The organism is Spirosoma fluviale (assembly GCF_900230225.1).
GTDB classification, from domain to species: Bacteria; Bacteroidota; Bacteroidia; order Cytophagales; family Spirosomataceae; genus Spirosoma; species Spirosoma fluviale.
This window is the reverse complement of the sequence record NZ_OCNH01000001.1, coordinates 1,786,842-2,248,214: the sequence shown is the minus strand read 5'-3', so window position 1 is coordinate 2,248,214 and position 461,373 is coordinate 1,786,842. Positions and strand designations below refer to the sequence as shown.

The 461,373-nt window shown below is 50.2% G+C and carries 350 protein-coding genes, 6 tRNA genes, 1 other RNA gene and 4 pseudogenes (1 of these 361 cut by a window edge); 199 read left to right on the top strand and 162 right to left on the bottom strand.

The window, feature by feature from the left end; translation table 11 throughout:
• From CRO74_RS09370 to CRO74_RS09330, 9 genes are all read left to right on the top strand, one after another.
• On the top strand, nucleotides 1–776 hold the 3' portion of the coding sequence (locus CRO74_RS09370; protein ID WP_097125686.1) for a multidrug effflux MFS transporter. 454 nt of this gene lie to the left of the window's left edge; the window shows 776 of its 1,230 coding nt (coding positions 455–1,230); the start codon falls outside the window, past its left edge; its stop codon occupies nucleotides 774–776.
• Nucleotides 777–2,056: 1,280 nt separating this feature from the next.
• A complete protein-coding gene (locus tag CRO74_RS09365; protein WP_245877790.1) occupies nucleotides 2,057–5,083 on the top strand; it encodes a SusC/RagA family TonB-linked outer membrane protein in 3,027 nt (1,008 codons plus the stop codon).
• 14 nt (nucleotides 5,084–5,097) lie between these two features.
• Nucleotides 5,098–6,951: a RagB/SusD family nutrient uptake outer membrane protein gene (locus CRO74_RS09360; RefSeq protein WP_097125685.1), complete on the top strand. Its 1,854-nt coding sequence runs from the start codon at nucleotides 5,098–5,100 to the stop codon at nucleotides 6,949–6,951.
• A gap of 169 nt (nucleotides 6,952–7,120) precedes the next feature.
• A complete protein-coding gene (locus tag CRO74_RS09355) occupies nucleotides 7,121–10,021 on the top strand; it encodes a SusC/RagA family TonB-linked outer membrane protein (protein WP_097125684.1) in 2,901 nt (966 codons plus the stop codon).
• A 26-nt stretch (nucleotides 10,022–10,047) separates the two neighbouring features.
• Nucleotides 10,048–11,793, top strand: a complete 1,746-nt coding sequence (locus tag CRO74_RS09350) for a RagB/SusD family nutrient uptake outer membrane protein (RefSeq protein ID WP_097125683.1) — start codon at nucleotides 10,048–10,050, stop codon at nucleotides 11,791–11,793.
• Between the two features lie 28 nt (nucleotides 11,794–11,821).
• Complete coding sequence (locus tag CRO74_RS09345; RefSeq protein ID WP_245877789.1) at nucleotides 11,822–12,853, top strand: DUF5627 domain-containing protein; 1,032 nt, start codon at nucleotides 11,822–11,824, stop codon at nucleotides 12,851–12,853.
• A 23-nt stretch (nucleotides 12,854–12,876) separates the two neighbouring features.
• Entirely contained in the window at nucleotides 12,877–14,553 is a 1,677-nt protein-coding gene (locus CRO74_RS09340; protein WP_097125681.1) for an endo-1,4-beta-xylanase, read from the top strand.
• Nucleotides 14,554–14,787: 234 nt separating this feature from the next.
• Entirely contained in the window at nucleotides 14,788–18,837 is a 4,050-nt protein-coding gene (locus CRO74_RS09335; protein WP_097125680.1) for a hybrid sensor histidine kinase/response regulator transcription factor, read from the top strand.
• A gap of 183 nt (nucleotides 18,838–19,020) precedes the next feature.
• The gene (locus tag CRO74_RS09330) at nucleotides 19,021–20,979 is read left to right on the top strand and encodes a family 43 glycosylhydrolase (RefSeq protein WP_097125679.1); all 1,959 of its coding nucleotides are present in this window, start codon (nucleotides 19,021–19,023) and stop codon (nucleotides 20,977–20,979) included.
• Between the two features lie 50 nt (nucleotides 20,980–21,029).
• Here the strand turns inward: CRO74_RS09330 and CRO74_RS09325 are convergent, their stop codons facing one another.
• From CRO74_RS09325 to CRO74_RS09315, 3 genes are all read right to left on the bottom strand, one after another.
• Nucleotides 21,030–22,475 carry a family 43 glycosylhydrolase gene (locus CRO74_RS09325; RefSeq protein ID WP_097125678.1) on the bottom strand — a complete coding sequence of 482 codons (1,446 nt, stop codon included), beginning with the start codon at nucleotides 22,473–22,475 and terminating at the stop codon, nucleotides 21,030–21,032.
• Nucleotides 22,476–22,516: 41 nt separating this feature from the next.
• Entirely contained in the window at nucleotides 22,517–23,275 is a 759-nt protein-coding gene (locus CRO74_RS09320) for an acetylxylan esterase (RefSeq protein ID WP_097125677.1), read from the bottom strand.
• A gap of 128 nt (nucleotides 23,276–23,403) precedes the next feature.
• Nucleotides 23,404–25,242: a glycoside hydrolase family 97 protein gene (locus CRO74_RS09315; RefSeq protein ID WP_245877788.1), complete on the bottom strand. Its 1,839-nt coding sequence runs from the start codon at nucleotides 25,240–25,242 to the stop codon at nucleotides 23,404–23,406.
• Nucleotides 25,243–26,395: 1,153 nt separating this feature from the next.
• On the opposite strand from CRO74_RS09315, the gene CRO74_RS09310 reads away from it, so the two are divergent.
• The 3 genes from CRO74_RS09310 (at nucleotide 26,396) to CRO74_RS09295 (ending at nucleotide 30,477) form a co-directional block, all read left to right on the top strand.
• Nucleotides 26,396–27,361, top strand: a complete 966-nt coding sequence (locus tag CRO74_RS09310) for a glycosyltransferase (protein ID WP_097125675.1) — start codon at nucleotides 26,396–26,398, stop codon at nucleotides 27,359–27,361.
• A gap of 202 nt (nucleotides 27,362–27,563) precedes the next feature.
• Entirely contained in the window at nucleotides 27,564–28,157 is a 594-nt protein-coding gene (tpx, locus tag CRO74_RS09305) for a thiol peroxidase (RefSeq protein WP_097125674.1), read from the top strand.
• A gap of 214 nt (nucleotides 28,158–28,371) precedes the next feature.
• Complete coding sequence (locus CRO74_RS09295; protein WP_097125672.1) at nucleotides 28,372–30,477, top strand: BamB-related PQQ repeat family beta-propellar protein; 2,106 nt, start codon at nucleotides 28,372–28,374, stop codon at nucleotides 30,475–30,477.
• 16 nt (nucleotides 30,478–30,493) lie between these two features.
• On the opposite strand, the gene CRO74_RS09290 is transcribed toward CRO74_RS09295, so the two are convergent.
• A complete protein-coding gene (locus CRO74_RS09290; protein ID WP_097125671.1) occupies nucleotides 30,494–31,258 on the bottom strand; it encodes a TIGR04283 family arsenosugar biosynthesis glycosyltransferase in 765 nt (254 codons plus the stop codon).
• Between the two features lie 67 nt (nucleotides 31,259–31,325).
• Here CRO74_RS09290 and CRO74_RS09285 point away from each other — a divergent pair, with 67 nt between their 5' ends.
• From CRO74_RS09285 to CRO74_RS32375, 4 genes and pseudogenes are all read left to right on the top strand, one after another.
• A complete protein-coding gene (locus CRO74_RS09285; protein WP_097125670.1) occupies nucleotides 31,326–32,906 on the top strand; it encodes a hydroxymethylglutaryl-CoA reductase in 1,581 nt (526 codons plus the stop codon).
• An 85-nt stretch (nucleotides 32,907–32,991) separates the two neighbouring features.
• Nucleotides 32,992–33,576 (top strand): TIGR04282 family arsenosugar biosynthesis glycosyltransferase, encoded by a 585-nt coding sequence (locus CRO74_RS09280; RefSeq protein WP_097125669.1) that lies wholly within the window; start codon nucleotides 32,992–32,994, stop codon nucleotides 33,574–33,576.
• 315 nt (nucleotides 33,577–33,891) lie between these two features.
• Entirely contained in the window at nucleotides 33,892–34,023 is a 132-nt protein-coding gene (locus CRO74_RS32210; RefSeq protein ID WP_262508210.1) for a hypothetical protein, read from the top strand.
• Nucleotides 34,024–34,038: 15 nt separating this feature from the next.
• Nucleotides 34,039–34,131, top strand: a pseudogene (locus tag CRO74_RS32375) (xanthine dehydrogenase family protein molybdopterin-binding subunit); the annotation flags it as partial.
• A 58-nt stretch (nucleotides 34,132–34,189) separates the two neighbouring features.
• On the opposite strand, the gene CRO74_RS31265 reads toward CRO74_RS32375, so the two are convergent.
• On the bottom strand, nucleotides 34,190–34,561 hold the full coding sequence (locus tag CRO74_RS31265) for a two-component regulator propeller domain-containing protein (RefSeq protein WP_262508214.1): 372 nt from the start codon (nucleotides 34,559–34,561) through the stop codon (nucleotides 34,190–34,192).
• Nucleotides 34,562–35,080: 519 nt separating this feature from the next.
• Here CRO74_RS31265 and CRO74_RS09270 point away from each other — a divergent pair.
• The gene (locus tag CRO74_RS09270; protein ID WP_097125668.1) at nucleotides 35,081–35,881 is read left to right on the top strand and encodes an LOG family protein; all 801 of its coding nucleotides are present in this window, start codon (nucleotides 35,081–35,083) and stop codon (nucleotides 35,879–35,881) included.
• Between the two features lie 71 nt (nucleotides 35,882–35,952).
• On the opposite strand, the pseudogene CRO74_RS09265 reads toward CRO74_RS09270, so the two are convergent.
• Nucleotides 35,953–36,936, bottom strand: a pseudogene (locus CRO74_RS09265) (replicative DNA helicase); the annotation flags it as partial.
• 126 nt (nucleotides 36,937–37,062) lie between these two features.
• Nucleotides 37,063–38,679, bottom strand: a complete 1,617-nt coding sequence (gene dnaB / locus CRO74_RS09260) for a replicative DNA helicase (protein WP_097125666.1) — start codon at nucleotides 38,677–38,679, stop codon at nucleotides 37,063–37,065.
• 359 nt (nucleotides 38,680–39,038) lie between these two features.
• On the opposite strand from dnaB, the gene CRO74_RS09250 reads away from it, so the two are divergent.
• From CRO74_RS09250 to CRO74_RS09235, 4 genes are read left to right on the top strand one after another with little or no spacing between them, the layout of a single operon-like run.
• Nucleotides 39,039–40,004 carry a PhoH family protein gene (locus CRO74_RS09250; protein WP_097125664.1) on the top strand — a complete coding sequence of 322 codons (966 nt, stop codon included), beginning with the start codon at nucleotides 39,039–39,041 and terminating at the stop codon, nucleotides 40,002–40,004.
• Nucleotides 39,985–41,349 (top strand): M43 family zinc metalloprotease, encoded by a 1,365-nt coding sequence (locus CRO74_RS09245; protein WP_097126073.1) that lies wholly within the window; start codon nucleotides 39,985–39,987, stop codon nucleotides 41,347–41,349. The genes CRO74_RS09250 and CRO74_RS09245 overlap by 20 nt, the downstream gene beginning before the upstream one ends.
• A gap of 17 nt (nucleotides 41,350–41,366) precedes the next feature.
• Nucleotides 41,367–41,819 (top strand): GNAT family N-acetyltransferase, encoded by a 453-nt coding sequence (locus CRO74_RS09240; RefSeq protein ID WP_097125663.1) that lies wholly within the window; start codon nucleotides 41,367–41,369, stop codon nucleotides 41,817–41,819.
• A complete protein-coding gene (locus CRO74_RS09235) occupies nucleotides 41,816–43,945 on the top strand; it encodes a ComEC/Rec2 family competence protein (RefSeq protein ID WP_097125662.1) in 2,130 nt (709 codons plus the stop codon). The genes CRO74_RS09240 and CRO74_RS09235 overlap by 4 nt, the downstream gene beginning before the upstream one ends.
• A gap of 107 nt (nucleotides 43,946–44,052) precedes the next feature.
• Here the strand turns inward: CRO74_RS09235 and CRO74_RS09230 are convergent, their stop codons facing one another.
• Together CRO74_RS09230 and CRO74_RS09225 are read right to left on the bottom strand one after the other, a co-directional pair.
• On the bottom strand, nucleotides 44,053–45,498 hold the full coding sequence (locus CRO74_RS09230) for a tetratricopeptide repeat protein (RefSeq protein ID WP_097125661.1): 1,446 nt from the start codon (nucleotides 45,496–45,498) through the stop codon (nucleotides 44,053–44,055).
• Nucleotides 45,499–45,631: 133 nt separating this feature from the next.
• Nucleotides 45,632–46,156: a DUF4890 domain-containing protein gene (locus CRO74_RS09225; RefSeq protein WP_097126072.1), complete on the bottom strand. Its 525-nt coding sequence runs from the start codon at nucleotides 46,154–46,156 to the stop codon at nucleotides 45,632–45,634.
• Nucleotides 46,157–46,301: 145 nt separating this feature from the next.
• Here CRO74_RS09225 and CRO74_RS09220 point away from each other — a divergent pair, with 145 nt between their 5' ends.
• Nucleotides 46,302–46,958 carry a TetR/AcrR family transcriptional regulator gene (locus CRO74_RS09220; protein ID WP_097125660.1) on the top strand — a complete coding sequence of 219 codons (657 nt, stop codon included), beginning with the start codon at nucleotides 46,302–46,304 and terminating at the stop codon, nucleotides 46,956–46,958.
• Nucleotides 46,959–47,021: 63 nt separating this feature from the next.
• The gene (locus tag CRO74_RS09215; RefSeq protein WP_097125659.1) at nucleotides 47,022–48,347 is read left to right on the top strand and encodes an ABC1 kinase family protein; all 1,326 of its coding nucleotides are present in this window, start codon (nucleotides 47,022–47,024) and stop codon (nucleotides 48,345–48,347) included.
• Nucleotides 48,348–48,419: 72 nt separating this feature from the next.
• Here CRO74_RS09215 and CRO74_RS09210 read toward each other — a convergent pair whose 3' ends face one another.
• Entirely contained in the window at nucleotides 48,420–49,442 is a 1,023-nt protein-coding gene (locus CRO74_RS09210; protein ID WP_097125658.1) for a Gfo/Idh/MocA family protein, read from the bottom strand.
• Nucleotides 49,443–49,514: 72 nt separating this feature from the next.
• Here CRO74_RS09210 and CRO74_RS09205 point away from each other — a divergent pair, with 72 nt between their 5' ends.
• The 5 genes from CRO74_RS09205 to CRO74_RS09185 all read left to right on the top strand — a co-directional run bounded on the left by CRO74_RS09205 (nucleotide 49,515) and on the right by CRO74_RS09185 (nucleotide 53,312).
• On the top strand, nucleotides 49,515–50,630 hold the full coding sequence (locus CRO74_RS09205; RefSeq protein ID WP_097125657.1) for a glycerate kinase: 1,116 nt from the start codon (nucleotides 49,515–49,517) through the stop codon (nucleotides 50,628–50,630).
• 151 nt (nucleotides 50,631–50,781) lie between these two features.
• A complete protein-coding gene (locus CRO74_RS09200) occupies nucleotides 50,782–51,258 on the top strand; it encodes a deoxycytidylate deaminase (RefSeq protein WP_394341889.1) in 477 nt (158 codons plus the stop codon).
• Entirely contained in the window at nucleotides 51,255–51,875 is a 621-nt protein-coding gene (locus CRO74_RS09195; protein WP_097125655.1) for an acyl carrier protein phosphodiesterase, read from the top strand. Before CRO74_RS09200 ends, CRO74_RS09195 begins: the two co-directional genes overlap by 4 nt.
• Nucleotides 51,872–52,321: a rhodanese-like domain-containing protein gene (locus CRO74_RS09190; protein WP_097125654.1), complete on the top strand. Its 450-nt coding sequence runs from the start codon at nucleotides 51,872–51,874 to the stop codon at nucleotides 52,319–52,321. Before CRO74_RS09195 ends, CRO74_RS09190 begins: the two co-directional genes overlap by 4 nt.
• Nucleotides 52,322–52,628: 307 nt before the next feature.
• Complete coding sequence (locus tag CRO74_RS09185; RefSeq protein WP_097125653.1) at nucleotides 52,629–53,312, top strand: hypothetical protein; 684 nt, start codon at nucleotides 52,629–52,631, stop codon at nucleotides 53,310–53,312.
• A 66-nt stretch (nucleotides 53,313–53,378) separates the two neighbouring features.
• Here CRO74_RS09185 and CRO74_RS09180 read toward each other — a convergent pair whose 3' ends face one another.
• The 3 genes from CRO74_RS09180 to CRO74_RS09170 all read right to left on the bottom strand — a co-directional run bounded on the left by CRO74_RS09180 (nucleotide 53,379) and on the right by CRO74_RS09170 (nucleotide 56,942).
• Entirely contained in the window at nucleotides 53,379–54,764 is a 1,386-nt protein-coding gene (locus CRO74_RS09180; protein WP_097125652.1) for an APC family permease, read from the bottom strand.
• Between the two features lie 39 nt (nucleotides 54,765–54,803).
• On the bottom strand, nucleotides 54,804–55,730 hold the full coding sequence (locus CRO74_RS09175) for a heme-dependent oxidative N-demethylase family protein (protein ID WP_097125651.1): 927 nt from the start codon (nucleotides 55,728–55,730) through the stop codon (nucleotides 54,804–54,806).
• Nucleotides 55,731–55,793: 63 nt separating this feature from the next.
• Nucleotides 55,794–56,942 (bottom strand): glycoside hydrolase family 18 protein, encoded by a 1,149-nt coding sequence (locus CRO74_RS09170; RefSeq protein ID WP_097125650.1) that lies wholly within the window; start codon nucleotides 56,940–56,942, stop codon nucleotides 55,794–55,796.
• Between the two features lie 227 nt (nucleotides 56,943–57,169).
• On the opposite strand from CRO74_RS09170, the gene corA reads away from it, so the two are divergent.
• Together corA and CRO74_RS09160 are read left to right on the top strand one after the other, a co-directional pair.
• Nucleotides 57,170–58,252, top strand: coding sequence for a magnesium/cobalt transporter CorA (corA, locus tag CRO74_RS09165; protein ID WP_097125649.1), 1,083 nt, complete (start codon nucleotides 57,170–57,172; stop codon nucleotides 58,250–58,252).
• A gap of 57 nt (nucleotides 58,253–58,309) precedes the next feature.
• A complete protein-coding gene (locus CRO74_RS09160) occupies nucleotides 58,310–60,817 on the top strand; it encodes a bifunctional UDP-N-acetylmuramoyl-tripeptide:D-alanyl-D-alanine ligase/alanine racemase (RefSeq protein ID WP_097125648.1) in 2,508 nt (835 codons plus the stop codon).
• 157 nt (nucleotides 60,818–60,974) lie between these two features.
• On the opposite strand, the gene CRO74_RS09155 is transcribed toward CRO74_RS09160, so the two are convergent.
• Nucleotides 60,975–61,544: a DJ-1/PfpI family protein gene (locus tag CRO74_RS09155; RefSeq protein ID WP_097125647.1), complete on the bottom strand. Its 570-nt coding sequence runs from the start codon at nucleotides 61,542–61,544 to the stop codon at nucleotides 60,975–60,977.
• Nucleotides 61,545–62,144: 600 nt separating this feature from the next.
• On the opposite strand from CRO74_RS09155, the gene CRO74_RS09150 reads away from it, so the two are divergent.
• From CRO74_RS09150 to CRO74_RS32205, 5 genes are all read left to right on the top strand, one after another.
• Nucleotides 62,145–63,542, top strand: a complete 1,398-nt coding sequence (locus CRO74_RS09150; protein WP_097125646.1) for a hypothetical protein — start codon at nucleotides 62,145–62,147, stop codon at nucleotides 63,540–63,542.
• Nucleotides 63,543–63,674: 132 nt separating this feature from the next.
• Complete coding sequence (locus CRO74_RS09145; protein ID WP_097125645.1) at nucleotides 63,675–64,268, top strand: hypothetical protein; 594 nt, start codon at nucleotides 63,675–63,677, stop codon at nucleotides 64,266–64,268.
• Nucleotides 64,269–64,351: 83 nt separating this feature from the next.
• The gene (locus tag CRO74_RS09140) at nucleotides 64,352–65,434 is read left to right on the top strand and encodes a GMC oxidoreductase (protein WP_262508209.1); all 1,083 of its coding nucleotides are present in this window, start codon (nucleotides 64,352–64,354) and stop codon (nucleotides 65,432–65,434) included.
• Nucleotides 65,394–66,530 carry a ferritin-like domain-containing protein gene (locus tag CRO74_RS09135; RefSeq protein ID WP_097125643.1) on the top strand — a complete coding sequence of 379 codons (1,137 nt, stop codon included), beginning with the start codon at nucleotides 65,394–65,396 and terminating at the stop codon, nucleotides 66,528–66,530. Before CRO74_RS09140 ends, CRO74_RS09135 begins: the two co-directional genes overlap by 41 nt.
• An 11-nt stretch (nucleotides 66,531–66,541) precedes the next feature.
• The gene (locus CRO74_RS32205; protein ID WP_262508208.1) at nucleotides 66,542–66,664 is read left to right on the top strand and encodes a hypothetical protein; all 123 of its coding nucleotides are present in this window, start codon (nucleotides 66,542–66,544) and stop codon (nucleotides 66,662–66,664) included.
• 123 nt (nucleotides 66,665–66,787) lie between these two features.
• On the opposite strand, the gene CRO74_RS09130 is transcribed toward CRO74_RS32205, so the two are convergent.
• The 4 genes from CRO74_RS09130 to CRO74_RS09115 form a co-directional block, all read right to left on the bottom strand.
• Nucleotides 66,788–67,075, bottom strand: coding sequence for a hypothetical protein (locus tag CRO74_RS09130; protein ID WP_097125642.1), 288 nt, complete (start codon nucleotides 67,073–67,075; stop codon nucleotides 66,788–66,790).
• A gap of 41 nt (nucleotides 67,076–67,116) precedes the next feature.
• The gene (locus CRO74_RS09125; protein ID WP_097125641.1) at nucleotides 67,117–67,515 is read right to left on the bottom strand and encodes a hypothetical protein; all 399 of its coding nucleotides are present in this window, start codon (nucleotides 67,513–67,515) and stop codon (nucleotides 67,117–67,119) included.
• Between the two features lie 545 nt (nucleotides 67,516–68,060).
• Nucleotides 68,061–68,744, bottom strand: coding sequence for a hypothetical protein (locus CRO74_RS09120; protein ID WP_097125640.1), 684 nt, complete (start codon nucleotides 68,742–68,744; stop codon nucleotides 68,061–68,063).
• A 59-nt stretch (nucleotides 68,745–68,803) separates the two neighbouring features.
• Entirely contained in the window at nucleotides 68,804–70,000 is a 1,197-nt protein-coding gene (locus CRO74_RS09115) for a THUMP-like domain-containing protein (protein ID WP_097125639.1), read from the bottom strand.
• 100 nt (nucleotides 70,001–70,100) lie between these two features.
• Here CRO74_RS09115 and CRO74_RS09110 point away from each other — a divergent pair, with 100 nt between their 5' ends.
• The 3 genes from CRO74_RS09110 (at nucleotide 70,101) to CRO74_RS09100 (ending at nucleotide 74,248) form a co-directional block, all read left to right on the top strand.
• Nucleotides 70,101–71,738 (top strand): SulP family inorganic anion transporter, encoded by a 1,638-nt coding sequence (locus CRO74_RS09110; protein WP_097125638.1) that lies wholly within the window; start codon nucleotides 70,101–70,103, stop codon nucleotides 71,736–71,738.
• A gap of 66 nt (nucleotides 71,739–71,804) precedes the next feature.
• Entirely contained in the window at nucleotides 71,805–73,235 is a 1,431-nt protein-coding gene (locus tag CRO74_RS09105) for a glycoside hydrolase family 30 protein (RefSeq protein ID WP_097125637.1), read from the top strand.
• Nucleotides 73,236–73,288: 53 nt separating this feature from the next.
• Nucleotides 73,289–74,248 (top strand): glycoside hydrolase family protein, encoded by a 960-nt coding sequence (locus CRO74_RS09100; protein WP_097125636.1) that lies wholly within the window; start codon nucleotides 73,289–73,291, stop codon nucleotides 74,246–74,248.
• A 6-nt stretch (nucleotides 74,249–74,254) separates the two neighbouring features.
• On the opposite strand, the gene CRO74_RS09095 is transcribed toward CRO74_RS09100, so the two are convergent.
• Together CRO74_RS09095 and CRO74_RS09090 are read right to left on the bottom strand one after the other, a co-directional pair.
• Complete coding sequence (locus tag CRO74_RS09095; protein WP_097126071.1) at nucleotides 74,255–75,154, bottom strand: oxygenase MpaB family protein; 900 nt, start codon at nucleotides 75,152–75,154, stop codon at nucleotides 74,255–74,257.
• Between the two features lie 496 nt (nucleotides 75,155–75,650).
• Complete coding sequence (locus CRO74_RS09090) at nucleotides 75,651–75,914, bottom strand: hypothetical protein (protein ID WP_097125635.1); 264 nt, start codon at nucleotides 75,912–75,914, stop codon at nucleotides 75,651–75,653.
• Nucleotides 75,915–76,657: 743 nt separating this feature from the next.
• Here CRO74_RS09090 and CRO74_RS09085 point away from each other — a divergent pair.
• On the top strand, nucleotides 76,658–79,039 hold the full coding sequence (locus CRO74_RS09085) for a sialate O-acetylesterase (protein WP_097125634.1): 2,382 nt from the start codon (nucleotides 76,658–76,660) through the stop codon (nucleotides 79,037–79,039).
• A gap of 47 nt (nucleotides 79,040–79,086) precedes the next feature.
• On the opposite strand, the gene CRO74_RS09080 is transcribed toward CRO74_RS09085, so the two are convergent.
• The 3 genes from CRO74_RS09080 to CRO74_RS31260 form a co-directional block, all read right to left on the bottom strand.
• Nucleotides 79,087–82,422, bottom strand: a complete 3,336-nt coding sequence (locus CRO74_RS09080; protein ID WP_097125633.1) for a methylmalonyl-CoA mutase family protein — start codon at nucleotides 82,420–82,422, stop codon at nucleotides 79,087–79,089.
• A 72-nt stretch (nucleotides 82,423–82,494) separates the two neighbouring features.
• The gene (locus CRO74_RS09075; RefSeq protein WP_097125632.1) at nucleotides 82,495–84,297 is read right to left on the bottom strand and encodes a histidine kinase dimerization/phosphoacceptor domain -containing protein; all 1,803 of its coding nucleotides are present in this window, start codon (nucleotides 84,295–84,297) and stop codon (nucleotides 82,495–82,497) included.
• A 143-nt stretch (nucleotides 84,298–84,440) separates the two neighbouring features.
• Entirely contained in the window at nucleotides 84,441–86,900 is a 2,460-nt protein-coding gene (locus CRO74_RS31260) for an ATP-binding protein (RefSeq protein ID WP_144035889.1), read from the bottom strand.
• A gap of 127 nt (nucleotides 86,901–87,027) precedes the next feature.
• Here CRO74_RS31260 and CRO74_RS09065 point away from each other — a divergent pair, with 127 nt between their 5' ends.
• Entirely contained in the window at nucleotides 87,028–87,285 is a 258-nt protein-coding gene (locus CRO74_RS09065; protein ID WP_097125631.1) for a hypothetical protein, read from the top strand.
• 21 nt (nucleotides 87,286–87,306) lie between these two features.
• On the opposite strand, the gene CRO74_RS09060 is transcribed toward CRO74_RS09065, so the two are convergent.
• The 5 genes from CRO74_RS09060 to CRO74_RS09040 form a co-directional block, all read right to left on the bottom strand.
• Nucleotides 87,307–89,391 (bottom strand): hypothetical protein, encoded by a 2,085-nt coding sequence (locus CRO74_RS09060; protein WP_144035888.1) that lies wholly within the window; start codon nucleotides 89,389–89,391, stop codon nucleotides 87,307–87,309.
• A 347-nt stretch (nucleotides 89,392–89,738) separates the two neighbouring features.
• A tRNA-Val gene (locus CRO74_RS09055) sits at nucleotides 89,739–89,813 on the bottom strand.
• Between the two features lie 93 nt (nucleotides 89,814–89,906).
• Nucleotides 89,907–91,226: an MFS transporter gene (locus tag CRO74_RS09050; protein WP_097125629.1), complete on the bottom strand. Its 1,320-nt coding sequence runs from the start codon at nucleotides 91,224–91,226 to the stop codon at nucleotides 89,907–89,909.
• A 102-nt stretch (nucleotides 91,227–91,328) separates the two neighbouring features.
• A complete protein-coding gene (locus tag CRO74_RS09045; RefSeq protein ID WP_097125628.1) occupies nucleotides 91,329–92,207 on the bottom strand; it encodes an alpha/beta fold hydrolase in 879 nt (292 codons plus the stop codon).
• Nucleotides 92,208–92,336: 129 nt separating this feature from the next.
• On the bottom strand, nucleotides 92,337–92,795 hold the full coding sequence (locus CRO74_RS09040) for a hypothetical protein (protein WP_179830153.1): 459 nt from the start codon (nucleotides 92,793–92,795) through the stop codon (nucleotides 92,337–92,339).
• Between the two features lie 125 nt (nucleotides 92,796–92,920).
• Here CRO74_RS09040 and CRO74_RS09035 point away from each other — a divergent pair, with 125 nt between their 5' ends.
• Both CRO74_RS09035 and CRO74_RS09030 read left to right on the top strand, forming a co-directional pair.
• Nucleotides 92,921–94,570, top strand: coding sequence for a T9SS type A sorting domain-containing protein (locus CRO74_RS09035; RefSeq protein ID WP_097125626.1), 1,650 nt, complete (start codon nucleotides 92,921–92,923; stop codon nucleotides 94,568–94,570).
• Nucleotides 94,571–94,614: 44 nt separating this feature from the next.
• Nucleotides 94,615–96,723, top strand: coding sequence for a thioredoxin domain-containing protein (locus tag CRO74_RS09030; RefSeq protein WP_097125625.1), 2,109 nt, complete (start codon nucleotides 94,615–94,617; stop codon nucleotides 96,721–96,723).
• Between the two features lie 18 nt (nucleotides 96,724–96,741).
• Here CRO74_RS09030 and CRO74_RS09025 read toward each other — a convergent pair whose 3' ends face one another.
• The gene (locus CRO74_RS09025) at nucleotides 96,742–97,164 is read right to left on the bottom strand and encodes a secondary thiamine-phosphate synthase enzyme YjbQ (protein WP_097125624.1); all 423 of its coding nucleotides are present in this window, start codon (nucleotides 97,162–97,164) and stop codon (nucleotides 96,742–96,744) included.
• Nucleotides 97,165–97,292: 128 nt separating this feature from the next.
• Between CRO74_RS09025 and CRO74_RS09020 the strand changes: the two genes are divergently transcribed.
• Nucleotides 97,293–98,117 carry a toxin-antitoxin system YwqK family antitoxin gene (locus tag CRO74_RS09020; RefSeq protein WP_097126069.1) on the top strand — a complete coding sequence of 275 codons (825 nt, stop codon included), beginning with the start codon at nucleotides 97,293–97,295 and terminating at the stop codon, nucleotides 98,115–98,117.
• Between the two features lie 13 nt (nucleotides 98,118–98,130).
• Here CRO74_RS09020 and CRO74_RS09015 read toward each other — a convergent pair whose 3' ends face one another.
• From CRO74_RS09015 to ruvC, 3 genes are all read right to left on the bottom strand, one after another.
• Nucleotides 98,131–98,844: a pirin family protein gene (locus tag CRO74_RS09015; RefSeq protein WP_097125623.1), complete on the bottom strand. Its 714-nt coding sequence runs from the start codon at nucleotides 98,842–98,844 to the stop codon at nucleotides 98,131–98,133.
• A gap of 85 nt (nucleotides 98,845–98,929) precedes the next feature.
• A complete protein-coding gene (locus CRO74_RS09010; protein ID WP_097125622.1) occupies nucleotides 98,930–99,682 on the bottom strand; it encodes a dioxygenase family protein in 753 nt (250 codons plus the stop codon).
• A 246-nt stretch (nucleotides 99,683–99,928) separates the two neighbouring features.
• Entirely contained in the window at nucleotides 99,929–100,531 is a 603-nt protein-coding gene (gene ruvC, locus CRO74_RS09005; RefSeq protein ID WP_097125621.1) for a crossover junction endodeoxyribonuclease RuvC, read from the bottom strand.
• 45 nt (nucleotides 100,532–100,576) lie between these two features.
• Between ruvC and CRO74_RS09000 the strand changes: the two genes are divergently transcribed.
• The 15 genes from CRO74_RS09000 (at nucleotide 100,577) to CRO74_RS08930 (ending at nucleotide 115,788) form a co-directional block, all read left to right on the top strand.
• Nucleotides 100,577–101,539, top strand: a complete 963-nt coding sequence (locus CRO74_RS09000; protein ID WP_179830172.1) for a lysylphosphatidylglycerol synthase domain-containing protein — start codon at nucleotides 100,577–100,579, stop codon at nucleotides 101,537–101,539.
• Entirely contained in the window at nucleotides 101,536–102,657 is a 1,122-nt protein-coding gene (locus CRO74_RS08995) for a glycosyltransferase family 2 protein (protein WP_097125619.1), read from the top strand. Before CRO74_RS09000 ends, CRO74_RS08995 begins: the two co-directional genes overlap by 4 nt.
• Before the next feature lie 90 nt (nucleotides 102,658–102,747).
• Nucleotides 102,748–103,395, top strand: a complete 648-nt coding sequence (locus CRO74_RS08990; RefSeq protein ID WP_097125618.1) for a polysaccharide deacetylase family protein — start codon at nucleotides 102,748–102,750, stop codon at nucleotides 103,393–103,395.
• Nucleotides 103,382–104,407 (top strand): glycosyltransferase, encoded by a 1,026-nt coding sequence (locus CRO74_RS08985; protein ID WP_097125617.1) that lies wholly within the window; start codon nucleotides 103,382–103,384, stop codon nucleotides 104,405–104,407. Before CRO74_RS08990 ends, CRO74_RS08985 begins: the two co-directional genes overlap by 14 nt.
• A gap of 10 nt (nucleotides 104,408–104,417) precedes the next feature.
• Complete coding sequence (locus tag CRO74_RS08980) at nucleotides 104,418–105,224, top strand: TatD family hydrolase (RefSeq protein WP_097125616.1); 807 nt, start codon at nucleotides 104,418–104,420, stop codon at nucleotides 105,222–105,224.
• A gap of 67 nt (nucleotides 105,225–105,291) precedes the next feature.
• Nucleotides 105,292–106,431, top strand: coding sequence for an asparaginase (locus tag CRO74_RS08975; protein WP_097125615.1), 1,140 nt, complete (start codon nucleotides 105,292–105,294; stop codon nucleotides 106,429–106,431).
• Nucleotides 106,432–106,502: 71 nt separating this feature from the next.
• Nucleotides 106,503–106,589, top strand: a tRNA-Ser gene (locus tag CRO74_RS08970).
• Between the two features lie 37 nt (nucleotides 106,590–106,626).
• Nucleotides 106,627–106,713: transfer RNA gene (locus tag CRO74_RS08965), tRNA-Ser, on the top strand.
• A 722-nt stretch (nucleotides 106,714–107,435) separates the two neighbouring features.
• Nucleotides 107,436–107,681: a 4a-hydroxytetrahydrobiopterin dehydratase gene (locus tag CRO74_RS08960; RefSeq protein ID WP_262508213.1), complete on the top strand. Its 246-nt coding sequence runs from the start codon at nucleotides 107,436–107,438 to the stop codon at nucleotides 107,679–107,681.
• An 83-nt stretch (nucleotides 107,682–107,764) separates the two neighbouring features.
• Nucleotides 107,765–108,505: a 16S rRNA (cytidine(1402)-2'-O)-methyltransferase gene (gene rsmI, locus CRO74_RS08955; RefSeq protein WP_097125613.1), complete on the top strand. Its 741-nt coding sequence runs from the start codon at nucleotides 107,765–107,767 to the stop codon at nucleotides 108,503–108,505.
• Nucleotides 108,498–109,712, top strand: coding sequence for a lipoprotein N-acyltransferase Lnb domain-containing protein (locus CRO74_RS08950; protein WP_097126068.1), 1,215 nt, complete (start codon nucleotides 108,498–108,500; stop codon nucleotides 109,710–109,712). Before rsmI ends, CRO74_RS08950 begins: the two co-directional genes overlap by 8 nt.
• 72 nt (nucleotides 109,713–109,784) lie before the next feature.
• Nucleotides 109,785–111,083, top strand: coding sequence for an acetylxylan esterase (locus CRO74_RS08945; protein ID WP_097125612.1), 1,299 nt, complete (start codon nucleotides 109,785–109,787; stop codon nucleotides 111,081–111,083).
• Between the two features lie 117 nt (nucleotides 111,084–111,200).
• The gene (locus CRO74_RS08940; protein WP_097125611.1) at nucleotides 111,201–112,133 is read left to right on the top strand and encodes a D-2-hydroxyacid dehydrogenase; all 933 of its coding nucleotides are present in this window, start codon (nucleotides 111,201–111,203) and stop codon (nucleotides 112,131–112,133) included.
• Nucleotides 112,134–112,277: 144 nt separating this feature from the next.
• Complete coding sequence (locus CRO74_RS08935; RefSeq protein ID WP_097125610.1) at nucleotides 112,278–114,992, top strand: DNA gyrase/topoisomerase IV subunit A; 2,715 nt, start codon at nucleotides 112,278–112,280, stop codon at nucleotides 114,990–114,992.
• A 91-nt stretch (nucleotides 114,993–115,083) separates the two neighbouring features.
• Nucleotides 115,084–115,788, top strand: a complete 705-nt coding sequence (locus CRO74_RS08930; protein ID WP_179830152.1) for a SanA/YdcF family protein — start codon at nucleotides 115,084–115,086, stop codon at nucleotides 115,786–115,788.
• Between the two features lie 17 nt (nucleotides 115,789–115,805).
• On the opposite strand, the gene CRO74_RS08925 is transcribed toward CRO74_RS08930, so the two are convergent.
• Nucleotides 115,806–117,224, bottom strand: a complete 1,419-nt coding sequence (locus tag CRO74_RS08925) for a capsule assembly Wzi family protein (RefSeq protein WP_245877786.1) — start codon at nucleotides 117,222–117,224, stop codon at nucleotides 115,806–115,808.
• A 447-nt stretch (nucleotides 117,225–117,671) separates the two neighbouring features.
• Between CRO74_RS08925 and CRO74_RS08920 the strand changes: the two genes are divergently transcribed.
• The 10 genes and pseudogenes from CRO74_RS08920 to rplT all read left to right on the top strand — a co-directional run bounded on the left by CRO74_RS08920 (nucleotide 117,672) and on the right by rplT (nucleotide 128,385).
• Nucleotides 117,672–118,247 carry a DinB family protein gene (locus CRO74_RS08920; RefSeq protein WP_097125608.1) on the top strand — a complete coding sequence of 192 codons (576 nt, stop codon included), beginning with the start codon at nucleotides 117,672–117,674 and terminating at the stop codon, nucleotides 118,245–118,247.
• Between the two features lie 91 nt (nucleotides 118,248–118,338).
• Nucleotides 118,339–118,782 carry an EVE domain-containing protein gene (locus CRO74_RS08915; RefSeq protein WP_097125607.1) on the top strand — a complete coding sequence of 148 codons (444 nt, stop codon included), beginning with the start codon at nucleotides 118,339–118,341 and terminating at the stop codon, nucleotides 118,780–118,782.
• A 38-nt stretch (nucleotides 118,783–118,820) separates the two neighbouring features.
• A complete protein-coding gene (locus tag CRO74_RS08910) occupies nucleotides 118,821–119,714 on the top strand; it encodes an RsmD family RNA methyltransferase (protein ID WP_097125606.1) in 894 nt (297 codons plus the stop codon).
• The gene (locus tag CRO74_RS08905) at nucleotides 119,711–121,000 is read left to right on the top strand and encodes a tetratricopeptide repeat protein (RefSeq protein ID WP_097125605.1); all 1,290 of its coding nucleotides are present in this window, start codon (nucleotides 119,711–119,713) and stop codon (nucleotides 120,998–121,000) included. Before CRO74_RS08910 ends, CRO74_RS08905 begins: the two co-directional genes overlap by 4 nt.
• A 127-nt stretch (nucleotides 121,001–121,127) precedes the next feature.
• On the top strand, nucleotides 121,128–123,071 hold the full coding sequence (gene thrS / locus CRO74_RS08900) for a threonine--tRNA ligase (protein ID WP_097125604.1): 1,944 nt from the start codon (nucleotides 121,128–121,130) through the stop codon (nucleotides 123,069–123,071).
• A gap of 233 nt (nucleotides 123,072–123,304) precedes the next feature.
• Entirely contained in the window at nucleotides 123,305–123,862 is a 558-nt protein-coding gene (gene infC / locus CRO74_RS08895; RefSeq protein WP_097125603.1) for a translation initiation factor IF-3, read from the top strand.
• A 179-nt stretch (nucleotides 123,863–124,041) separates the two neighbouring features.
• Nucleotides 124,042–126,000: pseudogene (locus CRO74_RS32370) on the top strand (M36 family metallopeptidase); the annotation flags it as partial.
• A gap of 42 nt (nucleotides 126,001–126,042) precedes the next feature.
• Nucleotides 126,043–127,473 carry a PKD-like domain-containing protein gene (locus tag CRO74_RS32365; RefSeq protein WP_394341888.1) on the top strand — a complete coding sequence of 477 codons (1,431 nt, stop codon included), beginning with the start codon at nucleotides 126,043–126,045 and terminating at the stop codon, nucleotides 127,471–127,473.
• Between the two features lie 203 nt (nucleotides 127,474–127,676).
• Nucleotides 127,677–127,871: a 50S ribosomal protein L35 gene (gene rpmI / locus CRO74_RS08885; RefSeq protein ID WP_097125602.1), complete on the top strand. Its 195-nt coding sequence runs from the start codon at nucleotides 127,677–127,679 to the stop codon at nucleotides 127,869–127,871.
• A 169-nt stretch (nucleotides 127,872–128,040) separates the two neighbouring features.
• On the top strand, nucleotides 128,041–128,385 hold the full coding sequence (gene rplT, locus CRO74_RS08880) for a 50S ribosomal protein L20 (protein ID WP_097125601.1): 345 nt from the start codon (nucleotides 128,041–128,043) through the stop codon (nucleotides 128,383–128,385).
• 86 nt (nucleotides 128,386–128,471) lie between these two features.
• On the opposite strand, the gene CRO74_RS08875 is transcribed toward rplT, so the two are convergent.
• Complete coding sequence (locus tag CRO74_RS08875; RefSeq protein ID WP_097125600.1) at nucleotides 128,472–128,912, bottom strand: nuclease A inhibitor family protein; 441 nt, start codon at nucleotides 128,910–128,912, stop codon at nucleotides 128,472–128,474.
• Between the two features lie 128 nt (nucleotides 128,913–129,040).
• On the opposite strand from CRO74_RS08875, the gene CRO74_RS08870 reads away from it, so the two are divergent.
• The 3 genes from CRO74_RS08870 (at nucleotide 129,041) to CRO74_RS08860 (ending at nucleotide 133,188) form a co-directional block, all read left to right on the top strand.
• Nucleotides 129,041–129,586 (top strand): DUF937 domain-containing protein, encoded by a 546-nt coding sequence (locus CRO74_RS08870; protein WP_097125599.1) that lies wholly within the window; start codon nucleotides 129,041–129,043, stop codon nucleotides 129,584–129,586.
• 348 nt (nucleotides 129,587–129,934) lie between these two features.
• The gene (dnaK, locus tag CRO74_RS08865; protein WP_097125598.1) at nucleotides 129,935–131,869 is read left to right on the top strand and encodes a molecular chaperone DnaK; all 1,935 of its coding nucleotides are present in this window, start codon (nucleotides 129,935–129,937) and stop codon (nucleotides 131,867–131,869) included.
• A 353-nt stretch (nucleotides 131,870–132,222) separates the two neighbouring features.
• Nucleotides 132,223–133,188, top strand: a complete 966-nt coding sequence (locus CRO74_RS08860) for a methylenetetrahydrofolate reductase (RefSeq protein ID WP_097125597.1) — start codon at nucleotides 132,223–132,225, stop codon at nucleotides 133,186–133,188.
• Between the two features lie 90 nt (nucleotides 133,189–133,278).
• On the opposite strand, the gene cobA is transcribed toward CRO74_RS08860, so the two are convergent.
• Together cobA and CRO74_RS08850 are read right to left on the bottom strand one after the other, a co-directional pair.
• Nucleotides 133,279–134,025: a uroporphyrinogen-III C-methyltransferase gene (gene cobA / locus CRO74_RS08855; protein WP_097125596.1), complete on the bottom strand. Its 747-nt coding sequence runs from the start codon at nucleotides 134,023–134,025 to the stop codon at nucleotides 133,279–133,281.
• 87 nt (nucleotides 134,026–134,112) lie between these two features.
• Complete coding sequence (locus tag CRO74_RS08850; RefSeq protein ID WP_097125595.1) at nucleotides 134,113–136,275, bottom strand: nitrite/sulfite reductase; 2,163 nt, start codon at nucleotides 136,273–136,275, stop codon at nucleotides 134,113–134,115.
• A gap of 400 nt (nucleotides 136,276–136,675) precedes the next feature.
• Between CRO74_RS08850 and CRO74_RS08845 the strand changes: the two genes are divergently transcribed.
• The 10 genes from CRO74_RS08845 (at nucleotide 136,676) to CRO74_RS08800 (ending at nucleotide 148,616) form a co-directional block, all read left to right on the top strand.
• The gene (locus tag CRO74_RS08845) at nucleotides 136,676–137,095 is read left to right on the top strand and encodes an IS1/IS1595 family N-terminal zinc-binding domain-containing protein (RefSeq protein WP_097125594.1); all 420 of its coding nucleotides are present in this window, start codon (nucleotides 136,676–136,678) and stop codon (nucleotides 137,093–137,095) included.
• Between the two features lie 197 nt (nucleotides 137,096–137,292).
• Nucleotides 137,293–138,660 carry a DcaP family trimeric outer membrane transporter gene (locus tag CRO74_RS08840; RefSeq protein WP_097125593.1) on the top strand — a complete coding sequence of 456 codons (1,368 nt, stop codon included), beginning with the start codon at nucleotides 137,293–137,295 and terminating at the stop codon, nucleotides 138,658–138,660.
• A 48-nt stretch (nucleotides 138,661–138,708) separates the two neighbouring features.
• Complete coding sequence (locus tag CRO74_RS08835) at nucleotides 138,709–140,295, top strand: MFS transporter (protein ID WP_097125592.1); 1,587 nt, start codon at nucleotides 138,709–138,711, stop codon at nucleotides 140,293–140,295.
• Nucleotides 140,296–140,418: 123 nt separating this feature from the next.
• Nucleotides 140,419–140,637 (top strand): DUF6814 family protein, encoded by a 219-nt coding sequence (locus CRO74_RS08830; protein ID WP_097125591.1) that lies wholly within the window; start codon nucleotides 140,419–140,421, stop codon nucleotides 140,635–140,637.
• Nucleotides 140,638–140,773: 136 nt separating this feature from the next.
• Nucleotides 140,774–140,983, top strand: coding sequence for a hypothetical protein (locus CRO74_RS08825; RefSeq protein WP_012926639.1), 210 nt, complete (start codon nucleotides 140,774–140,776; stop codon nucleotides 140,981–140,983).
• Complete coding sequence (locus CRO74_RS08820) at nucleotides 140,976–143,696, top strand: sensor histidine kinase (RefSeq protein WP_097125590.1); 2,721 nt, start codon at nucleotides 140,976–140,978, stop codon at nucleotides 143,694–143,696. The genes CRO74_RS08825 and CRO74_RS08820 overlap by 8 nt, the downstream gene beginning before the upstream one ends.
• 84 nt (nucleotides 143,697–143,780) lie before the next feature.
• Nucleotides 143,781–144,152, top strand: a complete 372-nt coding sequence (locus CRO74_RS08815) for a response regulator transcription factor (RefSeq protein ID WP_097125589.1) — start codon at nucleotides 143,781–143,783, stop codon at nucleotides 144,150–144,152.
• Between the two features lie 63 nt (nucleotides 144,153–144,215).
• A complete protein-coding gene (locus tag CRO74_RS08810; protein ID WP_097126066.1) occupies nucleotides 144,216–146,132 on the top strand; it encodes a propionyl-CoA synthetase in 1,917 nt (638 codons plus the stop codon).
• 52 nt (nucleotides 146,133–146,184) lie between these two features.
• Complete coding sequence (gene acs / locus CRO74_RS08805; protein WP_097125588.1) at nucleotides 146,185–148,095, top strand: acetate--CoA ligase; 1,911 nt, start codon at nucleotides 146,185–146,187, stop codon at nucleotides 148,093–148,095.
• Between the two features lie 185 nt (nucleotides 148,096–148,280).
• Nucleotides 148,281–148,616, top strand: coding sequence for a hypothetical protein (locus CRO74_RS08800; RefSeq protein ID WP_179830151.1), 336 nt, complete (start codon nucleotides 148,281–148,283; stop codon nucleotides 148,614–148,616).
• A 117-nt stretch (nucleotides 148,617–148,733) separates the two neighbouring features.
• Here the strand turns inward: CRO74_RS08800 and CRO74_RS08795 are convergent, their stop codons facing one another.
• From CRO74_RS08795 to CRO74_RS08785, 3 genes are all read right to left on the bottom strand, one after another.
• Nucleotides 148,734–149,894 carry an HU domain-containing protein gene (locus CRO74_RS08795; protein ID WP_097125586.1) on the bottom strand — a complete coding sequence of 387 codons (1,161 nt, stop codon included), beginning with the start codon at nucleotides 149,892–149,894 and terminating at the stop codon, nucleotides 148,734–148,736.
• A gap of 17 nt (nucleotides 149,895–149,911) precedes the next feature.
• Nucleotides 149,912–151,597, bottom strand: coding sequence for a TonB-dependent receptor (locus CRO74_RS08790; RefSeq protein ID WP_097125585.1), 1,686 nt, complete (start codon nucleotides 151,595–151,597; stop codon nucleotides 149,912–149,914).
• A gap of 98 nt (nucleotides 151,598–151,695) precedes the next feature.
• Entirely contained in the window at nucleotides 151,696–154,770 is a 3,075-nt protein-coding gene (locus tag CRO74_RS08785) for a tetratricopeptide repeat protein (protein WP_097125584.1), read from the bottom strand.
• Between the two features lie 206 nt (nucleotides 154,771–154,976).
• Between CRO74_RS08785 and CRO74_RS08780 the strand changes: the two genes are divergently transcribed.
• From CRO74_RS08780 to CRO74_RS31255, 4 genes are all read left to right on the top strand, one after another.
• The gene (locus tag CRO74_RS08780) at nucleotides 154,977–156,833 is read left to right on the top strand and encodes a M61 family metallopeptidase (RefSeq protein ID WP_097125583.1); all 1,857 of its coding nucleotides are present in this window, start codon (nucleotides 154,977–154,979) and stop codon (nucleotides 156,831–156,833) included.
• 97 nt (nucleotides 156,834–156,930) lie between these two features.
• Nucleotides 156,931–158,145 (top strand): DUF5009 domain-containing protein, encoded by a 1,215-nt coding sequence (locus CRO74_RS08775; RefSeq protein ID WP_097125582.1) that lies wholly within the window; start codon nucleotides 156,931–156,933, stop codon nucleotides 158,143–158,145.
• A 66-nt stretch (nucleotides 158,146–158,211) separates the two neighbouring features.
• The gene (locus CRO74_RS08770) at nucleotides 158,212–160,245 is read left to right on the top strand and encodes a beta-L-arabinofuranosidase domain-containing protein (protein WP_097125581.1); all 2,034 of its coding nucleotides are present in this window, start codon (nucleotides 158,212–158,214) and stop codon (nucleotides 160,243–160,245) included.
• Nucleotides 160,246–160,435: 190 nt separating this feature from the next.
• Entirely contained in the window at nucleotides 160,436–160,816 is a 381-nt protein-coding gene (locus tag CRO74_RS31255; RefSeq protein WP_144035887.1) for a hypothetical protein, read from the top strand.
• Between the two features lie 167 nt (nucleotides 160,817–160,983).
• On the opposite strand, the gene CRO74_RS08765 is transcribed toward CRO74_RS31255, so the two are convergent.
• The 3 genes from CRO74_RS08765 to topA all read right to left on the bottom strand — a co-directional run bounded on the left by CRO74_RS08765 (nucleotide 160,984) and on the right by topA (nucleotide 166,850).
• On the bottom strand, nucleotides 160,984–161,691 hold the full coding sequence (locus tag CRO74_RS08765) for an SIR2 family NAD-dependent protein deacylase (RefSeq protein ID WP_097125580.1): 708 nt from the start codon (nucleotides 161,689–161,691) through the stop codon (nucleotides 160,984–160,986).
• Nucleotides 161,692–161,736: 45 nt separating this feature from the next.
• Complete coding sequence (locus tag CRO74_RS08760; RefSeq protein WP_097126065.1) at nucleotides 161,737–164,043, bottom strand: glycoside hydrolase family 20 protein; 2,307 nt, start codon at nucleotides 164,041–164,043, stop codon at nucleotides 161,737–161,739.
• Nucleotides 164,044–164,171: 128 nt separating this feature from the next.
• Complete coding sequence (gene topA, locus CRO74_RS08755) at nucleotides 164,172–166,850, bottom strand: type I DNA topoisomerase (RefSeq protein WP_097125579.1); 2,679 nt, start codon at nucleotides 166,848–166,850, stop codon at nucleotides 164,172–164,174.
• Nucleotides 166,851–167,423: 573 nt separating this feature from the next.
• Between topA and CRO74_RS08745 the strand changes: the two genes are divergently transcribed.
• From CRO74_RS08745 to CRO74_RS08730, 4 genes are all read left to right on the top strand, one after another.
• On the top strand, nucleotides 167,424–167,900 hold the full coding sequence (locus CRO74_RS08745) for a hypothetical protein (protein ID WP_097125577.1): 477 nt from the start codon (nucleotides 167,424–167,426) through the stop codon (nucleotides 167,898–167,900).
• A 376-nt stretch (nucleotides 167,901–168,276) separates the two neighbouring features.
• Nucleotides 168,277–168,741 (top strand): GNAT family N-acetyltransferase, encoded by a 465-nt coding sequence (locus tag CRO74_RS08740; protein ID WP_097125576.1) that lies wholly within the window; start codon nucleotides 168,277–168,279, stop codon nucleotides 168,739–168,741.
• A gap of 375 nt (nucleotides 168,742–169,116) precedes the next feature.
• On the top strand, nucleotides 169,117–169,383 hold the full coding sequence (locus CRO74_RS08735; RefSeq protein ID WP_097125575.1) for a hypothetical protein: 267 nt from the start codon (nucleotides 169,117–169,119) through the stop codon (nucleotides 169,381–169,383).
• Nucleotides 169,384–169,445: 62 nt separating this feature from the next.
• Nucleotides 169,446–169,913, top strand: coding sequence for an Hsp20/alpha crystallin family protein (locus CRO74_RS08730; protein WP_097125574.1), 468 nt, complete (start codon nucleotides 169,446–169,448; stop codon nucleotides 169,911–169,913).
• An 84-nt stretch (nucleotides 169,914–169,997) separates the two neighbouring features.
• Here the strand turns inward: CRO74_RS08730 and CRO74_RS08725 are convergent, their stop codons facing one another.
• Nucleotides 169,998–170,453, bottom strand: a complete 456-nt coding sequence (locus CRO74_RS08725; protein WP_097125573.1) for a CHRD domain-containing protein — start codon at nucleotides 170,451–170,453, stop codon at nucleotides 169,998–170,000.
• Between the two features lie 310 nt (nucleotides 170,454–170,763).
• Between CRO74_RS08725 and CRO74_RS08720 the strand changes: the two genes are divergently transcribed.
• On the top strand, nucleotides 170,764–173,031 hold the full coding sequence (locus CRO74_RS08720) for an aconitate hydratase (RefSeq protein WP_097125572.1): 2,268 nt from the start codon (nucleotides 170,764–170,766) through the stop codon (nucleotides 173,029–173,031).
• Nucleotides 173,032–173,111: 80 nt separating this feature from the next.
• Here CRO74_RS08720 and CRO74_RS08715 read toward each other — a convergent pair whose 3' ends face one another.
• The 4 genes from CRO74_RS08715 to CRO74_RS08700 all read right to left on the bottom strand — a co-directional run bounded on the left by CRO74_RS08715 (nucleotide 173,112) and on the right by CRO74_RS08700 (nucleotide 177,282).
• A complete protein-coding gene (locus CRO74_RS08715; protein ID WP_097125571.1) occupies nucleotides 173,112–173,894 on the bottom strand; it encodes a hypothetical protein in 783 nt (260 codons plus the stop codon).
• Between the two features lie 213 nt (nucleotides 173,895–174,107).
• Nucleotides 174,108–174,644 carry a GNAT family N-acetyltransferase gene (locus CRO74_RS08710; protein ID WP_097125570.1) on the bottom strand — a complete coding sequence of 179 codons (537 nt, stop codon included), beginning with the start codon at nucleotides 174,642–174,644 and terminating at the stop codon, nucleotides 174,108–174,110.
• Nucleotides 174,645–174,663: 19 nt separating this feature from the next.
• Nucleotides 174,664–176,166, bottom strand: a complete 1,503-nt coding sequence (locus CRO74_RS08705) for a helix-turn-helix domain-containing protein (protein WP_097125569.1) — start codon at nucleotides 176,164–176,166, stop codon at nucleotides 174,664–174,666.
• A 15-nt stretch (nucleotides 176,167–176,181) separates the two neighbouring features.
• Nucleotides 176,182–177,282, bottom strand: coding sequence for an o-succinylbenzoate synthase (locus CRO74_RS08700; RefSeq protein WP_097125568.1), 1,101 nt, complete (start codon nucleotides 177,280–177,282; stop codon nucleotides 176,182–176,184).
• An 84-nt stretch (nucleotides 177,283–177,366) separates the two neighbouring features.
• Between CRO74_RS08700 and lpxK the strand changes: the two genes are divergently transcribed.
• From lpxK to CRO74_RS08680, 4 genes are all read left to right on the top strand, one after another.
• Nucleotides 177,367–178,431: a tetraacyldisaccharide 4'-kinase gene (gene lpxK / locus CRO74_RS08695; RefSeq protein ID WP_097125567.1), complete on the top strand. Its 1,065-nt coding sequence runs from the start codon at nucleotides 177,367–177,369 to the stop codon at nucleotides 178,429–178,431.
• Nucleotides 178,432–178,483: 52 nt separating this feature from the next.
• On the top strand, nucleotides 178,484–180,496 hold the full coding sequence (locus tag CRO74_RS08690) for a putative porin (RefSeq protein WP_097125566.1): 2,013 nt from the start codon (nucleotides 178,484–178,486) through the stop codon (nucleotides 180,494–180,496).
• A gap of 237 nt (nucleotides 180,497–180,733) precedes the next feature.
• Nucleotides 180,734–182,479, top strand: a complete 1,746-nt coding sequence (locus CRO74_RS08685; protein ID WP_097125565.1) for a GMC family oxidoreductase — start codon at nucleotides 180,734–180,736, stop codon at nucleotides 182,477–182,479.
• A gap of 18 nt (nucleotides 182,480–182,497) precedes the next feature.
• The gene (locus CRO74_RS08680; protein ID WP_097125564.1) at nucleotides 182,498–183,136 is read left to right on the top strand and encodes a gluconate 2-dehydrogenase subunit 3 family protein; all 639 of its coding nucleotides are present in this window, start codon (nucleotides 182,498–182,500) and stop codon (nucleotides 183,134–183,136) included.
• A 58-nt stretch (nucleotides 183,137–183,194) separates the two neighbouring features.
• On the opposite strand, the gene CRO74_RS08675 is transcribed toward CRO74_RS08680, so the two are convergent.
• A complete protein-coding gene (locus CRO74_RS08675) occupies nucleotides 183,195–183,644 on the bottom strand; it encodes a hypothetical protein (RefSeq protein WP_097125563.1) in 450 nt (149 codons plus the stop codon).
• Nucleotides 183,645–183,933: 289 nt separating this feature from the next.
• Between CRO74_RS08675 and CRO74_RS08670 the strand changes: the two genes are divergently transcribed.
• The 6 genes from CRO74_RS08670 (at nucleotide 183,934) to CRO74_RS08645 (ending at nucleotide 192,379) form a co-directional block, all read left to right on the top strand.
• Nucleotides 183,934–185,631 carry a CTP synthase gene (locus CRO74_RS08670; RefSeq protein WP_097125562.1) on the top strand — a complete coding sequence of 566 codons (1,698 nt, stop codon included), beginning with the start codon at nucleotides 183,934–183,936 and terminating at the stop codon, nucleotides 185,629–185,631.
• Nucleotides 185,632–185,794: 163 nt separating this feature from the next.
• Complete coding sequence (gene yidC, locus CRO74_RS08665; protein WP_097125561.1) at nucleotides 185,795–187,660, top strand: membrane protein insertase YidC; 1,866 nt, start codon at nucleotides 185,795–185,797, stop codon at nucleotides 187,658–187,660.
• A gap of 95 nt (nucleotides 187,661–187,755) precedes the next feature.
• A complete protein-coding gene (locus CRO74_RS08660) occupies nucleotides 187,756–189,549 on the top strand; it encodes an ABC transporter substrate-binding protein (RefSeq protein WP_097125560.1) in 1,794 nt (597 codons plus the stop codon).
• Nucleotides 189,550–189,624: 75 nt separating this feature from the next.
• Nucleotides 189,625–190,914 (top strand): glutamate-1-semialdehyde 2,1-aminomutase, encoded by a 1,290-nt coding sequence (gene hemL, locus CRO74_RS08655; RefSeq protein WP_097125559.1) that lies wholly within the window; start codon nucleotides 189,625–189,627, stop codon nucleotides 190,912–190,914.
• A 5-nt stretch (nucleotides 190,915–190,919) separates the two neighbouring features.
• Nucleotides 190,920–191,927 (top strand): glycosyltransferase family 2 protein, encoded by a 1,008-nt coding sequence (locus CRO74_RS08650; protein WP_097125558.1) that lies wholly within the window; start codon nucleotides 190,920–190,922, stop codon nucleotides 191,925–191,927.
• A gap of 92 nt (nucleotides 191,928–192,019) precedes the next feature.
• Nucleotides 192,020–192,379: a hypothetical protein gene (locus CRO74_RS08645; RefSeq protein ID WP_097125557.1), complete on the top strand. Its 360-nt coding sequence runs from the start codon at nucleotides 192,020–192,022 to the stop codon at nucleotides 192,377–192,379.
• Between the two features lie 32 nt (nucleotides 192,380–192,411).
• On the opposite strand, the gene CRO74_RS31525 is transcribed toward CRO74_RS08645, so the two are convergent.
• Nucleotides 192,412–192,567, bottom strand: coding sequence for a hypothetical protein (locus CRO74_RS31525; protein ID WP_179830150.1), 156 nt, complete (start codon nucleotides 192,565–192,567; stop codon nucleotides 192,412–192,414).
• Nucleotides 192,568–192,728: 161 nt separating this feature from the next.
• On the opposite strand from CRO74_RS31525, the gene hisS reads away from it, so the two are divergent.
• Entirely contained in the window at nucleotides 192,729–194,093 is a 1,365-nt protein-coding gene (hisS, locus tag CRO74_RS08640) for a histidine--tRNA ligase (protein ID WP_097125556.1), read from the top strand.
• 3 nt (nucleotides 194,094–194,096) lie between these two features.
• Here hisS and CRO74_RS08635 read toward each other — a convergent pair whose 3' ends face one another.
• From CRO74_RS08635 to CRO74_RS08630, 3 genes are all read right to left on the bottom strand, one after another.
• A complete protein-coding gene (locus CRO74_RS08635; RefSeq protein WP_097125555.1) occupies nucleotides 194,097–194,990 on the bottom strand; it encodes a phosphoenolpyruvate carboxykinase (ATP) in 894 nt (297 codons plus the stop codon).
• A 106-nt stretch (nucleotides 194,991–195,096) separates the two neighbouring features.
• Nucleotides 195,097–195,267: a hypothetical protein gene (locus tag CRO74_RS31520; protein ID WP_179830149.1), complete on the bottom strand. Its 171-nt coding sequence runs from the start codon at nucleotides 195,265–195,267 to the stop codon at nucleotides 195,097–195,099.
• 69 nt (nucleotides 195,268–195,336) lie between these two features.
• On the bottom strand, nucleotides 195,337–195,915 hold the full coding sequence (locus tag CRO74_RS08630) for a DUF4142 domain-containing protein (RefSeq protein ID WP_097125554.1): 579 nt from the start codon (nucleotides 195,913–195,915) through the stop codon (nucleotides 195,337–195,339).
• Nucleotides 195,916–196,045: 130 nt separating this feature from the next.
• On the opposite strand from CRO74_RS08630, the gene parS reads away from it, so the two are divergent.
• The 4 genes from parS (at nucleotide 196,046) to CRO74_RS08610 (ending at nucleotide 201,279) form a co-directional block, all read left to right on the top strand.
• Nucleotides 196,046–196,429 (top strand): Xre family toxin-antitoxin system antitoxin, encoded by a 384-nt coding sequence (parS, locus tag CRO74_RS08625; protein ID WP_097125553.1) that lies wholly within the window; start codon nucleotides 196,046–196,048, stop codon nucleotides 196,427–196,429.
• Between the two features lie 24 nt (nucleotides 196,430–196,453).
• Nucleotides 196,454–196,903 (top strand): RES family NAD+ phosphorylase, encoded by a 450-nt coding sequence (locus tag CRO74_RS08620; protein WP_097125552.1) that lies wholly within the window; start codon nucleotides 196,454–196,456, stop codon nucleotides 196,901–196,903.
• A gap of 277 nt (nucleotides 196,904–197,180) precedes the next feature.
• A complete protein-coding gene (gene gyrA / locus CRO74_RS08615; protein WP_097125551.1) occupies nucleotides 197,181–199,697 on the top strand; it encodes a DNA gyrase subunit A in 2,517 nt (838 codons plus the stop codon).
• Between the two features lie 142 nt (nucleotides 199,698–199,839).
• Nucleotides 199,840–201,279 (top strand): tetratricopeptide repeat protein, encoded by a 1,440-nt coding sequence (locus CRO74_RS08610; protein WP_097125550.1) that lies wholly within the window; start codon nucleotides 199,840–199,842, stop codon nucleotides 201,277–201,279.
• Between the two features lie 532 nt (nucleotides 201,280–201,811).
• Here CRO74_RS08610 and CRO74_RS08605 read toward each other — a convergent pair.
• On the bottom strand, nucleotides 201,812–202,330 hold the full coding sequence (locus tag CRO74_RS08605; protein ID WP_097125549.1) for a helix-turn-helix transcriptional regulator: 519 nt from the start codon (nucleotides 202,328–202,330) through the stop codon (nucleotides 201,812–201,814).
• Nucleotides 202,331–202,527: 197 nt separating this feature from the next.
• Nucleotides 202,528–203,343 carry a 2,3,4,5-tetrahydropyridine-2,6-dicarboxylate N-succinyltransferase gene (locus CRO74_RS08600; RefSeq protein WP_097125548.1) on the bottom strand — a complete coding sequence of 272 codons (816 nt, stop codon included), beginning with the start codon at nucleotides 203,341–203,343 and terminating at the stop codon, nucleotides 202,528–202,530.
• Nucleotides 203,344–204,609: 1,266 nt separating this feature from the next.
• Here CRO74_RS08600 and gap point away from each other — a divergent pair.
• Nucleotides 204,610–205,602, top strand: a complete 993-nt coding sequence (gene gap, locus CRO74_RS08595; protein ID WP_097125547.1) for a type I glyceraldehyde-3-phosphate dehydrogenase — start codon at nucleotides 204,610–204,612, stop codon at nucleotides 205,600–205,602.
• A 111-nt stretch (nucleotides 205,603–205,713) separates the two neighbouring features.
• Here gap and trmB read toward each other — a convergent pair whose 3' ends face one another.
• From trmB to CRO74_RS08580, 3 genes are read right to left on the bottom strand one after another with little or no spacing between them, the layout of a single operon-like run.
• Nucleotides 205,714–206,376: a tRNA (guanosine(46)-N7)-methyltransferase TrmB gene (gene trmB / locus CRO74_RS08590; RefSeq protein ID WP_097125546.1), complete on the bottom strand. Its 663-nt coding sequence runs from the start codon at nucleotides 206,374–206,376 to the stop codon at nucleotides 205,714–205,716.
• Nucleotides 206,377–206,378: 2 nt separating this feature from the next.
• Nucleotides 206,379–207,665: a bifunctional folylpolyglutamate synthase/dihydrofolate synthase gene (locus tag CRO74_RS08585; protein ID WP_097125545.1), complete on the bottom strand. Its 1,287-nt coding sequence runs from the start codon at nucleotides 207,663–207,665 to the stop codon at nucleotides 206,379–206,381.
• Nucleotides 207,665–208,609 carry a hypothetical protein gene (locus CRO74_RS08580; RefSeq protein WP_097125544.1) on the bottom strand — a complete coding sequence of 315 codons (945 nt, stop codon included), beginning with the start codon at nucleotides 208,607–208,609 and terminating at the stop codon, nucleotides 207,665–207,667. The genes CRO74_RS08585 and CRO74_RS08580 overlap by 1 nt, the downstream gene beginning before the upstream one ends.
• Nucleotides 208,610–208,925: 316 nt before the next feature.
• On the opposite strand from CRO74_RS08580, the gene CRO74_RS08575 reads away from it, so the two are divergent.
• From CRO74_RS08575 to CRO74_RS08545, 6 genes are all read left to right on the top strand, one after another.
• Nucleotides 208,926–210,089, top strand: coding sequence for a sensor histidine kinase (locus CRO74_RS08575; protein ID WP_097125543.1), 1,164 nt, complete (start codon nucleotides 208,926–208,928; stop codon nucleotides 210,087–210,089).
• Complete coding sequence (locus CRO74_RS08570) at nucleotides 210,055–210,462, top strand: response regulator (RefSeq protein WP_097125542.1); 408 nt, start codon at nucleotides 210,055–210,057, stop codon at nucleotides 210,460–210,462. Before CRO74_RS08575 ends, CRO74_RS08570 begins: the two co-directional genes overlap by 35 nt.
• A 17-nt stretch (nucleotides 210,463–210,479) precedes the next feature.
• A complete protein-coding gene (gene menD / locus CRO74_RS08565) occupies nucleotides 210,480–212,231 on the top strand; it encodes a 2-succinyl-5-enolpyruvyl-6-hydroxy-3-cyclohexene-1-carboxylic-acid synthase (RefSeq protein WP_097125541.1) in 1,752 nt (583 codons plus the stop codon).
• Nucleotides 212,232–212,880: 649 nt separating this feature from the next.
• Nucleotides 212,881–213,699 (top strand): hypothetical protein, encoded by an 819-nt coding sequence (locus CRO74_RS08555; protein ID WP_097125540.1) that lies wholly within the window; start codon nucleotides 212,881–212,883, stop codon nucleotides 213,697–213,699.
• A gap of 28 nt (nucleotides 213,700–213,727) precedes the next feature.
• Nucleotides 213,728–214,369: a hypothetical protein gene (locus tag CRO74_RS08550; protein WP_097125539.1), complete on the top strand. Its 642-nt coding sequence runs from the start codon at nucleotides 213,728–213,730 to the stop codon at nucleotides 214,367–214,369.
• A 12-nt stretch (nucleotides 214,370–214,381) separates the two neighbouring features.
• On the top strand, nucleotides 214,382–215,647 hold the full coding sequence (locus tag CRO74_RS08545) for an ATP-binding protein (RefSeq protein ID WP_097125538.1): 1,266 nt from the start codon (nucleotides 214,382–214,384) through the stop codon (nucleotides 215,645–215,647).
• 22 nt (nucleotides 215,648–215,669) lie between these two features.
• Here CRO74_RS08545 and CRO74_RS08540 read toward each other — a convergent pair whose 3' ends face one another.
• Nucleotides 215,670–216,668 carry a tetratricopeptide repeat protein gene (locus CRO74_RS08540; RefSeq protein WP_317042385.1) on the bottom strand — a complete coding sequence of 333 codons (999 nt, stop codon included), beginning with the start codon at nucleotides 216,666–216,668 and terminating at the stop codon, nucleotides 215,670–215,672.
• A gap of 115 nt (nucleotides 216,669–216,783) precedes the next feature.
• Here CRO74_RS08540 and CRO74_RS08535 point away from each other — a divergent pair, with 115 nt between their 5' ends.
• Together CRO74_RS08535 and CRO74_RS08530 are read left to right on the top strand one after the other, a co-directional pair.
• The gene (locus CRO74_RS08535; RefSeq protein ID WP_097125537.1) at nucleotides 216,784–217,032 is read left to right on the top strand and encodes a hypothetical protein; all 249 of its coding nucleotides are present in this window, start codon (nucleotides 216,784–216,786) and stop codon (nucleotides 217,030–217,032) included.
• A gap of 91 nt (nucleotides 217,033–217,123) precedes the next feature.
• A complete protein-coding gene (locus tag CRO74_RS08530; protein ID WP_179830148.1) occupies nucleotides 217,124–220,171 on the top strand; it encodes a CheR family methyltransferase in 3,048 nt (1,015 codons plus the stop codon).
• A 14-nt stretch (nucleotides 220,172–220,185) separates the two neighbouring features.
• On the opposite strand, the gene CRO74_RS08525 is transcribed toward CRO74_RS08530, so the two are convergent.
• From CRO74_RS08525 to CRO74_RS08500, 6 genes are all read right to left on the bottom strand, one after another.
• Nucleotides 220,186–221,127 carry a hypothetical protein gene (locus tag CRO74_RS08525; RefSeq protein WP_097125535.1) on the bottom strand — a complete coding sequence of 314 codons (942 nt, stop codon included), beginning with the start codon at nucleotides 221,125–221,127 and terminating at the stop codon, nucleotides 220,186–220,188.
• Nucleotides 221,128–221,283: 156 nt separating this feature from the next.
• Nucleotides 221,284–222,147 (bottom strand): sigma-70 family RNA polymerase sigma factor, encoded by an 864-nt coding sequence (locus tag CRO74_RS08520; protein ID WP_009282104.1) that lies wholly within the window; start codon nucleotides 222,145–222,147, stop codon nucleotides 221,284–221,286.
• Between the two features lie 75 nt (nucleotides 222,148–222,222).
• The gene (locus CRO74_RS08515; protein ID WP_097125534.1) at nucleotides 222,223–224,349 is read right to left on the bottom strand and encodes a polyribonucleotide nucleotidyltransferase; all 2,127 of its coding nucleotides are present in this window, start codon (nucleotides 224,347–224,349) and stop codon (nucleotides 222,223–222,225) included.
• Between the two features lie 166 nt (nucleotides 224,350–224,515).
• On the bottom strand, nucleotides 224,516–224,791 hold the full coding sequence (rpsO, locus tag CRO74_RS08510; protein WP_012926579.1) for a 30S ribosomal protein S15: 276 nt from the start codon (nucleotides 224,789–224,791) through the stop codon (nucleotides 224,516–224,518).
• A gap of 113 nt (nucleotides 224,792–224,904) precedes the next feature.
• The gene (locus CRO74_RS08505; RefSeq protein ID WP_097125533.1) at nucleotides 224,905–226,404 is read right to left on the bottom strand and encodes an LptF/LptG family permease; all 1,500 of its coding nucleotides are present in this window, start codon (nucleotides 226,402–226,404) and stop codon (nucleotides 224,905–224,907) included.
• Between the two features lie 105 nt (nucleotides 226,405–226,509).
• Nucleotides 226,510–226,902 carry an START-like domain-containing protein gene (locus CRO74_RS08500; RefSeq protein WP_097125532.1) on the bottom strand — a complete coding sequence of 131 codons (393 nt, stop codon included), beginning with the start codon at nucleotides 226,900–226,902 and terminating at the stop codon, nucleotides 226,510–226,512.
• A gap of 114 nt (nucleotides 226,903–227,016) precedes the next feature.
• Here CRO74_RS08500 and CRO74_RS08495 point away from each other — a divergent pair.
• Nucleotides 227,017–227,093, top strand: a tRNA-Met gene (locus CRO74_RS08495).
• 56 nt (nucleotides 227,094–227,149) lie between these two features.
• On the opposite strand, the gene CRO74_RS08490 is transcribed toward CRO74_RS08495, so the two are convergent.
• The 4 genes from CRO74_RS08490 to CRO74_RS08475 all read right to left on the bottom strand — a co-directional run bounded on the left by CRO74_RS08490 (nucleotide 227,150) and on the right by CRO74_RS08475 (nucleotide 233,974).
• A complete protein-coding gene (locus CRO74_RS08490; RefSeq protein ID WP_097125531.1) occupies nucleotides 227,150–227,707 on the bottom strand; it encodes a hypothetical protein in 558 nt (185 codons plus the stop codon).
• Nucleotides 227,708–227,758: 51 nt separating this feature from the next.
• Entirely contained in the window at nucleotides 227,759–230,185 is a 2,427-nt protein-coding gene (locus CRO74_RS08485; RefSeq protein ID WP_245877785.1) for a TonB-dependent receptor, read from the bottom strand.
• A 145-nt stretch (nucleotides 230,186–230,330) separates the two neighbouring features.
• Nucleotides 230,331–231,365 carry a DNA polymerase III subunit delta gene (gene holA, locus CRO74_RS08480; RefSeq protein ID WP_097125529.1) on the bottom strand — a complete coding sequence of 345 codons (1,035 nt, stop codon included), beginning with the start codon at nucleotides 231,363–231,365 and terminating at the stop codon, nucleotides 230,331–230,333.
• Between the two features lie 62 nt (nucleotides 231,366–231,427).
• Entirely contained in the window at nucleotides 231,428–233,974 is a 2,547-nt protein-coding gene (locus CRO74_RS08475) for a serine hydrolase (RefSeq protein WP_097125528.1), read from the bottom strand.
• A gap of 142 nt (nucleotides 233,975–234,116) precedes the next feature.
• On the opposite strand from CRO74_RS08475, the gene CRO74_RS08470 reads away from it, so the two are divergent.
• From CRO74_RS08470 to CRO74_RS08460, 3 genes are all read left to right on the top strand, one after another.
• Nucleotides 234,117–235,181, top strand: coding sequence for an N-acetyltransferase DgcN family protein (locus tag CRO74_RS08470; protein WP_097125527.1), 1,065 nt, complete (start codon nucleotides 234,117–234,119; stop codon nucleotides 235,179–235,181).
• Nucleotides 235,171–236,238, top strand: a complete 1,068-nt coding sequence (locus CRO74_RS08465) for a mandelate racemase/muconate lactonizing enzyme family protein (RefSeq protein ID WP_097125526.1) — start codon at nucleotides 235,171–235,173, stop codon at nucleotides 236,236–236,238. The genes CRO74_RS08470 and CRO74_RS08465 overlap by 11 nt, the downstream gene beginning before the upstream one ends.
• Nucleotides 236,239–236,357: 119 nt before the next feature.
• Nucleotides 236,358–236,981, top strand: a complete 624-nt coding sequence (locus CRO74_RS08460; RefSeq protein ID WP_097125525.1) for a DNA-3-methyladenine glycosylase family protein — start codon at nucleotides 236,358–236,360, stop codon at nucleotides 236,979–236,981.
• A gap of 19 nt (nucleotides 236,982–237,000) precedes the next feature.
• Here the strand turns inward: CRO74_RS08460 and CRO74_RS08455 are convergent, their stop codons facing one another.
• The 5 genes from CRO74_RS08455 to purL form a co-directional block, all read right to left on the bottom strand.
• Entirely contained in the window at nucleotides 237,001–238,395 is a 1,395-nt protein-coding gene (locus CRO74_RS08455; RefSeq protein ID WP_097126063.1) for a DUF4403 family protein, read from the bottom strand.
• Between the two features lie 51 nt (nucleotides 238,396–238,446).
• Entirely contained in the window at nucleotides 238,447–238,602 is a 156-nt protein-coding gene (locus CRO74_RS08450; protein ID WP_097125524.1) for a FeoB-associated Cys-rich membrane protein, read from the bottom strand.
• 80 nt (nucleotides 238,603–238,682) lie between these two features.
• Nucleotides 238,683–239,219 (bottom strand): YfiT family bacillithiol transferase, encoded by a 537-nt coding sequence (locus tag CRO74_RS08445; RefSeq protein ID WP_097126062.1) that lies wholly within the window; start codon nucleotides 239,217–239,219, stop codon nucleotides 238,683–238,685.
• 82 nt (nucleotides 239,220–239,301) lie between these two features.
• Nucleotides 239,302–240,102: an inositol monophosphatase family protein gene (locus CRO74_RS08440; RefSeq protein ID WP_179830147.1), complete on the bottom strand. Its 801-nt coding sequence runs from the start codon at nucleotides 240,100–240,102 to the stop codon at nucleotides 239,302–239,304.
• 93 nt (nucleotides 240,103–240,195) lie between these two features.
• Entirely contained in the window at nucleotides 240,196–242,460 is a 2,265-nt protein-coding gene (gene purL, locus CRO74_RS08435) for a phosphoribosylformylglycinamidine synthase subunit PurL (protein WP_097125523.1), read from the bottom strand.
• 177 nt (nucleotides 242,461–242,637) lie between these two features.
• On the opposite strand from purL, the gene CRO74_RS08430 reads away from it, so the two are divergent.
• The 3 genes from CRO74_RS08430 (at nucleotide 242,638) to CRO74_RS08420 (ending at nucleotide 248,236) form a co-directional block, all read left to right on the top strand.
• A tRNA-Ser gene (locus CRO74_RS08430) sits at nucleotides 242,638–242,722 on the top strand.
• Between the two features lie 548 nt (nucleotides 242,723–243,270).
• Entirely contained in the window at nucleotides 243,271–245,895 is a 2,625-nt protein-coding gene (locus CRO74_RS08425) for a DUF7133 domain-containing protein (RefSeq protein WP_097125522.1), read from the top strand.
• Between the two features lie 1,063 nt (nucleotides 245,896–246,958).
• Nucleotides 246,959–248,236 (top strand): MFS transporter, encoded by a 1,278-nt coding sequence (locus tag CRO74_RS08420; protein WP_097125521.1) that lies wholly within the window; start codon nucleotides 246,959–246,961, stop codon nucleotides 248,234–248,236.
• A gap of 57 nt (nucleotides 248,237–248,293) precedes the next feature.
• On the opposite strand, the gene CRO74_RS08415 is transcribed toward CRO74_RS08420, so the two are convergent.
• The 5 genes from CRO74_RS08415 to ssrA form a co-directional block, all read right to left on the bottom strand.
• Nucleotides 248,294–248,680 carry an FKBP-type peptidyl-prolyl cis-trans isomerase gene (locus CRO74_RS08415; protein ID WP_245877784.1) on the bottom strand — a complete coding sequence of 129 codons (387 nt, stop codon included), beginning with the start codon at nucleotides 248,678–248,680 and terminating at the stop codon, nucleotides 248,294–248,296.
• A gap of 1,521 nt (nucleotides 248,681–250,201) precedes the next feature.
• Nucleotides 250,202–251,116 (bottom strand): oxygen-dependent coproporphyrinogen oxidase, encoded by a 915-nt coding sequence (gene hemF, locus CRO74_RS08405; protein ID WP_097125519.1) that lies wholly within the window; start codon nucleotides 251,114–251,116, stop codon nucleotides 250,202–250,204.
• 22 nt (nucleotides 251,117–251,138) lie between these two features.
• Nucleotides 251,139–251,765: an AlbA family DNA-binding domain-containing protein gene (locus tag CRO74_RS08400; RefSeq protein WP_097125518.1), complete on the bottom strand. Its 627-nt coding sequence runs from the start codon at nucleotides 251,763–251,765 to the stop codon at nucleotides 251,139–251,141.
• A 703-nt stretch (nucleotides 251,766–252,468) separates the two neighbouring features.
• A complete protein-coding gene (locus tag CRO74_RS08395) occupies nucleotides 252,469–252,951 on the bottom strand; it encodes a hypothetical protein (RefSeq protein WP_097125517.1) in 483 nt (160 codons plus the stop codon).
• Between the two features lie 302 nt (nucleotides 252,952–253,253).
• Nucleotides 253,254–253,627, bottom strand: a transfer-messenger RNA (tmRNA) gene (gene ssrA, locus CRO74_RS08390).
• 163 nt (nucleotides 253,628–253,790) lie between these two features.
• Here ssrA and CRO74_RS08385 point away from each other — a divergent pair.
• The gene (locus tag CRO74_RS08385) at nucleotides 253,791–254,432 is read left to right on the top strand and encodes a hypothetical protein (protein WP_097125516.1); all 642 of its coding nucleotides are present in this window, start codon (nucleotides 253,791–253,793) and stop codon (nucleotides 254,430–254,432) included.
• A gap of 67 nt (nucleotides 254,433–254,499) precedes the next feature.
• Here CRO74_RS08385 and CRO74_RS08380 read toward each other — a convergent pair whose 3' ends face one another.
• From CRO74_RS08380 to CRO74_RS08370, 3 genes are read right to left on the bottom strand one after another with little or no spacing between them, the layout of a single operon-like run.
• Complete coding sequence (locus CRO74_RS08380; protein WP_097125515.1) at nucleotides 254,500–255,471, bottom strand: alpha/beta hydrolase; 972 nt, start codon at nucleotides 255,469–255,471, stop codon at nucleotides 254,500–254,502.
• A gap of 32 nt (nucleotides 255,472–255,503) precedes the next feature.
• Nucleotides 255,504–256,166 (bottom strand): SdpI family protein, encoded by a 663-nt coding sequence (locus CRO74_RS08375; protein ID WP_097125514.1) that lies wholly within the window; start codon nucleotides 256,164–256,166, stop codon nucleotides 255,504–255,506.
• Nucleotides 256,167–256,188: 22 nt separating this feature from the next.
• Complete coding sequence (locus tag CRO74_RS08370) at nucleotides 256,189–256,488, bottom strand: autorepressor SdpR family transcription factor (protein ID WP_097126059.1); 300 nt, start codon at nucleotides 256,486–256,488, stop codon at nucleotides 256,189–256,191.
• Between the two features lie 303 nt (nucleotides 256,489–256,791).
• Here CRO74_RS08370 and CRO74_RS08365 point away from each other — a divergent pair, with 303 nt between their 5' ends.
• Nucleotides 256,792–257,334 carry a DUF6580 family putative transport protein gene (locus tag CRO74_RS08365; RefSeq protein WP_097125513.1) on the top strand — a complete coding sequence of 181 codons (543 nt, stop codon included), beginning with the start codon at nucleotides 256,792–256,794 and terminating at the stop codon, nucleotides 257,332–257,334.
• Nucleotides 257,335–257,465: 131 nt separating this feature from the next.
• Here the strand turns inward: CRO74_RS08365 and CRO74_RS08360 are convergent, their stop codons facing one another.
• Both CRO74_RS08360 and CRO74_RS08355 read right to left on the bottom strand, forming a co-directional pair.
• Nucleotides 257,466–260,114, bottom strand: a complete 2,649-nt coding sequence (locus tag CRO74_RS08360) for an MGH1-like glycoside hydrolase domain-containing protein (protein WP_097125512.1) — start codon at nucleotides 260,112–260,114, stop codon at nucleotides 257,466–257,468.
• Between the two features lie 90 nt (nucleotides 260,115–260,204).
• Nucleotides 260,205–261,014, bottom strand: coding sequence for an SDR family oxidoreductase (locus tag CRO74_RS08355; protein ID WP_097125511.1), 810 nt, complete (start codon nucleotides 261,012–261,014; stop codon nucleotides 260,205–260,207).
• A gap of 541 nt (nucleotides 261,015–261,555) precedes the next feature.
• Between CRO74_RS08355 and CRO74_RS08350 the strand changes: the two genes are divergently transcribed.
• Entirely contained in the window at nucleotides 261,556–262,161 is a 606-nt protein-coding gene (locus tag CRO74_RS08350; RefSeq protein WP_097125510.1) for a T9SS type A sorting domain-containing protein, read from the top strand.
• 135 nt (nucleotides 262,162–262,296) lie between these two features.
• Here the strand turns inward: CRO74_RS08350 and uvsE are convergent, their stop codons facing one another.
• Nucleotides 262,297–263,190 (bottom strand): UV DNA damage repair endonuclease UvsE, encoded by an 894-nt coding sequence (gene uvsE / locus CRO74_RS08345; RefSeq protein WP_097126058.1) that lies wholly within the window; start codon nucleotides 263,188–263,190, stop codon nucleotides 262,297–262,299.
• A 156-nt stretch (nucleotides 263,191–263,346) separates the two neighbouring features.
• Here uvsE and CRO74_RS08340 point away from each other — a divergent pair, with 156 nt between their 5' ends.
• Entirely contained in the window at nucleotides 263,347–263,751 is a 405-nt protein-coding gene (locus CRO74_RS08340) for a hypothetical protein (RefSeq protein ID WP_097125509.1), read from the top strand.
• 114 nt (nucleotides 263,752–263,865) lie between these two features.
• On the opposite strand, the gene CRO74_RS08335 is transcribed toward CRO74_RS08340, so the two are convergent.
• The gene (locus CRO74_RS08335; protein WP_012926864.1) at nucleotides 263,866–264,318 is read right to left on the bottom strand and encodes an FKBP-type peptidyl-prolyl cis-trans isomerase; all 453 of its coding nucleotides are present in this window, start codon (nucleotides 264,316–264,318) and stop codon (nucleotides 263,866–263,868) included.
• A gap of 278 nt (nucleotides 264,319–264,596) precedes the next feature.
• Between CRO74_RS08335 and CRO74_RS08330 the strand changes: the two genes are divergently transcribed.
• Together CRO74_RS08330 and CRO74_RS08325 are read left to right on the top strand one after the other, a co-directional pair.
• Nucleotides 264,597–264,956, top strand: a complete 360-nt coding sequence (locus tag CRO74_RS08330) for a PadR family transcriptional regulator (protein ID WP_097125508.1) — start codon at nucleotides 264,597–264,599, stop codon at nucleotides 264,954–264,956.
• Nucleotides 264,957–264,994: 38 nt separating this feature from the next.
• Entirely contained in the window at nucleotides 264,995–265,519 is a 525-nt protein-coding gene (locus CRO74_RS08325) for a hypothetical protein (protein ID WP_097125507.1), read from the top strand.
• 90 nt (nucleotides 265,520–265,609) lie between these two features.
• Here the strand turns inward: CRO74_RS08325 and proS are convergent, their stop codons facing one another.
• On the bottom strand, nucleotides 265,610–267,082 hold the full coding sequence (proS, locus tag CRO74_RS08320) for a proline--tRNA ligase (RefSeq protein WP_097125506.1): 1,473 nt from the start codon (nucleotides 267,080–267,082) through the stop codon (nucleotides 265,610–265,612).
• 292 nt (nucleotides 267,083–267,374) lie between these two features.
• Between proS and CRO74_RS08315 the strand changes: the two genes are divergently transcribed.
• A complete protein-coding gene (locus CRO74_RS08315) occupies nucleotides 267,375–268,673 on the top strand; it encodes a hypothetical protein (protein WP_097125505.1) in 1,299 nt (432 codons plus the stop codon).
• A gap of 169 nt (nucleotides 268,674–268,842) precedes the next feature.
• A complete protein-coding gene (locus tag CRO74_RS08310; protein ID WP_097125504.1) occupies nucleotides 268,843–270,423 on the top strand; it encodes a hypothetical protein in 1,581 nt (526 codons plus the stop codon).
• A gap of 50 nt (nucleotides 270,424–270,473) precedes the next feature.
• On the opposite strand, the gene CRO74_RS08305 is transcribed toward CRO74_RS08310, so the two are convergent.
• The 3 genes from CRO74_RS08305 to CRO74_RS08295 form a co-directional block, all read right to left on the bottom strand.
• Entirely contained in the window at nucleotides 270,474–270,980 is a 507-nt protein-coding gene (locus CRO74_RS08305; protein ID WP_097125503.1) for a shikimate kinase, read from the bottom strand.
• Nucleotides 270,981–271,077: 97 nt separating this feature from the next.
• Nucleotides 271,078–272,211 carry a BT_3928 family protein gene (locus CRO74_RS08300; protein ID WP_097125502.1) on the bottom strand — a complete coding sequence of 378 codons (1,134 nt, stop codon included), beginning with the start codon at nucleotides 272,209–272,211 and terminating at the stop codon, nucleotides 271,078–271,080.
• 69 nt (nucleotides 272,212–272,280) lie between these two features.
• A complete protein-coding gene (locus tag CRO74_RS08295) occupies nucleotides 272,281–272,820 on the bottom strand; it encodes a DUF1599 domain-containing protein (protein WP_097125501.1) in 540 nt (179 codons plus the stop codon).
• An 85-nt stretch (nucleotides 272,821–272,905) separates the two neighbouring features.
• On the opposite strand from CRO74_RS08295, the gene folP reads away from it, so the two are divergent.
• From folP to CRO74_RS08275, 4 genes are all read left to right on the top strand, one after another.
• Nucleotides 272,906–273,766: a dihydropteroate synthase gene (folP, locus tag CRO74_RS08290; RefSeq protein ID WP_097125500.1), complete on the top strand. Its 861-nt coding sequence runs from the start codon at nucleotides 272,906–272,908 to the stop codon at nucleotides 273,764–273,766.
• Nucleotides 273,767–273,843: 77 nt separating this feature from the next.
• Nucleotides 273,844–273,916 (top strand) — tRNA-Lys (locus CRO74_RS08285).
• Between the two features lie 572 nt (nucleotides 273,917–274,488).
• Nucleotides 274,489–279,063 (top strand): glutamate synthase large subunit, encoded by a 4,575-nt coding sequence (gene gltB, locus CRO74_RS08280; protein WP_097125499.1) that lies wholly within the window; start codon nucleotides 274,489–274,491, stop codon nucleotides 279,061–279,063.
• A 15-nt stretch (nucleotides 279,064–279,078) separates the two neighbouring features.
• On the top strand, nucleotides 279,079–280,569 hold the full coding sequence (locus tag CRO74_RS08275) for a glutamate synthase subunit beta (RefSeq protein ID WP_097126057.1): 1,491 nt from the start codon (nucleotides 279,079–279,081) through the stop codon (nucleotides 280,567–280,569).
• Between the two features lie 181 nt (nucleotides 280,570–280,750).
• On the opposite strand, the gene CRO74_RS08270 is transcribed toward CRO74_RS08275, so the two are convergent.
• Nucleotides 280,751–281,269 carry a hypothetical protein gene (locus CRO74_RS08270; RefSeq protein ID WP_097125498.1) on the bottom strand — a complete coding sequence of 173 codons (519 nt, stop codon included), beginning with the start codon at nucleotides 281,267–281,269 and terminating at the stop codon, nucleotides 280,751–280,753.
• 196 nt (nucleotides 281,270–281,465) lie between these two features.
• Here CRO74_RS08270 and CRO74_RS08265 point away from each other — a divergent pair, with 196 nt between their 5' ends.
• A complete protein-coding gene (locus CRO74_RS08265) occupies nucleotides 281,466–282,392 on the top strand; it encodes a bestrophin family protein (RefSeq protein WP_097125497.1) in 927 nt (308 codons plus the stop codon).
• A gap of 76 nt (nucleotides 282,393–282,468) precedes the next feature.
• On the opposite strand, the gene CRO74_RS08260 is transcribed toward CRO74_RS08265, so the two are convergent.
• Both CRO74_RS08260 and CRO74_RS08255 read right to left on the bottom strand, forming a co-directional pair.
• Nucleotides 282,469–283,713: a dicarboxylate/amino acid:cation symporter gene (locus tag CRO74_RS08260; RefSeq protein WP_097125496.1), complete on the bottom strand. Its 1,245-nt coding sequence runs from the start codon at nucleotides 283,711–283,713 to the stop codon at nucleotides 282,469–282,471.
• 97 nt (nucleotides 283,714–283,810) lie between these two features.
• Nucleotides 283,811–284,338, bottom strand: coding sequence for an acyl-CoA thioesterase (locus tag CRO74_RS08255; RefSeq protein WP_097125495.1), 528 nt, complete (start codon nucleotides 284,336–284,338; stop codon nucleotides 283,811–283,813).
• A 294-nt stretch (nucleotides 284,339–284,632) separates the two neighbouring features.
• On the opposite strand from CRO74_RS08255, the gene CRO74_RS08250 reads away from it, so the two are divergent.
• From CRO74_RS08250 to CRO74_RS08240, 3 genes are read left to right on the top strand one after another with little or no spacing between them, the layout of a single operon-like run.
• Nucleotides 284,633–285,085, top strand: coding sequence for a DUF2147 domain-containing protein (locus tag CRO74_RS08250; protein ID WP_097125494.1), 453 nt, complete (start codon nucleotides 284,633–284,635; stop codon nucleotides 285,083–285,085).
• A gap of 27 nt (nucleotides 285,086–285,112) precedes the next feature.
• A complete protein-coding gene (locus CRO74_RS08245; RefSeq protein WP_097125493.1) occupies nucleotides 285,113–286,249 on the top strand; it encodes a flavin-containing monooxygenase in 1,137 nt (378 codons plus the stop codon).
• A 60-nt stretch (nucleotides 286,250–286,309) separates the two neighbouring features.
• A complete protein-coding gene (locus CRO74_RS08240) occupies nucleotides 286,310–286,495 on the top strand; it encodes a CsbD family protein (RefSeq protein WP_012926446.1) in 186 nt (61 codons plus the stop codon).
• A gap of 291 nt (nucleotides 286,496–286,786) precedes the next feature.
• Here the strand turns inward: CRO74_RS08240 and CRO74_RS08235 are convergent, their stop codons facing one another.
• From CRO74_RS08235 to CRO74_RS08225, 3 genes are read right to left on the bottom strand one after another with little or no spacing between them, the layout of a single operon-like run.
• The gene (locus tag CRO74_RS08235) at nucleotides 286,787–287,029 is read right to left on the bottom strand and encodes a hypothetical protein (protein WP_097125492.1); all 243 of its coding nucleotides are present in this window, start codon (nucleotides 287,027–287,029) and stop codon (nucleotides 286,787–286,789) included.
• Nucleotides 287,030–287,070: 41 nt separating this feature from the next.
• A complete protein-coding gene (locus CRO74_RS08230; protein ID WP_097125491.1) occupies nucleotides 287,071–288,447 on the bottom strand; it encodes a sensor histidine kinase in 1,377 nt (458 codons plus the stop codon).
• Nucleotides 288,448–288,453: 6 nt separating this feature from the next.
• Complete coding sequence (locus CRO74_RS08225; RefSeq protein ID WP_097125490.1) at nucleotides 288,454–289,140, bottom strand: response regulator transcription factor; 687 nt, start codon at nucleotides 289,138–289,140, stop codon at nucleotides 288,454–288,456.
• Between the two features lie 272 nt (nucleotides 289,141–289,412).
• Here CRO74_RS08225 and nhaD point away from each other — a divergent pair, with 272 nt between their 5' ends.
• The 4 genes from nhaD to CRO74_RS08205 all read left to right on the top strand — a co-directional run bounded on the left by nhaD (nucleotide 289,413) and on the right by CRO74_RS08205 (nucleotide 293,706).
• Nucleotides 289,413–290,702, top strand: a complete 1,290-nt coding sequence (gene nhaD, locus CRO74_RS08220; RefSeq protein ID WP_097125489.1) for a sodium:proton antiporter NhaD — start codon at nucleotides 289,413–289,415, stop codon at nucleotides 290,700–290,702.
• 147 nt (nucleotides 290,703–290,849) lie between these two features.
• Nucleotides 290,850–292,022 carry a baeRF7 domain-containing protein gene (locus CRO74_RS08215; RefSeq protein ID WP_097125488.1) on the top strand — a complete coding sequence of 391 codons (1,173 nt, stop codon included), beginning with the start codon at nucleotides 290,850–290,852 and terminating at the stop codon, nucleotides 292,020–292,022.
• A 19-nt stretch (nucleotides 292,023–292,041) separates the two neighbouring features.
• A complete protein-coding gene (locus CRO74_RS08210; RefSeq protein ID WP_097125487.1) occupies nucleotides 292,042–292,338 on the top strand; it encodes an HPF/RaiA family ribosome-associated protein in 297 nt (98 codons plus the stop codon).
• 132 nt (nucleotides 292,339–292,470) lie between these two features.
• Complete coding sequence (locus tag CRO74_RS08205) at nucleotides 292,471–293,706, top strand: cation:proton antiporter (RefSeq protein WP_097125486.1); 1,236 nt, start codon at nucleotides 292,471–292,473, stop codon at nucleotides 293,704–293,706.
• A gap of 60 nt (nucleotides 293,707–293,766) precedes the next feature.
• Here the strand turns inward: CRO74_RS08205 and CRO74_RS08200 are convergent, their stop codons facing one another.
• Both CRO74_RS08200 and CRO74_RS08195 read right to left on the bottom strand, forming a co-directional pair.
• Nucleotides 293,767–295,110 (bottom strand): Gfo/Idh/MocA family protein, encoded by a 1,344-nt coding sequence (locus tag CRO74_RS08200; RefSeq protein ID WP_097125485.1) that lies wholly within the window; start codon nucleotides 295,108–295,110, stop codon nucleotides 293,767–293,769.
• An 84-nt stretch (nucleotides 295,111–295,194) separates the two neighbouring features.
• Nucleotides 295,195–296,058: a sugar phosphate isomerase/epimerase family protein gene (locus CRO74_RS08195; RefSeq protein WP_097125484.1), complete on the bottom strand. Its 864-nt coding sequence runs from the start codon at nucleotides 296,056–296,058 to the stop codon at nucleotides 295,195–295,197.
• 15 nt (nucleotides 296,059–296,073) lie between these two features.
• Here CRO74_RS08195 and CRO74_RS08190 point away from each other — a divergent pair, with 15 nt between their 5' ends.
• The 11 genes from CRO74_RS08190 to CRO74_RS08140 all read left to right on the top strand — a co-directional run bounded on the left by CRO74_RS08190 (nucleotide 296,074) and on the right by CRO74_RS08140 (nucleotide 311,338).
• On the top strand, nucleotides 296,074–296,292 hold the full coding sequence (locus CRO74_RS08190) for a hypothetical protein (protein ID WP_097125483.1): 219 nt from the start codon (nucleotides 296,074–296,076) through the stop codon (nucleotides 296,290–296,292).
• 35 nt (nucleotides 296,293–296,327) lie between these two features.
• Nucleotides 296,328–297,644 (top strand): TolC family protein, encoded by a 1,317-nt coding sequence (locus CRO74_RS08185; RefSeq protein ID WP_097126056.1) that lies wholly within the window; start codon nucleotides 296,328–296,330, stop codon nucleotides 297,642–297,644.
• 65 nt (nucleotides 297,645–297,709) lie between these two features.
• Nucleotides 297,710–298,807, top strand: coding sequence for an efflux RND transporter periplasmic adaptor subunit (locus tag CRO74_RS08180; protein ID WP_097125482.1), 1,098 nt, complete (start codon nucleotides 297,710–297,712; stop codon nucleotides 298,805–298,807).
• 72 nt (nucleotides 298,808–298,879) lie between these two features.
• Nucleotides 298,880–300,130, top strand: a complete 1,251-nt coding sequence (locus CRO74_RS08175; protein WP_097125481.1) for an ABC transporter permease — start codon at nucleotides 298,880–298,882, stop codon at nucleotides 300,128–300,130.
• Nucleotides 300,131–300,226: 96 nt separating this feature from the next.
• Complete coding sequence (locus tag CRO74_RS08170) at nucleotides 300,227–300,919, top strand: ABC transporter ATP-binding protein (RefSeq protein WP_097125480.1); 693 nt, start codon at nucleotides 300,227–300,229, stop codon at nucleotides 300,917–300,919.
• Nucleotides 300,900–301,928: a sensor histidine kinase gene (locus tag CRO74_RS08165; protein ID WP_097125479.1), complete on the top strand. Its 1,029-nt coding sequence runs from the start codon at nucleotides 300,900–300,902 to the stop codon at nucleotides 301,926–301,928. Before CRO74_RS08170 ends, CRO74_RS08165 begins: the two co-directional genes overlap by 20 nt.
• Nucleotides 301,929–302,001: 73 nt before the next feature.
• Nucleotides 302,002–302,775, top strand: a complete 774-nt coding sequence (locus CRO74_RS08160) for a LytR/AlgR family response regulator transcription factor (RefSeq protein ID WP_097125478.1) — start codon at nucleotides 302,002–302,004, stop codon at nucleotides 302,773–302,775.
• Between the two features lie 121 nt (nucleotides 302,776–302,896).
• Nucleotides 302,897–305,746 carry a M16 family metallopeptidase gene (locus CRO74_RS08155; RefSeq protein ID WP_097126055.1) on the top strand — a complete coding sequence of 950 codons (2,850 nt, stop codon included), beginning with the start codon at nucleotides 302,897–302,899 and terminating at the stop codon, nucleotides 305,744–305,746.
• Between the two features lie 151 nt (nucleotides 305,747–305,897).
• Nucleotides 305,898–308,702, top strand: coding sequence for a M16 family metallopeptidase (locus CRO74_RS08150; protein ID WP_097125477.1), 2,805 nt, complete (start codon nucleotides 305,898–305,900; stop codon nucleotides 308,700–308,702).
• 163 nt (nucleotides 308,703–308,865) lie between these two features.
• Nucleotides 308,866–310,296 carry a leucine-rich repeat domain-containing protein gene (locus CRO74_RS08145; protein WP_097126054.1) on the top strand — a complete coding sequence of 477 codons (1,431 nt, stop codon included), beginning with the start codon at nucleotides 308,866–308,868 and terminating at the stop codon, nucleotides 310,294–310,296.
• 121 nt (nucleotides 310,297–310,417) lie between these two features.
• Nucleotides 310,418–311,338 (top strand): EamA family transporter, encoded by a 921-nt coding sequence (locus CRO74_RS08140; RefSeq protein WP_097125476.1) that lies wholly within the window; start codon nucleotides 310,418–310,420, stop codon nucleotides 311,336–311,338.
• A gap of 84 nt (nucleotides 311,339–311,422) precedes the next feature.
• Here the strand turns inward: CRO74_RS08140 and CRO74_RS08135 are convergent, their stop codons facing one another.
• From CRO74_RS08135 to CRO74_RS08125, 3 genes are all read right to left on the bottom strand, one after another.
• Entirely contained in the window at nucleotides 311,423–312,199 is a 777-nt protein-coding gene (locus tag CRO74_RS08135; protein ID WP_097125475.1) for an SDR family NAD(P)-dependent oxidoreductase, read from the bottom strand.
• A 115-nt stretch (nucleotides 312,200–312,314) separates the two neighbouring features.
• Nucleotides 312,315–313,643, bottom strand: coding sequence for a PQQ-dependent sugar dehydrogenase (locus CRO74_RS08130; protein WP_097126053.1), 1,329 nt, complete (start codon nucleotides 313,641–313,643; stop codon nucleotides 312,315–312,317).
• Nucleotides 313,644–313,850: 207 nt separating this feature from the next.
• Nucleotides 313,851–315,557: an IlvD/Edd family dehydratase gene (locus CRO74_RS08125; protein WP_097125474.1), complete on the bottom strand. Its 1,707-nt coding sequence runs from the start codon at nucleotides 315,555–315,557 to the stop codon at nucleotides 313,851–313,853.
• A 127-nt stretch (nucleotides 315,558–315,684) separates the two neighbouring features.
• On the opposite strand from CRO74_RS08125, the pseudogene CRO74_RS32360 reads away from it, so the two are divergent.
• Nucleotides 315,685–315,756 (top strand): annotated as a pseudogene (locus CRO74_RS32360) (two-component regulator propeller domain-containing protein); the annotation flags it as partial.
• A gap of 211 nt (nucleotides 315,757–315,967) precedes the next feature.
• Here the strand turns inward: CRO74_RS32360 and CRO74_RS08120 are convergent.
• From CRO74_RS08120 to CRO74_RS08110, 3 genes are all read right to left on the bottom strand, one after another.
• A complete protein-coding gene (locus tag CRO74_RS08120) occupies nucleotides 315,968–316,159 on the bottom strand; it encodes a hypothetical protein (protein ID WP_097125473.1) in 192 nt (63 codons plus the stop codon).
• A 204-nt stretch (nucleotides 316,160–316,363) separates the two neighbouring features.
• The gene (locus CRO74_RS08115) at nucleotides 316,364–316,651 is read right to left on the bottom strand and encodes a DUF2695 domain-containing protein (RefSeq protein ID WP_097125472.1); all 288 of its coding nucleotides are present in this window, start codon (nucleotides 316,649–316,651) and stop codon (nucleotides 316,364–316,366) included.
• Between the two features lie 266 nt (nucleotides 316,652–316,917).
• On the bottom strand, nucleotides 316,918–317,370 hold the full coding sequence (locus tag CRO74_RS08110; protein WP_097125471.1) for a hypothetical protein: 453 nt from the start codon (nucleotides 317,368–317,370) through the stop codon (nucleotides 316,918–316,920).
• A 390-nt stretch (nucleotides 317,371–317,760) separates the two neighbouring features.
• Between CRO74_RS08110 and CRO74_RS31515 the strand changes: the two genes are divergently transcribed.
• Nucleotides 317,761–317,910: a hypothetical protein gene (locus CRO74_RS31515; protein ID WP_179830146.1), complete on the top strand. Its 150-nt coding sequence runs from the start codon at nucleotides 317,761–317,763 to the stop codon at nucleotides 317,908–317,910.
• Nucleotides 317,911–317,948: 38 nt separating this feature from the next.
• Here CRO74_RS31515 and CRO74_RS08100 read toward each other — a convergent pair whose 3' ends face one another.
• The 4 genes from CRO74_RS08100 to CRO74_RS08085 all read right to left on the bottom strand — a co-directional run bounded on the left by CRO74_RS08100 (nucleotide 317,949) and on the right by CRO74_RS08085 (nucleotide 325,333).
• Nucleotides 317,949–320,480, bottom strand: coding sequence for an AAA family ATPase (locus tag CRO74_RS08100; RefSeq protein WP_097125469.1), 2,532 nt, complete (start codon nucleotides 320,478–320,480; stop codon nucleotides 317,949–317,951).
• A gap of 463 nt (nucleotides 320,481–320,943) precedes the next feature.
• Nucleotides 320,944–322,455, bottom strand: a complete 1,512-nt coding sequence (locus CRO74_RS08095; protein WP_097125468.1) for an FRG domain-containing protein — start codon at nucleotides 322,453–322,455, stop codon at nucleotides 320,944–320,946.
• 481 nt (nucleotides 322,456–322,936) lie between these two features.
• On the bottom strand, nucleotides 322,937–323,986 hold the full coding sequence (locus CRO74_RS08090; protein WP_097125467.1) for an alpha-hydroxy acid oxidase: 1,050 nt from the start codon (nucleotides 323,984–323,986) through the stop codon (nucleotides 322,937–322,939).
• A 120-nt stretch (nucleotides 323,987–324,106) separates the two neighbouring features.
• Nucleotides 324,107–325,333, bottom strand: coding sequence for a serine hydrolase domain-containing protein (locus CRO74_RS08085; RefSeq protein WP_097125466.1), 1,227 nt, complete (start codon nucleotides 325,331–325,333; stop codon nucleotides 324,107–324,109).
• Between the two features lie 481 nt (nucleotides 325,334–325,814).
• On the opposite strand from CRO74_RS08085, the gene CRO74_RS08080 reads away from it, so the two are divergent.
• On the top strand, nucleotides 325,815–327,395 hold the full coding sequence (locus CRO74_RS08080) for a hypothetical protein (RefSeq protein ID WP_097125465.1): 1,581 nt from the start codon (nucleotides 325,815–325,817) through the stop codon (nucleotides 327,393–327,395).
• 285 nt (nucleotides 327,396–327,680) lie between these two features.
• Nucleotides 327,681–328,511 (top strand): lytic transglycosylase domain-containing protein, encoded by an 831-nt coding sequence (locus tag CRO74_RS08075; RefSeq protein WP_097125464.1) that lies wholly within the window; start codon nucleotides 327,681–327,683, stop codon nucleotides 328,509–328,511.
• 156 nt (nucleotides 328,512–328,667) lie between these two features.
• Here the strand turns inward: CRO74_RS08075 and CRO74_RS08070 are convergent, their stop codons facing one another.
• Nucleotides 328,668–329,519, bottom strand: a complete 852-nt coding sequence (locus tag CRO74_RS08070) for a CvfB family protein (RefSeq protein ID WP_097125463.1) — start codon at nucleotides 329,517–329,519, stop codon at nucleotides 328,668–328,670.
• Nucleotides 329,520–329,800: 281 nt separating this feature from the next.
• On the opposite strand from CRO74_RS08070, the gene CRO74_RS08065 reads away from it, so the two are divergent.
• From CRO74_RS08065 to CRO74_RS08055, 3 genes are all read left to right on the top strand, one after another.
• Complete coding sequence (locus CRO74_RS08065; protein ID WP_097125462.1) at nucleotides 329,801–330,616, top strand: MlaE family ABC transporter permease; 816 nt, start codon at nucleotides 329,801–329,803, stop codon at nucleotides 330,614–330,616.
• A gap of 40 nt (nucleotides 330,617–330,656) precedes the next feature.
• On the top strand, nucleotides 330,657–331,412 hold the full coding sequence (locus CRO74_RS08060) for an ABC transporter ATP-binding protein (protein WP_097125461.1): 756 nt from the start codon (nucleotides 330,657–330,659) through the stop codon (nucleotides 331,410–331,412).
• Nucleotides 331,413–331,502: 90 nt separating this feature from the next.
• On the top strand, nucleotides 331,503–332,528 hold the full coding sequence (locus CRO74_RS08055; protein WP_097125460.1) for an MlaD family protein: 1,026 nt from the start codon (nucleotides 331,503–331,505) through the stop codon (nucleotides 332,526–332,528).
• A 123-nt stretch (nucleotides 332,529–332,651) separates the two neighbouring features.
• On the opposite strand, the gene CRO74_RS08050 is transcribed toward CRO74_RS08055, so the two are convergent.
• The 6 genes from CRO74_RS08050 to CRO74_RS08025 form a co-directional block, all read right to left on the bottom strand.
• Nucleotides 332,652–333,374, bottom strand: coding sequence for a head GIN domain-containing protein (locus CRO74_RS08050; protein ID WP_097125459.1), 723 nt, complete (start codon nucleotides 333,372–333,374; stop codon nucleotides 332,652–332,654).
• A 220-nt stretch (nucleotides 333,375–333,594) separates the two neighbouring features.
• Complete coding sequence (locus CRO74_RS08045; protein WP_097125458.1) at nucleotides 333,595–334,641, bottom strand: sialidase family protein; 1,047 nt, start codon at nucleotides 334,639–334,641, stop codon at nucleotides 333,595–333,597.
• Between the two features lie 81 nt (nucleotides 334,642–334,722).
• Nucleotides 334,723–335,037, bottom strand: coding sequence for an L-rhamnose mutarotase (gene rhaM, locus CRO74_RS08040; RefSeq protein WP_097126052.1), 315 nt, complete (start codon nucleotides 335,035–335,037; stop codon nucleotides 334,723–334,725).
• Nucleotides 335,038–335,366: 329 nt separating this feature from the next.
• The gene (locus CRO74_RS08035) at nucleotides 335,367–336,503 is read right to left on the bottom strand and encodes a glycoside hydrolase family 88/105 protein (RefSeq protein ID WP_097126051.1); all 1,137 of its coding nucleotides are present in this window, start codon (nucleotides 336,501–336,503) and stop codon (nucleotides 335,367–335,369) included.
• A 28-nt stretch (nucleotides 336,504–336,531) separates the two neighbouring features.
• Nucleotides 336,532–337,962 (bottom strand): FGGY-family carbohydrate kinase, encoded by a 1,431-nt coding sequence (locus CRO74_RS08030; RefSeq protein ID WP_097125457.1) that lies wholly within the window; start codon nucleotides 337,960–337,962, stop codon nucleotides 336,532–336,534.
• Nucleotides 337,963–338,048: 86 nt separating this feature from the next.
• Nucleotides 338,049–339,323, bottom strand: coding sequence for a sugar isomerase (locus CRO74_RS08025; protein WP_097125456.1), 1,275 nt, complete (start codon nucleotides 339,321–339,323; stop codon nucleotides 338,049–338,051).
• 169 nt (nucleotides 339,324–339,492) lie between these two features.
• On the opposite strand from CRO74_RS08025, the gene tnpA reads away from it, so the two are divergent.
• Complete coding sequence (tnpA, locus tag CRO74_RS08020; RefSeq protein WP_097126050.1) at nucleotides 339,493–339,936, top strand: IS200/IS605 family transposase; 444 nt, start codon at nucleotides 339,493–339,495, stop codon at nucleotides 339,934–339,936.
• Between the two features lie 142 nt (nucleotides 339,937–340,078).
• Here tnpA and CRO74_RS08015 read toward each other — a convergent pair whose 3' ends face one another.
• Nucleotides 340,079–342,184 carry a bifunctional aldolase/short-chain dehydrogenase gene (locus CRO74_RS08015; protein WP_097125455.1) on the bottom strand — a complete coding sequence of 702 codons (2,106 nt, stop codon included), beginning with the start codon at nucleotides 342,182–342,184 and terminating at the stop codon, nucleotides 340,079–340,081.
• A 194-nt stretch (nucleotides 342,185–342,378) separates the two neighbouring features.
• On the opposite strand from CRO74_RS08015, the gene rhaT reads away from it, so the two are divergent.
• The gene (gene rhaT / locus CRO74_RS08010) at nucleotides 342,379–343,416 is read left to right on the top strand and encodes an L-rhamnose/proton symporter RhaT (protein WP_097125454.1); all 1,038 of its coding nucleotides are present in this window, start codon (nucleotides 342,379–342,381) and stop codon (nucleotides 343,414–343,416) included.
• Between the two features lie 90 nt (nucleotides 343,417–343,506).
• Here rhaT and metF read toward each other — a convergent pair whose 3' ends face one another.
• From metF to CRO74_RS07965, 9 genes are all read right to left on the bottom strand, one after another.
• Nucleotides 343,507–344,466 (bottom strand): methylenetetrahydrofolate reductase [NAD(P)H], encoded by a 960-nt coding sequence (gene metF / locus CRO74_RS08005; RefSeq protein ID WP_097125453.1) that lies wholly within the window; start codon nucleotides 344,464–344,466, stop codon nucleotides 343,507–343,509.
• 34 nt (nucleotides 344,467–344,500) lie between these two features.
• The gene (locus tag CRO74_RS08000; RefSeq protein WP_144035886.1) at nucleotides 344,501–344,812 is read right to left on the bottom strand and encodes a hypothetical protein; all 312 of its coding nucleotides are present in this window, start codon (nucleotides 344,810–344,812) and stop codon (nucleotides 344,501–344,503) included.
• Between the two features lie 15 nt (nucleotides 344,813–344,827).
• Nucleotides 344,828–345,679: a phosphatase PAP2 family protein gene (locus CRO74_RS07995; protein WP_097125451.1), complete on the bottom strand. Its 852-nt coding sequence runs from the start codon at nucleotides 345,677–345,679 to the stop codon at nucleotides 344,828–344,830.
• 24 nt (nucleotides 345,680–345,703) lie between these two features.
• Nucleotides 345,704–349,066 carry a UvrD-helicase domain-containing protein gene (locus CRO74_RS07990; protein ID WP_097125450.1) on the bottom strand — a complete coding sequence of 1,121 codons (3,363 nt, stop codon included), beginning with the start codon at nucleotides 349,064–349,066 and terminating at the stop codon, nucleotides 345,704–345,706.
• Between the two features lie 127 nt (nucleotides 349,067–349,193).
• Nucleotides 349,194–349,724: a hypothetical protein gene (locus CRO74_RS07985; RefSeq protein ID WP_097125449.1), complete on the bottom strand. Its 531-nt coding sequence runs from the start codon at nucleotides 349,722–349,724 to the stop codon at nucleotides 349,194–349,196.
• A gap of 78 nt (nucleotides 349,725–349,802) precedes the next feature.
• Nucleotides 349,803–350,927 (bottom strand): histidinol-phosphate transaminase, encoded by a 1,125-nt coding sequence (gene hisC / locus CRO74_RS07980; RefSeq protein WP_097125448.1) that lies wholly within the window; start codon nucleotides 350,925–350,927, stop codon nucleotides 349,803–349,805.
• A 104-nt stretch (nucleotides 350,928–351,031) separates the two neighbouring features.
• Entirely contained in the window at nucleotides 351,032–351,814 is a 783-nt protein-coding gene (locus CRO74_RS07975) for a LytR/AlgR family response regulator transcription factor (RefSeq protein WP_097125447.1), read from the bottom strand.
• Nucleotides 351,811–352,986 (bottom strand): sensor histidine kinase, encoded by a 1,176-nt coding sequence (locus CRO74_RS07970; RefSeq protein ID WP_097125446.1) that lies wholly within the window; start codon nucleotides 352,984–352,986, stop codon nucleotides 351,811–351,813. Before CRO74_RS07970 ends, CRO74_RS07975 begins: the two co-directional genes overlap by 4 nt.
• A 150-nt stretch (nucleotides 352,987–353,136) precedes the next feature.
• Nucleotides 353,137–354,264, bottom strand: a complete 1,128-nt coding sequence (locus CRO74_RS07965; protein WP_245877783.1) for a sensor histidine kinase — start codon at nucleotides 354,262–354,264, stop codon at nucleotides 353,137–353,139.
• Nucleotides 354,265–354,456: 192 nt separating this feature from the next.
• Here CRO74_RS07965 and CRO74_RS07960 point away from each other — a divergent pair, with 192 nt between their 5' ends.
• Entirely contained in the window at nucleotides 354,457–355,032 is a 576-nt protein-coding gene (locus tag CRO74_RS07960) for a methyltransferase family protein (protein WP_097125445.1), read from the top strand.
• Between the two features lie 26 nt (nucleotides 355,033–355,058).
• Here the strand turns inward: CRO74_RS07960 and CRO74_RS07955 are convergent, their stop codons facing one another.
• The 3 genes from CRO74_RS07955 to CRO74_RS07945 form a co-directional block, all read right to left on the bottom strand.
• A complete protein-coding gene (locus tag CRO74_RS07955; RefSeq protein ID WP_245877782.1) occupies nucleotides 355,059–357,683 on the bottom strand; it encodes a glycosyl hydrolase-related protein in 2,625 nt (874 codons plus the stop codon).
• A gap of 178 nt (nucleotides 357,684–357,861) precedes the next feature.
• Nucleotides 357,862–358,299 (bottom strand): hypothetical protein, encoded by a 438-nt coding sequence (locus tag CRO74_RS07950; RefSeq protein WP_097125444.1) that lies wholly within the window; start codon nucleotides 358,297–358,299, stop codon nucleotides 357,862–357,864.
• A 116-nt stretch (nucleotides 358,300–358,415) separates the two neighbouring features.
• Nucleotides 358,416–359,192 carry a putative outer membrane beta-barrel protein gene (locus tag CRO74_RS07945; RefSeq protein WP_245877781.1) on the bottom strand — a complete coding sequence of 259 codons (777 nt, stop codon included), beginning with the start codon at nucleotides 359,190–359,192 and terminating at the stop codon, nucleotides 358,416–358,418.
• Nucleotides 359,193–359,461: 269 nt separating this feature from the next.
• On the opposite strand from CRO74_RS07945, the gene CRO74_RS07940 reads away from it, so the two are divergent.
• Nucleotides 359,462–360,808, top strand: coding sequence for a sensor histidine kinase (locus tag CRO74_RS07940; protein ID WP_097125442.1), 1,347 nt, complete (start codon nucleotides 359,462–359,464; stop codon nucleotides 360,806–360,808).
• A 30-nt stretch (nucleotides 360,809–360,838) separates the two neighbouring features.
• On the opposite strand, the gene CRO74_RS07935 is transcribed toward CRO74_RS07940, so the two are convergent.
• From CRO74_RS07935 to hisG, 7 genes are all read right to left on the bottom strand, one after another.
• Nucleotides 360,839–361,372, bottom strand: a complete 534-nt coding sequence (locus CRO74_RS07935; protein WP_097125441.1) for a GNAT family N-acetyltransferase — start codon at nucleotides 361,370–361,372, stop codon at nucleotides 360,839–360,841.
• A complete protein-coding gene (locus CRO74_RS07930) occupies nucleotides 361,369–361,884 on the bottom strand; it encodes a peptide deformylase (protein ID WP_097125440.1) in 516 nt (171 codons plus the stop codon). The genes CRO74_RS07935 and CRO74_RS07930 overlap by 4 nt, the downstream gene beginning before the upstream one ends.
• On the bottom strand, nucleotides 361,881–363,065 hold the full coding sequence (locus CRO74_RS07925; protein ID WP_097125439.1) for an aminotransferase class V-fold PLP-dependent enzyme: 1,185 nt from the start codon (nucleotides 363,063–363,065) through the stop codon (nucleotides 361,881–361,883). The genes CRO74_RS07930 and CRO74_RS07925 overlap by 4 nt, the downstream gene beginning before the upstream one ends.
• Nucleotides 363,066–363,084: 19 nt before the next feature.
• Nucleotides 363,085–363,459 (bottom strand): type II toxin-antitoxin system VapC family toxin, encoded by a 375-nt coding sequence (locus CRO74_RS07920; RefSeq protein ID WP_097125438.1) that lies wholly within the window; start codon nucleotides 363,457–363,459, stop codon nucleotides 363,085–363,087.
• Nucleotides 363,456–363,695: a hypothetical protein gene (locus CRO74_RS07915; protein WP_097125437.1), complete on the bottom strand. Its 240-nt coding sequence runs from the start codon at nucleotides 363,693–363,695 to the stop codon at nucleotides 363,456–363,458. Before CRO74_RS07915 ends, CRO74_RS07920 begins: the two co-directional genes overlap by 4 nt.
• 35 nt (nucleotides 363,696–363,730) lie before the next feature.
• On the bottom strand, nucleotides 363,731–365,020 hold the full coding sequence (hisD, locus tag CRO74_RS07910) for a histidinol dehydrogenase (protein WP_097125436.1): 1,290 nt from the start codon (nucleotides 365,018–365,020) through the stop codon (nucleotides 363,731–363,733).
• Between the two features lie 145 nt (nucleotides 365,021–365,165).
• Nucleotides 365,166–366,026, bottom strand: a complete 861-nt coding sequence (gene hisG, locus CRO74_RS07905; RefSeq protein WP_097125435.1) for an ATP phosphoribosyltransferase — start codon at nucleotides 366,024–366,026, stop codon at nucleotides 365,166–365,168.
• A gap of 291 nt (nucleotides 366,027–366,317) precedes the next feature.
• Between hisG and CRO74_RS07900 the strand changes: the two genes are divergently transcribed.
• The 6 genes from CRO74_RS07900 (at nucleotide 366,318) to CRO74_RS07875 (ending at nucleotide 374,243) form a co-directional block, all read left to right on the top strand.
• Nucleotides 366,318–366,968 (top strand): 7-carboxy-7-deazaguanine synthase QueE, encoded by a 651-nt coding sequence (locus CRO74_RS07900; protein WP_097125434.1) that lies wholly within the window; start codon nucleotides 366,318–366,320, stop codon nucleotides 366,966–366,968.
• Nucleotides 366,923–368,899, top strand: a complete 1,977-nt coding sequence (locus CRO74_RS07895; RefSeq protein WP_097125433.1) for an OmpA family protein — start codon at nucleotides 366,923–366,925, stop codon at nucleotides 368,897–368,899. The genes CRO74_RS07900 and CRO74_RS07895 overlap by 46 nt, the downstream gene beginning before the upstream one ends.
• A gap of 200 nt (nucleotides 368,900–369,099) precedes the next feature.
• On the top strand, nucleotides 369,100–370,071 hold the full coding sequence (gene trxB, locus CRO74_RS07890; protein ID WP_097125432.1) for a thioredoxin-disulfide reductase: 972 nt from the start codon (nucleotides 369,100–369,102) through the stop codon (nucleotides 370,069–370,071).
• A gap of 112 nt (nucleotides 370,072–370,183) precedes the next feature.
• Nucleotides 370,184–371,248, top strand: coding sequence for a LysM peptidoglycan-binding domain-containing M23 family metallopeptidase (locus tag CRO74_RS07885; protein ID WP_097125431.1), 1,065 nt, complete (start codon nucleotides 370,184–370,186; stop codon nucleotides 371,246–371,248).
• A 181-nt stretch (nucleotides 371,249–371,429) separates the two neighbouring features.
• Nucleotides 371,430–371,939 (top strand): hypothetical protein, encoded by a 510-nt coding sequence (locus CRO74_RS07880; protein ID WP_097125430.1) that lies wholly within the window; start codon nucleotides 371,430–371,432, stop codon nucleotides 371,937–371,939.
• Between the two features lie 90 nt (nucleotides 371,940–372,029).
• Nucleotides 372,030–374,243: a B12-binding domain-containing radical SAM protein gene (locus CRO74_RS07875; protein ID WP_097125429.1), complete on the top strand. Its 2,214-nt coding sequence runs from the start codon at nucleotides 372,030–372,032 to the stop codon at nucleotides 374,241–374,243.
• 5 nt (nucleotides 374,244–374,248) lie between these two features.
• On the opposite strand, the gene CRO74_RS07870 is transcribed toward CRO74_RS07875, so the two are convergent.
• Nucleotides 374,249–374,986, bottom strand: a complete 738-nt coding sequence (locus CRO74_RS07870; RefSeq protein ID WP_097125428.1) for a YqjF family protein — start codon at nucleotides 374,984–374,986, stop codon at nucleotides 374,249–374,251.
• 220 nt (nucleotides 374,987–375,206) lie between these two features.
• Between CRO74_RS07870 and CRO74_RS07865 the strand changes: the two genes are divergently transcribed.
• From CRO74_RS07865 to CRO74_RS07855, 3 genes are all read left to right on the top strand, one after another.
• On the top strand, nucleotides 375,207–375,953 hold the full coding sequence (locus CRO74_RS07865; RefSeq protein WP_097125427.1) for a DUF5958 family protein: 747 nt from the start codon (nucleotides 375,207–375,209) through the stop codon (nucleotides 375,951–375,953).
• 82 nt (nucleotides 375,954–376,035) lie between these two features.
• A complete protein-coding gene (locus tag CRO74_RS07860) occupies nucleotides 376,036–377,427 on the top strand; it encodes an OmpA family protein (protein WP_097125426.1) in 1,392 nt (463 codons plus the stop codon).
• A gap of 100 nt (nucleotides 377,428–377,527) precedes the next feature.
• Nucleotides 377,528–378,526 carry a vWA domain-containing protein gene (locus CRO74_RS07855; RefSeq protein ID WP_245877780.1) on the top strand — a complete coding sequence of 333 codons (999 nt, stop codon included), beginning with the start codon at nucleotides 377,528–377,530 and terminating at the stop codon, nucleotides 378,524–378,526.
• A 71-nt stretch (nucleotides 378,527–378,597) separates the two neighbouring features.
• Here CRO74_RS07855 and CRO74_RS07850 read toward each other — a convergent pair whose 3' ends face one another.
• Entirely contained in the window at nucleotides 378,598–379,899 is a 1,302-nt protein-coding gene (locus CRO74_RS07850; RefSeq protein ID WP_097125424.1) for an amidohydrolase family protein, read from the bottom strand.
• A 23-nt stretch (nucleotides 379,900–379,922) separates the two neighbouring features.
• Nucleotides 379,923–382,985: an amidohydrolase family protein gene (locus tag CRO74_RS07845; protein ID WP_097125423.1), complete on the bottom strand. Its 3,063-nt coding sequence runs from the start codon at nucleotides 382,983–382,985 to the stop codon at nucleotides 379,923–379,925.
• A gap of 163 nt (nucleotides 382,986–383,148) precedes the next feature.
• Here CRO74_RS07845 and CRO74_RS07840 point away from each other — a divergent pair, with 163 nt between their 5' ends.
• The 3 genes from CRO74_RS07840 (at nucleotide 383,149) to CRO74_RS07830 (ending at nucleotide 389,367) form a co-directional block, all read left to right on the top strand.
• Nucleotides 383,149–383,895 carry a hypothetical protein gene (locus tag CRO74_RS07840; RefSeq protein ID WP_097125422.1) on the top strand — a complete coding sequence of 249 codons (747 nt, stop codon included), beginning with the start codon at nucleotides 383,149–383,151 and terminating at the stop codon, nucleotides 383,893–383,895.
• Between the two features lie 440 nt (nucleotides 383,896–384,335).
• A complete protein-coding gene (locus CRO74_RS07835; RefSeq protein WP_097125421.1) occupies nucleotides 384,336–387,593 on the top strand; it encodes a SusC/RagA family TonB-linked outer membrane protein in 3,258 nt (1,085 codons plus the stop codon).
• 91 nt (nucleotides 387,594–387,684) lie between these two features.
• Complete coding sequence (locus tag CRO74_RS07830; protein ID WP_097125420.1) at nucleotides 387,685–389,367, top strand: RagB/SusD family nutrient uptake outer membrane protein; 1,683 nt, start codon at nucleotides 387,685–387,687, stop codon at nucleotides 389,365–389,367.
• A gap of 125 nt (nucleotides 389,368–389,492) precedes the next feature.
• Here CRO74_RS07830 and CRO74_RS07825 read toward each other — a convergent pair whose 3' ends face one another.
• A complete protein-coding gene (locus tag CRO74_RS07825; RefSeq protein ID WP_245877816.1) occupies nucleotides 389,493–391,037 on the bottom strand; it encodes a DEAD/DEAH box helicase in 1,545 nt (514 codons plus the stop codon).
• Between the two features lie 34 nt (nucleotides 391,038–391,071).
• A complete protein-coding gene (locus CRO74_RS07820; RefSeq protein WP_097125418.1) occupies nucleotides 391,072–391,329 on the bottom strand; it encodes a hypothetical protein in 258 nt (85 codons plus the stop codon).
• 108 nt (nucleotides 391,330–391,437) lie between these two features.
• On the opposite strand from CRO74_RS07820, the gene CRO74_RS07815 reads away from it, so the two are divergent.
• The 6 genes from CRO74_RS07815 to CRO74_RS07790 all read left to right on the top strand — a co-directional run bounded on the left by CRO74_RS07815 (nucleotide 391,438) and on the right by CRO74_RS07790 (nucleotide 401,635).
• Nucleotides 391,438–392,034, top strand: a complete 597-nt coding sequence (locus tag CRO74_RS07815; RefSeq protein WP_097125417.1) for a PepSY domain-containing protein — start codon at nucleotides 391,438–391,440, stop codon at nucleotides 392,032–392,034.
• 96 nt (nucleotides 392,035–392,130) lie between these two features.
• The gene (locus CRO74_RS07810) at nucleotides 392,131–396,432 is read left to right on the top strand and encodes a T9SS type A sorting domain-containing protein (RefSeq protein WP_097125416.1); all 4,302 of its coding nucleotides are present in this window, start codon (nucleotides 392,131–392,133) and stop codon (nucleotides 396,430–396,432) included.
• 66 nt (nucleotides 396,433–396,498) lie between these two features.
• A complete protein-coding gene (locus CRO74_RS07805; RefSeq protein WP_097125415.1) occupies nucleotides 396,499–398,610 on the top strand; it encodes a TonB-dependent receptor in 2,112 nt (703 codons plus the stop codon).
• A 15-nt stretch (nucleotides 398,611–398,625) separates the two neighbouring features.
• Nucleotides 398,626–399,261 carry an ABC transporter ATP-binding protein gene (locus CRO74_RS07800; protein ID WP_097125414.1) on the top strand — a complete coding sequence of 212 codons (636 nt, stop codon included), beginning with the start codon at nucleotides 398,626–398,628 and terminating at the stop codon, nucleotides 399,259–399,261.
• 8 nt (nucleotides 399,262–399,269) lie between these two features.
• On the top strand, nucleotides 399,270–400,340 hold the full coding sequence (locus tag CRO74_RS07795) for a hypothetical protein (protein WP_097125413.1): 1,071 nt from the start codon (nucleotides 399,270–399,272) through the stop codon (nucleotides 400,338–400,340).
• A 71-nt stretch (nucleotides 400,341–400,411) separates the two neighbouring features.
• Complete coding sequence (locus tag CRO74_RS07790; protein ID WP_097125412.1) at nucleotides 400,412–401,635, top strand: saccharopine dehydrogenase family protein; 1,224 nt, start codon at nucleotides 400,412–400,414, stop codon at nucleotides 401,633–401,635.
• On the opposite strand, the gene CRO74_RS07785 is transcribed toward CRO74_RS07790, so the two are convergent.
• From CRO74_RS07785 to CRO74_RS07775, 3 genes are all read right to left on the bottom strand, one after another.
• Nucleotides 401,632–402,606: a Gfo/Idh/MocA family protein gene (locus tag CRO74_RS07785; protein ID WP_097125411.1), complete on the bottom strand. Its 975-nt coding sequence runs from the start codon at nucleotides 402,604–402,606 to the stop codon at nucleotides 401,632–401,634. The genes CRO74_RS07790 and CRO74_RS07785 overlap by 4 nt on opposite strands.
• A gap of 266 nt (nucleotides 402,607–402,872) precedes the next feature.
• A complete protein-coding gene (locus CRO74_RS07780) occupies nucleotides 402,873–404,189 on the bottom strand; it encodes an aminotransferase class V-fold PLP-dependent enzyme (protein ID WP_097125410.1) in 1,317 nt (438 codons plus the stop codon).
• Nucleotides 404,190–404,364: 175 nt separating this feature from the next.
• The gene (locus tag CRO74_RS07775) at nucleotides 404,365–408,084 is read right to left on the bottom strand and encodes a two-component regulator propeller domain-containing protein (protein WP_097125409.1); all 3,720 of its coding nucleotides are present in this window, start codon (nucleotides 408,082–408,084) and stop codon (nucleotides 404,365–404,367) included.
• Nucleotides 408,085–408,344: 260 nt separating this feature from the next.
• On the opposite strand from CRO74_RS07775, the gene CRO74_RS07770 reads away from it, so the two are divergent.
• Entirely contained in the window at nucleotides 408,345–408,989 is a 645-nt protein-coding gene (locus CRO74_RS07770; RefSeq protein WP_097125408.1) for a hypothetical protein, read from the top strand.
• An 84-nt stretch (nucleotides 408,990–409,073) separates the two neighbouring features.
• Nucleotides 409,074–409,442 carry a DUF6970 domain-containing protein gene (locus CRO74_RS07765; protein ID WP_245877779.1) on the top strand — a complete coding sequence of 123 codons (369 nt, stop codon included), beginning with the start codon at nucleotides 409,074–409,076 and terminating at the stop codon, nucleotides 409,440–409,442.
• A gap of 65 nt (nucleotides 409,443–409,507) precedes the next feature.
• On the opposite strand, the gene CRO74_RS07760 is transcribed toward CRO74_RS07765, so the two are convergent.
• From CRO74_RS07760 to CRO74_RS07750, 3 genes are all read right to left on the bottom strand, one after another.
• Nucleotides 409,508–413,731, bottom strand: coding sequence for a hybrid sensor histidine kinase/response regulator (locus tag CRO74_RS07760; protein ID WP_097125407.1), 4,224 nt, complete (start codon nucleotides 413,729–413,731; stop codon nucleotides 409,508–409,510).
• Nucleotides 413,732–413,960: 229 nt separating this feature from the next.
• The gene (menB, locus tag CRO74_RS07755) at nucleotides 413,961–414,785 is read right to left on the bottom strand and encodes a 1,4-dihydroxy-2-naphthoyl-CoA synthase (protein ID WP_097125406.1); all 825 of its coding nucleotides are present in this window, start codon (nucleotides 414,783–414,785) and stop codon (nucleotides 413,961–413,963) included.
• Between the two features lie 88 nt (nucleotides 414,786–414,873).
• Nucleotides 414,874–415,338 carry a DUF2452 domain-containing protein gene (locus CRO74_RS07750; RefSeq protein ID WP_097125405.1) on the bottom strand — a complete coding sequence of 155 codons (465 nt, stop codon included), beginning with the start codon at nucleotides 415,336–415,338 and terminating at the stop codon, nucleotides 414,874–414,876.
• Nucleotides 415,339–415,457: 119 nt separating this feature from the next.
• On the opposite strand from CRO74_RS07750, the gene CRO74_RS07745 reads away from it, so the two are divergent.
• Genes CRO74_RS07745 through CRO74_RS07735 form a run of 3 tightly spaced genes read left to right on the top strand, consistent with a single transcriptional unit; the run spans nucleotide 415,458 to nucleotide 417,789 of the window.
• Nucleotides 415,458–415,925 (top strand): QcrA and Rieske domain-containing protein, encoded by a 468-nt coding sequence (locus tag CRO74_RS07745; RefSeq protein ID WP_097125404.1) that lies wholly within the window; start codon nucleotides 415,458–415,460, stop codon nucleotides 415,923–415,925.
• Nucleotides 415,925–417,019: an AMP-binding protein gene (locus CRO74_RS07740; protein WP_097125403.1), complete on the top strand. Its 1,095-nt coding sequence runs from the start codon at nucleotides 415,925–415,927 to the stop codon at nucleotides 417,017–417,019. Before CRO74_RS07745 ends, CRO74_RS07740 begins: the two co-directional genes overlap by 1 nt.
• A gap of 29 nt (nucleotides 417,020–417,048) precedes the next feature.
• Entirely contained in the window at nucleotides 417,049–417,789 is a 741-nt protein-coding gene (locus tag CRO74_RS07735) for a hypothetical protein (RefSeq protein WP_097125402.1), read from the top strand.
• Nucleotides 417,790–418,064: 275 nt separating this feature from the next.
• Here the strand turns inward: CRO74_RS07735 and CRO74_RS07730 are convergent, their stop codons facing one another.
• The 6 genes from CRO74_RS07730 to CRO74_RS07705 form a co-directional block, all read right to left on the bottom strand.
• Nucleotides 418,065–418,709, bottom strand: a complete 645-nt coding sequence (locus CRO74_RS07730; RefSeq protein ID WP_097125401.1) for a class I SAM-dependent methyltransferase — start codon at nucleotides 418,707–418,709, stop codon at nucleotides 418,065–418,067.
• Between the two features lie 79 nt (nucleotides 418,710–418,788).
• Nucleotides 418,789–421,125 (bottom strand): glycoside hydrolase family 65 protein, encoded by a 2,337-nt coding sequence (locus CRO74_RS07725; protein ID WP_097125400.1) that lies wholly within the window; start codon nucleotides 421,123–421,125, stop codon nucleotides 418,789–418,791.
• A gap of 24 nt (nucleotides 421,126–421,149) precedes the next feature.
• Nucleotides 421,150–421,725, bottom strand: a complete 576-nt coding sequence (locus CRO74_RS07720; RefSeq protein WP_097125399.1) for a DinB family protein — start codon at nucleotides 421,723–421,725, stop codon at nucleotides 421,150–421,152.
• Between the two features lie 5 nt (nucleotides 421,726–421,730).
• Nucleotides 421,731–422,333 carry a nucleotidyltransferase family protein gene (locus CRO74_RS07715; RefSeq protein WP_097125398.1) on the bottom strand — a complete coding sequence of 201 codons (603 nt, stop codon included), beginning with the start codon at nucleotides 422,331–422,333 and terminating at the stop codon, nucleotides 421,731–421,733.
• A 97-nt stretch (nucleotides 422,334–422,430) separates the two neighbouring features.
• Nucleotides 422,431–423,183: a tRNA pseudouridine(38-40) synthase TruA gene (gene truA / locus CRO74_RS07710; RefSeq protein WP_097125397.1), complete on the bottom strand. Its 753-nt coding sequence runs from the start codon at nucleotides 423,181–423,183 to the stop codon at nucleotides 422,431–422,433.
• A gap of 272 nt (nucleotides 423,184–423,455) precedes the next feature.
• Nucleotides 423,456–424,655 (bottom strand): helix-turn-helix domain-containing protein, encoded by a 1,200-nt coding sequence (locus CRO74_RS07705; protein WP_097125396.1) that lies wholly within the window; start codon nucleotides 424,653–424,655, stop codon nucleotides 423,456–423,458.
• A gap of 138 nt (nucleotides 424,656–424,793) precedes the next feature.
• Here CRO74_RS07705 and CRO74_RS07700 point away from each other — a divergent pair, with 138 nt between their 5' ends.
• Both CRO74_RS07700 and CRO74_RS07695 read left to right on the top strand, forming a co-directional pair.
• Complete coding sequence (locus CRO74_RS07700) at nucleotides 424,794–426,224, top strand: aldehyde dehydrogenase family protein (protein ID WP_097125395.1); 1,431 nt, start codon at nucleotides 424,794–424,796, stop codon at nucleotides 426,222–426,224.
• A gap of 135 nt (nucleotides 426,225–426,359) precedes the next feature.
• Nucleotides 426,360–429,293: a TolB-like translocation protein gene (locus CRO74_RS07695; protein WP_097125394.1), complete on the top strand. Its 2,934-nt coding sequence runs from the start codon at nucleotides 426,360–426,362 to the stop codon at nucleotides 429,291–429,293.
• Between the two features lie 82 nt (nucleotides 429,294–429,375).
• Here CRO74_RS07695 and CRO74_RS07690 read toward each other — a convergent pair whose 3' ends face one another.
• The 5 genes from CRO74_RS07690 to CRO74_RS07670 form a co-directional block, all read right to left on the bottom strand.
• Nucleotides 429,376–430,701 (bottom strand): ABC transporter permease, encoded by a 1,326-nt coding sequence (locus CRO74_RS07690; RefSeq protein ID WP_097125393.1) that lies wholly within the window; start codon nucleotides 430,699–430,701, stop codon nucleotides 429,376–429,378.
• Between the two features lie 81 nt (nucleotides 430,702–430,782).
• Nucleotides 430,783–431,700, bottom strand: coding sequence for an ABC transporter ATP-binding protein (locus CRO74_RS07685; RefSeq protein ID WP_097125392.1), 918 nt, complete (start codon nucleotides 431,698–431,700; stop codon nucleotides 430,783–430,785).
• A 176-nt stretch (nucleotides 431,701–431,876) separates the two neighbouring features.
• Nucleotides 431,877–432,314 carry a chromate transporter gene (locus tag CRO74_RS07680; protein ID WP_097125391.1) on the bottom strand — a complete coding sequence of 146 codons (438 nt, stop codon included), beginning with the start codon at nucleotides 432,312–432,314 and terminating at the stop codon, nucleotides 431,877–431,879.
• Nucleotides 432,315–432,406: 92 nt separating this feature from the next.
• Nucleotides 432,407–433,654, bottom strand: coding sequence for a dicarboxylate/amino acid:cation symporter (locus CRO74_RS07675; protein ID WP_097125390.1), 1,248 nt, complete (start codon nucleotides 433,652–433,654; stop codon nucleotides 432,407–432,409).
• A gap of 185 nt (nucleotides 433,655–433,839) precedes the next feature.
• A complete protein-coding gene (locus CRO74_RS07670) occupies nucleotides 433,840–434,304 on the bottom strand; it encodes an SRPBCC family protein (RefSeq protein WP_097125389.1) in 465 nt (154 codons plus the stop codon).
• A gap of 159 nt (nucleotides 434,305–434,463) precedes the next feature.
• Between CRO74_RS07670 and CRO74_RS07665 the strand changes: the two genes are divergently transcribed.
• From CRO74_RS07665 to CRO74_RS07655, 3 genes are all read left to right on the top strand, one after another.
• Complete coding sequence (locus tag CRO74_RS07665) at nucleotides 434,464–438,489, top strand: ATP-binding protein (RefSeq protein ID WP_097125388.1); 4,026 nt, start codon at nucleotides 434,464–434,466, stop codon at nucleotides 438,487–438,489.
• Nucleotides 438,490–438,728: 239 nt separating this feature from the next.
• Nucleotides 438,729–439,121, top strand: coding sequence for a LytR/AlgR family response regulator transcription factor (locus tag CRO74_RS07660; protein ID WP_097125387.1), 393 nt, complete (start codon nucleotides 438,729–438,731; stop codon nucleotides 439,119–439,121).
• Nucleotides 439,122–439,345: 224 nt separating this feature from the next.
• Nucleotides 439,346–440,074 carry an endonuclease III domain-containing protein gene (locus tag CRO74_RS07655; protein ID WP_097125386.1) on the top strand — a complete coding sequence of 243 codons (729 nt, stop codon included), beginning with the start codon at nucleotides 439,346–439,348 and terminating at the stop codon, nucleotides 440,072–440,074.
• A 69-nt stretch (nucleotides 440,075–440,143) separates the two neighbouring features.
• Here CRO74_RS07655 and CRO74_RS07650 read toward each other — a convergent pair whose 3' ends face one another.
• The 3 genes from CRO74_RS07650 to CRO74_RS07640 all read right to left on the bottom strand — a co-directional run bounded on the left by CRO74_RS07650 (nucleotide 440,144) and on the right by CRO74_RS07640 (nucleotide 442,472).
• Nucleotides 440,144–440,845, bottom strand: a complete 702-nt coding sequence (locus CRO74_RS07650) for a helix-hairpin-helix domain-containing protein (RefSeq protein WP_097125385.1) — start codon at nucleotides 440,843–440,845, stop codon at nucleotides 440,144–440,146.
• An 84-nt stretch (nucleotides 440,846–440,929) separates the two neighbouring features.
• Nucleotides 440,930–441,421 (bottom strand): helix-hairpin-helix domain-containing protein, encoded by a 492-nt coding sequence (locus tag CRO74_RS07645; protein ID WP_097126046.1) that lies wholly within the window; start codon nucleotides 441,419–441,421, stop codon nucleotides 440,930–440,932.
• An 82-nt stretch (nucleotides 441,422–441,503) separates the two neighbouring features.
• Nucleotides 441,504–442,472 (bottom strand): OmpA family protein, encoded by a 969-nt coding sequence (locus tag CRO74_RS07640; RefSeq protein WP_097125384.1) that lies wholly within the window; start codon nucleotides 442,470–442,472, stop codon nucleotides 441,504–441,506.
• A 405-nt stretch (nucleotides 442,473–442,877) separates the two neighbouring features.
• Between CRO74_RS07640 and CRO74_RS07635 the strand changes: the two genes are divergently transcribed.
• Together CRO74_RS07635 and CRO74_RS07630 are read left to right on the top strand one after the other, a co-directional pair.
• A complete protein-coding gene (locus tag CRO74_RS07635) occupies nucleotides 442,878–443,897 on the top strand; it encodes a threonine aldolase family protein (RefSeq protein WP_097125383.1) in 1,020 nt (339 codons plus the stop codon).
• Between the two features lie 103 nt (nucleotides 443,898–444,000).
• Entirely contained in the window at nucleotides 444,001–445,599 is a 1,599-nt protein-coding gene (locus CRO74_RS07630) for a carbon-nitrogen hydrolase family protein (RefSeq protein ID WP_097125382.1), read from the top strand.
• A 77-nt stretch (nucleotides 445,600–445,676) separates the two neighbouring features.
• Here CRO74_RS07630 and CRO74_RS07625 read toward each other — a convergent pair whose 3' ends face one another.
• Entirely contained in the window at nucleotides 445,677–446,102 is a 426-nt protein-coding gene (locus CRO74_RS07625; protein WP_245877778.1) for a ribosomal maturation YjgA family protein, read from the bottom strand.
• 493 nt (nucleotides 446,103–446,595) lie between these two features.
• Here CRO74_RS07625 and CRO74_RS07620 point away from each other — a divergent pair, with 493 nt between their 5' ends.
• From CRO74_RS07620 to CRO74_RS07610, 3 genes are all read left to right on the top strand, one after another.
• Nucleotides 446,596–449,148: a glycosyl hydrolase 115 family protein gene (locus tag CRO74_RS07620; RefSeq protein ID WP_097125380.1), complete on the top strand. Its 2,553-nt coding sequence runs from the start codon at nucleotides 446,596–446,598 to the stop codon at nucleotides 449,146–449,148.
• A 255-nt stretch (nucleotides 449,149–449,403) separates the two neighbouring features.
• Nucleotides 449,404–451,335 carry a sialate O-acetylesterase gene (locus tag CRO74_RS07615; RefSeq protein ID WP_097125379.1) on the top strand — a complete coding sequence of 644 codons (1,932 nt, stop codon included), beginning with the start codon at nucleotides 449,404–449,406 and terminating at the stop codon, nucleotides 451,333–451,335.
• Nucleotides 451,336–451,395: 60 nt separating this feature from the next.
• Complete coding sequence (locus CRO74_RS07610) at nucleotides 451,396–452,940, top strand: glucuronyl esterase domain-containing protein (RefSeq protein WP_097125378.1); 1,545 nt, start codon at nucleotides 451,396–451,398, stop codon at nucleotides 452,938–452,940.
• Nucleotides 452,941–453,058: 118 nt separating this feature from the next.
• Here the strand turns inward: CRO74_RS07610 and CRO74_RS07605 are convergent, their stop codons facing one another.
• A complete protein-coding gene (locus CRO74_RS07605; protein ID WP_097125377.1) occupies nucleotides 453,059–453,919 on the bottom strand; it encodes a glycerophosphodiester phosphodiesterase family protein in 861 nt (286 codons plus the stop codon).
• Between the two features lie 163 nt (nucleotides 453,920–454,082).
• On the opposite strand from CRO74_RS07605, the gene CRO74_RS07600 reads away from it, so the two are divergent.
• Complete coding sequence (locus tag CRO74_RS07600) at nucleotides 454,083–455,099, top strand: LLM class flavin-dependent oxidoreductase (RefSeq protein WP_097125376.1); 1,017 nt, start codon at nucleotides 454,083–454,085, stop codon at nucleotides 455,097–455,099.
• Between the two features lie 90 nt (nucleotides 455,100–455,189).
• Here the strand turns inward: CRO74_RS07600 and leuS are convergent, their stop codons facing one another.
• The gene (leuS, locus tag CRO74_RS07595) at nucleotides 455,190–458,069 is read right to left on the bottom strand and encodes a leucine--tRNA ligase (RefSeq protein ID WP_097125375.1); all 2,880 of its coding nucleotides are present in this window, start codon (nucleotides 458,067–458,069) and stop codon (nucleotides 455,190–455,192) included.
• 140 nt (nucleotides 458,070–458,209) lie between these two features.
• Here leuS and CRO74_RS07590 point away from each other — a divergent pair, with 140 nt between their 5' ends.
• A complete protein-coding gene (locus CRO74_RS07590; protein ID WP_097125374.1) occupies nucleotides 458,210–460,048 on the top strand; it encodes a hypothetical protein in 1,839 nt (612 codons plus the stop codon).
• Between the two features lie 123 nt (nucleotides 460,049–460,171).
• Nucleotides 460,172–461,362, top strand: a complete 1,191-nt coding sequence (locus CRO74_RS07585) for a S8 family serine peptidase (protein ID WP_097125373.1) — start codon at nucleotides 460,172–460,174, stop codon at nucleotides 461,360–461,362.
• The last annotated feature ends 11 nt before the right edge of the window (nucleotides 461,363–461,373 follow it).

Here is a 461,373-nt window from a genome sequence, read left to right as displayed (position 1 = left end):
GTGGGTATGTGACCACTGCCTGGGGATGGCAAGCCGTATTTATCATCCTGATGGGAATGGGGGTGGCTATTTTACTAGCTGTTTTCTTCTGGCTACCGGCCAGTTATGTGCCCGATAGGTCGATCTCGCTGAAGCCCCGTCCCATTTTGCGCAACTTCTGGCAGGTGTTGAGGGAACCCCAATTCTACACATATACCTTCACGGGGGCGATCGCTTTTTCGGGACTCTTTGCCTATGTTTCGGGCTCACCGATTCTGTTTATGGAGGTCTTTCATACCACCGGAAAAGAATACGGCTGGATCTTCGCCTTTCTTTCCGTTGGCTTCATTGGCTCCAGTCAGATTAACACCCTGCTGTTGCGTAACTACAAGAGTGAGCAAATTGTCTTCGCAGCCTTGATTGGTCAGGTGCTGATTGCTTTGCTATTTCTCGCAGTGGCGCTAAGTGGTTGGCTCACGCTCCTTCTCACGCTTGTCTTCCTATTCCTCTTCTTGTGTTGCATTGGTTTTACTAACCCCAATGCGGCCGCTCTATCGCTGGCTCCCTTTACCAGAAATGGCGGCAGTGCTTCTGCGTTGATGGGTGCCGTGCAAATGGGCATGGGTACGTTGATCTCGGTGATCATGAGTCTGTTCGAAGTACCTTCAGCCCTACCCATGGTGATTGCGATGGCGTGCTCTTCCAGCCTTGCCCTGCTGGTATTAGTAACTGGAAGAAAGCAGATAATTGCTCCGGTTGATGTTCGTGCAGAATCGGAGGGAGCACTCCTGCATTAGGTAGTTTTTATAAAAATAGTTAGTACCTGGCGTAAAATATTTCACAAAAAATCCGGTTACAATAAGGCCTTTGGGTTGAAATTTATTAATCCTCAAATAGGGTTAACTGTATACATTTCATAATAATATAGCTTATTTTTTCTCAGCGAATAGTTTACTAATCTCTTTAAAAATAGAGGTAAATAGCGTAGCGAGCGTACCTGAATTAGCTGCTTTTTATCAAAATTTAGAGCGAGTATAATTTGCGCTACCTGTTTAATTGCAAATTTTCTTATTCACTCTTTGATAAGAGTAATCGGGTCGTCAACCGGTACAATGCCGATTTTGAGACACAAAAAATCAATGCCGGAGCAGCCCGATTGGGCGACGTAGCGAACCCGACCAGGTGCATTAAGACAGTAAATTTGGCTATGTATAATAAATTATAGCCTGTCCCTCCGGCAGCATCTCCAATCAATTCATCTCAGACACGTATTATTTCAACAGATTGGAGCATCTTAATGGAAGATACGCTTCAATACATTCTGGTTTAAGGAATGGAAAAATAGCTTTACGGGAGCCAACCGTAGGCGGAATGTTAACGATCACAAAGACGTGATCGATTGTTACACGCAACATATAATCTGTCAAAAACCCCTTATTTGGCTTAGAATGACACTTTATGTGATTCATTTTACAACTATGTAACATAGCCAATTGAATCTGTAACACGACTTTAGCACTTATTGCACTATGCTAATATATTTTTGACCTCGGTTAGCGAATGAAACAAACGACCGACAGAATTAAATAAGCTAATAAGAAGATATTATTAAATAATACCACTTCAGTCTGGCTTGAAAATCCTAATTTCCAATAGCCTGTTTAGTCAATTTCAGCTGAAAATAGACTGTCAAATGCGGCTGGTTAAAATGAAACAAAACAAAGGAAAATTAGAATCTACAAAAACGATTAACTGCACATAAAAAAAAGACCTGATTCCCCAAGATTTTAAATTTACTAACCTCCTAAACCCCTAACTACTTCATGAGAATTTCCACTGATCAGAATGCATTCATCGGAAAGGTGAAGTGCAAAAAAAGAAAAACGAATACAACTGTCCAGTTGAGGTGTTTTTGTCAATAATGTGAATCAACGAAAGCGAAATGGTTAAATCTATACCTGGCTCAGGCCGATTTACAAAAAGCGGAATGAACGTTAACCGATTTATCGGATTTTGGATTGTGTGGACATGCTTATTATTAAGCAGTCAGTCAGTTTTAGCACAGGAAAGCCACACTGTGAAAGGGTTAGTGCTCGACGAAAACCAAAAGCCGTTATTTGGTGCCTATGTGATCCTGAAGAATACCACAACCGGCACGACAACGGATGTCAATGGCGAATTTACGCTGAAAGTACCCGCAGGGAAGCAAACGCTGGCTGTCTCTTATCTTGGATCGAAGCCACAGGACATAACGGTGGAAAAGGGAGGCAACGTTAAGGTTGTACTCTCGGGAGGTGACATCACCCTGGGCGAGACCGTCGTGGTGGGCTATGCGCAGCAAAAAAAGCAAAGTGTTGTTGGCGCCATCTCGCAAACCACCGGCAAAGTGCTCGAACGGGCGGGTGGCGTATATAGCGTAGGGTCTGCCCTGACCGGTAACGTGCCGGGAGTTATTACCACCTCCAGCACCGGTATGCCCGGCGAAGAAGATCCCCGCATCCTGATTCGGGGACTGAGTTCCTGGAATAACAGCTCTCCGCTCATTCTGGTCGACGGGATTGAGCGCCCCATGAACAGCGTGGACATTTCCTCGATCGAAACGATTTCTGTGTTGAAAGATGCGTCGGCAACGGCCGTTTTCGGGGTGAAGGGTGCCAACGGCGTTATTCTGATCACCACCAAACGGGGGAAGGAAGGCAAAGCGAATATCAACATACGGGCCGATTATACCCTGAAGGCTCCGTCGACCCTACCCAACAAGTACGATTCCTACGACGCCCGACGCATCCGTAACCAGGTCATCGAGAACGAATTAGGGCTGGAGTCAGCGGGCTGGGGAACCTACACGCCCTACGATATTCTGATGAAATACCGGAACCCGGCCAACCTGGCCGAAGCAGAACGCTACCCTAATGTAAACTGGGCCAGAGAGATGTTCAAGCCGGTTACCCAAACCTACAGCGCTAACCTCAACGTGTCGGGGGGTACGTCGTTTGTGAAGTATTTCGCATCGGCCGACTTCCTGATGGATGGCGATATTTTCAAGGAGTGGGACAACAACCGGGGGTATCAGGCGGGCTACGGATTCAACCGGATCAACGTCCGGACAAACCTCGATTTTCAGCTGACGCCCACGACCTTGCTGGTCACGAACCTGTCCAGCTCAAACGGCGTCAAAAAGAGTCCCTGGGGGGCTACCGGTGGCGAATACGACATGTGGCAGGGTGCCTATGGCGTAGCACCCGATGCCATGCTGCCCCGCTATTCAGACGGTACCTGGGGCTATTATGCGCAGGACCCCGTGGCGGCTACCAACTCCATTCTGAACCTGGCCCGCAGTGGTATCATGAAGCGAACCACCAGCCGGATCACCACGGATTTTACGCTGAATCAGGATTTGAAGTCGATTGCCAAAGGCCTGAGTACGTCGGGCACCATCTCTTGGGATAATAGCTTTGTGGAGAGCCAGCGGGGTATCAACGACCTGTACAACGATCCACAGACGAAATGGATCGACCCCGCCACGGGGGAGTCGCGCTACCGCTTCACGTACGATGCCGCCAACATGTTCGACTTCCAGGAGGCTATCCGGTGGGCACCACAGGCGGGCACGATGGACAACGGGGCTACTTACCGGCGGTTATTTTACCAGCTAAAACTGAATTACAACAGAACCTGGAACAAGCATACGGGATCGGCCATGGGCCTGTTCAGCCGCGAAGACCGGGCGTCGGGCAGCGAGATTCCCAATTATCGGGAAGACTGGGTATTCCGTACCACCTACGACTATGCCGGGAAGTACTTCGCCGAAGTCAACGGGGCGTATAACGGTTCCGAAAAGTTTGGTAAAGACAACCGTTTTCACTTTTTCTCGTCGGGTGCGGTGGGCTGGTTGCTGTCGGAAGAGACATTCTTCAAGCAGGCCAAGTTTCTGGATCTGCTGAAACTGCGGGTATCCTACGGAAAGATCGGGGATGACAACATCAACCAGCGATGGCTTTATATGACCCAGTGGGGCTACGACGGCCAGGCAAAAATTGGTGAGAACAACTCGGATGTCAGCCCCTACGTCTGGTATCGGGAATCATCGGTGGGTAATCCGTCGGTACACTGGGAAACGGTAACGAAAACGAACCTGGGAGCCGATTTCTCCCTGTTCAACGGGACGGTTTCGGGTAGTGCGGATTACTTCAACGACTACCGCACGGATATTCTTATTGCCGGTGGGTCACGGGCCATTCCGTCGTACTACGGCACCAATGCCCCCGTTGCCAACCTGGGTAAAGTGCGCGTGAAAGGCTATGAACTGGAACTGAAGGTGAACCACCAGCTGACCAACGGCATCCGGCTCTGGGCCAACGCAAACATGACCCATGCCAAAGACCGGATCATCGAAGCGGACAACCCGAGCCTGCTGCCTGACTACCGCAAGAGCGAGGGCAAACAGATCGGACAGACCTATTCGTACGTTAGCCACGGCTACTACAACAACTGGGATGAGCTGTATGGCAGCACCGAGCAGAACACCAACGACCGGCAAAAGCTGCCGGGCAATTTCCAGATCGTCGACTACAACGGCGATGGCAAGATCGACACCTACGACAACATCCCGTACGGCTTTCCCGAGCGGCCGCAGAATACCTACAACGCAACGCTTGGTTTTGAGTGGAAAGGATTCAGCGCCTTCGCGCAGTTCTACGGCGTTAACAACGTAACCCGTCAGGTCGTGTTCACCAGCTTTGGCTCCCGGATGAATACTGTTTATAATCAGGGCGAGTACTGGACGAAAGACAACCCAACGGCGAATTCACCACTGCCCCGCTTGATGACGGCCACCGACCCATCGACCTACGGCAACTTCTACATGTACGATGGCTCTTACGTGCGCCTGAAAAACGCCGAGGTCGCCTACACCTTCAACCGGGGCTGGATCGAACGGTTCGGGCTGCGCACGCTGCGGATCTACGCCAACGGGAACAACCTCTGGCTCTGGACCAAGATGCCCGACGACCGCGAATCGAACTTCGCGGGTACGGGCTGGGCCTCTCAGGGCGCTTACCCGACAGTGAAGCGGTACAATTTCGGCATTAACATTACTCTGTAACACACAGCTGACAAATGAAACTATTTAGAAAAACGATTAGCTGGTTCGGATTGGCAGCAATGCTCTTTATGTTGCCTTCGTGCAGCGAATATCTGGACAGACAGAATCAGTCAACGGTTTCACCAACCGATGCCTTCAAAAACTTTGTCAATTTTCAGGGCTTCGTGGAGGAGCTATACTACTGCATTCCGGAAACGTCGAAGTTCTACTGGCAAAGCTCGTTCAACTGGGGCGAAGACGAGATCATTGTGGCGGGTGCTACCTGGTTTTACGGCTACAAGATCGACAACGGCGATTTCTGGGGCTGGCAGCGTGAAAACGACGGCTGGGGCTCGGGCTGGATGGACGGCCCCGGCAATACCCTCGACCGCGGCAACCGCTTCAACAAACGGTTCTGGCCGCTGGCCTGGTACGGAATCCGGAAAGCCAACATGGGTCTTGAAAACATAGACCGGCTCACGGATGCAACGCAGGAAGAGAAGAATTTAATCAAAGGGCAGATGCTCTTTTTTCGGGGTTGGTTTCACTTCCAGCTGATGACCTACTTCGGTGGGCTGCCTTATATCGACAAGGTACTGCCAGCCGATCAAAAGCTCGACCTGCCCCGCCTGACGTATCAGGAAACGGCGCTTCGGGCGGCCGAAGATTTCAAGGCGGCTGCTGAACTGCTGCCCATTAACTGGGACGAAACCGACGCGGGCAAACGGACATTGGGCAAAAACCAACTGCGCATCAACAAGATCATGGCGTTGGGGTATCTCGGCAAAAACTACCTCTATGCCGCCAGTCCACTAATGAACTGGTCTTCGACCGGCAGCAAAACGTATGATGCGGAGCTGAGCAAAAAGTCGGCGGAGGCTTTTGCTACGCTGCTCCAGTTGAGCGAGACGGGCAAGACGGCCCATAAACTGGCGAATTTCTCGGAGATGTCGAGCGTTTACTACACCCTGAACCAGGGCATGCGCATTCCCGGATTCCCGGAAGCCATTATGCAGTCGCCTGCTTACGATGGCGGTGCTACCCGCTGGGGCCTCAACGAACAGTATGTTGCCGGAGTGCTGTTCAACGGCGGGAGCACCTGCTTTTCGCCAACGGCCAACTACGTAAACCATTACGGCATGGCTAACGGACTCCCCATCAAGAATGCCGAGCAGGCTGATTCGGAGTCGGGCTATGATCCTACCGATCCGTGGAAAGGCCGCGATCCCCGTTTTTACAAAGACATTATCTACGATGGCGTAAAAATGATTCAGGGTATTTCGGCCACCCGCGAAGCACACCGCTATGCCAACCTGTACACAAAAGGCAGCTATCGCGACGAGAACAACGGCAGCCGCACGGGTTACCTGAACGGCAAGTTCATTCCCCGGACTACGAACTACGACGACAACGGCCACAACCAGTCGCACTTTATCCACTTGAGCTATATGCGTCTGGCCGATGTGTACCTGATGTATGCCGAGGCCGCTCTGCACGGGTACGGGTCGCCAGCGGGTGGCTTCCCCGGCTACATTTCGGCTCAGGAGGCCGTCAATAAAATCCGTCGCCGGGCGGGTGTGGCCGATGTGAACGCCAAGTTCCTGGGCTCGAAGGACGCTTTCATGGGCGAACTGATTCGGGAACGCGCCGTAGAGCTGGCTTTCGAAGGGCACCGCTTCAACGACCTGCGTCGCTGGTTGTTGCTGACCGAGCGGCCGTATACGCTGAAAACCGCCCACGATTTTGATCGGGCACCCGGCGGGAAGGTCGCCAACCTGAAAGAGCGCGTCATTCTGGAGCGTCGTTTCAACAGCAAGCACTACTGGCTACCTCTCAAGGTTGTCGACGTGAGCATGTATCTGGCTTTTCCACAAAATCCAGGCTGGTAAACCGAGGGCTTGACCGCCTGATTGTCGAAAACTTTTCTAAGCCGAGCCTAACCGCCAAATGTCTTCTGCGTGCTCCCCAAACGGTAGCACCCCGGGCCCTGCCATGTCTGCAAGCACGCATGGCGGCCCCAACAGCAGGTGATTTCGGTCTGGTTATCAAATCAGAATCATGAAACATATAGTTTTTACTACTAAAATATGTGCCCTTCTGACCCTGTCCACGCTGGGGGCAATGGCACAGACCAACCCGAATGTCGAAGCCAGGTCATCGGCCGAGAGCAATCAGCCCTCCGTAGCCGCAGCCGATACGAACAGGCAGGAGATCGTTCCGGCCGGGATCGAGGATAGGGCCAGCCTGGTCAATGTGGCCTTTCGAACGGTGTCCAGAAAAGACCTACCGGGTGGGGTGTCGGCGATCAATCTGCCCGCCCTGTTGCAAAAGAACTACACCACCGGCGCACTGGACAACCTGAGTGCGTTTGTTGGCGGATTCAACGGCAACAACATCTGGGGCATGGGTGAGTACCTGGTCCTGATCGACGGGGTACCCCGCAGCGCCACTACGGATATTCACCCGACAGAAATTGAGCAGATCACCGTATTGAAAGGGGTGGCAGCGCTGGCACTTTACGGCAGCCGGGCAGCCAAGGGGGTTATCCAGATTACCACCAAACGGGGCGTCGCCAATGAAAAACGGATCAACGTCCGGGTCAATACGGGCTTGCACGTACCCAAAGGCTACCCAAATTATCTGGGCTCTGCCGAGTACATGACGCTGTACAACGAAGCCCGACAGAACGACGGTCTGACTCCTCTGTATAACCAGGAAACCATCTGGAACCACTATGCCGGTACTAATCCATATCGGTACCCGGACGTTAATTATTACTCGCCCGAGTACCTCCGGAAAGCCTACAACCGGACGGATGCCATCACCGAAATATCCGGCGGCAACTCCCGGGCCCGGTTTTACACCAACATCGGGTTTACTCATTCAAACTCGTTGCTCAAAATTGGCGAAGCGCAAAACGATAACAACACCCGCCTGAACGTTCGCGGAAACATCGACGTACGGCTCAACGATAACATCACGACCTCGATTGATGCATCGGCTATTTTCGGCAACAACCGCTTTGCGCACGGCAACTACTGGACCAATGCCGCTACGTTACGGCCCTACCGCTTCTCACCCCTGATTCCGGTCAGCATGATCGAGGAAAGCGACCAGCCATCGCAGTTGCAGATTCAGAACAGTAACTACCTCATCGACGGTAAATACCTGCTGGGTGGTACGCAGCAGCACCTGACGAACCCCTTTGCCGACATGTATGCGGCCGGGTATAACAAGGGTACCACGCGGCAGTTTCAGTTCACCAACGTGATCAACGTAGACCTGCGCAAGGCGCTGCCCGGTTTGTCATTTGCCAGCCGCATTGGTGTCGATTATTCCACATCTTATAATCTGGCGTTCAATAACCAGTACGCGATCTATGCCCCGACCTGGAACAACTACGCGGGCGATGACCTGATCAGCAGCATGCAGAAGTTTGGCGAAGACCGGAAAAACGGGGCGCAGAATGTGAGCAATAGCTGGCGGCAGCAGACGCTCTTCTTCTCGGGTCAGTTCAATTACCTGACCAAAATCAACGATGTGCACAACATCAGCGCCATACTGGTGGGCACCGGTCACCAGCGTTCCGAAACCAGCGCCTACCACGCCACCCAAAGTCATGTGAACCTTGGGCTGCAACTGGGCTACAATTACCGGCAGAAATATTACCTGGATTTTAGCGGGGCGGTTCTACATTCGGCCAAACTCGCTCCGGGCAACCGGCAGGCATTCTCGCCCACGCTGTCGGCAGGCTGGCGCATCAGCGAAGAGCCCTTTCTGGCAGGTTCGTCCATTGTCAGCAACCTGAAACTAACGGCATCAGCCGGTATTCTGCATACCGATCTCGACATTCCGGGCTACTATCTCTACAAAGGCATCTTTACGCACGCCGACGGAACCTGGTACAGTTGGCGCGATGGCACCCTGACACGGACGACCGATTCGCGCCGTGGTGAGAACAACGATCTTTTCTTCGCCCAGCGTAAAGAGATCAGCGTCGGGGTCGACGGGTCGTTCTTTCAGCAGCTTATTTCGCTGAATGCCAATTTCTTCATCAGCCGGATGAACGGGATCGTAACGCAGGCCGCTACCATCTACCCCAACTACTTCGTGACGGGCTTTCCGCAGAGTTCGTTTATCCCCTACGTGAACTACAACAACGACCAACGCACCGGTCTCGACTTCAACCTAAGCCTGAACAAGCAGCTCGGACAGGTTGCCTGGACGGTCGGGATGGCAGGAACTGTCTACAGTTCGAAAGCCACCAAACGTGCGGAGAATTATGAAAATGCCTACCAGAACCGCGTGGGTAAGCCACTGGATGCCATTTTCGGCCTGCAAAGCAACGGTCTCTTTGTCGACCAGAATGACATTGCCGCTAATGCAACGCAATCGTTTGGTCAGGTCAAACCCGGCGATATCAAGTACATAGATCAGAACGGCGATAACCTAATCGACAGCCGCGATGAGGTGTATCTGGGCCGGGCTGGCTGGAATGGGTCGCCGTTTTCGTTTGGGGTGCATGCAACGGCCCGATGGAAAAACCTGACCGTCTTTGCCATTGCCACCGGCAACCAGGGCGCCTATTCGCAGAAGAACAGTTCGTATTTCTGGATTCGGGGGGATGATAAGTATTCAGCGGCCGTTCGGGATCGCTGGACGCCCGAAACGGCGGCCACGGCAACCTACCCACGGCTCACCAGCCTGAACAACGACAACAACATTCGCACGTCTGACTTCTGGCTCTACCGCAACAACCGGATCAACCTGGCCAAAGTACAGGTGACCTACACGCTTCCGGGCCGGTTGCTACCGGCCAAGTTCATTCGGGATCTGAACCTCTACGCCAGCGGCTCCGACCTGCTGACCATCGCCAAAGAACGGCAGATCATGGAAATGAACATTGGCGGGGCACCCCAGACCCGATTTTTCAACCTGGGCTTAAACGCAGCATTCTAACCAGCTCAACTGGCTAGCCAACACTTATGAAAAAATTCCTACCTGTCCTGATCGCCACGAGCCTGTCGCTGACGGGCTGCGCTGATCTGCTGAAACCTGAGGTTGAAAACCTTCCGGGCAAGGAGGCCATGTATAAAGAGGTGACCTTTGCCCAGGGGTTCCTGCTCAATGGGTACACCCGCCTGCCTGGCCTGTCGTTCAACGATGTGGCGACCGACGATGCCGTCAGCAATGACAAGAACAACGCCTTCCAGAAAGTCGCCACTGGTCAGTGGACGGCCAACTTCAACCCCGCCGACCAGTGGGTCAACAGCATGGCGGCCATTCAGTACCTGAACACCATGCTGGCGGAGGTCGATAAAGTAACCTGGGCCATTGACCCAAAAGCCGCCCAGATGTTCAGAGATCGCATCAAGGGTGAAGCCTACGGCCTGCGCGCGTTCTACATGTTTCAACTGCTTCGTGCCCACGGTGGCTGGTCGGCAGGGGGTGAGTTGCTGGGTGTTCCGATCCTGACCAAACCGCAGGATACCAACTCCGACTTCAACCAGCCCCGGGCCACTTTCGAAGCCTGTATGCAGCAGTTTTACAGCGACATAAAGCAAGCCGAAACCCTGCTGCCACTCGATTACGAAGACGTGTCGACCGCTGGTCAGGTGCCATCTCAATATGCGGGTATTAGCCCGGAAGAATACACCCGTGTGTTCGGGCAGTATTCCCGGCTTCGGCTGACGGCCCGCATTGCGAAAGCCATCCGGGCGCAGGCAGCCCTGCTGGCGGCAAGCCCGGCTTACAAAACCGGCACTACCACCACCTGGACCGATGCCGCCAACTATGCCGGTGACGTGCTGAAACTCGTTGGCGGGCCTGACCGGCTGGCGGCCAATGGCGGAACCTGGTACGACAACCGCACCGAAATCAATAGTCTTGGCGCGGGTATCAATCCGCCGGAGATTCTCTGGCGGGGCGACGCGTCGAACAGCCGGAACCTGGAAGAAGACAATTACCCGCCTTCGCTCTTCGGCCGGGGGCGCGTAAACCCCACGCAGAACCTGGTCGATGCATTTCCAATGGCCAACGGATACCCCATTTCGGCCTCGGCGAGTGAGTATCGAGCCCAGGCACCCTATACCAACCGCGACCCCCGGCTGCAACGCTATGTGGTGACCAACGGCAGCACCATGGGGCCGTCGAACACCGTTATCCGAACCGAAACCGGCGCTGGTAACGATGCCGTCAATCAGATCGAAACATCGACGCGGACGGGCTATTACCTGCGAAAACTGCTTCGGGCTGACGTGAACCTGAACCCCATTGGGGCCAATGAGCAGCGGCATTACACGGCCCGTATTCGGTACACGGAAATCTTCCTGATCTACGCCGAAGCGGCCAACGAAGCCTGGGGCCCCGACGGACAGGGGACGTTTGGTTTCTCGGCGCGCGACATAATCCGGGCGATTCGCAAACGGGCGGGCATCGGTACAACCAACAACGATGCCTACCTGACCTCGGTGCAGAGCCAGGCCGAGATGCGCCAGCTGATCCGGAATGAACGTCGGCTGGAGCTTTGCTTCGAAGGGTTCCGGTTCTGGGATTTGCGTCGCTGGAGTGAAAAACTAACCGAAACGGCCAACGGCATCCAGATCACGAACGGAAACTATGCCGTTATCCCGGTCGAAAACAGAGCGTTTGCGGCTCACATGAACCACGGCCCGATTCCCTACGGCGAAATGCTCAAATGGAAGGCACTCGTTCAAAACAAAGGCTGGTAACGTATCCCACAACTAATCAATCAAGAAGGTGAAGAAGCTACATACGCTCTTATTACTGGCAGGAATGACGGTGTTTAGTTCCTGTAAGAACGAGGAATGGATTTTCCCGGACTTCGAATATACCACGGTCTATTTTGCCTATCAGTCTCCGGTACGTACGATCACGCTCGGCGAAGACCTCTACGATACCTCGCTCGACAATGCGCGCAAGTGCAAGATCATGGCAACCAAAGGCGGGGCCTACACCAACAGTACAGACATTACCGTCGATATCGCTGTCGACAATTCGCTGTGCGACAGACTACTATTCGGCAATAACGGCCAGAAAGTACTGCCCATGCCGACCAGCTACTACAGTCTGGCAGCCAACCAGATCGTCATCCCCAAAGGCAGTATTTCGGGTGGGGTAGAGGTCCAGCTGACCGACGCGTTCTTCGCCGATCCAGCCGCCATCAGAAACACCTACGTGATACCGGTGGTCATGAATAAAGTTCAGAATGCCGATTCACTGCTTCGGGGTAAAACCACCCTGGCGGCCCCCCGCCGAACAGTAGGCAGCGACTGGGATATTACCCCAAAAGATTATATCCTCTACGCGGTAAAATACGTAAACCCCTGGCACGCAACGTATCTGCGTCGCGGAAAGGATATTATTACGGGAAAAGACGGCAATGCGGCCATCAACAAGACGCAGGTGCGCCGGGGTGCGTACATCGAGAACAGCGAAGTCTGTAACCTGACAACCCGCTCGCTCCAGCAGGTCGTGTTTACCAACGCCATCAAAGCCACCGATGGCCGCGATATGCCTTTCCGGCTCATCCTGAGTTTCGATGAGGTCAACAACTGCACCATCACCACCGATGCCACGGACTACACCGTGAAAGGAACCGGGAAGTTTGTGAAGAAAGGCGACCTCAAGAGCTGGGGTAATCAGGATCGTGATGTCCTTCACCTCAATTACGAGGTTGATTTTAAGGACGCGCACCTGACCACCACCGATACCCTGGTTGTCCGCAACCGGGGCGTCGTGGCCGAAACGTTTATTCCGGTCTATCAGTAAGCCACCTTCAACCACTTAGAACGATGACATCTTTCAAAACGATAACCCTGCTGACGCTCCTCACGGCGCTGTCGGCAGCCTGTCGGACCGATAAAAGCGAGTTTGTTCTGGCCAAGCCCGAAAGCGTGGCCACGCTGGAGCCGATCAATAAGTATGACGCCCTGAAGACCTACCTCAACACGGGCGACAATCCCAATTTTAAGCTGGGGGCTGGCGTCGGATTATCCGACTACCTGGCGAAGGGTGTGGTATACCGGATGATCAACAGCAATTTCAACGACATCACCCTGGGCTACGAAATGAAGCACGGGGCCGTTGTCAAAGCCGACGGCAAGCTGGATCTGACCAACGTGACCAACCTGCTCAAGGCCGCTCAGGCGGCTGGCATTAGCGTGTATGGGCATACGCTCGCCTGGCACGCCAACCAGAACGCGTCCTACCTCAACAGCCTGCTGCTGACCGGGGTCGACTTCGACCCGGCAGACAAGCGTGTGAATTATGTGAATGGCTCCTTCGAACAGAACCAGACCGGCTGGAACTCCTGGGGCGGCTCAAGCACCCGCGACATTATCAACACGGGGCTGGTCGGCACCAAAAGCCTTCGCTATACGCATACGTCCAAAGCCAACCCCTGGGATGCCCAGATTGCCCTCGACTTCAGCCCGTCGCCAATACCAGTGGGCGAGTATACCCTGTCGTTCTTTGTCCGGTCCGATGCGCCCGGCAAATTCCGCTGCTCAACGGTGGGTAGCGGTGCCGATGTGCAGTACCAGCCCGACGTAATTACGACCACGACCTGGCAGTATGTGGAGTGGGACATTAAATCGGCGGGTACCCTTTCGGCGTTGCGCTACGACATGGGAACCACCCCCGGTACGTATTACCTCGACGAGGTTCGGCTGAATCCCAAGTCAACCCTTTACAAAAAACCCGTTATCCTCCAACTGAGCGCGGCCGAAAAAACGCGGATCATCGGGGGCGCGATGGACAAATGGATTTCGGAGATGGTGACCCAAACCAAGCCGTATGTAAAGGCGTGGGACGTGGTCAACGAGCCTATGGACGATGCCAAACCCAGTATGCTGAAAACCGCAGCGGGCCGGGCTTCCCTGGCCACGGACGAATTTTTCTGGCAGGATTACCTGGGTAAAGATTACGGCGTTCGAGCCTTCAAACTGGCCCGGCAATCCGGCAATGCAGACGATGTACTGTTTATCAATGACTATAACCTGGAATACGATCTGAACAAGTGTCAGGGACTGATCGACTATGTTAGGTACATCGAAGCCAACGGAGCCAAAGTAGACGGCATCGGCACGCAGATGCACATGAGTCTGGATACCAAACGGGAAAATATCGAGCAGATGTTTCGGCTGCTGGCGGCCACGGGCAAGATGATCAAGATATCGGAAATGGACATAGGCATTGGTACGGGAATCAAGACAGCCGCAGCTACGCCAGCCCAGTACAAAGCCCAGGCCGAGTTGTACGAGTACACGATCAAAAAATACATGGAGCTTGTACCGGCCAAACAACGCTATGGCATCACGATGTGGAGCCCGATGGACAGCCCCGATGGGTCCTCGTGGCGGGCCGGTGAGCCAATCGGTCTTTGGAAACGCGATTATACCCGAAAACAGGCTTACGGTGGTTTTGCCAACGGGCTGGCAGGTCGGGATGTAAGCGCTGATTTTAAATAAGAGCAGCGGCCCACAACATAATGGGTCATCAACGGCTTTTCGTCATTCTGCCGGTAGGGTGGAATGACGAAAACGCTGCATTTTAGATAGTCAAAATTTACTTGTACGATTTATAGAAAGAGTATGAATCCCCCTAAATAGCATATGATCAGTGTGGCTGTAATCAGCGTCGTCCTTTCGGGGCGGCAGACGCCGATGCAAGCCACTCCCGTGTAAAAACTCAACGTATCATACATGCTCTTTAAACGTTTACTAGTTCTCCTTTGGTGGTGCTGGCCGTGTGTCGTTTTAGGCCAGTCGGGCAAGCTGTTCACGGTCGAGACAGGCCTGTCGGGCAGTCTGGTCACGGACATCCACCAGGACCAGAGTGGCTTCATCTGGATAGCCACTGAAGACGGACTGAACCGATTCGACGGGATAAAATTCACCGTTTACCGGCATAACAAAAAAGACACGACCAGCCTGTTGAACAACCAGATCCATGTGCTCTTTGCCGACAAAGGCGGACGCATGTATGTCGGCTCTACGACAGGACTCCAGTATTACGACCCGGCCACCGATGCCTTTCTTACCGTACCGCTCAAACTGCCCAACGGTCAGCTGATAAACGCCAGTGTGTCGACAATATGCCAGCGAAAAAATGGCGATATACTGGTCGGCACGTCGGGCCACGGCACCTTCAAGCTGACCCGAAAAGGAACCCGGCTGCTGGGCCGCAAGGTACTGGCCAATGCACCCAGCGAATTAATTATCAGGATTCTGGAGGATAACGAGCAAAACCTTTGGGTATCGACGGAAGATAAGGGCCTCTATCGATTCAGCGGCCAGTCGGTGAACGCGTATTTCGTATCCAAAAAATCGCAGAACAACATCATCAGCAGCATCTGTCAGGATCGGTATGGACGGCTTTTTGTGGGCAACATGAGCAGTGGTCTGTACCGGTTCGACCCGGCGGGGAATACCTTCTTGTCGATTCCGTACAACGGGCGCACCGACCTGCCGGTGGCCGATCTGCTCGTCAACCGAAACAATCAGATCGTTGTTGCCACCAGCGGGAAAGGCTTGAAGTATTTCGATCCGGTGTCCAACAAAATTCTGGAACTGGAATCCAGCGTCACCAGCTTTGATTTCTCGCGAACCAAGGTAAATACCATGCTGGAAGATCAGGCCGGTAATATCTGGATCGGTATTTACCAGAAAGGCCTTTTGCTCCTGGCGGGCAACACCAATCGGTTCGGGTACATCGGCTACAAATCGGTGAGTCGTAAGTCGATTGGGGCGAGTGCCGTTATGGCCCTGGCGCAGGATGCTCAGGGAACCGTTTGGGTAGGCACCGACAGCGATGGGCTGTTTGCCTTACCGGCCACGGGCAACGCCAGTGTTCATTACCCAACGGATAAGGAAGGCGGTACGACCCCGTCGAACATTCTGACGATTCACGAGGACTCCCAACAAAATCTCTGGCTCGGCTCTTACCTGACGGGCTTGTCCCGCTTTGATCGTAGCACCGGAAAGAGTACCTACATCAACAAGCTGGTCGACAAAAGGGGTGACAACGTACAGCGTGTGTTCAGTATCAAGGAAGATGCCCGCCAGCGGCTTTGGATCGGCACGATGGGCTCCGGTATTTTCCGGCTGGACCTCCGGTTGGGGGCGGTCAAAAACTTTGAAGCCTTGCCCGGCAAGCTCTACCGGCCCGAACTCAACTACATTCCGAACAGCTGGATTAACTGCCTGCTGGTTACGAAAGACAACAAACTGTTCATCGGCACCTTCGACGGGCTGGGCTGTCTGGACCTCGACACCGAAAATTTTGTGTCTACGCTGGGTACGAATCGGCTGATGGCCGGTACTGTCGTGTACTCCCTATACGAAGACAATAAGGGTAATTTGTGGATAGGTACGTCGCAGGGCCTGAAAAAAATGAACCGCTCGACAAAGGAAATCACCTCGTTCGACGCGGACCAAGGCTTACCGGGCAACTTCATCTGGGCCATACAAGGCGATAAGATGGGCGATCTCTGGCTAAGCACCAACCGGGGACTTTCGAAGATGGATGTCGACTCCAGCACGTTCACTAATTTCTATTCCTCGGATGGGCTGCAGGGGAATGAATTCAGCCGGGGAGCCTCGCTCAACAGTAGCAGCGGGGAGTTGTATTTCGGTGGCGTGAACGGCATTTCGTTTTTCAAACCCGACGAAATTCGCGTTGCCAACAAGCGGCTGACGGTGCGGATCGTCGATCTGTTTATCCGCGATAAACCGGTTAAGAAAGGAACGCTGTCGGGCAGTTTCCAGGTCGTCGATACCACCGTTACGAATGCCACCGAATTTAACCTGGCTCACCACGACAACTCGTTTACGCTCGAATTCTCGACCATGGATTTCATCGATGCCGAGCGGGTAGCCTACCAATATTCCATCAATGATAACGGTTGGGAAGAATTACGGCCCGGTTCCAACCGGCTCACATTCGACAATCTGTCGCCGGGCAGGTACGAATTTCGGTTACGGGCCAAATTCAACAGCGCCGTTTCAGAGATTCGGCAGGTAACGGTAATCGTCCATCCGGTCTGGTATTTATCGACCTGGGCCAAACTCGTCTACGCGTTATTACTCCTGTTGCTGGGTATACTGATTGCCCGAATTATCAAAAACCGGCGACAGGCAAAAGCGGAATTTCTGGCGCACCAGCGTCAGGAAGAAATCAACGAAGCCAAGCTTCAGTTCTTCATTAACATCGCCCACGAGATACGCACCCCCCTGACGCTGGTGGTCAGCCCGTTACAAAAACTCATTACCACCGATCAGAACGAGGAACGCGGCCACCTGTATGACATTATGGGGCGCAACACAAAACGGATACTGGATCTGGTGAACCAGCTAATGGACATCCGAAAAATTGAAAAAGGACAGATGACCCTGCAACTCGCCCAGATTGAGATGGCTCAGTTCACGAAAGACGTTTGCCAGTTTTTTGAAGAACAGATTCATTCGAAGCAAATTCAGTTTATCCTAGACGTTCCGCCGGAGCGGATTTTCGCCCGTATCGACCCCCACAATTTCGACAAAGTGCTGATCAATGTCTTGTCCAATGCGTTCAAATTCACCCCGGCGGGCGGCACGATTCGGGTGGCGCTGACCGTCAGTGAGTCAGAAACGGCGGATGGGCAACCCGATTTGGTAATTGCCATCGAAGATTCGGGGCATTGCATCAGTGAGCTGGAGACCGAACGGATATTCGAATGTTTTTATCAATCCGAAGAACACCGGGGCTATAATCAGCAGGGTACGGGTATTGGTCTCCATCTGGTAAAGCAACTGGTTGAGTTGCATGGGGGCGGCATCAGAGCAGAAAACATGGACCCGGTCGGTTGTCGTTTCCTGATCACCTTACCGCTTGAACTGGCTGTTGAAGAGAGCGTTACGCCCTTAGCAGGATTGCCTGTCGGTCAGCACCAATTGCCGGAGTTAGCGGAGAACGGACAGATCGAAGTAAGATCCCGGAAGAAAGCCCGGCGTATCGTTATTGCCGACGACGATACGGAAATCTGCAATTACCTTACGGATGAATTATCGGGCGAGTACACGGTTTTTGCCTATGCCAATGGGGAGGATGCGTATAAAGGAATCATGAAAGAAAAACCCGATCTGGTGGTCAGTGACGTCATGATGCCGGTAATGGACGGGATGGCCCTCTGCCGGAAGTTGCGGGCAAATCCGCTGGTCAACCATATACCGGTTATTCTGCTGACGGCAAAAACGGAGGAGTCGAGTAATGCGCTGGGGTTCGAATTGGGGGCAGACGCCTACATCACAAAACCGTTCAACATCGACATACTGTTGAAAACGATCAAAAGTCTGATCCGGAATCGGCAGATCATCCTCAACAACGAAAGCGAGCAGCAGTATCAGGAGGAATTTATTTCGAAAGTCAGTATCAAATCCGCCGATACAAAGCTCCTGGAAAAAGTACACGCCCTGATCAATAAAAACATGTCGAACCCGGACTTAAGTGTCGAAATGATTGCCAGTGAAATTGGCATAAGCCGGGTACACCTTCATCGAAAATTAAAAGAATTGACAAACTCGACAACGCGGGATTTAATCAGGCATATACGACTAAAACAGGCGGCTGACCTGCTGACAACGAAAGGATTGACGGTTTCGGAAGTGGCCTTTGCTACGGGCTTTGCCAATGCCAATAATTTCTCGGTGTCGTTTAAAGAATTGTATGGTGTGTCACCCGCCCACTATGCCGAACAACAACTGAAAGCTGTTTAACCTTTTTATCAAAATGTAGTACCGACCGCCGACACGTCGTACCGCCCGGTCGGGTGAGAAGCGATTAGATACACGCCCGACCGGGCGGTACGACGTGTCGGCGGTCGGTACTACAGCCAGGAAACCAACATTCATTCAACATATTTTTGAAAAGTTTTAACAGGTTCTTCCTGTACGTAAAATATGAACCATTACGCTAGCTTGCCTTTTATCCTGAGCACATTGCTCCTGGGCTCCCCGGCTGTCCAGGCACAGCAGACGTCCAACTACTCCCAGGTCAACACCTACGTAAACCCGGTTCTCCCCGGCGACCACCCGGACCCAACCATGCTACGCGTGGGGGATGACTTTTACCATTGTGGGTCGAGTTTTCATTTCACCCCCTATCTGCCTATCTATCACTCCAAAGACATGGTGCATTGGGAGGTCATCAGCCGGGTGGTGCCACCCATCGCCGGTTTTGTGACCGACCGGCCCTCGGCGGGCATCTGGCAGGGTGCCATTACCTACTTCTACGGGTCGTACTGGATCTACTTCTCGGCTAACGGCCAATGGTTTTCCAAAGCCAGCAACCCCAAAGGTCCGTGGTCGGAGCCGGTGCGGGTGAAAGGTGACCCTAAAACGGGGCCGCTGGGCTACGACAATTCGATCTTTGTCGACGACGATGGCAAGCCGTACATGGTGATCAAGAACGGCCAGAAAACCAACCGGTTGCAGGAGCTGGGACGGGATGGCCAGCTAACGGCATCGGTCATTGATCTCGACTGGGTCAACGCCAAATTACAATACAGCTGGGCGGAGGGGCCGGTGATGTGCAAGCGGAATGGCTACTACTACTATTTCCCGGCGGGCGACGTGTCGGGCGGGCAATATGCCATGCGGGGTAAAGCCCTCACCGCCGATTCGACCCAGTGGGAACGGCTCGGCGACTTCTTTAAACCCATCACCGACCCCAAAACCGGATTCCGTCGCCCTAACCACATTTCGGCACCGATTCAGCTGGCCGATGGCACCTGGTGGACCATTGGGCAAAGCTACGAAAAGCCGCTGGAGGGAGCCGATTGGTCGGGTATGGGGCGGCAAACGGGTCTGTATCAGGTTATCTGGGAAGGTGACCGGCCCTGGGGAGTAGCGCCCACCACCAAACCCGTGGTCCGGCCCAACCTGCCCCAATCGGGTATTTTATGGCGAAGCGCACAGTCTGACCGGTTCGACAGCGACGCGCTTTCACCAAACTGGCATTTCCTGAGCAAACGGGCAGCGGCAGCGAACCGGTATTCGCTGTCGGCGCGGAAAGGCTGGGTACGTCTCTCGCCCGACACCGCCCGTGTGCACCTGATGCAAAAAGAAACGGACCATTATTATTCTGCCGTCACCCGTGTCGACCTCAACGCCGACGATGCCGCTGCGAAAGCCGGTATTTACCTGACCAATGGGAATCAGAAAGTGTTTGCGCAGCTCTACAGCGGGTTCGATGCGGGCAAAAAGATCGTCTTCAAACTCGATACTGCCATTCGCACGGTGCCAAATTCAGCTGGCAGCGTCGTCTGGCTGAAAGTGGAGCGGAACGAGCACCAGTTGACCGGCTACTACAGCGGTGACGGAACGAAATGGACCGCCGTTGGGCCTCCCATCAGCGCGGTGAGTCTGGACAAGGCCCAACCCAATTTCAATTCGTGGGTGGGCACCAGTGTGGGTTTATTTGCCGAAGGTAAACCCGCCGACTTTGATTTCTTTGTCTGTAAAGACGGCTTTTCCAGCCTCCCGGCCGTGGGTTACAGTAATTATTATGGCGTTGAAAAAACGGGAGCCGGAGTCGAATCTGGGGTCACTACGGATTCCGATCAGGGTGGTTGGTTTATGCTGTCGGGCGTTGATTTAGGCGCGGGTAAAGACGCGGCCAAACAGGTTCAGGTTCAAGTATCGACGGGAATGTCGGGTACGCTTGAGCTATGGCTCGACGATTTAACTACTGGAAAAAAGATCGCCACTATCCCGTTTAAATCAACCGGCGGCAGGGCGACCTGGAAAACGGTAAGCCAATCTGTCAACGGTGTCTCGGGGCATCATGACGTCTTTGTGAAATTTCCAGCGGGAAAAGCCACTGCCGTAACGGTAAAAGCGCTTCAGTTTCGAAAATAGGAACTTTATGGTTTCTGTCGTTCTAACGGTTGGCGGAATCGTAAACTATTCTAATGAGCAGCTCTAAAATTCCATTTAGAATTATCGCTGTTAAAATCAAATTCTGCCAGAGTTGGTGTGCTGTCTCCGGACGATACCAGCGCTAATTTCTTTCCTGAGTTCGGTACGATCTTGGGCATTATCCGGTAGGTACCATCCGTCAATTGGTCGATTCGCCATAACTGTTCGGGTGCGCCGGTAAATGCAGGTACCGTTAGTACTTCTGCGTCGGTAGTTGCCGCTAATGCCCGATCGGTTCCGGCCAGTACAATTTTGTAATAGGGACCACCTAAGTAGCCGGTCGTATCAGGCGCATCGGTGATCGTCCATTTTTGATGGGGACGGGACATGTAATCGCCTATTCTCAAGGTAATGGGACCGGTTGGCCAGTTTTTCTGTACATCGGCTAGTTGCTGTGCCTGAACGGGTTTTATGGGGTCATTGTTGGGTTGGCCAAATCCCCGTGGTCCAACGGCCATTCGTGTGAAATCAACGGCCAGCTCTAAGCCGTAGCCTCTTCGTACGGATTCAATTTCATACGTATCTTCTTTAAACTTTTCGCCGGCAACAGGCCAGCCATCTTTCCAAATGACCGGAAGTATGCCTAATACACTTCGACCACCCTGCTCTAAATCGGCTTCGTAATGGAGGGACATTTTTTCAACGCCTTTCTCCAGAATGATGTGACCAAAATGCCCGGGGCCTATTAAGCTTCCTCGGGTAGCCACCACCAGCTTACCGCCCCCTTCCAACATGCTTCTGCCTACATTATCGACGTAAGGGCCGGTTATTTTCTTGGATCGACCCACCACCACATTGTAGGTAGAGTTGGCACCATCGCAACAACTGCCATGCGTGGCCAGCAGGTAGTACCAACCGTCGCGATAGACTAACGTGCTGGCTTCGCATACGATGGCAACATCGACGGGTTTATTACCTGCCTTAAGTTTTCCTGTTTTGGGGTCTAATTCAATAAGGCGAGTGTAGCCAAAATAGGTGCCGTAGGTTAGCCAAAGGCGTCCGGTTGTAGGGTCTAACAGAACACCGGGGTCAATGGCGTCGTTCTCTTCATAGCCGTCTGAGGTAGCCACGACAACTGGTTCAGAATACTTAAAATCAGGAGATTTTGGGTCTAATGTCTTGTTCCACATGGTCAGAATAGCGCCTTTGTGGTTGCCTGCCCCACCGGTTGCTCCATAGATGACCAGGTAACGATCCCCGATTTTGATGACATCAGGAGCCGCTCCGCCACCCGGTCGTACCCCGCCACCATGCCACGTCCAGCCATCATTGGAAATCAATCCGCCACCACCTGTGCCGAATGTGTAATATTTGCCGTCACATTCAGCGACGGTCGAGGGGTCATGGATGAAGGGTCTTCCGATCTGGGCTGTTAGGGTCTGTGTTATCAATAAAACCAGTAAAGTTGTCAGGCCGGTTATGTTCATTCGTTTCATGTACTGATTTGTGTTAATTAGCTTAAGCAGACTACTACCTGTTATTGATAACGAATACTGATATTTTTTACGGGCGATCCATTTTCATCTAAAAAACGAACGCAGAAATTAGCCATGCCCGGCCCGTTTATGACAGCCCCCCGAATGATGTTTCTTCCCTTTTTAAGCGTTAACCGTGCCGATGTACCATTATCGGCAATCATATCCCTGTCGCCGGAAAGCATCAATGCTTCCTGGCCATTCAACCACCACATGCTGCCGGAATTACACCCGGCAGCCATCCTGACGTTCTGAATTTCTTCAGGGCAATCGATGACCGTGACCAGCCAGACCAGTATGCCGTATTTTGGCTTATTAATGGCGTAGGTAAAATGGTATAAATTAACGTTGAACGCCTTACTGTCCAACGCATACCACTTCAGTTCCTGGTTTCCCACTTTCACCGTTTCACCATCTTTGGGAACGGTGGTGTAATCGCTGGAAAAATTATCGGCTAAAAACGTTGTTCTGAGGTAGTTGTCCGTGAATATGTTATTTCTGACAATGTCTTTCTTTACGGGTTCCAGCACAAGCCAGCGTTGAATAAAGCCCTTGTCATCCGGTGCTTTTTTTGCGGTAGCCGCCGTTGTGAAGTGTTTGGATAGCGTATGGGTTGTATCGCCTTTTACAGGTATGGGAGGGAGGGGGATTCTTTGTCCCGGACCCGGTCCCTGGGCAAAGGCAGTAAGGCCACCTGGTTGTAAGGCTGATAAAACGACAAAAGCTATAATCGGCAACAGGGGTTTACATTTTCTGTACATAGCAGATTTCCTGAGGAAGAATCAGTGTTTCTACAGTAAGCATAGTTTGGATAAACCTACTCAACAAAGCGGTGGCGGCTTAACTCGGTTGAAGCATGGAAAACTGGATAGGAATGCCTCAACCCGTCTTACTCATTAATGAACTGGATAATAAAGCCGCCTTTGGGAGCAAATGCGTGTTGCCAGGTAGACGTGATTGGATAGGTTTCCGTTTTAAACGTCATCATTGGATTGCCGCCTTCGGTAATGACTCTAAATTTAGAAAAGCCCTTTGCGTACCTGGCCAGGTTGAGGTTGACAGGTACTACTTTATTCGTACCATTGATGCCCACAATGTAAGAAAGGCGGTCTTTCTGACGAGAGAGAATGATCTGTTCCCCCGGTTCAGCCACGATACTTTCCGTTTTATCCCAGGTGGCAGGCATGTCTTTTAACAAATTTCGAACCGGCACAGGCAGTGAATCAAACACCTCTTTTGAATCGGCAAAATGAATAATGCCGGACGTATAGATCATAGCCGTAGCCAGTTCATGAACTGCCGTGTTCAGCCGGGGATATTTTCGTATCGTTAGGGCAAACGGAGTGTAGTCAGTAGGACCGGCTACATTTCTGGTGAAGGGCAATACCGTATTCTGCTCAGCGGCTTTGTCCGGATATCTGGCTTCATAAAAATAACTTTCCGTCCCTAAAACGGCTTCGGCTGTCATGAAATTGGGCCAGGTTCGATGCCAGCCCCTTGGAACGGTCGTGCCGTGGAGGTTTATCAGTAAATGTTCGTTGGCGGCATCCTCAAAAAGTGAGTGAAAGGCGGCCATCACGTCCTGCCGGTCTGAACACCAAAAGTCGATTTTAACCCCTTTAACGCCCATAGCCGCCAATTCTTTAAATCGCTTTTTTCTCTTTTCTGCATCAAAATACGCTGCCGAATAGCCCCACACCATTGGTTTGATCCCCCTGGCAGTAGCCTTCGCAATTATACCTCCTTCGGCGTTGGCTTTCTCCCAGCCAGCATCGAACAGGGTATAGCCGAAACCGAAAGAAGCAGCAAGATCAGTGAATGCGTTATACATGTCAGGAGAATGATCATCGGGATGTGACCACCATGACCAGGTAGCTTTGCCCGGTTCGATCCAGGACGTATCGTCGAGTTTTGAGGCAGGTGCCAAATCCGTAATCAAGCTCGATAGCAGAATGTCCCCGGCCTGTTCACCCATGATGATCACCCGCCAGGGCATCGTCCAGGGAAGATTGGAGGTTGGATGATTATTGTCGCTCAGCGGAAGGGTATATTTTTCGTCTTTTTCGGCAAAGGCAATTGTATATAGTCCGCCCGGCGAATTGGGTTGCAAATGGCAACCCGGAAATGAACCGTCCGTTGCGGACTCGGCCAGTAACACCCAGTTTTTACCATCATTTACCTGAAAAAGGGCAGGCATACACCACCCCACAGATGGGTTACGGGGATGGCTGATTGAGTCGCCGGGATTGACTTTGACGTAAAAATCTTCATAGCCCGGAGTGTACTTTCCCGCTTTATTATACGGCTGTAACCAACCCTTCGCCTGTCTCTCAATTTGAAACCCCGTAATCTCCCTATTGATCGCTCGTATTTTTTTAGGCTGATCCGGAAGCCGGTAGCGGAAAGCAACGCCCTCCTTTCCGGCCACTAAATCAATGATCATTAGTGCGCCCGACTTATTTTTAAACGTTATACTCTTCGTTTGAAGGACATGATCTATCGTTTTGACGTTACCCACCTTCAAGTCGTAGTTCTCCCTTCTGACGCCAATGGGTGAAACGTTAACGACTGAGAGTCCAGTCGTAAAGTCCTGGTCATCACCGTTGAGGCCAAGCGGAGAATTGGCAATGATGATTTTATTCCGGCGTGTTACGCTGTACTGCAATGCTCCTTTTTTGGTCAAGAGCAAGGTGATTTTGGTCGAACCTGGTTTCGAACTGAGATCCATCGACTGGCTTGCAGCGCTAAAGCCACTGAAGAGAAAAATTACGCCGATTAAAATGGTAAGACCTCTGTAAATCAATATATTTCTCATCCTGTTGCTTCGGTTTCTTATTGCCAAGGCGGGGCGGTTTGTAACTATAGGCACTTATTCTCAATAAAGAAAGTAAGCTGTGGGTTTAGTGCATTTAGTAAAGACATTGGAATGGTTTATTTCTACCCGGCAATCCCTTCTCCATAGTAGCAATTGAGGTCACTTATACAAAAGATTTGCATTATTCATGTATTGAATAGTATATGTCTAATTATTCATTCAAAAAATAACTTAGTTCAACAAGCTGGTCTTTTTGCTCATTTTCGGTTACTACCTGGTGAATAAAGTTGTCCGCAGCCTGATAAATGTCCCGAGGTTTCCTGGGTAGGTTGGTAGTTATGACTACCGGGTTTGTCGCTTGCCTCTGGTAAGGGGAATTGCCGACAAGCCATGTGAGGTCTGAGGTAATCGGTAAAGTGGTTCTTTTGATGGTTCAGGGAATCATTCCTGGTAAAATCTGGGTGGTCATGGCAGGGATCTGGCACTTAGGATAGGACTTTAATCTGTCTACGGCAAGTAGTTGCTTCTGCCATCACCTTTCAATCGCGTATATTACCCATTGCAAACTTTATGTAATAATTAAGTGGAATAATAGAATAATAATAAACATTTAGGACCACACCCTCATTTTCTCGTTTATTTGACTTCATTGGCGCTAAATCTAGCGGTATACACCCTTTCTTTGTCGGGTAGTAGGTCTGCTCTGATCCACACTACAGAGCCCGTTAGCCGGTGATCTGCCTTATTCAACCCTTAGTAGGCTCTGCCTGCAGGGAAGGCTAACTAATGTTGCCTCGCTCAGCCAACACCATATCTGGCCGCGTAGAGACAAACCGCACCACCCTAGATACGGAAACTACCCGACCCGTCGACGTAGTACATACACCTTACTATCCACAAATGCCAGCATCTTATGTCTGGCAACTCTTCGCAGGCAGTTCTTTACGGAAAGCCCCGAAAGACGCTTAACTAGCTGACGGATTTAAGTACCTGTTAACGGCCTGCCAAGGGGCATTATTTAACCTTTTTGTACAGCTGCAAACAACCTCTAAAAACTTTATCCTCTATGAATGGCATTAGTGTTATTATCTGTTGTTATAACTCTTCGTCCCAATTACCGCAAACAATTCGGCATTTAGCTACTCAGACAATTCCCGATTCGCTTCATTGTGAGATCATTCTGGTCAATAATGTCTCCACGGATAATACCGTAGAGGTGGCTCAGACTGAGTGGGCAAAGTATAGTTCGTCGCCCTTAACGTTTAAAGTAGTCCACGAAAGTCAACCCGGATTGAGCTATGCCCGCCAGAAGGGAATAAATGAAGCCAAGTATGATTATCTTCTCTTTTGTGATGATGATAACTGGCTTCTCCCTGACTATTTAAGGACCGGCTTTTCTATTCTTGAAAATGACAAATCAATCGGTGGATTAGGGGGGTTGGGAGTTGCTGAATTCGGAGGCCCTAAACCAGACTGGTTTGATCAGTATGCCATGTATTATGCGGTAGGCAAGCAGGCTCCAACATCCGGCGATCTGTCCAGGTGTCGGGGCTGGGTGTACGGAGCTGGCTGCTTTATCAGAAGGGAGGCATTAAACAGCCTGAGCGATTATGCTTTTATCAGTTCTGACCGGAAAGGAGCCAGCTTATCCTCCGGTGGCGATATTGAATTGTGCTATTTTATTCTCCTGAATGGGTATAAGATATGGTATGATGAACGCCTGGTTTTTGTCCACTACATCGATGGCAGGCGGTTATCAATTGACTATATCAAACGTATGTTACTGGCTCATGCGAAAGAAGCTTATCAGTTGGATGGGTTAGAGTATAAGAGTAAGGCGAAGCAGGACTTTAATTTATACAGTAAAAAGATTCAGCGGATGTGGATCTTTCGGTTTGTGCTCGATAGTATCAAGCTTAAAAAAGCCTATTCGTACGAAGGCCTTTCGCTGGGCTTTCTTTCCAAACTGTACATAACCCGATTAGCATCGCTCTTGAAGCTAAACAACCGATTTGATCAATCGTTTGAGTAGATTATTGATGGGCAGCCGTCGAGTGTGTCGGGTAAACGGTACTTAGTCATCAAACGCCTTACGATCCAGCCTACGTACAAAGTACGGGTTACGAGGTATTACGATCCAATCGGTCGTTTAGGACGTTTATCGATTGGCATCATTGACGTTCATTACTGTTTTCTTTGCACATTTGTGGAATCACCATTAATGTAATACAGCAATGACCAGTATCAAAAAATCTATAAATGCCTATAAAATCTTTTTTCTGGGCCTTGCCGGACTATTCATCACAGGTATTTCGCTAGGACAAACGACAGGTACGGCCGTTACGCTGGGCGGTAAAACAATACATACCGTGGGTACACTACCAGCAGTGGGAACACCAGTTAAAAATTTCACATTGACCGGTGTTGATCTTACCGACAAGACGTTAGCCGATTACAAGGGCAAATATGTGATCATGAATATTTTTCCGAGCGTGAACACAGGTGTTTGTTCTAAATCGGTACGGAAGTTTAATGAGGATGCGGCTGGACTGAAAAACACAACCGTGCTCTGCATTTCCAAAGACCTGCCTTTTGCACAAAAAGCTTTTTGTGGTGCAGAAGGAATTAAAAACGTAGTGATGCTTTCTGATTTCAGAACTGATTTCGGCAATTCTTACGGCGTGCAAATTGCCGACGGACCCATGAAAGGTCTGTTAAGTCGTGCAGTAATCGTCGTGAATCCCGAAGGGAAAATCGTCTATGAACAGCAAGTGCCGGAAATAGGCCAAGAGCCTGATTATGCGGCTGCTATAGCTGCCATCAAATAGGGGTCCGTGAGTAACTGACCAGTAAAAAAGGGCGTATTCGACGGATTGCAGCTGCGGTTTTTGTACGTCAATCCGGCGGATACCACCCCTTTCTGACTACCATCAATGAGAACTTTTTCGGTCTTAATCAGGCCTTTGATTACGTTGTCATTGGGAGTGGGGCACATGATTATCTTAGCGCTATATTTACCGGCCCTTGCCGCCAAGCCACCTCATGAAACGTCTTACTTACCCCGCCATCCTGCTGACCCTGGGCCTGCTCAGCCTGACCGAAAAACCCACCACTACCGACTGGCCAGAATACAATGGCGGGCCGGATCGCAACCATTTTTCTCCGCTCACGCAGCTAAATCCCGGTAACGTAGCCCGCTTACAGGTCGCCTGGCAATATGCTTCGGGCGGGGTCGACACGGTTAAAAATAACACCCAGATCCAATGCAATCCGCTTATCATCGATGGTGTGCTGTACGGTGTTTCGGCGGGCTCTCAAGCCTTTGCTCTCGACGCCACCACGGGTAAGGAGCTTTGGAAAACGGCCTTCACCGACGATACCTTCGCCATGAATAGCCGGGGTGTTACCTACTGGACCGATGGGCGACAGCCCAGGATTTTCTTCGCCTACGGCTCGCTGCTCTACGCTCTCGATGCCCGAACGGGAAAGCCGGTGACCAGCTTTGGGAAAGGAGGAAAAATTAATTTAAAAGAAGGCCTCGCCCGTCCCGGAGCCGACGAATACGTGGTGAGCAATACGCCGGGGGTAGTGTATAAAAATCTGCTCATCATGGGCCACCGGGTGTCGGAGATCGCACCGGCTCTGCCCGGCGACGTACGCGCCTACGACCTTCGCACGGGGCGGATTGTCTGGACGTTCCACACCATTCCTCACCCCGGCGAGTACGGAGCCGACACCTGGCCCAAAGACGGCTATCGTAACTTCGGCGGAGCCAACAACTGGATGGGGATGGCCATCGACCGGCAGCGCGGCATCGTGTATGTACCCACCGGAACGGCAGCCTTCGATTTATACGGCAGTTCCCGACCCGGCAAGAACCTGTTCGGCAATAGCCTGATAGCCCTCGACGCGGCCACCGGAAAACGACGCTGGCACTTTCAGACGATCCATCATGACATCTGGGACCGCGATATTCCGGCTCCCCCCAATTTATTCACCGTCGTGCATGACGGCAAAAAGGTGGATGCCGTTTCGGTGTTATCCAAACAAGGCTTCCTGTTTGTCTTTGACCGGGTGACGGGGAAGCCGCTGTTTCCGATTGAGGAACGACCCATGCCCGCTTCCACGGTTCCGGGCGAAAAAGCCTGGCCCACCCAGCCAATTCCCCTCAAACCCGCACCGTTTACGAGGCAATCGTTTTCGGAAAGCGATATTAACGACTTTGTCACCGACCGCGACACGGTGCTGGCCCAACTCCGGCGCTGGCAATCGGGGAAGGAGTTCATTCCCCTTCCGCTGAGCCCCAACCGTACCGTGTTTTTCCCCGGCACCGATGGCGGGGCGCAGTGGGGCGGGGCCGCGGTGGACGAAGAGGGTATCATGTACGTTCCCGCCAAGCAAATTCCGGTCACGATGGGGTTGGTTCCGACCCCCGATGGGTCATTGTCAGCCAAGACCGTTGACCGCACGGGTAGCCAACTTTACCAAACCCACTGTGCCTCCTGCCACGGCCAAAACCGCGAAGGCAGTCACGACGGTACCTATCCAGCTCTGAGCAGCATTTCACAAAAACGCAACCCGACATCCGTGGCTCAGGTGCTGGCCAAAGGCCAGGGCATGATGCCTGCCTTCACGAACCTGAAGGAATCTGAGCGGAAGGCCATCGTGGATTTTCTGTTCGGTAAAACAACGTCCGTCGCCAGCAACGCGGGCCTGAACACGGCACCCTATCACCACACTGGATTTGCCCGCTGGTACGACCGGGCGGGGTATCCCGTAAGCCGTCCACCCTGGGGCACCCTGACGGCGATCGATCTGAATACGGGCGAGCACCGTTGGCAAGTCCCGCTGGGCGAGTACCCCGAACTGGTGGCGAAGGGTCTGCCTCCAACGGGCACAGACAATTATGGCGCACCGGCCGTTACGGCGGGTGGGTTGTTGTTCATTGCCTCTTCCCGCGATGAGCTGATTCGGGCTTTTGACCGAAAAACGGGCCGTGAACTCTGGCGCGCCAAACTGCCCGCTGCCGGTTATGCTTCGCCGAGTACCTACGCCGTCAATGGCAAGCAGTATGTGGTGATTGCCTGCGGAGGTGGCAAACTCAAAACCAAGTCGGGAGATCGGTACGTGGCGTTTGCGTTGCCGTAATTTGACAGCAGCGACCCTATCGAATGTCTTCATACAACTGCTTCAGCTTCTCGGCAGAATAGCCCACGCCCCACAAAATGCCCACATACAGAAATAAGGCATTAGCGCGCCAGAATCCCCATTTGGCCACCCGCCGGTCGGACGATTCCACCACGCGGTTCACCTGCCGGATGCGCCCGTACTGCACAAGTCGCAACAGCATATCGGCCTCTTCCATAATCGGCAGTTCATTGGCATAACCACCGCAGGCCAAAAACTGCTCGCGTCGGCAAAAGATCGCCTGATCGCCAAAGAGAAGTCGCGCTCCCCTGGCGAAAAACAGGTAAGGACGGAAAAACAGAGGGGCGTAATACGTTTTTATGAAATTATGAAATGAGGTAAACCAGCAGGTTCGTAAGGGGCCGCGCATGAGCGAAATGAAGCCCCCGGCCGCTAGTTTGGGGTTTGCCAGCGTCTGCTCAATCACCATCAGGGCATCGTCGGGCAGGGCGGTATCGGCGTGTAAAAAGCACAAATAGTCGCCCGTTGCGGCTGCTACGCCCGCATTCATCTGATATGACCGACGGGCGATTGGACTCCGGATCAGTCGAAATACGGGCAGGCCATTCCGCGTAGCCGTAGCCATTTCGTTTTCAATGAGTGAAACCGTCAGGTCATTGCTACCTCCGTCCACCACGATGATTTCGTCGGGGGCTGGGTAAAGTTGACGAAGTTGCCGGAAGAAGCGGGGGAGGGCTCGCTCTTCGTTGACGGTCGGGATAATGATGGAAATACGGGCCACGGTTGTTTATCGGATAACTGTTTTGGGACGCTGACGGTTTACCAGGCAGATAACGTTACTTGTTCATATGTTTCGACTCATTCCTCAGGTACTGCTCAAACAACTCTACACCCGCAACAGTCTGCATAATACAGCCAGTGGGTTTGCGTTCTCGCTTAAAAACCGACTGGCCGATGCGACCTTCACCGGACTATCGCTTATCCGGATCGACGGTCAGGCCTACCCGGCCGAAGCTTTTCAACTGGAGTTGGACGGTCAGGCCGCACTACCCGTCGACGGTATTTCGGTCTCTCATCCACTCGCATTTCCACTGCGACGAAGCGTAACCGTTTATGCTTCGGCCGAGCCATTATCGGCCGGGAAGCATTTGATCGAGCTAACGCTTCAGACCCAGCCGTTCGGCAAAATTACGCTGACAGTTGAGGATGAATTACAGCATGAACGCGCAGACGAGCCGTCTATCAATGCCCAGCGCGTTGTCATTCCCCGAAGTACAAGCGACGATACATCGCCCGATGCGGTTCGTCAGCGTCAGGAATTTCTTGGGCAATATACCCAAACTCGTCCGCAACATCTGACGAATTACTCGTTTGATCCGGCGGTGATCCGGGGAAACTGCGAACAATTTGTTGGCGTAGCGCAGGTACCGATTGGCCTGGCCGGACCGTTACGGATCAATGGCGAACATGCCAGCGGTGATTTTCTGATTCCGCTGGCTACCACCGAAGGAACGCTGGTGGCTTCCTACAATCGGGGAATGAAACTGCTGAATCAGTGCGGGGGCGTTACCTGTACGGTCATTGACGAAGGTATGCAGCGAGCACCCGTTTTCGTGATGCATGATGCGCGTGCGGCCCGCGATCTGGCCCGCTGGGTGGCTGCTCATGAACCCCACCTACGGGCCGAAGCCGAGGCCACTTCCCGGTTCGCCAGGTTACAGTATATTACCCCTTACCAGACCGGACGCACGCTGTTTCTTCGATTTGGCTTTACAACCGGCGACGCTGCGGGTCAGAACATGGTTACCAAGGCGACCCTGGCCGCCTGTACCTATCTATTACAGGAGGTAAAAGACGTGGCGCATTTTTACCTCGAAGCTAATCTGGCAACCGACAAAAAACCGTCGTTCATCAACACGCTTCAGACGCGGGGTAAACGGGTGACGGCCGAAGTGACCATCCCCAAAGACCTCCTGGTGCGCGAACTTCAGGTCGAACCCGAACAACTTGACCGCCATGCCCGTTTGGGTACGCTTGGCGCATTTATGTCCGGTACCAACAACAACGGACTACACTCCGTCAATGGTCTGGCGGCTTTATTTATCGCTACGGGTCAGGACGTTGCCTGTCTGGCCGAATCTTCGGCCGCTATCGCGACGTCCGAAATTCTGCCGAACGGCGATTTTTACGGGTCTATAACATTGCCCTCACTCATAGTGGGTACGGTGGGTGGTGGCACGAGTTTGCCGACACAGCAGGAATGCCTGAGTATACTGGGCTGTTCGGGTTCGGGCAAGGTCTATAAGTTTGCAGAGATTGTGGCCGGTGTGGTGGCCGCTGGTGAACTTTCCCTGGCCGCAGCCATTTCATCCCTCGACTGGGTATCCAGCCATGAATCAGCCCGGCAGTCGACTCCATCAAGTCAGTAACCGGGGTCATTAGACTTGGCGGAGTCGATTGTCTGGTCAATAAAATCTTTGCTGTACGTACTATTCTTTAGGCTATTCTTGCTTTATGGCTGGTGATCATCTCATCGTTTTTGTTAAAAACCCTGTTCCGGGACAGGTCAAAACCCGAATCGCCCGCACGGTCGGGAATGATAAAGCAGTTGCCGTTTATCGGCATCTGTTACGCTACACCCAGGATGTAGTGCGCTCATTTGAAGTTCGGTGCGGGGTCTATTACGGCGACTTTATTAATCCGGATGATGGCTGGACGGGTTACCAGAAATACCAGCAAACCGGTGAGGATCTGGGCGAACGGATGAGCCATGCTTTTCGGGAGCAATTCAGTGCCGGGGCTGAAAAAGTGGTTATTATTGGCAGTGACTGCCTCGACATCACGCCTGTGCATTTGAAACAGGCATTTGATCGGCTGAATACGACCGACGTTGTTATTGGGCCTGCAACCGATGGCGGGTATTATTTATTGGGTATGACTCAATACCACCCATTTCTTTTTCAGGATATGCCCTGGAGCCAGCCCGAACTTTGTCAACGTACCGAAGCTGCAATTCGTCAAAACGGATTGACGTTTAAACGACTTGAGCAGCTAACGGATATTGATGAATGGGCCGATTATGCACCTTATTCAGGTTAGACCGACCCCTCTCGCAATTTCCATTAGTTCTTACGATAAGGGTAGCACCCCGGAGCCTTCCCGAACTCACCCGCCGATCAATCAGGAAAAGGCGGTTGAGAAGTTGGACAGTCCGGTAAGGCCACGACTTATCCGGCCGAAACGTTACAAAAACGAACGGATTTAAAACCCGGCACAAAATTCATAGTTAACGATAGACCTAATAAGGGGTAAGTGTGCGCTCGATCAAAACGGCCGCTGGCCTGGTGTAAGTGATGGATACAAACGAATTCGCTCCTGGCAAGGTACAAATTGGCGATCCGCTAAGTCGGGTCGATGGTCGGCAAAAAGCTGGCCGAACTGGCGATCAACAAAGAAGGATCGGCTTTGTACCGCGCCCGGTTAGACGATCTAACGTTCGGGAATGGGTCAATTATCCGAAAAGGCCAGTCAACTCGTATTACCTAGGGCGAAATTAACATGGTCGATTTTGCCGCAGCGGTGGCCAATGCGGTTTATCACGCCACGGGCAAGCGCATCCGCGAACTGCCGATTACGCCCGACAAGCTGATCTGAGAAATCGGCTATCGTCACTTAAATCGAGCGGTTTTTGAAGTGGCTATACACACGTTTTTTACTTCTTAAAGTCAGTAATACGACTCCCATCATACCGATATACCCCATCAGCCCCGAACCAGATACTACCATCATTAGCTTCTAAAATCCCCAAAAGCATCCTGCCTTCTTTGGGATTTAGCTCGGTTACCGTTGGTGTTTTATTGGACAAGGTGTTGGCCTCATAGCGAGAAAGTACCCAACCCCGTGCAGTTTCTGAACTAGTCCAGATATTGCCTTTTTTATCTTCGTAGATATACCCAACAAAATTCCGGGTGACGTTGGTGAAGGTGATTCCGTCATAGCGCCAAAGGCCATTCGTGCCACCCAGCCAGATAGTACCCGTTTTATCTTCGATTATCGCACGAACATCTGTAAAAGGTTGGCCGATATACGTTGTATTGGTGAACGTTTTGCCGTCATAAACAAAGATAACATAGGTGGTTCAGAAACGCTGGGTGGCGGGTTTACCGCGCTGTCTGATGAGGATTGGAAGTCATCTTTTCAAACGAATCTGCTGGCTCCCGTGCGACTAAACCGCGGGTTATTGCCGGGTTCAAATAGGCACTAACATCGAACTGGTTTTAGTTAACCAACCCATGTCGAAAAAAATAGTTAGGTGTTCGAAAGCAGTTATTCGATAACAGCTCTGGTTGGCATTAGGTCATGGCAAGACGATAGTAAGCACTGTACCAGAGGCTCTGTTAGAGACGGATTCGCTCCGGAAAGGCGTAGAATAGATTAAATAACCTGATGAAACGTTTTTGCTTACTCCGTAGTTAATAAAAACCTTCTCCGATCTTGACTTTTGTTGACTGGCTGATAACTTAGTTTTTGCACCTGTTGGAGAAGGATTTCGTTACATCATAAGTGAGTACGTTTCGCGCCCACTGCTTTTATTCGATTATACATGGAAGAAACTAAAGAAAATGTTCATCGCTCTGAAACGCAGAGTACCGAACGCATTGCCAATGATTTACCCAAGCGCGACGAGTTACTCCTGACCCCCGACGAACAGCGCATCAAAGATGCGTTTCAGGACCACGACTGGAATGAAATTAAAACCGCCGATTCATGGGTCATTTTTAAAGTGATGGCCGAATTTGTTGAGGGGTTTGATAAGCTCGCCAAGATTGGCCCCTGCGTGTCTATTTTCGGCTCTGCCCGGACTAAACCTGATAGTCCGTATTACACAATGACCGAAGAAATTGCCGCCAAGCTGGTACGGCATGGCTACGGTGTCATTACGGGTGGTGGACCCGGTATTATGGAGGCTGGTAATAAAGGAGCCTTCGAACAGGGAGGAAAATCAGTTGGTCTGAATATCAAACTGCCGTTTGAACAGCATAGCAATATTTACATCGACCCCGATAAGAGCATTAACTTCGATTTCTTCTTTGTCCGAAAAGTGATGTTCGTCAAATACGCGCAGGGATTCGTTGTAATGCCCGGCGGACTCGGTACGCTTGACGAATTGTTTGAAGCGTTGACGCTTATCCAGACCCGCAAGATTGCCCGTTTCCCGATAGTACTGGTTGGTAAAACCTATTGGCAGGGACTAATTGACTGGATTACGGATGTGATGCTGGGCGAGCAGCATAACATCAATCCGGAAGATATGAAACTCATCAGTATAGTTGACACACCAACCGAAGCCGTCAAAGTGATTGATGAGTTCTACAACAAATATTTGCTGAAGCCTAACTTCTGAGTAGTACCAGGCCTCCGGCCGGGAAGTGAATAATTTGAACTTCCACTCCCCGGCCAGAGGCCCGGCGTTACTTAAAATGGGGTTTCCTGGCTGGGATCAGCGTTGCCGAAGTTCGATATTATTTTGGCCTTGCTTTTAAAGACGCTACCCGCTGATGGTTGTGGGCTGTCGAAGCTGCTCAAACCGTTAACTTCGGGTGTGAAATACGAATCGAGATCGCAGAATTTCGTGAACTTGTTGATGAACCGGAGTTGGATAGTGTCAAGAGTACCGTAACGGTTTTTAGCAATTATCACTTCGCCAAGCCCCGCTGTTGAATTGCCGTTTTCGTCGGCTGTAATATTATAATATTCAGGTCTATAAAGGAACATAACCATATCTGAATCGTCCTCAATAGTACCTGAGCCTCGTAAATCTGATAGGGATGGTTTTTTATCACCTATTCGTGTCTCGACAGAACGACTCAGTTGAGAAAGTGCGATTATAGATATGTTAAGTTCTTTAGAGAGCTTTTTCAAACCTCTAGTAAGTTTTGATAACTCTTCATATTCACTATATGATCCTTTTATATTAATGGGCAGCATAAGCTGTAGATAATCTATAGCAATCAGTTTCACACCATGCTCCTCAATTAATCGTAGGCACTTTTCTCTTAATTGTTCAATATTTAAATCAGTAGTATCGTCAATAAAAATGGGAGCATCGGTAAGTCGCTGAACTTTGTGGCTTAATTGCGTCCATTCATGCGGGGCCAGCGCTCCTTTCTTGATTTTTTCTGCATCAATCTCCGCTTCAGCTGAGATAAGTCGGTTTACTAACTGCACTGAAGTCATTTCCAATGAGAAAATCGCTACTGGCTCCCCGTGATCAACAGCCGCATTACGCAGGGCTGATAAAATAAAAGAGGTTTTACCCATAGCTGGTCGAGAAGCTAGTATGATTAACTGCGGTCTTTGCCACCCAGCAGTAATCCTGTCTAACGCAATAAATCCTGAGGGTATACCAGTTAAACCACCCATATCTTTTTTAATCTGCAACTCTGTCAACGCATAATTTAAAATAATTTCTAAGCTTGGAATAGCAGAGTCAATTTGTGACGAATCGGAATTGTAAGACACACTATTCATTGCTATGAAAATAAATTAAGTAGATATAAGACTTACTAAGAGAAGAAAGCTACTTTAAAATGGCGTTTCTTGGCTTGGGTCGGTATGACCAAAATTAGTCATATTGTTGGCTTTACTCTTGAAGACGCTGCCAGGGGCAGGTTGTGGAATATCAAAACTACTCAGACCATTTATATTATTATCAAAATTCCCCGGTCCAAGCTCTCCACCTGATTGCCCACCGGGAAGCGGTGTGAAGTACGAATCGAGATCGCAGAATTTCGTGAACTTATTGATAAACCGAAGTTGGATCGTGTCGAGCGAGCCGCTTCGGTTTTTGGCTATAATCACCTCGCCAATACCCGCCGTTGAGTTACCGTTTTCATCGGCCGTGATGTTATAATATTCCGGGCGGTAGAGGAAGCAAACCATGTCTGCATCCTGCTCAATAGATCCTGATTCACGAAGGTCGGACAGCTGTGGCTTTTTGTCGCCACCGCGTGTTTCCACGGCCCGGCTCAACTGCGAAAGCGCGATGACCGGTACGTTCAACTCCTTGGCTAAGTTCTTAAGGGCACGTGAGATCGACGCAATTTCCTGTTCACGGTTACCACCCCGTCCGGCGGAGGTATCACCGGACATCAGCTGCAGGTAGTCAATCACGACCATCTGAATATCGTGCTGAGCTTTTAATCGTCGGCATTTGGCCCGCAATTCCAGGATGGATAGGGCAGGGGTATCGTCAATAAAAATGGGCGCTTCGGTGAGCCGCTGGATTTTGTGGTGTAACTGTGTCCATTCGTGCGGGGCCAGCGTACCTTTCCTGATTTTCTCCGCGTCAATTTCCGCTTCGGCCGAGATCAGACGATTGACCAGCTGAACGGCCGACATCTCCAGCGAGAAAATGGCGACGGGTTTTCCGTGGTCGACGGCGGCATTCCGGAGGGCACTCACCACAAATGCAGTTTTTCCCATGGCTGGCCTGGCGGCCAGAATGATCAATTCGGTTGGTTGCCAGCCCGACGTAACGCGGTCCAGATTCGTAAATCCGGAGGGGACACCCGTTAAGCCTTCCTGATTTTTCTTGGTTTCAAGTTCGTTAAGCGCCATCCGAACGATGGTGCTCATATCTGCATAGTTCTTCTTGATGTTCGATTCCGAAATCTTGAAGAGCGACTGTTCCGTACGGTCGAGGAGTTCAAATACGTCGGTCGTATCCTCGTAGGCATCGCGCAGAATCGTTGACGACATGGCAATCAGTGCCCGTTTCAGGGCCTGCTCCGACACAATCCGTGCGTGGTATTCGATGTTAGCCGCCGAGTTGACCCGGAATGTCAGTTCGGATACAAAACCGCCCCCACCTACCAGTTCAATCTCTCCCGTTTTGCGTAGTTGCTGCGTAACGGTCAGAAGGTCAATGGGATCGGAGTTGCCGAACAGGGTCAGGATCGCCTGATAAATCCGTTGGTGAGCTTCTTTATAAAACGTTTCGGGTTTAAGGATATCGACAACAGACGAAAGAGCGTCTTTTTCGATCATGAGCGCACCCAGTACGGCTTCTTCCAGGTCCAGCGCCTGGGGAGGCAGCTTTCCAAGGCCTGTATCGAGCCAATGATTTCCGGCTTGCTGACGACCTCCGGCGAAAGCCGAGGGTTTACGAAGGTGTTGATTGGGGCGGGCGTTATTCTCCATCTGTTAATGCAAGTTTACGCAATCTTCTCCCCATAAGGCAAGCCCAGCATGAACAACGTATAGGCTAACCAGATACCAAAATGTTCGTAACATTCTGGTAATGTTGATGCTACCGGCTGAAAAAAAAACCGAAGAATTTAAGCAACGAATGTGGGGCTGGCTTACGTACATGATACTGATAACGGGCAGAGGTCTGTACATCAGCAAGATAACTATTGTTTCACATAAAATGCCCGATTTATTCAAAAAATTGCCAGCGAATAAGAAACAGGCTCAGGTGAATAAATTTTCGATGAAACGTGTTGTAGACGAAAAGAAAACGCTTACTTTCGAAATCACACTTTAACGTTATTCATCGTTTGGTCGAAAAAGTCATCACCCTCGACAATGTATCGCTCATCGACTTTCTGGGCGTAGAGAACCACAATATCAAAGAAGTGGCGGCTGCGTTTCCCATGAGCAAAATTATCTCGCGTGGCAACGAGATCCGGATTAAAGGTACAACTCCGGAAATAAGCCGCATCAGCGATATTCTGGACTCGCTGATGGAACACTACCAGAAGTACGGTAAAATCACGCACGAAAATATACAGAACTACATCAGCCACAGTGGTCAGCCCACAAATGGCTCGGGGATCGTTCCCCCCGTTCCGCCCGATGATGATGAAGTGCTGGTGTATGGAACGCGGGGTGTTGTGGTACGGGCAAAAACGGATAACCAGAAACGCCTGGTCGAAGCCGCCGAAAAACACGATCTGGTGTTTGCCGTAGGTCCGGCCGGTACCGGAAAAACCTACACAGCCGTGGCTATTGCCGTGCGGGCATTGAAAAATAAGGAGGTTAAGAAGATCATTATCACGCGTCCGGCCGTTGAAGCCGGAGAGAACCTTGGGTTTCTGCCGGGCGATCTGAAAGAAAAGATCGACCCGTACCTGCGCCCAATCTACGATGCACTCGATGACATGATTCCGGCCGAAAAACTGAAATTCTATACCGAGAACCGAATCATTGAAATTGCACCGTTGGCCTATATGCGTGGACGTACGTTGAATAATGCCTTTATCCTACTCGATGAAGCGCAGAATACGACGTCTATGCAGATGAAAATGTTTTTAACACGGATGGGGCCAACCTCAAAAGCAATCATTACCGGCGACCGGTCGCAGATCGACTTACCGAACAAGCAAAAATCGGGTTTGGTCGAATCTGTCGAGATTTTAAAAAACATCAAAGGCATTGCCTTTGTTGAGCTTGATGGGCGGGATGTCGTTCGCCATCGGCTCGTTCGTGAAATTATTACGGCGTATGATAAAGCAGGTCAATAACAACCTGATTAAGCGTGAACGAACCGGCTGGCATTGGCTGGCCGGTTCGTTTTTGTGTTTGCTAACCTCTTTTGCCTGGTCGCAGACCACCAATGAAACACTACTCAACCGGTGCGGAGTCGTTGAACACGAACGGATTCTGCAACAGCGAAATCCCAATCGACTACGGCAAATTAATGAGTTGAATCAACTGGTTCAGAAAGCGCAAATTGGTGGCAAGTCGCTTCGGCAAGCTGTTGATGAAACGGTGTATCGAATTCCGGTGGTTGTTCACGTGGTTCATAACAATGCGGCTCAAACTATTGGCGGAGCCAATAATGGTAATATTTCGGACGAGCAGATACGATCTCAAATTCAGGTACTCAACGAAGACTATCGACGTAAGGAGGGGACTAATGGGTTCAATACCAGTGCTATTGGGGCCGATGCGCGTATTGAGTTCTACCTCGCTACGGCCGACCCCAGTGGTAATCCGTCCAGCGGTATTACCCGACATTATTATCCACAGAAGTCATCATTTGACGCATTTAATGACGATCTCTTGCTTTCTCAGATTGCTTACTGGCCCAGTAACCGGTATCTAAATATCTGGGTAACTACCGTAGATACTTATATTGGCTATACCCAATTCCCTTCTGCAGCTGACACGCTCAAAGGACTACCTGCCAGTTCCAATGAATTGACGGATGGTACAATTATTGACTATCGGTATTTTGGGAAGCGGATTGGAACGGTAAATAGCGCTTCCCTGTATGCATTGGGACGTACGGCAACGCACGAAATAGGACATTGGCTAGGACTGATCCACACCTGGGGAGATACCGACTGTGGGGATGATTATGTGGCCGATACCCCACCCACTGAAGATCGATCCAATCCTTTTGTTTTGTTAGATTGCCAGCAAACCTACTCCAATTGCGTTAATGGCGTACAAACGCGTGACCTGATCGAAAACTACATGAACTACTGGCCCGATGCCTGTATGAATATGTTTACAGAAGGTCAGGTAGCCCGAATGCGGCTGGTCATGACGCTCAGTCCACGCAGGGCACAGCTTCTTAAGTCGGTTCTTTCGCCACTCACCGAAACCGATGCGCTTACAATAAGTGTTTGGCCAAACCCAATTACCACGACAGAGTCTTCCATTGATGTGCAGCTAAAAGGATCTCAAACCTTTACCGTCGATTTGTTCGATGCTGCCGGTCGACAGTTGAGAAGCTATACCTATACCAATTCGCCCAGCACGCGGGTTAGTGTGCCCGTAGCTGGATTGGCAACCGGTGTGTATATTGTGCGGGTGAAAACTGGCAGTGAGATGGTTAGTAAGCGCCTGCTGGTTCAGTAACCATAAAAATCCACCTTATGATTCGTGTTTTACCTATTTCAAACCCGTCGGACCTGGAATCGGCTTTTGCCATTCGCCGACAGGTTTTTGTTGACGAACAGCATGTTTCGGCTCGTGAAGAATACGATGAGTTCGAAGACACAAGTACCCATTTTCTGGCCCGATTCGATGATACTCCCTGCGGTACCGCCCGCTGGCGACGGACATCTAACGGTGTTAAGTTGGAACGATTCGCTGTTTTAGCCGCTTTTCGCGGGAAGGGCGTTGGTAAAGCATTGGTTAAAACGGTTCTGGAAGATGTGTTTAATCAACAACCCGAACCCATTGAACGGATTTACCTACATGCGCAGGTAACTGCTATGCCGCTGTATGCAGGTTTTGGCTTTGTTGCCGTGGGGCCGATGTTTGAGGAAGCGGGCATCCAGCACTATAAAATGGTACTGCCCGGCTCTGCGTTCAACAGAGAATGAAAGGGAACCCGTTTGTTCGTTACGCGGCCGCGCTGATCGGTGGGATTGTCCTGTACGTATACCATCCCGACTGGATCCTTGTTCCGCAGGTGGCGCTGCTGCTGGGACTTGGGATGCTTCTTTGGGGCGTTCGTCAAACGAGGGGCAAACTCGTCAAGCCGATTCAGATAGCATCCGGCCTTGGCGGTTTGTTGCTTTTGATGGCGTTGGGCTGGGGCATTTCTTATCAGCATACGGCCAGAAATCAATCCGATAACCTGGTCCACCTCACCGATACGCTTCGTGCCTACGAAGGGGTGATAGCGGCTCAGCCAGAAGAACGGGCCAAAACATTTCGGGTGGAGCTGGCCGTTCGTCGGGGAAAATGGACGAGCCAGGCAGGGGAGAAGTGGCAACCGCTTAGTGGTCGGGTTATCGTGTATCTGGATAAGGCAGGCCAGTCGATGCCGCATTACGGGGAGGTCTGGCTGGTGACGGGGTCGCCCCGGCCAATTGATCCGCCCCTGAATCCCGGTGAGTTCGACTATAAGCAATACCTCAGCTACCGGAACATTTACCATCAGCAGTACCTGAGGCCTTACGAGCGAACGGTACTCTCGGTTGATCCCCCCAGCCGAATTACAGGCATCGCCACCCGCGTGAACCGCTGGGCCGATCGTGTTTTCACCCATCAGGTTAGTAATCGGGCTGAATACGGGATTGTCAACGCCATGATTTTAGGCGTAAGAGATGATCTGGATACGGAGTTGTACCGGGCTTATGCCGCAGCAGGGGCCGTACATGTGCTGTCGGTATCAGGGCTTCATGTGGGCATTCTGTTCCTTGTGTTAACGTTTCTGCTCAGTTTTTTGATTAAACGTCCTCGGGGTAAACTCCTGATGGCTTTTTTGCAATTACTCATTTTATGGTTCTACGCCTTAGTCACAGGGTTTTCGCCCCCGGTGTTGCGCTCGGCGGCTATGTTTACGTTGCTTATTGTGGCGAATGCATCCGGTCGTCAGCAACAGTTTATTAACTCATTGGCAGCTTCGGCCTTTTTTATCCTGTGTTTCGATCCGTACGCCTTGTTTTCAGCGGGGTTTCAGTTGTCGTATCTGGCCGTCGGGGGTATCGGCGCATGGCAGTCTCCGCTTTATCAGTCGATCACGTTTCGGTATAAACTGGCAGATAAAATTTGGGAGTTGACGGCTGTTGCGCTGGTTGCGCAGTTGATTACCTTTCCGCTGGGCGTTTTCTATTTTCATCAGTTTCCCACGTATTTCCTGCTGGCCAACCCGATTGTGATTGTCATGTCGAACATTCTGTTGCCGCTGGCCATGACAACATTAGCCTTTAGCTGGGTGCCTTACCTAAATGACCTGTTGGGCTGGTTGTTGGAGAAAACAGCCTGGTTGCTCAATTACGCCGTTATGCAAACGGGTGCGCTGCCCGGTGCCGCCTGGGATGGACTCTGGATCAGCCAACTGGCTATGGTGTTGATCTATGTCGTGATCTTCTGTGGCGCAGCGTTATTGATCACGCGAAACAGAGCCTATTTGTGGGCAACCAGCCTGGCGGCCCTATTCGTTGCTGGTCTAACCATATGGGACGATTTCGAGCAGGCCAATCAGCAACGGCTGGCGGTGCATTTTCTGCCGCATCGTACGGCGGTCAGTCTCACTCACGGACATCAGAGCACGATACTAACCGATTTGGAAGCGACCGATACCCGTTCCTTCGACTTTTACCTGAAAAATACCTTTGGGCAATGGGGCGTATCGGAGTTAACGACCATTCGGGCCAGTCAAACCAAGAGCGTAGCCGACACGATACCGAACCATCTTGCCTGTTATCAGACAAGGGCGTATACGTTGTGGGTCTGGCGCGGTAAAACCGTTCTGTTGGTCAATCAGTTAGGTGGGGCGAGTCACTGGAAATTACCGGCTGTCGTTGATTACCTTATTATCCGCCGGAACGCCCTGCGTACATGGAATCAGCTTGATGGGCGGGTAGTGGCCCGGCACATTATCTTCGATGATTCGAACAAAACGCCCCTTACGGATAAGTTGCTGGCCGACGCCAACGAGCTGGGCATCGCCTGTTATTCGGTGCGGCAGATGGGGGCTTATGTCGCTGATATGGAGTAAACCCGTTTTCTGAACTACAATAAACTCTCGTCTTACAAATATAGGTGGGTAACTGAAAATAGCTAAATTTCAGTTACCCACCTATATTTTAGTCAACAAATAACTAATTACCGTGTGTACAGCGACCCTTTGGCAATGGTTGATTCGTACTCGTAATTGATGGTTTCCAGAAACTTACCCGTTACCCAGCCAACATCTGCATTGCGGACAAATACGAAACGTCGGGGCGTTGATGCTGTCGAATAAGCCTTCATGATAGACTCAAGCCACAGTGCACCCACCACAATTTGTTTTTCGTTGAGCAAGTTCTGAACAGTTGAAATATCCTGTTCGGCCTGTGCCCGGATGGTGGGGTTAGCAATGTTGCTCAAATCGGGTTTGGTTAGTTCGCGATAGTCAGACAACGCCAGTTTTTTGAATCGTTCCATGTCATCCATTGTGATGGCAACGGCGGTAACCCCCGCTTTTTCGGGGTGCAGATAACTAACAAGCGCCCACACCAAATCGCCACCAATGCCAACGGTTCTCCGTTGCTGTAATCCCTTGCTTTCCGAATTTACCCGCTTTAAGAGTTCAGCATCGGCAACGGATTTAACCACCCGCTGGGCTTCACGTTTGAACGCATCCAGGTTGAGCGCGCGCTTGCTGTCGATCTGTTCGACCAGTGAGTTAATCCCCACGGGCACGTTGATGCCATGAAAGGTTTTGGCACCCATCGGCGTAGCCTGATCAAAGTAGCCGCCCAGGGTACTATTGCTGCCAATGTCCAATGCCGAGGTCGTTGGCCACACTTTACGGGGAATGGCCCCGATGGTGAATAGCTCGGCTTCCCGGCTGGCTGTCAGGGATGTATCGATTTTTAGATTGCTGTTCGGCAACACACGCGACAACTGATCGTACAGTTTCTTTCGGTTCGATGGATTTTTGGCGAGTTCTTCCCGAACGTCGTTGCTTAGAACGATAAATACCCGCTCGTTGGGAATGTTGTACCGCTGAACCGAATCCAGACATACTTTTAGCGCATCCTGTTCCGGTTTGTACGAGGCCGATGCATCGGCAAAGAGGGTAACGGCCGGACTGGCAATATCGACCGTTGTTTTAATGTCCTTCTCGTAGAAGTCCGTTTCGTACCTCGTTTTGAGAATAGCCAGTTTAATCGTAGACGTACCAATCTGAATCCCCGCGTAAAGATTCTTGTTCGACAGATTACGAACAATTTCATTGACGCCCCACGCACTGGCTACGTATTTTAGTTTCAGGTACTGTGTGCGCGCCCGTTCCAGGTACTGCAAGGCCGTCGTTGTATCGCGCAGATCGCTGTAAGAAAGGCCGAGGGATTCATTGGTAACCGCTTCCCAGTAAAAATTAGTGGTGCGTACCGCCGGAAGTGCGCGTTTCAATAAACTGATCGACTCGTCGGATTTGTCGACTGCCCGGAGCGTACTGGCTAGTTTAATGTAGCGGATTGCCTGGGTTAAATTTTGAGCGGGCTGAGCAAGGCCGACCGTTGACACAAAGCCAACGAATGCGACGAAAGAAATAAAGCGTTTCATAAGCAGGGCGAATAAAAAGGATTGTCGCCACACTTACGTAATAAGTCAGGAATTAGACTTATGGGCTAAGTGGAAAATGAGTTTATGGCCTGTAAGACTTTAAATAGGCCGTTTTTTTAAACAAAAAAAGACTCTAGGGTTGGTTGGGTGCTTTGCTCAACGAGTCTTTTTTGGGCGCTGCTGGCCGCCAGCCGCCAATCTCCTTTTGCATGGCTTCCTTCTTGGACTGATACAGCGTCCATTGATCGGGGGTAAGAATTGGCTTGAGTTTCTCTTCTTTTTCTTCGTTAAACATCATCATCACATCCCTTACCTGATTAATGGCTTCGGGCGATGGTCGGCCACCACCCGTGCCAATGATGTCCTTGATTGCGTCCTGTTGCTGGCTGGCGTACTCATTATTTAATTGTTTGACCGCCTTTGCCTGGTCTTTGTTCAGGTCCAGGTTCTCTTTCAGCCATTTCGTTTCTTTCATGGCCATATCACCGGCGATATTGGGTACCGATGCCCGTGGTGGGCTGCTGGGCATGTTTTGGCTCATGCCGCCCATTCGACCACCATAACCGCCATATCCACCACCGTAGCCCCCATATTGGCTAAATGCGTGGAGACTGATGAATAGGAAAAGGCTACAAAAAAGCGATGTTAGTTTAATCATGACAGATACAGTAAATAAATTAGATGCCGTCTGGTTTTCGTTTCGGGGATTCAGCGTTTTGACCACAAAAATACAGGAAGTTATTGGGCTTTCAGATGCAGTAAATCACTAAACTTTTTTACTGAACCTGCCGTTGTCTGAGTGTATGGAAATGCTCGAAAAAATCCGCAAAGCGTACACCGAGTACGTATTGGAAAACGGTAAACAACCCACCTCAGTCTTTCAGTTTGCCAAAAAATTAAAACTTACTGAAACTGACTTCTACACGCACTACACGTCTTTCGACGCCATCGAAGCAGATGTCTGGCTCGCTTTCTTCACCGACGCCAAAGCAACTGTCGACGCCGATGAAACGTATCAGAGCTATTCTGTTCGGGAGAAACTCCTGGCGTTTTATTACACCTGGATTGAGTTGCTCAAAGCCCAGCGTAGTTTCGTTGTCTACAGCTACGGCCGTCTGCGAGCTGAAAGCAAAGGACAGGGCCTCCGAAGTATGACGCCTAAGGCACCGGTGCTGAATGCATTCAAAGACGAGTTCTTCGATTTTGCCCGCGATCTGCTGGCCGAAGGCCGGGAAAGTAAAGAGGTGGAACCACGCCCGTTCATTACGGACCGTTACCCGAATGCTCTCTGGGGACAAACTCTTTATCTGCTTGATTTCTGGGTGCGGGACGTGAGTAAGAACTTTGAGAAAACGGACTCTGCCATAGAGAAATCCGTCAACACCACCTTCGATCTGATCGGCCGGTCGCCGTTGGATACCCTATTCGACTTCGCCAAGTTCATGTACCAAAATAAATAGCAAAGAGCATAGGGTACGGGCCAAAACCCTTTGCCCTTACCCCTATGCCCTATGCCCAACCCTATGAAAATCCAGACATCTGTTCCAACAGGAAAAGTTGCGCGTGCCAGTCAATTTATGAAGGCTGGGGTAAAAGTTGGCGGTAACTATATCAAGCATTATAGTAAAAAGCTGATGGACCCCAGTTTGTCGAAAGATGAACTACACCAGGATAACGCGGCCGATATTTACGACGCCCTCAGCGAACTGAAAGGGTCGGCCCTTAAAATGGCGCAGATGCTGAGTATGGACCGGGGACTGCTGCCGGTAGCGTATTCCGATAAGTTTACGATGGCTCAATACTCGGCCCCGCCCTTATCCGGCCCGCTGGTGGTGAAGACGTTTAAAACGTATTTCGGCAAGACACCCGCTCAACTGTTCGATACCTTTAGTGTCGAAGCTGTGAATGCCGCCAGCATTGGGCAGGTGCATCAGGCCTGGAAAGATGGGAAGAAACTGGCCGTAAAAGTGCAGTATCCCGGCGTTGCCGATGCCGTTAGCTCCGATCTGAAAATCGCTAAACCGCTGGCCGTTCGGTTGTTGAAACTGAACGAACGGGATATCGACCGATACATGGGCGAGGTGGAGTCGAAACTGCTGGAAGAAACCGATTACGAACTTGAACTGAAGCGGTCAATTGAGATTTCGGAAGCTTGTGCGCATATTCCGGGTCTGATTTTCCCAAAATATTACCCGGAATTATCGTCGAAGCGGATTTTGACGATGGACTGGCTCGATGGTCTCCACCTGAAGGAGTTCATGAAAACGAACCCATCTCAGGATGTTCGCGACCAGATTGGGCAGGCGTTGTGGGATTTCTATGATTATCAGATACACACGCTGCGGCAGGTTCATGCCGACCCGCACCCCGGAAACTTCCTCATGCGCGCCAACGGCACCATGGGCGTTATCGACTTCGGTTGTGTGAAAGTCATCCCCGATTTTTACTACGATAACTATTTCCGGCTCGTGAACCCCGATACTCTGGACGACGCGACCCTGACCGAAGAAATTTTCGAGAATCTGGAGTTTATCACCGATGCCGATTCGCCGAAAGAGCGTCAGTTCTTCTCCGACCTGTTTAAAGACATGACCCGAATGCTGGCAGAGCCGTTCGCCGTCGATACGTTCGATTTTGGGGACGATGCCTACTTTACCAAAGTGTACGCCTTTGCCGAAGGGCTGGCAAATGTGCAGGAATTAAAAAACTCAAAAGTAGCCCGTGGATCGCAGGACGGCCTGTACGTGAACCGTACCTATTACGGACTCTACGCCATGCTGAACGAACTAAAAGCCCGGATCGTAACGACCAAACCCGAGTGGTTGCGGTCGGCAAAAGAAGTCGCCTGATCAGTTTATAAAAATGGCATGACCATTTATAGCCCACGGTTTAAATCGTGGGCTATTGCATTTTATATAAGGCTAGCTCGCGGCCGACTGGTAAATACGCTCGACGATTTCCTGCAAAATAGCGCCTTGCTCGGCTGTACATATATTCGACGGTTTACCCTGGCAGGCATCCAGAAAAGCGGCCGTATTTTTTAGCTGTATATCAACTTCTTCCAGATAGGGAAACTGAATATCCGCCAACTCACCTGCTACTTCGGTATGCAACGCGAACGGGAAAAGCTTCACCCCGCCTTTGCTGCCAAAGATTTCCAGATTCCGGTCTTTATCCGTTTGTGTATTCAGCGCAAACGACGCCGAGAGCATGATCGACGCTTTGTTCGGGAAAGTTAGATAAGCCGTAGCGGCATCTTCTACCTCGAACGTTTGCGGGTCCCAACTGCCCATCAATCCTTTGCCACCCGATTTTCCAATAAAATCATACGTATTCCCCAGCACCTGATCGGGGGTGGGGTAGCCGAGGGCGCAAAGGGCCAGATCGAGCACGTGGACGCCTAAGTCCATCAACGCACCACCGCCCTGCATGGCCTTGTTGGTGAAATAGCCCCAGCCCGGAATCCCCCGCCGACGCAGAAAGTGGGCTTTTATGTGATAAATGTCGCCCAAAAGGCCATCGGTTTGACAACGCGTCAGTAGCGACCATTCGCTTGTTTGCCGCAACTGGAAGTTGTACGCCAGTGTCAATCCTTTTTGAGCGGCAAGACTGGCCATGTCGCGGGCATTCTGGCCCGAAATGGCGGGTGGTTTCTCGCAGAAAACGTGGCAATTATGTTCCAGCGCTTCCATCGTTTGCGGATAATGCAGGTTGTTGGGCGTACAGATCACCACCACATCCGGTGCGCATTGGCGGTATAGCTCATCCGTGTTGTCGAACGCCTGCTCAACCCCATGTTTATCGGCAAGGGCGCGGGCTTTGGTGAGGTCGCGGCTGCAAACAGCCACCAGCTCGACCTGTTCGGGTAGTTGTTTAAGCGCCGGAATGTGGTTTTTATCGGCAATATTGCCCCCGCCAATAATGGCTGCTCGTAATCGGGTCATTGGAAATGGGTAAGGAGTAAATCAATTCGACAGCCAACTTACTCACTTAGCGAGGATACACAATAACGCCACATGAAGATTTTACTGGCTCCCGATAAATTCAAAGGTTCCTTAACGGCGTCGGCCGTTTGTGCCGCCATGGCCGACGGTATTTGGCTGGTACTGCCCACCGCCGAACTAATTTCTGTGCCCATGGCCGACGGGGGAGAGGGCACTGCCGAGGTGCTGACCGAGGGCACCGCCGGAAGCTGGCACACGTTGACCGTTCAGGACCCCCTCGGGCGGCCGGTCGAAGCGGGGTATGGCATCTCGGGCGATGGCACAACGGCGTTTATCGAAATGGCACAGGCTTCGGGCCTTCGGTTGTTGACAATGGCGGAATACGATCCGTTTCAGACCAACACCTTCGGGACGGGCGAGTTACTAAGGGAGGCTATGAAGCAGGGTGTTCAGCATATCGTGTTGGGTATTGGTGGGAGCGCCACGAACGATGCCGGTACGGGTATGGCCGCTGCTCTGGGCTGGCGTTTTCTGGATGAAAATGGGCATGAACTCCGGCCATGTGGCGGTAATTTGAGCCAGATTGCCAAAATTATCCCGCCGGAATCAGCCTGGACCGGGTCTGTTGAGGTGGCCTGCGACGTGACCAACCCACTCGTCGGGCCGCAGGGAGCCACGTACATCTATGGCCCGCAAAAAGGGGCTAAACCGGACGATCTGTCGGTTCTGGATGCAGGTATGAAACACCTGGCCGACTTAATTCAGCAGCAGTTCGGGGTGGATTTGTCCGCGATGCCGGGAGCCGGTGCCGCTGGCGGACTGGGTGCCGGAGCTGTTTTGTTCCTGAAAGGGCAATTGATTGAAGGGGTTAACTTGTTGATGCAACAGACAAAATTGGCCGAAAAAATGGCCGGTGCCGACCTTATACTTACCGGCGAAGGACGAATCGATCACCAGACCCTGCAAGGCAAATTAATTGCGGGCATCACCCGGCTGGCCAGCGAACAGCACATTCCGGTCATTGCCTTGTGTGGTTCGCTGCAACTCGACCCGGAGGAATTAACTCAGTTGGGACTGACCAGCGCCTTTTCCATCGTACCCGGTCCGGTTGGGTTAGACGATGCCTTGGCTAATGCGGCTGCCTATCTGAAACGAACTACGGCTCAGGTAATGCGGTTGATGGTATAGGATCGGCCTCGTATACGTTCCAATAAGCCGGTCTGCTCCGTATCTTTACTGAATGTTACCAACCACCGATACCCCCGTTTTGACCACCGAGGTCAGAGCGAATCTGCCTGCCAGCGGTCTGTCTGCCAAACCGCGCTTCGATGATATTTTCATGGATCTGGCCGTTAACCTTGCCAAACGGTCGCATTGCATCAAGGCGCAGGTAGGAGCAGTGCTCACCCGCGACACCCGTATCATTTCGATTGGCTACAATGGCCCTCCGGCGGGAACGCACAACTGCGACGAGGAATTTCCCGGTGTTGGTTGTCCGCGCGATTCGAAAGGGTCTTGTTCACTGGCGCTTCATGCCGAGCAGAATGCCATTTTGTATGCCGCCAAAAACGGTTCTGAAATTGAAGGATCCACAATTTACGTGACCTTATCGCCCTGCATTGCCTGCGCCCGGATTATCTACAGCATGAAGATCGCCCGCGTCGTTTTCCTGAACTCGTATGCCGAATACAAGGGAATCCCTTCCGACGAGGGCGTCGATTTCCTGCGCCGGTTTGGGGTAACGGTCGAGCGGTACGTGACTAGTTCAGGGGCCAGCATCGGGGCTGATTTACCCATTACCGAACCAATGCCATGAATATTCTGGCGCATGGGTATCTATCCGGCCCTCGCTCCTCGGATCAGTACACGGGTTTACTCGTCGGTAACTTCATCGGGGATTTTATCAAAGGTGACCCCGCCAGTCCACGGCATAGCCTGCTGGCCGACGAGATCATGGGTGTTCGGGTTCACCGTGCTATAGACTCCTTTACCGACGCCCATCCTGAGGTAGCAGCTGTCCGCGATTTGCTCCATCCTCGCTGCCATAAGTATGCTGGAGCGGCTGTCGACATCTTTTTCGACCATTTTCTGGCCATTAATTTTACGCAGCTCACCAGCGAATCACTACCTGAGTTTGTCGGCAGTTTTTATCAGACCCTACAGGAAAATACGGCTCGCCTGCCAACGGGTGCTGCCCGAATGGCCGATTACATGATCCGGCAGGATTGGCTGACCAATTATCAATACTTAGACGGGGTAGACCGCTCCCTGAAAGGTGTCTCCCGCCGAACAGCTTTTCCATCGGGCCTGGATACGGCCATTGAGGATTTAGAGCGCTATTACGAACGGATTGCCCGGCATTTCAGTTATTTTTGGCCCACCTTAGTCAGTCATATTCACCAAGTACGTACTACATTGACCCTATTCTCATGACTCAGAAACGTATTATTTCATCACTGCTCGGCATTGTTATTATCCTTGGCCTCGTAATGGCCCAAACAGCCTGGAACAAGGCCGAACCCTGGCGTCCCGACCAGTTACTCGAACCGGCTGACCTGGCCGAAACGATCAACACGCCCGGTGCTGCCAAGCCGCTCATTATCAGCATTGGACCGGCTGCTACGATCAAGTCATCCATTGGCGTTGGCCCCGGCAGTGAAGCCGATAACCTGGCGAAACTGGAAAAATTGCTCAGCAAAGAGCCAAAAAATCGGGAAATCGTGATTTACTGCGGGTGCTGCCCGTTTAAGAACTGTCCCAACGTGCGCCCGGCGTTTACCAAACTCAACGAACTGGGTTTCAAAAACCACAAACTTCTTAATCTGGCTAAAAATCTCAAAACCGACTGGCTGGATAAAGGGTATCCGGCGGTAGAATAGGTCATTAAACGACCGCTATTGAGTGTCAGGAAAGAGCCTGTGGGATGTCAGCGTTTATTCGTAGGCATCCCACAGGCTTTTTCCTGACACTTGTTCTGGCCGGGTTATAGTATTTAACTTGAATAATGGATTGTTGGTGTTGACTACCTTCGCTACGCGGCCATTATTCACGTTAGTTAGGGTAAAGGAATTTTTAGGAGAAGGACGTTTAAGGAGGCCTTTGCAATCCGTTAAAGATTGTTAATCCTGATAGATAGAGTAAGTTTAGTAATACCTTGCTGACTCCTGAATCTAATCAACGAAAGCAATGAAAAACTTTCTCCTACTGCTAATTTTTATCGGAGTTGTCGGTTCGGTCCATGCGCAGCAATCGGTTAATGAGGGTGCTGCAAAAACGTCAGTTAGGCATTGGACCTTAGCCATTGAAACGGATAATCTATCGCTTCTGAAAAAAGTGGCCGGTCCGGGAGATGACGACTATTTACGAAAAATAGTGCCCAGTGTTGGCTATTTTGCTACCAACACGCTTCTGCTTGGCATTGGAGTACCAGTTGGCTTAGCTCCCCGAAATGGGACCTACTACAGCAGTGGAACAATTAGCCAGGCAGGGGTCTATTCATCCATGATATCGCCTAAACAGATTGGAGTAGCCCCGTTTGTGCAACTGTTTCTGGGAAAAGGGAAAGTCAAACCCTATGTAGGGGCTTCTTACCGATACACCTATCAGCAACTTGACTTTAGTATTCGTGAACTGTCGGTTTATCTAAAGCAAACCGGAAACGAATCTGAACTAGCTGTTTTTACTGGCGTTACCTACTTTATTACGCCCAGGTTCGGTATCGACGCCAAACTTCGCTACGGTTGGCAGCGTGGAAATCATCCGTACATGACTTTCCCGAACCGACTGGAGTCGAGCTATTCCTCGACCTACTCCTATACGGGTCAACTCGCATCGGCTAATGTGGGCTTACGTTTAATGATCGGTAAATAAGACTGGCTTAGTAAGTCAATGAGGACTGTATATAATGCCTGCTGGTGGAGTGAGTTATTGACGTGCTCAATAAACATCGGCTGCATCAACCGGGTCCGACTCGGCAATGGGTGGTTTCGACTGCCAGTACCAATAGAACGGTAACCCGGTGGCGATCAGGCCAAGGCCGGTCAGGGCTTCGCGGGGTTGATTTAGGAGGGTCATGAAGACCAGCAGCGTACAGCAGGCTAGAAAAAGCAACGGTACGACAGGGTACCCAATAACCCGATAGGGCCTTTCCAACTGCGGTTGTTTGAGCCGGAGCAGGACAACTCCCAGCGCCGTGGCACCATAGAAAATAAACGAGGAGAAAACCAGCGTATCAGTCAACTGATCGAAACTCCCCGACCAGACCAGCACAATGGACCACGCCCCCTGTAGCAGGATGGCGATGGATGGCGTTTTAAATTGGGGGTGAATAACCGCGACGGATTTGAAAAACAACCCATCCCGTGCCATCGCATAAAAAAGGCGGGCGGGCATTAAAATAGACGCGTTGGTGGCATTAGTGGTTGTCACCAGAATCAGGACCGAAATAAACAGGGCACCGGCCCCACCAGCCGCCTGTCGAACGACTTCAACGGCCGCAATTTTATCGGGTGTATCGGCAAACTTTGCCAGGGCATCAATGGGCAAAACGTACAGATAGATCACATTGAGCAACACATAAATACTGACAACGATGCTGGTGCCTATACCCAGGGAGATGGGTAAGTTTCGCTGCGGATCTTTTATCTCCTCGCCAATATACCCAATCTGATTCCAGCCTTCGTACCCCCAAAAGGCCCCCAGCGAAGCAATCACCAGTGAGCCAAGCAGGGAATGCTGCTCATTGGGTACAAAATCCGGTATGGCCTGGGTGATGTGGTCAATCCGGCCGGTTGTGGCCTGAAAGCCCAGTACTGCAATAACGAGCACAGCCAGGAAAGTAAGGTAGATAAGTCCCCGGCTAAGGCCCTCGGCAAAGGATACGCCCCGGTAATTTACAAAGCTCAAAAAGACGATCAGTGCGCTGGCAATGCACTTGACCAGTCCTTCGGCAGAATGTCCGTCTGCCCCCGTAAACGTAATCAGGGACTGCCCAAAAACGTGCGCCAGAGCGGCTATGGTTGCTGTTCGCATAACGGTAAAAGCACCCCAGCCGTACAGAAAGGCAAATAAACGACCGTACACCTTTTTAAAATAAACGTACTCGCCCCCCGATTGTGGAAACATGCCCGCCATTTCAGCATAGGTCAGCGCTCCGGCCAGGCTAATTAGCCCGGCTATAATCCAGCAACCAATTACCAGCAGGGGAGAGCCCAGTTCGGCAGCCATCGGCGCTACTTTCTTGAACACACCGGACCCAATAATGCTGCTCACGACCAATAAGATAGCAGAGCGGAGACCAAGAGAACGGGCGAGTTTTATCATGTGCGTTTTGGTGGTTGGTTCGGGCCGGTTAGCAGACGTTCAGGACTTGTAGCGAGCTAAATAGGTAAGTAAAGCGGGCATGAAGGGAGTCAGTCCTTTGTAGTCGAGCATAGCCTGGGGTGTCGTCTTGAAGACGTTTGCCAGCCGTTCGGCAGCATCCGGTCGTTCGCTGATTTCATCCGAAAGCCGGTTCTGGTAGGTATGAATGCCGAAAAGTATAGCCCCCGAACGTGGCAACCGGGTGAGGGTCTGCCGTTCAATACGAACATACAGGTTTTCGCCAATGGTGTCGCGGGTTAAGCCGGGAGCTAGTTCGGTCAGAAGTTTTTCTAAAGCGGGCGTGTGGCGGCTCGTCATGTCCAATTGGTCGGTAACCTTTACGCTCCAGTTCAATCGCCAGACCGGACGGCCAGCGGGTAGGCGCTCCATCAGTTTCTGTGCTGCCCGGATCATCGGCTCAACGATGGGCGTTATGGGTGCGTGAATTTGCCAGAACGGCAACCCAATCTTTTCGTCCAGACACCAGCCATTGCCAAAACAAAGCTGCCCGGCTACCAGTGAAGCCTCCGGCCCCGCCAGAAGAAGCAGGTCTTCCTGGACCTGACGCCCCATCCAATTGAGCGGCTCCATGGCCAGCGAACCGGCGTCACCAAAGGTGAAGGACGTTTGTTCATGCAGCCGATTGTTCGCCCAATGCCAGCGGCTACCTTCTTTCCGAAGGGAAAACCGGCTGGGATCGGACTGACTGAGATTCGTTAAAATAGCCTCCAGTACCTCCCATTGCGCCAATTCAAATCCCGGCAGCGATTGATAGTAGTACGCAGGTAGTACGGCGAGTAGTTGTTTTTTTAGGGTTGTCTCCGTTATGTAATGCTCGTCCAGCTCCACCAGAGGCTCGTTTTCAGACAAAGAGAGCGTACCCATCTTATCGTTAAACTGTTGTCCAAATGGAAAGTAGGGGAGCATTGGTGCTGCGTTAAAGGCTGGTTAGCAGGTGGTTTATTTATAAAAGTCAAAGGATAACCTATTCTATTTCGGTTTGCTTAATTCCTTCACCAGTGTATTTAGCAGGATGCTTTTTTGTTGAAGGTCGTAAATGTATTCCCAGAACATGACCCCGGCCAGCTTCTTCGACTTTACGTACTCGACTTTATAGATGAACGATTCCGGGTCAGCATAGGAGATAAACGTCCGTGAGGTTGGATTCCACAGATAGGGAGCTTTGGCGTCCTCATCCCAGTAGCGCGTATACCCCTCTTTATTGATGTATTTAGCCATCAACTCATCGTAACTGATAAAATAATGTTTGCCTGTTGCCGGTTGAAAGAGCCCCTTGTCCTGGTCGAGCGTTTCGGACCAGCCCCGTCCGTAGAAGGGCAGTCCCAACACGATTTTGCTGGCCGGTACGCCCGCCCGAATATGTCCATCAACGGCATCGGCGCTGCTGTTTCGGGCGTGGTCGCCTTTGGCCGATTGAAACAGCGGGCTATGGTGTCCCGTCACTTTGTCGTTGCCGTGATACAGGTCGTACGTCATGATGTTGACATAGTCGAGGTATTTCTGGGCTTCACCTAATTCAGTATGGTTCACAAAGGCCGTGTCGCCCCCAGTGGCGGCTGTGAGCAGGTAATGATTCGAGCCGGTGCGTTTATCCAGATTTCCCTGTTTATCGAGGCCATCCCGTAGGGATTTCAGGAAAAGGGTAAAGTTTTTCTTGTCGGCGGGGCGGTAAATATTGCCCGCGCCAATCTGGTCGGGGTATTCCCAGTCGATATCGATCCCATCGAGCCCGTGTTTTTTCAGGACAGCCACTGCGCTGTTCGTGAATTTCTGGCGGGAGGTCTCCGTCAAAGCCGCATCGGAGAAGTATTTGCAGCCACCCCAGCCACCAATGGAAAGCAAGATTTTAAGGTCTTTGTTGCTGGCTCGCAGCGAGGTGAGTTTCGCCAGATTCTCACCATCTTTGGCCGTGAGGGGCGCTATCACGCCCTTTTCATCGGGTACACCAAAGGCATAGTTGATGTGGGTCAGTTTCTGCGCTTCGATCTGGTCTTTGCTCCAGCCGTTACCGGTTACGTAACCGATTACGACATACGAATGCGGTTTCGAGGACTGGGCCAGCAGATTTTGCCCGAGCAGCGCCATTAAAATGACAGAAATAAAAAGAGATTTCTTCATAGCAAGTATAGTATAGCGTCGTGAATCAGCCCAAAAGCTGATGGGCAAAGGTAAGGAGGACAGGCTGTTTGAAAAGGGGGTGAGTCGGCTAAAACATCATTTTCTGAACATTCTCCAACGGGCCGTGTAGTTGGTTTATCTTTGCAGGACTTTAAAAGTTGTTGGCGTTAGCGATTAACTCCAGCAACTGCTTACACCCGTCTGGTAGACGGACTATCTGGTATTTTATGTCGAGACACCGACACAATCGCTCAGCCGAAAAATTGCTTGGTACATCGCCTGGTACACTCACCTACGTAGGTCAGGAGATCGAACACGCCACAAAAATTAAACGGATTGATTACAACGCCACGGACTATTCCATTGACGATAGTAGTAAACTAAGCGTCTGTAAAATACCGGCTCCCGAAGCCCCCTTTGTGAGTTGGGTTGATGTCGATGGCATTCACGAACCCAACGTAATATCGGCTATCGGGCAGCAGTATCGTCTGCACCCGCTGCTGCTCGAAGATGTGGTCAACACCGAACAGAAACCAAAGCTCGATTTGTACGATGACACAGTTGTATTCATAACGCTCAAATACCTGCATCATAGCCGCAAACGACAGGAGCTCGATGTAGAACACGTGAGTCTGGTGCTGGGTAAGAACTACCTCATATCGTTTCAGGAAGAACGGTCCCGCGATATTTTCGAACCCGTGATCGACCGGATCAAAGCCTCGTCGGGAAAAACCCGTCGCAATGGGGCCGACTATCTGCTGTATGCGCTGATGGATGTGATGGTTGACCATTATTTACTGATTACTGAGCGAATCGGTGAAAAAATGGACGAACTGGAAGAGGAGATCGTCGAAGAACGGGCCAGCCAGCAGACGCTGTCGAATCTGTACAAGCTTAAACGGGAACTTGCATTTATCCGTCGGACAATCAACCCGCTCCGGGATATTGTGGGTACGTTGCTCCGGGGCGAATCAGACATGATCCAGCATGGGACAATTCCCTATTTGCGGGACTTATCCGATCATGTCAATCAGGTCATTGAAACATTGGACTCCTACCGGGAACTAATTGCCGGTTTGATGGATGTGTATTATTCCATCGTAAATAACCGGATGAACTCAGTCATGAAAACGCTGACGATTGTGTCGGCCATTTTTATTCCCCTAACCTTCATTGCGGGTATTTACGGCATGAATTTCGATAATATGCCTGAATTACGGTCGCCTACCGGCTATTTTTGGACTTTATTGGTCATGGGTTGTATTGCCCTTGGCGAAATCATTTATTTCAAACGACGCGGATGGATGTGATTACCGTAACCATCCGGCACTAGAATTACGTCAATGCCGGAAGGCTGACAGCTGTTTATGTTAACAAAAGAATTTCAATTGACGAACCGTCACTGGTTTACCGATTCGAGGCAGGTGACCAGCCATGCATCGGATACCCTGGCTACCGATGCGGTTTTCTTCGCGATTCAGGGTGAACACCACGACGGCCACGCGTTCATTGGCGATCTGTACCAAAAGGGCATTCGGCAGTTTGTCGTGGAGCGGTTGGCGTTAACCCCGGAACGACGGGAGGAACTACTCGCTTATGCCGATGCTCAGTTTATGGAGGTCGACAGCAGCCTGCAAACGCTGCAAGCACTGGCCGCCGACCATCGTCGGCAGTTTCGCATCCCGGTCATTGGCATTACGGGTAGTAATGGAAAGACGATTGTCAAGGAATGGCTGGCGCAGCTGCTGGCCGATGACTATGTCATTGCCCGGAGTCCCAAGAGTTATAATTCGCAGTTGGGCGTACCCCTGTCCGTGCACCAGTTGACCGAAAGCCATACGATGGGGATCTTTGAGGCCGGGATTTCCAAAGCTCAGGAAATGCAGGCGCTGGAAGCCATCATACGACCCACTATCGGCATTTTTACAAACATCGGCACCGCCCACGATGAGGGCTTCCGAACCCGAAAACAAAAAGTTGCCGAGAAATTAAGGCTCTTTATCCACGCCAGTGCGCTCATTTACTGCACCGATTACGCGGACATCGACGAAGAGGTAAACATGCTGCTGAAGGCGGTAAATCCGGATATGCGGTTCATTACATGGTCGCTTACCGGACGAAATGCGCTGTATCAAGGCCATATGCAGGGTGATCAGTTAAGCCTGACCGGCCGAAACGTCGCTTTCGAGCAGCCCCTGATCCTGCCGTTTACAGACCCGGCTTCGGTCGAAAACCTCATGCATTGCCTGGTAACAATGCTGTCGCTGCGAACCTGGACGGCTGCGGAGCTGCAAAGTCGATTAAATCGGTTACGACCCGTTTCTATGCGGCTGGAGCAGAAAGAGGGCATCAATAACTGCGAGTTGATCGACGATTCCTACAACAACGATATGGTGGGTCTGCAACTCGCGCTCCGGTTTCTGAACCAACAGGGCACCCGCAGTCGACGGGTGGTGATCCTGTCCGATGTGTTGCAGACGGGTCAGCCCGAAGCCGAGTTATACGAGCAGGTGGGTACGCTGATGCGGGCCAACGAAGTGGGGCAGTTTATTGGTATTGGTCCGGTTGTGAGTCGGAATAAGTCATTTTTTAGAGATAACAGTCAGTTCTTTACCACGACCGAAGCGTTTCTGGCTCAGTTTTCCTTTAGCGAGCTTCGGGATAGTTCGGTTCTGGTAAAAGGCGCAAGGCCTTTCTCGTTCGAACGAATTGTGCATCGGCTGGAGCGTAAAGTACACGGCACCGTTCTGGAGATTAACCTCGATGCGCTGACTCACAACCTGAATTATTACCGCGAGCGGATCAGCCGGAACGATGGGCCATCTGAAACGAAGATCATGGTGATGGTCAAGGCTTTTGCCTACGGCAGCGGCAGTGCCGAAGTGGCGCAGCTCCTTCAGTTTCATCGCGTCGACTACCTGGCTGTGGCCTATGCCGACGAGGGCGTTTCGCTCCGGCAGAACGGCGTCGATTTGCCCATTATGGTTATGAATCCGGCCCCGGAAACGTTTACTACGTTGCTGGAGTACAAACTGGAACCTGAGATCTACAGCCTGCGAATGCTGCGGGAATGGGGTGACTTTTTGGCGGATGAAGCACAGCGAACAGCAGGCAACGAGTCAGATCCGTATCTGATTCACTTGAAAATAGATACCGGGATGCACCGGCTGGGGTTTCTGGAGCGTGAACTGACGATCGTAACCGACTTTCTTAAGCGTCATCCTGATCTGCACGTAGCCACGGTGTTCAGCCATCTCGTGGGAGCGGACGATGCGCAGTTCAATCCGTTCTCCCGGCAGCAGTATGAAACCTTTTTGCGGTGTACCACCTTTCTGGAAACGGAACTGGGTTATCTGCCCACGCGTCATCTGCTCAACTCAGCCGGTATTGTGCGCTTTCCTGATTACAAACTGGACATGGTTCGGCTGGGTATTGGTTTGTATGGCGTCGAAGCTACCGGTACCGAGCAGTCGGCCCTGCAAACCGTCGGTACATTGCGGACGGTTTGCAGCCAGATCAAAACGGTGGAGGCCGGGGAGTCGGTTGGGTACAGCCGCCGGGGAGTACTTGACCACGAAGCCCGGATTGCTACCCTGGCGATTGGCTATGCCGATGGCTACGACCGCCGACTGGGTAATGGCGTTGGCGAGGTTTGGGTGAATGGAACCTGTTGCCCAACCGTTGGAAACATTTGTATGGACATGACCATGATCGACGTGACGGCCGCGTCGGTCAGTGAGGGTGACGAGGTGATCGTTTTTGGCCCTGAACTGCCCATTACAGACCTTGCCCGTCGCATTGGCACCATCCCCTACGAAATCCTGACCGGCGTTAGTGAGCGGGTCAAACGGGTATTTTTTAAGGAAGGAAACTAACAGGAATCATCCCGAATTTTAGCCTGGGCTGCCAAATATACCTTGCGTTAGGCTTTTGGCTAGTGGCTCGGCATAGTCAACGACTAAAATTCGGGATGACTCATGTTAGTCGTTGACAGATAGTAAACAATCGTCCAGTAAAATCCTCAACTCTTCTTTACTTTTCCACCGGTTGCGCTTCGTTGAGGCAGGCAAATACCTCCCGATAAAATTCGGGGTGCGATTGCCAGGTCTGGCCCGTGACTATGTTTCTGTCGCGTACCGCTTGTTGGGTAGAATACGTGCCACCGCCCATTTCAATTTCAGTGCGTACATGCTCATAAGCCGTCAGCGTTCGATTGGTAGCCAGACCAGCCGTGACCAAAATCTGGATACCGTGGCAGATGGCAAAGACCCATTTACCCTGTCGGTCAAATTCACGGACGATCTCCAGTAGAGCGGCATGGTTACGCAGGTATTCGGGCGCGCGGCCACCCAGCAACAAAATCGCATCGTACTCCTCAACGACTACCTCCTGTATGGTCAGGTCTGAGGCCAGACAATAACCAGGCCGCTCAATGTAGGTATCCCAGCCCGGTTCGAAATCATGCATAACCAGATTGAGTCGCCGTTTGGTGGGAGCGGCAATGAGTGTTAAGTCGCCCTCTTCCTGAAAGCGGTGAACGGCGTAGAGGGTTTCGTAACTTTCGCCACCATCGCCGGTAACGATCAATATTTTGCGATTCATAGAAAACAGACTTTAGAACAAGGTCTGGAAATATAGGCATTATCCCGAACAACTTTCAACTGTTTATCACTCAGCTACCGTTATCGATGAGCTACGGGGGAGCGACTGGCGGGATTACTATACTATCCATGCAACCCCTTAAGTCGGAGTGATACTGAAAAGTGTATCAAAAAGAAGGGGATAGTCTCTTCAGTCGAAAACCCACGAAGCCATCGAGATTACAGTTTACTGGTTAAACCGGCTAATGTCTCAAATACGAAAGAATATGTCCCAAATTTAAACGTGCGCTCAAGGCTAACAGCCGACATTTGACTCAATAAACAGCTATTAATGGTTGTCGATGAACTACTTCTTTTTTGTTCTTCACTAAGCAACCCTAGTACTGCTTGTTTGCCGATTAACTCATTGAAACGCTGATGCACAGGTAAGCGGTCATGAGCCCGGCCAGAAATGCTACCGGATCATACTCTGAATAATGGACCTGCGTCCTGAACGTATATGGCCATCGTTATCGAATGGCAACGTGTCAAAGCAACCCAATACCTACCAGTAAGTATTCCGAATTTTTCCCAGCCAATCACACCAAACGTCTATTTTACCATGAAGAATATTGCCCTCCTGATTATTCTATCCGTCCTTTGCCTGTTGTCGGTTCAATTTTATTCGTTTACGAGTTCAACAGATACCAAAGCTGTTGATCCTCAAGAGCGCTTTCCCGACTATGGATTCTTACCTAACGACTATTCAGGTACCCTCTTCAAGCTCAGCCAGGACTATCCAACAACACTGCCAGCGGGCCCGCTACCCGCCTTTTTTAAAACTGATTTCAAGAAGGACTGGAGAACATACATGCTTCAGGTTCGGGATTATTGTTTTGAAGGTAATACCGGTATCGACTTTCGGGTAGAGAACAACGTCGTCAGAAAATGGTACCATATGCCCTGGCAGCATTGGGACTTTGATGGTCATGGCCGGGAAGGGATCCATGGATTAACGAAAGAAGCCCCTATTCAGCCACTCCAGTTAGCACCTACGCAAACAACCGATTCGGCAGGTGCCTGGGCAGTTGGATTCTATAATGAAATAGGCGGCTACACCATTGGTAAGGTCTGGAAAGATCATGATAACCCAGACGCTTCGGTTACGACGGGCCCCAAGGGTGGATTTAAAGAGGGCGCTGTATTATTTAAGCTCCTATTCGCTTCTATTCCAAAGGAAAAGGCCGCTGCTGAGGTGCCTTCTTTGGCTAATGGACTTTGGTGGAAAGCGTTTGTGTCGCCAGTTTACAAATCACCAGTACGGGCTGTAACGGAAGTTGCTCTTATTCAGATGGATATTCTGGTACGTGATAGTAAGGCGCCTACAGGATGGATTGCTGGTACATTTCAATATAATGGGAAGCTGAATAAAGCCAACAAATGGGAAAATCTAGTTCCTGTTGGCCTCATGTGGGGTAATGACCCAGACATTACCGATAATAAGTTTACCAACGCAAAGCCGAAGGTAACACGAATCAACCCAGAACTAAAGGAGACCGTTATTAATCCGGATACGGCAGAACTGCCAGCTACTCACTTAGGCTGGAATGGCCGACTGAATGGCCCGGTCGATAACCCCAAAAGTTCGTGCTTAAGTTGCCACGCAACGGCTCAGTACCCGGCCAAGTCTCCTCTCAATCCACTCTTTTTTCCGAAGGATACTATAATTGTTGAGTCGTCTAAGAGATGGATGCTTTGGTTTCAAAATACTAAATGTGCCACCGTTTTTTCGGGCTTGAATTCCCCTGATACAATGGTTGGGGTTAAATCAACGGATTTTAGCCTCCAGCTGGCCGATGCGCTGCAAAATTTCGACACCTGGAAAATGAAACAGAACGGTCTGTTTGCCAGTCAGCATACAGATTCTCTTAAGAACCAGCGTCCTTCTGCGCTTATGTTGAGGTCAGGTAAGCCCGGCTTTAAAGGCAAGGCTGTGTATACTATTCGCAGAAACCAATAAGTCAGAGAGGAATTTAGCGTATCCAAATGAGTCAGCATGAGGCAACCCACGGTGCCTGAAAGGCAACATCGTTGGCATAAAGTACCATTTAACTGAAATTTTCGAACACGAACCACATCAATAAGTCAGGTAATGAAAACATCGAATAAACATAGTTTGCCACCAATACCGACCGGCTTTGGCCTGCCGTTTTACTACGCCACCTTGTTCAATATTGAGGTTGCTTTCCTGGTAGAACAGGCCAGTGTCATTAAGTATCTTTCCGGCACTGGTTTACGGGCAGCGGACTTCGACGGAAAAGCCATGGTAAGCTTTAACTATCAGCAGTATACTGGCCAGTTTCCGAATGGGTCAAGTAATACGCAGGAAATAGAGCTGAACATTGTCTGCTACCCTAAATCGCAGGCAAAGAACGTTGCCTTCGTTACAGCTGAACAGTATCTGCGGGGGGAGGAACAAACCAAATTAATGGGCCACCATCGGGTATGGGTACCCTGCGACAGTGATACCGCCATACAAGCGGGTATTCAACTGTTTGGCGAACCAAAATTCAAAACCACCTTTGCCACCAGTATTCCCTCGCTGAATGTACCCGATGCAACAACGTGGACCGTTACCTGTAACGACCCTGTTGATCCGGCCAAAGCGATATTTACTTGTGTGGCCGATGTTCGTCAGTTACAGCCGCAGCTGGCGGACGGCTTGTCCAAGCTAAAGCTGGAATAAACTATAGACCCACTGGCTCGTTATGGGACCCCACAACCGGTGAACGCTGCGAAGGCAACGCGAGTTGTGTCCCGATCTGCCCTGTGCAGGCTAAATATAATGCGCTCAAAACACTTAAAAGAGCCCTTGATAAGGATTCCCCTAAAGAGCATTTAAAGAAATTAACGATAGTTAATCAGGCTGTTGCATACAGAGTGTTGGCCGATAAAAGCAATGGTGAGATAACAGGCATTGAATACAAACAATACCAGTATAAAGACTCCCCCAACTACACCACTAAAGTGGCTAAGGGTCGGTATTATGTGCTGGCTGCCAGTGCTATAGAGAATGCTAAGCTTTTACTGGCATCTGACATAGCCAACTCCAGCGATCAGGTTGGCCGTAACCTGATGGACCACCTGGTTATGCTGACCTGGGGATTGACCAAGGAAAAGGTTTATCCTTATCGGGGTCCCGGATCAACGTCCAATATTCCAACGTTCCGAAACGGTGAATTCCGGAAAGAACATGCCGCCTGGATTTCCCCTTTTGACAATTGGGGCTGGAGCTGGCCTGTGTTTTCACCAGGTGCCGATTTGAACAACGCCCTCGGTGAGGGCCTGTTTGGCAAAGCATTACGACAACGCTTGAATAATACGGTAACACGCCAATTTTTACTTCATTTTGAAGTAGAACAAACGCCGGATCCAGACAACCGGGTCACGATTGACCCTGCCTATCTCGACGCCATTGGCAATTACAGGCCCGTTGTTCATTATAATGTGGGTGAGTATATGCTCAAAGCTTTTGAAGCAGCCAAGATAGTGTCCGACCAGATCTTCGACGCCAACGAAATTGAAGACCATACGGTATATGACCCGGTCAAAGATCCAGGCTATACCGTCTACAAAGGCAAAGGCTACACGTACAGAGGGGCGGGTCATATTGTTGGAACACACCGAATGGGGGCAACAAAAGAAGACTCCGTTGTCGATAAAGAGCAACGCAGTTGGGATCACCCTAATTTATTTTTAGTGGGGTGTGGAAACATGCCCACACTAGGCACATCAAACCCGACTCTAACGATGGCCGCTCTTACCTTTCGTGCCGCAGAATCGCTCCTTACTCTACTTCAAACTTCACATCATGAAACCGAAAATCGCACAAATATTCGCACAAACAAATAATGCAAAGCGTCATAAACTAATTAAAAGGGCAACCCATAACGCTAATCCGGATCATTCTATTAAAAAGGGCCAAACCGCTGGCCCAATTAAAACACTGGATGAGCTGAAAAGCGCGCTTCAAACGGCTATAGAACTCGAACACTCCACTATTCCACCCTATCTCTGTGCGCTATACTCCATCAAGGAAAATTCAAACCGAGTAGCAACGGCCATCATCCGGAGTGTGGTGGTGGAGGAAATGTTGCATATGATTCTGGCGGCTAATCTGTTAAACGCCATTGGCGGAGAGCCTAAAATCAATGCGAAGTGTTTGATTCCGACGTACCCGGCATACTTACCAAATAGTGATAAGTCTTTTAAAATAGATCTTGCCCCCTTCTCTAAACCGACAATTAAAGTCTTTTTGCAGATTGAAAAACCGGCACCGTCGCCAGTCAAGCCCAAAGTGAAAGGGTATAGTACAATCGGGCAGTTTTATTCGGCACTGATGCTGGGAATAGAATACGTAAATGAGCATACACCAGGCGGAATTTTTAGTCAGGATGCAAGCCAGAAAAAGAGGCAAATTACCACCGAACATTATTATGGCGGTGGTGGTCAGATTGTTCCCATTTATTGTATCGAGGACGCACGACTGGCCATTGAAGAGATTGTTGGGCAGGGAGAGGGCATTGACGGTACGATCGACGATAGTGACGAAAAACTGTTTGGCGAAGACTTTGAATACGCCCACTATTTTAGATTTAATGAACTACTATGCGAACAGTATTATAATATAGAGGATACACCAAAGGAAGGCCCCACAGGCGACAAGCTGCCTGTTGACTGGGAGGCTGTTCATAACATGAAGCTAAATCCAACCATGCGAGACTTTGAAGATCGGCCTGAGCTCATGGCATTGGCCCAGTCCTTCAACGAAACCTACTCCACATTGCTGGATAATATTCATGATGCCTGCAACGGTCAGCCGGATCAGTTAATGAAAGGTATTGGTTTAATGTACCAACTTAAATATAAGGCGATACAGCTCATGAATATTCCCTATAAAGATGGCCTTATGGCGGGTCCTACATTTGAGTTTTACAAAAATGTTTGACCCTAAAAATCATGTACCCCATCCTTTCAAAATGGTATATTGCACCGGGCAATGAAATAGAAGCAATCGCTGTTTTGAAAGAGTTACCCGCTAAAGTACGCGCCAGTGAGCCTGAATCTTTAAAAGTAGTCTAACAGGATCGATAACTTGGTTACCACCATCATTCACGTTAATGTGTATTAATTTCAGGTCATTGAAGATGCCTTACGGATATTGACGACACCCCTGCTTGCTCTAATGAACGCGTTGGAAAGCGTTCATTTTCTGCCGGTGATGATGCGGCCATTCCAGATATAGCCTTTGAAACTCCGACCCGGAATTCCGTAATACAACCGGCCTGGCAAGTTCTCCTTTGTTGGGTTGGCAGTCAGTTGAACGTTGTCATTGATTAACTGCTCGTCCTGGAGCTCACAGGTTGGTCGTTTCAGGACAACCCCCCAATAGTCGCCCGGTGCGGGCGATTTACTCTTTCTCTCAAGAACTCTGTCCCGTATGTACCAGGCGAAAAGCAGCAATAGGCCAATGAGTAGGAGTATGGTGTTCATAGCTCAGCATCGTTTGCGTGGAGGATTGGGTCAGGTTGTCGTTAAACCTTACTTTCCGGATAGATCTTTTTATGTCCGGCGGCCAGAATAGCGTATTGGGCTGGCGTTAGTATCGCTTTGTAAGCAAGTACTTTATTCGTTTCGACAACAACGGCCAGCGCCCGTAGTTTTTTATTCGTCAGTCCGGAGGCCTTCAGCTTTTTCACGCCGTCATTAAAGTTGACAACGGCGTTCGTAATAATTTCTTTGGCTTTAGGCTCTTGTTGATCGGTTAGTTTGAGTCGTTGCTTGTCGGCCTTAATGACCGACTTGATGATCATGCCGATGGTGGCTCCATTGTTCAGGAGCACAAACTTTTCATTTTCGACCGGCTTTGTCTGTGCGGGTGCCGGGCTGGAAAAGGTTACGAGCACAGCAAACGCAATGCAGAAAATTTTCATACTGATCCGTTCAATTGACGATTAACTGAAAGTTGCTTACGAAGCGAATATACGGCTATTTGCCGATAGGCTGGACTGACCGAGCAACTGGTTTGCAAAAAAGGAATGTTTAGCTGAGTATGTGGTCGCACAACTAGTTGACTAGTAACAAGACCGCCCAGCCACATTGCAGCTGGGCGGTTGATTCCCTATACCATTTATAATAATAGGACAAGAAGGCTATTAAAGTTTAAAACTACTTGCATAGTCAGCCAATGCGTGTAAAGCCTTTGGCTGATATGTATAAAAAAAGCCCGGCCACAAGGTAACCGGGCTTTCCGCTATCTATCCACACCTAGGAATCACTCAAATTAGATACTTAAGCGACCCCTAAGAAGACAGTCTCCTGCCTTCTAATGTACTCCAACGTCTTGCGTAGGCAGATTGTTGGCAAAAAGGGGCTAAATTTGGTGTTAAATTTAAAATATTTTATAAACTACCCACTTTGTAGCTGTCTGCCTTACAAACAAGGCTATAGAACGGGAGGTGTAGACATAGTGTTTACCTTAATTGATCTTCTTGGACTTAACTGCTTCAACGTTCTTTTTGCGGTTTTCCAACTCCACAAGAGCCGTTTCCTGCTCAGTTTTGTTTGTTACCATGTCTTTGTTCAACTGTTCGAGTTGTTTGGCATTATCGTCAATACGTTTCAACAGCCGTTCCTTTTCTTTCTCGTTCTGTTCGACTTCACGCACAAGACGCTCCCCGTTTCGAACCAGCTTCTGGTGATTCTTCTGGGCTTCATCGAAGCTACTTTCTGCCAGTCGAACCTCTTGTCCATATAGGGAGTTATTCGAAAACTCTTTTAAGAGTGCTTCCGCAGCCGTGTACCCTGTACCGCCAGTCGTTACAAAATTGCCGTTGCCAAGATCGAAGGAAGCAAAAATAGTGGCCGCGGTACGTGTTGTTTTAACCGTACTGACCAGATTAATTGGCTCAGATGAGATCGAGGGGATGCTGGCATTGGTTACCCGGTACGTACCTCTGGACGACGTAGTGCGACCAAATGTTTGAAGTTTGGTTTCCCAGTCTTTTTCAATCTGTTTGCCATCGCCCTGAAGGGTTAAATACAGGCCGGGTAGTTTTGCCTTATCGACCGTGGTTTCGCCCGCATAAACAGTTTGAGCAACGGTTGAATAAGAGTAAGCTAAAAGCCAATAGATCAGGCAGTAACGTAAAATAGTTTTCATGGTATAGTGGGTAAGTCCGGTAATTAACCGGGATTGATGAACTAATAGTGAACAATTCGTCAGGCAACTTTTTTGGTTATCAATAAACGTTTATTGCCGTTGAGGAGGGTAGTCGCAAAAATGTAGGTATCCCCGCCTTCGCGTAAAGATAATTTTTTCCTCAATTCGGCTACAGATTGCGGGAAGTTTCGAACGGTTAGATTAGCCTTCAAGTCAGGAATGGCCACTTTAAGCGTTTTTGTATCGGGCCTAATCAACTGGTTGAACTTGAAAATACGCCCTGGAAAATCCTTCCGGAGTTCAGTGCTGGTATAGATATGGCTATTGGGCGCAAGCTTCGTCAACCCAAACCGAGCCCCAACCAGCCGAAAAGCACCGGCTTTCATAACAGCTGCATTCGGCTCGTACAGATAGGTCTGCGGGTCTCCAAAGGGGACCTCTGCCGAACGTTCGTCCTCCCAATTGAAGCTAAATGTCACGGACTGTTCGGCAAGTAGGTTAACAGCGTTAACCTTAATTCTGTCCGCTTCAATTGCCTGATTACCAAGTACGAATAAGGTTTCCTTCACTTCGCCCTGTACGGCAATAATATGGACGGATTCGACGGTTTTTGCCAGTTGGCGAATTGCTAAATCAATGTCGAGCAGGGGGGAGGCTTTCAGTAGAATTCGATTCGCACCTGCCTGTAAAACCCCAAGCGTTTCGGGCTGGGTAATATCCGGTTCACAATCCTGAAGCTGAACAACTTTCCCCCCTGTTTCATCCCGCCGGTGAGGGTCCAGATAAAGCCAGTCGGCGGGAACATCGACTGTTGTTCTCACGACGGACAGGCCGTCGCCCGTATGGACAGTTACGTTAGTCGCTCCAAGGAGTGGCAGGTTGTGGGCGGCCAGACCGGCTAGTTCCGGGTTGCGCTCCACGTATAGAACCCGTTCCACCCGTTGAGAAAAAGCCCAGGTATCAACCCCCATGCCGCCGGTAAGGTCCAGCAGCCGATGTCCGCTCACGAGCGAAGCTTTGTAAAGGGCAGTCTCCTCCGATGATGCCTGTTCAACCGAAAGTCCCGGTGGGAATACCAGAGCGTTATTGGTGTACCAGGTGGGCAGTTTTTCTTTTGCTTTCTGCCGGGCGGCTATCTGAGCGGCCAGTTTTCTGATGTCCAAACCATCTGGTGCTCCCTTCAGTAGTAAAGTACTAACGTTGTCGGTCAGGTGAGTTTGTATGTATGCCTGTTCTGGCAAAGAAAGCTTAGTCACAAGCAGTATTAATTTAATTTTAATTACTTTTTAATTTGCTGCAACCTGTATCGACAAGTCAACGTTACAGATAAACATAGTTAACTGCCAGCTTTTCTGTATGAAACGTGTTAATCCGATCCACACGCTTACACATTACCAATCGAGTTATTTGCGCCATGATTTTCCCGCCGGGTTATCCGTTTTTTTAGTTGCTCTGCCGCTCTGTCTGGGTATAGCCCTTGCCTCCGGTGCTCCTTTGTTTTCGGGGCTCGTGGCTGGTGTGATTGGTGGTATCGTGGTAGGACTGCTGTCAGGTTCCGAAATCAGTGTAAGCGGTCCGGCTGCCGGTCTGGCTGTTATCGTTGCCGATGCCATTGCAAAAATAGGCTCTTATGAGGCATTTCTGGTGGCTGTGGTCCTGGCGGGCTTAATTCAGTTAGTGCTTGGGTTGATTAAGGCGGGTCGCTTTAGTAGTTTTTTCCCCGACAGCGTTATCAAAGGCATGCTGGTAGCCATCGGAATTGTCATTATCCTGAAACAGATTCCCCATGCTCTCGGGCGCGATAACGACTACGAAGGAGAGTTTGAGTTTCAGCAGCTGGCCGATGGTGAGAATACGCTTTCGGAGATTTACCGGGCCATTGAAACGGCCAGTACAGGGGCCGTAATTATCAGCGTCGCGTCGTTGGCTTTCCTGATCACATGGGAACGCACAGCCGGGCGAAGCACGCGGGCCTTCTTTAAAAATTTCCCGGCCGCTTTGGTTGTCGTTATTCTGGGCGTTGCCCTTAATGAGTATTTTAGGGTAGCTATTCCGGACTGGTATCTTGGCAATACGGCCCATCAGCACATGGTGCAAATACCAACAATCGCACCTGGTGTGAGTGTACTGTCCATTTTTGATTTTCCGGATTTCAGCGTCCTGACGAACCCTAAAATTTATGGTATTGCCGTCACCATTGCCCTGGTCGCCAGTCTTGAAACGCTGTTGAACCTGGAAGCCTCCGATCGGCTGGACTCCGCCAAGCGGGTATCCTCAACGAGTCAGGAACTGATAGCGCAGGGGGTAGGCAATATGTTATCGGGCCTGATTGGCGGGTTGCCCGTTACGTCGGTTGTGGTCCGAACGTCGGCCAATGTATATGGCGGAGGGCGTACCCGTATGTCGGCTATTTTGCATGGCGTATTTTTGGTGGTGGCCGTTTTTCTGGGTGGGCCGCTCTTAAACTACATCCCATTATCCTGTTTAGCCGCTGTATTGATCATGGTAGGGTATAAACTCGCTAAGCCCGCCATCTTCAAAAAGACCTATCAGGACGGATGGAGCCAGTTCGTTCCGTTCATTGTGACCGTAGCAGGTATTGTCTTCACCGATTTGCTGATTGGCATTGCACTGGGGTCGGTTGTGGGAATTGGCTATGTGCTGTACACAAATTTTCAATCAACGTTCAGCTTCATCCGCGATGGTCGGAAAGTAACAATTGATTTTCAAAAGGACCTCTATTTTCTAAGTAAGCCACAACTCAAGGAAGCCCTTACTTCACTACAGCCGGGCGATGATGTGCTGATCGATGGGACCAAAGCCCCGTTTATCGACCACGACATTTATAATATGCTACTTGATTACCGCGAAATTGCAGCTATCCAGGGAATTCGGTACGAGTTAAAAAATGTGGTGTTAAACCAGCGCAAACGGAAACGCAGGGATACGGAAACACAGGTGAACAAGTTGCCGGTTTCAGGTTCCATTCAGTAGAGACGCCGGAGTCGTTGTCTTTTCAATTGGACTACATCCGGAATGTAGCTCGATGTCAACTCGCTCATGCGCCAATTAATACAACGTTGCTGGCTTTCTCTTAGCCTGATTTTATTTGTTTTGAACCTTGCGTTTGCTCAGTCACCGTCAAAATCGGGCACCTCTGGGCTGGTCGACTTCTGGCTGACGGACCCTGTTCATGCGGTTTTGTTTAGAAAACAGGCTCCTCTGGTGTTTCGTGAAGGGAAAAACGGGGCAGATTCTCAGACCACGATCCGGGTAGATCCGACCAAAACATACCAAACTATTGATGGGTTCGGGTATACCTTAACGGGTGGCAGCGCCATGCTCATAAACCAAATGGAGGCTACCGCCCGGATGGCCCTGCTCACCGAACTCTTTACGGCTTCAGGTAAAGGAATAGGCGTTAGTTATCTGCGGATAAGCATTGGCGCATCGGATCTCGATGAACGCGTGTTTTCGTACGATGACCTGCCAGCGGGGGAAACGGACCCAACGCTTGCCAAATTCAGTCTGGCCCCGGATGAACAGCATCTGATTCCAGTTCTGAAACAGATTCTATCCATCAATCCCACTCTTAAAATCCTGGGGTCGCCCTGGTCGCCACCGGTGTGGATGAAATCCAACGGAAGTTCAAAGGGCGGAAGTCTGAAACTGGAATACTACGATGTGTATGCCCGGTATTTTGTCCGGTACATTCAGGGCATGAAGAAGGCGGGTATTCCGATCGATGCGATCACCATCCAGAATGAACCATTGCATCCGGGCAATAACCCCAGTATGTTGATGCTGCCCGCCGAACAGGCACTTTTTATCCGGAAAAGCCTGGGACCGGCCTTCAAAAAAGCTGGTATCAAAACCAAAATCATTCTGTACGATCATAATGCCGACCGGCCGGACTATCCACTGTCGGTATTGGCCGATCCGGAGGTTCGCAAATACGTTGATGGATCGGCGTTCCATCTGTACGCTGGCCCGATCAGCGCGCTTTCGGAGGTTCACCAGGCATATCCTGACAAGCATATCTATTTTACCGAACAGTGGATTGGGGCACCCGGAAACTTGAAAGGAGACCTAAACTGGCATGTTCGTGAGTTAATTATCGGGGCTACCCGCAATTGGAGCCGCACGGTGCTGGAGTGGAATCTGGCCGCTGATCCCGACCAAAAGCCGCACACACCCGGCGGATGTGATCAATGCCTGGGGGCATTAACGATCAAGGGGAGTACCGTTAAGCGCAACCCCGCCTATTACATTGTAGCGCTGGCGGCAAAATTTGTCCGGCCGGGTTCGGTCCGTATTGATTCTGATCTGCCTAAGTCTTTGCCCAATGTTGCGTTTAAGACGCCGGATGGAAAAACGGTTATGATTGTTCTGAACGATAGTCCGTCCGCACAGCGCCTGCGTATTATCACTCAGAACAGACAAACCCAGGCTACACTGGCCGGTGGTGCTGTAGCAACCCTGGTCTGGTAACAGGAATAAATCGTTTTCACACTGTCGACGGCTCCAACCGTCTGAAAAAACACATGCGAACCCCAGGCCGAATCACCATTCCGTTACTCCTTTCAGCGCTGATTCTTATGGTGGCTGGCTTGTCGTTTGTATCAGTTGACCCGTTGGCAGACCTGGTAGCCCCCACTTTCCCCGCCGAACTGACTACGTTCTCCGCGAGCCCGGCCAACCCGGTTTTCACGGGTACCGGTGCTGATACCTGGGATCAGAAAATACGGGAGCGCGGGTACATTCTTCATGAAAAGGGGGTCTATCATCTGTGGTATACGGGATACCGCGAAGGGGCTGGACAAACCCGATCCCTGGGGTATGCCACCTCGCCGGATGGACTCACCTGGACTCGCTATAAAGGAAATCCAATCCATACTTCCTCCTGGGTAGAAGATATGTCGGTGGTTAAATCCGGGAACACCTATTACATGTTTGCCGAAGGGCAAAACGATGTGGCTCACCTGCTTACGTCTACCGACCGAATCCACTGGGAAGAACGGGGGCCACTCGACATCCGGTACACAAATAACCAGCCGCTGCGTGCAGGGCCATACGGTACGCCCGCCGTATGGCAGGAAAAAGGAATCTGGTACCTGTTCTACGAGCGAAAGGATGCGGCCGTTTGGCTGGCAACATCCAAAGACCTAACCGTCTGGAAAAATGTGCAGGATGAGCCGGTACTCACGAAAGGTCCCGATGAATACGACCGCTACGCAATAGCCATAAATCAGATAATTCGCTATAAAGGAGCGTATTACGCCTACTACCACGCGTCGGCGTTTGCCGATTGGCGCGAGTGGTCCACGAACGTAGCGGTATCAAAAGACCTGATTCACTGGACTAAATACGGCGGTAACCCGATTGTGAGCGGGAATCGGTCGAGTGGGATTCTGGTCAATAACGGTTCTGGATTTCGACTCTATACCATGCACCCGGCCGTTAACGTCTTTCTGCCGGTACCAACTGGCAGAAAGCCTGAGTGATGCCCATCAGTTTTTCGGGTGCTCCTTTATGAGATTTTTCGGACCAACGGCCTCAATCGCGGGTGGCCCATCGGGATAATAGCGAAAGCTGGTATTTTCGATCAGGACAGGGTAGGGTTTGAACGTAATCCACCGCAGGGGCCATTTACGAAGCCATAAAGCGGCCGACGTCAACCCCAAAAACCAGCCCGCCGGTTTCTGATATCCGAAAGCTACCCGTAGTTTGTCGCTGATAAGCGCCGAAAAAGCGGGCTGTACAACCGGATGTAAAAACTGGGGAAACCAACCCTGAACAATACGAACAGTGGCATCCGCTATTTTTCGATTACTCTCCGTAAATCGGAAATACCGGTTCTCGTAGGCTTCGGTAGTCGACCGAAAATCAGCCATAGTATCCGGTAGGTCGCGCAGGTTCATGCGCTGGCCCACCTCGCGGAAGAAATAAAAAAATGCCTGTTCTTCAGCCGTCGTAAGTTGCCGCCACCCGTACTGCCGTATCCAGTCAATGGGGTAAAAGACAAACGTAGCCAGCACAAACAGAAAATCGGCATTGTCAATTTTGTAGTGATTATGGATATGATTCATGTGGGTAATGGCCCGCATGCCCTTTTCGCTATCGTAGCCTGATTCCATGAATTCGGATATCAGGCGGCTGGTGTCGTCGTACCGTTTTTGGCCGTGCCGTTCAAATTCGCCGGTTCGGGCCAGTAAACCCGAAATACGCGGGCTGGCGTAGGTGTGAAACAGGGCCAGTTCCAATGCTCGGGTAATGTCGAAAGGGAATTCATAGGCCGTTAGTAAATGCACCATGCGCTGATTGTCGCGAACAGGATCAAGACGCGCTAACTCATACTGTACGGCCGGATTGCGCAACAGGCCGAGTCGTTTGGCATAGGTAGTATTCATGAGGAAGGATATGAATTTCTGGATGCAACCATATAACAAAGTACGCATAGAAATGAACAGCAAAACAGACACAGATGGCTGTTTCTATCCGGTGGCTAGGGCTGGTTGAAACAGGATGCCTGTAAACGAACTCTCCCGGATGGCTAACGTGCTATCCGGGAGAGGCTTTACCACCTGTCTGCTTACTTCAATAGATGCTCAAACAGGTATAAAGCGTATTATCTGATAAATACTATGAATAACTACTATGAGTAATTAGTAACGGTATGGTACGGTAATCGGAATCAATTAACAGGATTAGGCTTTTAATAACCCAATCCCGGACTTTTCAGCCTTTCATGGTTTCTTTTGTTACGGTGATATTTACAAGTTACGGTAGGTACTTACAAGTTACGGTAGTATAAAAATCAGTTTTGTTACGGGACATGAAGCAAAGTAAACGGTGGGTATCACTTCATGGTATCATGCTTACTATTAATCACATGCTGGCCAGGTGCTACTGTCGTCTAACCGGCTCACTCAAGAGAAACTGCCACTCCGATTCAAGTTCATTAATCACCGGGGAAAAGAAGCTGCCATCGAAGGCATCAACAGGTAGGGAAATTCGGTGATCTTCGTCAATGATCTCCGCTTTGATAAGCTGATTTCCTCTCGATGCGACACTGCTAAGTGCATCCAAAGCCGTTTCGATGGTAGCGAACCACCATGAAAAATTGCGCTGGCTGGCGTTTTGGTCCTGGGTTGTGAATAATAATAGCATGAAGGTTAATTGTTACGTTCATTCAAAAGTATAGTGGTTTATCAGCTTAGCCACTGATGAATGTCAGCGTATTGGGTGAGGTAAATCATCTAACCCGCTCAGAGGCCGTTTTTTTGGTAAAAAGCGTGATTTAGCCAGTTAAAACGATAGTCTTAAGTGACTTATATGGTAAAATACTAAAAACTTAAATGGAATTTTAATCAAGTTTCATAATTGGCTATGTAACCGAACAGGATGTATTGGCCTGAAATAATCTGTGAATAAGGATTTTAGCTTATTTAAAATATGTGAAAATAGTTCTTAGTTACTTTTTATGTTATTTAAATTAATAAATAATTATAAAGTTATACATATATATCCTAATATTGTTTATTAATTAACAAGATACATTTTGTAAAACGCGTGTGAACGTAATCTGGCAAGGCCTTTTGTAAGCTATAAAAGACATATTGTTTCATGTTAAATCTTTCATGAAAAGTAGTCTTTGTAACAACCACTCAAATGTCTCTTCCTAGACACGAATACACAATGAGAAGCTGAATTGATATGATAATCAGCTTCTTAGTTAATTGAAAAATGCTTACCCACACCAGATCCAGAGATTAATTCTAACAAAAAACAATCTGACTGAAGTGGGAAAACGCAGCCACAAAGATTATGTTACCTTATTAGTGTGTTTAAGTTTTTTTGTACACCCTTTAAAGTTAATTGCTCAATTAACTATTACTCACCCTGTATCCCGAATGATTGTTCAGCGGGATGACGCCAATCAGGCCACCGTTCAAATAGCGGGTAGTTACAGTCAGCCAATGGATCTTATAGAGGCCCGCGTAATTGCGCGGAATGTTGGGCAGGGCACTACTACCGCCTGGTTAACACTAGACGCTAATCCAATGAACGGTCAATTTAACGGCCTTATACGCATTACTGGAGGCTGGTATAAAATTCTTGTACGAGGGTCAAGAAATGGTAGCCTTTTGGCCGTCGACTCAGTCGATCGATTTGGGGTGGGGGAAGTATTTTTAATTACTGGTCACTCAAATGCGCAGGGAACAAGTTGCTCCTCCGATGGTGTGGATAGATGTCTGACGTTAGACGGAGCATCTGATGAACGAGTGAATGTGATTGGCGTTGACCAACATAGTGTTGCAATGGAGCAGTACCGAAATACGGCCGCTACTTCCTGCTTGCCAGGCTTGGCGTTTAGTCAGTTTCTTCGGTACAGTGGTAGTTCTCCATTTGGCGAAATCCCCTGGTTCTGGGGACATATGGGGGATGAATTAGTACGCCGAATTAATGTACCTGTGCTGTTTTATAATGCAGGATTTGGAGGTACAACCATGAAAGATAACTATAACTCCGCGTATGATATTCCTTTTCAACATTCGTTTGTGCGGTATGACCTGCGTATGCCGTATGTTAACATACGTAACGTCATGAACCTATACGTTCCCACTACGGGTATTCGGGCAATATTAGTACAACATGGTGAGAACGATCGTGAAAGTCCGGCAGACTCTATCTATAAGTATTACCACAAGGTTATTGAGAAGGTACGAATTGAGTTCGGTATGCCCAAACTAGGTTTTATAGTGGCTTTATCTTCGTTTGTAGGTGCTCGTTTTGATAATGTAAGGTCAGCCCAATTCAGGATCATTGGCGAACCAAATTTTGATGCTTATATGGGTCCTGATCTGGATAATATAAACTCGCAGGACGATCGTCCGGATGGGATTCACTTTTCCACAGCTGGTCAGGTTAAGGTGGGTGATTTATGGGCTAATTCCATAAACAATGTGTTGTTCTCGATAACTCCTTATACATCGCAAATACAACCCACTGGTCGTGTAAGTTGTGGTGACTCCAGTCAGGTAACGCTTAGCCAGCCGCCGGGGTATTCCTACCAATGGGCAAATGGTGACACCCTTCAAAATATAACTGCTGGGCCCGGAATCTATTCCGCACGCATTAAAAATGCACAATCGACAATATTCTTTCCACCCGCAATCGTCGTGCCCGCAACGATTCAACCCACCCCACCCAGGGTAACGTCTGAAAACGGAGCTTGGACTATCTGCCGTTCCACTGGTTTGTTGTTAACGTCATCCGCTGGTGAGTGGACAGAATGGAGTACTGGGTCAACGTCGTCATCCATTCGGGTTACACAACCGGGTATATATACTTTAAGAGCTAAAAATCCAGTGTATGGCTGCCTTTCGAGTAAGGTAGCGCAGGCTGTTGGTTTGGCTAGCGTTGATCTGGACTTGCAAATGCAGACCTCCCGTCGCGTTGTGGCGGTGAACGATAGTGTTCAGTTAAGCCTAGTTGTACGTAATACGGGTGAGTGCGATGCCGGACCCGTTACCATAACGAATCGTCTGCCGTCGACTGTTGCCGTTGTTTCGTTGGATTCGGCTGTGACTTTCGATAATAATGAAGTGAGTTCAACCATAACGGCTATTCTATCAGGAGAAACAATAATACGGCAGTACATGGCTCGTATAACAGCTCCCGGCAACTACCAGATTTCGTCCGAAATAACATCCATGGCCAATGCAAATGTCAAGGCAACGCCTAACAATGGCTCTGCGAATGGCGAACTGGACGAAGCAACTGTCGATCTAAGGACGGTAACAAATTCATCAACTGTGTATAAGTCCCCAAATCCAAGCCGGAGCCTCTTACCATCGGTGGTAAAAAATCAATTAATGCTCGACTCCACTAAGGTGGATTTGAGCCTACAGATTGAGTTGAGTCGGATGCTCGTGGCAGTTGATCAAACGGTTGAGGTCAGCTTGTTGGTTCAGAATCAAGGGGGACTGGAGGCAACAAATGTGGTCGTAAGCAATCCGTTACCCTCCGGCTTTCAGTTTGTCTCCTCGGCCTCGGGGATGAGTGTATCGAGTGGGGTCGTTACTGGGAAAATTCAAAAAATTACAGCAGGAGGATTGTCTACGCTGAAATTTGTGGTCAAAGTGCTAAAATCCGGCACTTTCACAAACCAGGCACAGATTACCAGTGCGGATCAGCCCGATTCAGATTCAATCCCTGGTAATGGGTATACCAATGGTGAGGACGATCAAGCCAGCCAGATGTTGCGGACGGCCACCCCAACCAGTCCTTAGTGATTTTATCAGGACTGGTTGGGAGAGGGGTACCGGAAATAGATCGCTTACATGTTTCGACGGTATTTTCCGCCAACGGCATAGAGTGCATTGGTTAACTGCCCCAGCGAACACACTTTTGTGGCTTCCATCAGGCTGTCAAAAATATTCCCGTTGGTCAGGGCCGCCGTTTGAAGGTTGCGCAGTGCCTGCTCTGCACTGGCCCGATGGGTTTCCTGAAAAGTCCGGCAGGAGTCGACGGCATACCGTTTCTCTTCATCTGTAGACCGAATCACTTCAGCCGGTACGACGGTGGGAGAGCCCGCCGGGTCGAGGAAGGTATTGACGCCCACAATTGGCAGGTCGCCATTGTGTTTCAGGGTTTCGTAATACATGGACTCTTCCTGAATTTTACTGCGCTGGTACATCCGCTCCATGGCGCCCAATACGCCACCCCGTTCGTTAATGGCTAAAAATTCCTGATAAACGGCTTCTTCCACCAGTTCTGTCAACTCGTCGATCACAAACGCGCCCTGTAAGGGGTTTTCGTTCGTGGTCAGACCAAATTCCCGGTTTATGATCAGCTGAATCGCCATCGCCCGCCGAACCGACTCTTCGGTAGGGGTGGTGATGGCTTCATCATAGGCGTTGGTATGCAGTGAGTTACAGTTGTCGTAAATGGCCAGTAACGCCTGTAAAGTGGTGCGGATGTCGTTGAAGGCTATTTCCTGCGCGTGTAAACTCCGCCCCGACGTCTGGATGTGGTATTTAAGCTTCTGGGAACGGTCGTTGCCCTTGTACTTGTGTCGCATGGCTTTGGCCCAGATTCGGCGGGCTACGCGGCCAAGTACGGTGTATTCCGGGTCCATGCCATTCGAGAAAAAGAACGACAGGTTAGGCGCAAACGCATCGATGTGCATACCCCGGCTTAAGTAGTACTCAACAAACGTGAACCCATTGGACAGCGTGAAGGCCAGCTGCGAAATAGGATTGGCCCCGGCTTCGGCAATGTGGTAGCCCGAAATAGAAACGGAATAAAAATTCTGTACCCGGTTGTCCGTAAAATACTGCTGAATATCGCCCATCATCTTCAGCGCGAATTCGGTTGAGAAAATACAGGTATTTTGGGCCTGATCTTCCTTCAGAATGTCGGCCTGTACCGTCCCGCGTACCTTTCGGAGCGTGTCGGCTTTGAGTTGTTCGTACACCTCACGGGGCAATACCTGATCGCCGGTGGTACCGAGCAGCATCAGTCCCAGCCCGTCGTTCCCTTCCGGGAGTTCTCCCTGATAGACCGGGTCCGTAGCCTTGCGCGTGTAGGAGTTGCCCTCGGCCCGTAGCCATTTCTCACATTGCTGGTCGATGGCCGCGTTCAGGAAAAAGCCCAGCAATATGGGGGCCGGTCCATTGATGGTCATCGAAACCGACGTGGATGGGTTACAAAGGTCGAAGCCCGAATAAAGCTTCTTGGCATCGTCCAGCGTACAGATGCTGACACCGGAGTTGCCGATTTTGCCGAAAATATCGGGACGCATGGCCGGATCTTCGCCGTACAGCGTTACGGAATCGAAGGCGGTGGAGAGCCGTTTGGCCGGTAAACCTTTCGATACGTAATGAAACCGGCGGTTGGTGCGCTCGGGGCCGCCCTCCCCGGCAAACATCCGGGTGGGGTCTTCGCCTTCCCGCTTCAGGGGAAACACGCCTGCTGTGAATGGAAATTCGCCCGGTACATTTTCGGTCAGCAGCCAGTGCAGCACATCACCCGAATCACTGTATTTAGGCAGACTGACTTTAGGTATTTTCAGGTGCGAAAGCGTCTCGGTGTAAAGTGGCTGTCGGATTACTTTATCCCGCACGGTAAATTCGTAGAACTCGGCCGTGTACCGCTGTTGCATGGCTGGCCATTGTTGCAACAACTGGCGGCAGTCGGGAGCGAGACGGCCCTCCCGGTCGGCGTGCAAACGTTGAAGCTCTTCTTTTCCGGCCCCGTCGGCTAGTAGCCGGATAGCTCCCTCCAGTTGATAAAGTTGCCGGGCCAGGGTCGTTTGTTCGTTCACGTAATCGGCGTACCGTCGGCTTTCTTCCACAATTTCGGCCAGGTAACGCACCCGGTCGGTGGGGATAATGGCGTTGGGCGTGGGTTGCAGGGCATTGTGCATGGTTGACGTCCCGTCAACCGTTTGCTCCATACCCAGCACCCGCATCAGCCGGTCGAAAAGCCGGTTCATGCCCGCATCGTTGAACTGCGAAGCAATGGTGCCCAGAATCGGAAGGTCATCATCCGGAAGGTCCCAGTTGTTGTGATTGCGCCGGTACTGTTTCCGGACATCGCGCAGGGCGTCGAGTGAGCCACGCTTGTCGAATTTGTTAATGGCAATGACATCGGCGAAGTCGAGCATGTCGATTTTTTCCAACTGCGTTGCCGCGCCGTATTCGGCCGTCATCACGTACAGTGTTTTGTCGGCATGTTCCGTGATTTCCGTGTCGGACTGCCCGATCCCCGACGTTTCCACGATGATCAAGTCGAACTGAGCCGCTTTACACACATCGATGGCATCCTGCACATGTCGGCTCAGCGCCAGATTGGACTGACGGGTGGCCAGCGAGCGCATGTACACCCGTGGGGAGTGGATAGCGTTCATCCGGATTCGGTCGCCGAGCAACGCCCCCCCCGATTTGCGTTTGGACGGGTCAACAGATATGATGGCTATCGTCTGGTCGGGAAAGGTGCGTAAAAAACGAAGCACCAGTTCATCGACCAGGGAGGATTTCCCCGCACCTCCCGTACCGGTGATGCCCAATACGGGGGCCGGTTGGGTAGAGTCGGGCAGGAGCCGCTGTTTGGAGAACCGGTCCGGGTGATTTTCTGCCTGACTAATGAGCCGGGCAATTAACTGGGCATCTGTTTGGGTGGGCGCATCGACTTGTGAAGGGGCGGGGGTGTCGAAGTCGCATTGCGTCAACAGATCATCGATCATCCCCTGCAAGCCCATCGCCCGGCCATCGTCCGGCGAGTAGATACGGGCGATGCCATAGGCATGAAGCTCGTCAATTTCGGAAGGGAGAATGGTACCGCCCCCACCGCCAAAGAGTTTGATATGCCCGGCCCCGCGTTCATTGAGCAGGTCGTACATGTATTTGAAAAATTCCAGGTGGCCGCCCTGGTAACTGGTCACGGCAATGCCCTGAACATCTTCCTGAATGGCGCAATCCACAATCTCGGCCACGGAACGGTTGTGGCCCAGGTGAATAACCTCGGCTCCGGACGCCTGCATGAGCCGACGCATCAGGTTAATAGCTGCGTCGTGGCCGTCGAAAAGGGAGGCCGAGGTGACAATGCGGATTTTATGGGTAAAAGCGCGGGGCTTTGCTTGAGCGGATTCTGGTTTTTGAGCAGTGATCATGGACAAAGGAATACAAAAAGGTCAACGAAAAAGTGGGAGAGTCGCATCTTTTACTCCGGAGAAAATAGGCGGTCAAGCCTGAAGGCGAACTTCGGGCACAAATAGGCGAAACAGCGTGCCATTTTGGCGGTGAAATTTAAATTCGCCTTCCAGTTGTTCGCTGAGGGAAGCAATCAGCCGCTTACCGAACGAGGATTGAGACGACGTCAGTTGCCAGGCTGCTACATCGATGCCCGGTCCATTGTCCTGCACCTCAAGCGTGATGCCCGGCTCCGTTCCCTGATTCAGCAACGCAATGCGAAGGAAAGGCCGGTGCTGACTCTGATAGGCATACTTGAAGGCATTCGTAGCTAACTCATTAACGATCAGGCCCAGGGGCATGGCAACGTCTACGTCGAGTTTGGGTTGTTCGACCGTCAGTTGTAAATCGAATTCGTCGGCCTGGTGCCCATACGCCCGCATCAGACTTGCCGAGAGGTCGGTCAGGTATTCCCGCATGTCAACCGTCGTTACCTGATCGGTCTGGTATAATCGCTGGTGAATCATGGCCATGGCTTCTACCCGCTGCTGCCCTTCCCGAACGGCCTGCACCGCCTTTTCGTCGCTAAGTCGATTCGACTGGAGTTTGAGCAGGCTGGATACAATGGCCAGGTTATTTTTCACGCGATGGTGTAACTCTTTCATCAACAACGCCATCTGATCGGATTGCTGCTGAATTTTCAAGCGGCTGTGCTGAACCCGCCTGTAAAGCCAAAAGAGGGTGCCGAGTAAGAGCGTGAGCATAACAAGCCCGGCAATACCCGCCCAGATCTGGCGTTCCTGCAAGGCATTGGTCTTCAGAAGCTGATTGATCTCGACCTCTTTCTGCTGCGTTTGGTACCGGGTTTCCAGTTCGGCCAACTGGCGGTTTTTTGTTTCATTGACGATGCTATCCCGGTTAATTACCTGTTGCTTATAGTAGAACAACGCCTGCCGGTAGTCGCCCCGTCTTTCGGCAATTTGACTCAGGTGGTCGTTAATGTCGGCGAGCATACTGTACTTATTCGTACCCGTCTGCTGAACCCATGTCAGGGCTTGCTGACAGTATTTCTCTGCTTCATCGAGTTTATTCCGGGGAATGAGGGCATAGGGCATACTGGCCCATATGAAACCAAGGAAATAGCTATCGTTCTGCCTGGTAGCAAACCGTTCGGCCAGGCGGAACTTGTCTTCGGCGCGGGTGTACTGTTGCCAGTTTTTGTCCATCAGTGCCGAATTGAACAAGGCCGTGTAATAGGTTAACGAATCGCCCTTTTGTTGGTAATAGGCCAGTGCTTTCTGCATGTAGGCATCCGCCTGCTTTTCGTCTTTGCGGTGACTCAGGAGATGAGCCATTTGTTCGTAAAACTGAACCAGCACCTCGTTGATCCCGGCCTGTCGGGCCAGTTTCATACCCAGTTCTGCATAGTGAAAGGCCTGTTTATCATCATGAAGCCGATCATAACTAAAGCTGATGAAGTACAGAGTGCTGGCAATGTTGCGTGAATCACTTGTTTTTTTGAACTCACTCAATGCCCGCTGGTAGTAAGCTATGGCCTGGGTGTAATCGCTCACGTGTTCGTACCAGTACCCCATTCCCCGATAGGCCAGGCCAATCGACCCTGGGTTGCCCAGCCGCTGGGCTAGCTGCAGCGCCTGCTGATACGCCTGCCGGGCATTGCTTAGCTGCCCCCCGCTAACCAGCGAATCGCCAACCTGTCCAAGTGCCCACACCCTGGCGGAGTCGGGGGCCTTTTCCAAAGATGGAGGAAGCCAGGTAGACTGAGCGATGGATTCGCCTGCCTGTGCCAACGTGTATACGATCAGCAGGAGCGTGTAGGTAGATCGCACAGTCATAGGGCGGTGTATTTACAAAGGGTATCGATTAGAATTACCCAAGGTACACGATTTTCGTCTGCACGCAAAGTGCGGCTTTTAACGGTAGACGATGCGATCGGGCTGAATGGTCTACCCCATGTTTGACCTACCGTCGGCGTCTGTTAGCTCTGCACCGGGAAATAAATACTGAATGTGGCTCCCTGCCCCGGCTGGCTGTTGGCAATAATTGCTCCGCCGTGGTTGGTAACCACTTTTTCGCAGATGGCCAGCCCGATACCCGTTCCGGCAAACTCACTTTTGCCGTGCAGCCGCTGAAAAATCTGAAATATCCGGTCTGCATATTGTTCGTCGAAGCCGATTCCATTGTCCGAGACCTGTATCTGGTAGTACGCTCGGGTTTGTCGGGCCGGTTTGACCGTTGCGGGTAAGTTTCCGGCGGTGAGGGTGTCGTAGTGGATATGAATGTGAGGAGCCTGGTTCGGTCTGCTGAATTTCAGGGCATTGCTGAGTAAATTCTGAAATAGCTGCTCCAGCTGCGAACGATCACCCTGAATGTTGGGCAGGAGCGCCACTTCTACAACGGCCCCTGTTTCCTGAATACGCAGTTCCAGATCACTCAGCACGGTTTCTATAACGCTGTTCAGCGAGACCAGCGCCGTAATGTTCTGCCAGGTGGAGATGCGGGAGAAGCTGAGCAAGTCCCGAATCAGGGTCGACATGCGCGAAGCGGCTGCCTGCATGCGTTCGAGGTAGGTGAGGCCTTCGCCTAGCTGGGAGCTGTACTGAGCACTCAGCAAATCGCCAAATTGCTGGACTTTGCGGAGGGGTTCCTGCAAATCGTGACTGGCTATATACGCAAATCGTTCGAGGTTTTGATTGGAGAGGCTAAATAGCTGGTTCGCTTCTTCCAGTTCTTCATTTGTAGCGGCAAATTCTTCGTTGGCCGATGCCAGCTCTTCGTTGGTAATGGCCAGCTGTTCATTTGTAGCAGCCAGTTCGGCGGTGCGTAGGTTTACCTGCTCTTCCAGCTCCGTGGATAAGTGCCGATAGCGTTCTTCGCTGGCCCGCAGCTCCTGCATAATCTGTTCCTGCTGCTCCAGGGCCAGAATTTCGGGCCGTAAGTCGCGATTTACGGCAACCAACGCATCCAGATGCCCGGTAGCCGGATCGGTCAGAGCGAGGGAGGTAGTATCGACCGGTATTAATTCTCCGGTTTGCAAATGGCGCATGAGAAGTCTACCTTCCCAGTGATGACTGGTCAATAAAGCGGGTATGGCTTCGTTGAGCAGCATATTCATATCTTCTTCGACAATAAAGTCGTTGAGGTGCTTCGTATGTACTTCGTCCGGGGGTAGGCCAAGTAACTGCTTACCAAAGGGGTTTACGTACCTAAAACTGCCATCCAGGTCGGTAATTGTCACGCAAATGGGTACTTTCTCTACAATAGCCGCTAACTGTAATTGTTGTTGCTGTGCCAGTACCTGATTGGTCACGTCGACGGCAGTGTCGATAATAGCGTACACATGCCCCTGTTTATCAAACAGAGGCTTATAGGTAAAGTCAAAATAGTAGGTGCCTAAAACACCATCCAGTTTAAGTTCAGCAGGGGCGGCCTTGGCCTGGTAGGTTTCCCCCGTTTTGAATACGGTGTCGAGAATATCCAGAAAGGGCTGACCTACTATTTCGGGCACACCTTCGGCAAGTGGTTTACCCAGTATAGACCGGCCTTTGCCCCAGTACTGAAGCATTAAATCGTTGGCAACATCAACCCGCATAGCAGGTCCGACAAAAAGACAGGTGGCAACCGGAGCTTCTTCAATAATGGCGCGGAAACGGGTCTCACTCTCTTCCACTTTTTTGCGAGCCACCACTTGCTCCGTAACCTCATAGGCAGAAACCAGTATGCCTTCCGATTGCCCGAGAGCATTTTTTATGGGCTGATAAATAAAGTCAAGGTATGCCTGCCTGGTCGATCCCCTACCATTATCCAGCAAAATCGACATCTCCTTCCCCACAAAGGGTTTCGAGTGTGTATAAACGTTATCCAGCAGATCGAAAAATTTCTGATCAGCCAGTTCCGGCAGGGCTTCCCGAACGGGTACTCCCAGCACGTTGCGTCCGCCAATTAACTCGGCATAGGCTGAGTTGACAAATGTGTAAATATGAGTGGGGCCAGTCAGGATGCAGTGAATTGCCGGAGCCTGCATAAAAAGATCATGCAGTAGCTCCTGTGCCGGTAGCACTACACTCTTTTGCTTTTTAGGAAGTAGTTTAGGCTCAAGAATATGTAGTAATTCAACGAGCCGATCCGTTGCTTTTTCCAATCCTGAAAGTCCCTGGCGAACGTCTTCGATCTGTCCGGCTTTGTACGTCCTGGTCAACTCCCGGCTATGGGTATGCAGGAAGGCGTGAACCTGCTCCAGTTCGTGAACTTCGTCAATTTCCTCGTGCTCAATTAATGCGTGGCTGTAGAGCCATCGACCAAGTGGACAGGCGTATTGAGACAGGATATGAATGTTCTGATCAGCTCCTTCGTTAGACAAGCTAACCGTTAGCTGATTTTTTAACAGTAGATGATCCGCTTTCGCCTGTTGAAAATCGTGTGCTGTAATGGGTTTCAAATGAACTTCTGGTAACAGGATAACCGTAAAAACTACGTGCTTAAGTTAACTCGGAGTCGACTAAGGAAGTTTTAACTAATAAATTTAACGGTAGACGGGCTACCCTATAATATCTCAAGAGAAAAAAATGAAACTCTCCTGGACTTTTTACCCGAAAGGCGAAGCCGCGATTACGCTCACCGTCGTTTACGTACCGGAACTGGACGGGAAGGCCGTTGGCGGAGGTGGTATTCTCGACGTGGGTCAAAACACCGCCTATGTCGACTGGGCAACCTACAAACGCTTCGACGATTCGTCCGTCGAGAATCGGAAGGACGCCTACAACCGCTTAACCAGACTTGATGGGGTTAGTGAGGCCGCCAACCTGGTCCGATTCCTGATGTGAACGTTACTGGCCGCAGAGCACTCAATAAATGCCAATACCCCGATCTTTATAGAAACTGAGCAGTTTTGTATTATCCGGTGGTGTTGTGGACAGGTTAGTCAGGTTGGTTGGGTTGCGAATCAATTCGCCGGTCTGTCGATTCCAGTAGAGGACATTCCAGTAGTTTTGCCAGTTAGAGGCTACAGTTGGCTCAATATTGGTGTTATTGGCGGCCTTGGATTCATAGCCAATGCCATTCCGAAAGCGGATATCTCCAATGGGTACGGTGATGAGGGTGCCTTTCAATGTACCCGAAGCTGAAAACCCGCTTTCACTGCCCACTACCCCAGCCCATTTCTCAACCCGTGAATAGTGATAGTCGGGGGGGAGCCCCATGTAATTCTCGAAAGCAGGATGGGGGACAAATCCGTTCAGGCTATTGCCAGATTCAAGAATGGCGATTGGGCCTGCGTTTAGAACCCACCTTGTTCGGGCGTTGCTACTGCCATCATACACGTTGTTGGTGACTTGCACATCCGTTCCGGTACCCAGTAGATCGAAGAGGAGCAGGTAGTTCTGTTCCGGTACGTTGGTGTATACCTGATTGTAGGCGTATGTATTTTTCCCGAACAGATTGCGATCAATGGCCAGCGTCAGGTTGTTGATTGGGTTTCGAACACCGGCTACCCCCAGTGTACTCACAAACCCTTCGTACCATCCCCGGTTGTAGAGGAAGGCGTTGTTGCGAATGAGCATCGTATCGATACGGCTGGCTACATTGCCAATAGCCGTATCGCCCCGGGCAAGAACCGTAAACTGCTTTTCTCCCCCGCTCAAAAAGAGGTTGTTATACACCCGTACACCCTCAAACAAAGCAAGCTGAAGCGAATTGTCCTGAAATTTCTGAAAAGGGTCACGCCAGTTAAAGTTGCTGTGTACCACGTTGTTGAAAACGCGCATGCCTGAATTCAGCTGCCCGAACTGAAGGCCTTCGTTGCCAACGCGTAAAATCCGTGAATTGTAGAAGCTGCCGCCCTTGAAGTGGGCTTTCAGATTTAATTCGGTCGACCCCAGGTAGATGCCTTCACCATCCAGGTCGTGAATGTAAAAATCGTGGATGTTGATATTTTCAAAAGGAAGGTAGGTTGTTGAGGTGGGGATGTTCATGTCGTAATTCCGGGCGTTGAACAGCATGGCCGTAAAATAACCCGCCTTGACTTCCATATACTCCCATTCAATATCGCGCACGCCCCCATCCATTGTCAGGGCCGGTCTTGTCTTGTCGAGAAACTTGTTGTTGAGCAGCCAGCCATAACGACCGGTAGTGAAGGCATAATTGCCGGTACCATGTCCCTGGTAATCGGCATCACCTGCGCCGGTGGCAGCTTCATACTTCCCCGAAATTCTGGCCCCCTGCGCACCGAGCAGCGTAAACGTGTTTTGTATTTCTACCTGCCCGTCGTAGTTCCTCACCTGAATGGGGGGCTGGCCTACCGGTACTCTCGACTGGTTGAGCTGTAGGGTGAAATTGATGTATCGAGCTCCCTTAACCCAGACCGTTGCGCCCGGCACTAAAGTGGGTACGTTGTTCTGACTCGATCGTATCTGGATCGAGTAATCGCCCTGATTGGGAACAACAAAAGTCGCACCCTCTACAATCAGGTCGCCCGTTTTCATTTGCGGCCACCTGGCCACATCAGCCGCCCTTACCAGGCGCGGAGCCACCGCCACAAAGCCGGTAGTTGCATCGCTGAGCAGGATTTCCCGGCTGGTACTGAGGCCTTCGTAAGTTGCCCGGAGTGTAGTGATGCGGTCGTCTCCCCGAACGGAATTAGTCGCATTAGTCAGGTTTATGGGATTGCCCGGCGAAATTGTCAACCCGGATGCACTACCCCGACTGGCCGAGAAACTGGCCGTTTGGGAAACATCAAGGGTGGTACCAGTTGGGGTGGTTAGAATGATCTGATAGGCCTTAGTCGTTCCTTCTAAGATTGAATCAGCCCCCACAACACTCAATGACCCCGGTTTTGGGGCGACCCCGGAACTAATCCGAAGTAAGCCTCTTACTTGCTGCGCCTGACAAAATGGAGAGAATAGGAGGAAAAGGATAAGTGAAATTTTTTTCATGTGTATGCTGCGGAGAGAAAGGGTAAAAGGTTACTCGATTAAAAAATAGTTGACAGCAATAGCTGGTGGTGAACACCTCGATATAAGCTGCTGACTACAGTGCTACCTGTGCGTGACAGGTTCAAATTCCGGAAAGAGGATAAAGCAGGTCGTGGGCTTAAAGCAGCCAAACGGACAAGAAATGACCAAATGATGAATTTTGGAGCGGTAATTTTTTTTACGGCAGTCAATTTTTTCAGCCGTTCCCGCCAATTAGAGCGCATGTAGGCTACTTAATCGGCGAACGGTATAGATTGGCATAAAAAAACCTCGAAAACGGCTAGTTTTCGAGGTTTGGTATTCGTTTGTAGGAAGTAGCGGGCTCGAACCGCTGACCTCTGCTCTGTCAAAGCAGCGCTCTGAACCAACTGAGCTAACCTCCTTTTTAGAGGTATGATGTATGATATAGCATATAGTTAAAAGACGATGCTGTTGACATATATTCTACATCATATATCACATATATGATTGCAAACTTACAAAACTTCTGCGTTCTGTAAATGGGTATGGTAAACTTTTTGTGAAGGAATTCGCCACAAAAGCACAAATCCAATCACAAACAGCAGTAACAGAGCGAGTACCGAATTGCGCATACTTCCGGTAATTTGTTCGATTAACCCATAAACGAGCGTTCCCAACACGATAGACAGCTTTTCGGTGACGTCATAAAAGCTAAAAAAGGACGCGGTGTCGGTCGTGGCCGGAATGAGTTTAGAGTAGGTTGACCGGGAGAGCGACTGAATACCGCCCATCACCAGTCCTACGATGGCCGCCAGCACAAAAAACTGCGATTGTGTTTGTACGTAATACGCGCCAGCGCAGATACCGATCCAGACAATTACCGCTACCATTAGCGCATGGGTATTGCCAAGCCATTCGGAAAGCCGTGAGAAACCATACGCCCCCGGTATAGCTACGAGTTGAATCAGCAAGACGGTAATGATCAGGCTTTGTCCCGGAAGTTTCAACTCATCACTCCCGAAAATGGTGGCCACGTACATGACCGTTTGTACCGCCATGTTATAGACAAAAAAGGAGACCAGAAATCGCTTGGCCAGTGGTTGTTGCTGCAAATCGGCCCACACTTGGCGCAACTCCCTGAAGCCATTCAGCAGGTAATTGACTTTCTGCCCTTCAGCCCTGTCCTTTTTAACGCCATCCGGTAGTCGGCTAAAGGGGATCTGGGCGAACCCGATCCACCAGAGGCCCACGGTCAGGAAGGCGATTCGGGAAGCTAAACCTTCGGATATGTTGCCGAACCACTCCCGCTTCAGAATCACGACCAGGTTTATGATCATGAGCAGCACACTACCAATGTACCCCATCGAAAAGCCGCGGGCGCTCACCCGGTCGTACTGGTCTTCGGTAGCAATGTCGGGCAGGTAAGAATTGTAAAAGACAATGCTGCCGCTCCAGCCAATAAGACTCAGCCAGAAGCAGAAAACCGAAAAAGTGGTGGTCTCCTTCGTAAAGAAATAAAGCAGACTGCAGCTGATGGCTCCCGTATAACAGAAGGCTTTCATGAACGCTTTTTTGTGGCCGCTATAATCGGCGATGGCCGAACAGATGGGGGAGAGCAGGGCGGTAAATAAAAAAGCCGCCGAGATGGTGTACGAAAAAAGGACCGAGTTCTTAACGGAGAAACCCAAAAAGTTGATGATCGGACCACCGGCCTCGTTGAGGGCTGTCGCGGAAAAATAAACCGGGAAGATACTCGATACAATCACCAGAGAGTGAACCGAGTTGGCCCAGTCATAATACGTCCAGGCGGTTAGTGTACGGGGGGAATTTTTCATTAAAAAGGTAAAGTAAGTGGAGCAGGTAAAGTAAGTTAATTAAGTAAAGTGGGTGAAGTAAGTTACTCGCTAGGGTCCAGCAAACTTACATCACTTACTACACTATTTACTTACCTCACTAACTCCACTTAAAAAATCAATAACTGCATTGGTAAAGGCGTGATTTGAGTCGCCCGCAACCATATGTCCGGCGTCGGCCACGCTAATGCTCTTCACATGGGGTACCGCATCTAAAAACTCGGCCATGACTTTTTCGCTCACAACGTCGCTGATGCCACCGCGAACAATAAGCGTTGGGACGGTGAGTGAATGAGCCGCCTGATACAATCTGTTTTCGTTGCTCGTCTGTTTGTCCGGGCCGGTGCTGTGCCGCCAGATGTTCAGCATGTTGGGGTCCCAGTGCCAAAAGTAGCGCATGTCGCCATGAGGTCCCCGCCGAAGACGCAGATTCTTTTCCAGACGGCTGTTATCCGACGGGCGCGGCCGATTGGGCAGGTAAGCCGCCACGGCTTCGGCGGCTTCGCCGAGGGTGGCAAAGCCGTCCAGATTCTGACTCATAAAGGCAAAAATGCGTTCTATGCCTTTATGTTCGCTACGCGGGGCAATGTCGACCAGCACAATGGCCGAGCAAATTGAGTTCGGGTAGTCCGTTCCCCGTTCGCCTTCTGCAACGAGGGCCGTCATACCGCCCATGGATGCCCCAACGAGTGCGGGTTTCTGGTCGAAGGTGGCGCAGATTTTCCGGAGGTCATTTGCCAGGTAGTCGATGCTGTAGTGGGCCTTGTCCGACCAGTCGCTGTCTCCGTGGCCACGGGCATCGAGGGCTATGGCATACCAGCCTGCGTTGGCCAGTACGTTCGCGGTATCGCCCCACGAATGCCGCGTTTGCCCGCCCCCGTGCAAGAGCAAAACGGGTGGATTCGCTGGCTCACCCCAGGCGTCGGCATGGACAAAAAAGCCCGGCTCAGTTTCGAATTTCATGGTAGGGTGGAGAGTAGGTGGAGTAGTGGAGTGAGTGGATGTGGTGTCGGGTCTGAGGACCCGACACGCTCGCGTCAGCAATTTGTGTCGGGTCCTCAGACCCGACACCACATCCACCCACTTCACCAATTACAAACTTGGTACAAATTCCAGATTGATATCCGCATCTTTCCCATCGACCGGGGCGCGTTGGCGGAGGATGAGTTTGTTCTTTGTGAGTTGCACAATTGGAAAATTACCTTTGAATCCCTGCACATCGACATCGATGGACTTGCTGTCGGCAGCCAGCACCCAGGTGCCCTGGTTGATAACCGAGTTGGACTGTTGGGGGTCGAGTGCCCGAACCGTTCCGTTGTTACGGAACTGCATATTCAGGTCGTACAGCACCTGGGTTGCTATATTCAGGCGGTTTCTGTTGATTTCCTGACCGTCGGGCGTGGATACGCGATTGGTTATCCAGTTATTGGCAACGAGCAATTCTGACTGAGATGCTGGAGTTGGGTTCGGGTCGGTACCGTTATCATTCGAGCAACCGGTGAGAACGCTGAACAGAACTGTACAGAAGAACAGAATTCGAAGTGGAGACATAACGGAATGGAGTTGTTGGTTTCGTTTCATACGTAAAAGACTAACGAGCGGTGTTGACCAATTCGTTTACCGAGTGGACTGCTTTACGCTCCTAAAATTCCGTAGTTTTGGCGAAACTTCAAGCAATGCGCGCTTCATTTGGCTTTTTCTTTATCTGTTTGATGGGCCTTTTGCCGGGGCTATCTCCCGTAGCAACGGCTCAGCTGCAATGTGCCGAGCGGCTTAGCTTTACCCCGGTTACGCAGCCGAACCTGATTGAGTGGAGTAAATTCCCTGATTTTTCGCTGCCTTTCCCGATCATTTACGGTGGCCCCCGGTTTTCGGATACGCAGGCCAGCCCGCTCCGGCATGGATTCAGCCAGCTGGTTGATGTCAGAGATAATGAGTTTGGTTCTTTGGTAAAACCTGCCCAACGGGCGGTAGTTTACTATGGCGTGGCTACCGGTCTGGGCCAGCCCTGGGAAACCATCGAAAGCCCGTGGGCCAACGACCTGAACGCTTACCGCGCCAATTGGGATAGTTTCCTGTCGGGTCTGGCGGGTGGGCAGAAAAATTCAGCCGGTTTGTACATACTGCCGATTAGTCGGCTGGCGCTCGATATTGAGCGGATTCTGGAAACCGACACCCGAATCCTGAGAATCAAAACCGATACGCGTGTCCCCGCCCAATACCGCAACCTGTCCGACGCTAACTTTATTGCAGCCTACAAACGGGACATGCGGAATCTGTACGCCGAAGCCGCCCGGTACATACGTCAACATGCCGATCTGACCAACATCAGCCTGACCAGTTATGCCGATTCGCCCGTTCTGAATACGTACATGAACGTATCGACTTTCTCCTGGGCCGACTGGTCAACCAACCTCGCCCGGACAAATTACCTGGTTCAGGATTCGACAGGTCGTAGCATTGGCGGACCGTATTACGAACAGCTCAATTCGCTGTCGCCATCGGCTTATTATTTCTACGATTACCCGAATCCGTTTGCCAGGCAGTATCTGGCCTATTTACTCTTTCAGGTTGAAGTCAATCGGGCCTGGAGTCCCAAACCCGTAGTGCCCTGGGTCTGGCTGCGTTACCACGATAGTTCGACCAGCTACCCGAATTTCATTCAGCGGTTTATGGCCGAAGCCACCGCTATTTTCCCGTTCTTTTCGGGAGCGGCCGGTTTATGGCTGTGGGAAAACCCAACGCTGACCCCAACCCGGACGGATACCTACGCGGCTTACGAGCATTTCACGCACGGACTGTACCGGCTGTCGCGCTTTGCCGATATGTTTCAGGGCACCTACGAACTGGTCATTGAAACCCCCGCCCGCGATCTGCTGGATAAAGAACTTCCCGTTTGGCGGGGGGTAGCCAAAGGCAACAAAATTCTGGTTGCCGCCCAGAATCCCTATGCCGAAGAAGGAGCCAAAACGAATCTGACGGTCCGGTACAAAACCTGGCAGCAGACCATCGAACTCACCGGCCGTGAGGTGTATCTGTGCCAGTTCGATATGGGCGTCGTGACGGCAAACGAGCCTGTTCTGGCTAATATGACGGTGTTTCCGAATCCGGCGCAGACAACGCTTACCGTAACCTTTGGACGCTTACCCGCTACGCCCACCAGCCTCACATTGTTGAACACAAGCGGTCAGCCGGTGGTTAAACGGGAGGTCAACACCCTCAAAGAGAGTGTAAACATAGCCAATTTGCCAGCGGGGATTTATTTTCTCCGGGTACAAAGTGGCGACCAGATCCAGTCAAAAAAAATAGTTATTCAGGGGTTGTAAACAGCGGGTAACCAACCCCCGTGCCGTCATTCCCATTCCAGCTTATGCCTAACCAACTCCAGTACGAGACCAGCCCATACCTCCTTCAACACGCAGAAAACCCCGTGAACTGGTACCCGTGGGGCGACGAAGCCCTGACCAGAGCCATTGAGGAAGACAAACCCATTATTGTCAGTATCGGGTACTCGGCCTGTCACTGGTGCCACGTTATGGAGCGGGAGTCGTTCGAAAAGGAAGCCGTAGCGCAGGTGATGAACGAGCATTTTGTGTGCATTAAAGTTGACCGGGAGGAGCGCCCCGATGTCGATGCTATTTACATGGATGCCGTGCAGGCAATGGGCGTACAGGGCGGCTGGCCTCTTAATGTGTTCCTCATGCCCGACGCCAAACCGTTCTATGGCGTTACCTATCTGCCTCCCAAAAACTGGGTGAATCTGCTGGAAAGTATCGACAATGCATTTGCTGAACACCGCGCCGATCTGGCCCAGTCGGCGGAGGGATTTGCCCGTGAACTGAACCTTTCGGATGCCGAGCGTTACGGCCTGACGCAGAATGACCCCCTGTTTGCCCCCGAAACGCTGGATGTGCTTTTCCGGAAAGTAGCCGTAAAAGCGGATGATGAAAAGGGAGGTATGCGCCGGGCACCTAAGTTCCCAATGCCCAGCGTATGGCGATTCCTGCTCCGATACCAGGCCGTGGCCTCGTCGGCATCATCCCGGCAAACAACCGAAAGCCTGGAAACGTCAGCTCAGGCACTGCATCTGGTCCGGACTACACTCGATCGTATGGCGCTTGGCGGTATCTACGACCAGTTGGGGGGCGGGTTTGCCCGCTATTCGACCGATGCCGACTGGTTTGCGCCCCACTTCGAGAAAATGCTGTATGATAACGCCCAACTGCTTACCCTGTATTCGGAAGCCTACAGCCAAACGAAAAGCAAACTGTACAAACACATTGTCTACCAGACGATTGCCTTTGCCCAACGTGAGCTGCTGAGTCCGGAGGGCGGCTTTTATTCGGCCCTCGATGCCGACAGCGAAGGGGTAGAAGGGAAATTCTATACGTTTACCACCCCCGAACTAAGGGAAATTCTGGGGGCTGAGTTCGACTGGTTCGCGGATTTGTACTCCATAAGCGAAGCCGGTAACTGGGAACACGGTCGAAACATTCTTCACCGGATAGAATCCGATGAGGAGTTTATGGCTCGAATGGGCTGGTCGGCTGCCGATCTGAATGTGCGTCTGGATGCTACCCATACGCGGTTGCTGCGGGTGCGTAACGAACGCATCCGGCCCGGCCTCGACGATAAGATTCTCTGTTCCTGGAATGGACTCATGCTGAAGGGACTCGTTACAGCTTACCGCGTTTTTGGCGAACCGGAGTTTCTGACGCTGGCGCTTCGTCTGGCGTATTTTCTGCTCAAAAAAATGCGCGACAGCCGAAATGGTCGGCTCTGGCATACCTACAAAGTGAGCGAAGGTGGAACAGGACGGGCGCGACAGGCGGGTTTCCTTGACGATTATGCCGCCGTGATCGATGGCCTTCTGGCCTTGTATCAGGCAACCTTCACCCGAAGCTGGCTGGCCGAAGCAGATCAACTCATGCAGTATGTACTGACCAATTTTGCGGATTCGTCCGTCGATGAACTAACGGGTCCGGAGCCGCTGCTGTTCTTCACCGACAAAAACAGTGAAGAGTTGATTGCCCGCCGGAAAGAACTGTTCGATAACGTTATTCCATCGTCTAATTCGATGATGGCCGAAAACCTGTACGTCCTGAGTTTACTACTCGACCGACCGGCCTACGCCGAACGCGCCGACCAGATGCTGGGGCGAGTACAGCCATTGGTGCAGCAAAACGCCGATTACCTGACCAACTGGGCCGCCCAATTTGCCCTGCGAGCCCGACCCACGGCCGAGATTGCCATTGTTGGTCCGGAAGCTGAGCAGTTTCGGGCAGAGATGGACGCCGATTTTTACCCGAACAGGGTTTTCTGCGGTACCAGCGATTTACAGGAAACGGGACCGGACGGACTGCCCCTGTTGCAGCACCGGGGCCTGGTCGATGGACAGACGGCGATTTACGTTTGCTACAACCGAGCCTGCCAGTTGCCGGTAACGAGCGTAAGCGAGGTGAGAGAGCTGGTGCATTGAGACCGAGTCGACTGCCGGTTACTCGCCCCAGGCGGTCAACACGAGGGTTCGACGACCGCCGTTGTTGCGGTGTTCGCCCAGATAGATGCCCTGCCAGATGCCGAGGTTCAGCCGTCCGTTAGTGATCGGGATCGTGACGGAGTGGCCAAGCAGGGCTGCTTTCAGGTGGGCGGGCATATCGTCGGAGCCTTCATAATCGTGCTCGTAATAGGGTTCATTTTCGCGAACGGTCCGGTTAAAGAATCGCTCGAAGTCGCCCCGGACGGTTGGGTCGGCGTTTTCATTGATGGTCAGGCTGGCTGATGTATGCTGAATAAATACCTGTAGTATGCCAATCTTGATGCGCCGAAGATCGGCAAACTCCCGTTCAATGGTATTGGTGATCAGGTGAAAACCGCGTGGATAAGCAGGAAGCTGAAACGTGTGCTGGAAAATGGCCATAGCCGAAAAATCAGGAGAGGATTAAAACATAAACTGATAATAACTATATTGGTAGTACGTCTGTTATGCCAGTTATTGGGCAATTGCTTACCGGGTATTGCGCGAAAAATAGACAGATCGATTTGTTTATGAATGCTGTTTACAAACTGTTACTTGGCCTGTTGTTCTGCCTGCCCGTTCAGGCGCAACCCGATCTGGCTAAAAACAGCCAGACTGTGCGTCGTACATTTGCTGAGTACGACGAAGAAATTCTCTATTTCGGTAAACGCAACCAGTACTTTACAGTTCGGACGTTGCTGAAAAACGGTTCTTTATTTCGGCAGGATTCCTACCAGCTTCTGCCCCAAACGCTGCCAAACGGCTTTCGGCTGGATAGTCTTAGCCGCATATTCCGGTATGGACCTACGAAAATCATGTACCTCACCGGGAAGCCTTATATTACCTGCGAATATAAAGATGATATACTCCACGGCCCGTTCATGGTCTTTTATGAAGACGGGTCTATCAAGCGAAAAGAGTACTACCGTAATGGGCGTATAACACAGAGTAGTTGCTTCACAGTAGATGGAGTCAAAGAAGCGTGCACGCCCTTCTACCAGTCGGCCCAGTTTCTGGGGAAACCCAATGATCTTTCGGCTTACATGAAGCAAAAACTTGGGCCGCTGGTTGATGGCGAACGCATCCGGCGGGTTACCGCTACCCTTGCCATCAATGAAATCGGGCAGGTGACGGGCATTGGCGTATTATTGAATACGAACGTGTCGGAAAATACGAAAATGCCCGAAGCCGTCTCCTACGTGCAGCAGGTGATTCGGAACATGCCCGAGTGGACACCCGAAAAGCTCAACTGGAAACCTGCCTTTAACGATGGCAAGGCCACCGCGTCGACCTGCGTGCTAACCGTTTTTCGCGTTTACGGAAGCCTCCAGTACAGCATGTTCTATCGCTTGTGATAGCCGATGGACGCTAGCTGTGCAGCGGAACCTCCAGCAGTAGAAGCAGGGCATCGTTGGATAGGGCTTCAAAATCAACCTCGGCACCCTGGATGTTCATCAGGGATAAGCCATCGCGTTCGTGGAGCAATCGGTTCTGAACCTCAAAAACGCCACTCAGAACAAAGACAAAAACGCCGTTTTTCGGGTTTTTGAGGGCGTAAATTCCCTCTGCCCGTCCGTCAAATCTGCCGATAAAGCCTAAACCGGCTGTTGGTGTGCCGTCCTTGAGCGGATTGAATGCGAAGGCGGGGAGAAGTTGATTCGTGTTTGTCAGGTCAATGACTGATAGCCCGGAGTTGGTCGAACGGCTGGCGATCCAGAGTTGGACGAAATTGATCAGTTCCGTTTCGTACGGATTAATGACTTCGTACCTCATCCCTTTCGCCAGCCAAAGCGTCTGAACCTGGCCAGCTTCTAAAAAACCACTGGCAACCGGGCTGTTGAACTCAAGTCCGCCCACCAGTGGAATCAGCACAACGGCTGTATCGTTATCGACCGTTACCGACAACCGATTTCCCGGACCAAGTGTATCGTCGTTTAAAACCTGTAACCCGCCAAAAGGAGCCCGGTGTTCATTCGCGTATTGCCCGAAGTTGAACGTATGGTAACTTCGAAAAAAACTGCTCTGCGAGCAGCCCCGTTGGTCGGCTATATACAATTGAGCCTGTGTTGTGCTGTCGATCATTGCTAACTAGCGGGTGTGCGTTGGGCATAGTCTATGACTATGTCCGGGTGTTATCCGGTCTCTGACCGGCCTGACGAAACTTGCGTCAGGCGTTCACCACAATGGAGTGCGTGAGCGTATACCCACTGGCTATACTTCCCGAAACAGTCGCCAGCTCATTGGTAAATCCATCCGAGAAAACATTATCCCGTTCGTTGAGCGTATCCTGCTTTCCTTTCGTGTAACCGTACGACTGGGCCGTTGTGTAGACCGTGTTGCTGATATCGTACGGGAAGGCGATTTGCGTAACCAGCAGCGACTTCCCCGCCGAATTATAGATGTGGACGTGAATGTGCGGTGCCCGTCCCGAGTACCAGCCCGGAAAGATCGATGTAAACGAAACCAGCCCGTTGGTATCGGTCACCTGTCGGCCTCTCAGGAAATCCACTTTCGTGAAATCGACACTTTGCATACCCGTGCCGCCATATTCTGAGTAATAGCCGTCTTTGTCGCAATGCCACACATCGACGAGCGCCCCGGCCAGTGCCGCACAACTGGCATTGGCATTTTTAATGCTGATATTCATGGTAAAGGCAACCCCGGTTCGGTCGGAGCGAATATCCTTTGTCACGAGGCTGGACGGTACTTTGGTAGGGAAAGGCCCTTCCGTTTCCGAGGGGGTAACGGTGCAGTTACTGGACGAACTCCCGTTCGTAGAACCCGTTGACGTTGTACTGCCTGTGGTGGAGGTGCTGACCGGGTCAACCGTTGAAGAAGAACACGCCCCGATCAGCGGGGCCACTGCCGTGATGCCCAGCAAGCTAACAAAACCACGTTTTAAAAATTCTTTACGTTCCATAAAGTTGCAGAAGGCGTCAATGCGTCCGGATAAGTTGAGAAACAGCGCCGATTTCCCGATGGCAGGGAAACAGGATTCGCTTTCTCTCCGTATCGCAGGAAAGGGTGCTTTCGTTGCATGGTGAGGTCAACAATCGCTTAATTTTCCTGGTATTGAGGCTAACGCCGAAACGACAATGCAGGGGCTAAGTAGGGATTTGGAGAGCCGGGGAGGAGCAGATACACGTATAGAATTAAGCCTGAAGGCTTACAGAATTCGGTTGGAGTTCTCGCTGACGAATGCACCCCAGGCTCCTTTTTTATTCTTTTTGCCGGGGGCTACGGGCAGCGCATTTTCGTGAAAATGATGACAAACGGCAATGGCCAGCGCATCGGTAGCGTCGAAGAATTTAGGGTCGAGGTCTTCCTTCAGCAAATGCCCGACCATTTGGGATACCTGATCTTTGGAGGCATTCCCATTGCCGGTAACCGACTGTTTAATCCGGCGGGGTGCGTACTCAACGATGGGGATATTGCGCGACAGGGCAGCCGCCATCACTACTCCCTGTGCCCGGCCCAGCTTCAGCATTGCCTGCACATTTTTGCCGAAGAACGGGTCTTCAATCGCCATTTCGTCGGGGTGGTACTCGTCGATTAACCGGAGGATGGTTTCGTAGAGTTTCTGGAGCTTCAGTTGGTAGGTCGTATATTTGCTTAACTGAACCACGCCGTACTGAATCATGCTCATCGTACCTCCCTTCACCGAAATGATGCCATAACCGGCAATCATGGTGCCCGGGTCGACCCCCAAAATCACTTTCTCGGGTGTAACGACTGGCTGAATGGTAGACGAAGTAGGATTAATGATCATGGTTGGGTGTTGGCTCTTGTACAAAGTAACGTGTTCTCCTCTATTTTGTCGCTGAAACCGGGTAAAAAAATCATCTTTTGGGCCAAAATAGCCGTGTTTTTAACCCTCATCGGTTACATCGCCCATATTTTGAGGCAGCAGCCGTTCGATTGGGCGGTTGTTAAGGCACAACTTCGGGCTGTTCAGCACCCGGAACGCTGGGCGGCTGGTCTGCTAGTGCTCACGCCGGTCAACTGGGGACTCGAAGCCCTGAAATGGCAGATTCTGCTCCGGCGGGTTGTGCCTACCGGATTCTGGCAGGCGTATCAGGGGGTGTTGGCCGGCGTTTCTTTAGGCTTCGCTTTGCCCGCCCAACTGGGCGATACGGCTGGTCGGGTGCTGTCGCTGCGCACGAATCGGGCCGGAGCGATCGGGGCATCGCTGGTGTCGGGCGGTATGCAATTCTACGTCGCCATTGTGTTTGGAACGGTAGCCTGGGCGCAGCACCTGAGCCTCGCCCCTGAGCGCAATAACCAAACGGGCCAATGGTTACTGGCGTTACTCACGGTATTGTCGCTGGGTGGCGTGGTGTTCGGGATCTTTCGTCGGCCACTGGTTTCGTTACTGGCAGGTCGGTCGGGGTTGAACCGCTTTGCTGATTACTGGCAGGTGGCGGTTCAGTATTCGGACCGCGAGATTGCTCTTGCTCTCGCGGTAGCTGGATTACGGTATCTCGTTTTCTCCGCACAGTTTTACCTCGCCATGCGGCTGGTTGGTCTGGCATTGCCCCCGGCAGTGGCCGCATCGGGTATTGGGCTGGTCTTTCTGGCCAAAACAATCACCCCCGCCTTTAATTTGTTGAGCGATCTGGGCGTACGGGAGGCCGCTTCCTTATGGGTATTTGCCCCTTTTGGTCTTTCGGCATCGGTACTGATAACGGTCACCCTGACGCTTTGGGTAGCCAATGTACTAACGCCCGTACTGGCAGGCCTGATCTGGGTCTGGAAACTCAAACTAACCGCTGAATGACGATCTTTCTTCTGGTAATCAGTGGCCTCTATGCGCTGTTTACGTTCGTGCTCTGGATTACCTGGCTACGCATCCCATCAGTTTATCCACCGGCCCAGGCAACGGATGGACCGCTAATTACCGTCGTGATTCCCGTTCGTAACGAGGCCGGTAACATACGAAACTTACTGCATGACCTGAGTCGCCAGACCTACACCCGTTTTGAGGTCATTGTCGCCGACGATTCGTCGACCGACGCCACCCTGGCCATCGTTCGGGAGTATGCTCAGTCGGCCTCGTTCGCGCTCCGCCCGTTGCCGTTGACCAACGAACGAACCGCATCGCCCAAAAAACGGGCCATCACCCAAAGCATCGCCATCGCCACCGGCGATCTGATCCTGACAACCGATGGTGACTGTCGGGTTGGTCCCGACTGGCTTGCATCCTTTGCCGCCTTTCAGGTCCAAACGGGTGCCCGACTGGTATCGGGACCGGTCACGTTTACCGATGAGCGAACAGTGTTTGACGCCCTTCAAACCGTAGAATTTTCGAGTCTCATTGGTTCCGGGGCCTGCACGATGCAGCTTGGTGTACCGACCATGTGCAACGGAGCCAACCTGTGTTACGTAAAAGAGGTATTTGCGGAAGTAGGTGGCTTTGCTGGTTTTGACCATCTGGCCTCGGGCGATGATGAGTTTTTGATGCACAAGATTTCGGCGCGGTACTCGAATGGCGTTCGGTTTTTGAAAAGTCCGGAGGCAATCGTTCGGACGGGAGCCCACCAAACGTGGCGGGGGTTTTACAACCAGCGGAAGCGATGGGCCAGTAAATGGCGGGCCTATGAGAGCTATCTGCCATCGTTGCTGGCGGTGTTTATTTTTCTTTGCAATGTTGTCCCTGTTGTCGCTGTTTTGGGCTGGTGGCTCAATTATTTAAACGGAAACGTAACACTACTCGTTATTGGGTTGAAGCTGATCCCTGAATTTTTGTTTTTACGTCAGATTCTTGTTTTTTTACAAAAAAAATCGTCAGTGAACGTCATTCCAATGACGCAGTTAGTGTACCCATTTTATGTGCTTTTCTTCGGGTTGGCCGCTCAGGGAAAGGGATACCATTGGAAAGGAAGAAACCTTACCTGATGTGTGACGAATGGTTGAAGTTATATGATGTGTACGTGAACGCATTATGTGCCCTAAATCAGTTGTCATATATCCTAAATCAACATCAACTTGTCATTCTTTCTGCACAAATCTAATTTTTTGCTTCGGACGGTATACCCTGAGTTCTGGTGGAGGATCGATCAGGAGGCTGAACCAACCATTTACCTGACCTTCGACGATGGGCCAATCCCTGATGTGACGGAATTTGTGCTGGAACAACTGGACCGGTTTGCGGCTCAGGCCACCTTTTTCTGCATTGGCGACAATGTTCGTAAGCACCGCGATATTCTGTATAAGGTGCTGGAAGCCGGGCATATGGTCGGTAATCATACGTTCAATCACCTGAATGGCTGGAAAACGGAGGACGCCGTCTATCTGGAAAATATCCAAAAATGCCAGTCGCTGCTGAATGTTGAAACCTCCCTTTTTCGACCCCCTTACGGACGCATCAAAAAAACGCAGGTGGCCGAAGTGCTGGAAAATTATTCCATTGTCATGTGGGATGTACTCACCGGCGATTTTGACCGTAGTCTGCCCGCCGATGTTTGCCTGCGAAAGACCATTAAATACACACGGCCGGGCTCTATCGTGGTGTTTCACGACAGTGTAAAGGCCTGGCCAACGATGCGCTACGTTCTGCCCCGAATGCTGGCTTATTTTGCCGCTCGCGGGTACTCGTTCCGCTCCGTGCCACAACCCGTTTATGCCGGTTATTAATACGCCAGATTGGCCGCAGTCCCATCAGGATACTATCAGTATTTTGATTGCAGCCCGTAATGAAGAAAAGACCATTCTTGCCTGTCTCGACGCCATCCGCCACCTGAACTACCCAATTGATCGGCTGGAGGTGCTCATCGGAAATGACCAGTCTACCGATCAGACTGCATCGGTCATAACCGGATTCATTCAGGATAAACCAGCCTACAAACTGATTCACATCGGTGAGTCAACTGCAGGTTTGCGCGGCAAGGCCAATGTGCTGGCCCAACTGGCTGGTCAGGCTCGTGGTCAACTACTTTTTTTTACCGACGCCGATACGCAGGTTCCTCCCGACTGGCTTATGCACATGAGTCACTCGTTTCGCAAGCAGACAGGTATCGTTACAGGAGTTACCCTTCCCGAAGGCCCCAAAATTTTCCATAAACTTCAAACCATCGACTGGCTTTATAACCTGACACTTACGCATCTGGTCAGTAGTATGGGGTTGCCGGTTACCGCCATGGGAAACAACATGGCCGTAAGCCGGGAAGGGTATAGGGCCGCTGGCGGATACGAATCGCTACCCTTCTCGGTCGTTGAGGATTATGCACTTTTTAAGGCTATCACAGCCAAAGGATATGGCTTTGCCAATTTGCTGAACGAGGACGTTTTAGCCCGAACAAAAGCGGTCGATACCTTACATGGCTTTCTGCATCAACGCAAGCGCTGGATGCGCGGAGCCAGTCAATTACCGGTCTGGATGGTTGGCTCGCTCTACCTCCAGTATCTGGCGGCACCGCTGTTCCTGCTGCTGACCTGGGTTTCGCCGGTATTGGCCGTGGGTCTGTATGTCGCGAGGTTATTCGTGCAAACAATGATCATTTCGTTTGGTCTGAGCCGATTGCGACAAACCAACTTATGGCCTTACGCGTTGCTATTTGAAATTTACCAACTCATCATTGGTCCTCTGGCAGTAGTTTTCTACCTGATGCCAACGAAAATTGAGTGGAAAGGAAGACACTATACTTGAGTAAGTACGAATGATTTTAATTGACACCCACGCCCACATATACGACTCCCAGTTCGATGAAGACCGGGAATCTATGCTTCACCAGGCCGAAAAAGAACAAATCAGCCAGATCTGGATGCCGAACTGTGCCCGCGAAACCATACCCGGCATGATGGCGCTGGCGGAGCAATACCCCGACCGTTGTCTGCCCATGATGGGATTGCATCCGGCCTATGTCAACGAGACGGTTGACGAAGAGCTGGCGGCTGTTGAGGATGCCCTCAACCGGAATGCCTTCATGGCCGTGGGCGAGATCGGTCTGGATTTTTATTGGGACATGACCTACGTAGAGCAACAGTTTGCCGCCTTCGAAACCCAGCTTCGCTGGGCCGCAGAACAGCAATTGCCGGTATCCATGCACACACGTTCGGGTCATGACCGAAATGCATTTGCCGAAGCGGCCGATCTGATCGAGAAACTGGCCCTTCCGGGATTGACCGGTATCTTTCATTGCTTTGTCGGAACGCTTGACGAAGCCAACAGGGCCGTCGACCTTGGCTTCAAACTGGGCATTGGCGGGGTGGCTACCTTTAAAAATGGCGGACTGGACAAAGTGCTCCCGCACATCGGTCTGGAGCACCTTGTCCTGGAAACCGATGCGCCTTATCTGGCACCGGTGCCTCACCGTGGTAAGCGCAATGAACCGGCTTATATCCGGTTAGTGGCCCAGCGCGTGGCCGATCTCAAGCAGATCAGTATCGACGACGTAGCGCGGCATACAACAGCCAACGCCCTTTCGTTACTCCCGGCCTTGTATGCCAATCTGCTGCCGGGTTAGAGCCTGATTATATACAGAAACCGACCGATGGACTGTCGGCTTCTGCACTTAACATAGTACCGTAGTAATGCCTTACAAAAAAGTTCATATAAGTCCCGTTTCTCCCCGGCAACCGAGGGCGTCGGTGCTGGTTATTTATACCGGTGGCACATTTGGGATGGTCTACGACCCCAAAGCCAGCGGGCTGATTCCCTTTGATTTTGATCGTGTTCTGGATCGGGTACCGGAGTTGAATCGGCTCGACTTCGAGATTACCATTCTCACCCTGCACGAAGTCATCGACTCGTCGAATATGAAGCCCGCTATCTGGGTCGAACTGGCGCAGATCATTCAGGATTCATACGATAAATACGACAGTTTTGTCATTCTTCATGGCACAGACACCATGTCGTATACGGCATCGGCATTAAGTTTTATGCTGGTTGGCCTGAGCAAGCCGGTTATTCTTACCGGGGCTCAACTGCCCATCGGTGTAGCCCGCAGCGATGCCCGCGAGAATTTCATCACCGCCCTCGAAATTGCTGCCGCCGTGGATTCGGCCGCAGTGGACGCTGCCGCCGTGGATTCGGCCATTGTTAACAAGGTTGGGGGATCAGTACCTGCCAAAGGTGTGCCTACTGTTCCGGAAGTGTGTGTGTACTTCAATTCGCTGTTGTTGCGGGGCAACCGGTCTACCAAGCGGGAAAGCGTCCAGTTTAATGCATTTGCCTCCGAAAATTACCCGCATCTGGCCACGGCGGGGGTGAGTATCGACTACAATCGTATGTTTATTCGACCCTACCAGTCGGGTCAGAAACTAAGCCTTCGCACCACGCTCGACCCTAATATAACCATTCTGAAGCTCTTTCCGGGGATAACACAACCGGTTGTCGAATCGATCGTGAACATCCCAAATCTGCGGGCCGTCATTCTGGAAACGTTTGGCGCGGGTAATGCACCTACCGATGGCTGGTTTCTGGATACCATCAAACGTGCCATTGACCGGGGCGTGGTCTTCTTCAATGTGTCGCAGTGTGAAGGCGGGCGCGTAACCCAGGGGCAATATCAGACCAGTAAGCAACTGCTGCAAATTGGAGTAGTTAGTGGGGCCGATATAACAACCGAAGCCGCTATTACAAAGCTGATGGTTTTGCTTGGTCAGGAACATGACTCAGACAGACTGCGCCTACTTCTGGCTCAGTCGATTAGTGGCGAAATGAGTGAATAATCACTTTTTTTGTAAAGAAGGTATTGCGTTTTTACCGTCAAACATGCATCTTTGCACTCCCAAAAGGACAAAGAGAGCTGCCAGAGTGGTCGAATGGGTCTGATTCGAAATCAGAAGTACTCGCAAGGGTACCGGGGGTTCGAATCCCTCGCTCTCTGCCGGAAGTCAGCAAGTTGGTTTGCTGACTTCGTTTTTAGAGAGGTGTCCGAGTGGTTGAAGGAGCACGCCTGGAAAGTGTGTATGCGGGTAACCGTATCGAGAGTTCGAATCTCTTCCTCTCTGCATTGAAGTCTGCAAGTCCTCTTGCAGACTTTTTTTTATATCTGAAAAGCACGCCTGGAAAGTGTGTATACGGGTAACCGTATCGAGCCGGGGTCGCGCCCGACTTCGAATCTCTTCCTCTCAGCATTGAATCCCATAGTTAGCTGTTTCTCGGCTGGTTATGGGATTCTTTCGTTTTTAAGAGTTTTTGACGTCCAACCAGCCACGCGCCAGATCGTTTACATTTCTGATTTGGACCAAAGCTCCAAAAAATAGGCAGGGCCAGCGTATAACACTGGCCCTGATACCTTTCTCACATCTACCACATTCTCCCACTAGCACCTCTTTTAAAAAGTTGTGTAGCTTACTATCCTCTGGCTAGTAAGAATTAGCCAGAAACCTGAACAAAATAGTTAAAATAGCGTTAGAAAGTTAACCATAAATAAATTCATAATAACTATAAATTTATTAAAAATAATATTAATTAACTAAGGTAAAGCATTGGATTAACTATAAGTATGAAATATGATTCCTATTTTATACTAAAGCCTGGCTATGGGCTACGGTGTTGGCTCAATAACACCGTAACAGTTGTTTATTCGTCAAATCGCTGGCTACTAAACTTAACGGGAAGTCAGCCGTATTCTATACCGGAATTTGATTGACAGACGAAAAAGGACTTTACGCGATATAGTTCATGAACGTACTCGCTCAGTAAACCGTTTGAGCAGCACAACCTTAAAATACAAACCCCTATGTGGCAGGAACAGGATAATCAACTTACCCGCAATTTTCAATTTGCTGATTTTAGTGAAGCATTCGCCTTTATGACTCGTGTGGCACTCATTGCCGAGAAAATGGATCATCATCCCTGGTGGTCAAATGTATATAATCAGGTCACGATTAAACTGTCGACCCATGATGCCGGGAATACAATTACTGAAAAAGATCGTACGCTGGCGGGCGCGATTGATGCCTTGGTGGATTAGACAACAGTCGATAGTTAACAAGTGATAGACGCGAATACGACTGCAAACGGCTGTTGACTGACCTCTATCAACTATCTTGCAGCATGAAATTGTACCTCGTACCGACGCCCATCGGTAACCTTGATGATATCACGCTTCGGGCTATTAAAGTCCTGCAAAGTGTCGACTCCATTCTGGCCGAAGATACCCGCACGTCGGGTGTGTTGCTCCGCCATCTGAATATTAGTAAACCGCTGCACAGCTATCATATTTTTAATGAGCATCAAACGGTGCAGCGGTTAATTAATCAGTTAAAAGAAGGCAAAACGCTGGCGTTGATTTCTGATGCGGGTACGCCCGGCATTTCGGACCCTGGGTTCCTGCTCGTTCGGGAGTGCATTAAAAATGATATAACGGTCGAGTGCCTGCCCGGGCCTACCGCCTTTGTTCCTGCCCTTGTCAACTCCGGCCTGCCCAACGACCGGTTCACCTTCGAGGGCTTTTTGCCGCACAAGAAAGGACGACAAACCCGACTGGCCGAACTGGCAGGGGAGGAGCGGACAATGGTCTTTTATGAATCGCCCCACCGCCTGCTGAAAACCCTCCAACAGTTTGCCGATGTTTTCGGCCCCGACCGACCAGCCAGTGTTTCTCGGGAACTCACCAAGCTATTTGAAGAAAATCAGCGTGGGCCTTTGTCCGAACTAATTACTTATTTTGCCCAAAAAACCATTAAAGGCGAATTGGTCGTTTGTGTACAGGGTAAAGAACCAAGCCGGGGCAAGGCTAAACGAGTGTATGATACTGAACTTGAGGATACTGAAAATGACGGGGAAGATGAATAAGCTGATGTATAAGCTGTTGATGGTGCTGATAGTCGTAGTTAGCACTCATCAGGCATCATTCGGCCAGACGCTGTCCCCTTCGGCGCGGGTCAGCCTGATTACGTACGGACCGGGTGACGATGACATTTCGTCGGCATTCGGGCATACTGAAATACGATTTGTCGATCCTGCGTTGGGCATGGATCAGGATTATAGTTACGGGGGGTTTGACTACCGCGCTGATTATTTCATTCTCAAATTCCTGCGGGGTACGCTCCCTTATTTTGTGGATGTTCACAATTTAAACCAGGTTGCTTACTACTACCAGCAAACTAACCGGAGCATTCGGGAACAGCAGCTAAACCTGTCGCCTACCCAGCGGCAAAGGCTCTTCGACGCCCTGCAAAAGAACTATCGGCCCGAAAACCGGGAGTATCGCTACAAGTTCTACTACGATAACTGCGCCAGCCGCCCCCGCGACATGATCGTTGAAGCCTGTGGCGATAGTCTGCTCATTCCATCCCGCGACCGGATGACGGGCAAGTCGTACCGCGATTGGATGAACGACTACCTCAACGAACGGCCCTGGTACCAATTGGGCATGAATCTGGCCATTGGCTGGCCCGCTAACGAACAGACCGACGGCTGGCGGGCCATGTACCTTCCCGATCAGGTACATGACCAGTTTAACAAAGCGACGGTGCGTCAGTCGAATGGGCAACTAATTCCATTGGTGCAAAGCGACCAGACGTTGTTTGCCGCGCAAAAAACCTTTCGCCAGCAAGTGCCCATCTTTTTCGACCCCGACGTTGTGTTTACCATACTAGGTATCATCATCGCCGTATTTACGATCCGGCGGTACGTGACCTACGGAAAGGTTGATCGCTGGTTCGACCGGTTTCTGTTTGGCATTTGTGGCTTTATGGGTTGGTTCCTGGTGCTGTTGTGGGCAATTAGAGATGATGGCGTTACCGGCTGGAATCCCACCCTGTTGTTTCTAATGCCGCTGCACCTGCCACTAATTTACTGGGCAACCGGTCCGACCGCTACCGCCCGACGCCGGACGATGTACTTCGGAATTACCGCGTTACTGCTTGTGATCAGCATGTTTCTGTCGAAAATTCCGGGCGGTGTCGATATCGTTTTCCCGCTAACCCTGCTGGTCCGGTGCATCGTGAACATGCAGCCTGTGCGCCAGGGGCGGCAAACACCCATGCGGGTTGCCTGAGGATCGTCTGGTTATAAATAAGGAGGCAGGTGCTTTGTCTGGATGGAAGAACAAACCTTCGATCGATCATCCATGAAAAAACTATTACTGCCCGGTCTGCTCCTGATTTGTGTTCAGATTGGCCTTGCCCAGCCTGTTGAACGGCTCGTTAAGGTAATCGTTACGCCCGACCATGCCGACTGGCTCTACAAAACCGGCGAACCGGTCAAATTCAACATTACGGTTTACCGGAGCAACGTACTGCTTCGTGGTGCTAAACTCCGGTACGAAATCGGGCCGGAAAAAATGGAGCCGACCAAAAAAGAAACCGTCACGTTGAAAGAGGGGACCCTCGCGCTGGATGGCGGCACGATGAAAACTGCCGGTTTTCTGCGCTGTATCGCCACCGTTGAACTCGACGGGAAAGAATACCGGGGGCTCAACACGGCGGGCTTCGAGCCGTTGACCATTAAACCAACCGTAGCCAATCCGGCCGATTTTAAGGATTTCTGGGATAAAGCCAAGGCCGATCTGGCCAAAGTGCCCATGGATGCCCGCATGACATTGTTGCCGGAACGGTGTACCGAACTGATCAATGTTTATCAGCTCAATTTGCAAAACATTAATAATTCACGCTTCTACGGAATCCTATGCGTTCCGAAAAAAGAAGGTAAATATCCGGCCATACTGCGTGTTCCGGGTGCTGGCGTTCGGCCCTATGGGGGCATGATCGCCGAAGCTGAAAAAGGATTTATTACGCTCGAAGTGGGGATTCATGGCGTTCCCGTAACGATGGACCCCGCTGTGTATGACAACCTGAGTCGTGGCCCATTGAATGGCTATCAGGCCGCCAATCTGGACGATAAGGATCGGTATTATTACAAACGCGTTTATCTGGGTTGTGTACGGGCAGTGGATTTTCTGGCAAGTATGCCGCAGTATGATGGGCAGAATCTGGCCGTTACAGGTGGTAGCCAGGGCGGGGCGCTCAGTATCGTTACGGCTGGTCTGGATTCCAGAATCAAGTGGCTGGGGGCCTATTACCCGGCCTTGAGTGATATGACCGGTTACCTCAACGGACGCGCCGGTGGCTGGCCGCATTTGTTCGCTGGCGACAACCTGGCCTACAACAACAAGCCCGACCGGATCAAAACAGTTGGCTATTACGATGTGGTCAACTTCGCTCGGCAGGTTAATGTGCCTGGATATTATTCGTGGGGGTTCAATGATGAAACCTGTCCGCCTACATCCATGTACGCGGCCTACAACGTAATACCCGGCCCCAAAATGCTGGATACCGCATCATCGTTGGATACGGGCCACTGGACCTATCCCGAGCAGACCGAAAAAATGACCAATTGGCTGCTTGCTCAGTTAAAAGGCCTGAAGTAAGAGCGTCGACGGGCTGAAAAGATACGTAATTGAGGACTTTCGGGTTTTCGTTCTGTGACTTTTCAGCCATGCCCTTAACGAACGCAACCAAAATACCCGATTTTCTGTACATATAGTATGCAACTCTTCGTCAACCCCGCTCTCAACGATACCCTTAAAGCCAGCCTTCTGCAACAACTCCCGGTTGGTATAACCGCTGTTTTTAAGCAGGACTTGCCTGATGAAGATCAGCAGGCAGCTTTCCAGTCAGCCGATTTAATTCTGGGCAATCCCCCAGCCGCCTGGTTTACTGAGTCTTTACCCGCCTTAAAATTCTGGCAGCTGGACTCCGCCGGATTCGATGGGTATAAACATGTTCAGGTACAGGCCGCTATTGCGAACATGGGCGACTACTTCGCCCGTCCCTGTGCGGAAACCATGCTGGCCGGTATTCTGGCCTTTTATCGCTGCATTCCGGAGTTGACATTGCTTCAACACCGGTCGGAGTGGGTTGGGGCTCCCATTCGATCCCACACGAACCTGTTATCACACAAGCGGGTCATTATTCTGGGAACGGGGACAATCGGGCAGGCGGTTCGGCAAATGCTTACCGGATTTTCGTGTACTACCAAAATGCTGGCCCGCACCGACCACACGGCCGATCTGCACTCCGTCGATGAGCTAATCGCCGAACTTTCCCAAACGGATATTGTCATCAATTGCCTGCCCGGCACAGCCAAAGGGTTCGTTTCTGAAGCCGTAATCAAGGCCATGCGTCCCGGGAGTTTATACGCTAACGTTGGCCGGGGAACAACAACCGACGAACCGGCATTAATCAGTGCCCTGAAATCCGGGCATCTGGGCGGGGCGGTTCTGGATGTAACCGATACGGAGCCATTGCCGAAAGGTAGCCCTTTGTGGACATTACCAAACGTGGTACTAACGCAGCATACAGGTGGAGGCCAGCCTGACGAAGATGCGGGTAAAGTCGCTCAGTTTCTCAAAAATCTGGAACGTTTCCAGGCAGGGGAGTCCCTGGAAAATGCCGTTGAACTAGGCCGTGGCTATTAAGCCTGAGTGGGTTCAAATTGCCCTTTTTGGCTGAAATATGCCCTTTTTTCAACTTTTTTGTGTATATTTAGGGAGTCGAATACGTGTTATACTGTTTGGCTAATCTGCGTACTTATTCACTGGAATAGTTCCTGAAACAAGTCAATGATAAACGAAGAAAATGAACAACCGTTAGAGGACGACAATCAGCTGCCAGAGGGTAATCCATCGGCCGAAGGCACCGAACTGACTGACGATCTTGTACCGGAAGAGGAACCAATTAAAACGACCACCGAAGTGCTGCACGACCAGACGGTTGTGTCGGGCTTATACGAAAATTACTTTCTTGATTACGCATCGTACGTTATTCTCGAACGGGCGGTACCCGCTGTTGAAGATGGCCTGAAGCCCGTTCAACGCCGGATTCTTCATGCCCTGAAAGAGATGGATGACGGCCGCTTTAACAAAGTGGCCAACGTGATCGGGCAAACGATGCAGTTTCACCCCCACGGCGATGCGTCGATTGGAGAGGCCCTGGTCAACATTGGCCAGAAAGAGCTTCTGTTCGATACGCAGGGGAGCTGGGGCGACGTGCGTACCGGCGACGGTGCCGCTGCCCCGCGTTATATTGAGGTACGGCTGTCCAAATTTGCTCAGGATGCCATCTACAACGATAAAACCACTGAGTGGCAACTGTCTTACGACGGGCGAAAACGGGAGCCGGTAACCCTTCCCGTTAAATTTCCGCTGTTGCTGGCGCAGGGTGTCGAAGGAATCGCCGTTGGCCTGTCGACGAAGATATTGCCCCATAACTTCAATGAACTCATTGAGGCTTCGGTAAACATCCTTAAAGACAAACCCGTATCGCTCTTTCCTGATTTTCAGACGGGCGGCCTGATCGATGTCAGTAACTACAATGATGGGCACCGGGGGGGCAAAGTGCGGGTGCGGGCCAAAATTGAAGAAGTCGACAAGAAAATACTGGCCATTCGCGACGTTCCCTATGGGGTGACAACTTCACAGTTGATCGACTCGATTGTCAAAGCGGCTGAGGTAGGGAAAATCCGGATTAAGGCACCCAGTCGCAACGTAGCAGCTGTGGTCGATAATACGGCCAGAGACGTTGAGATTCTGGTTCACTTACAGCCCGGCGTTTCGCCCGATGTGACCATCGACGCGTTGTATGCCTTTACCGACTGTGAGGTATCTATTTCGCCCAATGCCTGCGTGATTATTGGCGATAAGCCGCACTTTGTTAGTGTAACCGATATTCTTCGGGTCAACACGCATCAAACGGTGCATCTGCTGCAACGCGAGCTTGAGATCCGGCGTAGTGAATTGATGGAGCGGCTGCTCTACAGTTCGCTGGAGAAGATATTTATCGAGAACCGGATTTACCGGAAAATCGAGGAGTGCGAGACCTTCGAAGCTGTTCTCGAAGCGATCGATAAGGCGCTTAAGCCGCACAAAAAGCTGTTTTATCGTGTCATTACCCAGGACGACCTGATTCGGTTAACGGAAATCAAGATTAAACGGATTTCCAAATATGATGGCTTCAAGGCTGAAGAGTTGATGCGTCGGCTGGAGCAGGAACTGGCCGAAACCGAAGACAACCTGGCCAACATCACGCGGTTTGCCATTGCGTATTACAAAGACCTGCAAAAGAAATACGGCAAAGGTCGTGAGCGTAAAACGGAAATCCGGGCGTTCAACACTATTGCTGCCAATGTGGTGGCTGCGGCTAATCAGAAGCTATACGTCGACCGCGAAGGCGGCTTCATTGGCTATGGATTGAAGAAAGATGAATACGTCAGCGACTGTTCCGATATTGACGATATCATCATTTTCCGGCGCGATGGAAAATGCATGGTCGTTAAAATTGCGGACAAAGTATTTGTCGGCAAGGATATTGTACATGTTTCGGTATTTAAGAAGAACGACGAGCGCAAGATTTATAATCTGGTTTATCTGGATGGGAAATCGGGAATATCCATGGCCAAGCGTTTTCCGGTGACGGGGGTCACGCGTGACCGGGAGTACGATTTGACAATGGGTAATCCTAAATCCAAGTTAACCTATTTTAGTGCCAACGATAACGGCGAGGCTGAAGTCATTACAATAAACCTAACGGCCCAATGTACGGCCAAGATCAAACAATTTGACTTTGATTTTGCTTCGGTAGGCATCAAAAACAGGTCGGCTCAGGGTAATATTCTAACTAAGTACCCCGTCCGGAAAATAACCCAGAAATCGGGTGGTGTGTCTACGTTAGGTGGTGTTGATATCTGGTACGATGAGCACCTCGGGCGGCTTAATCGGGATGAGCGTGGTCGACTGTTGGGTAACTTCGATGCGAAAGACTGTATATTGGTCGTTTACAAAGACGGGCAGTACGAACTAACGAGTTTCGACCTGACGAATCGGTACGAGCCCAATGAGGTGGCCATTCTGGGCAAATTCGAGACCGATACGGTATTGTCGGCCGTGTATTACGAAGCCAACCAGAAAGCCTGGTATGTGAAGCGCTTTAAAGTTGAAACTACGACGATCGACAAGAAATTTAATTTTATTGGCGACGCCAAAGGATCCAAAAACCTGGCCGTTACCGCCGACCGTCATCCCCGAATCGAAATCACTCATCAGGTGAAAGATCGGGGACCACTTGAAAAGATGGTGCTGGAACCAGAAGGCTTTATTGATATTCGTGGCTGGAAGGCGCTCGGTAATAAATTGCCTTTTGCCAAAGTCAAAGACGTAAAACTGCTGGCCCCCAAGCTTGTAAAAGAGCCTATTGCTCCGGAACTCGTGGCGGTTGCTGATGCTGTTGCTACTCCGGAGGTAGAAGAGAAAGAGTCGATTCAGTTGGGCTTATTTTCTTGAAATTTGACGAACTTTAAGTTGTAGGCCATCATTTGGCCTACAACAAAGCGTATACAGGCATGGTAAGGATACCCATTTAAGCCTTTTTTAAATGAACACGACCTTGGCAACGGACTACAGTAATGACATGCCCCGTGAAGCGGCTGGAGTCCGTGCGATCAAGCGTGTTATTAAGTTGATCATTGCTTTAGGGTTCATTGGGGCTACCGTGGTGCTGGTTAGCAACTGGTGGGTAGTTTATAACACGCGTAACCAGATTTATTTTGATATCCACGAATTACCGGTCAACGACGTGGGTCTGGTGCTGGGAACCAGTAAGTTTGTTCGAACGGGTAAAGAAAATCTGTTTTTCCGGTATCGAATGGAGGCCACCGCCCGACTCTGGAAAGAAGGAAAAGTGAAATACCTGATTCTGAGTGGCAATAATGATTCCGAATATTATAACGAGCCTGTCGACATGCAGCGGGCGTTGGTAAAACTGGGTATCCCGGCTTCGGTGATGACACTGGATTATGCCGGCTATCGAACCTTCGATTCGGTAGTGCGCTGCAAGGACGTATTCAACCAGGAAAAGATCACGATTATCTCCCAGAACTTCCATAACGCACGCGCCCTCTACATCGGTAACCACGAGGGAATAGAAGCCATTGCTTTTGCTGCCCAGGATGTGCCTGATGGGTATTCGTTCCGCACCCTGATTCGGGAATACCTCGCTCGTCCGTACGCACTGCTCGATGTGTATATACTTCGTCCCCAACCCGAGAAAGGTAATTGGGAACGGAAGCGCAATTCCTGAGTGGTCCCGCCCAAACGTTATTTCCGGCTTCGCCCTTCTTTCCGGATACCTACGTAAAAGCCAATGTTATTGGCATAAAGATCACCAAAATCCGTAGCAACTGATGCGTTGGCTGTTATTCCATTTAAAATAGGGAAAGGTGCTGAAAGACTTAGAACGGATGAAAACTGACGAATCGGTCGTAGAAAAGGTATTTCGTAGGTGCCCAGGTTTTCGCTGTAAGACGCTCTGGCCTGAACGGTTAAAAAGCCATAAGCCCTACCCGATAGTCCAACGTGCATGACGGCCACCCGGTTATTATTGGTGAATCCGTATTGAGGCAATTCGTTGCGACTGTCCTGGGTGGGTGTGATAAAGGGTGTTCCCATCGTCAGACCGAAGCGCGACCATCCATCCTGGTACTGCGAATGGTTGAAATAGTTATCGCGCCCCCGTTGGGCATTATTTTCCAGGAACAGAGCACCCCCCTGACTTTTAGTATATAAAAACTCCAGCAAGACCTGTTCGAGCTGGAAACCGGATCGGTTTCCCGGCCGCCTATTTCGAAATCGGAGTCCATGCAGGCCATCCTTCAGGTTGGTCAGATGGAACAGGGAGCCGTCTTCATAAATGTTCTGGCGATAAGCGAAAACGGAAAAATGGCGGGCTATATAGTCAATGCCAATATCCACAGTCCCCAGGTGATTGCCTATTCGGTTTTCCCGATCAAACGAACTCACGCGATTTGTATCGACATTGGTGCGGTTGCCGAGTGAACTACCAGTAATCACGTCTATGTAATCACTAAACCGGTTGGGTAGCTGGTTATTTTTAATAACTCCTCCCGGAAGCCGTTCGGTATTGCCTCCCCACATAACCTGATGGTTAATACCTCCATAGAATTTGAGTCGCCAGTTCGGTTTTCCAAATCGTCCGTAAAGGGCCTTCTGGTGAAGCATACTATTTTTAATGAATCGGTCTTCTTCAAACCAGCCGTGGGCATAAAACCCTTTAAGGCCAATTAACGCATGGCGGGGTAAATAATCAGAAATTGCCAGTTGAATTTTCAGCATGGGAAGGGTATTACCCGACCAGGCATATGAACCGGAGGTAAGTGTTGAATCGACAAGGCCCATAATTTCCCGTCGTCGTCCCGCCCATGCTTCCAGTGCTTTGCCAAATTTTACCTTAACGTAAGCTTCCGGTATAAGCAGTTTATAGGTATACCCGGCGTTAAAGATGGCCTCAGCACCCCAGCCCCAATCGATTCGCCGGTTAACAGCCCGTAAGCTATCCAGTTTTGTTTTGGGTAAGTCATGGTAATCCACCCGGACAGCTTGCCGGAAGGTCATTAAGGCCGCTTCCTGAGGCACAATTCCATACTGATTCGCCCGGAGCCAGAACGGTGTCTCACCCGAGGTGGCTACATAACTCCCAAGTTCGGTGTGGTATTGCACGGGCTTAGGCACTTGACTAAATCCCTGAAAAGCCAGTACACAACATGTAAACAATAAACTTAGCCTAGTGCGAGCCATCCCCTGCTTTGTCTTTCTGCGCGATAGTGTATTTCAAGTGAGCTTGAATAGGTTTGTATTGACTATGCACATAAAACATGCCACTCTTTATTGATCCGAAACCGAACCGGGTAAACGCTCTGGCAGCATATGCTTGGTAAAAGTGTTGCGTGTTTTTCGGAAGGCCATTGATATTGCCTTACCTTTGTGGTTTGTTTACCCAAACAGACTGAGCTTTCTTAGGAAAGAATTGATCATACTACTGTTTGGTCGTAACAAATACCGCCAAAAAGTTTATATTGAGTTGACGTTATACAATAGACATTGCTGAGAATAAAGACAAACACCTACATGTCTTGAAAAATCAGCAGACTCTATGACAAATTGATTATGATCCCTAACGATGAATTGATCCGTATCATCGACTTATTGAACACGACGTACGAAGGTGAAGAAGCCTGGCATGGTCCTTCTGTAGTTGATGTCCTTCGGGGTGTAACGCCTGATATGGCCGGGCGACGAATTGCACCAAACACCCACAGCATTGCCGAACTGGTTTTCCATATGACCAGCTGGCGTATTTTTTGCGTTAAAAAAATGCAGGGTGATGAAACATTTGATATTAAAACGCCCGATAAAAACTTTGGGGCGTTACCGGATAAAATTGATGATTTTGAATGGGAAGCTCTTGAAATGGAGCTGAGCCTGAGCCAGGAAGAACTAATCAACGAACTCGACAAACGGGATGATGATGAGTTCCTGGAAGATATCGTGCCCGGTCGGGACTATACCTACTACGATATGCTGCATGGGATTATCAACCATGATATGTACCATACCGGGCAAATTATGATCATCCAGAAAGCCCTGAGCTACAAAGTAGGCGGCTCCCGGTACAAAGATGACGATATCGACGAGTATGGTTCGCCATTTGGCAGCAGCCACGAACATGACGATTATTATTGACAAAAATCTAATTTTGAATGAGTGAATGATATAATGAGCGAATAATTTCGTCAAGTTCGCATTCACTCATTCAAAATTCACTCACTGAACATTGAACTACTGGCTCGTTAAGTCTGAACCCGATACCTACGGGTGGCATCATTTTATTGCACAAGGCCGTGCTACCTGGGATGGCGTTAGAAACTACCAGGCCCGCAATAACCTGAAATCCATGACTATCGGCGATCAGGTTTTGTTTTACCATAGTGTAACTAACCCGGCCGTTGTTGGTCTGGCTACCGTAGTGCGGGAATACTTTCAGGACCCAACCGTACCGGATGATGCACGCTGGGTAGCCGTTGAACTGGAACCGGTAATGTCGTTTGAAAAAACCGTTACCCTGGCTCAAATCAAAGCCGAGCCGATGCTGTCAACCATAAGCCTGATCAAACAATCCCGCCTGTCGGTCATGCCCGTTCGAACCGACGAGTTTGAATTAATACTCAAACTGGGGCAGACAACGAGTGAAGCATTAAGCATTAGTGCTGAAGAATAAGACGAAATATACTCTTCATTCTTCATTGGATTACTATTATGGCTGATATTCAACTAATTACTCCTTCACCTTGGGCAGACTATGAGCTTATTGATTCAGGAGATTTCCAAAAACTCGAACGCTTTGGGGCCTATGTTTTAGCACGGCCCGAACCTCAGGCAATTTGGGATAAATCGCTGAGCGATGCCGATTGGGAGCGTCGGGCACATGCCGTTTTTCGGCGGGACCGCCAGTCACCCGAACGGGGCGACTGGCAGACGTCGCCCGATATGCACGATCCCTGGTATGTGTCGTTTCAACAGGGAGGATTAAAACTGAAGTTCAAACTTGCCCTGACAACCTTTAAACATGTCGGGCTTTTTCCCGAACAGGCCGATAACTGGTTGTACATTCACGACAAAGTAAAGGCGATTTCAGCCAATGTTCCCCGACCTAAATTTCTGAATCTGTTTGCGTACACCGGTGGGGCCTCCCTGGCGGCCCGACAAGCCGGTGCCGATGTTACCCACGTCGACGCGGTGAAGCCGGTTATTAGCTGGGCTCGCGAAAACATGGACCACAGTGAGCTGGACAACATCCGTTGGGTGGTGGAAGATGCGGTCAAGTTTGTTCGTCGGGAAGTTCGTCGGGGTAATCGGTACAACGGCATTATTCTTGATCCACCTGCGTATGGCCGTGGGCCGGACGGGGAGAAATGGGTACTTGAAGAACACCTCAACGACTTGCTTAAATCCTGCGCTGATCTACTGGAGCGAAATGATTTTTTCTTTATTATAAATTTGTACTCGTTAGGGTTTTCATCGCTTATTCTGGATAACCTGATGAGCCAGGTTTTTGGTAATGTGCCCAACCCGGAATGGGGGGAGCTATTCATGCAGGATAACTACCAGAAACGGCTTCCACTAGGGGTATTTTACCGATTTGCATCATGAAAAATAGTCGAGAGCGAAAGGGGGAAAGATTAAACGTGCGTTTTACGCTGGCCGGAATTCGTACGTTCAGTTTTTCACTCATTTGCTCTTTTATCTTTCCATTCGCTGTTTCGCTCTTTTTAGTTGCTTGCAGTAGTGACGATCGGCAGTCGGCCCAAATACCGGACTACCCTAAGCCGGGCGATAGCAGCCGCATTGAAGGGGCGTTACGGGCACTTACCCTGGCCATCAATCAATCGTCACCAGCGTCTGCCTACGCTAAACGTGCCGTTATTCTGCTGGCTATGGGCAGGTTGAACGAAGCACTGGCCGACATTGACGAGGCCATAAGCCGGAATGATAACTCTGGGTCGTATTACCTGACGCGCGCTCAGGTGCTCAGGGCTTTACAGCAACCAGCGAAGGCCTTGCAAAATGCCCAGCGGGCGGAAATTCTTGGTGTCGACACTCCGGAACTTTACACGTTGCAAGGAGATTTGTTACAACAGCAAAATCAGTTTGATAAAGCGAAGCTGTACGTGGCCAAAGCGTTACAAATGGCTCCTTACGATGGTGAAGCTTACTTTTATAATGCACTGATGGCGGCTCGGCAGGGCGATACCGCACAAGCCCTGAATTTATATCAACAGTCTCTCCATTTAAAACCCCGCTATCTAGAGACCTATAACCAACTGGCTTCCATTTACCGAACCACGGGTGACTTAAACTCGGCTCTGATTTATAACGGGCAGGCGTTACGTTACTTTCCCCATAATCCCAGGCTGTATTATGGACGTGGCCTTATTTACCATACGGAGGGTAAACTCGATAGTGCCATGGTGTACTATCAACAAACGATTAAGGTACAATCCGGTTATTATCAGGCTTACTTCCAGATGGGACTGATCAACCAGAAGTTTCGGAATTATTACGCAGCGTTGAACAATTACCAGCGTGTTCAGCAATTGCGGTCTCAGTTTCCACGCATCGATACCTACATTGGCTACTGTCACGAACAAATGGGACAGTATGACCTGGCCATTGCCGCGTACACCAAAGCAACGTCTCAAAATATTGCTGACAAACAGGCCGCTGCCGGATTATGGCGTTCTCAGCGAAGGCAGTATGCACAAAACTCGTATAACTCCTTATTTTTGTCGGATACAGCTGCCAAAGTGTCGAGTCAGAACCGAAACCGAACAGAAATTGATACCACACGGGTACGCATTTCGACCATTCAACCGAAAGCGCGTGTGACAACCCATGCCGGTGATTCGCTACAGCGAGCTGTTAAACCGATCAACTGAAGAGAGATGTATGATGTATGATATAGGATATATGAAAAATTACTACTGTCATACATCCTATATCAAATTAAGTGGCTTACAGTTGTAGGTAGGCTGCGGGTGCCCACAAATAAATGAGTATAAACGTATGATTGCGCAGGACGAACAAATCCGCGTGACGCTGCCGGACGGCAGCGTTCGGGAATATCCCAAGGGAAGTACAGGCTTGGATATTGCCACAAAAATTAGTGAAGGTCTGGCGCGTAACGTGCTGGCTGCCAAAGTGAATGGGGTAGTGCAGGACGCTACGTTACCCATAAACGAAAATGCGAATGTTCAACTTTTGACGTGGAATGACGCCGAAGGGAAAGCTACGTTCTGGCACTCGTCGGCACACTTACTGGCCGAAGCCCTCGAAGCGTTGTATCCGGGTGTAAAGTTTGGTATCGGACCAGCCGTCGAGACGGGGTTTTATTATGACGTCGATTTGGGAGGGCAGCCTTTCTCGCAGGAAGACTTTAAAAAGGTAGAAGATAAAATGCTGGAACTGGCTCGCCAGAAACAGCAATACATCCGTAAGCCGATGAGCAAAGCCGATGCGATCGCCTATTTTGAGGAAAAAGGTGATCCGTACAAACTCGATTTGCTGGAAGGGCTGGCCGATGGAACGATTACGTTTTATTCTCAGGGCGATTTCACCGATTTATGCCGTGGACCGCATATCCCGAATACTGGGTTCATTAAAGCCGCCAAGCTTATGAACGTGGCTGGAGCCTACTGGCGCGGTAACGAAAAAAATAAGCAGTTAACCCGCATTTACGCGGTAACCTATCCCAAGCAAAAAGAACTCGACGAGTACCTGTTTTTGCTGGAAGAGGCCAAAAAACGGGACCACCGCAAACTGGGAAAAGAACTGGAGCTATTCGCCTTCTCGGAGAAAGTAGGCGCGGGCTTACCGTTGTGGCTTCCTAAAGGAACAGTTCTGCGCGAACGCCTGGAGAACTTCTTACGAAAAGCACAGGTCCGGGCGGGGTATTCTCCCGTAGTAACCCCCCATATCGGCAGTAAGCAGTTGTACGTGACGTCGGGTCACTGGGAAAAATATGGTGAGGATTCGTTTCAGCCCATTAAGACCCCCAATCCAGATGAGGAATTCATGCTTAAACCCATGAACTGCCCGCACCACTGCGAAATTTACAAAACCAAACCCCGGTCGTACCGCGATTTACCCCTTCGTTTGGCCGAGTTTGGTACGGTGTACCGCTACGAACAGTCGGGTGAGTTGCATGGTCTGACCCGGGTACGGGGTTTCACGCAGGACGATGCACACATCTTTTGCCGCCCAGATCAGGTGAAAGAGGAGTTTATGAAGGTGATTGACCTGGTGCTTTATGTGTTTAACACGCTTGGCTTCTCGGATTACAGCGCCCAGATCTCCCTTCGTGATCCTGAAAACAAAGCCAAGTACATCGGCTCCGACGACCTTTGGGAAAAAGCGGAATCGGCTATCATCGAAGCCGCTGCCGAAAAAGGATTGCCAACTGTAACGGAGTTGGGCGAAGCGGCTTTTTACGGCCCCAAGCTTGATTTCATGGTGCGGGATGCCATCGGGCGGAAATGGCAGTTAGGTACGATTCAGGTCGATTACAACCTGCCGAATCGATTCGAACTGGAGTACATTGGGGCCGATAACCAAAAACACCGTCCGGTTATGATTCACCGGGCACCGTTTGGATCTATGGAACGGTTTATCGCCATTCTGATCGAGAACTCGGGCGGTAACTTCCCGCTCTGGCTCTCGCCCGATCAGATTGCGATCCTTCCGATTTCTGAGAAGTACGAAGACTACGCCAACGACCTGTTCTTCAGTTTGCAGGAGAACGACATCCGGGGTTTTGTCGACTTACGCGACGAAAAAATTGGCCGTAAAATACGGGATGCCGAAGTAAACAAAGTACCGTATATGTTGATTGTGGGCGACAAAGAGTCAGCTGAAGGTACAGTCTCCGTACGACGGAAAGGCCAGGGCGATCTTGGAAGTATGCCCATTGCAGACTTCATCAAGACGTTTCAGGCCGAGGTGAAAGTATAGGTAAGTAGTAGTAAATGGTGAAGTGGTTGATTGGTGAAATGGTGTAGTCGTAAATAGTAAAGTTTGACCGTTCAACAACTGACCACTTCATTAATCAACCACTCCACCACTTCACCATTTCACCACATTACTAATCAAACTTGCAAGGGATGAGTATTTTCGATAGATTCCCGAACTTTTTGAGCCACAGTACGTTTTCCAAACGAAGTAAAATAGCACACTAAACACAATTTATGGCATTACCCCAGCGGAGACCACCCCGTCGTGTGGTTGAAGAACCCTACAAAGTTAATGAGCGCATCCTGGCTCGCGAAGTGCGGGTAGTCGGCGAAAATGTAGAGCAGGGAATCTACGAGACCAATAAAGCGCAGGCCATGGCTAAAGCGCAAAACCTCGACCTTGTGGAGGTGTCGCCCAATGCGGTGCCACCCGTCTGTCGTATCGTTGACTACTCCAAGTTTAAATACGAGCAGAAGAAGAAGCAGAAAGAAATTAAGGCTAATGCCACCAAAGTCGTCATTAAAGAAATACGATTCGGCCCCAATACCGATGACCACGACTTTGAATTCAAACTGAAGCACGCCATTAACTTCCTGAAAGAAGGAGCGAAGGTAAAGGCCTACGTACAGTTCGTTGGTCGGGCTATTGTCTTTAAAGACCGGGGCTTCCAACTCCTGGAGCGGTTTTCCAAAGGACTCGAAGAGTACGGGAAAATTGAAGCTGAACCAAAGCTTGAAGGTAAACGGATGAGCATGTTCCTGTCGCCAAAAGTAGCGACGCCTAAAAAATAACACGGTTTACCAGAAATAATTTCGCCCGGTAAACTTCCGAAAACCCCAACTATGATCCATTTAATGGATTATAGTTGGGGTTTTTTAGTTGATATTGTTTTTTCAAAGTATACTATATTATTAAAATTATATATTTATGAACTTATTGTCGTAATTCTGTTAGGTAAGGTTTTTTGTTTATGTTCAATTTCTATTGTTGTTTATATAATTCGTCGCGCATTCGCTATGCCCTGTTGCTGTTTTTTCTGGTCTACTCAGTACAACTAATTGCTCAAACCGAGGTGGAGGTAGCCCGCCAGTACGTGATTGCCAATGTAGAAAAGCAACAGTTAACGGCATCGGACGTGGGTGAACTGCTTATTTCAAGTGCCTATCGCTCGCCAACCACCGGTTGGTATCACATCTACTTCAATCAGGGCTTTCAGTCAATTGAAGTCTATAATCGATTAATGAGCCTTGCGCTGGTCGATCAACAGGTTGCCAGTCTGACCCACAACTTTATCCCTTCAATGAGCCTGATGTCTATGGAAGGCTCATTGAAAAACAGGATCACCCCCCAGAATGCCTTACTGAATGCCATTACGAATGTTGGGCTATCGGCAACCGATCTGGCACAACTACAGGAAGTAAGCTCAACCCGTTTAATAGAAGGAACGCCAACAGCCTTTGCCTACATCGCCCCGGCGCTTTCGAGCGAAAAAATAGCGGTGAAACTCTACTGGCTCCCTGTTGAAATCGAAGAAAAGGGTAGAAAGACCGTTAAGAAATTAACTCTTACTTGGAATGTACGGCTATTGACAAAAGATTCTAAAAACGGCTGGAATATTCATGTCGATGCTACGTCAGGTGAGGTACTGCTTAAAACGGACGAAGTCATTCATTGCGAGTTTGGCCACGGCATACACGCATTAGCCCAAAACGATAAGCATAGTTTGTCCGGTTTAGCCAGCCATATACCCCAGGCAGCTCCCTTGCTGAGCCCAATGGGTTATACCGTGTTTGATTATCCGCTCGAAAGCCCCAATCATGGTAGCAGAACAGAATCCGTTAGTCCCTATACCCGGTTTGCACCTGCCGGAACGGGTACCGGAAGTACGAATGGCTGGCACAATGACGGAACGACTGATTATACAACGACGAGAGGTAATAATGTTTGGGCGCAGGAAGATGTCAATGGTAACGATGGTGTCGGGGCTAGTCCGTCGTCACCGACCCTTGCCTTTACTTATCCATACACGTTTGGTCTCAATACTGCCGCTGGTAATCAAAATGCGTCTATTACGAATCTATTCTACTGGAACAACCTGATTCATGATGTACTGTGGCGGTTTGGCTTCGATGAACCCAGTGGCAACTTTCAGAATGCAAACCAGGGTCGGGGCGGCTTGGGAAACGATTACGTTTATGCCGATGCCCAGGATGGTGGTGGTACCAACAATGCTAACTTCTACGCGCCTACTGATGGTAACAAAGGCCGAATGCAGATGTACCTCTGGGATATACCGACCTCCTATCAGCCTGATGGCGATCTGGACAATGGCATCATTGCACACGAGTATGGACACGGCTGGTCGATTCGATTAACGGGTGGGCCTGCTAACTCATCGTGCCTGAATAATGCAGAGCAGGGGGGCGAAGGCTGGAGCGATTATCTGGCTTTGATGCTAACCACTGACTGGGCATCGTTGAGTGCTACTGTTGCCAGTGCCAACAAACCCAGAGGGATTGGTACCTACGCCTTAGGACAATCCACTACCGGATCGGGCATTCGGCCGTACCGGTATTCGTATGATATGACCAGCGTAAATGGTTCGGTAACATATGCCAAAGTGGGTAGTACCAGTTTTAGCATACCTCATGGTGTTGGATCAATCTAGGCAACCATGCTATGGGACATGACCTGGGAAATTATTTTATCCGATAATCAGATACAACCAACAATATACACTACGCCTGCCAGTCTGACAGCAATGAGGGGCAACATAGCTGCGCTTAAAATCGTGACTGAAGGCTTGCGTCTGCAGCCGTGTAGCCCCAGTTTTGTGCAATCCCGCGACGCAATTCTTCAGGCTGACCAACTATTGTTCGGCGGGCGCTATCGGTGTGCCATCGGACGGGCGTTTGCTCGGCGCGGCCTGGGGGCTTATGCTTCAACAGGCTCATCATCCAACGATCGCTTTGTGACCGAAGATTTTACGCCCATTGGTGGCTCCACACTGAGCTCACCCATTACGCTTACCGCATGTACAGGTACCGTCCTGGCCTATACAGCCACATCCAGCACGCCGGGAGTGGCTTTTAGCTGGACACGTGCATTAACAACCGGTATCAGCAACGCCAGTGCAACGGCCAGTTCGGCTACCATCAATGAAACGTTAGTTAATACTACCAATTTGCCCGTCACGGTTCAGTATAAATTTTTCCTCAGTCCCGATATATGTGGAGGGGTAGCCCCTCAGATCGTCAATGTATTAGTCAATCCGGCTGTACTACCAACCATTGGTTCTTACGTAGTTTGCCAGCAGGCTGCAATACCCCTTGGTGAAGGGCTCGTTGTGTCAACGACTACTTCGAATACAGTAAACGGACAACTAACCACTTTTTCACCAACGTATGTTCGAGGGTCCGGCGACAATATAACCGTTTATATACCTGACTGGAAAGTATATTATCAGGCGTTTACGTTTACAGTCCCGGTAAGCGGCACCCAGACATTTAATATAGTTGCCGCTTCATTGACAGATGGCTACAACGATACCTATCTATCGCTTTACCAAACCGCCTTTAATCCAGCGAGTCCTGCTACTAATTTTTTACGTGGAGACGATGATAGTGGTCCTGGGCTGTTGTCGAGCCTTACACATTCACTCACCCAAGGCACAACTTATGTTCTGGTAGTGAGTACCTACGACGAGGGGGTCACGGGGGGCTTTACCTTACAGGCAAGTACACCCGTTTTCTCATCGGGATTGCCAAGCTGGTTTGCTGCTCCCACAGGCGGGTTGGCCCTGGCAACGGGTACGGTGTTCAATCCGGTTGGGCTAACAGGGGCTGGCATACCGAATACGGCTACGCCCGGCACAACTACGTTCTACGTGTCCAGGCCCGATCAAGCTGCTTGCCGTCGGGCCACTACTTTTTCGGTACTGACCACTGCCCCACCGGTGGCTTCCAGCACCACCATCACGAGTGGTAACTCGCTCACCATCAGCGCTACCGGCTGTAGTGGGACTGGAGCTGTATTAAAATGGTACCGAACGGTTGATAACGTGGGGGTAAGTATGCCAATTTCACCAACCATTACTACGAATTATTACGCACGCTGTGAGCGGACTAACGGTACGAAAGTCTGTTTAAGCGACAACAGTCAGAATGTCGTCGTTACGGTCATTGTACCTACATCGTTCGACTCGGTCAGGTCTGGTAATTGGAACATACCCGCGACCTGGAATTGCAACTGTATTCCAAACACCACCCTGCCTGTTCAAATTATGGATACGCATACGGTAACGGTACCAAATGCGTACAAAGGCCAGGCTAAAGAAATCCACTTTATCGGTACCGGTAAACTCAATCTGGAAGGTAGTGGCGGCCTGAATATCCTACGGTAAATCAGTGCTGCCAGCAGCGAACCAGTTTTTTTTTAACAGGAGTCTAATCGTTTGTTGTCCTGATGCAAATGGCTTTTTTATACATGGCTCTGGTGCCGGAAAAGGCACACACTTCATTATCGAATTAGTGATAGTCTGTATCAATTTTCTTTGTATCTTTGCGGCCTGTTTACTTAAATTTCCGTACAAAGCGGGTTACTGCAATGCCAAAAGTAAAAACAAACTCGGCTGCCAAAAAGCGTTTCAAGCTGACCGGCACCGGAAAGATCAAGCGGAAGCACGCCTTCCACAGTCATATCCTGACAAAAAAATCAACCAAGCAGAAGCGTAATTTAGTACACGCTGCCTTAGTTGATGGTCCAGACGAGCGTCGTATCAAAGCGTTGCTGAACGTCTAGGATTAAGAAAGACGCAGTTGCGTCTGGTTTACGTTTCACCCGATGCCCGGCCTTAAAGAGAATGATGAATGAAGAATTATGAATGATGAGTAGCAGGATATTCTACACTATTCATTCTACATTGTTTACTCGTGACTTCCGCCGATCATCAAAAAACATTTAACAAAAAATGCCACGTTCCGTCAATCACGTAGCCTCACGGGCACGCAGGAAGAAAGTAATGAAGTTGGCCAAAGGTTATTTTGGTCGGCGTAAAAATGTATGGACAGTTGCTAAAAACGCTGTCGAAAAAGGTCTTGGTTATTCGTACCGCGACCGTCGTGCCAAGAAACGCGATTTCCGGGGTCTCTGGATTCAGCGTATCAATGCCGGCGCCCGGATTCATGGTATGTCGTATTCGGCATTCATGGGTGCCCTCAATAAGTCGGGTATCGAACTTAACCGTAAAGTGCTGGCCGATCTGGCCATGAATCATCCGGAAGCATTTGCTGCCGTTGTTGCACAGGTGAAGTAAACAGAAATAAATAGTAGGAGCGGGGAGTGAGTAATAGGAGTGGCAGGGGCCATTTATATCCTATTACTCACTCCCCGTTTTTAATATCAGGTTTGTATAATTTTTGTTTTTATACCGGCTCGTTCGCCATCTGTTTGAAGTCCTATCAGATAAACATCTATTTCGGTCTCGCCTACACGAAATACCTGACGGACCGTTAATGTACTTTCCAGAACTTGCTTTAGTTTCTGAAATTTGGCTGTACGGTCTTTTTCCTCTTCTTCATACCAGTCCTGTTCGGTTAGAACAGGTTCCCAGAAATCGGCCTCTTCCATCTCATCAACATAAATGGAAGGAGGCAGCGTCAACCAATCTTTAACCTGACTGACAGTAAGCGGATCTGGCTGTTTGAGGTAACAGGTGACTACTTCTATAGCCTCATCTGATTCGCTCGGATACAGCAGATCAGTGAGTAGTGGGCTCACCCATTCACTAAAAGGTACATTTTTAGAAACATCACCGCTACTTTTCGGGTTTTCGTTCGTCATAGGAGGGATATAGATTCGGGACTAAAATTAACCGTTTCAGGTTGATGTATGCCGTCGAATCCATATTTTTTTGGATGGGACATTCTTCTTACCTATTCCTTTTTACTTTTTTCTAAACGAATGAAATCATGTTAGAGACCTTAATGAATTTGGTTCAGCAACAGTCGGGGCAGGCCGTTATTAATAATCCGGCTATTCCGAACAGTCAAAATGATAGCGTAATGCAAACGGTTGCCGGCAGCATTATGAGTGGTCTTGGTCAGCAGGCGCAGGGTGGTGGATTAGGAAATCTTCTGGGTATGGTTGTTAATGGTGGCGGTAACGTTCAGCAAAGTCCGGTTACCCAGGGTGTTCAGCAACATGTAGAACAAAGCCTTATGGAAAAATTGGGTATTTCACCACAGGTAGCCATGTCGGTGGCCAGTGCAGTTGTTCCAATGGTACTGGGTAAATTAATGAACAAAGCCGCTGATCCCAACGATTCCAGTGTTGATGGAAACTCAATTCTGAGCGCAGCTACAGGTAATCAGGGGGTTGACTGGATGGGCATGGCCGGATCGGCTATGGCTGACGGTAAGCTGGATATGAATGATTTGATGCGGGTTGTTCAGGGAGGAAATAGCGGTGGCGGAGGCCTGGGTGGAATGCTGGGTGGTCTGTTCGGTGGTAAATAAACAGGGTGAGGTGGCGAACTAGCCGCGTTGGTATGTAATCAGACGTATTGTAAACGAAGAAAGTGTACAAGGCAGACCTTACTGGTCTGCTTTTTTTGTGCTGGTGCTTACTATTTAAACGGCTGCTTACTGGCATCACCAGCTGGATGCATCTCCGTTTCTATAGACGAAACACTGCCATAAAATTAGACGAATACGGGTCTATCCCGTCAAGTTGGCCCAGTCGATTGTATTATTCTGCCAATCTGACAGCAAATTGAACAATTTTCCGGGCTGGCATTTGTATTGATAGGTAGGTAGTGTCTGTCAGTTTACAACCACAGCATTTTACAGAAACTAAATCCAGTCATGGGAAAAATTATTGGTATTGACTTAGGCACCACGAACTCGTGCGTGGCCGTGATGGAAGGCAACGAGCCGGTCGTAATCCCCAACTCCGAAGGAGCCCGGACTACACCCTCGGTAGTCGCATTTATGGATAACGGCAACGGCGAACGCAAAGTAGGCGCTCCTGCCAAACGCCAGGCCATCACCAACCCCAAAAATACGATCTCTTCGATTAAGCGTTTCATGGGTAAACGCTACGGCGAAGTAACGAACGAAATTAAAAACGTCGCTTACGACGTTGAAAACGGCCCGAACAGCACGCCCCGCGTTCGTATCGGTGATCGTCAATATACGCCACAGGAGCTTTCGGCACTTATTCTGCAAAAAATGAAGCAGACGGCTGAAGATTACCTTGGCCAAACCGTAACGGAAGCCGTTATCACGGTACCAGCTTACTTTAACGACGCCGAACGTCAGGCAACCAAAGAAGCCGGTGCGATTGCCGGTCTGGATGTAAAACGGATTATCAACGAGCCAACAGCCGCAGCACTTGCCTACGGTCTGGACAAAACCAATAACGATCAGAAAATTGCCGTATTCGACCTTGGTGGTGGTACGTTCGATATTTCGATTCTGGAATTGGGTGATGGTGTATTCGAAGTTAAATCGACCGATGGTGATACGCACCTGGGTGGTGACGACTTCGACCAGGTAATCATTGACTGGCTCGCCGACGAATTCAAGAAGGATGAAGCGATCGACCTGCGTCAGGACCCAATGGCCCTGCAACGTCTGAAAGAAGCGGCTGAAAAGGCAAAAGTTGAATTGTCGAGTTCGAACTCGACCGAAATTAACTTGCCGTATATCATGCCGGTGAATGGTATTCCAAAACACCTGGTTCGTACGTTGAGCCGTTCGAAATTCGAGCAATTAGCCGATTCGCTGATCCAGCGCAGTTTAGAGCCTTGCCGTCGTGCTCTGAAAAATTCAGGTTTGTCGGCCAGCCAGATTGACGAAGTTATTCTGGTAGGTGGTTCAACCCGGATTCCTAAAGTACAGGAAGAAGTTGAAAAACTGTTTGGCCGGAAGCCATCCAAAGCTGTTAACCCCGACGAAGCCGTAGCCATCGGTGCTGCTATTCAGGGTGGTGTGTTAACGGGCGAAGTAAAAGACGTTCTCCTGCTCGACGTTATCCCGCTTTCGCTGGGTATCGAAACGATGGGTGGTGTATTTACCAAAATGGTAGACGCCAACACAACCATCCCAAGCAAGAAAGTTGAAACCTATTCGACGGCATCGGACAACCAGCCAAGCGTAGAAATCAACATTCTACAGGGTGAGCGCCCCATGGCGGCTCAGAACCGTCAGTTAGGCCGGTTTATCCTGTCGGATATTCCACCAGCACCCCGTGGTGTTCCGCAAATCGAAGTAACCTTCGACGTTGACGCCAACGGTATCCTGCACGTAACGGCCAAAGATAAAGGCACGGGTAAAGAGCAGAAAATCCGGATCGAAGCATCGAGCGGTTTGACCGACGCTGAAATCAACCGGATGCGTGAAGAAGCCAAAGCCAACGAAGCCGCCGATAAAGCGGAGCGTGAAGCTGTTGAGAAAGTCAACGCGGCTGACTCGATGATTTTCCAAACTGAGAAGCAACTGAAAGAATACGGCGATAAGCTGTCGGAAGGCAACAAGTCGGCGATTGAAGCGGCTCTTGCTGAACTCCGCACCGCGCACGGTGCCCGCGACGCAGCGGCCATCGACAAAGCGCTGGAAGGGTTGAACGCAGCCTGGACAACGGCTTCTACCGAAATGTACAGTGCCACCAACGGTGCGGGTGCCAACCCAATGGATGGCGCCGGTTTTGGTGGTGATGGCAGCAACGGAGCTGCTAACGGCCAGGGCCAACCCGCCGGTGATAACGTTTCGGACGTGCCTTACGAAGAAGTGAAGTAGTCTGAACCCGGATTTTTCAGATTGTATTGATTTATATGATTTTGCAAAAGCCCTTGCCGGAAACGGTGAGGGCTTTTTTGTATTCGGCTTATTTTCTTTGATGGGTGAAGATGAGTATGCAGGGCATAAACAGGCAATAGATGGTCTTATTCGGTTCAGAGTGATTTGTAGTTAACCGGTAACTAGTCTTTCTTGCAATTGATGCCAACTTTCAAAACAAGCGTTCGCTTAAATTGATCAGATGTTAAGTTAACGTTCGGTATATAAGTACTTTTGTTCTGGGGAAACAAAAGAGTCGTGAGCGCTTCCATTACTTGTCGCCGACCTAAGCCAACTAAAGTCAAATTCTGATAATGTTTCTAGAGAAGATTAAATCTGCAGCATCAGGCGTTATGCTTTATGGCATCACACCGCCAAAAGCTAGTACTCAACCTGAACGGGTTGCTGAAATTGCCCAAAAAACCGTTGAACGACTCACTAACCTGGATATTGATGCCCTCGTAGTATATGATGTACAGGATGAATCAGCCCGAACTACAGAAGAAAGGCCCTTTCCTTTTATCACAGCGCTTGATCCGCTTGTTTTCGCTTCCGGCTATCTGGAGGCCTTAACCATCCCCAAAATAATCTATCGCCCGGCTGGTAAATTTTCTGTTCAGGAGTTGAGCGATTGGCTGGAGAAACTCCATGAGCACACCTTCTATCCTGTTTTTGTCGGCGTGCCTGCCCCTGATTTTCCGGTTAAAACGAGCCTTCAGGAAGCCTACAAGATCTGGAGCAAACACCAGGACACGTCCGTCATTGGTGCGGTTACTATTCCTGAAAGACATAATGCCCTAAACGATGAGGATGTCAGAATGCTGGATAAGATGAACTGCGGAGTATCGTACTTCATTTCCCAATGTGTGTTCAATCTTGACTACGCCAAACAGCTTATCGAAGATTTATACCTACGTTGTAACCGGCAGCAGATTTCTCCTCCAACAATCATTTTCACAATTACCGCCTGTGGCTCAGTAAAAACGCTCCATTTTATGGAATGGCTGGGTATTCACGTGCCGGATGAATTGAAGGAGGAGTTGAAAACATCGGAAGATATTCTCGAAAAATCGGTAAGGTTGTGCCTTGAGATTGCAGAAGCGCTTACTACTTACTGTATTGAGCGTTCGATTCCATTTGGCTTTAATATTGAAAGTGTTGCCATTAGGAAAGCCGAGATTGAAGCTTCTATCGACCTTGCGCACCGAATCAGTCAGATGTTGACCGATAAAGGTGTAAGGAAGCCGTCAAAAGAAAGTGAAGTGACATTTATAGATTAATTGTTTCTGCTGTCAGGGTACCACAAACCAAGACGCCCTTACCAACTTGGTAAGGGCGTCTTGGTTTGTGGTACTTTAGTTGCTACTCTTCTATGCCTTATGGGATGCTTCCAGAGTTTGAATTTCTGACAATTTAAGCCCCGCTACTTCGCCAACGACAATGATGGCTGGGTTACCGACGCCCGACTCGTTTACTTTTTCGATAATATCCTGCACACGGCCAACCACCATTTGCTGGTCGGGGAGGGTGCCATTCTGGATGATGGCGACGGGCGTTTCGCTTCTGCCATGTTGCGCAAAAACAGCCATGATGTCAGCCAGTTTGTGCATACCCATTAAAATAACGACGGTAGCTGTAGACTGGGCCGCTAGATTAAGATCGTTGGAAAGTTGACCAGCTTTCGTTGTGCCCGTTACCACCCAGAAACTTTCGGAAATACCCCGCGTCGTCAGTGGGATATTGGCTGCGGCCGGTACCGAATAACTGCTCGACAAGCCCGGTATTACCTGCGTCTCGATGCCATGCTGACGAGCAAATTCAATTTCCTCAAACCCGCGTCCAAAGACAAACGAGTCGCCACCTTTCAGCCGCACCACATGCCCGTATTGCTGGGCATAATGCACGATGAGCGGGTTAATATCCTCCTGCATGCACGAGTAAGCACCCCGCCGTTTCCCAACATAAACTTTCAGCGTGTCGGGGCGGCAGTAATCCAGCAAATCGGGGTGGACCAGAGCATCGTACATAACCACATCGGCTTGTTGCAATGCCTTGATTCCCTTAACCGTTATTAAGTCCGGATCGCCTGGTCCGGCTCCGACGAGAGTGAGTTTCATAATCTAATGAGTGAATGAGTGAATGAATGAATGAGTGATTCGCTGTCGCAAAATTTATTCGCTCATTCTTCATTCGCTCATTGAAAATTAACTATCCTGTGCCTGAGACAATTCCTGCAATTCAGGAGCGCCTTCCTGCTCTATCTGGGTTTGGCGGTAGACATGAACGGCTTGCAAAAATGTGTCTGCCTGAGCGACGAACCGGCGGGCAAATTCTTCGGAAGGTTCCTGCTTGTTAATGCTGAAAACCAGAGATTTGAAGTCGCCTTCTGCTTCGTGGAAGCCCGCTCCATTTCCATGCGACAGTCCAGCAGCAAACGTTTTGTCAAAATCGCTGACAATTCCGTGCTGGGTATTTGTCGGAATATCGCGGCTCATAAGCGCGGCCCGAGCGCCGGTGATGAACACATTGTACGCATGGTACAACGCATCGGCCCAGCTACTTTCCGAAAGGGCTTCCTGCGACCAGCCCAGTTTTTCGCTGGCTTCGGTTAGGGTAGTAGCTACCAGGTCGATGAGCACACTGGCGCATTCGCCGATTCCCACTTCGGTAACATACTGTTCCGTATGATCCCAGTCAATGTAATCACTGTCGACTAGTGTTTTCAAATCCGCGATGGGCTTAAGCAACTGGTAAAAATAGTTTTTACCCTGCCGGGCGTAATAGTCGCTGTAGTACTCACCATCGAAGGCGTTGGCTTCGAAATCGCGTAAGAGCGAGCGAAGTGACTCCGGACCGCGTTTAGCCGGGATTTTGATGACTTTATCGGCAATTAATCCTTCGCCTTTGCCATTGAAACCACCACCCAGTAGTACTTGGAGGGCAGGCAATACATAAGCGCCGTTCTTTAACGAAGAACCGTGGTAGCCGATATTCGCAACCGAGTGCTGACCGCAGCCATTCATACAGCCCGAAATCTTGATCTTGATATCATCGTTGAAAACCAGATCCGGAAATTCGTCGTGCATCATCCGTTCCAGAGCCCGCGTGATTCCGTAGCTGCTGGAAATTGCCAGATTACAGGTGTCGGTACCAGGGCAGGTGGTAATGTCGGCCGTAGTATCAAAACCCGGTTCTGCCAGACCAAGGGCGTCGAGTGCTTCGAACACGGCGGGGAGGTCTTCCGGACGGATAAACCGCAGCAGATAGCCCTGGTTAACCGTTACCCGGATATCATCGGCAGCATATTGCTTTACGATCTGCGCCAGTGCCCGAGCGGTGTCGGAATGCATATCACCGAGCAACACCCGTAGCTGAACGGCATACCAGCCAGCTTGTTTCTGCTCAAAAACGTTGGTTTTGAACCAGGCATTTAGTTTCTGGTTCTCGGTTTCCAGTTTGTATCCGCTTACTTCGGGGCGGTTGGAATGCTGCTCACTCACCACAAACGGAGTATTATCGACTGCAAACAGTTTATTTTTCAGGGCGGGCGTTTCTTCCTCCACCCGGCGAAGCAATTCTTCCAGACCGACGTCGTTGAGGAGGTATTTCATGCGGGCTTTGTGCCGTTTCTGCCGTTCGCCATAGCGATCAAAAACCCGAATCACGCCTTCAATGAAGGGAATAATTCGATCTTCTTCCAGAAATTCAAAAGCCGTTTGGGCGGAGAAAGGCTGTGCGCCAAGGCCACCGCCCAGCATAACCTTGAAGCCCCGTTTGCCATCCTGAATACGCGCTACCAGACCTACATCGTGCATATAGCCGTAAGCCGAATCTTTTTCACTCGATGACAGTGAAATCTTGAACTTACGACCCATATCCTGGCAGATTGGGTTGCGCAGGAAATAATCGAAAACGTGGTAGGCGTAGGGCGTAATATCGAAAGGCTCCAGCGGGTCGATCCCGGCGCGAGCCGATCCCGTCACGTTACGAACGGTATTTCCACAGGCTTCCTTCAGGGTAATACCGGCATCTTCCAGCTCTGCCCACAGCTGTGGAGAATCGGCCAGTTTTACGAAGTGCAACTGTATATCCTGCCGGGTGGTGGCGTGGAGGTTACCCGTTGCGTATTTATCCGACAAGTCGGCAATACGGACAAGCTGATCGGATGTGATGCGTCCGTGGGGTAATTTAATACGGATCATCTGCACACCGGGCTGTCGCTGGCCGTATACACCGCGCGTCAGGCGGAACTTACGGAAGGCTTCGTCGGCTATATCGCCCGAACGGAATGAGCTGATTTTCTGCTCAAGATCCAGAATGTCGCGTCTGGCTGCCGGATTTACGTTATCGGTCAATAGGATAGACATAGGAAAAGGTATATAGTCTATAGATTTAATCAACTAATCTATTAAAACGAAACGCCGGCAAGCTCCGGCGTTGACTTGTTTGCAAGTATAATTGATTAAACCCCTTTTTTAGTTCAGATGTTGCCCAACTTGTCGTTATGGTCGATAAGATATGGTTATGAAGAATGGCACCTAACGGATGCTCTACAAATTAACCCAGACAGTTCACTGCTGGTTTCATAAAAGCAAAACTCATGAAAGCAGGACTCAAGTAAATGGAACTGCAGATGGCGTGCTGTGTATGCAGCAAGTAAGAGTAAATCAGATTAGAACGGAATTTAACTTTTTCCAGAAAAAAATGACTCATTCTGCTAATTTGCTATATATTTGCTAAATATGTATAGATAACAAGGATAGTAGAATGGCAACCTTAAAATGTCCGAAATGTGATGCGGTAGACGCAGTCCGAAATGGTATTGTTAACCAGCGTCAACGGTTTCGGTGTAAGAAATGCAGTTACAATTTTACGGTTGGTAAAGTTGGCAAGGGAATTAGTACCTATTACGTAATCAAGGCCTTACAGCTTTATATTGAAGGGGTTAGCTTTCGCGAAATCGAACGGCTGTTGGGCATAAGTCATGTGTCGGTCATGAACTGGGTCAGAAAATACCAGATCAAGATTCCCGAGAATAACACCTATCACCCGACCTATAAAATACTTAATCACAGAGAGTTAGTAGAATTTTATTCAGACCGGAAAAACACGGAGGGAGCCGGTATGATCGTAACCGAACTGGGCGATAAATTCATGCTCATTAAATGGGAGCGGTTCAAAGAATAAGCGTCCATTCTGGCATAAAAAGGGAGATAATATGGTATATGACGCTCTTCTGACAAAAAACTTCTGATAACTAGACACGGGGCCAAATAAAGCTATCTATAGCTTTTTACCGTATCTATGCCAATCAGTTGATAGTTAGCTCGCTTTGTGGGTGTTTTGAATCGTCAAACGACTTCTCAAAACCCTACCTAAGATTCATGAAACTGTCTCATTCGCTTACGCTTACGAGTATCGGACTGCTCCTGGGAGGAGTTGCCTGGTCGCAGTCGACAGCTCCTCAGGTGTCGACTGTAACCACACCGGTAACGACGCTGAATTCAATACCACCCTCTAACGCCGGGCAGGCGGCTGGTACAATTAAGCCCGCCGAAACGTCGGCCATCACCCTGAAGTTTACCGGCTTTGTACGAAACGATTTCTCGTTTGATACCCGCCAAACGGTTAACCTGCGTGAAGCTTCGGTGGATTTGTACCCACGGGATAAGCAGCTCGACGTAAATGGTCAGGACGTCAATGCGGTTACGAACGTTAATATGCTAGCCATCAACAGTCGGCTGGGGGCCGTGTTTACCGGTCCCGATGCCTTTGGGGCCAAAACGTCGGGATTGCTGGAAATGGAATGGTTTGGGCCGTCGGATGCGGCCGTGGGCGGGGTTCGGTTACGGCACGCCTGGGCTAAACTTGACTGGCCAAAACGGCAGTTGGCGTTTGGGCAGTTCTGGCATCCTTTATTTGTGCCCGAGGTATTTCCGGGGGTAGTGAACTTCAATACCGGCATTCCTTTTCAGCCGTTTAACCGAAGTCCGCAAATTCGGCTTACTGAGCACATAAGTAAAGATGTTAGCCTCATACTGGCCCTGATCGCGCAACGCGATTTTACCAGTATCGGTATAAATGGCGGTTCGTCCGAATATATGCGGAATTCGGCGGTACCCAATCTGCATGCGCAACTGCAACTGAAGAAAGAAAGAGTGGTGGCTGGTCTGGCCTTCGATTATAAAGTTATTCGGCCTCGACTTTCGACGGGTAGTGGAACTTCTTTACTGGTTAGCAAGGCCACGGTGGGTAGTTCGGCTATTATGGCGTATTTAAAGGTAATTGGCCGAACAACCACGTTAAAAATCGAAGCCCTTAAAGGTTCGAATATGACCGATCATGTGATGCTGGGTGGCTTTTTAGCCTATGGTACGGCTGCAACAGGGACAACGCCCGCTCTGGAAACTGCCTATAAACCAACGGGTATTACATCGATATGGGCTGAATTAATGGGCAATGGTAAAACAGTTATCCCGGCCATTTTTGTCGGATATTCTAAAAACACCGGAAACGACGCTAATGCGGTTGCAGCCTATGGACGCGGTATCGGGATTGGCGGACGGGGCGGTATCGATAATTTGTTCCGGGTGGCACCCCGGCTGGAAGTTGTTTCGGGCCGGTTTCGTATTGGTACCGAGCTGGAACTAACGACGGCTGGCTACGGCACCTCTTCGACAGACGCTAAAGTTACCGGAGCCGATCAGATTACAAACACACGTTTACTGCTAACAACAGTATATTCTTTCTAAAAACTCTATTTTGTACGTGAATTCCAAACCCTCAATACCTCAATAAAAATGATTGTAGAACAAACCCCCAAATCCGTAGCCGGTACCAAAACATTACTGAGCGTAATTGGTGCCTCTTCGCTGGGAACCCTCATTGAATGGTACGATTTTTACATCTTTGGCAGTCTGGCCGCTATTCTGTCCACACAATTTTTCCCCAAAGATAACCCAACAGCCGCCTTGCTGTCCACACTGGCAACGTTTGCCGCCGGTTTCATTGTCCGTCCGTTCGGAGCGTTGGTTTTTGGCCGGTTAGGCGACCTCGTTGGCCGGAAATATACGTTTCTTGTGACGCTGGTGCTGATGGGCGGGTCCACATTTTTTATCGGCTTGATTCCCGGTTACGAGACCATCGGTTTCTGGGCACCATTGCTCGTCCTTTTACTGCGCCTGATCCAGGGGCTGGCTCTGGGAGGTGAATACGGTGGAGCTGCTACCTACGTAGCCGAATACGCTCCCAAAGGACGTCGGGGTTACTATACCAGTTTTATTCAGACAACAGCCACATTGGGACTATTCGTGTCGCTGGGCGTGATTGTGGCAACCCGGCAACTGGTGGGTGTCGAGGATTTTGCCAAATGGGGTTGGCGGATTCCCTTTGTCTTGTCGGCCTTACTGGTGGGTGTCTCTATTTACATCCGCCTGAAAATGTCGGAGTCGCCGGTTTTTACCAAGCTCAAATCAGAAGGGAAAACGTCTAAAAACCCATTGGCCGAGAGCTTTGGCAAGCGTGAGAACCTGAAAATGGTCTTGCTGGCCTTGTTCGGCGCTACCATGGGGCAGGGCGTAATCTGGTACACCGGGCAGTTTTATGCGCTGTCGTTCATCCAGAAAGCCTGTAATGTTGAGTTTGTCCAATCCAATATTATCGTGGCGGTGGCTTTGCTGATTGCTACGCCGTTCTTCGTTGTTTTTGGTGGCCTTTCGGACAAAATTGGTCGCAAAGGAATCATGCTGGCCGGTATGGCGCTGGGCATTCTAACGTACCGCCCAATTTACGAGAAAATGTATAGCCTGACGGATTTGAAGGCGAAACAGGAACTGACCGAACAGACGAAAGTAGACGTTAAAAAAGCGTTGGTTGCAAATACGGCTGATTCCCTAATCACGACCACGACGACCAAAACCTTCGCCGATGGTACTACGTATAAGGAAGTGTCGAAGCAAAGTGTTCTGGCTGATGCGTCGGTGGAGAAACCAAAGCCCGATGTGGTCAAATCGGTGACGATGTCGACGGGAGATTTGATGATGATGATTTTTCTGGTGTTGCTTCAGGTGTTGTACGTAACGATGGTATACGGGCCAATAGCCGCCTTCCTGGTTGAGCTGTTTCCGACCCGGATTCGGTACACGTCCATGTCGTTGCCCTACCACATTGGCAACGGTGTTTTTGGCGGGTTGGTCCCCTTTATTGCCACAGCGCTGGTGGCAACGGCTACGAAGGCGAATGAAACTGCGGCAGCAGCCGGTGCGGCTCCCGTGGTTGCCAAAGCCTATCTGGAAGGGCTTTGGTACCCAATCATTGTGGCGAGTGTGTCTTTTGTAATTGGGTTGCTCTACCTGAGCAACCGCGCTAAAGCCGTCGAGCGAGACTAGTAGTAACCCAGATTAGGGGATACCAGAGTGGGTACGGTAGCAATCAATTCGTTGTAAAAAAGAAATCAATTCTCAGATAAATGGAAGCCAGCAGCCGTTGGCCTTTCCTCAACCTTAAGAAACATGAAAGCAATTAAGAAATACATGGGCGTTGTCTGGATTCTGTTGGGCCTGCTCGTCGCCTATGACCGGATCATGGACAGTTTAGTTAAAATCTCCAGCGAAAAACTGGAAGATAACGTATTTGGCTGGGTGGTTTTACTGGTGTTAGTCCCCATTGTAGTCGGCGGGTTAATCACCTTTGGCCGATACGCATTGGCCGGCGATTACGACGAAGAGTAGATGGCATAGGGCATAGGGCATAGGGCAGTAGGGCAGTAGGGTAGTATAAGCCAGGTAGCAAACTCTTCCTTAACCCCATGTCCCATGCCCTAACCCTCAACCCTCATGCCCTCTGCCCACCGCCCACCACTACACCATGAAAGAAAGTCGACTTTTGTTAATCAGTATGCTGTTCATGTTGCTGCTGAACAGTCCGATTCTCGCAATCGCGAACCGACCTGAGCGAGTACTGGGTATCCCGGTTCTGTATTTATACGTGTTTACTGTATGGGCCAGCTTAATCGGGGGTATCGGCTGGTTGATCCACCGCACTCATTCTGACGATTCGACTACTTCCAATGAATAGTGTTACGCTGGTCGTTTGTTCTTTATTGTACCTGTGTTTGTTGTTTGGGGTAGCCTACTGGGCCGAACATCGACCCCAAACGGGCAGAAGTCTGGTCAATAATCCGTACCTGTATGCTCTGTCGATCTCCGTCTATTGTACCGCCTGGACATTCTACGGGAGTGTTGGGCGGGCCGCTTCCGAGGGTATCGAGTACCTGACGGCTTACATCGGCCCAACCCTTGGTGCACCCCTTTGGTGGACGATTCAGCGTAAAATTATTCGAATCTGCAAAACGCAGCGCATCACCAGTATTGCCGATTTTATTTCATCGCGATACGGAAAAAGCCGACTCCTGGGCGTAATGGCTACTGTACTCTGTGTGCTGGGTGCCATTCCGTACATATCGATACAACTCAAGGCCGTTACAACGAGTTTTGCCGTGATGTCCGGGCAGTCGGTAACGGAAACATCGGCTTCTTTCTTAAGTACTCAGGCGCTGGTGATTAGCCTGGTGCTGGCGTTGTTCACCATTTTGTTTGGTACGCGGAAGCTGGAAGCTACCGAGCGGCACGAAGGGCTGGTAACGGCTATTGCGTTTGAATCGGTGATTAAGCTCGTCGCCTTTTTGTCCATCGGGGTGTTTGTCACGTTCGTTCTGTTCAACGGACCAGTCGACCTGTTCGAACGAGCGGCTGCTGTGCCCTCACTGGCCCGGTTGTTTACCTTCAACTCATTGGCCTCAACGACCAACTGGTTCTGGTACTCCTGTTTATCCATGATGGCTGTTCTGTTTTTGCCCCGGCAATTTCAGGTCGGCGTTGTTGAAAATGTGGATGAAAAGCACCTGAACAAAGCCATGTGGCTCTTTCCACTGTATCTGTTTCTGATAAACCTATTTGTTCTGCCGCTTATGTTTGCCGGTAAGCTGATGCTTAGCCCAGCAGTCGATGCCGACAACTATGTATTGGCGTTACCGCTACAGTTCGGTCAAACGAATCTGGCATTGCTGGCCTATATCGGTGGTTTTTCGGCGGCAACGAGTATGATTATCGTGGAGACGATTGCGCTTAGCGTCATGATCAGCAACAACGTGGTAATGCCGCTTCTGGTGAGTCGGCCCGGCTGGCTTGCTCGGTTCGACCCACCGTCCGGCGCTCCTTCGCGGAGTGGTTTGGTCATTACCATCCGCCGGGTAACTATTGTCAGTTTATTGTTGTTGGCCTATGTCTATTACCATTTTGTCTCCAACCATTTTTCGTTGGTGTCGGTTGGGGTTATTTCCTTCGTGGCAGTGGCCCAGTTTACCCCGGCCATAATTGGTGGGTTATTCTGGAAACGGGGCGGGCGCTACGGGGCAAAAATTGGCTTGCTGGCGGGTGCGCTGATTTGGGTATACACGTTGATATTGCCTTCGCTGGTGACGGCCGGTCTACTGCCCGATTCCTTTGTGAGCGAAGGTCCCCTGGGACTCACTTTTCTGAAACCATATGAATTACTTGGCCTTAAGGGGCTTGACCCAATTTCGCACGCATTATTCTGGTCAATGTTTGTCAATATTGGCGGGTACGTCTGGGGATCGCTCAACTGGTCGCAACGAGTACTCGACCAGTCGCAGGCCACGCTCTTTGTCGACGTATTTCATTTTTCACGCACGACCGAACAAACGACGCCCTGGAACGGGCAGGCCCTAACCACCGATTTACGGTCGTTGCTAACCACCTTCTTCGGAAAAGAAGCCACCCAGCGGGCGCTTGATCGGTATAGTCAACGCAACCAGCTGGATGCTGCAAGTGCCTACGCCGATCCACGTTTGGTGGCGTATGCCGAGAGATGGCTGGCGGGCGCTATTGGAACGGCATCGGCCCGTATCCTGGTGTCATCGGTTACGAACGAAGAACCTCTTTCGGTGGATGAGGTAATCCATATTCTGAAGGCCTCGCAGGAATTAATGACGGTCAATAAGAAGCTGACGCGTAAATCGGCCGAGCTGCAGCAGATGACCCTACAGCTTAGTGAGGCCAACGAACGGCTTAAGCAATCTGATGAGCAGAAAGATGATTTTGTCTCGACCGTCACGCACGAAATAAGAACGCCTTTAACGTCGATCCGGGCGCTGTCGGAAATCCTGCACGATCAGTCGGATATGGATGAGTCCATGCGGCAGGAGTTTCTGAGCCGGGTCATTCGGGAAACGGAACGGCTTTCCCGACTCATTAATCAGGTCCTTGATCTGGAACGGTACGATTCCGGGCGATACAACCTGAGTACTGAACGGGTTTCGATGGTCGATTTAGTTTCGGAGGCTGTCGAGAATGTGGCGCAACTAGCGCGCGATAAAGAGGTGACGCTCGAAATCTGCCCCACACCCACGGAGCCGTATGTTGATGGCGACCGGGATCGACTGATGCAGGTGCTGATCAATCTGCTGTCCAATGCCATCAAATTTGCGCCCGCCGGTAGCGGTCAGGTTTCGGTTTGTTTAGTCCTGAGTGATGACCAGGTCGAGCTGACTGTTCGCGACAATGGGGTTGGTATTGAGCCGGATGTGCAGCAGCTAATTTTTGAGAAATTTTATCAGGCGAATAACCAAACACTGAGGAAACCCAAAGGAAGCGGATTGGGACTGGCTATATCGAAAAAGATCATTGAGTTACACAATGGGCAGATTACCGTTAGTAGTGTGCCCGGACAAGGTGCACAGTTTACCTGCTCACTGCCTGCCCAGTCCTGAAAGCTGGTTTTGATGGGAGCAGGCGTTTAGGTTAAGATAAAGGCAATAAAAACTTTACTTTAGCCAAAATCATTTCGACTCACTATGAAAGTGCTGATTGTTGACGATGAGCCGAGTATTCTGCTCTCGCTGGAATTTCTGATGAAAAAAGAAGGATATCGCGTGTTTATTGCCCGTGACGGGGCCGAAGCCTTCGATATTATTCGTCAGGAAGTGCCTGATTTACTGCTTCTTGATGTGATGATGCCGCTGGTCGATGGCTATGACGTATGCCGGTTTGTAAAACAATCGCCCGATTATCAACACTGTAAAGTGATTTTTCTAAGCGCCAAAAGTAAGGATAAAGATATACAGAAGGGACTTGATCTGGGTGCTGACCTGTACATCCCCAAGCCGTTCTCCACCCGCGAGCTAATCGCTAAAGTCAACGAATTGAACATAAAACCGAAGGTTTAAACCATTCGCCGGTACCAACCGACCGTGAACATTCTTAAACCCGAAAAACGGACGACAGCATTTATGCCCCTTCCCCTTACGTATACCGACTGGCATCAGTATAGCCTGACTCATCCGGAAGAGTTCTGGGCCGAGCAAGCCCGGAATATTCCCTGGTTTACTCCGCCCAAGCAAATCCTGTCGACCGATGAGAACGGGCTGACCCGCTGGTTTGCGGATGGACAGCTCAATACCTGTTATGCCGCCGTTGATTACCACGTTGAGAATGGCCGGGCCGATCAGTTAGCCCTCATTCATGATTCGCCCGTTACGAATACCATTCGGCAGTTTACCTACCGGGAGCTGCGCGATGAAGTTGCCCTCCTGGCGGGTGCTTTGCAGGCGCTGGGTGTTACGAAGGGCGATACCGTCGTGATTTACATGCCGATGATTCCTGAAACGGCCTTTGCTATGCTGGCCTGTGCCCGGTTGGGAGCTATTCACTCGGTTGTCTTTGGCGGATTTGCGCCCCATGAGCTCGCCCTTCGCATTGACGATGCCCGGCCAAAAGTCGTTCTGTCGGCCTCCTGCGGTATCGAGTTTACGACGGTTATTCCCTACAAGCCCCTATTGAATGATGCCCTCCGGCGGGCTGCCTATCAACCCGAACACTGCCTGATTTTGCAGCGACCCCAATGTGTTGCCGAGATTCAGCAGGACCGGGACCACGACTGGTATTCGCTCGTAAGTCAGGCTGACCCCGCCGATTGCGTGTACGTCATGGCGACCGATCCCCTGTATATTTTATATACGTCGGGCACTACGGGTAAACCGAAAGGGATCGTGCGCGATAATGGCGGCCATGCCGTTGCCATCAAATACAGCATGCAGGCGGTGTATAATTTACAACCCGGACAAGTGATGTTTACCGCGTCTGATTTTGGCTGGGCCGTTGGGCATAGCTATTCTGTCTATGGTCCACTGCTTCAGGGGTGTACATCCGTTATTCTGGAAGGGAAACCCGTTCGCACACCCGATGCCAGTACGTTCTGGCGGGTAGTGCAGACCTACGGCGTGCATGTATTATTCACCGCTCCGACCGCTTTCCGAGCCATCAAAAAAGAAGATCCCGAAGCCGCGCTCAGCCGTAATTACGATCTTTCGTCGCTACAAAGTGTGTTCGTTGCCGGGGAGCGTTGCGATCCGCCAACCCTGAACTGGCTGGAATCAATCGTACATGTGCCGGTTATTGACCATTGGTGGCAAACCGAGTCGGGCTGGCCCATGGTGGCTGATTCACTGGGAATAGAGTCCCTGCCCGTGAAACCCGGCTCCGCCACCAAGCCCGTGTGTGGTTATGATTTACAGATTCTGGATGAAGACGGGCAGCGGATCGGCCCGAACGAGATGGGCCTGGTTTGCCTCAAGCTTCCTCTGCCGCCCGGTTGTTTGCCTTCGCTCTGGCAGGACGATGCGCGGTTTCGGGCTTCTTACCTGAGCCGGTTTCCCGGTTATTACCTGTCGGGCGATGGTGGTTATGTCGATGAAGAGGGGTACGTTTTCATCATGGGTCGCGTCGATGATGTCATCAACGTAGCGGGCCACCGATTGTCGACCGGCGAAATGGAAGAGATCGTGAGCAGCCACACCGCCGTTGCCGAGTGTGCCGTGGTTGGTATTGCCTGCCCACTGCGGGGCCAGCGCCCGGTCGGATTTATCGTCCTGAAAGACGGAGTTGAAACCAGTGAAGCTATTCTCGAAACGGAACTCGTAACCCTCATCCGCGATCAGATTGGCGCGGTTGCCTATTTTCGGAATGCGCTGCTGGTGAAACGGTTACCAAAGACCCGGTCCGGTAAAATTCTCCGGAAAATCATGCGACACATTGCCGATGGCGAATCCTACACAGCCCCGGCCACGATTGATGACCCCTTAATACTGGACGAAATAAAAGCAGCATTAACCAGTCGAAAAATTGGTCAGTCGTTCGAGACCGACTAAACGAAAGCACCCTACCTTATTTTATTACTGAGTTACAATACATTCACTACCCATGGTCATTAAAACTTTTGACGAGTATCAGACGGCTTACAAACACAGCGTCGACGATCCCGAATCCTTCTGGGCCGAAATTGCCCAGGAATTTCAGTGGCGTAAACCGTGGAAGAAAACGCTGCAATGGAATTTTACGGAACCCAGCATAAAGTGGTTCGTTGGGGGAAAACTGAACATCACCGAAAATTGCCTGGATCGTCATCTGGCTACCCGTGGCGACCAGCCTGCCATCATCTGGGAACCCAACGACCCGCACGAAGCCAGTATTACCCTGACTTACCGCATGCTGCACGATCAGGTGTGCCGGATGGCCAATGTGCTCAAGCGCAACGGCGTCCAGAAGGGTGACCGTGTTTGTATTTACCTGCCCATGGTTCCCGAACTGGCCATATCCGTTTTGGCCTGTGCCCGGATCGGCGCGATCCATTCGGTTGTCTTTGGCGGATTCTCGGCCCAGTCCATCGCCGACCGGATCAACGACGCCCAGTGCAAACTGGTGATTACCGCCGATGGAGCCTACCGGGGAAATAAGGAAATCACCCTAAAAGGAACGGTAGACGATGCCCTGATTGGTTGCCCGAGTGTACAGCGGGTAATTGTCATGACCCGGACCCGCACGCCTATTGCCATGTTCAAAGGCCGCGATGTGTGGATGGAACAGGAGCTAAAGCAGGTAACAGCGCATTGCCCGGCCGAAGAGATGGACGCCGAAGACATTCTCTTTATCCTGTACACCTCCGGCTCAACGGGAAAACCAAAAGGCGTTGTGCATACAATTGGCGGCTACATGGTTTATGCCGCCTATACGTTCCAGAATGTATTCCAGTACAAGCACGACGGTCGGACGGGTCCGCAGGTGCATTTTTGTACGGCCGACATTGGCTGGATTACCGGACACAGCTACATCGTGTATGGACCATTAGCGTGTGGAGCTACGTCGCTGCTGTTTGAAGGCGTACCCACCTGGCCCGATGCCGGTCGTTTCTGGGACATTGTCGATAAACACGCCGTTAATATCCTCTATACCGCACCTACCGCTATCCGGTCGCTGATGAGCTTTGGGCTGGATAAGGTTAAGAACCATGATCTCAGTAGTCTGGAGGTGCTTGGCTCGGTGGGCGAGCCGATCAATGAGGAGGCCTGGCATTGGTACGATGATCATATTGGCAAAAATCGTTGCCCGATTGTCGATACCTGGTGGCAAACGGAAACCGGTGGCCTAATGATTTCGCCCATTGCCAACGTCACACCGTTAAAACCCGCTTATGCAACCCTGCCATTACCCGGAGTTCAGCCCATTTTGGTGGACGAAAACGGAAAAGAAATTGAAGGCAATGGGGTGAGCGGCAATTTGTGCATCAAGTTTCCCTGGCCCGGTATGCTGCGGACAACCTACGGCGACCACGAACGCTGCAAACAAACGTATTTTGCCACTTATCCGGGATTGTATTTTACCGGAGATGGCTGTCTGCGTGACGAAGACGGCTATTATCGAATTACCGGACGGGTTGATGATGTGCTGAACGTATCCGGGCACCGCATTGGTACCGCCGAAGTAGAAAACGCCATCAATATGCACACGGGCGTGGTTGAAAGTGCCGTTGTGGGCTATCCGCACGATATCAAAGGGCAGGGGATTTATGCCTACGTCATCATTGACCAGCCCCCCGTCGACAATGACACCGATTTGATGAAGCGGGATATTCTGGCTACCGTGAGCCGAATCATTGGTCCCATTGCCAAGCCGGATAAAATCCAGTTCGTAGTTGGTCTGCCTAAAACGCGTTCCGGCAAGATCATGCGCCGGATTCTGCGAAAAATAGCCGAGGGTGAACTGGGTAATCTGGGCGATACGTCGACCCTGCTCGATCCGGCTGTAGTAGAAGAAATTAAAGAAGGTGTGGTGTAGTTGGCTGTAGAAAAGTTGGTTTGTTTCTATAGGTAGAGGTGAGTTGGGAAAGTCGCTGTTTAAGCGACTTTCCCGTTTTTTGTCAGTCTATTTTCTGATGATAATCACGTTCCTGCCTGACCGGCTTCATGCAGCGCCGGGCGTTCAGGCCTTTATTTTGTGCTATCATTCAGACGCAATTAATCATGGCAACGCTCTCGCATTCAACAACCTCGTATACCAGTTCAACCGAATCAAACTGGGTAACTTTTTACAACAGCTACGTACAAAAAGCCGAATTCACCCGTATTGGGTGGGCCATTACCGCCATGGCCATTCAGGGCTGTATACTTTCGCCGGTGCTTCTGTTAACGATGGCGTATTTTGGCGGAGGAGACTGGCAATTTTTGGTTAGCATGTTTGGCTTTCTGGCCGTACTGGTCCCTGTCTTATCGGCTATGTCCGTAAAATATATATTTCCAGCCTTTGCTGTAAGCACAGTCGTTCACCTCGCTATCATACTGATGAATGTGCTTTCCTAGCGCTGTATAGCATTCGTTATAGAAACTTCCCTGTTTTCTTATACTAAAAAAGACCACCCGGATAAGATGGTCTTTTTATATTGATGATGAGCTATTGAAGAAATAAGTTCTTTAGATCTAGTTCTTATAAATCCAGGATTCAATACCCGCCAGTTGATCAATGGCTGCCATGTTTGAAATGGCTTCGTTCCGGTCGGCTGAACCAGCAGCCGCTACTTTATAGAGCTGGCCTTTTCGGGCTGGTGCAATCACAAAGGCATCGGCGTAACCCGCTTTGCGAAGCTGACGTTTCAGGCGCAGAGCGTTACGTTTGCTGGTGAAACTTCCGGCAATAATGGTATAGTAGGGTTCTGTACGAATGGGTTTAGCCGCTGCAACAACCTCGTTGGTAACTGCTTTTTCTACCGGAGCAGCTTCTGTAGAAACGTTAACGGTTTCAGATGGCGTAACGATAGCGGATGCGGATTGGGCTGGGGTTTCTGACACAACCGGAACTGTCGCCACTGGTGCTGGCTCATTCTGAACAGGAGTTTCAGGCTTTGCTTCTTCAGCCAGTGCAGGAGCCGCTACAGATGTTGGTTTTTGAGTAGGTCTCGTGGTGAACCGGTCAAGCAGCGAAGTTGGGATTCGGATGAGGTCGGCCGGGCTCAAACTACTTTGAAAAGGCTGCCCCGGATTTAGCACCGAGAAATAACTAAACACCCCTAACGAGCCAACCAGTAAGGCAATCGAGGCTGCCCGCCAGTAAGTACGCGCCGGGCGATAGGGCGTTAGCGTCGTATCATCTTCTCGAACCAGAACTGGCCCGAGTGTTGTAACCGGTACCGCTTCGAGAGCTGGTTCCAACTGGGACTTCCGATTTACCAATTGCGTAGACACCGCACTCATCCCGAAAGCTTCACCGAAGAAATTATGTCGGAAGCTTGGATCGAATTGCAGTCGGTTTTCCTCGTTGTATGTAAACGTGCCAATGCTTTCGATCTCAAACCGACCTGCTGTTTCTACCTGTTTACGCAAATTAGTAACGAACTGGCTAATATGCCGTTGAGCCCCCTCGCGGGTTAATGGCTCATGCAGCATGATGTAGTTGGCAAGAATGCCATCGTCGAAACGAAGGGCTTCGTTAAATGCAACCCGTTTGCGGGGAGGAAGGTATAAACCACTGGCTTCCGTAAAAGCTGCTGGCTGGTAGTGAGTCAGGAAAGCCCCAAGCTCAGGAACCACAACACAGTCGTATTGATACAGCAACTTTTTGAGGTACTCATTAACGGCAGCCATAGTGTTTGTCAGTGAAATCAAAAAGAATAACTAATTCCTCCCAGAAAGTTAAGCCCTTGGGTCTGATAATACAAATACCGCTCGTAGTTCTGGCCAAAGATATTATTTAACGCCACGAATGCAGAGATCTGTTTTCCTAAGAAATAGTCAATTTTCAGGTTGGCGTCATAAATCGGTTTTAACGTGTAGACGGCCCCAGACGTGAAGTTCTTATTTTTGATGCCCTGATAAAAATACAAATCAGCGGTGACAAATAATTTTTTGTTCAAAATGTACGAATTGCTCCAGGTGGCGGCTACCTGAGGGCGTCCCCAGGCGGCTTCTAATCGATCGAGACTGTAGTTAAAGTAATCTGCTTTAAGTGTTGAACGGAACTTGTCTTTCTGGGCATATCCCAGTTGTCCCGAGAAAGTTAATACGTTGGAAACGCCACCGTCATATAACACAAAGAATTTTGTCGTGTCCGGCATGGTGTTGTTAAAAGTCGAGAAGTTCCGGTACCGGGCATACGACGCTTTTCCTTCGTACGAGAAACCTCCCCCCAAATTTCCTTTCGAACCCGCGTATATATCCCACGACTTAACAGTGTTAACCAATAGGATTTGTGGAGAAAGCCATTTGTTTTCACCGAGTAACGACCGAAGGGTGTTCCGGTTAATATCACCATCGACACCCGCAAAAATGTGGATATTGCCAATCGGGGCGACGTCCAGGTCAATTACCGGGAAGGCGCGTGTGTCGTTGATGCCCTGCCGCTGGTCGGTTTGGTTGACGGCATTGATACCGGCGGTAACTGTGAATAACGACGAAGTGTATTTAAAGGTCGGCTTCACCCGAAACAGGTTTCGGTTATCGACAATCGAGCCGTCGGACCGTTGCGTGACAAAGGCATCGGCTGCCAGTAGGGCGAAGAAGTTATCGGAAATACCCACCGAAGCATTCAGGTTTGTACCCCAGTCCGTTTCCGTTGCATTAAAGCGATCCTTTAACGAGGTAATGCCCGTGCGCAGGGAATAATCAATGGCATTTTCCGAATTCGTGTTTTCAATGCCGAGTTTGAAGTTGACCGTGTTGAGCCGTTGTTTGATCTGGTCGATATCAAAGGAAGGCTGGGCGGCATACTCGCGGCTGTAGCCATAAAAATTATAGGCGTTGCGGTCGTAACCGAGATCGGCCTGTAGCTTGAACGCTTCCGCCAGGTACTTACCAGTCACGCGTATACGGGTGTCGCTCTGTGCCGAGTTCTTGCCATCTACCGGCCCCAGGGCCGACGATAAATGCCGGGCCGATCCTTCGAGCGCCAGATTCGACTGGTTGTTGATCCCGAAAAAACCTTCTCCCAGAAACGAACTGTAATTCCCCGCGCCCAGCTTTACGTAATTGTTGTAGGAAGCTGTTTCATCTGCCTGACCTAGGGTAGGCGCCAGAATACCGGGCGTAATGCGGGGATCGCCAACGGTGAGTTTCCGATCTTCAAATTCATAAGTCAGCTTCCGTTGCTCAGCAGAGGGCTTACTGGACGGAATTTTATTGAAAATTCGATTGGCGGGTGGTAGCTCAATCTTCCGGCTCTTTTCAACGGTAATTTCCTGATTGTCAACCTCTCCTTCCTTAACCGGGCGTTTGGGCTGTTGCTGGGCAAAAACCGTTGCCGATAAGGAAAGCAGGGTAAGGGTGAGTAGGGGGCGTATTGTGAGAATCATACTTAGGATGTAGAATGTATGATGTATGATATAGGGTGTATGATGTTAAGTGTGCCACTCGCATACATCATACACCTCATATCATACATCATACTTAATTAATTCTTGCTTTCCAGCGTTGCCAGTTTCTGTTTAGCTTCGGTAACGATGGCTTCGTCGGATGAATTTTCGATGATGGAGTTCAAAACGGCTTTGGCCTGGGCGATTTCGTCCAGGGCGACGTTGTTGTCCGAAACCAGAATAAACGCTTTGCCTTTCCAGTACTCAAAATCGCTGAATTGCTCGTTGAATTTCAACAGCGTCGCTACTGACTCCTTGTATTTTTTCTGACGGTAAAGGATTTCGCCGAGGTAATACTGCGCTTCGGCACCATAAACATCTTTGGCGAGGGCAATCGTTTTGTCGAAGTCGGTCTGAGCGGTTTTGTAGTCATTCCGGCTCAGGGCCACTTTCCCGAGCATCAGTTGGGCCCGGTTCTGAGCACCCGGTACCACGTTGCCGCCAGCCGCGATCTCCCGCGCAATAACCGCTGCGGAATCCAGTTTAGGATACACAAAATACGTATCCATCAACCCCAGTTGCGCCGTAACCTGTTCGGCTTTGCTGCCAGCCCGGCTTTGGATCAGCTGGTAATGGCGAACCGCCCGGCCATAATTTTTCTGTTTCACTTCCAGCTCCGCAGCGCGTGTGGCGGCCCGAACCAGGTAATCCGACTTGTTATCGGCAATCACTATATTATAATACCGAAGGGCATTGGCGACATCGTTGGTTTGGCGATACGATTCCGCTACGTAATACCGGGCCTGATTGGTGTTCGGACTGGAGGGGTACTCCTGCATGAAGGTCAGGAACGACTGGATGGCCTGCTCGTATTTGCCGCTGGCGTAAATATTCCGGGCATTGTCGAACTGCACCCGCTCGACATCTGTACTACCCGGATTTCCTTTTTTATATTGACCCAGCACCTGCGAGAACTCCTCCGGCCGACCGGCATCATTGAGCGAATTCTGAATACCGAGCAAGGCACTCTGCGCCTGGTCAGACTCGCCGTAGTTGTCCAGAATACGTTTGTAATCGGCCACCGCCGAATCGTACTGTTGCAGGTTCCCGTAGGCAATGGCCCGTTTCAGCAGAGCCGCCGGAATAAGCGCACTGGTTGGCTTATCCTGAATCAGCTTCGTAAATCCCTGAATGGCCACCTGATACGAACCCTTCTCAAAGTCGACATTGGCTTTCTGGAACAGTGATTCATCGACGAAGCGTGAGGTTGGGTATTGTCGCTGCACCTGATCGAATTGGGCTTTCGCTTCGGCGTCACGACCAACATAACTCAGGATTACCGCTTTTTGGTACGACGCATAATCTTTATCCGGTGCGTTCTGCGAAATGGCCTGATCGTACGAACGGAGCGCATTCTCGTACTGTTTCGTCGCGAAATACGTGTCGGCCAGCCGGATGGTCGCATCCTGAAGCTGGACTCTGTCATCGGCGTTGGCACCCCGGCTCACAAAATCCCGGAAGTAGGGCATGGCGCGGGCATAATCCTTTTTGTTGAAATAGGCGTAACCGAGGCCATACAGACTCTTGGTCGCGTACGCATCCGCCCCGCTCGACTTGGAAATGCTGGCGTAGAGGGGAATGGCTGTGTCGTACTGCTTACCGGCCGAGTAGGATTCCGCCTTCCAGAACTGGGCTGCCTGTTGCAAACTGTTATCGGTCGGAAACTTCAGCGATTTATCGAAGTTGGCAACGGCCTGCTGGTACCGTTCAGCGTTGAAATCGTTGATACCCTGATTGTAGGTGAGCCGCTGGTAGGTGGCATTAATTTTCGGGGTCCGGCGTTTCAACCCTTCAATGTAAGCAATGGCGGCCGGGTAATTGTTAGAGGCAAAATAAGCTTCGCCAACCAGTTCGTTCGCTTCATTCTCAAATTTACTGTCAGGGTATTGCTTCAGAAATGCGGTCAACTCTTTTACCGCATCCGCCCCGTTGTTCTGGTCAAGCTGGAGTTTGGCGTGGTTAAACCGCGCTTCTTCCTGAATTTCCCGGTTAAAGGATAGCCGTCCTGCCTGATCGAAGGCGTTTAGGGCATAGGTCGGATTCTGGATTTGTAAGTAGCTGACGCCTAGTGTATACGCTGCATATTGAGCCGTTGTGTCTTTGCCGCCCGCCAGTGTTTTAAGCTGGGTGATGGCGTCGTTGTAAGCACCCGTGCGGAACAGCGACTGCCCGTACCGGAACTTAACGGCTCCGGGTGCTTTGGCACCTGCCGTATTGATGTACGATTTATAATAGGGGATGGCTCGGGCAAACTGGTTCTGCTGATAAAACACTTCCGCCGTAAACAGCGCCACTTCGCTCATGCCCGCCCCATTGTTTCGCTTGAGCAGAGGCTCGGTATAAGCCAGCAAATCGTCGTACCGACGCTGCCGGTAAAGCGACTGGGCAATCCAGTTCGGCACCTGATTCTGGTAGGTCGGGTTGTTTTCGATTCGGCGAAAATCGGCGACGGCTTCGTTGAAGTTCTTGTTCCGAAAGTTGATCGTCCCGGCATAGTACGATGCGGCTGGTGCATCGGGTGAGTTGGGGTCAACTTTAATCTCATTCAGCAGGGGCAGGGCTTTTTGCAGGTTCTGCGTATTGTAATAGGAGAGCGCCAGCTGGTATTTGTAACCCGATTGCTGCGCTGAGCTGCCCCCCTGCCGAACGGCTTTTTCCAGGAAGTCGATGGCTTTTGCGTAATCCTGGCGGTTGTAGTAATAGGTACCCAGATCGCCGTAGAGCTGCCCGGCTTTGGGGTGCTGGCTGTTGTTTTTGACGAAGCGGTCAACCAGAAGCTCGGCCCCCGGCTCGTCGATGTATAGGCTCGTCAGGGCGATGTAGTACTCTGCTTCTACCGCGTTCTGATCACTGGTATTCAGCAGCGATTTAGCGCCGTCGCCCCGCCGGGGTTCCAGGTATTGCCGAAATTCATAGCGGGCAGCCGCATAATTGGCTTTCTCGAAGAGTTCAAGTCCATTGCGGTAATGGTAATCGGGTTCGACATTACTCTGGGTTCGCTGGGCCGAAGCCGACAGGGTAGCCAGCAACCCAAGGGTCAGCGTGAACAGCAACCGATTAAAGACCATGCTGAATAATTTGTAGTGACCCGTTTGGGTGGTTGAATAGGGCATAGAGCAAAAATTGGTTCAATGTTTCCGGGTCGATGTGGCAAGTTTAACGTACGGCCTGAAAACAGCAAACCGTTGGGTGGCCCCGATCAAACCTGAAACAATGGCCCTGAAACTACTTTTTGTCTGAATTGAGTCGTAGTTTCGCCGACAAATTGACAAATATCACGTCAAATCTGGACAAAAAACGAAGGTATTCCTGTTTCCGTATGAAAAAAAACGCCCGGCTTCTGTATTTACTTACTGTCTGGACATTTTTCTCTCCATTTTCATCAACTGCTACCCCAACACGTGCCGACGAAGAAAACCCACCGGCCGCTACACCAACCGTAACGTATGTGCTCTCGATGCCTGAGCCACAAACGCATTATTTCGAGGTGGAAATGCAATTGAAGAATGTGGCCGCTGCCACCAATGCGAAGAAAAATGGCTACATAGACATCAAAATGCCGGTCTGGACACCGGGTTCCTACCTGATTCGGGAATACGCCAAAAATGTGGAAGCCTTTACGGCATCGGCCGGCGGCAAGACGGTTCCGAGCGAAAAAATCCGGAAAAACGCCTGGCGGGTCCAAACCACCGACGATAACCTGACCATCAAATACCGGGTGTATGCCAATGAATTGACCGTTCGGACGAGCTTCGTTGATGCCGACCACGGTTACGTAACGCCCGCCGGTGTGTTCATGTACCATGATGCGTTGAAAAACATCCCGTTGCGGGTTGTCGTACAACCGTATAAAGACTGGAAAAACGTAGCCACAGGCCTCGAACCCGTTGCTGGCCAGCCCTATACCTACGAAGCGGCCGATTTCGATATTCTGGTCGATTCGCCCATCGAGATCGGTAATCATACCATCTTCACCTTCACAGCGTCGAACGTTCCGCATTCGGTTGCTATGTACGGCGATGTGAGTTACAATGAAAAACGGCTGGCTGACGACTACAAACGGGTTTGTGAAGCCGCTGCAACCGTAGTAGGGGAGCACCCCTGTAAACACTATACCTTTATCGTTCATCACATTCCGCCGGGTGGGGGAGGTCTCGAACACCTGAACTCCACTACCCTCGAAACGACCCGTAACGCCTATTCGACTGAAGCGAATTACAAGCGGTTTCTGTCGCTGGTTGCCCACGAGTATTTTCACCTCTGGAATGTAAAACGAATTCGTCCCGTTGCGCTGGGACCCTTCGATTACGAGAACGAGAACTACACGCACATGCTCTGGCTGTCGGAGGGCTGCACGTCGTTCTATCAGGAATATATTCTGCGGAGAGCGGGCTTTCATACGCCCGAATCCTACCTCAATCTGGTGGCCAGCAGCATAACGGATATTGAAAACCAGCCCGGTACGCGGGTGCAGTCGGCGGCTGAGTCAAGTTGGGATGCCTGGATCAAAGGGTACCGGCCGAATGAAAATTCGAGCAATACAACCATTTCGTACTACAGCAAAGGTAGTGTACTGGGCACATTACTGAACCTGGCTATCCTGGGCGCAAGCAACGGAGAGCGCAACATGGACGACCTGATGCGGCTTCTGTACAACGAATACTACAAAAAGCAGAAACGTGGGTTTACGGACGATGAATTCCGTAAGGCCGCAGAACAGGTGGCCGGTCGTAAGCTCGATGACTTCTTTAACATTGGTGTCAATACGGCCGAACCGATTAATTACAATGCTTATTTCGAGCCGGTCGGTATGCAGCTGATCAATGTAGCGGGCAGAACGCAGGATGGTTTTCTGGGCGCTGCCACGACAGTTGCGAACGGAAAGTCGACCATTTCAACCGTACGGCGCGGGTCGGCGGCTTACCGCGATGGCCTGAATGTAGGCGATGAAGTTATATCGGTAGACGGATTCCGGGTTGGCGACGATCTGCTACGGTTTGTTAGTGGCCGCCGGGTGGGCGATAAGTTGGTTGTGCTGGTTAACCGGGCGGGTCAGCTTCGCGAAATACCCGTTACCCTGACGCAGAACCCACTGGCCAGTTATCGTATCGAACCACTGAGCAATCAGACGGCTTCCCAAAAGGCATTGTACAACAAGTGGTTGTTCATTAACTAATAACGTAGGCAACACCACACAAAAAACGAGTCAGGCCCGGTAGATTATCGGGCCTGACTCGTTTTTTGTGTAATCTCCGCATTGCCCTCAAACACCCATGACCCAGCCAGAAACCTCAAATCTCCAGGCTTCCCGATTATCAGCCCTTTCCATGCGGGTTGATGCCATTGATATTCTCCGGGCCATCACCATGATTCTGATGATTTTCGTCAATGATCTCTGGTCGCTCACCGCTATTCCCGATTGGCTGGAACACGTGCCGGGGGGCGTTGATGGGATTGGGTTAGCGGATGTTGTCTTTCCCGCTTTTCTGTTCATCGTAGGCATGTCGCTGCCCTTTGCTGTCAATGCCCGCCGACAGAAAGGCGATACCGATAGCGCACTGGTGTTACACGTTGTCCTGCGTTCGATCGCCTTGCTGGTCATGGGCGTCTTTCTGGTCAATGGTGAGTCCATCGACGAAAAGGAAACGGGCATCCACCGGCTCGTGTGGAATGTACTGTCGTGCTGTTCGTTCATTCTGATCTGGAACGCTTACCCCAAAACAGCGGCTAGCTGGATTGTGTTGGTCGCCAAAGGTATAGGCGTTGCCACGCTCATCGGACTGGCTTTCGTCTACCGAGGGGAGGAGGAGAAGCGATTTGCCACACATTGGTGGGGTATTCTGGGCCTGATTGGCTGGTCATATCTGGCTGCAGCCCTTGTCACGGTATTTGCTCAAAATCGAATCAGCATTTTACTGGCAGCCTGGGTTGGCTTTAGCATCCTGAGTATGGTGTCTGCGGCTGATTTACTGCCCGAATTTCTGTCGTTCATCCCCAGTGCTATTCGCGGAGGCACGCTGGTGGGGCTCACGATGGGGGGCGTTGTGGTATCCACAATCTTTACTTATTTCCGACAGCAGGCTGATTATAAGCGCATGTCGTTTGTTTTTCTGCTCGCGGCTGTCGCGTTGATCGGCTTATCCGTATACACCCGAACATTCTGGGGGCTGAGTAAACTGGCAGCTACACCCGCCTGGCTGTTTTTGTGCAGTGCCTTCTCCATGCTTGCATTTACGGCGATTTACTGGTTGGTAGACCGTGGAGGAAATGTTCAGAAACTCAGGTTCATTAAACCCGCTGGAACGGATACGCTGCTATGCTACCTAATTCCTTACTTCGCGTATGCGTTCACCACGTTACTGGATCTTCATCTGCCAGGTGTGTTGCTGACCGGTGGTATAGGCTTACTAAAATCAGTGCTGTTTGCGCTGCTCTGCGTCTGGATAACGGGCCGGTTGAACAAGATAGGCGTACGATTAAAGCTCTAGTCTGCGGTGTCGGTTTCTTCACCCCGACACCTACTTCACCCAAGTATTTACCATTTCTATACCCCAATGCTGCGTTTTTCTCTTGTTATAGGGCTATGTCTGGGGCTGCAAAATCCTGGCGTTGCCCAGTCCAAAGTGCTGAAAAAGCCAGTCTCGCTTGCAGCCTATGTTACGAACAGATACCCGTTGCGGCCCAATCCTTACATCGAATTGCCGTTAGGGGCTATCAAGCCGCAGGGTTGGCTCAAGGAGATGTTGCTCCGCCAGAAAACCGGTGCATCAGGTCGGCTGGACGAGCTTTATCCCCTTGTTATGGGCAAGCGGAACGGCTGGCTCGGGGGCGACGGTGACCAGTGGGAGCGGGGGCCCTACTGGATCGACGGGCTTTTGCCGCTGGCGTATATCCTGAATGACCCGGAATTGATCGCCAAAGTGAAACCCTGGGTAGAGTGGGCCATTAACAGCCAGCAACCCAATGGCTATTTTGGTCCCTTAACCGATTATCCGCAGGAAGCGGGCGTGCAGCGCGATAATTGCCAGGATTGGTGGCCCAAAATGGTGATGCTTAAAATCCTGAAGCAGTACTACTCGGCAACGCAGGATCAGCGGGTGATTAAACTGATGACCAACTACTTCAGGTACCAGTTACGCGAACTGCCGAAGCATCCACTCGATCACTGGACGTTCTGGGCGCGGTACCGGGGTGGAGATAACCTGATGGTCGTTTACTGGCTTTATAATCATACCGGCGATGCCTTCCTGCTCCAGCTTGCCGATCTGCTGCACAAACAAACGTTCGATTATACCAACGGCTTTTTAAATACCAATCTGTTGAGTCAGCAGGGGAGTATCCACTGTGTCAATCTGGCGCAGGGTTTTAAAGAGCCCCTGATTTATTACCAGCAGCACCCGGACCCAAAGTATGCAAAGGCGGTCGATAAAGGTCTTGCCGATCTACGTCATTTCAACGGCATGGCGCATGGCCTGTACGGGGGCGATGAAGCGCTGCACGGCAATAACCCAACGCAGGGCTCGGAATTGTGCAGTGCCGTCGAGATGATGTTCAGTCTGGAAAGTATGCTGAATATTACCGGTCGGGTGGCCTACGCGGATCAACTGGAGAAAATCGCCTTCAACGCCTTACCGGCGCAGGTCTCCGACGATTTCATGGGTCGCCAGTATTTTCAGCAGGCCAATCAGGTGATGCTTTCGCGACATGTCCGCAATTTTGACCAGAATCACGGTGGTACGGATGTGTGCATGGGCCTCCTGACGGGGTTCCCCTGCTGTACGTCCAATATGCACCAGGGATGGCCTAAGTTCACGCAAAATCTCTGGTATGCCACCCCCGACAAAGGACTAGCCGCACTAGTTTTTTCGCCCAGCGAAGTAAGTGCTTACGTAGCGGGTGGTACGCCGGTTACGTTTACCGAAGAAACGAATTATCCGTTTGAGGAGACGATTAAATTTACCCTGAAGACGGATAAGAACAGCAAATCGCTGGCTTTCCCGTTCCACATGCGTATTCCGGCCTGGTGTACAAAAGCGACCATTACCATAAATGGTACCGTTTGGAAAGAAGTCGCCGGAAATCAGATTGTGACCATGAACCGCAACTGGAAGTCGGGGGATGTAGTCGAACTTCAACTCCCGATGCACGTCATGCAAAACACCTGGTACGAAAATTCGGTCTCCATTGAGCGCGGCCCACTGACCTACGCACTGAAAATGGAGGAAGAAACCAAAACGGTTACGAATGACAAAGACCCTATAGATTACGGAAATCAATACGTTGAAGTCCGCTCGTCGTCGCCCTGGAATTTTGGTTTAGTGAATGTTCCCGAAGGGAAATTAGAACAGGCCGTAAACGTGGTAAAAAAAGAGACGGTGTCTCCCTTTCCCTGGAACCTGACGAATGCCCCGGCAGAAATACGGATAAAAGCCAGACGAATACCCTCCTGGCAACTTTACAACGACATGACCGGTCCAATTCCCTATAGCCTGACAAATGGATTGGAAACAGGAAAGCTGGAGGAAATTACCTTGATACCTTACGGCTGCACTACGCTACGTATCTCTCAATTTCCGCTGGTTCGGTAAGTGACTGGCTTACAAATTAGCTTCGAACCCATTATAAATCTGGCCATCAATTAACAAAAAGTTAGTTGATGGCCAGATTTGCGCTCTTGTATGTTTTTATTTTTTCTAAAAACTTGTGGCGAAAACAAGCAGACAGCGTCTATAGGTAAAAAAACTGTTAGTCATCCGTTTTACCTACCGATTCACCGATATGCTGGTACTTGATATGAGCCAACGGCTTCAGCAGAGCCTTTTAACCCACTTTCTACAAAGCAGGGGTCTTCGGGTTGAAACCCGCGAAACAATTCGTCCGGCAGATTGGCCGTCTACTATTTTATTGACTGATAAGCTTCCGAGACCGGCGTTCATGCCCGCCTACGGGCGCCAGATCTGGATGCTTACCCAAAATGCTCCGGTTGCGGACTCTCTACCGGATTGTGTGAAAGGGTTGTTATCCTGCGATTGTGATCTAACCGAGTTGGAAACCTGTGTTCAGCAGGTATTGCTTCGGCAGTCGTATTTCTCGCCGGGATTGCTAAGCCATTCCAGCAGACGAATAAATTCGATGCGGGCAAAGGTTGTGTCAAATTAACCGGTTGCTACGAATAAATGTGTGCCGGTTTGTTTGACGAAACGACCGGATTTTGCTATATAAAAAGCCGCTTCTGCTGATTCAGAAGCGGCTTTTCTATGAAAAAACGTCAGACACGGCCCTGTAACCCCGTTAGAGGTGGCCTGGTAATAGGTCAGCACATTTATTTAGGCGTTAACCACTTCGGCGATGAGTTGCTCCGCCAACTGAGTTAAGCCAACCGTGGCTGGTTCGGCAATGAACGTCACGTTGTTTTTTTTGTGCATGTCGGGAATGCTGGGGTCAACAACATACACTGGCACACTGTCCCGGACGGCATACACTAGTCCGGCCGCCGGATACACGTTGAGTGATGTTCCCACCACAATGAAAATGTCGGCCTGTTCAGTAATGTCAAGGGCAATGTCCATCATCGGTACGGCTTCCCCAAACCAGACAATGTGTGGCCGGAGTTGGGAGCCTTTGGCGCATACCTCTCCTTCCTTTATCTCCCAGCCCTCAATATCGTAAATCAACGACTCATCGACCGATGAGCGCGATTTGAACAACTCGCCGTGCAAGTGTACTACCTTCGACGAACCAGCCTTTTCGTGCAGGTTATCCACGTTCTGGGTAATCACCGTAACGTCAAATTTCTCCTCCAGCTTCACCAGTGCCAGATGGCCTGCATTAGGCTGAACACTCAGCGCCTGTTTACGGCGCTGGTTATAAAAATTCTGAACCAGCGCCGAATTTCGCTGCCAGGCTTCGGGGGTGGCAACGTCCTCGATCCGGTGGTTTTCCCAAAGCCCGTCCGATGCGCGAAACGTTGGGATACCACTTTCTGCACTGATACCCGCGCCGGAAAGAACAACTATTTTTTTACGTGTAAGCATACAGTATGGTGAAGAAATCGTCTTGTTCTTCTTATAAATATACCGCTATTCAACTACAATTTCGTCGATTGAAAACCATGTTTTTTCGCCAGCATTTGGGTGTCCAGGAGGACAAACACCCGCATTTTTGGCCCGGATTCGTACGTAACGGGCTCTGGCTGTCTTAAAGTCAGCAACGGCGGGAAGAATATCCCAGGGTCCGTTAAGCTCGTACGTGACGGGCTGGGCGATGGCTTCTTTAAAATCGCTGCCATCCTTCGACAGGGCAATTTCAACCGACTTTGGCGGGAAGCCTTTCTCCAGAATTACTTTGAGGAAGTTCAGAGATACTTTTGTGACACTTGTCACGCTGCCAAGGTCGAGGGTAATATCCATGTCGGTGCCGTACACGTTCACCCATTCCTGCCGACTCCGGGGCGTATCTCCCCGGACACCATCCGTTAACTTCGAAGTAGCTGGGTCGCTGTATTTATCGAGGGCTGTGGTATAGGTGTAGGGCTTATTTTTGCCTTTGTGCAGGACAAACGTCTGGCTAAGCCGACCGCCGGTTAGAGCCCCTCCAGTCCTTGTTATGGCCCGTAGGGTCGTAGTTTTGGTTAGTGTAATGGGGCCAATGTATTCGGTGCTTTGCTCGTTCGGCTCTTTGCCATTGGTGGTGTAGAAAATACGGCTGTCGCTGTCCAGCTTCTTTAAAACAACCTGAATTTGCCCTTGCTCATTGGCTTGTGTACTGGCCGTAATGTCGAACAGACGTTTGGCGTAGTTGACGTTTTTAAGCCTGGGCAGGTGGTTTTTTAATCGCTGACTAAAATCCTCAAAATTATGCGAACCTGGTTGCATCCAGGCAATTTCGGCTAAGGCGATGGCTCTGGGGAAGGCCATGTACTCGACAGATTCCGACGTGGGCATGTATTCGGTCCAGATATTTCCCTGTACGCCCAGTATGTATTTCTGCTCAGCGGCCGTCAATTCGGTTGGCATAGGTTCGTAGGCGTACACGTTGTCGAGGGGGAGGTAGCCGCCAATCGCGAGCGGCTCGGTGGCCGGATTGCCCTGATACTTATCTAAATAACAGGTGCCGCCGGGCGTCATGATCACGTTGTGCTTCTGTTTGGCAGCGGCAATCCCGCCTTCGGTACCGCGCCAACTCATGACTGTGGCGTTGGGAGCCAAACCGCCTTCTAAAATTTCATCCCAGCCAATGATCGAACGGCCTTTGCTATTGATGAATTTCTCAATGCGCCGGATAAAATAGCTCTGAAGTTCATGCTCATCCTTCAAGTTATTTTTCTTCATCAGCTCCTGGCAGAAGGTACTTTGTTTCCAGGCCGTTTTAGGGCACTCGTCCCCACCAATATGAATGTATTTCCCCGGAAACAGGGCGATAACCTCGGTTAGTACGTCCTGCAAGAACGTAAACGTTTTCTCCGAGGGGCAGTAGACGTCTTCCGAAACGCCCCATTTTGTAAAGACCTGATACCCTTTGGCGGGGTCGCAGCCGAGTTCGGGGTAAGCGGCCAGAGCTGCCTGAGCGTGACCGGGCATTTCTATTTCCGGGATAACGGTCACAAACCGACTTTGGGCATATCGCACCACATCTTTGATTTCCTCCTGCGTATAGAAGCCCGAAACAGGTTTGCCGTCAAATTGCTGGGGATAGTTCTGGTAATACTGGCCCACGATGGATTCGGCCCGTTTGCTGCCAACCTGTGTTAGTTTGGGGTACTTTTTAATCTCAATCCGCCAGCCCTGATCGTCGGTCAGATGCCAGTGAAAGGTATTTTGTTTGTGCATCGCCATCAGGTCGATGAACTTCTTGACGAAGGAAACCGGCATGAAATGACGCCCTACGTCGAGCATTAAGCCCCGGTAGCCAAAGCGAGGTTTGTCGGTGATGGCGCAGGCGGGCATAGCGGCCGTGGTCGAAGCACTCACCGGCAGCAACTGACGCATCGTCTGGGCCGCATAAAATAATCCCTTTTGAGTTGAGGCTTCGGCCAAAACGCGGGTGGGGGTAACGGTTAATTTATAGCCCTCATCGCCCAAATTCAGCTTTTTGTTCAGGGTTAAGAAAATATTCGCGCCTTTGGCCAGTGCCGGACTGGCGGGTACTACAGGCAGGGTAAGACCAACTGATAGTTTGACCTGACTGGCAAATGTTTGCGCTACCGTTTTGAGCGTTGCATCCGTTGCAGGCGATACAACGATTTTGGTCGTAGCCGCGAGGGTAAATTGCCCGTTTTGCCCCGAAAAGCGGGCCGGGAAAGGAATGAGATTGTATTCGTTTTCAGATTGAGCAAGTACACTACTGGATAGAAGAAGCAGAAGAGGCAGAAAAAGCAGATGTTTCATGCGGACGTAAACGCAGCTAGGCGATGGTTTAGCTGGCAAAATAGCAATGATTTTGCGTAAAGGAGTTAAAAACCAAAAACCTTCCATGCAGGAAGGTTTTTGGTTGCTTGTAATAAACGTTAGGCGACCTATTTTTTGGTTGTCGCTTTTTTGGCTGTGGCCGCTGGTTTTTTAGTCGCTGTCGCTTTCGGCTTCGTGGCTGTTTTTGTTGCCGTTGCTTTCGTGGTAGCCGCCTTCTTTGCAGGGGCCTTGGCCGCAGGATCGTCACCGCCCAGCTTCAGGCAATCTTCTAAAGTCAGCGAAGCAGGGTCAACATCCTTCGGAATTTTGACGTTCCGTTTGCCAATGGCCAAATACGGGCCGTACTGTCCGTTAATAACCTTCACGGCAGGATTCTCCGGAAATTCCTTGATGTATTTGTTCGCTTCGACAACGCGCTTGGCCTGAATCAGCTCAATAGCCCGTTCCAGCGTCAACCCAGCGAGCGATTCGTTGCGGGGAATCGAAATGTACTTATCTTCAAACTTGACATACGGCCCAAACCGCCCTTTGCCGGTCGAAACCATCTTTCCTTCAAACTCGCCCAGGGCTTCGCTAACGGCTTCGGCCCGTTTCTGCTGGATGAGCTGAATGGTCCGACTTTCGTCAATCGTGTACGGGTCGTCTTCTTTCGTCAGCGACACGTATTTATCGTCGTGTTTCACATACGGACCGAACTTCCCAATTCCGATGGTCATTGGTTTATCTTCGAAGAAACCAACTTCACGCGGCAGGGTGAACAGGTCAAGGGCTTCCTGTAAGGTAATCGTTTCAATTAATTGCCCGTCGCGCAGGTTGGCGTATTGGGGCTTTTCGTCGTCGGTCGATTCGCCTATTTGCGCATAAGCTCCGTATTTACCCAGCCGGGCGGATATTTTCTTGCCCGAACGGGGGTCGATACCCAGGTCGCGGGCACCGGTTTTGAACGCGACCACCGAAGAGCCCTGAATGTCCTCAATGTTTTTATGGAAATCGCCGTAGAAGCCCTGGAGCATCGTTTGCCAGTTCATCCGTCCATCGGCAATCTCATCGAACTCCTTCTCAACCGTAGCCGTGAATTTGTAATCCACGATATCAGGGAAGTATTCGACCAGAAAATCATTTACCACGATACCGGTATTGGTTGGGAATAGCTTGGCTTTTTCGGAGCCGTAAGTTTCCTTACCGCTGGTTTCAGTGATCTGGTCCCGTTGCAGGGTGTATTCCGTATATTTTCGTTCCTGGCCGGGCTTGTCCTGTTTCGTAACGTAGCCCCGGTTAACGATGGTCGAAATGGTTGGCGCGTAGGTCGAAGGACGACCAATGCCCATTTCTTCCAGTTTTTTAACCAGCGAAGCTTCGGCGTAACGGGGCTGCGGACGGGTAAATTTCTCCGTCGCTTTCATCTGCCCCAGATTCAGACCTTGTCCGATGTTCAGCGGAGGCAACATGCCTTTCGCATCTTCATCGTCCTCATCGTCTTTCGATTCCAGATAAACGCGCAGGAAGCCATCGAACTTGATGACCTCACCCTGAGCGACCAGTTCACTGGGGAATGACCGATTTGGCGCTATAACCTCAGTAGGTTCGACAAATGGGCTATCGTCCACATTCGTTTGAAACGTGGTCGTAGCGCCATTGGCAAAGCGGATTCCAATGGTTACGGTTGTCCGTTCCAGTTGGGCATCAGCCATTTGTGAGGCAATAGCCCGTTTCCAGATCAGTTCATACAGCCGCTTTTGATCACGGTCGCCACCGGCATTGCGGTCGTTGAAGTTTGTGGGACGAATGGCTTCGTGTGCTTCCTGTGCCGATTCGTTCTTGGTCTTGAACTGCCGGGTCTGGATGTATTTTTCGCCAAACTCAGTGCCAATTTCCGCTACAGCCTTGTCAATGGCTTCCTGCGAGAGATTGGTCGAGTCGGTACGCATGTAGGAAATTTTACCGGCTTCGTACAGGTTCTGCGCAATCCGCATGGTGCGATCCACCGAATAACTCAGCTTACGCGACGATTCCTGTTGCAGGGTAGAGGTTGTAAAGGGCGGAGCGGGTGATTTCTTGGCGGGTCGAGTCTCCAGATTTTTGATGGTAAACGTTGCGCCAACGCAGGCTTCCAGAAAAGCGCGTGCTTCGGCCGCCGTAGCAAAGTTCTTGGGCAGTTCGGCGTTGAGCACTTTGTTGCCGTCGACGATAAACTGCGCCGTCACTTTGAACGACGATTTAGCGGAGTGCTTGTCGATCTCCCGTTCGCGTTCAACCACGAGACGCAAGGCAACGGACTGCACCCGACCGGCCGATAAGCCGGTACTGCCACCTTTGATTTTGCGCCACAAAACCGGCGAAAGCTCATAGCCAACCAGCCGGTCGAGCACCCGGCGGGCCTGCTGGGCGTTCACTAAGTCAACATCAATGGTGCGGGGCGATTTGATCGCATTCAAAATCGCGTTTTTGGTGATTTCGCGGAAGACGATGCGCTTTGTGTTATCACGCAGACCGAGGGCTTCTTTCAGGTGCCACGAAATAGCTTCCCCTTCGCGGTCATCGTCCGTTGCCAGCCATACTTCCTCTGCCGCTTTCGCCAGTGACTTAAGTTCACTGACTAACTTCTTCTTATCGGGCGAAATTTCGTAAGACGGCCGGAAGCCATTGGTCACGTCAACGGCTAACCCATCTTTGGGTAGATCGCGGACGTGACCGAAGCTGGACTTCACTGTAAAGTCTTTCCCAAGATAGCCTTCTATGGTTTTTGCCTTTGCCGGCGACTCCACAATGACTAAGTTTTTCGACATAATTAATGGTCAGGTTGATAATCTCTCCGCTCCTTTTCTCCCTCGAATCAGGTCAAATATAGACGCAAAAGCCCTGACTTATGCAAGTCAGGATATATACGCCGAAACGAGGCAGGAGGTTTTAGTGTCGGAGGAGGGGGTATACATGCTTAACAACACATAGTTATTCACAGTTCGTATTTGTCGCATAAAATCCCTTAAAATGAACAGATAAGCCCTATTTTGACTAGTACTTACAGAGAAGGTCATGGTCATTCGGGCGTACGTTAAGCAAGACGAATTGCCAATAAATATTTTTGCTACTTAGTTTCCATTCGGCGCTTGCTGCTTCCCATATTTCGTGTTTTTACTCGGTTAAGGGCAGAAAGGATTAAGTCGACGACACTAAACAACGGGTCTAAATACCTTACAACGGCTTGAGGAGGGCCGTTCTGGCAACCCCTTAAATGAACAATGACTTCGCCGTGTTGACGAAGCCATTGTTCATCGAATTTGTTTATGCTTACGGCTAAATTCGTTTACCGAACCCGAACGGCACCTCCTATTTCTCCATTCGGATAGTTCGCCGACCGAATGTTTAGCCGGTACAAACCTCTGGATATACTATCGGCACGACTTTGTGAGACGGAAACGGTGCCGCTGATGGGCGATGTTAACGCTACCGCTGTTCCACTGCCCGGTGTTGTGCTGGTACCACTGCCTGGCGTAGTGCTGGTACCGCTTCCGGGCGTGGTGGATGTGCCGCTACCGGGTGTTGTTGTCGTACCACTGCCTGGATCGGTCGTTGTACCACTACCGGGTGTGGTTATGGTGCCACTACCCGGATCGGTCGTTGTACCACTGCCGGGTGTCGTGGATGTACCGCTGCCTGGTATTGTGCTGGTGCCACTACCGGGTATTGTGCTGGTACCGCTGCCTGGGCTCGTCGTTGTTGACAGGAAGACACCAGCTAGCAGAATGCTGTTAGCGTACGCTGATGTACCCGTAGTGGCTGAGGTCGATGTTCCGACAGGATCAAGTGTAATGGCTGTGGCCGTAATGCCTGAGTAGTTTACCGTGTAACTCAGTACGCTGGACGTTTGCGTTGAGCCGGATGACGTTCCCTGATTCAGGCTCCCCGCAAATGTACCGGCTCCCGTTGAGGTCGTCGATCCACCAGATGCGCCATTGAGCGTTGCGGTTAACTGAACCGGGTTGTTGGTTGCGGTAGTGGGGTTTTCGTCGTCGTCTTTACAGGCCTACCCCAGTAGGCCAAGTGCAATGATCGTTGTCCCAATGAGTGCTTTTCTCATACCGTCGATTGGTTAATTAAATTTTACAGATTATATAGGCTAATTAATTAGCAGCCTAACCTCAACCCATTCTTGCTTGCTTGTGAAAAATGGGTATTCGTGAGGAAACGGGATAGATATAAACCCTTTTGCCCATGGATATAAACCTTACATTCAGACTGGCCACCGAAGATGATCTTTGGGCTATTGTCCAACTGCTTTTAGACGATACACTCGGTGCGTTACGGGAAAACGCCGGGACAATACTATCTGAAAGTTATGCGAGGGCGTTCGACGCTATTCGTTCAGACCCGAATCAGGAATTATCGGTGGCTGAACTAAACGGTGAGGTCGTAGCTACCTTTCAGGTAACGTTCATCCAGTACCTAACCTACCAGGGTGGACGTAGAGCACAAATTGAGGCCGTAAGAACCCATTCTGCTTACCGTGGACGGGGCATTGGGAAAAAAATTATTGACTACCCTATTCAGCGAGCCCGAGACAAAGGTTGTCATTTAGTACAATTAACGACTGATAAACGAAGACCCGATGCCATTCGATTTTATGAATCACTAGGCTTTGTTGCCACCCACGAGGGTATGAAGTTTAAGATTGACTAAATGGTTGCGGGATGACCTGAATTTACATGGCAGGTCATGATGGTCTGAGTTATAGTTTATACCTACTTTATATTTTTTGGAAAAAATTTTCCCCTTCCTCAACTCGTCAGATTTTTTCGGCGAATTGAGTTTTTCTACTGATTATCAGTCGTATACCTTAAGTGTTTTCCGAGTTTTCTCTGAAATCTCGTCGGCTCTCCGTCTTTTTTTTAAAAAACTTTACGATTGGTTAAAGTAAAACGCCGGGCTTGTCCGTCATCCTTACCAAAGGCTTACAATGGAATAAAACAACACGAAAAAATCGGCCGTCACTTTTCGTAGTCATTGACTTCCTGGTATCGTAGGGCTTTGGTAAACAATTAACGAACAAGCAACATGAACATCATTTGGCGAATCGCTGGCTTAGCCCTGGCGGCCGGTTTGGTACTCTTTCTGGTATCACTTCTCTTAAAAGTACTTTTAGTAGCGCTGGGTGTTGCCCTTCTGGCGCGGGTTGTCGGGAGTCGTTTGGCGGGTGGCCGGGCATTCGGGCGAGTTAGAGACGGTGGCTGGCAGTCGTCGACTATTATTTCCATCGACAATCCAGCCTATCGGACGCCGGTAAATCAGGCAAGCTACGACCGGATAATTCCGATCAGCTAAGTGCATAAACGACAATAATTTAGGAACAAAATCAGTAAACACAAGGCTAAAAACACACAACCATGTATAACAAACAGGCATTTCAATCAGGGTATAAAGGAGGTTGCGGACAAATGGGCCGCGGAGGATTTGGTGGCAAATGGGGGCGGGGTAAATTCGGCGGGTTTTGGGCTCGTCATGCGGGGAGTATGTTTCAGGCACCCGTAAACATTCAGGAGACCGATACCGAGTATATCATCTCGCTATTTGCGGCTGGTCTGATCAAGGAAAACGTAAAGCTTTCCGTTAAAAAGGACGTCCTCACCATTTCCTACGAAGGAACTGATGCATGGGCAATGGATGAACAAGCCACGACTGGCAACTACACCTACCAGGAGTATGGTAACCGCTCATTCGAACGCTCGTTTCAGCTTAATGACAAAGTCATCACAGAAAATATATCGGCCAGCTACGCCGATGGGATTCTGAAGGTGGTTTTGCCGAAGAACCCGGCTACCAATAAACCGGCACAAACGATCAGCATAGGCTAATATTAATTCGTGAGTACAATAGAAAAGCCCCTGCCATAATCAGCAGGGGCTTTTTGTTCGGTTATGGTTTTCAAAAAAAATCAATTATTTCTTTCGGACTTCGCCCCGGATTTCCCCACCTCGGTAAGCGGCTGTGTGCAGGTTGGCATAGTACAGACCAGCCAGCAAACTATCCACCTGCGTTTGCCGCAGGGCGGCAGTCGTGGCAATGATCGGCGAGGTTAAGCTTGGGAATGGGATATCGACCGGGCCGGTGCCATCGGCATTAACGATCTTGTGCAGGTGGCCACCCGTTGGATTCAGTCCCTGGTAGGTTACCGTGTAGCTGAGGACCCGGCTTACTGTATTCAGTTTTCCCGTAAAGGTTCCGGTCGCGGTGGATGGAACAGGATTAGGTTTTTCCCCGGCTCCAGTCAATGTTGCCGAAAGTTGAGTGATTGTGGAGGTAATCGTCGGGTTCTCTTCATCAATGCATGAGGAGAGAGTGAACGCCAGGGCCAGGAGCGTGGCCACCGAAAAGAGTACAGATTTTTTGTTCATAGCAGTTCAGCATCTATGGATCAATACGTGTAGCGGTGTTTGTTGGGATTAGGGAACGTACTGATCTGATTTGACTGCCAAGATAAGTTGTTTATCTATTTGGTTCTGCATTTAGGGCACAAATTACCCTGAAATAGGCGTTTAAAGCACTTCTTTTCGGTTGTTTACAATCCATTCCTGCTAATATTTCCAAAACGATTCAGAATCTTCTAATTTTGAGCCGCTAACCAGAATCCATTTTCTGGATTTGTTGGTTCTTCTAAAGAGAACATCCCTTTTAGTAACCTGTTTTATTATCCCCTTTTTTGCTATGGCTTTTGATTTAGACATGATTCAGCGCGTTTACGCTAACCTCGGCGAACGCGTCGAAGCCGCCCGGAAGGCAGTGGGCAAACCGCTGACCCTGTCGGAGAAGATTTTATACAGTCACCTCTTTGCGGGTACTCCCACACAAGCCCTTGAGCGGGGGAAAGATTATGTAGATTTCGCACCCGACCGTGTGGCTATGCAGGATGCAACGGCCCAAATGGCCTTGTTGCAATTTATGCAGGCCGGTCGTCCAAAAGTGGCTGTTCCGTCAACTGTCCACTGCGACCACCTCATTCAGGCCGAAGTAGGGGCCGTGAAGGATTTGGACATTGCCAAAAATAAAAATAAAGAAGTATACGACTTCCTGGCTTCGGTTTCGGACAAATACGGTATTGGCTTCTGGAAACCCGGTGGTGGCATTATTCACCAGGTTGTCCTGGAAAATTACGCGTTTCCCGGCGGTATGATGATCGGTACTGATTCGCACACGCCAATGGCGGGTGGATTGGGTATGATCGCTATCGGTGTGGGTGGTGCCGATGCCTGCGACGTAATGGCGGGCCTGGCCTGGGAATTGAAAATGCCGAAACTGATTGGGGTTAAACTGACCGGCAAACTGAGTGGCTGGTCGTCGGCGAAAGACGTCATCCTGCGTGTGGCCGGTATCCTGACCGTAAAAGGTGGAACGGGCTGCATCGTTGAGTACTTCGGCGAAGGTGCCGAAACGCTGTCGGCCGCCGGTAAAGGAACCATCTGTAACATGGGCGCTGAGATTGGGGCGACTACCTCGATCTTCGCGTACGATGAAAAGATGGGCGACTACCTCCGCGCAACCAGCCGCGCCGATATCGCCGATGCGGCTTCGGCCGTTAAGGCCGATTTACGTGCGGATGACGAAGTATATGCTGATCCCGCATCGTACTACGATCAACTGATTGAAATAAACCTGTCGGAACTGGAGCCACACATCAATGGTCCATTCACACCCGATCTGGCCTGGCCACTGTCGAACTTCGCCAAAGCGGTGAAAGAGAATAACTGGCCTGCCAAACTGGAAGTGGGTTTGATTGGTTCCTGCACCAACTCCAGCTACGAAGACATGACTCGTTCGGCTTCGGTAGCGGCTCAGGCAACGGCTAAAAAGCTGAAGACCAAAGCTGAATTTACGGTAACGCCGGGTTCTGAACTGGTTCGGTTCACCGCCGAGCGCGATGGGCTTCTGGATACGTTCGAACAAATCGGTGGGGTTGTACTGGCCAATGCCTGTGGTCCCTGCATCGGGCAGTGGGCACGTCATATGGACGACCCAAGCCGTCAAAACTCGATCATTACCTCTTTCAACCGGAACTTCGCAAAGCGGAACGACGGGAACGCCAGTACCCACGCTTTCGTGGCTTCACCCGAAATCGTGACGGCATTTGCCATCGCTGGTGATCTGACGTTCAACCCCATGACCGACACGCTGACCAACGAAGACGGTGAGCAGGTTAAACTGGATGAACCACAGGGCATCGAACAGCCGATCAATGGCTATGCCGTGGATGATGCCGGTTATCAGGCTCCGGCCGAAGATGGCTCTGGCGTTCAGGTGCTCGTTAGTCCAACGTCGGACCGTCTGCAGTTGCTCGCACCGTTTGCAGCCTGGGAAGGTACCGACCTGAAAGGGTTGAAACTGCTGATCAAAGCAAAAGGCAAGTGTACCACCGACCATATTTCGATGGCGGGTCCCTGGTTGAAATACCGTGGGCACCTGGATAACATTTCCAACAATATGCTGATCGGCGCGGTGAACTTCTACAACGAGAAGACGAACACCGTAAAAAACCAGCTGACGGGCGAGTACGGCGAAGTACCGGCTGTTCAGCGGGCATACAAAGCGGCTGGTATCGGGTCGATCGTGGTGGGTGATGAAAACTACGGGGAAGGTTCTTCCCGTGAGCATGCCGCCATGGAGCCGCGTTTCCTGGGCGTTCGGGCCATTCTGGTACGGTCGTTTGCCCGTATCCACGAAACCAACCTGAAAAAGCAGGGAATGCTGGCTTTGACATTTGCCAATCCTGCCGACTACGACAAAATTCAGGAGGACGATTCGATCGAAATCAATGGTTTAACGGAATTTGCTCCGGGTCGCCCGCTTGAGATCGTACTGCATCATGCCGACGGTTCTACGGAAACCTTCCCGGTCAATCATACCTACAACGAAGGTCAGATCGAGTGGTTCAAGGCGGGTGCTGCCCTGAACATCATCCGGATGAAGCAGAACGCTTAGTTTATACGTTTCTTATAAGTAAAAGAAGCCGATTGTCTTGCGACAATCGGCTTCTTTGTTAGTTGTTGCCAGACTCGGGTTTAGCCTTTAGTCCGATATAAGGTTCCGTTTTCAACCACGTAGAGCATCCCGTTCATGGCAACGATAAGGGTTACATCGCTTAAAAGGCCTTTTTTACCGACCTGCTCTGAGTCTCCATTCACATCTGTTCTGAACAGGGTACCGTTTTTCTCAACACTCCACAGCGTAGACTGATCGGCAACCATGGCCACGGTGTTTTCCCATTCGCCCTTTTTACCAACCTGCTCCCAACTCATGGAACGGATACTGGTTTTGTAAAGAGTACCGTTCTCAACTGTCCAGAGGAAACCACCCATCGATTCAAGCATGGTTGCATCGGTAAACTCACCTTTGCCACCGATCTGTTTCCAGCTCCCGTCTTTAGCTGTTTCATACAGTGTTCCATTGGTTTCGATACTGTACAATTTACCGTTCAAACTGACCATGGCTTCGGTATTTTTCCATTCGCCGGTTTGGCCAACCTGACGCCAGGTTGCCGATGCTGGGTTTGTACTATATAGGGAGCCATCTTCTACCGTCCAAATTGCGCCATCCATAGCCACTAAAATTTCGGCATTGTCGAAAGATCCTTTTTTGCCGATCTGTTCATACGTACCGTCTTCATCCGTTTCGAACAACGACCCATCTTTTTCGATGCTGTACAGGTGACCATTCAGGGCAACCACTTCAACCGTAGTAGCCCAATCTCCTTTTTTGCCGACTTGCTCCCATGCCTGGGCGTTTACTTGCTGGATAGAAAAGCCGATTAAGGCTAAAAACAAACTAACATTGATCCTTTTCATTCGATACAGTTCGTAAAATTAAACGTTACAGAGTACACACAGTGTAGCCCCCTGGATACAAAATCAAAGGTAAAAGGAAGAGTAATTATATCAAAAAATACTTTTAGTTTACTTATCTAGTATATATATTAGAATAGACGTGGTGCTACCTAAGCTGTAGGCAAATAAACTGTTTTGTCAGGTTAGTCGACTGGCTGTTTCTTGTGGTAATATTTAGTCTTTACTATAAAAGCGCTTATAAACCCGCTCGTTTATTGACTGACTATGGCTGTCAAAATCCTCCCGGCTTAACATGAACGGACTCGACATAAGGTGCATGGGTATGGGCGGATTACCACGCTGGTAAGGTGGCTGGGCATAGGGAAACGGATTTACCGAAAACCCTTGTCGTTCATAAAACTGAATCCGCCTACGGCTCAGCTCGTCCGTTGGTAATTCCACTTCCAGAAGATAACGCGGGCTATCGAGTTCCTGTAAGTGAGCGAGTGCACGTTGTCCTAACTGATTACCCCGCAGGTTTGGGTCGATGGCAAAATGTTCAAGGAAGACCACGCCCGGCCATTGCCAGTAAATCAGGAAGCCAACAAGCCGTTCTTCATCCGTCAAGGCGCACAGGTGCATGTCAGGGCAGGGAAGCAGTTGAAGCAGTTCGTCAAATTGACGTCGCTCATCGGCCGGAAAGGAGCTTTCATACCAGACCTGGATTGAAGGCAGATAAGGGTGTGGCTCCGTGATTCTCTGGAAAAGCATAACAAATTGGGAGCAACCGTCATTTCAACGATTCCATAGCTTTTTTCATGGCGGCAAATTGCCGTTTTTTCTGGAGAACGGCCGGGGCGGCTACCCGCTCGCGGCAATCGAATATACCGCAGCGTTCGCAGGCTTCGTTGACGACGCGTATTGACACTTCGCTGGTCGGATTTGCCTGCGATGAACCCGAAAGAAATTTAAATTTGCTTCGCAGTGCATCATTGACCGCAAAACACATGGACAGGCTACTGTTCTGATGTCCGATGGGCTGAAGCGGATGCGCTACCGAGATGATCAGGTACTGTTGCTTCGAGTCAAAATATTCCGAAATCTGAGCTCGGCAAAGTGCCCCGTCGAATCCTTTATTCTGTTGCAGGAACTGAAGTTCCTGAAGGATAGTCCAGGCAATCCAGCGCCGACAAAAATGTTCATCAACAATTCCACGTGGGCCTTGCTGACGGGAAAGGTGCATTTCTTTGGTCAGCTGAAACGTGGTTTGACCTGGTGTATGGTTGAACCGATAGAAGAAAAGCTGATCGATACCGAACTGACTTGGAAGGACAGTACTTAACCGGTAAAAAAATTGTTCGGGTGTGGCCGCAAACTCATTAATGAGTTGCAGAAAATCGTCGTTGTTCCAGGTATCTCGGGCAAACAGGGCAGTTAGCTTTTCGACCAGGACCGCACGTCGGATAAGAATGGCACCGGCAAAGTAAGATGCCTTGTAGTTGTTCAGAATTTGTTCGAACGATTCTGCTTCGACCCAGGAATAACTATAGGGCCTATTTTTTAAGCCTATAAATTGAAATCCAACCTCCCGGGCCAGAATAAACAACCGTTGTTCGGGCGTTAATCCGGCATTCAGGTGCAGCGTATGTTGCTCCGGCCGGTACACCGACCGCAGTGCTGTTAATTCAGGCTGCGTTAACGGGTCGAACTGTTCCAGCCGAATGTTGTAGCGCGTTTTTAGAAGATTTTTCAGGAGAAGTTCAGTAACCGGCTGATTGGGAGCCGGGGCAAATTCAGCTAAAAATCGATCCGCATCGGCTTCAATATCCGGAAAATAATTATCGTGCATCTCCTGATACGACCGCAGCATGGTGAGGTACAGCCGCTCAACACTCATGTTGTAGCTGAGGGCAATATCCATGAACGTTCGAATCATGGCACTAACTTTAGCGGGAGCCTCGGCCAGGAGTTCGAGCAGATCCGAGGGATCGATGCCAAAGAGTTCGAGCGGTATTTCGGTTAGGAACTTAGACCGGAGCAGGTCTGAGATAGGCTCTAGTTTTTTACTTAATTTTAAGGAAACAAGCGTATCATAATCCACCTGCATAGCGTTGGCCAGTGCTGATATCTTATCGGCTTTCGGGTATTTGCGCCCCTTTTCAATTTCCGTAACGTACGAAACGGACAAGCTTGCCCGTTGGGCCAGTTCACTGACCGATAGACCTTTGTCGAGTCTAAGCTGGCGCAGTTTCAAGCCAAACAGCAGGCGAATATGATCGGCGGGGAGGTTCAAGGAGAAAGTAGTTACTTAGTGAGTGGCATCCGTAAAAAGAGGCCCTAGATTCCAGGTCCGGCTAAGGTCGTAGCGAAGCTGTCCATGTTCGACAACGAGTGGGCTGTCGACATTGTTATGGTAAAGTTGACCCGTGCCCAACCCCTGGGGCAACAGGTTTTTAAACTGAGCCGTATATTGAGCCACTGCGTTCAGTCCAATATTCGATTCCAGTGCTGAGGTGAGCCACCAGCCAATATTGAGTCGGTTAGCCAGTTCAATCCATTCATCGCAGTGCCGAAGACCGCCCAGGAGGGTAGGCTTCAGAACAATGTATTGAGGCTGAATTTTTTTCAGTAACCGAAATTTATGCACATACTCCATTTGCCCGATCAGCTCTTCATCCAGGGCGATGGGCAGGGGTGAATGCGTACACAGATCGGCCAGCAGATCCGGCTGGCCTTTTCGAATGGGCTGCTCAATGGAATGAAGGTCAAAAGCCGCGAGCCGTTCGAGTTTTTTCATCGCTTCGTCCGGGCTAAAAGCCCCGTTGGCATCAACCCGAAGGGTGATCTGATCGGCGGGGAAACGCTCCCGGATCATTGCCAGCAGGTCGCATTCCTGGTCAAAATCGATGGCCCCAATCTTTAACTTCAGGGTTGTATAGCCCGCCAGTAGTTTCTCGTCGATCTGCTGCCGCATAAACGACTGGCTGCCTATCCAGATAAGCCCGTTGATGGGCAGGCTGCGTTGCCCACTGATAAAGTCCGACGGGCGAATGATGCGTTTGCCGCCCGTCAGAAAATCGAGCATGGCCGTTTCGAAACCAAACAAGATGCTGGGAAACTGCGGGCTGATGACCTGATTGAGGACAATTGGAACATTCCAGCTGAACAACTGAAGATCCATCGCCGTAAATTCAACGCAATACTGACGGAGACATTCCTCGAAATCGGGGCGGTCGTCGTAGCTGAGCCCTTTTAGCGGACCGCATTCGCCATACCCGATAACGCCTGGGTTTTCGTCGTCAAAAAGCCGGATTATATAAGACGTTTTTTCGGTGAGGGTGCCGCGTGACGTACCCGCTTCGAAGCGAAAATGCAACGTGTATTTCAGGTAGTCGGCTTTTAAACTCATTGTACTAAACGGTGAGGACGGGAGTTCCCAGTCCTAAAAGTACTAATTTTGACTGCTCAAGCTGGCAATATTACGAAATTATTAATGAAACGGTTTCTGATTAAATGTCTACTCTTGCCATTCAGTGGACTTTATGGGGTAATAATTAGTATTCGTAATTGGCTATTTGACAGTCACTTATTGGCGGTATACCATCCTTCCGTTTACACGATTGGTGTTGGTAATTTGACTGTCGGTGGAACGGGAAAAACACCAATGGTCGAATTTTTGATTAAACGGTCAGTATCTGGGGGGGGCTATACTGCGGGTGAAACCGCAACCCTGAGTCGGGGCTATGGTCGGCAGACGACCGGCTTTCGGGTGGTGTCGGATGTTGATACCGCGTCGACCGTAGGCGATGAACCCCTTCAACTGTATCGCAAGTTCAGTCCGCTTATTCGGGTAAGCGTGGGCGAGCGTCGGGCTCCCGCTTTGCAGTCGTTGATGCAACTTTACCCCGAAACAAAGCAGGTGCTGCTGGACGATGCGTTTCAGCACCGGGCAGTTGAGCCCCATCTGTCTATCCTGTTAATGGATTACAATCGGCCATTTTATCAGGACTACCCATTTCCCGCCGGTCGGCTGCGTGAGCGACGCAATGGAGCCCGCCGGGCCGATGCCATTGTCGTTACCAAGTGCCCGAATGAGTTAGGCACCGTCGAACAACAACGGATCGAAGCCAAAATTCGTCCCTACACGGGTGCTGAAACCCCGGTTTATTTTGCCGGGTTACAGTATGGTCAGCCCGTCTCTTTTGCCACCAAACAGATCGTTACTGAGGTACGGGATGTTGTGCTGGTGTCGGGCCTGGCCAATCCGGGGCCGCTGGAGCAGTACGTGCGTGACACCTGCAACCTGATTCATCATGCCCGCTTTGCCGATCATTACGCCTACCAGCGGGCCGACCTGACGGCAATCCTGGCGAAATTACCGCCCGGAGCGGTGGCGCTCACAACGGAGAAGGACTGGGTGAAACTGGATGCGTTATTGACCGATGACGAGCGCAATACGCTGCCTTTAGCTTATTTGCCCGTAGCTATGCAGTTCCTGGATCGCCAGGAAGCGGAATTTATCCGGTTTTTGGCCTCGGCCCGGCTTAAAAATCCTTAACTGAGTGGCGCTAACGAACGGGTGTCCGGCGTTTTGGCGTACTTTTGATCTGATGAAGCGTAGTTTTATTGCCTTACTGATTAGTTTAAGCGTAGCCTTACCGGCCTGGGCGCAGCAGTTTCCGGGAAGTACGCAGGTGCCCGGTGGCTTTGGCGGACGCCAGAGCATGCCAACATCAACCACGGGTACGAATGGTATTGATGATTCAACGAAAGTAATCTACGGCCCCAAATCCACCCGGTACGTACTGGAAGACGATGTCTTCAACAATCGACGGAAACTCTATACCCTCGATACAACCATGGACGAGGTTCACCGGTTTACCTACGTGCAGCGGAGCCAGAACACGTATCAGGATTTAGGCGCATTGGGTACGCCCATGCGACCGGTTTTCCTTCAGGTTCCCCAACAACTGGGGGCGCAGTCGGGCTATTACGTTTTTTCGCCCTATGCCTATCAGACAATGGACGTTCGGTATTATGATACCAAGTCGCCTTTTACGGATATGTACATCGCGCTGGGTGGCAACAATCAGAATATCCTGCGCTTCGATATGGCGCAGAACATCAACCCCCGCTGGAATGTCGGCTTCGATGTGCAGCGGTTTACGTCGCAAAAGCAGTTCGGTACCAGCGGAAATACGGACCCCTACAAGCTGCTGGCGCAGAACTGGGGCGTACAGCTACACACAAACTACCGCTCAAAAAATGATAAATACACCCTGCTGGCTCACTTTATCAACATGAACCACAGCCTCGATGAGCAGGGGGGCGTGTTGCCGGGCGAAACGGCCAGTGGTGTCCCTATTCTTTACAATTATACCGGTGATGCCCGTTTGCGAAGCGGCAGTTCATCGGTGCAGGGACCCCACGGCTGGGAGATTCGGAACAACTCACACATTTACCACCAGTATATCCTCGAAAAAGGGTTTCAGCTTTACCATAAACTGGACTATCAGATTCAGAAGAACTTCTATCAGGACGATACCCTGCGGCTGAATCTGAATGATGCTACCCTAACCACGGATGTCCGGCAATTTTACCCTACCATTTTAGGCGATACCTCCCGGCTGGAGCAGCATGCCCGTTTCCGACTGTTTGAAAATCAGTTTGGCATCAAGGGAATTTCGCAGTACAAAGGCGCTTCGTTCAACTACCGGGCTTATTTGCGCATCCGGAACTACCGGCAAACCAGCCTCTACAATACCTCCCGAACCAATTACAATGAATACGGAACCAACCGAACCGAAACCTTCGTGGGGGGCTGGCTGGGGTATTATTTCCCGGATAGCCTGTCGCGTTTGACGGCCGAAGCTGAACTCGGTGCGGGCGGTAGTTACCGGATTCAGGGGCAGGTGGAGAGCAAGTTTCTAACGGCGGGTGGGTCTTACGTGAACGTCGAGCCGACCCTGCTTCAGGAGCGGTTTCAAAGTAAAGTGTACCTCTGGCCCGATGCATCGAGAGGACTTGCGCCATTGTCGAAGCGGAACTATCTCCATGCTTATGGAAAGTTGAACGTGGGGTACAAAAAGCTGCGTATTCAGCCGAGTTTGGACTATTACCTGGTTAAGAATTACGTGTATTTTGATACAGCCGGGGTCGTTCAGCAGGAGAAATCGCCCATTAGCATCATACGGCCAGGGTTGGGGTATCATTTGCAACTGGGCAAGTTTCTCATTGCCGGTCAGGCGTATTATACCGCCAAAGAGGGACCAGACGTTATTCGTATGCCACCGTTTTTCATGAACACCCGCATTCAATATGAGTTTCTGTACGCCAAGGTGCTCTATATTCAAACCGGAATCGATCTGCACTATAAATCCCCTTATTACGGGGATGCGTATATGCCACTCACGCAGCAGTACCACATCCAAAACCGGCAGAAGGTGGAAGGGTACGTGTTAGCTGACCTTTATGCGAACCTGCGTATCAATCGTACCCGGCTGTTCATTAAGTTAACCCATGCCAACCAGGGCTTACTTACACCGGGATATTACGTAGCCCCCGACTTTCTGCCGATGCGCCGTGGTTTCGCCTTTGGAGTCGATTGGTATCTGTTCGATTGATTTTTGTCGATAACAGGTAAGAGATGACCATTTCCTGCTTATTCTGTTTCAATAACGATTACAAGGCCGGCAGGTTATTTGGTATCTGTCAACATATTGATAGTCAGATATTCATTGATGATTGTTGCCTTTTGTTCGCCTGATTGGAAAGTATATAACGCTGTTTTTTGCTTTTTAAATTTTTTTAAAATAGTGTTGGGGTTTATTTCGATTAATTAATTAACCTACATTTTTTGCATGGATCCATTTCAGATTCAAAAAGCTCCCGTTCAATACGACGTAGCGATTGTCGGCTCAGGAGCCGGAGGAGGCATGGCGGCTTATATGCTGGCGAAAGCCGGTGCTAAAGTCGTCCTGCTGGAAGCAGGTGGCTACTTCGACCCAGCCGATCCAAAATACATTACCCAACTGAAATGGCCCTGGGAGTCGCCCCGGCGTGGTGCTGGCACAACGCGGGCCTTTGGCGATTTTGATGCAGCCTGGGGTGGATGGGACATCGAAGGCGAACCGTATACGAACGCCAAAGGATCCGATTTCCAGTGGTTCCGGTCAAGGATGCTGGGTGGCCGTACCAACCACTGGGGCCGTATTTCGCTGCGGTTCGCACCGGACGATTTTCGGCGGAAAAGCATGACAGGCGTGGGTGAAGACTGGCCGATCGGCTACGACGACATCAAGCCATTCTACGACCGAATCGACCGGATGATCGGCGTTTTTGGCTCCGTCGAAAACATGCCTTCCGAGCCGGACGGTATTTTTCTGCCCGCCCCCAAGCCCCGGCTGCACGAACTGATGATTCGGAAAGGAGCCCGCAGTATCGGTATTCCGGTTATTCCATCCCGGTTGTCTATTTTGACGAAACCGGTTAACAATGAGCGCGGTGCCTGTTTTTACTGTAGCCAGTGTGGCCGTGGCTGTCAGGCGTACGCCGATTTCTCGTCGTCGTCGGTATTGGTGAAGCCCGCCATGAAAACCGGCAACGTTACCCTTATTAACGGTGCCATGGTTCGTGAAGTCATCACCGACCCGGCTACCGGCCTTTGTACCGGCGTTAGCTACGTCGACACGCAGACCTTACAGGAGGTTACGGTGAAAGCTAAATCGGTTGTTCTGGCGGCCAGTGCGGGCGAAACCGCCCGGTTGTTACTCAACTCCAAGTCGAGCCGTTTCCCGACCGGTCTGGCCAACTCGAGCAATGTCGTCGGTAAATACATCAATGACTCCACAGGTGCCAGCCGGTCGGCGTTTGTACCGGCCCTGATGGACCGCAAACGGTACAACGAAGATGGCGTTGGCGGCATGCACGTCTTTACGCCCTGGTGGCTCGACAACAAAAAGCTGGACTTCCCGCGTGGGTACCACATCGAATACTGGGGTGGCATGGGTATGCCAGCCTACGGATTTGGCTGGGGTATCGAAGCCATGAACGGCATGATTCCGGGTCGCGACGGGAAGATGCACCCCGGCGGTGGGTACGGAGCCAGCCTGAAAGACGATTACCGCCGGTTCTACGGGGCGTACGTCGGAATGGCCGGTCGGGGAGAACCGGTACCTCTGGAGAGCAACTACTGCGAAATTGACCCCAATGTGGTCGATAAATACGGTATTCCGGTGCTGCGCTTCAACTACAAATGGTCGGATTATGAAGTGAAGCAGGCCAAGCACATGCAGGAAACCTTCGAGGAGATTATTCACTCGATGGGTGGGATTGCCCTGGGCGACAAACCGAATGCCGCCAATAATTACGGATTAGCTTCGCCTGGTCAGATCATCCACGAAGTGGGTACCGCCCGGATGGGTAATGACCCGAAAAACTCGGTGCTGAATAAATACCAGCAGGCCCACGATGTGAAAAACCTGTTTGTGGTGGATGCTGCTCCCTTCCCATCGCAGGGTGACAAGAACGTTACCTGGACCATTCTGGCTAGTTCTATGCGTACCAGTGAGTATTTAATCGACCAGGTAAAACAGAAGAATATATAACCTTAAACCCGAACACGAATGAAACGCAGAGATTCATTAAAAGCCCTGTCGCTCACGGGTTTTGGCCTGGCGGTCAACCCCGTTGAAGCGGCCGTTCCCGCTCCACCAGACGTTAAGCCGCTAAAAATTCCCGGTGGCCGTCAGAAGTTCGAAGCCGAGCGGGATGCGCGGCTGAACGCTGAGAAATTCTTCACTCCTCACGAACTGCAAACGGTAACCGTGCTGTCCGACATCATCATACCGGCCGATGAGCGGTCGGGGAGTGCGTCGCAGGCGGGGGTTCCGGCCTTCATCGAATTCATGATGAAAGACCAGCCCAAAAACCAGACACCCATGCGGGGTGGTATCAAGTGGCTGGATAACACCTGTACCAAACGATACGGCAAGTCATTCGTTTTATGCACAAAGGCGCAGCAGATCGATATGGTTGAGCAGATCGCTTACCCCTCGAAAGCGAAGCCTGATATGACCCAGGGAGCCTCTTTTTTCAGCTTCATGCGTAACCTGACGGCTACTGGTTTTTATACCAGCCAGATGGGCATTAAAGACATTGGCTACGTTGGTAACGTACCCAACCAGTGGGATGGCGTACCCGCCGATGTCCTGAAACAGTACGGACTTGCCTATGAAGAGCGCGAGTTAACGCAGGGTAAGTAACGTGTAGATGTAAGCTCAGACGCCCTCATGGTTAATTATGAGGGCGTTTTTTTGCTCATTAATAAAGGTCAGCGTCCGAAATCAACAGCGTGTGCGTCACACTCTGGCAACCAAAATCCGGATCATCTGCCCGTGACTTTGTTTTGATCCAATGTACGTTTAGTACGGGATTCTGAATGTAAGCCGATACCTTCTTGCCATCTATAAACCGGTAGAGCGTAAGTTGGGAGTAGGTATCTACAGGCTTAGGAATTGAACCCCACTTGGAGTCTGTACCAATCCGTTTTATCTCGTCACGCCTAACCGTCTGAGTAGTGTCTGTCTTACTACCCAGACCTGGTGTAAAAACTAACTCAATGCTTAAATCATAACTGCTCTGGTTATTAACCAGGTAATCACTGATCCCCACACATTCTGTTACAATACCTGTAGTGGGGTCTGGGGTGTTACGTTGGCAACTCCAGATAAAAAGTGATAGAAAAGTCAAATTTATAAACGCCGTTTTCATCCTGGTTGAGCTTAGGGGATTGGTTGACCCCCTTACAGCGGTATTCGTTGGAAGCCAACCTTACTAATTTCAGAAAATAGCGGCTTTTGCTATTAATTTATAAAGCAATAATCTGTCTGAAATGTTCATTGATAAGTCAATTTAGGTTACAAAATAAAAGTTTGCCAGAAAGCAGACTGAGAGCCAATGTATTAACCTAAGTTATTTAACTTTTTGCAAATTCAGTTCGTCCATTCCGCCTTTTTTCGTGTACCTTTACATCCCGTAACGACCTAAACAGGTTTCAATCATGGCGGCTACGGGACCAAAATCCGCGAAATATATTTTTGTTACTGGCGGAGTAACTTCATCACTGGGCAAAGGCATTATTGCCTCTTCACTTGCCAAACTGCTTCAATCACGGGGGCTCACGGTTACGATTCAAAAATTCGATCCGTATATCAATATCGACCCCGGCACACTCAATCCTTATGAACATGGCGAATGCTATGTAACAGACGATGGGGCTGAAACAGACCTCGACCTTGGGCACTACGAGCGGTTTCTGAACCGCCCCACTTCACAGGCGAATAACATTACCACGGGACGCATCTACAATAACGTCATCACCCGCGAACGCCGGGGCGATTTTCTGGGGAAAACCGTTCAGGTCGTGCCCCACATCACCGACGAGATCAAGCGAAACATCAAACTCCTGGGCGAAACGGGCGATTACGACATCGTAATCACCGAAATTGGCGGCTGCGTGGGCGACATCGAGTCGTTGCCTTTTGTGGAAGCCGTTCGCCAGCTGAAGTTTGAACTCGGCGAAAAAGATACCCTGGTCATTCACCTCACGCTGGTTCCATATCTGCAATCAGCCGGGGAGCTTAAGACTAAACCAACCCAGCACTCGGTTCGGATGTTGCTCGAAAACGGAGTTCAACCGGATATCATCGCTTGTCGTACCGAACATCCGTTGCCCCAGGATATTCGTCGGAAAATCGCTCAGTTCTGTAATGTTCAGGTGAGCTCCGTTATCGAAGCCATCGATGCGGAAACGATCTACGATGTTCCCCTGCTGATGCAAAAGGAACGGCTCGATCAGCGGGCGCTCTACATGCTCGATCTCTACAACGACAAAGATGCTGATCTGGATGCCTGGAAGGGCTTTTTGGGTCGGCTTAAGAATCCGGGCGACACCGTTCGAATCGGCCTTGTCGGTAAATACGTTGAACTGCACGATGCTTACAAGTCCATTGCCGAAGCGTTCATTCATGCGGGGGCTGCCAATGAGTGCAAAGTGCAGCTGGAATGGATTCAATCCGAAACGCTGGTCGATGAGCATCACTGCGCCCAGGTACTGAGTGAATTGGACGGCGTATTGGTCGCGCCCGGTTTTGGGGAGCGGGGCATTGATGGAAAAATCAACGCCGTTCGGTTTGTGCGGGAGCGGGGTATTCCCTTCCTCGGAATCTGCCTCGGTATGCAGATGGCCGTGATCGAGTATGCCCGCAACGTAATGGGTATTCCTGATGCTCATTCCACGGAAATGGAGCCGCATACACCTAATCCAGTCATCAGCATGATGGAGGAGCAGAAAACCATTACCGATAAAGGAGGCACCATGCGGTTGGGGGCCTACGCCTGTAAACTCAAGCGGGATTCATTGGCCCATCAGATTTACGGAAAGATGCAGATCAGCGAACGCCACCGCCACCGCTACGAGTTCAACAGCGACTTTCAGGAAGCCTTCGAAAAAGCGGGACTTCGCCCAACGGGTATCAATCCGGATACCGGCCTGGTCGAAATCGTTGAATTAAAAGGACACCCCTGGTTTGTAGGCGTTCAGTTTCACCCGGAGCTGAAAAGTACCGTCATGAACCCCCATCCGCTGTTTGTTCAGTTCGTAAAGGCTGCCCTGGCATTTGCCCAGAAAAAACGTACGGCCGAATCTACATCCGATGTATTGACCGCCCGTGTAGAAACCGCCGTGGTGGTTGATTAAGCGGCTGGATTGACGTATTTTTGCGCAAAATAGTCAGTCAGTCAGCAAGTCGATAACGAGGCCGCCCCGTGCGGTCAGTAAGTGGCTGATGCTAGAATAATGCAGGCGTCAGCCACTTACTGGCTTATTGACTTGGTGACTGACTGACTTACTAACTTATAAAATGGATCGTAATCAACTTATTGGCATTGTCCTGATTCTGGCGATGCTGGTCGGCTACCAGCTGCTGGTACCGAAACCTGCGCCCGAAAAACAGGCTGCTCAACAAACACAAACAACAAAACCCACAACGGCTTCCGGAGTGGCTGCCATTGATAAAGGCGTGGACAGCACTGGTCAACAGGCTCCTGATTCTGCTGCGTTAACGGCTCAGTTTGGTAATTTCGCATCGGTTGCCACCGGTCAGGCCCGGGATATTATCATTGAAAATAACGACATCAAAGTAACCTTCACAACGCAGGGCGGGCGGGTAAAAGAGGTTGTACTGAAAAAGTACAAGGCCTTCGATCAAAAGCCCCTCGTTCTGATCGATGAGCAAAGCAGCACAACACTTCTGGAGCTTCCAACAAACCAGGGCAAAGTTGATCTGCACAAGTTGTATTACCAGACAACGACTCAAAATGGCACGGTTAGCGGTCAGCCCCAACAGGTTGTCTTTCGGGCCGAAGTGGCACCGGGGCAATCCGTTGAGCAGGTGTATACCATTCCGGCCGAGGGTTATGTACTTGACTATGACCTTAAGCTGAACGGCCTGTCAAATACAGTTGGTAATGGGGACATTCGGTTCTTGTGGGAAGATAAAATGCGGCAGTACGAAAACGATCTGGCCAACAACCGCCGGGCTGCGACCATCAATTACCTCACGGCCGATGAAGATTTTGAGAAGTTAACTGAAGGCGAAAGCAGCCAGGAGGCCACCGCCGAAAAACCGGTGCAGTGGTTTACCATCAAGCATAAATATTTTCTGTCGGGTTTCGTTGCCAAGAATAGCCCGCTGACAAAAGCGAGCTTTAAAGCGCTGGTCGATCCGGCCGACAGCAGTGTGGTTAAAACGGCCATTGCGGACGTAACGATGCCCATTGCCGATGTAAAAGCTGGAAAAGGGCAGTACAAATTCTTTTATGGACCTAATGATTTCCAACTGTTGGGAAGTGTTGCACCGGAGTTCGATCAGAATGTGTACCTGGGGTATTCTGTCCTGAAGCCAATTAACAAGTACTTTTTTGTGCCGGTATTCAACTTCCTGGAGAAGTTTATCGCCAACTACGGCTTGCTGATCATTGCGCTGGTAGTCTTTGTGAAACTAATTCTAACACCGTTAACCTATAAGTCGTACATCAGTATGGCGAAAATGCGGGTCCTTCAGCCAGAATTGAACGAAATGAAGGAACGCGTTGGTGACGACATGGCGAAACAGCAGTCTGAGCAAATGAAATTGTATCAGGAAGTAGGTGTTAGTCCGCTGAGTGGTTGTGTTCCGGTGTTGGCAACCATGCCGATTCTTTTTTCGCTGTTCATGCTCTTCCCGAATTTGATTGAGCTGCGTCAGAAATCGTTTTTATGGGCCAATGATCTCTCGACCTACGATGCGTTCATTACCTTCCCAACAATACCATTTATTGGCAGTCACCTCAGTCTGTTTACGGTACTGATGACAATTTCGTCGATTGCCTATGCGTATTACAATAACCAGACGACCCCAACGCAGCCGGGACCGGTGAACATGAAAGCAATGAGTTATGTGTTCCCGCTCATGTTCATGTTTGTATTGAATTCCTACCCGGCCGGTCTAACGTTTTATTACTTTGTATCGAACGTCGTCACGATTGCGCAGCAACTACTGATCCGTCGGTTTGTTGATGAAGACAAGATTAAAGCTGTTCTGGATGAGAACCGTCGCAAAAACGCAGCCGGAGAGGGTAAAAAGCCCGGTGGCTTTCAGGCGTTGCTCCAGAAACAGCTTGCCGCTGCTGAAGAGGCCCGTAAGCAGGCCGATGAAGCCCAGCGCCGAGCAAAGTCTAAGAAGTAAGTGATGAATAAACGGTGATTGCTGGGTCTATATATCATCCTTCATTGACAAAAGCAACGCGAAGGCGTTGCTTTTGTGCATTAACCCAATTAACTATGAATGGCAGGTTTCTTTTCCTGATAAAGCTGCTTGTTGTGTTCTCCGGGGTAATCTGCTCGCAGGTTGCCCAGGCGCAACTGCCAGCCGATGCACAGAAGCGGTACAAAGCGGCACTGGAACTGGTGCGGACAGGCGACTATGAACGCGCCAAATCAGATCTGAATGTACTCATTCAGCAACGCGGGCCGCTGGCTCCCTATGCCACCTATCATTATGCGATTGCCGCTTTCCGGCAGCGAAAGTTTCTGCAATCCCGTGACATGCTCAAGCAATTGATGGAGCAATACCCGGATTGGCAGAAGATGGATGATGCCAACTACCTTTTTGCGGCCAGTGGCATGGAACTTGGCCAGTATGAAGAGGCACTGACAGCCTTGCAGTCCATCAATGATGCTGAACTCCGTTCTGACGTTACAAAACTTGAGCAGAATTTTATCCCCCGTATTACCGATCTGACTCGGCTAAAGGCGTTGAATCAGTCCTTTCCCGCTGACCGGATTATTGGACTGGCGTTAATTGACCTGATCCAGCGAACGGCTACGGATAAGGATGATCTTGAATTGTCCGATCGGTTGACAAACCGGTTTGGGGTTCCAGCCGTAACCACTACCCAGCCAACGGCAACGACAAGTCAGGGCTCCAGCTCGCGTCCGGTTACACCTATTTCGCCGAATGGACGAAACACCCGGCCGAAGGGATATTACAATGTTGCGGTGATGTTCCCGTTTCGGGTCGATGAGTTCAATTCCGATAAACGGTCGAGAGCCAATCAGTACGTTTATGACCTCTACAATGGAATTAAACTGGCAAAGGCGAAGTTGCAGGAAGAGGGAATTAGCATTAACCTATTTGCCTATGACCTGGATAATGATGCTAATAAAGCCCTTGAGTTAGTTAACAGTCCAGCCTTTGCGCAAACAGATCTGATCATTGGGCCGCTCTATCTGGAACCCAATCGCATTGCGCTGGCGTATGCTAACCAGCACAATATTTTACTGCTGAACCCTATAGCCACCAGTAGCGAGTTGATCACTGACCAGCCAATGTCTTTTCTGGCGCAGCCTTCCATGAATCAGCAGGCGCGTAAGGTAGCTGATCTGGTTCGTAGTTTAAATACGGCTCGCCGGGCCGCCATTTATTTTGGCGCTACGCGTAAAGATTCTCTGCTGGCGGCTGCGTACCAGGCTGAACTCAAGCGGCAGAACTATCAGGTCGTTGATTTTCGTAAATTAAAAGGATCTGCCCAGCAGATGTCCGACGCCATGCAATTTTCCGGCAATGCGACTGCCACCCGATCGGGTACTGCGATTTCTTCACCGTCTGGCGGTGCATCCGTCGGGCATGTGTTTTTTTCCAGTACTAATGAAGACGATGGCGTTCGCATGCTTGACGCACTGAGCCGCCGACGGGTAAGTGCGCCATTGATTTCAACGGCTTCCGCTTTCGATTTGTATAAAGTTCCTGTATCGACCTTTACCCGTCGGGAACTGTATTTGTTATACCCCGATTTTATGGACAAAAGCCGGGAGTCCGTTACGGCTTTTCAGGAAGAGTACTTAGCAAAACGGAATACGATTCCATCGGTTTATGCGAGTGAAGGGTACGATATGATGCTGTTCTTCGGCCGCCAGCTGGCGAAAAACGGGCTTCAGCTTCGCGATCGGACTGCGTTGATCTCCGATACCGACGACTACCTGCTTTCCGGGTTTGATTATACACAAAGTAACGACAATCAACTTGTACCGATCGTAAAGTACGAAGACGGGCGGTTTGTAAAAATTAATGAGTGAGCAGACGTATGAACGGGTAAATAGCCTTAGCTAACTCGTCCGTCCATACCGGCGCTTATTCGGTCTTGCAACAAAATGACAACGAGCGAACAACTGTTTGAGAAAGCGAAGACGCTGATTCCCGGTGGAGTTAATTCACCCGTGCGGGCGTTTCGGTCGGTGGGTGGATCACCCATTTTTATTAAGTCGGCCAAGGGCCCTTACATCGTGGATGAGGATGGCCGACAGTATATTGAACTGATTAATTCCTGGGGTCCCATGATTCTGGGACACGCCTTCGAGCCCGTGGAGAAAGCTGTCCGCGACGCGATTCAGAATTCATTTTCATTCGGAGCCCCCACTCGGAAAGAAGTCGAAATGGCGGAGTTAATCACGTCGATGGTTCCCTCGGTCGAAAAAGTCAGGATGGTGAACTCCGGTACTGAGGCCACTATGTCGGCTATCCGCGTGGCGCGTGGATTTACCGGCCGAGACAAACTGATTAAGTTTGAAGGATGCTACCACGGGCACGGCGATTCGTTTTTGATCGCGGCCGGAAGTGGTGCCATGACCATGGGAATTCCTGATAGCCCGGGCGTTACTAAGGCAACGGCTGCCGATACCCTGACCGCGCCGTACAATGATCTGGCGGCTGTTGAGGTGTTGCTGGACAATAACCAAAACCAGGTAGCCGCTATCATTCTGGAGCCGGTGGTTGGGAATATGGGCTGCGTACTACCCGAACCGGGTTTTCTGGAAGGAATTCGTTCGCTATGCGATAAACATGGCGTTATCCTGATCTTCGACGAAGTGATGACGGGCTTCCGGCTTGCTAAAGGGGGCGCTCAGGAACGCTTCGGCATCACGCCCGACCTCACTACGATGGGAAAAATTATTGGTGGCGGCATGCCCGTTGGTGCCTATGGCGGACGGGCGGATATTATGGACATGGTTGCCCCGGCGGGTCCGGTTTATCAGGCCGGAACTCTCTCCGGTAATCCGATTGCCATGTCGGCTGGCCTGGCCATGCTTCATCACCTGAATGAGCATCCTGAAGTGTATACCCGTTTGGATGAAATTGGCAAAAAATTGACCGATGGTTTCCGGGCCGGGTTGCAGAAGGCGGGCCTGTCGTATACCATCAATCACATTGGTTCGATGTTTACCCTGTTTATGACAGAGCGGTCGGTAAGCAACTTCACGGAAGCCAAAACGTGCGATGTGTCTCTTTTCGGCCGCTATTTTCATTCGATGCTGAAGCGGGGGGTATATCTGGCCCCCTCCCAGTTCGAGAGCCTGTTTCTATCCGTTGCCCTCACCGACGAACTGGTCGATCAGGTTATCCAGGCCAATGAAGAAAGCTTGGTGGAAATGCTGAACGCGTAAGGCAAATGTACTATTCCATTATCATCCCCATTTTTAACCGTCCGGGCGAACTGCGCGAACTGCTCGTGAGCTTGACCAAACAGACGTATAAAAATTTTGAGGTGCTGGTTATTGAAGACGGGTCGACCAACCGGTCGGATGGGGTCGTAGCTGACTTCGCCGACCGGTTGGCTATCCGCTATTTTTTTAAAGAAAACTCTGGACAGGGGTTTACCCGGAATTATGGCTTTGAACGGGCCAAAGGAGATTACTTCGTTATCTTCGATTCGGATGCCCTTGTTCCCCCGCATTATTTTTCGGTGGTCAATCAGCAGTTGACATCGTCCTGGCTCGACGCCTACGGTGGCCCGGATGCTGCTCATCCCGATTTTACCCCCATTCAGAAAGCCATCAGTTACTCCATGACCTCACCGTTTACGACGGGTGGGATTCGGGGCAGCAAAAAAAACCTGGGCGGAACTTACCATCCCCGCAGTTTCAACATGGGGCTTTCCCGAACCGTTTGGGAAACGATTGGCGGGTACAAATTAAGCCGGATGGGAGAGGACATTGAATTCGCAATTCGAATTATCGAAAATGGCTATTGCACCGGCCTGATTCCGGATGCGTTCATTTATCACAAGCGCCGAACCAACTTCGGGCAGTTTTTTCGCCAGTTACGGTTCTTTGGTCGCGCTCGCATTAACATATCCCGGTATTATCCGTCCGAATTGAAACTTGTTCATGCCTTTCCGGCGCTGTTTACGCTCTTTGTCTACTCCCTACCAATCTGGGCGTTTATCAGTTCATTCCTGTTTTCGCTGGCAATGGGTATATTGGTCCTCTTTTCGGTATTGATTTTTGTGGATGCCAGCCGAAAGGAGAAAAGCCTTGCTGTTGGTCTGTTGAGTGTAGTAGCCGCTTTCGTTCAGCTGATTGGCTACGGAACCGGTTTTTTGAGCGAAGGCTGGAAACGATTGAAAGAGCCCAAAGGATTCCGAGAAACGGGTGCCACTCTCGAATACCCTTCGTAAGCATCGTCTTTAGCACATAATACATAGCCGGAGTTAACGATATTAACCGCCGGAACGTTAGTTACATAAACCCCTTCGATACCTTACATCCTATGGCAAAACTCGCTAAACCACCTGGTCAACGATTGGTAAAACGCATGAGTACCCGAACCAAAGGCCTGATTGTGGCTCCGTTGGGTCTACTCTTGTTTAGTGTGGGCCTGTGTGTGTTAAGTGAAGCTGCGGAGGCAAAGCACGGGGGAGCTCCGTTTCGGCAATGGTTTCTATGGGGAGCCTATAGCCTGGTGTTGATCAATGGCGGGTTGTTGCTTTTCGGGCAGGCTATTCGCTACCGGGCGCAGTTGGATTATCGTCGGTTTGTGCGTCGTGAACTCAAAAAGCGTGACCGCGACTGGGAGCGCTTTCGCCCCAAAAGAAAAGCCTCACCGGGTAAGGGTGAGGCCACTAAATAAGGATTGCCTGCTTTAACAGACAGAGTATTCGTTTAGGCTTCTTTCTTCTCCGCAAACGAAGCTTTGATGGCTTCTACGTCTACGTTTTTGATGGTCGGCTTGCGCAGCAGTTGTTTGATTGCATTTACTTTGTTATTGGCGATAGCGCGGTTCCGGCGAGCCTTACGCTTCAGTTCTGTTACTCCCATGATTGTATCTTTTTACGTGTCAGTTCAAAATCAGACCGCAAAAGTACGCTTTTTCCTTGATTTTTGAAAGTACCACCGACTAAAGTCAGTATTTTTGCGTCCTAAAATGCAGCTTGTGTTCATCAAGTTGTCAAAACGGACTAAAATCCGGCTTTATTCTAATGCAAAAACCAACCTTGCCGAAAGGCACCCGTGACTTTGGGCCGGAGCAAATGCGTAAACGGCTTTTTATTTTTGATACGATTCGCCAGATATTTCAACAATTTGGTTTTCAGCCCATAGAAACGCCCTCCATGGAAAACCTGTCGACTCTGACCGGTAAGTACGGAGACGAAGGCGATCAACTCCTGTTTAAAATTCTTAATTCCGGCGATTTCGCGGCAGGTATAACGGAGCTCGATCTGGCCTCCGGGTCGAAAAAGTTAACTCCGAAAATAGCTGAGAAAGGCCTGCGTTATGACCTTACCGTTCCTTTTGCCCGGTATGTGGTCATGAACCGCAATTCGCTGACGCTGCCGTTTAAACGTTATCAGATGCAGCCCGTTTGGCGGGCCGACCGCCCACAAAAAGGACGTTACCGTGAGTTCTACCAGTGCGATGCCGATGTGGTCGGGACCGATTCGCTTCTTTGTGAGGCCGAAATCGTGCTGATGATTCATGAGGCATTCCGAAATCTGGCCATTCAGAATTTTACTCTTAAAGTTAATAATCGCAAGATTCTGGCTGGTATTGCGGAGGTCATTGGCGCACCGGGTCAGGAAGGTACCTTAAGCGTGGCGATTGATAAACTGGATAAGATCGGGAAAGAGAAAGTGCTCGACGAACTCCGGGAGCGGGGCTTTTCGGAAGAGACCCTGGTTAGCCTGGAACCCTTGTTTCTATTCGGCTCGGCTACCCCTTACCAGACGCTCGATCAGCTAAAAAACTGGCTTTCGGCATCGGATACCGCCCGTCAGGGTATTACTGAATTGGAAGAAATGCTTCTGTTAGTCGACCAATATGGATTATCTGATTCCAGGGTAGAAATTGATCCGACATTAGCGAGGGGACTGTCGTATTACACCGGGGCCATTTTTGAAGTAAAAGCTAATGGCGTTTCTATTGGTAGTGTGAGCGGGGGCGGACGTTACGACAACTTAACCGGGGCCTTTGGTATGCCGGGTCTGTCGGGCGTGGGAATCTCGTTCGGTGTAGACCGGATCTACGATGTAATGGAGGAGTTGAACCTCTTCCCGGCCGATACTGGCCAGGGAACGCATGTGCTGATCGTTCCCTTCGACAAAGAGGCCCGGTCGGTAGCGTTGCCTTTGTTGAATCAACTTCGGACGGCCGCCGTTGCTGCCGAGATGTATCCTGATCTGTCAAAAGTGAAGAAGATGCTCGACTACGCCAATGCAAAGAACATTCCTTTTGTGGTGCTGATCGGTTCGGAAGAGGTGCAGACAGGTATCCTCTCACTCAAAAATATGGTAACGGGCGAACAGTTTAAGGTAACTACAGAGGAATTAATGGACCGATTACGGTAAATATCAAGCCGAATACGATTGAACGAAGAGGTCTAACGCGTCAAACCCGTTGGGCCTTTTTTGTTGGTAGATGCCAGCGTGCTGCGCAATTGCCAGCGAATCCCTGAAATGCGTCTGTAAAAAATCGCCCGTCAGGAGTTGAACCGGGAGTGGAAAATGTTTAAGCAGTTCGACCGGTGCCCGCAGAGGTTTGATCGGCTCATTCGTCCGGCGGGCATTGGGCGGATACAGGAGCGTAATCTGGTGTAAGGGAACAGGGGAGCGGGGGAAATCAGCCAGAGGTTGTGTTACCAGAAACTTGGTAGCGCCTTCAAAGGACGGCTCCAGTGTCGACTCATCGACGTTCAGCCCATCGACCGTATTTCTCCAGATTTTGTACTGAGCAAACGCCGGGATCACGAACGGCTTCTTATTGATTAATTGAATGGCGACCAGATCATCCGTCAGTACAGTATGACCGGCTTTACCAAAAGCGGCCGCTGTGGTGGATTTGCCCGCGCCGGGTACGCCTACGAATACCGATGCCGCTGATCCTAATTTTACGGCACTTCCGTGAAGCAGAAACAGCCCCCGCTGGTAGAGCAGCAAACCTATAGCTTCGCTCAATAGAAAGAGCCGCAGCGTGCCTTCATCGGTACCCAGATTCTGATAGATGATTTCGTTTCCGCCGGAAACTTTGAATTTAGCAATGCCGGGCCAGTTCAGAAGAAGACTTGTTGCCGTTATTCCGATTCTAGCCTGTACACCACGGCGGTGTACCCGAGTCGGTCGATTAGCTTTATCCGGTATGATAGCTTCGGTTAATCGAACATCGGTTTTTGCCGTTGACTCCTGTAGGACGCTCGTGAAATCAAGCCCGGTTTCAAGGGTCAAGCCAAAGGCAAGGTATTTTTTCATTGCAACACGACTACCCTAAGCTTTTGATCCGGGTGTTCAAAAGTAAGGAAAATAGTTGCCTTGCCTACTACCAATCCGAAAAGTGCCTTTAAAAGCACATGAGGAATCAGAGTTGATTCACCTTCCGCGCTGGTGCCTTTTTTTCGGTATCAGCTGGTGTTTTAGTGCGTACACCTGAGCCATCGGGTGATGTCGAGCGGTTCTTCGTTTGCGCCCGAGAGCTTACTGCCCCACCCAGAACGACAACCAGGGTAATAGCTAAGGGTATGGTTTTCATAGGTTGAGGCTGTATAGTTTTATTTCGCACCGATTCAACTATTGGATCGGTGCGAAAGCTTATTCTTGTTTAATCAATCTTCTTGTCGATGGCGTTAATGCGGTCCATGTGCTTTTGTAGCGTAGGCAGCGTCTTTGTTGCGAACTCCTTAATCGCTGGGTTTGCCTTTTCGTCGTCAGCGGCTTCTTTAAATAGGTCAATGTCCTCTTTGTGGTCATCGACCATCATGCTCACGTACTTCTTGTCAAACTCTGCTCCGGTCAGTTTTGCCAGGTCGTTCACATGTTTCTGTTCGTCTTCACCCAAAGTCGTGGGCAGTGTGATGTTGTGCGTAGTCGCGATGGTTTTCAGCTCGTCATTTGCTTTCGAGTGGTCGGCTACCATCATGGCACCAAAATCTTTTACATCCTGGCTTTGGGCTTTTTCCTGCGCCAGGCGTCCCAGTTCAACCTCCATCATGCCACCATTCGCGGCTTTTACGGCGAACTCGCTGCTTTCTTCGGTCTGACCGGTTCCCGCATCTTCTTTGGCTTCGTTGGCATTTTCTGCGTTCTCTACGCTGTCTTCACTTTCTTTTTTCTTTTCGCTGCATGCCTGAAAACTCAGGGTGCTGATCGCGAGCAATACAACCAGGCTTATCTTTTTCATAACGTTATTGTTAAGTAATGAACTAGTACTACAAACGTTTTTGGATGCATTAGGTTTTAAGAGTGGTGTTAAATGAGGAATTTTTAGACAAAATTCTTAGTTTTCCGGACAAAGTTCTTATGTTTGTCATATGGTTATTCCAGATCGTATAGCGCTTGTTTTTTCAGCCCTGAAAGGGGTTCCAGCCACGCGTTTCTTTGAGATCGCTGAGCTAACGGGTTACAAGCGCGAGCAATTGGCCGAAGTCTTCGATACCTCCCTCAAAACGTTTCAGCGGTACGAACGCGAGAAAAAAAGCCTTAATCCACAGGATAGTGAGAAAGTGCTTAAAATTATGGCGTTGTTCCAAACCGGCGAATCCGTATTTGGCACCGCCGATTCCTTCCGACGCTGGATGGACAAACCTGCCTATGGCTTAGGTAACCAGGTTCCATTCGATTTGCTGCATACTTCGGGGGGGATCGATCTGGTGATGGATGAGGTCACACGGATTGAATACGGCGACCTGGCCTGACGCTACTAACGGATTTCCTGCTTAATGCTTGTTTATCGAATTACAAAAGCTATTTATGCTGATCGGCTGGTTGCATCGGGCGGAGCCGCACGCTGGAATAGCCGTGGCCAGTTTGTTATCTATACGGCTGGTACACGGGCGCTCGCCTGCCTGGAAAACGTCGTTCACCGCTCCAGCGAAGGGCTCATGGATAACTTCCGGGTAATGGTTATCAACGTACCGGACAATCTTTCTATTGATACCGTGGATAGGGAACTGTTGCCTGACAACTGGTCCGATTACTGGCAATACGGTGTTTGTCAGCAGATAGGAGGGGAGTGGCTCGAAAAAAGACGATCTGCCGTACTGCGTGTCCCATCCGCTATTATTCCCGATGAATGGAACTACCTTCTAAATCCAGCCCATCCCGATTTTCTCCATATCACCTTAGTGAATACCGAGCCATTTTCCTTCGACCCACGGCTAAAATCCTGATAGCTATAGTCCTGTACTAGAGTAGTAAGCACGGGTCTGGTTATAGCTTGTGTTTTACTTGAAATAGAATTGTATTTGATTTAGATGATTACCCCGGCTTGGGGGATCATTTTACGCTTTTTATACTAGGATTATATCGGGTATTTCAGGCCGTTCAGGCGCGTTTTTACGGGTTTACTTCTCTTTTCTCCTGAAAATTTTGTATATTTGTCTATAGAGCGGTTCACGCGCAGTGTGTGAGCCGGAATAGTAATTTTCTGCGAAACTCCTTTGGCACATGGCGGACGAAACTCCCGACCTCGAATCTCCCAGTAATATCATTCCTATCAACATTGAAGACGAGATGCGTGGTGCTTACATTGATTATTCAATGTCGGTTATCATCTCTCGTGCCTTGCCCGATGTGCGTGATGGTCTAAAGCCTGTTCACCGCCGGGTACTGTTCGGAATGGCTGAACTGGGGGTTAATTACAACAAACCACATAAGAAATCGGCCCGTATAGTTGGTGAAGTCCTGGGTAAGTATCACCCACACGGCGATTCATCGGTCTATGATACTATGGTTCGAATGGCCCAGGACTGGTCATTGCGCTACCCACTTGTCGATGGACAGGGAAACTTCGGCTCAATCGACGGCGACTCACCCGCTGCCATGCGTTACACCGAAGCGCGTCTGAAGCGGATAGCCGACGAACTGCTGACCGACATTTATAAAGAAACGGTTGATTTTCAGGGTAATTTCGATGATTCCCTGCAGGAACCGACCGTCATGCCGGCCAAACTGCCGAACCTGTTGCTGAATGGGTCGTCGGGTATTGCCGTTGGTATGGCCACAAATATGGCTCCCCATAACCTGACGGAAGTCGTAGATGGTATTCTGGCTTATCTGGAAAACAGTGAGATTACCGTTGAGGAACTGATGCAGTTTGTCAAAGCGCCGGATTTCCCAACCGGCGCGACCATCTATGGTATGGAAGGGGTGAAGTCGGCTTTCAAGACCGGCCGTGGACGCGTTGTGATGCGGGCTCACGCCACGATTGAAGAGAACCGGGGCAAAACCCAGATCATCGTGACGGATGTCCCGTACATGGTCAACAAAGCGGTAATGCTCGAAAAAACGGCCGAACTGATCAACGATAAGAAGATAGAAGGTATCATGGCGTTCCGGGACGAATCCGACCGGGATGGCCTGCGGGTGGTTTACGATCTTCGGAAAGATGCCATTCCCAACGTTGTTCTCAATAACCTGTATAAGCATACTGCGTTGCAATCGTCGTTCAGCATCAACAACGTCGCCCTGGTAAAGGGACGCCCGATGATGCTGAATCTGAAAGACATGATGAAGTATTACGTCGAACACCGGTTCGAAGTAATTACCCGTCGGACGCAGTACGAACTTCGCGAAGCAGAGAGAAGGGCACACATTCTGGAAGGGCTGCTAATTGCGCTGGATAATATCGACGCCGTTATCGAACTGATTCGGTCGTCTCGCGACCCGGAAGTGGCACGTACGGGCCTGATGGAGCGGTTTAGTCTGAGCGATCTTCAGGCGAAAGCGATTCTTGAAATGCGTCTGCAACGCCTGACGGGTCTGGAACGGGATAAACTGCAGGGAGAGTACGATGAACTCATGACCGTGATTGCCGACCTGAAAGAGATTCTGGCCAGCGAAGAGCGGAAACGTCAGGTTATCAAAGAAGAGCTGACGGATATTCGTACCCGTTACGGGGATGAGCGCCGAACGGAAATCAATCCTCTGGGTGATGGAAACATCAGTGATCTTTCTCTGATTGCTGATGAGGACATGGTGATTACCATCTCGCACGAAGGTTATATAAAACGGACACCAACGACAGAGTACCGGTCGCAGGGGCGGGGAGGAGTAGGGGCGAAGGCCGCTTCGACCAAAGAAGAAGACTTCACCGAACACCTGTTTACCGCTACCATGCACAACACCCTGCTGGCTTTCACCCAGAAAGGACGGATGTACTGGCTGCCGGTTTATGAGCTTCCCGAAGGGTCACGCATATCGAAGGGGCGGCCATTGGCTAATTTTATTAACATCGAGTCGGATGATAAAGTTAGGGCCGTCATCAACGTGACAGATCTCAAAAACGAGGACTATATCAACAATAACTACATTGTGATGTGTACGCGGAAAGGCACCATCAAGAAAACGATGCTGGAAGCCTACTCCCGCCCCCGCCAGAACGGAATCATTGCCATCACGATTGATGAGGACGACCAACTGCTGGGCGTGTGCATGACCAACGGCGACAACGACATTGTCATTGCATCGAGTGCGGGCAAAGCGGTTCGATTCCATGAAAGCCGGGTGCGGCCCATGGGGCGTACGGCGGCCGGTGTACGGGGTATTTCTCTGGACGACGAGGACCCAACCGACCATGTGATCGGCATGGTGTGTATTTCGACTCAGGATGCTCAATTGCTGGTTGTTTCCCGGAATGGATACGGCAAACGCTCGGATATTGACGGCTACCGGATCACAAACCGGGGTGCCAAAGGCGTTGGGACGCTGAAAGTGACAGAGAAAGTTGGTCGGCTCGTCGCGGTACTTGACGTAGCCGATAACGACGATTTAATGATTATTAATAAATCGGGTATTGCCATCCGTACACCTGTTGATGCGATCAATGTGATTGGCCGAAACACACAGGGTGTGCGCTTAATCAAGCTTAATGAAGGCGATGAAATATCATCGGTAACAAAAATAAAGCGGGAGGAGGGCGAGGAGATAGCCTCTGTTGAACCCGAAGCTGCCGTTGAGGAATAGTCTGGATCGATGAGTTGTTTTGAGCCGCCTGTACTGATTAGATAATCAGTCAGGCGGCTCAAACAATTTCAGATAGGTCATGCTTATACAGACAGAATCCGTAATTTCGTTCTTTAAAAGAAAACACAACCCCAGTTTACACATGAAACAAGTTTTTGTAATCGCCGTCGCGTGTCTCCTCTCACTAGGTGTACGCGCCCAGCAGGCAGCCGGAGACGCGCTTGCTATGGAAGCATTTAAAAAAGAGAAGGAAAAAAGTGATAAGGATATTACCGATGCCAAAGCGGCTGCTAAAGCCAGCACCTGGATGGATCGGGCTAAAACGTATCAGAACATCGCTTCTCAGGGGCAGATGAAAATTGATTCTGCAGCTGCTACGGTTGCCTTTGATGCCTTCAAGAAGGTGGTTGAATTAGACAAGGACAAAAAAGGTGGTCCGGGCAAATTGGCAAAAGAGGCAGAGGAAGCCTTGAAGGCTCCTCTCATGGCTACGGCTTTTATGCAGCAGGGTGTTGCCAAGTTCCAGGCCAAGAACTATGCGGATGCGATGAAGTCGATGTCAATCGCCGGTGATATCAATCCTAAAGATACACTGGCACCGTTGTATACGGCTATTGCTGCTCAGCAGATCAAGGATAATGCAACGGCTAAAACCCAACTGGAGAAATACATCACCAGTGGGGGCAAAGATGCAACGATTTATGGTTCGTTAGCGATGCTCTACCGGGCCGATAATGAGATTGACAAAGCATTGGTTGCCTTGGATAAAGGAATCGCACTGGCACCGACTAATAAAGATCTTGCCAATGAGAAGATCAATATTATGTTATCGACGAACCGGATGGACGAAGCCATTAGCGGGATGAAACAGATGGTTGAGAAAGATCCTAACAATGTGCAGAATCTGGTAAACCTGTCGATCGTTTATAATAACATTGCCAATAAGTCATCTGAGGAGATTCGGAAACTGGAAGGAGACAGCAAAAAGGGTGGAAATACGGCAAAGCAAGTAGCCGATGCGAAAAGCATTATCGATGCCTATAATGGCGAGATAGCCCGCTTACAGGCGTCGATTAAAAAGTCACCCAAGCCAGAGTTAAAGCGGCAGCTAACGGAAGTACAAAAGCGTTTGTCAGACCAAAAGACCGAATTAGCCAAGCTGGAAGCCGAGGCTAAAGAAGCGGCTGCTAAAGCTGGTGCAGCAGCAGACGGAGCGAAGCGGTTAGCCGAGTTAAAGCAGTCGCAACAGGAGAATAAGAGTCAGGAGAAGCTTTATTTGGAAAAAGCGTTGGCAATTGATCCGAACAACTACGATGCTAACTTTAACATGGCGGTTTTCCTGTTCAACGAAGCTGTTGAAATGAAGCGTGGCGTTGACCGAATGGATATGGCCGAGTACAACAAAAATGGTAAGGAATTGGATGGTAAAGTTTGTGGTAAGTTCAAACAATCGTTACCGTACTTCACGAAAGCTAAATCGATTAAAGATGAGGCAGATGTGAATGAAAACCTGACTAATCTTCAGAATATTCTGAAGCAGTACGAAGAGAAGAAGATCGTCTGCATCGAGCCTGGTAAATAAAAACCTCAGTAAGAATAACAGGATAGGGTCGGTATCGGAAGGTACCGACCCTATTTAATAAAAACTTTACTTAACATAATATAAATTATACAACAAATGAAATGGAGTAATCCACAGACTTATTAACACATTATCCACGTGGAACACTAAAGTATTGCTTTACAGGGAGTTAGGTAAAAAATAGATGAAAAAGGCCATTTTAAAGCCTTTTAGGGCCATTTTCAGGTATATAAAGAGAGTTAAGAACAGTTGATATTCGAAAAATGTGAGTTAAAATAGTATGCTTCTGATCCAAAGTTGTAAAAAGGTTCGTGTCTACCTTCGTCCAATCTTGATTGGAGAAATTCTCTGAAAAATGAAATCGGTTTGGAACGCCGTTTCAAGTGCCAACAGCCTTTATACTATTATTGTTGTAATTGGCTGGAGCTCCCTGTTAATTCTCTATAGGGTCGGATCAAACGAAAAATAGCGAATTCATCGCCTGTGTAGATGGTTTCCAGGCTCCCCAATCTAAAGCGTAAATGAGAGCGACTTAAGCAGTCGGTGTGTACTCCCGAAATGATCCGTCTGTATAAAAGATCAGGATGCGTTCTACCTTCTTTTCTGGCTTATCCGCGCTTGAATTTCCACTCGGCTGAGCGTCCACAGAACTGGTTGTTTCCGGTTGCACCGGTAAACTTACCGGAGGTATTTCTGTACGCTGGCTACGAACACCTGGCGATTGAGGTTGATAGGAAAGTGTGCCGGAGTTAGTAAATCGATCAGCCCGTTCAATGGACGGAGGTCTGCCCACAGAACGATTTGTACCATACCCTACTCCTGCTGGAATAGTCTGATTACTATTTTGCCCCTCTTCTTCCATAATCCATTCATAGCCAAGTTCTGGAAAACGACGGATTATTTTCTGAATAATGTCGAAACTCGGTCTGTTACGACCAGATAAAATGTGAGATATACTGGATCGTTGTACGCCTATTTCGTCGGCGAAATAAGAAGGAGTAAGATTCTTATCGATTAATATCTGTTTAATCTTGTCATTAATCGTCAGCATAATCGTGGGCTTTTGTTAATTAAGTGCCTATATGTTACAAACATAAACATTACTCTTGTAAACATAAATACATACTTCTGTAATTTACAAAATAAAATAGCCACATCTGTGAAATGTGGCTATGTAAATCAATATAATAATGTTATTTATTAAGTATAGACAGTCAATAAACTGTACATTGGTGAATATTTACATTATTAAACAGATACGTTATTTTCCCGTAGCGCGTCGTTCAGGGAAGTTTTTAAATCAGTTGATGGTTTACGCTGGCCAATTATTATCGCACATGGGATGTGGTACTCTCCGGCCGGAAACTGTTTAGCATAACTTCCAGGTATAACAACAGAGTTAGCTGGAACAAAGCCTTTATACTCAACGGGACTGTTACCTGTAACATCAATAATTTTTGATGATCCTGTAATGGTAACGCCTGCACCGAGTACAGCCCGTTTCCCAATATGGGCACCTTCTACCACAATGCAGCGTGAACCAACGAATGCACCATCTTCAATAATAACAGGAGCCGCCTGTGGTGGCTCCAGCACCCCGCCTATCCCAACTCCGCCACTAAGATGAACATCTTTGCCAATCTGCGCACAACTGCCAACCGTTGCCCAGGTGTCTACCATTGTCCGCTCATCGACATAAGCCCCGATGTTAACATAAGACGGCATTAGAATAACGCCGGGAGCCTGGTACGAACCAAAACGTGCAACGGCTGGTGGTACTGCTCTGACTTTAGCATCGGCAAAGTTCGTCTTTAACGGAATTTTGTCGTTAAAAGTAAAGATGCCTACTTCTTCAACCTTCATCTGCTGGCTCACGAAATACAGAAGGATCGCTTTTTTAACCCATTCATTGACCGTCCAGCTTCCCTCCTCATTAGTAGGTGGCGTTGCAACGCGAAGTTCCCCCCTATCTAATTGATTTATTACGTCTTTGATCAGGTTGATAGATTCTGACTTAGTAAGTAATTCACGGTTAGCCCAGATTTCCTCGATTTTGTTAATCATTTAATTAAAGTAAAAGTTTATATATAGATTCATAATTATCTGAATATCAATAGATATTTTTTAATCACAGAATTTTCTATTGTTCTATAACAATATTATATTGATCTCGATTTTTGTTTTTTCAAAGGTAATACGAACACCTGTATAGTTGAAATATAAGACTCAAATTATTTAACGTCTGCTGATGCCTTGCACTGACAAGCGGGTAAGTTTTGACACCGATGACGATAAAGGTGTATAAATGATTTATGTATGAGTATAGTATTATCTGAACGAGTCAGTATCTCTTTCCTCCACCAAAGCAGAGCCTACCTCGCTCTAGCAGTTTGCAAACGGATGTAGTAGAGCGTTGCCTGAAATCCCTATTTCTATTACTGTTTTCATAATGTTAAAGGGCTCTCATGCGTAAGATCGCTCATCGTTCATGAATGATTGTTTTATGTGGCTCTTACGCTAGTTGCTAATTGATAGCCTTACTTTTCACACGCAGATATCAAATCATAACGCAGAACGTTATGATACATAAGATTCTAATGACTGTCTGGTAGCGTTTAACAAGCAAAGATGAAGCCATTGATAAGGCTGAATAGAAGTTAAGAACTAAAGTGAAATTACTCCAGGTTAAACTTGCTTAGGGCGGGCCGCAGTTGAAGGACTTAGAGGTTGAAGGTAATGGAAATAACCTAGTCTATTTTAGATGATCCACTTGCATGTAAATAAATAACTAAGACCCTTATTGATTGCTAAGCTATGCATAAACCAAACTAAGGGATAACGGATTATTTTTGACTTTAATCAATACACTAGAGACTAACCGTATTAGTTAGATGAACTATTATTGAATAGTTTATAAGAGAAGTAAAAAAACAAATCGTCTAAAATGATTATGTAGAAGATAATCCATAGTAGTGTTGAGTATAAACCCTACTCCTGTTTTTCTCTCTAGTAGAATGCGTTATAAAGGGGTATAAATTAATCAGCGGTTAATACTAACAAAACAATTATTTTAGTAAAATAAGCCATTACATTAGCATTTAGCATAATTATTAGTAAATACTAATTATAATACTAACTTTTTAGCATTAGTTACTAAATTTGCTACATTTTAGTAGTATTTTGCTATATTTTTACTAAATATATGTCCTTTATTACTAAAAACTATCATTACTGATTTGACTCCCTCCTTTTTAGTATATACTTTAATTGCCTGATTAGGCTTATTAATCCGTATATTTGACCCCGAAAACAAACCAATTTTCTCTGTACATGGAAAAAATACGCGTTGCTATTAACGGCTTTGGCCGTATTGGGCGGTTATCGTTCAGACAACTACTGACAAAAGAAAACATTGAAATAGTTGCGATCAATGACCTAACCGATAATGCGACATTAGCGCATTTGCTTAAATACGATTCTGTTCACGGCAAATTTTCCGGGACAGTTGCCTCTGATGCCGATAGTCTGACCGTAAATGGAATCAGAATTAATGCCTATGCTGAACGTGATCCGAAAAATCTCCCCTGGGGTGATCTAAAAGTTGATGTTGTTCTGGAATCAACCGGTCGTTTCGTTGATGAGGCTGGTGCAGGTATGCACCTCCAGGCTGGTGCTAAAAAGGTGGTTATCTCCGCTCCCGCTAAAGGAAATATCCCAACCGTAGTATTAGGTGTAAATGATGATACCTTAACAGGCGAAGAAACAATCATTTCGAATGCTTCGTGCACGACCAACTGTCTGGCACCAATGGCAAAAGTACTTGATGACGTTTTTGGCATCGAAAAAGGCTACATGACAACCATTCACGCCTACACCGCCGATCAGAACTTACAGGATGCTCCTCACTCCGACCTTCGGCGGGCACGGGCAGCGGCTTTATCGATTGTGCCAACCTCAACGGGCGCTGCTAAAGCGGTAGGACTTGTTCTTCCCCAGTTGAAAGGGAAACTGGATGGTAACGCCATGCGGGTTCCAACTCCAGACGGTTCCTTAACCGACTTAACAGTCGTCCTGAAGCGGGAAGCAACAATCCAGGAGATTAACGATGCCATTAAACAGGCATCTGAAACGACGTTAAGTGGTATTCTTGAGTACTGCACGGACGAAATCGTGTCAATTGACATTGTTGGCAACCCCCACTCCTGCATTTTCGATTCGAAATTAACGGCCGCTAATGGTACATTGGTTAAGGTTGTAGGCTGGTACGATAATGAATATGGTTATTCAAGCCGGGTTGCTGATCTAATCGCTAAGTTGTTTTAATAAAGTAAATTGTAAACTTAATTATGTAAACTATGTTAATTACAATTGATTTACATGATTAAGTTTACATTGTTGCATTAAACCAATAATTTACAAATGGGTGCGATTTACTTAAATCGCACCCATTTTACATTGTAAATAGTTAATTGTAAATCCCTTATCGAAGAAGATCTGTTCGTACTTGGTTTTAATTCCCAAGTGAATTTCATTCAGGGGAGAATTATAGAGGTCTGTTGTGTATTGTAAATTGGTTCCTTTGGCCGCTTGAACCTGCTCCAGGCTATAAGCAAACAGTTCCGGATTATCTGTCTTTAAATGAAGTGTCCCCCCGGAAACAAGTAATTTTTGATAGGTTGCTAAGAAACGGGGATGAGTTAAGCGGTGTTTCTCCTGCTTTGGTCTAGGCTGGGGATCGGGAAACGTGATCCAGATTTCATTGACTTCACCAGTCCTGAAAAATTCGGTCAAAAAGTTAATATCCGTCCGAAGAAACGCGACATTCGTCAGACCCAACGTTTGGGCTGCTTTGGAGCCCCGGGCAATTCTGTCACCTTTTATATCGACACCGATAAAATTTACATTAGGAAAAGCCTGTGCCAACCCTACCGTATACTCTCCTTTACCACAGGCCAACTCAAGAATAATTGGATTTTCGTTACCAAAATAATCGGTCCGCCAATGGCCACGAATGGTTTTGTAAATCGGTTTACCAGATTCAATAACATTTGTGCTTTCTGCATTTTGCAGGAAGCGATGTGTTTTTCTACGCGTCACGGTTATAAATTGATTAGTTCGGCAATCGTATAGTTACTGCCGGTTATTAGAAGTAGATCATCCTGATCAGCTTGTTCAAGCGCAGCTGCTAAAGCAGAATTTACATCAGTAAATGCATACCCGGCGAGTCCAAGACTAACCGCTTCTTCCTGAAGTAAATGAGCGGGCAACGATCGCGGAGTTTGTGCCTGGCAAAAATAATAAACGGCCGTCGACGGGAGTATAGACAGTACCTGTGAACGGTCTTTATCGGCCACAAGGCCAAGAATAATACGAAGTGTTTTGTACGATATAGACTGTACCGTTTCGAAAAGTGCTTCCAGACCAGGTTTGTTGTGGGCTGTATCAGCAATTACCTTGGGCTGTAAACGCAGGGTTTGAAAACGCCCCTTTAATCCTGTTTGGGCTGTGACAGCAGCCAGTCCCTCCTCCTGTTCAGCCCATGTTACGGGAAACAGAGTCTGTAACTGTCGAACAGTTGCCAATACAGCGGGTAGGTTCTTTAGTTGGTAATTTCCCAGCAAATCAAGTTGAATCAACTGGCCAGCCATATCACCTCCGGTCACTTGTAGCTGTCGAAGTCCATTCACCAGACCCAGGCTCTGCAGTTGATATTGCTGATCCGCAAAGGTAATGGGTGCCTGTAGGGTTGCCGCTACGGATGTAAATACCTCCTTTGTTTCGGGATGAGACTCACCGATTATAACCGGAACACCTGGTTTGATGATCCCTGCTTTTTCAGCGGCAATCAACGGGAGTGTATCTCCCAGTATATCGGTATGATCGTAACCGATGTTGGTAATGACAGATGCAACAGGGGTAATTACATTGGTAGAATCGAGACGCCCCCCCAACCCAACTTCAATGATGGCCACATCAACGGCTTGACGGGCGAAAAAATCGAAGGCCATCGCAACGGTCACTTCAAAGAAAGAAGGCTCTACCGATTCAATCAATGCCTGCTGTTCCCGCACAAAACGGACAACTTCTTCTTCGGGAATAGGCTGGCCGTTGAGTCGGATCCGCTCTGTAAACGATTTAAGATGGGGGGACGTGTACAAACCCACGCGGTAGCCCGCCGACTGGTAAATAGACGCGAGCATATGGGAGGTGCTTCCTTTCCCATTCGTTCCGCCAACATGGATACTGGTGAACCGCTGCTGGGGATTTCCAAGCCCTTCGCAAAGTAATAAGGTGTTACGTAACCCAAGCTTCAGAGCTTTGGGGCCAATCCGGTGGAAAACTGGGAGCCGACTGTATAGATAGTCGATTGCTTCCGTGTACTGCATTAATCTTTGGACTTAATAATAAATGTAATCGTGCCGCTTGCCGTGGGTGGTGTTGCCCCTCCTTTAGGCCGGAGACGCAGGCGCTGAACCGCTTTCCGATAAACCTCCACCACTGACGGGCTAACCGTTGTCTGTTGGGTTTGAACCCGAATTATTTCCCCTTCTCCATCGACGGTTATCTTGAAAACGATCTTACCGGTTTCATCAGAATCATCGTTTATACTGGGGCGACTCACCAAAGACCAGCCGGAAACATCAAAAGCAACTCCGGAAGCAGAACCACCGGGAGTACCATAAAACTCTTTAGCGTCTATTTTTCCGTTGGGATTTCCTTTGTCACCTACCCCACTGGCGTCGTCACCATTGTTATTACCACCCGTTCCGGATGCTTTTCCAACCGTCCCATTAGAGCCGCCCCCACCCGACGATTTTTTAAATACAGCATCGTTATTTACCGTTTCCACCTTTTTCTGGGGCGCAGGCGGGGCAGGACGCTCTACGGGTGCCGTTGCCTTAGGCGATTCAACACGCTTGGGTTCGGGCCGCTCGGGCGTAGTAACAGGACTTTCCGATTTACTGGCAATGATTGGTTTCTCCGTCGCAGTTTTAGCTGGTTTGGCGTCCTCTACCTTCGGCGATGGGGTAACGCGGGTCTTTTCTAATCGGGGCGTGGTATTTACCTTTGGATTGGGACGTTTATCTGCCGCTTTCACATCCACCGGATTAGGGGAATCAGACGCTTTGTTATACGTTTGAATACGCCCACTACCGCGCGCATCGGTGCCAAAGTTAACTTCGACAAACTCAATGGGTGGCGGATTAGGAACGGTTTGGGATAGGTTAACCAGCAACAGTAAGGCTACTAAAATTACATTGATAATAATAGCACCGGCCAGGGACTTTACCCGGATTTCGTCCTCATTCTCAAAGGTGATACGGTTCATGCAGGTGATCGTTTTCCTGTTAATAACGCTGTCAGTGTCTTCTTCGTTTATGACGAGGTACATTTGAACCCCGACTCACAGAACAAAGTAACAGAAAAATTGACCAGCTACCTGTTCATCCGGTTGTAATTAAATCGGAAAAAGCGTTAGTTTGACTAACTTGTTTAACGATCTTGCCAACAACGTATACATTTTATACGCACATATGTAATAGGACAGCATAACATACACCCGTATCTTTGACTACTAATAAGGCTGACTACCAATTTAATTCCCGCTAGAATTCTCCACATAGAATACTCACCATCAATAGTTTATGAACGAAGTAATCGAGTTTTTTCAGCAACTCGCAAATGTTAGTGATTGGCCCCCTCGCTGGTACTGTGGTCGATGGACAGACTTTCATGGGTGGCTCTATATACTGTCCGACTTAACAATCTGGCTAGCCTATATGGCTATCCCGCTCATCTTAATCCGGTTTATACTGGTTAAGAAGGGCGTGCCTCTATCCGGCGTTTTTGTATTATTTGGTGCTTTTATTCTTCTCTGCGGCCTTACTCACCTGTTCGATGCGGTCATGTTCTGGTGGCCAGCCTACCGGATCAATGCCTTGATCCGGTTTTTTACCGCCGGGGTATCCGTTGCTACCGTTCTGGCATTGATCCGGTATTTTGACGAAGCCGTTGGCCTGCGTACCTCAAAAGAGTATGACCGCGAACTGTCGTTTCGCCAGCAGGCGATGCAGGAACTTTCCCGCTCAAACGAAGAACTACAACAGTTTGCCTATATCGCATCCCATGATTTACAATCACCACTCAAAACGATCGTCAACTACCTTACCTTACTGGAAAGTAAACACGGTGAGAAATTGGATCCCGATGCCCTCAAATTAATTAATGTATCGACCGCTGCCGCCGAACGGATGCGCGTTTTGATCAATGACCTGCTCGACTTCTCCCGCGTGGGCACAGATATCGATTTTGAGAATGTAGACCTCAATGAGGTGATGGCCGAAATTCTGGAGGAACAACAAACTGACATTCTATCGACCGGGGCTACCATTGAGGTAGGCCCGCTCCCAACGATCAGAGCCCACCGAACCGATTTAAAGCAGGTGTTTCAGAATCTGGTAACCAATGGCTTGAAATACCGTCGCCCGGATGTTGTACCCAGTATTCAAGTACGGGCAGTGGACGAAGGAAATCAGTATCGGTTTACGGTAAGTGATAACGGTATTGGTATCGACGCCAACTATTTTGACCGGGTATTTCAAATTTTCCAGCGATTACACGGCCGCAATGAATATCCGGGAACCGGCATTGGATTAGCCACCTGTAAAAAAGTAATCGACATTTATGGGGGTCAGATCGGCCTCAACAGTACCGTTGGCGTTGGCTCCACGTTTTATGTAGTAATTCCCAAAGTTATTAAGACAAGTCAGCATTATGCCCAGACCCATTCACTGTATTCTGTTAATTGACGACGATCCCGACGATAATTTCCTACACCAGCTCATTATTGACGAATCTAACCAGTGCGATGCTGTTCGCGTAGTGAACAGCGGTGTAGAGGCACTTACGTACTTAACACAAATCAGTCATCCGGATTACATCCGGCCCGATGTCGTTTTCGTTGACATCAATATGCCCGGTATGAATGGATTTGAGTTCCTGACCGAATACCAGCGACTTAATTCTCAGTTAAAAGGCCATGTTGTCGTTGTAATGCTAACCACCTCGATTAGTACCATCGATAAACAGCGAGCTAGTTCACTACCCGAAATAAATTCGTATCGAACCAAACCCCTGACGCTGGCCATGATCAACGAATTGGTCGCTACTTATTTCTCCTAACACTGTTAGATTACCTTATGCCCGTTCTTCAACCCATTGTTAATATTGCCGAACTTCTTCATCAAAAGGGTATAACGGATATTGTTGTCTCGCCGGGTTCCCGCTCGGCGCCCCTCACGCTGGCCGTTGCCCGGCACCCTCACCTGCACGTTCGGGTTATGGCCGATGAACGATCCGCCTGCTTTGTGGCCCTGGGAATGGCCCTGCAAACCCGCCGGACAGTCGGGGTCATCTGCACTTCGGGCAGTGCCGTTTACAATCTGGCCCCCGCCGTTTCCGAAGCATTTTTTGGACAAGCTCCCCTCCTGCTGTTAACCGCCGACCGGCCGCACGAGTGGCTTCATCAACAAGATGGGCAAACCATTCATCAGGTGGGTATTTTTGGAGAGCACGTTAAACGAAGTTATGATCTTCCAGCCGACTATACACACCCCGATGCCCGATGGTTTATCGAACGAACTCTAAATGAAGCAATAACACTCACTCAACTCTCCCCGGCCGGACCCGTTCATGTGAATGTGCCACTTCGTGAACCGTTCTACCCAACGAATGAAGAAACATTCACGTACGAATCGGTCAGAACCATTGAGGTATGCGCTGCACAGCCTACCCTGACAGCCGATACCTGGCACAGGCTGCTAACCGAATGGGACCAAAGTGAACGGACGGTCATTGCTGTAGGCCAGTTACCGTATGATCCGGCGTTGCTGGCTGTTTTACGAAAACTCAGTGAGGAAACTGGCGTCGTTGTCCTTGGCGAAATTGTTGGAAACATTCCCCGAAATGACCTGTTCATTACCCGTACGGATACTTTCCTGGCCGGGATCACGGAACCTGAAGCCCATTCGCTTCAACCGGAGCTGCTCCTGACGATTGGCAATTCATTCCTGACACGAAACCTTAAAACGTTTCTCCGCCAGTACCCCGCCCGTCGTCACTGGCATATACAACCAACCGTTGACCGCATCAACGACTCCTTCCAGAGTCTGACAACCCTGATCCCGGCAACGCCACTCGCTTTTCTGGAAAAACTCTTTGCCGATCTCGACTACCAGCGGTTCCTGCAGGGCGATGACGATGATGAGGACGACAGGCATGCATTCCAGAACCAATGGCTACAGATGGATCGAGAGGCAACGCGTCTGGTCGAAAAAACCCTTGCCGCTCCCACCGATACCCTAACCGACTGGTCGGCAGTACGACGTATTCTCGACCAACTACCGGCTTTGTCCATCCTTCACCTGGCCAATAGTATGCCCGTCCGCTACGCTAACCTATGTGGTGTAGACGAACGACGGCAAATTAGTGTCTCCTCAAATCGGGGGGTTAGTGGCATCGATGGTTGTTTGAGTACAGCTGTGGGAGCCGCCCTGATGACGGATAAACTAGTAACTCTATTGATTGGCGATGTAGCGTTTTTCTATGACCGGAATGCCCTCTGGTCGGCTCCGGTGCCGTCTAACCTGCGAATCATTTTACTCAACAATGATAGCGGTCACATTTTCCGAATTATCGACGGCCCAAGTCGTCAACCCGAACTGGAAACTTATTTCGAAACACCACACGGCTATACCGCCCGCAACACTGCACAGGATGCTGGTCTTACGTACCTTCCCTGCGAATCCCTCGATGCGCTTGAGGAAGCACTAGGCGACTTTTTTAAGCCAGCCGACGCGGCTAAACTCCTCGAACTAAAAACCAACAAACAAGCCAATCAGGATCAGTTCCTGGCATATAAAGCGTCGGTAAAGGCCTATCAATCCCGTTAATCAATTTACGTAAAGTCTTCCTCGTTTCGCCTGAAACACCAGTAAACTATGACTGTAGTTATAGTTCTACTACTGAACGTCGTCAGCAGCTAGATTTAACTATAATCTTTTTTTGGGTGAGATGCATTTTATCAACTCTACGGGCGATACACTGGCGCTGCAAAACGATCCCACCAGATTGTTAGACAATACATAAAGGAAAATTCTATTAATTTCAATCAGGAAACTGATCTGAAAAATAGTCTTGCCTTTTGTGCTACTCTTCCTTAGGTGAGTTGGCAACCGTTCATCTCCTAATCCCAGTTGGTATCTTTTGTCGGGTCTGCTTTATTAAAAGACAGCTGGTCAACTGCGTTGTTTACGCCCGTCTTTAGCATCCCAATCACATCATTCTTCTTGTTGATTGAGCGTAGCGTTGTGATACAAAGTTACCCTTTGGTCAAGCCAAAAGTATTGTCTTGGAAAGTTCAGATTTATAGCGCAGCCCCTCCAGACAGGTAATAAAATACTTGTAGATCATCAAACGTTTAGCTACTTTTATTTAAAAGATAATAGGTTGGTTTCCAGAACGTTATCCCAAGTTTATTATTTATTTATACTCATTTCTTCATCTTGACATTTCATTCACTATGTCCTAAACGTAAAAAAGATGGCTACTACTCCTACTCCCGCTGAAATTGCCTTGATGCTTAAAATCTTTACCGATAAAGATGGCCTGTTTCGTAAAACAGACTCTATTGACCTCAGGCCTTTAACCAACGCATTCGATGAGGAAGTTAATCGCCTAAGTCAGTTCTCAGTTGACCGTAACAAAGATACTTCTTCTATTCTTACACCTACCCGTTTACAACAAATAAGGAGTATATCAGCCGAAGATACCTTTACGATTAAGCCGATTCCCATTCGCGGTCTTCGATCTCTTCAGGCATTTATTGACTCTTTGGACCCTTCATTAACCCATTTAGGTATTTATTATGGTTTTGATCTGAGTAGTAAGAAGATGGTACTGGTTATGCAGGGAATAAGATTAGATGGCGGTGGCGATGGTAGTCGACTTTCGGAGAGGTTATCTGAAAATCAAGTATCCAAAAACCAAATGACAACGACGGATTTAACACCCCAACCACGGGATTTCACCCTTGTCAGGCAATTCAGAGGACTGTTTATACACATCTATGGAAAGGGGAATTTTGTGTGGGGTGCCTACATGAAGCTTAAGGCTTTAAAAAAGGCTTTAACCGAATTTAGTGATGAAGGTTGTGATCGGGTAAAAATTACGTTCGGGTTCCAAAAAACACTTGCCGTAAGGATAAGTACACTCGACCGAAACTGCTTCCATTTGATTTTTACGGGTATAAGACCGGATGGTACGGTATCATCAAGCACCTTCTCAACATTCGATGGCGAACCAGGATATGTTGCGCCAAAACCAAGTTGTCCACCTTTCGGTAGCTTCCTGGATGAATAATGGTATTACGTAACTTAACGCACCCCTTATGAAACTGGTTGACGTAGCGATGTATCTGGTCTACCTGGCCACCTATGGTGTTATCGTTCCGGTTGGGTTTGGCTTTTATCTACTACAGTATCTGAACAAACCGCTCAAAATACTATTAGCGGGTCTGTGCTTATCTCTGGTGCTTGACCTGGGGCTGCTGGCTGTAAACTATAAGATTACCAATACCTTTCTGTATGCTTTTTCGGGTGTCGATGTGCTCATGATGACATGGCTCTATTCGTCCATCATTACGCATAAAACGCTCAGTAACGTCATTCGGTGGAGTGGCTTATTCGTTATCCCGCTGATTGGTCTGGATGCCTTTTTCATCTCAGGCCTGACAAACAATGGCTTTAGCAATGCGGTGGAGAAATTCTACATCATGAGCATCGCTCTATATTACCTGACTCAGTTATTTCAGGAGAGGATCGACGAGGATATACGTCGACAATCGCTGTTTTGGGTAAGTACCGGGATTATAATAGCCAACTTAGTGGGTTCATTTGACATTTTTAGCAGGACTGTCATTAATTACTCACAGACAGCCTATTTACAGTTCTTTATGTTCTGGTCCTTTGTAACCATACTCATGTTTGGAGCCTTTTCCTATGCTTTCTGGCTTAGCCAATACGACAGGTAATACCTTCATTTTATGAACTATTCCGCGTTACTACTACTTCTCATCAGCCAAGTTGCACTGGCCCAGGCGAGCCGTCCTCTCGTTCAAATTATCAGTGTAAAAACCGGAAATAATCAGATAGACTCGGCCTTTTCTACAGTCGATCTGCATCAGAAACAACCAGTTGCCCTGGCCTACAATCGTAATTACCTGCATTTCAGCTTTATCAATCTGTACAATCCCTCCCAAAATTCTTTCTCCTACAAACTGACCGGTTTGGATTATACCTGGGTAACCTGCACCGATTGTTCGCAAGTACAGTATGCTCATCTCGATGGTGGCGATTACACCTTTCTAGTAAAGACGACGCAAGCTGGCGACGTTCCGGCTCAATTCAGCTTTACGATAGAAGGCAATCTGTTCCATAAATGGTGGTTTGTGCCTATGCTTTTCCTGTATCTTCTTCTCTTCGCCGTTGTCATTGTCTACGTCTTTATCTTATTTCTGTTTAGGCAAAAGCTTAAAGAACAGCGACGAATCCATCAGGAAAAAATGGCCTCGATGGCCGAACTGACGGCGGGTATTGCGCACGAGATTCAGAATCCGCTCAACTTCGTTAACAACTTCTCCGAACTCGGCACCGAGCTGACAGATGAACTCAGGCAGGCTGCCACCAACGGTAACACCCAGGAGGTACTTGTCCTCACGGGGGAGCTAACCCAAAGCCTGCAAAAGATTACCCATCATGGCAGCCGCGCTTCGGCTATTATTAAGGGCATGCTCGAACACGCCCGGCCAAGCACGGGCCACAAGGAGCTTACGAACCTGAATGCACTAGCCGATACCTATTTGCAGATGGCGTATCAGGGTTTTCGCGCCAAGGATAAAGCGTTCACCTGTGCGTTGGTCACTGACCTGGCACCTGATCTAGCGCCCCTTCCTGTTGTGGCTCAGGATATGGGACGCGTGTTACTAAATCTGCTCAATAATGCCTTTTATACGGTTCAACAAAAGCAGAAGACAGTCCAGCCTGATTATACACCAACCGTTTGGCTAAGTAGTCATCGGTTAACACACACGGTTGAGATCAGGATAAAGGATAACGGCACCGGTATTCCCGAATTAGTGAAGGGTAAAATTTTCCAGCCTTTCTTTACGACCAAACCGACAGGCGAAGGCACGGGGTTAGGCCTGTCATTAAGTTATGATATCATCACCAAAGGGCATGGCGGTTCTCTGGAGGTAAATACCGTTCTGAATGAATTTACAGAGTTTCGTATTATCCTGCCAGCCAGTTAACCACCTCCCTGATACGAACCCGTTACTTACATGCCTGAGCATGCATTTGCCGTGACTGTTCATCGCCCGCAGCTTCGCCCAGACGCCAGGCCTCGCAGGCTGCCTGTTGATGATTCAGCGTTTGTTCGGCTTTGCCAATATAATAGTACAGTTGATCAACGGACGCATCCAGTTTTTCGGCCTGCCGAAACGCTGCGAGTGCCGGAGGGATTTGCTGCTGACTCAGGTAATACAGACCAAGTGTCTGATGAGCCCAGGCATTCTGACTGTCGCGTTGAAGCGACTCGTTCACCAATGGGAGAGCCTCTGCGGGTCGGTTCAGTTTCAGGAGCAAATACGCTTTGTTATTCAGGTAAAAAGGCTGGCGGGGCTGTACGGTCAGAGCACGCTCCACGAAGGTTAGGGCTTCGGCAAAGTTCCCGGCACGAGCGAGCAGCAGGCTCTGGTTATTAAGCGCGGCATCCTGCTTCGGATTGAGCCGAAGGGCACGCTGAATATCCTCACCAGCCTGTTCGTACGCTTTTTGCGTATAGAACAAAGCCGCCCGATTGGTCAAAGCCTCTACATTATTAGGGTTGAGTTGCAAAGCCCGGTCGTAGGCTACCTGCGCCTGGGATACGTTGGCCAATCGTACGTACGCATCGCCCAGTCGAGTCTGGTAAAATGTAGAATCCCGGTACTGTTTCTCAATCCGCTGCAGGTCGGCCACGCTGCCTGCGGCATCGCCCGTTTCCAGAAGGACTTCAGCCCGATTGAAGTAAGCGGTACTAAAATCAGGGTCCAGTTCGATGGCTCGTGTATAATCGGCCAGTGCGCCTTCCCGGTCGTCGTCCCTGAATTTTGCTAACCCCCGATTATTGTATGCATCGGCAAAATCAGATTTTTTAGAAATGGCTTCCGAATAGAACCGGATTGCTTCTTTAAACTCCCGTTTCTGTAGTTGAACATTGCCCTTTAAGAAAAACTGAGCGGCCTCATCGGTAGTACTGTTGGAACAACTGGAAAAAAGCAAAACAACCAAAAGTAGGTTGATTAAATGACGGAGGACACATACCTGGATGATTAACCGGGACATTACGTTGGTTACCTTTGCGAAACGGTACGAATTCATTAGAAAATCAATCATATATAGCATTATGCGTTTTGTTCAGGATATTCCTCACGCCCGTTTTCGCATCGGCCTTTACGCCTGGAATGGCAAATATATCGTCAAAATCGAAGCGGGTCCGTACGAACAGACATATAAAATCAGTGAAATGGACCTCACCGATCCCGAAGCAGTACCCACCCTGCTCGACGAACCGTTTCTGAACCGGGTTGAACAGCGATTTCTGGACATGGATACCGACTGGCAGGCCACCGGCGATCGTAATGATGCTTTTTAGGCAAACGGTACAGTATCGAACAATGTATCTGTTCACGAATCCGCACCTATAACGTTACATTCCTACCAGCCAACACCCACCCGAAATGGATTTGTCTGATCACACTGGTCCAGATTCACTAACACCCATTCAGCCCATTCCCATTGTGGCTATTGGGGCGTCGGCGGGTGGGCCGGAAGGGATCTCTGAATTATTGACGCACTTATCGCCCACCAGCGGGTGGGCTTTTATGTACATTCAGCCTACCGATACCGATCAGCCGGATCTGCTGTCAAATCGTTTGGCCCCTCTAACCCAAATGCCGGTTCTGGACGCCCAGGACCGAACGCCCATTAATGCTAACCATGTTTATATAATACCGGTTCATGCAGATGTACACGTAATGAATGGACAATTGGTATTCCGGGAGCGCCCCCGGAGACCTGCCCATCTGCCCATCGATCGGTTCTTTATCTCCCTTGCCGAACAACAGGGAGCCGCTTCCATTGGTGTGCTGCTGTCGGGTCTATCGACGGATGGTACACTGGGATTGAAAGCCCTCAAAGCCGCCAACGGGATCACCTTTGCCCAGGATGGTACGGCGAAGTTCCAGGGTATGTCCGTATCAGCTCAGGCAGAAGGAGTCGTCGATAAGGTGTTACCCATCCGGGATATTGCCCGTGAGCTCGATTGGCTAAGCCATCAGCAGGATTTTTTTCAGGATAGAGCGGTGATTGAATCGTCTGCAGAAAACGGCCAGCCCCAGCCACCAGAGCCCGATAACGGAGAGTTAATGGCACTTCTTCAGTTGGTGCGCAAATTCGTTGGGGTTGATTTCTCGCATTACAAAACGGCAACCATCCGGCGACGGGTTCTCCGCCGAATGGCCCTTTACAAACTGCGACTGTTGACGGACTACATGGACTATTTGCGTCAGCACCCCACAGAAGCCGGTTTACTTTATAATGATTTACTCATTAACGTAACCAGCTTTTTCAGAGATACCGACACCATGGAGTACCTGGGAAAGGTGCTTTTCCCACAGCTCCTCGCTGGTAAGACCGAGAATGAACCCTTCCGGCTTTGGATTCCAGCCTGCTCAACGGGCGAAGAAGTCTACTCGCTGGCAATCCTGTTGCTGGAAGCCCAGGACAACCTCGATAAGTCGATTCCCACTCAAATTTTCGCTACTGATCTTAGCGGACGGGTCATTACCCAGGCCCGGATGGGGCGTTTTTCAGTCAGTCAACTGGCAAACGTATCCCCGAAGCGCCTGAGTCGTTTTTTTACCAGGGATCAGGACGGGTACTACTGCATTAGTAAGATCATCCGGGATGTTTGCGTTTTTGCAACCCATAATGTTTTTGTTGACCCGCCCTTTTCCCGGCTCGATCTGATTAGCTGCCGTAACTTACTGATCTACACAGATACCACCCTCCAGCGAAAAGCGATTGCCACGTTTCACTACGCTCTGAACCCAACGGGCTATCTGATACTTGGTAAGGCTGAAACAGTTGGGTCGTACACCACCCTCTTTACGCAGGTGGCTAAGACGTTTAAAGTATATGCCCGAAAAACCAGTGTAACCCGCTCGGTATTCCCATTGGTAGACTTGTTACATCAACGATCAATCATTAAACCCCACCCTGGTGATAATGGGCAACAGGAGCGAACCAATACCTCCCCTTCTCTCAACTTGTCTGCTCCTCTGCCACCCGGATATCCAACAGAAATGTGGGGCAAAAAAGCTTTTCAACCCATGTCTATGCACTATAAACCTGGCCAGCCCGACGATTTAGACCAACGCGTCAACGGGTTGCTTAGCCAGTATACACCAGCCTCCGTTGTTATCAATAAAGACATGGAGATCATCCGTTTTCAGGGATCTACCAGCCTTTTCCTGGAACCAGCATCAGGCCGGGCTAATTTTAACCTTTTGAAAATGGCCCGGCCCGAACTCCTGTTCGATTTACGGACAGCTATCAATAAGGCCCACAAATCCGGACAGCCTGCTTCTAAAACAGGCTTGCTGATTCGGGTTCGGGAGGAGACTTACCACATAACGATCAACGCAGTTCCTTTTTTATCGCAAAGTCAGGAACCGCTGGTACTGGTTATTTTTAACGAAGTAACTCCGGCTATTCTGACACCCTCTGCCCCAAGTCAACTCCGGAATCGACGGATTAAACAGTTGGAAGATGAACTGGCAGCCCTGCGCGACGATATGCGGTCGATACTGGAAGAACAGGATGCCGGTCGCGAAGAGTTGCAATCCGCCAATGAAGAAATTATAAGCAGCAACGAAGAATTACAAAGTATCAACGAAGAACTGGAAACCAGCAAAGAAGAGATACAGTCAAACAACGAAGAGTTACAAACGATCAATCAGGAACTTCAGCTGAGTAATGATCAGTTGTCCGAAGCCTATGATTATTCGGATGCTATTTTTGGAACAATTCGGGAAACGGTAATCATACTCGACAAAGACCTACGGGTGCGCAGTGCTAACCGAGCCTTTTTTAAAACCTTTCGGCTTGAGTCAGATGATACGATTGGTCGTCTTTTATACGAATTAGGTAATCAACAGTGGGACATTCCCGCCTTGCGGTCATTACTCGATAAGGTAATCAACGACAATACGTCGATTCAAGCCTATGAAATGACTCACCATTTTCAGGATTTGGGCGAAAAGGTCCTGCGACTAAATGCCCGCAAGGTCGTTCGGTTACAGGGCCAGGCTGCTATTCTCCTAGCCATTGAAGACATTACCGATCATTCGCAGGTACAGCGACTGCTGGTATTTCTCCAGAGTATATTGACGCATGCACCCGTAAACATTCAGTTGTTCAAATCTGTCCGCAACGAACGGAATACGATCGTCGATTTTCAATTGGTTCCCCTCGTCAATGATTTAGGACAACGAGCTAACCCATCGGTTGAAGAACTATATAGAACCAGTTTCAAAGCTCGGTATAGCGACACTGAACAAATTTCCTTATTCACCCAATACGTCCAGGTTGTTGAAACCGGTGACCCTTTGCAGATTGAACTACCAAACGAACTGGCCACACAGCCCGAGTGGCACCAGATAACCGCCAATCGGTTTGAAGATGGTATTCTACTGGTTACTTCTACAATTGCAAAACGACACCGGCACTAACCAACTTTACACGATCAACGCTGCCTGGTCACCGTATAAGCCGGGCGAACAAACAGGAAAACAAGCAGATAAAAAAACAGGGGCACGACAATAACCCAATAATCAGGTGTAAAATCGTCAGCCATCAGATCATCAACAGCGGCAACGTAGCGAACCGTCACTGAGCCGGGGAGCGATGACGATAGAGCATCAAAGTCATCCTCACTAATGGGCACTATCCGCTCCTGACCCTGATGCCGGACAGTTGCCTCGTAGGTGTACCAATTGTACTTACGCCCATGAGCCTTCCTGTTGGTAGCCAGGACCGGTACGGAAACAGACTGACCTTCTTTATTCAGAAGCTGGTAATAGTTAAAATAAGCAATGGTATCATACGTAAAAAAGATAGCAGCACACCCAAGCGCCAGAACAAACAAGAAGCGGGCGATGGTTTGTAAGAAAGGAATAGGAATTAGGCTACCGATCAGGCCTGAACTAAAAAAGAACGATGCTGTAGACAAAAGCATACACAGCAGCAGCAACCGATTCGAAGGGCTGAAATCCCGAATGGAAGACCACTCGATCAATCGGGACTTTCGATTCGATTCATCAAATTTCAGGACGGCTCGCGGTTGCCGAAAACTATCGTAGTCTGGATGGTAGAGTAATTTCACCCGATCTCCACTCCCTACATAACCACTATCCATGACAAAGCGACAGGGGTAGGCTTTTCCCTGATACTCGACGGTTAAGTACGTACTATTACTAAACACATCCTGCCAGGAACGCTGTTTTTGCTCAGCGTTGGTAATCGCTACGGTTACTGGCCTTGCCTTTCTGGAAAAATCATCCAATAGGCGTACATCCTGGTAGTATTGCCACATACCCCAGGTTGCCACGCTCAGAATTAAAGCAACAACAAGTGATAGCAAGAACGTGTATAGGCGACCCAGCACGGTGGCAATTTTCCCTAACATCAGTGGCTTTTTAGCGGCTGTGTGGTAAGTAGACCACTAAAGGTAAAATGGCTAATTGAGTACCGAATGTAGTTTTTTGTAAACGGTTAATAAGTTGTTAAAATAAAAAACGGCGCCCACTTTCGCAGGAGCCGTTTTCACAAGCAAACAGGAATCTTAGCCCAGATACGTCTTCAACGCTTTCGACCGTGAGGTATGGCGCAGACGACGAATGGCTTTTTCTTTTATCTGCCGAACCCGTTCACGGGTTAGATTGAACTTTTCGCCAATCTCTTCGAGTGTCATAGCGTGTTCGCCATTCAAACCGAAGTAAAGTGTAATCACATCGGCCTCGCGCTGGGTAAGCGTCGAGAGAGCGCGCTGTACTTCTTTTCGCAACGAATCGTTGATCAGGCCCGAATCGGGTTTGTCTTCGCCATCGTTTTCAAGTACATCGAGCAGGCTGTTTTCTTCACCCTGAACGAAGGGCGCATCCATGGATACGTGACGCCCCGAAATCTTGAGTGTATCAACCACTTCAGCGGCTGAGATCTCAAGTACGGCTGCCAGTTCTTCCGGCGACGGCTCCCGCTCAAATTTTTGCTCCAGATCGGAGAAGGTCTTCGAGATTTTGTTCAGTGAGCCAACCCGGTTAAGGGGCAGACGCACAATACGGGACTGTTCGGCCAGTGCCTGAAGAATAGACTGACGAATCCACCAGACGGCGTACGAGATAAATTTAAATCCGCGCGTTTCGTCGAAGCGCTGAGCAGCCTTAATCAACCCAAGGTTCCCTTCGTTAATCAGGTCACCTAACGATAAACCCTGATTTTGATACTGTTTGGCAACCGACACAACGAAACGCAGGTTTGCTTTCGTTAATCGCTCCAGCGACAATTGGTCACCTTCCCGAATTTTCTGGGCCAGCGTTACTTCCTCATCAGGCGTAAGCAGGTCCACCTTACCAATCTCCTGCAAGTACTTGTCTAACGACTGGCTCTCGCGATTGGTTATCTGTTTTGAAATTTTTAGCTGTCTCATAATCCGTTGTCCCCGGTGGAGTGACTATATAACGCAAACGTATGACGATGCATTACACGAAAAAGTAACAATGACTTACGCATTTTTGTTCTCTGGCTTCGGCAGCAAAACTTTACGCGACAAACGGTACTTTCCGGTCTTTTTATCCACGTCAATCAACTTTACCGTCACCTCTTCACCGACCTGCAGGACACCGTCCATGGTTTCCAGACGCTCCCACTTAATCTCGGAAATGTGCAAAAGACCATCTTTACCCGGCATGAATTCGACGAAAGCACCAAAAGGCTGGATCGTCTTCACTTTGCCGACATACGTTTCACCTACTTCGGGAACCGCAACGATACCTTTCACGCGGGAAACGGCTTTATCCATGCTTTCTTTGCTGGTAGCAAAAATGCTGACCCAACCCGCATTGTCATGCTCGTCGATGTTCACAACGGCACCGGAATCTTTCTGGATATCCTGAACAACTTTACCGCCGGGTCCGATAACGGCACCAATCTGGTTGGTATCGATTTTGATAACCATAGCACGGGGTGCATGTGGTTTCAGGTCAGAGCGAACATCAGACAGGCCTTTCTTCATCTCTCCGAGGATATGCAGACGGCCTAAACGCGCCTGCTCCAGGGCCTGAGCCAGCACTTCATACGACAGACCATCCACTTTCAGGTCCATCTGGCAAGCCACGATCCCTTTTTCGGTTCCCGTAACTTTGAAGTCCATATCGCCCAGGTGATCTTCATCGCCCAGGATGTCGGATAGAACGGCGTATTTGTCACCATCCGAAATAAGGCCCATGGCAATACCGGCAACGGGAGCCTTGATCTTGATCCCGGCATCCATCAGAGCCAGTGTACCAGCGCAAACGGTTGCCATAGACGACGAGCCGTTCGATTCGAGGATGTCGGATACGATCCGGATGGTGTATGGATTCTCTTCGGCAGGCGGCAGCACTTTCTTCAACGAACGGTGCGCCAGGTTTCCGTGACCAATTTCACGACGGCCAGCTCCCCGGTTAGGCTTCACTTCGCCGGTCGAGAAACCGGGAAAATTATAATGTAACAGGAATTTACTGTACCCCTGGTACATCGTCTGATCCACGATCTGCTCATCCGTTTTGGTACCGAGCGTTACGGTTGTCAGCGACTGGGTTTCACCGCGGGTGAACAACGCCGATCCGTGTGGACCGGGCAGATACCCAACTTCAGCCGAGATTTGACGAATCTGATCCAGCTTCCGGCCATCCAAACGGGTCCGCTCGTCGAGTACTAACCGACGGGAGGCTTCCCATTCGAGGTCGTGGAAGTAGGTTTTTATCAGACCAACGTTAACCTCTGCTCCTTCCGGGAATGAAGCTAAATACTCGTCACGAACGGCTTTGAAGCCTTCCGAACGGCCTTTCTTACTTGGGTTCTGCAACTGGGCTACCGCATAGATTTTGTCGTAGGTAGCCACGCGTACAGCGGCCCGGAGGTCTTCGTCGTGCGTTTCGTGGTTATATTCCCGCTTGACGGTCTTACCCACTTTAGCTTCGAGTTCTTTCTGCGCCTGGCATTGTACTTTGATGGCGTCGTGAGCTACTTTAATAGCTTCCACAACTTCGGCTTCTGAACATTCGTCCATTTCGCCTTCCACCATGCAAATATCTTTTTCGGTAGCTGCTACGATGAGGTCGATGGTTGCGCGCTCCAGCTCAGAGGTCTTCGGGTTAATCTTGTACTGGCCGTCGATTTTAGCAACGCGTACTTCAGAGATAGGCCCGTTAAACGGAATATTGGATACCGCCAGCGCCGACGAAGCAGCCAAAGCAGCCAGCGCATCGGGCTGCACTTCAGGGTCCGCAGAGATCAACGTGATCATTACCTGCGTGTCAGCGTGGTAGTTATCGGGGAAGATAGGCCGCAGAGCACGGTCTACTAAACGGCTAATCAGGATTTCGTGATCACCCAACCGACCTTCGCGCCGTTGGAAGCTACCCGGAATCCGGCCAGCCGATGCGAATTTCTCCTGGTAATCAACGGATAGAGGAAGAAAGTCAACGCCCTCTTTGGCGTCTTTACTTGATACGACGGTGGCCAACAGCATGGTGTCGCCTAACCGTACAACCACCGCGCCGTCGGCCTGTCGGGCCAGTTTGCCGGTTTCGATGGTAATTTCCCGCCCGTCGGGCAGCGCAACGGATTGCGTGGTGATTTCAAACATACAACAGATTTTGAATACGTCTTCTTACAGCTTTAAACCGCGCCGGTTCGAAAACCGGTTTACTCGTTGTGTCCAGCAAGGGTTTGCACCACGTCTAGTCCAAGTAGAAACAACAAAAATGAGGGAATCTACTGTGTGGTAGATTCCCTTTTTTGGGGTGACCCAATTACTTCCGGAGTCCCAGCGCAGCCAGGATGGCCCGGTACCGCGTGATATCCTTTTTAAGTAAGTAGTTCAGCAGGCGACGACGCTTACCAACTAATTTCAACAGACCCAGTTGTGTGCCGTAATCGTGCTTGTGAACTTTCAGGTGCTCAGTTAAATGACTGATCCGGTAAGTGAACAGCGCGATCTGGGATTCGGCCGACCCGGTGTCCGTTGCACTTTTGGCATGGCCCGAGGTGGAGAAGATCTCCTGCTTTTTTTCGGTCGTTAGATACATCTTCAGACAGCTAATTTGATTAATAAAATGAATTCGGGTGCAAAGATAGCAAAAAGTGTCGATAAATATAGTAAATGGCAAGTTTCGACTGATAGGTGCCGGAGCACCACTCCTCACTCCTCACTCCTCACTAACGTATTCCGTTTGTCGAATCGCTTTTTGAGCCGCTCCCAGGCAATGATGTACACATCTTTATCGAATAGGCGGGAATCGTGCCGGGCACGCTGCATTAACAACAGGCCAAACGGAAACAGGACGATGTTCGCCAGCCAGGCACCAATGGGCACCCAGAGCAGACCGTCTTTAGCATACTTATCGCCCGCGATGGTCAATATATACAGGAAAATGAAGAAGACGATGGCAATGAGCACTGGTAAACCAAAACCACCTTTCTTGATAATGGCCCCCATCGACGCGCCAATCAAAAACATAACGAAGACAGAAATGGCCTGCGTAAATTTATGGTGACTTTCTAACTGGTAGCGCCAGACGTTTTTTTCTTTTTCGGTGAGGTAGGTAACGTTCGAGGTAGAGTACGACAAAATATTCTGAGCCTGATTCAGGGCGATTTGCGCCAGTTCATGCTGGGGTATTTTGTAAGCAGCCAGCAGTGAGTCGACCCACTTCCCATCCTTTAGCACTTTCTGCTTCAGGATAACGTCGGATTTAAACTGATAGTTATAATATTGCCGGGAGTTTCCGGCCACGCTCAGGCTGGTATTGGTGTAATCTTTCCGCAACGAATCAGTCAGGGCCGAGAGTTGCTTCAGGTCTTTCATGTATTCGTGGTATTCGAACTGATTTTCATCGGTTCGTTTAATCCCGAATGACTCCAGACTAATTACGAGTTTATAATCCTTAAACCCATTCCGCATAAACTGGGCACCCTGTGGTGTTGGCCCGCTACTGGCGTAACTGATGCTGTTATCGGAATATTCCTGGTAATCGTTGCCGTTAAAAAGCTGAAAAACAAGGTAAGTTCGGTCTTTGTCCGTATACATACGACCGGAGTCGGCCAGGATTATTTCGCGGTTACCCGACTCCAGTCCACTGGTGGGGTGCTTATAAATAACCAGCCCTTTGAGAAGATCGCCGGTCGTACTTCCTTTTTCGGCTTTTAGTTTACGGTCAACTTTAATGCTGTAGCCTGGCAGGTCATTGTAAAAAATGCCTTCCTTCAGGTTTAAGGTAGCTTTGGCAGTTTTAATATCGTAGAGTAGGCTGTATCCCTTAAGGTTGGCCCAGGGGGCGACCGAGTTGTTGAACCAGAACGAAAACGCGCTGATGCCAACGGCCACGATCAGCAGCGGACGCATGGCGCGGGTAAGAGAAATACCGGCGCTTTTGAGGGCGGTGAGTTCAAAGAATTCGCCCAGATTACCAAACGTCATTAATGAAGACAACAGTACGGCCAGCGGCAGAGCCGTTGGGATTGTCAACAGGGAAAAATAGAAGAGCAGACGGCCAAACGTAGCCAGGTCGAGGTCTTTGGAAACGAACTCGTCGATATAAAACATCAGGAGTCGCATCAGGAAGATAAAGATGACGACGCCCAGGGTTAAAAAAAACGGCCCCCAAAAAGAGCCTAGTACTAGTTTATCTATTTTCTTCATGCTGCTGTACCGAACGAACGGCCCCGACGATTCAGGATACTGGCTACCTATGTATACGTACGGGAACACCTTTGCGGTTCCATCATCAGCCTTCCTTAACTTTTTTTAACTGCCAACGATCTCTTTGAGCTTATCCATTAGCCCGTCCCAGAGGTCCTGAAGCTCTTCCGGATCGGTCGTATTTGAATAGTCGGTTACCCGCAGAAAGGTGGATTGCGTCAATTCGCTCTGGTCGACCCGAAAATCTACGTAGTTATTATCACTGCCATCTTCATCGGTATCGAGGAACTCAAATCGCACCCCTTTGTTCTGCCGCATGGAAACCTGCCGCGCTATGTGGCTTTCGTTGTCCCACTGAAAATCAAACCGCTGCTCCGGCATGGTATTTACCTTGCTGGCAAACCATTGCGATAGACCGGAAGCCGTGCTGATATAGGGGAACAGCATTTTGGGAGATGCCCGAAGTTCGTATTCAGTAATAAACTTAAATTTCTCCATAATGTATATGCTTAGGAAAAAAGGGTACTTGGCAAAGGTAAACGATTTTTTTTGCGAAAGTCAACGGCTTTATTTGCGCGGAGCCGAATTTTCCTTACTTTTGTGAAACGAAACGGCGGGGTAGCTCAGATGGTTAGAGCGTAGGATTCATAACCCTAAGGTCGGCAGTTCGATCCTGCTCCCCGCTACCACGAAAAAAGACCTGATTCTATACGAATCAGGTCTTTTTTTTGCATTCCGCTTCAGGTTATTGAATCGCAATCGTAAAGTCCGTATCCAAATCAGACGTGCCGGGTGTGGCGGTTCCGTTCTTGGTGTCGGGCTGATGGCGTAAGACTAGTTTCAGTTTGCCGGAACTGGCTGCACCGGTCTTCATTTCAGTGGCAAGGCCAATGGGGTACGGCCCCGGTGCCGGATTGGTGTCTCGATCAGTCAGGGTAACGGTCAGGCTTAGCCCTGTGCTGGGGGTATAGACAAACAGGTGCTCATTTGCTTTCTCCCGGATCTCCGCCGTCGCATCGAGCGCGGGGGTTTTCGTTTTATCCAGCAGTGTCACGACACCCGTGTAGGTGGTGTTGGCTTTCAAATTCAGGGTTGCCTTGCTGAAGTCGGCGGTGGTGTTGAGGTTGTCAATCGTTGCGGTGACGATTTCGGTGGGCACCGCTTTGTTGGTGAGCGTGAGTGTGACGGTCGTAATAGCCTCGTTATCGTCTGTTGGGGCTACGTTCGCTTCGTCATTTTTGCAGGCTCCGGCAAGGAGAGTAAGGAAAGCGATAAACATGAATGGCTTCCGGGTGTACATCATGGTAGTTGAGATTTATTGGAATACAGGTTGTTGATAAGCAATTGAATTGGGTTACGTCCTTTTGGGAAACGCCAGCGGCAGTTTTACTTTGAGCAGGATATTACGACCGGGCTCGTCGGCGAAATACCGGAAGCGGTTCAGGTAATCGCGGTAGGCCACATTGGCAAGGTTGGTACCACTCAGGATAACACTGAGTGGCTGCTTTCCCAGTTGAGTCTGAAAACCAACCTCAGCCCCCAACAGAAAATAGGCAGGGGGTGGCGGGGCGAAATCGCCGGTAAAGATGACCGCCCCGTTTTCCTGCCGGGTGGTAACGGATGGGGCTCTGTTTTGCCGGGCCACGTACAATCCGGTTACCGACACATAGGGCTTGGCCAGTTTTCCCCACCGGGACCAGTCATATCGTAAACTATTGTCGGAGCGGTTGGGCGGAATAAAAACCAGGTAATCGCGATCCGTTTTGTTGTAGGCGAATAAGAGCGAATTTTTCGTCGTAAAGGCCAACTGTTCCGTAAACTTGTACGTCAGGGAAGCATCGACACCCCGAAACGTAGCCCGCACCTGATCGTACGTGTAGGAGGGGAAAGCGCCCCGCTGCCGGACAACGGGTACCGAATCGGGCTTGAGGTAGATGTAATTATCGATCCGATTAGAATATACACCAATCTCGCCACTTAGCCGTTTGCCGACATAGGCTAGCACCAGATTACTGTTCAACGCCTGTTCAGGCCGTAAGTTGGGGTTCCCCCGCTCGTAGGCAACGGCACTCTGATGCAGTCCGTTGGAATATAAATCAGCGACATTGGGAGCCCGCCAGGCAGTGCTCAGGTTTCCGGTCAGGGTTAGCTCGGGCCGAAGCTGGTACGCTATGCCCAGCGACCCGTTGGCGTTTTGCCAGTTGTGGGTTGTGTAATAGGTCTTCCTGGTAACTTCATCGAGGAAGTAGGCCCGTAACCATCGGTAGTCATAGCGTAACCCGCCCTCCAGCGTCAGGCGACCCACCGCGTAGCGCTCTATGGCAAATAACCCGGCTCCGTAATTTCGGAAATTAGGGATCAGGAACAGGTACTGCCGCACGTTGCCCTGCGTGATTCCGTTAAACCCCACACTTCCCGACCATTGACCCACCTGACCACCCGATTGGGTCCTGATCGGTGCATGCTCCCAGACCAGATCGGCGGTATGGGTAACTAATTTCAGGTACAGTTCGGGCGTCGTTATCCCGCTAAACGACACGTAATCATACTCCCGGCGGGTATTTTGCTGCCGGGCAACCGTTGCGGTTAGGGTGCCTCCTTTTGGCAAATGCAGATGCGCACGCCCTTTGAACAAATCATGCTGAACCGCCTGATACGGTCGGTCCAGCGAATAGGAAAAGTCCGGCTTCACCAGCGGCTCCGGCCGACTGATGGCCGTGTACAGATCGGCCAGACTACCCACCTGAGCACCCGTAAACAGCCCTACTTTCGTATCGAACTGACTGTAAAACAACTCGATACCGAAGTTTTTGTGATCGTAATGCAGATCGCCGGAAAAGTTGTTTTCGTGGTAGCTGGTATTTTCCAGGTAATAGTTCGGCGTTTTGACGTAGCCTGACCGTTTCAGGGTTCCCTGCAATCGCCAGCTCAATCCGGTAAGTTTCCGATCGAAGGCCCCTTCTACCATACCCGAAACGACGCCCATTCGCCCGTTCGTCGCGCCAACCAGATTCACCTCGGCCCGAATACCCGGCTGCGTGGGCATGGCGCTGGGTTCTACCAATATAACGCCCCCAATAGCGTCGGACCCGTAGCGAATGCTGGCTGCTCCTTTGATCACCGTTAGCCGGGACGCCAGAAACTGATCGACCTGTGGGGCGTGTTCAGTCCCCCATTGCTGGTCTTCCTGCCGGATGCCGTTATTCAGAATAATGATTCGATTGCTATACAGTCCGTGAATGACCGGTTTCGAGATACTGGGGCCGGTTTGAATGGAGTACAATCCGGTAAGTGCCTTCAAGCTCTCGCCCAGTGATTGCCCCCTCGTCTGGTCGAGAGCCGCCCCCGACAAACTCACCTGCGTTTGTAGCAGTTGCTGAGCTTCGGACCGGTGTTCGGTCACGACAACCTCCTGTAAGGTTTTATTGTCAGGGACCAGTGAAACCGTATTCAGGATAACCAGTGGTTCCTGCTTTATAACGATTGACTGTGTGATGGTTTTATAACCAATAAACTGGTAGTCGATCGTGTACGTACCCGAACAAAGCTGACCGAGTTGAAAATAACCCGCTGAATCAGAAACGGCACCCGTTTTTAACTCCCGAACGTAAAGGGTTGCCCCAACGAGCGGCTGGCGGTTGTCCTGCCCCAGAATTTGTCCTTTTAGCACGCTCGTGCAGGTAATAGTCTGCGCCCAACTCCACGAATATACCGCTACCGATAAGACTACCACTAAACCAATTCTCGTTATACCACCCATCTGTCCGCTTGTGCGCATCATGTAGAATACACAGCTTCATTTATGCAACAACGTTGCAATATTAGAAAAAACAGATGACAGTACCTAATGAGCTTGTTTTTACACGATGAAAATTGACGTTGAAGTGGTACGGGACAGCATCCTGCTATCCCGTACCACTTCAACGTCAATGCAGCACGTCGAACACCAACTCCCGAAGAATATCGCTTTCATTCATGGTTGGTGAGTCGATGCCTTTACTGCGGGCGTCGGCCCGGCGGATGGCACTGATAATGGCGGCCACTTTGGGAAGGGGGAATGTGCGGGCGGCCGAGAGGTAATCTTTAACGAAAAACGGGTTGACACCCAACAGCGGAGCCAGGCCTTTATCGGTCTGATCTTTTGACGCCTGTACCAGAATCACTTTGCTGAAATACCCGAATAACTGCGCCAGAATAACCACTAATGGATTGTCTTTGGGATTACGGCCGAAATAATCGACGATTTGATTGGCCTTTAGCACGTCGCGTTGGACGAGGGCTTTCTGGAGTTCAAAGACGTTGTACTCTTTACTGATACCCACCAGCCGCTCCACGGTGGCTGCGGATATTTCTTCCCCGACATGGAGGTTTATCAGGATTTTATCGATTTCACCCGCCAGCCGTTTAAGGTCATTTCCGATGTGGTCGGCCAGAAGCTGGCAGGCTTTCGGGCTAACTTTGGCACCCTGCTCCCGGCAGTACTCCCCTACCCAATCCGGGATTTTGTTGTCGTACAGTTTTTTGACGCCCAGCAGTTTACCCTTCGCGCCGAAGGCTTTTACCCAGGCTTTCCGCTCGTCGAGGCCCGGCTTCCCGTCTTCCTTTACGTAGCACAGCATCAGGATCGTGCTTGGAAGGGGGTTCAGGGCGTAATCTTCAAACAGGGTCTGGGTCGACTTGTCGTTGATGCCGTTCAGTTGCTGGGCTTCTTTAACGAGCACCAACTGGCGTTCCGCCATGAACGGATACCGCCGGGCGTAGTTCAGTACAGCGCCGGCATCGGTCTCTTTTCCGAAGAGAACAAATTGATTGAACCCACGCTCGGCAACGGGCACGGCCACTTTTTCCAGTTCTTCGGCAATACGATCGAGGTAATAGGGCTCGTCCCCATGAATCAGGTAAACAGGGGCAATCCGCTTATTTCGGATGTCTTTTAACAGGGCGTCAACAGCAGGGATCAAAATGCGTATTCGGTTTACGGGACTTGGTAATCGGTATTACGGACAAAATTAACGATCTCCGGTCACTTCCGCCGAATTAAAACGCCCGGATGTGCACCGGTCGTTTTTTGTCCCTGATACACAAGCTGCCCGGCCACCCAAACAGATTCGATGCCGCTCGACAGCGCTTTGTTGCTGCCGATACGGGCATTGTCCTGCACGCTATCCGGATTCAATAGTACCAGGTCGGCAAAATAGCCGGGGGCAATCAATCCTCTATCGACCAGGCCGAGGTGTTCGGCTGTGAGGCTGGTCATTTTCTGGATGGCCGTTTCGAGGGGTATGATTTTCTGGTCGCGCACATAACGCCCCAATACGCGGGTAAACGCACCATACCCGCGCGGGTGCCCGTCATTTGCCCCATCGGAACAGATGTTTGTGTGCGGCCAGGCCAGAAAATTAGCGACATCGGGTTCATCCATCGACTTTCCCATAATGGCTTCTATACCGTCGGCGTCGGGGTTGTTTTTTGCGTAGTTCGACGCTTCGCCAATCAGGGCCATCAGCGTTTGAGCCGGTTTTTCACGACGCAGAGCCGCTACTTCGCCAACCGTTTTTTCGGCATAAACCGGATTTGGCGCAAAGCGAACCAATACCGACTGCATTGGATCGAAGAGCTGGGTAACGGCAAATTCAGCGCTGGTCGCGTTGGTGTAATCCCGCTTCGGGAAGAGCACCCGCAGCGTCGAGTTCCAGTAATCGTACGGATAACAGTCGGCAGTGATGTTTATCCCCTCGGCGCGGGCGCGTTCGAGTTGGGCCAGAATGCGGGCCGACTGCCCCCATTTGTCCCGAAGCGCGATTTTAAGGTGAGAAATCTGTACAGGCATTTTCGTCAATCGCCCGATCTGAATGATTTCATCCACGGCATCGTCCAGTGAAATATCCTCACTTCGGATGTGGCTCATGTACCGTCCACCCGAATCGGCCGCAACCTGTGCCAGTTGGATCACCTCGTCGCGGCTGGAAAAAAAGGCGGATTCGTACTCCAGTCCGGTCGATAACCCCAGCGACCCTTTGGCCAGTTCAGTTCGCAAAATAGCTTTCATCCGGGTAACTTCGTCGGGTTTTGCCGTTCGGTACAGCCCATTGACCCCCATTACCTGCTGCCGTAGCGTAGCCTGTCCCGTATAGCTCGCTATATTGACCGCTACGGGTTGCCGCGTCAACTGAGCCTGTAGAGTATCCATCGCCCAGCTTCCACCATCCTGCCCCGACACCAGAGTTGTTATCCCCTGACTCACCAGGGCGGGTGCATCGGGCTGGCGACTCAGACCCGACACATGGTGGCTGTGGCTATCGATAAATCCTGGTGCCAGCACCAGGCCCTGTCCGTCGGTAACGGGCTCGTTCGGGAAAGGCGTCAGGTTACCCATTTCCCAGATTCGGTCGTTCCGAAGCCGAACAGCCGATTTCCGGGCTGGAGTGCCTGTGCCATCCACAAGCCGAACGTTCGTGATGAGTTTCGTTTGGGGCAACGTCAGGGGTTTACCTTCCAGAATGTCGCGGGCCACCCGCCGGGCTGTTCCCTCGCTACTGTTGCTAAGCACAATCAGCGTTTGTTTTTTATCGACGTACCGGACGATTACGTTCAGAAAGCCAACCCAGCTACCGGTATGCGCCAGTATGCTCCCGCCGTCTTCAATAAACCAGCCGAAGCCATACGGATAGGTGCGGTTACCGGTCAATTCCACTGGCTTGAATGCCTCCTGCATCGTCTGTTTCCTAACCAGCTTTTCCGTTGCCAGCGCCTGTTCCCATGTCAGCAAATCGTCTGCAGACGAATAGATATTCCCATCGCCAATGACACCATCCAGCCGAATAAGGTCATTCATGACGTTTTTGCCATTCTCCCGCCCAAATCCATACACCCGGTTGTGGGGTCTGGTCTGGCTGTTAAGATAATAGGCGTACGTATTTTTCAGCTTAAGGGGTTTTACAATCTGCTGATCCAGGAACTGCTCCACGGGCATACCCGCCAGGGTGCTAATGATTGATCCCAGCAACACATAACCGGTATTGGAGTATGCCCACTGCGTACCGGGCCTGAACAACAGCGGTGGTTTATGCTGACGCAGCAACTGCATCATCCCCCCGTTTGTGAGCGTATCGAGCGGCCCGGAATACCGTTGCATCAGGCCATCGTACTCCGAAAGGCCGGATGTATGGGTCAGCAGATGCCGAACGGTAATGGTGTCGTAGGGAAAATCGGGTAGATAGGTCCGAACGGTTTCGTCATAGCGGAGCTTTCCCCGTTCCTGCAACTGCATGATCATCAGGGCAACGAATTGCTTCGAGATCGACGCCAGATTGAAAGCTGAACTCGTTGACAAGGGTTCATGGGTGGCGATGCTGGCCGTGCCAAATGCTTTCCGGTAGCGGACCGTCCCTTTTTCGGCAACCAGAACGACCCCATTGAACAACGCCCGTTCGTGAAGGTACGTCAGGGTGGAATCGAGCGTTTTCAGGCGACCGGGCAACAGCCGGTCGGTAGGTTGCGCCTGAAGGGATAAAGCAGCTAAGTACAAAAGGAAACCAAGTGGTGTAAGGCAGCGGGCAATGAGCGGCATATCAGGTGAAGTTTAAGCAGAATGTGGGCACAGGATAAGAATATTATTTCAATTTTCAGGAAATTGTCCCCTATCGTTTGGCAATCAAATCAATTTCAAGAATAAAAATCTACTTTTAACCGGCAAATGATCCTACCCTTACATGACTAATAAAGCTATACTGCTTACTGATGGCCTTTTCACGACGACCGATGCCAAAACGGCTCACGGCCTTATCCGGGGCACCGAGCGGTACACCGTTGCCGGTGTAGTCGACGCCCCAACAGCCGGACAGGATGCGGGAGCTATACTCGACGGCACCAACCGCAACATACCCATTTTTTCTTCGGTTACCGAAGCACTTACCCATCTGCCTGCCGTTTCCTACGCCATCGTTGCGGTGGCGACCAACGGGGGTGTTTTGCCGGAAAACATGCTGGCCGACATCAAACTTTGCCTTCAACAGGGCCTTTCCATCGTTAACGGACTCCACGAATTTCTAAACGATAAGCCTGAACTGGTGGCGCTGGCCCAGCAGTCGGGAGCTCAATTAATCGATGTCCGGCGACCAAAGCCCCGGCACGAGCTGCATTTCTGGACAGGCGAGATCAATCAGGTAACGGCCCCTATTATAGCCATTATGGGCACGGACTGTGCCCTGGGGAAACGCACCACCACCCGCCTGATCCGGGAAGCCTGCGAGCGACAACAGATCAATGCCCAGATGATTTATACCGGGCAAACCGGCTGGCTACAGGGCGTCCGGTACGGGTTCATCTTCGACTCGACCCTCAACGATTTCGTGTCGGGCGAGCTGGAACACGCGCTGGTGTCATGCTGGCGGGAAACGGGGGCCGATGTACTACTTATTGAGGGGCAGGCTTCACTGCGTAATCCCAGCGGCCCCTGCGGCTCGGAATTTCTGGTTTCGGGCAATGCGCGGCATGTAGTTCTGGTTCACGCGCCCAAACGTACGTATTACGACCATCTACCGGCCTGGGGAGAAATACCGTCGGTCGAGTCAGAAATTGCCCTGATCGGGTGTTACGGGTCGACGGTCATTGCCCTCGCCCTGAACACGGAAGGATGCTCCAGGGAGGATGCCTTCGCCTTTCAGGAGGAATATGCCGGGCGGCTGGGTATTCCGGTACTGTTGCCGCTGGAAGAAGGCGTAGAACCCATTTTACCCATCATTCATGCCCTAACGTCCATGGCCCATGCGCATTAACGCCATCCGCACTTATCGCCGGGACCTGGCCCTGACCAAACCGTATACCATTGCCTATCAGACAACGTCGGCGGTAGAAAACGTTTTTGTTGAACTGGAACTGGAAAATGGGCTGGTTGGCCTGGGCGCGGCCAACCCCGACCCGGACGTGGTTGGCGAAACGCCGGAACAAACGCATCTTAATTTGCAAAGTGACTGGATGACGAGTCTGATTGGCCGGGATATCCGCTCTCTGCACGAACTGATCGACGATGCCCGGGCTCAGTTTCCGCAGGCACCCGGCACCCTGGCTGCGCTGGACATTGCCATTCATGACGCTTTTGCTCAATACTTAGGGATTCCTGTTGTGCAGTTTTACGGCCGAACCATCCGCACCCTGCCCACGTCCGTGACCATCGGCATCATGAACACCGCCGACACCCTGACCGAAGCGGCTGCTTATGTACAGCAGGGCTTCCGGGTGCTTAAGGTGAAGACGGGCGTGCAGGTTGACGAAGACATCGAGCGAATTGTAAAACTCCGCGAAACCTTTGGCCAATCACTAATCATTCGCGTCGATGCCAATCAGGGCTATTCCTTAGCGGAATTAACGCGATTTCTGATACATACGAAATCCCTGAATATCGAACTGATTGAGCAGCCACTGCCGGTTGGTCAGGAACATGAACTTCTTGGCTTGCCGGATGATGCCCGTTGCCTGCTGGCGGCCGATGAATCCTTAAAAGATCCGGAAGCAGCCATTAAACTCTCCCAGCAGCCCCAGCCTTTTGGTATCTTCAACATCAAATTGATGAAGTGTGGCGGTATCCGATCGGCTATTCAAATCGCAAACATTGCCCGACCGGTCGATATTGCCCTGTTCTGGGGATGTAACGACGAAAGCCGCATCAGTATAACGGCCGCCCTGCATGCGGCCTTCGCCTGTCCAAACACCCGATACCTCGACCTCGACGGGAGTTTCGACCTGGCAGAAGACGTCGTTTCGGGCGGCTTCACCGTCGAAGATGGCTACATGCGCCCCACCGGTGGCCCCGGTCTAGGCCTACTACGATTGTAGTAATCTTCAGCTGGTTAAACGCAGAGGGCACAGAAATTATACTACTGATTTAAACCCTGTGCTCTCTGCATCTCTGTGTTCAATAAATCTACATACAGAAGTAGTTTACTTTTTTTGAGATGACGGAAATCAATTCCCCCGCCCTGATGCATCTGGCTCAGGACCCGGTCATGGCCCGGATCATGGCGGAAACACCTGCGCCCAAGATCTTCAACGACTACGCCAGCGATGTGTATCTGGCGTTGCTCGAAAGCATTGTGTCGCAGCAAATTTCGGTGAAAGCCGCCGATGCGATCTTCGGCCGGTTTCGGGCGCTGTTTCCGGACAATTACCCTCAGGCGGATGCGCTGCTGCTGAAAACCACCGACGAGCTGCGCAGCGCGGGCTTATCGTTTCAGAAAATCAAGTACCTGCAAAGTGTAGCGGAGTTTTCACTGGAAAAACCCATCGACCGGGCTCACCTTGATGCCCTGACGGACGAAGAAATTGTGCAGTACCTGCTCCCCATCAAAGGAGTTGGGCGGTGGACAGTCGAGATGTTGCTCATGTTTGTTCTGGACAGACCCGACATTTTCCCGATCGACGATCTGGTTATCCGGCAGCGGATGATTAGGGCTTATCCTGAACAGACGGACGGACTTACCGGAAAAACGTTGTATAAAACGCTGCTTGAAATAGCCGAACCCTGGCGACCTTACCGCACCACCGCGAGCCGCTACCTCTGGCGATGGCAGTCAAAATAAAGAGGAAGACGCTGGCAAATCAAAACCGTTTGACTTTAACGGCCACCTTCGATTTCACCTTGATCAACACCTGAATACCATCCGACCGGACCACGATTCGCTGGGGTATCAGCCGAAACGTGTCGATGTTCAACGCTGTTTTCTGCCCCACTTTGGCATTCGCGAAAGCGGTTTCAATTTTGTCGGGAATGGACGAAATCTGCTGACGAAGTGGAATAACCATAGCTGCCTGAATGGTGTCGCGGAGGTGGTCGTGCAATAGCCAGTCGGCGGTAGCGAACAACCGCTCTTTGGTGTCGACATCAAAATCGACCTCGTTCATCCGCAGGGTGTTGGTGAGGGTATCGTACTCCGGATCTCCATGAAAGAACAGCGACCCTTTCACTTTGCCGCCCACATCCGCCTTCAGAATAAGCTTACGCCCGTTTCCGTACACGGATACGCTTTTGATGGTTATATTTCCACCGGCCAGTGCCAGCTTCTGCTTCGCCAGCGTGCGGGCTAGTACCGCATTGACATCCGAATAAGGAATAAACGCCAGCACCTCGATACGGGCCGAATCGGGCAGACTGTTTCGGCGTAATAGTCGGGGTAGCATAATTAAACTGTCAACCATCGGCTTTGGCCCCAGATGCGTTTTGACCCGGAAGGCAATCTGAATGGGTACCGTAATTTGCTCCTTATTGCCATAAACGGGTGCCACCGCAATGCTGAACGGTTTGGGAAGCAGCCAGAAATTTTCGGGCACTTTGGCAATGCGCAGTGGGTTCTGCATGTCACGCCAGACTTTACTCACCTCCCGGTCGAGACGCAGACCGTCGAACACGGCTTTGTCGATGGCCTTTTCGATGTCGGCTTTGCGTTTATCGAGTATTTTTTCGGCGATACCTTTTACATTGAGCTTTATTCCGAGCAATTGAACTTTGGGTTCTTTAATCCATTGGTAGTTTTCGAACCTGGATCTTGTGGCCAGCCGCCACTGTGTGCCAACGCCAACGGGACTGTTAAACGTTACAGAAAGTGCACAGAGCGTTCGACTCTTTCGTTTGGCACTTTTTCGCAGGCCAATTGGGTTCGTATACCATACCTCCAGCGGAGCCGAGAAATAGACTTTTCGATTGGCGTACCGAATGCGAACGGGGCCGGTACGTTCTACCCGAAACCGCCAGGCTTCGCCTTTACGTCCTTCGAAGGTCTCTTCCGGAACAAGGGTCTTCTTTAGTGACTTATTGATCTTGGCTTCTAAATCCCGGATGTTGAAGGTGAGATTACCCGCCATGTAGGAGACGGGCTCCGTGATTGGTGGTTCAAATTCTTCCTGAACCGGCGCGTCCGGACGAACGTGTTTGCACGCTTCCAGACTAAAAACAAAAAGGAGTATAGTGAGAAATACGGTTATTCGCTGAGTATTCATTTGCTCAACAAACAACCGTATTTTAAAAATGTTATCCGCAAAATCCAATATTCATTTTTCGGCAGTCCTAACCGATGTACTGGCGTCGGTCGCACAGCCGCATCCTTTGCCGCAGCCCGCTTTTTTCGCCGAGAAACTCCGGTAAGCCCGGTTGCCCAGATAACCAACAGCAACGGCAAAAATCAAAAAAATGATAAGTTCCTGCATGGGAGTAAAAGATGTAGGATGTATGATATATGATGTAGGATATAGGGCGTCTGGTAGTACATCATATATCATACATCTTTTTACACCCATCCGTTCCGTTCGGCCAGTCGGTAAGTGTGCTGGTAGTGATGTTCACCATGCCACGCATACATGGCAATCACCTCCGAGAGGATGAATGTCCGTTGGCTACCGGGGTGAAAATAGGTACGGGCCAGGTCCGTATCGGTGAGTGATTCCAGTACCGTTACCCAGCGGTGGTGCAGATTCCGGAGTATGACCAGCGACGGCGCAATATCAAGTGTTGAATCGGGTAACCTGGCCCACTCCCCTTCTTCGTAAGGCGAAATGGTCGGGTTCGACTCCGTAAGGGCAAGTTTAGTACGGACATACGCGTTGATGTGGCTATCGGCAATATGATGCACCAGTTGACGGATCGTCCAGCCCTCCGGTCGGTACGGTGTATCGAGCCGGTCATCCCCCCATTTACCAACGAGTTCCGTCAGTTTGAAGGGCATCTGATCGATTTCCCGGATGTGTTGTTTTGTTTCTTCGGCTGTAAACGACCGACCATAGGTAAAATCGCCAATCGGATATTTTAAGTTTTGTAAATCGCTCATAGGACTGATCATGCTTCACAAAATAACTGTGTCGAAAGAGGTAAATCCTTGCCAGAAACCAAATAATAGGAGTACTGGTACTTCAGGCCCAGTACTCCTGAATCACTTTGATCAGCTCCGGGTGGACGCCACTACCGGCAATTACATCACCCCGGAACAGGAAGGCGTCGCCCCCCTCAAAATCAGTGACCAGCCCACCCGCTTCGCGAACGAGCAGTACCCCGGCGGCCATGTCCCAGGAGTTGAGGTTGTATTCGTAAAAGGCGTCGAAACGACCGCAGGCTACATACGCCAGATCGATAGCGGCCGACCCCATCCGGCGCAGGCCGTGGGTTTGCTGCATCAGCGACTCCAGGATACGGAGGTAGGGCTGCATTTTATCGAAGGTGTAATACGGAAATCCGGTAGCAATCAGGCTCTCACCCAGTTGGGTAGCAGGCGATACGAAAATGGGCTTCTCATTGCAAAACGCTCCTCCACCCTGCCAGGCCGAAAAACACTCGTTACGGTTAGGGTCATAAATCACACCGGCTATGGGTGTGTTTCCCTGAGCCAGGCCAATACTCACCGAAAAAACCGGCAGATCATGGATGAAGTTGGCGGTTCCGTCGAGTGGGTCGATGATCCAGTTCAGGGCCGACTGATCGGCTTCCTGTCCGGTGGTTCCTTCTTCGGTGATGAACCCGGCTTCGGGAAGCAGCTTGCTCAGTTTCTCAACCAGCTGCTTTTCGGTTTCTTTATCGACGTAGGAAACCAGGTTGTTCAGTCCTTTATATTCGATGGCATCACGCTGGAAACGGCTTCGCTCCTGTAACAAGAAAGCCCCTGCATCCGTAGCGATGGTACAAATCTCGCGGGTAACCGCAGCTAAATCAATTGCCATATCAAGTTGTATTGTAGTATAAAAAAATGGTGAGCTAATCGCTGGCGCAGACATTAATCCGTCTGTGTCGGCGATTGGCTCACCATCCCACTTTTATGCCATTATCTTGCCTAATGCGTTGTCGTATAAATCTTTTGCTTCGGTCAGAGTCATCACCGTTGTATTATCAACGACAAACGCGGGCGATGCAGCTGTTACCGTTCCCAGCAGCATAAACGGCATGATGGTATCGTGCAGGTAACCTTCAACGGTCTTCTGATGTTCGGGCGAGACCGTTACCACAACGCGGCTCTGGCTTTCGCCGAACAGGAACGAATCCAGCCGATGCCGGTCGTCCGACACGATCTCGAAACCTTTGTTACCCGCCATTGCCGACTCAGCCAGCGTAACGAATAAACCACCGTCCGATATATCGTGCGCCGACAGAATCCAGCCTTTCCGGTTCATGGTTTTGATGCCTTCCTGAACGTGCCATTCGTCATCAAACTCAAAATAAGGAGCGGGCGATGCTTTGATGTCGAGGTACGAATACAGGTATTCTGAGGAAGCAATATCGTTGGCCGACTGGCCGATGAGGTAGATCAGATCCCCTTCATTTTTAAAGTCGAGAGTCATTTGGTGAGCCGGATTTTCCATCAGACCAAGCATGCCAATGGTTGGCGTCGGGAAGACCGGGCCATCGTCGGAGCTCTGGTTGTAAAAACTCACGTTACCGCCCGTTACGGGGGTGCTGAACCGGCGGCAGGCTTCGCCCATTCCCTGCACAGCCTCTACAAAGTGCCAGTAGACTTCCGGCACGTACGGATTCCCGAAGTTTAGGTTGTTAGTCACGGCGAGCGGCTCGCCCCCGCTGCAAACGATGTTGCGGCAGGCTTCGGCAACGGCAATCATGGCACCCTGACGCGGGTTGGCGTTCACGTACCGGCTGTTGCAGTCGACCGTGATCACGATGGATTTCTCCGTTGCCGGAATGCCGGGGCCTTTCACCCGCACCACAGCCGCATCAGACGGCGCGTTAGTGCTGCGGTTGCCGGTACCCACCATGGAATCGTACTGCTCATACACCCATTTGCGCGAACAAATGTTTGGGTGCGACAGCAGATGCTCGGCAATTTCCCGGATGTCGTCCAGTTCGATGTCGTCCACATCGGAAATGTCGAACTTGGCGAACTCCTTTATATAAGCGGGTTCTTTGTATTCCCGGTGGTATACCGGCGCACCGCCACCCAGCACGAGGTCGTAAGCAGGCACATCGGCCACGAGTTCGCCGTTGCGGTAGAAATGCAGACGGCCGAGGTCGTTCTCTCCTTTGGCCGTCACTTCGCCAATCTGGGCGCAGTTAAGGTCCCACTTGTCGAAAATACCCTGGATAATATGTTCTTTACCTTTCTCGATGACCACCAGCATCCGCTCCTGCGACTCCGACAGCAGAATTTCAAAGGGGGCCATGTTGGGCTGACGGGTTGGCACTTTATCGAGGTCGATGATCATACCGTGCTCACCTTTGGCGCTCATTTCAGACGTTGAGCAGATGATCCCGGCGGCACCCATATCCTGAATACCGATCACATAACCCGTTTCGATGATTTCGAGACTGGCTTCGAGCAGGAGTTTCTCCATGAACGGATCACCCACCTGTACAGCCGGGAGCTTATCGGTCGATGCGGCCGAAATATCTTCCGAGGCAAACGTAGCGCCGTGAATACCGTCTTTACCCGTTGCCGAGCCAACGATAAATACGGGGTTACCTACGCCAAAACTGGTTGCTTTCGCCGATTTCCCTATCTCAACGATACCCGCCGAGAACGCGTTGACCAGCGGATTGGTATTGTAGCACTCATCGAAATACAGCTCTCCGCCAACGGTTGGTATACCGAAAGCATTACCATAGTCGCCAATGCCTTTAACAACACCGCGCAGCAGCCGCCGGGTTTTAGGCAGCGTCAGATCGCCAAAGCGCAGGGAGTTCAGTTGGGCAATGGGCCGGGCGCCCATTGTAAAAATATCGCGGTTGATGCCCCCAACGCCCGTTGCCGCGCCCTGGTAAGGTTCCAGTGCCGACGGGTGGTTGTGCGACTCAATCTTGAACGAACAGGCCAGTCCATCCCCAATATCGACCAGACCCGCGTTTTCTTCCCCGGCTTTAGCCAGCATCCGGTCGGAGTCGCGGGGCAGCGTTTTAAGCCAGACGATGGAGTTTTTATACGAACAGTGTTCCGACCACATCACCGAAAAGATACTCAGTTCGGTAAAATTTGGCCGACGCCCCAGAATTTCGGCAATACGGTCAAATTCTTCGGGCAGCAGGCCCAGTTTGCGGGCGGTTTCAAGCGAGGGTAGCGATTCGAGGGTATCCATTATACAGAGCGAAAGAGTGAAAGAGTAAACGAGCTGGTAGTGAAGGCGTTTGGATTCGCTCGTTCACTAATTTGCTTGTTCGCCCTTTAAATCATTCCTCAAAATTACGGTTTTTGGGCGAAATGGGGCTTTAAAGGTTGACAAATCTCAAAACGTTCGTATATTTGCACCCAAGAAAGAGAGATGGCAGAGTGGTCGATTGCGGTGGTCTTGAAAACCACTGACTGTAACAGGTCCGGGGGTTCGAATCCCTCTCTCTCTGCAAAAAGTCCCGTTCACGATGTGAATGGGACTTTTTTTGTAAAATAAGTTCTACTAAAGAAAGGCAGAACAGCACAGCTACCCAATGTAAAAATTCCAGAAGGTCTTGTGGCAATAAGCTCAGCAACCGCAGGAGGACTTGCAGGTTTACTTTCACCATCTCAACGTGCAAAAACTGAAAACACTCGGCGTTAACCAGCCGATTTCCCTACCTACCTTTCTCATACAACTAGACTTCCGTACATCGTTGACTTATACCATTTCTCTCTGTATAAATTCCCGTTCATGATATGAATTGGAATTTATAGTTGGAGAATACCGCTAAACAGAGTGAGTACAATCCCCGATAGCCACCCTGAAAAACGGAAATAAGCTAGCCGTTAGCCAACAAATTACGTCCCGAAGTTCAGGTTACGTCGGATGAATAGACAAACCTGCCTGGAGGCATTGCCTGACATAATCCCGTTTGAACTGGTTAAATTTAGCCACATCTTTTGCTTTAGTGGAGTGTCAACCACGAATTGAGGAATTACAAATTACAGTCAACCCATGTTCAAGATTTCGCTAAGCTTCCTCTCCGCGTTTCTGTTTAGTTTTGGATTAGACGGAAACCTGGGGCAACTCAAAAAAACAGACGTTACCCAGACCGTGGCCCATGCGCCGGATTACCCACCCGATTTGCAGGTAACGAACTTCACCGGTCCTGATCTGACACCCAGCCCGGCTTGTTTGGCGGTCGCACCCACCGGCGAGGTATTTGTTGGTGTTGATAAACAGGGGTCGCTTGGTAAGAAGCCGGACATGGGAGCCATTGTGCGCCTGGTCGATGCGGATAATGACGGAAAAGTAGATCGGCACACAACCTTTGCCAAGGTGAATAACCCACGGGGAATTATAGCCCTGGGCGATCAGGTATTCGTGCTGCACGCCGTATTCTCGGCTGAAACCGGCAAAGCAACGGGGATGGATCTGGTGGTCTTTGACGATAAAAACGCAGATGGCGTGGCCGATGGTCCTTCCAAACCGCTGGTCGAACACATCAGCAACGTCAAATTCATTCAGGAGCGCGGGGTCGACCACGCCACAAACGGTATCCGGATGGGTATCGACGGCTGGATCTACATTGCCGTGGGCGACTTCGGGTTCCACAATGCGGTAGACCGTTCCGGGAACAAGCTAACCATGCTGGGGGGCGGGATTGTACGGGTACGACCCGATGGTACCGAAATGGAGATATTCTCGCATGGTACCCGGAACATCTACGATGTGGCCATTGACCCTTACATGAACATTTTCACCCGCGACAACACCAACGACGGCGGGGGCTGGAACATCCGCTTCAGCCATCAGCTCCAGTCGGCCGAGTACGGCTACCCGGTGCTGTTCAAGCATTTTACCGACGAGATCTTACCAGCACTGGTCGATGTTGGGGGTGGTTCGGGGACAGGGGCTTTGTTTATGGATGAACCCACCTGGCCGCAGAAATATAACCAGGTACCCATGATGGCCGACTGGGGCCGGAATCAGCTATACATTCACCGGGTAACGCCCGATAAAGGTACGTTCACCCAGCAGGAAGAAGCCTTTATTAAACTCCCGCAGATTACCGACGTAGATGTGGACGGATCGGGGCGGATGTATCTGGCGGCCTGGAATGGGGCGGGCTACTCGGGTAATCCCGACAAAGGCTACGTTGTGCGGGCGGTACCCCAAAACTGGACCTATCAGGCTTTCCCGAATCTCAAAAAAGCGTCGGTCAAAAAACTTGGAACTTTGCTGGCGTCGAATAGCGCGGTGGCGCGTTTGTATGCCTCGCAGGAGTTGCTGACCCGTTCCGGGAAACAAGCGACCAAAACCGCCTGGAAGGTGGCATCGGATCAGAACATGCCCCTGGCAAACCGGGTGGCCGGTATCTTCACCTACGCCCAGGCTACCGGCGAGCAGGGAATTGACAAGCTGGTACAGCTTACGCAGGATGCGGCCGTCCGGGAGTTTGCCCTCCGCGCATTGGCCGATCGGAAACCCTTTGTCAAAAAAGTACCCCTGGAGCCTTTTGTGCAGGGCGTGAAAGACCCTTCGGATCGGGTGCAGGTTGCCGCTCTGATCGGTCTGGGTCGTCTGGAGCGTAACGAAGCAGCCACTACCTTGTTACAGGTCGGCGTACCCAGTTCATTTATTGCGCCGGGCAAAGATGTCGAAGGCCCGCACGCTGCCCCCAACTCCTCGCTGGTACCGGCCCATCTGGCGGTTCGATCGCTGGTGAAGTTAAACGCCGTAGCGGCCTGTGTGCAGGCGATCAACTCCCCCAACGCTACCCTGGCGCTGTGGGCCCTGCGGTACATGCCTACGCCGGAAGCAGTCAATGGGCTGATCAGTGCCTATCGTCAGACTAAAGACGCTACTCTCAAAACCCAGCTCCTGACTACGCTCGGGCGCTTGTATAAGCAGGAAGCTCCTTACGATGCCTCCTGGTGGTGGAGCACCCGCCCGGATACGCACGGCCCCTACTATAAATCGATTGTTTGGGAGTCCTCTGCGGCCGTCAAAGACCTGTTACTAACCGAATGGAAGCAAGCCACGGATAAGCAGTTCTTCACCGATTTGAACAGTCGGCTTCGGCTGGATATTGCCGAGTTTGGTGTAGAAGAGCCGGTGGCCGTTCAGCAGGAGAATAAAGTAGACCTGGAAAAAATCCGGAGTAAAAAGGGTCAGGTTGGTGAAGCGTCCATCGAAGATGTTATGCTGGCGATGGCCAAACTACCGGGCGATGCAGCCCTGGGCAAAACCCTGTTTACCCAGCAAGGCTGTGTAGCCTGCCATAGCCTTTCCAAGAGCGAGACCATGAAAGGGCCGTTTATGGGACAAATTGGATCGATCATGAATCGGGAGCAGATTGCCGAATCCATCCTCAAACCCAACGCATCCATTTCGCAGGGTTTTGCTTCGGTATCGGTCACCGCGAAAGGCAACAAGAGCTATACCGGCTTTATTACGGAAGAATCCGCTACCCGACTGGTCATGCGCGACATTACAGGCCAGGTGTACACCATCAAAAAGGCCGATGTACTGAGCCGTAAAGAACTCGACTCGTCTATGATGCCAACGGGCTTGGCCAATGCCCTGTCTTACGACGAGTTTGCTTCGCTGATCACCTTTTTATCGCAACAGAAATAAACCAGAAGTACCCATAATAGGCAAACATTTGCCTATTATGGGTACTTCTGGTTTATTTCTGTTGCGATATGCTAGAAAAGTCACCCCGAATATTGACTCCACGATCAGCTTACGCGGCAAGCCAACTTACCAGAATTGTTGACGTCGAAATTAGTTACACCGGATAATAAGCGAAACTACTTAAGAAAATCTTAGACTATCTAATACACTTACTGATTCCCAGAGAGTTCAGTATCCACTTTTCTTTTTTGGATTCTGGCATGATGCATAGTTTCTCACAATCTTTGTATAAGTGGCTTAACCCTCTGCTAATTAATACTTTTACAAATCCATTATCGATTGTTTATTTATATAATTATTGCACAATTGGTAAACAAAAGATGCTGTTTACTTTTAACATTTAGATATAAAGTGTAGTCTATCGTTTATATTTACTAATTGGTTATTCCAATTTCGTAACTTTTCATTTACTTTGTACTACCGTTATAACTAATTAGCCTTATGGATATTAAGAAAAAATCACTCATGCTATTGCCCGGCCCCTGGACATTGATAGCTGTTATCTCAATTTATGTGATCTATCTTTTACTGTCGGCTGTTCTAAATTAACCTTTTAGACTCTCCGTATTCATTAAGATCTTACATTAGACTTAATGGTGTTCGTCTACAGATGGGTACACGTTTGCGTTCGAGTCGCTGCTGCTTACTTCTTTTACATTGAAAAAATGATTATTTCGTGCTAAGTGGTTTTACTCACTATAGCCGAATCTGCTGTCGTTTATCTTACAACACCGTACAAATTACAGACACGATTGGGTACTGGTTGACGTACATTGTAGATGGGTTCTGCCTGCTCGATGTAAGTTTACATAGCACTATGAGGTCTTTTGGCTCTTCCTATAGAAGACCAGAAGTTGCTTGCTGGTGTGATTTTAGTATCGCTTGCTGCTTTGCGAGTAAGTGCCTGGTATCTCAGTAGAGCGCCTACCCGCCTACCTTTAGTAGTTGTTACCCATTGGCTTGTTAGGTGGCAGGCACGATTTATAAGGGGTAATAAACGAATATGGAAAAAGTCATTGCAAAATCTCGTTGGTATCGGCTTCTCCCAATTGCTTTTATCACTTATAGTCTGGCTTATTTAGATCGGGCAAATTTCGGATTTGGTGCAGCCAGTGGCATGGCGAAAGATCTGGATATTACCCCGGGCATGTCGTCGCTGCTGGGTTCGCTATTCTTTTTAGGCTATTTTTTCTTTCAGGTACCGGGCGCTGTTTATGCGGAGAAGAAAAGCGCAAAATTCCTGATTTTCTGGTCCTTGATCCTGTGGGGTGGGCTGGCCATGGCAACGGGTATTATCAGTAATGTCAACCTATTGATTATCATTCGCTTTATGCTGGGCGTAGTCGAAAGTGCAGTAATGCCGTCGATGCTGCTCTTCTTAAGTCGGTGGTTTACCAAAGCAGAACGTTCTCAGGCCAACACCTTTCTCATTCTGGGTAATCCGGCTACCATTCTCTGGATGTCCGTGCTATCGGGTTACCTGGTTCAGGCAGTTGGGTGGCGATGGATGTTTATACTTGAAGGGCTACCGGCTATTATCTGGGCGTTTTTTTGGTGGCGACTGGTTGACAATACCCCCGAAGATGCGAAGTGGCTAACCTCCTCCGAGAAAGAAGCCCTGGTAAATCAGTTACAACGGGAACAGCAGGCGATCAAACCGGTAAAAAATTATGCAGAGGCCTTCAAGTCCAGGATTGTCATATTGCTTAGCCTGCAATATGCTTTATGGAGTATCGGCGTATATGGCTTTGTCATGTGGCTGCCATCTATTTTAAATGCAGCACCCAACATGACGATCGTTAAAACGGGCTGGCTATCCTCAATACCTTACGTACTTGCCATTATTGGCATGTTAAGCGCATCTTACCTTTCAGATAAAACACAAAACCGCAAATCATTCGTCTGGCCTTTTTTACTGGTAGGAGCTATCGCCTTTTATGGTTCTTACTTAATCGGGGCCGATCATTTCTGGATTTCGTTCATCCTGCTCATTATTGCCGGAGGGGCTATGTATGCTCCCTACGGCCCTTTTTTCGCGATCATCCCGGAATTACTACCCAAAAACGTAGCGGGAGGAGCTATGGCCCTCATCAATAGTTTTGGCGCATTGGGTTCATTTATCGGTTCCTATATAGTAGGCTATTTAAACGGCTCCACCGGTGGTTTTGGATCCTCCTATCTATTTATGGCGGGCTCTCTTCTGCTCTCCGCTGTTATAACGCTGATCGCACTGAATAAACCAGCCTCTATACCAGCGGATGTACCAATAACGATCAACTAGGCCTATTTTATTGACTTGGTAAGGTTCACCATAGTCTGGTTAAACCTGGTGTTGACCTCAGTTAATGTCGATAAGATCTATCTCAAAGACGAGGATAGAATTTGCCGGGATATCATTCTGCTCCTGCGCACCGTAAGCCAGACTGGGCGGCAAATAAAGTACAATTTTACCACCGGGTGCTATTAGTGGAATCCCCTCCTGCCAGCCAACAATAAGCTGGTTCAAATCAAACCGTATATCTTCAGCACTGTCAAATACCTTCCCATTGGTCAGCCTGCCCGAGTAATTGACGGTCACATTAGAGCATACGGTTGGCTTAGCACCTACTCCCGCCGACTGTATGGCATAGTAAAAACCCCGGCTGTCTGCCTTGGCTTTAATTCGGCCGGTTTCAATAAACTGCTTAACTGCCTTAATCTCTTCATCAGGCGCTTTAGTAGTCACGGCGGTTTCCGTACACGGTACTCGATCCGCCTGCTGGCACCCACCGGCAAGCAGTGAGCAGACCACTAGTATTAACCATTTTTTTTTCATTATGAATACCTTCTCTAAAAACACAAACTCTACCGTTACTCAGTTTTTAATAGACTGAGCTAACAGGCTCTTCAAATTGCTCATTTCTATTACTCTCGTAAAACTAAGCAAACCTATACATACTACGGTTTTTATTTTTCTCATCTGAGAAATGCCAAAATATTTACAATCTGTTGAGAGAAAGCACTAACCATTTTAGTCTATATAATTAGTTTCATTAAATACTATTTGTCTTTTAAATCAATATTCTTTGTTCGTTGAATAGTTACAAGCCAATTGCCTGTAAGCCGTAGATTTAAATATTAATGGTTATCTCAGAGCAGACAGAGTGGCTAACCTGTCATATAAGTAGTCGACTCTGGTCGGTAGCCAATACTAATCTACTTAAACTATATATTTATAACAAACAAGATAATAAACTCTAAAAAAGAAAGTTTATTAAAAATAACTAAGATTAATTTTTACGATTTCATTATTTTTAAAAATAATGTTACTCATAGCATCATTTGCGTTAATAAAAAAGTTATTATTGTCTGTCCGTAACCTCAAGCTTTCCTTTTATGCTGTTTACATTCTCTACAATAAACAAACATACACAGATTCGAAATTTTTCGTGGTGGTTTAATAACCTGGAATTTGCTTTCGACGCAGTAAGTCTTCTCACGCTAAAAGGTTGCCAGATCATTACGATTGAACTACATGATGACGGACAAAGCATACAGCTTCCTGCGGATGCATTTGACGGCCATACCATTTCCAGCCACATAAAATCACTTGAAAATGAGTGGATTGAGCTATTAAATGAGTCAATAAATATGCGTTGATACCTGCCTGATATGAGCAGATGAGGCTCTTTAACCTGATTTAATTGATTGTTTGTACGATCAGGAGGTTAGCTTGTATCATTGTCTGCCTATTAACTACATATAGTAAATCTTAAAATCCTTTTTCAACAAAAAAAAGCCTGACTGAGTACATCCGTTGATCAATGGATGTACTCAGTCAGGCTTTTTTTTGTTGAAAAAGGGTAGTGTTTTATAATTCCAAACTGGTACAATCCCAATGCAATGATTAAAGTTACATTTTTCTTAAAACCGCACTTTTCCGTTTTTCTTTAAACCCGCCAATTGATGTACATACACTAATTTTATGGGCTCACACGGTATTAATCCAAAAAATGCCGTGTGCTTGATCAAACTGTTCTAAAACGCCTGATCATTACTTTTTGACACGGTAATAAGTTGAAAAGCTAGTATCAATGACTATTATTCCCTTATTGTAATTTTGATTTATTTTACTACAAAGAAGCGAAGTTTAACCCTACTGAAAATACGTTCTGCAATGAAGTTTATCACATGTATACTAACGTTATGAAGTTTGCCCATAAATAGCTGACTATATACTTCATAACGTTTTCTCATATTATTACTCTTACACCCAGTTTTTCCCTTTACAAAGCAGAGCCTGGGTTTTCTCTTCAAGACTTCCGGGTTCAACCCTGAAATCATAAACCCAATTTGCCTGTGGGGGCATACTCATTAGTATGGATTCTGTACGACCATTGGTTTCAAGGCCAAACTTTGTCCCTCTATCCCAGACAAGATTAAATTCTACATAACGGCCACGACGTAATAACTGCCAGACTTTTTCCTGCTCACCGTATGCTAATTCCCGATTTTGATGCATAAAATGCGTATAGATGGGAGCAAATGCCTTTCCAACATCCTGCACAAAATCAAACAAATCTTTTTTACTGCAACTCTCAGTCGGCTTTAGGTAATCAAAGAAAATGCCCCCAATTCCACGTGTTTCCTGCCGATGTGGAATGTAAAAATAATCGTCTGCCCAAGGTTTAAATTTCGTATAATAGGTTGGATCATGACGGTCGCAAACCCGTTTAAGCGACTGATGAAACCAGCTGGCATCCTCCTCTACCACATAATGGGGGGTTAAATCAATACCACCGCCAAACCAATTATGCCCTGTACTCATTTCAAAATACCGAACATTCATATGTATTATTGGCACTAGTGGGCTGTGCGGGTGTAAAACTATGGATACACCAGTTGCGTAAAATTCTGCGGGCTCCGTGAGGTTCAGCGTACGAAGTGTTGCCTCGGTCGCTTCGCCATGTACGGCCGAGAAACCGACTCCTCCTTTTTCAATGACAGTTCCGTTGGTCATAATTCGCGAACGTCCTCCCCCGCCACCCGGCCGCTGCCAGGAATCCTCCCGAAATTTTCCACCACCATCGGCCTGCTCCAGCGATTGACAGATCTGATCCTGAAGATCCTTAAAAAATGCTGTAATCTGTTCTTTTGTGATTGCTTCTGTCTCCGTTACCATACCTGCAAAGATACTACATGGATTACTCTGCCAGTTTAAGAGCGTACCGTACTGGGCGTGGTTTATCAATTAGAATAAGCAAACCTCGTTCGGCCAGTTGCCGAAGTAGTTTACCCGCCCTGTAGTCAGATATATTGATAAGTTTGCCAAACTTGTCAGCTGTGATGAATTCATTTTTACGAAGGTACTGAATCAGCGTGCGTGCCATGGGTGACTTCAGCAGTTCACGATCCGCCATCTGGGGTGTAATGATTAATTTGCTGGTAGGTACTGATTTATCTTTTGCCCGAACATAAATGGTACGTTTACCCGACTCATCCATTACATAGTGTGGCTTATCATCGCTTTCAGGTATGGAGATAATTAAAACGAGCCGACCATCGGGAGCCATGGTTTCGTAGGTTATTGACAAAGCTGGTTCAACCAAACGATCAGTTGCTTCTTCAATTTTCTGCATTTCCCGAAACTCGGAAGCCACACCCATTATTTTTCCACTATCAGAAATACCAATCAATAATATCCCCCCCGATGTGTTAGCCAAAGCGGCCAATGTTCGAGCTATCCGATAGGCAGACGAAAGCGTACGTTTAAATTCCAGTCGGGAATGTTCACCCTGTTCAATCAGATCATTAAGTTGGTTCCGGGTCATACGTGCAAAATTATTACCGCAACTGTTTTTGCCTGTAAGAAGTGGTTACAATAGCCAAAACTATAGCAGGGATAGAGGAAATTTTCTAATTTTTATATGCGTATGCACTCGAAAGAACGATACAACTACCTTAACAACAAACAAAATACTCAATCCTAAATCAGCCGTTAAAATTTCAATACTTCTTATATCATCTTGACCACATACAGATAAATACTTAACATATATATACGAAATAAATCAATTAACTACATCTATATTCAATTTTGTTATCAACTTACCCATAAGTGTTAATAGAGAGCTGAAGAGTTTTACACAAACATATAAACACATATTTATGCATATAATACAGAACAAATTGCCAGAGTTTATGATTCCTATTAATAGGCGTAAAGTGTTTTCAACTTCCCTACCGATCACTTCATTAATACTAGGGTTTACTTCCTCGCAGTACTAGTCAAATCCATTGACATATTATTAGCAAATTTTTGACTATATGCCTGTTCTCATCGAACAATACTTTCATAGATAACTTACTATTCGCGGAAATAGCTATAAGCTAGCGTCTTAGATCATCATTTAAATTACAATCTATACCCTTACAAATCAAGCCGACAAACAGCCAGACTAGAAAATTTATAGTCTGGCTGTTTGTCGGCTTGATTTGTAAGGGTATAGAATCTTTATCAGCAATAGAAAGATATTATTCTACTGACGCATTCAGTTTCTTACGCCCACGAGGCTTGCCTGTATACTCAGGCTTTGGGTTTTCATTCGTAAATTTCAACTCATATCCAGTTACGTCCTCTTCATAATCAAATGGTTTTACCACGAAGTTATATTTCGTTTCCGCGAAATCTATACCTCCCTTCTGCAGTATAATTGGAAGCGAAATAGCATAACTTTTCGCCCCTTGAACTAGTTCGAACGTTTGCTCTTCACCTTCGCTACCCGGGATCAGATATAATGATTTTATCTTCCGTTTCCCATCCTGCGTACCTACCTTAAACCGATTATTACTAGGGTCAAGTCCTAATTGCGAGATCGCTTTAGACGGGAAAACTAATTTACCCGTTGATGAAATATAGCCAGTAACAGGTGAGGTCTTAACAACAGGCTTTTCTTCCTTTTTCTTGGCTTCGCTATTCTCATCAGGTGAGAAGAACCTTATTTGCTTCGCTTTCATTCGACAGTATATTTATTAATATTGACTAACAGGTTTTGCAAATATAGGTAGTCTTGTTTTTAAAAAAGAAAATCTAATCAATAGAATCTTTTTTGCTTGGCAAATTTTTCTACAAAAGGGAGATTGTAGCCGGATTGTAACAACTATTTAAATTAATAGCTTATAATTAAGCTCAGCAAAAGCATATTTACGAAGGGTTAATTTTCAGTGGTTTAATAATTTTCGCTCGCTAATAGCATCAACACGGTCTCCACTGGTTAAAAAAAAACTCAATACAACTAATGTATTGAGTTTTTTTTAACCAGTGGAGACGGAGAGATTCGAACTCTCGTCCAGTCAAGGAACCCGTCGTGCCTTCTACATGCTTAGGTACTCTTAGAATTGTCGGGAATCGGCCCGGTGTGTACCAAACCAAGCTTCATCCGTAGGTGCTTGTGTCTTACTCGGCCGTTAACACCATAAACCGAGCCAGCGCTGCGAGTCGATGCCTCCTGATCCAGCCAGCAGCACGTAGGCCGGGGAGACAATGGCTATTGCTTAATCCTCCGGATTAGGCAGCCATGGCGTAGTTATATTCGCCAGTTATTGTTTTGACGATTTGTTTGGGCGGGAAATACCGTCAACTCCCGGCATGCTTACACGCGACCTCAGCAAGCTGTCAATTCCGGTCGTCCCCAAATTGTCATGCATACATAAGTCTGCTTTTTTGAAAACCTGAAACCTGGCACTTTGGTTCAGATTGTTCATGGTAAAATAGCCTGACTTTATCGAAACAATTAAAACTAATTTATACTGAACGGGTTATAATCGTTCCTGATAGCCGTTTTGTCGATACACTTATGACGTTTACGTCTTTTGAAACAATACTTTATCAACATCTGACGCCTTTTTTTGAGCGGCAAGGATTCGTTTTACTCCCTGATAAAAAACAATATCGCCGGACAACTTCAACGGGTTTTCAGACTGTAATGCTCTTGTTTGGCCTCTATAATGATGAAACAATATTAGACGTTACCCTCGGATGCCGTAGTGAACAGATCGAGCAGATTGCCCAACAATTTTTACGCAACCAGGTAATGAGTCATCAGGATGCGATTACACTTACTGTGTCAATCAATCAATTCAGTGACTTCCAATTCGTCCGATTCAGAATTCATAATGGCGAAGAACTGGTAGATGCCTGTTGGAAAATCGAGCAGTTTTTCCAAACAAGTGGCTTTGCTTTTCTCACGTCCTCATGTACTTTGCCTGTGTTGGACCGTCTGCTAAATGAAAACCCGGCTCATCCCTGTCGATATGTTTATAACCAGCTACACCGCTATTACAAGGGATTAATAGCCGCTCACCTCACGCGCAATGCGCAGTTCAATAATTTAATTGAGCGTTATAGAAACTTACTGGGTAAACAAACTCAAAATCCTTATGAACAAATTCAATTTGAACGACTGATTGCCTATTTGCACCACTATTATCCAAATTAATACGATAGACTATATAGCACTTTCTCTGCGAGCGGCAAGGGAGCACTGATCGACAACTGGTTTTCAATTACCTCTTCACGAATTTCGCAATAGTATCTACGAGTCCTGGTGTAAGGGGCGACGAAGGATCAGAATATGTTTTAATATTTTCAGTGCGGTCAAGAGGAGCGTTTTTGAGTATATGGCTCATTTGGTCAACCAAAATTAAGGTAGCATCGGGCCTAGCCACTTTCAATAATTCAGCTTCTTTCGTGGATACCTGAAGATCGTGCTTCCCGTTGATAAGTAAGACCGGCCCCGAAAATTGCTTAATGACGGTAGTTGGATTATAAACCATCCATGAAATTAATCCGGGCTGATTACCCGGATTAAAGAGCCCCATTAAAAACGGATTTATTCGCTTAACCGTATGACCAGCTTTTAGTGAATCCAGTATTGTATTGGCTACCGAACTGAGCGTGTCTGATAGTCCAGCCTTCAGCTGATCCTTTAATACATCGGCAATATTTCGACCAGGCCCTGCTATTGAAATAAACTTATCTGCTTTTGTCTTCTCTGCGGCCAGCATACCCACCAGCGACCCTTCTGAATGGCCAGCAATGATAATCGTTGAAAAGCGTTTATCGTCCTTCAATTGATTAATAAATCCGATGGCATCGCTCACGAAAAACTCAAAGCGATGTTCTGCCGGCTTAATCGTTTTCATGGCAGCCTGAAGGTTCGTACCAGATCCACGTTTATCATACCTGGCCACAGCAATACCTTTATTGACTAAACTGTCAGCCAACATTTTGTATGTATTTGGCTTCATTCCGTAAGGGTTATTGCAATTTCTATCCGTTGGACCCGAACCTGCAATAATCAGCACCACTGGTATGGCTTTTTTCGCATTTGCGGGGATTGTCAGCGTCCCTTCCAGCGTTAGGTCAGCACCAGTCGGCATGGTTATTTTATAGTGAATAGGCTCTTCAGTTTGTGCCAGTGCGTTCTGGCAAAAGGATAATAAAAGTAAGAAAACAGGAATACTGAAACGGTTCATGGTGAGTTGACTTTATGGGTTGATAACAGTGGTTAATTTAGTTTGTGTGCTTTTTCCTGCTGGAAATAGATGTAGGAGTAGACGACCGGCACCAACGTAACCAGCAGAATAATGGTGACGATAACGACGACTTTATAGGGCATTGGCAGGAAGAGGGCAAGTACCATACTTACAATGCCACCAGCTACCATGAGCCGACCGCCCATCCGGTGGGTTTTTCGCCAGACAATCTCATTATCGAGTGTCCAGGGGGTACGAATACCTACGAACCAGTTGGGCTTAATGGTTATGATGTAATTACCAATACCGACAAACGTAAGACTGACAATCACCATCAGAATCGTCACAAAGCCATCATTGGAAACGTTATGACCGGCCATGTAAAAGACCCAACCCATTATGGCCGAAAAAAGGAGTGTTACCACGAGACGCAGCTTCTGATAATTTGCCGTTTGCAACTGATTTCTTGAATCAATCCTTGGCAAAAAGCGCAGGACCAAATAAAGCAGTAACGAAATGACCGCTGTAAACAGGGCAACTTGTTCTTTGGTCATCCAACCGTTCTCGTTACCAGCCAGATCGTAATGCGTTGCAATCTCAGCGGGAAGTTGATTCCAGCTAATACCAAGATAGACGAGCGGTGCCACCAGAAGTACAATGATCAGGACTTCGATGGAAGTAATATTCGTTTTCATGATTGATAAAGTTGTTAACGATTCAGGATACTTTTTTGGGAGTGCTTGTTTCGGTCGTGGACAGGTCGGCTTTTTGAAAACTAATCAGCCAGGCCAGCAATTCGTCGAGGACGGTGGTGTTCAGGCTGTAGTTGACAAACTGTCCCTGTTTCGTGGCTTCGACCAAGCCCGACTGCCGTAATAAATCGAGGTGATGCGAAATACTGGGCTTGGACATATCAAATCGCTCGGCAATTTCGCCGGCGTTCATGTCGCCCCCGCGCAGCAGGTCGAGTATCTGCCGACGGGTTGAGTCATTCAAGGCCTTAAACAAATTATTCATGAGCGATAACTTAATCATTTAGACAAATATCTAATTAATCATTTAGACAACTATCTAACTATTGATGGGCGGCAGATGTTAAGGATAATTGGAGGGTGTCTAATTAATTACGCGCCAATATACAGACGGTGACCTGCTGGCTAAGGGTCTTGATTAAACCAGTCGGATCGCGCTTTGCCATGTCTGTGAATGGAGTTACCTTTGCAGGTATATAGTCAGAGTATTGGCCCCTGGTGTTGATACTTTGGCCTGTTCTAAGCCGAGTTATTAGTACACAGGCCTTTTTTAACTGTTGATTTTATTATGAAGCCGCTTCAGATTCGCTTAACCACGCTTACCATTTTTGTTCTGGCAACAGCTTTGTTCAGATTAGTGCCTCACTGGTATAATTTTACCCCCATTGCGGCCCTTGCCTTATTTGGGGCTTCCCGATTTGAGCGCAAGTGGCTGGGACTGGCCGTGCCAATGGCGGCCATGCTGCTGAGCGATAGCCTGATCGGGTTTCATGGCAATATGGGCTCTGTTTATGTCAGCTTCGGCCTTACCTGGCTACTAGGCTTGTGGGCGTTGAAACAGCCAACAGCCGGGCGTATTGCTGCCGCTTCGGTAACTTCGTCACTACTGTTTTTTCTGGTAACAAACTTTTCGGTTTGGTATGGCAGCACGTTTTACCCACAAACGGCGGCTGGTTTATTAACCTGCTACACCGCCGGACTGGCATTTTATAATGGCACGTCGTTCTTTCTGAACGGCCTGCTGGGCGACTTGTTCTTTAGTGCTGTTTTATTTGGAGCGTATTACATGCTACAGCAGCGGTATTCCGTACTGAAACCAGCCAGAAGCTAGTTATCTCCACGCTTTCCATTCGATTCCCACCGATTCAGATCAACTCTGACCATCGGTGGGAATCGTTGCGTTTAGACCCCTCCTGCCGAAGAACCTCCCCAGTCGTTTTCTCTTTTTACTCAACCACTCCCCTACCGCAGACTGCCGTATTTCCGGTTGATCAGTTCGGCAACCAGGCCGGTCCAGCCTGTCTGGTGACTGGCACCCACACCCCGACCATTATCTCCGTCGAAGTATTCGTAAAAGAGTACATAGTCCCGAAAATCGGGGTCTTTGTATTTTGGATGTTTCCCGAAAGACGGGCGTTCTCCGTTGGCATCTAATGTAAATAGACTGATGAGTCGGTTATTAAGCTCTCTGGCCACCTCTTTGAGGGTGATCTGCTGTCCGGAGCCAACTGGAAATTCGACCGTGAAGCTATCCCCGAAATAGTGGTAGAACCGTTCGAGACTTTCGACCATCAGGTAATTTGTTGGCATCCATACCGGGCCACGCCAGTTACTGTTACCCCCAAACATGCCACTATCGCTCTCAGCGGGGGTATAGGCTAATCGAAAGGTGGTATGATCCAGCGTAAACTCGTAGGGGTTTTCCTGATATATTTTCGATACAGCCCGGACACCGTGCGGACTTAAAAACTCCGTTTCGTCCAGCATTCTGGCTAGCAGGGCTTTCAAACGGAATCCCCGCAACAGACTCAGCAATCTTTTTTCATCGACCCCTTTTTCGGCGTACCGCGACACTTGGTGGTATAAATCGGGACGGTGCCCCTGAAACCAGACCATTCGATCGACAAAGTCCGGATTTGCCTGCAAGAGTTCAGCATCCAGCACTTCCACGGCAAACATGGGAATAAGCCCGACCAGCGTACGAACCTTCATCCTATAGATTGTGCCGTCTTCCATACGTAGCTGGTCGTAGAAAAACGCGTCTTCTTCATCCCATAAACCAACGTTTGTATTTCCGATGTGCGTAATAGCCCCGGCGATGTACAGGAAGTGGTCGAAGAACTTAGTAGCCATTTCATCATAAACCGGGTCATGGCGGGCCAGTTCGAGGGCAATTCGCATCATATTCAGGGCATACATAGCCATCCAGCTCGTGCCATCAGCCTGTTCCAGATGACTCCCGTCCGGAAATGCTGTGTTTCGGTCAAACACCCCGATGTTATCGAGTCCTAGAAAGCCTCCCTCAAAAATGTTGTTCCCCGACTGATCTTTTCGATTCACCCACCAGGTGAAGTTAAGCATGAGCTTGTGGAAAATGGCACGTAGAAACGTCAGGTCCTGCTCGCCCGGTGGCTTACGCTCCAGTTCGAGATGGTAAATCCGCCACGCAGCCCAGGCTTGAACGGGTGGATTCACGTCCGAGAAATTCCATTCGTAGGCAGGTAGCTGCCCATTCGGATGCATGAACCACTCGTTAGTAAGCAGCATTAATTGCTGCTTTGCTAAATCAGGGTCGATGATTGACAGGGATATGCAGTGAAAAGCCCAGTCCCAGGCAGCATACCACGGATACTCCCACTTATCGGGCATGGAGATAACTCCCGCGTTAATGAGTTGTAGCCAGGTATGATTACGTCCATGCAGGCGTTCGGGGGGCGGAGGTGGACTGTTGGCATCGCCGGCCAGCCACCGCGATACATCATAATAATAGTACTGCTTACTCCAGAGCATACCGGCATACGCTTGTCGCTGTACGAGCTTTTCATCGTCGGTAGCGTTGGCGGGCTGGATGTGCGCGTAGAACTCATCCGCTTCTAGTTTTCGATTAGCCAATACGTCATCGAACGTGGCGAAAGGTTTTTCCAGACCAACTCCCACCGGCCCGGTCGCTTCGAGCCGAAGGCGAACAACGGTCGAGCCACCCGCCAGAATCGTCACTGTATAATGCGCTGCGGTTTTTGTCCCTTTTTTTGCCGGATTGACGGTATCTGTGCCATGTACCAGATAGTCATTGATGCCATCTTTAGGATAGCAGGAGCCCAAATGGGTATTGTACAGCCGCACCCTATTCGATTCATTCTCGCAGAACAGCCAGTCGGGCTGTCCTTCGGCATGAAGAATGTACCGACCGAGGGCCGAATCCTCCACCGACACCGTTCTATCGGGTTGTAGTATCAGCGACGGATGGTAGTTGGGTACGCCATCGGTATCATCGCCGAAGATCCACGTATTCCGAAACCAAAGCGTTGGCAATACATGTAGGGAGGCCGTTTCCGGCCCTCGGTTATGAATGGTAACCGCCATCAGAATATCCTGCGGACCCGCTTTAGCATACTCAACAAACACATCGAAATACCGATCCTGATCGAACAGACCGGTATCCAGCAATTCAAATTCCGGGTCCAGCCGTCCCCGACGACCGTTTTCGGTTACCAGCCGTTCGTACGGATAAGCTGCCTGCGGGTATTTATAGAGCATCCGCTGGTACGAATGGGAGGGCGTATTATCGAGATAATAATAGAGTTCTTTTACATCTTCGCCATGATTTCCCTCGGCATTACTGAGGCCAAAATATCGCTCTTTGAGAATAGGGTCCTGCCCATTCCACAGTGCGAGGGCCAGGCACAGCTGCTGTTTATCATCACTAAAGCCCGCAATGCCATCTTCTCCCCAGCGATAGGTATAGCTGCGAGCCTTGTCGTGGGTTACATAGTTCCAGGCATCTCCGTTGGCGCTATAATCTTCGCGTACGGTACCCCATTGCCGGTCGGAGACATACGGCCCCCATTGCCGCCAGGCCGGATCATTCAGACGATTGTGTTCAGTGGTCAACTGTATGGGATGTATGATATATGATATAGGAAGGATGTAGGATGTATGTGTAGGCTGGCTGAAATACATCTTACATCCTACACACCAAGCTTATCCATTATCGGCAAAGCTTTCAAAAACGGTCATACCGCCATCAATGAAAATGCTGGCTCCCGTAATATAATCAGATTGATCGGAAGCAAGAAATACAGCCAAATTACCAATATCTGAGGGCTGACCGATGCGGTTGTAGGGAATCAGCGTCATCAGGCTGTTCAGCGCCTGGGGCGTTTCCCAGGCACCCCGATTGATTGGGGTTTGAATGGCACCAGGACAAATACTATTCACCCGAATGCCCTGGGCCCCATATTCCTGAGCCAGCGACTGCATCATCAATTTAATACCCCCTTTAGACGCTGCGTAATTGACGTGCCCGGCCCAGGGAATCACCTCATGCACTGAACTCATACAGATGATTTTACCGGTTGCAGATGACACCTCTGGCCGTGGTCCCCGGCGTAAGAATTCACGAATGGCTTCCCGGGCGCATAAGAACTGACCCGTCAGATTTACCTTGATTACGGTGTTCCAATCCTCAAGCGTCATCTCATGAAACTTTGCATCGCGCTGTAACCCGGCATTATTGATTAAAATATCGATTGTACCGTACCTGGCCACTACATCAGCAAAAAGCTTAGTTACCTCATCTTCCTCGCTCACGTCGCACTGAATGACTATACCAGAGCCCCCAGCATCGGTGATTTCCTTGAGTACCGCATCGGCAGATGATTTACTTTTATCCGAGGAGTGGTTGATAACTACCGTTGCGCCTGCTTCTGCTAGTGATTTAGCAACACCCGCACCAATGCCACTGCTTGAGCCGGTGATTAACGCAATCTGTCCCTGAAGTACTTTTTCCATATGTTCTCTTACTTTTTTATATAGAAAGACGAATCAATTGACTTTGGTTTTCCGGAAACGTATTGTTTAGGCTGAATTTAATGCTTGTTCATACCCGATGCATCAGTTATGTGAGGTTGCGGGTACGAGCAGTGCCCATTATTTCCGGCCTGGATGGTAGACAAATCAGGGTAGATGCTCCGCACAGCGTACGTTAAAATCCGGCTATTTTAGATCAGTTAATTCGAAAAAGGAACGCTATAATTTAGCGAGTTGCACTAACTCTAAATTTACCATTTTCCATAAATAGGATTATTAGATTGAAAATTAGGTACGCAAACGTATAGAGTACAAAAAATTAGAATTATTAGAAAAATACAATTCATAAGTATAAAATAGGGACTTGTTGTATTTTTCCAATAAACGCCCCACTTTGCTCAGAAGGAATATAATTAAAATATGAACTTTTCCTAAATGGCTGGTTCTCAGCAACCAGCCTCTTGCACCGAACCACCTTCATCACCCACCTTTGTCACGGTAAAACAAAAAAAATTTCAAGCCAATGAAAAAATTCCGTGTAACAATCGCTGTAGTACTGTCAGTCATGAGTGTAGCCAGTTTCCAGGGTGCCAAAGCTGACACAGGATCAGGAATGAGTGGTGTGAAAGTAGAGAAGTCCGAACAAAAGAAAGTACGCATTTATACACAACCGGGGACACCCGTTGACGTGGCACTCATCGATGCCGACGGCAACGTTCTCTACCGGGGCACCATCTCGAAAAACGCAAAACAAACGACCTCGTTGAACCTGAACAATCTGCCCGATGGTCAGTATTTTTTGACCGCCAGCAGCAACGCCTGGTGGATGTCGCAGGGGTTGACGATCAAAGGGAACGCGCTTAACGTTGACGAGCGTGGTTTACAACAACTAACGGAGCCAACGGTAACGGCTTACGAAAAAAACAAAATCGAACTGACATTACCCGCCAAGAACATCAACGAAGCCAGCGTGGCTATTTACGATGCGCAGAACGTGTTGGTTCAGCTTGATTCGTTCAAAGGGTCGGTGCGTCGCTTTGATTTATCCGCTCTCCCCGATGGCGCTTACACCTTTGTTGTAGGTCCTAACGAGAAGAAGTTCACGACACGGGTAGACATTCAGCACTAAGCTGAACGAGTTGCTCCCGAAGCCTTCGGGCCATTCATACTACACCTCATCTTACGAGCGGCCTGTCTTTTCGGACAGGGCAGGCCGCCACTCAGTTCCCGCCCGCTGCGTTCTCACGAACGCAGCGGGCTTTTTTTACGCCAGTTCGCCCCGTAATTTCAGGATAGCCAGTTCTTTCATTTTCGACTCGAAAACAATATCGACCTCTTTCCCATAAATATTTACGGCGGAGTAAAGCCAGTCGGCATGAGCTTCCTTACGGGCTTTAGGATCTTCATGCTCCTGGCGCGAGTCGGAAAAATGAAACACAGGCCGTACATCCCAGGTAGCATAAGCCGTCAGGAAAGCTTCTTCTTCAGACTGTTGACCCGGATTTAACGAATGATGGAAATAATCGAAAACAATTGGCGTACCGATGATTTCGTATAAATACAGTAAATCCTCTACGGTATACAAACTCGGCCGGTCGTCGTTTTCCACCGTCAGGCGAGCGCGAAGGTTTTCGGAGAGTAAACCAAAGTTTTTAGCAAATCGAGCCAGGGTAGCGGCTTTGTCGCCATATGTTCCACCCGCATGAATATTTATTTTGTTCCAATGCGAGGGCTCAAGGCCCATTAAATCAAACAGTTCAGACTGATATTCCAGGTCGGTAATGGTGTTGTCCAGCACTTTACCCTGCCCGGCGAGGTGATTAAATGGCCCTGGGTGGGTGGTTAGCCGAATGGGGCGACTCCCGATTTCTTCGAGGGTTTCCCGAATATCCGGGTAGTCGGGTAACGAACTGATTTTATATTCAGAGGCCCAGGGGAATAAGTCGGATGAAATACGGAATAGTTTAAAACCATGCTCAAGATTCCAGTCGACAATTTTCAGCAGGTCCTGTACGTTTTTCAGAGCTAGTTCGGATGCATAGGCAATTCCTTTTTCGGAAAATGTTTTTTTAATCATTCCCCGATTTGTCGTGATTTTTTCGGCCTGTAAACTCAGGTTTATACAGGCATAGCCAACATTAAGCAGTGCTGATTCCATACTGGGCATAACTAAAATGTCCATCTTCCAGTTTTAGGATATTGACCGTTCGTTCAAAAGTCGGACAAGAAAGGCGATTATGATCGACAAGTGACTTATCTTCCGAAAAGAAGTCACACACCGGTTCAAAACATTTTCTGTCTGAAATTTCCCGAGATGCAAGACTTTACACACGACCAGATAAATGATATCGCGATTGCTTATTGCGATATGGCTCGTTCGTTAAATGAATTCCAGGTTTTACACTGGCCAGAGCTTACGCATGAACAACAACTGGATTTAAACGCTTATCAAAATAGCCTGCTCACCAGGGCGCATGATATACAGAATCGAACAACTCGGCCCGCCTTTTCAGATCCGTCTCAGATAGCAACCCGCATCAGGCTGGCTACCGAGAAGGCGCAGAAGAGCCTTCAACGTATAAATAATCTACCGATTGCCTTGAATGTTGGCGCTATTACCGTGGCCATTGCCTCGTATACCGCCAGGGCTAACTCGCAAGGTATCGACGTTTTACTACGCGAACTGGATGATCTGGAAAATTACCATAATGGCAATTAATCGTAAATAGTTGGACGATCAGTACATCTTCGGGAAACACCTTACCAAAAAAGGGTTCGGGTCGTAATCTTTGAAAGATTACAACCCGAACCCTTTTTTGAGCTATCGTTTGCTTTATAAAATTAAGCCAGAGGGCGACTTAACACCAACCAGTTCAATATCAAAGGTTAAGTCCTGACCGGCCAAGGGATGATTGGCATCCAGGGTAACATTCGTATCGGTCAACGTACGAACAATAACGGGGATGGGCCGTGGATTTCCATCTTCATGCATATTCAGTGTCATGCCTACTTCAAGGGGTATATCCGCTGGAATATCTGAACGTTCCAGAGTAAAAATCATTTCTTCATTGGCTGGTCCGTAGGCATCCTGAACGGGAATATTGATCGTTTTCTTCTCGCCCTGGTTCATACCCGTTACACCATCATCGAACCCTTTAATAACCTGCCCACTGCCTACAGTGAACTCTAGTGGTGTACGACCTTCTGATGAATCGAAGATCGTTCCATCACTTAGTGTTCCGGTATAATGTACCTGAACGGTATCGCCAGATTTTGCTTGTGCCATTTTGCTATGTTGTTTTTGTAAAAAGTTAACGTAAAAGTACCGGAACTTCCGGCAAAAGAATGGGCTGTACGCTAACTTTTGACCAACTACCTACCAGGTCCAAAAGTTCACGGTTCAGCAAAGCGGTGCCATTACGTTTCCAGTTGAAAGCACTAAATACGGCGGATTATAAGCAAAATAAAATAAATACTTGAAAATTTTATCTTTCTGATTTTTACATATCGGATTCTTATATATATCTTTACTAATAGTAAGTCAAACTAATTAAATTTAAGCCTATGGAACCATCAGGAAGCGAGTTTTTGAGAGGTACGCTCAAAACGATCGTACTGAAACTTTTAGCAGAACCAGGGCCGGGCAGGATGTATGGCTACGAAATTACGCAGGCAGTAAAGGAGCGCACCCAGGGCCAAATTGCGCTGTCCTTTGGAGCATTGTATCCCGTTCTGCATAAGCTGGAACAGGAGGGGCTCTTATTGACGGAAACTGAAGAAGTAGAAGGTCGACTCAGAAAGTATTACTCATTAACTCCTCGTGGCAATGAAGTGGCTATCCAGAAAGTCTCTGATTTTGAGCGATTTATGGAAACGATGCGTCAACTCCTGCAATTACCCATCCAGTTAGCACCAAGTCATTAACCAGACATTTTCTTCACGGTTTAAACTGAACTATCGTCATGGAAAAACTCAGCCCCCAACAATTGGCGACGTTACACAACCATTTGATTCAAACCGGCTCAACAGATGCGCTGATTGAGGAACTACTTGACCACCTCGCCTGCGAAGTCGAACATTACATGTGGCTTGGTCTCACTTTCGAATCGTCGCTCAACAATGTCCTTGAGCAAGCTAATATTAAGGCAGTCCGGCACCTGCGCGAAACGTACCAGATCGAATTGGCTATGACTGATGAGCAACTGGAACAGGCTAGTTTGGATGATATTGTCTTTGAATTTCGGAACAAGGCCTACGGGGCCTATGACTTACGACGGGCCTATCCGATCAACCTGCGAAATGCCTTTATTATGACTCTTAGCCTGTTTATGATGGGCATGGCTATGATGGATAGACTTGGCCGGGAAACATGGTCGTATGTGAGCCTGGGAGGTGCGGTCTGGATACTTGGCCTGTGTGGTGTCACCTTTGCGGTTGTTAGCTGGTACCTGCAGCACATTCGTCAACAGCAACTTTACATGCGGTAAAATTGGGTTATTGGTTATTGGTTATTGAAAAACAGTCAACCTAAGGATTGTTTTCCAATAACCAATAACCAATAACTATCAATCAATAAGCTAATAAGCTCTGGCAAATACGACGCGTCCTGTCGATGGTTTTCCGGAGAGAATATCAACACCTTCTTCGGCCTCCTGATCAAATGGTATACAGCGAATTGTGGCCTTGGTGGCTTCCTTAATGGCCTCTTCGGTTTCGCTGGTACCATCCCAGTGGGCAAGGATGAACCCACCTTTATCAAGCTGTGCCTCAAAATCGGCAAATGTATCGACCTTAAAGGTGTTCTCCTGACGGAAGGTTTTCGCTTTGGTATAGATCGTCTGCTGAATATCGTCCAGCAGGTTTTTGATATGTTCGGTCAATCCGTCGAATGGCACGGTTTCCTTTGTTTTCAGATCCCGACGGGCAATCTCAACCGTTCCATTTTCCAGGTCACGTCCACCCATGGCCAGTCGGACCGGTACCCCCCGAAGTTCGTACTCAGCAAATTTCCAGCCGGGCTTGTTGGCATCGGAATCGTCGTATTTAACCGAAATACCTGCTTTCTTCAGTTCCTGCACCAAAGGCTTAATTTTAGCCGACAGTAATTCCAGCTGTTCTTCGGACCGGTAAATCGGCACGATAACTACCTGAATGGGAGCCAGCTTGGGGGGCAGCACCAAACCATCATCATCCGAGTGGGCCATAATCAGCGCACCCATCAGGCGCGTAGAGACTCCCCAGGAAGTGCCCCACACGTAATCGAGCTGATTCTGTTTGTTCAGAAACTGCACATCGAAGGCTTTGGCAAAATTTTGCCCTAAGAAGTGTGAGGTTCCGGCCTGCAGGGCTTTCCCATCCTGCATCAGGGCTTCAATACACAACGTATCATCTGCACCGGCAAACCGTTCGTTAGCGGTTTTGGTACCTCTTACAACCGGCAACGCCATCCACTCTTCCGCAAACTGGGCGTATATATCCAGCATCTGCCGCGTTTCAAACTTGGCTTCCTCGGCAGTAGCATGGGCCGTATGGCCTTCCTGCCATAGGAATTCAGTGGTGCGCAGAAAAATCCGGGTGCGCATTTCCCACCGCACTACGTTGGCCCACTGGTTGATGAGCAACGGTAAGTCGCGGTACGACTGAATCCAGTTTTTATACGTACTCCAGATGACCGTTTCGGACGTTGGGCGAACAATAAGCTCTTCCTCCAGCTTAGCCTCCGGGTCAACAATAACGCCCGAACCATCCTCCGCGTTTTTCAGGCGGTAGTGCGTCACTACGGCGCACTCTTTGGCAAACCCTTCAACATGCGAAGCCTCTTTGCTCAGGAAGGATTTGGGAATAAAAAGTGGGAAATAAGCGTTCTGGTGACCCGTTTCCTTGAACATGTCATCCAGCGCACGCTGCATTTTCTCCCAGATTGCAAACCCGTAGGGTTTGATAACCATACAGCCCCGAACCGCCGAATTTTCGGCCAGATCGGCTCGTTTAATTAACTCATTATACCACTCGGAGTAGTTTTCACTACGGGACGGAATCGCTTTAGCCATGCGTAATTTTGGTCAGTTGCGGTCCGAAGCTGCCAGCCGGTTATCTATATCCTCTTCCAGTTCAGCATGTCTGAAACCAGTTGAAACTACCTTATACCAGCGGATGACTCCGAACCAACAATTAACTTTTTTTAAATTGGTTTAAACCTTTTGTAACAAATTGGAATCTAATATGGAGATAACTTGCAAAGATAGGTTTTTACTCTATTTTTGTAATCAAACAGGTCATTCCTGTGTTATATATTGAAGAAGTTCTCTACATGAGTCTTTATTACTTTAATTCCCTGGCCAAATGAAAACGCAACCCTTATATCGCTTCCTGTCACTGGCGGCTTTGTTGGGTATCTGGAGTTGTACCTCCAGTCGCCAAACAGCGCAAAACGCTGGTGAAATGGATGATTTGTATGGCAACTCCGGCAATGCGGCCGTATACGCCAGCAACTCGTCAGACTACGCTTCTGTTGCCCCGCAAAGTGCGCGTCAGCAACGGCAGCGGTCATCCCGTAACGCTAATCCCGATTACAATGATGAGCAGCAATATGGTACAAACGGTGGTACAAACACGGATGAGTACTATACTGAGTTAAGCGCCCGTAAGTTAAACCGTGGTCTCTCACCCGATCCAGGCTGGAATGACACGGATGCCTACAACTCCGGTTTTGTAAACGGCTATAATGCCGCTTCAACTTCGGCTTACAGCTGGAACCGCTGGGGCTTCAACAACACCGGCTTTTATAATGGGCTGGGTCTTGGCCTCGGCATGGGTGCCTTTGGCGGATTTGGCGGGTACAACCGGTTTGGCTTTGGATTCGGTAGTCCCTTCTATTCTCCATTTTATGGTAGCTCGTTCGGCTACTCGCCCTTTGGATACGGCTTCGATCCATTTTATAGCTCGTATGCCTATGGTGGATTCGGCGGCATGTACAGCCCGTACTATTCACCCTATGGATATGGTAGCTACGGCGGGTATTATGGCAATCCGGTTTACGTAAACAACGTTTATGTATCCGGTGCTGATCCTTATCGAAACAGAACTTACAACCGAACCGCCGATCGGACGTCAGGCCGGTACAATGCCGCTTTTGACAACTCCGCTCGTACGTATAACCCAAATGGTGGCCGGAGTGCCAACACCGGGTCAGCTACGACAACCAATCGGGGCAATAGTGATGGATATTATGCCCGTCCAAACAACGGTAGCAGCCGAGGTTCTTACTACTATGACAACAACGCCGGTTCCAGCAGCAATGGCCGCTCTGGCAATACAGTAACGAACGCGCCTTCGTATAACAGCAACTCGGGTGGCGAGTATTACGCCCGCCCACGGGAAAGCAGCCGGGGCAGCTATACGCCCTCTAACGGCAGCGGCCGTAGTGGCAGTGGCTTCTCCCAGTCGCAGCCAAGCTATCAGCAGCCCTCTTACCAAAGCCAAAGCCGGAGCTATCAGCAACCAAGTTACCAACAGCCAAGCTACAGCGCACCAAGCCGTACCTACAGCGCTCCAAGTGCCCCGAGCTACAGTGGTGGCGGAGGTGGAGCTTCCTCCGGTGGAGGTGGGGTTTCGAGTGGTGGCGGACGCGGTCCACGATAGGTTTAGAATTTATTATAAAAAAATCCCCGCTGATCAGGACAATTGGCGGGGATTTTCGTTTTGTATCTGTTGCGATGACTACGCATTTTATTAAGCCTGGTTAAACATTTGTCAGATTAATCAGTCTAAGCCCTATAACGTAGTACACGCCACCAATCGCTTTATACACATGAACAAGCCGTTCTATTTTTCGATAGCCCTGGCGCTATCATCTTCGTTGGCATTTGGCCAGGGGGCCGCCTTCGATTACGCAGATGATGCCTTTCGTTTCTCTGATTTTACTCAGAGTGGTACTGCCCGATTCCGGGCGCTCGGTGGGAACCATGCTGCCCTGGGTGGCGATGCCAGTAACCTCTTCGGCAATGTTGCCGGGCTGGCATTCTACAATCGTTCTGAACTGAGCATCAGTCCCAACTTTACGTCGGTCAGCAATCAAAACACCTTTCTGGGCCAGCAAACAACAAGTACGGGCAGCAAGGCAAATGTAGGCCAATTTGGTCTGGTACTGGCGGGAAGATCTACTGGGAGCAGCCGCTGGCGACGGACTGCCTTCGGTATTTCGTACTCTCAATCGGCTAATTTCTTTAATTATACGGATGCCAGTGGGTTAAATAATAATCCAAATTCATCCATTGCCCAAACGTATGTCAATGCTGCTAATAGCGCACAGTACAGCGAAGCCGAGCTAAGCGATTCGTTCCTTCCGGAAAGTCGCAGTGCTGATTTCAGGGAAGCCGCTGCTTATGGTCTGTTTTTGATCAATCCTACAGAATACAGCCCTACCAGCGCCGGACCTCCTTATACCCGCTTCGATGCTACCCGTCAAAAAGACCAGCGGGCAACCCTTAGTCGTTCGGGTACTCATTCGCAGTGGTCGATTGCCTATGCTGGCAACTTAGATGATAAGCTTTACATCGGTGGTTCTGTTGCCTTAACGCACCTGCGGTATGCTTCTGAGTACGTTTTTCTGGAAACACCGGTTAACGGAGCCTACTTCAACAATTACGGACAAATAAATAATTTCAGCGTAAAGGGTAACGGCATCAATGCCACCCTCGGCTTGATCTATAAACTTAGTCCTCAGTTACAGGTTGGTGCCAATCTGATAACCCCCACCTTCAGCAGTGCCAATGAAGTTTTTGCCCAAACGCTAACGGCGGATGCAAAAAACCCCAATCCGGCAAACTTTACGCTGAGAACAAACAGCGTCGATGTAATTGACCCAGCCAATAACTTCGAGTACTCTCTGCAAACCCCATTGCGGGCATCTGGTGGGGCAACGTACTTTCTGGGCAACAATAAGATCGGTTTTATTACCGCTTCAGCTGAGTACGTGGGCTATCAGGGTATGCGGGTACGCACATCGGCATTCTCAAATCAGCAGGATAATACCGATTTCAAAAACGATGTAAAACGGTTTGTTCAGGATACTTATCAGAACGTCGTCAACGTTCGGGCCGGTGCCGAAATACGGGCGGGTCTGTTACGGATACGGGGCGGGGTAGCCTATTTGCCCAGCGCGTATAAAATAGACCTCGACCGGGTAGCAAAAACGGATCGCGATAAGATTTTACTGTCGGCGGGACTGGGCGTCCGCAACGAACGCTTTTTTGCCGACCTCGCCGGCTCTTACCTGACTTACAAATCGGGCTTTACGGCTTTCGAGCTTCCCAATGCTGTCGATACCCCCTCACTATCTTCGAATAACCGAAGCACAAACGTGATGCTTACGGTAGGGGTGTTTTTCTAAAAAAAAGTATCTGTAACGGCAAAAAGCGACTCTCGGGTCGCTTTTTGCCGTTACAGATACTTACCAACGCGTTGTAGAATTTCTTCTTCCGTCGTCTCTCCCGAAATAATAATATGGGCCTGCGTATAAATAGGTAATCGACTTTCATGCCGGGTTCTTAAGACCTCCGCCAGCTTTGGGTCAGCCGCGTTATTCAGGGGCCTGTCTTCCTGCCCGTGTGCGGTTATTCGCTGTACCAATACATCGACCGGCACATCCAGAAACACCGACACGCCCGTTGAGTTAATGTAAGCCATGTTGTCATGAAAGCAGGGCATCCCCCCTCCCGTTGACACAACCAGGTTACCACCAGGCCGAATTGTTCGAAGCACCCGCCGTTCGGCCTCTCGAAAGTACGCTTCGCCGGATTCGGCAAAAATTTCGGCAATAGACCGGCCTTCCTCCCGAACAATTAGTTTATCTGTATCAACAAACCGGTAATGAAGGGTATCTGCAACTCGTTTACCCAGTGTACTCTTGCCAGAGGATGGCATGCCAATTAAGAATATATTTTTCAAGGTTAGGAGTGAGGGGGTATTAGGAGCGAGGAGCGAGAAGCGAGGAGTTGCTGACGCGAGAATACTCCAGGTGTCAGCAACTCCTCGCTCCTCACTCCTATTTACTTAAAGAAGCCGCATCGGGTGTCGAATTGAAGTGCCACTTCCCTTTCACGACGCCATTGTCTAATAGCCAGGTGCCAGGATTTGACCGCATGATAGTCTTCAGAACGGTGGCATCTGCCTTGTAATACGGAACATTTTCAAGCTGAAATTCCTTGCGGAATGCCTTTATTTCATCGTCGCTGGTGGAGGTCAGGATATAGGTAGTCACAGCCGATCCTTTTAGACCTTCTACCAGCGCACGAATGGCGGGTAAACTGCCCGCATCAATATCCGTCGTGTTCTTTACGATGATAAACAGCTTTTTGCCTTCAAAGGTCTGCTGAGTGAAGTCACCTTCGTCATTCCAGATGCGGTAATCGGTGATTTTAGGTTTGGCGTTCGGGTTCACTAACACCATCTCTTTAAATTTATAGCTCTGATCGGTTGGGTATTGCTCAAACTCTGTGGTCTTACCATCTTTCTCCATGATATACTTATACCGCATCGGCTCGGAAGGCTTCATGCCGACTGGAATGCTTTTACCCACGGCATACGGCAGCATGTCGATTGGCGGAAGAAATTGTACCGCGTAGATACCCAGTGCTAACGTCAGCACGATCGTGATACCCACCAGCCAGCCCGTGTTCCGGGAACGAAGCCGATTTCGGTGACCTATGATGAATAAGATGAGCACCATCAGGACGATGTCTTTCGTAAACGATGTCCAGGGTTTTAACTTAATGGCATCGCCAAAACACCCGCAGTCGGTTACCCGATCAAAGTAGGCGGAATAAAATGTCAGGAACGTAAAAAAGGTAATCAGGAAAAACAACAGCCAAACGGTAACTTTAGGCTTGTACGAAGCCAGTAAGGCAACGCCAAGAATCACTTCGGCAGCGCAAAACAGCACCGACATGGCCAGGGTGAAGGGCACTAACGCCATGAAAAAATCGTGCAAAAAGGGCAAATCCTGCGCGAAAACTTCAAAATATTCCTCAAACTTAATTTGCGTACCTACCGGGTCATTCAGTTTGATCAGCCCGGAAAAAATAAAAACGATACCGACCAGAATACGGGCGATACGGGCGGCAATCAGCATGGGAGGTGTGCCAGTCTTAACTTTAGGTTGCGCTGTCGATGTACTCATATTACAGTTAAGAATGAAGAGTTAACAATGAAGAATAAGAAAAGATCAGTCTACCTTATTCGTCATTCTTCATTCAATAGTAAGTTTTATTAAACAAAAAACGGCGTAGTTGATCATATCCATATAGTTGGCATCAACGCCTTCCGAAACCAGGGTGTTGCCTTGATTGTCTTCAATCTGCTTAGTACGCAGCAGTTTCATCAGGATAATGTCGGTCATTGAACTCACCCGCATGTCACGCCAGGCTTCACCGTAATCGTGGTTTTTGGCAAAAAGCAGATCAATAACCCGGCCAATTTCGTGATCATACAGCGTTTCGAGTTCATTTGCGGGAATATCAGTACGTTTATCCTCCGATAACTGTATCTGAATCAGAGCCATAACACAATAATTGATAATGCCCACAAACTCCGGCTCGATACCCTCCCCTACGCGACTAATGCCCGTTTCCTGTAACGTTCGAATGCGCTGGGCTTTGATATAAATCTGGTCGGTGATGCTTGGCAGTCGTAGAATCCGCCAGGCGGTTCCATAATCCTTGTTTTTTTTAAGGAACAAATCTTTGCAGCGTTGGATAACCTGCCGATATTCGGATTCGGTATTGTGCACGGTTTACAGTTTACGGTCTTCGGTTCACCATCGACTTAAGGCTCGTTTACCGTAACCCTCAACCCGGAAACCAAAAACTAATTTCATGCCGAAAGTTACAAAAAAAACGCTGAACTGCCGGGGGCGGCTCCTCGATTTAGCCCAACCTGCCGTCATGGGCATCCTTAACATAACCCCCGATTCATTCTTCGCCGGTAGCCGTGTATCTCCGGATGAGACCCTTTCCCGAGCCAGCCAGATGCTTACGGATGGGGCAACTTTTTTGGATATAGGCGGGTACTCTACCCGGCCTGGTGCTGCAGAGGTAAGCCCATCTCAGGAAGCGGACCGGGTCCTTCCGGTCATTGAATCGATTTTACGCAACTTTCCGGATGCCCTGGTATCTATCGACACTTTTCGCGCTTCGGTAGCCCGGCAGGCTGTTCAGGCTGGGGCCTGTCTTATAAACGATGTATCGGGGGGAACGCTTGACCCGGCCATGTTCGAAACGGTCGGCGATCTGGCCCGATCGGGACTGACCGTTCCATATGTGTTAATGCACATGCGGGGAACTCCGCAAACTATGCAAACCATGACCACCTATCAACAGCTTACGGTTGATGTGATCGATGAACTGGCCCGCCAGTTGGCCAGGCTCCGGAGATTGGGAGCAGTAGATATAATTTTAGACCCCGGATTTGGCTTTGCCAAGACGCCATCACAAAATTTTGAGTTGCTTAGTCAACTGGACAGTTTCCATGTGTTTGATGAACCTCTTCTGGTCGGGTTATCCCGCAAAACGACCATCTGGAAAACATTGACTATCAAACCCGAACAGGCTCTAAATGGGACTACAGTACTCAACACCGCAGCCTTGTTGAAAGGGGCCTCTATTCTACGCGTACACGACGTTCGGGAGGCTGTTGAAGCCATAAAACTTTCTCAAAAATTAATTTTCTTTGAATAGGTATTGCATTTACCAAGACAAATACCTACTTTTGCATTCCCAAACGACGAACACCCCCTGTTAGTCAAACGGGAAACGATCTGGTAGCTCAGCTGGTAGAGCAATACACTTTTAATGTATGGGTCCTGGGTTCGAATCCCAGCCGGATCACAAAACCTCAAAAGCCGCTCATTGAGCGGCTTTTTTTGTACCCTTACTACCTGTTGTACCCTGTGTTTTTGGTTTCTCTAACGTAGAATACTATACCCATAAAAGGCCTGACACCATAATAGCACCAAAGTTTCAGGCACGGGAAACCCGCTTTTAGACCTCCACTTAATTGAAGTTTTCGTCTCAATCTTAAAGGAACTGCCTGCTGTTTGTCAACGCACTAAACGTATACTTGAGAAGGACAAAAAAATGGCTGACAACCCCACTATTTTGATACGAATCATTACCCACCTGGTTTACAAATTGTCATTTCCCAAGAAGAATTATAATCAAAATCACAATAAATACCGCTAACTATAAAATTCTGGCAAAGGCTGTTTTTGCCAAATTTTTTTAGTAGTATATTGCGTGACTTTGTCACAAACGCCCGTCAGCCTGGCTGTATCTTCTGCTTTAGTTTAACGCCAGGCTACCTTGTTAATTTAGATTTTCTTAATTTTCGCCCTAGTTCTTTGCGATTTTGGCAATCAAAGTCAAAAAGCACAACGGCCTTACCCAACACTGTTACGACCATGTCTGATCAGGTTGACCAATTGGCGGGGCTCTACCGCCCTGAGTTTGAACACGACAACTGCGGTATCGGCTTCGTGGCCCATATCAAAGGCCGCAAGTCCCACAAGATTGTTTCGGATGCCCTTCAGATGCTTCGGCGTATGGAGCACCGGGGTGCAGTTGGTTCCGAGCCGAATTCCGGCGATGGTGCCGGTCTGCTCATCCAGATTCCGCACGAATTCTTTGTGGATGAAACCCGTAAGCTGGGCGTTCACCTCCCTCCTGCACTCGAATACGGTGTAGGCATGGTCTATTTTCCAAAAGATGTCTGGCTTCGCGAAGAATGCCGGGCCGTGCTCAACCGGAAAATGAAGATGCTCAACCTTGAGCTTCTTTGCTACCGGGTTGTACCGGTAAACAACAGCGACCTCGGTAACGGATCGAAGTCCGCCGAGCCGCAAATGGAGCAGGTGTTTATCAAACGCCCGGCCGACATCACCAACGCAGACGATTTTGAGCGTAAACTTTACATTCTCCGGAACTACAGCACCCGCATCATCAACGAGACGATAGCCGGTGTCGATACGTTCTATTTCTCGTCACTCTCCTGCCGGACCATTACGTACAAGGGGCAGCTGACGACTTTACAATTGGAACCCTATTTCCCCGATCTTCAGAATGAGGAGGTGGTATCGGCGCTGGGCGTGGTTCACTCCCGCTTCTCGACCAACACCTTTCCGTCCTGGAAATTGGCCCAGCCGTTCCGGTATATCGCCCACAACGGCGAAATCAACACGGTACGCGGGAACGTAAACTGGATGAAAGCCGCCGAAGGGTTGCTGGAATCGTCGAAGTTTACGAAAGACGAAATGGACATGTTGCTGCCCATCTGCGACCAGCGCCAGTCCGACTCAGCTAACCTCGACAATGCCATTGAATTGCTGGTCATGAGCGGGCGGTCATTGCCGCACGTGATGATGATGCTCGTTCCGGAAGCCTGGGATGGCAACGAACACATGGACCCGTACCGGAAGGCGTTCTACGAATTCCACGCGGCCCTGATTGAGCCCTGGGATGGCCCGGCGTCGATTTCCTTTACGGATGGCCGTATCGTTGGCGCTACTCTCGACCGGAATGGCCTTCGCCCATCGCGGTTCTGGGTGACCAATGAAGATGTCGTTATTATGGCGTCAGAAGTGGGGGTTCTCGATATTGATCCGGCTACGGTCGTATCGAAAGGCCGTCTGCAACCCGGCAAAATGTTCCTGGTCGATATGGAACAGGGACGGATTGTGGCCGATGAAGAAATTAAAGCTGAAATGGCTGGCCGTCAGCCCTATCAGCAATGGCTGGATGAAAACAAGGTTCGGATTCAGGACCTCGAAGCGCCCATCCGGCAGTACAGCAATTACGATCCGGCCAAGTTGCTTCGGATGCAGCAGGCCTTCGGCTTTACGTCCGAAGATTTGCGCATGATTCTGGCCCCAATGGTCGAAACGGGCAAAGAAGCGCTCGGTTCCATGGGTACCGATGTGCCGCTGGCCATCCTGTCGGAACAGAGCCAGCACATGAGCCACTACTTCAAGCAGTTGTTTGCTCAGGTCACTAACCCGCCCATCGACTCGATTCGGGAGCGGTCGATCATGTCGCTCATTTCGTTTGTTGGTGCTACCTATAACCTGCTGAGCGAATCGCCCAAGCATTGCCGTCAGGTTGAGCTAGACCAGCCGGTGCTGACCACCAAAGAGTTCGACAAACTCCGGTTTATCGATAAGCCCAACTTCCAGGCTAAAACCATCAACTGTCTGTTCACCGCCGACGGTGAAGGGAAATCCCTGGAACGGGCACTCGACCGGATCTGCCGCTATGCCGAAGACGCCATTCAGGATGGGTACTCGATTCTGGTACTATCCGACCGTGCCATCGACTCCAGCCACGCGCCTATTCCCTCGCTGCTGTCGACCTCAGCTATTCACCACTACCTCATTCGTCAGGGCTTGCGGGGTAAAGTTGGTATCGTGGTCGAAGCGGGCGATGTGTGGGAAACGCACCACGTGGCTACCCTGATTGGCTACGGCGCATCGGGTGTAAACCCCTACATGGCATTCGAGACGATTGCCAACATGAAAGAGAAAGGCTTGCTGGCCGTGGATTACGACCTCGACAAGCTCTTCAAAAACTATATTAAAGCGGTTAACGGCGAGTTGCTCAAAATCTTCTCGAAGATGGGTATCTCCACGCTTCAGTCGTATCAGGGTGCCATGATCTTCGAATGTCTGGGTCTGAACGAAGAAGTAGTGAGCCGTTATTTCACCGGTACCGTTTCGCGCATTGGCGGGATGGGGCTGGACGAAATTGCCCGCGAAATTCTGGTGCGGCACTGTGTGGCCTTCCCGGACATGCCGGTATCGGCACCACGTCTGGAAGTGGGGGGTATTTACCAATGGAAGCAACGGGGCGAAAAGCACATCTTCAATCCGGATACCATTCACCTGCTACAACAGTCGACTAAGAAGAACGATTATTCGATCTTCAAGAAATACTCGAAGCTGATCGACGACCAGACTCAAAAAGCCATCACGTTGCGGGGTCTGCTGAAATTCAAGAAAGGGGCGGCTGTCCCCATCGAGGAAGTGGAACCTATCGAAAGCATCTTCAAACGCTTTGCAACAGGTGCTATGTCGTTCGGGTCGATCTCGTGGGAAGCCCACACGACCCTCGCCATTGCGATGAACCGCATCGGCGGTAAAAGCAACTCGGGCGAAGGTGGCGAAGATGAACTACGCTACACCCCGCTCGAAAACGGCGACAGCATGAATTCTGGCATCAAGCAGGTGGCCTCGGGCCGTTTCGGTGTCACGAGCTATTACCTGACCAACGCCCGTGAACTTCAGATTAAAATGGCGCAGGGTGCCAAACCCGGCGAAGGTGGTCAGTTGCCCGGCTTTAAGGTAGACGACTGGATTGGCCGGACGCGTCACTCTACGCCCGGTGTGGGCCTGATTTCGCCCCCTCCTCACCACGACATTTACTCGATTGAGGATCTGGCCCAGCTTATTTCCGACCTCAAGAACGCCAACCGAGCCGCCCGCATCAGTGTGAAGCTCGTGTCGGAAGCGGGTGTCGGTACAATTGCTGCCGGTGTTGCGAAAGCCCACGCCGACCATATCCTGATTTCGGGACACGATGGCGGTACGGGAGCATCTCCCCTGTCGTCGATCCGTCACGCGGGTCTGCCGTGGGAGCTTGGTCTGGCCGAAGCACACCAGACGCTCGTTCGTAATAAACTGCGCGGTCGCGTAACGGTACAGGCCGATGGGCAAATGCGTACCGGTCGGGATCTGGCAATTGCTGCCCTGCTGGGTGCCGAAGAATTCGGTGTAGCTACGGCGGCCCTGGTCGCAACGGGTTGTATCATGATGCGGAAATGTCACCTGAACACCTGTCCGGTGGGCGTGGCGACGCAGAATAAAGAGCTTCGCGCCCTGTTTACGGGTAAGCCCGAGCATGTCGTGAACATGTTCACCTTCCTGGCCATGGAACTGCGCGAGATCATGGCTGAACTGGGTTTCCGGACCATCAACGAAATGGTGGGACAGGCCCAGATGCTCGAACTCCGCGACAACCTGCCGCACTGGAAATATAAGAAAGTTAACCTGAATGCCCTGCTGTACAAAGAGCCCACCAATCTCGATGTGGCCCTTTACAAGCAGGAAGAGCAAAATCATTACCTGGATGACGTCCTCGACCGCAAACTGATCGAACTGGCTCAACCGGCATTGGCCTCGGCAGAAGCCGTGTATGGTGAATTCCCGGTTCAGAACATCGACCGGAGCATTGGTACGATGTTGTCCAACGAAATCTCCAAAGTGTACGGTGGGCCGGGCCTGCCCGACAGCACCATCCATGTCAAACTGCGGGGTACGGCGGGCCAGAGTTTCGGAGCCTTCGCTACGGCGGGTATCAAACTGGAACTGGAAGGAGACGCGAACGACTACTTCGGTAAAGGCCTTTGCGGTGCTCAGTTGATCGTCTACCCGGACCGCACCGCCCAGTTTAAACCGGAAGAAAACAGCATCGTTGGTAACGTGTCGTTCTACGGCGCAACTTCAGGCGAAGCGTTTATTCGCGGTATGGCAGGCGAGCGTTTCTGCGTGCGCAACTCGGGTGCCAAAGTCGTGGTAGAAGGCGTGGGCGACCACGGTCTCGAATACATGACGGGTGGTCTGGTTATCATACTCGGGCAAACGGGCCGCAACTTCGCGGCTGGTATGTCGGGCGGGGTGGCTTATGTCTACGATAAAGACGAAACTTTTGCCTCGAAAGTGAACCCCGAAATGGTGAACCTGGAGTCGCTCACCGACGAAGATCAGGGCATTATCCGGGAATACGTCGAGAAGCACTTCCAGTACACGACGAGTAACCTGGCACTGGCCCTTATTGAGAACTGGGATGACCAAATTGGCCGGTTTGTGAAAGTGATGCCAACCGATTTCAAAAAGGCACTCGCCGGACGGGGTATCTCACTGGCCGATCAGATTCGTGACAAGAACATTGTTTATCAGGACATAACCGTAGATGTGACGCACGGGTAAGTGCCAAGTAGTGATATGGGAAAACCTACCGGATTTTTAGAATTTACGCGCGAATTACCTAAAAAGCGCGACCCGCAGGAGCGGATACACGACTACAAAGAAATTGAAGTTCCGTTTTCTGAACAGGACTCGCAGCGTCAGGCTGCCCGTTGTATGGACTGCGGTACGCCGTTCTGCCACAGCGGTTGTCCGCTCGGAAACATCATCCCGGAATTCAATGACGCCGTCTACGAACAGAACTGGGCTTATGCCTACGAAATCCTTTCGTCGACGAACAACTTTCCGGAGTTTACGGGTCGCATTTGCCCGGCTCCCTGCGAAGCGTCCTGCGTGTTAGGCATTAACAAGCCCCCCGTTGCCATCGAGTTCATTGAGAAATCAATTGCCGAAGTGGCCTTTGCACAAGGGTATGTTACGCCAAAGCCCCCAAAAGAGCGGACAGGCAAGCAAATTGCGGTCATTGGTTCGGGACCTGCCGGTCTGGCAGCCGCTGCCCAACTGAACAAAGCTGGTCATACGGTCACTGTTTTTGAACGGGCCGACCAGATTGGTGGACTGCTGCGTTACGGTATCCCTGATTTTAAACTCGAAAAATGGACCATCGACCGTCGTCTGGCGGTGATGGAAGCGGAAGGCATTACCTTCAAAACGGGAGTCAACGTGGGCGTCGACATCAAAGCCAACGCGCTGCTGGATCAGTTCGATCTGGTCATGCTCACTGGCGGCTCGACCGTTCCGCGCGATCTGCCAATTCCGGGCCGTAACCTGAAGGGTATCTACCCGGCGATGGAGTTCCTAAGCCAGCAGAATAAACGCAATGCGAGCTTACCCGTTGAAGTCGATCATCAGGGGGCCAAATACGGCGATGGTGAATTACTGGCGACGAACAAGAACGTGGTGGTGATTGGTGGTGGCGATACCGGTTCCGACTGCGTAGGTACCTCTAACCGGCACGGCGCGGCCAGCGTCACGCAAATTGAGCTGATGCCGATGCCGCCTAAAGACCGGGCCGAAAATACACCCTGGCCAAACTGGCCCATGATGCTCCGCACCAGCACCTCGCACGAGGAAGGCTGCGACCGGCACTGGTCCATCAACACCAAAGAATTCATCGGCGACGAAAACGGCAACCTGAAAGCCATGCGCATCGTTGATCTGACCTGGAAAAACGAGAACGGCCGCATGCAGATGGTTGAGTTGCCCGGCTCCGAGCGCGACATCCCCTGCGAACTGGCTCTGCTGGCTGCGGGTTTCCTGCACCCTCAACACAACGGTCTGCTCGACGACCTGGGCGTCGAATACGACGAGCGCGGCAACGTAAAAGCGACCAACTACCAATCGACGGTGAACCCGAAGGTATTTGCCGCTGGCGACATGCGCCGGGGTCAATCGCTGGTGGTGTGGGCAATCTCGGAAGGCCGCGAAGCCGCCCGTGCTGCCGACTGCTACCTCATGGGTGAAACCATGCTCGAAGCGAAAGCCGTTTCGATGATTGCCGTGGAGTAGTATAAAACTTACGTTGAATCACAAGCCCGGCGTCTGAAGATACCGGGCTTTTTTTTGCTTAAATTCAGTTGTTTAGCAGATAGAGTTTCCCAGAACTTCTAACCTTTGAGTAATACTAAGTAGATAAACAAAAAACGGCCAGCCAAAATGGCCGACCGTTTACTCCTCTCCCTTCTTTAAATTAATAGCCAAAAGGCCTGTTTCCTGATCCACGGTTATTTCCGTAGCCGCCATTGCCGTATCCTCGTCCCCGGTCGGCCATTCGCTCGTAAGGCCGCATCCGCTCAATAACCCGGTCACGCTGCTCCGGTCCGAGAACGGCCATCATGTCGATAAATTCGCGCTGTCTGGCCTGGCGGAAGAAATCACGCTGGCGTGGGTCGCGGGCATCAATGTTTTGCGTTTGCTGACTAAACCGCTCGCGGATTCTGCGAATTTCGCGCTCCTGCCGACGAGTCAGGTTCAACTCACGATCCCACCACTCCAGATGACGATCAAACCGGTAATCATCATAGTCGTAATTGTAATTCGGCTGGCCATAATCCGGATAATTCCGGTTCTGGTTATAGTCTGGTTGCTGGTTGTAACCCGGCTGTGATGGGTATCTGGAATTGGGTGAAGGGTAGCCATAGCGCTGTGCCCAAGCGCCGGTCGAAAGTAAGACAACGAATGTGGCAGCTGTGATCAGTACTTTTTTCATGGTAGTGAAATGTTTCAGGTTGTATTTGCCCTTTTGAACAATTCGCCCATGAATGGTTTAACTAATTCTAAAAATAAATCTAAAAAATGTCCGCTTAAGCGATAAACCAGATATTCAAGCTCTGGTAAGTGGCTGATTTGTATCTTAGTTATCCATCTATTTGGTTACCAATCTTTACTCATCTACTCATTAAATTGTGGTTATTTACAACGCTAAAGACTGGCTAGGTGCGCTTCGGCATTTTCATACCAGCTATGTTATTCGGGTACTTCTGCGCCGGGTTCTTCTGGTTGGTGCTTATGGTACGCTCATCACCTTTATTGACCAGCACAGGATCAACATCGATTTACCGATTGACGGAACCTTCTTTTCATTACTGGGAATTCTGCTGAGTTTACTACTGGTGTTTCGAACCAACACCGCATATGACCGTTTCTGGGAGGGTCGTCGGCAGTGGGGTATGCTGGTCAATTACAGCCGAAATTTTGCGGTACTGATGGATGCCCTTCTTCCCGAGACTGACCGCGAGAACCGGCAGTTCTTTGCCAAGGCGCTATCTAACTTTGCCGTGGCACTCAAGGGGCATCTACGAACTGGTGTGAACATAACGGAGTTGGAAGAAACCGGCGGCAACGATCGAAAAATGCTGGCTCAGTCTAAGCACATTCCGAGCCGCATTGCCGCCCAGTTGATGCGTCGTTTGCAGAAGCTTAAACAGCAGCGTATCCTGACCGATGGCGACTTAATTACCATCCGTACCTATCATCAGGCTTTTCTGGACATTACCGGCTCCTGCGAACGGATAAAAAATACGCCTATACCCTTCTCTTACAGCTTTTTCATCAAGCTGTTTATCACCTTGTACCTGCTGATTATGCCGCTTGTACTGGTCGAAACCTATGCTTATTTCACCATACTGGCGACTACGTTTGCCGCCTACGCCCTGCTCGGCGTTGAGATGATTGGTGATGAAATAGAAGAGCCGTTCGGGCTTGACTGCAATGACCTACCTCTGAATCAAATCTCCCAGACGATCCGCCGGAACATGCACGAAATACTAACGGGAGAGATTCCCGTAGCACAACTAACCCAGCTAGAAGGTGAATACCACAAGGTTAACTAGTGATCGGTTATTGGTTATTAGTTGATGGGAATGACTTATGACGATTAACTAATAACCATTAACCAGTAACCAATTATTAACCCTCCTGGCTGAGGACGCGCTCATACTTACTCCGGTCGAACTCGCCTTCGTTATTGGCGATAAAGATTGTGGCTACTGTATTGCCGATGATGTTGGTGATGGAACGGGCTTCGGACATGAACCGGTCGACACCCAGCAACAAGGCTAAGCCTTCGACGGGTATTACTTTTATAGCCGTGAGTGTACTGGCCAATACAATGAAACCGCTGCCTGTAACGCCAGCCGCCCCTTTTGACGTGACCATCAGAATGCCAATTATGGTTAACTCCTGACCGATCGTCAAATCAACACCAAAGACCTGCGCCAGAAAGATGGTGGCCATGACCAGGTAAATCGTCGTGCCGTCCAGATTGAACGAATACCCGGCGGGCACTACCAGCCCTACCACCGAGCGGGAACAACCCAGACTTTCCAGCTTATCCATGATCTGCGGCAGCGCCGACTCCGACGATGATGTCCCCAGCACGATCAGCAGTTCCTCTTTAATAAACTTAAGAACCGCCCACAGGCTGATTTTATAGTAGCGAAGGATTAGGTTCAGCACAACGAAGATGAACAGAATCATGGTGGCATAGACTGTTCCCATGAGTTTGGCCAGGGGCAGCAGTGTACTCAGGCCATACTTGCCTATCGTAAACGCCATTCCGCCAAAAGCGCCCAGCGGAGCCAGTACCATTACCACCGCCAGGATATTGAAAAATACTTTTGACAGACGCTCAAATGTCAGAATCAGTGGTCTGCCGGTTTCGCCCATACGGGTCAGGCCAACGCCAAAAAGGACGGAGAAAACCAGTACCTGTAAAATCTCACCTTCGGCAAACGCCTTGATAGCATTACTGGGAACGATGTGAATAAAGAACTCGGTCCAGTCCATACCGGCCCCCTGCTCGGTGTATTTGCTGATGTCGCCCCCTTTCACAGCCGCCGTTTGAACGCCGTCGCCCGGCCGAACAAGGTTGGCCAATACTAACCCAATAGCTAGTGCTCCGGTGGTAACAACCTCAAAATAAAGGAGTGCTTTACCGCCTACCCGACCTACCTTTTTCAGGTCGCCCATATTACTAATTCCCAGCACAATGGTCAGGAATATGATGGGGGCAATGACCATCTTGATCAGGTTGATAAAGAGGTCGCCGAGGGGTTTGAGCTTAGCGGCTGTTTCAGGAAAGAAATAGCCGGTTAATATACCCAGCGTAATGGCAATCAGTACGCGGACGGTGAGGTTATTGAGAAGTTTCATTGGGGGAAAGATACTTCAAAATGAAGAATGTATGGCGGCCTGCGGCCCCTAAATAGGCGAATTAGCCATTTTCCACCATACATCCCGGATTTTTCCCCTACACAGCATACGTTTTCACCACTTGCTGCTTGATTTCGTGAATGCGTTCGTTGAAGTTCATACTCAGAAAGTCCAGGTTCGGCACCAGGATGGTTTCCAGTAACTCTTTCACCGGCGCATCGTGCGGAATGCGTTTGCCGGTGGCTACACTAACATATTTTGAGGTGACCCACAGCACGTTTTTGAGGTGGGTCTTGCCATCATCGGTCATGATGTACTCTGTCACCGTCGTGTCTTCATTGACGTAGATCAATCTGGACATAATGCGGACCCACTCACTCACCCGTGCCGGCCGAACGTAGGCGATTTGATGCTGATAAACGACCCAACTGGTTTTTAACTCCTGAAATAACTGGCCGGGATTGAAATCGTACAGCTTGGCAACCTGATCTTCGCGGGCATTGAAGTAATAGTCGAAGTACTTGGCATTATTCAGGTGTTGCAGGGGATCGCAGTCCTGAAAGCGGATAATAACGCGCGATTCGGTTTCGGTTGGATAGCTGCGTTGAGGGTCACGTTTGAACATAGACCAGGATTTTTCTGATTTAAATGATTTTTTGATTTTAAACTATCACCCGACGACTCTTAACCCGTATTCTTTGATTCATTATACACACAAATCAGATGAATCATTCAATCTGAGCAAGAGTATGTCGACTTCACTCAATAAACAATTACAAACTAAATTACCATGCCGGTTTGTTTTCCTGACAAAATCATAAAAATCATTTAAATCCCAAAAATCCGGGTTCAGACAATTTTGTGCAATATTTGCGTTAGTACAACAAATTCGTCGTTTTATATCAATTCATTAACACACATGAAATCAATTCGTTTTTTACTACCACTCTTTACACTCCTGTTTGCGCTCACTTCCTTTGTACCACCGGTCGACGACTCCGAAGCGGTTGTGGGCACCTGGCTGAACGGCACTAAAAAGGGCCATATTCAAATCTATAAACAAGGAGGCACTTATTTTGGTAAACTTGTCTGGTTGGGCCAGCCAACAGACCCCGCAACGGGCAAGCCGAGAACAGACGCCAAAAACGCCGATGTTTCCAAACGCTCACGTCCACTGATGAACATGCTTCTGCTATATAATTTTAAGTACGATGGCGGCAATGTCTGGAGTGATGGAAAAATCTACAACCCGGAAGATGGCAAAGAATATAATTGCAAAATGACCCTCAAAGACCCCAATACGCTGGATGTTCGCGGCTATGTAGGTATTTCGCTTCTGGGCAAGACACAAACCTGGACAAGAATAAAATAAGAAGTCGTTTCTATAACGTTTGTCGGTATGCATACCCTCATCATTGGCGCGGGTCCGGCAGGACTGGCGATTGCCGGTCAACTGGCACACCGGAAATTACCCTTTACGGTGCTGGAAGCCAGTGAACACAGTGGTGTAGCCTGGCGTAATCATTACGACCGGCTACACCTTCATACTGTTAAGGAGCACTCGGCTTTACCCCACTTCCCTTTTCCCGCCGACTACCCCACGTACGTATCCCGGCTTCAGTTTGTGGACTACCTCGAACGCTACGCAGAGCACTTCGACATCAAACCCTTTTTCAATCAGAAAGTAATCGGTATACGGCAAAACCCGGCTATTAAAACCTGGGAAGTCCAGACCGAAACCGACCGCTTCACCGCCGATCGGGTTGTGGTCGCAACGGGCTACAACCGGGTTCCTAACCAACCGCAATTACCTGGTCAGCGAGACTTCCGGGGGATTGTGTGGCACAGCGTTGACTACCGGAATGGGGCACCTTTTCGGAATGAAAATGTCCTTATTGTAGGGATGGGTAATACCGGGGCTGAGTTGGCTCTGGATTTGCTTGAACACCAGGCAAAGCCGTTTATATCCGTTCGGGGGCCGGTTAACATCGTTAGGCGGGATACATTTGGCAAACCAACCCAACCCACCGCCATTTTTCTGAGCAAATTCCCAAACTGGTTTTTTGACTTCATGGCGGGTTTGTCCCAACGACTTACCGTGGGCGATCTGTCTGCATATGGTTTAGGGAAACCGAAGCACTCGTCCTCTTTCGATACCCGACGGGGTAAGATTCCCGTTATTGACGTGGGGACACTCGATCAAATTAAAGCGGGCAACATTACGGTTCTGCCGGGTATTGAGCGCATCAACCGGAAAACCGTAACCTTTACAGACGGACGTGAATTACCATTCGATGCCATCATCCTTGCCACTGGCTATCGACCAGGCCTATCGACTGTTCTTGGGGATACCGTATCAGAAAAAGTGCTGAATGAACGTGGTTATCCAAAAAAACTTTGGTTCAGCGAACCGGATTTACGGGGACTATATTTTCTGGGTTTTACAATTCCTATAACCGGGGTACTTTATCACCTGAACCTGGACTCAGAAAAACTTGCCAAACACATCGCCGAAAACAATTTCGTCTCCACTTAGTTCTATTTATGTAATCACGGTGATTACTTAATATCATTCAACGTTATAAACACTACGATCATGAACGAGACAACCCTAAAAGGAGGCTGGAACGAATTGAAAGGTAAAATCAAACAAGCCTATGGCGATTTAACCGACGACGATCTAACTTACCAGGATGGCCAGGAAGACGAAATGTGGGGTAAAATCCAACAGAAAACCGGCAAAACCAAAGATGAGATTAACAAAGCAATTGCTGATTTATAATATAATTAGTTAGTTCGAGAACGGAAGTCGGCACCTTTATGGTGTCGGCTTCTTTCTTTTTAAGGCTTTCCCAACAAATTGGCAACAAAATAGCCAGCTGTTAACCGCAGCTGGCTATTTACTCTCACACCAGAAAAGGCGCTTTTTCCAACTAAAAGACACAATGAATCTTGCCAGCTCGTTGTGTAAAAACCCATTGAACAATGCTTGCACTGACTTGTCAAAGGTCATTCTTTATGAGTAAACATTCGTATAAAAGCGATTAGAAAAACATTAGAATTACGCCCTTGCTTATTGCTGGTAAAGCTTTAGAATTTCCTCTGCAAACTTGATCGCTTTTTGCCTGGATAAGGTGATCAGGCTTGATTCGACTGGAAACGGCCCAATATCCGTGTAGTCGTACGTGTTAATACTTATATAACATTCCTGTAGGCCATCGCTCGAATAAACAAGGGCTTGAATAACCCGGTGCGTATCTACCTGTTTTTCGGATTTATAAACATCCGTTTGACGTGAAAAAGTATTTTTTTTCATAACTCGGTTGAACTAATAACTTGAAAAAAACTTGTTTTTACTCAGGCTGCGTGAGTGTATATATGTGGAAATTTCACGGTAAATGTGCTGCCACATCCCAGTTCACTAACGACAGTTATGCTTCCCTGATGAAGCGCAACGATGCGCTGGCAGATAGAAAGCCCAACTCCAAACCCCTCGTAGTTCAGCGCATTGCTGGCACGAAAGAACGGCTCAAAAATTCTGGACATTTCGGCTCCGGTCATGCCAATACCCGCATCCTGAACCTTAAACCAGCAACTGCTGCTATCTGCCCCTATAAAAACGTTAGCCTCGTGATGAGCGGAGTATTTACAGGCGTTATCGAGTAAATTCATGACCACGTGCCGAAGTAAATCTTCGTTACCCCGAACTAGTAACTCCGTATCAGGCATAGTGTCATAATCAACCTGAATCCGGTAAGCAGGCTGGGTAGTAAGCAACTCATCCTGAGCGGAAAAGATTATCTCGTCGAGCCGGACGGTAGTTAACTGAACACGCTGTAAGTTTTCCATCGTACGGGCTAGTGACAGCAAACTGTTCGATAAGGCAATGAGCTGGTCTGTATCGGTCAACAGATTTTGCAGGATAAGTTCATACCCTTCGGGGCTAAGTCGCTGAAGGAGACCAAGCTGAATCTCTGATTTTAAAGCCGTCAGAGGTGTTCTCAATTCGTGCGAGGCATGTGAGACGAAGCTACGCTGCTGATCAAAAGCCTGTTCCAGGCGAACCAGCACATGATTAAAATTTATAGCTAACTGGTCGATCTCGTCCTGTCGTTTCCCCTCATTCAACCGCTGCTGCAGGTTGTTGGCCGTAATGGTCTGAACTTGCTGATTGATTTTTGAGATGGGTTGCAGCGACTGACCGGCAAAAAAGAAGCCGAATGCCAGCGTAAGCCCGATACCACCCAGAAAACTCCAGATGAGCGTGTGCCGCAGGTTGCTGAGTTTGGCTTTCCCAAATTGATCGAACGCCGAGGCCAATACCACCAGCGACTGGCCATTTTCCCGATACAGCAGTCCGATGACCTCATTCTCTCCGTCGGTTAGTTCAACCTGCCCCTCCTCACGTACCCGGTTGAGCAGGAGCGGTCGGTAATGAATAACTTTATCGTCGATGCTGGCATAAACGAGTTTGTTACGCGCATTAAACACCAATATTTTTTCGTCGATGAGCGCGGACAGTGAATTCCGATCGATGATCTTGAGTAGGTTTTGGTCAATCTCCTTCACTTCCACCAGGAACTTCACCGTTGTCCGGGCTTTTCGTTTCAACCGTTCATAGAATTCTTCCTGCCGATAATGCGCCGACGTAGCGTAAACAACCACTGAAAACAAAAGAAGAATGGAGGCTACAATGAGTGAAAATTGCAGCGATATACGGTTACGGATCGTCATGGACGATTAGTTGGCTTTTAAGGTGTATCCCAATCCGGGACGTGTATGAATAAGCTTGACGGTAAACTCTCTATCAATTTTCTTGCGGAGGTAATTGATGTATACTTCCACCACGTTGGTACCCGGATCGAAATTGAAGTTCCAAACCTTTTCGGCCAGATCGATCTTGGAAACCACCCGTCCCTGATTCCGCATCAGGTATTCCAGCAAGGCAAACTCTTTGGCGGTTAACTCAATAAGCGTATTCTGCCGCTGTACGATCTTTGACGTTGTGTTCAGGGTTAGATCGGCAAGCTGGAGTACTTCTTCACCCGTTGAACTGACCAGTAGATCGGACCGGCGAAAGCAGGTGGCCACGCGCGCACTGAGTTCCCGTAAATCGAACGGTTTTACAATATAATCGTCGGCCCCGCATTCCAGACCCTCTACTTTATCCTCAATCTCACCCATCGCCGTCAGCATGATAATAGGCAGCGTAGTGTGTTCAGCACGCAGGTTACGGCATATTTCGTACCCGTTTATATCCGGCAGATTGATGTCCAGAATAATCAGTTCATACTGACCGGTCAGCCCCAACCCCCGACCGGTAAACCCGTCATAGGCCACCTCGGTACTATAGCCCAGTACCCTCAGGCTGCGGCTGATGTTCTGAGCAATGCGCCGGTCATCTTCAATAATCAAAATACTGCGCATGGTCGCTGCTGTTCTAGGTAGCCCGTATCCCAATCAACGTACCTGATCAGGGAAGTTTCGCGTGTGCATTATCCGCTTAATTGTCCGGTACTAGTTTATTACAAAACAACCAGTCGTTTGGTAAACCTGTTTACAGGTCCAGCATTTCTAAGCATTTTCTAAGGTATTTTTTTCGATTATGATCGGCAATTGTCCGTCTTTTGCAGGTCATTTGCCTTCCATCGTATGAATTATTTCATACTTAACCTACTGAAAGCAAGCTTCCTACTTTCATGTCTATACTCGTTCTGGTCTTTGTTGCTGGTTATATCCTTATCACACTTGAGCATCCTATTCGCTTCAATAAAACAGCAACCGCACTCCTCACGGGCGTTGTCTGCTGGGTGTTGTACATTCTGTCCGTACCGGATACAGAACCCGTTCTGGAGCAGTTAGCCCATCATCTGGCCGAGATTGCCCAAATTCTTTTTTTCCTGCTGGGTGCCATGACCATCGTTGAGCTCATTGACATTCATGGTGGGTTCACCATTATTACCGATCGTATCGCCACGCGAAATCCAAGAACGCTTTTGTGGCTTATCAGTGGGTTGACGTTCTTACTATCTGCCCTGCTCGATAACTTAGCCTCGGCCATTGTGATGGTTTCCGTTACCCGCAATCTGGTTCGGGACGCCGAGCAGCGCCGGTTAATGGCCGGTATGATCATTATTTCGGCAAACGCGGGCGGGGCCTGGTCGCCCATTGGGGATGTCACAACAACCATGCTCTGGATTGGCGGGCAAGTGACAACGGTCAATATCATCAGTCAGCTGATTTTACCCAGTCTGGTCTGCTTTCTCGTTCCGCTGCTCTGGCTGACATTCTCAATGAAAACCCCTGCCGATGCTTTGGTAACAGATAAAAAAGGCGTTAGCCGCCCCTATGTTACGCCCGTTCAGCGACGGGATCGGGGCATCATGTTTGGCACTGGTTTACTGGCCATCATTCTGGTACCCGTTGTAAAGTCGATCACTCACCTGCCACCCTACATGCCCATGATGCTCTCGCTGGGGATTGTTTGGGGGGTATCAGAAATCATTCACGCCGACAAGGATGAAGAGGATCGTAAACGGTACACAGCGGCTTATGCTTTGAGCAAAGTCGATGTTCCCAGCATCTTGTTCTTTTTTGGCATTCTACTGGCTGTCGGTGCGCTTGAGTCGACCAACATCCTGAAAAATCTAGCCCTTAGCTTAAGTGAAGCCATCAGTAATCTGGACATCATTGTCATGATCATCGGAATAGCTTCGGCCATTGTCGACAATGTACCCATTGTTGCTGCGGCCATGGGCATGTATGATCTGGGCACCCATCCACCCGATGATAAACTGTGGGAGTTTCTGGCCTATTGCGCTGGTACGGGCGGTAGCCTGCTGGTTATTGGATCAGCGGCCGGGGTAGCGGTTATGGGTATGGAGCGGATTGAATTCGGCTGGTACCTGCGCCGAATCAGCGGGCTGGCACTGATGGGCTACGTGGCGGGCGCAGCTACGTATCTGGCCATTTACGCACTTACCCATTAATGCAGGACGAACGCCAACAGGCTGGCTTAGAAAAACCTTAGAATCAGTCATATCAAAATCTTTTGCTGTTAACCGTCCGTTTCATTAAGACAGTAACTGGTCAAACTACCACCAGTCAGGTGGATTGACCATAAACAGCTCAAGGTTATGATTCTAGTAAATTCAGGTAAAGAAACATTGCTTGATCTGGCCGAAAAGGCCCACGATCAATCTATCTCCATCTTCATACCAACTCATCGCCGGGGAAAGCAAGTGAACGAAAGGCAGGACCGGATTGCCTTTAAAAACCACGTCCAGACCGTCCGACTGGCTCTTGAAGCTCGGAGTTTACGCAGTAACGACATCAATGATCTGGTGGAACCCATGGAAGCACTGCTCGACAATCCGCAATTCTGGCGGCATCAGCGCGAAGGGCTGGCAGTTTTCAGGAACCCCGATCATTTTTCAATTTTCCACAGTCCAATCCCCTTTGCAGACAGCTCGCGGCTCGATTCGCGTTTCCACCTACGGCCTCTGCTGCCCTTCGTACAAGCCTTCACGACCTATTATCTTCTGCAAATCGGCAAGAAAGGCGTATGTCTCTACCAGGCCGACCCCTTCTCGATCTCATTGATCGACACGGCAGAAGTGATGCCTTCCGGACTTGAAGACGTTACCCAGTACTACGACTTCGTAGAAGAATTACAGGGGCGTACTACAGGCCGGGGTGGCGCGGTGACGATGTACACCAGCGATGACTCGAACGAGGACCAGAAAGCAAAGGATCACTTGCTGGCCGATTACTTCCGGCTGGTGAATGAGGCCATCATTAAATTAATTGGCACACAAAACGCTCCCTTACTGCTGGCATCCGTAGCCTACTACCAGCCCATTTTCCGGCAGGTAAACACCTACCCATACCTCCACGAGGGCGGTATTACAGGCAATTTCGACCATGTAAAGCCCGAAGAAATGCACCAGATGGCCAATGAGGTGCTCAGCCACAAGTTCGAAGAGACGCAACAGCAACGCATTAACCAGTACCAGAATAGCCTTGGCAGCGATCTGGTTTCAAGTGGTCTCCGGCAATTGCTGGAAGCGGCCGTAACCGGTCGCATCGAGGTTCTTTTCCTACAGGAAGACGCCGAATTATGGGGACAGTTCGACGAGGTTACCCTCGCGACAACAATCCACGATGAGAAACAGGACGGCGACGAATCGTTGATTGAAAAAGTAGCCTTACTCACACTTCGTCATGGTGGGGAAGTGTATGTACTGGACGAGGCTAACTTCCCGGCCAAACAGGATTCTGTTAACATTACAGCCCTTTATCGGTTTTGATATAAAGCAACAAACTCGTATGCAATACTCCGTAGAAAGTATCAAAATAGATTTACAAACGGTTGGTTTCAATGAAACAGCCGAATTAGTGGAACAGGTAGAGAACGAACTTCGCCGGATTATGCGCTTTCGAAGCGATATCGTCGCGGCTGATATTTACCTGCGTGAGGAAGGCCGTAACCCAACGGATAATAAGCTTGTCCGCTGGCGACTGGGGATTCCCGGCAACGACCTGTTTGCCGAAGGTACCGGCCCCTCGTGGGCAGCTGGACTCCGGGATGCCGGAGATAAACTACGTCGGCAATTCATCGATTGACTAACAGGACAACAATTCAGGATTAGTATCACAAAAGACTACTAATCAAGTAGTTAATTCTATTTTCATGGGTATAATTTGTCTGCAAAGGGACAGGTTATACCCATCTGTTTGCTATGACAGCACATCCCTATGGAGTCTTATAATTTGGTTTTAGTCATTGTAGCGGTCGCCATTTTAGCCGTCGCCTGGCTACCGTCTTTACTTAAAGAGTATCCGCTTTCGTACCCGATCCTGTTTGTCATTGGTGGGTGGGTGTTGTATCAGCTACCGGTATCCCTTCCCGACCCTTCCCCCCTGGCAAACCCGAGACTCACCACGCACCTGACGGAGCTTTGTGTGATAGTAGCCCTGACCGGGACAGGCCTGAAGATAGACCGCCGGTTCAGCTTACGTGGCTGGCGACTCCCGATCCGGCTGGTCTGGCTCACGATGGTCGTTACCATTGCCGTTTTTTCTGTAATAGCCTGGGGATGGGCTGGCTGGCCACTGGCTTCGGCCTTGCTGCTGGCTGCCAGTCTGGCTCCCACTGATCCCGTTCTGGCGGGCGATGTGCAGGTGGGTGACCCCAACGAAGGGCAGGAGGATTCTGTTCGGTTCGCACTAACGGCCGAGGCTGGCCTGAATGATGGTCTGGCGTTTCCGTTTGTGTACATGGCCATCATGCTAGCCCAGACGGTTACCGCATCTACCGCCGATTTTACCCACTGGGCGCTGTACGATCTGGCCTTTCGGGTCGGCATCGGCGTCCTTGGCGGGTGGCTATCAGGTCAGTTACTCTCCTACCTGATTTTTGGTCTTCCCCAGCGCATTAGTATAAAAACCACCGCCTACGGGTTTGTGGCGCTGGCGGTCACCCTGATCAGTTACGGACTCACGGAACTGGCCCATGGGTACGGATTCCTGGCGGTGTTCATCGCGGCCATCACCATTCGGAGTCGCGAGCGTACGCACGAGTACCACACCTACATGCACGCGTTTTCGGACCAGATCGAACGACTATTGATTGCTTTACTACTATTACTGTTTGGCGGGGCCATAGCCAAAGGGATGCTGGCGGCTCTAACCTGGCAGGACGCACTATTAGGAGTACTACTGGTACTGATTATCCGGCCATTAGGAGGCTGGTTAACTTTGGGGGGCACGGGGGCCAGGGGCCTGAAACGCTGGATTATTGCGGGCTTCGGTATTCGCGGGATCGGCTCATTGTTTTACGTAGCCTATGGTTTGGAACATGCGACTTTTGCCGATCCAGCCCGTATCTGGGCCCTCACAGGCTGGACAATCTTACTCTCAGTATTCCTGCACGGCATGTTGTCTACCCCCGTTATGAAACGACTGGATAGGCAAAGGGTTGTTCATGATTAGTTAGTGGTGATTGGTTACTGGTTATTGGCTGACTAAAGTAACCAGTAACCAATCACCAAATCAAACCTGTGGTTCCCAGCCTTTTTCGTACTGCCGACTCCAGAATTTCATGGCTTCGGCGTCTTTGATGTGACCGTTCTTCGGATCGACCGAGAAGGATTTATTGGTCCGATAGGAGATGTTGGCCAGATGGCAAAGCAGTGTACTCTTGGCACCATCGTCGATGGTTGAATTCTGCTTGGCTTTGCCCCGGATGGCTTCGAAGAAGTTCATCATGTGAAGCGTTGTCATATCGCCACCACCACCCAAAGCCGTTCCCGACTCTGACCCTTTCGACTTGCTTTCCTTAATGGGCTTACCATCCCGGCTGAAGAGGGTATAGCCGTCCCGGTCAACGTATACGCTGCCGTTGGTACCGTAAATAACCGTACCGCGATCCGAACCGAACGTTTTATAGCCATTGCGGCTGTTGCCGTCCCACTTGATGACTTTGTCGCCGGGGAAACGGAAGGTAGCGTCCATTGTATCATAAACCGCCCAGCCATCACCGGCAAAATAGCGTTTAGCCGCTTCTACCGTTACGAATTCAGGATACTCGACCTGCAACGCCCAGCGGGCCATGTCCAGTTCGTGCGTAGCATTGTTACCGGCTTCGGCGGTTCCGTATTGCCAGCCGTACCAGTGCCAGTTATAATCCCAGGTGTCGTGGGTGTAGGCCGTACGGGGGGCCGGTCCCTGAAATAACTCCCAGTCCAGTCCATCCGGTACGGGTGCCTTCTTCGGAATGGGTACCTCCCCGCGCGAATTGGCGTAAAAAGCAACCGCTTTAAACGCTTTTCCGATCACCCCGTTATGAATCTGGGTAACGATGTCGATCGATTCCGGTGCCGACCGTTGCTGGTTACCCATCTGAATAACCTTGCCGTACTTCTTCTGAATTTCCATCAGAATCTCGCCTTCACGGGGGTTGTGGCTGCACGGCTTTTCTACATACACGTGCTTGCCTCCCTGTACCGCCAGCCAGGTACCCGGCGCGTGCCAGTGGTCGGGGGTTGCGTTGATCAGGACATCGACGTTCTTATCGGCAATGACTTTCCGAATGTCGTTTTCCAGTTTCGGCGTGTAAGTGATGTGCTTGGAGAATTTCTGAACGGCGGCTTCCCGCTGTTTTTTCATCACGTCGCACAAATACACCAGTTCGACGTTGCTTTCTTTTTTGGAGATCGGCTCATAATACGCGCTCAACCGCCGACCCAGCCCGGCAATGGCAACATTCAGCCGTTCGTTAGCCCCAATTATTTTATTGTAGCTTTTGGCCGACATTCCATTGGCCAGTCCGCCAAACGTAACGCCAGCGGTACCTAAAGCTGCTTTTTTAATAAACTCTCTACGTGAATTTTCCATTGGAACAGGTTGCTTAAAAATTAATTGTCAGGCTGAATAAACCTATGATTTCCTGACAGCCTTAAACGTTACTGGTGAAACAGCTTATACCTTCCGTTTTCCCGGTTTTGATGTGTCGCATACCCCTTTAAAATACCCGACAGATTCGGCTATTCCGGCTAGCGGGTCTTTCATGTCTTTCTCATATTCGAGACTGCAACAGCCATCGTATTTTATTTTGCGAAGCATACCAACAAACGCCGGTATATCGATCACACCCCGCCCCAGTTCGCAGGTTTTCCCTTCTTTGGATGCTGCTGTGACGTTTTTCAGGTGAATATCGAATATGCGTTTGGCGTACTTCTCCAGGTCGGCAATAGGGTCGTCACCGAAGCGCTTATCGTGGCCCATGTCGAAACAAAGCCCAATACGCGGGTCAAGGTCCTTCACAGCCGTATAGACCGATGTGGCGCTTGGGAACAAGGGAATGTCCGGCCCGTGGTTATGGATGGCGTAGCGGATATTATACTCCTTTACTTTTTTGTCGATATACGGCAGGTCTTCCGGATTCGGAATACCCACCATCAGGTTCACCCCTACCCGCTTGGCATAATCGAAGCCGTTGTCGATCTCCTGCTTCGTTTTCATGTAGATTGGCCCCACGGCATAGCCCGTTACGCCAGACTGCTTCAGCTTTTCGTGGAAAGCGGCAATTTCGTCGGCGGTACTGGCGTATGGCAGATGAAAATCTTTGATACACAGGTAGTGTACGTCGGTTTTCTTCATCATCTCAAGCGCCGGGTCAAGCTTAAAATTGACGAATGTGAAGCCCGCCATACCGAGCTTAAATAAATCATCGCCGGAAGGTCCGCGCGATTCGGGCGAATTGGCCAACGATAGAGCCGGGCTTACACTGGCCAGCGCCAGACTCCCCCCGGTGCGTTTAAGAAATGATCGTCTTGTGGTCATCCCGATTAAGTAAAAATGGTACAGCTCTTAAAAATCAATTTCCGCCCTTTTCTACTGACAGAAACGAAAGCGGCCCTACGAAAAACACCACAAATAGAAACCGGCACGAACGGGAGAGAAAAGACGGCGTTCACGCCCGATCGAACGGCGGGCGGCACTACGTTAACACGTAAAAAATCAGCTTGGCAACTGATTTTCTCCGTTTCGCGTAAACGAGCGGGCATCTTAGTTTGAAAGTTTATTCCTTTGATCATCCATCCGACAAAAACATGAATCGGTTTGCCCTTATCGGCTTGTTCCTTTACTCAGTTACCGCTTCCGCCCAAACGGTTGTATCGTCCGTACAGGAGGCCCTGGCGTTGGTACGGCGCAACAACCCCGACCTCACAAACGCACGCCAGAATAGTCTGGTACAGGCCCAGCAGCAGTCTGCGAGCCGGGCGGCACTCTTACCGCAGGCGCGGCTGTTCACCAACTTCGATTATAACTACGCCCTGCCGGTGCAGCTGGTCCCCGCCGAATTTCTGGGGGGTAAAGCGGGCGAATTTCGTACCCTGCAATTTGGCCTGCCCTATGTACTGGCAGCCGGTGCAGAAGTAAACCTTCCCGTTATTAACCGACCGGCACGGGCCGATGTGGGCATCGCGTCCCAAAACCTTCAGATTGTCGATAACCAGAATCTGGTGCTTCAGGATGAGATTTCAACCCAAACGGCCCGTGTGTACCACGCGGCACTGCTCACCCGGTCGGCTATTGCCATTACGCAGCGAAACCTGTCGGCGGCCGATACACTCACGCAAATTGCCCGCGACCGGCTGGAAAAAGGCCTGATCGAACCACTGGAATACAACCGCATTCGCTCCGTACAATTGACGACGGCCGATGTATTATACCAGAACGAACTGGCATTTGTCCGTAACCGCAACCAGCTTAAACTGTTACTTGGCCTGACGCTGGCCGATAGTCTGGTACTGGCTGAAGAGTTGTCAGCGCGTCCGGCGGCATCGGTCGTTCCCGCTTCGGTGGTTCCACAGGTCGAACGGCCGCAAGTGACCCTGCAACAGGCGCGGGTTGAGCTGGCACGGCTGCAACTTGACCGCGAACGACTGCAACGCTGGCCAACACTGTCGGCTTATGGGCGGTATACCCAACAGGCCCAGCGAAGTGCCATTAATTTTTTGAGTACCAGCCAGCCCTGGTTTCAGATTGGGGTGGCGGGCCTGCAGTTAAACTGGCAATTTTACACCGGCGGACTCCGAACCAGCAACCTGACCCGCGCCCGCCTTCAGCTGAAACTGGCCGAGTCGCAGCTCACCTACGAGCAAAACAGGCAGCAGGTCGATACCGAAGATATTCGGAATACGTATAATCAAGCCGTTCGGTCGCTGGACTTGAATCGGCAGAATTACGAACTCAGCACCCAGAACGTGCAAATCGCGCTGATAAAATACCGGTCGGGCCTGTTTGCCTACGACCAGTACCTGAATGTGTTCAACGAAGCCCTGACCGCCCAGAACCGGTTTCTCACGAACTTGTCGAACACCTTTATCAATCAGACAATCTTACAGATCCGAAACGGAAAATAACCGTACCAACCTACCCGTACCCAGGCAGACGATTTTATTTAAAGCCTATTAGGTTTAGCAAGACAATGAAAAAAAACCTCTCCATACTCCTTTTCATCACCTTACTTGGCGCTGCCTGCAAGCGCGACACTGGAGGCACAACGCCCACCCACCGGGAATTGACCGAAGCGGTTTATGCCTCCGGGAATGTTTACCCCCGCAATGAATACACCGTTACGGCCGATGCTACCGGTGTGCTGCAACAACGGATGATTAACGAAGGGGACTCCATCCGCCAGGATCAATTGCTTTTTGTTCTGGAAAGTGCGTCGGAAGATGCCCGCCAGCAGGCCGCAGCCAACGCGTACCGGCAGGCGCGGGCCAATTTAAGCACCAACTCGCCGGTTCTGGCCGAGTTGGAAGCTCAGGTCCGCAACGCCCGGACCCGCGTGTCCAACGACTCCATCAATTTCAACCGCTTTAAGGAGCTGTACGGCCAGAATGCCACCTCGCGGGCCGAACTGGAACGGGCCGAGCTGAACTATACCATCTCCCGAAATAACCTTCGTGCCCAGATCAACACCCTGCAACGCAACCGGAACCAGATCCAGCTCGATGTGGAAAATAACCGCAGCCAGCTGGTCACAACCGAAGTAGCCGGACGCAACACGCGCATCCGCAGCTTTGTGAACGGCAAAGTATACGAGGTCTATAAAGACCCCGGCGAGGTTGTACGCGTTGGCGATCAACTGGCACTGGTGGGCAGTGGCAATCAATTATTTGCGCAACTTGCTGTCGATGAGAGCGACTTCGGCCGGATTCGAACGGGGCAGGAAGTTATCCTGAAAGCGGATGTCTATCCGGACAAGATTTTCAAAGCCCGAGTCAGCAAAATATATCCAAAGCTGAACCGCACCGACCAATCGTTCCGGGTAGATGCCGACTTCGTTGGCGAACGGCCCGCATCGTATTATGGCCTGACCATTGAAGCCAACATCATTATCAGCCAGAACAAGAACGTACTCACCATCCCGAAAACCTACGTAATTGGTGCGGATAGCGTTTGGGTTGAACAGGACGGCAAAAAGCAAAAAGTACGGTTTCAGAAAGGCGCCGAGAATTTTGATTTGGTAGAAGTAAAAGGCGGCTTGACTCAAACATCGAAATTAATATTGATTGAGTGAATGATAGAATGAGTGACTATAAACCCCAATAATTCACTCATTCTATCATTCACCAATTCTATCATTGTACAAATGGATATACGAATCGCTTCTCAAATCGCCCGGACGCACTTGCTGGCCAAGAAACGCCAGACGCTCGTTGCCATGCTGGGCGTTACCTTCGGCATTGCGATGTTCATTACGATGATCTCGTTCATGCAGGGTGTCAACCAGTTTCTGGAAGATTCGGCGCTGGATGCCAGCCCGCACATCCGCATGTATAACGAAGTGAATACGCAGCGGCCGGGTCTGATTGAGCAACTCAATCCGGGTAAGTTTAATGTCATTTACCACCAAAAGCCCAAAGATGAGCAGTCGCGCATTAAAAACGGGATGACCATTGCCGAGCGCATCGAACGGGCACCGGGTGTATTGGGTGTTTCGCCCCAGGTGGCCACCCAGGCCTTTTACAACAACGGACCCATTCAGATTTCGGGGACAATTTCGGGCGTGGATATCGACCGCGAAAACCGCTTGTATAAATTAACCACCCGGCTAAAATCCGGCAACCTGAATACGTTAAAAACCAACCCCGATGGCCTGATCATGGGGTCTGTTCTAGCCGAAAAACTAAACGTCCGGGTTGGCGATAAAGTGACGGTAACCACCCCCAAAGGAGGCATCAGAACCCTGCGGGTAGTGGGCACCTTTGGGTTTGGCATTGGCACCGTCGACAATACCAAGAGCTTCGGCAACCTCTCGACCGTGCAGGAAATGCTGCAACGAGACCCGAGCTACATTACCGACATCCACATTAAGATGTTCGATCCCTTGCAGGCAATACCGTTCGGGAAACAATTACGGGCCATGTATGGGTACTATACAGAAGACTGGGCCAAGGCGAACACGGCCATTCTGGCGGGTGAGAAAATTCGGAACATGTTGACTTACGTGGTGTCGATCACGTTGCTGGTAGTGGCGGGATTCGGTATTTATAACATCATGAACATGACCGTCATCAACAAAATCAAAGACATTGCCATTCTGAAAGCAACGGGTTTTGAAGGACGCGACATAATTGCCATTTTTCTATTGCAGGCAATTTTTATCGGTTTCACCGGTGGGCTTTTAGGGTTGGGCATTGGTTTTGGGCTCAGTTATTTACTGTCGATCACCCCTTTCGATGCCGGTGGTTTCATCAGTATCAAAACGTTCCCGGTCATCTTTGAGCCGAAATATTACATCATGGGGTTACTCTTCGGTGTCGTTACAACCGTCCTGGCCGGGTATTTTCCCTCAAAAAAAGCCTCCCAGGTCGACCCCGTTTCCATTCTAAGAGGATAGTTTTAAAATGTAGGATATAGGATGTAGGATGTATGCCAAGTCATCTCACCTATCCCCCAATATCCTACATCCTATATCCTACATCATACATCTTATATGAGCATCGTTCTTTCCGCCCAGCATCTCAACAAATACTTCTACGACCCGGATAAGTTTCAGGTGTTGACAGATGTTTCTTTCAACGTGCAAAAAGGTGAATTTCTGTCAATTGTCGGGAAATCGGGTTGCGGCAAATCTACGTTGCTTTACCTGCTCTCTACCATGGATACCGAGTATGAAGGGCAAATCGAAATGGCGGGTACTAAACTGACGGGCCGGGGACAGGATTTTCTGGCGCACTTCCGCAATGAGCATCTGGGCTTCGTATTTCAGTTTCACTTTCTGCTGCCCGAATTCTCCGCCCTTCAAAATGTAATGCTGCCCGGCCTGAAGCTGGGTAAATACCCGGAGAAAGAAATTGAAGAACGGGCGATGGAAAAGCTACGGCTAATTGGTATGGACACCTACGCCCGCAAACCAGCCAGCAAACTATCGGGCGGGCAGCAACAACGGGTGGCCATTGCCCGGGCGCTCATCAACGACCCGACCATCATTATGGGCGACGAACCCACGGGTAATCTGGACAGAGCCAATACCGAGAATGTATTCGACATTTTCCGTGATCTTGCCAGTAAAGGGCAGACCATCATTGCCGTCACGCACGACCCGGATTTTGCGGCCGGTACGAACCGAACCATCGAAATGTCGGACGGGCTAATTATTGGCAACCATGAAAATAAAATTCAATAAATACGTTGAGTTGCTCCTGCTCTGGATCGCTCTGGGTGGCCTGGTGGCTCGTCAGTGGATAATGCCGGATATTAGCTGGCAGGTACAGACACTCCTTTTCATCATGTCGTTCATCATGTTGAATCTGGTCTGGATTTTCCATTATCAGTTCAATGAATGGTTGAACCAGCGCATGCCGTTTGAGAAAAATGTCCGCTGGCGCATCGTTGTCCAGCTATTAGGCGGCTGGACCATTGTGAAAACCGTTGCCGTGGTTGCCGGTTACTTTATTGCGCTCCGGTTCTTCCCGCCTGCCTTAACGTTGCTGAACAAATTTGGTTTCATCATTATTGGGATGATGATTTTCCTGGTAAATACCATCATTTGCCTGGGGTTCATTGCGAGTCATTTACTCCGACGCTGGCAGGAAAACGCCCTCCGCACGGCCCAGCTTGAGAAAGAAAAAGTTCAGGTACAGCTCGACAGCCTGAAAAATCAGGTAAGTCCGCACTTTCTGTTCAACAGCCTTTCCTCGCTCGACAGCCTGATTGACGACAATCCGGTGCTGGCCCGTCAGTTTCTTCAGCAGCTTTCCAAAGTATTTCGGTACGTATTACAGCATAAGGAAAAGGCGCTGGTACCCCTCGAAACGGAACTGGCGTTTATTAAAAACTACATCTCGCTGTTACACACCCGGTTCGATGGTGCGTTCGTTGTCAAATGCGAGGTTAATGCCGGTGCTATGGAACAGCTTATTGTGCCCGTTACCCTCCAGATTTTGATCGAGAACGCCATCAAGCACAACGTCATCAGCGAAGCGAGACCCTTAACCATTACCATGAGCTCGAAAGACGGCTACCTGTCCGTAACGAATCCACTCCAGCGTAAGCGGCAAGTTGAAACGTCGAACCGTCAGGGCCTTGAAAATCTAAAATTGCTGTACAGTTTTTTGAGCCAGAAATCAGTTGAGGTCATTGAAACAGATGCCCTTTTCCAGGTTCGACTGCCATTGATTGATATTGCTAATTAGTTTTTTGACAGGATTACAGGATTTTACACGCTACTGTAAATCCTGTCAAAAAAGAATCAAAGCCTGCCCCCACATGACTATTCTGCTGATTGAAGACGAGCCGCTGATTGCCCGACAACTCCACAAACTAGTGAGTCAATTAGAGCCGGAGGCCGTTATTGATGGGCCAATCGCCAGCGTAAATGGTATTTGTGAGTACTTCACCAACGGGCGAACCCCGGATCTTGTTATTGCCGATATTCAGCTCTCAGACGGGGTTAGCTTTGACGCTTTCCAGCAGGTAGGTCTAAGCGCCCCCGTGATCTTCACAACGGCCTATGACGAATACGCGATCCGGGCCTTTAAACTAAACAGCATCGACTACCTCCTCAAACCCATCGACCCCGATGAGCTTCGACAGGCATTGGCTAAATACCACCGATGGGCGTCAAACGGGGTTTCTGACTTTAGTGAGCAATTTCGGCAGTTTCTGGCCCACATGGCTTCTCCGACTACCGCACCGCCCTACAAACGTCGATTCTCGGGGCATTACCTCCGGCAAATCGTTACGGTTCCCCAGGAACAGATCGCGTATTTTCTCCGCAACGAACTGATCTATCTGTTCACCACCGAAGGAAAAAAGCTTATAACTGACTACAAAACGCTCGATGAACTGGAAGAAGTCGTTGACCCCGCCCACTTTTTTCGCGCCAACCGCCAGTGTCTCGTTCACATGAACGCTATTGAGGGGTACCGACCTCAGGATAACAGCAAACTTTTGGTCGTACTGAAGTCACCCAATGAATCACTGGAATTGCTGGTCAGTAAAGAGAAAGCGGGAGCGTTTAAACACTGGCTCGAAAGTTAACTATTCCACAGCCAGAGTCTAACAGACTGATTGATTGTTAAAAAACCAAAAAACGTTTGTTTATCAAGACCTTATTTGTAATTATACGGACAGTATTCCTCCCCCTATTTATTCTATCCGTATGAACTACAATCTTACTCAAACAGGTAGCTTTCCGTCGTTACGGTGCCGCCTGAAACTGCTCACGGCTACGCTGCTCCTGGGCAGCGCATCCCTCACGAATGCGCAGACGGCCTCATCATCGGCGAAACTTCCCGAAGGCATCACCAAAACGGCTTCGGTCGAAGGCATTACCGAGTATCAGCTAAAGAATGGGCTGCGTGTGCTGCTTTTCCCGGACCCCTCCAAGCCCACAGTTACCGTAAACGTCACCTATCTGGTCGGCTCCCGGCATGAAGGTCTGGGCGAAACGGGCATGGCACACCTGCTCGAACACATGGTGTTCAAAGGATCGCCCAAGCACAAAAACATCATGCAGGAGCTAACCGAACACGGCACCTGGCCCAACGGCACAACCTGGTACGACAGGACGAATTACTTCGAAACCTTTTCGGCCACCGACGAGAATCTGAAGTGGGCGCTCGACCTGGAATCGGACCGGATGGTGAATAGCTTTATCGACAAAAAAGACCTTGAAACCGAATTCACCGTTGTCCGCAATGAGTTTGAGATTGGCGAAAATTCCCCCCAATGGACGCTCGAAAAGCGGGTGCTGTCAGCTTCTTACCTCTGGCACAACTACGGCAAATCGACCATCGGCTCCAAAGAAGATATCGAGCGGGTGCCCATCGAAAGCCTGAAAGCCTTTTACCAGAAGTATTACCAGCCCGACAATGCCGTGTTGCTGGTAGCGGGTAAGTTCGACGAAGCCAAAACTCTCGAACTGGTGAGTCAGTATTTTGGTCCGATTCCCCGCCCTACCCGCCAGTTAATCAAACCCTACTCCGTCGAACCCACTCAGGACGGCGAACGCCAGACGACGCTCCGGCGAGTGGGCGATACCCAAGGTGTAGCAGCCGCTTACCATACCCCTTCCGGCTCACACCCCGACTATGCCGTGATGGACGTACTGATGGATGTTCTCACCAACGAGCCGTCCGGACGACTGTACAAGTCGCTTATTGAAAACAAAAAAGCGGCCTTTCAATACGGCTGGACACCCGCCCTGCACGACCCCGGCTTCGCGTATTTTTACGCCGAACTTCGGAAAGATCAATCGCTCGACTCGGCACGGACAGTTATGCTGGCAACGCTCGATGAGGTTAGCAAAAAAGCACCAACGACCGAAGAAGTTGATCGGGCGAAAACCAAACTATTGAAGGACATCGACCTACTCTTCAAAAACACCGACCGCCTGGGTCTGCAACTGAGCGAATGGATTGCTACGGGCGACTGGCGGCTGGTTTTCCTGTACCGCGATGCCCTCCGCAAAGTCCAACCTGCCGACGTACAACGGGTAGCAGCCGCCTACTTCAAACCCTCAAACCGGACGGTGGGCGTGTTCATCCCCGAACAGAAACCCGACCGCGCCGACGTGCCGGAGGCACCTAATGTTGCGGCTCTGGTAAAAGACTATAAGGGAGAAGCCGCCGTGGCATCGGGCGAAGCGTTCGACATAACCCCCGCCAATATCGACGCCCGCACCAAACGCGGAGCGGAAGCCAACGGGCTGAAGTATGCGTTACTACCCAAAAGCACGCGCGGCAATTCGGTAAACATGCAGATACGACTGCGTTATGGCGACGAAAAAAGCCTGATGAACCAGTCGACTGCGGCCCGGTTTACCGCTCAGATGCTGGAACGAGGCACCAAAACCCGCTCCTATCAACAAATTAAAGATGAGCTGGATAAACTAAACGCCCGCGCTTATGTGTATGGCTCCGGCCAGTCGGCCACGGTACAGATCGAAGCCGAAAAAGATAAATTATCAGCCGTGATGAAGATTGTCACGGATTTTCTGAAAAACCCGTCCTTCCCCCAGGCAGAGCTGGACAAGGTGAAACAGGAAGCGCTGGCGCAGATCGAGTCACAGAAACAGGAACCACAAGCTATTGCCTGGAAAACCCTGAGTCGGCTGACCGAGCCGTACCCCAAAGGGCATCCGTTCTACACCATGACGTTCGACGAGGAAATCGACGCCATCAATAAGCTAACGCTGGCCGATATTAACGCTTTTTATAAAAACTTTTACGGAGCAAATAATGCGACAGTAGCCGTTGTTGGGGCGTTTGACGAAGCCGCCGTGCGCAAACTCATCAAAGACGACCTGGGTAGCTGGAAAGCGGCTAAACCCTTCACGCGCATACCACAAACGCTCTTTGCCGACCTAAAGCCGCAAACGCAAACCATACAGACGAACGATAAAACGAGTGCCGTTTTTGCGGGCGGTCTGCAGTTTGCCCTCCGCGACGATGACCCCGAGTATCCGGCTATGGCTATGGCCAATTATATTCTGGGCGAAGGCATGCTCAACTCGCGGCTGGCTTCGCGTATACGGGTAAAAGATGGCCTCAGCTACGGCGTCGGTTCCTATGTTTATGCCGATGACAACGACCGCATCGGCAACTTTGGCTCATACGCTATTTACAACCCCGAAAACGGCGAAAAATTTGATAACGCCTTTCGGGAAGAGGTGCAAAAGCTCGTGAAGGATGGCGTCACCGCCGATGAAGTTAGAGCTGCCAAATCGGCCATGCTACAGGAGAGACAGCTGGATCGTTCGCAGGATGGGTCACTTGCCAGAAAATGGGCGCAGTACCTGACCCGCAATGAAGTCCGTACGTTTGCCTACGATGCCAATTTCGACAAGAAACTCGAAGCCCTGACGCCCGAACAGATCAATGCCGCGCTGAAAAAATACCTCGACTATACGAAGCTTACGATGGTAAAAGCGGGGGACTTTGAGAAGGCCGCGAAAAAAGTCGCCGATAAACAGCCAGCTTCATCGGTGGGTGGCGGAGCGAAAAATTAATTACCATTTACAGCAACAATCAGGATAAGCGGTTCAATGTTCTGGCCGATTATCCTGATTTTTTTTGAAACCAAATGAAAGTATTTGGTTACCTGCTTGTTTATTTGTACCTATACGATCAGTATCAAGATTCCCAACTAACTGCACATCTATGAAAAACAACCTTACCAAGCGAGGTTTGTTGACCGCTGCCTGGTGCCTGAGCAGCCTGACGTTCTCATCGGCTCAGGAAAAACCCGCAGCCCTGCCCGAAGGCATCACAAAAGGTGCCTCGGTAGAAGGCATTACGGAGTACAATCTCAAAAACGGGTTGAAAGTCCTGCTCTTCCCGGACCCGTCCAAACCTACCGTTACCGTTAATGTCACGTACCTGGTTGGTTCGCGGCACGAGGGCTTGGGCGAAGCCGGGATGGCCCACTTGCTCGAACACATGGTGTTTAAGGGCTCAACCAAACATACCGATATTCCGAAAGAATTATCGGCACATGGCGCTGATTTCAACGGCACCACCTCGCTCGACCGGACCAACTACTTCGAAACAGTTTCGGCCACCGACGAAAACCTGAAATGGGCGCTCGATATGGAAGCCGACCGGATGGTGAACTCGTTTATCAAGAAAAGTGATCTGGAGTCAGAATTCTCCGTAGTACGGAATGAATTTGAGATTGGCGAAAACTCCCCCCAGCGCGTGCTGTTCCAGCGGGTAACCTCGGCGGCTTACCTTTGGCACAATTACGGCAAATCGACTATTGGCAACCGGTCTGATATTGAGCGGGTTCCGATCGGAAATTTACAGGCATTTTACAAGAAATTCTACCAGCCCGACAACGCGGTACTAGTCGTTGCCGGAAAGATTGACGAGGCTAAAACGCTTGCGCTGGTGAACGAATACTTTGGCAAAATTCCACGCCCCACCCGAGTGCTGGAAGATTCGCACACCATTGAACCCGTGCAGGATGGTCAACGGAATGTAACCCTCCGGCGTGTGGGCGATACCAAGTCGCTCCTGACAGCCTACCATATTATGGCCGGTTCGCATCCCGACTACCCGGCCATGGCCGTATTGGTCGAGTTAATGACCAACCAACCCGCCGGTCGGCTCTACAAAAAATTAGTCGACACAAAAAAAGCATCGGCCGAATATGGCTATTCACGGGCATTACGCGAACCGGGCATTGTGTATTTCGGTCTCGAACTGCTCAAGGAACAATCGCTGGGCGAAGCCAAAAAAGTATTGTTGAATACGCTGGATTCGGTAGCCATCGACGTACCGACGAAAGCCGAAGTTGACCGGGCCAAAGCCAAACTGCAAAAAGATGTAGAACTGGCGTTTCGGAATACGGATCGGGTGGGATTGGTCATGAGTGAGTATATCTCCCTCGGCGACTGGCGGCTAGCGTACGTTTCCCGCGACCGGCTCGATAAGGTCGAACCAGCCGATGTAGCGCGGGTGGCCAAATATTACTTCAAATCCTCTAACCGAACCGTAGGCGAGTTTGAACCCGAAGCAGCCCCCGACCGTACCGAAGTTCCCGAAGTCCTGGACATTGCGGCCATGGTCAAAGATTACAAAGGAAGGGCCGTTATGGCGCAGGGCGAAGCGTTTGACCCGTCGCCAGCCAACATCGACGGACGGACCAAGCGGATTGAACTAAAAAACACCATCGAACTGGCCCTATTGCCTAAAACTACGAAAGGCAACGACGTAAACGCCCGGTTGACATTACGGCTCGGCGACCAGAAGACGCTCCGGAATATGCGTACCATCAGTGGCCTGACAGCGTCGATGCTCGACAAAGGCACCAGCAACCATACCCGTCAGCAGATTAAAGATGAGTTAGACAAACTTAAAGCGCAGGTACAGTTTTCCGGGCAGGGCTCGGCCGTAAATGTCAGCATCAAGACCGATAAAGCGAACCTGCCAGCGGTAATCCGTTTGGTAAGCGACGTGTTAAAGAATGCCACCTTCGACGCTGCCGAGTTCGAGAAACTACGACAGGAACGACTGGCCGGCATCGAATCGCAACGATCGGAGCCAATGGCCCAGGCGAGTGTGACATTCAGCCGGGCAATCAGCCCATTCTCTAAAGAAGATGTCCGCTATACGCCAACGTTCGATGAGCAGATTGCAGACCTCAAGGCAGTAAAGGTAGAAGACCTGCGGCTGTTTCACCGGAATTTCTACGGTGCCCAGAATGCAACGATGGCCGTAGTAGGCGATTTTGACGAAACACTTGCCCGGAAGGTGATCATGGATGAACTGGGTACCTGGAAGGCCGTGAATCCTTACGTGCGCATTCCGAACGAGGTAAAACCGGTGAAATCCGAAGTGATTTCGCTGGAAACGCCCGACAAAGCCAATGCCATGATGCTGGCCGGTTTTGCCTTTCCCGTCCGTGACGACGACCCGGATTACCCGGCTCTGTTATTGGGCAACTACATGCTGGGCGGAGGAGCCTTGAGTTCGCGGTTGATGAATCGGATTCGCCAAAAAGACGGACTTAGTTATGGTGTGGGATCGGGCGTGAGCGCTAGTCCGTTAGACAAATACGCCACCTTCACAACCTACGCCATGTACAACCCCCAGAATGCCGACAAACTAGAAAAAGCATTCCGTGAGGAGTTGGAAAAGATGCGAACCGAGGGCTTCACAGCGGAGGAAATCAAAGCGGCTAAATCCGGTTACTTACAGGATGAGATGGTATCACGTGCGCAGGACCCGGCCTTAGCCTCCATGCTGAACAACTATCTGTTTATGAACCGGACCATGGCCTTCGATGCTGATCTCGACAAAAAGCTCGAAGCGCTTACGCCTGAACAGGTTAATGCCGTGATGAAAAAATACATCGACCCCAGCAAGCTCGTTCTTGTTAAAGCGGGCGATTTTGCAAAAGCCGCGAAAGCCGCTACGGAACAACAACCGGCATCGTCGGTGAGTGGCGGAGCGAAAAAATAACCTGAACCGGGATTTAAATGATTTTATTGACCGACTTTGATTTTGCTTTCAGAGAAAGCTAATGACAGAAATCATGGTCAGTCAGAAAAATCACATAAATCCCGGTTCTCTTTTGGGTTATCTAACTACATTTTTCGTTATTTACCTAAAAAACACGTTCATCATGAAAGCCTATCTTTTGTTCGTTCTTTTCGGGTTGCTGGCGTTGCCGGTTTTAGCGCAGGACCGCATCGTTTTACTTCGCGACACCACCCGTTTGCAACTCTCCCCGGCCGAGCTGGGAAAGAAGTATCCGCCTGCTTTTGCGCGGGTTGCCGGCGAAAAAGGCGTTTTCGAGCGACACGGCAAGATGTTCATGGACACCATGAACGCTCGCACTCAACGGTTTTACAGGTACATCGAAACGAACAAAAAGCAGTTGCCCATGCTGGGCATTATGTTACAAACGCAGGAGTTCGTCCGGCCAGACGGCACCTTTGATCGCGTATTTTTTGATTTCTCCGGCATGGATTTAACGGATCAACAGGAAGGCCAATTGCTGAACTTTGTGGCCCAATGGTACGGGCAGAACCCATTTCCATTCAAAACGACCAGCGGGTTTCGCTGGCAGTATATGACCGTGATGGGTTCCGTTCCTCCCAAACGTATCGGCCGAAGCGGTCCCGGTACGATCAGCACACTCGAAGCCGCCGAAAAGACGACCCGTCCCGATACGGTAACCATGTTGGCATTTAATCAGTTGGACCTAACAAGTGTACCCGAAATTGTCTATCGCTTCCCGAAACTTGAAGAGCTGGACTTGTCGAAGAACAATCTGCATGAATTACCGGCCCGCCTAACCGCCGACATCCCGACCCTGAAGCGACTAAGTGTTCTCTACAATTCGATACCGAACGATAGCGTATTCATTACCCGTAACAAACACCTGGTTTCGCTGAATCTGCAAGGCAACAAACTGACGCGAATTCCGGAATCCGTCCGGCAAAACCGCCGACTAGAGAGTTTATGGATGGGAAACAACAGTTTAACCGGAGTTGATACTAAAACGCTCCGTCGGATGCGCCGGTTGACTGATCTGAACCTCTACAACGCAGGGCTGACAGAATTGCCTAAGACTGTGAATCGCCTGAAACGGGTTAAGGTACTGGACTTATATTACAATAAACTTACCAGATTACCGGATCAAATCGGCCGGATGAAACGACTGGAACAGTTGGCCATTGCCCATAATGATTTACATGAGTTGCCCGCATCACTGGCTCGACTGCGCCGGTTACAGGTTCTATTTGCCCATCATAACCGAATTAGCCAGCTTCCCGACGATTTCAAAAAGTTAAACCAACTGCGTGTACTCAATCTGGGTTACAACTGGTTCAATGTCGTACCATCAACCATTGGTTCGCTGTCGGCGCTGGAAGAAGTGGACTTCAACAACAACAACTTGCGGGAATTTCCAACGGCACTTATCCTGCTAAGGAACCTGAAAAAAGTGTATTTGGGCAGCAATCCGCTCTTTGGAAGCGAAGCTATGAACAGCCCGTACGCCAATCAAATCAGGCAATTGGAAGCAAATAATACGCAGGTTACTTACTGAGGCTGGTTAAATTTTGACATGAATTTTTATAATCAATTCCAGAAAGCATTAAAAATAGATCATCTAACGGATAGAAACTGAGCCTGTTGGTGTTACGTCAGCATTATCAGTCTCTGTTCGCATGCAAGCCGTTACCTCTCCCGTATCTACCAACCCAAACCCCGTCACTCTCTGGGCGAACCTAATCTCTGTCTATATTTTATGGGGGTCAACCTACATGTTCATTCACTTCATGACTGAACGGATGCCCCCCTTATACATGATTTCGGCGCGTTATCTGGTATCAGGATCGATTCTTTACGGCTATGCACGCCTGACCGGCACACCCCGCCCCACCCTTGCCGAATGGAAATCATCCGCCATCATTGGCGTCCTGCTGCTAAGTATTGCCAATGGCTGTTTATCGATGGGTATCCAGTATATCCCGAGTAGTATGGCGGCTTTGCTGGGTGGTTTATTACCGGTTTTTCTGCTTTCCCTCAACTGGGTATCGTTTGGTCGTAAACGCCCCAGCAACCTGGCCCTCACCGGACTAGCCATTGGCCTGATCGGTATTTTCCTGTTGGTGAAACCGGATAAAATGGAAAGCACGAGCGGCATCGACGCCAAATTGATTGGCTTCGCTTTGGTAGCTCTTGGTAACTTTTCGTGGGCAGTCGGTACGCTGTTAACGCCCCGCCTGTCGCTGCCATCCGCTACCATTTCGAGCGGTATTCAAATGATATTGGGTGGTCTTATCCTGTTACCCGTCAGTTTAGCTCTGGAGCCGGTCACCCTGTTCAGCATTTTCCACGCACCGCCCAAAGCCATCTATTCCATGATCTACCTGGTTATTTTTGGGAGTATCATCGGCTTTTCTTCGTACTCGTGGCTGGCCCGCAACGCCAGCCCGCAACTGCTGTCGACCTACGCCTTTGTCAACCCGGTTGTGGCCATGTTACTCGGTACAACCTTCGCCGGAGAAATTTTCTCCAGCCAGTCGTTCCTCGGTGCTACCATCGCTCTGGTGGGCGTGGTGCTGATTACGCTGGGGAGGAAATAATTTTGAATGCGTGAATGATAGACTGAGTGAATAAAACGGGCAGCAGCTATTCACTCATTCTATCATTCACGCATTCAAAATTGACTAAACCGGCGGGGGGCTTATGCTTGTCCAGCCGCCATCGACGACCAGACTCTGGCCGGTGATGTGCCGGGATTCAGGCGATACCAGAAATAAGGCCGCATTGGTAATGTCATCCACTGTGGCGGGGCGCCCCATCGGGGTGATGCGTGACCAGATTGGGACGTATGTTGGGTCGTCCAGGGTTCGTTCGGTAAGGGTAGCGCCCGGCGCAATGGCGTTGACGGTGATACCCAGGGGCGAGAAATCAATGACCAGTTGCTTGGCCAGCATCTCCAGACCCGCTTTGGTCATGCTGTAGACTGGCAGGCCCGGATGCGCCTGATGCCCCACCACCGACGACATAAATAATACACTTCCTCCCCGCCCCTGCTCCCGCATTTGTTTGGCGGAAAGCTGCGCCAGAAAAAAGCTACCCCGCAAATTAAGATCCACTATTTTCTGAAACGCTTCGGGTGTTGTCGTGAAAATATCACCAAAAATAGTGATGCCCGCGTTGGCAATGGCAATGTCCAGCGACCCGAACGTACTCACGGTGGTATCGACCATATGCTGGATGAAAACGACGTCTGACGCATCGCCGGGGCAGGCAATACATTGACCTGTTTGGCCGACTTTCTGCTCCTTCTGAATAGCTGCTACCGCGCTTTGTGCCAGTGTTTCATCAAAATCATTGAGCACTACGTTGGCCCCCTGCTGAACCAGCGCCCGCGCAATGGCGAACCCAATGCCCTGGCCGGCCCCGGTGATGAGCACCGTTTGTTTACTAAAATCAATCATAAAATGGGTTAGTCTTCGACCAGCCTGATTAGCCTGAAAGTTACCTGCTTTTTGGTAGAAGCCCGTTTTTGCGGCTTTTACTCTTTGGAAGAACTTTGGGTTAGTCCTTTTTTGGTCAAAAAGTTAACTTGCCACCGGTAGCGACCTGAATCTTTCCCTTCATAACCAATAACTTAGCCATTGAAGGTTGGCTAACTGTAACCGTATGCCCGGTTGAGACGGTTACCTCATCGGCAGACGTGGGAACACAGTTGCAATTCCAGGTTGATGGGCTATTCCAGTTACCATTTTGGACACTCTGAATGGTATACACGTTGATCCGATACAACTTGCCATCAAAGAACGAGATTACGTACAATTCACCATCCGGGCCCTCGCCGAATGACACAGGATTCGATGCAATGGAAATCGACTGCTGAATCGTCTGAAACGTACCCGTGGTTTCCCGTTTCAACGTCCAGTAGATGCCTCGTGAATAATCGGCATACACGTACCAGCCTTTTAAAGAAGGATATTTACTTCCCCGATACACGAAGCCTCCCGTTATGCTGGCATCCCGGCCGGAGCTGTAGCCGGCATAATCCAGCAGGGGCATATGGTAGCTGCTACCCGGAGCGCAGGTTGCGTTATAGGCATGGCTTCCTTCAAAACAGGGCCAGCCATAATTTTGCGGGGCGGGTGCGTTGGCACTGGTAAAATTCAACTCCTCCCAGTCATCCTGCCCAACATCGCCCAGCCAGAAATCGCCCGTTTGCCGGTCAAAGCTCCAGCGCCACGGATTACGGAGCCCCAAGGCATACAGTTCGTCCGGCACACCATCGCCAGGATTGGCAAATGGGTTTGTTGGAGGTATGGTGTAGGGGAAGCCACCATTAACATCTATCCGCAGTAATTTCCCGTGTAGGTCCGTGAGATTTTGAGCCAGTTTGTTGGGATCACCAATTGAGTTGCGGGAACCAGGCGATGAGTCGCCCGTTGTGATGTAGAGGTAACCATCCGGACCGAATCCAATCCGTCCTGACCGGTGCCCTCCGTTTGGGTAAGCAACCGTAAAAATAATGGCTTCTGAACTCAGATCGGCTACGTCGGGATTGGTGCTGTTCCTCGTGAATCGGGCAATCAGGGAAGCCATATCGCCTTTCCGGGAATAATGGACGTAGATATACCCGTTTGTATCGTATTGAGGATGCAGGGTAATACCAAATATGCCTCCCCAGTCCGGATCATCTATCTTACTGCCAATGTCCAGAAAGGTTGACATCTGCCCGTTTTTTACCAGCTTAACTTTGCCATCAGTTTGCGCAACCAGAAATTTTGTGTCACTCAGTACGGCTACATCACAGGGGCGATAAAAACCGGAAGCAGCCAACTCTAATGTGAGTCGGGGTGCCTGCGCCATTAGTTTCGAACAGACAAACAGGAGAAGGAATAAATTACGGATCATACGGTCAAAGTGTGTGGCGAACATGTAACTTCCACAAAATTAGTGCTGAAAGACCAGTTTTAACCTAATATTTAAACAAGAAGTATATACAAATAATTGATTCATAAAATTAGTTAGTTATCATAAAGAAGACCTACAGCTACATTTTTCATGCGTAGCTATAGGTCTTTTTTATGATAACTGGTCTTTTTAAGCCGGGAGGCTAATCTAGTGCGAATCCCGCTTCACTTCGCTGCCGGAGCCACCCCGCAGAAAGTCAAAATCGGCACCTTCGTGGGCTTGGGTCACATGCCGGATGTATAGATTTACATATCCGCGGTCGTACCCCAAATCGAGTGGCTTGAAATGCACCAGACGGCCCGCCAGTTCCTGATCCGACACGTGCAGGTGTAAACTCCGGTTCTCTACATCGAGGGTGATCAGGTCACCGTTTTGCACCAGCGCCAGATTACCTCCCACGGCCGATTCCGGTGAAACGTGCAGCACCACGGTACCAAAACCGGTACCACTCATGCGCCCGTCCGAAATACGCACCATGTCATGGACGCCCTGCGCCAGAATCTTCGCAGGCAGTTGCATATTGCCTACTTCGGGCATGCCGGGATACCCTCTGGGACCCACGTTTTTCAGGACAAGTACACAGCCAGGGTCGACATCCAGATTCGGATCGTCGATGCGGGCTTTGTAATCGTCGATATCCTCAAACACAACGGCCCGGCCGGTATGCTGCATCAGGGCAGGTGTTGCCGCCGAAGGCTTAATAACGGCGCCGTTGAGGCAGAGATTACCCCGCAGTACAGCCACGCCCGACTCCGGCTTGAACGGCTGATCGACCGAGGCAATAACGGCCGGATCGTAACATTTGGCGTCGGCGCAGTTTTCACCGATCGACTTCCCGTTTACCGTTAGAGCGTCATTATTAAGCACATTCCGCAGTTCGCGAATAATGGCGGGCAGACCACCGGCGTAAAATAAATCTTCGACGAAGTGTTCACCGGAGGGTTGCAGATTTGCCAGCAGGGGAATCTTTGCCGATAAGGTATCGAAATCATTCAGCGATAAATCGACACCCACCCGTCCGGCAATGGCCGTCAGGTGCAGGATAAAGTTCGTAGATCCACCCAGAGCCGCATTGACCATGATGGCATTTTCGAACGCCTGACGGGTCAATATCTGCGATGGCTTGGTGCCTTCCTTCACCAACTCAACCATTCGGACACCGGTCATATGGGCCAGCACTTTCCGGCGTGAGTCGGCGGCAGGGATGGTGGCGTTATCCGGCAACGACAACCCAAGCGACTCGACCATAGCGGCCATGGTACTGGCGGTCCCCATCACGGCGCAGTGACCCTGACTACGGGCCATGCTGGCTTCGGCGGCCACGAACTCGGCCTGGCTCATCTCTCCCATTTTGAACGATTCGGCAAAGCGCCAGAGGTCGCTCGTCCCGATCTTCCGGCCCTGAAAACGGCCGGCCAGCATCGGCCCACCCGACACCACCATCGTCGGAATATCGACACTACACGCACCCATCACCAGCGATGGCGTGGTTTTGTCGCAGCCGCACATCAGGATAACCCCGTCGATGGAATTACCCCGAATGCTTTCTTCAACGTCCATACTGGCCAGGTTACGGAACAGCATCGCCGTGGGTTTGATCTGACATTCGCCCAGCGACATCACCGGAAACTCCAGCGGAAAACCGCCCGCTTCCCATACTCCGCGTTTGATGGCTTCGGCCAGTTCACGAAAATGGGCGTTGCAGGGTGTCAGCTCCGACCAGGTATTACAAATGCCGATAACGGGCTTTCCTTCAAATTCATGATGCGGAAACCCCTGATTTTTCATCCAGGCACGATATATAAAGCCGTCTTTTCCGGTGCGGCCAAACCAATCTCTAGAACGTAATGGCATTTTGAGTAAGCAATGATCAGTACAGGGTAAAGTCTATCCGGTGCCTGTTTTACTTTGAAAACCCGATAAACTATTTACGGCTCATTGGTCCTGAACTTCATTTATAATGCACTAGCGGCAGACAGACGATGGCGTTTGGTGCCTGGTAGATGATAGAGCCGGGAATATTTGGCTGGGTACCAGAAACATCGGCCTGTAGCCTTACGACGGCAAATCCTTTACCAGTTTTTCGGAGAAATGAATATCTGTGACTCCGTCGCCAGCCGGTAGCCTTGCCTTGCAAGGCGGCCACTCTCTCCTTATTTCCGGGCTGAAATTTTGACCGCAGCGAGTCAGTTGTACCCCGGCTGTTTTCCCGTTAGAGACAAGTAGACCGCCAAAAGCTGACCAATAGCGTCTGGTAACAAAGTTTACGGTTTGATACCGGTTATACCTCCTTTGCCATCCTGTCCTTTTGACCCAGCACCGGCCATTCCTTTGCCGCCCTCACCACCTCGACCACCTAGCAAGTTGCTTTTACGGTACGACGTTTGGCTAGCTTGTCGGGAAGGCAGACAACTTACCAGTAACAATACGAAGGAAAAAGCTATCAGTTTTTTCATACTTGAAACATCAATCTTTGTTGGCTTTCGAGCCCGTTTGTCCTGTCGGCGAAAAGGTATATTGGGAGATATACAATGCCTTAATACACTGGCGATCATAATGTTAAAACTTTACACTTTCGGAAGTTTGTTTGCCAGAACACGGGGGTAGTTGGGCTGAAAACCATCTTTCAAAGCGTGCTATCTGTCGTCCGCTACCTTGAATTACAGCTTTTCAAATTGCTCCTCAAGGTTCCACAATACCTCCGAGTCGTCTCCTGTACCGTTCCCGACAAGCCAATTTTTTAGTGGTTCAAAATCAACTTCGTTTTCAATGCAGAACTGTTGAGTTAAGTTAAAGTCTGCTACTGACTCTTCGTCAAGGTTCTTATCCAAGAAGTCGAACAGTTGCTCGAACAGGACAACTGACATAGGTAATGACTGGCGAAACTCGTCTAACTGCTGCTGTTTGTACTGGCGTTTAAGAGCTTTCTTGTTGTCCTGCTCATTCATTTAAAAAATATTTAGTCTCAATTTACAAGGCGTTTCCTCTGTCGCACGAAAGCCGGAATTGGAAACCCAAAGCTAACCTGTCGAGACGTGCGCCTTGTTGCAGGTAACCCGCCTTTGACTCCCAACTTGTTCCCGCCACCCAACGACTGCAGGGGGCTGATGGATGAGGATGCAAGATGACTGAACACGAGCAACTGGAAACCTTTACACCCCTTGTTGTTGGGCTGCCGACTGTCCTACGGGACGCGCTGCCTGTCGCCGGAAGCCTACCTATTAATTGGTTTCCAAAAGGTCAGAGTTGTCAGGCCGATAAAGTCGGACTCCTGGCACGCGTTCAAAGTGCTTCGGATTGAGCGTAAAAATAGGTATGTCAAAAACAGCCCGACTCCAATTGTAAAGCAGTCGCCAAGGCCAGTGTCTGGATAAAGTCGACATGTTTCTACCGCGAGCTCAATGCAGTCGCCGTGATTTAACTGCACATACTTATCCAACTGCTTTCGGATAGCGTCAAACTCACTTTTTGTAATCGGGTCTATCGCACGGCCACGAATATTGACCAGCCACCGCATCAACTCAATATATACGCTGGCTGAAATTACGGGGACAGCCGTGACCACCAGTTCAGTATAGGCTTTGACAATTTGTGGCTTCTTCAGAAAAAAACGACTCATTACGCCCGTATCTACCAGCACGAACGAAGTGGGTGAGGAAACGGTCATTCAGGTAGAATAGGCGTGGGAGTGATGTCTTTGTGTTTAGCTAATATTCTCTGAATAGCCAAGCCTGGGTCTTCTGTCGGTAACTCACCGGCCGGAATAGAGCCCTCAATGATTTTACCTGTCGCATTACGTCCCCGTACTACCAAAGGGAGAGCGGACTTCTTGGCTTTGTGAGTAGGCATCGCTTTATCGTTGTTACTATCCTAACAAAGTTAACCGTTTTCTGGCTCCTGCACCAACAAGCTTTTTGCTACGTCTTGTCAAGCCCAACTGTTGGGGCGTTCACCCTGTCGCAGGGACGTTGAACTACAAACCCAAACCTGCCCAACCAGGGCGTTCAAATTGGCAACCGAAACCCGCTGAACCAGCCAAAAACTTGACCTCTGGGACGTGCTTCCTGTCGACCGGAACCCACCAAACGAACACATTTTGAGCGAACACCCAACGCCAATGAGAGCCGATGGCGACGTAGGAGCCTTTACACACCTGCCCGGTTGGGCTGCCAAAGTTGGCTTAGGGGCGTGCTGCCTGTCGCCGTGAACCTGCCCATGCGGAGCGTAACAACGAGTAGCAAGTAATCAATCAAAAATTTTGACATACCATTTATCTTTAATGGTATTCAATTTGTTTTTCATATCACTGTATCGTCCTGATAAATCATTCAAGTCTCTGTTCTTCTGTTGTAATTCTACCTCAGTAGTTCGTAATTTATTTAATAAAGCTTTATTTTCATTTATCACCTTTTGCTTCTCAGATTCACTACTAGAAAGTTCTTTCTTTAAAGTAGCTATTTGGCCAGAGAGTATATTTGAAGAATTTGTTAAGTCAATAATTTTATTCGTCAATTGCTGATTATTATTTTTTTCAGTTTTCAAGAGCCTTTCAAAATTATTGGTAACACTAAGAAGGCGCTCTTTTAGCTGAAATAATTCATTATTAATATCTCCAATACTCTGTTTTAGAATACCAATCGTTGAATTGCAATAATTAATTATTTTTTTATAATTATTATACTTATCTATATAAGCCGAAATGTATTTCTTAAAAGGGACTGTGAAAATATCATTTCTATATTTTATTGCAGTATCAAGACTATCAAAAGCATCTTCTACTTTATTGTTAAGTAATAATTTTTTAAATTTTTGATAATAACCATCAGCCTTACCTTCATTAATAAAGTTAACGATAGTAGTTTCTGGAGTTTGAATCTCTGAAAATTCAACAACTCTTGTGTCAATTTTTATTGCGTGCGATGGTAATGGGGTTATAAACTTTAAACTGTTTAGCGAAGTACATCTACTTAATGCTACATATACTTGACCTGACGCGAAAGCGCTAGAAACATCTGCAATCACTTTTGAGAAGGTCAAACCTTGACTCTTGTGTACAGTTATTGACCAGGCGAGTTTTAAAGGTAGTTGTTTGTAAGAACCTTTAATAGTCTCCTCAATTCTATGCTCTTCCTTATTATATTTATACTCGATATTAGCCCAAATCACTTTCTCTATTCTATCACCGTATGTATTCCCGTCGAAGGCTACTAAAACTGAATGATCTCCAATTTCCGTTACTTTTCCAATTTTTCCATTATAATTATTACCTATATTTTTAAGCAACATTACTTGTGCTCCTAGCTTTAGTTCTAGACGTTGTGGGGCGACTTTCATAGAATCAAGAAAATTCTCTTCTGTCACTCCTTCAAAAATGAAAGATGGTGATTTTATTTCATTTAACTTTGTGTAATTTATAGAATCAACTCTTTTGTTAGTCGTTGCTAACATGATATAATTATCTGACAGTAAAAAGTTTACGTCTGTTATTCTATTATTTGGACTGTTGAGTTTTGTCAAATCAGAATTTGAATGTTTTCCTACCCTAATTCGATTTAATATATCTATGAACTCTATTTCAGTTTGTCTATATACCTTATCTAATTCGATGCAAACTAAACCATTATTATTAACTAATGAACTAACAACATTAGAATCAAAAAAATATGGAGATTTGTAAAAGGCTTTAATAACTGACCAATCATCAGCCTCTATAGGAGGAAGCTGAAATAAATCACCAATAAAAATTAGTTGTACACCGCCAAAGGGTAATTGCTCTTTTTTTCTAAATATTCTAAGTATTTTATCAATAGCGTCAATAATATCTGACCTGACCATCGAAACTTCATCAATGACCAAAATATCAACATTATTAATAATTTCTCGTTTGTTAGATGTGTACTTCAGAAACGTAAAAATATTTTCCCTGCTCAAAGACCTATCATCAGGAAGGAATGGTCTTGGTGGTAACTGAAAAAAGCTATTTATAGTCTGGCCACCAGCATTAATTGCGGCTACCCCAGTAAAAGCTAATGTCACTATGTTTTTATTGGTGTGCGTTCTCAAATATTTCAAAAAAGTAGTCTTTCCAGTACCAGCTTTACCAGTCAAGAATATATTTTTACGTGTTTCTGAAATTAGATTAAATGCATTGTAAAACTTTACATTATCATGGTCTAAGGATATATTAAACTCTTTATCTAAAATTGACTGATAATAATAGTTGTTATTTTTTTCAACTAAAGTTCCTTGTTTTAGCATATGGAAGAAACATTTAGCGGTAATAGATACGTCTATGTATGCATCATGATGCCCTGAAAAATCCTTTTTAAATAATTTGTAATGCAAATCTTTTAAAGAAATAGATTTAGCCAATGGATCGCACTCAGTCATTGTACAAAACGATCTCTTTTCAAGCAAAAAATCTATTTCTTGTAATCTAAGTAATTCTACTTTAATTATAGTTGAATCAAATATATAATTATGACATACGATTAAGTCAGCTTTGGAACATATTTTTTTAAAACATTCTAATACTAATAAAACATCTTTGCCCTCTTTATCCGCGATCTCGTTACTGATGCCATGAATATGAGCGTTAGGAATAACAAATTCTAACGGCTTAACGATCATATTTAGTGACTCTAACTCATCACCCTCATGTGAATACAATAATGCAGATAATTGAACCAGTCGCGGATATGCTTCTATATTTTTAAAATGATTTTCATAAGGTAACAAGCCAGTAGTTTCTGTATCGAAGAACAAGATGTTGGGCATAGTAAACTCAATGTTTTGTCAAATCTAAAGGTTTGGTTCTTATTTTCCCAAACCGAATAATCGGAGTGATTGTCTTGTCAGTATAGGGCTAGCTGACAAATTCAAGCTGACCCAATAGAGAGTTTAGCTTGTTGCTAATAAGCTGGTATTGAATCGAAAACCTGCCAAACAGGGGCGTTTCCTGTGTCAGCCGAAACCCGCTGAACGAGTAAAACCAAACCTCTAGGACGTGCGGCCTGTCACACGAAACGCCAAAAATGGAAGCACTGCTTAGACGGGCCTACCAACGCCCACAGGTGTTGATGGTGATTGAGCCACTTGCCTGAACACGAGCCACTTGCACCTTTACACACCTGTTCGGTTGGGCTGCCCACTTTCCTACGGGACGTGCTTCCTGTCACCGGGAAGCTACCCATGTTGAGCAAATTATGTTTTACTGGCTGTAAATTATCATAATGATACTTCAAGGTTTACCAAATGTTGCAAGCTGGGCAGGATTATACAGAATTAATTTATCCCATAGTAAAGCTTGAACAGGGATTATTTCTCGGGCAAATAATTTCGTAAACTCAGAGAAGTCAAACATGAATTTTGGATTATAAATGATGCCAAACAATTCACTAAATTCATTAGTAATTTCTTTATATTCAGGCAATAGAAGGTCAGTCATATCTTTCCTTAGAGCTTTTCGCAGGCTTTCAAATGATGCCAATCCTCTTGCGCTACTACCATCTTGGTGCCCAAATTCAACTCGCATACATTCTCCAAAATGATCTGCAAATAATTTCATTTGCATGTCGTAGGAAAGTTCGCTTTTGAAGCCCGATATAAACAAAGCAGTTAGTGCTCCTAAACTATTCGCTAACTCAGAATCATCGTAAGGTAAACGACGCATGCCATTCCAAATCAAGCGTAGCTTACTCTTTAAAATCTCTTGAGAAAATGATGTAGGAAACTCAATAAAATCCCAATCTACAACTTTTTGTCGAATAGTAGAATCACGGCGTAGTATCTGCTTCATTGCATAGCTAAATGAAGATTGTATCTCTTCTGGGCTAGCATTAATTTTCAGATTTATTTGAAAAACTGGCCCACTAACTTGATGAAAATTTTCTTCAGAGTAGCCTATCCATGCTTTTAAGTTTGTAGAGTTCCACGAATCTAAAGTTAAGGTAACACTATTTATGAAAGCTTCTTTGGAATAACCTTCAGGGAAAGAATCTAAATGAACAGATACCGCATTTATACCCTTAGAATTCGAGTCTTTAATCCATTTTTCTAATAAATCATTAGTGTAACTGTAGTTTTCTAAGGCAAAGTATTGATCTAAAAGTTGCTCTAATGGACTTTTATTAATTGGATATATTTGTTCGCTTGTAGGAAAAGACGGATACTTAGAAGCAGGAAATATAATTCGATCTAGGGGATAAATATTTTCTAATATCGAATTGCAATATATAAATACACCACGTTGTGCTTGCAATCTCCAAAGATTCTTCACATCTATATTTATTAATTCTAAATCAATTCCATGAGTGTTACGTATTGTTTTAACTATATCCCAGTGGGATACTAAATCGTCTGTGTTTAAGCAATATATGGAAGACTGCTCACCCACAGTTAAACTTTTTGAGTCAGCAGCAAAAAAACCTGCAACGCCTGGATCCGTTGTAAAGTCAATATAGTGAGTTGAAATACCATAATGCTGTATAATAGCGCAAAAATCATTTACATATTCTGGTTCATTTAAATATATTAATTCAGGAATTTTGTTAAGCCAATTTTGAAATAATTCTACACGGTGAAGAACCTTAGCTATCTCTTCTTGATTGCCATTAAGTTGCACACGGCCAAGTGACGAATAGATGGGCCATTGCTTTGTTTGCCCACGGAACCAATTATACTTCCCTTCTTCTCTTAACTTATAAGCTAACTCAACAGCCTCTTCAATATTTGTTGCACTGTAAGTTTTCATTTAAATACCATTTGTGGTTGATGGAAAAGGTACCTAATTCCGGCGATTGGCTTATCGACCGCAACCCGCCCCGCCTGCCTGCTAGGGACGTTCGTATTATTCTAAAGAAGCCCAAATTTCAAAGCTAAACCTTAATTTATCAGGCGTTTGACTTGTCAGCCAAGGCTTTAAATGCAAACAAAAACTTGTCCAGCCGGGGCGGTCAAACTGTCGCACGGAACGCCGAAATGGAAGCCCAAACGCTGCCTTTCGGAACGTGCGGCCTGTCGGCCGAGACCCGGCTTTAACTCCCATTTTGGACCCGCCACCCAACATATCATTGTACGTAAACCCACTAAACGACAACAATCTGAAAATCAGCTAGAAAGCATTTAGTGTGCGCTTACAATTGAACTTTCAATTATAACCAAAAAACAGCAGAAAGAGTACAAAAAAAAACAGTATTTGTGTTAAAGTAATTTGAGTAAAATTCTCCCTTCCCCTACCGCCAAATCACAGATTCGTCAATATCAGCTAGGGTTGCTTTACCGGTTAGGGCCATGGCTAGTTCCAGCTCGGTTCGGAGAATGGTTAGCACTTTTGCGACGCCATCGGCCCCACCACAGGCCAGGCCGAAACAAATGGGTTTGCCGACCAGCACCGCATTGGCACCCAGGGCAATGGCTTTTACAACGTCGGTGCCCCGGCGAATGCCGCCATCCATCAAAATGGGGACGCGTTTATTTACCCGTTCGGCAATGCGCGGAAGGGCCTCAATGGTGGCCGGTACAGTATCCAGATTTCGGCCGCCGTGGTTCGACACAACAATACCGCATACACCTGCCTTAACGGCGATTTCGGCATCGTCGGGATTCAGTATTCCCTTGAGCAGAACCGGGATTTTCGCGAACGATTGCAGCCAGTCGACATCGGTCCAGGTTAGCGACTTCGTTAGCGCGAAGGCATCAGCCATGTGGGGCGTGGTGATTCCCTCGGGCATGGCGAAGTTGACCCGCTGCTGCCGGTTTCGAACACCGGCAACAGGCGTATCGACCGTGACGCAGAGCGCCCGGCACCCTTGCGCTTCGGCTTCCTGCACCAGCGCCTTTGTCCGTTCCCGATCGTCGCTTACGTAAAGTTGAAACCAGAGCGGCTGCGTCGCTACCGAGGCAATGTCGCGCAGGGGTGTGTTTGTAAATGAGCTGACCACATAGAGAGCTTCGGCGGCTCCGGCGCCCCGGGCGGTAGCCAGCTCACCCTCGGGGTGCATGGTTTTGTGATAGGCCGTTGGCGCAATGAGAATGGGATAAGCCAGATCGAGTCCGAGCAGCGAAACGCGTGTGTCGATCTGGCTCACATCCACCAGCACCCGCGTGTTGAGCCTGAGGGTATCCAGTGCCTGCCGATTCCAGCGAAGGGTGAACTCATCGGCGGCTCCACTGGCCACATATTCGTAGGCCATCGGCGTCATGCGCTCCGTAGCCAGCTTTTCTACATCAAACAGGTTGATAATATTGTTGACATCAAACAGATCACGTTCGGCTACATTCATCGGCTTCGTACCCGTTTACTTTTTCGTGGCGGGCACCGCTTCCATAAGCAGGGTATGGGCGTTATTTAATGCTTTCCGACCCGACCGGACCGGAACGGTTCGACGCTTCGACGGTCGGCACTACTTCTGGAAGGCATCCAGCACCCGTTTGACGATACCGTCCATGGCTTTTGTGTCAATCCAGCGAACCACCATAACCAGATCGTGCTCCGTATCGACATAGATCATGTTGGTACCATTGCCCAAATGGTAATAGCTACTGGCCGATGCTGATGGTAATAGCTTTTTGTCGGTATTCAGAAAGTAGTTCATGTAGCCGTACGTTGGTTGGGCTGGTGTGGGTGTTCTCGACTGGTTGATCCATTGTTCAGAAATTAACTGCCGCCCGTTCCAGTTTCCTTTGTTCAGCGTCAGCAAGCCGAACCGGGCCATATCCAGCGCGTTGATGAACATACCCCCGCCCCAATGTCCACCCCCGCTGACCGATTGCACGGCTTGCCCATCCAGCACGATCCAGGAATTCCGGTAGCCCGTCCAGCGCCAGGTGTTCGATGCGCCAATCGGGTCCATCACATTCTCTTTAAGTACCTGTGGAAGCGGCTTTCGCCAGACGCTGGTGGCGGCTAAAGCCAATGCATTCACCCGAACGTCGTTATATTCATAGACCGCACCGGGCAGATTGCGTTTGCGGTTCAGCCATTTGGCGGCATCCGGGTCGGGGCGGTCGGCCCAGTCGGGTTTGCCCCAGAGTGTACCTTCCCAATCGCTGGTTTGCCGAAGCATGTGATCCCAGGTGAGGGTCCGGTTATGAGGGGTTTGAAACGGGGTAATGAGTTCGGGTTTACCAAACTCATCGGCGGGGCGCGTAACGGGCTGATCATACAACTCGATGGGCGGCACATAGCCCGCAACGGTATCGTTTACGCTTCGGATTAGTCCTTTATCGACCGCCAGACCAACTACCGTCGACAGAAAACTTTTGGTCACACTGTGCGTAATGTCGCAGCGTTGAGGTTCGCCCCATTCGGCCACAATGTAGCCTTTGTAAACAATTACCCCCGTTGGCTCACCCCGGTCGGCGAAAGGCCCAATGGCGTAGCCAAACGGCTCTTTACCGAACGACTGATAATGCGACTGCTCCATGCTGCGGGGATTTTTTATTTCATTATCCCGATGAAACACAATGGCTTCCTGAATTTTGGCTGCCGATAATCCCATCTCGGTCGGGGTTTTGTGTTCCCATTGATGCGCGGCTGGAAAATACGGACCGGCTTTAGGGGTAACTTTCTTTTGGGCAACGACGATGGTGCTTACCAGAAAAAACAGGAGACTTAATTTCGAGGACATTTTCAAATGAGGTTGTCTTGTGTAAAACACCCAATAAACAACATTTTCGGCAATGTTTATGCGGCTGTACCCTTTGATGGGCCACCTACTATTCTCAGAGATGGCCTGGACACCAATAATTTTATAAGGATACTGGATTATAGTAGGTTAACTGGTCGGGCTCCCCGGAACGATTTCAGACAGGAAGACTTATTGAGTATGCCGGCATGTCCCACAGAACAGCATACCGATGTTAAATAGACAAGCTAAAAATGCTTCTAATGAGTAATAATCACTTAAAATAAACTTAAAACGTACATTGGTTAATATTTAAAGACTTTTGCATACGATAAGTTTAATCAAAAAAATCTCGACGCATGCATACATAATCCGTTAGAAGAAAGTGATAAGGTGCTGGCTGCTTGCCTGCCCCAAAAACGGTGTCGAGTAGCGATCATCAAGTAAATACAAAGAAACCTCCCAATGGAGTAATTAGGTTAGTATGGCTACCCTGTTGATTTCTATTGCCCTTTTTTCATGCACCGTTCTTTTAAGAGCTCTACCAAGGCTTTTTCTTAATAAGGGGAAACTTTTTTTGTTTACCAACGACACATGGTTTCATTTAATGCTCGCGGAGGAAATACGGCAGAACAATCATTCGATTCCCGGAAAAATCTCCAGATTTCTACTATCAGAAAGTTTAACCTATCCGGCCTTATTTCATATTTTACTTTCTTACGTAAATAAGACCCAACGGACCGCTATCGAACCCTATTTGGGTGGACTCTTCGACGGGATAGTAAGTGTGTGTCTGTTTTTAGCTGCCCGCTTCTTTTTGACTCTTGACTTACAGACATCTTTCTTTATAGTTTGTTTATTTATATTCTCTCCTTATACGCTGGGCCTGAATTTTGGTCCGCGAGCTACTCTCGGAACCCCCAGAGTATTTGGCCAACTTCTGTTCTTTCTGGCTGTATTACTAACGATACAGTACGTATTGACAGGGAGTTTTTATTCTATCGTTGCTGCGATCTGGGCAGGAAGTCTACTCTTTTCAGCTAGTATGTTTTCAAGTCAGGCTTACGTTTTTATCTTGCTACTATGGTCGATTTTGTTGCCCTCGCTGTGTCCGCTGGTTGTTTTAGTTAGCAGTTACCTACTCGCGCTTTTGCTTTCCAGAGGCTACGTCTGGCATATCACCAAAGGGCATATTCAGCATCTTGTCGTTATGGCCAGGGCATTTTGGCGAGGTAGATTTTCGGATCAAAATATCCAGCAACGAAATAGACTTGATGAATTACTTAACCTCCCCCGGTATTTATTCACCGACCTGAAACAATTATTCTTCCTGTTTTATGTCCGAAATACGTTTCTGATTCTGCTCTTTCAGATACCAGTTATGTCCCTTTATATTTATTATCGATTAGTTGATGCCCGTGCGTTTCCCACACTACCGCTTACTCATGCTCTAGATACCTTATTTATCGCCGGGTTACTTATTTTCATCGCTGTTTCAACCAAAATGCTGTCATTCCTGGGAGAGGCTGAGCGATATATTGAGCATGTAAGTCCTTTCTGCTGCCTATTCATCGGGCTGATGATGCCTGTGATGACGTCCCGTGCCGTTACTTTACTCCTGATTTATTCAATCAGTCTTTACCTAATCAATGGTGTTATTTTTGTTTACCTGATTAAGAATAAGGAATCGGAACAGCGGGAGCAACACATAAGATCTGTTTTAGACTGGATTGATCAGAACGCACACAAGAAACGATTTGCCGTATTGCCGCACACAAACCTAAATGTGCTGATACCCTATTTTACAACCGGCTTCGTATTATTTGGGCGTTGGAAGAATGACTCCTCACCTGCCGTTAAGTCGCTCAAAGATGTTGAGTCAACTGCGTTTCGCCAGCATCGGGTGAGTTTATTACAAACGTATGCCATTGATTATATCGTCATTTCAGCGAAGGCTGGAGTCCACCCGAATCTGGAGGAATTAAAAAGAGAATTTCGTACGGTGTTTGAAAACCCCGTTTATAGTGTGCTCTCATGCCAGAAGCAGGAGCATATCTCAAACTAACTACCTTCAGAGACGGCTCAACTACACGTGACGGATGGTGATGGCGATGCCATTCCGCCTACTTTTTTACTGGCAAGAACGCCTAAAACTTATCTTCCCGTTTGCTCTTCTAAATTAGTGGGGCTCAGCTTATTCGGGCTTCTTTTAACCAAAAAACGCTGCTTCATATTAACAAATACTATATATAATATTGATTATCAATACACTAAACATTATTTACTTTCGTTATAGACTAATTACCAACCTGATTGAGTTTTGTTGAAAAAAGTAGGATTTCCCTTATTGATGGCCATTATTCGCCCGGCTGTCACTGTTGCGGCTAAACTTATTGCACCGGGTGTAGGCTCTACAGCCCTCCCCACTCTTCACCCCTCCAAAATCAGTGCAGTAACCCGGTCCGATGCGACCTCCCTCCTTACCTGCCGATCTGACCTGTCGGCTATGCTTGCCCCTGCCGCAATGAACGCGCCTGAATTACCGCTCCTCGACGTTAATTTTTGTGGCGAATGTTTACCGCTCGACCAAACGGATGTTGTTGACCGCTGGAAACATGTGTTCACGCTTTTCCGGAGTCACAGCAGCGATCTGGGCAACCTTCGCCAGCGGGCCGAGGCTTTTTTTCCAATAATTGACCCCATCCTTGAAGAATACGAGATTCCGGACGATTTCCGGTATATCCCGCTAGCAGAGAGTGCCTTACGTCCCAAAGCTGTTTCGCGGGCCGGCGCGGCTGGCTACTGGCAATTGATGCCGGCTACTGCCCGTGCGTTAGGGCTTAAAGTAAGCGGCAAAACCGACGAGCGGTTCAATGTTCAGAAAGCCACCGTTGCTGCCTGCCGGTATCTACGAAAATTATACGATCAGTTAGGCTCGTGGTCGCTGGTCGCTGCGGCCTATAACGCCGGTCCGGGCTATATGAAGAATCAACTTAAACGGAACGATCACCGCGATTATTACCGGATGAGTCTGCCCCGCGAAACCCGGTATTACCTGTATCGGGTACTGCTCTATAAGGAAGTCCTGTCGCGCCCGGATGACTACTCATCTTTTTTAACCCCCGAAACGCAAACGGCCTACCATCCGTTTAACCGGTTGGTTCTGGAACGTGCTAGTTAGTTAGTGCCTATATATTATCTTTTTGATAGAAAGAATGGTTAACCACAGAGCGGTGCGCCGTTGCGACACAAAGGCCACAGAGAAATAGTCCTCTGTGGCCTTTGTGTCGCAACGGCGCACCGCTCTGTGGTTAACCATTCTTTCTCTATTCAATTGTTATACCAGCCGGATGCCTTTCTCTTCCAGAACGATTTTACGCTCGCGGTATAGTGTTCCGATGGCTTTCTTGAACGTTTTCTTGCTCATTTCGAGCGTTTCGTAGATTACTTCCGGCGAGGTATTATCCGTGAGGGGTAGAAACCCGTTCTCGGCTCTCAGCGTGGCCAGAATTCGCCGGGCATTCGGTTCCACGTTCTCATAGCCTGTCCGTTGCAGGCTTACATCCACCCGGCTATCGTCCCGGATGTTCTTGATATACCCGATCAGCGGATCGCCGGGGCGGACCGTCCGGAATATCTCATTGCTGTATACCAGCCCCTTATACCGATTGTTGATGATTACATTAACACCAAGGTCGGTTAGTTCGTAGGCCAGCAGCTGCACCTCATCGCCAACCTGCAGGTCGCGCACGTCCTCATCCAGGAACCGGTTTATCTTGGTCGATCCAACCAGCCGGTTTGTACTCTCATCGAGGTACATAAATACCACGTACCACTCGCCCACTTCCATAGGTCGGGCCTGTTCGCGGTGGGGCACCAGCAAGTCTTTTTCCAGACCCCAGTCCAGGAATGCCCCCGCACTGGTCACGGCAACGACCTGTAAACTGGCAAACTCATCCCGCTGAATGGCGGGGGTCAGTGTCGTGGCAATGGGCCGATCTTCCGAATCGGTGTACACAAACACATCGATATCATCGTCGACCGAAAGTGTGTCGGGCACATATTTGTTGGGTAGTAATATATCGTTACTAAAGTCCTGCGTCCGTCGATCCAACAGGTCGCCCAGGAAAAAGCCAACGCTGGTTTCGCGCAGGGCTGTCAGGGTATTTATTCGTCCAATGGTAATCATAAGCAACTGGCAAACCCATCGGCAGACGGGTTATGTGGCTACAAAGGTCGTTTTTTTATGCTCCTTTCCCATCCATTTCGACCGATAGATGCTGGATGAAACTATTTCTGAGAAGAAATTGGCACATTTACTCAATTTATTTAACGCTTGTGGCAATTTTCAATCGGAAAAGTCACGACAAACCGATTAACTCAGGCTCAACCGAAACCCTAATCGTCTAAATCAGTTATACCTCTACATCCGGCAGGGCGTATCCCGTCGGCTTTCCCTCCATTTTTTGAATGCAGTCTGATACTACAAAACCTACTGGTCGTGCTTCAGATCGGCCCGTTGTTACCCGGCGGCTTGATAGATTTTTACTAGGATTGGCGGATGTTTCGTCTTTTATCGGCCGTTTCTTTCGGGAAGCACTCCTGCCTCCCTACGAATTTAAAGAGATAATCCGGCAGTGTTACGAAGTTGGCTTTCGTTCGTTGTTGTTAATATCGACAACGGGATTTATTACGGGTATCGTCTTCACGAACCAGTCCCGCCCGTCTTTGTCCGAATTTGGCGCTACGTCGTGGCTGCCCTCGCTGATTGCCATTGCCATTGTACGGGCACTGGGACCGCTCGTAACGGCCCTTATTGCTGCGGGTAAAGTAGGGTCGAGCATTGGCGCGGAGCTGGGATCGATGAATGTGACCGAGCAGATCGACGCCATGGAAGTTTCCGGCACCGATCCCTTCAAGTTCCTGGTTGTTACCCGCGTACTGGCCACATCGTTTACCATTCCGTTACTAACGATGTACACCATTTTCGTGGGCCTGCTCGGGGCCTATATTAACGTCAATCAGAATGAACAGACCAGCTTCACGTCGTTCATGCAGGAGGTATTCGGCGCGATCACTTATCTGGATATTTTTGCCTCCGTCCTGAAATCGATCGTGTTCGGCTTTACCATCGGTATGGTGGGTTGCTACAAAGGCTATCACTCATCGAAAGGCACCGAAGGCGTCGGCAAAGCGGCTAACTCCGCCGTTGTTACCTCCATGTTCTTAGTATTCATCGAAGAACTCCTCTCGCTGCAAATCGTAGGAGCCATTCGGGGCAGTTAATTCAATATTGAATGATAGACTGTGTGAATGACATTACACTATGACACCATCTACTGAAACAGTAATTGCAATTAAAGGGCTCCGGAAATCTTTCGGCGATCTGCACGTCCTGCGGGGAGTCGATCTGGAGGTAAGCCGGGGCGAAAATGTAGCCGTATTAGGGCGGTCCGGTACGGGCAAATCGGTGTTGATCAAACTCATGGTTGGCCTGCTCAAACCCGATGCAGGCAGTATCCTTGTACTCGGGCAGGATGTTGAAACATTACGGGGTAAAGAGCTGGATTTATTCCGGCAGAAGGTAGGCTTCTCGTTCCAGAGCAGTGCCCTGTACGACAGCATGAGTATCCGCGAAAACCTTGAATTTCCGCTCGTGCGCAATATCCGGAACCTGAGCCGGGGAGAAATTGATAAGGCCGTCGAAGAAGCGCTCGATGATGTGGGCCTCTCGCAAACCATTAACCAAATGCCGTCTGAGCTATCGGGTGGGCAGCGGAAACGGATCGGCATTGCCCGGACGTTGATCCTGAAGCCCGAAATCATGCTCTACGATGAGCCAACGGCTGGTCTGGACCCTATTACGAGTATCGAAATCAACAACCTGATCAATGAAGTTCGGGAGCGATTTGGGGCTACGTCGATCATCATTACCCACGACCTGACCTGTGCCAAAACAACCGGCGACCGGGTTGCCATGCTACTCGATGGAAAGTTTGAACGGGTGGGGCCATTTGACGAGGTCTTCGCCGACCCGGATGAGCGGATACAACAGTTTTATAATTACAAGTTTGTGAATTAAACAGTCTGGCACGTTTCCAGTTTTCTGTATACGGTTCATAATTCTCACCATCTCAAACAATATACCGTACATTAAAATCCAAACCATTCAATGAGTACAGAATCGAACAAACGCTCCGTTGTCGTTGGCATCTTTGTCCTGCTGGGCATCATCATTTTCGTTGCCGGGGTGTTTGTACTGGGCGGTCAACAAAAACGCTTTACGAAAAGCTTTAAACTCATGGCTGTTTTCAAAGACGTGGGTGGCCTTAAAGTAGGTAACAACGTCTGGTTTTCGGGCGTCAAAATCGGAACCGTTAAGCGAATCAGCTTTTTCGGCAATGCGCAGGTGGAAGTCGACATGAACATCGAGGAAAGTTCAAAACAGTATATCCGGAAAGATGCCGACGCCACGATCAGCTCCGACGGACTGATTGGCAACAAGATCGTTGTCATTGCGGGGGGCACCACCAGCCATCCGCAAGTAGAAGACGGCGACCGCATCAAAACATCGGATGCGTTGAGTTCCGATCAGATCATGGCCACCTTGCAGGAAAATAACAACAACCTGCTTAGGGTGACCAACGATTTTAAAGAACTGGTGGGCAACCTCAAACGCGGCAAAGGCACGGTAGGCGCCGTCCTGACCGATTCGATGGTCGCCGAGAACTTCAAGAAGGCCATGCGCAATCTGGAACTAGCCTCTAACAACACCGTTAAAATGACGGGCTCTGTTTCGCAGTTTGCCGCCCGTCTGAACACCAAAGGGACGCTGGCGCACGAATTGGTGACCGACACAACGGTATTCCGACGCCTGAGCCGCTCGGCAGCGTCGCTTGAGGGCGCGGCTAAATCGGCGAACTCGACGGTGGCTACTTTGGGGCAAACGTCCCAAAACCTGAATCGGGCTTCGGAAAAGCTCAACAACACGAACAGTCCATTAGGCGTGCTGCTCACCGACCAGGAAACGGCCGCTAACCTCCGGACTACTCTGAAAAACTTAAATCAGGGATCAGTTCTACTTAATGAGGATTTGAAAGCGGCTCAAAGTAATTTCCTGCTGCGCGGTTTCTTTAAGAAGAAAGCCAAAGCAGAAGAGAAGAAGAAAGCAGACAGTACGTCTGCTGTTCAACCCTGATTGAGCAGATAACAACGACTAAATGAAAAAGGTGGTCTTTAACTCGAAATGGAGTTAAAGACCACCTTTTTTTAAGCTTATTTGCTAGTCAATAGTTTTCATACATGGCTACCGGCCAGCGCCTTATTCTTTCTGCACCGAACTGGCTCCACTCAGTTGTTGCCGGACCGCAGGTGAACCCTGGTAACGTACGGTACTGGCACCGCTGGCATTGACAACCAGCGAGGTCCCGACATTAACATTTGCTTTACTGGCACCCGAAGCTTCAACTTCCGCCTGATCGACCGGATAACCAAAAGCCTGTAGTAATGACGAACCCGATAAATCGCTCGTTAGCGTACTTCCCTGTCCGGTCAGGCGCAATACAGAAGCGCCGGAAAGAATAAGGGTTACCAGGCTGGCCGGAGCCGTGATCTGACTTTCGGAAGCACCAGACAAAGTGATGTCTAAACTCTCCAGATTCGAAAAACCACTAACGGTTGAGCGACTGGCCCCCGAGAAATCAACACCCCGGAGCGTTGGCATGGTAATCGTAAACGCAGTTTGATACTCCCGCCGACGGGAGTTTCGGTATTGAGCATACAGCGTACCATTACGCGTATACACATCAAGGTCATTCAGATTGCGACGATCGCCTTCTGCCGTTACCGCAAATGTGTTTCCCTGCTGCACGGTAATTTTGAAGGCACTGCCCATGTCAACCCGATCAAACCCGGTAAAGGCATAGGTTTGGGTATCGCCCTGATACGGCCCGACATCCTCGCGGGTTAGCGAACAGCCGGTTAAGCTGAATAAGAAAATGGCAAGTAGACTAAGATTGAGTAATTGGCTGGACATTGGTTTCATAACAACTGCTTGTATTTGTTTTTACTGGATGACGACACCGCTGCGAACATTCGTTTGTTCGACAGACTGCGTGTTTGCCATCCATGACAACCAGGTTGAAACATACCCCTATTCTGATCCGATATTTTTCATAAAAAAAGTCTGACGCCTGGCGTCAGACTTGTACAAAAAATTGATAATCAATGTATTTTTTTATTGATAACTCGCTCGGCTTTAGTGGCTACGATACCTTCTTCGGGTCGATAACCACGTGTCTGATCCGCTGGCGTTTCCAGGTGTAGGTTACCTGAATGAGTCCATCAGCGGTTTGGATAACTGCTGGATACGAATACTCGCCGGGGGTGTTTTCGAGGACAGCCAGTGTCTTCCAGCTTTTACCATCACTTGAAATAGCGACTTCCAACGGGGTGCGCGGGCCACCGGACTTACCGGGAGTTGGCGAAACCGGATTATACACTAACACCTGCCGACCATCGGCGAGCGTAACGGCATCCGTGCCTGAGTTCGGGTTGGGCAGGGTCGTTTTTTGCAAAGCAGACCATGTCTTACCGCCGTCTTTCGACCAGGTTTCCGCAATGAATCCCGTTTTCTGACTCCGGCAAAGGGCCTGCAACTGCCCGCCCGGATGAAACAGCACACTAGGCTGAATAGCGCCGTCATTCACCCCGTTGTTGATCGCTTCTGTCCGTTGCCAGGTTTTTCCCCAATCGCTGGTCTGCTCAAAATGCACCCGCCAGTTGTGATCTTCAGAACTGCTGGGACAAAGCAAAATGCCCGAAGCCAGCAAAACAGGTTTATTCTTGATCGGTCCGGCAATCCCATCGGGCAGTCGTTCGGCAGCCGACCAGGTTTTCCCGCCATCGTTTGACCGTTTCAGCATACCCCACCAGGTTGACGGGCTGGGACCGACTTTATAGAATAGAAGTAATTCGCCCTTAGGCACCTGAAACAGTACGGGATTCCAGCAGGGCAAGCGTTTGCCGTCGGGTTGGACACCCGTTGCCACTTCTACAGGCGTTGTCCAGCCGGATTTCGTCCCATGGCTCACCCAGATGCCTACATCCGGATGCCGCTCCCGCGTTCCGCCAAACCAGGCAGCCACCAATCCCTGCGATGTTTCGACGATGGTCGATGCATGACATTCCGGGAAAGGAGCCTGTTCGTAAATAAATTCACTTTTCAGAACGGCCGGGCTAGCCGGTTGCGCCTTTAGGTTCTGAAGTGTATAGGCAAGAAAGGCAATGAGCGGGATCAAGTATTTTTTCATATCTCAAAAATGCACGACGCAACGCTACCTACTCACAGGAATGTACTTATTCGTTAAAAATGGCTGGTTTACCCTGCTTATTCAATCCTGATGGAATACCCGTTCCAGCGGAGTTGCCACGGGGGAATTATCCGGATTCGTTTCCATCAAGTCAGCCATATATGCCCACCAGCGCTTCATAATAGGCAATCCCGGAAGGTCGGCGGTGGTGTGGTTGGGCACTCGTTTCTGGATGGCGAACAACGTTCCCGTGGCGCGATCAAGGTAAATGGAATAATCCCGTATACCGGCCTCAACGAGGGCTTCGGTTAGTTCGGGCCATATTTCATCGTGACGGCGCTGGTATTCAGCCTCCACGCCCGGCTTCAATTTCATGGTAAAAGCTACTTCTTCCATCATCTGGTTTAATTGACAGGAACACGGATTTAACGGATTCGTACTGATTTTCAGATTTATCCGGCTTTGTTGCATGTCGACTTGAGGGACATTCTGATCACATAGCAACCTAATGTTTTTAGCTTGCAAAGCGTACGTAAGTGCCTGGCGTGCCGTAGGTACGCAACCATCGATGGTTTTTTGTCGCGTACCTACGGCACGCTGATTATATGTGCGCCTTTCGTTTCTACAAACATTGGATCGCTACGCGACCAGAAGGCCTCTCAAAGAGCCGCGCAACAAAGCCGACTTATCCGTTAAAATCCGTGCAATCCGTTCCATCCGTGTTCCTATAGTTTCAGTTTATACAATTCCGTACCGGCCAGCAGGAAACAGCCCAGACCATAATCCTCAAAATCGGGCTTGCTGTTGTAGGTTACCGGCTGACCATCTTTAGGCTCTTTCCCCGTTCCCTGCACATACCCCAGGAAACCATTCGGGTGAACAGAGTCGGTAGCCATAGCATTCCAGGCTTTGCTGATGATGGGTTTGTAGACGTTCCCATCCAGTAAGCCGTGGTTGATACCCCAGGCCATTCCATAGACGAAGAGGGCCGTTCCGGTGAGTTCTTTACCGCCAAAGTGGGTGGGGTCATGCAGGCTCACATTCCAGTAGCCATCCGCCCGTTGCAAGGGTGGAAGAGCCCGCATCATGTCGAGGTACGTTTTCTCGTATTCGTCGCGGTGGGGCGCGTCTTTAGGCATGATGTCGAGTACCCGAACCAGGGCCGTTACTACCCAGCCGTTCCCTCTTGACCAGTAGCAGTCTTTACCGTTTGGCTCTCTGTAAGGCGGCACGAAATCCTTGTCACGCCACCACAAACCGTCCTTCGGGTTGTAGAGCCCATTGCCGCCGTGTTGGGTTTTCGAGTACATGTAAATCTGGTACATCTTCTCGAAATAGCTCCGGTCATTCTCCAGCACACCTAACTGAGCGAATACGGGCATGGCCATTTGCAACGCATCGACCCAGTTCCAGTCGTCAACCTTATCGCTCTTCACCATTGCATCTATGGACGCTTTAATGTCGTGCAGCCGTTCAGGCTTTCTATCAATCAAATAAAGGTCGATGTAGGTCTGGCCGCAACACTGGTCATCGGCGTTGCGGGTGTTGATGCCACTCCGCAAGCCCCAATTGTGTTTTTGGCCCCATTCGACGGCGTAATCATAATAAACTTTTTTCTTATCAATTCCGTACAGAGCCATCAGCCCCTCATAGTAAACGGCCCGCGTCCAGATGTTGCTGGGACGAGTTTTGTTGGTTACAATTTCTTTGCCGGGGTCTGGCCAGGATGCCATGAAGTACGCATTAGCCAGCGTCATTTTTGCCAGAATTTCTTTTTTGGCAGGGAGTTTTTGCGCCTGTGCAGTTAGTGTTACGGCCAGCAGAAGCAAGACCAAATGACCAGCTCGCGGTTTACTATGCATCATCAATCAGGTAATTGAAACTATACGTTTAAGCGATCACGGGAGCCGTGTATTTTTTGAGTTCTACGCAATCGGCAGGCATGGGCAGCGCATTCCAGTGGTGATGGATGGCGAGCGCGGCACCCAAAGCCGATGCCTGCGCTACAGAAGCCGCATACACATCGAGGTCGGGGAAAGCGCGGGCGAGGAGATTCATATAAATCGGATTTTTGCCGAAGCCACCATCAACGAAAATCCGTTTCACCACCGTGCGATTGCTGGACGTATCGTTCAGCACCAGGTTGGTCGATACCAGTTGCTGGGCCACAATATCGAGGATAAGCTGATGGTAGGCCTCCTCGTAATCAGCAAAGTCAGCGAGGTCGCGCTGTCCGAACAAAGAACCCTGCATAGACAGCAGCTGCTTGCCTTTGGCGTCGGCTTCGGTCGTTACCTGACTTACATGTTGGCGCAGCTTCTCAATGGTTTCGGGGTTGTACCCTACCTTAATGTATTGATCGACGGGAACACCAAAGTGGTCGGCAAGGCGCTTGATCTGCTGTTCGTGCTCGTACCCGGCAAACAACCGGGACGATTTGACGGACTGCCCTTTGTAATGCATGTAGTTCAGGCAATCGTACTGCAACTCTTCGGCCGTAAGCGGGCTACTGTTGAACGGGTTCATACTCACGCACCAGGTTCCGGTCGAGATCAGTACGAAGGGATTTACGGCTCCATCGGTTTGCGTGGAGGCCAGATACGGGATCAAGGCCGCCGAACTGTCGTGCAGTCCCACGCCTACCGGCACGGATTTACCGCCGAACGTAACCGGTTTGGCGGAATCTGACGGAACGATGGGTGCCAAATACCCGGCAACATTTTCCCGATCTACCCAGTCATGATAGCCTTGACGGTCAAAATCCCACAGCATGGTATGGCATCCGATGCTGGTCAGTTCAGAAACCGGCCAGTTGTTGATCAGGCTGCTCACGTACTGCGGCAAATGGAGCGTATAGGCCAGCTTCGCCAGCACGTCGGGCTGCTCGTGCTTGAGACGATACAGCTGAAGGCCGGAGTTAAGGCTACCCAGCGAAGGCGACGCTGTTCTGCGGGTTATACTGGCTTCCGGCCCATAAGCATCGAAAAACTGCTGAAGGAGTGCGGGCGGATACATTTTCAGGTAATTATAGAGGGGGCAAATCGGTTTCCCATCCTGGTCGACATGCACCATACTGGCTCCGTAGGTCGAGAAGTTCACTGCCCGAATATCAAAGTCGGGCAAAGCCAATACCTCATCCAGCGACGTTTTCACCCAGTTTGTGAGCCGATGAACATCTTCGCACAAATCACCGTCCTCGTCCGGAATTTCCGTAAACTGCTCTGATTTTTCGAGCACAATCCGGTAGTTTTCGTCGAAGAGAAACAGCTTTTTATTCGTCTTCCCAATGTCGAAGACTGCAATAGCAGGAATTCTTTTCATATAGTTAAAGAGCGAAAGAGCGAAAGAGTGAAAGAGCGAATAGCTGACTCGAGCTTATTCACTCTTTCACTCTTTCGCTCTTTACATTATAGTCCCGTAGCTACTGTTTTGGCACCGCGTTCACCGATCAGGTGCTGGCGGACGTCCAGCTGCCGGTATAAGCCAAGCGGATTCAGCGACGCACCGGCCCGCCGACGAGCTTCGGCCACCAAGGGTCGAACATCCGTGCGGAAAGCATCCTGCAAAATTTCCTGCGCCCGAACGGCGTCGTTGGCTTCGCGGGCTTCTTCGAGCGCTTCGCGGTCAACTAACAGGGCCTGAGCATACGCCAGTTGGATGGCTTCGACCGACTGAAGCAGGTCTTCAAGCGGATCTTTTACGTTGTGGCTGGCGTCGATCATCCAACCGAGGTCGGTGGCGTGGTTCATGCCTTTGGCATCAAGGCCATCCACCAGTTCGGTGAAGATCAGGAAAAGCTGATAGGGCTTGATGCTGCCCGCCGTGAGGTCGTCGTCACCATATTTAGAATCGTTGAAATGGAAACCACCCAGTTTCTCCTGATGGAGCAAAATCGCTACGATCTGCTCGATGTTGGCATTGGGCAGGTGGTGGCCCAGATCGACCAGCGTGTAGGCTTTTGGTCCGAGTTTGTTGGCGTAGAGGAAACTGCTGCCCCAGTCGCCAACGGTCATCGAATAAAAGTTGGGTTCGAAGGCTTTGTACTCGACAAAGACTTTCCAGTCGTCGGGTAAGGCCGCGTAGATTTCTTCCAGGCTCGACAGTGTGCGGTCGAAGGCTTTCCGGAAATTAAGCTGACCGGGGAAACAGGACCCATCCGACAGCCAGACGGTAAGGGCCGTAGAGCCCAGCGCCACGCCATGCCGGATCACCTCGATGTTATGCTCGATCGCCTGCCGACGAACGGCGGGGTCGGTATGCTGGAGTGACCCGAATTTATAGCTCAATTCGGCGTCGGGCTGATCCTGAAAGGTATTGGAGTTCACGGCATCGAACCGCAGGCCATGCTGAGCGGCCAATTGTTTGATGGCTTCCGGATCGGTTGGAATATCCCAAGGTATGTGCAGGGATATGGCCCCGCTGGCGCGGTTCAGCGCGTGGAGCAGGCCCACATCGGCTATTTTCTCTTCCAGACTGCGCGGCTCTCCCCCACCCGGAAACCGGCCGAAACGCGTGCCGCCCGTTCCCAGAGCCCAGCTCGGGATAGCAATCTGAAAATCAATGAGTTTTTGGATAATGGGTTCAGCCTTAGCCACCTCCTGCGTCCAGTAGGATAGTTTACGTTGGTGCCCTTCCAATAGCGTCTGGTTATACTCAGCGATGTGTTCGGGTTGGAGATTCATAAGGGTTTAGATGTTTTATCTATCCATTAAGAAGAATAATGGAAATTAATATTTTTGTCACCAAGAGCCTTTTGGCGGCTTCTATCAGCCCATACATGAATGTGTGGGTTTTGATATACCATTAATTCGTTCCAACTAACCGTTGAAACGGTTTTCACCAACTACCCCCGTGAGTCATTCGAAATGCAAAATCTGGGTTCACGCTGTTTTCGCTACAAAAGACCGAAAACCACTTATCAATGCACAAATTATCGCAACCGTGCACGATGCACTACGCAAGCAGCTCATTGATATAGGGTGCTTCGTGGATTATATCGGTGGTGTGGCGGATCACGTCCATTTATTGTTTTTGCTTACCCCCGGCAAATCCATTGCCGATGTTATGAAACAGATTAAAGGCGGGAGTTCACATGCGTTTAATCAGGTGAAGCTGACCACTGTTCCTTTTGCCTGGCAAACGGGTTACGGTGCTTTTTCGGTTAGCGAATCACACGTGCCACGGGTAAGGGCGTACATCCTGAATCAGAAAGAACACCACCGTACCGTCACGTTCATGGATGAATTTAACCGGTTTATGGCCCATTATGGGTTACCAACCGATGATAACGGGTGATGTAGAATAACCGTTGAAACGGTTATTTGTCATGTGCATTATGGGCGTTTTCCCACAAATAAATTTGTGGGCTGATAAAGGCCGTTTGTGATGTCCGGTTTACGGCTTTTTGTTTTAAAAGCCGTAAACCGGACACTTATTTTTACCGGACGAAGGCCATGGCTACACCGCCGTCGACGTTCAGCACGTTGCCCGTTGATTTGGATAATAAGCCGTTTACGAAGGCCAGGCAGGCATTGGCGATATCGTCGGGTAAAATAACTTCGTTCAGCAGGGTGCGCTTGGCGTAATAGCCGGGCAGTTCTTCGACTGTAACGCCGTACGCTTTGGCACGACCCTCGGCCCAGGCACCCGCCCATATTTTGGAATCAGAGATAACGGCGTCGGGGTTCACAACGTTGACCCGGATGTGGTCTTTGCCCAGTTCGGCGGCATTCAGGCGGCTCAGGTGCAGTTGAGCGGCTTTGGCTGAGCCATAACCGGCGTTGTTCGGACCCGAAACCAGCGCGTTCTTGCTGACGATATTCAGCACGTCACCACCCAGTTTCTGCTTCCGCATCACCTCAACGGCTTGTTGCGTAACCAGGAACTGACCTTTCACCAACACGTCATAAAGCAAATCCCAGTCTTTTTCGGTATGCTCTTCAATGGGCTTCGAGATGCTCAGACCAGCGCAGTTCACTACGATATCGACCCCACCAAAGGCCAGTGCGGCTGCACTGTAGGCATTGGCTATGGTGCCGGTATCGGTTACGTCCAGCAGGGCGGCTGTGTACGCATCTTTACCGTACTGCTTCTGAAATTCGTCGTTGGCACCAGCCAGCCGGTCGGCGTCGTTGTCGTTGATCACGACCACGGCTCCTTCGGCCAGAAACGCTTTGGCAATGGCTTTCCCAATCCCCCCGGCGCTGCCCGTAATCAGGGCAATTTTCCCCGACAGTGGTTTGGGTTTTGCCATCCGCTGAAGCTTTGCTTCTTCCAGCAGCCAGTATTCAATATCGAACGCTTCCTGTTCGGGCAAGCCCACGTAATCAGAAACTGCTTCGGCTCCTTTCATCACGTTAATGGCGTTGGTATAAAACTCAGCCGCTACCCGCGCTGTCTGTTTGTCTTTGGCGAACGTAAACATACCCACGCCCGGCCACAGAATCACCACCGGATTCGGGTCGCGGATGGCGGGGCTATTGTCGTGTTTGTTGCGCTCGTAATAGGCTTCGTAGTCGGCCCGGTAATCGGCGAAGGCTTTGTCCAGATACGCGCTGCTTTCTTCACCCGACAGCTGTTCGGGGTCCAGTACCAGCGGCCGAATTTTGGTCCGCAGGAAGTGGTCCGGGCAGCTCGTTCCCAGGCGGGCAAGCCGGGGCAAATCGTTCGAGTTGACAAATTCAAGAACCCGGGCATCGTCTGTGAAATGGCCGATCATCCGGCGGTGGCCCGATGCCAGACCGCGTAAAACCGGCATCAATGAAGCGGCCTGGGTCTTGCGGGTGTCAGCATCGGTATTTTCGCGGGCGGGGCCACCAAATACCGGGCGTTTCTTGCCATAGTTGGCATTGAGGTATTCGGAAGCCTGCTCGATGACCTCCAGCGTGTTCATGTACGATTCGTAAGAGGTGTCGCCCCAGGTGAACAGACCATGTCCACCGAGAATTACCCCCCGCAGATTTGGGTTATTCTTAACGGTTTCTTCCAGTTTCAGGCCCAGGTCGAAGCCGGGTCGCTGCCAGGGAAGCCAGGCCAGCTGGTCGCCCCAGATTTCGTGCATGATGGTTTCTCCATCGCGGCTGGCGGCAATGGCAATCAGGGCATCGGGATGGAGGTGGTCAATATGCTTGAATGGCAATAGGCCATGCAAAGGTGTATCAATGGAGGGAGCAGCACATTTGGGGTCGAACAGGCAGTGGTCGAACAGGCCCACCATCTCATCTTCGAATTCAAGGCCCCGGTACCGCTTTTTCAACGCATGAAGCCGATCCACGTAGAGGTTAGCGCATCCTTTTTTGGTCAATGTACCAATGTCTCCACCAGACCCTTTTACCCACATCACTTCGACAGGCTCGCCCGTCAGTGGGTTGGTTTCCATTAATTTGACCGATGTATTTCCGCCGGCATAGTTCGTTAGGCGCAAGTCAGCTCCGAGCAGATTGGAGCGGTAGATAAACAGGGCGACTTCATCGCCAGCCAGTTCTGCCGCCTTTTTATCATCCCAGAGGTAGCTAACATAATTGAACGCTTGCGTGGTATTCATAGAAAATAAGTAAGTAGTATCCGTCAGCAATCTTGTTTTAGACAAAGTAAGTGCAAACTTTTTTCTCCTGCTTCATGTACTCTCCTGTTGGCTTTATTAAATATTTTTAAAGATTCGTCTTCCTGAAACAGGCAGGAGAGAACAGGTAAGTTTAGGAAAAGTATACCTATACATTCGAAAAAAATTCAAGAAAAGTGGCCGTATTCCTGGGTGTTATCTTTCATGCGCTGGGGGGCTTTGCCTCCGGCAGTTTTTATCTACCGTACAAAAAAGTCCGTGGTTGGGCATGGGAAAGTTACTGGCTCATTGGTGGCCTGTTTTCCTGGCTGGCGGCCCCCTTGCTTCTCGGCTCACTTACCGTGCCAAACCTCTTTGATGTACTGGCAAAATCACCCAGCGATACCATTTTCTGGACGTATTTCTGGGGCGTTCTGTGGGGTTTTGGTGGCTTGACATTCGGTCTGGCCATGCGCTATCTGGGCTTATCATTAGGCATGGCCGTCACGCTGGGGCTTTGCGCCGTTTTTGGTACGCTCGTACCGCCCATCTGGCAGGGTCAGTTTGGTACGCTGGTTGGCACCACATCCGGGCAGGTTATTATGCTTGGGCTGGCCGTTTGTGTACTGGGCATTTCCATTTGCGGGATAGCCGGGATGATGAAAGAACGGTCGCTGACCGACGAACAGAAAAAGGCCGTCATCACTGAATTCGACATCCGTAAAGGGCTGATGGTGGCGGTATTTTCGGGGATCATGAGTGCCTGTTTCTCCTTTGGCCTTACCGCCGGGCAGCCCATTGCCGACCTGGCCGTTCAGAATGGAACCGATCCGTTGTACATGAACAATGCCGCGCTGGTCATTATTCTCCTCGGCGGACTAACCACCAACGCCATCTGGACTATCTATCTGAACATCCGCAATAAGACGTATACAGACTATAGGAATATCTCTACCCCTATTCTGACAAATGTTATTTTCTGCGCTATGGCTGGTTTTACGTGGTATTTCCAGTTCTTTTTTTACGGCATGGGCGACAGTAAAATGGGGGAATACCGATTTTCGGGCTGGACACTCCACATGGCCTTTATCATTGCGTTCAGCAGTTTCTGGGGACTTTACCTCCACGAATGGCGGGGTGCCAACAAGCCAACCATGCGGACAATCTCACTGGGCATCACCATGGTTGTTCTCTCTACAGTTATTGTCGGGATAGGCAACTACCTGGCGGAGTAGAACCGTGTGTAGATAAACTGGCTGTGGCGGTCATGTGTCAGCGTTAAGCATCTGACACATGACCGCCACAGCTAGTTTAGGGTTTACCGTTTAAAAGACCTCCCGCGCAATTTTCATGATATTATCGGACTTACCCATGGTGTAAAAGTGCATGACCGGGGCACCCGCTTCTATTAATTCCCGGCACTGCTGAATGCACCACTCCACCCCCACCTGACGGGCTTGCTGATCATTTTCACAGGCTTCTACAGCACGAACCAGATCCTCCGGCATGTGCAGGTGAAAGAGCTTTGGCAGAATCTGGAGATGTTTGCGGGTGCTGAGTGGTTTCAAGCCGGGTATAATAGGCACCGTGATGCCCTCCTGCCGACAGCGTTCCACAAAACTCAGGTACTTGGCATTGTCGAAGAACATCTGGGTTACGATGTAATCCGCTCCTTTATCGATTTTCTGCTTGAGGTACTGAAAGTCAATGTCATGGTCGACGGCTTCGAAATGCTTTTCAGGATAAGCCGCTACACCAATGCAGAAGTTACTGGGAGCCAGGGCCGTATCTTCTTCGTGCAGGTAGATACCCTTGTTCATATTGGCCACCTGCTCCACCAGTTCACTTGCGTACGAATACCCGTTCTCTTTGGCTTTGAAGGTCGAAAACGGCTTGGCCGGATCGCCACGAAGCACCAGCGCGTTATCGATGCCCAGGTAATGCAGGTCGATCAAAAAATCTTCCGTTTCTTCCCGGCTGAACCCTCCACAAAGCACGTGCGGCACGGGGTCTACGCCAAAGCGGTGCATAATGGCCGAACAGATGCCTACAGTACCAGGCCGTTTGCGGGTAACTATCTTTTGAATGGTCCCATCGGGCAGGGGGCGTTCAATGTATTCTTCGCGGTGGTAGGTGACGTCAATGAAAGGTGGCTTGAACTCCATGAGCGGCTCGATATTATCGAGCAGACTTTTCAGATTATCCCCCTTGATGGGCGGAATGACTTCAATTGAGAAAATAGGCTTGCCGTTGGCGGCTTTGATGTGTTCAGTAATTTTGGTCATTTCATTAAACTCACAGATGAACGGCAGACACTCTTTACTTCTTCATAAAACGCCCCAGCCCCGACAAATAGATAGCAGTGGCAATCATGATGACGACTACCGTACCGCCAATTATAAATAGTAACTCTTTTTCTGTCGTGAACCGTTCAATTACAAAGGCCAGTCCCAGAAAGATACCTCCAATTCCCATACAATACAGACCTGCATACCGAGCCAGATCGCCTTTTCTTGACGGATCAACCTGACTACTATCCACATTCGACAAGAGGTGCGTTGCCTTATAGCGCCAGATGCCAGCTCCCAACAGCGCGAGCCCAATGCCCGTACACAACATCAGTATATTCATAGAAGATTGTATCTATCAACGCGAAAACACCGCTAAACGCAGGTAAATTCCATTGGCCGCGCCGTTGCTCCAGGGTTGTATATCCAGTCGATGGCCCAGTTCACTCTGGTTCTTAACCTCATGTAGCTTTGGAATTCCCCAGCCGACCAGCGACCCAAATGCTGCTCCGGCCAGCAAATCGGTTGGGTAGTGCAAGCCCGCTTCGTAACGAAGGATCGCCGATGCCGACGCCAGCCCCAATGCCCCAACCCAGACTACGGGTTTTAGCCGGGAATGCGGGAAATAATGCCGGAATACTTCACCGGTAAAGACTGCCGTTGAGAAGGCAACCGTTGCGTGGCCGGAGAAGAACGACTGGCTGGCATCCCGCGTTAGTTTTTCCTCCAATGGCGCAGCGGGGTTGTACACAAACGGCCGACTGCGCTGCGTAATGGCCTTTATTGTCCGTTCGATGCCACTAGACAGCGCAACGGTTTCGATGTACATTACCGCCACCGTTTTAAAATCCTGCCGCATTGGCTTTGTCCCCACCGACAGCAGACCCAGCATCGCTACATTCCCAGCCAGCGTCACATCGCTCAGCTTATCGGCGGTTGGAGACCAGTGGTACGTAGCTTTCCGGTCAAAAGCGTTGACCTCCAGGCGGTCGAGTCCCGCTACCTGAGCGCTGGTCAGCGGGTCGACGGTAGAGCCGAGCAGGACGGATGTGCCAAACGAGGCCACACCCGCGCCTAACAGAGTTAATTCCCGGCCCGTTTTTAACGCATAAGGCGACTGAGCCAGCGAAGCATTCAGGAAGCATACCAACTGAAGAATGAAGAGCACGCTTACCCCCTTTTTTCGACAACCAACTTTTGAAATATCCATTTTAGTTTTAACTATCGTATAGGCTTACAGCACGTTCACCACTTCGGGAACATCAGCTAAGTACACTAACCGTCCTTCCACTTCCAAGAATCCCATGTCCCGGTACAGACGGGTGAAATACTTTAAAGTGTCCGTTGGGGAGTACGTCTTTGCGGATTCCGTTTCCGATGAAGACCCAGCCTCTGCCTCCGGCGAACCCACTCTCGACTCATACTGCACCAGCACAATGTGACCATCTGGAAAATGCACCACGCGGTGGGGGGCTCCATGCACGCGTTTATTACTCAAAATACTGCGGTCTGTGTCGATCCGCAGATTAGAATCGAACAGCGTTGCTAAAGCCGGATGCGACACAATTGCCAGCAGACTCTGCTTTAGTTCGCCACATTCCACCTGACGAACGAGCCCCTCGCTCACGAGTTGTCGGAGTACTTTATCGATGCTTTCGGTGCCCCTGATCAAACTGAGGGCCGCGCAAAGTTTACGGTCGCGTTCGCGGGTTCGCTCAAACGTTGCGACATCGAACATCCGGTCGGCCTGTCGGCGGAGTTGTAAGTCCTGCCCGCGGTTCCCGCTCACGATTTCGTCCAGCACGATTTCATCGAGAGACTCATCTGTTTTATGATGCGGATAATAGTCAGCGCAGAGGCTGATCTTATAGCTGTAATTACCTTCCTCCCAGGCACAGCCGCAGTTGCGGGCCACTTCACTGTCGCGCAGAAACGCGTGCAGCCAGTGGCTGATGGTATTCTGCTGGCCTTTGGTGAAATCCTTTGCTTCGCTGATGACGTACAGCCGATCCGTTGGGCGGGTAAAGGCCACGTAGAGCATATTCATATTTTCCAGAAAGGTACGGGTCAGTTCCTCTTCGTACTGAGCCGCTACGACAGCCGGGGCACCCCGCAGTTTACTGGTCGTGTGAGCGGGTGCCGATAACAGACGGGTTAACTCCCCAACGCTATCTTCGTGCGTCAGCATATCGCTTCGAATACCGCTCAGATCGAGCCAGATGGTACTGTCGTTGATGGGCTCTACCCGCCAGTTGGCAAAGGGAATGATAACCACCGGAAACTCAAGGCCTTTCGATTTGTGAACGGTTTGGATACTCACCGCATTACGCGCATTCCCCTCTACCGAAATCTTCTGCCGAACCCCCTCCCAATACAACAGAAAATCGCTCAGATGGCCGCTCCGTTTCTGGTTAAACGACAGCACTTCATCAAGAAACCGGAACAGGAACGGGTTATGCTCCGCCTGGTTGAACAGACCGAACTGGGCGGTCAGTCGTTCGGCCAGTTCGTAGGGATTGAGTTGCCCCAGCGCGTAGGGATCGAGGGGATAGCCTTCTTCGGCCAGGTACGCGTACAGAGCGTCGATATCACTCTCGGCAACGGCTCGTAATTTGGTCGTCAGGGCATTATCCGGAAAAATATCCTGCACAACCCGATGAAACAGGTACAGTAACTCGTAGCGCAGCAGCTTCTGGTCGGGCCGTTGAAGCAACTGCATGAGTGTAACCAGCCACTTGACGGGGTCCGAAAACTCCAGCGACAGCGAATCGGCCGATACGAGCGGAATTCGTTTGGCATTCAACTCATTGGCCAGTGCTTTGGCATGGGATTTCTTCCGGCACAGGATCGCAATATCGCCATATTTGTACCCGTCGTCCAGGGCTTTTTGCAGGTGCTCCATCGCTTTTGCGAGCATCTGAGCGGTCAGGTCTTTATCCGTCGCTTCGTCCTTTGCCACGAAGTCGATTTGCACATGCCCGGCGATGTTGGCCTTAGGTTGCGCTTTCTGGTGAAACAGTTTCTGCCCGTCGAAGACATCGGTCAGTTTCGGGTGCTGGCTTTCAAACTTACGGGCGGTGAACTCAAAGAAGTCGTTGTTGAAGCGAACAATGGGTTCGGCACTTCGCCAGTTGGTATCGAGGAGTTCGTCTTTCAGATGCCCGTCGAGCATGTCGATGCGGTCGGCGGTCCAGGAACCGGGGTTGTGCGCCTGCCTCAAACTATCGAGGTCTTTGCGGTGCAGGGCAACGATCTGGTCCATATCGCCCCCCCGGAAACGGTAAATGGCTTGCTTTCCATCGCCCACGGCCAGGTTGAAATGGCCCGCACCCAGCGAGTTTTCAATGAGCGGCAGAAGGTTGGCGAATTGCAGCCGCGACGTATCCTGAAATTCGTCGATCAGGATGTGGTTGTACTTCGTACCCAGCCGCTCGTAGAGGAACGGTACCGGTTCCGACGCGACGATACTCAGAATCTTTTTATTGAATTCGGAGATGTGTACCCGACCGTCTTTCCGCAACAGATCATCGAATTCCAGCCGCATCTGCTTCAGCAGGGCCAGTTTCTGCAAATGAGGCAGCAGACAGTCGAACAGCGTTACCTGATGGTTGCTCTCCTCCCGGATACGAAGTACTTCCGTGATACAGGCGCCCAGTTCTCCAGCCATATTATCAATCATGGCCTGTACGGGCAGGGGTGTCTTTTTGGTGTACCACTCGCTGTTAGTCAGCGCGTTATTAACGCGGGTACCCGCATCCTTGTGCGCATTTCCTTCGGCAACGCCTTTCAGAAAACCACCTACGCCACTCGCACCGTAACTGAAATCTTTTTCGTCCAGACCTGCATCGGTAATCAGTTTCCAGGCGCGTTGCCCGTTCCCGATGATGTCCGTCTCGATCTGCTGGTTGTGGTTCAGCAACTGCAACCGAATGGCCCGCAACGCCCCCGGCGATAATTGCTGGGCCGCATTAACGGCTTCGTAAAACTGATCGGAGGTGAGGTTTCGGCCGAACTCTTTCAGCAATTCGGGAAGCTGGTTCCAGCTTTTACCCTCGGCGGCCGTATGGGTGTAATATTCGCTCAGGATGGTCGTAATTTCTTCCATCTCGTCGGTACCAGCCTTTTCAATGAGGTTATCGATGGCCAGTTCCAGCACTTCGTCGGTGTCCATTTCGACATCGAACGAATACGGCAACCCAAGCTCATCCGTAAACGCCATGACGACCCGCTGCGTGAAGGAGTCAATGGTGGTTACGCTGAAATCGGCATACCGATGTAAAATCGTTCTGAAAACGGTAGATGCTTTTTTGCGCAGTTCTGTTTTCGTTTCGTCAAACGATTCAGCGCCCGGCTCGATACCATAGAGTTCAGTGACCAGAACATCAAGTAAAGGGGATTCTTTTTCACCGGCCATCTCGGACAGGTTTTTCAGAATCCGGTTCTTCATCTCGTTGGCAGCCGCGTTGGTGAACGTCACGGCAAGAATCCGGCGAAAATAGTCGTCCTTCTCACCCGGCCTCAACGCCAGCTTCAGGTACTCTTTCGTCAGCGTATAAGTTTTCCCCGACCCAGCCGAAGAACTGTATATTTTGAACATGGGTGTTTTTGGGAGTATTAGGAGTTAGGAGCGAGGAGTTAGGAGGGCTGACGCGTCAGCAAAAAACATGCCGGTCCGCCGGTGCGGTCAGCCCTCCTAACTCCTCGCTCCTAACTCCTCACTCCTTCTAAAAATTATACCGCAACCCGATTCCGGTGTTCAGGCTCAGGAAGAACGGCGACTGGAGCAACTCCACATACGCCCCCGTTTCTAAAAAGAATGAATAGGGTTTGTTGACCGGAAAAAATTCGAGGCCGCCAATACCCGAACCACCCAGCGACAACGTATTCTGGTACTCCCCATTGAGCCGAAGCGGGTACGTTCGTCGGTTGTTGATCTGACCGCCGAAGCCGTAATAAGCCCGAAGGCTTTCACTTTTAGTAAGGGCCGTATGCCAGAGATAATGCCCCTGAATGGTTAGCCCTACCGTTCTATAATCTCCGGGGCCGTAACTGCGTTTGGTGCCGTAAAGCCCGCCATACGTGCCGATGTTCAGGTCGAAGGCGTGGTTATTACCGAAATACTTGCGGATGTTTACGCCCGATGGCTCACCCAGCCGAACGCCTACCGACCAGTTATTGTATTGAGCCTGAACGGTATTCGATGTTGTCAGCCAGCTTAGTAAAGCCAGTGCGGTAACCAATACTAGTTTTCTCATAAAGCTATTAAACGTTTGTTCTGCTTAGACCATCCTTCCTGCCCGACGTAACAGGGTATGGCCGCTGACCGGAACAGGCTACGCGTTGGATACAAGTTCAGGTTTAGTGGCTTCATCGCCCGTGCCGAGGGGCAACTTTGTGGTTGGCAGTACGTCGGGCATTTGCCGGAGTACGGCCAGCAACCGCTCGTTTTCGGTCGATGTACCCACCGAAATACGCAGACAGCCGTCGCAAAGTTTCACATTGGAGCGGTCGCGGACAATAACCTGCTGCCCGATGAGGTATTCGAAGGTCCCTTTGGCATCCACAAACTGAACAAGCAGGAAGTTGGCATCGGACGGGTGTACGACCTGCACCGTTGGCAACGCCCGTAATTCATCGGCCAGTAACTGCCGTTCGGTGAGGATTTGCGCCACCATCGCGTTCTTTTCGGACTCGTTGCCCAGGGCTTCGAGAGCCAGTGCCTGCGTGGGTGCCGAGATGTTATACGGCGGCTTGATTTTATTCATTACCCGAATCAGCTCTTCGGAAGCAAAGCACATTCCGAGTCGCAAAGCGGCCAGCCCCCAGGCTTTCGAGAAGGTTTGGAGCACAACCAGATTAGGATAGTTATCCAGTTCGCGGGTCCAGGACGGCGTATCGGCAAAGTCGATGTAAGCCTCATCGACAATTACCAGCGACTGTTTGGCCGCGTCGAGAATTGTCCGGATAGCCTCAGCCTGGAGCAAATTGCCCGACGGATTATTAGGCGAACACAGCCAGATCAGTTTCGTGGTATCGGTAATGGCGGCCAGCACGGCATCGGTATCCACCAGAAAATCGGGTGTCAGGGGGACTTTCGTAATCTTAACGTCGTTAATCGACGCCGACACTTCGTACATACCGTAGGTTGGCGGCATAATTAAAATCGAATCGGTCCCCGGCGTACAGGTAGCCCGAACGAGGAGGTCGATGGGCTCATCGGAGCCGTTACCCAGGAAAATCTGTTCCGGCCGAACGCCCTTAATGGGAGCCAGCCGTTGTTTGATGGCCCACTGGTGCGGGTCGGGGTATCGGTTGTAGTTTCCAGTGGTGGTGGAACCCAGCGGATTTTCGTTGGCATCCAGAAATACCCCCTCTTTACCGGTATACTCATCACGCGCGGAGGAGTAAGGCATCAGGGTAAGAATGTGCGGGCGGAGGAGGTTGTTGAGACTAAACATGGGCGTACGATCACGTAAAAGAATGGGGCAAATATACCGCCTTCCCGCCGACCTAACCAGTTTTGCTCTCAAACAAGCTCATTCATTCCGGACAAGTTTTGTCCTCATTTCCCCATCCACTGTTTGAAATCACTTACTTTTTCGCGGCTCACCAGGGCCTCTTTATCGAAGATGGGCTTCAATTGCAGGGCCAGCCGATTGCCAAAGTAAGGCTGTATCTGCTCCACGGCCTGGTGCGTTACGATAACCCCCCGATTGATCCGGAAGAAACGGGCCGGATCGAGGGCATCGGAAAGTTCATCGAGGGTATAGTCGACCAAAAACTTCTGCCCGCTGTGCATGGCAAAAAAACTATAGCGGTCTTCGGTATAAAAATACGCGATCTCGCCCACCTCTACCGAAAGCATTCGCTGGCCCTGACGCACCAGAAACCGCTGGCGGAAATCGCGGGATACGTGACTCTGAAGCTGTTGCAGAAGCTTTTCAATATTCACGCTTGGCGTTTCGACCGACCGGCTGCGGAGGTCTTCATATTTTCTGAGACTGCGCTGCAAATCCTCTCGCTGCACGGGTTTCAGCAGGTAGTCGATGCTATTGACCTTAAAAGCCTGTAAGGCGTACTCATCGTACGAAGTGGTAAAAATAACGGTGCTGCGTACGGTTGTGCGTTCAAAAATCTCGAAGCTCTGCCCATCAGCCAGTTCGATATCCAGGAAAATCAAGTCGGGCTCCGGCTTACCGGCCGACCGTAGATTTTCCAGCCAGTCGACGGTATCATCGATGCTGGCAGTTACGCCCGCCACGAGAAGGTCGGGCGCTACTTCGGTCAGTAACTTCCTGAGTTTACGTACCGCTAATTCTTCATCTTCAACAATGAGGGCATTCATAGGTTCGTTTGCGTTTTTGTCAGTAGAGGTAAGGTAACCGTAAAGTAATCCGGCCCGGCTGCAATAGCCAGTTGAGGACAGCCCAGCAACTGGTATTTTGCCTGGATGTTGATCAGCCCGAATTGGGTTGACTCGAACCGGTTCAGACCCGACCGGATGTTCTTTCGCTGGAGGTTGTTCCGGACGATCAGAAACCCGGTATCGGTCGTCAAAATCTCGATCTTCAATGGTCGGCTCGCCAAAATGACGTTATGTTTCACCGCATTTTCGACCAGCAACTGGAGGGTAAGCGGAGGGATTCGGTGCTGCCGGTATCGTTCACCTACGTCGATCGTCAGGTCCAGTCCGGCCCCGTGGCGTGTTTTGAGCAGGTGATAGTACGATTCAATAAACGTCAGTTCATTGTCCAGCGATGTCAGTTGATCGGCATCTTCGTCGTCGGGTTCTTCTGCGGCCACTCCCCCGTTTTCGCCGTTCCATTGATTGACCGACGACCGTTTGGCTGGCTGTCGATTGGTCTGGAGCATGTACCGGTACACACTGGCCATTTCATTAACGAATTGTTCCGCCCGCTGGGGTTCGTCGGCAATCAGCGACGACAGCGAGTTGAGGCTGTTGAACAGGAAGTGCGGATTGACCTGACTTTTCAGCCCCTGTAACTGGCCCTGAAGGTTTTCCTTTTTGAGCTTCTCCTTGTTCATCTGGTGCTGCTGCCACCGATAAAGTGAATAGGCTGTTTCGTAAATACCAACCAGCAAAAGGATAGCGATGAAATCGAACACATACACGTTCGATACGCTTTCGTAGGAAAGCTGCGAACCAAAAGGCCGGTAGTTGATGAAATACCAGGTGTATACCAGCAGGAACGAACCCGACAAGCCGCAAAACGCAGCGACGGTCAACCCCGCCCGAAGTACCGTTTGCCGCAGGCCGGGATACCGATGGGTTATGGCGTTGGCCGCCCAGTCGTGGGTAACAAAGGCAATTGTCGACAGTAGCCAGATGAGCAGGGTAGCGCCAACAAACGGCCGCCAGTGGCCTACATACGGTTGCCCGACGAGCAAATAACTGATCAGCGGCACAAACCAGGGCATCAGCAGCACGTATGACCACATACCACGGGTCGTCAGGCGAAGCCAGCGACGAATAGGGTCAACGTGGGTCTTGTTCATGACTGATCTGATTTGCTTACCGGGTCAGGTGGAAGGCGGTAACGGGCCGGGATTCGGACAACAGATAAATATAACTTCACGGACCAAAAAAGGCGAGCACATATTACCTCAATTGCTATAATTAAGGGATGAACTGTGCCGGAAAGCCCATCAGCCGGTACCCGAAAAAAGCAGGGGCAACGCTACCCGATAGTAAGTGTCCGTCGACTCGATCGCAGGCGATTTCTCACTTAACCGCCGGTACTTCGCCGTTAGTCCACTCAGACCGGGGCCGCCCATCTCCATCCGAATCACTTTCTGCTGGCGGTTATTGGTCACCCGCAGCCAGCCCTCAGTTGTTATATCGATTCGGATAATCAACGGTTTTTCGGCCGACATCCCATTGTGTTTAATGGCATTGTCGATCAATGTCTGGATGGTTAGGGGTGGCAGGCGATAATCAGCAAAAGGTATTTTTTGCCGATCGGGGCGTTTGATCTGAAGGCTCTTCCCGTAGCGTATTTCGAGGAGGTCGGCATAGGAGTCAATGAATTCCAGCTCTGCCAGCAGGGTCACCAGCTCACCCGGTGGGCTGGTTGCTCCCGCATCCACTTGCCTACCGGGTTGGAGCATGTATCGATATACGGAGGCCAGCTTATCGACAAATTCCTCTGCCAGACGGGGCTCCTCGCTAATCAGTACTGAGAGTGAGTTAAGGGCATTGAACAGAAAATGCGGATTCAGTTGCCCTTTCAGCGAATCGTACTGTCCCTGAATGCTCTCCCGCTGCAGTTCTTCATCCTCGCGGAGATCTTTGTTCCACTGGCTGTACATATAGACCAGTCCTAACACCATGCACAGAAATACCCCGAACAGTAACCCCAGCACCAGAATTGGCCGCGTGGCAGACCAGGTAAACTGAGTTCCAGTTAACGGCACAAGGCTATAGACCCAGACATCCAGACAGGCCAGCAAGCTCGTCAATGCACTCACGGTTGCCAGCATAATTAGCATCCTGACCAACGTCTGGCTGGCCGTCGGGTAGCGTTGAATAACCGCCCGGATGGTGAGCGTTAAGGCAACAATAGACAGCCAGTAGAGAATAAATACCAGACCCGTTCCGACAGCAAAAACCAGCGGGTCGGTAAAGTAGCGGGGACCGATGAGATAGTAATTACCAACCGGAAACAGCAGGGGCATCATAAACAGATGATACCGCCACTCGTATTTCGAGAAAAACCGAGGTCGGCGAATCACCCTGGCAGGACGGGTTATCCAGTTGGTACGGTAGGCCATCATAAAATGAATACCGAATTTGGCACACGCGTTGGTCACGAACGGCACAAGATCGAACGAACTGCGAAAATTTCTGACTGAACTGCAAAAAATAGCGTATGAATTGTTTTGTTCTGCCTTTAGCAGGTACGTACTAGTTTATACCACACCATGCTCAGGAACTTATCCCGTCCTGAATCTTTAATTCGTTTACGTATGACTGCTTACTTCCTGATCTGTTTAAGCTGGACACTGTTCGGCGCTTTTCATAGCATTACCGCCACCAACTGGTTTAAAAACCTGTGTTTCCGGTATGTACCCCATTGCTATTATCGGCTGCTGTACAACGGCCTGGCTCTGTTCACCTTTATCCCGGTCGTACAAACCCTGCGCCTGGCCCCGGCCGAGCCAATTGGCGACTGGATCGGCTCGGTCTGGATTGGCGGCTATCTACTGGCGGTGGGTGCGTTCATTAGTTTTATTGCTTTACGAAAATATGACCTGGCTGAATTTATCGGCTGGCCTGTTGACCATCAAACAGCCGCCCACAACCAGTTACAGCAAAGTGGATTGTTCGGGTATGTCCGGCACCCCTTGTACCTGGGTGCACTCGTTGGCCTGGCCGGACTTATTGCCCTTCAGCCGTACTGGAAGCACATTCTGTTTAGCCTGGCGGCCTTCGGCTATATTCGGATCGGCATTTTTTATGAAGAGCGGAAGTTGATCGCAACCTTTGGGCGGCAGTACTTACAGTACCAACAGCGGGTTCCAATGCTTGTACCTACCTTTTAGGCGGTGGGCCCTGCCTGCTATGGGTTTTATTTATTGCCGACCAACCGGTAGGTATTTAGCTGGTTCGGCATAAATTGAACGCTTAGCCGCCCCTTCGCCGGTTGCAGTACCTGCTCGTTCGTTTCGATATGCGATGTTTGCCAGGCCTGTCGGATAGGGCGAGACAACCCGATTGTCGTTGTCGTGGGGGTTGGCTGCATATTCCAGAAGCGGGCGATCAGCCCCTGATCTATGCCGTCTTCGGAAGGTTTCAGACTCCACAGAAAAACGTTCGGATTGCTACCTGTCAGCAACGAGAAAACGGGGGGCGTATTCACGGTGCTGGTACCCGTTATGCCGCCCGTTACCAGCGGATTCTGGTGTTCGAGGGAAAAACGCATGGCTTCCGATGCGTTGAACGTAGCCCGGTGGGTAGTCACGGCAAAGCTGTACCGAAATGCCTCCGCGCCGTTCTGCTTTATAATACCGAGCTTTTCGCCGTCGACCTGCCCACCCGCCAGCGCCTGAAGCTGTGCCGACGTTTCCTGGAGTGAATCGGGCGTACTTTGCCCCAACTTAAAAAAACTACAATCCTGATTTGACAGGGTAACGCCATAGTTCGAGTCACTCAGCGTCGCGAAATGATTGAACGTCAGCCAGTCGTAGCGGGCATTCTGGCTGGCGTAATGGCCTCCCCGGTGCTCTTTTTTAACCGTCAGAACAGCTCCCAGCTCTTCGTGGCGGGTCGTTGGGTTGGTCATGTTCAGCGAGAAAGCCCACGTTTTCACATCGCCGAAATTCGCCTGAATGCTATCCTCAATGTCAATGCGGGACGGCATTCCGTGGTCCGGCATTCCGGTGCCGCTAGTACGAAATAACGTCACCCGAACGGTGTGCGCAATGGGATCTCGCGAAACGGCTTTGAGCGTGACCGACAAGGGTCCGGCATTTTCAACCACTAAGGCATCGCCTGCGTCCGGGTTTGCCGTACCGAGATCATTGAACGAACGGCCATCAATTGCCTTGACAACCGACCGGTTACCCGCCCGAAGATCAACCAGTTCACTGATTATCCCGGACTTTCGGAGACGAAGCCGGTAGTGCCGATTCTGAATATACTCTCCCCGAACCTGAGCCGCCAGCGGCTGTTGAACTGCTTTTCCCGACCGGCGACGAACCTCAAAAACCGTATAGCCAACCGACGGTATTTTTTCGGCCCAGATGCGTATGTACCGCTTGCCGCCTTTTTGAATAAGCTGACTGGCAACTTCTTTATTCGTCGACACATCGATTACGCGAACCGGATCGGGCAAATTGATCTGAAAATCGGCAACATCACTACGTTCCCAATTGAGTGGATTAAACACATAAAATCGAATGGCGGCCGAACTGCCCCTGGGCAACCGTTTACCAAGCGCGGCCACCGACCGGTCATAGAGCGTGTCGACGTAGCTGGTGATCTGCCGCTGAAGCCTGATTTGCCAGTCGGCCCGCTCCTTCCGCGATACCGGCCCATCGGCCGTCCAGTCGTGTTCCCAATAAAGTCCGAATGCATCCCAGGCCGAATGACGGGCCGTTTCGAGATCGGCAGCAACTGATTTATCCTGCAAAGCGACCAAAGAGGCCAGGGCTTCGGCCGAACGGAGTTTTTCGGTAGCACGTCGAACCTGGGCTGTCGTTTCATTCATGGACGTACTGTACAGGTCCCATTCGTTGCCAAACGAAACCGATTGCGCTGGAATCGTTGGGTACGTCTGTTCAACATCCCGAAAAAAATCTTCTTCGTTGGATACCCGCACCTTACGCGTTGGCGTAGCTGTTTGGCGAACCGCAGCACTGAAAATGGGGGCGTTATACGTTTCCAGATCGTCCCAGCCATAGCCAAAAGCGCCCGCCACATTGTACGGATAGGCCGAATTGGGCGTGATCGTGTCGCACATGGCTTCGAGCAGAGGAACACGACTACTGATGTCGGAGAGCGGGTTTTTCACTTTGGGCTCCGTCCGGGCTTCGGCATACCCGCCAATATCGACCGATTTCGGGTGACGATTATACCACTTCATCAGTACGCTTCGGTTATCGAAACCCATGTACCGGTACAGCTGGTGCTTTCGGCTGCCGAGTCGGGTCTGGATTCTGGATGCACAGGCGCAAACGCCCCGCCAGCTGTACCGCGCCCCCGAACCCGCCCAGAGCGAACTCAGTCCCAGCGGCAGCGTCTGATTTTCCATACAGACCGCCATGGGAAAGCGTAAGTTATACCGGCGTTCGAGACGACCCGCATAGAACATACCCCGCAAAACGGCTTCGGTAGGCTGCGCCCCGAAGGTGCTTACCAGCGAATTCAGCGGACTGCTGATATGACCTGATTTTATATACCCGATCAATCGGTCAAACTGCGCCGGACTCCGGTATTTCTGGTACGTCCGAAGCCAGTAACTGCCATCGCAATTCCAGCGCGTCTGATACTCGTCGGGCTCGTTTTTTGTTGAGTCGATCTGATTCATGTAATAGTCCAGCATCCGCACGAAGGCCGAATCATATTGGGCTTCGTTGCCCGTCCACATGTAATCGGTATGATCGTCGTTGGCGAGATAAATGCGTTTGGCAGGCTGTGCCAAAACGGTGGAAAGGCTCAAAAAGGTCAGGAAGGCCAGGTGGTACAGGTTCACGATTGTCGAGTGTTACGTTACATGATTTCCAGGCCTTAAATGTACTGATCAATCGTTTAAACTTATCTTGTAGACGCGTCTTTGCGTAAGTAATTCTAACTACATTACCATTTACAATCACTCATTACCCTCAAAATAAAAGCTCCTCCCTTTTTGGAGGGAGGAGTTGGGTTTGGGATTACTTCGTTGCGAAGAGGGTAAATAGCGTACCGGCATCGTCTTCCCCCTCGATACTAATTTTAGTCCCTTTAATCTTTGCGATCGTGTCTCCGTTGTAGTGCAGTTCAATATTCCCAATGCCAGACTCAACAACCTCCACATCTTCGGCGGCATCATCAGCAAAGGTTTCATTTGTGGCTTTGTGAACGATAGCCAGCTGAATAGCCACTGTGGTAGCTGTTTGCCGGGTTAGTTTGATGGTTCCCTTCAGGTTGGTATCGCTGGCCGGGTAGGTTTTACCCCCTGTTTTGAGTTCGGAGTAGGTATACGTCCCGGCTACCTGTGCCCCCAAATCGGGCGATGGAACGACATTGTCGCCCTTCTTACAGGCCGTTACTAATGTGGCCACCAGCAGGATCAGCAGGGCCGAAAAGCGAAAGTTGAATTGACTGTTCATGAGTAGTTGTTGTGATCAATTAAAAAGAGGAAGAGTTCAAGCCGGAGACTTGCCCCGGTCCAGGATATTATGCGACCAGGACTGTATACCCAGCCAAGGGACGGGTTCATTAGTACTTAAAATTTCGCAGTAAGACCCAGCTTCAGCGCCGAAACGCCATACCCTACTTCGGCAAATGCACCGACCTTCGGGCTGAACAGGTACCGGGCACCGGCATGAATTCCCAGCCATAAACCGCTGTTGTAGCCGCTGCCGTAATCGCTATAACTGTTGCCGTACGAATCACGATAACTGGCATGGCGGAAACCCAGCGAGGCCCCGATGTAGGGATCGAAATTTGAATTTTCTACCCTTAGCGCGTCGCCCAGGTGGTACGAAACACGGCCACCGGCGTAGATGAACGTATAGCCACCGGAATAGTACCCATAGTTATAGCGGAAATAATCGACCGAACCACCTACAGATACGTTGTTCTTTACGTCAACTTCGGCAGATACGCCCAATGGCAAACCACCACCATAGTAAGCCGCCAGGCCAACACCGGCATTTACGTATACGTGCTTGTCGCCGTTCGCTTTTACCGGTGCAGCCGGGCCGCTTTGGCTAGCTGACGACGATGCCACCGAATGTGGATGCGACTCTGTTTGGCGGACTGCCACAGGCGCGGGAGCCGGTTTTTCTACGGGTGTCTGTGGCTGTGCTTCGGATTTGGCGGCTGGTGCTGCCGCAGGCGTTGTTTTTTGGGTCTGACCTACCGACGTCCGGGCGCTAGTTGTGGCTGGCCTGGTAGCTGGTTTAGCGGCTGTCCGCCGAACCGGTTGTTGTGCCGAAGCAGGGTCCAAAGAGAGAGTAAAGGCGAGGGCCAGAAGTGATAACCTGGTAATCGTTTGCATGATCGATTTGTTGTTTCTGTTTTTTGTGAGGAACGATGCAAACGTACAATGCGGGCCGGGGGCAGAACCAGTGCTGCGTGTGTGAACCGTAGAAAGAGCCGTGTGAATTGCGTTGAGAACCTTGTGAAGTGGTCCTGTGGCACCAGACTGTGTTTACCCTTAAAAAATGCCGCTCATAAAGTGTAATCTCCACTAAATAGAGAGATTAAATCAAAACTGGTTGATTACTCTATATTTGCCTATCCTCTTAAGACCCTTTTATCCGATCAATGACCTACGAAGCTTTGTCTCCGCTCTTTCTGGGTATGGTCCTGGCAATGCTGCTGACAAACACAGTGCAGTGGTTCATGTACCGGGAGCGCATCTACGGCATTTACTCGTTATACACTGTAACCTGGGCGATTTACTTTACGATCAATCATTTCAACCAACCCCTGAACATTGCCAATTTCGAGAAGCTTCTCCTCTCCTATTCGGGCTACATTCTTTACCTCGAATTAGCCAAAATCTTTCTCAATCTTCGCGAACGTCCCAGATTTCTTCGCTGGGTTACCGTTGTACAGGGCTTGCTGGTGGGCTACTGCGTCATAAAAACGTACATCTATCTATTCACCGATTTCTGGCAATCGCCGGTTCACCAGATTCTGCTTCAGCCGGTGCGCTTTGCCCTGCTAGCCGTTGGTAGTTATATCGTCTATTCGTTTTTCAGGTCGACGGATATGGTGGCCCGTTTTTTCGTGGCCGGTACAGCCTCATTACTCCTCAACCATTCCGTAACGACGTTGCTGCTGCTACGCTCCCCTGAACTCAACCAGCAGTCGCTGTTCTGGCAGCACCCTGATCTGTACGTTCAGACGGGGGTGGTGCTGGACCTGATCTTTTTTGCGTTGGGTATCTCCTACCGGCACCGTCGGGAAGCCGTCAACAAGGCTGTCGTTGAGAAAGATCTGGAGCGTGAACGCGAGCAACGCCGTCGGGAATATCTGGAAGCCGACCTGGCTCTACAACGGATGCAGCAGGAAAAAACAGAGATGCAGATGCGGGCTTTACAAAGTCAGATAAACCCCCATTTTCTCTTCAATGGCTTGAATACGCTTTCGTCCCTGATCGACGAAGACCCGCATCAGGCGGGTGAGTTTGTGAATGAGTTGTCTAAAGTATACCGGTACCTGCTCCGCAGCAATGAACATGAACTAACAACGCTGAGCATTGAGCTTCGATTTATTTCATCCTATTTCCATCTGCTCAAGACCCGCTTTGGCTGCTCCGTAAGTTTGGATATTGACGTCGATGAAGCGTATCAGGAAGCTCTTTTGCCTCCCTTAACGCTACAGTTACTGGTGGAAAATGCGGTGAAACACAACGTAGTTATTGCTCAGAAGCCGCTCAAAATCCGGATTCGTACCATCCCGGATAACATGTTGGTGGTTGAAAACAGCCTGCAACGCAAAACGCTGCGGGTTGAATCGAATGGAGTGGGGCTTTCCAATATTGCCGTAAAATATAAGTTGCTCAACCAGCAACAACCTGTTATTCAGGAACATGAAGGCTGGTTTCAGGTGAAACTGCCGCTACTCTTCGCCACTCAGCCCGTCTCACTGAAGGAATTTACCTGAACCTCATCGACTGGTGCCGGGTACCCTTACTCAAAGTACCTGCTGCATGGTTACCATAGGCCGGTATTCCTCCCGCATAACCTCGAACGACAATTTGGATGTGCCGCACAACACGAAGCCCATCCGCTCGTAAAACGCAATGGCATCGTGACTGCTTTCCATGGCTTTAAGCCAGACAACCTGCCTGCCCATCTGCCGGGCGTGCTCCAGCACGAATTGTACGATTTTTGCACCGATGCCTTTACCGGTTGCCGCTTGTTGAAGGTAAATCCGCTCAAGTTCAAGTCCGTTCAGCGAGGGCGAACAGGGCGATGGCTTCAGCAGATTCAGCTTCAGAAAACCAACGGGTTCTTCATGCAGATAGATCAGGTAGAAGCGGGCATTCTCGTCAAGTAGTTCAAGCGCCAGAGCCTCGGGGGTGAATGACCGGGCGAGGTACCAGGCCCCGCTATCGTGCCACAAATGCAGATAATGATCGCAGTAGGCCCGGATGGCGACTTCGGATAAACGCGATGCGTCGGCTACGGAAAGAGCTTCGTACCGAAGTACTTGTTGGGAAATCATGGTGTTTTCGGATTGGTGCCGGGGGTGGGTCGCCACTGATACGCCCGTTCGTCGATGGCCCGCATGGTGCAGAGGACCCCGTTCAGATGATCGTATTCGTGTTGGATCAGTTCGGCGATGCGCCAGTCGGTCACCTCCCAGGTATGGGTTTGCCAGTGTTCGTCGCGGTAGATCATCGTGAGCTTTGTATGCCGCCGTACCCGTACCAACAGGTTCGGGAAGCTCATGCAATCGTCCCAGAGTTCGTCGGTTTCGTCACTCACCGCAACCAGCTCCGGGTTGATGATGACCTGCGGACGGTCGACATTCAGGTAAATTAACCGCTTCATTATGCCCAGCTGGGGCGCTGCAATGCCCCGGCCAAACTGGTATTTGGCCCGAATCTCTTCCATGACATTGTGCAGATCAGCAACCCAGCCCGTCACGAGCGGCAACTCCGATTCGAGCACCGGTTCACAGGTTTCGTACAGGCGCGGGTCGCCCAGTAGCAGTAAGTCGGCGAGGTGTTTCATTTGAACGCGTGGTGCAGGGTGTCGATCAGAAGGGCTACTTCGTCGTCGGTATTAAAATAATGAGGAGAAATGCGCAGGGCGGCTGTTTTCATTCCCTTACGATCATAATCCAGAATGGCAGCGCCGTGGGTACTGATCGACGTATTGATTTTTCGGGCAGACAAAGCCGATTTCAAGTCAGCAGCCGATTTCTGTTCACTGTATAGAATGATGATGCTGGAAAGTTGCGCGCCTTCGTCCAGCAGCCGGACACCCGGCAACTGAGCCAGTTCTGTGCGTAATGTGGCACACAAAGCAGCATTACGCTCGGCAATCGCGTCCAGACCGACTTTGAGGGCGTAGCGATGAGCTTCAGCAGCGCCCAGCACCAGTGCATAGGGAAACTCCCAATCCTCGAAGCGCTTTGCTGTCGGCTCCAGCCGGTACGCGTCTACCGATGCCCATTCCGCCCCGTGCAGGTCAATGAACAAGGGGGACATGTTCGCAGCCAGCGTCTTTTCCGAGACGTAGAGAAACCCCATGCCCCGAGGTCCCCGCAAAAATTTCCGGCAGGTAGCCGTCAGAAAATCGCAGTGAATCCGGCTTACATCCACGGGCAACTGCCCCACCGACTGGCAGGCATCCACCAGATAAAGTACGTCATGCTCCTGGCAAAGCTGCCCGATGGCTTCCACAGGCTGCACCAGCCCGGAGTTTGTCGGCACATGGGTTACGGCCACCAGCCGGGGATGAAGCGACTTGATTTTATCAGCCATATCGTCCACCGACACGCCCCGGTTTCCCTCATCAGCCGCCCGGACGATTTTTATACCGAATCGTTTTTGCAGCGATAGAAAGGCGATCTGGTTGGATACGTAATCGTTTGTGGTCGTCAGAATCACATCCCTCTCACGAAATGGGATCGACGACAGGGCACGAGCATAGGAGTCGGTGGCGTTGGCCGTGGCAGCAATATGGTCGGCCGTTGTGTTCAGCAAGTCGGCAGTGGCGGTATAAAACCCCTGAATCGCTTCCTTTTGGGCTTCGGCAGCTTCATAACCACCAATCTCCGCTTCCAGATTTATATGACGGGTAATGGCGTCGATAACCGGCTGCGGCATGAGTGAAGCACCGGCATTGTTAAAATGACTAACGTGTTGAACGCCGGGAGTATCCGCCCGCAATGAAGTAAGGTCAAGCATGAAGAAGGAAAAGCAGGATTTATAAAATCGAATCCAGAGGAATGATGTCTAGACCAGAAATATCGGCAAAGTCAGCGATATTATGGGTTAACACCGGCTCATTGTAGAACAACCCGGTGGCAGCAATTATTGAATCACCCAATGAGCGTTTTCTTTGTTGACGAAGGCGAATAGCTTCGTTTATGATCTCTCTACTAATTGGCAAAATATCAATACTCCCAAAGAAGGCATCAAACGTCAGCTTATCTTTTGCGCTCATACGACTGTAGCCAAGTACTTCAAGCGTAGAAATCAATGAAACCCGAACGATGTTCTGATTTGCCTGTAGATACCTGGCAAGGCCTATGTAGTTAGGTTGGGTTGAATAAATGACAATATTGCTGTCTAAAATCATTCTTCCCGACCGTCAAGCACCCGGTCCCAACTACGAATCTCCCGTTGCCACTCTGCCGGATCGCCGTAAGATTCTCCAGCCCCGCCCGACTGGATAACTTCCTCCAGAACCTCAGCTAATGTTGGCTTAACTGGGCTTGGCTTTTTCTCAATCAAGCGTCCAGACAGCTTGGGCAGCAACTGCATCAGCAAGGCTTCATCTTCTGGGGTATCTACTTCAATGACTAGCTGGCTCATCTTTTTTTACTCGTTTAAGTAGCAAGATAACAAAATCAGACCAGATTTACTTCGGCCAGGCTTGCCATTCGCAGGCTGACGGCGCGTTTGTGGGCGTCGAGCGATTCGGCTTCGGCCATGGCTTCCACAACCGGGCCGAGGTTCTGAATACCTTCCGGCGTGATGTGCTGAATGGTGATCTTCTTCACGAAACTATCCAGCGATACCCCGCTGTAGGCTCTCGCGAACCCGTTTGTCGGCAGCGTGTGGTTGGTACCCGACGCATAATCACCGGCCGATTCGGGTGTGTAGTTACCCAGGAAAATAGAGCCCGCATTGATGATTTTCTCCGCAACGGCTTCGGCATTGGCAACGCTCAGAATCAGGTGTTCGGCGGCATAAGCATTCAGCAAATCAATGGCATCCGATTCGTTATCGACCAGAATCGCTTTGCTGTTCTCCAACGCTTTGGCGGCCAGTTCCCGACGCGGCAGCTTGCTCAATTGCGTGGGCAGCACCAGATTGACCATCGACACGAGTTTTTTACTGGTCGATACCAGCAATACCTGGCTATCGGCTCCGTGTTCGGCCTGCGAGAGCAAGTCGGCGGCAACGAACGACGGCACCGCTGAATCATCAGCATAAACGGCCACTTCGCTGGGTCCGGCGGGCATGTCGATAGCCATCCCTTCTTTGGCAACCAACATCTTGGCTGCCGTCACGTATTGGTTGCCGGGGCCAAAAATCTTGTAGACCTGCGGCACCGATTCCGTTCCGTAGGCCATGGCCGCAATGGCCTGTGCGCCCCCGATCCGGAAGACCTTCGTGATGCCAACGAGTTTGGCAGCAAAGTAAATGGCTGGGTGGTTACCGGGCGTACAGAGGACCACCTCGCGGCAACCCGCCAGTTGGGCCGGAATGCCCAGCATAAGCACCGTACTGAACAGGGGCGCCGTGCCGCCCGGTATATACAGCCCGACTTTTTCGATGCCAACACTTTTACGCCAGCAGACGACTCCCGGCATGGTTTCAACTTTCTCGATAGGCTGTTTTTGCCGCTCGTGAAAGGTCCGGATGTTCTGGTACGCTTGCTTGATGGCCGTCTTCAGCGCATCGCTCAGTTGACTTTCGGCGGCATCGAGTTCGGAAACAGGCACCTCCATTCCATCCGTCGACAGGTCGACTTTATCAAACTTCAGAGCCAGTTCAATCAGGGCGGCATCTCCCCTGGCACGAACCTGGGCCAGAATGGGCGCAACTACCGCTTCAATCTGTTGTGTCGACTGCACCGGGCGAGCCAGCAACGCAGGCCACTCAGCACGGTCGGGAAAAGGGATGATGTTCATGTTTTTTAGGAGTTAGGAGATAGGAGTTAGGAGTTAAGAGTTGCTGACGCACCGCACGGGCGGCATTAGCAAAAAAGGAAGCGTCAGCAAAAAACATCCGTCAGCCCTCCTCACTCCTCGCTCCTCACTCCTAACTCCTTCTTAATCAATAAATCATTTTCTCGATTGGGATCACCAGAATACCCTCGGCACCGGCGGCCCGGATGGCTTCAATGTTTTCCCAGAATTCATTCTCGTTCAGCACCGAATGCACCGAGCTCCAGCCTTCAGTAGCCAGGGGCGTTACCGTTGGGCTTTTCATGCCGGGGAGTAAAGCCGTAATCTGGTCGAGGGCGTTGTTGGGTGCGTTCAGGACAATGTATTTGTTATTTTTTGCCGCCTGTACAGACTTGATCCGAAACAGCAGTTTGTCGACCAACGCCTGTTTGTCGGCTTCCAGTTCCGGACGGGCAATAAGGATGGCTTCGGAACGAAAGATCGTCTCAACTTCCTTCAACCCGTTACTCAGCAGGGTACTGCCGGAGCTGACAATATCGCAAACGGCTTCGGCCAGACCGATACTAGGTGCAATCTCCACCGAACCGCTGATTTCGTGAATTTCAGCCTTTACCCCTTCCCCGGCCAGGTAGTGACCCAACAGATTGGGGTAAGACGTAGCAATGTTCTTCCCGTCCAGATCCTGAATACCCGACCATTCCGTACCGCGGGGTATGGCAATGGATAAACGGCATTTGGAGAAACCTAATTTATGAACCGTCGTTACCGGCCGACCCGTTTCAACGGCTACATTCTCACCAACGATACCCAGATCGGCCACGCCATCTTCCACGTAGCCGGGGATATCGTCGTCGCGCAGAAACAGAAACTCAGCCGGGAAGTTTGATGAAACAGATTTAAGCTTACCGGTGCCGTAGTCGAATCGAATACCACATTCTTTGAACAGCTGGTACGAATCTTCGCTCAGCCGACCGGATTTTTGCAGGGCAATACGTAATACAGAGGTCATTACTTGATGGATAATGGATGTTGTATGATGTGTGTCATACACAGCTCATGACGCCATTCGTTGCCGAGAGAGGCATCAGGAATAGGAATTGATTAGGGGAACAAAAATACGTGAAAAACGGGGAAGGACCGGTTGATCGGCCAACACATTGGCTCAGAAGCCACGATGATGGCGACGATGTCGAAAAGGAGAATGGGTAGCCCGTTGGGAAATCATGCCGCAAAGATAGAGGAGATGGGATAACTTTTCAAAATCGTTTAGCGCTACCCACGAACTCCCTATCTTTGTACTATGCTTTTGACACAGGAACAACAAACTAAACAAACAGATAACCAGTCCACAACTGCCCTGCCCGTTATGGAAGCGTTTTATACGCTTCAGGGAGAAGGAGCCCATACCGGTCGGGCGGCTTACTTCATCCGGCTCGGGGGCTGCGATGTAGGCTGTCACTGGTGCGATGTGAAAGAATCATGGGATGCCGACGCCCATCCAAAACAGACGATCGATGCGCTGGTGCAGGGTGCCCTGCAATACCCCGGCCGGATGGCAGTCATCACCGGTGGCGAACCCCTCATGCACGACCTTACGGAACTTACGGAAGCCCTGCAAACGGCTGGCTTCCAGACGAACATCGAAACATCGGGCGTTTGCCAGACCGTAACGGGCTCGTGGGACTGGATCTGCTTCTCACCCAAGAAGTTCAAGAAGCCAAACCCGGCCATTTACGAGCGCGCCGACGAACTGAAAGTCATCATCTATAATCAATCTGATTTTGCATTTGCCGAGTCGTTCGTCCCCTATTTACGACCCGACTGTAAACTCTTTTTGCAATCCGAATGGGGTCGCTCCAATGAAATGCTACCTCGCATCGTTGATTACGTAAAAGATCATCCGCAATGGCAAATTTCGTTGCAGACACACAAGTTTCTGGATATTCCCTAAAGGGCTTTTGGGCATTGGACATTGGGCACTGGGTTAAACGATTGCCTGTTTTTGCGTTACTGGTTGCCCTCTGCCCTCCCCTCCTCGCCCAATCGACCAAGGCAAAGGAACTGTATGCCCAGTCGATTAAACTTTTTGGTGAACGCAAAGCCCGTGAAGCCATTCCATTTATGGAACAGGCCATCAAGCAGGACCCTGATTTTACGGATGCCTACATCAAGCTTGGGCAGCTCTATGAGTTCACCCGGCAGTATGAGCCCGCACTTTCGGCCTATCGCAACGCCATCAAACTCCAGCCCGACAGCCCAGTCTCCGGCGCGGCTTACCAATCGCTGAGCAATACGCTCCTCCGATTGGGTCGCTACAGTGAGGCACTTCCGTTTCTGGAAAAATACCAGACGCTCTTTGCCCCTCAGTCGGCACAGGGAAAACGTATTGCCCACCAGCTGGAAACGGCCCGCTTTGGCCTAGAGGCCCTGCAACATCCACAGGCCGTTGATCCGAAGCCGCTGTCGTCTGTCCTGCAAACGACGCCCTCCCAATATTTTCCGGTGCTTACCGCCGATGAACAAACTCTTGTTTTTACCGCGCTCAAACCCGAGGGCGATGAAGATCTGATGACGGCTACGTTCAACGGCGAAACCTGGTCCCCTCCGGTGTCGCTGGCAGCGAGCATCAACACCCCCGAGAACGAAGGCACAGCCAGCCTCTCGGCCGATGGGCGAACACTGGTCTTCACGGCCTGCCAGGGCCGGAAAGGGTTTGGCAGCTGCGATTTGTACGTAAGCCACAAAACGGGCAGCGACTGGTCGAGTCCGGACAATCTGGGACCCGCCATCAATAGCCGCTATTATGAGTCGCAGCCCGCTTTATCGGCCGATGGCCGACAACTGTATTTCGTGTCGGACCGGCCGGGGGGCAAGGGTCGGCGGGATATATGGCGCAGCACCTTGAGTACCGATGGCAACTGGACTGAGCCGATCAATCTGGGTGAGCCGGTCAATACCAGTGCCAACGAGGCATCGCCCTTCCTTCATGCCAATGGACAGAGTTTATTTTTCGCGTCAGAAGGCCATATTGGCCTGGGAGGTTACGATCTGTTTGTGGCCGACAATAGTCCCTCGGGTTGGTCGACACCCACGAACTTAGGCTACCCGATCAACACATCGGAAGATCAGGCATCCCTCTTTGTAACCGCCAATGGCACGCGGGCTTATTATTCGTTTGAAGAACAGAAGGACGGCATTTCGCAGAAGTCACGCCTGTATACCTTCGATTTGCCCGAGTCGTTGCGGGAGCGCGTGCGGCCGGTGAGTTTTTTAAAGGGAACGGTTGCCGACGCCAAAACGAAGAAACCACTGGCCGCTACCGTCGAACTGGTTGACCTTAAAACCAACCAAATCGTTTCGCAGGTAAAGGCCGACGCTCAAACGGGTCAGTATACGGCGGTCCTGCCCAGTGGTGGCGAGTATGCGCTTTACGTAAGTGTGCCGGGCTATTTATTTAAAAGCCTGTCCTTCGACTTTACGCAGAAGACTAAAGGCGAAGGTCTGACCCTGAGCGTACCACTGGAACCGGTAGCCACGGGAGCATCGGCGAATGAGACCCTGAATAATCTATTTTTCGAATCCGGCCGGTACGATCTGGCCGAAAAGTCGCGCACCGAACTGGACCGTCTTTCGGTATTTATGCAGGCTAATCCGACATTGAGCGTTGAAATATCGGGGCATACCGATGACAAGGGCGATGCAGCAGCCAACCTGGCTTTATCCCAGAAACGGGCGCAGGCGGTTGTTACTTACTTAACAAAAGCAGGTATCCCGCCAAACCGGATCAAAGCAGTTGGTTACGGTAAAACCCGCCCACTGGCACCCAACACCACCGACGAAAACAGAAGACTCAACCGCCGGATCGATTGGAGGGTGCTTTAGGGAGGAGGGCATGGGGGTAAGGGCAGAGGGTTTGGGAGAAGAAGCCAAATCAGAGCTGCCCCATGCCCTTACCCCCATGCCCTACATCATTCTTCTTTGCTTTTCGAGGGATTTTTTTCAATTTTGTGTATGTTGTCAAAATACTCCCGCTTTTTGAGGGAAATTATTTTTAGTTACCAGACGACTTCGCTCCCATTGCAATGACTTCCGAACATGTAAAGTGCCTCATTATAGGTTCTGGCCCGGCCGGTTACACAGCAGCAATTTATGCAGCACGTGCCAATGTCCAACCCGTTTTATACCAGGGTGGGCAACCCGGTGGCCAGCTCACCATCACCACCGAAGTAGATAATTTTCCCGGCTACCCCAACGGCGTACAGGGCCCGCAGATGATGCAGGACCTTGAGGCTCAGGCCCGTCGATTTGGGACCGACATCCGCTATGGTATGGTTACGAAGGTTATCTTCTCGGAAAACCCGACCCTCGATACACCCCACCGAGCCATCGTTGACGACAAACACGAGGTTACTGCCGATTCCATTATTATCTCGACCGGTGCATCGGCCAAGTGGCTTGGGCTTCCCTCCGAGATGCGGCTGAACGGCCGTGGCGTATCGGCTTGCGCCGTTTGTGACGGCTTCTTTTTCCGTGGGCAAGACGTGGCCATCGTGGGTGCCGGTGATACGGCTGCCGAAGAAGCGAGTTACTTAGCCAACATTTGTCGGAAAGTTTATATGCTGGTTCGGCGGGATGAAATGCGGGCATCGCAATTCATGCAGAAGCGCGTTAAAACAGCACACAACATCGAGATTCTGTACAACACCTCTACCGAAGAAGTGCTGGGCGATGAAGATGTAACAGGTGTGCGGGTGAAGAACAGCGAAACGGGCGAAGAACGAATCCTGGACGTAACCGGCTTCTTTGTAGCCATCGGTCACAAACCCAATACTGATATTTTCAAAGACTACCTTGAGCTGGATGAAAATGGCTACATTATCACCGAAAAAGGCAGTACCCGAACCAACATACCCGGTGTGTTTGCCTGTGGCGACGCGCAGGACAACATTTACCGTCAGGCAGTAACCGCAGCCGGAACAGGCTGTATGGCCGCCCTCGACGCCGAACGTTACCTGGTCACCCTGGAAATGCAGGGAGAAGAAATTGTTCATTAACAAAACCAGTCGTTAGTGATTGGTTATTAGCTAATAGTTATTGGTTATTGACCGATGGATGACCAATAACTATTAGCTAATAACCAATCACCAACGAACTTATCTACGTACGATGAGAGAAACCGCTACACGGTGGCTTTTGGCCATCGGGTGCTTGTGTTTGACCGTAACGACACAGGCCCAGGAGCGCGGGCGATTTAAAAATAACCTGCGCATCACCCCAAAAACGGGTTCGAATCCCAATTTTCCGGTCGTCGAACAGCCGCAAAAAGCGGACGACCAGTTCGAACAGGAAGCAACGCAACTGCGCTTCAATAGCCAGTTTGAGCCCAAAAAAGAATTAAACCCGGTTGTCAGTGAAGATACCAGTCAAATTGACCAGGGTGAAACCAGTGTTGTTGAAGTCATTGATTCCGTACTGGTTGGTACGGAATGGGTCAAAATAGCAGATTATTACGCCGTCTGGGATTCGCGCACCATCGACCCTTACAATATCAATCCTCTCGAATTTGACGAAGCCATTGATATTAAGCTGTACGACCCCCCCGCCAACCGCTTCTGGTCGCCCCCGCTGAACGAAGGAAAAATGACCTCAACGTTTGGCTATCGATGGGGTCGCTGGCATACCGGTGCCGACCTTGATCTGGAAACCGGCAATCCGGTCTACTCGGCGTTTGACGGTATTGTCCGCATTGTTGGCTGGGACGGAAACGGCTATGGCCGCTACGTGCTGGTTCGACATTATAACGGGCTCGAAACGCTGTATGGGCACATGTCCAAACAAACCGTTGAGCAAGGGCAACTGGTCAAAGCGGGTGATCAGCTTGGTCTGGGTGGCAGTACAGGACGCAGTTCCGGCCCTCACCTTCATTTTGAGACCCGCTACGAAGGGAACCCGTTTAGCCCACTGAACATCTATTCATTCCCGGAAAATAAAATCAACTCCGATCACTTTCTGCTGACGGGCTCCGTCTGGGATTACCTGCGCGGGGGCCGGTCGTCGGATAATAGTTACAAGCCCAAGTTCAAGCGAACAGTATTGCACCGCGTACGTTCCGGCGAAACCCTAAGTTCCATTGCTGACCGGTATGGTATGTCGGTCGCGTCGTTGTCGCGTAAAAACCACATGTCGTCCCGTTCGCGCATCCGTCCCGGCCAGAAATTACGGGTTCATTAAGAAAAGGTTTTTGTTGAAGGGTGGCATCTAGGCTGTAGTGCCGACCGTCTCGGTCGGGCGTGTATCTAATCAGTTCTCTCCCGACCAGGACGGTCGGTACTACAGCCTAGATGCCACCATTTTTGATAAGAAAGCTTAAACAGTCTCATTATTCGGGCAAACCCACCAGCTAGTAGTTATCATGAAATTCTTAGTTTGTCTGGGCAGCCTGCTGGTGTTTCTAAACTTTACTAATCAAGCGGGCCCCAGCTCTCAACCCGCACTTCCGGCCGGTAAATGGACATACGAGAAGAAAGTAGTCGATAAGGCAGGGAACACCGTGCATAAAGCGTCAATTACCTCGCCGACACCGTTGACCTTTTCCTTTCCCTACGCTGGTGGGTCAGTGGCTACGCTCACAATCCGGCGTAAGAATGACGAGAGCCTTCTTTATCTGGAAATATCCCGGGGTCAATTCAACCGAACCTTTCAGGGTGGCAATGCACGGATTGCGTTCGATAATAAACCAGCCCGAAATTATTCTTTTTCAGCCGCCGAAAACGGCCGGGCAAACATCATTTTTTTCGACGATGCTACGAAGTTGATTTCGCAGATGAAGAACGCGCAGAAAATGACCATCAACGTTGAGTTTTACGCCCAGGGACGCCGAACGATTGACTTTAGTACCGCCAATCTGACCTGGAATCACTGAGTCGATTCGGCCCACCCGAACCATTGCCGATACCGGGAGGTTATGCTTTCTCAGAGGAAGTTAAGGCCTTATCCTTGACTTGATACGCCAGTGGACCAGACCATCTTACTCATTACCCCGCCCTTTACTCAGCTAAATACGCCCTATCCGGCAACGGCTTATTTAAAGGGATTCTTACAGACGAAGGGCATTACCGCCTTTCAGGCCGATTTGGGTATTGAGGTGATTCTTGCGCTATTTTCGGCAAAAGGCCTGTCGGCTCTATTTGCCCAACTCGACGCTGCCGACGCCGAGTTATCGGATAACAGCTACCGCATTTGTCAGCTGCAACATGACTACATCAGTACCATTGACCCGGTCATTCGGTTTTTGCAAAACAAGAACCCGACTCTGGCCCATAGCATCTGTGACCGGACGTACCTCCCCGAAGCTTCGCGCTTCGCTCAACTGGAAGAGCTCGACTGGGCTTTCGGGACGATGGGCCTGCATGACAAAGCCCGCCATTTAGCCACGCTCTACCTCGAAGACCTGAGCGACCTGATTCAGGAAGCCGTCGACCCCCATTTTGGCTTTAGCCGGTATGCCGAACGGCTGGGGCGGTCTGCCACCCATTTCGACGAACTTCACGAGGCCCTGCAAGCGCCTTACACCTGGGTATCATCCCGACTGGTCGACCTGCTGGAACAGAAAATTCAGCAATTTCGGCCGACTGTCGTTTGCCTGACAGTGCCCTTTCCGGGTAATCTGTATGGTGCCCTGACCTGCGGAAAGTACCTTAAAAAGCATCACCCGGACATAAAAATTGTGATGGGCGGGGGTTATGCCAATACCGAATTGCGCTCGCTGACGGAGCCGCGTGTTTTTGACTTTGTCGACTTCATCTGCCTCGACGATGGTGAAGCCCCGCTCCTGACATTGCTTGAACACCTGTCCGGTCAGCGGGAGTTACCGCAGCTGAAGCGCGTGTTTGCCCGGACAAATGGCATTGTGACCTACCATAACGGTGCCCGCGAAAAGGACGTACCCCAGCGGGAAACAGGAACGCCCAACTACCGCGATTTACCACTGCACGATTACCTGTCGGTCATTGAAGTTGTCAACCCGATGCACCGGCTCTGGAGCGACGGTCGCTGGAACAAACTGACGCTGGCCCACGGCTGCTACTGGGGCAAGTGTTCCTTCTGCGACATAACACTCGACTACATCAAGCGGTACGAACCTGTAACGGCTTCGCTGCTGTGCGATCGAATCGAGGAAATCATCGAACAAACCGGACAAACCGGATTTCACTTTGTGGATGAAGCAGCCCCACCCGCACTGATGCGCGACCTGGCGCTGGAAATTATCCGCCGGAAACTTACGGTGACCTGGTGGACGAACATCCGATTTGAAGTAAGTTTTACGCCCGATTTGTGTGCTTTACTGAAAGCATCGGGCTGCATTGCCGTATCGGGCGGGCTGGAAGTTGCCTCCGACCGACTGCTGGAACGGATGAAAAAAGGTGTAACCGTGGCCCAGGTCGCCCGTGTTGCGGATGCCTTTACCCAGGCCGGTATCATGGTTCATGCCTACCTTATGTATGGTTTCCCGACACAAACGATGCAGGAAACCATTGACTCGCTGGAAATGGTGAGGCAGTTGTTCATGAACGGCATTGTTCAGTCGGGTTTCTGGCACCGCTTCGCCATGACTGCCCACAGCCCGGTTGGCGTTGACCCCGCCGGGTTCGACGTAATGCGGCTCGGCCCCGCCGAACCGGGGAACCGGCTGGATGTTTTCGCGGATAACGACCTGGAACACGCTGATCCTACGGGGGCTGACCACGACCTGTTTGCCGAAGGATTACGAAAATCGCTGTTCAACTACATGCACGACGTGGGGTTCGATTTGCCCCTGCAAAAGTGGTTTTCGTTTAAAGTTCCGGTTACGTCCATACCACCCCGCTACATTGAAAAGGCCATTAGCCAACAGTTGGATAAAGAGCCCCGCCCAAACGCGCTGGTGATCTGGCCGGGAAACGTACCCACAATGGAGATTTTCGAGTTACAGCAGGGCCGGGAAGTGGTTCAAATGGCCGAACTGGAGTTTTACAGTAAACAGGGACACTGGCTGCTCGAAACAACCATCGAAACCGGTCAGTGGCTTGTCGATACGCTTCCTTTGCTCTCGATCAGGCAGAACGATCCTTATTCGTTTGGTCGGTTGAAGGCGCAGTATGAAGCCAGCCAGTCGGGCAGCTTTGCGGCTTTCATGCAATCGGCTACCTGGGCAAAACTCCGGGAACAGGGAATGCTTCTTGTCTGAGAAAATCACCCCCGTAGCGTAGCCCCGGACTTGATCGCTACCGGCGAGCCATCGGCCAGAAAAACAGAATGCGGAGGCTGTTCGAAGAAGGGAGCAAATTCAGCACCGTATAATTTGGCCACCTCGCACCGAACCTCATAATCCCGTACCGGATAAATGGACCAGGGAACGTGGACTACTTCATACTCCGAGGTTCGGCTTTCGCCCTTCTTCAACGATGATCGCTTGGTATATCCCCAATAATGCTCGGTGATAAAGGCTTCTTCACTTTCCGGCACCAACGGATGGCCCGTGGCATCGGCGTTGACCTGAATAAAATTCCAGTCCGACCCTACTTTCCAGTCGTAGCGAATAAATTGGGAATCGGTAGTACGCTCCCAGGTATGACGCATGGCATGGGTAGCGTAAGGCTCGCCGTATAGAGTGTTCGCCACCAGTGAAATAGCTGGTTTGGGCACAATCTCTTTTACAAAGACGACACCTCGTTTCCAGCCATCCTGTGACTTCCGACGTACGTAAAAACGCAGGTTAAATTCTTCGAACTCCCGGTGAAATGGCACAGCAAGCGCACCAAACAGTTTGACCCGCTGGAAATAAAACCCAACCAGACTGCCATAGCAGACACCATTAAACTCATCCAGCTCGGTTCCATAAGGAACAAGCGGCTCAAGCACCCGACGATCAATGGCATAATTAGCAAAAATCAAATTCCGCCATTCGGCAGTCAGGAAGGTAAACGCCATAAGCAGGTAAAGTCATTTTAATGAACAACGCTAAGTTCGGCTGATCGTTCGCCAGACAGTTAATAACAGGGCAGAAAAGTAACAATCATTCAGAGATAGGTTGCAAGTGACGTTTTTTTCTGTAGAACATAGCAGTCAGCGCACAAAATCTTGTATATAGTTCTCAATTTTCGTTAACTTTTCACAGCAATTCGTCAATGGGTTATTTTGCAACTTACGGATGAGCTTAGACGAAGAAATAGCGATCTACCAGTTTGGGCAAGGCATCTCCTCACACAAAGAGCTGGTGGCTCATTTTATGCAACTAACTAATGATCAAAAAAAAATCTCCTTTTATGAATTACATCGCCTGATCAGGCAACTAAACCCATTGGCCGCCGACATTGAGGTTGCCCTTACCGAGAGCCCGTTAGACGATAGTTACACGTCTGGTTTTAACTTTACATCACGCTGGCTGAAGATGACAAGCTTAACGCAGCCAGAAGAGGAAAACAACTATATATTTCTGTTATATCTATTTAAGACGACCTATCAGCGACACTATCAGCTAAAAAAGCAAGACCCTGAAAACTGGCGCTACCAGGATTTATCCAATCCAGAGATCGTACAGAACATATTAAAAACACACCAAAACTTAGTCGAAACAATTTATTCAGACCCCAGCTATCGAAGCGAGTTTTTGAGTTTAGCCAAACTGTGGAATGATCGGTTCAACTTCCGGGACCCAAACTATCTCAAGCCCACACCTGAGCATGCGAATCAATACATGAATTACGATGACCTCGTGACAGCGTATATCAACACGTTTTCAATTAAAAATATGCGCTCAATCGGGATATTGCGTAACTCCCTGGAAAAAGCGCTATCGAGACAGTATAAAGTAGACGCCCAACAAGTGGAACGTCTGATAAGTGAAATAACCGAGAGATATTTACGAGAAAACTATAACACAACCTTCAATCAATAAGACCAGCTGCTGAACTTTGCAATGCCTAAGCGTACATGGATAGGTCTGCTCAGCAAGTAATACCATTTATATCCGTAACTCTATGCGTCTGTACATTTACCTATTCTTTTGTCTTGTTAGCAGTAGACTGGCTTTTGCTCAGGACAGGATCATAACGAAAGAAAACGATAAAATCCCCGGAAAAATCACCACGACATCCAGCCATCTTATTCGTTTCTTCAACCGGTTTACCAACCAGCCTGATTCTATAGCCACCGGGCTTGTCCAGGAGCTGCGGTACAATGATGATTCGCTGCGGGTTCTGGTGATCCCGGAAGTAAGCCAAAATCAGTTCTCAAGCCTCTCCCCGGCCGAATTTATGGAGGCTATTTACTTCACCGATTATCCCCTGTTGCTGCAAACGAAAACCGTTCGGTACGATCTGTCGTTTGCTCCAGCCGCAACGGGTAAAACCGCCCGACTAACAACCGATTCGAAAACCAGACTAGCTGTCTGGGCCTCTTCCTTCAAAGCACACCCCGAACTTTCCTTTACGATCACGCTTTATTGGGACTTGGCTGGCTCGGCAACTCACAATCAGCAAATAGCCGAAAATCGGGCCAGCGCGCTTCGCAGTTTTTTACTTTCCAGAGGTGTACATCCTGCTAATCTAACCGTTACTGCACGCAGAAAAGCGGATCTTGCTGGCAGCAAGGCTTCCCTTGCACAGAGTATCGAATTCAGATGTAGTGCTGTAAAAGGCATATCCATTCTCTACGCGGCTCCTTATACACCTTCTCCGCAACCGGAAGTTCCACGTCCTGGCCCCGTTCAGGTCCAGTCCCCTGTTGCAGTTCCGGTTGCCCCTTCGGCACAAGTTTCACAGACATACAAGCCTCGTGAGTCGGTACGACTACCACCAAGATCACAAAAGCGGTATAGTGTCACGGCTTATTTTGAAGGCCTGTATACGTTCGAGCCACTCTCCGCCGATTGGGTTGATCCAAACACCGGGCCGGGTAATCTTCAGGGGTTTGGTGGGGGCTTGTTTTACACCTATTACCTGAAACCACGTGTTGGCTTAACGGCGCAAATTGGCTACTCCTTATGGGCTGTCCGCAGGCGGTATCTTAATGAACAAGAAACCGTCATGTTCACGAACGATCAGGTGTTAGGCCGACTTTCGGCCCAGGTAGGTGTCCGTTTCTATGCCACGCCTTCTGTCTACATCCAACCGATGGCAGGTGTCCAGCAACTAACGCTAACAAGCGAGAATTCAGCAACTCATCCATTCGGAGTGAATAAGCAAGAGTTTAAATCGTTTTTAGGAGCTGCCGGGGCGGCTGTCGGGTATAAGATCAGACGGCAAAGTTTATTGTTTGACGTCGCTGCTCAGTACTATTTAATTCCCAACAAGGCGTTTGTTGGTGTTGCACAACCGTTACACTTTTTTGGACTTCGTTTAGGGATCGGCTACCGCCCGGAAAATAAATAGCTCATTTATAAAGCTCCAGTATCAACTGCATATGAAATATAGTTCCCTCCTCCGTACTTGCTTACTGTATTTTTCATCACAACAGTCATCAAGAGTGTCTGTGAGCCGATTCTTTACCTACTCAATCCTGCTCGTTTGCGTATTTGGCGCTGCCATGAGCAGTTGTCGACGCATCATTGACCTTCCCGTAGCAAGTCTGAATGCCAAGCCTTCGGCGGCTGCCACGGCCAGTCTTTCAACCAGCCCCACAGGTCTCGACAAGATCACATTCTCAGTAGATGTATTCGTTGTCGATAAAAACGGACGACTCATTACGGGTCTGAAACCGGACAATTTTAAAATCATCAACAACGTCGTTAATACGTACGAACTCATTGATGTGACGACGTCTAACTTAATCGTTAAATCGGCGGGATATTCGGCCATGCTACTTCTCGACCAGACAGGGAGTATTAGCACAACAGATCCCAATAATCTGCGAATTGAAGCCAGTAAGATCTTTTTAAGCAATCTTGGTCCCGACGATTATACGGCCATGATGAGCTTTACCTCCAGCTATACCGGGTTTGTTAAGTTGCACAGTGATTTTAGTAAACAGACAGATGGTATGAAGAAAACCCTGGATACACTGGCGCTGAACGTGAGTGGCGGGACTCCTCTTTATACCTCATCGATTCAGTCTGTTACCTATACGGCTCAAAAAGGCCCTACATCCAATAAAGCCGTTATTGTGTTCACCGATGGAGAGAACAATGTGACAACCAATACACTGGAGGATGCGACGACGAGAGCTATACAACAAAAAATTCCCCTTTTTACCGTTGGCCTGAGCACCGACGTAAATGTTAATGTACTGGCTCAAATGGCGAACGAAACCAGTGGCGCATTCTTTTACGCTAAAGATGCCGGTCAATTGATCTCAACGTTTGGTACCCTGGGCAACCTTCTTCACGGGCAGGGACAAGTTTACCGCACCACCTGGTCGGTTACGAAGACAGGCAGCAAATGGGCGGCCGGTCAGGTAATAGCGACAACCATATACGTAACCCTCTTTGACGGGACTGTCGTTGAGGTGCCCTTCTGGTTAAAGGTGAAGTGAGTTCAACAACAAAAAAAGGATGACTCGTTCGAGTCATCCTTTTTTTGTTAACGGGGTTTTTAAATAAAATTTTACTTCTGTTCGTATTTGTCTTTGTACGTCTTGTAAAGCCGCTTATGCCGGTCGTCGAGGTTTACTTTCCGGCCCTGAATGAATACGTGTTCGATCACGTTGGTGCGCATATCGAGTGCATCACCAGCCGAAACGAAAAGGGTAGCCTGCTTTCCTTTTTCGAGTGTACCAACCAGCGCATCGACGCCCAGAATCTTCGCCGTATTTGACGTTACCATCTTTAGCGCTTCTTCGCGGTCCGTAACGCCAAAACCGGCGGCCGTACCGGCCAGAAACGGCAGATTGCGTGTCCGCCACCACTCGTCGGCATAACTTAAACTAACCAGAATACCGGCTTTGTGTAAAATACCCGGCATGCGGTAAGGTAAATCCACATCTTCATCTTCACGATTCGGTAGCCGGTGCAGTCCACTCAGGATAACGGGTACATTGTTGTCTTTCAGAAACGAGACAACCCGGTTGGCTTCTTCGCCCCCCACAATAACGACCTTCTGAACACCCGCCGATTTGGCAAAGGTTACCGCTTCGATGATGTCTTTGCCATAATCGGCCCGGATGTAGAGATTCTGTTTTCCCGAAAACAAGCCGCGCATGGCCTCCAGTTTCAGGTTCATGATGGCGGGAGTCGGCGAGGCCGCATAGGCCTTTGCATCCGCGAATGTGGCCTGTAAGGCATCAATGGCAGGTGCGCGTTTATCGTTTTTCTTGACGACAGTAGTGAAGTCCTCGAAATTGAAATCACGGGCGAAGTAGGTTGGCCAGTTGAGCCAGATGCCATCATCTTTCTTCAAAGCCGCATCTTCCCAGTTCCAGCCGTCAGCCATCATGACACTCGAACTCCCCGAAACGGTTCCCCCCTGGGGCATAGCCTGCGTTACCAGGACGCCGTTGTTCCGGATGGTAGGGATGATTTCCGAATCCGTATTATAGGCAATCAGCGCCCGGATGTTGGGGTTAAGGATACCGATTTCCTGCTTATCGACGGTAGCCCGGACAGAGCCGGTTTCCTGCAAGCCCACCGTCGACGCCGGTGAGATAATGCCCGGATACACGTGCTTACCCGATACGTCGATAACCTCCACATCGGTCAGATTCAGTTTAACAAGGGTGCCATCGACCACATTCGTGATAACTCCGTTGCTGAACAGCACAATGCCATTCGGAATCACCTGTCCGGTACCTACGTGAACCGTACCACCCATCAGGGCAATGGTTTTGGTCTGCGGTTTTGCCGGGGCGGGATTCTGGCCATAGCTCATGAGCGAGGCCAGCATGCATATAGAAACTAAGATTTTTTTCATGATTGTTTGCTCTAACCGTCAGCTTATTTCCCCTCTTCTCCTTCAGCAATTACGCCTTCAACGTCTTCGCAATGCCACATCCGGGCCCGGCGGGGCGTAGGGCGAGTGGTCGATGCACCAGTCGCTTTAGCCGTCAGCATCTTCTGAATAATCCGGGCCCGTTCGCCCTGCATCTGCTCGCGTTTCTGATCTTCGTCCTTGAGGCTGAAATAAACAGCCCCGTCAATCATCGTAATTTCCGGACGGGCGTAAATAGCCAGCGGGTTGGCGTTCCAGAGTACCAGATCGGCATCTTTACCGGCTTTAACGCTACCCAGTTTAGCATCCAGGTGAAGCAGCTTAGCGGGATTGAGGGTCACCATTTTCCAGGCATCCTCTTCGCTCAGTCCGCCGTATTCGACCGTTTTGGCGGCTTCCTGGTTCAGGCGACGGGCCATTTCGGCATCATCCGAATTGATCGATACGGTAACGCCCTGCCGGTGCATGAGGGCGGCATTATAGGGAATAGCGTCGTGTACTTCCATTTTGTAGGCCCACCAGTCGGCAAAAGACGACCCGCCTGCACCGTGCTTCGCCATTTTGTCGGCCAGTTTGTAGCCTTCCAGAATGTGCGTGAACGTGTTCACCTTAAAATGCAGCGAATCGGCTACTTTGAGCAGCATGTTGATTTCCGACTGCACGTAGGAGTGGCAGGTAATGAAGCGTCTGTTGGCCAAAATCTCGGCAAGGGCATCGAGTTCAATATCCCGACGGGGCATCAGTGCCGTTGTCTTCTCCTTTGCATTCAGCTTGTTGTAAGCCGCCCAGCCCGCTGCGTATTCTTTGGCGCGGGTGAAATGGTCCATAAAGACCTGCTCCACACCCATCCGCGATTGCGGGAAACGAGTCAGTACGCCGGGGTTCGGGTAGTTGGCCTGCTTTACGTTCTCACCAAGCGCAAACTTGATGAACCCGTCTGCCCCTTTTACGAGCATATTCTCCGGCGATTCGCCCCACTTCAGTTTCACAATGGCCGACTGCCCGCCAATGGCGTTGGCCGAGCCATGCAGCAGTTGCGAGGTGGTAACGCCACCCGCCAGCTGCCGATAGATATTAATGTCTTCCGGATTGATGACATCCGACATACGAACCTCCGCCGAACTTGACTGACCACCTTCGTTTATGGACAGCAGCGCAATATGCGAGTGTTCGTCAATGATTCCGTTGGTCAGGTGTTTACCGGTTCCGTCAACCACCTTAACATTGGCCGGAGCCGTCAGGCCTTTCCCGACTTTAGCGATTTTTCCATCGGTAATCAGCACATCGGCATTAGCTAAAACCCCTTCCTTTTCGTTGGTCCAGACCGTTGCATTGCGAATCAATACCGCTTCGGCTTTGGGTTTCTGCGTGTTGCCCATACCCACAAACGGATAAAGCATGGTGCTGACCGCCGTAGCAGACGTGGCCGTAGTGCTGGTGGCGGAGGTCGATGTAGCCGTGGTCGACCGTGGGGTATCCACCGCTTTAACCGCCGACCATGCAATCGTTTTCCCATCCGGCGATTCACCATCCCCTTTCAGATTTGTGGGTGAGGTTCGGTAGCCAGTTAGGCGAATGGTACCGGGTTTCCGCTTATCGAGCTGAATCTGCATCGAAATGAGGTCGCCACTTGCCGACACCTTCGGGGTTATTTTAAGGGTATCGGCCTGAATCTGGTACTCGGGCTTATCGGCCGATTTTCCGGTGATGTTCAGCTTAAGGTTCGATTGGGAGCCCACCGTCAGGTTCCAGGTTCCGCGCAGATCGACCAGATCCTTGTTGTTCACGATGTACTGTTTGCCCTGCATCCAGTTTTCGTAGATGATATTGTCCGCACTGAACAGGTTACCCGAGGTGATGATAAAATTGGCCAGCCGTCCTTTCTGCAACGTACCAACCAGATCGTCAACACGGATCAGTTTGGCGGGTACGGTGGTCAGGGCTTCGAGGGCTTTTTGTTCGGGCAGGCCGTTTTCGATGGCTTTCCGCAGGTTTGCCCAGAAATCGGCTTTATTCCGTAAACCTGCCGTTGTCAGGGCAAATGGAATGTTGGCAGCGGCCAGTCGTCCGGCGTTCATGGGAGCCATTTCCCAGTGTTTAAGTTCGGCGAGCGAAACGTTATCGGCATCCCATGCATCTTCCACATCGTAGGGCTGCGGGTAGTTCAGGGGAACAATGAGTGAAGCCCCTGTTGCTTTCACCTCATCGAGCCGCTGGTATTCATCGCCCGTGCTGCGGATGATGTACTGGATGCCAAATTCGTCCCCGATTTTATCGGCGCGAACGATACCCAGTTTGTCATTGGCCTCAAAAATAGCGGGCAACGGTAGATTCCGGGTCAGCGCATCGAGCGACATGTTGGCCTGCTCTTTACTGCCCGAACGCTTGTACCAATCGGCATCATACATCGCCTGACGCAGCAGGGCCACAACCCCCATCATGGAATTCGGGTATTGCTGACCGGACGTGCCTTTGCTGAACGAGTAATGCGCGGTTGCATTGGGTTTCAGCACGAGCGTATTTTCCCGATCATCGGCCAGCGCTACCAGCGAGCCGGTGCCACGGGCAATGCCATCGTGCGGATGGGTGAGCACGGCACCAAAGCCCAATTTCCGCAACTCATCGGCTTTGGCGGGATTGGCTTTGAAGAGCACACTGGCTTCATTTTCGGGCTGGATGGCCTGATTCCAGTAGTAGGCTCCTTTCTTATTCGACTCGTACTGCGGTACACCACCACGGCCACCACCGGCGCCACGGGTAATTTCCGGCATCCCGTAATCGGAATCAATGTCGATCAGGGCGGGGTAAATACGTTTTCCTTTTAAATCGGTCGTTACAGTTCCGGCGGGTATGTTTACCGACGCACCCACGGCCTCAACGCGCCCATTCCGAATGAGCAGCGTCGCATTTTGGAGGGTAGTTTGCGGATCGACAATAATGGTTGCATTGGTAAAGGCATACATGCCCGGTCGTTCATCATAGACACCATTTCGCGGGAAGGTCGTCTGAGCCACAGCAGAGTACGTCAGACCAGCCGCAAAAATTGCTGCCAGAAAATGTTTTGTCATGAACTTGTTTGATTAGCTGATGATTAGGGTTAACTCTCAAAAATACGAAAACTAATCGTGCCTTTTGCCACTTTACCCAAAGAATATTTTGCCTGATACGGAATAGGGACAGTATTTTTAAGCGAAAAAACTGTACTTTAGCCAAAACAGACATTCACTCACCATGCGCTTTATTTTTATCATTCTGAGCCTACTGCTTTACAACCTGCCAGCCTTTTCACAGGAGCAAGCCGAGTACATGAACCAGACCACCCGAGACCGGATCAATTTTGCCAATCTGAATATTAACAATAACGCAACGCTTTTTTCGATTAAAGGCCCCGCAGGTACTCTCCTGGGTACCCCTTATCTGGATACGACCTGGCAGGCGGGCAATGTGAAATTTTACAATAAGGTGGGCATGTCCCTCACCACCGACTCCCTCGCCGGTGTACCAGTCCGACTCGACCTAATGGCCAATGAAGTCGATGTAAAGGCAGGCGCAACCAGCATTAAAGCCGTCAAGGCAAGTGCCGTTCGTTACGTTGACATGAACAATGCCTATGGCTCAGTTAGTCGGTTTATCAACGTGCAGGAATTTCAATCGGAAGGCCAGTCACTTACCGGCTTTTTTGAGCAGATTGTAGCGGGGAAATTAGGTCTGCTGATGCACCCAGCCGTTTATATTCAGAAAGGCAATTACAACGTCGCGATGAATGTAGGCAGCAAAGATGATCAACTGCTTAAAAAGATGGATTGGTACGTGGCCCGTGGCAAACAGGTAATGAAATTTTCGCCCGGCAAGAAGGCGGTCCTTGAACTTATGGCCGATAAGAAAGACCAGATCGACGCTTTTCTTAAAAACAAGAAGCCTGATTTGAAAAGCAGAGATGGGCTTTTTACCACGTTCGCATATTACAACACACTGTAAGCAGACTTAGGTACGTCAATAGACAGACATTCACATTTGGCCTATTTCCAATAATTGATCTGATGACCATATGCAGTTTTTTTGGAACGAAACCTGAATAATTATCCAACGGGCAGGCATGTAATTAAAGGATCCGATTATGTATAGTAATTCGCTGAGTAGTTCAGATAATACCTAGCCTCTATTACCCAAACTTAGTCAATGAAAAGCGGATAACTACTCTCCTGTATTTATCCGCTTTTTAACTATAAAATGTTCGTTAATTAACGACTTAAAGAGATAATATAATTTTATTAATTCAAAATATTATTCCGCAATTATTAGATATATCAGAATAAGAGTTCAAGTAAGTCACATATTTCAAACTATTTTTTATGACTCGTGAGCTAATTAGTTTTAGGTGAAAGAGACGTTCTTTTTTAACCTAACACTAAACGTTTATGAGAAAATTTATATGCCTGAGTCTGCTCTTGATCGGTGCATTCAGCATGACTGCCTGGGCGCAGGATCGGCGAGTTATTGGCAAAGTCACCTCCGCCGAAGATGGCTCCCCTCTACCCGGCGTTTCGGTCGTACTGAAAGGCACCACAAAAGGAACGTCGACCGATGCAGGTGGCATCTTCGACATCTCCGTACCATCTGCCAGGGGCACGACGCTCGTATTCAGCTTCGTTGGCGTAGCTACGCAGGAAATCCCCGTTGGCAACCAGTCCGAATTAAACGTCAGTATGGCATCCGACTCCCGGCTACTCACCGAAGTGGTGGTAACGGGTAGTGGGGTAGCTACCAGTAAAGCGAAACTCGGTATTGCCGTAGAAAGCGTTTCGGCTAAAGATCTGCCCCAGACGCCCACCGCATCCATCGATCAGGCATTGGTCGGTAAAATACCCGGTGCTCAGATATCTTCCACCAGCGGAAACCCCGGCGACCCTGTCAATATTCTGTTACGCGGTATCAACAGTGTGCAGGGCGGCACCAAACCCCTCATCATGGTCGATGGCGTTCAGATAGCCTCCACCGACATCAACTCGCTCGACCTGAGCAACATCGACCGGGTAGAAGTCGTGCAGGGGGCCGCTTCGGCTTCCATTTACGGCGCTCAGGGAGCCAATGGCGTTATTCAGGTCTTTACCAAAAAAGGCAAAAAGGGCCGTACGGCGATCAACTTCTCGACCAGTTATTCGGCCAATGAATTCCTGAATACCGGCAACGTACATAAAGCCCAACTACACCCCTACCTGACCGATGCCAGTAATAATATCGTCGATACGCAGGGAAATATACTGGATTATACGCAGTACGGCGCAATTGAGGGCATTTCCTATCAGTACGGTGGTGCGACTCGCTATGCCATCCAGGATATCCGGAACGTAGCCGACAAACCGTACAATGCCAACCTGAAATACTACGATCACTTCAAACAGGTATTCCAAACCGGTAGCACCACAAACAATACGATCAACATTTCGGGGGCATCGGAAAAAAGTGATTTCAATATCGCAGCCGCGAACAACCATACCACATCGCCAATTCTGACGAAAGAGAACGGCTCGATTGACCGAAGTAACCTGTCGGCCAACGTCGGCACGGAGCTTTTCAAAGGCTTCACGCTTCGTTCAACGACTCAGCTGGTGTACACCAAAAATACGCTTAAGCCAGGGCTGGGGGCCAGTTATGGTCCGCTAAATGGTGGCAACGGCCAGGTTGGTTCGGTCTATTCGTTTCTGAATACATCCCCCTTCTTTGACCTGACCCGCAAACTGGCCGATGGCACCTACCCGGTTTACCCAACGGCGGACTTTCTGAGCGTCAATGCCGGGAACCCGTATTACCAGGCAACTTATACGGATGCGATCAATAATAAGATCGACGTTCTTCAGAATTTCAACGCCAATTATAAGGTCAATAAATTTCTGGAACTCGATGCCAAGTACGGCATTAACTACCGCAACGAAACCGCCCGCTGGACGTACTTTAACCAGTCGCAGAATGCAAGCTCCGAGTACTATCAGTCGTGGTCGAGCAATTACGCCCCGGACAACAAAGGTGAAATTGATAATTTCCAGTACAACAACACCTTTCAGAACTTCCTGGGTACGGCTTTTATCCGAACGGATTTTCAGGACGATTTCCACTCAAAGTTACCCATTCAGACCAGCACCCAGATTTCATTCGATTACCGCAAGAATAAGTCGAATCGGTATGATACCTATGGCTTAAGCCTGAGTACGGCCCCGCCTTACAATGTGGCGGCTACGTCGTCGCAGGCGGTAGCCTATGATATTGTCACGCCGTTTATCACCTATGGCTATCTGGTGAATCAGAAAATAGATTTCGGCGACTACGGCGGTATAACGGCCGGTTTTCGTAGTGACTGGTCGTCGTCGTTCGGGGGTGGGTCTACCCCGTTCACGTTCCCGCACTTTGATGCGCACGTAGCCCCGCTAACGTTCTTCAAGAACAGCGGGCTGAACAACACACTGCCCTATTTCAAATTACGGGCCGCGTATGGCGAAGCGGGTATTCAGCCGGGTGCGTTTGACCGCTACCCCGTACTGAGCCAGCGCAACCTGGGCACGGGTCTGGTGTACACCGTTCCAACCACCACCCAGAACCCGAACTTAAAAGTAGAAGTATCGAAGGAATTCGAGGTGGGCACCGACTTCACACTGGGTGGGAATGCCGGTCGGTCGTGGCTGAACTCGCTTTCGGGTTCGTTCACCTACTGGAAACGCTCCAGCGAAAACGTGATCTACACAGTTAGCGTACCGCCTTCGCTGGGCTCAACAGGGCAGTTGACGAACGCCATCAATATGTCGTCCAACGGAGTTCAGTTTTCCTTAACCCTGCCCGTTTACAATTCGAGGGGGCTGAAGTGGGACTTCACGACCAATTTTGGCCACCAGATTTCTATGATAGATGCCATTTCGGGCGGGGCCGATATTATCCTGCTTTCGAATGCCGGGAGCACGGCGCTGGTGTTGACAGCGGGCCAGCCCATTGGTCAGGTTTACGGGTACAAAACCCTGACCAGTCTGGACTTCACCAATCAGGAAGGGGTCAAGTACATAACCGATGCCAACCGGGCCAACTTCACGATGGTGGGTAAATACGTGGTGGACAAGACGACCTATCAGCCCCAGTTCACCAACGAAACTTACCCGCTGATGAACCCAAACCCGAAATTCAACGCGTCGTTCATCAATGGTCTGAGTTTCAAAAACTACCTGACCCTGAACGTCCAGTTCGACTGGGTGTATGGCAGCCACCTGTACAACCAGACGAAAGAGTGGATGTATAGAGATGGCATTCATGGTGATTTCAGCAACCCGATTACCATCGACGGCAAAACGGGGGCGTTCACGGCCTATTACGCCGGGGCGTATTATGGCTTATGGGGCAGCACCCGGGGTGCGGGTAACAACGCCACGAAAGACTTTTTCGTAGAAGATGCCTCGTTTGTTCGCCTACGCAACATTTCACTGGCCTTCGATCTGGCGAAAGTGGTTCAACTACCCTACTTCAACAGAGCGCAGATCGTGTTCACGGGCCGCAACCTGCTGACGTTCACAAAATACACGGGCTATGACCCGGAGATCAGCTCGGGTACGTCGAACTCCTCGTTCGACCGGGGCGTCGATCACAGCACCCTGCCTAACATCAAATCGTACCAGGTGGGACTGAACATTGGTTTTTAATTCTTTACGTCATGAACAGAAGCGCCGATTATATTGAAAATAACCGACTACTGATCAGACACTTAACACTCCCAACTCAATTTCGCTCAAGATGAAACGATTCCATAAACATAAATTCGTTACCACGGTCTGTTTAACGGTGGCACTCCTAAGCGGAGTTTCCTGCAAGGAGCAACTGGACGTTGGCAACCCGAACGCGCCAACCACGACGGCCAACGTCAATACCGAAGCGGGTATCATCTCGTTTGCCCAGGGTGGTGTATATGTCAATGGGTTTTATAACGGGGACGACTGGCTGGGGAACAGCTATTTCTCGCTACCCTGGGGCTATAGCGAACTGATGGCCGATAACCTCGGAGCCGATGCTTCCAACAACCAGATCACGACCATCGGCGTACCCGATTACATCATTCTGGACGATGGCACCAAAGTGGCAAATCCGTCTCCGCAGGTAAGCATCATCCGGTCGTACAATACACGGGCGGCAACGGGGGCGGGCAATAACCCGCTGTACTACCAGTGGCTGAATATGTACGCCCTCAACAATGCCTGCAATCAAACGCTGGATTTAGTAGGTACTATTCCCTTCGCGGGGGATGCGGCCAGCCGCTCCAATACCATAAAAGCGTGGGCCTACTGGTGGAAAGGCTATGCGTATGCCTCCATCGGTTCGATGTATTACGCGGGGCTGATTGAGGATAAGGCAGGCGTGACCAATAGTGACTATGTCCTGCACGATGCCATTATCAACCAGTCGAATACGTATTACAATCTGGCCACTACTACGCTGACTGCAATTACCAGCAACAGCGATTATCAGGAGGTAATTTCGCGGTTGATCCCGGCGTTCACGCAGGTGGGAAACGGGGGCGTTCCTACCATCGATATGTGGAAACGTAACATCAACACCATGCTGGCCCGCAATATTATGGTCAACAAACTGGCTCCGTTTGTGAACGGCAATCCGGCGGCTACCATTACCAAATCATCGACAACAGCCATGACCCCGGCCGACTGGAACAGCGTTCTTACACTGTCCACTGCCGGAATTCAGCGGGGCGATGTCGTTTTTACCGGCCGAAGTACGCCCTCTAACTTTTTCTTTTCGGCTTCCGGCGGAACGACGGCTGCGCTGACGACGGGGGTAAATACGTCGACTACCTTCAAGATCAGCGAGCGCTTTATTCAATCCTTCAATGCGGGCGACAAACGGCTGACCAACAACTTCAATACCAACACGACTTACAAGAACAACTATACCTTCACTACCCGGTATAGTTTGACCGCCAATGGGAATGGCATGCCCGGCGTATACGTGTACGGCACTAAAGATGTTGGGGCTTATGAGCTTTATATTGCGGGCAGTTACGAAGAGAACCAACTGATGCTGGCCGAAGCCAACATCCGGCTCGGCAACATCGAAACCGGCCTGGGATATATCGATGCAGTCAGAACGTATCAGGGCGCGGGGGTAGCAACCGTAAAAGGAAGCGGTTTAAGCCTGGCCGGAGCACTTACCGAACTGACAAAAGAACGACGAGTTGCTTTGTTTGGGCGTGGCCTGGGATTCTACGATAACCGGCGTTGGGGCTGGACGTACGACATTTCAGTGGGCGGGGGCAGCTACGGCAATACGCTGGTAACCACGGAGGGGGTAGTCAATAAGAATGTTACGATCAACTACAACTTCATGGATTACTGGGATGTACCCGCCGATGAAGCTGTTTTAAATCCAACGACTTCGACGGTGGCGACTCAAAATCCAAATTACTAGTTCTGGCCCCGCAACGCCAACCATGAGAAATCCCCCTCAGAATGAATCCTGAGGGGGATTTCTTTTATATCCGTTACGAATGCAAAGCCAGTCGGCACAGCATAAATAAGTCGTTGCTGGATTCTTTAATTGTCGGCTACGGGAGTTAATTCCGTTGGTTTCCGGGACTGGGTTTGTTGGCCCGTTTCCTGCCCTTCCGGTTTCGGTCCCCGCCGACGCTTTTTACGACGCTTTGGTTTGTCGGTCGCTTCGCCAGCAGCAGTAACGCCACCAACGGGCAAAGCTGCATCGGTAGCCACAACGGCCTTTGGCTCAGCGGTTACAGACGCATCGACGGAACGCGGTTGCCCGTTTCGGGTGTCGTTCCGTCGCTCACCCTGACCTCGTTCGCTGCCGCTACGGTCGCTGCCGCTACGGTCGCTGCCGCTACGGTCGTTACCACTACGGTCGCTACCGCTACGGTCGTCGCGCCGTCGACCACCATCGCGGCCACCTTTCCCGGCGACACTGGCACCGCGAGCGTTTCCACTCCGCGAGCTATCGCCCCGTCGGCCACTGAACCGTTTCGGATCGAACACCGGCGATTTGCCCATGCCCAGCTCTTCGGTAATGGCTTGTTTGTCGACTTCACGCTCAATGAGTTTTTCGATACTGACGATCCGATTCTGGTCCTGATCGCTCACGAATGTAATGGCCGTTCCGGTCGTAGCCGCCCGTGCGGTCCGGCCAATCCGGTGAACGTAATCCTCAGCATCGCGGGGAATGTCGTAGTTCACTACGTGCGTGAGGTTGTCGATGTCGATGCCCCGCGAGAGCACATCGGTGGCAACCAGGATCGGGAATGCTTTATTTTTGAAGTCCCGCAAAACCACCTCGCGGTCGTCCTGCTCCAGATCAGAGCTGATGCCACGGGCTTCGTAATTAAGCTTACTCAAGGCACGAACGATGCTGTTGACTTCCGACTTGCGAGATGTAAACAGCACCATGCTCTGCACCGGTTTCGTGCTGTTTTTAATTAAATGAGCCAGCAACGGCAGTTTCTGGTTGTCGAATGCCATGTAGAACTGCTGGTCGATACCCGCAGCCGGTTTTGAAACGGCCAGCCGGATTTCTTCGGGATCGGTTAAAAGCTTTTTCGAAAACTCCCGGATTTTATTGGGCATCGTTGCCGAGAACAGCAGCGTTTGGCGCTTGGCGGGAATCTTCTCAACGATATTCATAATATCGTCCGAGAAACCCATATCGAGCATCTTATCGGCCTCATCGAGCACCAGATAGTCAATCTTGTCGAACTTGACATAGCCAAGCTGCATGTGCGCAATCAGGCGTCCGGGTGTGGCAATAATAATGTCGGCACCGGTTTCGAGGGCTTTCCGTTGCTTATCCCAATCATCGCCTTTGCCCCCGCCATAGATGGCAATGCTGTTGGCCTGGACGAAATAACCAAAGCCTTCGACCTGCTCGTCGATCTGTTTGGCCAACTCACGCGTGGGTACCAGAATGAGCGTGCTGGTATGGTCGTGGTCGGTGTGGGAGATTTTGTCGAGAAGCGGAATAAGGTAAGCCGCCGTTTTACCGGTGCCCGTCTGCGCACTGGCGATCAGGTCTTTTCCGGCAAGTATTTTGGGAATAGCCATCTCCTGAATAGGAGTGGCTTTTAAGTAATTCATGGCGTCCACGCCGGCCAGCAGGTCGTCGTGAAGATTAAATTCCTGAAATATCAAGGTAACAGCTGAATGATGGTGAAAAACCGCTGACCTTAACTTCCTGGCCAGCAAACCGCTTGATTTGAAACAAATATAACGAAAAAGCCGAAAAAACCTTATCTAAAGATGCACTCCTTTTCGACCAGGAAACGCAGTTGGCAAATTCATCATCGGCGATTAACTGTGCGATCAAAGGTCGTTGGGTCTCGCTGCCGATCCGTTTATTCGGGCACCAGCTTTCCGGACCTAAATTCATTCCTTTAGAACCGATAGATCGAGTCTACGAAGAAAACAATAAATTGGCAGTTACTGAGCCGCTACCTATCTTATTGTACCAATTGCCATCCCTTCTAAAAATTAGTATATGAACGACAATAAAGCCAGTGTTCGCCGACTGCGTCTGTACCGAAAAGTGCACAGTATTTTAGGCGGGTCATTATTTATCTTCTTCATCCTTATTTCAGTTACAGGCTTGCTGTTAGGCTGGAAAAAACATTCGGGCGGTTATTTGCTGGCGAAGTCATACCAAGGTGTCTCGACCGACTCAAAATCCTGGTTGCCAATCGACTCATTGAAACAAATAGCCTTTCAAACACTACGCGACTCCGTTTCCGGGGATCTGTCAACCAGCCTGGATCGAATTGATATACGCCCAAAAAAAGGCATGGTCAAATTTGTTTTTGCGGATCATTACTGGGGAATTCAGTTAGATTGTAAAACCGGACAGGTGTTGCATATTGAGCGTCGGCGATCTGATTTTGTGGAGCACCTGCATGATGGGTCTTATTGGGACTCACTGCTTCAATTGGGCGATGAACCGGCCAAACTACTGTATACCACAATAACAGCGGTCGCTCTATTACTTTTTTCAATTACCGGCTTCTACTTATACTATGGCCCCAAACGTATACGTCAACAGAAACAAGGCAAGCAAACCGTTAACTCTAATTTCATGAAATAGTCAATTTTTCACAAAAAAGCTGATCCATCAGACAGTTGGTAGGAAGCTCATATTTACTTATTATTGAAGGTTGTTTTAATAGAGCTATCCTTCCACATGCATTTTGTTTACTTACTAGCAGTCTGGTTTCTTTCCAGCTCACTTCTTTTTGCCCAAACGTTAACTATTCAATCTGTATCAAACGTCTGTTATGATCAGGAAAGCCTGCTTACTTATAGTTCTACGGTTGCACTTGCCACAGAAAACGTCTTCACTATCGATGTACGCGGTTATTACAATGACGCGTATGTCAAGACGTTTCCAGCCACCGTCAAAAATGGGAAAGTAGCTTTTACCATCAAGGATCTGAACTTCCCGGACTATGTTCTTCAGAGCGGCCTGCAAGTCCGCTTAGCCTCTACCAAACCTGCGCTCAAGAGTGAGTGGTTCAGCTACTTCTACCTGAATCGGCGGGCATCGGTCACCCTGACGGCCCCCACCATACCGGTAATCAATCCACTGGAGCCAACGGGGTTGCAGTTTACGGTCGACGGCTCCGGACCGGTAAATGTTGTCCTAACGGATAGTAGTCAGTTTACACTTTCGAGCGGCTATTATCAGTCGGGCACTTTCGTAGCAACCCAGCTGGTAAATCCGAAGACCACGACTACCTACAGCATTGCCCGGATCAGTAATGTGTGTGGTGTGGGCGTGAGCAGCGGGTCGGCTACGGTGCAGGTCAACCCCATAAGTGTCCGGACTGCATCCGTCAACGCCAATCAACTGTGTATCGGCAGTGAGTTACGCGTTGGGTATTCGACGCAGGACGGTGCATTTACCGCCAACAACCAATTTAAAATCCGGCTTACCGGGTATAATGCCTATTCGGGCCAGGAAGACCCCTCAATCACTTACGAGTTCGACGCTGTTCTGGACAATGGTCTTTTGAAAGCGACAATCCCGCCTACGGTGTCTGCCCAGGCTAACTACACGGGCTCGTACTACTCCGTTCGGGTACGGTCTACCGCACCGGCTACCCTAAGCGACCATGCAGGGTATTATGTTGCCATCCGGCCAGCGTCCTCTGCCATTTTCACCTCCGAGAGCCGCACCATTGCCATTGGTCAGACGGTTGATCTGGGGCTTAAATTTCAGGGGCAGCAGCCCTTTAGCGCCCTTTTAAGCGACGGTACAGTCTTACGTTCCGACTACTACTCCGATTACCCGGTTCAGACCTCTGTTCGTCCCAGTCAGACAACAACGTATACGGTTAAGTCCCTTCAAACGGGTTGCGGGTCTGCTCCCATGCCCATAGCCAGCAGTGTTATTATGACCGTCAATCCGGGAATCGCCATCGACTCGGTTAGTGAGGGGGCTATTTGCGAAGGGCAGACCCTGCGGATCAAGTTTTTGCACAACCTGTCGCTGGGTGCCAATAACCAATTTCTGGTCCGTTTCCGGCACAGTTCGGGTGTGGTGTCCAATGCTATTCCTGCTCAGCAACAGGGCAACTACCTGACCGTGAAAGTCCCCTTGTTCACATTACCTCAAAACCAGACGTTCCGTAATCGGTCGTTTACCATTGAAGTAAGCAGTACTCAACCGGCTTACACTTCTGAAGCGAAGGGGAATCTGAACATCCTGACCTACCCCACTATGCGCTGGTCGGACAATAATGTTTATACGATTGATAAGCCGCAACAACAGGTAAACTGGTTCTGGACTGGCGACGGAGGTGGCCCCTACCAGCTGGAGATGGAAACCGGCGAAACGGCCAGTACAAGCATTTGGGACAATGTATCGGCGGTTTCGGTGCCGGGCAATACTTCCCGAACCTTTCGGGTGAAGTCGGTCAGGAACGCCTGTTTCGTTACGAATAACCCAGCGCAGGGATCGTTGACGGTCAGGAATACGGACGGCTATTTCATCTATGTCAAACCCTACAAAGGCGTTGCCTGTCAGGGCGACAGCATCGAACTTAGCTTTGAAACAACCGGCGAGTTTGCTCCCGGCAATCAGTTTCGTATTCAATCCCGAGACGGCAGTACGTGCTGCAGCTTCCCGAATACCTGGGCTACAACTACCAAATCTGGAACCATCAAATTCAAACTACCAACCGATTTTGGCTGGTATAGCACCGGCGGCAGTGAAACGGCATTTCGCATTGCTTCCACAAATCCGGTTGTGTTTAGTGAAGACCGGTATTTGACTATCCATAGGCCGGTTTACAATGTGAGCATCAATGCGCTTTCGGAAGAACTGCTGCAACCTGGTACCGTTACCCGAACCATTAATTACCTGGGCGGAACGCCGGTAACCATCAACTATACTCTCGGTGGAACCAACTACAGCCTCGTCTCATCGGGTTGGTACAGTACAGACCTCAGTTACCCGGTTAACGGAACGACAAACTTTACGGTAAACTCTATTTCCAATGCCTGTGGTCCGGTTCCGGTCAATCAATCGACTACCCACCGGATTCTTCCCTATAGCCTGAAAACACCGGCCATTACCGGCCAAACTTACGAGCCCGTTGCCTATTGCGCCGGTAGTACGCTCACCCTGCCGTATGTCATGGTTGGACAACCCGACCCCGCCATTAGCCTGTCGGTCGAGTACCGGCGAGCCAACGCCACCGAATTTCGTACGCTGGCCTCGTCGATCAGGACCAATCCGGTGGTTGTTACGCTCCCCGACACCCTCCAGACCGGCGATTACGTGATTCGGCTGGTATCGAACCTCGCAATTGCATCGCCAAACCAAACCATTCGGGTACGCCGGAAAGCAACGGCACTTTTGTCAACAGATAATGGCGTTTCCACATTCGATTTATTCCCCGGCAGTTCGGCCGTTTTACGGGTAAATTTTACAGGCTCGCCCGACTGGACCGTATTATTTACGAATGGACTGCGACAAGTATTTTCATCCAGTCCGGGCACGATGTACATAAACCCGAAATCGAAGACGGTCTACACCATCCAGGCAGTTACGAATTCCTGCGGCTACGGAACCGCTTCGGGTGAAGTATCCGTACGGATCAAACCCACCTTGTCGATCAGCATGAACAACAATATTTTCTGCGCCGGATCTAAAATACCCGTTACCTACAATGCTCAGGGCGATTTTGAACCGGGCAACCGGATCAAGATTGGTTTGGTAGACGGAACCACGGTACGCTGGCTCGATTCTACCGCAGCTACCCAGGGCACCTTTCAACTTAGTATGCCAGGCAGTTTGACGGTCGGCAATAGCTATTCGTTAAAACTGGTTTCGACTAATCCGGTACAGGAAACCCAAATGAGTTTCCAGCTTTTATCGACGCCCATCGTTACACTGGGTGGCAATTCCGTTATCAATCCACAGCAAACCGCCAACATACGACTAAAGTCAAATCAGCCGTTCAACGGGTACGGCTACCCCATCCAATATACATTATCTACGGGTGAGTCGGGTGAATTTTTTCCCTGGCCACCCTCCTTCGACCTAAACGTCAGACCAACCCAAACCACTACGTACCAACTGGCATCCGTATCGAATGCTTGCGGGGCAGGTCAATTCTCGGGCTCAGCGACGGTAACCGTTAACCCTCCCTCCGACCGGCAGGTAATGACTGCGGACGTTAGTGGAGCCGGAACGATCTGTTCAAATGATACCATACAGGTAATTTTTGACACCAGGGGGACGTTCTCCGCGACGAATCGATTTACGGTTCAACTATCTGATTCAACCGGCACTCAATTCAGCGACCTGACTACTTTTGGCACGAAAAGTCCCCTTAAAGCGCTCATCCCCGCCACTATGCCCCGTGGCTCATTTTACCGGGTACGGGTTGTGGCGTCGGATGCTGGTGTAAGCAGTTCCACCAACCCTGTGCCACTCGTACTGCGGTTTAGTGCAACTGCCGCTTTCGAATCAGCCACAATTGGCTTCACACCGGGAAAACCGGTGAAGCTGAAAATAAATCTGACGGGCGAAGCCCCCTGGTCAATCCGGATCGGAAATGAATTTAATCCGGTTTCTTTGTTATACGCAAGCAGTACGCCTTACACCATTGATTTGTCGCCAACAGCGGCCTCAAGCATTTACAAACTATATCAGGTAGCCAACGGATGCGGGTTTGGCAGACTAGTCGAGCCATCCACAGTTCAGATAAGCGTGCTGACGGCTACCGACCCGGCCCTGGCAAAGCAGTTCCTGGTGTACCCGAACCCGACGAATGGTCTGGTAACTATTCGCCAGGAAGGGGCAGCAACTCCCTATCGAACACGGTTAACTGACCTTCAGGGGAATGTGCTGCAACAAAAAAGTACGGCGAAAGAGATTGACGAACAAGACCTGTCCGTACTGTCAACCGGCGTATATTTGCTGACTATTGAAACAGATAAGTCCAGTGTGATTTTCCGCATTCTGAAACACTGACGGGTTCAGGCAGCGAAGATCGCTCCTGTTCCGGACTGTTATCTGTCCTGCAACCTTTGCCCGGTAATGAAAAAACGACTACTACTGCTCCCGTTTTGTTTCCAAGTTTGTATACAATCCGTTCTCGCCCAAACGTCATCGCCTTCTCTGGAAGATACCCTTCAACTCAACGAAGTGGTTGTGCGGGGGTATGCCTCCAACCGGCGATTGCTGGAAACCCCGGCCTCGGTCGGGCTACTGTCCCGTCGGGATTTGAACCAGCGTTTCGGTACGCCCACGCTGGTACCGGCGCTGAACACCTTACCGGGCGTTCGGGCCGATGAACGGTCGCCGGGGAGTTACCGGCTGGCCATTCGGGGGAGTGCCATTCGGTCGCCGTTCGGGGTTCGGAACATCAAAGCGTACTGGAACGAACTGCCGCTGACCGATGCGGGCGGCAACACGCCCCTCAATGCCCTCGATGTGCGGGCGCTAGGGCGCATTGAAGTCATAAAAGGTCCATCCGGTAGCTTGTATGGAGCCGGAACGGGCGGTACAATTCTGTTCAGCGGATTGGGCGTACCGGCCGGTCAAACCAGTGTGGAAGTATCGGCACTGGGTGGCAGTTATGGTTTGTACGGCAACGGCATTTCAGTGCAGACCGGCAAAAACAACTCGGCAATTTCACTTAATTATAACCACTTACAATCCGACGGATACCGTGACCAAAGTGCCGTGGTGCGGGATAACCTAAGTCTGGTGGGTTCGTTCAACGTGAGTCCCAAACGAACCATTTCGATACTGGCGCTCTATTCCGATCTGCATTACCAGACGCCGGGGGGGCTAAATGAAGCGCAGTTCAAGGCTAATCCACGAGCCTCTCGTTTTGCCACCGCCACCTTACCCAGTAGTGCCGCCCAACAGGCGGGTATCTACCAGAAAGTGGGCTACCTGGGCTTTTCGCACGAGTACCGCTGGAACGATCGGATTCAGAATACTACGGTCATCTACGGCTCCACCACCGACTTTGCCAATCCGTTCATCACCAACTACGAAAAACGCACCGACCAAGGACTCGGCGGTCGAACCATCACCCAGATTCGTTTCCCGAACGGGCCACTGCCAACAGTCGTTACGGTTGGGGCAGAGTATCTGCGCAACTTCACCATCGTCCGAAACTTCGGCAACCGGGGCGGCATTGCCGATACGATCCAGACCGATGAGGAACTAGTCGCCCGGCAGTCGACGGTTTTCCTGCAAACCGAAACCGAACTGCCCGCTCGTTTCCGGCTAACGGCGGGCCTGAGCCGCAATGACATTCGGTATGGCTTTACCCGTTTTTCAACGCGGGCGGCAGGTGGAGCCCCGGCCATTCCCCTGATCCGTAATTTCACGCCGGTCTGGCTGCCACGCGTTGCGCTTCTCCGCACCTTCGGCCAGAACGTGTCGGCTTTTGCCAGTATCAGCACCGGCTATTCAGCTCCATCGACGCAGGAAGTACGTCCGTCTGCGGGTGGTTTCAACACCACCCTGAATGCCGAACGGGGAACGAGTTTTGAGGTAGGATTACGCGGGTCGGCTTTCCGAAGCCGGTTACGGTTCGATGTCGCGGCTTATCAGTTCCGGCTAACCGAAACGATTGTTCGGCGGTCGGATGCAGCTGGTGCCGAGTTTTTCGTCAACGCGGGTCGCACCGATCAGCGGGGGCTGGAAGCGCAGCTGAGTTATGATTTCCTGCCACCCGCCTACTACACCTCGCCAACGGGTTTATTCTCCATGCTCCGGCTCTGGAATAGCCTGACCCTCACTGAATACCGATTCCGGGATTACAAGCAGGGCACCGCAGATCTGTCCAATAACAAAGTTCCGGGTGTAGCGCCAACGACCAACGTTACGGGCATTGATGTAGAGACAAAAGCCGGTGTGTACGCCCACGTTACGTACCAGTTTCTGTCGCCTTTCTACCTCAACGATGCCAATACCGTACTTGCCGACCCGACACAGTTACTTCAGGCAACCCTTGGATTCCGGCATTCGCTTGGTAAAAACTGGACAATCGATGTGTACGCCAGTGGCGACAATCTGCTGGATCGAACCTATTCGTTAGGCTACGACCTCAACGCCGTTGGTAACCGGTATTTCAACGCAGCCCCCGCCAGAAACGGAGTCGGTGGCGTTCGATTACGGGTGAAATTGTAAGGGTAGTAGAGAGATATGTTAACCGTCACAAACTTTACCAAAGCGTACAGCGGGCAACCCATTTTGACGGTGCCCGTCCTACAGTTGCCGCCGGGTTTTCATTACTTCCGGGGTGGGAATGGGTCGGGGAAAACCACGTTTTTCCGGACGGTGGCCGGGTTGTTACCTTTCTCCGGACAAATTGAACTGGAAGGCAAATTTGACATAACCCGTGACCCGGTAGCCTACCGGATGCGGGTCAACTATGCCGAAGCCGAGCCCGTTTACCCTACTTTCCTGACCGCCCGCGACCTGTCCGGATTTGTTGGTAAAGCCAAAAAAGCGCCCGCCGGACAAATCGAATCGCTGGCCAAGCTGCTGGGTGTCGATACCTTCTGGACGCAGTCAACCGGCCAGTTTTCGAGTGGGATGCTCAAGAAATTATCCTTACTTCTAGCGTTCCTGGGCACTCCTAGCCTCGTGCTCCTCGACGAACCCTTAACGACTCTGGACGTGGCTACGGCAGAAAAACTGTTCGACTACATTCGGCAGCTTAGGTCCGAACAAGACGTCTCATTTCTGCTTACGTCGCATCAGGACATCAGCCTGACGGGCCTACCGCTAACGAGTACCTGGCAAGTTGGCAACGGCGTTATTTTATCTACATCTTAATCCCGGCTATGCTGACCGTACTGAACCGGGTCTTTGTAAGTGCCTTCTACGCCCGAAACGCGGGTACGTTTCTGGTCATTCTGCTGGTAGCCTTTGGCTTTCTGAGCGCCGTAGAGCACAAAGCCCTGATTACGGCAGCCCTTGGTTCGCCTTTGCTGCTGGCTCTTGTTTTTGGGCTATGGGGGCTTTATCTGCTCAAAACGGTGTCATTCGTCCGTCAGGAGTTAGGCGCTCCCGAGCACCTTTTTCTACAAACCTTCTGGCTCATTCCTACGCCTGCCCGATTGACCATGTGGTTCGGGGTGCAACTGGCACTTCTTTTTCCTATTATCACTTATGGTGGGTGGATGGTCCAGATTGCCACAGTCTACCGGCGGTGGGATTCTCTGACGGCTATTGTTCTCGTGTTAGTCGGATTAACGATCACGGGCGTGGCTCTAGCCGATTATCGACTAAGGCATCCAAACCCTGGCAGCCTCCAGCTCCCGTATGTATCCATTCCGCTACGGTACGAACTGTTTTTCCCAACCTATTGGCTCCGTCATGAACCTCTGTCGCTCGTGCTGACCAAAGCATTTTCGTGTCTGTTGCTGGTGGGTGTTTGTCGGCTTTACCCCACGGACGACTACGACCAGCGCCTTCTCCTGATTGGGCTGTTACTGGCCGTGCTGGGTCATACGCAGGTGGGCGGTCAGGTAAGTGCGTTTGAACACAAATACCTGCTTCTATTACAGAACCTACCCTTTACCCAGCTTCAGCGATTCGGCCGGTATACGCTCATGTATGGGCTTATCTGGTTACCCGAGTTACTGGTTCTCCTGCGAAACTGCCCTACCGACATCAGGCTGGATTATATTCTCTGGCTTTGGCTGGCGGGCTGGGGCTGGATTTTGCTTTTACACGCACTTGCTTATCCGCAGACCATTGATCCCGAGCGTTGGTTGTCGGGTATATTAGCCGGTTTCATTGGCGGATTGTTGCTCATTATGTTCGGTCTTCCGGTGTATATCTGGCTGATTGTAGGCTGGTTAGGGGCATTAGGATATTCATACAGATTGGCAAAAGGTCTTTCTTTTTAACGTAGAGACGCAATACCTTGCGTCTCATTCTCACATCAGCTGAACCTGCCGCCTAAAATATATCCCTTACTATGCCTACTTTCGATGTTATCGTTTATGGCGCTACCAGTTTTGTGGGCCAGATTATAACCCGATACCTGTTCGACCAGTACGGTAGCGATGGCTCCGTAAAATGGGCAATCGCGGGACGGTCAGAAAAAAAGCTTCTGGCGGTACGGAACGCCTTAGGCGAAACGGCATCTACATTGCCATTTGTCGTAGCGGACGCGCAGTCGGCCGAAGCACTTACCAGGTTGTGTAAACAAACGAAGGTGGTTGTTTCGACGGTTGGCCCTTATGCCTTATATGGCGAGCCACTGGTAAAAGCCTGCGCTGAAACCGGTACAGACTACTGCGACCTGACTGGCGAAGTTCACTGGGTAAAACGGATGATCGACCGCTATGAAACCCTTGCCCGACAAACGGGTGCTCGCATTGTACATTGTTGTGGCTACGATTCCATCCCGTCCGATATGGGTGTTTACTACCTGCAAGAACAGGCGAAAGCCCATTTTGGCACGACCTGCTCAACGGTGACTATGCGGGTGAAAGCCGCCAAAGGCGGTGCATCGGGTGGTACGATAGCCAGTGTACTCAACCTGGTAAAAGAAGCCTCTACGGATGCGACCCTGCGTAAAGAACTGGCAAACCCGTATAGCATCTGTCCACCAGTTGCCTATACTCGCCCTAGACAGTCCCCTATCCTATCTGTGAAATACGACGCCGATGCCAACGCCTGGATGGCCCCTTTTGTGATGGCAGCCGTTAACGAACGAGTGGTTCAGCGGTCCAATGCGTTTTTGCAGTATCATCAGCAGTTCATCTACAACGAAGCTATGCTGACTGGAAAAGGTGTCGTCGGTTTTCTGGCATCTTCAGCGGTAACGGCAGGCATCGGTGGGTTTATGCTGGCGGTAGCTGCCCGCCCTCTACGGGGGTTGATCGGCCGCTTGCTGCCCAAACCGGGAGAAGGTCCCAGTCCCGAAGCCCAGCGTACCGGTTTTTTTGTGCATGATGTATACGGCAAAACAGAGACCGGTCAAACAATACAGGTACGCGTTTCCGGCGACCGTGACCCAGGGTACGGCTCAACGGCGAAAATGATCGCTCAGGCGGGACTTTGTTTAGCGCAGGATATCGCTAAAACAGACAAACCCGGCGGTTTTTATACACCAGCCACCGGGTTTGGCGATCAACTGATTGACCGTTTGCAAAGTCACTCCGGCCTGACCTTTTCGGTAGTGACCACGAGTTAACGCCCGGTTATCTGATCCAGAATGTAATTGATTCTTGCGGCTGTCTCACCGGTACTGGTGCTTTTGCCCACACCACGCAGGTCTTTAACGACCAAGTCAATAAGTGGCTGTTGAACATGTTCGGGAAAAGGAATTGAGTATTCGTCCAGACCCGTGTCGGTTTCGACCCGAATGGTGAACTTCTCAAAAAAACAGAACGTGATTTTGCCTTTGGAGCCAATCAGTTGTGTCTGGTCAATCCGCTGCTCTTTGTTTACCGTAAAACACCAGCTCCCGGTACCCAACACACCCGATTCAAACGCAAAATTTGCCATAACGATGTCATCGGCGGCATACAGCCCGGCCTGATTTCGGGCAATACCGGTGGCCCTTTTAATCGGGCCGAGCGCGTATTCCAGAAAATCGAACTGATGGGAGGCTAAATCATGGAAAAGTCCCCCACCGGATACCTCGGGCGATACCCGCCAGTTAGGCTGATCTTGTTTTTCGGCGGTGGCTGGCTGTTGATGCAGCTGGATTGTCACGCACCGAATGTCGCCGATAACGTTTTGGTCGATCAGCTCCTTTACTTTTAGAAAATACGGCAGCGCCCGCCGGTAAAAAGCGACAAAGAGTGGCACACCCGTCTCCGTACTCACCCGATTCATTGCCTCGCATTCAGCCGCATTGAGGGCCATCGGTTTTTCAACGTACACCGGTTTGCCCGCACGCATGGCCCGGATGGCGTACTCGGCATGGGTATCGGGTGGCGTGGCTACGTAAATGGCGTTAACGTTGGGGTCATTAATGAGCGCATCGGCATCGCTGTACCAAACGGGCACTTTGTGTCGAAGGGCATAATCGGCCGCTTTTTGGGCATCCCTACGCATCACCGCTACTAATTCAGAATTGGGCACCTTGTTAAAAGCAGGCCCACTTTTCACTTCGGTTACATCACCGCAACCGATTATACCCCATTTCACTTGATCCATAGATTTTTCTTTCTCAAAATACTCACACGTTGCAAAGCAGACGTAGGCTAAATACTATTCGGCAGTCTCCGGAAGCGACATTTGTTATTCAAAGCCTTTGGGCCAGCTAGTCTACCGGATCTGTATTGCCACACTACTTTGCTATCCTGCGTATTGACTGTATACTATAGGCCAATGCAAGTTTGGCTTATGTTGGTGTGGATAGATAATAAAAACGCTGACCCTTCTGGAGCCAGCGTTTTTTGTCACGCGAAGGCAGTGATTTTCTAGCTTTTCTTTTGATTCCCGGCAGTAATCTGTTTGTTGGCGATGGTTGTGATAGCGGCCACCAGTCGATCCAGGTCTTTGGGTGAATGGTAGATATGGGGCGTTACCCGTATCCCTTTAATGTTTTCCCACTCAATACCTACCGTATGTATTTTATACTGATTCAGTAATTGGCCGTCTATTTCGGACGGTTTCATGCCGTCGATGGAAAACATTGCCACAGCCCCCGCAAATTCCGGTTTGAAGGAGGTATGTATCTTAACGCCGGGAATATCTTTCACCCGCTCCATCCAGTAGTTTTTCAGAAAGTGAGCACGGGCGAACTTGCGGGCCGAGCCAATGCTGTTATGAAAATCGACCGCCGTTCCAATGGCCATTTCGGAGGCAAAAGAGCGCGTTCCCAGGCTTTCAAATTTACGGATATCCGGTCCATCGGGCTCGTTGTTCGATAGCAGTGCCCAGACATTTTTGATCTTGTTCTGCCTGATATACAGCATCCCGCTGCCAAAGGGCGCACAAAGCCACTTGTGGAGGCTACTCGCAAAATAGTCGCAGCCGAGGTCGGGAATCTTGAAATCGAACAGCGCGAATGAGTGGGCACCATCGGCAATAACTTCGATACCGCGCTTGTGGGCGGCATCGGCAATTTTCCGAACAGGCATCACCTGCCCGATCCAGTTAATCATATGCGTAACATGCACCACTTTGGTACGGGGTGTAAACGCCCGTATATACTGCTCGGCCAGGGCGTCGTCGTCTTCGCTGGGCAGGTTCAGATCGAGGTAAACCAGTTTAATGCCATCCCGCTTTTCACGCTGTTTCCAGGCATTGAGCATGTTTGGGTAATCCTGTTTTGTGAGCACGACTTCATCACCCGCTTTTAAATTCAGGCCGAAGATCACGGTATTCAGTCCCTCGGTAGCGTTCCGGTTGATGGCAATTTCTTCCGCCGAACAGCCGCCCAGATCGGCCAGTTTACTCCGCAGGGCTTCCCGACCCTGATCCAGAATCCGCCACATGTAGTAGGACGGCGCTTCGTTGCAATACTGGTAAAATCGAATGTGCGCATCCTGCACTACTTTGGGTTGTGGACAAACGCCCCCATTGTTCAGGTTGAGCAGATTAGGGGATACGGTATACTCTGATTTTATCCAGGACCAGAAATCTTCATCCTGCGCCCACTCAGCGGCCGACTTTAGCCTGACATCGGCCGTGGCGACTGGATTCGCAAACGTTTCGGGTAAAAACTGTGGGAGCGTGAGCGCACCGGTCGCTGCGGCTGCGGTTTGGCGGAAGAAAGTCCTGCGGGTTGCCATAGTTGCTAGAGTATGTACATGAGGATGAACGTGTTCACGCTAAAACTACAAAATTTTTACAGAATACCGAACACGCAGTCTCTTGACTGAAGAAGCTGAGCAGGTTGCCTGTCCGGTTAGCCCGATGAACAACAAGATGACCCTCGCCAGTAACGGCTCAAGGGTCTACGAGAACTCATATGAGGGGGAGCGTAACGGTAAACGTAGTCCCTTTACCTTCTGTACTCTCTACCTCAATCCGCCCCCCCTGTAGCGTGACATATTCCCGGCAAATTGCCAGACCAAGGCCCGTTCCCTGAATGGCGTTCACATTGGTAGCCCGGAAGAATTTATTGAACAAATACCGTAATTCGCTAGCCGGTATTCCCATCCCTTCATCGCACACCAACAGCCTTACTTCCTGAGGTTTAAACTCAAGAATCAGGCGGGGAGAAGTGGTGGAAAATTTTAACGCATTGCTCAGCAGGTTGGTCAGCACATGGGTCAGCAAGTTTCGATCCAGTTGTATATCGACAGGACAACCACGTACCTCCATCTGAACCAATTGTTCATTAGCCTCACTCTGGTTAAAGCTGGACTGGATTACCTCCCGGCTCAGGGCTACCAGATCGACCCATTCCAGATGTATCCGAACTTTCCCCTCATCGATTTTACTCAGGGTAAGCGTATCATCGATCAACATATTGAGCGAGCCTACTTTCGTAAACAGCACATCGAGATGGCGGGTAATTGGTGCTAAAGAAGAACTTGGTATAAACCGATTGACATAGAACCTTACGAGTTCCGCGCTCGAACTAATGACTGTGAGGGGGGTCCGGAACTCATGAGAAGCCGTTTCAATGAACTGCGACTTCAATTGGTTCAGATTGCGCTCTTTTACCAGAGACTCTTCAAGAATTCGCTCCTTTTCAATGGCCATCGTAATATCGGTGGCTATCCCGACCCAGCGGATGGGCAGACCGTCCTGATTCTTGGCCAGAAACACCCGGGCGTGCATCCAGAAAACGCGCCCGTCCCAATGACGGATCCGGAAACGGAAGCTACTCTGGTGCTCCGGATTCAGTAACGACTCCCGCACCGCAACCTGGTCATCTTCCACAATACAGGTCAAAAACGAAAGTGGATCTTCCTGTAAAGTTTGTGGGCTCTGGCCACTAAACGTTTCATAAGCCGGGTTCATGTAAAGAAACCGGGGTTCATGCAAATCCCGTATCCAGAAAATTTCATCGACATTATCCGCCATTTCCCGAAACCGCTGTTCACTATCCTGAAGCTCCTGGCGAGCCGCCTGCTGGTCTACTTTGGCCTGTAACAACTCGACATAAAGGGCCTGATCCTGAAGCTCCTGCCGTTGTTGCACAACCTCGCTGGTCCGCTCCCGAACCTGGCCCTCCAGGTACACCTGCTGGGCTTTTATGTGCTGGACCCGTAGGCGGTATACGCAGTACAGGGCGCACAGCATCAACAAGACACTCAGACCTTTAAACCAACCCGTTTGCCAAACCGGAGGAATAATATGAAGACGAACAAACGTGCCCCTTTTATTCCATCCCCCATCGTTATTGGAGGCTCTGACCCGGAACACGTAATCTCCCGGATTCAAATTCGTATAGCTCACCGTACGCTTGGTACCCGCCGGAATCCAGTCGGCATCGAAGCCTTCGAGTTTATAAGCGTACTGATTTTTACCCGAAAGCGTGTAATTAAGCGCGGCAAATTCAAACGACAGTACCGATTGATCGTAGTTGAGCGTAATATCACGGGTTTCGCTGATAACCTTCTGAAGAACGGATTGTGGGTCCTCTACCCGGACCGACCGGTTGAACAACTGAAAGTCGGTAATGTAAACGGGTGGAATGAAGCGGTTGTCGCGCAGGCTGTCGGGATTAAAACTATTGAGGCCGCTTACCCCCCCAAAAAACAACTGCCCGCCCTTTCCTACAAAACAGGCCATCCGGTTGAAGGAATTTTCCTGGAGTCCATCACTGGCGGTATAGTTCCGGACGGTATGGGTAGCAGGCTTAAAGGAGCTCATCCCTTTGTTGGTACTTAACCACAGGGTACCCTGCTTATCCTCAAGGATTCCTCTTATCACTTCGTTGGCCAGCCCGTTCACCTTACGGAAAGTAGTAAACGTTTGAGTACTCGCATCAAATCGACTCAAGCCGCTATTGGTACCAATCCAAAGCTGGCCCGACTTACTTCCAAAAAGGGCATTAACCTGATTGTTGGGCAAACTTCCGGCATTTTTGGTATCCCGTATGTACTGGGTAAATCGCTTCGTTGTGGGATGAAAGATATTAATACCCCCTCCATCTGTGCCCAACCAGATGTTACCGCTTCGATCCTCCCACAAGGCTGTAATGGTGTGATAGCTGAGCTGACCGGCCTGATCGGGATGCGCATCAAACTGGGTACTTGTATCCGTTTTCGGGTCGTAGCGAATAACCCCCCCTTCGAAAGTCCCCAGCCACAGTATGCCATTGCTGGCCTCCAGGATTGCACTGATACTCAATAGACTAAAATTACCCTTTGGTTCAAAGCTGCCCTTTTCCCGGTTGAATAGGGTTAATCCACCTTTGAAACTACCCGTCCAGATACGCTTCCGGCGATCTTCATAAATGGCGAGGATAAAATTTCGGGGATTTGACGAAGCATCCCGGCCAGTGTATTGGTAGGTTTTAAAAACAGACTGCCCTTTTCGGAGAACATTGATACCTCCGCCATCCGTACCCAGCCACAAATCGCCTTCCTGGTCGACCCGAACCGTCAGGATGTTATTATGAGACAGTTTATTGGTGTTTTGAGGTCTTCGCTGATATAGGTTGAATTTTGACGGGAGTGCATCCAGTTTATTAACGCCCCCCGAATAGGTCCCCACCCACATTGTACCAACGGGGTCTCGATACATGGAGTAGATGGAGCCATTATTGAGGCCGTCGTTCGTATCGGCCTGATAGGTATAATAGGAGAACGAGCCACTTGGGTGCAGGAGTGTGATTCCCCCATTTTGGGTACCAATCCACAACGTATGGTCGTTGCCCTCGGCCAGCACCATCACATCGTTATTGGAGAGTTGTCCCGGTTGCTGCGTTGAATGTCGGATGTGTGTAAAGATCCCACTGGTTCGGTCAAGCAGATTTAAGCCACCCCCTTCGGTACCAACCCAAAAGCGCCCTCTGGAATCCTCCAGACACGTAGTTACCCGATTATGACTTAAGGAATAAGGCCGGGCCGGATCATGCTGAAAATGGGTAAAGGAATTACTTCGCGGATCCAGCCGATCCAGACCGCTGCCGTCGGTACCAATCCAGATAATTCCGCTTTGATCAATGAAGACAGAACTGACTTGATTATCAATTAAGCTGGTGGGATTGGACGCCTGATGGGTAAAATGAGTGAAGGTTTTTTGTTGCGGATCAAACCGATCCAGTCCACCACCGGCCGTACCTACCCAGAGATAACCCTGTGTATCCTGGGTGATGGCCATCACCTTGTTGTGAGCCAGGCTGTTTGTCTTTCCTGTAAGGTGTTTGTAGTTCGTAAAGGTTTCGGTATTGGCATCAAACAAACTGAGACCGCCATCATCGGTACCCACCCATAAGTGGCCTTGTTTGTCCTCAAAAAGGATGTGAATAAAGTTATGACTAAGGCTATTGACTTTGCGGGGATCATTCCGGTAAACAGTATAAGTATAGCCATCAAATTTGTTCAGCCCATCCTGCGTACCAAACCACATAAACCCTTTTCGGTCCTGGAGAATACAGGTCACGTTATCCTGAGATAGGCCCTCCCGGGTGGTCAAATAACTAAACTGACCGGTTTTCGACTGAGCCTGAAGAGTTCGACCCGGCCAAATCCCGATGAGGAGTAAACAGAATAAAAAGAAAGGCATGGTTTGTTAGGTGGAATATAAGATACCTTTTAACATTAATAGACAACAAAGTAAACTCAATTACTTATATCTAGTAACTCGTAATTTACTAAAAAATCTGATTTGTACCAAGAGAAAGTATGTAGCTTTCCGACTGGTTAGCCTCCTGCTTCGCTAAAAACTGCTCATGTTAATCTGGTTGGAAATTAGTCTCTCCCATATTTATTCACACTTGTCTATTTTCTCCTTATCTATGCAAACTCACCTGGCTACCTCAACACATGAATTTATTAAAACTGAAACAGCTAGCCGTCATTCAGCTTTTCACGATCTACCTACGGTATCTTCTTGGCGGGGCGTTTGTCTTTGCCAGTATTGTTAAAATCCAGGGACAGCGCTTTACTACCGATTCGGGAGCGAATGCCCCGATCCATGATGCCTGGCATTTTTTTGAGACCTTGTACCAGTCGGGCCTTTATTGGCAATTTCTGGGCTGGGGACAATTGATTGCCGGTTTTTTACTGATGACTCAAGTCTTCAGTACATTGGGAGCAATGATGTTCTTCCCTATTATAGTAAACATCTTTGTGATAACTATTTCCTATTATTTCGCCGGAACACCCGTTATCACGTTTCTGATGTTACTGGCTAACGTCTACCTGCTTGTATGGGATTGGAACCGGCTAAAGGTGGTTGTATTACCCACTCTGTCGGGGTATGTCGATGAAGTGTATCCACTTATGCGAAAGCCCGGCTGGGCTTATCTGGGGCTTTTCTATGCTGGTCTTTCTATACTGGCCAAGCTGGCCATTCAGTCGTTCACATCACTCCTGCTGATGCTTGGCGTTGCATTGATAGTGGGGCTGGCTGTGCTGATTTATACGCTGAAAGGGCACAAAAAAGCGATTTTATTCGTGGAGCATTAATGGCATGCCAGTACAACCCTTTATGACCAAACAGAATCCGGGAGAAAGTAGCCTGTCCGATTAAAACGGCTAACGAACTTCCGGATGCACGACCAGCTTAAACTTCTTGCTCTGTTTTCCCTGACGGCCTTGGGCTTTACGCAGGATAAACCCTCACGGCAGGTCCTACCTGCTTTTGTTCAGATCCTGATCAACCAAACAAAGAATCAGCCCGTCTGGACTCCCCCGGCCAGTATCTACCAGTATACATACAAGGGAAAAACGGTGTACTACCTGTCGGCCCGGTGCTGTGATATACCAAGTACACTATTCGCTGAAAATGGACAGGTTCTATGTTCTCCATCGGGAGGATTTGCTGGCTCCGGCGATGGAAAATGTATCGACTTCTTTTCTGCCCGAACGGATGAGGCACTTATCTGGCAGGATTCCCGACGAAACAGGAAAACGATTTAGTGATTCATTATTCGACAAGTGGGTAGCTATCTAACAATAACCACATTAACGAACAACCAACTAAGCTAGGCGGGTATATTACGCTCCCGGCTCATCAGGCTCACCTGTTGAAGTGACTTTGTCAGTTGGGTCAGAACCGGGGGTTTCGACATGTACTCATTCATTCCCACAGCCAGACACAACTCCCGATCTTCCAGCATGGCGTCTGCCGTTAGTGCGATAATCCAGGGTTGCAGGATGGGTTGCTGACGGATGAGCCGTGTTGCTTCCAGCCCATCCATTTCCGGCATCTGTATATCCATCAAGATCAGATCGAATCCTTCGTGCAACCGCAAAAGCACTTCCTGGCCATTGCTGGCAACGGTTGGTGAATAGCCCAGCTTGTTGAGTACCCGAACCAGGAGCTTTACATTGATCGGGTTATCTTCAGCAATCAGAATCTTCAAGGGGTACTGACGGGCGAAATCCGCTTTATAAGCTGACTGCGAACGGTCGGTAACGTGCGGAGAAGCGCCTGTATGTGGTGTAAGGGCCTGTTGGATTGACTGCCCCAAGTGGTTGTAATGGATGGGCTTGGTGATCATTCCGGAGAACAAGTCGGCATGGGTTTTTCGCCGTTGATCGCCTACCCAGCTCAGCAGGATAACCGGCACATTTGGGTAGCTTGTTTTTAGTTTTCCGGCTAATTCAATACCATCCATCTCCGGCATTTGCTGGTCGGTAATAACCAGATCGAATGGTCCCTGTTGAGCCATTAAGGCCAGCGCTTCCCGGCCCGATCCGGCCAGGGTAGGCCGTAGATACCAGTGCTCAAGTTGAGTACGAAGGGCTTGCTGACTGGTTTGGTTGTCATCCACAATAAGGACCGACTTCCCGGCAATTGCGCTTCCCGATCCGTACGCAGGAACCGGCTTTTGTTGCACTGCCGTCTGGCACACCAGGGTAAACCGGAAAGTTGTGCCTTTCCCCTCTTCACTCTCAACCTGGATTTCGCCCCCCATTAGCTCAATCAGCCGCTGGCTGATAATAAGGCCCAGACCGGTGCCGCCATATTGGCGGGTATGGGACGAATCGACCTGAGAGAAGGCCTTGAAGAGCTGACCGAGTTTATTAGCCGGAACGCCAATACCCGTATCACGTACCGTTATGGCTAACTCAACTGTTTGATCGGGCCGGACCGAAACGAGTTGGACCCAAACCATAACTTCGCCCTCATGCGTAAACTTAACGGCATTACCCACCAGATTAATTAAGATCTGCCGCAGACGCAGGCTATCCCCCAGAATTTGAGGGGGCACCTGTTGGTCAATCTGATAAATTAGATCGAGGCCGGTTTGTCCGGCTTTGCCCGCAAACATATCCAGTACTTCTTCGAGGCAGGAGCGCAGTTCGATGGGCTGTTGTTCCAGCTCCATCTTGCCGGATTCAATCTTTGAGAAATCAAGAATATCGTTGATAACCCCTAACAAACTTTCGCCACAGCTACGAATGGTCTGGGTATACTCCCGCTGTTCCTCAGACAAAGGCGTATCTTCCAAAAGCGATGTCATCCCGATAACGCCATTCAGCGGGGTACGAATTTCGTGGCTCATTGTGGCCAGAAACACACTTTTAGCTTTATTGGCCGTTTCAGCTTCGAGCCGTGCCTGCTGCTCCTGCGCCGATTGCTGGGCTAGTTTTTCGTATTGTTGCTCTAGCTTTTCATTCAATATCTGCAAATGAATGGCTTGTTTTTCGAGCTCCATTTTTTGCAGGGTTACCTCGCGGGTTCGCTTCTGCACCTGACTCTGCAAGATTATTTTTTGCTCCCGGATATTATGAACCCGCAGTCGATAGGCCGTGTACAATACACCCAGCAGGGTAATCAGAAGCAAGCCTCTAAACCACCAGGTTTGCCAAAAGGGAGGGATAATGTGTAAATTGACAAACGTTCCGGTATTGTTCCAGACACCATCGTTATTCGACGCTTTCACCCGAAAAACGTAGTCTCCCGGATCAAGGTTAGTGTAGGTTGCCGTTCGTTTGGTACCCGCTAGTGTCCAGTCCTTGTCGAAACCTTCGAGTTTGTAGGCGTATTGGTTCTTGTCGGGGAAAGAGTAATTGAGGGCAGCAAACCCAAACGACAGCACCGACTGATCATAATTGAGCGTAATGTTGCGGGTTACACTGATTAACTTTGCCAGTGGTGACCCCGTATCCTGAACACGAACCGGTTTATTAAAAATTTGAAAGTCGGTTATATAAACTGGCGGAATAAACGGATTGTATGCTAAACTGTCCGGACAAAAACTATTGAACCCGCTCAACCCGCCAATAAAGAATTGACCGCCGGGGCTCTTAAACGTTGCTGCCCGATTGAACGAGCTCTCCTGCAGCCCATCACTGGAGTCGAAGTTGCGTGCTGCAAATGTTTTTGGATTAAAGGCCGTCAACCCTTTATTCGTACTAAGCCACAACGTACCGCGCCTGTCCTCCAAAATTCCCTGAATCACGTCGTTAGCTATTCCTTTCGACCGACCGTAGGCCGTAAACGTCTGCGACTGGGCATCGAACTTGTTGAGTCCCCCGTTGGTACCTACCCAAAGCTGACCCGTTGCACTTTCGAACAGGGCAGTCACCATATTATTGCTCAGGCTTTTGGGATTTTGCCGTTCATATTGGTACTGGGTAAATTTATTTTGGCCCGGATGGAACACATTTATGCCCCCACCTTCCGTTCCCACCCAGATATTACCGGCATGATCTTCCCAAAGTGCCGTAATGGTGTGGTAATTAAGTTGCCCGGGCTGTGCTGGATTAGCCCGATACCGGGTAGTGGCCCCCGTCTGTTTATTGTAGCGGATAAGACCATCTTCGAAAGTACCAAGCCATAGGATGCCATTCCTTGCCTCCATTATAACACTGATACTCAGCTGATTAAACTCACCCTTCTGTTCAAATGTATTGCTGGCGCGATTAAACAGGCAGAGTCCGCCTTTGTAATTACCCGTCCAGATTTGCTTATGTGAATCTTCATAAATGGCCAGTACGTAATTACGGCCATATAAAGATTCACTTCGGCCCTTATCCTGGTAAGCAGTAAAGACGGACTTCCCTTTCTTCAAAACACAAATTCCTCCGCCATCGGTCCCCAGCCACAAATCGCCCCGCTGATCCTCCCGAATGGCAAGTATGTTGTTGTTGGTCAGGTTATAGGTGCTGACAGTGGTGTGTTGAAAAAGTTTGAACTTGAGCGGAAGGGCATCTATCTTATTTACCCCTCCGGAGTAGGTTCCAATCCACATAGCCCCCACACGATCCCGGCACATGGCGTAAATAGATCCATTATTCAATCCGTCGGCGTCATCCTTGTTGTATCTGTAATGCGTAAATGAACCGTCTTTGTGGAGCAGATCAATACCACCATTTTGCGTTCCAATCCAGATGGTTTGGTGACTGTCTTCAGCCAGAACCATTACGTTGTTCTGGGGTAGTTGAGCCGGATGATCTGACGGATGCTGATACCGCGTAAACTGGCCGGTAGCGCGGTCGAGCCGATTCAATCCGCCCCCCTCAGTTCCTACCCAAAAGCGTCTCTGCGTATCTTCAAAACAGGTAGTTACCTGATCATGACTTAAGGAGCGCGGGTCGGCTGGGTTATGTCGATAGTGCGTAAAAAGACCGGAAGCTTTATCGAAACGGTCTAAACCACCCCCGTCTGTACCCGCCCAGAGTATTCCGGCACGATCGATAAAGAGAGCGCCGACACGATTATCGCTAAGACTACCCGGCTTTTCGGGTTGATGCGTATAATGTGTAAACGTTTTTTGCCGGGGATCAAACCGATCCAGTCCGCCACCCGCAGTGCCCACCCACAGATAGCCCTGCGCATCCTGGGTAATGGCCATCACTTTGTTGTGACTAAGGCTATTTTTTACACCGGGGATGTGTTGAAAATTAGTAAAGACTTCGGTATCGGTATCAAATAAGCTTAACCCTCCCTCGTCGGTACCCACCCACAAGCGCCCCTGGGCATCTTCAAAAACTGTATGTATATAACTGTTACTCAGACTCGACGACTTTTGCGGATCGTTTTGGTAGAGGGTAAACGTATACCCATCGTATTTATTCAGGCCATCGCGGGTACCAAACCACATAAAACCACGCCTGTCCTGTAAAATGCAGGTTACATTGTTTTGAGAAAGACCTTCATCAGTTGTTAGATGCGTAAATCGTACAGTATACGACTGCGCCTGAGCTAATCGCAGAGCAATTAACCCGCAAAGAATTAAAAAAAAACGGAAAAACATCTTTAAATTTTAAGCTACGGCATATTAGTATGTAAATATAAGAGTATCTAATGTATTTTTTTTACGATAAGTAACATAATATTTACATACAAAGGATTTGGTTACTAGCTCAACATCAGTCGATTGACCAGTTTGGTATTTACCCAAAAAAATAAGAGGAACCCCCATGGTTCCTCTTATTTTTTGGATAGTCAACAATTTATATATCAAATTTCGGCCCGCCAACTCATCAGGGAAATTTCGGAAATTTGCTAAAATCCGGCTTTCGCTTCTCCAGAAAGGCGTCTTTACCCTCCTTCGCTTCTTCCGATAAATAGTAGAGCAGTGTAGCATCGCCCGCCAGTTGCTGAATACCGGCCTGACCGTCTAGTTCGGCGTTGAAGGATGCCTTGAGCATCCGGAGCGCCAATGGGCTCTTCTCCAGCATCTTACGACACCAGGAAATTGTTACTTCTTCCAGTTCGTCGAGGGGAACCACTTTATTGACCAGTCCCATATCCAGCGCTTCCTGGGCGTTGTACTGATCGCACAAGAACCAGATTTCACGGGCTTTTTTCTGCCCCACAACCCGTGCCAGATAAGATGCCCCAAACCCGCCATCGAACGAGCCCACTTTGGGACCCGTTTGACCGAAACGGGCGTTTTCGGCCGCAATGCTTATGTCACAAACCACATGTAGCACGTGCCCACCGCCAATGGCGTAACCGGCCACCATCGCGATTACCGGCTTGGGTATACGACGAATCTGCATTTGCAGATCCAGCACATTCAAACGGGGTACTTTATCGGTGCCCACGTAACCACCATGTCCCCGAACGGATTGATCGCCCCCCGAACAAAAGGCTTCTCCACCTTCGCCGGTCAGGATGATTACCCCTACGCGTTCGTCCTGCCGGGCCAGTTCCATGGCTTCCGACATTTCGGTAACGGTCAATGGCGTAAAGGCATTCCGCTTGTGCGGCCGGTTGATGCTGATTTTAGCGATTCCGTCGTAGTAGCTGAAGATGATTTCCTGGTACTCTTTGATCGTTTCCCAGGGGTAGTTGCTTTGCATAGTTAATGAATAACCGGGTCGCCGGTGCGATTAGCGAATGAGTGAATAAACGAAAAATCACTTTACGGATTTGATTCAGTTCATTTACTCATTCACCCATTGAAAATTCGGTTTCGTGATAGTACACGTCCCAGGTATGGTCAGCCATCATACGGACGGTAGCGAGACAGCGTTCAAACGGAAATTTACGCCCCCATTCGTTGGGCGCGATCATTGACAGCAGATCGGTTCCATTTTTACGCTGATAAAAATAATAGGTATGACCGACTACGGGTTCAAAACTCATTTGAGCCGAATAAATCCGCTCCGATATTTCGACCCGGTTTCGAATAGCCGTAGCCTGTTCGGCAAGCAGTTGCATTTGCTTATACAACTGGCTCAATTGCATATCTGTCTGCTCGCGCATGGCCGATACCGCCCGGCCCGTAATTTTACCCTTATCTTCAGGACGTATTACGGCTCCGCCTGCGGTATGTGCATACGTCAGCAGACCTGGCGATTCGGCCACTTTGTCCGGAGAAATCGGGTTGACGAAAATTTTTGCTTCTTCCATACGTAATGTTTGGGTAACAGCCCGGCAAACGTCTTTGTTTGCTGTCGTTGAATGACAAAAAATAAAGCATATTTACACCCCTAACAGGCCTGGTGCCACAAAAGTACGTTAAAACGAATATGGAAACCACCGTTACCCCCGCAGAGAATACGATAATGCCACGCCACGAGTTTTTCCGACTTGTGGGTACCAGTATTGGCGCTATCCTGTTGACCCGCTGCATGGCGGGCTGTTCAGCGCAGGCAAATCCGGACCCGACGCCAGACCCTACCCTGAAAATAGATTTTACACTTCGTCTGGACGAGAAAATCAATGAAAACCTACTCGTTAAAGGCGGCTATGTGATTAAAAACGACGTCATTGTGGCGCAAACAAAAGATGGTCTATACGTAGCGGTGTCCGCAAAATGTACACATCAGGGTACTGAGTTGACGTTTAAGTCCGTCGAAAACCAGTTTTATTGTCCGTTGCATCAGTCCCGTTTCAACACCACAGGGCAAGTCGTTGTTGGCCCGGCCACCCAGCCCCTTACTCAATATATTGTGGAGGTAAATACAGCTGCCCAAACAATTCGGGTGCACAATTGATGATGAATCTTGACCCGGCTCACCCCAACTCCTGGCCAACGCCCCAAACGCCCTATGAAGAAGAAGCGCTGGCGTTTTGCCGATCCTGGCTGGGGGGGCAGCAACAGTTTACCTTATACACATCCGGCTCAACCGGCACGCCTAAACCCATTGCCCTTACCCGCTCGCAGATGCAGGCGAGTGCTCGACTGACTGGTCAAACACTTGGCTTACAGCCGGATGACTCAGCCCTTGTTTGTCTTAACATCCGCTACGTGGCCGGGATTATGATGCTTGTTCGGGGATTGGAACTGGGGCTGCCCATGACCATCATTGAGCCATCGGCCAATCCCCTGCTCGATTTTACACCCGGAGCCGACACCTTTGCCTTTACGGCCCTCGTGCCGCTTCAACTCCAAACCATATTGGAGAAGACGCCCGAAAAAATCCAGCTTCTCAACGGCATGAAAGCGATTCTGGTTGGAGGAGCCGCTACCAGTTCGGCACTTGAAAAGCAGCTAAGCGCTATCAAAGCACCCGTTTATGCTACGTACGGCATGACAGAGACCGTTTCGCACATTGCCCTCCGCCGACTCAATGGCCTTGATGCCAGCGAATTATTTACGGCTCTCAATGGTGTTCAACTGGGTACCGATGCGCGGGGTTGTCTGCACATCACATCGGCCGCCACTAATTTTGAGCAAATTCAGACCAACGATGTCGTTGAACTGTTGCCTGACGCAGGGACTGGCAATACACAGTTCAGGCTGTTGGGGCGAGCCGACCGGGTTATTAACAGCGGTGGGGTTAAAATACAGCCTGAGCAGGTGGAACAGCTGATTAACAGCGCATTGATCAACGAATCTACCGACAAAGGTGTGTTACCCTCCCGGCTTTTTGTAGCCGGTTTGCCCGACGAACGATTGGGCCAGCGGGTTGTGGTGATCTGCGAGCAGGTAGCCATCGACAGTCAGCTATGGGCGAAGATTCAGGAGGTTATTCGGGAGAAACTTGGAGCCTACGCTGTTCCCAAAGACGTGATATCTGTAGCCCGATTTCTGGAAACACCCACCGGTAAGATTGATCAGAAAGCGACTATAGCCCAAATACGTTAACTTTGCCAGACTAGTCAACACGACTTCTTATGTCCTTCCAAAGTCTTCAGATTCGTTACCAGACGGCCCGGTCGCTGCCCGCGCCTTATTCATACTTTTTCACCCTCTCGATAAACACCGTTGCTGCCAATGCCATCCAGGTAGATCTGGCGATTACGTATCCGGACCGCGACGATATTGACGACGATGAGCTCATTGCCGAAGGCTATACCCGGGATGATGATTATGCCTGGTCGGGTCGTTTGCCGAGAGCGTGGTGGGAGGCACTCGCCAACCTGGTTCGCAAAACAAAACTCCAGCCCGCCAACGAAGAGGATTTAGATGAAGATGATGACTTCTGGGATATTACCGTGACCAGCGACAAGGCAGGCACCCTTAGCGGTAGGCCCGAGAAAGCAGATGACTGGCAGTATCTGATGCAGGAATTGATTCAGGCAACGTACGAAGCCATGGGTCGCGAACGCCCGTTCGAGTTGATTTATGTAAACCTAAGCAACCCGTCCGGAGAGCATGAATTGCGGCTCAAAGCGTCGTTTGCCGAGCGTTCAGTTACCGTTACGTCCGTCGAAAACCGGCAGGAGCAAACAAAAACTGTACCCTGGTCTACCTTACTTCACGTGATGAGCCAGGTGTATAATTACGATTATGATCCCGACGATGCGCAATTGAAACGCCCCCGACGGGATGGCCAATGGCTCAATCTGGGCACCGAAGAATGGTATGACATCAGCGACTATAAAGCCCTAACCAAGCTGTTTCGCGATTTGTAACGATTGGTTGGTGGTAAATAGCTAGTAACTTAACGTGAACAATGAGATTTAGTGCTTGAATATCAGCAGTTTAAGCACCATAGGCACGAAATGTTTGTAGTAAAGTAGCTTTCTGATTCACCAGCGTGCCGTGGGTACGCGACATACACCGATAATCGCGTACCTACGGCACGCTCGGTGGATCAGAGAGCTACTTTTACTACAAACATCAAGCCGCTACGCGGCCATTATCTACGTTAACTTAATAACCAATAACTACTAACCAATAACCTGCCTTATCGCGTCCAAACCTCTGCCGACACCATGCCGTCCACCTGCGGTTTACGCGCCTGATGGGATAACCCTGCGTCGGTAAGACATTGCTGCCAGTTAGCTAATGTTCTGGTTTCGATACCCGCGATAAGCCTGAAAAACCGGATCATTGTCCATAAAAGCACTTTCTGCCACCAGGCGGGAGGCAATACGAAATCCGTAACCAGCCACATTCCGCCGGGCTTAAGTACGCGCAACAGAGAGGGGATCAAGCGATTCTGTAAGGTTTGTTCGTTGAAGAGGTCCAGTAGAAATGGCGTAAGGATAACGTCGAATTGGTTGCTGGGATCGAGCGTTGTTTCGTCGCCTACCCAAAAGATCACCGTGCCCGGCAGAGATTTCCGCGCCATTCGGCGGGTGGCGCGGGCTACCATCTGGCTCGATGTTTCGAGGTAGAGCACCCGTTCTGGCTTACACCGGACCAGCAGTTGTTCCAGCAGCCAGCCCGTTCCTCCACCCACAAGCAGTACGGAGGCTTTGGGCGGTATTCGATCCAGAAAAATCCCCTGCGCCCGCTGTAGTTTACGGCCAAAGACTAAAAATGCCAGTGCGTCGTAAACGGGCGCGATCCAGTTAAAATTACCTCCGGGATTTTGTTTAACGTCCATTTAGCGGTCATGCGTGGTTAACGGGTCATTCGCTGGTATTAACCGAGAACGGGTTAACCTGTTAACCACGCACTACGCCTTAGGCTTCTATTTTCACTGACACGGTCTGCTGGCTCTCCGCCCCAATAACCACCTCTTCGCCGAGTAGGTGTATTGTAATGGGTTGCGCCGAGAAGTTGGCCACCGTCACATCCTGCTGGGTAGTTGTTACCTGCAAAAGTGCGCCCCGGTACCGGATTTTAAACGCCAGCGACTGCCAGTTGTCCGGACAATACGGATTGAGGACTACCCGAGGATCGGCCCCGTTTACCTGTTCAATCCGCAACCCGCCGAATCCTTTCACAACGGCCAGCCATGTACCGGCCATACTCGTAATGTGGCAGCCATCTTCGGTGTCGTTGTTGTAATCGTCGAGGTCGAGCCGGGCGGTGCGCAGGTACATCTCGTACGCTTTCTCTTTCATGCCCAGCTTCGACGCCTGAATGGAGTGAACGCAGGGCGAGAGCGACGATTCGTGAACGGTCATCGGCTCGTAGAAATCGAAATTTCGGCGCAGGGTCTCCGTATCGAACTCGTCTTCGAAGAAATAAAGCCCCTGCAACACATCGGCCTGCTTGATGAAGCACGACCGCAAAATCCGGTCCCACGACCAGTTCTGGTTGATGGGGCGCTGCCCCTTCGGAATGTCCGATACGGGCATCAGGTCTTTATCTAAAAAGCCTTCCTGTTGCAGAAAAACACCTTTTTCGTCATCTGCGGGCAGGTACATCTTATCAATAATCTGCCGAGCCGTGGCCAGTTCCTTTTCTTCGCGGAAGTGAATCCGGTCGATCAGGTCGGCGTATTTATCGGCATCGAGCGCTTTCACTTTCGCCACGGCTTCGGTGGTGTACCGAAGCGTCCAGGCGGCTATGTAGTTGGTGTACCAGTTGTTATTAACGTTGTTTTCGTACTCGTTGGGGCCCGTAACGCCCAGCATCACGTACTTTTCCTTCTCCTTCGACCAGTTGACCCGCTGGCTCCAGAACCGGCTGATGGCAATGAGGACTTCCAGCCCATACTCGACCAGATACTGCACATCGCTGGTGTAACGAACGTAATCGAAGATAGCATAGGCAATTGCGCCGTTTCGGTGGATTTCCTCAAACGTGATTTCCCATTCATTATGGCACTCTTCGCCATTCATGGTCACCATGGGATACAAGGCCGCTCCGGCCCGGAAACCTAGCTTCTGCGCATTCTCGATGGCTTTACCGAGTTGCTTGTAGCGGTAAACGAGCAGGTTTTTGGCTACTTTCTGGTCGGCGGTAGACAGGTAAAATGGCAGGCAGTACGCTTCGGTATCCCAATAGGTCGACCCGCCGTATTTTTCGCCCGTAAACCCTTTTGGGCCGATGTTCAACCGCTCATCTTCGCCGGTATAGGTCTGGTTCAGCTGGAATATATTGAACCGGATACCCTGCTGAGCGGCAATATCGCCCTCAATAATGATGTCGTTGGTTTTCCATTTATCGGCCCAGGCCTGCTTTTGCTCGAACAGCATCTTCTCAAACCCTTTCCGGGTGATCCGCTGGATGTACTGACGGGCATCCTTCATGATCGTGTCTGGGTCATAATTGAGCGACGACAGGTTTACGGCGTACTTATAAATGACCGTTTCCTGACCCTTCCGACAGTCGAGGGTCATCCGGTTTGCTACGTATTTTTCGTACTTGAGAGGCTGCGACTGATAGTCGACCTTTACGCCATCCTGCTCAATTTCAACGCACATGCCGGTAGCCACATGGAAGCCCGTTTTACGGGTGCGGAGTTCGATATACGCTTCGCCATACCCCGTCTCTTTCCGAACTTCATCCCAGAACGTTTCGTCGTAATTGGCATCGCGGTTACGGATATCGCCGTTGATGTAGGGCGTAATGGTAATCTTGGCCTCAAAGTTCAGGGGTTTGATGGCGTAGCGAATGGCGCCGGCTTCGTCGTCGACGATGGAGCAAAAGCGTTTGGCGTTGACCTCCAGCTCTTTGCCGCTTTTGAGCACGGCAACAAACGAGCGTTCGAGGTAGCCTTCCTGCATGTTCAGCACCCGCCGAAACGAACGCACCTCACACTGGTTCAGGTCCAGAGTTTCGTACTCTATATCGATGTCGATGCCAATCCAGTTGGCGGCATTCAGTACTTTGGCAAAGTATTCGGGGTAGCCGTTTTTCCACCAGCCAACCCGTGTTTTATCGGGGTAATACACGCCCGCAACATAATTACCCGGTAAGGATTTACCGGTAAATTTCTCTTCAAAGTTCCCCCGCTGACCAAGCCGACCGTTGCCGAGCGACATCACGCTTTCCGTAATTTCATTAAAATCGGGGTGAAACCCGTCTTCAACAATATTCCAGGGGTCCTGAGTTATATAATTTTTCATTCAATAGATGATTGTCTTCGTAGCCTATTTTGCAAAGTTATTTATTTCAGCCTTTACACGCATAGCCTGGTTCAGGTGCCGTTCGGTATGAGCAACCAGCATCCGGAGCGCATCGCCAAGGTTGATCTTTAACCAATTGCCAAAAATCGTCATTAGCTTTTCCCGGTTCCAGTCGATATAAACGGCCTTATCGAGCATACTGTGCAGTAATGTCTGTAAATCCAGAAACTGCCCGATCACATCGGCGGGCTGCAAATCGGCAGCCGAACGGGGCCGAATCATGCCCGGCGCGGGAAACTTTAATTTACCCTGCGGATCGACAATGTACAGCAGGGCCTTGCCAACCAGATCACTTTCGAGCGTCTGGTCGATGGGTACAGTTTGAATCAACCCCAGTTTGTCAACTTTGTGCTGGATGTTGCGAATGTAGAACCGCTCAGCCAGATTCAGGTGCTGTAAACATTCGACAATACTCCATTTGTTGGGGGCGGGTTTCCAACGGAGTTGCTCGTCGGTGAGGGTTGAGAATTCCCGTTCAACGGTGTCAAGGACCGTCTTGAGACGCTGTTGAAGGTCGTGGGCAGTAGCCAGTTTTTGCATGGTTGTTAGGTCTGCGTTACGGCCTGCTGAAACAGGTCGAGGTCGCGTTTCGAGTCGAGGTCAATGGCACCGGCTTCAAAAGGCACTTCTACACAATCGCTGCGATGACGGCCAATTACCCATTTTACGCCTTTATCGTCTTTCAGTTGCAGGAGTTCATCAATGTAATTACGGTGAAAAATAGCGGGCACACTCAGTTGAGTACCGTAGCGGCAGGCCACAATGCCTTTGTCCTCTTCGTGATAGACGTCAAACATATGCAGGAGTAACCCCAGCGAAACCAGCGGCTGGTCGATATGCAGAATCAGTACCGCGTCGATGTCTTTATGAGTCAGGTAAAAGGCGGCAAGTCCCGTTTTGAGGGAAGATGCCTGACCGGTCGGCCAGCTTGGGTTGTCGACGATGGTAACGGGTAATCCGTCCAGTTCGGGAACGATCTGAGCCCGATTGGCACCCAGCACAACGATAACCGGACCACGTTGCAGGGCTAAGGCACTTTCCGTTACCCGTCGCATCAGCGACTGCCCTTTATATGTAATTAGCTGCTTGGGATCGCCCCCCATTCGGGAAGAATCGCCGGCGGCCAATATGATGATGCCTATTTTCAAGAGAAATTTTTTTTAATTAAAGATACCACATTTTGCCGCACCTACCGTTCTGATCGGCCCGGATTTACGTTGCCATCTTTCCCATCCGGGACAGTGGCTATTGCCTGCCACACATTACCTCTTCGGGATACCCGACTTCAACGAGTGATAAGCCTTCGGCAGGAGCGGCCCGACCTGCGCGTTTGCGGTCGCGGGCCAAAATAATCTGCTCGAAATCGGCCACACTCAGGCGCTCCTGCCCTACTGCCAGCAGCGTTCCCACAATAGCCCGCACCATGCCATGCAGAAACCGATTGGCTTTGATATGAAAGACCAGATCGCCGTTGGGTTGCTGCGCCCAGTAAGCCCGCTCAATTTGGCAGTTAAACGTTTTAACATCGGTCCTGACTTTACTGAAACTCTCAAAGTCAATGTGATGAAGTAATCGGCTGGCCGCTTCGTTCATCCGCTCGACGTTCAGCGGGAGGGTAAATACGTACACGAGTCCGTCCCGAAAAGGGTCTTTCCTTCGACTGATCTGATACTGGTAGTAGCGGGACAGCGCCGTAAAACGGGCATGGTCGTCGGGGCGAACCGGAAAGCAATCGTACACAGCAATATCAGCAGGGATCATGCTGTTGAGCGAACGAAGCAGCTGTACCGGGATAGCAACTTCGGTATCGAAATGGGCGAATTGCTGCCCGGCATGAACCCCCGCATCGGTCCGGCCACTACCGACGATAGCGGTAGGCTGTCGCAAAACCGTTGATAAAGCCGTTTCGAGAACTTCCTGAACGCTCAGCCCGTTCGGTTGCCGTTGCCAGCCGTGATAGTTGGTGCCCTTGTATGCCAGGTGAAGAAAGTAACGCATAGGTGGGCAAAAATACGCCTTATCGGTACGTCAGTTACGAAAAGGGCTTTGGTTTCCGGAAAATCCCGGCACCAAAGCCCAAATTAATTAGAGGAAGGAACGAAACATCAATGGTGGCCAGCCGTACAGATCAGTCTTCACATTCGGACAAATACGCGGATTGGTCAATTGAGTTACGCTTCTTTAACCTGTTACAGAGCGTATAGTTTTATTATTTTTTCATTTATTCGAACGATGAGTGAACGGCCCGCTACCCCGTAAAAACAATCTACTTACAGTCGTTCGACTTCAAACCGAAGTTCGTCGACCAGTTGTTTCAAACGGTCGGTATTGGGTGCCGGTGGCGGCAACTGCTGGCTGACGAAGGCGGTCACTTCCCACACTTCCTGCACGTCTTTCAGGACTACCTCCCGGTTGGGCACGTCGGCCCGGTCGGCGGTGAGCAGAAGGGTTCCTTTTACCTTTACCTGGTTATATACACGGCGGCAGCAAATGCCCGACCCACCCGTGGTTTCTGACCGATGCGCCTGAATCAGCAGCATGTACAGCTTGCCATCGGCAATGTCGAACCAGTTCCGGATGAACTTACCGACCAGTAACGCTTTAGGGAAAACAAAATCATCGCCCGCTTCAAACGCCCGGTAATGACCATCGGGTAACGTTGGCAGATGCATGGCCGGGAGACGGTGCAGAAAATCGGACTGCTGATAGCGCTGGCAATAATCGGCAAACTGACGCTGCATGACCACCGGAATCGTGGGGGCCATTGGCTGCGCCGATACCGATGCCCTTGTTGAGGAAGACGGCCCTTCGTAGACATTGTTGAACGTAAGGACATCGGGCGAAGAGCTAACCGGCGGTTGAGGTGCCGAACGGGGCTCCGGCTGTGAATTGAACAGCTCATCGAGCGACGACCGGCCCCGTTCGGGCGCACTAGTAACCGGTGGTTCCGGCTTAAAGGCCGTTGGCTGATGCCGTTCGGGGGCGTTCTGCGTTGGCCGCACAGGGGGCGTGATTACCGGCGGAACGGGAGTCGATCGTCCTTCGTCCTGCGCCCGGTAGTATTTATTCAGCACCGACGACAGCGGCTGTGGTTCCGGCGCGGGCGAGGTTGGCTGGGCAAAAATATCCGGAAAATCGGGGTGTTGAAACGGGTCGTCCTCGTCGGCATCCAGTCGGCCATCTGTCCGAATTGGCGTTGACCGGGACTCAATTACTTTACCCGGCTGACCTAAAGGTATACTTAGGCTGGGTGTTTCGCGAAGTTTGCGCAGGTCCTGGCGGGTCAACAGTTCAACGGTCGTGTTGAATGCTTTGGCAATGGCTTGTATATTTTGTCCGTTCGGATTGGCGCGGCCTTCTTCATAAGCTCCTAACAACGAACGCTTTATATTAATTTTTCGAGAAAATTGCTCCTGTGTCAAACCGTTCAGTTTGCGCAGGTAGCGGATGTTATCACTAACGAGCGTCATCCGGTTTAGGGGTTACTAAAGTTTCAGCTAAGATAAACGATTCACCTTTTAAATGCCAATATCGACTAAACAGGCCGTTTTTTTGTACTTTTAACACATCCAGTTGACTCGTTTTCAGACGAACCATCACCCACTCTCATGACAACCCAGCCTAGCGATACCAACCTACGTACCGATCTACAGTCGGCTTTTAATGCCCAGCGTGGGCACGCCAGTCAAATGGCGCTTACAACGGCCGAACAGCGGATTGACCGCATCCGGCAAATTCAGCAGTGGGTTAACGCCCACGAAGCCGAGATTCAGCAGGCGATGTACGATGATTTTCGAAAACCATCGGCCGAGGTTTCTCTGGGTGAATTGATGGCGCTCCATGCCGAGATTAAACACACCATCCGGCACCTGAAAACCTGGATGAAGCCCCAGCGATTGCCCACGCCCATGGCCCTGATTGGCACCCGGAGCCACCTGATTCATGAACCGAAAGGCAACGTGCTCATCATTGCTCCCTGGAATTACCCGTTTGTGCTGTGTATCCGGCCGCTGGTGTCCGCCCTTGCTGCCGGTAACGTAGCCATCCTCAAGCCATCTGAACTGACACCCCATACGGCCCGACTGATCAAAAAAATGATCAGCGAACTATTTCTACCCGAAGAGGTCGTTGTTTTTGAAGGCGATGCCGAGGTATCGAAAGCGTTGCTGGAATTGCCGTTCAATCATATCTTTTTCACCGGAAGCCCCGCCGTTGGGCGTATTGTTATGGCGGCAGCTGCTAAACACCTGGCCTCCGTTACGCTGGAACTGGGGGGTAAATCGCCCGCCATCATCGACGAATCGGCCGATGTGAATCAGGCAGCGGGGCAACTGGCCTGGGGCAAGTGCATCAACAACGGCCAAACCTGTATCGCACCCGATTATCTGCTGGTTCAGGAGTCCGTTAAAGAACCGTTTATGCAGGCACTTAAAGCTTCACTGACGACTATGTACAGCCCCGACGGGCAGCCTGTCGAAACATCAGCGAGTTACGCCCGAATCGTGAACAAGCATCATTTCGACCGGATTCAGGGGTTGCTGACAGATGCCCTGCACAAAGGAGCGACGGTTGCACACGGGGGCAGCGTAAACCCCGATACAAACTTTATCGAACCGACCCTGCTCGAAGGTATTACAGACGATATGCTCGTGATGCAGGAGGAAATTTTTGGTCCGGTCTTGCCGGTTCTCACCTATATAAACGTCGACGATGCCTTGCAGGTTGTCAACAAACGGGAGAAACCACTGGCTCTGTATATTCACAGCCGCAACCGGAAAAACATTCAGTATATTCTCGACCGAAGTTCAGCCGGTGACACCGTCGTAAATGATACGCTGCTTCAATTCGGAAATGTTGAGCTTCCCTTTGGTGGGGTAAATAACAGCGGACTGGGTAAGTCGAACGGGTTCTTCAGCTTTCAGGAGTTCTCCAATCAACGGGGCGTCATGCAACGGGAGTTCGGCACCATGAAGTTCATTTACCCGCCTTATACGGAGAAGGTGAAAAAGATGATCAATCTCGTGATCAAGTATTTATAACGCGGCCATTTAGCCGATACTGCAGCGAACTCCGTTCGTTTACTTTATCAACTCGCAGCTTCCTGGCTGTGCTACTCATACGCCCTGCGTCATCATGCAGGGCGTTTTTCCTAAAAACCCGTATCTTGTTCCCGCATGATCCGACGACATTTCTGTACCGCTATTCTCCTACTGGCTGGTGTTAAGACGCTGGCACAAACCCTGCCCGTTCTCGACCAGAATCCCACCAGTCTACACTGGTACCGACTTAAAACACCCCATTTTCGGGTACTTTATCCCAAAGGCTTCGACTCTACAGCCCAACGAACGGCCCAACGACTCGAAAGTCTATACGAACCTGCCAGTGCCTCGCTTGGGAAACGTCCCCGACCTATTTCGGTCTTACTGCAAAATCAGACGACAAACAGCAACGGTTTCGTAAGTCTGTTTCCCCGGCGGTCGGAATTTTTTGCCGTACCACCCCAGGACCCCGGATTGGCGGGTACACTGAACTGGTTCGATCTGCTGGCGGTCCATGAATACCGGCATGTGGTGCAGTATGAAAAAGCGTTGCAGGGCTATGGCCGGTTTCTGTATACGTTTCTGGGTAATACAGGTCTGATTTTACCCTCGCTAACCGTACCCGACTGGTTTGCCGAAGGCGACGCCGTTAGCAACGAAACGCTGCTGAGTACCGCCGGGCGCGGGCGAATACCAAACTTCGATCTGGGTATGCGGGCTAATTTACTGGCGGGTAAACGGTTTGACTACCCGAAATCCGTTGGTGGCTCCTACCGCGACAATGTGCCAAATCATTATGTGATGGGGTATTTTATGACAACCTACCTCAAACGAACGTATGGCCCCGATGTCTGGAGCCGGGTGCTAAACCGAAACTATCGCCGGTTTCCGTGGCCATTTGCGTTTTCAGCCAGTATCAAAGACGAAACGGGGTTGAAAACGGAAGACCTGTATCGTAAAACGATGGACGACATTACCGATGTCTGGCAGAAACAGCAACAAGGGCTGGTACTCACCCCATCGGCAGAATTTCCGGTTGATCCCGAGAAAGAGCAATCACGCCGACCCGTATTCACCAATTATCTGCATCCACAATTTCTGACCGATTCAACGGTTCTATGCCTTAAAAATGGGCTGGGAGATACGCCACGGCTGGTTATCCTGGATAAGCACGGGCGCGAGAAAACGGCATTTGTTCAGGGTTTTACCAACGACCCAAACCTCTTGTCGGCTACGGCAACCAAAGCCTGCTGGATTGAATTTGGGTACGACCCGCGCTGGGGTCAGCGGATTTATTCCAATATTCGGTTGCTCGATCTGCAAACGGGCAAGGTAGCCCGACTTACGCACCGCGCCCGGTATACGGCGGTGGCGCTGTCGCCCGACAATACCAAACTGGTTGCTGTTGATAATACGGACCAGTTTAAAACGCAACTGGTGATACTAAATGCCCAAACGGGAGCCGTTCAGATAACGATTTCTAATCCTGAAAACGCCTTTTACCAGCATCCCCGCTGGAAAGACGATAATCGAACTCTGATTGCTGTGTCGCTAAAAAACGGGAAGAAAACGATTCAGGCCATTGATACGGAATCGAACTTGGTGACGGATCTGTTGCCAGAAGTAAGCGAAAACATCAGCAACCCACAGCCCTGGAAAGACTACGTACTGTATAACTCGCCCCTGTCGGGCATCGACAATATTTACGCCCTGGATACCCGGTCAAAACAGGTGTTTCAGGTGACCTCCCGGCCGTTGGCGGCCTATCACGCTACGCTCTCCCCATCGGGAACACGGCTGGCGTTCGAGGATTTTACGGCCACCGGTTACCGAATCGCCGACATGCCCGTAAGCCCGGCCGACTGGAAACCGGTTTCGGAACCGGGACCGGAACAGCTCGTTCGTTATTTCGGTCCGCTGGTCAACACCGAACCGGGGGCAGCTGCCGGTCGTCAGGCGCTGGCCGACTCACTACCGACTACCACAACCTACACCCCTTCCCGGTTTCGGCGGCTGGCTAATGCGGTCAATGTGTACAGTTGGGGGCCAACCGTTGCGAGTACGGGACAGGCGCTGACAGTTGGTATCAATTCGCAGGATTTGCTGAGTACGACTCAGATAGGTGTGGGCTACACCTATAATCAGGCGGAACGCGCCGGGAATGCCTATGCCCTATTGAGTTATCAGGGCCTCTACCCCATTATCGACCTGGGTTTCCAGCGGGGTACGCGCAGCACATCGCTTTACATCGACAGAACATTACCCGTCGATAGTTTACGCACCGATAACTGGCAATACAACCAGCTTACCGCCGGTTTCCGGTTACCTCTTCAACTGACTAATTCTAAATACAGCCACACCATTAATCTCTCTGCCTATTATAATTACCTGCAAGTCACGGGCTATGACTTACCTTTTCGATATGTGACGGAAGTTGGCACAGCCGGGGCGCTCAACGCGCTGACCTACGGGTTTAGTTATTCGCATTTACTGCGGCAGAGTAAACGGGATGTAGCTCCCCGTTGGGGCCAAACGCTTTCGGCAAACTACCGCACAACGCCTTTTGGTGGCCAACTCACCGGGGAGCAGTGGGGTGTTCAGGGAAACCTGTTTTTCCCCGGACTGGCAAATCACCATTCCATTCGTTTGCGGGCGGGTTACCAGGAGCAGGCTCGGGGAAGTTACCGGTTCAGTCCGATCGTGTTTTTCCCACGGGGGCAATTATATGTCAGCGATGACCAGATAACAGCCACCAGTGCCGAATACCGGTTACCCATTGCCGATACCCACTGGTCGCTTGGCCGATGGTTGTACATTCAGCGAATTAAGGGAGGGGTGTTTTATGACCGGGCCGATGGGCAATCCGTGCTCGAAGTACGCGACGGATTCAATCGGTTGCGGGGTTACGAAACAAAGCAGCGTGCGTACCAGACAACCGGCTTCGATATATCGTTCGTATTCAACGTCCTGCGGTTTCGTACCCCTCTGGAAGCGGGATTCCGCACCATCTACAACCTGACCACCAGCGAATTCATCCTCCAGCCGCTAGTCATTGATATTGGATTTTGATTTGGTGGAGTGAGTGAAGTGGTGGAATAAGTGTAGTGTGTAGTCGACTCCACCTACTTCACTTACTCCACCACTCCACTATTTACCCTTTATAAAATACCCATTTCGAGAGTTCGCGGAAGGTGACTTTCTTGCCATACATCAGGATACCAACCCGGTATATACGGGCGGCCAGCCAGGTGGTTCCCACAAAGCCGAGCACCAGCAGCGCCATGGACAGGGCCAGTTCCCAGGCGGGAACACCAAAAGGAATGCGGACCATCATGACCACGGGCGAAGTAAACGGAATCATGGAGGTCCAGAAAGCCAGCGGTCCATCCGGGTCCCGAACAGCAATCTGCGCAAAGGCAATGGCCGCAATAATGGGCATCATAATGGGGAACATGAACTGTTGCGTTTCAGTCTCGTTATCGACAGCCGCCCCAACCGCTCCGAATAAAGCACTGTAGAGCAAATAACCGCCCAGGAAATAGAACAGAAAACAGGAAACGATGAGCGTTAACGGAAGCGTTTCAATAGCTGCCATCACGTCGGCAACAGGATTCTTAGCCGTAGACATCTTGCTCTGTACCTCCTGTCCGCCGGGCATACCATTCATGCGGGCCGCCATCTGTGTTTGAGCCGTTTCTTTAGGCTGGCTGATAATTTTGGAACCGATCGTCATAAGCCCAATCGTGAGCACAATCCAGAGCATGAACTGCGTCAGACCAACCAGGGCTACCCCGATAATCTTGCCCAGCATCAGTTGGAAGGGTTTTACCGATGAGATAATTACCTCAACAATCCGGTTAGTTTTTTCTTCCATAACACCCCGCATCACCTGAGTACCATAGATCAGCACCGAGATATAAATCAGCAACGCGCAAAATCCGCTGATGATGGTTGTGGCAATCCCGTTATTATTCTTCTCGCCCTCGTCGCTCAGACTGATGGTTTGGGCGTCGACGTTGACTTTGGCATCCTGAATAACTTTCTGGGTAATGCCCGCTTCTTCAAGCTTAATGGTTTCGATCTCTTTGCCGATAGCCCGCTCAATGTTGCTCTGAAGTGCCAGACTAACGCTTTTCTCGGCGAAGATCTTTACCGTTTTTGGCTGTTCGATCACGTCTTTCGGAATGAACACCAGGGCGTTATAGCCTTCTTTGACGAACGATTTTTTCGCTTCGGCCAATGATTGTTTCGGGTAGGAATACAGCGTTTCGTCGTCGTTCTTGAATTGGTTTACGAACCGCCCGCTTTCGTCGACAACGGCAATCTTTTTCTGATTGATCGAGCTAACGGCGGCCCAGCCAATAATGGCATAAAAGCCAAAAATCAGTACCGGCCCTAAAATCGTCATGATGATGAACGACTTTTTACGAACCCGAACCATGTACTCGCGTTTGATAATGAGAAAAATTGTATTCATCAGTTATACCGACCGGCCCGGTCGGCGGAGAAAGCTGTAAAATGAATCATAGACACACGTAACTGTATAAGCGAGTCGGCCTTAGGTTGTTGGCACCTCGCCAACGGCCTGAATGAAGATGTCGTTCATACTCGGAATATTTTCGCCGAATGAGCGCACCGCCACCCGGTCGAGCAAATGCCGGATGAGTTCATTCACGGCGGCATCGGGCGGAATCTTAATATCGGCCCGCATAAACCCATCATCTGTTGGCCGGGTTTTCAGCACGGCAAACGCTGGCGACAGCGTATCGAGCGTGCCCTGGTATTCAACGTGATACGTATGAGTTTTGAACTGCTCCTTGATGGCCTGTTTGGGGCCGTCAAGCACTTTATGCGACCGGTTGATGAGGGCAATGTTATCGCAGAGCTCCTCTACCGACTCCATGCGGTGGGTGGAGAAAATAATGGTCTTGCCTTTGTCCCTCAGCTCCAGAATTTCATCCTTAATGAGGTTGGCGTTGATGGGATCGAAGCCGGAAAAAGGTTCATCCAGGATAATCAAATCCGGCTCGTGCATAACCGTAGCCACAAACTGAACCTTCTGCTGCATACCCTTGGACAAGTCTTCAACATTTTTGGTCCACCAGGTTTTTATATCGAACTTGACGAACCAGATTTTCAGTTTTTCCATCGCCTGCTTTTCCGTAAGCCCTTTTAGCTGAGCCAGATAGAGCAGCTGTTCGCCAACTTTCATTTTCTTATACAGTCCCCTTTCTTCAGGCAAATACCCGATTCGCCTGATGTGGTTGGGATTAAGGCGTTCGCCATCCAGAATGACCTCTCCCGAATCGGGCGCCGTAATCTGGTTGATAATACGAATAAGGGATGTTTTCCCAGCACCGTTTGGACCCAAAAGTCCAAAAATACACCCTTTGGGAACGGATAAACTGACATCGTCAAGCGCCCGATGTTCCGCGTACTGTTTGATAATGTGGTGAGTTTCGAGGATGTTGTTCATCAACGACGTTCAGTTAGTTTAGGGAATTACAACATACAATGCACCAATCTACGGGTATCTGGTATGCATTGGCAATCAATATACGGATGAACTGTTGACCGGCTATATGGGCGGCAATAAAAAAGGCCGTAGTCTACACAAGTACGGCCTTTTTTGCTCTATACTGAACGAACGACTCAGTTATAATAGTCCCGAATCTGAAAAAGCAGCATTAAAAATAACAGACCAAACAAAATGCCGAAGAAACTAAAGGAAAAAATACTGGCTAAAATGTTGATCAATTGAGCATAGTAGCTTAACACCCACCCCTGCCGTTTGCGGTTAAACAAACCGGGGAGAGCCAGAGCCCACAACACCACCTGCCCAATTGTAAGCACCATGGCGATGGTGTACCCAAACCCGGCGCCAACCCCACCCAGGTAGGATAAAGGCAGGAAAGCCGTTCCTATGCCCAGAAAGATCAGAATACCGGGTAATGTCAGAATGAGCAGAACGAGCGAAACGATAGGCCAGTACTTGACAAACCCGACACGAAATTCAATTGGAAACTGAAACGGTGCTTTCGTCGTGAAATAAGGAGCCAGTTCGGTCTCCAGCAGAGCAGGTTGATTCATAAGTATCTGACGTAAAAGATAGGGAAATAAGGATTTTAGTGCTTAAATGTACCGTTTCCTTCGCCTGTTCTACGCAAATCACCCATGTTTTATTAAACGGTTACTTCATCATTTTCAACGGGCTGCACCCGAAACTCCCCTTCCCATTTCGAGATCACACAGGTAGCCACGGCATTCCCGGCAACGCTCGTTGCCGAACGACCCATGTCGAGCACCTGGTCGATACCCAGCAACAAAGCCAGTCCTTCGATGGGGAGGTTGAACAGGGACATGGTTCCGGCAATGACCACCAGCGACGCACGGGGTACGCCCGCAATGCCTTTGGAGGTGATCATCAGCGTGAGCATCATGGTTATCTGCTGCTCAATACTGAGGGGTACATGGTAGGCCTGAGCAATAAAGGCAGTGGCGAAGGTCATGTACAGCATCGACCCATCCAGGTTAAACGAATAGCCCAGCGGCAATACAAAGGATATAATCCGCTCCGAACAGCCAAACCGGCGCAGGGCTTCGATTGTCTGTGGAAACGAAGCCTCCGAGCTGGCCGTACTGAACGACAGGATAACTGCCGAACGAATCTCCTTCAGCAGCGCAATGTAAGGAATACCGACCACTAAACAGATAGCCGCCAGAACGACGAAGATGAAGAATAACAGTCCACCAAAGAAACAGAGAATCAGATATACATAGCCGCCCAGAATACCCAGCCCCTGCTGCGCAACAATGGCGGCAATGGCCCCCAATACCCCAAACGGAGCAAACGCCATGACGTAACCCGTTACTTTGAACATAATATGCGACAGCGCATCCAGCGCCTTGATCATGATCTTACCCTGCGCACCAACGGCACCCACGGCAATCCCGAAAAAGATACTGAACACCACAATCTGAAGAATTTCGTTGTTTGCCAGTGCATCAATAAAACTGGTTGGAACAATGTGCGTAATGAAATTCTCCATCGACATTTTCTGCGCTTCAACGCCCACATCTGTTCCTTTAGCGGGCAACTGGGTAATGTTCATTACTTCGCCGGGGCGCATGATATTGACCACCAATAAGCCAACAACGAGGGATAAAATAGTAGCAAAGTAAAAATAGGCCAGTGTTTTAAGCCCAATACGACCCACCGTACCAAAATCACCTAATTTGGCAATTCCCACTACAAGCGTAGCAAAGACAAGCGGCCCGATAATCATTTTTATGAGCCGAAGGAAAATTTTTGACAGGATGTTCAGATCGGTCCCCGAAAAACCAGAACCCGTGTCCGGGAAAAAGTAGCCGATGGCTATACCGAGCACCATGCCCAGAAAAATACGCGTTGTTAGGTTAGGTAGTTTCATGAAGTGAGATTAAAAGACCCCTCGTAGACAAATGTAAAAGAATCCGGGCAGTTCAAAAAGTCCATCGCGTCTTGCCTGAGGGATAGAAAGACTTAAAAACGTAGATTTTGGGTTGCCTGACTCTTTTTTTGCAAATTTGACACCCACTATATACTAATCACCTAAATCTATAGATTGATTTTAATTTAATTATGTGGCTTGCGCGTACGGAAAACGCGTTTGTAAATGGGTTTTCGGTACACGAACTGAAGCCAGAGTAATGGATAAAACAAATAGTCGGTAAGTAAAAAACCTGTTTTGAACGTTATATCATCAATCACGAGCGTTTGGTTGTTTCCGGGTTGGGGTAACCGTTGCAGTCGATGACGATGTTGCCAGTAGGACAGGAAAAAAGGCAGCTTAACACCCTGATCGATGAAAAAAATCTCTTCGTCACTCGTCTGTTGGTCCGTAATATCACTGATCCAGTCCTGACGAAAGAGGAGGAAATTTAATCGTAAATGAACAACGTCACCCGGTAAACATCCATCAAATCGAATAACATCAACGGGGGGAAACGGGGGGCTGAGCTGGTTAAAAAGTGAACGGTCGAACCCAGCCCAAACAGCAGGGAGTGGTTGTTCAACCGGAGTACTTAACAGAATACGCATGGAAGATATAGGGAGAAAAATAAATGAAATTAGGCGTCATTTATTTACTTTCAATAAAAATTCATTACTTTAAAGTTAAAAATATCTGCTCAATGGGTTAATCAGCTGATTTATTCCGTGATTAATACCGCTTGCGTTGAGCAACTTTCAATTTTACTTATGCGCTGGCTTACCCATTGGGCATTTTTCTGGATACTGTTGCCTGGTTTATCCGTGCCGTTATGGGCATCTCCAGAACCGGAATACCTAACTGTCCGCAACGGTTTACCACAGGGATTCGTCAAATCATTGATTCAGGATAAGAGAGGATTCATCTGGCTGGCCACTCGCGATGGCCTATGCCGATACGATGGCCTCCATTTTCGAATATATACCCACGACCCTCAACAAGCCAGGTCACTGTCGTTCAGCAGTATTTATGAGATCAAAGACGACCGGCAGGGGAAACTCTGGGTCCGCACTGAAAACAATAACGTCGATTGCTTTGACCCGGTAACTGAACAAACCAAACGGGTTTCCAACTCACTTGCCTTTCAACAGGCATTAGGGCGGGACCAACTCGTTGGCATTCAGCCAGACCATGCCGGTAATGTGTGGGTAGCCACGCAAACAAACGGCTTTTTTCGGCTCAATGCAAACGGTAGTGTTTCGAACCGGCACTGGATGATCCAGAACGATAGCAGTCAACGGACACTTCATGCCCTGCTTCTTGACCCACATAATCAACTGTGGCTGGCTGCATCCGACGGTTTATTTCGTTTCAATCCGGCTCAAAGGCAATTTGCTGTCTATCGTTCGGCACAGGGGCTACCCCAGGATAAAGTCTTTGCGCTACATGAGCGCTCAACTGGTGAACTGTTACTTGGATTTCCGGGCCGCTTTGCCATTTTTAACCCCACCAGCGGGCAGGTGCGGCAGGTGGTATCAGTACCCGGTCTGCCAACGGCCGTACCCCTTTTTGCCAAAGATTACCGAGGCACTGATTATATTAACCAAAACCGATTTACAGACCAGACTGGGCTAGTTTCACTAATGGGCGACACAGGCGGCCAAAATGGGCTCAATCTGCTCATTAATCAGCCAGCCACTCTCAGCCGGTCTTCCGCTGTTTCGTTACTGGTTGATCGAACGAATGTGCTCTGGATCGGCCTGAATGGCGATGGTGTGATCAAATATGATCTTAATAAACGTCCGTTTCAGACGTGGCCCTACACGCAAAACTTCCAGACCGACTGGCTCACCCAACAGTTTAATGTACCCCTCAGCGCGGTTCCGGCAGTGATACGTCAACAATCATCTGCCGGTATGCGGTACCAGTTTGACCGTCAGAAAAACCTGTGGATCACCAGCCCGGAGATGGCACCTTACCGCTACAACCCTAACCGACAAACATTTTCGCCGGTTGAACCAACAGGGATAGAACCGCACTGGCTACCAAACGGGCAGTTTCAGTTTACGGCTCTTTCGGCGGGTGCCCAGGGTGAACTATGGGGCCTGCTGGGTCCTCATAACCGGGCCGTGGTTCGACATAATCCCGATAAGGAAACATTCACGGCTTTTCCACTACCCCTGCCCAAAAACCATCCTTATGTTATTACGGCAATGGTCGTGGATGGTGGCCGGGTTTACATGGCTACGAAAAACCACGGCTTACTGCGGGCCGATTTATCCGTAAAGCGGCTTATCCAATGGCACAGTGGCGGCACTACTGAACGAAACTTACCCGGCGATGCGCTCCTGTGTCTCGCTCAGGACCCGCTTCAGTACAATCATCTATGGATTGGTACCTTTGGGGAAGGCTTGTGTCGACTCGATAAATTAACGGGTAAAATTCAGCGATTCCCGGTTGGTCAGGCCTTGTCGAACAATGTCATTTATGCGATACGGGCCGACCGCAACGGTCATTTATGGCTCAGTACCAACCGGGGATTATGTCGATTCGACACCCGAACGCTGGAAGCTCGCAACTATATGGCCGACGATGGGCTGCCCGGTGAGGAATTTAAGCAGTTTCATGATGTTGCCCTGCCCGACGGACGACTAATTTTTGGGGGTACCGGCGGGTATACAACTTTCGATCCGCGCCGGGTTAGTGAAGACCCCGTAAAACCCGTGGTTGCGCTTACCGCCCTGCGCATCAATAACCAATGGGTAAACGCCACAACACCAGGCTCCCCAATTCAGCGGGATATAAACGAACTGACCGAACTAACGTTAGACCACTGGCAAAACTTCCTGTCTATTGACTTTTCTGCCCTTGAGTTTAACCGAACCCACAAAAATCAATACCGGTACAAATTAATCGGGTTAGATAACGACTGGGTCTACAGCGGTAATAAGGCGACGGCTACCTACACGAATCTCCCCCCTAATACGTACACATTGATTGTCAATGCGTCGAATACGTCGAGTATCTGGAGCCCGCATATGCATTCATTACGCATTGTGATCAAGCCCCCGATCTGGGCAACCTGGTGGGCATATACTGGCTATGCACTGTTGCTCGTGGGCGCTATTATTCTTTTCGTGCGAGTACGCATTAATCGTATCCGGATGAAGAGCCTTATTGAATTGCGGGAACGGGAGTCAATTCATTTAAAACACCTTGACGAAGTCAAAACGCGTTTTTTCGCCAATATAACCCACGAATTTCGTACGCCACTGACGTTGATTCTAACCCCACTTGAGCAGGTGTTGCACGACTCGGCCGATTCTCCATTTCACAATCGCCTTTCGCTCATCTATCGAAACGCCAATCGGCTTCTGCGCCTGATTAATGAATTACTCGATCTGGCTAAACTCGATGCCGGAAACCTCACCCTTACCCCGGCGCCCGCCGATTTGCAGGAGTTCATTACCCGTACCGTTCTGGTGTTTACGGATGAGGTACAACGCAAGCACATTCAATTGTTACAAACGCACCATTTTAACCAACCGTACTATTGGTTCGATTCGGATAAAGTCGAAAAAATCTTGACGAACCTGTTATCGAATGCGTTGAAATTTACCAATGAGAACGGCTCAATAAACGTGTTCACAGACGTATCACCAACTAACCAAACGGCCTTATCCTCCCCGGTCGATCTAATTAAAGTGGTGGTTCAGAATACCGGTACGGGCATTCCAAGACACCAGCTACCGCATATTTTTAACCGATTTTACCAGGCCGATCCCATGACTGAGCAATCTGTGGGTGGTTCAGGAATTGGTTTGGCACTCGTAAAGGAACTGGTCGAACTGATGAAAGGTACCATTTCGGTAGAGAGTGATCTGCACGCGGGAACTACCTTTACGGTCGAGTTACCCTGCCGCCAGGCGCGCGCCGATCTGGTCAATAACGGCCAGGACAATGAATCCGGACTAAGCTCCGGCAAGCAGCGAGCTACGGTTCATCAAAATGGTCAGGACGATAAGATGCCATACATTTTACTGGCGGAAGATGATGATGACATTGCCAGCTTTATCCTGACCACACTTAGTACGGAGTGGCGGGTACTGCGGGTAAATAACGGAAAGGCGGGTTTGGAAGCCGCCATCATGAACGGCCCGGACTTAATCATCAGCGATGTTCTGATGCCCGAGCTCAATGGGTATGAACTTTGCTATCAATTAAAAAATAACCCGATAACCAGTCACATCCCGATACTGCTGCTAACCGCGAAAGTATCTGCCGAAAGTCGACTTGAAGGATTAAATGCCGGTGCTGACGACTACCTGGCCAAACCCTTCCAGGTCGATGAGTTACGCGCCCGCATCCGAAACCGGCTGGCTCAGCAGCAGCAGGCCCGCCATTACTTCCGAAGCCAGTTATTGCGGGAAGGGTACCTGCCACTTGCCAGTCAGGCACCGGAAGACGACTTTATGAACCGCGTGTATGCCCTTCTGGAATCTCACCTCGACGACTCTACGTTTGGCGTAGAACCACTTGCCTCTGCCATTGGCATGAGCCGGATGCACCTCAACCGGAAAATCAAAGCGATGACCGGTTTAAGCCCGATTGAACTGATTCGGGCTGTACGATTAAAACGAGCGGCTGAATTGCTGATAACCGGTGCTTCAGTATCCGAAGTTGCCGATCGGGTTGGCTTCGATACCCCTGCCTATTTCTCTAAGGTTTTTAAGGAACACTACCAGTTGACCCCTTCGGAATACGTTGAGCAACATCGGCAGGAGATGCCGAAATAAATTTCTGAGCAGGAGTGGAGCTAAGTAAATTATGCCCTTGTATGCCTTGAAATCGGTAAAAACTATGGGCTATATTGTTTAAATGAGGCATTAACTCACGTAAAAAGAAACTTTATTAATTGATGTTACAAATTTTATAGGCTGTGTTACGAAACAGCAAGCCTTCAGCGTGGATTGGTTTTAGTATTGCATCAGTTACTTATTAATTCAAAGTCTCTGATCAAGTAATACCCTCACGTATGTCAATATCCACTTTTTCTTTTTCAAACCGAGTGGCCCCAACCGAGTGGCCTCCCCTCAAACTTTATCTACGTGAAACAGGACGTCAGCTCTTTTCAGTTTCTGACCTCGTATATCTCCAGGCTGTTGCTAATTATAGCTGGTTGAACTGGGCAGACGGCAAACGAATGCTCATGCCCCGTACACTTAAATACTATTCACCCCAACTACCAACTGAATTATTTATTCGTCTCCACCGTAACTGTGTTGTTAACCGGCACTTCGTGGAACGGCTGGAACGCACAGACACAGGTGGCCTTGTTCATCTGACTACGGGTGAAGTCCTGCCAGTTTCACGTCGTCGCTGGAGTTTGGTTCGTCGGCAGTTAGCCAACAACAGACCATTGAATTAATGGTAACGTCCTAATTTTATCTGCCTATTCAGTTACAATTACGAACGTAGTCATGAGAACCAGTAGCCGACTCACTTTGTGGGGTCGGCTATTACTCCTTGGGCATAGGCCTCACTACCTACCCCCTTCCGGGAGTGTGAGATGACAGTTCACGTCGGCTGGAACATTTCAGGATTGGCGGGGTTATAGTCAATGGCACGATAACACCTGCCTCCTGCCCTTTTATGCAATCCAGTCCCGATCTGGCTCACAAAACGCTCGATGCCCACCAGCGGTTAAATGAGCACTATGGCATTCAACCTATTCAGGGCTACAGCGACCCGATGCATGAGCTAATTGGCACTATTCTCTCGCATCGAACGACTCACGCCAATGAAGTTACCGCTTACCGAACCATGCGCGAGCGATTCCCGAACTGGGAGCAGGTGCGGGATGCACCCTTGCCAGAGTTGATCGATGCCATCCGGTCGGCAAACTACCCTGAAGTCAAAGCCCCTTACATACAGAATCTGCTTACCCACCTTTTCCGGGAAACAGGGCAGGCTAATATTGATTTTCTGGATAAACTATCTACCGAAGAAGCGATGGCCTGGCTTACCAAACTACCAGGCATCGGTATGAAAACCGCTACGCTTCTGTTACTTTTTAAATTTCAGAAACCCGTTCTGCCCGTTGATACCCACGTTCACCGCGTTACCCAACGGCTTGGCCTGATAGGCCCAAAGGTGAGTGCCGAAAAAGCCCACACCCTGCTACCCTCCTACTTACCACCCGATGCGCTGGTGCTGTTCAACTTCCACAAACATTTTTACTGGCATGGCCAGCGTATTTGCACCTGGTACTTTCCAAAATGCAGGGAGTGCGTTTTGCAGACCATGTGCGACTTTTACCAGTCGGGTGGTACGATGGCATTGAGTAGTACACCAACCCGAAAGAAACCGCCTGGTGGGTAATGGCGTAGACAAAAAACACGAAAGCCCTGCCAGCGTACAATCTGGCAGGGCTTTCGTATGATTAAAAACTTAGTTGGCAGCTCCGCTCTTACGTTCGTAAAACGCCTTTGCCTGCTTAACCCACTCATCCCGCTCAATGCGGCCGGGGAAAAACTCAATCAGTTCATTTACTTTATCGATGTCTTCTTTCGTGAAATTAGCGATCTGTTTGAAGGTGTAGATGCCCAGACTGTGGAGTTTACGCTCAAGAAACGGCCCTATGCCTACAATATCCTTCAGGTCATCCGATTCGGTAGCCGTGGCCCGACCAATCCGGTCGAAGTTAACTTCACTGGCGCGGGCAGCGATACGATTCAGGACGGCGGCTTCCGAATTATCAGGTTTGGTGATCACATTCGGAACAACGGGCGGGGTTTCGGGAATCAGTACAACGGGCGATGAACTAACCGTTGACACGGCCGAATCGGCATCGATAAATTCTGGCGTATCGTCGTTGGTAAACGCAGGTAACAGTGGATCAGCATGAACAAATACCGGCGGTACAGCTAGTTTTGGTTCCGGTATACCTGGCGTACTCACATTGTCCATCAGCTTCGCCTGCCGACATCTTTCGAGTTCTGCCTCGCTTTCGGCAATGGAGGAACGTAATGCGTTTACCCGGCCAGAAAGTACGATCCGGCCTACTAGCCAGCCAATAAAGGCGGCAAACATAAGCAGCAGTACGATTTCTATGATAGCCACCGGTTGGCTAAAGGGGTCTAATCCAAACATAACAGGATTTTTGTTTAAGTAGGTTTATTAGCTCATCGGCAGAAAGCTCGGTGTCCCTTTTACCAACTGCCAGAGCTGAGAAATTTATTTTTTATTTGCCAATTCCGCAGCTTGCCCAACCCAGTTATCCCGCTCTATACGACCTGGGAAAAACTCGATGATGTCGTTAACCTGCTCGATGTCGTCATGCGCAAAATTGGCAATCTGCCGGAATGTATAAATTCCGATTGCATTGAGTTTTTTCTCCAGAAAGGGACCTATTCCAATGATAATTTTAAGATCATCTGCATCAACAGCGGATGCCATGCCTATCCGACCGAAGTTTATTTCGCTCGAACGGGTCCGGATACGGTTCAGGACAATGGTTTCCTCATCATTGGTATCGCTGATTATGGGCGTTTTTCGGTAGCAATCGTCAAGATCGCGTTCTGTTGTGGTAAGACTCCCTTCGAGTTCGCTAATGGTACTCCGCTGGGAAACATACCCTATAATAAAGCCCAACACAGCAGCTACGACCAGCATAATCAACTGCTGCAACTGCGCATCCGGTAGGTTAAGGGGATTCATGTCAAACATAATTGTATGCGTTAAAAAGTTGGGACGTTTACGGCGCTGGAGTTCTACCCGAAACGCCATTAACGAAAACGTTTGGTGAGTATCATTCAACGACTACGGTAACGCGTCGATTGGCCTTACGACCGGAAATGGTGTTGTTATCCGCTTTCGGTTCCGTTTCTCCTTTAGCCCGAACATCTATCTGGCTAGCCTCAATACCGGTTTTACGCAATTTGGCCTTAACGTCATTAGCGCGATCCCGGGATAACTGCATGTTTACTGCATCGGGACCTGAATTATCGGTATGTCCGGTTAGAACGAGTTTTTTGTCTTTATGGCCAGCCAGGTAGGCAGCGGCTTCGGCAAAGAATTTTTTTGTTTCGTCCGTCTGGAGGTAGTTTGCCTGAGCCAATGGGAAGTAAAGGTCGATTGGCTTGAATACTGACGTGAATTTCTCCGCTTCGGCCAGTGCCTTTTCCGTGGTTGGCTCCGTTAGCTTAACAACAGCCGGTGCCGTGGTGGTGTCTGTTGACACAGCTGGCTCAGCCCCGCTGAAAGCAAAATCAAGACCTCCATAGAGTGAATCGCCTTTGGCCGCCTGAAACAGTAAGTCCTGTTCTACACTTTTTGTGGTGAGTGAAGCCGCCGGTATGCCCTGCTGAACAAGGTACTGCCGGATGCCCTCTGCCCGAGCCAGACCCAGATTAGGAAAGGTGGTAGAGTTCGATTCACTCGGCGAGTAATAACCAATAATTTCGAGGCTTCGACCGGGATTGGCTTTTAAATACGCAATCATTGTTTCCAGCGACCCTCCCAGGGTGTTCATGTTCGCATTAGCTCCCGATTTGGCAAAACTGAAGTTTCCCGGCAAATCCAGTCGAAAAAGATCACCATCCGCTATCGAGTACCCTTCAGCACTGGCCGATAGACTATCGGGAGAGAGATTAGTTGGTGCAGCAACCGATTGCGGGACGTTACCGCATAGCTGCTTGATTTTACATACATGCCACCAGGTAGAGCCGATCATCCAGAGCAGAAGCAGGACGATCCAGGGAGTTTTGTTTGTCAGCATAATAAGGGCTGTAGGTTAGTACTTATACAGTAGTTATCGTACAGACTGAGACAGCTTTGGGTGAGAAAGGTTACCCAAAAATAATTGTAAGTGATGCAAAAGCAAGATTATCACCCCTATTGGGCACATTTATGTCCTGAATCCTTTCCAGAAATCCTCCGGATGACCTAAGATTGATTAACAGTTATTGATTATTGCATAACTGGATACTAACTGCTTCATAAACTCAATGACCAACATCTAATGACCCATTCACTAATAACTTAATAACGAATGACTTAATAACCAGCAACCAATGACGAATGACTTACTAACCGGCAGCCAGTACCTAAAAAATCACCGATGCTCCCAAACTACTGTCGGATGGCGTTAACTTGCTGTTTTAAACAGCCTGATTGTCGATAAATGATTATTGATCTGCGTAGCGATACCGTTACACAACCCACGCCCGCCATGCGCGAGGCCATGTTTTCAGCCCAACTTGGTGACGATGTCCTTGGCGACGACCCAACAGTAATTGCCCTCGAAACACAGGCCGCTTCTTTGTTTGGCATGGAAGCAGCGCTGTTTTGTGCGTCGGGTACCATGACCAACCAGCTTGCCATCCGTACCCATACCCGCCCCGGCGATGATGTCATCTGCGATTATTTATCCCACGTCTACCAGTATGAAGGCGGGGGGATCTCGGTGAATGCACTGGCTTCGGTGAGCCTGGCACACGGCGAACGGGGTAAACTCACCCCGGCACTTATTCGTGATTACATCTACAATCCGGCCGACTCGCACAAACCGTTGTCGAGACTGGTTGTGCTTGAAAATACGATCAACAAGGGCGGGGGCTGCTATTATACCGTTCCCCAAATTGCCGCTATTCGAAAAGTGTGCGATGAACATGGGCTTATTCTACACTTAGACGGTGCCCGGCTGTACAACGCCCTGGTTGAAACCGGCGAACCAACGGGGGCTTACGGCCAGCTATTCGATTCGATCAGTATTTGTTTGTCAAAGGGATTGGGTTGCCCGGTAGGGTCATTGCTGCTTGGCAAAGCCGATTTTATCCAGCAGGCACGACGCTTCCGTAAGTTGATGGGTGGCGGCTGGCGGCAGGCCGGGTTTCTGGCCGCAGCGGGCATCTACGCCCTCGATCACCACATCGACCGGTTGAAACTGGACCATTCCCGCGCTCGTAAAATTGGGGCCATACTCGAACGCCTGCCCGAAGTGGAGGATATTCTCCCGATTGATACGAATATTGTCATTTTCAAATTACCCGAAACCATACTGGCGGCCGATTATGTTAAAACATTGGAAACAAAAGGCATCCGCAGTGTCGCTTTCGGAAAACATCTGGTGCGGTTCGTAACCCACCTCGACTTTACCGACGAGATGCTGATAGAGATGGAAACAATCCTGAACCGGAATTGATGTGATTTTCCTGACTGACTATGATTTTTCACTGTTTAGCTTTCTCCGAAAGCAAGATCATAGTCAGTCAGGAAAATCACATCAATCCCGGTTATGACAAACTATGCATATTCAAACCAGAACATTACAGAAAGAAGACTACCATGACCTGAAAGAGGTTATGATTGAAGTCTACAGCGGTATTGGTGGCGATTATTGGCCCAAAAGCTCGATTACCAAACTCCTCAACATATTTCCGGAGGGGCAGTTTTGTGTAGAGGTCGATGGGAAAGTAGTGGCAATCGCCCTGGCCATCCGGGTGAATTATGCCAAGTTTGGTGATAATCACACCTACTATGAAATTACGGGAGGCTATACTTTTAAAACCCACTCCGACGATGGGGATTATATGTATGGCATTGAGGTATTCGTTCACCCCGATTACCGCGACCTTCGCCTTGGCCGACGCCTGTACGACGCCCGAAAAGAGCTTTGCGAGCAATTGAACCTGAAAGGGATTCTGGCCGGAGGACGTATTCCGAATTATAATAAATACGCCGATGAACTGAGCCCGCGTGAGTACATCGCCAAGGTGAAACAGAAGGAGATTTATGACCCAACCCTCACGTTTCAGCTGTCGAACGATTTCCACGTTCGGAAGGTGTTACGCGGCTACCTGCCCGGCGACTCCGAATCCAAGGAATACGCGACACTGCTGGAGTGGATCAACATTTATTACGTTGCCGAGAAAGACAAAAAGCCGCATACGGATTCGATCATCCGGCTGGGAGTTATTCAATGGCAGATGCGTTTATTCAAAAACCTGAATGCCTTTCTGGAACAGGTTGAATTCTTTGCCAATGCCGTCAGTGACTACCGGGCCGATTTTATGGTGCTGCCCGAGTTTTTCAACACGCCCCTAATGGCCGACTTCAATGATCTGCCGGAGCCCGTTGCCATTCGGAAATTAGCCGACTTTACGGAAGCCGTTCGCGAAAAACTCTGCGAATTTGCCATTTCATATAATGTCAACATTGTGGGTGGCAGCATGCCCCTCGTCGATACGGATGGCAAACTTTATAATGTGGCTTACCTCTGCCGACGCGACGGCTCGTTCGAAGAATACCGCAAGATTCACATCACACCGAACGAAGTCAAACACTATGGTATGGTGGGTGGCTATGAAATCCGGGCCTTCGATACGGACTGCGGAAAAATTGGTATGTTGATCTGTTACGACGTCGAATTCCCGGAACTGGGGCGTATTCTGGCCCAGCAAGGCATGCAAATCCTGTTCGTACCCTTCCTGACCGATACCCAGAACGGCTACTCGCGCGTTCGGCATTGCGCTCAGGCGAGGGCCATCGAAAACGAGTGCTACGTGGCTATTTCGGGCTGTGTGGGCAACCTGCCGCGCGTTCAGAATATGGACATCAACTACGCACAGTCGGCGGTGTTCACTCCTTCTGACTTCCAATTTCCAACCAATGCCGTCAAAGCAGAAGCCACTACTAATACGGAAATGGTACTGATCGCCGACGTGGATTTGAGTTTATTGAAAGAGTTGCACGAACATGGGTCTGTACAGGTTTTAAAAGACCGCCGGACCGATTTGTACGATGTGACCTTGAAAAAAGCGGCCAAGAAAGCCATGAAACAGAAAAAAGCATCGCCCGATAACGATCCGGAACAGGTTGCGCCGATCATTGTTGTGTCGGACTAGATTATGGTCTGATATTGACTGGTTATTAGTTATTAAGTTATTGGTCATTAGTTATCTATTAACCAATAACTTAATAACTAATAACCAGTTTTTTTGCCAACCCTAAAGCGCTTTGGGAGTGCATAAGTCTCCAGCACCACCCCGGCCAGCACCCCTACGCTGTAACAAAGCAAGTCGCTCCATACAAAGGCATACCCCAGCACTAACCCGCCCAGGCGGGTAGCCCGGATGCTATCAATCCAGGGAGCGTGGTACAATTGGCTGATTTCAATGCCAAACGAAAATACAATCGTTGCCAGCGCCAGCGCATTTATGGACCAGGTATTGAACAGCAAAGCAAATCCAAAATAGACCATGAGCGCCCATAACGCATCACCAGCGTAGCGTTTAACGAACGGTACATCGCCGAAGAAGTGTCTGGATGCCAGTCCCATAAGCAGGGTAGAAAGCACAAGCAATCCATAAACGAGTCGATTTCGATTGGCAGGCGGTAGAGTGGACATGTTAACTGGCTTCATGCGGGCAAATAAGTACCGAATCTAAACAACTTGCCCTTAAAACGGAACATTTGAAATCACGCTATACACGTTAACTAACCAATCAGCACCATAAAACTTGCTTTAGGCTTTGTTAGCTCAGCGTTCCTGGAAAAAGCCCTAACGGAAGCGAAGTGATTGAAAGAGGAAGCGGACAGTCTGCTGCGAAACGGTTGCTGGTGGTTGGTGGCGCGGGTAGTCGGCTGAAGAAGTTCTTTATTCCTTAACCTAACCGATACGCTGCAGAAGGGAAAGCCATTCAGAAATTAAGCAGCTTCGAAAATCCCGATAAAACAGTAAAAAATAGGTTTATTTTTATAAAGAGCAGGTTAGAGTTGTTTTTTGTGTTAATTATGCAACCGATTGCATAAGCTGGCAAACCGACCGAACCAACACGGCAAATAAGTGATGACAATCGTTTAATACGCTCCTCAAATGCTTACTTGTACTCAACAGAGACATGAAACTTAACCTGATTCTGGCAGTTTTACTTCTTTTTTCTACCACCAGCCATGCCCAGAGCCTTCTGACCAACAAATCAGCGTTTGCTGTCACAACAGCAGTGATCTACGTCGATAACAATGAAACAGAACTCGTTAAAACGTCCGCTGCGCTGCTCCAGAAGGATATTGAGCTGGTAACCGGAGCAAAACTGCCCATTATTACGACTATCAGCCAGATTCCCAAAAACGTCATAGCCATTGGTACTCTTCAGCAGTCGTCCTTTTTGAAACAACTGATTGCCCAGCAAAAAATCAACCCGGCGGGTATCAGCGGAAAATGGGAAGCCTCGCTGGTGCAAACCCTGACGAACCCGACTAAAGGCATCACGAATGCTCTCATCATTGCCGGAAACGACCGGCGGGGCACGGCCTATGGTGTTTTCGAGCTATCTAAACAACTGGGCGTGTCGCCCTGGTACTGGTGGGCCGACGTGCCGGTCGAAAAGCGGAAGGAAATCTACCTTAAGAGCAATGTAACGCTGACCGATGCCCCCGGCGTAAAATATCGGGGCATTTTCCTGAACGACGAAGCCCCGGCGCTTTCGGGCTGGACCAAAGAAAAATTCGGGGGGTTCAATCACAGGTTTTATGAGAAAGTTTTTGAACTGATTCTTCGCCTGAAGGGCAACTACATCTGGCCCGCCATGTGGGGCAACGCCTTTTATGCCGATGATTCGCTGAACATCCGCATGGCCGATAAATACGGCATTGTCATTGGCACCTCGCACCATGAGCCCCTAATGCGGGCACACGACGAATGGCGACGGGCGGGGGGCGGTCCGTGGAATTACGAAACCAACCCCGACAAACTCCGGCAATTCTGGCGCGACGGAATGAAGCGAGCCACCAACGAAAAAATTGTAAGCGTGGGCATGCGGGGCGATGGCGATGCGCCCATGTCACGCGAAACCGCCACCGCCCTGCTCGAACGCATCGTAACCGACCAGCGAACCATCATCAGCGAAGTCACGGGCAAACCGGCTTCCGAAACCCCGCAGCTCTGGGCGTTGTACAAAGAGGTACAGGAGTATTATGACAAAGGCATGCGGGTGCCCGACGACGTGACCCTCCTGCTCTGCGACGACAACTGGGGCAACCTGCGGAAATTGCCTAAGCCCGACGAAAAACCGCGTAAAGGCGGCTACGGCATCTATTATCATTTCGACTATGTGGGTGGCCCGCGCAACTACAAGTGGCTCAATACCAATCCGCTGCCCCGCATCTGGGAGCAAATGAATCTGGCGTGGCAGCACAAGGTGCGCGACATCTGGATTGTGAACGTGGGCGACCTCAAGCCCATGGAGTTCCCGATCTCGTTCTTTCTGGACTTTGCCTGGAATCCCGACAAAATAGATGCCGGTGACCTCACAGCTTACACGGAAAACTGGGCGGCTGCTCAGTTTGGGAATCAACACGCCAAAGACATCGCCTATTTGCTGGCCCGGTACGCCAAATACAACGCCCGCCGGAAGCCCGAACTGCTCGACGCCAACACCTACCCCAGCCTGGACGAGTGGCAAACCGTCGTTGGCGAGTATACCGAACTCCTGAAAAAAGCCGAGCAGATCAACAACGAATTACCTGCCGCTTACAAAGACGCGTACTTTCAGTTGGTGTTACACCCCATAAAGGCCTGCGCCAACCTGAACGACATGTACTACAACGTCGCCCTGAACAAGCACGCCTATCGAAACAAATGGAGCACGACCAATGGGTACGCCGATAACGTTAAAGCGCGGTATGCCAACGACTCGTTGATCACACAGCAATACCACCAGCTCAACAACGGCAAGTGGAATCACCTGATGAGCCAGACCCACATTGGGTATACCTACTGGCAACAGCCAGAACGTCAGAAAATGCCGTCCGTCAACTACCTGTCCGCCGATTCGGCGGTTGCTCCCAAAGATGTTGATGCGCTGCAGGTGAACCGGGTAAACGGCCCAAAAGCAGTAGGCTCCAGCTTTCATCAGGTGGCGAAAAAGGGGATTTCCATGGAAGCCGACCATTTTACGAGGGCCATCAACACCAACGGCATCACCTGGAAAGTACTCCCCGATCATGGTAGGACGGGCTCGGCGATCACGCCATTTCCGGTGACGGCCAATGAGCAGAAACAGGGAGGGAATTCACCCCATCTGGAATATGATATTCAGACGTATAGCGATGGGGAGTTTTCGATCAATGCTTACTTTTCACCCACGTTAAACTTCTTCGCGTCGGAGAATGGGCTGCAATACGCTATCTCGGTAGACGATGAAGCCCCGCAGATTATCAGCCTTAACAAAGAGGATAAAACAAGCGACAAAGGCATCTGGAATAAATGGGCAGCAGAGAACATCATTATCAAATCCACCAAACATAAAATCGCCACGGCCGGAAAACATACTGTGAAATTCTGGATGGTGAGTCCCGCTGTGGTGCTGCAAAAACTGGTGCTGGATTTCGGCGATCTGGCCCCCCGTTACCTCGGGCCTGATGAAACGCCCGGACCAATGCCCGGCAAATAACCTGGATTGCACTATTACTGACTAACGTGTATAGTGCTTTTTTAAAATTAAACAAAACTCGGTTTTTGTCATCCCGAGGCACGACCGGGCCGCCGGAGCGGGGATCTTCGGTAGCTTGAGTGTAATCGCCCTCACCCGAAGATCCCCGCTCCGGCGGCCCGGTCGTGCCTCGGGATGACAAAAACCACAACCGATTAACTATTTGACCTTAAAGTATTCACGTTAATCGTAGCTTAACAAATTATTAAATCTCCAATGAAACGCTTACTCCTACTATGTCTGCTTCTGTCTACCAACATCATTGCACAAGCCCAGATCCGTTTACCCAAATTGATCAACGACGGCATGGTGCTCCAGCGCGACGCCAGCCTGAAGGTGTGGGGGTGGGCCAAACCAGGCGAAAAAATTGCCGTTCGCTTTAAAAACAAAACCTATAAAGCCGCGACCGATGCCAGTGGGAAGTGGCAGATAACGTTGCCGCCAATGCCCGCCGGTGGTCCCTATACGATGGATATTGCCGGGAGTTCTACCATCACGCTCAAGGATATTCTGATTGGTGACGTGTGGTTTTGCAGTGGGCAGAGCAACATGGTCCACCAGCTCAACATTCATGACGTAACCTACGCCGACGAAATCAAGACGGCCAACTTCCCCCAGATTCGGCAATTCTGGGTACCTACGCTGACAAACCTGCAAGGGCCACAAGCCGATATTCCGAATGGGCAATGGAAATCAGCCGTGGGCGAAGACGTCAGGCCGTTTTCGGCGGTGGCTTACTTTTTTGCGAAGAAAATCCATCAAAAATATAACATACCGGTGGGCATCATCAACGCCAGTGTTGGCGGTACGCCCATCGAAGCCTGGACGAGCGAAGCAGGACTGGCTGAGTTTCCGGCACTGAAAACCACCATCGAGAAAAACAAAGACACGACCTATATCAACAGCCTCAACCGCCGACCATCCACTAACACGGCCAACAGACCCGCCCCACCGGTCGATTTGGGGACAGCGGGTTCGACAAAGTGGTTCGACGTTTCGTACGTTCCCAAAGGCTGGCGGCCGATCAACATTCCGGGGTATTGGGAAGATCAGGGAATAAAAGATCTGAACGGCGTAGTCTGGTACCGGCGGGAAATCGACGTACCGGCCTCCATGACTGGCAAACCCGCCAAAGTCTTTCTGGGCCGGATTGTGGATGCCGACGAACTCTACATCAATGGCAAACAGGTGGGTCGAACGACCTACCAGTATCCGCAACGCCGGTACGCGGTCCCCGCTGACCTGCTGAAAGCGGGCAAAAATGTGTTTGTCGTTCGGGTGACCAACATGGCAGGTAAAGGTGGCTTTATCCCCGACAAACCCTATTGCCTGTTTGCGGGCACCGATACGCTTGATCTGAAAGGCATCTGGCAGTATAAAGTAGGCACCGCCTACCGGCCCATGTCCGGGGGCTTTGGTGGCGGAGGCATCAGCGCCCAGAACCAGCCAACGGCGCTATATAATGCGATGGTTGCCCCGGAAATCGACTATGCCATCAAAGGATTTTGCTGGTACCAGGGCGAAAGCAATGCCGGTAAGCCGCAGGAATACGAAACCCTGCTGCCTGCACTGATCAATGACTGGCGAAACAAATGGAAGCAAGGCCCGCTGCCGTTTCTATACATCCAGCTTCCCGGCTTTATGGACTACAGCTACCAGCCTGCCGAAAGTGGTTGGGCGGTGCTGCGGGAAGCGCAGTTCAATGCCCTGAAAATCCCCAATACGGGCATGGTGGTCGCGATTGATCTGGGCGAATGGAACGACATCCACCCCGACAATAAAAAAGATGTGGGCGAGCGGCTGGCCTTGACGGCCCTGAAAACGGCGTACAAGGAAAACATCGTATCGTCGGGACCCATCTACCAATCGGCAACCGTTGACGGGAATAAGATTGTGGTCAGCTTTACCAATACCGGCGGTGGATTGATCACCAATGACGGCGAAGACCTCGGCGAATTTGCCATTGCGGGCAGCGACAAAAAATTCGTGTGGGCTAAAGCGACGATCGAGAATGGCAAGGTAGTGGTGTGGAGCGATGAAGTCCCCGCCCCGCTCTACGTACGCTATGCCTGGGCCGACAACCCCGTCAACCCAAACCTGTATAACAAAGAAGGCTTACCGGCCTCGCCGTTCCGAACGGATAAGTAACAAACTGTAGTACCGCCGTCCCGGTCGGTACTACAATTCAATTCCTAAACCCTCAACCACATGTACAAACACCTGGCCTTCGGGCTGCTCATGGGCCTTTCTGGCGGGGCCGTGGCCCAGCAAACGGCCATCGACAGCAGCAAGTATCCCCGACTTAAAACGTTTACGGCCATTCAGGATCAGGCCGAGATGATGCAGCAACTGGGCATCAAGAAACTAAGGCCCGGTCCAAGTGGTAATGAGGCCGATCCCAACCACGCCAATTATGACGAGTCGAAAGCCGAGCCCTGCCCGCAACTGCCCGACGTGCTCACCACCCGAAACGGCAAAAAAGTAACCATGCCCGATCAGTGGTGGAAACAGCGCCGACCGGAACTCATCGAGGATTTCGAACGGGAGATGTATGGCAAGCTACCCGCCAACCTTCCTAAAGTCAACTGGATCGTTAAAGTCACCGACAACGAATTCGTTGGCCGAATCCCCGTCATTGCCAAGCAACTGATTGGCCGGGTAGACAACAGCGCATACCCGCTGATCAACGTGAATATCAACATGGTGCTGGTGGTACCTCAGAACGTGAAAGGTCCGGTACCGGTGATGATGATGCTCGGCTTCCCCACCTTGCCCGCCCCCGCCCAGCCTTCACCCGCCGATCTGGAAAAGATTAACATCGCGTTTAAGGAAATGATGATAAAAAGTAACCCGGAGATGAAGGTTATTTTTGACCGCTATCCGGCTTATGCGCCCATAACGCGCCTGCCCGGAGCCAACTTCTTCGCTCCCCCACCGAATGGCGATTCCCCGCCGACCGAGCAACTGCTGGCGGCTGGCTGGGGGTATTGTACCATCGAACCCGGCAGCATACAGGCCGATAACGGCGCGGGGTTGACCCGTGGCATCATTGGGCTGGTCAACAAAGGCCAGCCCCGCAAACCCGACGATTGGGGTGCCTTACGGGCCTGGGCCTGGGGGGCATCGCGGGCGCTGGACTATCTGGAAACAGAGCCGCAGGTTAACGCCAAACAGGTGGGTGTGGAAGGGGTTTCGCGCTATGGCAAAGCCGCTCTGGTGGCCATGGCCTTCGACCAGCGGTTTGCGATGGGCTTGATCGGGTCATCGGGCAAGGGCGGCACTACCTTACAACGGCGTATTTTCGGGGAAGCTGTGGAAAGCCTCGCCGGTAGCGGAGAATACCACTGGATGGCGGGAAATTATTTGAAGTATGCCGCTGCCGAGGCATCTTCCGGCCCTAAAACCGGCTGTGACCTTCCAATCGATTCGCACGAACTACTGGCCCTTTGCGCCCCACGACCTACCTTCGTCAGCTACGGCATTCCCGAAAAAGGCGACGCCAAGTGGCTCGATCAAATGGGGAGTTACAAGGCTACGATAGCCGCCGGACCGGTGTTCAAGCTGTTAGGTGCCCGCGATTTGGGCGTGAGCAACGATTACAACACCGAAAAAATGCCGGACGTACTGACCGGCCTTACAAACGGCGAACTGGCGTGGCGACAGCACAATGGCGGCCATACCGATGCCCCCAATTTTCAATACGTTATCCCCTGGGCCAGCAAGCTGTTCAAGTACGACCGAGTAGCTAAATGATTGGCTGACAAACCTTGTCAATATGGCTTTGACTGTCTGTCATTGATCACTAGTTAAAGTTATGGGTTGGCTTCTATCTAGAAGCCAACCCGTAACTTTTTCACCCAGGTCTACTCGCCTAATACAATACCTTCGCTATTTCCAGAGGCCGGTCGGTCGACATAATATCTGCGCCATTTTCGACAAACTTTTTATAGACCTGATCGCCCTTGGCAGCAGCCTGTTTATCCAGGTTACCCAGGGTGCCCAATATGCAGGCAATGCCCTTTTCGTGCAGGAATTTGTATAAATCGGCATCTGGTTCTTTGACGCCTACAAAAGCCACCATCCGGTTATCGGGAACACCCAGTTCGCGCAGACGGTCATATTCAGCGCGGTTACGGATGGTCACGGAAATCATCAGGTTGGGGTCGAGCTTATTGAGCTTAGCCGCATCCTGCGCGTTGTAGGTAATAACCGCTACATAATCCTCTGCACCCGTTTTGTGAATCATGTCGACTACTTTGGCGAACGACACATTGCGTTTGACGTCAAGGGTGAACGTCACTTTATTTTTGCCCCAGCGCAATACGTCTTCCAGGGTCGGAATTTTATACGGGGTCACGTTGCCCTGATTATCCTCAAGCCGGTACTGGCTCAGTTCGGCGTAGTTTCGGTCGATGAGTTTGCCGGTACCCGTCGTGGTTCGGTCGAGGTTGGCGTCGTGCATCATGACCATGACACTATCTTTGGTCAGGTCAATATCGCACTCAATGATTACCGGCATCTTCTTCGCCAGATACTCGAACGACTCGATGCAGTTTTCGGGATAGCCTTTCAGGTCGCCCCCACCCCGGTGCGCGGAGATCTTCGCTACCTGATTCGACTTATAGCTGAAGAAGTCGTAGGCTTTCCCGGTCGGGATTTTTGTGTATGTTTTCGGTGAGCAGGTAATCAGGCCAGCGCTTAAGCCAAGGACAATCAGTTGTTTAATAGTCATTCTGAAATTAAGACATTAATGAGGGGCTATCGATACGTGAGCCAGTTGGAACCGTTCCGCCAAACCCGTTTGTTGATAAAGCAACAGGCCGAACAGCAAGCTCAGCTTGCCGTTCATGCCAAATCAGCCGTAAAAATAAGGCAACAATCTTTTGCAACGAGCTATGATTCCCTTTTCAATTCTTGATTTATCGCCCATCGTGGAAGGTAACACCGCCACACAGGCTCTGCGAAATACATTAAATCTGGCGCAACACGCTGAGCAGTTGGGTTATAACCGCTATTGGCTGGCCGAGCATCACAACATGCCGGGCATTGCGAGTGCGGCCACCTCGGTCGTGATTGGCTACGTGGCGGGTGGTACCAACACCATTCGGGTGGGTTCCGGTGGGATCATGCTGCCCAATCATTCCCCACTGGTCATTGCCGAACAATTTGGTACGCTGGAATCACTCTATCCCGGCCGCATTGATCTGGGTTTGGGCCGCGCCCCCGGTTCGGATCAGGCTACGTACCGGGCTTTACGCCGGGCAGCCAACGGACCGGATACCTTCCCGCAGGATGTTGTTGAACTACAGCATTACTTTCAGCCCGACGATACCAACCAGTTCGTACAGGCAATACCGGGTACGGGCCTGAACATCCCCATCTGGATTCTGGGTTCGAGTTTGTTCGGCGCTCAATTGGCGGCTATGCTGGGGCTACCCTATGCCTTTGCCTCGCACTTCGCCCCCGCCGAACTGCTGCGGGCGTTGCAGGTTTACCGGACGCAGTTTCAGCCATCGGAACATCTGAAAGCACCGTACGCCATGGTGGCGGTCAACGTCATTGCGGCCGATACGGATGCAGAAGCACAGCGCCTGTTTACATCGGTTCAGCAACAGTTTCTGTACATTCGTCGGGGTAAAGCGCGTCAGATGCAGCCCCCCGTCGATAATCTGGAAGAGCGCTGGGACCCATACGAATTAGCGGGTATCGACTCCGTGCTACACTGCTCAGCGGTTGGGTCACCGGAGACCATACAACGCGGACTGGCGAGTTTTATCGAGCAAACGAAAGCAGATGAGTTGATTATCACCGCCCCCATCTACGACCATGAAGCCCGGAAGCATTCGCTGACGCTGACGGCGCAGGTACGCGATGCGCTGGCCGCTCAGGAATTGGAACCGATTGCTGCCTAAGCTCATAAGTCAATTGTCTAGCTTCCTATACAGAAAAAGCCTCTTCGTGCGAAGAGGCTTTTTCTGTATAGGAAGCCGGATTTACGCCAGTTACAACACCACGTTTACAATCCGTTTTGGCACCACCACCACTTTCTTGGGGGTTTTGCCTTCCATCCATTTCTGCACAATTTCGTCGGCCAGCACTTCCCGCTCGATTTCCGTAGGGGCGCGGTCGATGGCGAAACTGATCGTTGTGCGTACTTTACCGTTGATCTGAATCGGATATTCGAACGAGTCCTCAACCAGGTAATTCGGATTGAACTTCGGAAATTCGGCCGATGAAATACTGCCCGGCACATTACCCAATGCGGCCCACAGTTCTTCTGTGATGTGGGGCGCATAGGGCGACAAGAGCAACACTAAATCCTGAAGAACCGCCCGTTTATGGCAATTCAGCGTAGCCAGTTCGTTGACGCAGATCATGAACGAACTTACCGATGTGTTGAATGAATACAGTTCGATGTCCTCTTCCGTCTTTTTGATCGTCTTGTGCAGCACTTTCAACTCGGCGGGAGTGGGCTGTTCGTCGGTGACGATCCACTGGCTCGCATCCGATGACCCGGCCGCACTGTCTTTGTAGAACAACCGCCAGAACTTACGGATAAAGCGATACACGCCGTCGATGCCGTTGGTGTTCCAGGGTTTCGCCTGCTCCAGCGGCCCCAAAAACATTTCGTAAAGCCGAAGCACGTCAGCGCCGTATTTCTCCACGATCATATCGGGATTCACAACGTTGAACTTCGACTTCGACATCTTCTCGACCTCGGCACCGACAATGTAAGTTCCATCATCTTCAAGAATAAATTTGGCTCCTTCTGCCAAATCAGGTCTTGAAGCTTTAAATGCTTCAATGTCAAGAATTCTATTATCTACAATATTAACATCGACATGCAAAGCACTTACACTTTTACCATCAGCTTCATTTAGATCAAGTAATTTCTTGAAAGAAACAAATTCAGGAATGACCCCATCTACACCAGTTCCTTTTACTCTATAAACAAAATTCGACACTCCCTGAATCATGCCCTGATTGATGAGCTTTTTGAACGGCTCTTCCTGAGGTACGTAGCCCCGGTCTTTCAGGAATTTGTTCCAGAAACGGCTGTAGAGCAGGTGACCGGTGGCGTGTTCGGTACCACCGATGTACAAATCCACATTCTGCCAATAATCAATCGCTTCCTTGCTGGCAAATTCAGCGTTGTTCTGTGGGTCCATGTACCGGTACCAGTACCAGGACGAGCCCGCCCAACCCGGCATGGTGCTTAATTCGTATTCGTACTTACCCTTATATTTCCAGTCCTCGGCGCGGCCCAGCGGTGGTTCGCCGGTTTCGGTAGGCAGGTATTTGTCAACGGCGGGCAACTCCAGCGGCAGGTCGCTCTCGTCGATCAGATAGGGAAGTTTCCCCGTCGAACCACCTTCCTTGAAGTAAACCGGGACGGGTTCGCCCCAATAACGCTGGCGGCTGAAGACGGCATCGCGCATCCGGTAGTTGACTTTACCTTTGCCTAATCCACGCTCTTCCAGCCACGCGATCAGCGTTGCCGTGGCGTCTTTGTACGTCATGCCGTCGATCATACCCGAGTTGATATAATGACCCTCCTTGGTATTATCGGCCTGCTCCTCTACGTCTTTCTGGCTATCCAGAATGGGGACGATGGGCAGGTTGAAATGTTTGGCGAAGTTCCAGTCGCGCTGATCGCCCGAGGGAACGGCCATCACCGCCCCGGTGCCATAGCCTGCCAGTACGTAATCGGCCAGGTAAATGGGGACTTTCTCCTCATTAAACGGATTTACGCAGTAACTGCCCGTAAAAACGCCCGATATTGCTTTTGCATCGGCCATCCGGTCGCGCTCCGAGCGGAGTTTAGCGGCATTGACGTAGGCATCAACAGCGTCTTTCTGTTCAGGCGTTGTCAGTTTCGAGACCAGTTCATGCTCGGGAGCCAGTACCATAAACGTAACCCCGTAAATGGTGTCGACGCGGGTGGTGAACACTTCGATGAACGAAGCAGACGTATCTCCCTCGGCCTTCTTCCCTACCTCTGCAATGGGAAATTTCACGCTGGCACCTACCGACTTCCCGATCCAGTTTCGCTGCTGTTCTTTCAGCGATTCGGTCCAGTCGATGGTATCCAGGCCGATTAGCAGACGGTCGGCATAGGCGGTGATGCGCATCATCCACTGCCGCATAAGTTTCTGTTCGACCGGGTACCCGCCCCGCTCCGAAACGCCGTCTTTCACCTCGTCATTGGCCAGTACCGTTCCTAAAGCCGGACACCAGTTAACGACGGCATCGGCCAGGAACGTTAACCGGTATTTGAGCGACATCTCGTACTGCTCCGTTTCGGTCATGGCGTTCCATTCGTCGGCGGTAAAGGCGAGTGCGTTTTCATCGCAAACGGCTTGTACGCCCATCGTTCCATTGGCAGCAAACTTCGCCAGCAGCGTTTCGATGGGTTCGGCCTTATCCGTTTCTTTATTGTACCACGACCGGAACAATTCCATGAAAATCCACTGCGTCCACTTGTAGTACGATGGGTCGGAAGTGCGGACTTCGCGTGTCCAGTCGTAGCTGAACCCGATGTTCTTCAATTGCTCGATGTACCGGGTCAGGTTCTGCTCGGTTGTAACGGCCGGGTGCTGGCCGGTTTGAATGGCGTACTGTTCGGCCGGGAGCCCGAACGAGTCGAAGCCCATCGGGTGCAAAACATTATAGCCTTTTAACCGCTTGTAGCGCGACACAATGTCCGACGCAATGTAACCCAGCGGGTGACCAACGTGCAGACCCGCCCCCGATGGATACGGGAACATATCGAGTACGTAATACTTGGGGCGGTCAGTCGTATCAGCGGGTTTATACGTGTGGTTTTCGTCCCAAAACCGTTGCCATTTCTGTTCGGTTTCGCGGTGGTTATAGTCAGCCATAATAGGTATGCGGCCGGAAAGCCGCTAGATTCGCTCAATTTAGATGCGGTCTGGAGCCGCACTATTCATTTTCTTGCAAAAATAGCCGTTTAGCCAGACTTTTGCTCATTGCCCCCGTCTATGAATGTATAAACTCCCGAATGCATCAAGTACAACCGCCCGTTAACCTGCCTGATAAAAACCAGCTTACTCATCATTTCGGCCAGAACACCTGGCTTTGGACCCTTCTCCTGGGCCTGCTAACCGGCCTGCTTGGCTTTTTGGTGGTGGGCGATTTCCAGCATCCGCTTTCGGATGGGAACGACACCGATCAATTTGAGTATGTGGGGTATTTTTTCAGCAAGAACTTCAGCCTCTGGCCCTTCCCCCACCTCAACCTCATCAACACCCAGACCTTTTACCCGTATGGCACCAACCAGGTTTTTCTGGACTGGGGATTCGAGCGTGACTACTGGTACACGTTTCTGTACCGACTTCTCAATGGCCCCGGCCCCTATTTACAATACTATTATGTATACAGTCTGGTCGTTACAGCCGTTGGGACGTTTGTCCTGTTACGCGTCCGGGCTGGGCTTGTAAGAGCAGGGCTGGCCGGGCTGATCGTCTCCGTTTATAACTTTTACGCCCTCTGGAAATTCCCCGTCCACATGAACGTGTGCGTAGCGCACTGGACGGTTCTGTGCATGGTAGCCACCTACCGGCTCCTGACCGATGTGCTCGACCGTAAACCCATTACCCTTTCGTATCTGCTTCTTTGGATATGCTTTCATGTACTGGTACTTAGCCAAGAATTAGCGTATGTAGCCGGTTTTGCGCTTACGTTTACGACAGTAACGTTGCCGGTTATCGGCCTGAGCTTATATCGCCAGTTTCCGGTAATCCGTCGCTGGCCTACGCTTTTGGGGGCGTATGTTCGCGATGAAGTTCGTCGATCTCCTCGTGCCGTTTTTGGGTTGGTGCTGTTATTGACCCTAAGTCTCTGGCTGTATCTGCCCCTCACGCTTCAGATTGCGTTTACGGCCTGGTCGTTCAATTTTGAGGTTGTCCCCGAACTCCGCGCCTGGTCGCACCCGGTTCGGCTGCTGCTGCCCCACCTACCAGGTATCGACAGTTATTCCGTTCCCTATCAACACTGGTTACGCGATACGTTCGAGAGTTACGGACAAGGTAGTCCTGGCTTATATCTGGTTATTTTGGCAGGTGTCGGCTGGTGGCAAATCAGACATAACGTGCTTCGCTGGTTGCCAATAACCCTGATGCTGGCCCTTTGCCTGCTCTACCATCCGGTACTTTTTCCGACGCTTAAATTGTTCCCGTGGTTCAGTTTCAACCGGCATGGTGGCCGGGCCTCACTCGTTTACCCGGTGCTGTTCATGCTGCTGGCCTTACCCGTTAACTGGCCCCGCCGAATACCTGCCCAGGTTAGCGTTGCCCTTTTATTGCTGCTGATGGGCATGGAATGGCACACCGGTTATTCAAGAAGGATATTGCAGTCGATCAATGTTGTTTCGGAGCAAACCCTTCGCTACTGCGCCGTTATTCGTAGCCAACCCGGCGTGGCGGTGCTCGACTGGCCGTTCTGCACCATCGGGGCCAATGGTGTTGGCGACAAAGAAGGGCTTTGTCCGTATTACAGACAGCAAAACGCTGTGTTTACCTTTCGCCGGTTTTACGACAAGAGTGGTGTAGGACAGTATTTCGGTCGGCTTCACCCGGACCAGATTCAGCCGTTTCTTCGCGATGGCTGGCCCCGGCTCCTCGCCCCCGGCTATGTATTCACCCAACGGGACTGGCAATTTCTGGATGCTTTTTTACAGAAAAACGACTTCGCCGGTATAAATCTCTACCCCGATCTGCTAACCCCTGCCCAGACCGCGCAATTCTACCGGCATTACGGCTTTCCCATAGCAGAAACCAACTTTCCGGCGGCAGGGCGCGTCGTTTTTATTGCACTTAAACGTCCGAACAATCGTTATTAATCTGGTGCCGCAACGACTTCACTGCTTTTGGCGTATCCCTAATTAAACCTACTCCTATATCAACGCATGGCGTAACTTTTTACGATTGATCATTCTCCAATCTATCTGTTTCGTACGTACCTCATGCGACGTTTTTTATCCCTCGCGACGCTTACCAACGTCGCCCTGCTTGGCATTGGCCTGTTTGCCTGCCAAAACGATAGTAATGTAGCCCCTACCATCTCGCCCGACTGTCTGGTGAAAGCATCCTCCAATAATGGGGTTGCCATTGCCGGTGAGTACATCGTTACCTATCAGCCAACGCAATCGCTGCCGGTGGCGCTCAATGCCCGCCTTGCCGCCACGGAAGCGCTGGCCGAATCGCTGCTCAATACGTATAGCGTGGCGAATCGACAGGCAACTGTTCTGGCAGCGGGTGAGCAGACAACCTTCCTTGCCCATCTCACCGAAAGCGAATCCCAAAAACTACGGCAAGATCCGTCGGTAGCCGCCGTTGAACCCGACCGGATCATGGCTATGTGTAACTGTGTCGATGTAACCACGACCTCTACCCTAACCTGGAATGTAAAACAAACGGGCTACGGTCGCGGTGATCTGCAACCAACCAAAACAGCCTGGATTATTGATACGGGCATCGACCTCGACCACCCCGACCTGAATGTGGATACCAACCGCAGCCGGTCTTTTGTAAGCGGGCAAACCTCCGCCGACGATGACAATGGACACGGCACCCACGTAGCGGGTGTCATTGGGGCAAAAAATAATAGCGTCGGCATAACGGGGGTTGCGTCTGGGGCTACTTTAGTATCTCTCCGGGTTCTGGACGATGAAGGAGAAGGCCGCTTATCGGGTATTATTCAGGCCGTAAATTACGTGGCGCAGAACGGCAAGTCCGGTGATGTGGTTAACCTGAGTCTGGGTGGCGAGGGTACGTCGGCAGCACTCGACCGGGCCATTACCCAGGCCGCGAATCTGGGCATTTTGTTCGCTGTTGCGTCGGGCAACGATGGCAAGAACAGCAATAATTACTCCCCCGCCCGGGTCAACCACACGAATGTGTTTACCGTCTCGGCCATGGACAGTAAGAATCAGTTTGCGTCGTTTTCCAATTTTGGCAGCAGCGTCGACGTGTGTGCATATGGCGTTCGCATTACGTCTACCTACAAGGATGGAAAGTACGCGACCCTGAGTGGCACATCCATGGCCGCTCCTCACGTAGCGGGTTTATTGCTGATCCGGGGTAACAACCTGCCCACCCACGGCACCGTTACCGGCGATCCGGACGGAAAACCGGATCCTATGGCAGGCGAGTAAGTCAATAAAGC

What these genes read in the sequence shown, in the direction of transcription:
- CRO74_RS08575 (WP_097125543.1), top strand. Translation starts at nt 208,926, where the DNA reads ATGAACGAAGTAATCGAGTTTTTTCAGCAACTCGCAAATGTTAGTGAT.
- CRO74_RS08810 (WP_097126066.1), top strand. Translation starts at nt 144,216, where the DNA reads ATGCCCCTTCCCCTTACGTATACCGACTGGCATCAGTATAGCCTGACT.
- topA (WP_097125579.1), bottom strand. Translation starts at nt 166,850, where the DNA reads ATGTCGAAAAACTTAGTCATTGTGGAGTCGCCGGCAAAGGCAAAAACC.
- CRO74_RS08785 (WP_097125584.1), bottom strand. Translation starts at nt 154,770, where the DNA reads ATGCCCTATTCAACCACCCAAACGGGTCACTACAAATTATTCAGCATG.
- CRO74_RS08765 (WP_097125580.1), bottom strand. Translation starts at nt 161,691, where the DNA reads ATGCTTACACGTAAAAAAATAGTTGTTCTTTCCGGCGCGGGTATCAGT.
- CRO74_RS07735 (WP_097125402.1), top strand. Translation starts at nt 417,049, where the DNA reads ATGTCCTTCCAAAGTCTTCAGATTCGTTACCAGACGGCCCGGTCGCTG.
- CRO74_RS08120 (WP_097125473.1), bottom strand. Translation starts at nt 316,159, where the DNA reads ATGAAAAAACTGATAGCTTTTTCCTTCGTATTGTTACTGGTAAGTTGT.
- CRO74_RS09050 (WP_097125629.1), bottom strand. Translation starts at nt 91,226, where the DNA reads ATGAAAAATTCCCCCCGTACACTAACCGCCTGGACGTATTATGACTGG.
- CRO74_RS09085 (WP_097125634.1), top strand. Translation starts at nt 76,658, where the DNA reads ATGATTGTTCAGCGGGATGACGCCAATCAGGCCACCGTTCAAATAGCG.
- CRO74_RS09155 (WP_097125647.1), bottom strand. Translation starts at nt 61,544, where the DNA reads ATGAATCGCAAAATATTGATCGTTACCGGCGATGGTGGCGAAAGTTAC.
- CRO74_RS08325 (WP_097125507.1), top strand. Translation starts at nt 264,995, where the DNA reads ATGGAAAAACTCAGCCCCCAACAATTGGCGACGTTACACAACCATTTG.
- CRO74_RS07795 (WP_097125413.1), top strand. Translation starts at nt 399,270, where the DNA reads ATGCTGACCGTACTGAACCGGGTCTTTGTAAGTGCCTTCTACGCCCGA.
- CRO74_RS08650 (WP_097125558.1), top strand. Translation starts at nt 190,920, where the DNA reads ATGTACTATTCCATTATCATCCCCATTTTTAACCGTCCGGGCGAACTG.
- CRO74_RS09030 (WP_097125625.1), top strand. Translation starts at nt 94,615, where the DNA reads ATGCCTAACCAACTCCAGTACGAGACCAGCCCATACCTCCTTCAACAC.
- folP (WP_097125500.1), top strand. Translation starts at nt 272,906, where the DNA reads ATGCCGAAAGTTACAAAAAAAACGCTGAACTGCCGGGGGCGGCTCCTC.
- CRO74_RS07730 (WP_097125401.1), bottom strand. Translation starts at nt 418,709, where the DNA reads ATGGACGTTAAACAAAATCCCGGAGGTAATTTTAACTGGATCGCGCCC.
- CRO74_RS08930 (WP_179830152.1), top strand. Translation starts at nt 115,084, where the DNA reads ATGAACACGACCTTGGCAACGGACTACAGTAATGACATGCCCCGTGAA.
- CRO74_RS07970 (WP_097125446.1), bottom strand. Translation starts at nt 352,986, where the DNA reads ATGAACAAGACCCACGTTGACCCTATTCGTCGCTGGCTTCGCCTGACG.
- CRO74_RS09160 (WP_097125648.1), top strand. Translation starts at nt 58,310, where the DNA reads ATGTTAACAAAAGAATTTCAATTGACGAACCGTCACTGGTTTACCGAT.
- CRO74_RS07965 (WP_245877783.1), bottom strand. Translation starts at nt 354,264, where the DNA reads ATGATGGCCTACCGTACCAACTGGATAACCCGTCCTGCCAGGGTGATT.
- CRO74_RS08355 (WP_097125511.1), bottom strand. Translation starts at nt 261,014, where the DNA reads ATGGAAAAAGTACTTCAGGGACAGATTGCGTTAATCACCGGCTCAAGC.
- CRO74_RS08180 (WP_097125482.1), top strand. Translation starts at nt 297,710, where the DNA reads ATGAAAAAAAACCTCTCCATACTCCTTTTCATCACCTTACTTGGCGCT.
- CRO74_RS08760 (WP_097126065.1), bottom strand. Translation starts at nt 164,043, where the DNA reads ATGAAACATCTGCTTTTTCTGCCTCTTCTGCTTCTTCTATCCAGTAGT.
- CRO74_RS07845 (WP_097125423.1), bottom strand. Translation starts at nt 382,985, where the DNA reads ATGACAAAACATTTTCTGGCAGCAATTTTTGCGGCTGGTCTGACGTAC.
- CRO74_RS08550 (WP_097125539.1), top strand. Translation starts at nt 213,728, where the DNA reads ATGAAACTGGTTGACGTAGCGATGTATCTGGTCTACCTGGCCACCTAT.
- CRO74_RS08520 (WP_009282104.1), bottom strand. Translation starts at nt 222,147, where the DNA reads ATGAGACAGCTAAAAATTTCAAAACAGATAACCAATCGCGAGAGCCAG.
- CRO74_RS08535 (WP_097125537.1), top strand. Translation starts at nt 216,784, where the DNA reads ATGCGTTTTGTTCAGGATATTCCTCACGCCCGTTTTCGCATCGGCCTT.
- CRO74_RS08190 (WP_097125483.1), top strand. Translation starts at nt 296,074, where the DNA reads ATGGTACAGCTCTTAAAAATCAATTTCCGCCCTTTTCTACTGACAGAA.
- CRO74_RS07985 (WP_097125449.1), bottom strand. Translation starts at nt 349,724, where the DNA reads ATGAGAAAACTAGTATTGGTTACCGCACTGGCTTTACTAAGCTGGCTG.
- CRO74_RS09355 (WP_097125684.1), top strand. Translation starts at nt 7,121, where the DNA reads ATGAAACATATAGTTTTTACTACTAAAATATGTGCCCTTCTGACCCTG.
- CRO74_RS08555 (WP_097125540.1), top strand. Translation starts at nt 212,881, where the DNA reads ATGGCTACTACTCCTACTCCCGCTGAAATTGCCTTGATGCTTAAAATC.
- CRO74_RS07940 (WP_097125442.1), top strand. Translation starts at nt 359,462, where the DNA reads ATGACCTACGAAGCTTTGTCTCCGCTCTTTCTGGGTATGGTCCTGGCA.
- CRO74_RS07920 (WP_097125438.1), bottom strand. Translation starts at nt 363,459, where the DNA reads ATGATTTTAGACAGCAATATTGTCATTTATTCAACCCAACCTAACTAC.
- CRO74_RS08340 (WP_097125509.1), top strand. Translation starts at nt 263,347, where the DNA reads ATGCAAGACTTTACACACGACCAGATAAATGATATCGCGATTGCTTAT.
- CRO74_RS07655 (WP_097125386.1), top strand. Translation starts at nt 439,346, where the DNA reads ATGCAATCCAGTCCCGATCTGGCTCACAAAACGCTCGATGCCCACCAG.
- CRO74_RS09360 (WP_097125685.1), top strand. Translation starts at nt 5,098, where the DNA reads ATGAAACTATTTAGAAAAACGATTAGCTGGTTCGGATTGGCAGCAATG.
- CRO74_RS08245 (WP_097125493.1), top strand. Translation starts at nt 285,113, where the DNA reads ATGCATACCCTCATCATTGGCGCGGGTCCGGCAGGACTGGCGATTGCC.
- CRO74_RS08675 (WP_097125563.1), bottom strand. Translation starts at nt 183,644, where the DNA reads ATGAAAACGGCGTTTATAAATTTGACTTTTCTATCACTTTTTATCTGG.
- CRO74_RS07745 (WP_097125404.1), top strand. Translation starts at nt 415,458, where the DNA reads ATGGAAACCACCGTTACCCCCGCAGAGAATACGATAATGCCACGCCAC.
- CRO74_RS07635 (WP_097125383.1), top strand. Translation starts at nt 442,878, where the DNA reads ATGATTATTGATCTGCGTAGCGATACCGTTACACAACCCACGCCCGCC.
- CRO74_RS08310 (WP_097125504.1), top strand. Translation starts at nt 268,843, where the DNA reads ATGAACAAGCCGTTCTATTTTTCGATAGCCCTGGCGCTATCATCTTCG.
- CRO74_RS09225 (WP_097126072.1), bottom strand. Translation starts at nt 46,156, where the DNA reads ATGATTAAACTAACATCGCTTTTTTGTAGCCTTTTCCTATTCATCAGT.
- CRO74_RS07705 (WP_097125396.1), bottom strand. Translation starts at nt 424,655, where the DNA reads ATGACGCTCGTTAGTGATAACATCCGCTACCTGCGCAAACTGAACGGT.
- CRO74_RS08235 (WP_097125492.1), bottom strand. Translation starts at nt 287,029, where the DNA reads ATGAAAAAAAATACTTTTTCACGTCAAACGGATGTTTATAAATCCGAA.
- CRO74_RS08975 (WP_097125615.1), top strand. Translation starts at nt 105,292, where the DNA reads ATGCCTTACAAAAAAGTTCATATAAGTCCCGTTTCTCCCCGGCAACCG.
- CRO74_RS08570 (WP_097125542.1), top strand. Translation starts at nt 210,055, where the DNA reads ATGCCCAGACCCATTCACTGTATTCTGTTAATTGACGACGATCCCGAC.
- CRO74_RS08875 (WP_097125600.1), bottom strand. Translation starts at nt 128,912, where the DNA reads ATGACGAACGAAAACCCGAAAAGTAGCGGTGATGTTTCTAAAAATGTA.
- CRO74_RS09125 (WP_097125641.1), bottom strand. Translation starts at nt 67,515, where the DNA reads ATGAAAATTTTCTGCATTGCGTTTGCTGTGCTCGTAACCTTTTCCAGC.
- gltB (WP_097125499.1), top strand. Translation starts at nt 274,489, where the DNA reads ATGTCTGATCAGGTTGACCAATTGGCGGGGCTCTACCGCCCTGAGTTT.
- CRO74_RS09095 (WP_097126071.1), bottom strand. Translation starts at nt 75,154, where the DNA reads ATGAATACTACCTATGCCAAACGACTCGGCCTGTTGCGCAATCCGGCC.
- gap (WP_097125547.1), top strand. Translation starts at nt 204,610, where the DNA reads ATGGAAAAAATACGCGTTGCTATTAACGGCTTTGGCCGTATTGGGCGG.
- CRO74_RS08920 (WP_097125608.1), top strand. Translation starts at nt 117,672, where the DNA reads ATGATCCCTAACGATGAATTGATCCGTATCATCGACTTATTGAACACG.
- CRO74_RS08425 (WP_097125522.1), top strand. Translation starts at nt 243,271, where the DNA reads ATGTTCAAGATTTCGCTAAGCTTCCTCTCCGCGTTTCTGTTTAGTTTT.
- CRO74_RS08680 (WP_097125564.1), top strand. Translation starts at nt 182,498, where the DNA reads ATGAAACGCAGAGATTCATTAAAAGCCCTGTCGCTCACGGGTTTTGGC.
- rpsO (WP_012926579.1), bottom strand. Translation starts at nt 224,791, where the DNA reads ATGTATCTAACGACCGAAAAAAAGCAGGAGATCTTCTCCACCTCGGGC.
- CRO74_RS08710 (WP_097125570.1), bottom strand. Translation starts at nt 174,644, where the DNA reads ATGCTTTTCCAGAGAATCACGGAGCCACACCCTTATCTGCCTTCAATC.
- CRO74_RS08155 (WP_097126055.1), top strand. Translation starts at nt 302,897, where the DNA reads ATGAACTACAATCTTACTCAAACAGGTAGCTTTCCGTCGTTACGGTGC.
- CRO74_RS08905 (WP_097125605.1), top strand. Translation starts at nt 119,711, where the DNA reads ATGAAAAATAGTCGAGAGCGAAAGGGGGAAAGATTAAACGTGCGTTTT.
- CRO74_RS07695 (WP_097125394.1), top strand. Translation starts at nt 426,360, where the DNA reads ATGATCCGACGACATTTCTGTACCGCTATTCTCCTACTGGCTGGTGTT.
- CRO74_RS07775 (WP_097125409.1), bottom strand. Translation starts at nt 408,084, where the DNA reads ATGCCTTTCTTTTTATTCTGTTTACTCCTCATCGGGATTTGGCCGGGT.
- CRO74_RS09235 (WP_097125662.1), top strand. Translation starts at nt 41,816, where the DNA reads ATGAAAGGGAACCCGTTTGTTCGTTACGCGGCCGCGCTGATCGGTGGG.
- CRO74_RS08870 (WP_097125599.1), top strand. Translation starts at nt 129,041, where the DNA reads ATGTTAGAGACCTTAATGAATTTGGTTCAGCAACAGTCGGGGCAGGCC.
- CRO74_RS07945 (WP_245877781.1), bottom strand. Translation starts at nt 359,192, where the DNA reads ATGCAAACGATTACCAGGTTATCACTTCTGGCCCTCGCCTTTACTCTC.
- CRO74_RS08100 (WP_097125469.1), bottom strand. Translation starts at nt 320,480, where the DNA reads ATGCCCAACATCTTGTTCTTCGATACAGAAACTACTGGCTTGTTACCT.
- CRO74_RS08620 (WP_097125552.1), top strand. Translation starts at nt 196,454, where the DNA reads ATGCTTGTTTATCGAATTACAAAAGCTATTTATGCTGATCGGCTGGTT.
- uvsE (WP_097126058.1), bottom strand. Translation starts at nt 263,190, where the DNA reads ATGGAATCAGCACTGCTTAATGTTGGCTATGCCTGTATAAACCTGAGT.
- CRO74_RS07850 (WP_097125424.1), bottom strand. Translation starts at nt 379,899, where the DNA reads ATGAAAAAAATCTTAGTTTCTATATGCATGCTGGCCTCGCTCATGAGC.
- CRO74_RS08715 (WP_097125571.1), bottom strand. Translation starts at nt 173,894, where the DNA reads ATGAAAAGGATCAATGTTAGTTTGTTTTTAGCCTTAATCGGCTTTTCT.
- CRO74_RS08500 (WP_097125532.1), bottom strand. Translation starts at nt 226,902, where the DNA reads ATGGAGAAATTTAAGTTTATTACTGAATACGAACTTCGGGCATCTCCC.
- CRO74_RS08450 (WP_097125524.1), bottom strand. Translation starts at nt 238,602, where the DNA reads ATGCAGGAACTTATCATTTTTTTGATTTTTGCCGTTGCTGTTGGTTAT.
- CRO74_RS08465 (WP_097125526.1), top strand. Translation starts at nt 235,171, where the DNA reads ATGCGCATTAACGCCATCCGCACTTATCGCCGGGACCTGGCCCTGACC.
- CRO74_RS07610 (WP_097125378.1), top strand. Translation starts at nt 451,396, where the DNA reads ATGTACAAACACCTGGCCTTCGGGCTGCTCATGGGCCTTTCTGGCGGG.
- CRO74_RS08350 (WP_097125510.1), top strand. Translation starts at nt 261,556, where the DNA reads ATGAAAAAATTCCGTGTAACAATCGCTGTAGTACTGTCAGTCATGAGT.
- rpmI (WP_097125602.1), top strand. Translation starts at nt 127,677, where the DNA reads ATGCCAAAAGTAAAAACAAACTCGGCTGCCAAAAAGCGTTTCAAGCTG.
- hemF (WP_097125519.1), bottom strand. Translation starts at nt 251,116, where the DNA reads ATGGTAACGGAGACAGAAGCAATCACAAAAGAACAGATTACAGCATTT.
- CRO74_RS08400 (WP_097125518.1), bottom strand. Translation starts at nt 251,765, where the DNA reads ATGACCCGGAACCAACTTAATGATCTGATTGAACAGGGTGAACATTCC.
- CRO74_RS07770 (WP_097125408.1), top strand. Translation starts at nt 408,345, where the DNA reads ATGAATTTATTAAAACTGAAACAGCTAGCCGTCATTCAGCTTTTCACG.
- leuS (WP_097125375.1), bottom strand. Translation starts at nt 458,069, where the DNA reads ATGGCTGACTATAACCACCGCGAAACCGAACAGAAATGGCAACGGTTT.
- CRO74_RS08745 (WP_097125577.1), top strand. Translation starts at nt 167,424, where the DNA reads ATGTTTAGCCGGTACAAACCTCTGGATATACTATCGGCACGACTTTGT.
- CRO74_RS08790 (WP_097125585.1), bottom strand. Translation starts at nt 151,597, where the DNA reads ATGATTCTCACAATACGCCCCCTACTCACCCTTACCCTGCTTTCCTTA.
- CRO74_RS07885 (WP_097125431.1), top strand. Translation starts at nt 370,184, where the DNA reads ATGAGAGAAACCGCTACACGGTGGCTTTTGGCCATCGGGTGCTTGTGT.
- CRO74_RS08015 (WP_097125455.1), bottom strand. Translation starts at nt 342,184, where the DNA reads ATGAATACCACGCAAGCGTTCAATTATGTTAGCTACCTCTGGGATGAT.
- CRO74_RS07820 (WP_097125418.1), bottom strand. Translation starts at nt 391,329, where the DNA reads ATGAATTTAGGTCCGGAAAGCTGGTGCCCGAATAAACGGATCGGCAGC.
- CRO74_RS08795 (WP_097125586.1), bottom strand. Translation starts at nt 149,894, where the DNA reads ATGGCTGCCGTTAATGAGTACCTCAAAAAGTTGCTGTATCAATACGAC.
- CRO74_RS31520 (WP_179830149.1), bottom strand. Translation starts at nt 195,267, where the DNA reads ATGAAAACCATACCCTTAGCTATTACCCTGGTTGTCGTTCTGGGTGGG.
- metF (WP_097125453.1), bottom strand. Translation starts at nt 344,466, where the DNA reads ATGACCAAAATTACTGAACACATCAAAGCCGCCAACGGCAAGCCTATT.
- CRO74_RS09310 (WP_097125675.1), top strand. Translation starts at nt 26,396, where the DNA reads ATGAATGGCATTAGTGTTATTATCTGTTGTTATAACTCTTCGTCCCAA.
- dnaB (WP_097125666.1), bottom strand. Translation starts at nt 38,679, where the DNA reads ATGGAGAATAACGCCCGCCCCAATCAACACCTTCGTAAACCCTCGGCT.
- gyrA (WP_097125551.1), top strand. Translation starts at nt 197,181, where the DNA reads ATGGCGGACGAAACTCCCGACCTCGAATCTCCCAGTAATATCATTCCT.
- CRO74_RS07740 (WP_097125403.1), top strand. Translation starts at nt 415,925, where the DNA reads ATGATGAATCTTGACCCGGCTCACCCCAACTCCTGGCCAACGCCCCAA.
- CRO74_RS07900 (WP_097125434.1), top strand. Translation starts at nt 366,318, where the DNA reads ATGCTTTTGACACAGGAACAACAAACTAAACAAACAGATAACCAGTCC.
- CRO74_RS08370 (WP_097126059.1), bottom strand. Translation starts at nt 256,488, where the DNA reads ATGAATAATTTGTTTAAGGCCTTGAATGACTCAACCCGTCGGCAGATA.
- CRO74_RS07725 (WP_097125400.1), bottom strand. Translation starts at nt 421,125, where the DNA reads ATGAAAAATTATATAACTCAGGACCCCTGGAATATTGTTGAAGACGGG.
- acs (WP_097125588.1), top strand. Translation starts at nt 146,185, where the DNA reads ATGGTCATTAAAACTTTTGACGAGTATCAGACGGCTTACAAACACAGC.
- yidC (WP_097125561.1), top strand. Translation starts at nt 185,795, where the DNA reads ATGGATCGTAATCAACTTATTGGCATTGTCCTGATTCTGGCGATGCTG.
- CRO74_RS07650 (WP_097125385.1), bottom strand. Translation starts at nt 440,845, where the DNA reads ATGTTTGGATTAGACCCCTTTAGCCAACCGGTGGCTATCATAGAAATC.
- truA (WP_097125397.1), bottom strand. Translation starts at nt 423,183, where the DNA reads ATGCGTTACTTTCTTCACCTGGCATACAAGGGCACCAACTATCACGGC.
- CRO74_RS07935 (WP_097125441.1), bottom strand. Translation starts at nt 361,372, where the DNA reads ATGATTTCCCAACAAGTACTTCGGTACGAAGCTCTTTCCGTAGCCGAC.
- CRO74_RS09185 (WP_097125653.1), top strand. Translation starts at nt 52,629, where the DNA reads ATGAAAAACTTTCTCCTACTGCTAATTTTTATCGGAGTTGTCGGTTCG.
- CRO74_RS08200 (WP_097125485.1), bottom strand. Translation starts at nt 295,110, where the DNA reads ATGGAAAATTCACGTAGAGAGTTTATTAAAAAAGCAGCTTTAGGTACC.
- CRO74_RS08445 (WP_097126062.1), bottom strand. Translation starts at nt 239,219, where the DNA reads ATGAGCGATTTACAAAACTTAAAATATCCGATTGGCGATTTTACCTAT.
- CRO74_RS08940 (WP_097125611.1), top strand. Translation starts at nt 111,201, where the DNA reads ATGCAACTCTTCGTCAACCCCGCTCTCAACGATACCCTTAAAGCCAGC.
- CRO74_RS09180 (WP_097125652.1), bottom strand. Translation starts at nt 54,764, where the DNA reads ATGATAAAACTCGCCCGTTCTCTTGGTCTCCGCTCTGCTATCTTATTG.
- CRO74_RS09035 (WP_097125626.1), top strand. Translation starts at nt 92,921, where the DNA reads ATGCGCGCTTCATTTGGCTTTTTCTTTATCTGTTTGATGGGCCTTTTG.
- CRO74_RS08195 (WP_097125484.1), bottom strand. Translation starts at nt 296,058, where the DNA reads ATGACCACAAGACGATCATTTCTTAAACGCACCGGGGGGAGTCTGGCG.
- CRO74_RS31255 (WP_144035887.1), top strand. Translation starts at nt 160,436, where the DNA reads ATGCTGGTACTTGATATGAGCCAACGGCTTCAGCAGAGCCTTTTAACC.
- cobA (WP_097125596.1), bottom strand. Translation starts at nt 134,025, where the DNA reads ATGAAACTCACTCTCGTCGGAGCCGGACCAGGCGATCCGGACTTAATA.
- CRO74_RS09230 (WP_097125661.1), bottom strand. Translation starts at nt 45,498, where the DNA reads ATGAAACGCTTTATTTCTTTCGTCGCATTCGTTGGCTTTGTGTCAACG.
- CRO74_RS08815 (WP_097125589.1), top strand. Translation starts at nt 143,781, where the DNA reads ATGAAAGTGCTGATTGTTGACGATGAGCCGAGTATTCTGCTCTCGCTG.
- CRO74_RS09090 (WP_097125635.1), bottom strand. Translation starts at nt 75,914, where the DNA reads ATGCTATTATTATTCACAACCCAGGACCAAAACGCCAGCCAGCGCAAT.
- CRO74_RS08070 (WP_097125463.1), bottom strand. Translation starts at nt 329,519, where the DNA reads ATGATTACCATTGGACGAATAAATACCCTGACAGCCCTGCGCGAAACC.
- CRO74_RS07975 (WP_097125447.1), bottom strand. Translation starts at nt 351,814, where the DNA reads ATGAATGCCCTCATTGTTGAAGATGAAGAATTAGCGGTACGTAAACTC.
- CRO74_RS08035 (WP_097126051.1), bottom strand. Translation starts at nt 336,503, where the DNA reads ATGCATAGTAAACCGCGAGCTGGTCATTTGGTCTTGCTTCTGCTGGCC.
- CRO74_RS08150 (WP_097125477.1), top strand. Translation starts at nt 305,898, where the DNA reads ATGAAAAACAACCTTACCAAGCGAGGTTTGTTGACCGCTGCCTGGTGC.
- CRO74_RS07790 (WP_097125412.1), top strand. Translation starts at nt 400,412, where the DNA reads ATGCCTACTTTCGATGTTATCGTTTATGGCGCTACCAGTTTTGTGGGC.
- CRO74_RS08545 (WP_097125538.1), top strand. Translation starts at nt 214,382, where the DNA reads ATGAACTATTCCGCGTTACTACTACTTCTCATCAGCCAAGTTGCACTG.
- CRO74_RS09340 (WP_097125681.1), top strand. Translation starts at nt 12,877, where the DNA reads ATGACATCTTTCAAAACGATAACCCTGCTGACGCTCCTCACGGCGCTG.
- CRO74_RS09315 (WP_245877788.1), bottom strand. Translation starts at nt 25,242, where the DNA reads ATGGATCTCAGTTCGAAACCAGGTTCGACCAAAATCACCTTGCTCTTG.
- CRO74_RS09040 (WP_179830153.1), bottom strand. Translation starts at nt 92,795, where the DNA reads ATGTCTCCACTTCGAATTCTGTTCTTCTGTACAGTTCTGTTCAGCGTT.
- rplT (WP_097125601.1), top strand. Translation starts at nt 128,041, where the DNA reads ATGCCACGTTCCGTCAATCACGTAGCCTCACGGGCACGCAGGAAGAAA.
- CRO74_RS07815 (WP_097125417.1), top strand. Translation starts at nt 391,438, where the DNA reads ATGAACGACAATAAAGCCAGTGTTCGCCGACTGCGTCTGTACCGAAAA.
- CRO74_RS32205 (WP_262508208.1), top strand. Translation starts at nt 66,542, where the DNA reads ATGTACCCCATCCTTTCAAAATGGTATATTGCACCGGGCAATGAAATA.
- CRO74_RS09060 (WP_144035888.1), bottom strand. Translation starts at nt 89,391, where the DNA reads ATGAAAAAAATTTCACTTATCCTTTTCCTCCTATTCTCTCCATTTTGT.
- CRO74_RS09200 (WP_394341889.1), top strand. Translation starts at nt 50,782, where the DNA reads ATGGATCTGGCCGTTAACCTTGCCAAACGGTCGCATTGCATCAAGGCG.
- CRO74_RS07700 (WP_097125395.1), top strand. Translation starts at nt 424,794, where the DNA reads ATGACAACCCAGCCTAGCGATACCAACCTACGTACCGATCTACAGTCG.
- CRO74_RS07915 (WP_097125437.1), bottom strand. Translation starts at nt 363,695, where the DNA reads ATGAGCCAGCTAGTCATTGAAGTAGATACCCCAGAAGATGAAGCCTTG.
- CRO74_RS08215 (WP_097125488.1), top strand. Translation starts at nt 290,850, where the DNA reads ATGATTCTAGTAAATTCAGGTAAAGAAACATTGCTTGATCTGGCCGAA.
- CRO74_RS08375 (WP_097125514.1), bottom strand. Translation starts at nt 256,166, where the DNA reads ATGAAAACGAATATTACTTCCATCGAAGTCCTGATCATTGTACTTCTG.
- CRO74_RS08505 (WP_097125533.1), bottom strand. Translation starts at nt 226,404, where the DNA reads ATGAAGAAAATAGATAAACTAGTACTAGGCTCTTTTTGGGGGCCGTTT.
- CRO74_RS08025 (WP_097125456.1), bottom strand. Translation starts at nt 339,323, where the DNA reads ATGAATCTCCAACCCGAACACATCGCTGAGTATAACCAGACGCTATTG.
- CRO74_RS09280 (WP_097125669.1), top strand. Translation starts at nt 32,992, where the DNA reads ATGGCTGGTGATCATCTCATCGTTTTTGTTAAAAACCCTGTTCCGGGA.
- CRO74_RS08585 (WP_097125545.1), bottom strand. Translation starts at nt 207,665, where the DNA reads ATGCAGTACACGGAAGCAATCGACTATCTATACAGTCGGCTCCCAGTT.
- CRO74_RS08210 (WP_097125487.1), top strand. Translation starts at nt 292,042, where the DNA reads ATGCAATACTCCGTAGAAAGTATCAAAATAGATTTACAAACGGTTGGT.
- CRO74_RS07685 (WP_097125392.1), bottom strand. Translation starts at nt 431,700, where the DNA reads ATGAACAACATCCTCGAAACTCACCACATTATCAAACAGTACGCGGAA.
- CRO74_RS07880 (WP_097125430.1), top strand. Translation starts at nt 371,430, where the DNA reads ATGAAATTCTTAGTTTGTCTGGGCAGCCTGCTGGTGTTTCTAAACTTT.
- CRO74_RS09080 (WP_097125633.1), bottom strand. Translation starts at nt 82,422, where the DNA reads ATGATCACTGCTCAAAAACCAGAATCCGCTCAAGCAAAGCCCCGCGCT.
- CRO74_RS07605 (WP_097125377.1), bottom strand. Translation starts at nt 453,919, where the DNA reads ATGACTATTAAACAACTGATTGTCCTTGGCTTAAGCGCTGGCCTGATT.
- CRO74_RS08490 (WP_097125531.1), bottom strand. Translation starts at nt 227,707, where the DNA reads ATGATGTACACCCGGAAGCCATTCATGTTTATCGCTTTCCTTACTCTC.
- CRO74_RS09350 (WP_097125683.1), top strand. Translation starts at nt 10,048, where the DNA reads ATGAAAAAATTCCTACCTGTCCTGATCGCCACGAGCCTGTCGCTGACG.
- CRO74_RS09105 (WP_097125637.1), top strand. Translation starts at nt 71,805, where the DNA reads ATGCGCCAATTAATACAACGTTGCTGGCTTTCTCTTAGCCTGATTTTA.
- CRO74_RS08860 (WP_097125597.1), top strand. Translation starts at nt 132,223, where the DNA reads ATGTTTCTAGAGAAGATTAAATCTGCAGCATCAGGCGTTATGCTTTAT.
- CRO74_RS08175 (WP_097125481.1), top strand. Translation starts at nt 298,880, where the DNA reads ATGGATATACGAATCGCTTCTCAAATCGCCCGGACGCACTTGCTGGCC.
- CRO74_RS07615 (WP_097125379.1), top strand. Translation starts at nt 449,404, where the DNA reads ATGAAACGCTTACTCCTACTATGTCTGCTTCTGTCTACCAACATCATT.
- CRO74_RS08635 (WP_097125555.1), bottom strand. Translation starts at nt 194,990, where the DNA reads ATGAAAAAATACCTTGCCTTTGGCTTGACCCTTGAAACCGGGCTTGAT.
- CRO74_RS09295 (WP_097125672.1), top strand. Translation starts at nt 28,372, where the DNA reads ATGAAACGTCTTACTTACCCCGCCATCCTGCTGACCCTGGGCCTGCTC.
- CRO74_RS07620 (WP_097125380.1), top strand. Translation starts at nt 446,596, where the DNA reads ATGAAACTTAACCTGATTCTGGCAGTTTTACTTCTTTTTTCTACCACC.
- CRO74_RS09100 (WP_097125636.1), top strand. Translation starts at nt 73,289, where the DNA reads ATGCGAACCCCAGGCCGAATCACCATTCCGTTACTCCTTTCAGCGCTG.
- CRO74_RS07780 (WP_097125410.1), bottom strand. Translation starts at nt 404,189, where the DNA reads ATGGCAACCCGCAGGACTTTCTTCCGCCAAACCGCAGCCGCAGCGACC.
- CRO74_RS08060 (WP_097125461.1), top strand. Translation starts at nt 330,657, where the DNA reads ATGACACCATCTACTGAAACAGTAATTGCAATTAAAGGGCTCCGGAAA.
- hisS (WP_097125556.1), top strand. Translation starts at nt 192,729, where the DNA reads ATGCAAAAACCAACCTTGCCGAAAGGCACCCGTGACTTTGGGCCGGAG.
- CRO74_RS08845 (WP_097125594.1), top strand. Translation starts at nt 136,676, where the DNA reads ATGGCAACCTTAAAATGTCCGAAATGTGATGCGGTAGACGCAGTCCGA.
- hisG (WP_097125435.1), bottom strand. Translation starts at nt 366,026, where the DNA reads ATGACCTCTGTATTACGTATTGCCCTGCAAAAATCCGGTCGGCTGAGC.
- CRO74_RS07995 (WP_097125451.1), bottom strand. Translation starts at nt 345,679, where the DNA reads ATGGATATTTCAAAAGTTGGTTGTCGAAAAAAGGGGGTAAGCGTGCTC.
- CRO74_RS07600 (WP_097125376.1), top strand. Translation starts at nt 454,083, where the DNA reads ATGATTCCCTTTTCAATTCTTGATTTATCGCCCATCGTGGAAGGTAAC.
- CRO74_RS08820 (WP_097125590.1), top strand. Translation starts at nt 140,976, where the DNA reads ATGAATAGTGTTACGCTGGTCGTTTGTTCTTTATTGTACCTGTGTTTG.
- CRO74_RS09330 (WP_097125679.1), top strand. Translation starts at nt 19,021, where the DNA reads ATGAACCATTACGCTAGCTTGCCTTTTATCCTGAGCACATTGCTCCTG.
- CRO74_RS08185 (WP_097126056.1), top strand. Translation starts at nt 296,328, where the DNA reads ATGAATCGGTTTGCCCTTATCGGCTTGTTCCTTTACTCAGTTACCGCT.
- CRO74_RS08840 (WP_097125593.1), top strand. Translation starts at nt 137,293, where the DNA reads ATGAAACTGTCTCATTCGCTTACGCTTACGAGTATCGGACTGCTCCTG.
- CRO74_RS07990 (WP_097125450.1), bottom strand. Translation starts at nt 349,066, where the DNA reads ATGTTCAAAATATACAGTTCTTCGGCTGGGTCGGGGAAAACTTATACG.
- CRO74_RS09145 (WP_097125645.1), top strand. Translation starts at nt 63,675, where the DNA reads ATGAAAACATCGAATAAACATAGTTTGCCACCAATACCGACCGGCTTT.
- CRO74_RS09325 (WP_097125678.1), bottom strand. Translation starts at nt 22,475, where the DNA reads ATGAAACGAATGAACATAACCGGCCTGACAACTTTACTGGTTTTATTG.
- CRO74_RS08440 (WP_179830147.1), bottom strand. Translation starts at nt 240,102, where the DNA reads ATGGCAATTGATTTAGCTGCGGTTACCCGCGAGATTTGTACCATCGCT.
- CRO74_RS08240 (WP_012926446.1), top strand. Translation starts at nt 286,310, where the DNA reads ATGAACGAGACAACCCTAAAAGGAGGCTGGAACGAATTGAAAGGTAAA.
- hisC (WP_097125448.1), bottom strand. Translation starts at nt 350,927, where the DNA reads ATGTTTAGTCTCAACAACCTCCTCCGCCCGCACATTCTTACCCTGATG.
- CRO74_RS07930 (WP_097125440.1), bottom strand. Translation starts at nt 361,884, where the DNA reads ATGAAACACCTCGCCGACTTACTGCTACTGGGCGACCCGCGCCTGTAC.
- CRO74_RS07825 (WP_245877816.1), bottom strand. Translation starts at nt 391,037, where the DNA reads ATGAATTACTTAAAAGCCACTCCTATTCAGGAGATGGCTATTCCCAAA.
- CRO74_RS08165 (WP_097125479.1), top strand. Translation starts at nt 300,900, where the DNA reads ATGAAAATAAAATTCAATAAATACGTTGAGTTGCTCCTGCTCTGGATC.
- CRO74_RS08380 (WP_097125515.1), bottom strand. Translation starts at nt 255,471, where the DNA reads ATGAACCGTTTCAGTATTCCTGTTTTCTTACTTTTATTATCCTTTTGC.
- dnaK (WP_097125598.1), top strand. Translation starts at nt 129,935, where the DNA reads ATGGGAAAAATTATTGGTATTGACTTAGGCACCACGAACTCGTGCGTG.
- CRO74_RS07765 (WP_245877779.1), top strand. Translation starts at nt 409,074, where the DNA reads ATGCACGACCAGCTTAAACTTCTTGCTCTGTTTTCCCTGACGGCCTTG.
- CRO74_RS09020 (WP_097126069.1), top strand. Translation starts at nt 97,293, where the DNA reads ATGAATGCTGTTTACAAACTGTTACTTGGCCTGTTGTTCTGCCTGCCC.
- CRO74_RS09210 (WP_097125658.1), bottom strand. Translation starts at nt 49,442, where the DNA reads ATGACCCGATTACGAGCAGCCATTATTGGCGGGGGCAATATTGCCGAT.
- CRO74_RS09245 (WP_097126073.1), top strand. Translation starts at nt 39,985, where the DNA reads ATGATAAAGCAGGTCAATAACAACCTGATTAAGCGTGAACGAACCGGC.
- CRO74_RS08395 (WP_097125517.1), bottom strand. Translation starts at nt 252,951, where the DNA reads ATGAAAGCGAAGCAAATAAGGTTCTTCTCACCTGATGAGAATAGCGAA.
- CRO74_RS08000 (WP_144035886.1), bottom strand. Translation starts at nt 344,812, where the DNA reads ATGAATATACTGATGTTGTGTACGGGCATTGGGCTCGCGCTGTTGGGA.
- CRO74_RS08660 (WP_097125560.1), top strand. Translation starts at nt 187,756, where the DNA reads ATGAATGGCAGGTTTCTTTTCCTGATAAAGCTGCTTGTTGTGTTCTCC.
- CRO74_RS09270 (WP_097125668.1), top strand. Translation starts at nt 35,081, where the DNA reads ATGGAAGAAACTAAAGAAAATGTTCATCGCTCTGAAACGCAGAGTACC.
- CRO74_RS07835 (WP_097125421.1), top strand. Translation starts at nt 384,336, where the DNA reads ATGAGAAAATTTATATGCCTGAGTCTGCTCTTGATCGGTGCATTCAGC.
- CRO74_RS08250 (WP_097125494.1), top strand. Translation starts at nt 284,633, where the DNA reads ATGAAATCAATTCGTTTTTTACTACCACTCTTTACACTCCTGTTTGCG.
- tpx (WP_097125674.1), top strand. Translation starts at nt 27,564, where the DNA reads ATGACCAGTATCAAAAAATCTATAAATGCCTATAAAATCTTTTTTCTG.
- CRO74_RS08075 (WP_097125464.1), top strand. Translation starts at nt 327,681, where the DNA reads ATGGCCATTATTCGCCCGGCTGTCACTGTTGCGGCTAAACTTATTGCA.
- CRO74_RS09215 (WP_097125659.1), top strand. Translation starts at nt 47,022, where the DNA reads ATGAAAATCCAGACATCTGTTCCAACAGGAAAAGTTGCGCGTGCCAGT.
- CRO74_RS08135 (WP_097125475.1), bottom strand. Translation starts at nt 312,199, where the DNA reads ATGATTGATTTTAGTAAACAAACGGTGCTCATCACCGGGGCCGGCCAG.
- infC (WP_097125603.1), top strand. Translation starts at nt 123,305, where the DNA reads ATGGCATTACCCCAGCGGAGACCACCCCGTCGTGTGGTTGAAGAACCC.
- CRO74_RS08850 (WP_097125595.1), bottom strand. Translation starts at nt 136,275, where the DNA reads ATGTCTATCCTATTGACCGATAACGTAAATCCGGCAGCCAGACGCGAC.
- CRO74_RS08420 (WP_097125521.1), top strand. Translation starts at nt 246,959, where the DNA reads ATGGAAAAAGTCATTGCAAAATCTCGTTGGTATCGGCTTCTCCCAATT.
- CRO74_RS07950 (WP_097125444.1), bottom strand. Translation starts at nt 358,299, where the DNA reads ATGAACAGTCAATTCAACTTTCGCTTTTCGGCCCTGCTGATCCTGCTG.
- CRO74_RS07895 (WP_097125433.1), top strand. Translation starts at nt 366,923, where the DNA reads ATGGCAAATTTCGTTGCAGACACACAAGTTTCTGGATATTCCCTAAAG.
- CRO74_RS08205 (WP_097125486.1), top strand. Translation starts at nt 292,471, where the DNA reads ATGGAGTCTTATAATTTGGTTTTAGTCATTGTAGCGGTCGCCATTTTA.
- CRO74_RS08685 (WP_097125565.1), top strand. Translation starts at nt 180,734, where the DNA reads ATGGATCCATTTCAGATTCAAAAAGCTCCCGTTCAATACGACGTAGCG.
- CRO74_RS07860 (WP_097125426.1), top strand. Translation starts at nt 376,036, where the DNA reads ATGCGTCTGTACATTTACCTATTCTTTTGTCTTGTTAGCAGTAGACTG.
- CRO74_RS08835 (WP_097125592.1), top strand. Translation starts at nt 138,709, where the DNA reads ATGATTGTAGAACAAACCCCCAAATCCGTAGCCGGTACCAAAACATTA.
- CRO74_RS07680 (WP_097125391.1), bottom strand. Translation starts at nt 432,314, where the DNA reads ATGAATCAACCTGCTCTGCTGGAGACCGAACTGGCTCCTTATTTCACG.
- CRO74_RS08260 (WP_097125496.1), bottom strand. Translation starts at nt 283,713, where the DNA reads ATGAAACTTCTCAATAACCTCACCGTCCGCGTACTGATTGCCATTACG.
- corA (WP_097125649.1), top strand. Translation starts at nt 57,170, where the DNA reads ATGTCGAGACACCGACACAATCGCTCAGCCGAAAAATTGCTTGGTACA.
- CRO74_RS07810 (WP_097125416.1), top strand. Translation starts at nt 392,131, where the DNA reads ATGCATTTTGTTTACTTACTAGCAGTCTGGTTTCTTTCCAGCTCACTT.
- rhaM (WP_097126052.1), bottom strand. Translation starts at nt 335,037, where the DNA reads ATGGAAGAAGTAGCTTTTACCATGAAATTGAAGCCGGGCGTGGAGGCT.
- CRO74_RS07645 (WP_097126046.1), bottom strand. Translation starts at nt 441,421, where the DNA reads ATGTTTGACATGAATCCCCTTAACCTACCGGATGCGCAGTTGCAGCAG.
- CRO74_RS08605 (WP_097125549.1), bottom strand. Translation starts at nt 202,330, where the DNA reads ATGCTGACGATTAATGACAAGATTAAACAGATATTAATCGATAAGAAT.
- CRO74_RS07590 (WP_097125374.1), top strand. Translation starts at nt 458,210, where the DNA reads ATGCATCAAGTACAACCGCCCGTTAACCTGCCTGATAAAAACCAGCTT.
- CRO74_RS08610 (WP_097125550.1), top strand. Translation starts at nt 199,840, where the DNA reads ATGAAACAAGTTTTTGTAATCGCCGTCGCGTGTCTCCTCTCACTAGGT.
- CRO74_RS08995 (WP_097125619.1), top strand. Translation starts at nt 101,536, where the DNA reads ATGACGATCTTTCTTCTGGTAATCAGTGGCCTCTATGCGCTGTTTACG.
- CRO74_RS07805 (WP_097125415.1), top strand. Translation starts at nt 396,499, where the DNA reads ATGAAAAAACGACTACTACTGCTCCCGTTTTGTTTCCAAGTTTGTATA.
- CRO74_RS08630 (WP_097125554.1), bottom strand. Translation starts at nt 195,915, where the DNA reads ATGAAAAAGATAAGCCTGGTTGTATTGCTCGCGATCAGCACCCTGAGT.
- CRO74_RS08045 (WP_097125458.1), bottom strand. Translation starts at nt 334,641, where the DNA reads ATGAAAAAATACTTGATCCCGCTCATTGCCTTTCTTGCCTATACACTT.
- CRO74_RS09195 (WP_097125655.1), top strand. Translation starts at nt 51,255, where the DNA reads ATGAATATTCTGGCGCATGGGTATCTATCCGGCCCTCGCTCCTCGGAT.
- purL (WP_097125523.1), bottom strand. Translation starts at nt 242,460, where the DNA reads ATGGATACCCTCGAATCGCTACCCTCGCTTGAAACCGCCCGCAAACTG.
- hisD (WP_097125436.1), bottom strand. Translation starts at nt 365,020, where the DNA reads ATGAACATCATCCCTTTTCCCGACCGTGCTGAGTGGCCTGCGTTGCTG.
- CRO74_RS08085 (WP_097125466.1), bottom strand. Translation starts at nt 325,333, where the DNA reads ATGTCCTCGAAATTAAGTCTCCTGTTTTTTCTGGTAAGCACCATCGTC.
- CRO74_RS07840 (WP_097125422.1), top strand. Translation starts at nt 383,149, where the DNA reads ATGCGCTTTATTTTTATCATTCTGAGCCTACTGCTTTACAACCTGCCA.
- CRO74_RS08525 (WP_097125535.1), bottom strand. Translation starts at nt 221,127, where the DNA reads ATGTTAGGGAAAATTGCCACCGTGCTGGGTCGCCTATACACGTTCTTG.
- CRO74_RS09205 (WP_097125657.1), top strand. Translation starts at nt 49,515, where the DNA reads ATGAAGATTTTACTGGCTCCCGATAAATTCAAAGGTTCCTTAACGGCG.
- CRO74_RS08140 (WP_097125476.1), top strand. Translation starts at nt 310,418, where the DNA reads ATGCAAGCCGTTACCTCTCCCGTATCTACCAACCCAAACCCCGTCACT.
- hemL (WP_097125559.1), top strand. Translation starts at nt 189,625, where the DNA reads ATGACAACGAGCGAACAACTGTTTGAGAAAGCGAAGACGCTGATTCCC.
- CRO74_RS08670 (WP_097125562.1), top strand. Translation starts at nt 183,934, where the DNA reads ATGGCGGCTACGGGACCAAAATCCGCGAAATATATTTTTGTTACTGGC.
- CRO74_RS09075 (WP_097125632.1), bottom strand. Translation starts at nt 84,297, where the DNA reads ATGACTGTGCGATCTACCTACACGCTCCTGCTGATCGTATACACGTTG.
- CRO74_RS08830 (WP_097125591.1), top strand. Translation starts at nt 140,419, where the DNA reads ATGAAAGCAATTAAGAAATACATGGGCGTTGTCTGGATTCTGTTGGGC.
- CRO74_RS08740 (WP_097125576.1), top strand. Translation starts at nt 168,277, where the DNA reads ATGGATATAAACCTTACATTCAGACTGGCCACCGAAGATGATCTTTGG.
- CRO74_RS08170 (WP_097125480.1), top strand. Translation starts at nt 300,227, where the DNA reads ATGAGCATCGTTCTTTCCGCCCAGCATCTCAACAAATACTTCTACGAC.
- CRO74_RS08055 (WP_097125460.1), top strand. Translation starts at nt 331,503, where the DNA reads ATGAGTACAGAATCGAACAAACGCTCCGTTGTCGTTGGCATCTTTGTC.
- thrS (WP_097125604.1), top strand. Translation starts at nt 121,128, where the DNA reads ATGATTGCGCAGGACGAACAAATCCGCGTGACGCTGCCGGACGGCAGC.
- CRO74_RS08090 (WP_097125467.1), bottom strand. Translation starts at nt 323,986, where the DNA reads ATGAATGTAGCCGAACGTGATCTGTTTGATGTCAACAATATTATCAAC.
- CRO74_RS08335 (WP_012926864.1), bottom strand. Translation starts at nt 264,318, where the DNA reads ATGGCACAAGCAAAATCTGGCGATACCGTTCAGGTACATTATACCGGA.
- CRO74_RS08910 (WP_097125606.1), top strand. Translation starts at nt 118,821, where the DNA reads ATGGCTGATATTCAACTAATTACTCCTTCACCTTGGGCAGACTATGAG.
- menB (WP_097125406.1), bottom strand. Translation starts at nt 414,785, where the DNA reads ATGCAAAGCAACTACCCCTGGGAAACGATCAAAGAGTACCAGGAAATC.
- CRO74_RS08475 (WP_097125528.1), bottom strand. Translation starts at nt 233,974, where the DNA reads ATGCCGCTCATTGCCCGCTGCCTTACACCACTTGGTTTCCTTTTGTAC.
- CRO74_RS32210 (WP_262508210.1), top strand. Translation starts at nt 33,892, where the DNA reads ATGGTCGGCAAAAAGCTGGCCGAACTGGCGATCAACAAAGAAGGATCG.
- CRO74_RS09130 (WP_097125642.1), bottom strand. Translation starts at nt 67,075, where the DNA reads ATGAACACCATACTCCTACTCATTGGCCTATTGCTGCTTTTCGCCTGG.
- menD (WP_097125541.1), top strand. Translation starts at nt 210,480, where the DNA reads ATGCCCGTTCTTCAACCCATTGTTAATATTGCCGAACTTCTTCATCAA.
- CRO74_RS08065 (WP_097125462.1), top strand. Translation starts at nt 329,801, where the DNA reads ATGCAGTCTGATACTACAAAACCTACTGGTCGTGCTTCAGATCGGCCC.
- CRO74_RS08780 (WP_097125583.1), top strand. Translation starts at nt 154,977, where the DNA reads ATGAAAAAAAACGCCCGGCTTCTGTATTTACTTACTGTCTGGACATTT.
- CRO74_RS08300 (WP_097125502.1), bottom strand. Translation starts at nt 272,211, where the DNA reads ATGAGTACATCGACAGCGCAACCTAAAGTTAAGACTGGCACACCTCCC.
- CRO74_RS08515 (WP_097125534.1), bottom strand. Translation starts at nt 224,349, where the DNA reads ATGTTTGAAATCACCACGCAATCCGTTGCGCTGCCCGACGGGCGGGAA.
- CRO74_RS07830 (WP_097125420.1), top strand. Translation starts at nt 387,685, where the DNA reads ATGAAACGATTCCATAAACATAAATTCGTTACCACGGTCTGTTTAACG.
- CRO74_RS08315 (WP_097125505.1), top strand. Translation starts at nt 267,375, where the DNA reads ATGAAAACGCAACCCTTATATCGCTTCCTGTCACTGGCGGCTTTGTTG.
- CRO74_RS08080 (WP_097125465.1), top strand. Translation starts at nt 325,815, where the DNA reads ATGGCTACCCTGTTGATTTCTATTGCCCTTTTTTCATGCACCGTTCTT.
- CRO74_RS09285 (WP_097125670.1), top strand. Translation starts at nt 31,326, where the DNA reads ATGTTTCGACTCATTCCTCAGGTACTGCTCAAACAACTCTACACCCGC.
- CRO74_RS08980 (WP_097125616.1), top strand. Translation starts at nt 104,418, where the DNA reads ATGATTTTAATTGACACCCACGCCCACATATACGACTCCCAGTTCGAT.
- CRO74_RS09010 (WP_097125622.1), bottom strand. Translation starts at nt 99,682, where the DNA reads ATGGAACGTAAAGAATTTTTAAAACGTGGTTTTGTTAGCTTGCTGGGC.
- rsmI (WP_097125613.1), top strand. Translation starts at nt 107,765, where the DNA reads ATGAAATTGTACCTCGTACCGACGCCCATCGGTAACCTTGATGATATC.
- CRO74_RS08455 (WP_097126063.1), bottom strand. Translation starts at nt 238,395, where the DNA reads ATGAATACTCAGCGAATAACCGTATTTCTCACTATACTCCTTTTTGTT.
- CRO74_RS09170 (WP_097125650.1), bottom strand. Translation starts at nt 56,942, where the DNA reads ATGAAGAAATCTCTTTTTATTTCTGTCATTTTAATGGCGCTGCTCGGG.
- CRO74_RS08385 (WP_097125516.1), top strand. Translation starts at nt 253,791, where the DNA reads ATGACGTTTACGTCTTTTGAAACAATACTTTATCAACATCTGACGCCT.
- lpxK (WP_097125567.1), top strand. Translation starts at nt 177,367, where the DNA reads ATGAAACGGTTTCTGATTAAATGTCTACTCTTGCCATTCAGTGGACTT.
- CRO74_RS08800 (WP_179830151.1), top strand. Translation starts at nt 148,281, where the DNA reads ATGGCAACGCTCTCGCATTCAACAACCTCGTATACCAGTTCAACCGAA.
- CRO74_RS09220 (WP_097125660.1), top strand. Translation starts at nt 46,302, where the DNA reads ATGGAAATGCTCGAAAAAATCCGCAAAGCGTACACCGAGTACGTATTG.
- CRO74_RS08270 (WP_097125498.1), bottom strand. Translation starts at nt 281,269, where the DNA reads ATGAAAAAAGTACTGATCACAGCTGCCACATTCGTTGTCTTACTTTCG.
- CRO74_RS08945 (WP_097125612.1), top strand. Translation starts at nt 109,785, where the DNA reads ATGAAAAAACTATTACTGCCCGGTCTGCTCCTGATTTGTGTTCAGATT.
- CRO74_RS07665 (WP_097125388.1), top strand. Translation starts at nt 434,464, where the DNA reads ATGCGCTGGCTTACCCATTGGGCATTTTTCTGGATACTGTTGCCTGGT.
- CRO74_RS08985 (WP_097125617.1), top strand. Translation starts at nt 103,382, where the DNA reads ATGCCGGTTATTAATACGCCAGATTGGCCGCAGTCCCATCAGGATACT.
- CRO74_RS08470 (WP_097125527.1), top strand. Translation starts at nt 234,117, where the DNA reads ATGACTAATAAAGCTATACTGCTTACTGATGGCCTTTTCACGACGACC.
- CRO74_RS09320 (WP_097125677.1), bottom strand. Translation starts at nt 23,275, where the DNA reads ATGTACAGAAAATGTAAACCCCTGTTGCCGATTATAGCTTTTGTCGTT.
- CRO74_RS07625 (WP_245877778.1), bottom strand. Translation starts at nt 446,102, where the DNA reads ATGTCCACTCTACCGCCTGCCAATCGAAATCGACTCGTTTATGGATTG.
- CRO74_RS07870 (WP_097125428.1), bottom strand. Translation starts at nt 374,986, where the DNA reads ATGGCGTTTACCTTCCTGACTGCCGAATGGCGGAATTTGATTTTTGCT.
- CRO74_RS07800 (WP_097125414.1), top strand. Translation starts at nt 398,626, where the DNA reads ATGTTAACCGTCACAAACTTTACCAAAGCGTACAGCGGGCAACCCATT.
- CRO74_RS08160 (WP_097125478.1), top strand. Translation starts at nt 302,002, where the DNA reads ATGACTATTCTGCTGATTGAAGACGAGCCGCTGATTGCCCGACAACTC.
- CRO74_RS09240 (WP_097125663.1), top strand. Translation starts at nt 41,367, where the DNA reads ATGATTCGTGTTTTACCTATTTCAAACCCGTCGGACCTGGAATCGGCT.
- CRO74_RS08145 (WP_097126054.1), top strand. Translation starts at nt 308,866, where the DNA reads ATGAAAGCCTATCTTTTGTTCGTTCTTTTCGGGTTGCTGGCGTTGCCG.
- CRO74_RS07760 (WP_097125407.1), bottom strand. Translation starts at nt 413,731, where the DNA reads ATGTTTTTCCGTTTTTTTTTAATTCTTTGCGGGTTAATTGCTCTGCGA.
- CRO74_RS07660 (WP_097125387.1), top strand. Translation starts at nt 438,729, where the DNA reads ATGTCAATATCCACTTTTTCTTTTTCAAACCGAGTGGCCCCAACCGAG.
- proS (WP_097125506.1), bottom strand. Translation starts at nt 267,082, where the DNA reads ATGGCTAAAGCGATTCCGTCCCGTAGTGAAAACTACTCCGAGTGGTAT.
- parS (WP_097125553.1), top strand. Translation starts at nt 196,046, where the DNA reads ATGGTTATTCCAGATCGTATAGCGCTTGTTTTTTCAGCCCTGAAAGGG.
- CRO74_RS08275 (WP_097126057.1), top strand. Translation starts at nt 279,079, where the DNA reads ATGGGAAAACCTACCGGATTTTTAGAATTTACGCGCGAATTACCTAAA.
- CRO74_RS09190 (WP_097125654.1), top strand. Translation starts at nt 51,872, where the DNA reads ATGACTCAGAAACGTATTATTTCATCACTGCTCGGCATTGTTATTATC.
- CRO74_RS08730 (WP_097125574.1), top strand. Translation starts at nt 169,446, where the DNA reads ATGTATAACAAACAGGCATTTCAATCAGGGTATAAAGGAGGTTGCGGA.
- CRO74_RS08645 (WP_097125557.1), top strand. Translation starts at nt 192,020, where the DNA reads ATGGCAAAACTCGCTAAACCACCTGGTCAACGATTGGTAAAACGCATG.
- CRO74_RS09335 (WP_097125680.1), top strand. Translation starts at nt 14,788, where the DNA reads ATGCTCTTTAAACGTTTACTAGTTCTCCTTTGGTGGTGCTGGCCGTGT.
- CRO74_RS09135 (WP_097125643.1), top strand. Translation starts at nt 65,394, where the DNA reads ATGAAACCGAAAATCGCACAAATATTCGCACAAACAAATAATGCAAAG.
- CRO74_RS07640 (WP_097125384.1), bottom strand. Translation starts at nt 442,472, where the DNA reads ATGCTGACAAACAAAACTCCCTGGATCGTCCTGCTTCTGCTCTGGATG.
- CRO74_RS08095 (WP_097125468.1), bottom strand. Translation starts at nt 322,455, where the DNA reads ATGAAAACTTACAGTGCAACAAATATTGAAGAGGCTGTTGAGTTAGCT.
- CRO74_RS08580 (WP_097125544.1), bottom strand. Translation starts at nt 208,609, where the DNA reads ATGAACCGTATCACCTTTGAGAATGAGGACGAAATCCGGGTAAAGTCC.
- CRO74_RS08110 (WP_097125471.1), bottom strand. Translation starts at nt 317,370, where the DNA reads ATGACCGTTTCCTCACCCACTTCGTTCGTGCTGGTAGATACGGGCGTA.
- CRO74_RS09150 (WP_097125646.1), top strand. Translation starts at nt 62,145, where the DNA reads ATGAAGAATATTGCCCTCCTGATTATTCTATCCGTCCTTTGCCTGTTG.
- CRO74_RS08700 (WP_097125568.1), bottom strand. Translation starts at nt 177,282, where the DNA reads ATGAGTTTAAAAGCCGACTACCTGAAATACACGTTGCATTTTCGCTTC.
- CRO74_RS07720 (WP_097125399.1), bottom strand. Translation starts at nt 421,725, where the DNA reads ATGCAAAAACTGGCTACTGCCCACGACCTTCAACAGCGTCTCAAGACG.
- CRO74_RS08115 (WP_097125472.1), bottom strand. Translation starts at nt 316,651, where the DNA reads ATGAATGAGCAGGACAACAAGAAAGCTCTTAAACGCCAGTACAAACAG.
- CRO74_RS08770 (WP_097125581.1), top strand. Translation starts at nt 158,212, where the DNA reads ATGCTGCGTTTTTCTCTTGTTATAGGGCTATGTCTGGGGCTGCAAAAT.
- CRO74_RS08365 (WP_097125513.1), top strand. Translation starts at nt 256,792, where the DNA reads ATGAAGCCGCTTCAGATTCGCTTAACCACGCTTACCATTTTTGTTCTG.
- nhaD (WP_097125489.1), top strand. Translation starts at nt 289,413, where the DNA reads ATGTCTATACTCGTTCTGGTCTTTGTTGCTGGTTATATCCTTATCACA.
- CRO74_RS08775 (WP_097125582.1), top strand. Translation starts at nt 156,931, where the DNA reads ATGACCCAGCCAGAAACCTCAAATCTCCAGGCTTCCCGATTATCAGCC.
- CRO74_RS07630 (WP_097125382.1), top strand. Translation starts at nt 444,001, where the DNA reads ATGCATATTCAAACCAGAACATTACAGAAAGAAGACTACCATGACCTG.
- CRO74_RS08485 (WP_245877785.1), bottom strand. Translation starts at nt 230,185, where the DNA reads ATGATGCGCACAAGCGGACAGATGGGTGGTATAACGAGAATTGGTTTA.
- CRO74_RS08725 (WP_097125573.1), bottom strand. Translation starts at nt 170,453, where the DNA reads ATGAACAAAAAATCTGTACTCTTTTCGGTGGCCACGCTCCTGGCCCTG.
- CRO74_RS08935 (WP_097125610.1), top strand. Translation starts at nt 112,278, where the DNA reads ATGATAAACGAAGAAAATGAACAACCGTTAGAGGACGACAATCAGCTG.
- CRO74_RS09120 (WP_097125640.1), bottom strand. Translation starts at nt 68,744, where the DNA reads ATGAAAACTATTTTACGTTACTGCCTGATCTATTGGCTTTTAGCTTAC.
- CRO74_RS08460 (WP_097125525.1), top strand. Translation starts at nt 236,358, where the DNA reads ATGACGGAAATCAATTCCCCCGCCCTGATGCATCTGGCTCAGGACCCG.
- CRO74_RS07670 (WP_097125389.1), bottom strand. Translation starts at nt 434,304, where the DNA reads ATGCGTATTCTGTTAAGTACTCCGGTTGAACAACCACTCCCTGCTGTT.
- CRO74_RS08825 (WP_012926639.1), top strand. Translation starts at nt 140,774, where the DNA reads ATGAAAGAAAGTCGACTTTTGTTAATCAGTATGCTGTTCATGTTGCTG.
- CRO74_RS08130 (WP_097126053.1), bottom strand. Translation starts at nt 313,643, where the DNA reads ATGATCCGTAATTTATTCCTTCTCCTGTTTGTCTGTTCGAAACTAATG.
- CRO74_RS08720 (WP_097125572.1), top strand. Translation starts at nt 170,764, where the DNA reads ATGGCTTTTGATTTAGACATGATTCAGCGCGTTTACGCTAACCTCGGC.
- CRO74_RS07675 (WP_097125390.1), bottom strand. Translation starts at nt 433,654, where the DNA reads ATGAAACTACCTAACCTAACAACGCGTATTTTTCTGGGCATGGTGCTC.
- CRO74_RS09015 (WP_097125623.1), bottom strand. Translation starts at nt 98,844, where the DNA reads ATGATCGACAGCACAACACAGGCTCAATTGTATATAGCCGACCAACGG.
- trxB (WP_097125432.1), top strand. Translation starts at nt 369,100, where the DNA reads ATGACTTCCGAACATGTAAAGTGCCTCATTATAGGTTCTGGCCCGGCC.
- CRO74_RS08030 (WP_097125457.1), bottom strand. Translation starts at nt 337,962, where the DNA reads ATGAAAAGAATTCCTGCTATTGCAGTCTTCGACATTGGGAAGACGAAT.
- CRO74_RS08125 (WP_097125474.1), bottom strand. Translation starts at nt 315,557, where the DNA reads ATGCCATTACGTTCTAGAGATTGGTTTGGCCGCACCGGAAAAGACGGC.
- CRO74_RS09065 (WP_097125631.1), top strand. Translation starts at nt 87,028, where the DNA reads ATGAAACTCTCCTGGACTTTTTACCCGAAAGGCGAAGCCGCGATTACG.
- CRO74_RS07690 (WP_097125393.1), bottom strand. Translation starts at nt 430,701, where the DNA reads ATGAATACAATTTTTCTCATTATCAAACGCGAGTACATGGTTCGGGTT.
- CRO74_RS31525 (WP_179830150.1), bottom strand. Translation starts at nt 192,567, where the DNA reads ATGGGAGTAACAGAACTGAAGCGTAAGGCTCGCCGGAACCGCGCTATC.
- CRO74_RS08330 (WP_097125508.1), top strand. Translation starts at nt 264,597, where the DNA reads ATGGAACCATCAGGAAGCGAGTTTTTGAGAGGTACGCTCAAAACGATC.
- CRO74_RS08225 (WP_097125490.1), bottom strand. Translation starts at nt 289,140, where the DNA reads ATGCGCAGTATTTTGATTATTGAAGATGACCGGCGCATTGCTCAGAAC.
- CRO74_RS07925 (WP_097125439.1), bottom strand. Translation starts at nt 363,065, where the DNA reads ATGCTTGACCTTACTTCATTGCGGGCGGATACTCCCGGCGTTCAACAC.
- CRO74_RS07865 (WP_097125427.1), top strand. Translation starts at nt 375,207, where the DNA reads ATGAGCTTAGACGAAGAAATAGCGATCTACCAGTTTGGGCAAGGCATC.
- CRO74_RS07750 (WP_097125405.1), bottom strand. Translation starts at nt 415,338, where the DNA reads ATGGAAGAAGCAAAAATTTTCGTCAACCCGATTTCTCCGGACAAAGTG.
- CRO74_RS08950 (WP_097126068.1), top strand. Translation starts at nt 108,498, where the DNA reads ATGAATAAGCTGATGTATAAGCTGTTGATGGTGCTGATAGTCGTAGTT.
- CRO74_RS09025 (WP_097125624.1), bottom strand. Translation starts at nt 97,164, where the DNA reads ATGGCCATTTTCCAGCACACGTTTCAGCTTCCTGCTTATCCACGCGGT.
- CRO74_RS07960 (WP_097125445.1), top strand. Translation starts at nt 354,457, where the DNA reads ATGACTGCTTACTTCCTGATCTGTTTAAGCTGGACACTGTTCGGCGCT.
- CRO74_RS08255 (WP_097125495.1), bottom strand. Translation starts at nt 284,338, where the DNA reads ATGTTCAAACGTGACCCTCAACGCAGCTATCCAACCGAAACCGAATCG.
- CRO74_RS07585 (WP_097125373.1), top strand. Translation starts at nt 460,172, where the DNA reads ATGCGACGTTTTTTATCCCTCGCGACGCTTACCAACGTCGCCCTGCTT.
- CRO74_RS08690 (WP_097125566.1), top strand. Translation starts at nt 178,484, where the DNA reads ATGAAGCGTAGTTTTATTGCCTTACTGATTAGTTTAAGCGTAGCCTTA.
- CRO74_RS08050 (WP_097125459.1), bottom strand. Translation starts at nt 333,374, where the DNA reads ATGAAACCAATGTCCAGCCAATTACTCAATCTTAGTCTACTTGCCATT.
- CRO74_RS08735 (WP_097125575.1), top strand. Translation starts at nt 169,117, where the DNA reads ATGAACATCATTTGGCGAATCGCTGGCTTAGCCCTGGCGGCCGGTTTG.
- CRO74_RS09045 (WP_097125628.1), bottom strand. Translation starts at nt 92,207, where the DNA reads ATGAAATTCGAAACTGAGCCGGGCTTTTTTGTCCATGCCGACGCCTGG.
- CRO74_RS07785 (WP_097125411.1), bottom strand. Translation starts at nt 402,606, where the DNA reads ATGGATCAAGTGAAATGGGGTATAATCGGTTGCGGTGATGTAACCGAA.
- CRO74_RS09175 (WP_097125651.1), bottom strand. Translation starts at nt 55,730, where the DNA reads ATGCTCCCCTACTTTCCATTTGGACAACAGTTTAACGATAAGATGGGT.
- CRO74_RS09110 (WP_097125638.1), top strand. Translation starts at nt 70,101, where the DNA reads ATGAAACGTGTTAATCCGATCCACACGCTTACACATTACCAATCGAGT.
- ruvC (WP_097125621.1), bottom strand. Translation starts at nt 100,531, where the DNA reads ATGATCATTAATCCTACTTCGTCTACCATTCAGCCAGTCGTTACACCC.
- CRO74_RS08600 (WP_097125548.1), bottom strand. Translation starts at nt 203,343, where the DNA reads ATGATTAACAAAATCGAGGAAATCTGGGCTAACCGTGAATTACTTACT.
- CRO74_RS08230 (WP_097125491.1), bottom strand. Translation starts at nt 288,447, where the DNA reads ATGACGATCCGTAACCGTATATCGCTGCAATTTTCACTCATTGTAGCC.